General features: G+C 47.7%; 472 protein-coding genes, 4 pseudogenes, 5 riboswitches and 1 other annotated feature (2 of these 482 running past the window's edge). Of the genes and pseudogenes, 344 read left to right on the top strand and 132 right to left on the bottom strand.

Annotated features, from left to right (window positions below):
• The 22 genes from ADS79_RS29400 to ADS79_RS29300 form a co-directional block, all read left to right on the top strand.
• On the top strand, positions 1–480 hold the 3' portion of the coding sequence (locus ADS79_RS29400; RefSeq protein ID WP_049741996.1) for a hypothetical protein. Its footprint begins 564 nt before the window's first position; the window shows 480 of its 1,044 coding nt (coding positions 565–1,044); its start codon lies off the left edge, out of view; it ends in the stop codon at positions 478–480.
• A 232-nt stretch (positions 481–712) separates the two neighbouring features.
• Entirely contained in the window at positions 713–3,379 is a 2,667-nt protein-coding gene (locus ADS79_RS29395) for a S8 family peptidase (RefSeq protein ID WP_141260927.1), read from the top strand.
• A 352-nt stretch (positions 3,380–3,731) separates the two neighbouring features.
• The gene (locus ADS79_RS29390) at positions 3,732–4,181 is read left to right on the top strand and encodes a hypothetical protein (RefSeq protein ID WP_049742180.1); all 450 of its coding nucleotides are present in this window, start codon (positions 3,732–3,734) and stop codon (positions 4,179–4,181) included.
• Entirely contained in the window at positions 4,181–4,372 is a 192-nt protein-coding gene (locus tag ADS79_RS29385) for a hypothetical protein (protein ID WP_049741994.1), read from the top strand. The genes ADS79_RS29390 and ADS79_RS29385 overlap by 1 nt, the downstream gene beginning before the upstream one ends.
• Positions 4,373–4,374: 2 nt before the next feature.
• The gene (locus ADS79_RS29380) at positions 4,375–5,712 is read left to right on the top strand and encodes a phage tail sheath subtilisin-like domain-containing protein (RefSeq protein WP_049741993.1); all 1,338 of its coding nucleotides are present in this window, start codon (positions 4,375–4,377) and stop codon (positions 5,710–5,712) included.
• A complete protein-coding gene (locus ADS79_RS29375) occupies positions 5,713–6,165 on the top strand; it encodes a hypothetical protein (RefSeq protein ID WP_049741992.1) in 453 nt (150 codons plus the stop codon).
• A gap of 11 nt (positions 6,166–6,176) precedes the next feature.
• A complete protein-coding gene (locus ADS79_RS29370) occupies positions 6,177–6,557 on the top strand; it encodes a phage tail assembly chaperone (RefSeq protein WP_236700135.1) in 381 nt (126 codons plus the stop codon).
• A 234-nt stretch (positions 6,558–6,791) separates the two neighbouring features.
• Positions 6,792–9,320: a phage tail tape measure protein gene (locus ADS79_RS29365; RefSeq protein WP_049741990.1), complete on the top strand. Its 2,529-nt coding sequence runs from the start codon at positions 6,792–6,794 to the stop codon at positions 9,318–9,320.
• The gene (locus ADS79_RS29360) at positions 9,317–9,907 is read left to right on the top strand and encodes a hypothetical protein (RefSeq protein ID WP_049741989.1); all 591 of its coding nucleotides are present in this window, start codon (positions 9,317–9,319) and stop codon (positions 9,905–9,907) included. Before ADS79_RS29365 ends, ADS79_RS29360 begins: the two co-directional genes overlap by 4 nt.
• A 19-nt stretch (positions 9,908–9,926) precedes the next feature.
• Entirely contained in the window at positions 9,927–10,880 is a 954-nt protein-coding gene (locus ADS79_RS29355; protein ID WP_049741988.1) for an XkdQ/YqbQ family protein, read from the top strand.
• 1 nt (position 10,881) lies between these two features.
• Positions 10,882–11,130 carry a hypothetical protein gene (locus ADS79_RS29350; RefSeq protein ID WP_049741987.1) on the top strand — a complete coding sequence of 83 codons (249 nt, stop codon included), beginning with the start codon at positions 10,882–10,884 and terminating at the stop codon, positions 11,128–11,130.
• A complete protein-coding gene (locus tag ADS79_RS29345; RefSeq protein ID WP_049741986.1) occupies positions 11,130–11,564 on the top strand; it encodes a DUF2634 domain-containing protein in 435 nt (144 codons plus the stop codon). Before ADS79_RS29350 ends, ADS79_RS29345 begins: the two co-directional genes overlap by 1 nt.
• A complete protein-coding gene (locus ADS79_RS29340) occupies positions 11,552–12,367 on the top strand; it encodes a baseplate J/gp47 family protein (RefSeq protein ID WP_049741985.1) in 816 nt (271 codons plus the stop codon). The genes ADS79_RS29345 and ADS79_RS29340 overlap by 13 nt, the downstream gene beginning before the upstream one ends.
• Positions 12,364–12,936, top strand: a complete 573-nt coding sequence (locus tag ADS79_RS29335; protein ID WP_049741984.1) for a putative phage tail protein — start codon at positions 12,364–12,366, stop codon at positions 12,934–12,936. Before ADS79_RS29340 ends, ADS79_RS29335 begins: the two co-directional genes overlap by 4 nt.
• Positions 12,936–13,250 (top strand): hypothetical protein, encoded by a 315-nt coding sequence (locus tag ADS79_RS29330; protein ID WP_049741983.1) that lies wholly within the window; start codon positions 12,936–12,938, stop codon positions 13,248–13,250. Before ADS79_RS29335 ends, ADS79_RS29330 begins: the two co-directional genes overlap by 1 nt.
• Positions 13,250–13,522: a hypothetical protein gene (locus tag ADS79_RS29325; RefSeq protein ID WP_049741982.1), complete on the top strand. Its 273-nt coding sequence runs from the start codon at positions 13,250–13,252 to the stop codon at positions 13,520–13,522. Before ADS79_RS29330 ends, ADS79_RS29325 begins: the two co-directional genes overlap by 1 nt.
• A gap of 685 nt (positions 13,523–14,207) precedes the next feature.
• On the top strand, positions 14,208–15,263 hold the full coding sequence (locus ADS79_RS35395; RefSeq protein ID WP_049741981.1) for an Ig-like domain-containing protein: 1,056 nt from the start codon (positions 14,208–14,210) through the stop codon (positions 15,261–15,263).
• Positions 15,260–15,463 (top strand): hypothetical protein, encoded by a 204-nt coding sequence (locus ADS79_RS29315; protein ID WP_049741980.1) that lies wholly within the window; start codon positions 15,260–15,262, stop codon positions 15,461–15,463. Before ADS79_RS35395 ends, ADS79_RS29315 begins: the two co-directional genes overlap by 4 nt.
• A 55-nt stretch (positions 15,464–15,518) precedes the next feature.
• Positions 15,519–15,632, top strand: a complete 114-nt coding sequence (locus ADS79_RS36355) for a CD1375 family protein (protein ID WP_236700134.1) — start codon at positions 15,519–15,521, stop codon at positions 15,630–15,632.
• A 207-nt stretch (positions 15,633–15,839) separates the two neighbouring features.
• Entirely contained in the window at positions 15,840–16,127 is a 288-nt protein-coding gene (locus ADS79_RS29310) for a hypothetical protein (protein ID WP_049741979.1), read from the top strand.
• Positions 16,128–16,264: 137 nt separating this feature from the next.
• Positions 16,265–16,726, top strand: coding sequence for a phage holin family protein (locus ADS79_RS29305; RefSeq protein ID WP_049741978.1), 462 nt, complete (start codon positions 16,265–16,267; stop codon positions 16,724–16,726).
• Positions 16,727–17,566: an N-acetylmuramoyl-L-alanine amidase gene (locus tag ADS79_RS29300; protein WP_049741977.1), complete on the top strand. Its 840-nt coding sequence runs from the start codon at positions 16,727–16,729 to the stop codon at positions 17,564–17,566. It abuts the gene before it with no gap.
• Positions 17,567–17,641: 75 nt separating this feature from the next.
• Here ADS79_RS29300 and ADS79_RS29295 read toward each other — a convergent pair whose 3' ends face one another.
• The 4 genes from ADS79_RS29295 to ADS79_RS29285 all read right to left on the bottom strand — a co-directional run bounded on the left by ADS79_RS29295 (position 17,642) and on the right by ADS79_RS29285 (position 21,194).
• On the bottom strand, positions 17,642–18,145 hold the full coding sequence (locus ADS79_RS29295; RefSeq protein WP_049741976.1) for a S4 domain-containing protein: 504 nt from the start codon (positions 18,143–18,145) through the stop codon (positions 17,642–17,644).
• A gap of 364 nt (positions 18,146–18,509) precedes the next feature.
• Positions 18,510–18,935 carry a hypothetical protein gene (locus ADS79_RS36570; protein ID WP_307725607.1) on the bottom strand — a complete coding sequence of 142 codons (426 nt, stop codon included), beginning with the start codon at positions 18,933–18,935 and terminating at the stop codon, positions 18,510–18,512.
• Positions 18,936–18,937: 2 nt separating this feature from the next.
• Positions 18,938–20,077 (bottom strand): glycosyltransferase family protein, encoded by a 1,140-nt coding sequence (locus ADS79_RS29290; protein ID WP_307725608.1) that lies wholly within the window; start codon positions 20,075–20,077, stop codon positions 18,938–18,940.
• Between the two features lie 4 nt (positions 20,078–20,081).
• Positions 20,082–21,194 carry a glycosyltransferase gene (locus tag ADS79_RS29285; RefSeq protein WP_049741975.1) on the bottom strand — a complete coding sequence of 371 codons (1,113 nt, stop codon included), beginning with the start codon at positions 21,192–21,194 and terminating at the stop codon, positions 20,082–20,084.
• Between the two features lie 147 nt (positions 21,195–21,341).
• Here ADS79_RS29285 and ADS79_RS29280 point away from each other — a divergent pair, with 147 nt between their 5' ends.
• The 4 genes from ADS79_RS29280 to ADS79_RS29265 all read left to right on the top strand — a co-directional run bounded on the left by ADS79_RS29280 (position 21,342) and on the right by ADS79_RS29265 (position 30,208).
• Positions 21,342–22,430, top strand: coding sequence for a glycosyltransferase family 2 protein (locus ADS79_RS29280; protein ID WP_049741974.1), 1,089 nt, complete (start codon positions 21,342–21,344; stop codon positions 22,428–22,430).
• A gap of 59 nt (positions 22,431–22,489) precedes the next feature.
• Entirely contained in the window at positions 22,490–22,693 is a 204-nt protein-coding gene (locus ADS79_RS29275; protein WP_049741973.1) for a hypothetical protein, read from the top strand.
• 612 nt (positions 22,694–23,305) lie between these two features.
• Positions 23,306–28,936: an alpha-helical endospore appendage domain-containing protein gene (locus tag ADS79_RS36465; RefSeq protein WP_084766110.1), complete on the top strand. Its 5,631-nt coding sequence runs from the start codon at positions 23,306–23,308 to the stop codon at positions 28,934–28,936.
• A 174-nt stretch (positions 28,937–29,110) separates the two neighbouring features.
• Complete coding sequence (locus ADS79_RS29265) at positions 29,111–30,208, top strand: histidine kinase N-terminal domain-containing protein (protein ID WP_049741972.1); 1,098 nt, start codon at positions 29,111–29,113, stop codon at positions 30,206–30,208.
• A 155-nt stretch (positions 30,209–30,363) separates the two neighbouring features.
• Here ADS79_RS29265 and ADS79_RS29260 read toward each other — a convergent pair whose 3' ends face one another.
• From ADS79_RS29260 to ADS79_RS29235, 6 genes are all read right to left on the bottom strand, one after another.
• Positions 30,364–30,672 (bottom strand): hypothetical protein, encoded by a 309-nt coding sequence (locus ADS79_RS29260; RefSeq protein WP_049741971.1) that lies wholly within the window; start codon positions 30,670–30,672, stop codon positions 30,364–30,366.
• Positions 30,673–30,755: 83 nt separating this feature from the next.
• A complete protein-coding gene (locus ADS79_RS29255) occupies positions 30,756–30,965 on the bottom strand; it encodes a cold-shock protein (RefSeq protein WP_049741970.1) in 210 nt (69 codons plus the stop codon).
• Positions 30,966–31,145: 180 nt separating this feature from the next.
• Positions 31,146–34,034 (bottom strand): ATP-binding protein, encoded by a 2,889-nt coding sequence (locus ADS79_RS29250; RefSeq protein ID WP_049741969.1) that lies wholly within the window; start codon positions 34,032–34,034, stop codon positions 31,146–31,148.
• Positions 34,031–34,393 carry a response regulator transcription factor gene (locus ADS79_RS29245; protein ID WP_049741968.1) on the bottom strand — a complete coding sequence of 121 codons (363 nt, stop codon included), beginning with the start codon at positions 34,391–34,393 and terminating at the stop codon, positions 34,031–34,033. The genes ADS79_RS29250 and ADS79_RS29245 overlap by 4 nt, the downstream gene beginning before the upstream one ends.
• 37 nt (positions 34,394–34,430) lie before the next feature.
• On the bottom strand, positions 34,431–36,053 hold the full coding sequence (locus ADS79_RS29240) for a response regulator (RefSeq protein ID WP_049741967.1): 1,623 nt from the start codon (positions 36,051–36,053) through the stop codon (positions 34,431–34,433).
• Between the two features lie 207 nt (positions 36,054–36,260).
• Positions 36,261–36,737, bottom strand: a complete 477-nt coding sequence (locus ADS79_RS29235) for a hypothetical protein (RefSeq protein ID WP_049742179.1) — start codon at positions 36,735–36,737, stop codon at positions 36,261–36,263.
• 99 nt (positions 36,738–36,836) lie between these two features.
• Between ADS79_RS29235 and ADS79_RS29230 the strand changes: the two genes are divergently transcribed.
• Positions 36,837–37,040 carry a YwbE family protein gene (locus ADS79_RS29230; protein ID WP_049741966.1) on the top strand — a complete coding sequence of 68 codons (204 nt, stop codon included), beginning with the start codon at positions 36,837–36,839 and terminating at the stop codon, positions 37,038–37,040.
• Between the two features lie 64 nt (positions 37,041–37,104).
• Here ADS79_RS29230 and ADS79_RS29225 read toward each other — a convergent pair whose 3' ends face one another.
• Together ADS79_RS29225 and ADS79_RS29220 are read right to left on the bottom strand one after the other, a co-directional pair.
• Positions 37,105–37,665 (bottom strand): cysteine hydrolase family protein, encoded by a 561-nt coding sequence (locus ADS79_RS29225; protein ID WP_049741965.1) that lies wholly within the window; start codon positions 37,663–37,665, stop codon positions 37,105–37,107.
• Between the two features lie 277 nt (positions 37,666–37,942).
• Entirely contained in the window at positions 37,943–38,491 is a 549-nt protein-coding gene (locus ADS79_RS29220; protein WP_049741964.1) for a GbsR/MarR family transcriptional regulator, read from the bottom strand.
• A 261-nt stretch (positions 38,492–38,752) separates the two neighbouring features.
• On the opposite strand from ADS79_RS29220, the gene ADS79_RS29215 reads away from it, so the two are divergent.
• From ADS79_RS29215 to catA, 4 genes are all read left to right on the top strand, one after another.
• The gene (locus ADS79_RS29215) at positions 38,753–39,979 is read left to right on the top strand and encodes a quaternary amine ABC transporter ATP-binding protein (protein ID WP_049741963.1); all 1,227 of its coding nucleotides are present in this window, start codon (positions 38,753–38,755) and stop codon (positions 39,977–39,979) included.
• Complete coding sequence (locus ADS79_RS29210; protein WP_049741962.1) at positions 39,976–40,815, top strand: ABC transporter permease; 840 nt, start codon at positions 39,976–39,978, stop codon at positions 40,813–40,815. The genes ADS79_RS29215 and ADS79_RS29210 overlap by 4 nt, the downstream gene beginning before the upstream one ends.
• An 11-nt stretch (positions 40,816–40,826) precedes the next feature.
• Positions 40,827–41,753 carry a glycine betaine ABC transporter substrate-binding protein gene (locus ADS79_RS29205; RefSeq protein WP_049741961.1) on the top strand — a complete coding sequence of 309 codons (927 nt, stop codon included), beginning with the start codon at positions 40,827–40,829 and terminating at the stop codon, positions 41,751–41,753.
• A gap of 215 nt (positions 41,754–41,968) precedes the next feature.
• A complete protein-coding gene (catA, locus tag ADS79_RS29200) occupies positions 41,969–42,628 on the top strand; it encodes a type A chloramphenicol O-acetyltransferase (protein WP_049741960.1) in 660 nt (219 codons plus the stop codon).
• A 91-nt stretch (positions 42,629–42,719) separates the two neighbouring features.
• Here the strand turns inward: catA and ADS79_RS29195 are convergent, their stop codons facing one another.
• The 4 genes from ADS79_RS29195 to ADS79_RS29180 form a co-directional block, all read right to left on the bottom strand.
• Positions 42,720–44,162, bottom strand: coding sequence for a DUF1254 domain-containing protein (locus ADS79_RS29195; protein ID WP_049741959.1), 1,443 nt, complete (start codon positions 44,160–44,162; stop codon positions 42,720–42,722).
• A 111-nt stretch (positions 44,163–44,273) separates the two neighbouring features.
• A complete protein-coding gene (locus ADS79_RS29190) occupies positions 44,274–45,203 on the bottom strand; it encodes an AEC family transporter (RefSeq protein ID WP_049741958.1) in 930 nt (309 codons plus the stop codon).
• Between the two features lie 25 nt (positions 45,204–45,228).
• On the bottom strand, positions 45,229–46,701 hold the full coding sequence (locus ADS79_RS29185; protein ID WP_049741957.1) for an amidase: 1,473 nt from the start codon (positions 46,699–46,701) through the stop codon (positions 45,229–45,231).
• Between the two features lie 74 nt (positions 46,702–46,775).
• Positions 46,776–47,639: an AraC family transcriptional regulator gene (locus tag ADS79_RS29180; protein ID WP_049742178.1), complete on the bottom strand. Its 864-nt coding sequence runs from the start codon at positions 47,637–47,639 to the stop codon at positions 46,776–46,778.
• Positions 47,640–47,877: 238 nt separating this feature from the next.
• Here ADS79_RS29180 and ADS79_RS29175 point away from each other — a divergent pair, with 238 nt between their 5' ends.
• The 20 genes from ADS79_RS29175 (at position 47,878) to ADS79_RS29080 (ending at position 64,403) form a co-directional block, all read left to right on the top strand.
• Positions 47,878–48,765: a DUF2167 domain-containing protein gene (locus tag ADS79_RS29175; RefSeq protein WP_049741956.1), complete on the top strand. Its 888-nt coding sequence runs from the start codon at positions 47,878–47,880 to the stop codon at positions 48,763–48,765.
• 196 nt (positions 48,766–48,961) lie between these two features.
• Entirely contained in the window at positions 48,962–49,561 is a 600-nt protein-coding gene (locus ADS79_RS29170) for a DedA family protein (protein WP_236700133.1), read from the top strand.
• A gap of 18 nt (positions 49,562–49,579) precedes the next feature.
• On the top strand, positions 49,580–50,239 hold the full coding sequence (locus ADS79_RS29165) for a phosphatase PAP2 family protein (RefSeq protein WP_049741955.1): 660 nt from the start codon (positions 49,580–49,582) through the stop codon (positions 50,237–50,239).
• A gap of 100 nt (positions 50,240–50,339) precedes the next feature.
• A complete protein-coding gene (locus tag ADS79_RS29160) occupies positions 50,340–50,900 on the top strand; it encodes a hypothetical protein (RefSeq protein WP_049741954.1) in 561 nt (186 codons plus the stop codon).
• A 93-nt stretch (positions 50,901–50,993) separates the two neighbouring features.
• On the top strand, positions 50,994–51,650 hold the full coding sequence (locus ADS79_RS29155) for an efflux RND transporter periplasmic adaptor subunit (RefSeq protein WP_049742176.1): 657 nt from the start codon (positions 50,994–50,996) through the stop codon (positions 51,648–51,650).
• A 12-nt stretch (positions 51,651–51,662) separates the two neighbouring features.
• Positions 51,663–53,222, top strand: coding sequence for a DHA2 family efflux MFS transporter permease subunit (locus ADS79_RS29150; RefSeq protein ID WP_049741953.1), 1,560 nt, complete (start codon positions 51,663–51,665; stop codon positions 53,220–53,222).
• A gap of 21 nt (positions 53,223–53,243) precedes the next feature.
• Positions 53,244–54,389 carry an HlyD family secretion protein gene (locus ADS79_RS29145; RefSeq protein ID WP_236700132.1) on the top strand — a complete coding sequence of 382 codons (1,146 nt, stop codon included), beginning with the start codon at positions 53,244–53,246 and terminating at the stop codon, positions 54,387–54,389.
• Positions 54,390–54,543: 154 nt separating this feature from the next.
• The gene (locus ADS79_RS29140) at positions 54,544–55,704 is read left to right on the top strand and encodes an iron-containing alcohol dehydrogenase (RefSeq protein WP_049741952.1); all 1,161 of its coding nucleotides are present in this window, start codon (positions 54,544–54,546) and stop codon (positions 55,702–55,704) included.
• A gap of 132 nt (positions 55,705–55,836) precedes the next feature.
• A complete protein-coding gene (locus ADS79_RS29135) occupies positions 55,837–56,067 on the top strand; it encodes a hypothetical protein (RefSeq protein WP_049741951.1) in 231 nt (76 codons plus the stop codon).
• Positions 56,068–56,083: 16 nt separating this feature from the next.
• A complete protein-coding gene (locus ADS79_RS29130; protein ID WP_049741950.1) occupies positions 56,084–56,413 on the top strand; it encodes a hypothetical protein in 330 nt (109 codons plus the stop codon).
• A 309-nt stretch (positions 56,414–56,722) separates the two neighbouring features.
• Positions 56,723–57,520 carry a prolipoprotein diacylglyceryl transferase gene (gene lgt / locus ADS79_RS29125; RefSeq protein WP_049741949.1) on the top strand — a complete coding sequence of 266 codons (798 nt, stop codon included), beginning with the start codon at positions 56,723–56,725 and terminating at the stop codon, positions 57,518–57,520.
• A gap of 214 nt (positions 57,521–57,734) precedes the next feature.
• Complete coding sequence (locus ADS79_RS29120) at positions 57,735–58,052, top strand: rhodanese-like domain-containing protein (protein WP_049741948.1); 318 nt, start codon at positions 57,735–57,737, stop codon at positions 58,050–58,052.
• Positions 58,053–58,068: 16 nt separating this feature from the next.
• Positions 58,069–58,638 (top strand): sulfurtransferase TusA family protein, encoded by a 570-nt coding sequence (locus ADS79_RS29115; protein WP_049741947.1) that lies wholly within the window; start codon positions 58,069–58,071, stop codon positions 58,636–58,638.
• A gap of 67 nt (positions 58,639–58,705) precedes the next feature.
• Positions 58,706–59,827 (top strand): MBL fold metallo-hydrolase, encoded by a 1,122-nt coding sequence (locus ADS79_RS29110; protein ID WP_236700157.1) that lies wholly within the window; start codon positions 58,706–58,708, stop codon positions 59,825–59,827.
• Between the two features lie 285 nt (positions 59,828–60,112).
• Entirely contained in the window at positions 60,113–60,799 is a 687-nt protein-coding gene (locus tag ADS79_RS29105) for a response regulator transcription factor (RefSeq protein WP_049741945.1), read from the top strand.
• On the top strand, positions 60,756–61,871 hold the full coding sequence (locus tag ADS79_RS29100) for a sensor histidine kinase (RefSeq protein ID WP_161807326.1): 1,116 nt from the start codon (positions 60,756–60,758) through the stop codon (positions 61,869–61,871). Before ADS79_RS29105 ends, ADS79_RS29100 begins: the two co-directional genes overlap by 44 nt.
• Positions 61,872–61,955: 84 nt before the next feature.
• A complete protein-coding gene (locus ADS79_RS29095; RefSeq protein WP_049741943.1) occupies positions 61,956–62,456 on the top strand; it encodes a hypothetical protein in 501 nt (166 codons plus the stop codon).
• Positions 62,449–63,171, top strand: a complete 723-nt coding sequence (locus tag ADS79_RS29090) for a cytochrome c biogenesis CcdA family protein (protein ID WP_049741942.1) — start codon at positions 62,449–62,451, stop codon at positions 63,169–63,171. Before ADS79_RS29095 ends, ADS79_RS29090 begins: the two co-directional genes overlap by 8 nt.
• 20 nt (positions 63,172–63,191) lie before the next feature.
• The gene (locus tag ADS79_RS29085) at positions 63,192–63,749 is read left to right on the top strand and encodes a peroxiredoxin family protein (RefSeq protein ID WP_049741941.1); all 558 of its coding nucleotides are present in this window, start codon (positions 63,192–63,194) and stop codon (positions 63,747–63,749) included.
• A 15-nt stretch (positions 63,750–63,764) separates the two neighbouring features.
• Positions 63,765–64,403 (top strand): TlpA family protein disulfide reductase, encoded by a 639-nt coding sequence (locus ADS79_RS29080; protein WP_049741940.1) that lies wholly within the window; start codon positions 63,765–63,767, stop codon positions 64,401–64,403.
• Positions 64,404–64,522: 119 nt separating this feature from the next.
• On the opposite strand, the gene ADS79_RS29075 is transcribed toward ADS79_RS29080, so the two are convergent.
• Positions 64,523–65,071 (bottom strand): GbsR/MarR family transcriptional regulator, encoded by a 549-nt coding sequence (locus ADS79_RS29075; protein WP_049741939.1) that lies wholly within the window; start codon positions 65,069–65,071, stop codon positions 64,523–64,525.
• A 239-nt stretch (positions 65,072–65,310) separates the two neighbouring features.
• Between ADS79_RS29075 and ADS79_RS29070 the strand changes: the two genes are divergently transcribed.
• The 8 genes from ADS79_RS29070 (at position 65,311) to ADS79_RS29035 (ending at position 73,381) form a co-directional block, all read left to right on the top strand.
• On the top strand, positions 65,311–66,399 hold the full coding sequence (locus tag ADS79_RS29070) for an ABC transporter ATP-binding protein (protein WP_049741938.1): 1,089 nt from the start codon (positions 65,311–65,313) through the stop codon (positions 66,397–66,399).
• On the top strand, positions 66,396–67,550 hold the full coding sequence (locus tag ADS79_RS29065; protein ID WP_049741937.1) for an alkaline phosphatase family protein: 1,155 nt from the start codon (positions 66,396–66,398) through the stop codon (positions 67,548–67,550). The genes ADS79_RS29070 and ADS79_RS29065 overlap by 4 nt, the downstream gene beginning before the upstream one ends.
• The gene (locus ADS79_RS29060; RefSeq protein WP_049741936.1) at positions 67,551–68,438 is read left to right on the top strand and encodes a carbohydrate ABC transporter permease; all 888 of its coding nucleotides are present in this window, start codon (positions 67,551–67,553) and stop codon (positions 68,436–68,438) included. It begins immediately after the preceding gene.
• 16 nt (positions 68,439–68,454) lie between these two features.
• Positions 68,455–69,276, top strand: a complete 822-nt coding sequence (locus ADS79_RS29055; protein ID WP_236700131.1) for a carbohydrate ABC transporter permease — start codon at positions 68,455–68,457, stop codon at positions 69,274–69,276.
• An 84-nt stretch (positions 69,277–69,360) separates the two neighbouring features.
• Complete coding sequence (locus ADS79_RS29050; RefSeq protein WP_049742174.1) at positions 69,361–70,698, top strand: ABC transporter substrate-binding protein; 1,338 nt, start codon at positions 69,361–69,363, stop codon at positions 70,696–70,698.
• 41 nt (positions 70,699–70,739) lie between these two features.
• Complete coding sequence (locus ADS79_RS29045) at positions 70,740–71,474, top strand: HAD hydrolase-like protein (protein ID WP_049741934.1); 735 nt, start codon at positions 70,740–70,742, stop codon at positions 71,472–71,474.
• Entirely contained in the window at positions 71,471–72,403 is a 933-nt protein-coding gene (locus ADS79_RS29040; protein ID WP_049741933.1) for a sugar phosphate isomerase/epimerase family protein, read from the top strand. Before ADS79_RS29045 ends, ADS79_RS29040 begins: the two co-directional genes overlap by 4 nt.
• A 27-nt stretch (positions 72,404–72,430) precedes the next feature.
• Entirely contained in the window at positions 72,431–73,381 is a 951-nt protein-coding gene (locus ADS79_RS29035) for an NAD(P)-dependent oxidoreductase (protein WP_049741932.1), read from the top strand.
• A 77-nt stretch (positions 73,382–73,458) separates the two neighbouring features.
• Here ADS79_RS29035 and ADS79_RS29030 read toward each other — a convergent pair whose 3' ends face one another.
• Positions 73,459–73,839 (bottom strand): DoxX family protein, encoded by a 381-nt coding sequence (locus tag ADS79_RS29030; RefSeq protein WP_049741931.1) that lies wholly within the window; start codon positions 73,837–73,839, stop codon positions 73,459–73,461.
• A gap of 162 nt (positions 73,840–74,001) precedes the next feature.
• Here ADS79_RS29030 and ADS79_RS29025 point away from each other — a divergent pair, with 162 nt between their 5' ends.
• The gene (locus ADS79_RS29025) at positions 74,002–75,819 is read left to right on the top strand and encodes an APC family permease (RefSeq protein ID WP_049741930.1); all 1,818 of its coding nucleotides are present in this window, start codon (positions 74,002–74,004) and stop codon (positions 75,817–75,819) included.
• Between the two features lie 161 nt (positions 75,820–75,980).
• Here ADS79_RS29025 and ADS79_RS29020 read toward each other — a convergent pair whose 3' ends face one another.
• Positions 75,981–77,168, bottom strand: coding sequence for an oxalate decarboxylase family bicupin (locus ADS79_RS29020; protein ID WP_049741929.1), 1,188 nt, complete (start codon positions 77,166–77,168; stop codon positions 75,981–75,983).
• A 97-nt stretch (positions 77,169–77,265) separates the two neighbouring features.
• A complete protein-coding gene (locus tag ADS79_RS29015; RefSeq protein WP_049741928.1) occupies positions 77,266–77,814 on the bottom strand; it encodes a hypothetical protein in 549 nt (182 codons plus the stop codon).
• 99 nt (positions 77,815–77,913) lie between these two features.
• Here ADS79_RS29015 and ADS79_RS29010 point away from each other — a divergent pair, with 99 nt between their 5' ends.
• The 7 genes from ADS79_RS29010 to ADS79_RS28980 all read left to right on the top strand — a co-directional run bounded on the left by ADS79_RS29010 (position 77,914) and on the right by ADS79_RS28980 (position 82,872).
• The gene (locus ADS79_RS29010) at positions 77,914–79,032 is read left to right on the top strand and encodes an RNA-guided endonuclease InsQ/TnpB family protein (RefSeq protein ID WP_049741927.1); all 1,119 of its coding nucleotides are present in this window, start codon (positions 77,914–77,916) and stop codon (positions 79,030–79,032) included.
• Between the two features lie 289 nt (positions 79,033–79,321).
• Positions 79,322–79,918: a TetR/AcrR family transcriptional regulator gene (locus tag ADS79_RS29005; RefSeq protein ID WP_049741926.1), complete on the top strand. Its 597-nt coding sequence runs from the start codon at positions 79,322–79,324 to the stop codon at positions 79,916–79,918.
• A gap of 182 nt (positions 79,919–80,100) precedes the next feature.
• Positions 80,101–80,778, top strand: coding sequence for an AraC family transcriptional regulator (locus tag ADS79_RS29000; RefSeq protein ID WP_049741925.1), 678 nt, complete (start codon positions 80,101–80,103; stop codon positions 80,776–80,778).
• 3 nt (positions 80,779–80,781) lie between these two features.
• Entirely contained in the window at positions 80,782–81,018 is a 237-nt protein-coding gene (locus ADS79_RS28995; protein WP_049741924.1) for a helix-turn-helix domain-containing protein, read from the top strand.
• Between the two features lie 37 nt (positions 81,019–81,055).
• The gene (locus tag ADS79_RS28990; protein WP_049741923.1) at positions 81,056–81,286 is read left to right on the top strand and encodes a hypothetical protein; all 231 of its coding nucleotides are present in this window, start codon (positions 81,056–81,058) and stop codon (positions 81,284–81,286) included.
• Positions 81,287–81,364: 78 nt separating this feature from the next.
• Complete coding sequence (locus ADS79_RS28985) at positions 81,365–81,790, top strand: hypothetical protein (protein ID WP_049741922.1); 426 nt, start codon at positions 81,365–81,367, stop codon at positions 81,788–81,790.
• 182 nt (positions 81,791–81,972) lie between these two features.
• Positions 81,973–82,872, top strand: coding sequence for a hypothetical protein (locus tag ADS79_RS28980; RefSeq protein ID WP_141260929.1), 900 nt, complete (start codon positions 81,973–81,975; stop codon positions 82,870–82,872).
• 438 nt (positions 82,873–83,310) lie between these two features.
• Here ADS79_RS28980 and ADS79_RS35390 read toward each other — a convergent pair whose 3' ends face one another.
• Complete coding sequence (locus tag ADS79_RS35390; RefSeq protein WP_049741920.1) at positions 83,311–84,021, bottom strand: tetratricopeptide repeat protein; 711 nt, start codon at positions 84,019–84,021, stop codon at positions 83,311–83,313.
• Positions 84,022–84,070: 49 nt separating this feature from the next.
• Between ADS79_RS35390 and ADS79_RS28970 the strand changes: the two genes are divergently transcribed.
• Positions 84,071–86,353 carry a DEAD/DEAH box helicase gene (locus tag ADS79_RS28970; RefSeq protein WP_049741919.1) on the top strand — a complete coding sequence of 761 codons (2,283 nt, stop codon included), beginning with the start codon at positions 84,071–84,073 and terminating at the stop codon, positions 86,351–86,353.
• Positions 86,343–87,788 (top strand): ribonuclease H-like domain-containing protein, encoded by a 1,446-nt coding sequence (locus ADS79_RS28965; protein ID WP_049741918.1) that lies wholly within the window; start codon positions 86,343–86,345, stop codon positions 87,786–87,788. The genes ADS79_RS28970 and ADS79_RS28965 overlap by 11 nt, the downstream gene beginning before the upstream one ends.
• A 91-nt stretch (positions 87,789–87,879) precedes the next feature.
• Here ADS79_RS28965 and ADS79_RS28960 read toward each other — a convergent pair whose 3' ends face one another.
• Positions 87,880–88,452 (bottom strand): GNAT family N-acetyltransferase, encoded by a 573-nt coding sequence (locus ADS79_RS28960; RefSeq protein ID WP_049741917.1) that lies wholly within the window; start codon positions 88,450–88,452, stop codon positions 87,880–87,882.
• A 110-nt stretch (positions 88,453–88,562) separates the two neighbouring features.
• On the opposite strand from ADS79_RS28960, the gene pdxR (ADS79_RS28955) reads away from it, so the two are divergent.
• From pdxR (ADS79_RS28955) to ADS79_RS28940, 4 genes are all read left to right on the top strand, one after another.
• The gene (gene pdxR, locus ADS79_RS28955; RefSeq protein WP_049741916.1) at positions 88,563–89,987 is read left to right on the top strand and encodes a MocR-like pyridoxine biosynthesis transcription factor PdxR; all 1,425 of its coding nucleotides are present in this window, start codon (positions 88,563–88,565) and stop codon (positions 89,985–89,987) included.
• Positions 89,988–90,062: 75 nt separating this feature from the next.
• Entirely contained in the window at positions 90,063–90,641 is a 579-nt protein-coding gene (locus ADS79_RS28950) for a TetR/AcrR family transcriptional regulator (protein WP_049741915.1), read from the top strand.
• A complete protein-coding gene (locus ADS79_RS28945; protein ID WP_049741914.1) occupies positions 90,638–91,012 on the top strand; it encodes a DMT family transporter in 375 nt (124 codons plus the stop codon). The genes ADS79_RS28950 and ADS79_RS28945 overlap by 4 nt, the downstream gene beginning before the upstream one ends.
• A gap of 8 nt (positions 91,013–91,020) precedes the next feature.
• A complete protein-coding gene (locus tag ADS79_RS28940) occupies positions 91,021–91,413 on the top strand; it encodes a YvaD family protein (protein WP_174769608.1) in 393 nt (130 codons plus the stop codon).
• Between the two features lie 498 nt (positions 91,414–91,911).
• Here the strand turns inward: ADS79_RS28940 and pdxR (ADS79_RS28935) are convergent, their stop codons facing one another.
• Positions 91,912–93,321: a MocR-like pyridoxine biosynthesis transcription factor PdxR gene (pdxR, locus tag ADS79_RS28935; protein ID WP_049741912.1), complete on the bottom strand. Its 1,410-nt coding sequence runs from the start codon at positions 93,319–93,321 to the stop codon at positions 91,912–91,914.
• 127 nt (positions 93,322–93,448) lie between these two features.
• Here pdxR (ADS79_RS28935) and ADS79_RS28930 point away from each other — a divergent pair, with 127 nt between their 5' ends.
• Entirely contained in the window at positions 93,449–94,423 is a 975-nt protein-coding gene (locus ADS79_RS28930; protein WP_049741911.1) for a proline dehydrogenase family protein, read from the top strand.
• A 52-nt stretch (positions 94,424–94,475) separates the two neighbouring features.
• On the opposite strand, the gene ADS79_RS28925 is transcribed toward ADS79_RS28930, so the two are convergent.
• Entirely contained in the window at positions 94,476–95,468 is a 993-nt protein-coding gene (locus ADS79_RS28925) for a hypothetical protein (protein WP_049741910.1), read from the bottom strand.
• Positions 95,469–95,658: 190 nt separating this feature from the next.
• On the opposite strand from ADS79_RS28925, the gene ADS79_RS28920 reads away from it, so the two are divergent.
• From ADS79_RS28920 to ADS79_RS28885, 8 genes are all read left to right on the top strand, one after another.
• Positions 95,659–98,028, top strand: coding sequence for a DUF7408 domain-containing protein (locus ADS79_RS28920; protein WP_049741909.1), 2,370 nt, complete (start codon positions 95,659–95,661; stop codon positions 98,026–98,028).
• Positions 98,025–98,951: an ABC transporter ATP-binding protein gene (locus ADS79_RS28915; RefSeq protein WP_049741908.1), complete on the top strand. Its 927-nt coding sequence runs from the start codon at positions 98,025–98,027 to the stop codon at positions 98,949–98,951. Before ADS79_RS28920 ends, ADS79_RS28915 begins: the two co-directional genes overlap by 4 nt.
• Positions 98,948–99,841: an ABC transporter permease gene (locus ADS79_RS28910; RefSeq protein WP_049741907.1), complete on the top strand. Its 894-nt coding sequence runs from the start codon at positions 98,948–98,950 to the stop codon at positions 99,839–99,841. Before ADS79_RS28915 ends, ADS79_RS28910 begins: the two co-directional genes overlap by 4 nt.
• A 3-nt stretch (positions 99,842–99,844) precedes the next feature.
• Positions 99,845–101,551 carry a hypothetical protein gene (locus tag ADS79_RS28905; protein ID WP_049741906.1) on the top strand — a complete coding sequence of 569 codons (1,707 nt, stop codon included), beginning with the start codon at positions 99,845–99,847 and terminating at the stop codon, positions 101,549–101,551.
• A 219-nt stretch (positions 101,552–101,770) separates the two neighbouring features.
• On the top strand, positions 101,771–102,754 hold the full coding sequence (locus tag ADS79_RS28900; protein WP_049741905.1) for an AAA family ATPase: 984 nt from the start codon (positions 101,771–101,773) through the stop codon (positions 102,752–102,754).
• Complete coding sequence (locus ADS79_RS28895) at positions 102,751–103,632, top strand: DUF58 domain-containing protein (RefSeq protein ID WP_049741904.1); 882 nt, start codon at positions 102,751–102,753, stop codon at positions 103,630–103,632. Before ADS79_RS28900 ends, ADS79_RS28895 begins: the two co-directional genes overlap by 4 nt.
• A gap of 17 nt (positions 103,633–103,649) precedes the next feature.
• Positions 103,650–105,512 (top strand): vWA domain-containing protein, encoded by a 1,863-nt coding sequence (locus tag ADS79_RS28890; RefSeq protein WP_049741903.1) that lies wholly within the window; start codon positions 103,650–103,652, stop codon positions 105,510–105,512.
• Positions 105,502–108,357, top strand: coding sequence for a VWA domain-containing protein (locus ADS79_RS28885; protein WP_049741902.1), 2,856 nt, complete (start codon positions 105,502–105,504; stop codon positions 108,355–108,357). The genes ADS79_RS28890 and ADS79_RS28885 overlap by 11 nt, the downstream gene beginning before the upstream one ends.
• Before the next feature lie 378 nt (positions 108,358–108,735).
• On the opposite strand, the gene ADS79_RS28875 is transcribed toward ADS79_RS28885, so the two are convergent.
• Positions 108,736–110,997, bottom strand: coding sequence for a multicopper oxidase family protein (locus ADS79_RS28875; protein WP_049741900.1), 2,262 nt, complete (start codon positions 110,995–110,997; stop codon positions 108,736–108,738).
• 181 nt (positions 110,998–111,178) lie between these two features.
• On the opposite strand from ADS79_RS28875, the gene ADS79_RS28870 reads away from it, so the two are divergent.
• The 4 genes from ADS79_RS28870 (at position 111,179) to ADS79_RS28855 (ending at position 117,537) form a co-directional block, all read left to right on the top strand.
• A complete protein-coding gene (locus ADS79_RS28870; protein ID WP_049741899.1) occupies positions 111,179–112,957 on the top strand; it encodes an ABC transporter ATP-binding protein in 1,779 nt (592 codons plus the stop codon).
• Entirely contained in the window at positions 112,954–114,759 is a 1,806-nt protein-coding gene (locus tag ADS79_RS28865) for an ABC transporter ATP-binding protein (protein WP_049742173.1), read from the top strand. Before ADS79_RS28870 ends, ADS79_RS28865 begins: the two co-directional genes overlap by 4 nt.
• Positions 114,760–114,892: 133 nt before the next feature.
• Positions 114,893–115,672 (top strand): class I SAM-dependent methyltransferase, encoded by a 780-nt coding sequence (locus ADS79_RS28860; RefSeq protein WP_049741898.1) that lies wholly within the window; start codon positions 114,893–114,895, stop codon positions 115,670–115,672.
• A gap of 140 nt (positions 115,673–115,812) precedes the next feature.
• Positions 115,813–117,537, top strand: a complete 1,725-nt coding sequence (locus ADS79_RS28855) for a methyl-accepting chemotaxis protein (RefSeq protein ID WP_049741897.1) — start codon at positions 115,813–115,815, stop codon at positions 117,535–117,537.
• Positions 117,538–117,605: 68 nt separating this feature from the next.
• Here ADS79_RS28855 and ADS79_RS28850 read toward each other — a convergent pair whose 3' ends face one another.
• Positions 117,606–118,748 carry an ABC transporter permease gene (locus ADS79_RS28850; RefSeq protein ID WP_049741896.1) on the bottom strand — a complete coding sequence of 381 codons (1,143 nt, stop codon included), beginning with the start codon at positions 118,746–118,748 and terminating at the stop codon, positions 117,606–117,608.
• Complete coding sequence (locus tag ADS79_RS28845) at positions 118,745–119,488, bottom strand: ABC transporter ATP-binding protein (RefSeq protein ID WP_049741895.1); 744 nt, start codon at positions 119,486–119,488, stop codon at positions 118,745–118,747. Before ADS79_RS28845 ends, ADS79_RS28850 begins: the two co-directional genes overlap by 4 nt.
• 268 nt (positions 119,489–119,756) lie before the next feature.
• Here ADS79_RS28845 and ADS79_RS28840 point away from each other — a divergent pair, with 268 nt between their 5' ends.
• The 3 genes from ADS79_RS28840 (at position 119,757) to ADS79_RS28830 (ending at position 121,464) form a co-directional block, all read left to right on the top strand.
• Positions 119,757–120,176, top strand: coding sequence for a coiled-coil domain-containing protein (locus tag ADS79_RS28840; RefSeq protein ID WP_049741894.1), 420 nt, complete (start codon positions 119,757–119,759; stop codon positions 120,174–120,176).
• A 107-nt stretch (positions 120,177–120,283) separates the two neighbouring features.
• Complete coding sequence (locus ADS79_RS28835; protein ID WP_049741893.1) at positions 120,284–120,928, top strand: SurA N-terminal domain-containing protein; 645 nt, start codon at positions 120,284–120,286, stop codon at positions 120,926–120,928.
• A gap of 185 nt (positions 120,929–121,113) precedes the next feature.
• A complete protein-coding gene (locus ADS79_RS28830) occupies positions 121,114–121,464 on the top strand; it encodes a hypothetical protein (RefSeq protein WP_049741892.1) in 351 nt (116 codons plus the stop codon).
• Between the two features lie 65 nt (positions 121,465–121,529).
• Here the strand turns inward: ADS79_RS28830 and ADS79_RS28825 are convergent, their stop codons facing one another.
• Complete coding sequence (locus ADS79_RS28825) at positions 121,530–122,375, bottom strand: SDR family oxidoreductase (RefSeq protein ID WP_049741891.1); 846 nt, start codon at positions 122,373–122,375, stop codon at positions 121,530–121,532.
• A 331-nt stretch (positions 122,376–122,706) separates the two neighbouring features.
• On the opposite strand from ADS79_RS28825, the gene coxB reads away from it, so the two are divergent.
• Genes coxB through ADS79_RS28805 form a run of 4 tightly spaced genes read left to right on the top strand, consistent with a single transcriptional unit; the run spans position 122,707 to position 126,584 of the window.
• A complete protein-coding gene (coxB, locus tag ADS79_RS28820) occupies positions 122,707–123,726 on the top strand; it encodes a cytochrome c oxidase subunit II (protein WP_049741890.1) in 1,020 nt (339 codons plus the stop codon).
• Positions 123,727–123,785: 59 nt separating this feature from the next.
• Positions 123,786–125,636: a cytochrome c oxidase subunit I gene (gene ctaD / locus ADS79_RS28815; protein WP_049741889.1), complete on the top strand. Its 1,851-nt coding sequence runs from the start codon at positions 123,786–123,788 to the stop codon at positions 125,634–125,636.
• Positions 125,636–126,262 (top strand): cytochrome (ubi)quinol oxidase subunit III, encoded by a 627-nt coding sequence (locus ADS79_RS28810; RefSeq protein WP_049741888.1) that lies wholly within the window; start codon positions 125,636–125,638, stop codon positions 126,260–126,262. Before ctaD ends, ADS79_RS28810 begins: the two co-directional genes overlap by 1 nt.
• Before the next feature lie 4 nt (positions 126,263–126,266).
• Complete coding sequence (locus ADS79_RS28805) at positions 126,267–126,584, top strand: cytochrome C oxidase subunit IV family protein (RefSeq protein ID WP_049741887.1); 318 nt, start codon at positions 126,267–126,269, stop codon at positions 126,582–126,584.
• A gap of 169 nt (positions 126,585–126,753) precedes the next feature.
• Here ADS79_RS28805 and ADS79_RS28800 read toward each other — a convergent pair whose 3' ends face one another.
• The gene (locus tag ADS79_RS28800) at positions 126,754–127,539 is read right to left on the bottom strand and encodes an SDR family NAD(P)-dependent oxidoreductase (protein ID WP_049741886.1); all 786 of its coding nucleotides are present in this window, start codon (positions 127,537–127,539) and stop codon (positions 126,754–126,756) included.
• 107 nt (positions 127,540–127,646) lie between these two features.
• On the bottom strand, positions 127,647–128,285 hold the full coding sequence (locus ADS79_RS28795; protein WP_049742172.1) for a TetR/AcrR family transcriptional regulator: 639 nt from the start codon (positions 128,283–128,285) through the stop codon (positions 127,647–127,649).
• A 292-nt stretch (positions 128,286–128,577) separates the two neighbouring features.
• Here ADS79_RS28795 and ADS79_RS28790 point away from each other — a divergent pair, with 292 nt between their 5' ends.
• The 26 genes from ADS79_RS28790 (at position 128,578) to ADS79_RS28660 (ending at position 151,555) form a co-directional block, all read left to right on the top strand.
• Positions 128,578–128,877: an EthD family reductase gene (locus tag ADS79_RS28790; protein WP_049742171.1), complete on the top strand. Its 300-nt coding sequence runs from the start codon at positions 128,578–128,580 to the stop codon at positions 128,875–128,877.
• A gap of 2 nt (positions 128,878–128,879) precedes the next feature.
• Positions 128,880–129,338, top strand: a complete 459-nt coding sequence (locus ADS79_RS28785; RefSeq protein WP_049741885.1) for a PaaI family thioesterase — start codon at positions 128,880–128,882, stop codon at positions 129,336–129,338.
• A gap of 97 nt (positions 129,339–129,435) precedes the next feature.
• Positions 129,436–129,822: a PaaI family thioesterase gene (locus ADS79_RS28780; protein ID WP_049741884.1), complete on the top strand. Its 387-nt coding sequence runs from the start codon at positions 129,436–129,438 to the stop codon at positions 129,820–129,822.
• Positions 129,823–129,855: 33 nt separating this feature from the next.
• Positions 129,856–130,641: an enoyl-CoA hydratase-related protein gene (locus ADS79_RS28775; RefSeq protein WP_049741883.1), complete on the top strand. Its 786-nt coding sequence runs from the start codon at positions 129,856–129,858 to the stop codon at positions 130,639–130,641.
• Positions 130,642–130,692: 51 nt separating this feature from the next.
• Positions 130,693–132,021 (top strand): phenylacetate--CoA ligase family protein, encoded by a 1,329-nt coding sequence (locus tag ADS79_RS28770; RefSeq protein ID WP_049741882.1) that lies wholly within the window; start codon positions 130,693–130,695, stop codon positions 132,019–132,021.
• Positions 132,022–132,078: 57 nt separating this feature from the next.
• A complete protein-coding gene (locus ADS79_RS28765; protein WP_049741881.1) occupies positions 132,079–132,852 on the top strand; it encodes an enoyl-CoA hydratase-related protein in 774 nt (257 codons plus the stop codon).
• Between the two features lie 9 nt (positions 132,853–132,861).
• Positions 132,862–133,638 carry an enoyl-CoA hydratase-related protein gene (locus tag ADS79_RS28760; protein WP_049741880.1) on the top strand — a complete coding sequence of 259 codons (777 nt, stop codon included), beginning with the start codon at positions 132,862–132,864 and terminating at the stop codon, positions 133,636–133,638.
• A gap of 55 nt (positions 133,639–133,693) precedes the next feature.
• Positions 133,694–134,551: a 3-hydroxyacyl-CoA dehydrogenase family protein gene (locus ADS79_RS28755; protein WP_049741879.1), complete on the top strand. Its 858-nt coding sequence runs from the start codon at positions 133,694–133,696 to the stop codon at positions 134,549–134,551.
• Positions 134,535–135,290: a 3-hydroxyacyl-CoA dehydrogenase family protein gene (locus ADS79_RS28750; RefSeq protein WP_049741878.1), complete on the top strand. Its 756-nt coding sequence runs from the start codon at positions 134,535–134,537 to the stop codon at positions 135,288–135,290. The genes ADS79_RS28755 and ADS79_RS28750 overlap by 17 nt, the downstream gene beginning before the upstream one ends.
• Positions 135,290–136,486 carry a thiolase family protein gene (locus ADS79_RS28745; protein ID WP_049741877.1) on the top strand — a complete coding sequence of 399 codons (1,197 nt, stop codon included), beginning with the start codon at positions 135,290–135,292 and terminating at the stop codon, positions 136,484–136,486. The genes ADS79_RS28750 and ADS79_RS28745 overlap by 1 nt, the downstream gene beginning before the upstream one ends.
• 39 nt (positions 136,487–136,525) lie before the next feature.
• Positions 136,526–137,725 carry a thiolase family protein gene (locus ADS79_RS28740; protein WP_049741876.1) on the top strand — a complete coding sequence of 400 codons (1,200 nt, stop codon included), beginning with the start codon at positions 136,526–136,528 and terminating at the stop codon, positions 137,723–137,725.
• A 367-nt stretch (positions 137,726–138,092) separates the two neighbouring features.
• A complete protein-coding gene (gene paaX, locus ADS79_RS28735; RefSeq protein ID WP_049741875.1) occupies positions 138,093–138,917 on the top strand; it encodes a phenylacetic acid degradation operon negative regulatory protein PaaX in 825 nt (274 codons plus the stop codon).
• Between the two features lie 130 nt (positions 138,918–139,047).
• Entirely contained in the window at positions 139,048–139,926 is an 879-nt protein-coding gene (locus ADS79_RS28730) for a branched-chain amino acid ABC transporter permease (protein ID WP_049741874.1), read from the top strand.
• Entirely contained in the window at positions 139,926–140,945 is a 1,020-nt protein-coding gene (locus ADS79_RS28725) for a branched-chain amino acid ABC transporter permease (RefSeq protein WP_049741873.1), read from the top strand. Before ADS79_RS28730 ends, ADS79_RS28725 begins: the two co-directional genes overlap by 1 nt.
• A complete protein-coding gene (locus tag ADS79_RS28720; protein ID WP_049741872.1) occupies positions 140,942–141,709 on the top strand; it encodes an ABC transporter ATP-binding protein in 768 nt (255 codons plus the stop codon). The genes ADS79_RS28725 and ADS79_RS28720 overlap by 4 nt, the downstream gene beginning before the upstream one ends.
• Before the next feature lie 18 nt (positions 141,710–141,727).
• Entirely contained in the window at positions 141,728–142,471 is a 744-nt protein-coding gene (locus ADS79_RS28715) for an ABC transporter ATP-binding protein (protein WP_049742170.1), read from the top strand.
• A gap of 38 nt (positions 142,472–142,509) precedes the next feature.
• Positions 142,510–143,724, top strand: coding sequence for an ABC transporter substrate-binding protein (locus ADS79_RS28710; protein ID WP_049741871.1), 1,215 nt, complete (start codon positions 142,510–142,512; stop codon positions 143,722–143,724).
• 93 nt (positions 143,725–143,817) lie between these two features.
• Positions 143,818–144,645 (top strand): methyl-accepting chemotaxis protein, encoded by an 828-nt coding sequence (locus tag ADS79_RS28705; protein ID WP_049741870.1) that lies wholly within the window; start codon positions 143,818–143,820, stop codon positions 144,643–144,645.
• A 114-nt stretch (positions 144,646–144,759) separates the two neighbouring features.
• Positions 144,760–145,728, top strand: a complete 969-nt coding sequence (paaA, locus tag ADS79_RS28700; RefSeq protein ID WP_049741869.1) for a 1,2-phenylacetyl-CoA epoxidase subunit PaaA — start codon at positions 144,760–144,762, stop codon at positions 145,726–145,728.
• Between the two features lie 11 nt (positions 145,729–145,739).
• A complete protein-coding gene (paaB, locus tag ADS79_RS28695; RefSeq protein WP_409362413.1) occupies positions 145,740–146,081 on the top strand; it encodes a 1,2-phenylacetyl-CoA epoxidase subunit PaaB in 342 nt (113 codons plus the stop codon).
• A 17-nt stretch (positions 146,082–146,098) separates the two neighbouring features.
• Positions 146,099–146,932, top strand: a complete 834-nt coding sequence (gene paaC / locus ADS79_RS28690; RefSeq protein ID WP_049741867.1) for a 1,2-phenylacetyl-CoA epoxidase subunit PaaC — start codon at positions 146,099–146,101, stop codon at positions 146,930–146,932.
• 14 nt (positions 146,933–146,946) lie between these two features.
• Positions 146,947–147,450, top strand: coding sequence for a 1,2-phenylacetyl-CoA epoxidase subunit PaaD (paaD, locus tag ADS79_RS28685; RefSeq protein ID WP_049741866.1), 504 nt, complete (start codon positions 146,947–146,949; stop codon positions 147,448–147,450).
• 23 nt (positions 147,451–147,473) lie between these two features.
• Positions 147,474–148,916 (top strand): NAD-dependent succinate-semialdehyde dehydrogenase, encoded by a 1,443-nt coding sequence (locus ADS79_RS28680; protein WP_049741865.1) that lies wholly within the window; start codon positions 147,474–147,476, stop codon positions 148,914–148,916.
• An 814-nt stretch (positions 148,917–149,730) separates the two neighbouring features.
• Positions 149,731–150,573, top strand: a complete 843-nt coding sequence (locus ADS79_RS28670; protein WP_049741863.1) for a M23 family metallopeptidase — start codon at positions 149,731–149,733, stop codon at positions 150,571–150,573.
• Between the two features lie 70 nt (positions 150,574–150,643).
• Complete coding sequence (locus tag ADS79_RS28665; RefSeq protein WP_049741862.1) at positions 150,644–151,129, top strand: hypothetical protein; 486 nt, start codon at positions 150,644–150,646, stop codon at positions 151,127–151,129.
• 228 nt (positions 151,130–151,357) lie between these two features.
• Complete coding sequence (locus ADS79_RS28660) at positions 151,358–151,555, top strand: hypothetical protein (RefSeq protein WP_049741861.1); 198 nt, start codon at positions 151,358–151,360, stop codon at positions 151,553–151,555.
• 168 nt (positions 151,556–151,723) lie between these two features.
• On the opposite strand, the gene ADS79_RS36815 is transcribed toward ADS79_RS28660, so the two are convergent.
• The 3 genes and pseudogenes from ADS79_RS36815 to ADS79_RS34710 all read right to left on the bottom strand — a co-directional run.
• Positions 151,724–151,933 (bottom strand): DDE-type integrase/transposase/recombinase, encoded by a 210-nt coding sequence (locus ADS79_RS36815; RefSeq protein ID WP_409362414.1) that lies wholly within the window; start codon positions 151,931–151,933, stop codon positions 151,724–151,726.
• Entirely contained in the window at positions 151,923–152,192 is a 270-nt protein-coding gene (locus ADS79_RS36810; protein ID WP_084766108.1) for an IS3 family transposase, read from the bottom strand. The genes ADS79_RS36815 and ADS79_RS36810 overlap by 11 nt, the downstream gene beginning before the upstream one ends.
• 3 nt (positions 152,193–152,195) lie before the next feature.
• A pseudogene (locus tag ADS79_RS34710) lies at positions 152,196–152,501 on the bottom strand (helix-turn-helix domain-containing protein); the annotation flags it as partial.
• A gap of 738 nt (positions 152,502–153,239) precedes the next feature.
• On the opposite strand from ADS79_RS34710, the gene ADS79_RS28650 reads away from it, so the two are divergent.
• From ADS79_RS28650 to purU, 17 genes are all read left to right on the top strand, one after another.
• The gene (locus tag ADS79_RS28650; protein WP_049741860.1) at positions 153,240–154,139 is read left to right on the top strand and encodes a cytochrome c oxidase assembly protein; all 900 of its coding nucleotides are present in this window, start codon (positions 153,240–153,242) and stop codon (positions 154,137–154,139) included.
• Positions 154,140–154,175: 36 nt separating this feature from the next.
• Positions 154,176–154,634, top strand: coding sequence for a DUF420 domain-containing protein (locus ADS79_RS28645; protein ID WP_049741859.1), 459 nt, complete (start codon positions 154,176–154,178; stop codon positions 154,632–154,634).
• Positions 154,635–154,691: 57 nt separating this feature from the next.
• Positions 154,692–155,627 carry a heme o synthase gene (gene cyoE / locus ADS79_RS28640; protein ID WP_049741858.1) on the top strand — a complete coding sequence of 312 codons (936 nt, stop codon included), beginning with the start codon at positions 154,692–154,694 and terminating at the stop codon, positions 155,625–155,627.
• Positions 155,628–155,766: 139 nt separating this feature from the next.
• The gene (locus ADS79_RS28635) at positions 155,767–156,681 is read left to right on the top strand and encodes a COX15/CtaA family protein (RefSeq protein WP_049741857.1); all 915 of its coding nucleotides are present in this window, start codon (positions 155,767–155,769) and stop codon (positions 156,679–156,681) included.
• Between the two features lie 129 nt (positions 156,682–156,810).
• Positions 156,811–157,437 carry a LysE family translocator gene (locus ADS79_RS28630; RefSeq protein ID WP_049741856.1) on the top strand — a complete coding sequence of 209 codons (627 nt, stop codon included), beginning with the start codon at positions 156,811–156,813 and terminating at the stop codon, positions 157,435–157,437.
• Positions 157,438–157,678: 241 nt separating this feature from the next.
• On the top strand, positions 157,679–158,926 hold the full coding sequence (locus ADS79_RS28625) for an exonuclease SbcCD subunit D (RefSeq protein ID WP_049741855.1): 1,248 nt from the start codon (positions 157,679–157,681) through the stop codon (positions 158,924–158,926).
• Positions 158,923–162,570, top strand: coding sequence for an AAA family ATPase (locus tag ADS79_RS28620; RefSeq protein WP_049741854.1), 3,648 nt, complete (start codon positions 158,923–158,925; stop codon positions 162,568–162,570). Before ADS79_RS28625 ends, ADS79_RS28620 begins: the two co-directional genes overlap by 4 nt.
• A gap of 15 nt (positions 162,571–162,585) precedes the next feature.
• Positions 162,586–166,077, top strand: a complete 3,492-nt coding sequence (addB, locus tag ADS79_RS28615; protein WP_049741853.1) for a helicase-exonuclease AddAB subunit AddB — start codon at positions 162,586–162,588, stop codon at positions 166,075–166,077.
• Complete coding sequence (gene addA / locus ADS79_RS28610; protein WP_049741852.1) at positions 166,049–169,891, top strand: helicase-exonuclease AddAB subunit AddA; 3,843 nt, start codon at positions 166,049–166,051, stop codon at positions 169,889–169,891. The genes addB and addA overlap by 29 nt, the downstream gene beginning before the upstream one ends.
• A 170-nt stretch (positions 169,892–170,061) precedes the next feature.
• Entirely contained in the window at positions 170,062–170,559 is a 498-nt protein-coding gene (locus ADS79_RS28605; RefSeq protein ID WP_049741851.1) for a DinB family protein, read from the top strand.
• A 65-nt stretch (positions 170,560–170,624) separates the two neighbouring features.
• On the top strand, positions 170,625–171,143 hold the full coding sequence (locus tag ADS79_RS28600) for a ribonuclease FAU-1 family protein (protein ID WP_049741850.1): 519 nt from the start codon (positions 170,625–170,627) through the stop codon (positions 171,141–171,143).
• 184 nt (positions 171,144–171,327) lie between these two features.
• Positions 171,328–172,068 (top strand): UMP kinase, encoded by a 741-nt coding sequence (pyrH, locus tag ADS79_RS28595; RefSeq protein ID WP_049741849.1) that lies wholly within the window; start codon positions 171,328–171,330, stop codon positions 172,066–172,068.
• 210 nt (positions 172,069–172,278) lie between these two features.
• Entirely contained in the window at positions 172,279–173,469 is a 1,191-nt protein-coding gene (locus ADS79_RS28590) for an HlyD family secretion protein (protein ID WP_049741848.1), read from the top strand.
• Complete coding sequence (locus ADS79_RS28585; protein ID WP_049741847.1) at positions 173,466–174,218, top strand: ABC transporter ATP-binding protein; 753 nt, start codon at positions 173,466–173,468, stop codon at positions 174,216–174,218. The genes ADS79_RS28590 and ADS79_RS28585 overlap by 4 nt, the downstream gene beginning before the upstream one ends.
• On the top strand, positions 174,218–175,357 hold the full coding sequence (locus ADS79_RS28580) for an ABC transporter permease (protein ID WP_049741846.1): 1,140 nt from the start codon (positions 174,218–174,220) through the stop codon (positions 175,355–175,357). Before ADS79_RS28585 ends, ADS79_RS28580 begins: the two co-directional genes overlap by 1 nt.
• 18 nt (positions 175,358–175,375) lie before the next feature.
• Entirely contained in the window at positions 175,376–176,050 is a 675-nt protein-coding gene (locus ADS79_RS28575) for a TetR/AcrR family transcriptional regulator (RefSeq protein ID WP_049741845.1), read from the top strand.
• Positions 176,051–176,179: 129 nt separating this feature from the next.
• Entirely contained in the window at positions 176,180–177,076 is an 897-nt protein-coding gene (gene purU, locus ADS79_RS28570; protein WP_049741844.1) for a formyltetrahydrofolate deformylase, read from the top strand.
• A gap of 97 nt (positions 177,077–177,173) precedes the next feature.
• On the opposite strand, the gene ADS79_RS28565 is transcribed toward purU, so the two are convergent.
• Entirely contained in the window at positions 177,174–178,070 is an 897-nt protein-coding gene (locus tag ADS79_RS28565) for a LysR family transcriptional regulator (RefSeq protein ID WP_049741843.1), read from the bottom strand.
• A gap of 117 nt (positions 178,071–178,187) precedes the next feature.
• Here ADS79_RS28565 and ADS79_RS28560 point away from each other — a divergent pair, with 117 nt between their 5' ends.
• Positions 178,188–179,399 (top strand): MFS transporter, encoded by a 1,212-nt coding sequence (locus ADS79_RS28560; RefSeq protein WP_049741842.1) that lies wholly within the window; start codon positions 178,188–178,190, stop codon positions 179,397–179,399.
• On the opposite strand, the gene ADS79_RS28555 is transcribed toward ADS79_RS28560, so the two are convergent.
• A complete protein-coding gene (locus ADS79_RS28555; protein ID WP_049741841.1) occupies positions 179,377–180,057 on the bottom strand; it encodes an alpha/beta hydrolase in 681 nt (226 codons plus the stop codon). The two genes, ADS79_RS28560 and ADS79_RS28555, sit on opposite strands and share 23 nt — an antisense overlap.
• Positions 180,058–180,235: 178 nt before the next feature.
• Positions 180,236–180,829 carry a nucleotidyltransferase family protein gene (locus ADS79_RS28550; protein ID WP_049741840.1) on the bottom strand — a complete coding sequence of 198 codons (594 nt, stop codon included), beginning with the start codon at positions 180,827–180,829 and terminating at the stop codon, positions 180,236–180,238.
• A gap of 308 nt (positions 180,830–181,137) precedes the next feature.
• On the opposite strand from ADS79_RS28550, the gene ADS79_RS28545 reads away from it, so the two are divergent.
• The gene (locus ADS79_RS28545; RefSeq protein WP_049741839.1) at positions 181,138–182,367 is read left to right on the top strand and encodes a beta propeller repeat protein; all 1,230 of its coding nucleotides are present in this window, start codon (positions 181,138–181,140) and stop codon (positions 182,365–182,367) included.
• An 87-nt stretch (positions 182,368–182,454) separates the two neighbouring features.
• On the opposite strand, the gene ADS79_RS28540 is transcribed toward ADS79_RS28545, so the two are convergent.
• The 3 genes from ADS79_RS28540 to ADS79_RS28530 form a co-directional block, all read right to left on the bottom strand.
• Complete coding sequence (locus ADS79_RS28540; RefSeq protein ID WP_049741838.1) at positions 182,455–183,207, bottom strand: SDR family NAD(P)-dependent oxidoreductase; 753 nt, start codon at positions 183,205–183,207, stop codon at positions 182,455–182,457.
• A 178-nt stretch (positions 183,208–183,385) separates the two neighbouring features.
• Positions 183,386–184,042 (bottom strand): CoA transferase subunit B, encoded by a 657-nt coding sequence (locus ADS79_RS28535; protein WP_049741837.1) that lies wholly within the window; start codon positions 184,040–184,042, stop codon positions 183,386–183,388.
• A 148-nt stretch (positions 184,043–184,190) separates the two neighbouring features.
• Positions 184,191–184,883, bottom strand: coding sequence for a CoA transferase subunit A (locus ADS79_RS28530; protein WP_049741836.1), 693 nt, complete (start codon positions 184,881–184,883; stop codon positions 184,191–184,193).
• Positions 184,884–185,184: 301 nt separating this feature from the next.
• On the opposite strand from ADS79_RS28530, the gene ADS79_RS28525 reads away from it, so the two are divergent.
• From ADS79_RS28525 to ADS79_RS28505, 5 genes are all read left to right on the top strand, one after another.
• Positions 185,185–186,423 carry an efflux RND transporter periplasmic adaptor subunit gene (locus tag ADS79_RS28525; protein ID WP_049741835.1) on the top strand — a complete coding sequence of 413 codons (1,239 nt, stop codon included), beginning with the start codon at positions 185,185–185,187 and terminating at the stop codon, positions 186,421–186,423.
• Entirely contained in the window at positions 186,416–189,661 is a 3,246-nt protein-coding gene (locus tag ADS79_RS28520; RefSeq protein ID WP_049741834.1) for an efflux RND transporter permease subunit, read from the top strand. Before ADS79_RS28525 ends, ADS79_RS28520 begins: the two co-directional genes overlap by 8 nt.
• Positions 189,662–189,773: 112 nt before the next feature.
• Positions 189,774–190,262, top strand: coding sequence for a VanZ family protein (locus ADS79_RS28515; protein ID WP_049741833.1), 489 nt, complete (start codon positions 189,774–189,776; stop codon positions 190,260–190,262).
• Between the two features lie 82 nt (positions 190,263–190,344).
• Positions 190,345–191,481, top strand: coding sequence for an acetate/propionate family kinase (locus ADS79_RS28510; protein WP_049741832.1), 1,137 nt, complete (start codon positions 190,345–190,347; stop codon positions 191,479–191,481).
• Positions 191,482–191,587: 106 nt separating this feature from the next.
• Positions 191,588–192,001, top strand: a complete 414-nt coding sequence (locus ADS79_RS28505) for a S1 RNA-binding domain-containing protein (protein WP_049741831.1) — start codon at positions 191,588–191,590, stop codon at positions 191,999–192,001.
• A 54-nt stretch (positions 192,002–192,055) separates the two neighbouring features.
• Here ADS79_RS28505 and ADS79_RS28500 read toward each other — a convergent pair whose 3' ends face one another.
• Positions 192,056–192,454: a rhodanese-like domain-containing protein gene (locus ADS79_RS28500; RefSeq protein ID WP_049741830.1), complete on the bottom strand. Its 399-nt coding sequence runs from the start codon at positions 192,452–192,454 to the stop codon at positions 192,056–192,058.
• Between the two features lie 114 nt (positions 192,455–192,568).
• Between ADS79_RS28500 and ADS79_RS28495 the strand changes: the two genes are divergently transcribed.
• Complete coding sequence (locus tag ADS79_RS28495; RefSeq protein WP_049741829.1) at positions 192,569–193,462, top strand: LysR family transcriptional regulator; 894 nt, start codon at positions 192,569–192,571, stop codon at positions 193,460–193,462.
• A gap of 4 nt (positions 193,463–193,466) precedes the next feature.
• A complete protein-coding gene (locus ADS79_RS28490; protein WP_049741828.1) occupies positions 193,467–194,285 on the top strand; it encodes an alpha/beta hydrolase family protein in 819 nt (272 codons plus the stop codon).
• Here the strand turns inward: ADS79_RS28490 and ADS79_RS28485 are convergent.
• Both ADS79_RS28485 and ADS79_RS28480 read right to left on the bottom strand, forming a co-directional pair.
• Positions 194,282–196,102, bottom strand: a complete 1,821-nt coding sequence (locus ADS79_RS28485) for a sensor histidine kinase (protein WP_049741827.1) — start codon at positions 196,100–196,102, stop codon at positions 194,282–194,284. The two genes, ADS79_RS28490 and ADS79_RS28485, sit on opposite strands and share 4 nt — an antisense overlap.
• 5 nt (positions 196,103–196,107) lie before the next feature.
• Positions 196,108–197,115 carry a BMP family ABC transporter substrate-binding protein gene (locus ADS79_RS28480; RefSeq protein WP_049741826.1) on the bottom strand — a complete coding sequence of 336 codons (1,008 nt, stop codon included), beginning with the start codon at positions 197,113–197,115 and terminating at the stop codon, positions 196,108–196,110.
• Positions 197,116–197,320: 205 nt separating this feature from the next.
• On the opposite strand from ADS79_RS28480, the gene ADS79_RS28475 reads away from it, so the two are divergent.
• On the top strand, positions 197,321–197,509 hold the full coding sequence (locus ADS79_RS28475) for a hypothetical protein (RefSeq protein WP_049741825.1): 189 nt from the start codon (positions 197,321–197,323) through the stop codon (positions 197,507–197,509).
• Positions 197,510–197,613: 104 nt separating this feature from the next.
• On the top strand, positions 197,614–197,967 hold the full coding sequence (locus tag ADS79_RS28470; protein ID WP_049741824.1) for a response regulator: 354 nt from the start codon (positions 197,614–197,616) through the stop codon (positions 197,965–197,967).
• A gap of 52 nt (positions 197,968–198,019) precedes the next feature.
• On the opposite strand, the gene ADS79_RS28465 is transcribed toward ADS79_RS28470, so the two are convergent.
• Positions 198,020–199,009 (bottom strand): ornithine cyclodeaminase family protein, encoded by a 990-nt coding sequence (locus ADS79_RS28465; protein WP_049741823.1) that lies wholly within the window; start codon positions 199,007–199,009, stop codon positions 198,020–198,022.
• Between the two features lie 343 nt (positions 199,010–199,352).
• Between ADS79_RS28465 and ADS79_RS28460 the strand changes: the two genes are divergently transcribed.
• The 3 genes from ADS79_RS28460 to ald all read left to right on the top strand — a co-directional run bounded on the left by ADS79_RS28460 (position 199,353) and on the right by ald (position 202,452).
• Positions 199,353–199,895: a helix-turn-helix domain-containing protein gene (locus ADS79_RS28460; RefSeq protein WP_049741822.1), complete on the top strand. Its 543-nt coding sequence runs from the start codon at positions 199,353–199,355 to the stop codon at positions 199,893–199,895.
• A 67-nt stretch (positions 199,896–199,962) separates the two neighbouring features.
• Positions 199,963–201,198: a PucR family transcriptional regulator gene (locus ADS79_RS28455; RefSeq protein WP_049741821.1), complete on the top strand. Its 1,236-nt coding sequence runs from the start codon at positions 199,963–199,965 to the stop codon at positions 201,196–201,198.
• A 129-nt stretch (positions 201,199–201,327) separates the two neighbouring features.
• Entirely contained in the window at positions 201,328–202,452 is a 1,125-nt protein-coding gene (gene ald, locus ADS79_RS28450; RefSeq protein ID WP_049741820.1) for an alanine dehydrogenase, read from the top strand.
• A 72-nt stretch (positions 202,453–202,524) separates the two neighbouring features.
• Here ald and ADS79_RS28445 read toward each other — a convergent pair whose 3' ends face one another.
• The 3 genes from ADS79_RS28445 to ADS79_RS28435 are packed head-to-tail and all read right to left on the bottom strand — an operon-like array spanning position 202,525 to position 206,175.
• On the bottom strand, positions 202,525–203,697 hold the full coding sequence (locus ADS79_RS28445; protein WP_049741819.1) for a Ger(x)C family spore germination protein: 1,173 nt from the start codon (positions 203,695–203,697) through the stop codon (positions 202,525–202,527).
• The gene (locus ADS79_RS28440; RefSeq protein ID WP_049741818.1) at positions 203,694–205,085 is read right to left on the bottom strand and encodes a spore germination protein; all 1,392 of its coding nucleotides are present in this window, start codon (positions 205,083–205,085) and stop codon (positions 203,694–203,696) included. Before ADS79_RS28440 ends, ADS79_RS28445 begins: the two co-directional genes overlap by 4 nt.
• Positions 205,075–206,175 carry an endospore germination permease gene (locus ADS79_RS28435; protein ID WP_049741817.1) on the bottom strand — a complete coding sequence of 367 codons (1,101 nt, stop codon included), beginning with the start codon at positions 206,173–206,175 and terminating at the stop codon, positions 205,075–205,077. Before ADS79_RS28435 ends, ADS79_RS28440 begins: the two co-directional genes overlap by 11 nt.
• Before the next feature lie 146 nt (positions 206,176–206,321).
• Here ADS79_RS28435 and ADS79_RS28430 point away from each other — a divergent pair, with 146 nt between their 5' ends.
• The 5 genes from ADS79_RS28430 (at position 206,322) to ADS79_RS28410 (ending at position 210,587) form a co-directional block, all read left to right on the top strand.
• Positions 206,322–207,413: a quinone-dependent dihydroorotate dehydrogenase gene (locus ADS79_RS28430; RefSeq protein WP_049741816.1), complete on the top strand. Its 1,092-nt coding sequence runs from the start codon at positions 206,322–206,324 to the stop codon at positions 207,411–207,413.
• A gap of 133 nt (positions 207,414–207,546) precedes the next feature.
• A riboswitch (cobalamin riboswitch) is annotated at positions 207,547–207,745 on the top strand.
• A 145-nt stretch (positions 207,746–207,890) separates the two neighbouring features.
• A complete protein-coding gene (locus tag ADS79_RS28425) occupies positions 207,891–208,655 on the top strand; it encodes an energy-coupling factor ABC transporter permease (RefSeq protein ID WP_049741815.1) in 765 nt (254 codons plus the stop codon).
• Positions 208,652–208,936, top strand: a complete 285-nt coding sequence (locus tag ADS79_RS28420) for an energy-coupling factor ABC transporter substrate-binding protein (protein ID WP_049741814.1) — start codon at positions 208,652–208,654, stop codon at positions 208,934–208,936. The genes ADS79_RS28425 and ADS79_RS28420 overlap by 4 nt, the downstream gene beginning before the upstream one ends.
• Positions 208,933–209,736, top strand: coding sequence for a cobalt ECF transporter T component CbiQ (gene cbiQ, locus ADS79_RS28415; protein WP_049741813.1), 804 nt, complete (start codon positions 208,933–208,935; stop codon positions 209,734–209,736). The genes ADS79_RS28420 and cbiQ overlap by 4 nt, the downstream gene beginning before the upstream one ends.
• Entirely contained in the window at positions 209,733–210,587 is an 855-nt protein-coding gene (locus ADS79_RS28410; protein WP_049741812.1) for an energy-coupling factor ABC transporter ATP-binding protein, read from the top strand. The genes cbiQ and ADS79_RS28410 overlap by 4 nt, the downstream gene beginning before the upstream one ends.
• A 248-nt stretch (positions 210,588–210,835) precedes the next feature.
• On the opposite strand, the gene ADS79_RS36805 is transcribed toward ADS79_RS28410, so the two are convergent.
• Complete coding sequence (locus tag ADS79_RS36805) at positions 210,836–210,919, bottom strand: putative holin-like toxin (RefSeq protein ID WP_141260937.1); 84 nt, start codon at positions 210,917–210,919, stop codon at positions 210,836–210,838.
• A gap of 155 nt (positions 210,920–211,074) precedes the next feature.
• Here ADS79_RS36805 and ADS79_RS35765 point away from each other — a divergent pair, with 155 nt between their 5' ends.
• The gene (locus ADS79_RS35765; protein WP_162839555.1) at positions 211,075–211,242 is read left to right on the top strand and encodes a hypothetical protein; all 168 of its coding nucleotides are present in this window, start codon (positions 211,075–211,077) and stop codon (positions 211,240–211,242) included.
• A 294-nt stretch (positions 211,243–211,536) separates the two neighbouring features.
• On the top strand, positions 211,537–213,273 hold the full coding sequence (locus ADS79_RS28405; protein WP_049741811.1) for a methyl-accepting chemotaxis protein: 1,737 nt from the start codon (positions 211,537–211,539) through the stop codon (positions 213,271–213,273).
• 54 nt (positions 213,274–213,327) lie between these two features.
• Here the strand turns inward: ADS79_RS28405 and ADS79_RS28400 are convergent, their stop codons facing one another.
• Both ADS79_RS28400 and ADS79_RS28395 read right to left on the bottom strand, forming a co-directional pair.
• Positions 213,328–214,017: a hypothetical protein gene (locus ADS79_RS28400; protein ID WP_049741810.1), complete on the bottom strand. Its 690-nt coding sequence runs from the start codon at positions 214,015–214,017 to the stop codon at positions 213,328–213,330.
• 77 nt (positions 214,018–214,094) lie between these two features.
• The gene (locus ADS79_RS28395; protein ID WP_049741809.1) at positions 214,095–214,430 is read right to left on the bottom strand and encodes a MazG nucleotide pyrophosphohydrolase domain-containing protein; all 336 of its coding nucleotides are present in this window, start codon (positions 214,428–214,430) and stop codon (positions 214,095–214,097) included.
• A gap of 205 nt (positions 214,431–214,635) precedes the next feature.
• Here ADS79_RS28395 and ADS79_RS28390 point away from each other — a divergent pair, with 205 nt between their 5' ends.
• Positions 214,636–215,406 (top strand): ANT(4')-I family aminoglycoside nucleotidyltransferase, encoded by a 771-nt coding sequence (locus ADS79_RS28390; RefSeq protein ID WP_049741808.1) that lies wholly within the window; start codon positions 214,636–214,638, stop codon positions 215,404–215,406.
• 83 nt (positions 215,407–215,489) lie between these two features.
• On the opposite strand, the gene ADS79_RS28385 is transcribed toward ADS79_RS28390, so the two are convergent.
• Complete coding sequence (locus tag ADS79_RS28385; RefSeq protein WP_049741807.1) at positions 215,490–216,446, bottom strand: carbon-nitrogen hydrolase family protein; 957 nt, start codon at positions 216,444–216,446, stop codon at positions 215,490–215,492.
• Between the two features lie 139 nt (positions 216,447–216,585).
• Here ADS79_RS28385 and ADS79_RS28380 point away from each other — a divergent pair, with 139 nt between their 5' ends.
• Positions 216,586–217,329 (top strand): helix-turn-helix transcriptional regulator, encoded by a 744-nt coding sequence (locus ADS79_RS28380; RefSeq protein WP_049741806.1) that lies wholly within the window; start codon positions 216,586–216,588, stop codon positions 217,327–217,329.
• Positions 217,330–217,390: 61 nt separating this feature from the next.
• On the opposite strand, the gene glnA is transcribed toward ADS79_RS28380, so the two are convergent.
• Positions 217,391–218,809 (bottom strand): type I glutamate--ammonia ligase, encoded by a 1,419-nt coding sequence (gene glnA, locus ADS79_RS28375; RefSeq protein ID WP_049741805.1) that lies wholly within the window; start codon positions 218,807–218,809, stop codon positions 217,391–217,393.
• A 230-nt stretch (positions 218,810–219,039) separates the two neighbouring features.
• Between glnA and ADS79_RS28370 the strand changes: the two genes are divergently transcribed.
• Genes ADS79_RS28370 through ADS79_RS28360 form a run of 3 tightly spaced genes read left to right on the top strand, consistent with a single transcriptional unit; the run spans position 219,040 to position 222,180 of the window.
• A complete protein-coding gene (locus tag ADS79_RS28370) occupies positions 219,040–219,969 on the top strand; it encodes a ketopantoate reductase family protein (protein WP_049741804.1) in 930 nt (309 codons plus the stop codon).
• A gap of 45 nt (positions 219,970–220,014) precedes the next feature.
• Positions 220,015–220,950, top strand: coding sequence for a 4-hydroxy-3-methylbut-2-enyl diphosphate reductase (locus tag ADS79_RS28365; RefSeq protein WP_049741803.1), 936 nt, complete (start codon positions 220,015–220,017; stop codon positions 220,948–220,950).
• 9 nt (positions 220,951–220,959) lie between these two features.
• Positions 220,960–222,180 carry an MFS transporter gene (locus tag ADS79_RS28360; RefSeq protein WP_049741802.1) on the top strand — a complete coding sequence of 407 codons (1,221 nt, stop codon included), beginning with the start codon at positions 220,960–220,962 and terminating at the stop codon, positions 222,178–222,180.
• Here the strand turns inward: ADS79_RS28360 and ADS79_RS28355 are convergent.
• A complete protein-coding gene (locus tag ADS79_RS28355) occupies positions 222,170–222,559 on the bottom strand; it encodes a cupredoxin domain-containing protein (RefSeq protein WP_049741801.1) in 390 nt (129 codons plus the stop codon). The two genes, ADS79_RS28360 and ADS79_RS28355, sit on opposite strands and share 11 nt — an antisense overlap.
• Positions 222,560–222,760: 201 nt before the next feature.
• On the opposite strand from ADS79_RS28355, the gene ADS79_RS28350 reads away from it, so the two are divergent.
• Genes ADS79_RS28350 through ADS79_RS28340 form a run of 3 tightly spaced genes read left to right on the top strand, consistent with a single transcriptional unit; the run spans position 222,761 to position 224,353 of the window.
• Positions 222,761–223,108 carry a PadR family transcriptional regulator gene (locus tag ADS79_RS28350; protein WP_049741800.1) on the top strand — a complete coding sequence of 116 codons (348 nt, stop codon included), beginning with the start codon at positions 222,761–222,763 and terminating at the stop codon, positions 223,106–223,108.
• Positions 223,108–223,797, top strand: coding sequence for a permease prefix domain 1-containing protein (locus ADS79_RS28345; protein WP_049741799.1), 690 nt, complete (start codon positions 223,108–223,110; stop codon positions 223,795–223,797). Before ADS79_RS28350 ends, ADS79_RS28345 begins: the two co-directional genes overlap by 1 nt.
• A complete protein-coding gene (locus ADS79_RS28340; protein ID WP_049741798.1) occupies positions 223,781–224,353 on the top strand; it encodes a DUF4825 domain-containing protein in 573 nt (190 codons plus the stop codon). Before ADS79_RS28345 ends, ADS79_RS28340 begins: the two co-directional genes overlap by 17 nt.
• Before the next feature lie 56 nt (positions 224,354–224,409).
• Here ADS79_RS28340 and ADS79_RS28335 read toward each other — a convergent pair whose 3' ends face one another.
• The 4 genes from ADS79_RS28335 to ADS79_RS28320 all read right to left on the bottom strand — a co-directional run bounded on the left by ADS79_RS28335 (position 224,410) and on the right by ADS79_RS28320 (position 228,070).
• A complete protein-coding gene (locus ADS79_RS28335) occupies positions 224,410–225,399 on the bottom strand; it encodes a hypothetical protein (protein ID WP_049741797.1) in 990 nt (329 codons plus the stop codon).
• 187 nt (positions 225,400–225,586) lie between these two features.
• Entirely contained in the window at positions 225,587–226,594 is a 1,008-nt protein-coding gene (locus ADS79_RS28330; protein WP_049741796.1) for an inorganic phosphate transporter, read from the bottom strand.
• 127 nt (positions 226,595–226,721) lie between these two features.
• Positions 226,722–227,339, bottom strand: coding sequence for a DUF47 domain-containing protein (locus ADS79_RS28325; RefSeq protein ID WP_049741795.1), 618 nt, complete (start codon positions 227,337–227,339; stop codon positions 226,722–226,724).
• Between the two features lie 116 nt (positions 227,340–227,455).
• Positions 227,456–228,070, bottom strand: coding sequence for a LysE/ArgO family amino acid transporter (locus ADS79_RS28320; protein WP_049741794.1), 615 nt, complete (start codon positions 228,068–228,070; stop codon positions 227,456–227,458).
• A gap of 137 nt (positions 228,071–228,207) precedes the next feature.
• Between ADS79_RS28320 and ADS79_RS28315 the strand changes: the two genes are divergently transcribed.
• Together ADS79_RS28315 and ADS79_RS28310 are read left to right on the top strand one after the other, a co-directional pair.
• Positions 228,208–229,653 (top strand): aminotransferase-like domain-containing protein, encoded by a 1,446-nt coding sequence (locus ADS79_RS28315; RefSeq protein ID WP_049741793.1) that lies wholly within the window; start codon positions 228,208–228,210, stop codon positions 229,651–229,653.
• Positions 229,654–229,908: 255 nt separating this feature from the next.
• Positions 229,909–230,844, top strand: coding sequence for a cation diffusion facilitator family transporter (locus tag ADS79_RS28310; protein WP_049741792.1), 936 nt, complete (start codon positions 229,909–229,911; stop codon positions 230,842–230,844).
• Between the two features lie 28 nt (positions 230,845–230,872).
• Here the strand turns inward: ADS79_RS28310 and ADS79_RS28305 are convergent, their stop codons facing one another.
• A complete protein-coding gene (locus tag ADS79_RS28305; RefSeq protein ID WP_049741791.1) occupies positions 230,873–231,952 on the bottom strand; it encodes an alpha/beta fold hydrolase in 1,080 nt (359 codons plus the stop codon).
• A 96-nt stretch (positions 231,953–232,048) separates the two neighbouring features.
• On the opposite strand from ADS79_RS28305, the gene ADS79_RS28300 reads away from it, so the two are divergent.
• Positions 232,049–233,095 (top strand): phosphotransferase enzyme family protein, encoded by a 1,047-nt coding sequence (locus ADS79_RS28300; protein ID WP_049741790.1) that lies wholly within the window; start codon positions 232,049–232,051, stop codon positions 233,093–233,095.
• 205 nt (positions 233,096–233,300) lie between these two features.
• On the opposite strand, the gene ADS79_RS28295 is transcribed toward ADS79_RS28300, so the two are convergent.
• The 10 genes from ADS79_RS28295 to ADS79_RS28255 all read right to left on the bottom strand — a co-directional run bounded on the left by ADS79_RS28295 (position 233,301) and on the right by ADS79_RS28255 (position 241,053).
• On the bottom strand, positions 233,301–235,172 hold the full coding sequence (locus tag ADS79_RS28295; protein ID WP_049741789.1) for a glycosyltransferase: 1,872 nt from the start codon (positions 235,170–235,172) through the stop codon (positions 233,301–233,303).
• 30 nt (positions 235,173–235,202) lie between these two features.
• Complete coding sequence (locus ADS79_RS28290; RefSeq protein ID WP_049741788.1) at positions 235,203–236,123, bottom strand: MBL fold metallo-hydrolase; 921 nt, start codon at positions 236,121–236,123, stop codon at positions 235,203–235,205.
• Between the two features lie 29 nt (positions 236,124–236,152).
• Positions 236,153–236,974 carry a hypothetical protein gene (locus tag ADS79_RS28285; RefSeq protein WP_049741787.1) on the bottom strand — a complete coding sequence of 274 codons (822 nt, stop codon included), beginning with the start codon at positions 236,972–236,974 and terminating at the stop codon, positions 236,153–236,155.
• A gap of 35 nt (positions 236,975–237,009) precedes the next feature.
• Positions 237,010–237,375, bottom strand: coding sequence for an alpha-helical endospore appendage domain-containing protein (locus ADS79_RS28280; protein WP_049741786.1), 366 nt, complete (start codon positions 237,373–237,375; stop codon positions 237,010–237,012).
• Positions 237,376–237,436: 61 nt separating this feature from the next.
• Positions 237,437–237,778 carry an alpha-helical endospore appendage domain-containing protein gene (locus tag ADS79_RS28275; protein WP_049741785.1) on the bottom strand — a complete coding sequence of 114 codons (342 nt, stop codon included), beginning with the start codon at positions 237,776–237,778 and terminating at the stop codon, positions 237,437–237,439.
• Between the two features lie 229 nt (positions 237,779–238,007).
• Positions 238,008–238,331: an alpha-helical endospore appendage domain-containing protein gene (locus ADS79_RS28270; RefSeq protein WP_049741784.1), complete on the bottom strand. Its 324-nt coding sequence runs from the start codon at positions 238,329–238,331 to the stop codon at positions 238,008–238,010.
• Positions 238,332–238,563: 232 nt separating this feature from the next.
• Positions 238,564–238,653 carry a hypothetical protein gene (locus ADS79_RS36860; RefSeq protein WP_476727178.1) on the bottom strand — a complete coding sequence of 30 codons (90 nt, stop codon included), beginning with the start codon at positions 238,651–238,653 and terminating at the stop codon, positions 238,564–238,566.
• 102 nt (positions 238,654–238,755) lie between these two features.
• Complete coding sequence (locus tag ADS79_RS28265) at positions 238,756–239,466, bottom strand: hypothetical protein (RefSeq protein ID WP_049741783.1); 711 nt, start codon at positions 239,464–239,466, stop codon at positions 238,756–238,758.
• Positions 239,467–239,468: 2 nt separating this feature from the next.
• Positions 239,469–240,176: a glycosyltransferase family 2 protein gene (locus ADS79_RS28260; RefSeq protein WP_236700130.1), complete on the bottom strand. Its 708-nt coding sequence runs from the start codon at positions 240,174–240,176 to the stop codon at positions 239,469–239,471.
• Positions 240,127–241,053 (bottom strand): class I SAM-dependent methyltransferase, encoded by a 927-nt coding sequence (locus tag ADS79_RS28255; RefSeq protein WP_049742168.1) that lies wholly within the window; start codon positions 241,051–241,053, stop codon positions 240,127–240,129. Before ADS79_RS28255 ends, ADS79_RS28260 begins: the two co-directional genes overlap by 50 nt.
• A 149-nt stretch (positions 241,054–241,202) precedes the next feature.
• Here ADS79_RS28255 and ADS79_RS28250 point away from each other — a divergent pair, with 149 nt between their 5' ends.
• Positions 241,203–242,339: a glycosyltransferase gene (locus ADS79_RS28250; RefSeq protein ID WP_049742167.1), complete on the top strand. Its 1,137-nt coding sequence runs from the start codon at positions 241,203–241,205 to the stop codon at positions 242,337–242,339.
• A gap of 161 nt (positions 242,340–242,500) precedes the next feature.
• Complete coding sequence (ybaK, locus tag ADS79_RS28245) at positions 242,501–242,983, top strand: Cys-tRNA(Pro) deacylase (RefSeq protein WP_049741782.1); 483 nt, start codon at positions 242,501–242,503, stop codon at positions 242,981–242,983.
• A 64-nt stretch (positions 242,984–243,047) separates the two neighbouring features.
• On the opposite strand, the gene ADS79_RS28240 is transcribed toward ybaK, so the two are convergent.
• From ADS79_RS28240 to ADS79_RS28210, 7 genes are all read right to left on the bottom strand, one after another.
• Positions 243,048–243,380: a spore coat protein gene (locus ADS79_RS28240; RefSeq protein ID WP_049741781.1), complete on the bottom strand. Its 333-nt coding sequence runs from the start codon at positions 243,378–243,380 to the stop codon at positions 243,048–243,050.
• Positions 243,381–243,394: 14 nt separating this feature from the next.
• Positions 243,395–243,706 (bottom strand): ferritin-like domain-containing protein, encoded by a 312-nt coding sequence (locus ADS79_RS28235; RefSeq protein ID WP_049741780.1) that lies wholly within the window; start codon positions 243,704–243,706, stop codon positions 243,395–243,397.
• Between the two features lie 117 nt (positions 243,707–243,823).
• Complete coding sequence (locus ADS79_RS28230) at positions 243,824–244,672, bottom strand: hypothetical protein (RefSeq protein ID WP_049741779.1); 849 nt, start codon at positions 244,670–244,672, stop codon at positions 243,824–243,826.
• A gap of 56 nt (positions 244,673–244,728) precedes the next feature.
• Positions 244,729–245,571 carry a pyrroline-5-carboxylate reductase gene (gene proC / locus ADS79_RS28225; protein ID WP_049741778.1) on the bottom strand — a complete coding sequence of 281 codons (843 nt, stop codon included), beginning with the start codon at positions 245,569–245,571 and terminating at the stop codon, positions 244,729–244,731.
• A gap of 20 nt (positions 245,572–245,591) precedes the next feature.
• Positions 245,592–246,860: a glutamate-5-semialdehyde dehydrogenase gene (locus ADS79_RS28220; protein ID WP_049741777.1), complete on the bottom strand. Its 1,269-nt coding sequence runs from the start codon at positions 246,858–246,860 to the stop codon at positions 245,592–245,594.
• A 55-nt stretch (positions 246,861–246,915) separates the two neighbouring features.
• Positions 246,916–248,016 carry a glutamate 5-kinase gene (gene proB / locus ADS79_RS28215; RefSeq protein ID WP_049741776.1) on the bottom strand — a complete coding sequence of 367 codons (1,101 nt, stop codon included), beginning with the start codon at positions 248,014–248,016 and terminating at the stop codon, positions 246,916–246,918.
• 72 nt (positions 248,017–248,088) lie between these two features.
• Positions 248,089–248,347, bottom strand: a binding site (T-box leader).
• Between the two features lie 56 nt (positions 248,348–248,403).
• A complete protein-coding gene (locus tag ADS79_RS28210; RefSeq protein ID WP_049741775.1) occupies positions 248,404–249,024 on the bottom strand; it encodes a hypothetical protein in 621 nt (206 codons plus the stop codon).
• 200 nt (positions 249,025–249,224) lie between these two features.
• Here ADS79_RS28210 and ADS79_RS28205 point away from each other — a divergent pair, with 200 nt between their 5' ends.
• The 7 genes from ADS79_RS28205 (at position 249,225) to ADS79_RS28175 (ending at position 259,554) form a co-directional block, all read left to right on the top strand.
• Positions 249,225–249,641, top strand: coding sequence for a hypothetical protein (locus ADS79_RS28205; protein ID WP_049741774.1), 417 nt, complete (start codon positions 249,225–249,227; stop codon positions 249,639–249,641).
• Positions 249,642–249,843: 202 nt separating this feature from the next.
• Positions 249,844–250,569, top strand: coding sequence for an ABC transporter ATP-binding protein (locus tag ADS79_RS28200; RefSeq protein WP_049741773.1), 726 nt, complete (start codon positions 249,844–249,846; stop codon positions 250,567–250,569).
• Positions 250,562–252,229: a putative ABC transporter permease subunit gene (locus tag ADS79_RS28195; protein ID WP_049741772.1), complete on the top strand. Its 1,668-nt coding sequence runs from the start codon at positions 250,562–250,564 to the stop codon at positions 252,227–252,229. Before ADS79_RS28200 ends, ADS79_RS28195 begins: the two co-directional genes overlap by 8 nt.
• A gap of 258 nt (positions 252,230–252,487) precedes the next feature.
• A complete protein-coding gene (locus ADS79_RS28190) occupies positions 252,488–253,603 on the top strand; it encodes an S-layer homology domain-containing protein (protein WP_049741771.1) in 1,116 nt (371 codons plus the stop codon).
• 465 nt (positions 253,604–254,068) lie between these two features.
• Entirely contained in the window at positions 254,069–256,477 is a 2,409-nt protein-coding gene (locus ADS79_RS28185) for a 3-hydroxyacyl-CoA dehydrogenase/enoyl-CoA hydratase family protein (protein WP_049741770.1), read from the top strand.
• An 81-nt stretch (positions 256,478–256,558) separates the two neighbouring features.
• Entirely contained in the window at positions 256,559–257,737 is a 1,179-nt protein-coding gene (locus ADS79_RS28180; protein WP_049741769.1) for an acetyl-CoA C-acetyltransferase, read from the top strand.
• 38 nt (positions 257,738–257,775) lie between these two features.
• Positions 257,776–259,554 (top strand): acyl-CoA dehydrogenase family protein, encoded by a 1,779-nt coding sequence (locus ADS79_RS28175; protein WP_049741768.1) that lies wholly within the window; start codon positions 257,776–257,778, stop codon positions 259,552–259,554.
• Positions 259,555–259,594: 40 nt separating this feature from the next.
• Here ADS79_RS28175 and ADS79_RS28170 read toward each other — a convergent pair whose 3' ends face one another.
• From ADS79_RS28170 to ADS79_RS28160, 3 genes are read right to left on the bottom strand one after another with little or no spacing between them, the layout of a single operon-like run.
• Positions 259,595–260,746 (bottom strand): Ger(x)C family spore germination protein, encoded by a 1,152-nt coding sequence (locus ADS79_RS28170; protein ID WP_049741767.1) that lies wholly within the window; start codon positions 260,744–260,746, stop codon positions 259,595–259,597.
• Position 260,747: 1 nt separating this feature from the next.
• On the bottom strand, positions 260,748–262,277 hold the full coding sequence (locus tag ADS79_RS28165; protein ID WP_049741766.1) for a spore germination protein: 1,530 nt from the start codon (positions 262,275–262,277) through the stop codon (positions 260,748–260,750).
• Complete coding sequence (locus ADS79_RS28160) at positions 262,264–263,352, bottom strand: endospore germination permease (RefSeq protein WP_084766104.1); 1,089 nt, start codon at positions 263,350–263,352, stop codon at positions 262,264–262,266. Before ADS79_RS28160 ends, ADS79_RS28165 begins: the two co-directional genes overlap by 14 nt.
• 151 nt (positions 263,353–263,503) lie before the next feature.
• On the opposite strand from ADS79_RS28160, the gene ADS79_RS28155 reads away from it, so the two are divergent.
• Genes ADS79_RS28155 through ADS79_RS28145 form a run of 3 tightly spaced genes read left to right on the top strand, consistent with a single transcriptional unit; the run spans position 263,504 to position 267,269 of the window.
• Entirely contained in the window at positions 263,504–265,060 is a 1,557-nt protein-coding gene (locus tag ADS79_RS28155) for a spore germination protein (RefSeq protein WP_049741764.1), read from the top strand.
• Positions 265,057–266,157: a GerAB/ArcD/ProY family transporter gene (locus ADS79_RS28150; RefSeq protein ID WP_049741763.1), complete on the top strand. Its 1,101-nt coding sequence runs from the start codon at positions 265,057–265,059 to the stop codon at positions 266,155–266,157. The genes ADS79_RS28155 and ADS79_RS28150 overlap by 4 nt, the downstream gene beginning before the upstream one ends.
• Positions 266,154–267,269 carry a Ger(x)C family spore germination protein gene (locus ADS79_RS28145; protein ID WP_049741762.1) on the top strand — a complete coding sequence of 372 codons (1,116 nt, stop codon included), beginning with the start codon at positions 266,154–266,156 and terminating at the stop codon, positions 267,267–267,269. Before ADS79_RS28150 ends, ADS79_RS28145 begins: the two co-directional genes overlap by 4 nt.
• Positions 267,270–267,341: 72 nt before the next feature.
• Here ADS79_RS28145 and ADS79_RS28140 read toward each other — a convergent pair whose 3' ends face one another.
• The 4 genes from ADS79_RS28140 to ADS79_RS28125 all read right to left on the bottom strand — a co-directional run bounded on the left by ADS79_RS28140 (position 267,342) and on the right by ADS79_RS28125 (position 270,493).
• Positions 267,342–267,854 (bottom strand): cupin domain-containing protein, encoded by a 513-nt coding sequence (locus tag ADS79_RS28140; protein WP_049741761.1) that lies wholly within the window; start codon positions 267,852–267,854, stop codon positions 267,342–267,344.
• 15 nt (positions 267,855–267,869) lie between these two features.
• Positions 267,870–268,526, bottom strand: a complete 657-nt coding sequence (locus ADS79_RS28135; RefSeq protein WP_049741760.1) for a methylthioribulose 1-phosphate dehydratase — start codon at positions 268,524–268,526, stop codon at positions 267,870–267,872.
• A gap of 87 nt (positions 268,527–268,613) precedes the next feature.
• Positions 268,614–269,282 (bottom strand): 2-hydroxy-3-keto-5-methylthiopentenyl-1-phosphate phosphatase, encoded by a 669-nt coding sequence (locus tag ADS79_RS28130; RefSeq protein ID WP_049741759.1) that lies wholly within the window; start codon positions 269,280–269,282, stop codon positions 268,614–268,616.
• On the bottom strand, positions 269,279–270,493 hold the full coding sequence (locus tag ADS79_RS28125; RefSeq protein ID WP_049741758.1) for a 2,3-diketo-5-methylthiopentyl-1-phosphate enolase: 1,215 nt from the start codon (positions 270,491–270,493) through the stop codon (positions 269,279–269,281). Before ADS79_RS28125 ends, ADS79_RS28130 begins: the two co-directional genes overlap by 4 nt.
• Before the next feature lie 162 nt (positions 270,494–270,655).
• A riboswitch (SAM riboswitch) is annotated at positions 270,656–270,765 on the bottom strand.
• Positions 270,766–270,920: 155 nt separating this feature from the next.
• On the opposite strand from ADS79_RS28125, the gene ADS79_RS28120 reads away from it, so the two are divergent.
• The 9 genes from ADS79_RS28120 (at position 270,921) to ADS79_RS35760 (ending at position 281,668) form a co-directional block, all read left to right on the top strand.
• On the top strand, positions 270,921–271,451 hold the full coding sequence (locus tag ADS79_RS28120; RefSeq protein ID WP_236700129.1) for a sigma-70 family RNA polymerase sigma factor: 531 nt from the start codon (positions 270,921–270,923) through the stop codon (positions 271,449–271,451).
• Complete coding sequence (locus tag ADS79_RS28115) at positions 271,435–272,628, top strand: anti-sigma factor (protein ID WP_049741756.1); 1,194 nt, start codon at positions 271,435–271,437, stop codon at positions 272,626–272,628. The genes ADS79_RS28120 and ADS79_RS28115 overlap by 17 nt, the downstream gene beginning before the upstream one ends.
• A gap of 91 nt (positions 272,629–272,719) precedes the next feature.
• Positions 272,720–272,867: riboswitch (SAM riboswitch) on the top strand.
• Between the two features lie 258 nt (positions 272,868–273,125).
• Positions 273,126–274,355, top strand: coding sequence for an S-methyl-5-thioribose kinase (mtnK, locus tag ADS79_RS28110; protein WP_049741755.1), 1,230 nt, complete (start codon positions 273,126–273,128; stop codon positions 274,353–274,355).
• Positions 274,352–275,392 (top strand): S-methyl-5-thioribose-1-phosphate isomerase, encoded by a 1,041-nt coding sequence (gene mtnA / locus ADS79_RS28105; protein ID WP_049741754.1) that lies wholly within the window; start codon positions 274,352–274,354, stop codon positions 275,390–275,392. Before mtnK ends, mtnA begins: the two co-directional genes overlap by 4 nt.
• Positions 275,393–275,542: 150 nt before the next feature.
• Entirely contained in the window at positions 275,543–276,112 is a 570-nt protein-coding gene (locus ADS79_RS28100; RefSeq protein ID WP_049741753.1) for a GNAT family N-acetyltransferase, read from the top strand.
• Between the two features lie 226 nt (positions 276,113–276,338).
• Positions 276,339–278,081: an ABC transporter ATP-binding protein gene (locus tag ADS79_RS28095; RefSeq protein WP_049741752.1), complete on the top strand. Its 1,743-nt coding sequence runs from the start codon at positions 276,339–276,341 to the stop codon at positions 278,079–278,081.
• 19 nt (positions 278,082–278,100) lie between these two features.
• Complete coding sequence (locus ADS79_RS28090) at positions 278,101–280,191, top strand: ABC transporter ATP-binding protein (RefSeq protein WP_049741751.1); 2,091 nt, start codon at positions 278,101–278,103, stop codon at positions 280,189–280,191.
• Between the two features lie 37 nt (positions 280,192–280,228).
• Positions 280,229–281,407, top strand: coding sequence for an MFS transporter (locus tag ADS79_RS28085; protein ID WP_049741750.1), 1,179 nt, complete (start codon positions 280,229–280,231; stop codon positions 281,405–281,407).
• Positions 281,408–281,530: 123 nt separating this feature from the next.
• Positions 281,531–281,668 (top strand): hypothetical protein, encoded by a 138-nt coding sequence (locus ADS79_RS35760; protein ID WP_162839554.1) that lies wholly within the window; start codon positions 281,531–281,533, stop codon positions 281,666–281,668.
• Between the two features lie 75 nt (positions 281,669–281,743).
• Here the strand turns inward: ADS79_RS35760 and ADS79_RS28080 are convergent, their stop codons facing one another.
• The 3 genes from ADS79_RS28080 to sppA all read right to left on the bottom strand — a co-directional run bounded on the left by ADS79_RS28080 (position 281,744) and on the right by sppA (position 284,491).
• Positions 281,744–282,757 carry a CAP domain-containing protein gene (locus ADS79_RS28080; RefSeq protein ID WP_049741749.1) on the bottom strand — a complete coding sequence of 338 codons (1,014 nt, stop codon included), beginning with the start codon at positions 282,755–282,757 and terminating at the stop codon, positions 281,744–281,746.
• Between the two features lie 252 nt (positions 282,758–283,009).
• Complete coding sequence (locus ADS79_RS28075) at positions 283,010–283,510, bottom strand: RDD family protein (protein WP_049741748.1); 501 nt, start codon at positions 283,508–283,510, stop codon at positions 283,010–283,012.
• Between the two features lie 15 nt (positions 283,511–283,525).
• Positions 283,526–284,491, bottom strand: a complete 966-nt coding sequence (sppA, locus tag ADS79_RS28070; RefSeq protein ID WP_049741747.1) for a signal peptide peptidase SppA — start codon at positions 284,489–284,491, stop codon at positions 283,526–283,528.
• Positions 284,492–285,336: 845 nt separating this feature from the next.
• Between sppA and ADS79_RS28060 the strand changes: the two genes are divergently transcribed.
• Both ADS79_RS28060 and ADS79_RS28055 read left to right on the top strand, forming a co-directional pair.
• Positions 285,337–286,065, top strand: a complete 729-nt coding sequence (locus ADS79_RS28060; RefSeq protein WP_049741745.1) for an amino acid ABC transporter ATP-binding protein — start codon at positions 285,337–285,339, stop codon at positions 286,063–286,065.
• The gene (locus ADS79_RS28055) at positions 286,066–286,527 is read left to right on the top strand and encodes a cupin domain-containing protein (RefSeq protein WP_049741744.1); all 462 of its coding nucleotides are present in this window, start codon (positions 286,066–286,068) and stop codon (positions 286,525–286,527) included. It begins immediately after the preceding gene.
• 82 nt (positions 286,528–286,609) lie between these two features.
• Here the strand turns inward: ADS79_RS28055 and ADS79_RS28050 are convergent, their stop codons facing one another.
• Entirely contained in the window at positions 286,610–287,311 is a 702-nt protein-coding gene (locus tag ADS79_RS28050) for a polysaccharide deacetylase family protein (RefSeq protein ID WP_049741743.1), read from the bottom strand.
• A 143-nt stretch (positions 287,312–287,454) separates the two neighbouring features.
• Here ADS79_RS28050 and ADS79_RS28045 point away from each other — a divergent pair, with 143 nt between their 5' ends.
• From ADS79_RS28045 to gcvH, 10 genes are all read left to right on the top strand, one after another.
• Positions 287,455–288,267 carry a DUF2797 domain-containing protein gene (locus tag ADS79_RS28045; RefSeq protein ID WP_049741742.1) on the top strand — a complete coding sequence of 271 codons (813 nt, stop codon included), beginning with the start codon at positions 287,455–287,457 and terminating at the stop codon, positions 288,265–288,267.
• 56 nt (positions 288,268–288,323) lie between these two features.
• Complete coding sequence (locus tag ADS79_RS35755) at positions 288,324–288,491, top strand: hypothetical protein (RefSeq protein ID WP_162839553.1); 168 nt, start codon at positions 288,324–288,326, stop codon at positions 288,489–288,491.
• Positions 288,492–288,646: 155 nt separating this feature from the next.
• Positions 288,647–289,138 (top strand): DinB family protein, encoded by a 492-nt coding sequence (locus tag ADS79_RS28040; RefSeq protein WP_049741741.1) that lies wholly within the window; start codon positions 288,647–288,649, stop codon positions 289,136–289,138.
• Between the two features lie 23 nt (positions 289,139–289,161).
• Entirely contained in the window at positions 289,162–289,557 is a 396-nt protein-coding gene (locus tag ADS79_RS28035) for a VOC family protein (RefSeq protein ID WP_049741740.1), read from the top strand.
• A 74-nt stretch (positions 289,558–289,631) separates the two neighbouring features.
• Positions 289,632–290,525, top strand: a complete 894-nt coding sequence (locus tag ADS79_RS28030) for a hypothetical protein (RefSeq protein ID WP_049741739.1) — start codon at positions 289,632–289,634, stop codon at positions 290,523–290,525.
• Between the two features lie 63 nt (positions 290,526–290,588).
• Positions 290,589–290,951 carry an arsenate reductase family protein gene (locus ADS79_RS28025; RefSeq protein WP_049741738.1) on the top strand — a complete coding sequence of 121 codons (363 nt, stop codon included), beginning with the start codon at positions 290,589–290,591 and terminating at the stop codon, positions 290,949–290,951.
• 2 nt (positions 290,952–290,953) lie between these two features.
• Complete coding sequence (locus ADS79_RS28020) at positions 290,954–292,141, top strand: aminotransferase class I/II-fold pyridoxal phosphate-dependent enzyme (RefSeq protein ID WP_049742166.1); 1,188 nt, start codon at positions 290,954–290,956, stop codon at positions 292,139–292,141.
• A gap of 183 nt (positions 292,142–292,324) precedes the next feature.
• Positions 292,325–292,873, top strand: coding sequence for a peroxiredoxin (locus ADS79_RS28015; RefSeq protein WP_049741737.1), 549 nt, complete (start codon positions 292,325–292,327; stop codon positions 292,871–292,873).
• 112 nt (positions 292,874–292,985) lie between these two features.
• The gene (locus ADS79_RS28010; protein WP_049741736.1) at positions 292,986–293,438 is read left to right on the top strand and encodes a redoxin domain-containing protein; all 453 of its coding nucleotides are present in this window, start codon (positions 292,986–292,988) and stop codon (positions 293,436–293,438) included.
• Between the two features lie 59 nt (positions 293,439–293,497).
• Complete coding sequence (gcvH, locus tag ADS79_RS28005) at positions 293,498–293,878, top strand: glycine cleavage system protein GcvH (RefSeq protein ID WP_049741735.1); 381 nt, start codon at positions 293,498–293,500, stop codon at positions 293,876–293,878.
• A gap of 60 nt (positions 293,879–293,938) precedes the next feature.
• Here gcvH and ADS79_RS36345 read toward each other — a convergent pair.
• A pseudogene (locus ADS79_RS36345) lies at positions 293,939–294,049 on the bottom strand (ABC transporter permease); the annotation flags it as partial.
• Positions 294,050–294,053: 4 nt separating this feature from the next.
• On the opposite strand from ADS79_RS36345, the pseudogene ADS79_RS35115 reads away from it, so the two are divergent.
• Positions 294,054–294,212, top strand: a pseudogene (locus tag ADS79_RS35115) (amidohydrolase); the annotation flags it as partial.
• Between the two features lie 73 nt (positions 294,213–294,285).
• On the opposite strand, the gene ADS79_RS27995 reads toward ADS79_RS35115, so the two are convergent.
• On the bottom strand, positions 294,286–296,343 hold the full coding sequence (locus ADS79_RS27995; protein ID WP_049741734.1) for a methyl-accepting chemotaxis protein: 2,058 nt from the start codon (positions 296,341–296,343) through the stop codon (positions 294,286–294,288).
• Positions 296,344–296,641: 298 nt separating this feature from the next.
• Here ADS79_RS27995 and ADS79_RS27990 point away from each other — a divergent pair, with 298 nt between their 5' ends.
• The 14 genes from ADS79_RS27990 to sufB all read left to right on the top strand — a co-directional run bounded on the left by ADS79_RS27990 (position 296,642) and on the right by sufB (position 311,343).
• Entirely contained in the window at positions 296,642–297,076 is a 435-nt protein-coding gene (locus tag ADS79_RS27990; protein ID WP_049741733.1) for a hypothetical protein, read from the top strand.
• 27 nt (positions 297,077–297,103) lie between these two features.
• Positions 297,104–297,496 (top strand): VOC family protein, encoded by a 393-nt coding sequence (locus ADS79_RS27985; RefSeq protein WP_049741732.1) that lies wholly within the window; start codon positions 297,104–297,106, stop codon positions 297,494–297,496.
• 900 nt (positions 297,497–298,396) lie between these two features.
• Positions 298,397–298,729 carry an SCP2 sterol-binding domain-containing protein gene (locus tag ADS79_RS27975; RefSeq protein ID WP_236700155.1) on the top strand — a complete coding sequence of 111 codons (333 nt, stop codon included), beginning with the start codon at positions 298,397–298,399 and terminating at the stop codon, positions 298,727–298,729.
• A 62-nt stretch (positions 298,730–298,791) separates the two neighbouring features.
• Complete coding sequence (locus ADS79_RS27970; protein WP_049741729.1) at positions 298,792–299,946, top strand: M20 peptidase aminoacylase family protein; 1,155 nt, start codon at positions 298,792–298,794, stop codon at positions 299,944–299,946.
• Complete coding sequence (locus ADS79_RS27965) at positions 299,927–300,445, top strand: GNAT family N-acetyltransferase (RefSeq protein ID WP_049741728.1); 519 nt, start codon at positions 299,927–299,929, stop codon at positions 300,443–300,445. Before ADS79_RS27970 ends, ADS79_RS27965 begins: the two co-directional genes overlap by 20 nt.
• A gap of 142 nt (positions 300,446–300,587) precedes the next feature.
• Positions 300,588–301,310, top strand: a complete 723-nt coding sequence (locus tag ADS79_RS27960) for a response regulator transcription factor (RefSeq protein ID WP_049741727.1) — start codon at positions 300,588–300,590, stop codon at positions 301,308–301,310.
• The gene (locus tag ADS79_RS27955; protein ID WP_049741726.1) at positions 301,307–302,800 is read left to right on the top strand and encodes a HAMP domain-containing sensor histidine kinase; all 1,494 of its coding nucleotides are present in this window, start codon (positions 301,307–301,309) and stop codon (positions 302,798–302,800) included. The genes ADS79_RS27960 and ADS79_RS27955 overlap by 4 nt, the downstream gene beginning before the upstream one ends.
• Positions 302,787–303,869 carry a LolA family protein gene (locus ADS79_RS27950; RefSeq protein ID WP_049741725.1) on the top strand — a complete coding sequence of 361 codons (1,083 nt, stop codon included), beginning with the start codon at positions 302,787–302,789 and terminating at the stop codon, positions 303,867–303,869. Before ADS79_RS27955 ends, ADS79_RS27950 begins: the two co-directional genes overlap by 14 nt.
• A gap of 353 nt (positions 303,870–304,222) precedes the next feature.
• Entirely contained in the window at positions 304,223–305,806 is a 1,584-nt protein-coding gene (gene pckA / locus ADS79_RS27945) for a phosphoenolpyruvate carboxykinase (ATP) (RefSeq protein WP_049741724.1), read from the top strand.
• A gap of 340 nt (positions 305,807–306,146) precedes the next feature.
• A complete protein-coding gene (gene sufC, locus ADS79_RS27940) occupies positions 306,147–306,935 on the top strand; it encodes a Fe-S cluster assembly ATPase SufC (RefSeq protein ID WP_049741723.1) in 789 nt (262 codons plus the stop codon).
• A 21-nt stretch (positions 306,936–306,956) separates the two neighbouring features.
• The gene (sufD, locus tag ADS79_RS27935) at positions 306,957–308,255 is read left to right on the top strand and encodes a Fe-S cluster assembly protein SufD (RefSeq protein ID WP_049741722.1); all 1,299 of its coding nucleotides are present in this window, start codon (positions 306,957–306,959) and stop codon (positions 308,253–308,255) included.
• Positions 308,255–309,481 carry a cysteine desulfurase gene (locus tag ADS79_RS27930; RefSeq protein ID WP_049741721.1) on the top strand — a complete coding sequence of 409 codons (1,227 nt, stop codon included), beginning with the start codon at positions 308,255–308,257 and terminating at the stop codon, positions 309,479–309,481. Before sufD ends, ADS79_RS27930 begins: the two co-directional genes overlap by 1 nt.
• Complete coding sequence (gene sufU / locus ADS79_RS27925) at positions 309,468–309,905, top strand: Fe-S cluster assembly sulfur transfer protein SufU (RefSeq protein ID WP_049741720.1); 438 nt, start codon at positions 309,468–309,470, stop codon at positions 309,903–309,905. Before ADS79_RS27930 ends, sufU begins: the two co-directional genes overlap by 14 nt.
• 40 nt (positions 309,906–309,945) lie before the next feature.
• The gene (gene sufB / locus ADS79_RS27920) at positions 309,946–311,343 is read left to right on the top strand and encodes a Fe-S cluster assembly protein SufB (RefSeq protein ID WP_049741719.1); all 1,398 of its coding nucleotides are present in this window, start codon (positions 309,946–309,948) and stop codon (positions 311,341–311,343) included.
• Positions 311,344–311,398: 55 nt separating this feature from the next.
• Here the strand turns inward: sufB and ADS79_RS27915 are convergent, their stop codons facing one another.
• The 3 genes from ADS79_RS27915 to ADS79_RS27905 all read right to left on the bottom strand — a co-directional run bounded on the left by ADS79_RS27915 (position 311,399) and on the right by ADS79_RS27905 (position 313,417).
• Positions 311,399–312,541 (bottom strand): site-specific integrase, encoded by a 1,143-nt coding sequence (locus ADS79_RS27915; RefSeq protein WP_049741718.1) that lies wholly within the window; start codon positions 312,539–312,541, stop codon positions 311,399–311,401.
• A gap of 83 nt (positions 312,542–312,624) precedes the next feature.
• Positions 312,625–313,086 carry an ImmA/IrrE family metallo-endopeptidase gene (locus tag ADS79_RS27910; protein WP_049741717.1) on the bottom strand — a complete coding sequence of 154 codons (462 nt, stop codon included), beginning with the start codon at positions 313,084–313,086 and terminating at the stop codon, positions 312,625–312,627.
• Between the two features lie 4 nt (positions 313,087–313,090).
• Positions 313,091–313,417 (bottom strand): helix-turn-helix domain-containing protein, encoded by a 327-nt coding sequence (locus ADS79_RS27905; RefSeq protein WP_084766103.1) that lies wholly within the window; start codon positions 313,415–313,417, stop codon positions 313,091–313,093.
• A 174-nt stretch (positions 313,418–313,591) separates the two neighbouring features.
• On the opposite strand from ADS79_RS27905, the gene ADS79_RS27900 reads away from it, so the two are divergent.
• From ADS79_RS27900 to ADS79_RS27890, 3 genes are read left to right on the top strand one after another with little or no spacing between them, the layout of a single operon-like run.
• Positions 313,592–313,804 carry a hypothetical protein gene (locus tag ADS79_RS27900; protein WP_049741716.1) on the top strand — a complete coding sequence of 71 codons (213 nt, stop codon included), beginning with the start codon at positions 313,592–313,594 and terminating at the stop codon, positions 313,802–313,804.
• A 33-nt stretch (positions 313,805–313,837) separates the two neighbouring features.
• Entirely contained in the window at positions 313,838–314,107 is a 270-nt protein-coding gene (locus ADS79_RS27895; RefSeq protein WP_049741715.1) for a group-specific protein, read from the top strand.
• A gap of 43 nt (positions 314,108–314,150) precedes the next feature.
• Positions 314,151–314,390: a hypothetical protein gene (locus tag ADS79_RS27890; protein WP_049741714.1), complete on the top strand. Its 240-nt coding sequence runs from the start codon at positions 314,151–314,153 to the stop codon at positions 314,388–314,390.
• On the opposite strand, the gene ADS79_RS27885 is transcribed toward ADS79_RS27890, so the two are convergent.
• Complete coding sequence (locus tag ADS79_RS27885; protein WP_049741713.1) at positions 314,323–315,117, bottom strand: hypothetical protein; 795 nt, start codon at positions 315,115–315,117, stop codon at positions 314,323–314,325. The genes ADS79_RS27890 and ADS79_RS27885 overlap by 68 nt on opposite strands.
• A gap of 95 nt (positions 315,118–315,212) precedes the next feature.
• Between ADS79_RS27885 and ADS79_RS35385 the strand changes: the two genes are divergently transcribed.
• The 6 genes from ADS79_RS35385 (at position 315,213) to dnaI (ending at position 318,193) form a co-directional block, all read left to right on the top strand.
• Positions 315,213–315,368, top strand: coding sequence for a hypothetical protein (locus ADS79_RS35385; protein ID WP_161807325.1), 156 nt, complete (start codon positions 315,213–315,215; stop codon positions 315,366–315,368).
• 144 nt (positions 315,369–315,512) lie between these two features.
• Positions 315,513–315,665 carry a hypothetical protein gene (locus ADS79_RS35380; RefSeq protein WP_161807324.1) on the top strand — a complete coding sequence of 51 codons (153 nt, stop codon included), beginning with the start codon at positions 315,513–315,515 and terminating at the stop codon, positions 315,663–315,665.
• Positions 315,666–315,796: 131 nt separating this feature from the next.
• Entirely contained in the window at positions 315,797–316,063 is a 267-nt protein-coding gene (locus tag ADS79_RS27880; protein ID WP_141260931.1) for a hypothetical protein, read from the top strand.
• Positions 316,060–316,299, top strand: a complete 240-nt coding sequence (locus tag ADS79_RS27875) for a hypothetical protein (protein ID WP_049741711.1) — start codon at positions 316,060–316,062, stop codon at positions 316,297–316,299. The genes ADS79_RS27880 and ADS79_RS27875 overlap by 4 nt, the downstream gene beginning before the upstream one ends.
• A complete protein-coding gene (locus ADS79_RS27870) occupies positions 316,299–317,246 on the top strand; it encodes a DnaD domain-containing protein (protein WP_049741710.1) in 948 nt (315 codons plus the stop codon). Before ADS79_RS27875 ends, ADS79_RS27870 begins: the two co-directional genes overlap by 1 nt.
• An 11-nt stretch (positions 317,247–317,257) precedes the next feature.
• Positions 317,258–318,193 (top strand): primosomal protein DnaI, encoded by a 936-nt coding sequence (dnaI, locus tag ADS79_RS27865; RefSeq protein ID WP_049741709.1) that lies wholly within the window; start codon positions 317,258–317,260, stop codon positions 318,191–318,193.
• Between the two features lie 126 nt (positions 318,194–318,319).
• On the opposite strand, the gene ADS79_RS27860 is transcribed toward dnaI, so the two are convergent.
• Positions 318,320–318,499 carry a hypothetical protein gene (locus ADS79_RS27860; RefSeq protein WP_049741708.1) on the bottom strand — a complete coding sequence of 60 codons (180 nt, stop codon included), beginning with the start codon at positions 318,497–318,499 and terminating at the stop codon, positions 318,320–318,322.
• Positions 318,500–319,700: 1,201 nt separating this feature from the next.
• On the opposite strand from ADS79_RS27860, the gene ADS79_RS27855 reads away from it, so the two are divergent.
• From ADS79_RS27855 to ADS79_RS27845, 3 genes are read left to right on the top strand one after another with little or no spacing between them, the layout of a single operon-like run.
• Positions 319,701–320,606, top strand: a complete 906-nt coding sequence (locus tag ADS79_RS27855) for a hypothetical protein (protein ID WP_049741707.1) — start codon at positions 319,701–319,703, stop codon at positions 320,604–320,606.
• Positions 320,607–320,626: 20 nt separating this feature from the next.
• The gene (locus tag ADS79_RS27850) at positions 320,627–321,343 is read left to right on the top strand and encodes a Rha family transcriptional regulator (RefSeq protein ID WP_049741706.1); all 717 of its coding nucleotides are present in this window, start codon (positions 320,627–320,629) and stop codon (positions 321,341–321,343) included.
• Positions 321,344–321,362: 19 nt separating this feature from the next.
• A complete protein-coding gene (locus tag ADS79_RS27845) occupies positions 321,363–321,515 on the top strand; it encodes a hypothetical protein (RefSeq protein ID WP_236700128.1) in 153 nt (50 codons plus the stop codon).
• A gap of 45 nt (positions 321,516–321,560) precedes the next feature.
• On the opposite strand, the gene ADS79_RS27840 is transcribed toward ADS79_RS27845, so the two are convergent.
• From ADS79_RS27840 to ADS79_RS27825, 4 genes are all read right to left on the bottom strand, one after another.
• Positions 321,561–321,887, bottom strand: coding sequence for a hypothetical protein (locus ADS79_RS27840; protein WP_236700127.1), 327 nt, complete (start codon positions 321,885–321,887; stop codon positions 321,561–321,563).
• Positions 321,888–322,066: 179 nt separating this feature from the next.
• On the bottom strand, positions 322,067–322,366 hold the full coding sequence (locus ADS79_RS27835; protein WP_049741703.1) for a hypothetical protein: 300 nt from the start codon (positions 322,364–322,366) through the stop codon (positions 322,067–322,069).
• Positions 322,367–322,701: 335 nt separating this feature from the next.
• Positions 322,702–322,965, bottom strand: a complete 264-nt coding sequence (locus ADS79_RS27830; protein ID WP_049741702.1) for a hypothetical protein — start codon at positions 322,963–322,965, stop codon at positions 322,702–322,704.
• Between the two features lie 81 nt (positions 322,966–323,046).
• On the bottom strand, positions 323,047–323,418 hold the full coding sequence (locus tag ADS79_RS27825; RefSeq protein ID WP_049741701.1) for a hypothetical protein: 372 nt from the start codon (positions 323,416–323,418) through the stop codon (positions 323,047–323,049).
• A 522-nt stretch (positions 323,419–323,940) separates the two neighbouring features.
• Between ADS79_RS27825 and ADS79_RS27815 the strand changes: the two genes are divergently transcribed.
• The 9 genes from ADS79_RS27815 (at position 323,941) to ADS79_RS27770 (ending at position 330,168) form a co-directional block, all read left to right on the top strand.
• Positions 323,941–324,585, top strand: a complete 645-nt coding sequence (locus tag ADS79_RS27815; protein WP_049741699.1) for a hypothetical protein — start codon at positions 323,941–323,943, stop codon at positions 324,583–324,585.
• A 179-nt stretch (positions 324,586–324,764) separates the two neighbouring features.
• The gene (locus ADS79_RS27810) at positions 324,765–325,436 is read left to right on the top strand and encodes a hypothetical protein (RefSeq protein ID WP_049741698.1); all 672 of its coding nucleotides are present in this window, start codon (positions 324,765–324,767) and stop codon (positions 325,434–325,436) included.
• A 1,363-nt stretch (positions 325,437–326,799) separates the two neighbouring features.
• Positions 326,800–327,129, top strand: a complete 330-nt coding sequence (locus ADS79_RS27800; RefSeq protein WP_049741696.1) for a hypothetical protein — start codon at positions 326,800–326,802, stop codon at positions 327,127–327,129.
• 85 nt (positions 327,130–327,214) lie between these two features.
• Positions 327,215–327,349, top strand: coding sequence for a CD1375 family protein (locus tag ADS79_RS36455; protein WP_255323533.1), 135 nt, complete (start codon positions 327,215–327,217; stop codon positions 327,347–327,349).
• A gap of 316 nt (positions 327,350–327,665) precedes the next feature.
• Positions 327,666–327,965 carry a hypothetical protein gene (locus ADS79_RS27790; RefSeq protein WP_049741695.1) on the top strand — a complete coding sequence of 100 codons (300 nt, stop codon included), beginning with the start codon at positions 327,666–327,668 and terminating at the stop codon, positions 327,963–327,965.
• A 120-nt stretch (positions 327,966–328,085) separates the two neighbouring features.
• On the top strand, positions 328,086–328,403 hold the full coding sequence (locus ADS79_RS27785; protein ID WP_049741694.1) for a hypothetical protein: 318 nt from the start codon (positions 328,086–328,088) through the stop codon (positions 328,401–328,403).
• Positions 328,400–328,690: a phage holin family protein gene (locus ADS79_RS27780; RefSeq protein ID WP_049741693.1), complete on the top strand. Its 291-nt coding sequence runs from the start codon at positions 328,400–328,402 to the stop codon at positions 328,688–328,690. The genes ADS79_RS27785 and ADS79_RS27780 overlap by 4 nt, the downstream gene beginning before the upstream one ends.
• Entirely contained in the window at positions 328,687–329,373 is a 687-nt protein-coding gene (locus tag ADS79_RS27775; protein WP_049741692.1) for a glycoside hydrolase family 73 protein, read from the top strand. The genes ADS79_RS27780 and ADS79_RS27775 overlap by 4 nt, the downstream gene beginning before the upstream one ends.
• 72 nt (positions 329,374–329,445) lie before the next feature.
• The gene (locus tag ADS79_RS27770; RefSeq protein ID WP_049741691.1) at positions 329,446–330,168 is read left to right on the top strand and encodes a hypothetical protein; all 723 of its coding nucleotides are present in this window, start codon (positions 329,446–329,448) and stop codon (positions 330,166–330,168) included.
• Positions 330,169–330,540: 372 nt separating this feature from the next.
• Here ADS79_RS27770 and ADS79_RS27760 read toward each other — a convergent pair whose 3' ends face one another.
• Both ADS79_RS27760 and ADS79_RS36340 read right to left on the bottom strand, forming a co-directional pair.
• The gene (locus tag ADS79_RS27760; protein WP_049741689.1) at positions 330,541–330,792 is read right to left on the bottom strand and encodes an AbrB/MazE/SpoVT family DNA-binding domain-containing protein; all 252 of its coding nucleotides are present in this window, start codon (positions 330,790–330,792) and stop codon (positions 330,541–330,543) included.
• Positions 330,793–330,834: 42 nt separating this feature from the next.
• Positions 330,835–331,038 (bottom strand): hypothetical protein, encoded by a 204-nt coding sequence (locus ADS79_RS36340; RefSeq protein WP_084766101.1) that lies wholly within the window; start codon positions 331,036–331,038, stop codon positions 330,835–330,837.
• A gap of 328 nt (positions 331,039–331,366) precedes the next feature.
• Between ADS79_RS36340 and ADS79_RS27750 the strand changes: the two genes are divergently transcribed.
• The 4 genes from ADS79_RS27750 to ADS79_RS27740 all read left to right on the top strand — a co-directional run bounded on the left by ADS79_RS27750 (position 331,367) and on the right by ADS79_RS27740 (position 332,190).
• The gene (locus tag ADS79_RS27750) at positions 331,367–331,609 is read left to right on the top strand and encodes a LexA family transcriptional regulator (protein ID WP_049741687.1); all 243 of its coding nucleotides are present in this window, start codon (positions 331,367–331,369) and stop codon (positions 331,607–331,609) included.
• Positions 331,594–331,737, top strand: coding sequence for a hypothetical protein (locus ADS79_RS36335; protein WP_236700126.1), 144 nt, complete (start codon positions 331,594–331,596; stop codon positions 331,735–331,737). Before ADS79_RS27750 ends, ADS79_RS36335 begins: the two co-directional genes overlap by 16 nt.
• A gap of 83 nt (positions 331,738–331,820) precedes the next feature.
• Positions 331,821–331,931 (top strand): YolD-like family protein, encoded by a 111-nt coding sequence (locus ADS79_RS36855; protein ID WP_459553845.1) that lies wholly within the window; start codon positions 331,821–331,823, stop codon positions 331,929–331,931.
• Between the two features lie 13 nt (positions 331,932–331,944).
• Positions 331,945–332,190, top strand: a complete 246-nt coding sequence (locus tag ADS79_RS27740; protein WP_049741686.1) for a YolD-like family protein — start codon at positions 331,945–331,947, stop codon at positions 332,188–332,190.
• A gap of 498 nt (positions 332,191–332,688) precedes the next feature.
• Here ADS79_RS27740 and ADS79_RS27735 read toward each other — a convergent pair whose 3' ends face one another.
• Positions 332,689–333,054 carry an HsmA family protein gene (locus ADS79_RS27735; protein ID WP_049741685.1) on the bottom strand — a complete coding sequence of 122 codons (366 nt, stop codon included), beginning with the start codon at positions 333,052–333,054 and terminating at the stop codon, positions 332,689–332,691.
• 550 nt (positions 333,055–333,604) lie between these two features.
• Here ADS79_RS27735 and ADS79_RS27730 point away from each other — a divergent pair.
• The 4 genes and pseudogenes from ADS79_RS27730 to ADS79_RS27715 all read left to right on the top strand — a co-directional run bounded on the left by ADS79_RS27730 (position 333,605) and on the right by ADS79_RS27715 (position 336,314).
• Positions 333,605–334,054, top strand: a complete 450-nt coding sequence (locus ADS79_RS27730; RefSeq protein WP_049741684.1) for a hypothetical protein — start codon at positions 333,605–333,607, stop codon at positions 334,052–334,054.
• 93 nt (positions 334,055–334,147) lie between these two features.
• Positions 334,148–334,318, top strand: a pseudogene (locus tag ADS79_RS36800) (Imm53 family immunity protein); the annotation flags it as partial.
• 634 nt (positions 334,319–334,952) lie between these two features.
• Complete coding sequence (locus ADS79_RS27720) at positions 334,953–335,606, top strand: TetR/AcrR family transcriptional regulator (protein ID WP_049741682.1); 654 nt, start codon at positions 334,953–334,955, stop codon at positions 335,604–335,606.
• A 6-nt stretch (positions 335,607–335,612) separates the two neighbouring features.
• Entirely contained in the window at positions 335,613–336,314 is a 702-nt protein-coding gene (locus ADS79_RS27715; protein WP_049741681.1) for a YqeB family protein, read from the top strand.
• 2 nt (positions 336,315–336,316) lie between these two features.
• Here ADS79_RS27715 and ADS79_RS27710 read toward each other — a convergent pair whose 3' ends face one another.
• Complete coding sequence (locus ADS79_RS27710) at positions 336,317–336,697, bottom strand: MerR family transcriptional regulator (protein WP_049741680.1); 381 nt, start codon at positions 336,695–336,697, stop codon at positions 336,317–336,319.
• Between the two features lie 114 nt (positions 336,698–336,811).
• Between ADS79_RS27710 and ADS79_RS27705 the strand changes: the two genes are divergently transcribed.
• The 14 genes from ADS79_RS27705 to ADS79_RS36450 all read left to right on the top strand — a co-directional run bounded on the left by ADS79_RS27705 (position 336,812) and on the right by ADS79_RS36450 (position 349,100).
• A complete protein-coding gene (locus tag ADS79_RS27705) occupies positions 336,812–337,573 on the top strand; it encodes an SDR family NAD(P)-dependent oxidoreductase (RefSeq protein WP_049741679.1) in 762 nt (253 codons plus the stop codon).
• 152 nt (positions 337,574–337,725) lie between these two features.
• Positions 337,726–338,241, top strand: a complete 516-nt coding sequence (locus tag ADS79_RS27700; RefSeq protein WP_141261078.1) for a COG1361 family protein — start codon at positions 337,726–337,728, stop codon at positions 338,239–338,241.
• 60 nt (positions 338,242–338,301) lie between these two features.
• Positions 338,302–338,739: a COG1361 family protein gene (locus ADS79_RS27695; RefSeq protein ID WP_049741677.1), complete on the top strand. Its 438-nt coding sequence runs from the start codon at positions 338,302–338,304 to the stop codon at positions 338,737–338,739.
• Positions 338,740–339,049: 310 nt separating this feature from the next.
• Positions 339,050–339,406: a hypothetical protein gene (locus tag ADS79_RS35105; protein WP_141261076.1), complete on the top strand. Its 357-nt coding sequence runs from the start codon at positions 339,050–339,052 to the stop codon at positions 339,404–339,406.
• Positions 339,407–339,818: 412 nt separating this feature from the next.
• Positions 339,819–340,412 (top strand): major tail protein, encoded by a 594-nt coding sequence (locus ADS79_RS27690; RefSeq protein ID WP_049741676.1) that lies wholly within the window; start codon positions 339,819–339,821, stop codon positions 340,410–340,412.
• The gene (locus ADS79_RS27685) at positions 340,412–340,762 is read left to right on the top strand and encodes a hypothetical protein (protein WP_049741675.1); all 351 of its coding nucleotides are present in this window, start codon (positions 340,412–340,414) and stop codon (positions 340,760–340,762) included. The genes ADS79_RS27690 and ADS79_RS27685 overlap by 1 nt, the downstream gene beginning before the upstream one ends.
• Positions 340,763–340,781: 19 nt before the next feature.
• Positions 340,782–340,946 (top strand): hypothetical protein, encoded by a 165-nt coding sequence (locus ADS79_RS35750; protein WP_162839552.1) that lies wholly within the window; start codon positions 340,782–340,784, stop codon positions 340,944–340,946.
• Between the two features lie 14 nt (positions 340,947–340,960).
• Entirely contained in the window at positions 340,961–344,224 is a 3,264-nt protein-coding gene (locus ADS79_RS27680) for a phage tail tape measure protein (RefSeq protein WP_049741674.1), read from the top strand.
• 1 nt (position 344,225) lies between these two features.
• Positions 344,226–345,080 (top strand): phage tail family protein, encoded by an 855-nt coding sequence (locus ADS79_RS27675; RefSeq protein ID WP_049741673.1) that lies wholly within the window; start codon positions 344,226–344,228, stop codon positions 345,078–345,080.
• 2 nt (positions 345,081–345,082) lie between these two features.
• Positions 345,083–346,201, top strand: coding sequence for a siphovirus ReqiPepy6 Gp37-like family protein (locus ADS79_RS27670; protein ID WP_049741672.1), 1,119 nt, complete (start codon positions 345,083–345,085; stop codon positions 346,199–346,201).
• A gap of 4 nt (positions 346,202–346,205) precedes the next feature.
• On the top strand, positions 346,206–347,444 hold the full coding sequence (locus ADS79_RS35100) for a hypothetical protein (protein WP_141261074.1): 1,239 nt from the start codon (positions 346,206–346,208) through the stop codon (positions 347,442–347,444).
• The gene (locus tag ADS79_RS27660) at positions 347,441–348,505 is read left to right on the top strand and encodes a hypothetical protein (protein WP_049741671.1); all 1,065 of its coding nucleotides are present in this window, start codon (positions 347,441–347,443) and stop codon (positions 348,503–348,505) included. The genes ADS79_RS35100 and ADS79_RS27660 overlap by 4 nt, the downstream gene beginning before the upstream one ends.
• Before the next feature lie 15 nt (positions 348,506–348,520).
• A complete protein-coding gene (locus tag ADS79_RS27655) occupies positions 348,521–348,880 on the top strand; it encodes a hypothetical protein (protein ID WP_049741670.1) in 360 nt (119 codons plus the stop codon).
• Between the two features lie 85 nt (positions 348,881–348,965).
• Positions 348,966–349,100, top strand: a complete 135-nt coding sequence (locus ADS79_RS36450; RefSeq protein ID WP_255323580.1) for a CD1375 family protein — start codon at positions 348,966–348,968, stop codon at positions 349,098–349,100.
• A 468-nt stretch (positions 349,101–349,568) separates the two neighbouring features.
• Here ADS79_RS36450 and ADS79_RS27645 read toward each other — a convergent pair whose 3' ends face one another.
• The gene (locus ADS79_RS27645) at positions 349,569–349,754 is read right to left on the bottom strand and encodes a hypothetical protein (protein WP_049741668.1); all 186 of its coding nucleotides are present in this window, start codon (positions 349,752–349,754) and stop codon (positions 349,569–349,571) included.
• Between the two features lie 275 nt (positions 349,755–350,029).
• On the opposite strand from ADS79_RS27645, the gene ADS79_RS27640 reads away from it, so the two are divergent.
• From ADS79_RS27640 to ADS79_RS27625, 4 genes are all read left to right on the top strand, one after another.
• Positions 350,030–350,614 (top strand): sigma-70 family RNA polymerase sigma factor, encoded by a 585-nt coding sequence (locus tag ADS79_RS27640; protein WP_049741667.1) that lies wholly within the window; start codon positions 350,030–350,032, stop codon positions 350,612–350,614.
• Complete coding sequence (locus tag ADS79_RS27635; protein WP_049741666.1) at positions 350,604–351,455, top strand: hypothetical protein; 852 nt, start codon at positions 350,604–350,606, stop codon at positions 351,453–351,455. The genes ADS79_RS27640 and ADS79_RS27635 overlap by 11 nt, the downstream gene beginning before the upstream one ends.
• A 334-nt stretch (positions 351,456–351,789) precedes the next feature.
• A complete protein-coding gene (locus ADS79_RS27630; RefSeq protein WP_049741665.1) occupies positions 351,790–352,326 on the top strand; it encodes a suppressor of fused domain protein in 537 nt (178 codons plus the stop codon).
• 16 nt (positions 352,327–352,342) lie between these two features.
• Positions 352,343–352,810, top strand: a complete 468-nt coding sequence (locus ADS79_RS27625) for an NUDIX domain-containing protein (RefSeq protein ID WP_084766100.1) — start codon at positions 352,343–352,345, stop codon at positions 352,808–352,810.
• Between the two features lie 125 nt (positions 352,811–352,935).
• Here ADS79_RS27625 and ADS79_RS27620 read toward each other — a convergent pair whose 3' ends face one another.
• Positions 352,936–353,874 carry a DMT family transporter gene (locus ADS79_RS27620; protein ID WP_049741663.1) on the bottom strand — a complete coding sequence of 313 codons (939 nt, stop codon included), beginning with the start codon at positions 353,872–353,874 and terminating at the stop codon, positions 352,936–352,938.
• A gap of 154 nt (positions 353,875–354,028) precedes the next feature.
• Between ADS79_RS27620 and ADS79_RS27615 the strand changes: the two genes are divergently transcribed.
• The 4 genes from ADS79_RS27615 to ADS79_RS27600 all read left to right on the top strand — a co-directional run bounded on the left by ADS79_RS27615 (position 354,029) and on the right by ADS79_RS27600 (position 359,297).
• Entirely contained in the window at positions 354,029–355,459 is a 1,431-nt protein-coding gene (locus ADS79_RS27615) for an aminotransferase-like domain-containing protein (protein ID WP_049741662.1), read from the top strand.
• A 228-nt stretch (positions 355,460–355,687) separates the two neighbouring features.
• The gene (locus ADS79_RS27610) at positions 355,688–357,040 is read left to right on the top strand and encodes an Nramp family divalent metal transporter (protein WP_084766099.1); all 1,353 of its coding nucleotides are present in this window, start codon (positions 355,688–355,690) and stop codon (positions 357,038–357,040) included.
• A 111-nt stretch (positions 357,041–357,151) separates the two neighbouring features.
• Positions 357,152–357,697 (top strand): NfeD family membrane protein, encoded by a 546-nt coding sequence (locus ADS79_RS27605; RefSeq protein WP_049741661.1) that lies wholly within the window; start codon positions 357,152–357,154, stop codon positions 357,695–357,697.
• On the top strand, positions 357,690–359,297 hold the full coding sequence (locus ADS79_RS27600; protein WP_084766098.1) for a flotillin family protein: 1,608 nt from the start codon (positions 357,690–357,692) through the stop codon (positions 359,295–359,297). The genes ADS79_RS27605 and ADS79_RS27600 overlap by 8 nt, the downstream gene beginning before the upstream one ends.
• Positions 359,298–359,365: 68 nt before the next feature.
• Here ADS79_RS27600 and ADS79_RS27595 read toward each other — a convergent pair whose 3' ends face one another.
• Complete coding sequence (locus ADS79_RS27595) at positions 359,366–360,121, bottom strand: polysaccharide deacetylase family protein (protein ID WP_049741660.1); 756 nt, start codon at positions 360,119–360,121, stop codon at positions 359,366–359,368.
• A gap of 207 nt (positions 360,122–360,328) precedes the next feature.
• On the opposite strand from ADS79_RS27595, the gene ADS79_RS27590 reads away from it, so the two are divergent.
• Complete coding sequence (locus ADS79_RS27590) at positions 360,329–361,732, top strand: aspartate kinase (RefSeq protein ID WP_049741659.1); 1,404 nt, start codon at positions 360,329–360,331, stop codon at positions 361,730–361,732.
• On the opposite strand, the gene ADS79_RS27585 is transcribed toward ADS79_RS27590, so the two are convergent.
• The gene (locus ADS79_RS27585) at positions 361,705–362,154 is read right to left on the bottom strand and encodes a M67 family metallopeptidase (RefSeq protein ID WP_049741658.1); all 450 of its coding nucleotides are present in this window, start codon (positions 362,152–362,154) and stop codon (positions 361,705–361,707) included. The two genes, ADS79_RS27590 and ADS79_RS27585, sit on opposite strands and share 28 nt — an antisense overlap.
• Positions 362,155–362,213: 59 nt before the next feature.
• On the opposite strand from ADS79_RS27585, the gene ADS79_RS27580 reads away from it, so the two are divergent.
• The 6 genes from ADS79_RS27580 (at position 362,214) to ADS79_RS27555 (ending at position 367,316) form a co-directional block, all read left to right on the top strand.
• Entirely contained in the window at positions 362,214–363,065 is an 852-nt protein-coding gene (locus ADS79_RS27580) for a DUF72 domain-containing protein (protein ID WP_049741657.1), read from the top strand.
• A gap of 20 nt (positions 363,066–363,085) precedes the next feature.
• Positions 363,086–363,910, top strand: a complete 825-nt coding sequence (locus tag ADS79_RS27575; protein ID WP_049741656.1) for a sulfite exporter TauE/SafE family protein — start codon at positions 363,086–363,088, stop codon at positions 363,908–363,910.
• A gap of 24 nt (positions 363,911–363,934) precedes the next feature.
• Positions 363,935–365,374, top strand: a complete 1,440-nt coding sequence (locus ADS79_RS27570) for a bifunctional metallophosphatase/5'-nucleotidase (RefSeq protein ID WP_049741655.1) — start codon at positions 363,935–363,937, stop codon at positions 365,372–365,374.
• A gap of 82 nt (positions 365,375–365,456) precedes the next feature.
• A complete protein-coding gene (locus tag ADS79_RS27565) occupies positions 365,457–365,696 on the top strand; it encodes a DUF6154 family protein (protein WP_049741654.1) in 240 nt (79 codons plus the stop codon).
• Between the two features lie 81 nt (positions 365,697–365,777).
• Positions 365,778–366,080, top strand: coding sequence for a YunC family protein (locus ADS79_RS27560; protein ID WP_049741653.1), 303 nt, complete (start codon positions 365,778–365,780; stop codon positions 366,078–366,080).
• A gap of 141 nt (positions 366,081–366,221) precedes the next feature.
• Positions 366,222–367,316, top strand: a complete 1,095-nt coding sequence (locus ADS79_RS27555; RefSeq protein ID WP_049741652.1) for an HD-GYP domain-containing protein — start codon at positions 366,222–366,224, stop codon at positions 367,314–367,316.
• Between the two features lie 14 nt (positions 367,317–367,330).
• Here ADS79_RS27555 and corA read toward each other — a convergent pair whose 3' ends face one another.
• Both corA and ADS79_RS35095 read right to left on the bottom strand, forming a co-directional pair.
• Entirely contained in the window at positions 367,331–368,266 is a 936-nt protein-coding gene (gene corA, locus ADS79_RS27550) for a magnesium/cobalt transporter CorA (RefSeq protein ID WP_049741651.1), read from the bottom strand.
• The gene (locus tag ADS79_RS35095; protein ID WP_141261072.1) at positions 368,223–368,405 is read right to left on the bottom strand and encodes a hypothetical protein; all 183 of its coding nucleotides are present in this window, start codon (positions 368,403–368,405) and stop codon (positions 368,223–368,225) included. Before ADS79_RS35095 ends, corA begins: the two co-directional genes overlap by 44 nt.
• Positions 368,406–368,639: 234 nt before the next feature.
• Between ADS79_RS35095 and ADS79_RS27545 the strand changes: the two genes are divergently transcribed.
• Both ADS79_RS27545 and ADS79_RS27540 read left to right on the top strand, forming a co-directional pair.
• Positions 368,640–369,431, top strand: a complete 792-nt coding sequence (locus ADS79_RS27545) for a hypothetical protein (protein WP_049741650.1) — start codon at positions 368,640–368,642, stop codon at positions 369,429–369,431.
• Positions 369,432–369,643: 212 nt separating this feature from the next.
• Positions 369,644–370,960: a globin-coupled sensor protein gene (locus ADS79_RS27540; protein ID WP_049741649.1), complete on the top strand. Its 1,317-nt coding sequence runs from the start codon at positions 369,644–369,646 to the stop codon at positions 370,958–370,960.
• A 202-nt stretch (positions 370,961–371,162) separates the two neighbouring features.
• Here ADS79_RS27540 and ADS79_RS27535 read toward each other — a convergent pair whose 3' ends face one another.
• Complete coding sequence (locus ADS79_RS27535; RefSeq protein WP_049741648.1) at positions 371,163–371,639, bottom strand: cysteine dioxygenase; 477 nt, start codon at positions 371,637–371,639, stop codon at positions 371,163–371,165.
• Positions 371,640–371,977: 338 nt separating this feature from the next.
• Here ADS79_RS27535 and ADS79_RS27530 point away from each other — a divergent pair, with 338 nt between their 5' ends.
• Together ADS79_RS27530 and yunB are read left to right on the top strand one after the other, a co-directional pair.
• Positions 371,978–373,126, top strand: coding sequence for an MFS transporter (locus ADS79_RS27530; protein ID WP_049741647.1), 1,149 nt, complete (start codon positions 371,978–371,980; stop codon positions 373,124–373,126).
• Positions 373,127–373,168: 42 nt separating this feature from the next.
• Complete coding sequence (gene yunB / locus ADS79_RS27525) at positions 373,169–373,894, top strand: sporulation protein YunB (RefSeq protein ID WP_162839551.1); 726 nt, start codon at positions 373,169–373,171, stop codon at positions 373,892–373,894.
• Between the two features lie 49 nt (positions 373,895–373,943).
• Here the strand turns inward: yunB and ADS79_RS27520 are convergent, their stop codons facing one another.
• Genes ADS79_RS27520 through ADS79_RS27510 form a run of 3 tightly spaced genes read right to left on the bottom strand, consistent with a single transcriptional unit; the run spans position 373,944 to position 376,176 of the window.
• On the bottom strand, positions 373,944–374,684 hold the full coding sequence (locus ADS79_RS27520) for a hypothetical protein (RefSeq protein ID WP_049741645.1): 741 nt from the start codon (positions 374,682–374,684) through the stop codon (positions 373,944–373,946).
• A gap of 56 nt (positions 374,685–374,740) precedes the next feature.
• On the bottom strand, positions 374,741–375,469 hold the full coding sequence (locus ADS79_RS27515; protein ID WP_049741644.1) for a hypothetical protein: 729 nt from the start codon (positions 375,467–375,469) through the stop codon (positions 374,741–374,743).
• A gap of 23 nt (positions 375,470–375,492) precedes the next feature.
• A complete protein-coding gene (locus ADS79_RS27510; RefSeq protein ID WP_049741643.1) occupies positions 375,493–376,176 on the bottom strand; it encodes a hypothetical protein in 684 nt (227 codons plus the stop codon).
• Positions 376,177–376,328: 152 nt separating this feature from the next.
• Here ADS79_RS27510 and ADS79_RS27505 point away from each other — a divergent pair, with 152 nt between their 5' ends.
• From ADS79_RS27505 to ADS79_RS27495, 3 genes are all read left to right on the top strand, one after another.
• On the top strand, positions 376,329–376,988 hold the full coding sequence (locus ADS79_RS27505; protein WP_049741642.1) for an HAD family hydrolase: 660 nt from the start codon (positions 376,329–376,331) through the stop codon (positions 376,986–376,988).
• Between the two features lie 140 nt (positions 376,989–377,128).
• Positions 377,129–377,734: an RNA polymerase sigma factor gene (locus ADS79_RS27500; RefSeq protein ID WP_049741641.1), complete on the top strand. Its 606-nt coding sequence runs from the start codon at positions 377,129–377,131 to the stop codon at positions 377,732–377,734.
• A complete protein-coding gene (locus tag ADS79_RS27495) occupies positions 377,700–378,281 on the top strand; it encodes a hypothetical protein (protein ID WP_049741640.1) in 582 nt (193 codons plus the stop codon). The genes ADS79_RS27500 and ADS79_RS27495 overlap by 35 nt, the downstream gene beginning before the upstream one ends.
• A gap of 60 nt (positions 378,282–378,341) precedes the next feature.
• Here ADS79_RS27495 and ADS79_RS27490 read toward each other — a convergent pair whose 3' ends face one another.
• Together ADS79_RS27490 and ADS79_RS27485 are read right to left on the bottom strand one after the other, a co-directional pair.
• Positions 378,342–379,082, bottom strand: coding sequence for a hypothetical protein (locus ADS79_RS27490; RefSeq protein WP_049741639.1), 741 nt, complete (start codon positions 379,080–379,082; stop codon positions 378,342–378,344).
• 212 nt (positions 379,083–379,294) lie between these two features.
• Complete coding sequence (locus tag ADS79_RS27485) at positions 379,295–379,858, bottom strand: TroA family protein (RefSeq protein WP_141261070.1); 564 nt, start codon at positions 379,856–379,858, stop codon at positions 379,295–379,297.
• A gap of 86 nt (positions 379,859–379,944) precedes the next feature.
• A riboswitch (FMN riboswitch) is annotated at positions 379,945–380,092 on the top strand.
• A gap of 107 nt (positions 380,093–380,199) precedes the next feature.
• Positions 380,200–380,355: riboswitch (FMN riboswitch) on the top strand.
• A gap of 125 nt (positions 380,356–380,480) precedes the next feature.
• On the opposite strand from ADS79_RS27485, the gene ribD reads away from it, so the two are divergent.
• The 6 genes from ribD to ADS79_RS27455 all read left to right on the top strand — a co-directional run bounded on the left by ribD (position 380,481) and on the right by ADS79_RS27455 (position 385,519).
• Entirely contained in the window at positions 380,481–381,581 is a 1,101-nt protein-coding gene (ribD, locus tag ADS79_RS27480; protein ID WP_049741637.1) for a bifunctional diaminohydroxyphosphoribosylaminopyrimidine deaminase/5-amino-6-(5-phosphoribosylamino)uracil reductase RibD, read from the top strand.
• A 23-nt stretch (positions 381,582–381,604) separates the two neighbouring features.
• Positions 381,605–382,270 (top strand): riboflavin synthase, encoded by a 666-nt coding sequence (ribE, locus tag ADS79_RS27475; protein WP_049741636.1) that lies wholly within the window; start codon positions 381,605–381,607, stop codon positions 382,268–382,270.
• A gap of 17 nt (positions 382,271–382,287) precedes the next feature.
• A complete protein-coding gene (locus ADS79_RS27470) occupies positions 382,288–383,487 on the top strand; it encodes a bifunctional 3,4-dihydroxy-2-butanone-4-phosphate synthase/GTP cyclohydrolase II (protein ID WP_049741635.1) in 1,200 nt (399 codons plus the stop codon).
• A 14-nt stretch (positions 383,488–383,501) separates the two neighbouring features.
• Positions 383,502–383,966: a 6,7-dimethyl-8-ribityllumazine synthase gene (gene ribH, locus ADS79_RS27465; RefSeq protein ID WP_049741634.1), complete on the top strand. Its 465-nt coding sequence runs from the start codon at positions 383,502–383,504 to the stop codon at positions 383,964–383,966.
• A 132-nt stretch (positions 383,967–384,098) separates the two neighbouring features.
• Entirely contained in the window at positions 384,099–384,398 is a 300-nt protein-coding gene (locus ADS79_RS27460; RefSeq protein WP_049741633.1) for a hypothetical protein, read from the top strand.
• A 20-nt stretch (positions 384,399–384,418) separates the two neighbouring features.
• Complete coding sequence (locus ADS79_RS27455; RefSeq protein ID WP_236700124.1) at positions 384,419–385,519, top strand: Ger(x)C family spore germination protein; 1,101 nt, start codon at positions 384,419–384,421, stop codon at positions 385,517–385,519.
• A gap of 4 nt (positions 385,520–385,523) precedes the next feature.
• Here ADS79_RS27455 and ADS79_RS27450 read toward each other — a convergent pair whose 3' ends face one another.
• From ADS79_RS27450 to ADS79_RS27440, 3 genes are all read right to left on the bottom strand, one after another.
• Positions 385,524–387,053 carry an aldehyde dehydrogenase family protein gene (locus tag ADS79_RS27450; RefSeq protein WP_049741631.1) on the bottom strand — a complete coding sequence of 510 codons (1,530 nt, stop codon included), beginning with the start codon at positions 387,051–387,053 and terminating at the stop codon, positions 385,524–385,526.
• Between the two features lie 11 nt (positions 387,054–387,064).
• On the bottom strand, positions 387,065–387,706 hold the full coding sequence (locus ADS79_RS27445; RefSeq protein WP_049742162.1) for a TetR/AcrR family transcriptional regulator: 642 nt from the start codon (positions 387,704–387,706) through the stop codon (positions 387,065–387,067).
• 144 nt (positions 387,707–387,850) lie between these two features.
• A complete protein-coding gene (locus tag ADS79_RS27440; protein ID WP_049741630.1) occupies positions 387,851–388,861 on the bottom strand; it encodes a M23 family metallopeptidase in 1,011 nt (336 codons plus the stop codon).
• A 155-nt stretch (positions 388,862–389,016) separates the two neighbouring features.
• On the opposite strand from ADS79_RS27440, the gene larC2 reads away from it, so the two are divergent.
• Together larC2 and ADS79_RS27430 are read left to right on the top strand one after the other, a co-directional pair.
• Positions 389,017–390,009 carry a nickel pincer cofactor biosynthesis protein LarC2 gene (gene larC2 / locus ADS79_RS27435; RefSeq protein WP_236700123.1) on the top strand — a complete coding sequence of 331 codons (993 nt, stop codon included), beginning with the start codon at positions 389,017–389,019 and terminating at the stop codon, positions 390,007–390,009.
• 86 nt (positions 390,010–390,095) lie between these two features.
• The gene (locus ADS79_RS27430) at positions 390,096–390,647 is read left to right on the top strand and encodes a DJ-1/PfpI family protein (protein WP_049741629.1); all 552 of its coding nucleotides are present in this window, start codon (positions 390,096–390,098) and stop codon (positions 390,645–390,647) included.
• Between the two features lie 70 nt (positions 390,648–390,717).
• On the opposite strand, the gene larC is transcribed toward ADS79_RS27430, so the two are convergent.
• Positions 390,718–391,482: a nickel pincer cofactor biosynthesis protein LarC gene (larC, locus tag ADS79_RS27425; protein ID WP_049742160.1), complete on the bottom strand. Its 765-nt coding sequence runs from the start codon at positions 391,480–391,482 to the stop codon at positions 390,718–390,720.
• A 128-nt stretch (positions 391,483–391,610) separates the two neighbouring features.
• Between larC and ADS79_RS27420 the strand changes: the two genes are divergently transcribed.
• From ADS79_RS27420 to lipA, 3 genes are all read left to right on the top strand, one after another.
• The gene (locus tag ADS79_RS27420) at positions 391,611–392,735 is read left to right on the top strand and encodes a metallophosphoesterase family protein (RefSeq protein WP_049742159.1); all 1,125 of its coding nucleotides are present in this window, start codon (positions 391,611–391,613) and stop codon (positions 392,733–392,735) included.
• Positions 392,732–394,957: an ATP-binding protein gene (locus tag ADS79_RS27415; RefSeq protein ID WP_049741628.1), complete on the top strand. Its 2,226-nt coding sequence runs from the start codon at positions 392,732–392,734 to the stop codon at positions 394,955–394,957. Before ADS79_RS27420 ends, ADS79_RS27415 begins: the two co-directional genes overlap by 4 nt.
• 112 nt (positions 394,958–395,069) lie before the next feature.
• The gene (gene lipA, locus ADS79_RS27410; RefSeq protein WP_049741627.1) at positions 395,070–395,972 is read left to right on the top strand and encodes a lipoyl synthase; all 903 of its coding nucleotides are present in this window, start codon (positions 395,070–395,072) and stop codon (positions 395,970–395,972) included.
• Between the two features lie 78 nt (positions 395,973–396,050).
• On the opposite strand, the gene ADS79_RS27405 is transcribed toward lipA, so the two are convergent.
• Complete coding sequence (locus ADS79_RS27405; RefSeq protein WP_049741626.1) at positions 396,051–397,103, bottom strand: YhcN/YlaJ family sporulation lipoprotein; 1,053 nt, start codon at positions 397,101–397,103, stop codon at positions 396,051–396,053.
• A gap of 124 nt (positions 397,104–397,227) precedes the next feature.
• On the opposite strand from ADS79_RS27405, the gene ADS79_RS27400 reads away from it, so the two are divergent.
• Positions 397,228–397,863 carry a YutD family protein gene (locus ADS79_RS27400; RefSeq protein WP_049741625.1) on the top strand — a complete coding sequence of 212 codons (636 nt, stop codon included), beginning with the start codon at positions 397,228–397,230 and terminating at the stop codon, positions 397,861–397,863.
• 177 nt (positions 397,864–398,040) lie between these two features.
• Here ADS79_RS27400 and ADS79_RS27395 read toward each other — a convergent pair whose 3' ends face one another.
• The gene (locus ADS79_RS27395) at positions 398,041–398,367 is read right to left on the bottom strand and encodes a hypothetical protein (protein ID WP_049741624.1); all 327 of its coding nucleotides are present in this window, start codon (positions 398,365–398,367) and stop codon (positions 398,041–398,043) included.
• 238 nt (positions 398,368–398,605) lie between these two features.
• Between ADS79_RS27395 and ADS79_RS27390 the strand changes: the two genes are divergently transcribed.
• The 7 genes from ADS79_RS27390 (at position 398,606) to ADS79_RS35085 (ending at position 405,761) form a co-directional block, all read left to right on the top strand.
• Positions 398,606–399,376: an IclR family transcriptional regulator gene (locus ADS79_RS27390; protein WP_236700154.1), complete on the top strand. Its 771-nt coding sequence runs from the start codon at positions 398,606–398,608 to the stop codon at positions 399,374–399,376.
• Between the two features lie 34 nt (positions 399,377–399,410).
• Complete coding sequence (locus tag ADS79_RS27385) at positions 399,411–401,045, top strand: ABC transporter substrate-binding protein (RefSeq protein WP_049741622.1); 1,635 nt, start codon at positions 399,411–399,413, stop codon at positions 401,043–401,045.
• 67 nt (positions 401,046–401,112) lie between these two features.
• Positions 401,113–402,063 carry a nickel ABC transporter permease gene (nikB, locus tag ADS79_RS27380; protein ID WP_049741621.1) on the top strand — a complete coding sequence of 317 codons (951 nt, stop codon included), beginning with the start codon at positions 401,113–401,115 and terminating at the stop codon, positions 402,061–402,063.
• Between the two features lie 5 nt (positions 402,064–402,068).
• On the top strand, positions 402,069–402,932 hold the full coding sequence (locus ADS79_RS27375; RefSeq protein WP_084766095.1) for an ABC transporter permease: 864 nt from the start codon (positions 402,069–402,071) through the stop codon (positions 402,930–402,932).
• 33 nt (positions 402,933–402,965) lie between these two features.
• Complete coding sequence (locus ADS79_RS27370) at positions 402,966–403,790, top strand: creatininase family protein (protein WP_049741619.1); 825 nt, start codon at positions 402,966–402,968, stop codon at positions 403,788–403,790.
• Between the two features lie 15 nt (positions 403,791–403,805).
• Positions 403,806–404,798 carry an ABC transporter ATP-binding protein gene (locus ADS79_RS35090; RefSeq protein WP_049741618.1) on the top strand — a complete coding sequence of 331 codons (993 nt, stop codon included), beginning with the start codon at positions 403,806–403,808 and terminating at the stop codon, positions 404,796–404,798.
• Positions 404,799–404,801: 3 nt separating this feature from the next.
• A complete protein-coding gene (locus ADS79_RS35085; RefSeq protein WP_049741617.1) occupies positions 404,802–405,761 on the top strand; it encodes an ABC transporter ATP-binding protein in 960 nt (319 codons plus the stop codon).
• Between the two features lie 94 nt (positions 405,762–405,855).
• On the opposite strand, the gene ADS79_RS27355 is transcribed toward ADS79_RS35085, so the two are convergent.
• Both ADS79_RS27355 and glpX read right to left on the bottom strand, forming a co-directional pair.
• On the bottom strand, positions 405,856–406,125 hold the full coding sequence (locus tag ADS79_RS27355) for a DUF3055 domain-containing protein (RefSeq protein ID WP_049741616.1): 270 nt from the start codon (positions 406,123–406,125) through the stop codon (positions 405,856–405,858).
• Between the two features lie 10 nt (positions 406,126–406,135).
• A complete protein-coding gene (gene glpX / locus ADS79_RS27350; RefSeq protein ID WP_049741615.1) occupies positions 406,136–407,110 on the bottom strand; it encodes a class II fructose-bisphosphatase in 975 nt (324 codons plus the stop codon).
• 302 nt (positions 407,111–407,412) lie between these two features.
• On the opposite strand from glpX, the gene ADS79_RS27340 reads away from it, so the two are divergent.
• From ADS79_RS27340 to ADS79_RS27330, 3 genes are all read left to right on the top strand, one after another.
• Positions 407,413–407,847 (top strand): DUF86 domain-containing protein, encoded by a 435-nt coding sequence (locus tag ADS79_RS27340; protein WP_049741613.1) that lies wholly within the window; start codon positions 407,413–407,415, stop codon positions 407,845–407,847.
• A gap of 96 nt (positions 407,848–407,943) precedes the next feature.
• Complete coding sequence (locus tag ADS79_RS27335; protein ID WP_049741612.1) at positions 407,944–408,573, top strand: helix-turn-helix transcriptional regulator; 630 nt, start codon at positions 407,944–407,946, stop codon at positions 408,571–408,573.
• Between the two features lie 152 nt (positions 408,574–408,725).
• Positions 408,726–409,505 carry a TIGR01457 family HAD-type hydrolase gene (locus tag ADS79_RS27330; protein ID WP_049741611.1) on the top strand — a complete coding sequence of 260 codons (780 nt, stop codon included), beginning with the start codon at positions 408,726–408,728 and terminating at the stop codon, positions 409,503–409,505.
• Here ADS79_RS27330 and ADS79_RS27325 read toward each other — a convergent pair.
• Complete coding sequence (locus ADS79_RS27325; protein ID WP_049741610.1) at positions 409,488–410,009, bottom strand: phosphatidylglycerophosphatase A family protein; 522 nt, start codon at positions 410,007–410,009, stop codon at positions 409,488–409,490. The two genes, ADS79_RS27330 and ADS79_RS27325, sit on opposite strands and share 18 nt — an antisense overlap.
• Positions 410,010–410,163: 154 nt before the next feature.
• Here ADS79_RS27325 and ADS79_RS27320 point away from each other — a divergent pair, with 154 nt between their 5' ends.
• Genes ADS79_RS27320 through ADS79_RS27310 form a run of 3 tightly spaced genes read left to right on the top strand, consistent with a single transcriptional unit; the run spans position 410,164 to position 413,082 of the window.
• The gene (locus tag ADS79_RS27320; RefSeq protein WP_049741609.1) at positions 410,164–411,246 is read left to right on the top strand and encodes a protein kinase family protein; all 1,083 of its coding nucleotides are present in this window, start codon (positions 410,164–410,166) and stop codon (positions 411,244–411,246) included.
• Positions 411,206–412,165 carry a 2-hydroxyacid dehydrogenase gene (locus ADS79_RS27315; protein ID WP_049741608.1) on the top strand — a complete coding sequence of 320 codons (960 nt, stop codon included), beginning with the start codon at positions 411,206–411,208 and terminating at the stop codon, positions 412,163–412,165. The genes ADS79_RS27320 and ADS79_RS27315 overlap by 41 nt, the downstream gene beginning before the upstream one ends.
• On the top strand, positions 412,162–413,082 hold the full coding sequence (locus ADS79_RS27310) for an alpha/beta hydrolase (RefSeq protein WP_049741607.1): 921 nt from the start codon (positions 412,162–412,164) through the stop codon (positions 413,080–413,082). The genes ADS79_RS27315 and ADS79_RS27310 overlap by 4 nt, the downstream gene beginning before the upstream one ends.
• A 64-nt stretch (positions 413,083–413,146) precedes the next feature.
• Here the strand turns inward: ADS79_RS27310 and ADS79_RS27305 are convergent, their stop codons facing one another.
• Positions 413,147–413,374 (bottom strand): NifU family protein, encoded by a 228-nt coding sequence (locus ADS79_RS27305; RefSeq protein WP_049741606.1) that lies wholly within the window; start codon positions 413,372–413,374, stop codon positions 413,147–413,149.
• Positions 413,375–413,562: 188 nt separating this feature from the next.
• Here ADS79_RS27305 and ADS79_RS27300 point away from each other — a divergent pair, with 188 nt between their 5' ends.
• From ADS79_RS27300 to ADS79_RS27290, 3 genes are read left to right on the top strand one after another with little or no spacing between them, the layout of a single operon-like run.
• Entirely contained in the window at positions 413,563–414,486 is a 924-nt protein-coding gene (locus tag ADS79_RS27300; RefSeq protein WP_049741605.1) for a PLP-dependent cysteine synthase family protein, read from the top strand.
• Position 414,487: 1 nt separating this feature from the next.
• The gene (locus ADS79_RS27295; RefSeq protein ID WP_049741604.1) at positions 414,488–415,621 is read left to right on the top strand and encodes a bifunctional cystathionine gamma-lyase/homocysteine desulfhydrase; all 1,134 of its coding nucleotides are present in this window, start codon (positions 414,488–414,490) and stop codon (positions 415,619–415,621) included.
• Between the two features lie 48 nt (positions 415,622–415,669).
• Positions 415,670–416,005, top strand: coding sequence for a YuzD family protein (locus ADS79_RS27290; RefSeq protein WP_049741603.1), 336 nt, complete (start codon positions 415,670–415,672; stop codon positions 416,003–416,005).
• A gap of 130 nt (positions 416,006–416,135) precedes the next feature.
• Here ADS79_RS27290 and ADS79_RS27285 read toward each other — a convergent pair whose 3' ends face one another.
• Positions 416,136–417,878, bottom strand: a complete 1,743-nt coding sequence (locus ADS79_RS27285) for a helix-turn-helix transcriptional regulator (RefSeq protein ID WP_236700121.1) — start codon at positions 417,876–417,878, stop codon at positions 416,136–416,138.
• Between the two features lie 263 nt (positions 417,879–418,141).
• Here ADS79_RS27285 and ADS79_RS27280 point away from each other — a divergent pair, with 263 nt between their 5' ends.
• From ADS79_RS27280 to ADS79_RS27210, 15 genes are all read left to right on the top strand, one after another.
• The gene (locus ADS79_RS27280) at positions 418,142–420,037 is read left to right on the top strand and encodes a serine hydrolase domain-containing protein (protein ID WP_236700120.1); all 1,896 of its coding nucleotides are present in this window, start codon (positions 418,142–418,144) and stop codon (positions 420,035–420,037) included.
• 133 nt (positions 420,038–420,170) lie between these two features.
• Positions 420,171–421,391, top strand: coding sequence for a hypothetical protein (locus ADS79_RS27275; protein WP_049741601.1), 1,221 nt, complete (start codon positions 420,171–420,173; stop codon positions 421,389–421,391).
• A gap of 133 nt (positions 421,392–421,524) precedes the next feature.
• On the top strand, positions 421,525–422,418 hold the full coding sequence (locus ADS79_RS27270) for a hypothetical protein (RefSeq protein WP_049741600.1): 894 nt from the start codon (positions 421,525–421,527) through the stop codon (positions 422,416–422,418).
• A 145-nt stretch (positions 422,419–422,563) separates the two neighbouring features.
• On the top strand, positions 422,564–422,905 hold the full coding sequence (locus ADS79_RS27265; protein ID WP_049741599.1) for a hypothetical protein: 342 nt from the start codon (positions 422,564–422,566) through the stop codon (positions 422,903–422,905).
• Between the two features lie 233 nt (positions 422,906–423,138).
• Positions 423,139–424,200: a suppressor of fused domain protein gene (locus ADS79_RS27260; protein WP_049741598.1), complete on the top strand. Its 1,062-nt coding sequence runs from the start codon at positions 423,139–423,141 to the stop codon at positions 424,198–424,200.
• A gap of 63 nt (positions 424,201–424,263) precedes the next feature.
• The gene (locus ADS79_RS27255) at positions 424,264–424,491 is read left to right on the top strand and encodes a hypothetical protein (protein WP_049741597.1); all 228 of its coding nucleotides are present in this window, start codon (positions 424,264–424,266) and stop codon (positions 424,489–424,491) included.
• Between the two features lie 147 nt (positions 424,492–424,638).
• Positions 424,639–424,923, top strand: a complete 285-nt coding sequence (locus tag ADS79_RS36320) for a hypothetical protein (RefSeq protein WP_049741596.1) — start codon at positions 424,639–424,641, stop codon at positions 424,921–424,923.
• A gap of 291 nt (positions 424,924–425,214) precedes the next feature.
• A complete protein-coding gene (locus ADS79_RS27245) occupies positions 425,215–426,480 on the top strand; it encodes a hypothetical protein (RefSeq protein WP_049741595.1) in 1,266 nt (421 codons plus the stop codon).
• Positions 426,481–426,499: 19 nt separating this feature from the next.
• Positions 426,500–427,426, top strand: a complete 927-nt coding sequence (locus ADS79_RS27240) for an ABC transporter permease (RefSeq protein ID WP_049741594.1) — start codon at positions 426,500–426,502, stop codon at positions 427,424–427,426.
• A gap of 61 nt (positions 427,427–427,487) precedes the next feature.
• Complete coding sequence (locus ADS79_RS27235) at positions 427,488–428,417, top strand: ABC transporter permease (RefSeq protein ID WP_049742157.1); 930 nt, start codon at positions 427,488–427,490, stop codon at positions 428,415–428,417.
• A gap of 14 nt (positions 428,418–428,431) precedes the next feature.
• Complete coding sequence (locus ADS79_RS27230; RefSeq protein ID WP_049741593.1) at positions 428,432–429,430, top strand: ABC transporter ATP-binding protein; 999 nt, start codon at positions 428,432–428,434, stop codon at positions 429,428–429,430.
• Complete coding sequence (locus ADS79_RS27225; RefSeq protein WP_049741592.1) at positions 429,430–430,413, top strand: ABC transporter ATP-binding protein; 984 nt, start codon at positions 429,430–429,432, stop codon at positions 430,411–430,413. The genes ADS79_RS27230 and ADS79_RS27225 overlap by 1 nt, the downstream gene beginning before the upstream one ends.
• Before the next feature lie 86 nt (positions 430,414–430,499).
• Positions 430,500–432,158 (top strand): peptide ABC transporter substrate-binding protein, encoded by a 1,659-nt coding sequence (locus ADS79_RS27220; protein ID WP_049741591.1) that lies wholly within the window; start codon positions 430,500–430,502, stop codon positions 432,156–432,158.
• A 67-nt stretch (positions 432,159–432,225) separates the two neighbouring features.
• Positions 432,226–432,957: a gamma-glutamyl-gamma-aminobutyrate hydrolase family protein gene (locus ADS79_RS27215; RefSeq protein WP_049741590.1), complete on the top strand. Its 732-nt coding sequence runs from the start codon at positions 432,226–432,228 to the stop codon at positions 432,955–432,957.
• Positions 432,954–433,751, top strand: coding sequence for a M55 family metallopeptidase (locus ADS79_RS27210; RefSeq protein WP_049741589.1), 798 nt, complete (start codon positions 432,954–432,956; stop codon positions 433,749–433,751). Before ADS79_RS27215 ends, ADS79_RS27210 begins: the two co-directional genes overlap by 4 nt.
• 123 nt (positions 433,752–433,874) lie before the next feature.
• Here ADS79_RS27210 and ADS79_RS27205 read toward each other — a convergent pair whose 3' ends face one another.
• Together ADS79_RS27205 and ADS79_RS27200 are read right to left on the bottom strand one after the other, a co-directional pair.
• Positions 433,875–434,345: an NUDIX hydrolase gene (locus ADS79_RS27205; RefSeq protein ID WP_084766135.1), complete on the bottom strand. Its 471-nt coding sequence runs from the start codon at positions 434,343–434,345 to the stop codon at positions 433,875–433,877.
• An 87-nt stretch (positions 434,346–434,432) separates the two neighbouring features.
• The gene (locus tag ADS79_RS27200) at positions 434,433–435,500 is read right to left on the bottom strand and encodes an NAD(P)/FAD-dependent oxidoreductase (RefSeq protein ID WP_049741588.1); all 1,068 of its coding nucleotides are present in this window, start codon (positions 435,498–435,500) and stop codon (positions 434,433–434,435) included.
• Positions 435,501–435,756: 256 nt separating this feature from the next.
• On the opposite strand from ADS79_RS27200, the gene ADS79_RS27195 reads away from it, so the two are divergent.
• The gene (locus tag ADS79_RS27195) at positions 435,757–436,017 is read left to right on the top strand and encodes a DUF1450 domain-containing protein (protein ID WP_049741587.1); all 261 of its coding nucleotides are present in this window, start codon (positions 435,757–435,759) and stop codon (positions 436,015–436,017) included.
• Between the two features lie 221 nt (positions 436,018–436,238).
• On the opposite strand, the gene mqnE is transcribed toward ADS79_RS27195, so the two are convergent.
• A complete protein-coding gene (gene mqnE, locus ADS79_RS27190; protein WP_049741586.1) occupies positions 436,239–437,342 on the bottom strand; it encodes an aminofutalosine synthase MqnE in 1,104 nt (367 codons plus the stop codon).
• A 323-nt stretch (positions 437,343–437,665) separates the two neighbouring features.
• On the opposite strand from mqnE, the gene ADS79_RS27185 reads away from it, so the two are divergent.
• The 5 genes from ADS79_RS27185 (at position 437,666) to ADS79_RS27165 (ending at position 441,600) form a co-directional block, all read left to right on the top strand.
• Positions 437,666–437,890: an aspartyl-phosphate phosphatase Spo0E family protein gene (locus ADS79_RS27185; protein ID WP_049741585.1), complete on the top strand. Its 225-nt coding sequence runs from the start codon at positions 437,666–437,668 to the stop codon at positions 437,888–437,890.
• A 151-nt stretch (positions 437,891–438,041) separates the two neighbouring features.
• Positions 438,042–438,401, top strand: a complete 360-nt coding sequence (gene erpA / locus ADS79_RS27180; RefSeq protein ID WP_049741584.1) for an iron-sulfur cluster insertion protein ErpA — start codon at positions 438,042–438,044, stop codon at positions 438,399–438,401.
• A 155-nt stretch (positions 438,402–438,556) separates the two neighbouring features.
• Entirely contained in the window at positions 438,557–439,138 is a 582-nt protein-coding gene (locus ADS79_RS27175) for an RNA polymerase sigma factor (protein ID WP_049741583.1), read from the top strand.
• Entirely contained in the window at positions 439,113–440,012 is a 900-nt protein-coding gene (locus tag ADS79_RS27170; RefSeq protein WP_049741582.1) for a DUF4367 domain-containing protein, read from the top strand. The genes ADS79_RS27175 and ADS79_RS27170 overlap by 26 nt, the downstream gene beginning before the upstream one ends.
• Positions 440,013–440,112: 100 nt before the next feature.
• A complete protein-coding gene (locus ADS79_RS27165) occupies positions 440,113–441,600 on the top strand; it encodes a DUF4153 domain-containing protein (protein WP_049741581.1) in 1,488 nt (495 codons plus the stop codon).
• 17 nt (positions 441,601–441,617) lie between these two features.
• On the opposite strand, the gene ADS79_RS27160 is transcribed toward ADS79_RS27165, so the two are convergent.
• On the bottom strand, positions 441,618–442,199 hold the full coding sequence (locus ADS79_RS27160; protein WP_049741580.1) for a hypothetical protein: 582 nt from the start codon (positions 442,197–442,199) through the stop codon (positions 441,618–441,620).
• Positions 442,200–442,251: 52 nt separating this feature from the next.
• On the opposite strand from ADS79_RS27160, the gene ADS79_RS27155 reads away from it, so the two are divergent.
• A complete protein-coding gene (locus ADS79_RS27155; protein WP_049741579.1) occupies positions 442,252–443,070 on the top strand; it encodes a metallophosphoesterase in 819 nt (272 codons plus the stop codon).
• 79 nt (positions 443,071–443,149) lie between these two features.
• Here the strand turns inward: ADS79_RS27155 and ADS79_RS27150 are convergent, their stop codons facing one another.
• Both ADS79_RS27150 and ADS79_RS27145 read right to left on the bottom strand, forming a co-directional pair.
• The gene (locus ADS79_RS27150; protein WP_049741578.1) at positions 443,150–444,592 is read right to left on the bottom strand and encodes a M20 family metallopeptidase; all 1,443 of its coding nucleotides are present in this window, start codon (positions 444,590–444,592) and stop codon (positions 443,150–443,152) included.
• A gap of 42 nt (positions 444,593–444,634) precedes the next feature.
• Positions 444,635–445,876 carry an MFS transporter gene (locus tag ADS79_RS27145; protein ID WP_049741577.1) on the bottom strand — a complete coding sequence of 414 codons (1,242 nt, stop codon included), beginning with the start codon at positions 445,874–445,876 and terminating at the stop codon, positions 444,635–444,637.
• A gap of 246 nt (positions 445,877–446,122) precedes the next feature.
• Here ADS79_RS27145 and ADS79_RS27140 point away from each other — a divergent pair, with 246 nt between their 5' ends.
• From ADS79_RS27140 to ADS79_RS27130, 3 genes are all read left to right on the top strand, one after another.
• Positions 446,123–447,436 carry an HTH domain-containing protein gene (locus ADS79_RS27140; RefSeq protein WP_049741576.1) on the top strand — a complete coding sequence of 438 codons (1,314 nt, stop codon included), beginning with the start codon at positions 446,123–446,125 and terminating at the stop codon, positions 447,434–447,436.
• Between the two features lie 131 nt (positions 447,437–447,567).
• On the top strand, positions 447,568–447,954 hold the full coding sequence (locus tag ADS79_RS27135; RefSeq protein ID WP_049741575.1) for a cupredoxin domain-containing protein: 387 nt from the start codon (positions 447,568–447,570) through the stop codon (positions 447,952–447,954).
• 369 nt (positions 447,955–448,323) lie between these two features.
• The gene (locus ADS79_RS27130; RefSeq protein WP_049741574.1) at positions 448,324–448,851 is read left to right on the top strand and encodes a hypothetical protein; all 528 of its coding nucleotides are present in this window, start codon (positions 448,324–448,326) and stop codon (positions 448,849–448,851) included.
• Positions 448,852–448,893: 42 nt separating this feature from the next.
• Here the strand turns inward: ADS79_RS27130 and ADS79_RS27125 are convergent, their stop codons facing one another.
• Both ADS79_RS27125 and ADS79_RS27120 read right to left on the bottom strand, forming a co-directional pair.
• Positions 448,894–449,169: a hypothetical protein gene (locus tag ADS79_RS27125; protein ID WP_049741573.1), complete on the bottom strand. Its 276-nt coding sequence runs from the start codon at positions 449,167–449,169 to the stop codon at positions 448,894–448,896.
• Positions 449,170–449,308: 139 nt separating this feature from the next.
• Positions 449,309–450,310 carry an NAD(P)/FAD-dependent oxidoreductase gene (locus ADS79_RS27120; RefSeq protein ID WP_174769632.1) on the bottom strand — a complete coding sequence of 334 codons (1,002 nt, stop codon included), beginning with the start codon at positions 450,308–450,310 and terminating at the stop codon, positions 449,309–449,311.
• Positions 450,311–450,669: 359 nt separating this feature from the next.
• Here ADS79_RS27120 and ADS79_RS27115 point away from each other — a divergent pair, with 359 nt between their 5' ends.
• From ADS79_RS27115 to ADS79_RS35375, 4 genes are all read left to right on the top strand, one after another.
• Positions 450,670–451,860 (top strand): NAD(P)/FAD-dependent oxidoreductase, encoded by a 1,191-nt coding sequence (locus ADS79_RS27115; RefSeq protein WP_049741571.1) that lies wholly within the window; start codon positions 450,670–450,672, stop codon positions 451,858–451,860.
• A 4-nt stretch (positions 451,861–451,864) separates the two neighbouring features.
• Positions 451,865–452,116, top strand: coding sequence for a hypothetical protein (locus ADS79_RS27110; protein WP_049741570.1), 252 nt, complete (start codon positions 451,865–451,867; stop codon positions 452,114–452,116).
• A gap of 66 nt (positions 452,117–452,182) precedes the next feature.
• Positions 452,183–452,659, top strand: a complete 477-nt coding sequence (locus ADS79_RS27105) for an NUDIX domain-containing protein (protein WP_049741569.1) — start codon at positions 452,183–452,185, stop codon at positions 452,657–452,659.
• A gap of 202 nt (positions 452,660–452,861) precedes the next feature.
• Positions 452,862–453,002, top strand: a complete 141-nt coding sequence (locus ADS79_RS35375) for a YuiA family protein (RefSeq protein WP_161807323.1) — start codon at positions 452,862–452,864, stop codon at positions 453,000–453,002.
• Positions 453,003–453,077: 75 nt separating this feature from the next.
• Here the strand turns inward: ADS79_RS35375 and ADS79_RS27100 are convergent, their stop codons facing one another.
• On the bottom strand, positions 453,078–454,793 hold the full coding sequence (locus ADS79_RS27100; RefSeq protein ID WP_049741568.1) for a peptide ABC transporter substrate-binding protein: 1,716 nt from the start codon (positions 454,791–454,793) through the stop codon (positions 453,078–453,080).
• Between the two features lie 137 nt (positions 454,794–454,930).
• On the opposite strand from ADS79_RS27100, the gene ADS79_RS27095 reads away from it, so the two are divergent.
• From ADS79_RS27095 to ADS79_RS27070, 6 genes are all read left to right on the top strand, one after another.
• Positions 454,931–456,010: a M24 family metallopeptidase gene (locus tag ADS79_RS27095; RefSeq protein ID WP_049741567.1), complete on the top strand. Its 1,080-nt coding sequence runs from the start codon at positions 454,931–454,933 to the stop codon at positions 456,008–456,010.
• 244 nt (positions 456,011–456,254) lie between these two features.
• Positions 456,255–457,181: an oligopeptide ABC transporter permease gene (gene opp3b, locus ADS79_RS27090; RefSeq protein ID WP_049741566.1), complete on the top strand. Its 927-nt coding sequence runs from the start codon at positions 456,255–456,257 to the stop codon at positions 457,179–457,181.
• Positions 457,181–458,206: an oligopeptide ABC transporter permease gene (gene opp3C / locus ADS79_RS27085; RefSeq protein WP_049741565.1), complete on the top strand. Its 1,026-nt coding sequence runs from the start codon at positions 457,181–457,183 to the stop codon at positions 458,204–458,206. The genes opp3b and opp3C overlap by 1 nt, the downstream gene beginning before the upstream one ends.
• 15 nt (positions 458,207–458,221) lie before the next feature.
• The gene (locus tag ADS79_RS36510; protein WP_084766092.1) at positions 458,222–460,225 is read left to right on the top strand and encodes an ABC transporter ATP-binding protein; all 2,004 of its coding nucleotides are present in this window, start codon (positions 458,222–458,224) and stop codon (positions 460,223–460,225) included.
• A gap of 181 nt (positions 460,226–460,406) precedes the next feature.
• Complete coding sequence (locus tag ADS79_RS27075) at positions 460,407–460,667, top strand: YuiB family protein (RefSeq protein WP_049741564.1); 261 nt, start codon at positions 460,407–460,409, stop codon at positions 460,665–460,667.
• Between the two features lie 191 nt (positions 460,668–460,858).
• A protein-coding gene (locus ADS79_RS27070; RefSeq protein ID WP_049741563.1) for a 3D domain-containing protein crosses the window boundary here: on the top strand, positions 460,859–461,373 show its 5' portion. 103 nt of this gene lie beyond the right edge of the window; 515 of the gene's 618 nt are visible here — the first part of the coding sequence; its start codon is at positions 460,859–460,861; the stop codon falls past the right edge of the window.

Genomic DNA, 461,373 nt, shown 5'->3' with positions numbered 1-461,373 from the left:
TCATATGGGTCGGCTACAAGTCTAAGCAGAGCGGGTACGACCACAGCCAAAACGGGTCCAGATCCGGTAACGATCTTCGAAGGGTTTGAAGGAAGCACCTATGCATTTACCTTTACCGGAGATTGGGCTGATTCCAAAGCGGAAGCATCTACTGGGACATGGAGTCGCAAGAGTAAAGCCATCACGCACAAGGAAACATCGACCATGCAGTTTAAACCGTACATCCCGAGCAAGTATGCACAAACACCAACGTTGAAGTTCGATTACTTCGTCAGCTCCGAAGCTACTTACGATTATTTGGAGGTGCTGCTTGATGGAGTAAGCAAGCTGAAAGCGTCAGGGGAAACGGGCTGGGTGAAGGACTTTACGATCACGCTTGGTACAGGGGAACAGACCGTGACGTTTAATTACGTGAAGGATAACTCCACATCAAAAGGACAGGATTGTGCGTATGTGGATAATATTCGGGTGAGTTATTGAGATGGGTGAATGGTGGGGTTTTTGAGGGGGATACGGTGACATTGCTTTACACAAGCTGACACTTGTTTATAAAATCCCATTAGTTTCCATTTATTGTTTATAATTGAGTCAAGCGAAGCGAACAGACAAAGCCATCCGGTATATAGCCGGGTGGTTTTTTTGTGCCGGTCTATTTGAAAGATAGGGTTTCGCTTGTTATTCAATCATAGGAGGTGACGGAGTTTTAGGACATGTGACTGGTGAAATTTGGAGCAAGCACGACAAATACGATACCAATGATTATTTATCAAGATCTATCGAAAAAGGAGAGATAAGAGTGGCTAAATTTAGCATCGTGTTTCATGGTTTCGACCATAGTGCAAATAAAAAAATTGTTGAGGAGTTAAACGCGAAGATCATAGACGAAATGCCGAACACCCCAAATCTGATCATCGTGGAAGATCTATCAGAACAACAGCTAGAGCAACTTGAGTTACATCCTGATGTAGTAAAAGTTCAAAAGTCTCAAGGATTTAGTCCTGCTATGGCGCAATCAGTAGAATGGTCATTGCCGCTTTCTGGTATACCAGAATTTCATAATCGAGGATATACAGGATTAGGCGTTCGGGTAGGGGTAATTGATTCAGGATTTCGTGACCACGAGGATATGACCTACGCATATCGTTATAGTGTTACCGGTGGAGATGTGACAAATGACTGGGCTAATCACGGTACGTCTTGTGCTGGAATTATTGGGATGAGGAATAACACGCTTGGGTACCTTGGTGTTGCACCCGATGCAGAACTGTACTGCATTGCAATGGATCAGGAAATTGGTTTTGGCAATGGATACAGTGGGGCAGATATTGCAAGAGCGATCGATCATTTGATAGGCAAGCAAGTAAAAGTTATTAGTATTAGCCTTGCAAAGGAGATTAATGACTCAGGTGTAGAAGCGGCGATTAATATTGCTGTTAATAAAGGTATACTTGTCATTGCTTCTGCAGGTAACTCTGGTGAAGAAGCAAGGGATATTAATAATCAGGTTATGTATCCTGCTAAATTATCTAATGTTATTGCCGTAGGAGCAGTAAAAAGAAATCGGGATCTAGCAAAATACTCTGCTAGAGGTGGAGAAATCAATGTAGTTGCCCCTGGAGATGGGGTTCGCGCACCATCAGGGACTTCTTTTACAGGCTACCAATCTTTCAATGGAACATCTTGTGCAGCACCGTTTGTAGCTGGTTTAGCAGCGTTGTTCTGGCAACAGTATCCAAATTATACAGCGTCACAAATTAGAAATCTCATCGAGACCAACGTATATGACATTGGAAAAGATGGTTTTGATAAATCATTTGGTAAGGGGATGGTTATTTCTCCTTGGACAACAATAACGAACTATCCAGGAAGACTTACTTCTAATGCCGTAATCCTTACTAACACTGGCTATAATGGATCAATTGCAAGTGATAAATATATTGTACATCATAAATACACACCTCAGGTAACTGGAAAACATCTTTTCTTTGTGGACTCAGCAACGGTTGATACCGTAATGAATGTTTATGATGACAACTACAACATGATCAACTACGATGATGACAATGGAAGTGGAACAAATCCAGCGATGGTTGTCAATTTGACTGCAGGTCAGATGTACTATGTGAAAGTTGCAAGCTATGGAACATCGACCGGAGTATATTCTTTGAAGGTGCTCACGCCAGATCAATTGACGATACTTGAGGATACCTTTGAACCGGGTGCTCCTCACTTCGATTATGAGGGGGATTGGAGACAAGAAAAAGAAGCTCAATCTGGTACGTATTGCTGGGGAAGCAAAAGTGATACACGAACGAAGTCTTCAACTAAGTTCACAGTAAAAATACCATCAGATGCAAATACACCATTGCTAATCTTCCATCATAAGATGAATGCAGATTCTCGCAACACGATGGAGGTCATTATAAACGGAGAACGTAAATTCTTGCGCACAGGTACATTTGGCTCTAGTACAACAATTTGGTCCGACCAACCAAAACAAATTGAGTTAGTCACTGGAGATAACACCATTGAGTTCGTTTACAATATGCTAGGTAGCGCCATAACAGGTTCAAATCAAGCTTACATCGACAATTTAGCAGTTGTTTTCTATTCCCCATTCAGTAAAAGTGGAGAGTCTATTGATTATCCGATTGCTGTGAACGGAACGAGCGCCAATGGTACACTGAAAGACACCAAAGACCTGTTTTTCATGTATACCGCACCGCATAAGGGTAGCTATACATTTACCACCTCTTCAGGTTTTGATGCATATATGGAAATCATCTCCTCTAATAAGTCCACTGTACTAGGTAAGGATGATGATGGAGCTGGTGACGGCCAACCAAAAGTGGTTGTTCCTCTAAGCGCTGGCGATATTGTTTATGCAAAAGTATACGGATATAGCCATTCAGCAGGGAAATATGGCCCAGTAACGCTTAACATCACACTGCCCAAAGCAAGTTCTGCGAACATTTCCGAAGGATTCGAAGGCAGCAAATATGCATTCAATTTCACTGGAGATTGGGCTGATTCCAAAGTGGAAGCATCCACCGGTACATGGAGCCGCAGGAGCAAGACAATTAACCATAAAGAAACATCTACCATGCAATTTACAGAAAGCATTCCGACCAACTATACTCAAACCCCAACGCTGAAGTTTGACTACTTCGTCAGCTCTGAAGCTAACTACGACTACTTGGAAGTGTTGGTTAACGGAGTAAGTAAACTAAAAGCCTCAGGAGAAACGGGCTGGGTAAAAGACTATTCGGTGACACTTGGAACTGGAAACCAAACCGTAACGTTTAATTACGTAAAGGACGGTTCCACATCAAAAGGGCAAGACTGCGCTTATGTAGACAACATCCGTGTCAGCTATTAATACGAAAACCAAGTGACCAAGATTCCCTAGGGGTCTTTTTTTATTGCCTGACAAAGGTTTACACACCCTGACACTGACGTTCAATTTCCTCTTCTTTACCTGATTTCGTTTATACTTGAGTCAAGCGAAACAAATAAGAGCTGCACAAAAGCCGTCCGGTATATAGCCGGATGGTTTTTTGTGCTCGGTGCGCAAGGAACCAGGCAAAAATGCCATACTTTTATGCGAGTTAAAGGTTTATGTCCACTCGCTCCTTGCTCGGCGGGCTTCGCTCGCTACGCTAGATGAAGGAGGAGAGCATATGTGACACAACGAAAATATGCGTGCCGACAGAGCGGAAGGTGGGGTTATCATGGATCATGAGCTTTCTGTACTGAGCGATCTCATTAATGAGGCCTATCCACAGCTACCGATCGTGGTAAATGTGGATGACTGGATGGCACAGCGTTTTCAAGCCCCAAGCGCGTTCCTTTTGACACATGGCGTGATGGAGACGGGGAATAGTCTAACGTCCTATCAGGTAGTTTCAGAAGGCGCCATTGTGCTTCACTATCCAAAAGTAGAAGGTGTGTATCAGCCGATTTCCACTGAACCTCTGCGTCAGCTTTTGCGAAGGCTACAATTCAGCTACCGCGGAAAAAACGATGATCTGACCATCGAGCTCGATAGCACTTCCTTGCGAATCTGGAGAGATAAACGGGATCGAGCGGAAATCACGTTTCGGTTCACGTACAAGGCTACTGTACCAAAGAACGCAGTGGACAAAATCAATATCTTTGATATCAAGGAGGTCAAAATATAGTGGCAAAGAAAGAACAGCAAGCACAATCCCCAGAGCTTGTGCAAACCAAACGAGAGTGGATTGAGAGCGCCGCATACTTTGGAGCCGAACGGTTCGAAGTAGCCGGGGCTCTTTTTTCTGAGACAGAGCAGCAGCCATTGGCAGAAAGCCAAGTAAAAAGTCGATTGAACAAATACAAAGGCGGGGTGTAACCATGACAATTCAACGTGAGCGACCAGGTGTAACGGTCGAATTGATCGCAAAAGCAAAAGAACGTGTGGTACCAAAAAGTGGTGTTGTGCTGGTGCCATATCAGGCTGAGTGGGGCGCGCCAGATGAACTGGTAAAGCTGGGTAGCTTTGACGAGCGTATGGCAGAAACATTCGGTCAGGTAGATACGATTGAGCTGGCAGCAGAAGGTGGCGCCACAATCCTGGCTTATCGTATGACAAATGGTAACGCAAAAGCGGCAGCGTATGAGCAAGCAGATGCGATCAAGGTAGAGGCACTTTATCCTGGATTACTTGGTAACGATCTGAAGCTTGCGATTGTCGCGTCCACTTCGGAGCCAGGAAAAAGAGAGCTGCAAGTAGCGGGTCCACTCAAGACAGAAAAATTCTCATTTGCAGATGCAGGAGAATTGGTTGCCAAAACGAGCCAATCTATTTACATCCGTGTCAAGCAGCTCGGTGAAACTGTGATTACTACTGTTGCCGAGACACTTTTGAACGGAGGAACGAGTGGGACAGTGGAGCTGGCTGCGGCTGATTCTACCAAGCTGTTCATGGCTGTTTCTGGCGCCGATTTCGATACGATGTATCTTCCTTTTGACGATGCAGCAGTACAAGCAGCAGCCAAGCAGTTTATGGGTGATCGTCGTAAACAGAATAAAAAGCTGAGTACGCTCGTCATTGGTGGCAAAGCCATGGACGACGACAGTATGACCAAGCACATCGAGCGCTCTGTTGCGCAAAATGCCCGTTATGTTGTGAATACAGCGATTGCAGGTCAACACAACAACGGCAAGGTCTATGGAAGCCTGGAGTGGGCTGCATGGGTAGCGGGAATGATTGCAGCGACTCCAGCACATGAATCACTTACGGCAATTGTCGTTCCACTGAAAAAAGCACTGAAGGATTGGGGCCATACCGAGATTTTGAATGCGCTGGGTACAGGTACATTGATCGCCACTCGTGACGGAGATGTTTATATCATCGAAAGCGCGGTAAATACATTAGCCGTCATCGGTACCAATGAGCGCGAGGACTACGGAAAAATTCGTGTGAGCATGACTCTCGATCAGATTGTCAACGACATCAGCCAGGTAGGCAAAAAATACAAAGGCAAACTGAGCAACAGCGATTTGGGCGGCGCTGTATTTGTATCTGCGGTCAATACCTATATGACCGTGCGTGAACAGCAAGGAGCAATCGATGCAGGCTGGACATTTGTCGATCAAAAGAATGGCGACGGGGACCGCCGAGGCTTCCTTTTGTCTGCAAAACCACTAGATGCAATCGAATACTTTGACATTGACTGGGAGGTGCTGTAATTGGCTATTGCACGCGATATTAAACTGAAGAACTGCCAAATTTACGATGAAAATGGGGACCCGATCTACGGAACTCTCGAAGGGAAGATGGTTCTCAAGGTAGAGTATGGCGATACGAATCGTCTGCAAAAAGGGAAAATCCAGACGGTCAATGACTGGCACGTAGAAGTAACGCTGAAAATTACTGCAACGAACGCAGCTCTGAAATACTACTGCGTAGAGCAATTGACCAAAGGGAAAACTCCTGTGCTGCCATTCCTGATCGGTGAAACGCTGGACAAGGAAGCTGGAAATTCCGAGCGTGTCCGTATTTCCAATATCGTATTAAATCCAGATGAGATTACATTGTGGGAAGCAAAGGCAGATGGCAACGACCACGCGACCTATGATCTCAAAGGTATGTCCATCGAAAAGCCTGATTATCTCGACGAATTGCCAGCGTACATCGAATAGGGGGAATGAACATGAGCAAGCTGCAAAAATATTTGGCAAAAGCCAATGAACAAACGCCGCGAAAAGAAATCGTGGTGAACATTGATGGTGATGAGTGGAAAGTCCGCCAATTAAATCTCTCTGAGCTGCGCGATTGCGAGCGAATGGCTGACAAAGGGGAGAAAACAAACTGGTTCCTCTACAACGATGCCCGTCTGGTGAAGGCAACGGAACACGATTTCCCTTGGAATCAGGAAGAGTTGAAAAAAGCGTACAAAGTAGGCACGAAGTATGAGCTGGTGGAAAAGGTTTTCTGCGATAATCCAGAAGGCTATACGAAGCTGCTCAATGCTGTTCGCGAAGTAAACGCAGGCCAATCTGAGGAAGAAGCCATCGAAGAAGCAAAAAACTGATCCGATCTGACGGAGAAGCCTGGCATGTTTGCCGCGCCTTTCTAAGAGGCAGAGGCAGACCGTCGGATCTACTAGAATACGAGGTTGATCTGTACAAGCAAAAACTATTTTTGTTTGCTTGTCAGATCATTGAGTCAGAGGAGGAAAAGGCCGGGGGATGATCCTCGGGCTTTTCTTGCTTTTAACTTCAAGCAAATTTTTAGTGACCTCAGTGAAAGACAGGAGGTGAATCATGTGTCTACGGATGTAGGAAATTTAAAAGCGGCTAGTAGTGAAATTAAAGCCATAGGTAAAGAAATTAGTAATACAACTAAAGCCCTTGCTCATATGGAAAAAAAGCTGAGTAGTATGACTGGTGAGTTTTCATCAAAGACGGAGCGGCTTAAGCGTAGTATGAAAGGCTTACGATCCGAAATCAATGGCCTGAACAACCTGAGCGCAACGCCGCGTATCGAATTAATTGAAAAGGGCTTTAGCAAGCTTGGTGCTCTCAAGCAGCAGCTTTTAAGTTTAAGTACTACTGCTGCTGGGATTGCAATCGGCTCTTCTATTGGAGGAATGATAGATGAGGCGAAGGCAGCAGCTAGAGAGCGAGGTTTGTACGCTGCCAGCGGGAAGACAGAAAAGCAAATGCAGGACTTTGATCAGCTTACAAATAAAATCATGGATATCAATCCATATCTGAACAAGCCGCAAGCGATGGCAATGATCTCAAGAAGTGAACAGCTCAATCCCGACCATGCTGATAAATATGCAGAACGAGCAGCGATGCTCAGCGTTACTACGGTATATTCACCGGAAGAACATTTACGGATGATGGCTTCTATGCGTGAGGGGACTGGCATTGATGATCCTACGCGTTTAGCCAACTCTATTCAAGAAATGAGCAACACGGTTGGCGATATGAACGGTAAGTTTGTTAGTTCGATTGTTGAGTTCAGCGAAGTGAATGGAAAACTTCTTAATACGCCGGAAAAAATGGCGGCTATGGTGTCTGAGATTAAGAACTTGGGGATTCTGAACGATGACAAGGCATTTGGTGCTCTGCGAGAGAGTGTCACTAGGCTTACAAATCAGGAAGAATTGACTACGATCCTCAAAGCTCAATTTGAAGGACAGGGTTCTCGAAAACCGGAGGAAGCACAGCTCAAGGCCGAAGAGGAGGCTAAGCGACTTAATACTGCTCTAACTTCAGGAGATAAGGATGAACAACGAGTTGCGCTAGGTAAAGTAATGATGGCCATCGCTTCGATTGAAGATCAGGGTACGCAACAGAAGATTCTCTACAATTTGGGGGGAATACCAGGCAAGGAGATTTCTGAGGAATTTGCAAAGCTACTGGATGCAGCAGGTAAAATAGCTACTGGGGAAATCCGCCCGCAGGTTGGAAATGAGACGCAGAAGGCTTACGAGGCAGCCACCAAAGAGAACGAATACTTTGCGTTAATGAAGGAGCAGGTTTTGGCAAAACAGGTAGCATTGGAAACTCTTTCAAAGGTTACTAATGATCTATCCGGGGTCTTAACTGGATTATCAAGATTTGCTGCTTCCCTGGCTGGTGGTTTTAATGGTTGGCCAGATTGGGGAAGATATGCACTTTTGATCACCATAGGTGTAATGGGAGCAACTAGCCTAATTAGCAGTACAATTTTTACAGCAAGAGCATTTGTATCGTCACTCAAACTAATCTACCAAGCAATACGAGAAATTCCTTCTAGTGTAAAGACGAAAGTTTCTAATTGGAGAACAAAAGGGACTGATGTTAATACAGGAGGTCCTACTTCACCTTCTGGAAAACAACAGCCCCGGAATTCAACAGATAGAAAGCCTGCCCCCATATTCCAAAACATATACAAGGCGATACTAGAATTACCCTCGAAATTAAAAACGAAGTGGACAAACGGGGGAAAAGAGACACCAAGTATTGATACGGGTGGAGCAGGATCAACATCACAATCATCTTCTCGTAAAATCAAGTCGAAGAGTAAGAACAAAACGAACAAAAATCAGAAAAAAAATAGTAGTGGGAGAAATAGCAACCAACCTGGATTACAAGGAGGAAGTTCCTCTTCTCCGAAAAATGGCTTCGCACACGGTGGAGGTACATCCTCTTTGATAAGCGGATTTTCCCACACAGATAGTGGCATCGCTGGTTTCAAGGGTGGAGCAAAAGGACTACTACGAAGAGTTCCTCTTCTGGGACACGCGCTCAGTCTCGTCGATTTTGCCCAATCGGACAACAAGCTAGAAACGGCAGCCCAATTAGGGACAGAGGCACTTGGAGGCTGGGGAGGAGCAGCAGCTGGAGCGGCAGCAGGTGCAGCGATTGGATCTGTTGTTCCTGTGCTTGGTACCGCGCTTGGAGGCGTAATTGGTGGGCTGATCGGTGGATTTGGTGGTTCGATGGCTGGGAGTGCAGCTTTTGATGGAATCAAATCGCTGTGGCAAGATGAACCACCACCAACAGTTGCAATGCCGAGGCGTCCTCTTTCCAAGGAAGTGAGACAAAACCTTCTCCAAAGCATGCCAGCTGGCCCGCCTGTACCCGATCAGTCACCTGTCAGTGGTCATCAAGCAAAGTCACAACCCATTTCACTCACGATTCCGCAAATCACCATCCCGCTTCATGCAGAAGGTGTTTTGCAGGATATCCCTACGATGCTGAGAATGCTGAGTGACCCTTCAGTAGGACAAAGAATTAAAGATATCATCGAAAAATCATTGCTAGATGCATTAGAAACCAGAGGAGGTGTGACTGTTTGATTCGCTTGCAAGGCAAATATAGGTTGACATTTCCTGTCACACCTGCTGAAATCCAGTTTCGAGGCTATGGTAATGACACGGAGAGCATCACATCTATTACGCTATCGACAGAAAATCACATTTCTGCAAGACGTCCCAAGTCGATCTCTTTTGACTTCTTTCTCCCGGGAGATAACAGTGCTCCCTTTATTGAGGTAGAGGGTTATCAAGGACCAGGATCATGGCTTGCGGGACTGGAGCGTTTAACAGGTACAGAGGTACTTTTGACAATAGATGAGCTGGATTTGGCATGGGTTGTACTCATCGGTCCATGCGACGGCAAGTTTCAGGGAAAAAATGTTGATTTCCACGGTTCTATCGAGTTTCCACTGTTTGAAAAGAATGAGTTCATCACATGGAGCAATCAGACACAGCTGCTCAGTCCAAGTACGATTATTACAAAGCAGCAGCCTGCAAGGCCGAATACAAGCGGCAAAGTAGCCAAGAAAACTCAAAAGCAAAATTCGAATTCTAAAACTCCTCCTACTCAAGTGGAATCTACAGGACAAAAGAGAATTATCGAGATTAAACTGGAACACGCATACTAAATGTAACGGAGTTGATGGAATGAAAGTCATTTACGGAAAAGAACAAACCCGCTATGACCTGACTCCAGCCGTTACGGAGCTGTCCTGGTCCTCAGCGCGGGGACAAATCGCGCAGAATTGTGATGTGAAAATAAAGGATGGCCCGCCACTGAAGTCGGCGGGCTTTTTGATGCTCTTTACTGGCTCAGAGCTAAAGGTAGCACAGCAGTTCTTTCATGGACCTCTCGTACGTTTTGATCGCGATGATCAAACGAGAGACCTTTCTGCGACAGCCTATGAGCTCGGCTGGTATTTGCAAAAGAACGAAATCTCCAGAACCAAGCTGGATGGTGATGCCGGTTCCGAGCTTGCGCGTATTATCAAGGCAGCTGGAATTAGTTTTACTTGTCCCGCCTTTGGATTTTTGACAAAGGAACGGGTTTCACCACAATCGTATACTTCTCTTTTTACTTCCCTGACAGACCAGGCATATGAGAAAACGGGGATTCGTTATTTCGTCCAGTACGAGCGTGACAAGCTGACGGTACTCCCAGAAGGTGGAAATCGTATGATCCCGATGTTCAAGGCCAGCATGCTTACCAGCAGCTCAACCGGAGAGAGCATCGAGGAAGTATACACAGTAGTCACAGCAGAGCGGTATAAAGAGGAGCAAATCGCGAGCAGCGCAACCAAATCGAATGATACGTTGGTCAAGGAAATTGGGCGAATGCAAAAGGTGATTGACGCGGGGGAGGACAAAAATGTGTCTGCATTGGCTGCTAAGCAGTTGGCTGAGCTGTCCAAAATCCCGAAGACACGCTCCATTACGACCAGACACGAGGATGAAAATGCTGCCAGGCTTCGAGCTGGTTGGCTGATCAAGATCATGGAAAAGGACAACCAAACAATAACCGATTGGATTGTGACCAATTGTCAAGCCCGCTACAAGGGTGGTTTGTACACGATGGATCTCCAATTGGAAAGGAAGGCGTAAGATGCATTCAGTCATTGCAAAACTCAGAGGATATGCGCAGGACGGCTTGCAAAACACTCGTGGAGAATTCGGGCAGCTTCTGTCTTTGACCCCGTTATCCGTGAAATTGGATGAAGACCCTACTCCCTTGGAGCCATATGAGCTGGCAACCCTGCGTTCCGCTTCTTTGAGGCAGGAGGATGTAGGCAAAAAAGTAGCTCTGCTTCGGTGCACGAATGACCAATATCTTCTGCTCGGGGTGGTGGAATAATGTTTCCCGAGCTACAAGGTTCAGAGGAAATTATGGCTACCCAAACAGACGCGTCGATTCCATGGACGTATCAGTTTGATTGGGATACCAAACAATTGAGACAGGGTCCAGATGGCAGATATTTGCGTACTCAAAATTATGCGCAATATTTGGAGGAAACAGCTAAAAAAATCCTTAATACACGGCGATTCCGTTACTCGATTTATTCCGAACGCTATGGCGTTGATTTTTTGACAGACAGAGGACGAATGCGGTCAGGGATTTCCTTGGCAGTGGTCAAAGCTCAAGCGGAGGAAGCGTTGGAAGCGCACAGTGAAATTGAAAGAGCAGAGGTCAGCGATATTCGGTTTGAGGGAAACCGGGTCATTTTTCACGTGGGGATTACAGGAGCACGAGGCATAACGAGAATGGAGGTGGACGTATGGCAACGCTAGAGAAACCGAAAATGCCGATTTTGCGAGAGACGCCGGATCAGATCTATCAGCGAATGGCGAATCGGATGAGGCTTTTAGCCGAGCAAAAAGGAGATACCCCGCCAGCTACAGAGGAAGGAGAGATTTTTTACGATTTGCTCTATCCTTTGGCTGAAGAAATTAGTGAGCAACAGCAGCTTTTGGAATACGCCTTTTTACAGGGCTTCTTACCTTGGGCAGATATGGAGTTTCTCGATGCTCACGGTGTCTTTCTGGGTCTTCCTCGAAAGAGAGAAGAAGCAGACGAGGATTATCGAAAACGGCTGATCGAGCGGGCGCGGACAGAAGAAGGGGATGGGCGTCGAGGTGACTATGAGCGGTGGGCGAGAGATATTGACGGTGTTGGAGATGCCACTGCAATCGAAAAGGCCCGTCATGACTTGTCTATCGACGTATATATTACGGACTCACAGCGGCAACCAGCGAGTGTCGAGCTGGCGCAACAAGTAGAGTTGAAGCTGAAGGAAAAACGGCGGGCCTTGCATGATTTAAAGGTATTGCCTGCCAAGATTTTTGAGATTGCCATTGAAGTGAAGCTTGTCCTGCGGGAAGGTGTGGTCATTGATCGGGTGAAGGATGCGATTAGGGGTCAAATCAACGCCTATTTGCAAGGGCGATCCAGGATCGTCTATCAGCAGATGGGATCACTTTTTTTCGTAGACGGTGTACTAGACTTTACGAGCTACACATTAAATAGTGGGACAGCCAACATAACGATAGATGGGGATGCAGTAGCCATGCTCAACCTGGTGGTGACGACATGATCCCGGAGAAATACAGAAAGATGCTTCCGCCCTACTGGTATGAAAATCGAGTGGCCGAGTACCATTTTGAAGGTGCTGCTACACCTGTTGAGTACTATGCGGAGAAGAGAAATGATCTCAGGCAACAGCTGTTTCCACTATCTGCTACTTGGGGGCTTGATTACTGGGACTGGACATATTTTGGAAAAAAGCAGTCATCCAGCTTGGAGCAACGACGAAAAAACATTCAGCAGCAGCATTGGGCCTATCTCGGTTTTGCACCTGAGGTATTGCGGGCAATTGGGATCGCCTCTTCAGAAGGAAAAAGAGTAGAGATGATCGAGGATTATCCTACTAAGCTTATTCGCTACGTTTACCCCATCCATGATCGGTTTGATATACGCCATGCCGTTACAGCTGTGGAAAAAATTCGCCCTGTGCATTGCAATGGCGTAGGGGTGGAGCCAACAACCGATACTATCATAGAATTGATTGATCAGGTGTTAATAGGACTGAAAAGATACCACATGGTTAAAGAATTTCGAGTAGGTATGACACCGATCAAGCAAATGGAGGAGGTAGTTATCTGATGCACCAGGAGTATTTGACTTTAGTCAGAAATGATCTGCTCAATCGGGTGAAGGAAGGCAGTGTGCTAATCAATGATCGTGTAAGTGTACCAGTTCGAGCTGTTGTTATTACCTCACATCCTGTTATTGAATTGCAGCAGTCGGTCGCACTTCAGATTCAGACTATGCAGATAGATGCCGTTCCTGTTATTACAAACCTGAAGCTGAAGACGGCCGAAGGGATAATCGTAGCTGAAAAGGATACTTACACCGTGAGAAACGATGCGCAATTTTTAACGGTATCGTTTGTCGTCCAAGTGAAGGAGGGACATTAATGGTCTATCAGGCAAAGATTGATTGGCAGCCAGATTCGCCGGTAACTGAGCAAGATATTAACCGCTGGGAGCAAGGGATTTTGGATGCTCACCTGCTGATTGCACTGCTGCAAGCCGATGTTTCTAATTTGAAGAACCGCTTGAATACACTCGAAGCCACGTTGCCAGATAACTTCATTCATAACAATTTCAATGATGATTTGTCCACGATTGATTCTATTCGGGTCATTCGCGGGTATTACAATCAGGCACAGAGCCGGTTGGAGGTTTAATGAATGATGTTGTTGGCGAGCAATTTGAATATAGCCATTACAGGAGGTGACAGAGGTGCCGAATAATACTTTTCCAGAGAGTACCTCACGAAGTCAAACCCATACCTGGACGATACCAAACTTGAAATCTGTGCTAAGTGTGAAAGTCAGCTCGGGTAACGTATCATACTCAGTCAGCGGGAATACAATCAGTTTCACTCTAACGAATGGGACAATAACGAGAAGAGTGCAGACTGGAGGAAGTTATACTGATGCTGATACAAAATTCGTGACTGGTCAAACCTCTGCGAGCTATAACTCTGGCGGATATGTTGGGACATTGACGCAGTATGTTGCATCTGGTAGTTATACGCCTGCTGATACGAAAACAGTTTCTCAGTATAAGGGTTTTCGTATGAATTATTATAAAAAGTGGAATGGGACTACATGGGCAAATGATGGAAATTCCTTAGAACAAAGCGGTACTAGTGTTTATGATCCTATTATTTATAATAGTGGCGGGTATACAGGAAAACTCAGTTGGAGTGGTTTAAGCTCAACTTCTACAATTGCAACTTACCCCGCACCAACAAACCCCACATTAAATCAAAGATATATTTATGAGGTAACGGAACCTACGTATCTATATACAGGATCAGTGACTCGCCCTGAATCTGATACCCGAGTTTATAGATATGAAGGTTATGTGACAAAACCAGCTGTAGATACTCGGACATACGATAATTATTATCAATACACAGTTACTGTCGATTACACTACTAATGCAAATCCAACTGTTGCAATTTCAAAGCCTACTGATAACCAAACACTGACAGAAGGAAACTCATTTCAGCTACAGGGCTCCGCATCCGATAGCGACAACGGTAATGTCATCACAGTCAAATACAAAATCAATTCTGGCCCAATCAAGGCGTTGCAATCCGGAGTATCAAACGGAAGCGCGCCTATTTCTTTTGACCGAACGCTAACCTACCGGACCAAGCGTATTTACGATGGAACTGCAGATGTAACCGGTGCAGACCTTGCAGAGAATACAGACCATACCCTTACCGTCTGGGCAGAAGACGACCAGGGAGGCAAAAGCGCGGAGCTCACGCGTAAATTCAGAGTCATTTGGAACCGCCCACCTGTCATTGACGGAACAAATACGAATCTGGGTTCGATCAAGATACCGCCAGCACTTGAGTATTCTGCGACAGATCCAGAAAATCAGACGTTTACCATTACCGAATATCTTAACGGAAAACAGCTTCGTTCTTTTCCAGGCACTGCTGGACAGAAGTACCCATTTACCATTGATCACGATACATGGATTCGACTAGACTTAGACGTCGCTCATCAATTGAAAGTGAGAGCAACAGACAGCACTGGACTTTTCTCTGAACGTATCTATACATTCACCCGTATTGAAACGCACATCGAATTTATGCTTGATTTAGCCAATCCAAGTGTACGCGCGCAATTCAGCCTTGATGGTAAGCCTGAGCGTGTACTGCTTACGTTGGATAAGTATTTACCAACAGGGGCGATGATCGAAAGTGTAAAGGTATGCAATAATGCCCTGGATGCGTCCCCAACATGGGAAGATGCAACGGGTGCTGTAAAAGGAGGGCGCGGCTACCTTTTCACAAATAAGACAAAGACAGCAGAGAATTGGGCCATAAACTTCTGGGTAACAATCGCTAAGGGAACAGCTGCCGAGCGCGTCAAGCTGAACGGATATGGGGGTGCTTTCGATTGATTACAATAACCAACACAGCTCCAATTTCGCAAATCCGATCACAACAAAAAGGAACAGACGCTGCAAAATTCGCGGAATTAGAAAACGCTCTAGCAGAAGCGAAAGCAGAAAATTTGCTTATCATGGAGGCTACAGCACAGGTTTACGAGGAGCTGCAGGCTCTTAAGGTGCAGATGAATAACGCTCCATCAGGACCATAATTCCTACAATATAAAATAGAGAAAGAAAGGTTAGGAACTCGTGGTTGAAATCTACGTGAAACTAATCATGAACGGTCGCCGTACGTTCGAGCAGGTTCCAGAAAACCTGCAAACGGCAGTCAAAAATCAACTGGATTTGCTAGGGCTGGAAACAACTGTGGGAGGATAACAAAAAATCTCCAAACCCTAACTTTTGATAGCTTACGAATCCAAAGCCTAGGGCGTATACTACTTATGCCCATTGTAAAATTCCGATCATTCCCGTTGATGGAACGCCGTGTGCGATGAAAATCGCCCGCACGGTGTAGGCTCGAACGAAGCCCTCCAATAGAGAGAAGGGGACAAAGTCGAGAATAGCATACCAACAGCTCAAAACTTGTTCTACAATGACCTGGACAACGATGATAGCAAAGTGAATGGAGTCCTGACTTGGGACGGGGCTGCTGATGAAGCAGAGGTCAAAGCGTACAACGTGTACTTTGTGAGCCAATCGAATGTGAGAACGCTCATGAAATCGATTCCTAAAGGCTCCACGTACGAGTATACGTTCAACGAATTAGCCGTACCCGGACACTCCGAGAAGCTGGCCGTGTATGCGGTAGACAGCTCTGACGCAGAGTATCCTGCTCATGCATGGGTCTATTACTTTAATCTCACGTTGTAATCCATCACGGCTGTACACCCATTTTAAATTCCCTGGAGCTCATTCTAGGGAATTTTTTGTACCATCAAACAGAGGGGGGGTCTAAAAGGCTCTCCCTCTTATTTTTTCCCCCAAGGGGGTGAGGAGGAGATACGTGCATGAAGTTTTTACACAGCTTGGATAGCATCGCGACTCCGGCAAACGGATGGGCGGCCACAACGGGTGCACTATTGTCATCCGTCTTTCACTATTTTTACGGCACGAACCGGCAGGACATTCTGGTCGTGCTCTTTTTTATGATTGCACTTGACTGGATTACAGGAGTCTCGGCCGCAAAAAAGGATTTATCTTATTCGTCCGAGTACGGTCTCGCACGGATTCCACGAACATTATTTATCGTTGCATTGCCGGCAGTCGGGAACTTGCTGGACCGGGTGATGGGTACGCCGGGCTTTCTCTTTTATGGCGTCACCTTCGCGCTGATTTACCACACGTGGACGAGTCTGACAGCTAATGCGCACCGGGCGGGCTGGCCGATGCCAAAATCGGTTGAGCGCCTGGTGAGTGCAGAGATCAAGGCGAAAGCAGAACGTGCCGAGAGAAAGGAGCCGCGCTCATAAATGCAAATCAGCGACATGTTGTTAACAAATCCTAAAGCACGTCCACGTACCAAAATCGTGCCAAAGGGAGTCGTCATTCATTGGACTGCCAATGAGCGCAGTGGGGCGAATGCAGTGGCAAACCGCAACTTTTTTAACAATCCGACTACGGAAGCGAGTGCCCATTATATTGTGGATGACGCGCAGATCATACGCTGTCTCCCAGAGGATGAGATGGGCTACCATGTTGGAGCAAAAGCCTACAAGCCTATGGCACTGGCAAAGCTCAGCTCCTATCCCAATAACTGTACGATTGGAATCGAGATGTGCGTCAATGCCGACGGACATTTTCCAGTGATGTATCAGCGAACGGTGGAGCTGACTGCCTCCATTTTAAAAAAATATGGTTGGGGCGTGGAACAGCTGTGGCGCCACTACGACATTACGGGAAAGATTTGTCCTGCATTTTTTGTTGAGGATGACTACGCCCGAAAATATACAGGATCCAAAGCAACAGAAGCGTGGGAGAAGTTTCAACAGGATGTCCACAGGTTGCTCACAGCTTATCCACAAAAACCACAGGGTGATGTGGATAAATGTGAGGTTCAGATCGCGCTTGCTACCCATGGATTTGTCATCAATGGCGTATCGTATGTGCCTGTGAGAGCCATTGCAGAGGCAGTAGGTGGAGTAGTAGGATGGGAGCCTGAAACGCAGACAGTAACAGTAAATGGAAAGGTGATTGCTTGCACAAATGAAAAAGGAATCTCATACGCGGCGACGAGAGAGCTGGCATCTCTGTTGGGACTTGGCGTCGAGTGGGATGGTCAGCGGAAGTTGGTCATCTTGCGGAAAGAATAAACGAATAGAAACGAACCCAAAAAAAGCCGCAGATCATCTCTGCGACTTTTCGGGTGGCCAGCATCTGATATGGATTTACAGAACGCGGATCTTGATGGTATCTCGAGCACTCAGGGTGAACCCAGGCTTCACTATCTGGTGATTCACCAGAATTTGCCCAGCTTTTATTCTGTGGATAACTTGATTGCGACTCCAGCCTTCGATCTGTTCGGCGAGGAGTTTGTCGATACGGAAACGTCCCTCTACATGCTCGATGAGGATCGTTACTTCCTGTACCCCATTTTCTAGATATTGTGAAAGGTGGAGGCGGGGGAGCTCGAATGGTTGCTCAAACGTCTCCGCATCCAGCACCTCCCGATGATCTGTGTAAGCTTTATAGGTGGCTAGCTTTTCATTCCACGTATGGTTTTTCACACATTTATAAATGGCAAAACGATAAACATTTTTACCGTTGGAGTTATGGCGGCGAATCATAGTGTCCAAAAACGGAACTGTTCTTCCGCAATTGCTGCAATAGCGCAGCACTTCTTGTTCCTGTTTATTTTCGATTAATACCCACGTATGCTCGTTCGTCAGCAAGGTCCTTCACCTCTTTGGAAAGTGAAAGGAACGCACCTGCTATTTGGATGTCCTGCAGAAGTAGAGCGGTTTTTTGGCAACAAAAAAGGAGAGTCCCCAAAGAGGAATCTCCGTACGAATCTACAACTACAGATTTCGTTACGTTCCTTTGTAATGGGAAAAAAGGGCAGACTGCACCTGTATGAAAAACGATGTGGTTTTTCCAGGGCAAGGCTATCCAGTTTTTTAGGCCATTACAAAGTTATAGTTGGCATACGTTTGGTACCGTACCTTTCCATCCAAATAGACGTACACCAACTTTACCATATATCTCATTTATTTCCAATATACTGGATCAAAAAAGCTTGCAGCTCTTTCTCAGGGGCTATTCTCTCCATGCAACCAAGTGGGGTTCGGGATCGAGAATCGATTCATATTGTTCTTTCCAGCCATAAGCTGCTGACGGGTCCAGTCGTTTGTACCCCGCGTACTTTTCCTGACGAATGGAATCGGTGGCCCAACCTAGATGCTTGACACGGAAGTAGCTTAAAAAAGAGGGAAGCTCAAAAATATTAGATGGAAAACGCCCACAATGAAGAGGGTGCTCTTTCCAGGTGTAGCGATGATTGGGTCTGTAGCGAAGGATAAATGGACGGTAAATGCCGTGAGCATGCCAATATGGATCTTCTCGGTAATGAGAGTCTGACCACATATCGTAAAGACGGAAGCAGCAGACATCTCTTGTTTCACTGGCAAGGAGTGCCCGAGCATTTGGTGGGAAGCCATCTTCAAATACTTCATCTGCGTCCATGTTCAAGATCCATTTGGATCAGATTTGATTGTCTCTTGCCATTGCTGTTTGCGCAGGTCGACTTCATTATGTGCGAACTGAGAGGTTGTATTTTTGACGAGATGGAGCGGAATTCCCTTGAGAACTTCATGGCAAATTTCCAAGCTGTTGTCGGTACTGCCGTCGTCTATAATGACAGCTTCATCTATGTATTCGCGACGCTTGGAGAGGACGTAGGCAAGGTGCTTATCCGCTTCATTATGGATGACCATGGATAGCGTAATTTTGGGACGAGGGGTACTTTTGGCAGCGGACACGGCAGGTGTGCCATTTCGAATAGGGGTAGCACGATGAATTTGTCTCATCCATGTGGTTGCTTCGGAAAAATCTGCTTCCCGATAGAGGTGAAAGGCAGGGTGATGGGTATCGACGAACAAGGAAAATCCCAATGCTTGTGCGCGTATGCAAAAATGCCGATCCTCGCCCCAAAAGCTGAGGTTTTTAATCCGCTCAAAGCTGACTCCAGCCTTCAGTGCTTTTTTGCGAATAAGCGTGCATGCACCCAGACCACCTACTTCATGGACACCAGGAACTCGCAGCTTTCCAAAAAACGAATATTTGCGCAGGTATTGCTCCTCGGGAGTCAAAAGTTCGGTTCGTGAGCTTTCGTACTGAGTGTACTCGTCTATGAGCCAAACTTGCGGGGCAGGCAAGCTGTTTGGCGTCCAACTCGTCCAAAAGATTTCAGATATAATATCCTTTTCGGATGCCAAAAGGACTTCTAGCGTTTGTGGTTGAAGGAGCAGATCAGAATCTACGAGAAAAAGTCCGTCGTAGCCAGATTGACGAGCATGATTCATGATTTGGTCCTTGAAACCAGCCACCTTCCAAACCAAGTCATCTGTCCAAAAATGTGTCGTTTCGTCGCATACGTATTCCAGATTAGATTTTTGCGCGGAAACAATTTCGACGTGCCCCGCATGGCGTCGTGCAAAGCTCTGAAGCATTCGACTTGAAGCAGGATCAGTGTTGTCGTCGATAAAGTAGTAATCAATGGCTGTCGTTTTGGAGACCAATCTCTCGAGTGAGAAGAAAAACATGCGAAGCACATCTGGCTTTTGGCAGATCGGGCTCCCAATCAAAATCCGTAGTTTTTCACTCATGGAATCACTCCTCGTTTGCTATGGATAGAGCAGGCTTTGGCCAGTTTTCTTGGACAAGACCAGCAGAAAACTGGTGGTAAACCTCTGCTTCCGGTTTTTTCCCCAGCCGCTCCATACAACTCCCCAAATAAGAAAACGCGTAAAAGCTGCCCATTCCGCGCAGGCTTAAATGCTCCCAGTGCTCCTCTCCCAATGTCAGACAATGCTCGAATACATTTATCGCTTCCTCATACATCTCATGCTCCATTAGAAATACACCTTTGTAAAAATGCAGGTCGACATAATTGGGATAGAGCTGAATGGCACGCTCGATTCCGGGCCACGCTCCCCGCATACTGCCATGTCGAAAAAGGATCTCGTATTTCAATTGATACAGGAGAGAAGGAGGAAGTTGTTTTTTTGTCAGAAAGCCTTCGATGGCGATATTGACCAGTGCAAAGGCTTGCTCCCACTTGCCAGCGCGATACAGCTCATTGGCTAGGTGATACTCACACCAAGGCTCGTGATCCGGTTTTTCCTGTTCACGGAGCAACAGCTCGATATTTCGCTGGACTTTTTGTTTGTAGGAAATTGAATCATCCATAAAACCGAAATGATGAATTTCTACAGGAAGCAGTGGGACCAGTTGTGTAAGGTCAGCTCCGTCTGGCCAGATAATTGTCTCGTGAATATCTTTTTCGAAGCGGAAGCCTTTTTTGTTACGGAATAAACGAATTTGCGCCAAGCGAAACGAGTGTTGAGGGGAAGCTTCTTCTTTTTTTGCCCCAAGGTAATGAATGACCTTCAGAAAAAGAGCATTGCTTTTACTGGAAATCACGGCCTGTCGAAGTACGTCCTGGTCATCACCAGATAATTCTTCATCCGCATCCATCCACAAAATCCATTCTCCGACCGCATGCTGCAAGCCGATATTGCGCGCTTTGGCAAAGCTATTCTCCCAAGGAACCTCGATCACTTTGGCGCCGTATTGGCGACAAATCTCTTGAGTCCCATCCGTTGATCCCGTATCTACTACAATGATCTCATCGATGACAGAAAGTACGCTTTGCAGACATTTTTCGATCTGATGCGCTTCGTCTTTTACAATGAGGCACAAAGAAATCAAGGGGGGCGTCATGTCCTTTACCACCTGCCTTGCTTTGGTTTCATGCATACTATACACCCTATTCTGAGAAACCCATGCTTATGAGAATCCAAGATACATAAAGCAAGACGAGGCGAAATAGGATGGTAAAAAATCAATCAGGGGAAGGGAGAAGCCCGTATGATCACGGTCAGCTTGTGCATGATCGTTCGAGATGAAGAGGAGACAATCGGTCGATGCTTGTCGACTGTGCGCGATTTAGTGGATGAGATCATTATCGTGGACACGGGCTCTGTCGACCGTACCAAAGAAATATGTGCGTCCTTTGATGCACGCATCTTTGATTTTCAATGGATCAATCATTTTGCCGCCGCGCGTAATTATGCGTTTGAGAAAGCTAGAATGGACTATATCTTCTGGCTAGATGCAGATGATGTACTCGAAGAAGTGGATCGCCTCCGTTTTCAAAAGTTGAAGGAGAGGCAGGATTTTGCCTTCGCTTACGTCTCGATGCCGTATCACTTGACTTTGGATGAGAAAGGGCAGCCCATTCATTATCAACGGCGAAACCGACTAGTGAGGCGTCAATGTCAATTTGTGTGGCACGGAGCTGTTCATGAATATCTGGAGGTTAGTGGGAATGGTCTACATAGTGACATTTCGATCACTCATCGGAAAATGAAGCCGTACTCGGACCGAAATCTGCAAATATACCTCAACCGTAAGGAGCGTGGTGAGGTATTTGAGCCACGGGATCAGTATTATTTTGCAAATGAATTGTACGACCATGAACGAAATGAAAAGGCAGCGGAACAATATCAAGTATTCTTGGATAGCGGGATGGGATGGGTAGAGGATCGGATTGCAGCGTGCTATAAGCAGGCTACCTGCTATGGGCGACTGAATCAACCGGACAAACAAATTCAATCACTTGTGCGCTCTCTAGCATATGATACTCCTCGCGCAGAGCTCTGCTGCAGGCTAGGCGCATTTTTTGCGGATAAACTGAATTTTCAACAGGCGATTTACTGGTACAGACAGGCAACAATGTTGGAGCGCCCACAAGAGGCAATGGGTATGACGGATGAATCAGCCTGGACGTGGCTTCCCCATCTCCAGCTTTGCTACTGTTATGATCGGATTGGCGACATCATAAAAGCTAAAATTCATCATGAAATGGCAAAAATGTATAATCCCAACCATCCGAGTGTTCTTTACAATGAAGCGTACTTTGCAGGAAGGAACGAACAACATTCTTCGGCTCAATAAGCCGGGAGAAGTCGTACAATGTTAATTCAATAATACTTTGGAGCTAGAAGGTAAGTCTGGTGATTCAAGCGATGATTGTCGTGAGGAGTAGCCTCTCGAGTGGGCATTATGAGAATACGGTGACATGGGCGCATAGTATGGGAGTTGAGCTGCAGGCGGGGGGCTTGGAACATCTCATGGATGCGTCTTTCGCTACGGAAAAATCGCTTGCCGTATTGACAAGAAGTAAGACCCTTCAAAATCAGGTATTACTTACGTTTTAAAATGATTCATCTAAGGAGGGGGAGCATTACTTAAAGATGAATTGAAGACAACCAGTGTATGGCTTGACGCGATGCCCTGACCCGAATCAGCAGGATTGTTTATCTTTATAGAATTTCGGTAAAATCTGTATTCGAGAAACGAAATTCCCCTTCGAGTAGGGTAGTCAAGAAAATTAGTTTGTCATTCCTTTTTTTGAGTTCTTGAAGCTGCCGCAGAGCTTGTGGATCAAGTCAGTATAAATGCGAGGCGGGATCAACCATGCTTGTAAATGATCAGCCTACTTCGGCGGAAACACCTTGCAGCAAATGCGGCCAACGTTCTACACCTCCTTGTGCTTCACTTCTCCTTCAGTAAACCTGTCCACTACGTTCAACAACCATTAAAAAATTGGACTTCTGCCATTGAAGAAATAGAACCAGGTTGAAATTATAGCCACAATGATTATTTATATCGAAGATTCTGTTACATACACCTTATCTCAATAGCGAGGGTCTTTCTGGTTTCGAAAAAAGTCTAAAAATTCAAGCTGAATCCCCAAAAAATGGAGTAAATAATTTCATGTAATTGATGAAGAGGGGAGGACACCTTTTTCGAGGGGAAGGAGGGGAGTTATGTCGTCACCTAACATACCAAATGTAACACCGACGATTTCGATTACACGCGAGGAAGCTATTAACCTGTTGTTGTCTTCCTTTGCCATGGAGGAATTAGGGCTAAGTCATATTTTGAATGCGGAAGGAGAGAAAATCCAATACCTTTTAGGCACTTTGCCGGGCGTAACCGGTCCGGGTGCAACGATCGACAATCTATTGGCCATTGATCAAAGCGTGAGAGAAATGGTTAATGCAACGATAAAGCAAGACATGCTCCTGGAATCGAAACTGCAAACGGTATTATCCGCCGCGATACACGGGCCCACTGGCCTAACCGCTTCGACTGGTCCAACTGGAGCGCCCGGACCTACTGGACCTACTGGGTGGACAGGGGCAAAAGGAGCAACGGGAGCTACCGGAGATCCTGGAATAACTGGAGCTACGGGACCAACCGGAGAGACAGGAGTAACTGGGGTAACAGGTTTAACCGGTTCGACAGGATCGATTGGTCCAACTGGGGCTACAGGAATCACTGGAAGCACCGGAGTTACGGGAAATACAGGAGCCACCGGACCAACTGGAATGACTGGAGCAACAGGAGAAACGGGAGTGACCGGGCCAACGGGAGAAATCGGAATGACCGGAGCCACCGGGGACACTGGAGCAACTGGAGTGACTGTGACTGGGGTCACCGGACCAACCGGAACGACTGGAGCCACTGGGGTCACAGGAGTCAAAGGAGAGACAGGAGAAACAGGAGCAATCGGGGTCACTGGAGCTACTGGTGATTCTGGAATAGCAGGTGCAACGGGGGCAACAGGAGCTACTGGAGTGACGGGATCAACAGGAGCAATGGGAGCCACTGGAGCAACAGGATTAACGGGTGCAACGGGCGTCACAGGACGAACAGGAGCAACGGGGGTTACAGGAACGACTGGAGAGACTGGGGCAACCGGACCAACAGGATTGACTGGATCAACGGGTCCAGCGGGGTTAACCGGAGCCACGGGATTGACTGGAACCACCGGAACCACCGGAACCACCGGAACCACCGGTTCAACAGGAGAAACAGGAGCAGTCGGGGCCACGGGATCAACAGGATTAACGGGTGCAACGGGCATCGCTGGAACGGCTGGACCAACAGGAGCAACCGGAACAACCGGAGCCACGGGACCATCGGGAGCTACTGGAGATCCTGGAGATCCTGGAATAACTGGACAGACTGGCGCTACGGGCACAACCGGAGCAACTGGGGTAACAGGTTTAACCGGTTCGATCGGTCCAACTGGGGCTACAGGAACCACTGGAAGCATCGGACCAACGGGAGTAACTGGAACCACCGGTTCAATAGGATCGACGGGGCCAACAGGATCAACTGGTGAAACGGGTGTCACTGGAGCGACAGGAGCAGTTGGAGAAACAGGAGCCACAGGAACAACGGGATCAACTGGCTTAACAGGAGCTTCGGGAGTAACCGGACCAACAGGAGAGACTGGGGCAACAGGAGTCACGGGGCTAACCGGAGCAACTGGAGCCACTGGGCCAACCGGAACTACCGGTTCAACAGGAGTGACGGGATCAACAGGTGAAACGGGTGTTACTGGAGCGATTGGGGGCACCGGACCATCGGGAGCTACCGGACCATCGGGAGTAACAGGTGTAACGGGAGAGACTGGACCAACGGGAACGACAGGATTAACCGGAGCCACGGGATTGACTGGAACAACCGGAGAGACAGGAGCGACGGGAGTAACTGGGGTAACAGGTTTAACCGGGGCGACAGGAGTTTCGGGAATAACTGGATCGACTGGTCTAACTGGGGCTACAGGAGCCACGGGATTGACTGGAACAACAGGAGCCACCGGAAATACAGGAGTAACTGGATCAACAGGATTAGCGGGTGCAACGGGTGGGACAGGAGCGACTGGGGTAACGGGTCTCACTGGAGCCGCGGGACCAACTGGAACAACCGGAGCTACCGGAGCGACCGGACCAACAGGGCCCACGGGAGCCACCGGGGTCACTGGAGCTACTGGAGATCCTGGAATAGCAGGAGCAACGGGGGCAACAGGAGAGACAGGAGCAACTGGAACAACAGGAACAACAGGAACAACAGGAACAACAGGAACAACAGGAACAACAGGAACAACAGGAACAACAGGAACCACGGGAACAACCGGAGTAACCGGAGAGACTGGTGTCGCAGGACCAATAGGAGCAACTGGCTTAACAGGAGCTTCGGGAGTAACCGGCGCTACAGGAGAGACAGGAGCCACCGGACCAACCGGAGCCACGGGATTGACTGGAACAACCGGAGAGACAGGAGCGACGGGAGTAACTGGGGTAACAGGTTTAACCGGATCGACCGGTCCAACTGGGGCTACAGGAACCACGGGAAGCACCGGACCAACGGGAGTTACCGGGGAGTCTGGAGCAACTGGAGAAACCGGACCAACAGGGTTAACAGGAGTCACCGGCCCCGCAGGAGCGACCGGATCAACAGGGTTAACGGGGACAACAGGATCAACAGGATCGACTGGATCAACAGGGGTAACGGGATCAACTGGAGCGATAGGAGCCACAGGAACAACTGGAGCAACGGGCGTCACAGGACCAACAGGAGAGACTGGGGCAACAGGAGTCACAGGGCTAACCGGAGCAACTGGAGCCACTGGGGTAACGGGTCTCACTGGAGCCACGGGAACAACTGGAACGACCGGAACAACCGGAGCTACTGGAGTAATTGGAGTAACTGGTGTGACAGGGTCAACTGGAGTAACTGGAACCACCGGTTCAACAGGAACGACGGGACCAACAGGATTAACGGGTGCAACGGGAGCAACTGGAGTAACCGGAGTAACCGGGCCGACAGGAGAGTCTGGAGCCACAGGGGTCACTGGAACAACCGGAGCCACTGGAGTAACTGGAGTAACTGGAGTGACAGGAGTAACTGGATCGACCGGTCTAACTGGGGCTACCGGATCGACGGGAGCAACAGGCTTAACAGGAGCTTCGGGAGTAACAGGACCAACAGGACCAACAGGATCGACTGGGGCAACAGGAGTCACGGGGCTAACCGGAGTAACAGGAGTAACGGGAAATACAGGAGCCACTGGATCAACGGGAGGAACAGGTGTAACAGGGTTAACCGGAGCCACGGGATTGACTGGAACAACTGGTTCAACAGGATCGACCGGAGTAACCGGGGCGACAGGAGTAACGGGAATTACTGGATCAACGGGTGCAACAGGTTTAACCGGACCAACGGGAGTTACTGGGGAATCTGGAGCCACCGGACCAACGGGATCAACTGGATTGACCGGAACCACCGGAACCACCGGAACCACCGGAACCACCGGAACCACCGGAACCACCGGTTCAACAGGTGTAACGGGAACGACTGGGTTAACCGGAGCCACGGGAGTCACAGGAGGAACAGGAGCAGTTGGGGGCACTGGATCAACTGGAGCGACAGGAGCCACAGGACCCACGGGAGTAATCGGACCAACAGGAGTCACGGGGCTAACTGGATCAACCGGCACAACCGGAGTAACAGGAGTAACGGGAAATACAGGAGCCACTGGAAATACAGGAGCCACTGGAAATATCGGACCAACCGGAGTCACCGGAGCGACTGGATCAATTGGAGAAACAGGACCAACAGGAGTAACGGGAATCACTGGATCAACAGGAGCGACTGGAATAACCGGAGTGATCGGGTCAACGGGAGCCACCGGAACCACAGGATTAACTGGAGTTACCGGACCAACGGGAGTAACAGGTGTAACGGGAGAGACTGGACCAACGGGAACGATAGGATTAACCGGAGCGACTGGGGAAACCGGAGCCACGGGAGTCACGGGAGTCACAGGATCAACCGGGTTAACCGGGGCCACGGGATTGACTGGAACAACCGGAGAGACAGGATCGACGGGAGTAACTGGTGTGACAGGGTCAACTGGAGAAACAGGAGTAGCTGGGGTAACGGGAGTCACTGGATCAACTGGAGTAACTGGAACCACCGGTTCAACAGGAACGACTGGATCAACAGGGTTAATGGGAGCAACAGGTTTAACAGGAGCTTCGGGATTAACCGGACCAACGGGGGCAACAGGAGAGACAGGAGAGACAGGAGAGACAGGAGCAACTGGAGCAACAGGATTAACGGGACCAACGGGACCAACGGGCGTCACAGGACCAACAGGAACCACGGGAACAACCGGAGTAACCGGAGAGACTGGTGTCACAGGACCAATAGGAGCAACTGGCTTAACAGGAGCTTCGGGAGTAACCGGCGCTACAGGAGAGACTGGAGCCACAGGACCAACCGGAGTAACGGGGGCAACAGGGTTAACAGGAGCCACGGGATTGACTGGAACAACCGGAACTACCGGAACTACTGGAGTAACTGGGGTAACAGGTTTAACCGGTTCGACAGGATCGACCGGTCCAACTGGAGCAACTGGAGCCACCGGAACCACTGGAGTAACTGGAGTGACAGGGGCGACAGGAGCTTCGGGAATAACCGGACCAACAGGAGAGACTGGGGCAACAGGAGTCACGGGGCTAACCGGAGTAACGGGAAATACAGGAGCCACTGGATCAACGGGTGCAACAGGTGTAACAGGGTTAACCGGAGCCACGGGATTGTCTGGAACAACTGGAACAACCGGTTCAACAGGAGTGACTGGATTAACTGGAGTTACGGGAGCCACAGGATCAACCGGAGAAACAGGACCAACAGGACCAACAGGATCAACAGGATTAACCGGGGCGACAGGAGTAACGGGAATTACTGGATCAACGGGTGCAACAGGGTTAACGGGAGCCACGGGAGAGACAGGATTAACGGGGCAAACAGGAGCGACTGGGGGCACCGGACCATCGGGAGCAAGTGGACCTACGGGCACAACCGGATTAACAGGAGCAACGGGTGGCACTGGAACCACTGGAACCACTGGAACAACCGGAGCAACTGGATCAACGGGCGTCACAGGAACGACAGGACCAACGGGAGTAACCGGACCAACAGGGTTAACGGGAGCCACCGGAGCCACAGGATTAACCGGAGCCACAGGAGTAACAGGTGTAACGGGAGCGACTGGACCTACGGGCACAACCGGATTAACAGGAGCAACGGGTGGCACTGGAACCACTGGAGCTACGGGCACAACCGGAGCAACTGGATCAACAGGAGTAACGGGGGCAACCGGAGTAACGGGAGCCACTGGTCCAACCGGTACTGTCTTCACAAACATCAATGCCTTCGGAGCCAATACAAGTGGAGCTGTTATCGCTGTAATATTAGGTGGAACCAATATCGCCTTACCCAACAATCAGGTGTTGAACGGGATAACAGTCAGTGGAGGAAACACAACCTTTACTGTTCCTTCCACAGGCAACTATTTAATTTCTTACTCGCTCAATACAACAGCTGCTTTACTGGTCAGCTCTCGTCTCCTCATTAACTCCAACCCATATACGCCATCAATCATAGCCCCTGCCATTTCCTTGTCTTCATTCAATAACACAATAATAGCGCCACTCACTGCGGGTTCAACGATCACTCTGCAATTGTTTGGATTGCTAGGATCAGCAACTCTTTTGACTGGAGCCGGGGCAACACTAACGATTGTGGGGGTTAACTAAATAACTGACAAAGAGGCTCGCCATTGGCAGGCCTCTTTGCTTATTCAGTGGTGAGGACAACATGAAGCACGAAATTCACCTGTAAGTAATAGTAAAAATATTTGCTCAATAATGAATGGATAATAGTATAATATGTAGGATAAGCCTATGCCTAATTACTCGAAATGGGGATAGATGCCATTGGATGAGTTGACGTTTTTTTTGGAAAAGCACGAGGCAGAAGTCGTTGAAGAGTTCAGGAAACAGGTCGTCGTATCCAATCATGACCAGTTCCGGGGAATGATTCATCTAAATGGACAAGCCATGTATCGATTGGTAGTTGGATATTTGGATGAACGGATTTCCCGAGAGGATATTAAACATTTGGCTTATAAGGTGGCGCATGAGCGAAACCAGGCAGAGATCAACATCGGCGATTTTGTTTACAACGTTTGCTTGGGAAGGCAACTGTTATGTGATTTGCTCCAAAAAGGTCCGTTTTCACCTTCCACGCTGGTACCTGCCATGATTAAGATTAACGAGTGCTTTGATCATTTTTTGGTCCATGCTGTCTCCAGGTACACCTCACTGAGGGAAAGCGATTTAGAAGAAAAAAAGCTGTTCATTGAGCGGTCTCATAAGGACAGACTCACCATTTTGGGACAAATGGCAGCCAGCTTTGTCCATGAATTTCGTAATCCCCTGACCTCCATCATTGGATTTTCCAGATTACTTAAAGAGGATTATCCGTCATTACCGTATGTGGATATTATTGAAAATGAGCTGTATCAATTAAACTACCGAGTATCTCAATTCTTGCTGGTCTCCAAAAAGGGAGAGGTATACAAAACAAAAGAGCGCTTCCAGATGCAAGGGCTTTTTGAGGAGATTCTTGCCTTCCTCTATCCCAATATCGTTGACGTAAATGCGAACATGACATGCAATATCGATCCAGCGTTTATACTTGACGGGTATAAGGACGAGATCAAGCAAGTCTTTATTAATATCATTTCAAATGCACTGGACGCTCTACAGAAAAAAGTAGGGGACAAGGAAGTAGTCATTGAAGCCTTCCAAAAAGCAGATGTAGCGGTCATTAGAATCGCGAATAATGGCGCTCCGATTCCCGTAGATTTACTGCCGGTTATCTTCGAGCCTTTTTTCACAACCAAGGAGCTGGGGACGGGAATTGGCTTGTACGTCTGCAAGGAGATCATTGAGAAGCATGGTGGGACGATTACTTGCGAGTCTACGGAGGAGCGAACGGTGTTTTCGATGGAATTTCTACTATGATCATGACTAGTAAATGATGAAACGGTCATGACGGTTTTCCCCTCACGTCGGGGGACAAAAGTGTTTGACCGAAAGCGGCCACATCCATTTTATGAAAAACGTCGAGCCGTTTTTTACAGAAGAAAAGCCACACAACTCGGTGTGACTTTTCTGGACTACTCTTTATTTTGTTTTCGTTGCTCGATGACTTCATGTACGACAAAAGCCAGATCATCGTTACCAAAAAGGGACAATACGCCAAGCAAGGTGGCGTCTGGAATCTCTTCAGCTTCTTGTTTGGGAACGGTGTTTTCAAGCATTTGAGCGAGCAAGGGGTTGTCGTGTTGAGCGGGATAGGCCTGTCGATACAAGGCTTGTGCATCCAGATCGTGATTGACGCACCACTGAGCGAACACGAGGATCATCATGCCCTCATCCCGCTGATAAGCCTGAATCACTTGTTCTTCCATTTCTTTTCGATTCATAACTACGCTCCTCTACCTATCATCTGCCATGAGCTAATTGTAGGCAAGAGGGCGAATACCCGCAAGAAAAAAGAAGATAGCGATCACGGCGTTTTTTTCTGGTTGTTGTGATTCGTAAGAACGGGGAGCATGCGCGTGTCCTTAATCATTTGGGACTGGCAAAAGGGGCAGTTCGGACTTGCGTCAAAGGAAAAGTTATCTCTCATCCAGCATGTACAGCCGTCATTGCTGCACATCCACACATCTGTTTCCTCTTCTTCGATTGGAACGATTGCTTTTTTAGAGAAATACATAGAAACTCCTCCTTTGCGGGGCATCGTGCACGTAGTAACCTCTATTAATGTATGAGGAAAGTGGCATATTTATACCAAGTATTTTCTTGCCTACCAAAAATCGCATAATAATAGCAAGAGACGTTAAAAAGAAAAGGCAACGGAAGCCTATCACCGTTGCCTTTTGTCGTATTTGAATGCTTACAACTGATCAGGGATGAGGATTTGTCCGGTAGATTCAATACTGCTGATCGCCAGCAAAATGGCCTTTGACAGCGTATCCGGATGGTAGGGCTTGATCAAATACCCTTTGGCACCGAGATCGAATGCCTTTTTCTTCTCCTCGAATGCGCTTGAAATGACGATCGGAATCGTTCGCAGCTCGGAATTCTCCTGCATCGCTTGGATGACCTTCCAGCCATCATCTCCATCCTGCAAAACGAGGTCGAGAACAACAGCGTCAGGGCGCAGCTTTTCGATGGCCTCCATGGCATCATTTGTTTTGGAAAAAGAGTAGACATGAAAGCCTGAGCCAGTCAGCTCATCACGTAAAAGCTCTGACAAATTTACGTCATCCTCAATAATGACGACTTGACCATTGGATTGTCCTGGAGAGGGTTGCTGTTTTTCCGAATGGTCTGCATGGTTTACAACGAGAGGCTCTTCGGGCAAGGGCAAGGAAACTGTGAATGTACTGCCTTGTCCGGCTTCAGAAGTGACAGCAATTTCTCCATGGTGAATCTGAACAATCTCTTGTACAATGGCAAGGCCAAGACCAGTTCCACCGATTTCGCGGCGATCTGAATTATCGACTCGATAAAATTTAGTAAACAAATGCGGGATAGCTTCTGCTGGAATACCCAAGCCTTCATCCTGAATGTCGACGAGTAAGTGTTTGCCATCCTCATGACAGATAACGCGGATACAGCCGCCATTTGGAGAATATTTCACGGCATTGCTGATCAAATTCACAAGCACTTGGCGTAATTTGTCCCGGTCTCCCATAACCATGGTGCGTTCCGTCTGCAGGTCAAGCTGGAACGAGTGAGTAGGCGACTGAATGCGGTATGAACCAAATACCTCGCGAATCAGCTGGTCAATGGCTACCTTTTCATGTTCATAGGTTTGTCGTCCAGACTCCATGCGTTGCAAGTCGAGAAAGTCGTTGATCAGAGAGGTGAGTCGCTTGGCTTCTTGATAAATGGCTGTCATATAGCGGTGCTGGCGTTCCGGCTTCAGCTCCTTATTAAGCAAAAGCTCGGCAAAACCGAGAACGCTGGCAAGCGGAGTGCGCAGCTCATGGCTGACCGTGCTGACAAACTCTGATTTCATCTGGTCAATCTCGTATTCCTTCGTGATATCCCGATAGACAAGCAGCGTGCTCCATTTTTCCTGATGACGGTATAAAGGCTCTGCATACAGCTGAATGTAACGGGTTTGCGGTTGAGTCAATTCAAATACAAGGCTGCCAGACGGTACTTCACCTTCATTCATGACAACAGCATGGACATACTGAACCAAGCGCTCAGAATCCTTCGTCCGTTCTTTTAAATGAGAGAAGAACTGCTCGAGCTCATATCCTTGCAGTTCAAACAGACCATCGTAGCCCAGCAACTCACAGAATGTCCGATTTACTTGCAGCGTTGCCCCGTTCAAATGGACGAGCTGGACACCTTCCTGTACGGTATCGAGCATGTCTTGGGTCATCTGGCGCTGCTTTTCTGTTTCCTCGTACATGGCGAGCTTGTCTAATGCCAACGAAATTTGTTTGGCAAGACCGATAGCGAGATGTTGATCTTGTTCTACCAATTTACGTCCGACACGCGAGAGAATCATGCACGCAACCACTTCCTGCCCTGCATTCAATACAGGCAGGTAGAGCACCGAGGTATGAGTTGCTTCTTCCAGATAGCCTTTTTCACCCTCGGTGCTTTCACGTGTAAGGACGTAAGGAAGCTTGGTCTCCTGAATCCGAACGAGGGGGCCATCCTCAAGCCCGCGTAAAAGCTGTGTTACACCCGAAGGAGAAACGCCAAAGCTGGCGACATCCTGTTCCATATTCAACAAAACAATTACGCCCTTGTCTGCATCCATAACCTCTGTCGTGTTGTGAATGATGCTCGATAAAAGCTCTCGCTTGTCCAATGTATTGGAGAGGGACTGGACGAGGAGGTTTCGTTTTTCGAGAAAGCGTTCATTCACTTCCATTTTTGCGAGAGCTTCCTGCAGGTCCTCCTGCTGTACCATGAGCTCATCCTGCTGGGCAAGTAGCTCCTCATTTTGTGCCATGAGGATCTCTTCCTTGGACTGAATTTGCTTCATTAAAAAGTCGAGCGAGCGGGTGAGCTTGCCGATTTCATCCAGCCTCTCCAAGTCAGGCAGCTGTGCAGTTTGACCCTGGGCGAAGCGATCCGCTTCTGTTGCGAGGCGTACCAATGGACTGCCGATATCTCTGGTCATGCGGATGCTTACCCAAAGCGAGATACCAAGGACCATGACGATGTACAGGATGAACCACGAGCTTTGTCTGGTCAAATCTTCAAACAAGAGGCGATTTTCTTGCATCAGCATCTCTTCGCTCTCTTTGGAATACTTCGTAGCGTAAGAAATTAGATTGTTTACCTCTTGGTTGAGGCCACTGGCAGAGAACTTGCGAAGTGCCTCGTAATCTCCCGTTTTTGCATAGTTGGAAGCAGTAGGGAACACATTGGTAAAAAAGTTGTGAAAAAAGCCTTCAATCGAAGTAACCAGATTTTGCTCTTCTCTGCTCAAGGGCAGCTTTTTGAATAAATCCAACGATTGCTCTAGCTTTTGCTTTTCATTAAAAAGTTCATTGTATTCAAATGGACTTAAAAATGCATAATAGCCTCTTGCCCGAAAAATGATCTGGTTCGTATGCTCTTTAATTTGAACGACCAAATCTTGCTTTTGCTTGGATGCTTTTAGGGTCGCCTGATATTCGGCAAACGCTTTGTAATTCAAGGTTAGCACGATAGCCGCTCCAGCGATGATCAAGGAAAGGAATAGGAGCATCATTGCCGTAAAACGCCGCGTAATGCTTTTTCTCAAGATCTGGCGAAGATCATTCATGCAAGCATTTCCTCCACTTTGCGCACCAGATCGCTCGGACTAAATGGCTTCGGCATGAAATCATCAGCTCCGGCAGCCCGCATCTTTTCCTGCTCGGTATGCTGGCTCTTGGCGGAGAGGATTAATATTTTCGCAGCCTGCTTCTCTGGCATTTGCTTCACCTGAGTCAAGACGTCGTATCCAGTCAGCTTGGGCATCATGTAGTCCAGAATGATCAGGTCGTAATCGTTTTGACCAATTTTTTGCAAAGCTTCCTCACCGTCACACGCGATATCCAGCTCATAGCCTTCATCCTCGAGCGTATCGCCAATCAGCATGCGCAGCACAGCTTCATCTTCTGCTAACAGTATGGTTGCCATTCTTACTTTTCCTCCAAATTTCGTTTACACCGCTCCGTTATACGACTCGTTTTACCAAGCGCTTGATTCTCGCTTCCAGCTCTCGCATACTAAAAGGCTTGGTCATATAATCATCAGCGCCAAGCTGCAGGGCACGGACAATGTCCTGTTCCTCTGTACGTCCAGTCAGCATGATGACCGTATAACGCTTCGCATTTGGCAAATTCCTGATTCTTTGCAACACTTCCAGACCGTCCATCTTTGGCATAATGCCGTCGAGAATGACGAGATACGATTCCGGCCCCAAATGCCAATCGATGCTGAAAAAAGCTTCGCCATCCTGAAACTGCTGAATATCGGCGTACATCCATTCATCAAAGCTGGTTTTGACCGAATCGGCCAGCATCGTGCGAATCATGGAATCGTCATCGATGATGGCGACCTTCAGCTTTACATTCGGTGCTTTTGCTGCATCAGTTGAAGCCGCTACTTCCACTCTGCGGCGGCCGAGGTTTTTAGCTGAATACAGAGCTGTATCTGCTGCCTCTACCCAGAAAGGAAGCGGCTTTTCCGCGTCTTGTATTTGCACGACGCCTGCTGAAAAGCTCAAGGAAAAAGCACCTTCGGGAGAATCAAAAACCTCCCCGCAAAAGGCGTCCAAAAGCTGATCCAGCCGCTGCTTCGCTTCTTGTACAGTCGTTTGTGGCATCAGTAGCAGAAACTCTTCTCCACCGTAACGGAATAAAATATCATGCTTTTCTGCACGCGCTTGAATAAAGACGGCGAACTGACTCAGAACCTTATCCCCGATTAAATGACCGTGCGTATCATTTACGCCTTTAAAATGATCAATGTCCAGAAAGCCTAAGGACAGTGGGGTGGAAGTACGCACTGCATCAGAAAGAAGCCGTTTGTATGTATCGGCCAAGGAATTGCGATTATAGGCACCCGTCAATTCATCGATAAACAAAATGCGGTCCATCCAACGCTTGCGCCCCAGCTGACGTTCCAACCGAACAACCAGCTCTTCAATGTCGAGTGGCTTGCACATGACATCGTCGGCACCCAAGCGATAGGCACGGAATCGCGTTTGTCGGTCACAATCGATGCTGATGACTGTAGTTGGTATATATTGTTTTTTGATTTTTTCGCTAAGCGTTTGCATGACTTGAAAACCACCTGTTTCCGGGATGTTCAAGTCCAGGATCAAGCAGTCTGGTTTCATGTCATGAAAATAGTCGAGAGCCTTGTGTGGATGCACAGTCGCAATCACAGACCAATTAAGCTTCTCTAAATTTTCTTTCAAATACATTAAAAGCGTTACATCATCGTCTAAAATGAGGATAAGCGGTTGGGTTTCGTAGTTCTTTTCCCGTTTGAGGGTAGGATCTTCTAACAGCACTTCTTGTTCAGGATGATGCTCATAGCAAAGAGTAATCAATTCAAGTAAAAACGAGCGCCACTCAGGCGATGTCCACTCTTTTGCGGGTATTTGATCCATATGATTCAACAAGGCTTCTGAGAGATCGGATAAATCAGACAGACCAATTGTGCCTGATGTTCCTTTTAAGGAGTGGAGAAAGCGATACAGATCATCGTGGGAGATAGGCTCCTCCTGACTGAACCACGTCTCCAATTGTTTGTGAATATGAAAGAGAAGCGTCTCTCTATACTTCCTCATGTTTGTGCGTTCCCCCTGTTTTCAAAAGTGGCGGCAAGCAGTCCATCGACTGCTTGGCCACATTGTTCAAAGGTCAATCATATATCATGTACGTGCAACTAGGAGGAAGTGTACCATATCAGGAGGGTTTCTCCAATGGATGATCTGATCGCGGTAAGGGCGGTTGGCAGGAAAGTAGGCAGCACTTCATCAAATCGTTGAAACTTGTTACTGACGGGTAAATTCTTCTTCCAGAAGATACTGCTCGGCCTCGACGTACGATTCAAAGGAAGCCTCCAGATTCATGCCATGGTAGACATTAAACAGCGCATCTTCTTGTTGGAGGACGAGTGTGTTTCCTTTTTTATCAACCCAGGTTTCTTCTACCTGATCAGGCTGTGCAGTGTTTTGTGGAGCGACCTCACGCTTTACAGAAAGCGATTGAATCGAGTCCTCGATAATTTTGTGTAGTTGATCCGCTGAGAAATCGCGGATGTTTACATAGCCCTTGTCATCCTTTGGGTAGCCCTTCAAAAAGGCACCAAAGATAAAGCCGTTCCCGTTTGGATGTAGATGATAAACGACTGTTTTTTTATCATGAAGACTCTCTTCATAATGGAAGTTGACGCGTTTGAGAGAGACGTTGTTGCGAGTCAGCTGTGGGAATGATTCAATAATCGCCAGTTTTTCTTCAAAAGTAAGCATGGATTCCTCCGTCATTTGATGGATTTCTCCGTCGATTATATCATAGGAGGACAGAAAGAATGAAAAGGGATCAATATTATAGAAGAAAAGAGGAGTAGCATGAATGGCAAAAACCGAAAAGACATTGTAGCTGGGCTTGAAGTGGATATCGTTTTGAAGCAGGATCAACGGACGGACAAAAGAACGCGGGGGATCGTGAAGGATATATTGACCAAATCGAGCACACACCCGCACGGGATCAAGGTACTTCTGACAGATGGTCAGGTAGGAAGAGTCCAGGAGATCGTGAAAAGAGGAGAATGAAAAAACGGGCAGCTGCGATGACAGCTTGCCCGTTTTTGCTTATGTGGTGTGATAACGATACGAATTACCGATACGAATCATGGCTAGGCACGAGTACGTCTTCATCAGATCCCCGCACGATAACAAACGGCTCCAAATTCCCCAGTCCATGCAAGACCGTATTGTGATGAGCGATGATTTGCTCTGCCTGCAATACTTCATTATCAGTGGTGGAGTGGGCATCCTTTACGAGCGTAACATCGTAACCCAGCGTAGTCGCTTTTCGGCAGGCACTGTCAACGCAGTATTCTGTTTTGCAGCCCATGATAACCAGATGATTGATGCCGTGAGACTGTAGCTGCTCATGTAGGTCTGTTCCATAAAACGAATCGGTTGCTTTCTTTTGAATAACCGGTTCTCCAGGAAGCGGAGCAATCGCAGGATGAATCGCATAAGCTTCCGCTCCGTGCTCGGCAACATCTACATCCTGCACGTAGAATACAGGGACGGATTGGCTGCGTGCCTTTTCAATCAAGCTCTTCATCGTCTGAACAAATTGCGCATGCTCGTAGACCGGACCGATCCCTGGCCCTTCAACAATTCCGACCTGTGCATCAATCACCAGTAGGGCAGTTGTTCGAATCATAAGCTCCTCCTTGGAAGCGGGGCACTATAGGCTAGATGCCCCCTTATTGTTGTGTCGTGTACGATTGCATGTATGAGTAATCCGATTTGTATGTTTGTTCATAATCGCCAGCCCCTTTCATCTCAGCGAACCAGGAAATACTGCGAAAAACCCCGGTTTCTCTATGTGAATTGTACCATGGCCGATTGGTAAATTTATACGATTTTCCTGCAAAAAAAAGACTCACTCTCTACTGATCCGCCAGTAAAGAGGTGAGTCTTTTTTCTTTCCCCATGTCTTATGATTCGTTTTCCTTTTTCGGTACAAACTGAAAGATATCATGTGATTCAAAGGAGTCGATCAACCGAGACAACCACAGATAATATTCCAAGCCATTTTCGATGCGCTGGATGCTCAGGTTCACACGATCTTTGTTTTCGTCCGTGAGGTCTTCCATTTCCTTGAGGGCGCGAAGCTCCTGGAGCGACTTTTTCAAGCCTTGTACATTTTGCTCACAAGCGTGTCTCCATTTCACAGAAAACAGATCAATGAAGTTCTGGTACCAATCCAGATTCACTTCATAGTGATCCTTTCGTGTCCCTTTTTTCCATATTTTTTCTACCATATTTAAGTCCATTAACGTGCGAACACCGGTACTCATGCTGGTCTTGCTCATCCCCAGCGCTTCTCCCATTTCATCGAGCGTCATTGACTTGTCCTGAAACAAAAGCGTACCGTACAAAAGCCCTGTAGACATCGTGATGCCGTACAAATCCATGTTGCGGGCAAGGGTCTCGATCACGCGTGCTTGAGCTTTTTCTAGGATTTTTTCCTGGTTCGTATCCATTTGAAAAGAGCAGCTCCTCTAGTCATATTACCGTAAGTAGAATTGTACGTTCCCTAAAGCAAAAAGTAAATGGAGATATTGTACAGTATGTACGAGTAAAACTGCGAATACAGAAAGAAAAGTACGTAAAGTTTTTTCTGAACGCTGAAAATGCCCGATAATCACGGCTCACCCAGTTTGAGGGAAAAAAAGGGCTTCGCTACAATTGTAAGGGTGGAGCAGATAAGACCGGATACGGGCGTAAAAGTTGGAGGTGACCATATGCCCAAAATCAAAGTAGAGAATTTGACAAAAATCTTTGGACGACAGCCAGGGCGCGTACTGCCCCTAGTAAAAGAGGGAAAGACCAAGCAAGAGATCCTAAAGGAAACGGGTCTTACGTTAGGGGTTAACCAAGCGACTTTTGAGGTGCATGCAGGCGAAATTTTCGTCATTATGGGGCTTTCAGGCAGTGGGAAATCGACGCTGGTTCGTTTGTTGAATCGGTTAATCGAGCCTACAGAGGGCAAAATCCTGATTGACGGTACGGATATCGTCAGCATGAATTCCGAGCAGCTGCAAGAAGCTCGACGGAAAAAGCTGAGCATGGTGTTTCAAAAGTTCGCCTTGTTTCCGCATAGGACGGTATTGGAGAATGCCGAGTATGGACTAGAGGTGCAAAATATTCCTAAGGCACAGCGTGAGGCAAAAGCGCGAGAATCGCTTGCGCTGGTAGGTCTCGGCGGCTGGGAAAACAGCTATCCGGATCAGCTGAGCGGAGGAATGCAGCAGCGTGTCGGATTGGCCCGCGCACTAGCGAATGATCCTGACGTGTTGCTCATGGACGAAGCGTTCAGTGCGCTCGATCCATTGATTCGCAAGGATATGCAGGATGAGCTGTTGGAGCTGCAAAGCACCATGCAAAAAACGATCATTTTTATTACGCATGACCTGGACGAAGCCCTGAAGATCGGGGACCGGATTGCTTTAATGAAGGATGGCGCGATTGTGCAAATCGGGTCTCCAGAAGAAATCATGACCAATCCGGCAAACGAGTACGTGGAACGATTCGTAGAAGACGTAGACCGATCCAAGGTATTGTCTGCCGAAAATGTGATGAAGCGTGCAGAAACTATTACGTTAGACAAAGGACCTCGTGTCGCCTTGCAATTGATGAGAGATCGCGGCGTGTCCAGTCTGTATGTCGTGGATCGGAAAAAGACTTTGCTCGGTGTCCTGACCGCAGATGCTGTGAATGGAGCCAAGCAAGAAGGCAAAACATTGGAGGAAGCACTGCGAACAGAAGTGCCAACCGTTGGCCCGCAGACGTTGCTCAATGAATTGTTCGATCTGGTCGCGTTTTCCGATATTCCTGTCGCAGTCGTTGGTGAACAGAACCGCTTGCTTGGTGTCATCGTAAAAGGTGCCGTCCTCGGTGGTCTGGCAGGAAAAGTAAATCATGAAAATCCAGCACCAGTGGATGGGGAAGGGCAGGTGAATAAGGAATGAGTGGGCTATTTCCGAAGCTGCCGCTAGATGAGTGGATAGAAACCATCGTAGATGGACTCGATGCGAATTTGGGATTTTTGTTTGACGCGATTTCAACAGCGATTGGCGGAACGGTCGATCTGTTTAACTGGGTTTTGACGGGTCTTCCATTCTGGCTGATTATCATTTTGTTTACCTTTTTAGCCTATCGGGCTGGGAAGTGGACGATTGCTCTTTTTACATTCATTGGACTTCTTTTGATTCAGAATCTGGGTTATTGGGAGCATTCAATGGAAACACTTGCGCTGGTGCTGACCGCAGGACTGATCTCGGTAATCATCGGCATTCCGGTTGGGATCTGGTGCGCCAAGAATGACTCGGTGCAAAAGGTTGTGACGCCGCTGCTTGACTTCATGCAGACAATGCCGGCGTTCGTTTATCTGATTCCAGCAATCTTCTTCTTCGGGCTGGGTAAAGTTCCGGGCGTGATTGCCTCCGTGATCTTCGCGATGCCGCCGACCATCCGATTGACGAATCTGGGGATTCGTCAGGTGCCAGGAGACTTGATCGAGGCATCCGATGCTTTCGGTTCGACCTACTGGCAAAAGCTGATGAAAGTACAGCTGCCGATTGCCAAGACGACAATGATGGCAGGGATCAACCAAAGCATTATGCTGGCGTTGTCCATGGTCGTCATCGCGTCCATGATCGGAGCGAAAGGATTGGGAGCGGACGTCTATCGTGCCGTGACGCAGATTAAAATCGGGGAAGGCTTCGAGGCTGGTCTTGCCATCGTGATCATGGCAATTTTGCTTGATCGCATCACGCAAAGTGTCGGAAAGAGAAAAAAAGCGTAGGAGGGGTTTTCATGAAAAAAGGTACCTTGAAAGGGATGGCAGTTGCACTTGGGCTTTCCATGCTAATGGCGGGTTGCGCAAGCGGAGGAGCACCGCAGGAAAACAAGCCGGCAGGCGACAACACGGGTACTGCTGCACCCAATAGTGTAGGGGCTCTGGTCGACCACAAAATTATCGGGATTGATCCCGGTGCCGGTTTGATGAAAGCAACAGAAAAAGCGATGAAAGAATACGATCTCAAGGATTGGGAACTGGTAGAAGGCTCCAGCGCAGCGATGACCGCAGCACTGACACAAGCTTACAAGGATAAAAAGCCGATCATCGTTACTGGCTGGACTCCGCACTGGATGTTCTCCAAGTTTGAGATGAAATATTTGGAGGACCCAAAAGGTGTGTTTGGGAAAGATGAACAAATTCATACCATCGTTCGCAAAGGCTTGAAGGAAGATCAGCCGAGCGCGTATGCATTCCTCGACAACTTCTCCTGGACACCAGAGGATATGGAAAAAGTGATGCTCGCCATTCAAGAAGGTAAAAAACCGGAGGATGCGGCTGCCGAGTGGGTAAAAAACAATGAGGCTACTGTAAATAAATGGGTAGAGGGCATCCAGCCGGCAGAGGGCAAAAAACTGACCCTCGCGTATGTGGCATGGGATTCCGAGATTGCCAGCACGAACGTTGTAAAGACGGTTCTGGAGCAAAAGCTAAAGTATAAAGTAGAGATGAGCCAGGTCGAAGCCGGCCCGATGTGGGTAGGTGTAGCGGGTGGCGACGTGGACGGTATGGTAGCGGCATGGCTGCCAACCACGCACGAGGACTACTTTAAAAAGCTGGGCAAGGATGTAGAGGATTTGGGACCAAACCTGACTGGAACCAAGCTCGGATTGGCAGTTCCAAGCTATATGGATATCAACTCGATCGAGGACTTGAAGAAGTAAAACAAACAGTAAAGAAAGGCATTGCCCATTACGATGAGGGCGGTGCCTTTTCTATCATTGGTATAATCGCGGCAGAGTCGAGGGTACAGATATGGTAAAATGGAAAATGAAATACGGCAGTTCACAATCTGAAAAGGAATGAGTGCCATGAAAATTGCACGCAAAGTAACCTCCTAAAATCAAAAGATGTGATCATTTTAGGAGGTTGAAACAAAGTGAAATTTCATCGAATCGATCTGGACAGCTGGAACAGAAAGCCTTACTTCGATCATTATTTGAACCAGGTGAGATGTACCTTCAGTATGACGGCAAACATCGATCTGACGGAACTGCTTCCGCTTCTCCGAGAAAAGAAAGTCAAGCTGTATCCAGCCTTTCTTTATATGGTGACACAAGCGGTCAATGCACACCGTGAATTCAGGACGACGTACGATGCAGAAGGGCATTTGGGATATTGGGAGAAAATGATCCCGAGCTATACTTTCTTTCACCAGGATGATCAAACATTTTCTTCCATATGGACAGATTTCATAGATGATTTCTACCTGTTTTATGAAAACTATACCGCCGATATGAAAATGTACGGCGATAATAAAGGTATCGTGGCAAAAGCAATGGAGCCGCCGTATACTTTTCCTGTCTCATGCATCCCGTGGGTCAGCTTCACTGGATTTAATCTGAACATTTTTGGTGATGGGCAATATTTGCTGCCGATCATTACAAGCGGAAAATACTTCGAGCAAGAGGGCAAGACACTGTTGCCCGTTTCTTTGCAGGTTCATCATGCTGTTTGTGATGGATATCATGCGAGTCTTTTTATGAACGATTTGCAAAAATGGGCGAGCGGCGGCAAGAGCTGGCTACTCATGCCGTGATTGCGCTAAAATCAAAGCTCTACGATAAGAATAAAAGCGAGGCTGTCGATCTTGTGATCGGCAGCCTTTTTTGATGGGGTACTTTGTAAACTCACGGTGTATTCTTGAACTCACGTACAGGAGGCCACTTCTGAGGATTTTTCCACGTATCTGGAGCTGGGGCAAAAACCCGGAGTACCAGATTAAAATCACCCGCAGGAGTAGGGAGCCAGTTCGCCTCTTTGCCTGGCGGCGGTTCTTTTTGAATGTACAAATCCAACGAGCCATCGGGGTTGTATGCAAGCGTACCCGTATTGCTTCGTACCGATGAACGATTTGCTGCTATGGTAGCCAGATAAAGCTGGTTATTATAGACGTTGATCGACCAAAAAGCCGTAGTCTGCGGCAATTGCTCCTTTGAAAAATGCAGCGTATAGCGTTTTGTGCCTGTCAGAGGTGCTCCTTTTTCATCTGTATAGGCGCGGAAGTACATCTCCTCTTCAGGTACATTTGCCGCGAGTCCAGAATAAGCGACGAAGGCTCGGGCAAGAAACTGATTACCATACGTACCAACAGGTGAGAATGACCCCCAGCCATTTGTAACCTTTGTGTAGGGGAGGAAGCCATTTTGGATGATCCCAGGCGCATCTGCAAGGGCACGTTTTAATCCGGCGATTGCCCTTGGGCGCAGCTTGGCTTGCGTCTCATCAGGTGAAATGCCAATGCCGGCAAGGGCAAATTGGTCGAGCAGGACACGGTCACACGCCGGGGGAGGATTACTCTGAATCATCTCGGTCATGACTTGATAAAAGGAGAGAGACGTCAACACATCGTCTGGAACAGCCGGTGAGACTTGTGCAGCTGCAGGGGGTACCTGCTTGGAAGAGAGCATAGGAGCCAATGTGATTTGCTTTTCAAAGGAAACCGCTTTTGATAAATCGCCTTCTCCTTTTACCTCCACGCGTCCGATGAGCCATACAGTGTTGGTTGGCGCTTTGATAAGATGTGTATTGGCTGGGACAATTCCGCTCCACTTAGGCCCCACGATGGCATAGCGTCCAGCGTGCCCTTGCGTGGAACGATTGGATACATTGCGAAACGTGTTTGTGTAGGCGTCCAGCATTTGCACCGTGTAGTAGCGGTTTAGCGGGTTTTCCGGCACTGAGAGAATCATAGGCGTCTCAGACAAATTCAGCCATGCGCTCATATACAAGGTGTCAGAGTTAGGCGTCACGATATCGTGAAAAGAGGGCGAGGCTAGTGTATCCGAATAATAAAATTGGTTCAATGGTGCGCGGGTTCTCGTCATTTCTGCCATCGTTTTAGCTGTCATAACAAGCGGGTAGCCATAAATATAGGCTTGAATCCCCAATGAGTAGGCCAGGTCTTCCTGAGATTTGGCAAGCTGCTTCAGGCGCTGCGTGAAGGGAAAAGGATTTGGGCTAGGAGATCCTTCTGACGCGGCGTGTACAGTATGAAAGCTTGAAAAGAAAAAAGATAGCCAGACCACAGTGACAAAGAGAGAAATGATGATCTTTTTCGAAAAGCGAAGCATGATGACCCTCCCGTATCAAAACTCATAGAAGCTGCAATGGTAGTCTTCACGGGAGCATGGCTATTTTATGCAAAAGAAAAAGCCATCCGAAATACAGATGGCGGACAAAAATTATGACGGAAACAGCTGTGAGGAGAGAGTGATACACAGCGTGAGTGTCACGGTGCTGAGTAAGGTAGAGACGAGCACAGCCTGAGCTGCAAATTCAGGCTCATTGCCATATTCCAAAGCCAGCGATGCACTATTGCGTGAGGTTGGAATCGCGCTTGCGATAAACAGAGCCTGCGCCGTTATTCCCTCAAGTCCGAGAATTGAAATCACTCCAAAAGCGATCAACGGAGATACTGCAAGTCGCAGCATGCCGCTGACCAATACGAGCCACGTCTGTTTTTTCAATGAAACAGAGGCGATTTGAGCGCCGATACTGACGAGAGCGATGGCAAGCATTCCGTCTGCTGCATGCTTTGCAGGTGTCCAGATCATAGCCGGGATATCCAGTTGGGCGAGATTGAGAAGCAAGCCGAGCAGAATCGCGTACAGGACAGGAAGTCGGAAAAAATGGCGGATCGAAGCGCTCAGGCCTTTTGTCGCAGCGCTCGCTTTTAATAATCCAAATGTAAAAGTAACCAATATTTCGAAAACGACCACGACAATTTGGATAGACATGGCGAGCGGATCATGACGAAAAGCGAGATCATTTACTGGTATCCCGATATTGCCATTGTTCGTGAGTACGACACTGTTGGTGAAGCTGGCCCGAAAGCCGCGAGAAAAAGAAAACAGCTTGCCGATGGTTTCCGTGAGCAACAACAGGAGCACAAACTGAAGCAGCAAAAAGCCGACAACCTGAACAAGCAGCATGGGCGAGAGTGATGCTTCGTAAATTTTGACGAAGGCGATGGATGGCACAAAAAAATAAAGGATCAGCTTGGACAAGGTGTTCATGTCAAAACGAAACGCCCTGTGGAGGATGGCACCAATCGCGATCAAGACGATGATCGGTGCGATGATTTCTTGGGCGGTGATCCAAAAGAATGACATACAAATCTCCTTCTCGAATCTTGTGTTATAACGTAGGAGGCTTCCATTCCTGACTTGTCTGGGACATTCTCGCAGCCGTACTAAGCAGATCGTGATCGCGCCAGCGTTTTCCCACACACTGGATGCCTATGGGGAGCCCAGCTTTGTCAAAGCCGATCGGCATCGTTACGACGGGACTGCCGGTCACGTTAAACAGATTCGCGTAATAAGTGGTGGCGATCCAGTAATTTTGCGGTTTGCCGTCAATGTACAACGGCTCCTCGTAGATCGGCAGATAGCCAACCATTTTTGTTTTTTGGTGATGAGGAAAGGCGGTCGTGCTGCTAACTGGACAGAGAAGTACATCATAATCTGACATGAAAAGCTCAAAGCGGCGAATCAATTGCTCGCGTACGGTTAAAACGCGCATGTAATTTTTAAACGTCAGTGGAACAAGCATGCTCGCAGTGGGGACCTTTTGGCTTACTTTCCTTGTTGTAAGATAGGCCAAGCCTCTTTGAAGCATGGGTGTGGTGGAATTTAGCTCTGCGTCAATCATTTTTCCCCATGTCTCCCACGCTGTACGGACGTCGATTGGAGGAGCAGTGATTTGGTCGACGTGAATACCCTGACCTGCCAGCTGTGTGACAAAACGATGCAAAGCTTCTTGAATCTCATGGCTGACAGGATACCCAGGCAGCTCGTCTAGCCAAGCTACACGCAGGGGAGTGGCGGACTCTGTGGGGGGAGGCACCTGTGGTCCATTTGGTAGGCCTCCTGCAAAACCGCTTCCACCTGCAATGATCGAAAAAGCTGTCTGCAAATCCTCAATCGAACGTGCCAAAGGACCGTAGCAAGCCAAGTGGCGGGAGGAAGCATAGTCGGCCGTCCCTTCAAAACCAGGCATGTGACCCGTAGGAGGTACGGCTCCTTCCGTTGGCTTTAGACTGAAGACACCGCAGTAATGGGCGGGAAGTCGAAGTGATCCGCCAATGTCACTGCCAATATCCAGATAGGAGAGTCCAGCGGCAACAGAAGCTGCTGATCCGCCGCTACTGCCTCCCGCTGTTCGTTCCTGGTTCCACGGATTGTTCGTTCGACCGTAAATGTCGTTGTCCGTTTGAATGTCTATTAATAGAGGAGATACGTTTGTCTTTCCGAGCAGGACTACACCGGCCTGCTTTAATCTGCTGACTACGGCAGCATCTCTGTCAGGCACGAAGCCCTGTAGTGCAGGAAACCCCGAGGTGGTTGCAAGCCCGATCGTAGAAAAGGAATCCTTGATAGTGATCGGTACCCCATGGAGTGGACCTCGAAGCTGTCCAGCGTGTATCTCCTTGTCCGCCTCCTTTGCTGCGTGGAGTGCAGCCTCTTCATTTTTGGCAACGACTGCGTTTAATTGTGGGTTAAACTTACTGATTCTTTGGATCGCGAGTCTGGTGATTTCCTCTGCGCTCACTTTTCTCTCTCGTATGAGTGTCCCTACCTTCACTGCTGATAAATAGGCGAGTTCATGCATATGGATCGCTCCCTTCGCCATTTAGCATACGAAATTTATCTACCCGAAAACTTGATCGAAAATGCGATAACTGCCTATGCTTCGGATAGGACGGGGACATAGATGTAGAGAAGCGAATCTGGGTGATCTACGCCTAAAAAATGGTCGTCATAATACTCGAAATCATACGGTGCAAACAGCAGATGGGCTGACTGGGAGAACCAGCTGCCGTAAATATATTGATAAGTAAGCGGAAGGTTTTTCGTCGGCCCTTTATGTGGAAAGACGAGATAGTTGGCTGCCGGCAGCCTCCAGCGCTCCGATCCCTCTGTTGATATGGCAAAAGACGCTGATGACTCTACGCCAGCCAAATACGTAAAAGATAAATCAAGCCCAAAGGCATCAGGGTAGCGCAGTACGCCGTATCGGGGCATTTTTGCTGATTCAGCTTCGGAAACAGTCCTACTTAGGCGCTGCCAGTTGGACAGAATATCTTTCTGGCTGATGGTGTCACACGCGTATCCTACAATCTCCCGAGCATGGTGAATCGTTGCTGGAACCGGTTCAATCAGATGAGTTTGGATATGGCGCAGGTAAGGCACTTGCAGACGTTCCTTCATCGCGAAGCGCGGCATCCTTCCTGTTTTCCGCAAGGCGGAGGGGGGAATCCCAAAGCGTTTGGCAAAAGCTCTTGTAAAGGCTTCATGCGATTCAAAGCCATATGTAAAGGCCGCTTCTGTTACACTTTTTTGCTGCAGTGATAAATATTTGGCTGCTTCCGTAAGTCGCCTTTTTGTGATGTACTGTCCAACGGTTTCTCCCGTAACGTGATGAAACAGGCGTTGAAAATGGTATTTGGAATAACCGACCGACGTCGCGATCCTCTCTACCGTCAACGCTTCCGTGAGATGGTTTTCGATAAAAGACAGGGCATCCGCCATACTCTCCAAATAATTCATGGGTTCCTCTGCGTTAGAAATAGTTTTCCAGTAGGATACCATAACTTCCTGATTCATAGGGTAAGAAAATGTACCTAGATTAACAAGGAGAAAAGTAACGAAAAAATAAATAAGCATTTGATTATATTAAGTAATATTGAATGATTTATCCTTAATTTTCTATTTTTATTTTGAATTAGGAAAATATTCCTTGTAAGATGAGGTGGTTCTTGAAAAAAAAGGGATTGAGGGGTAACAAATGCGGAAACAAGCTTGGCTATCATTTTTTATGGTCTTTCTTTTAAGTTTTGGAATGCTACTGCCGGTAAGCGCAGAACAAAAATTAAACTATGTAGAGCCTGGTACAAAAGTAGAGATGGAACGCAAATTTTCGTTCACCGTTCCAGAAAACATGGTTTACCTCAACAAAGAGGATACGATCAAAATGGAACAACAGACGGGTGATATTCCGACGAACGATGAAATCGGTAGCGTTTTGCCTATCGAAGAAAACCAGGATTGGGTTTTGTTCATGGAATATGTGGATTCCGGTCACATCAGTGATGACGAGCAAAACGAAATTGATGCAGACGCTCTGCTGCAAAGCTATAAAGATGGTACAGAAGAGGCAAACAAACAAAGAAAGCCGGAGGAGCAGTTTCACGTGGTCGGCTGGAATGTGAAGCCTGCCTACAATGCTGCTACCCATGAGCTGGAATATTCGATGCTGCTGGAAACAGAAAGCAAAGAAAAATTTCTGAACTATAAGCTACAGATTTTGACGCGTACAGGTCATGTTTCTTTCATCCTTGTAACCGATCAGGCGAATTTGGAGAAGGACAAGCAGACGCTTCGAGCTTCTATTCTCAAAAACTTTATCGTGAAAGAAGGAAATCGCTATTCCGACTTTGATGCAAAGACTGATAAAGTAGCGGAATACGGCCTGACTGGATTGATTTTGGGCGGGCTTGGACTGGCTGCTGCGAAGAAATTAGGCTTCCTGGCGCTGATTCTTGCTTTTGCGAAAAAAGGCTGGATTTTGATTGTGGTAGCAATAGGGGCCATTGGCGGCTTAGTGAAAAAGCTGCTGGGCAAAAAGGACAAAGCAGGTCCAAGTGATTCAAATGAGGATAGACCGTCCGCTTAAACGAAGCATAGGCAAGGCGTAAGACAAGCTCTTCTCCGTACAAAATCGGGGGAGGGCTTTTTTTACAACCAGTTAACTCCTCCTCTGCTGCAGGTTAAAGAGACGACATGATTTAAATTACCGGAAAAAAGCCAGAATGTCAGAGAAGAGGGGGAGAATAGAATGAAGTAGGACAACGTATTTACGGAGGTAAACCTTGGAACAGCATTTGGATTTATTTTTGATGAAATACGGATATGTGGGGATCTTTTTTTCGCTGGCATTAGGTGTTATCGGATTGCCGATACCCGATGAGGTATTGATGACCTATGCAGGGTATGCGGTTTCGCGTGGAATTTTAAATCTGCCCTTTACTCTGCTTAGCGCGTTTTTAGGAGCATCCGTGGGAATATCGGTCAGCTATGCGATCGCCGCTAAGTGGGGACTGCCGCTGCTTTTAAAAGTAGGACCTTACCTGCATGTCACACCGAAAAAAATTGAATCGACACAGAAGATGTTTGCCAAATATGGTCCCTATCTTTTATTTTTTGGCTATTTTTTGCCCGGTGTTCGTCACATAACAGCTTATTTGGCAGGTGTGGCCTCCATGGACTTTCGGCGATTTGCAGGCTTTGCCTATGCAGGTGCGATGCTGTGGAGCTTGACGTTTCTCATGCTGGGACGAGCGCTTGGTAAGGAATGGTACAAGGTCATTATTTTTATTCGCCATTACGGGCTGGTGACTGTGCTGATTCTGGCGTCCATTATTATCGTCATCTATCTCTACAGAAGGTACAAACTAAGCACCAGGACATGACGAAGGGAAGGCATCCAGTTGATAAAACAGTTGAGGCTCTCTCCGAAAACGAAGCAGTATGCGCTCATCTGCCTCCTGATTATTGCTGTCAGCCTGTTTGTATTTGGCAAGCTGGGGCAGGAAATGCTGGAGCAAGAGCTGTACGCATTTGATTCCTTTGTAATCACAAAGGTTCAGTCACTCATTACGCCAAAGCTCACATCTGTGATGCTATTTTTCACTTTTCTTGCCTCAACAAAATCGTTACTTACGTTAACATTGATCGCGATTGGTCTTATGCTTTGGCAGCACAAAAGATGGGAGGCACTCTTTTTGCTGCTCGCACTAGGTGGCGGAATGGTGTTCAATCTACTGCTAAAATGGCTATATCGACGTGAAAGACCCACTATACAGCGGCTGATAGAAGAAAGTGGATACAGCTTTCCAAGTGGACATTCGATGGCTGCTTTTCTTTTTTTCGGGATGATGGCTATGCTGCTTACGCTATTTGTTGTTTCCCGAGCAGCGAAAGCCGTCATTATACTTGTAGCGGTTGTCCTGATTTTGCTCGTTGGGATCAGTAGAATTTATCTCGGCGTGCATTATCCAAGTGACGTCCTGGCTGGGTTTGTAGCTGGGGGAGTATGGCTCGTTATGTGTCTTTTAGGATTGAAAATCGTGGTGGAGACAAGAAGTTGAAAAAAACACTTTACAAACCGACGGTCGGTACGTAAAATAAAAAATCATAACGTTATTTCCTACTTCATCCATTTTGAAAAATGTAAAGGAGAGCTGCCTTATGTTAGCCACTTTGTTTTGGATCTTTGTTGACCTCATTCCTTTTATTGTCGCTTTTCAGGTAGAACCACAGGCGCTTGGCTTTGGGATCGGTTTTGTGCTTGCCGTGCTGATTTATTTGTTTCAGAAAAAGAAGTTTGGGGAAGTAACCACGATCATTGCCATCAAGGTTTTTTACTTCTTTTGCGGCTTTTGGGTCGCGTTGCTTTTCCCGTCCTTTCATCTGTTCGATTTCACACAGCTGTTCATGTATGGGATTCTTACGTTTGCGGCAGTCTGGTCGCTGGCGATCAAGAAGCCATTTACACTGCAATATGCGCGTAAAGTAGTGGCGCCTGAGTTCACAGAGCATTCTCTCTTTTTAGCCTCCAACTTTTGGCTGACACTGATTTGGGCCGTTGCGTTTGGTTTATCCTTGATTTGCTCGACATTGTATGCAATGGCACTCGTTTCCGGGGAAGTGGGAGTTACACTGGTTCACGTATGGAATTTGGTTGGGCTTGCAGCAACCATTTTGGTTCGTCCGATTGCACGACGTTATTTCCTGAACAAACAAGGGTAAGGGGAGGGGCTCGAAATCAAGAGCACCTTGTTTTTTGGACGAAAACAAACCGACAGTCGGTTTGTGAAAAAGACAAAAAGGAATGATTCCACGATGGAGAACAAAAAGCCACATAAAAAGTTGATTTTACCCGCGATTCTCCTGCTCGTCTGTGCTGTAGTCGGTTATTACGCCTATCAGGGGTACTTTTATGTAAAGACAGAGGATGCGATCGTGACGGGAGACATTTACAAGATTGCCCCCAAGCTGTCCGGGAAGCTGACGCATGTGACGATAGAGGAGGGGAGCCAGGTAGAGCAGGACCAGATTGTGGCGGAGCAGGAGCAGATGAATGCCACTAGTCCGGCGCAAGTGGAAAATTTGATGATACGCACGCCCATTAGTGGTGTGATCCTGCAGCGAGCGGCAAAAGAGGGAGAAGTTGTTGGGGCCGGCAATACAATTGCACTTGTGATCGACAAAAGAAAGCTATACGTGCAGGCAAACATTGAGGAAACCGAAGCGGGCTATATTCAGGTCGGGCAAGTCGTAGATATTCAGCTGGATAAATATCCAGGGCATGTTTTTCATGGGACGGTAAGCCGAATCGGAGAGGCTACGCAGTCTACGTTTTCTTTGCTGCCACCCGTGAATGCAGGCGGCAATTTCACCAAGGTGACACAGCGAATTCCCGTCAAAATTTCGTTTACGGAAGGTCCGTATGATTTTCAGCCAGGTTTGAATGCCAAGGTTACCATACACGTGAGATAAGGGTGAGGATGAATGAATCCGCAAAAAAACTTTTGGCCCGGGGTATTTGCGATCGTACTGGGGACCTTTATGGCTGTGCTTGATACAAGTATCGTCAATGTCGCAATTCCGGAAATGATGAACGTCTTTGGGGCTTCCACGGAAGAAATCCAATGGGTCGTCACCAGCTACACGTTAACGATGGCAGCAGTCATTCCATTAGCTGGCTATTTGGGAATTCGGTTTGGCGTGAAAAAAAGCTATCTCGCCAGTCTGTTTCTCTTTACCGCAGGCTCCCTGCTATGCGGGCTGGCCTGGAGCAATGGCAGTATGATTGTTGCCCGGATTATTCAAGCGGCAGGTGGCGGCTTGATGATGACAATTGGTCAATCGATGATTCAGTATGTCGTGCCACGTGAAAAAATGGGGCCAGCTATGGGTGTTTTCGGGATATCGGTTTTTGTCGCGCCGGCTGTCGGCCCAACCTTGAGCGGTTATTTTGTGCAGCATCTGGATTGGCGCTTTATTTTTACGGTGAATATTCCGTTCGGGCTCTTGGCTATGCTGCTCGTTTGGCGCTTTTTACAGGAGGGAGAAACGAAAAAAGAGCATCCGTTTGACCTTGCCGGGTTTATTTGGTCAACGACAGCGCTAGTGTCACTGCTGCTTGCGGTCACCAAAGGAGAAGAAAAGGGCTGGGACTCGTTTCCAATCGTATCGCTTTTGCTTCTCTCTTTGATTAGCGGTTATTTGTTTATCACTCGCGAGCTGGACACTGAGCATCCACTGGTCGATGTCCGCCTGTTCGCAAATAGGGATTTTACATTGGGGCTTTTGGTGAACAGCCTGATTATGGTGGGCAACTTCGGGGTGATTTACTTGCTGCCGATCTACTCGGAAAACATGCTGGGACACACGGCTATGGATACGGGCTTGATGATGCTTCCACAAGCGATTACTTCGGGGATCGTGACACCCATCTGCGGAATGTTTGCTTCGAGAATCGGATTGAAGCCTCTAATTGTTGCAGGTCTGTTGTGCTGCATTGTACCCGGCTTTTTTCTCTCCCACATTGATCTGAATACAGACTTGAGCACGCTTCATTGGCTGCTGGCGCTTCGCGGCTTTGGCCTGGGTCTGTGTCTCATGACCTCGATGCAAATCCCGCTTCTGGCAACCAATGATCCAGCGCGTGTACCTGCGGCTTCGGTCATTACCAACATATCTCGTCAAGTCGCTACCTCGATGGGGATTGCCGGGTTAATCAGCTTATTCTCCAGGCGTGGTGTAGAGCATGCAGCACAAATGAGAGAACAGATGACGGCGACGCAGCCAACCGTAATCGATACGCTCGGACAATGGCAGCAGATGTATATGGCGAAAGGACTTTCCCTACAGGAAGCATACGAGTCAGCTCTGCAACTAGGGAGTCAGCTCGTAAAAAAATATGCTGCGGTTTCGGCTTTGCAGGATAGCTTGCTTGTCGCAGAGCTGGTGCTGGTTGCAGCCCTCATCGTGATGCTTGTGGTGAAAGAAAACAAAGCACTGCAACAAACTACCGAAGAAGCCTCTCAGCCAGTGATGCTGGATTGATGGAAAAAGGAAGGGGATAGCATGATGAAAACACATCGCATGAAAATCATCGTGGGCGTGGGCATTGCCGCGTTGCTCTTGTCAGGCTGCGGGAGTGCTCAGCCAGTAGAATTGCCAATGGCATCGGCCCAAGGAAGCTCGTCGGCAACGAGTGAGAAGACTACCCACGTGTTCGCAGGGAAAATGGTCGGGATTGAAGAGGTCACGATTTATGCCAAAGCGGCAGGAAGGGTCGCTTCGGTACACTACGATATCGGTGATCGGGTAGAAGGAAACGCAGTGTTGTTTGACCTGGAGAAAACAGAGCTGGAATCCAGTCTGCAAATGGCAAAGGCTGATTTGGCGCAAGCAAAGGCCAAGTGGGAGGAAGCTAAAAAAGGAACTCGCCCAGAAGAGATTAAATACGCAGAGGCTGGCTGGCAGCAGGCGATAAACAAGTATAAGGATGTAAAAAACGGCAAGCGACCAGAAGAGCTTGTACAGCTGCAGGCTGCCTTGCAATCGGCAAAAACAGCGTATGAGCTGTCTACAGCAAAAAAGGAACGGACCCAAACACTCTTTTCCCAGGGAGCAGTCTCCGAGCAAGCATTGGAGGATGCACAAGCAGTCGTAGCGCAGGCAGAAGCGCAGTATAAACGAAGCGCCGAAGAGCTGACTTTGGCAAAAGCAGGTGTAACCGATCCGGCTCTGCAGGCACTAGAGGCCAATGTTGAACAGATGAAGTCGTTGTATGACAAAGCCAAAAACGGTTTTACACCAGAACAGCTCGCACAGTTCGAAGCTAATGTACAAAAGGCAGAGGCAGCCGTAAGCAATGCGGAGTACCAATTGAAAAACGCAGCGGTCATCTGTCCGCTTAAAGGCTACGTAAGCGCCAATAATATTCATGCAGGTGAAATGGTAAACGCGAGCCTGCCTGCGATGACTGTGGTGAATACAGATCAAATGTATGTAGTAATCGGTGTATTGGAGGCAGATATCGCCCGGTTTACCGTGGATAAGCAAGTCGATGTATCCGTAGAAGCGACCCATGACAAGCTGCAGGGGAAAGTAGCGCGAATAAGCCCCAAAGCAGATGCAGGCACGAATACATTTACGGTGAAAATTTTACTCGACAATGCAAAAGGTCATTTTCGCTCAGGAATGACCGGAGAAGTGCAGCTCTAATTGACGCCCCCGAAGCGTTCAGTGCGAAAATCCTCATCGCGCACATAATTGCTTCAGATAAGGGCTGTCCCATTGTGCGAATTTTATCGCAATCATGCTGGCATGCCTTCCTCTGCACTTGTATGATGAAAAGAGAACAGGGGGAGGCGTATTTATGAAAGCATATAGCTATTTTTGTTCGACACGAATCGAAATGGGCGTGGGGAAATCAAAGGAATTGCCTGCGCTGCTCCAATCGCTAGGAGGAGGCTCCTCCATTTTGCTGGTAAGTGATCCGGGTGTGATTCGGGCGGGACTGGTCGCTCCGATACAGGCTGCGCTTGAGGGTGCGGGCTACCGAGTATCCTTGTTTGACCAGCTGAGTCAAAACCCGAGAGATACGGAATGCCTGGAAGGGGCAACCCGATTCCGTGATGCTTCCGCTGATATGGTCGTAGCAATCGGTGGAGGTAGTGCGATGGATACGGGCAAAGCCATTGCCCTTTGCGGACCGAATGGCGGTACTCCCGCTGATTACGCAGATGGACGGCTTGCCTACGAAAACATCGCGCCTATCATTTGTGTACCGACTACTGCTGGGACTGGATCTGAGGTGACCCGTTCATCGGTCATTACGGAATCAACAACCCATCGCAAAATGACGCTCAAGCATGCTGCTCTGCGACCGACTCTGGCTGTTCTCGATCCTGCTCTGACCTACAGTGTGCCTGCTTCGGTCACAGCTGCTACAGGAGTGGACGCGCTCGTACACGCCATCGAGGGTTACACCTGCAAGGTGACGAATCCGATCTCACAGGCACTTGGTGCAAAGGCGATGAAGACGATTGTTTCTGCACTTCCGCTCGCTTATGCAGATGGTCAAAATGAAGCGGCGCGCCACGCAATGCTGGAAGGGAGCTTGCTTGCGGGGCTTTGCTTTGGCTCTGCGGATGTAGCGGCTGTTCATTGCTTGGCGGAAGCATTGGGGGGCATGTACGATACCCCACATGGTATTGCGAACTCCGTCTTTTTGCCACACGTACTCCGCTTCAATGCCAAGGAAAATGTAACGATGCACGCCGATCTCGCCCGGTACATGGGTTTTGCTGTGGACGCCGATACAAACGAGCAAGCGGTGGACAAGCTGATTGCAGGTATCGCTGAATGGACAGCAGGACTGCAAATTCCCAAGCTCAGTGACTTGCCAGGTGTGAAAGAAGAGGATTTTCCGCGTATCGTGGAGCTGTCCATGAAAAACGGCTCTACGCCAAGCAATGTGCGGACGATTTCCGCAGAAGATTATTTGCGCATTTTGGAAGAGGCCTATCGGGCATAGACAAAAGGTACGCTTTGCAAGCAAATAGAGGATGTCTCTGGAGCACCGTTATTCACGGTGCTTTTTCTGTGAATAAAAACAATCGCTTGCCGCAAACTATAACCAACTATCACGCGAAAGTGAGGGAAGAGCATGGTTCCGTTTCCTGGCATTTATTATGCGATCTTTGCTCTTATTTTTATTGCGGGTCTGTTATTAAGCATTCATTTTATGAAAAGACAAGAATCAAAGGAATTAGACCACAATGTGAGCCAAACAACTGTGAAAAATAAAGTGCTCGGCAATGTCGGGATGCTTTTTTACGTAGGAGCCTTTGCTGTCTTGCTGGCAGTCTTACTCATTGGCGTCGTTGTTTATAGGTAAAAAGGAGGCGTAGACCATGGAGAAAAGACGATACTATGTCTCAGTTCAGGCTGGAACAATCATGGAAAACCAAGGTGATTCTGCATACGAGTTTGAAATTGAGGCCACAGAAGAGGAAGTAGCCTACATCCGAAGCTTGTTTGAGGATCGGACCGCGTATGAATTTAATACATATTTGCGAGGGCATGTCGTAGCACTCCCGTATCACTTTGACGCAGAAAACGATGAGTACGACCAATGCTTGCAGCAGATTTATGCGGCTCTGCATCAATGTGGGACGGATGAGACGAAAAATCATATTCAATCCATGGGGATTCTGGACGGGACGTTCTTCAAAGAAACCTGAGGAAAAGAAACAATGGGGAGACAACTTTTACACGGTTGTCTCCTCTTTTGTACAGACAACAACCTTTTTTTCTGATAGTATAACCGTTATCCCAATAATAGAGGTTGTTTAAAAAGTCGTCTTTTGATCACGCAGGAGTCCTGAAAGCTAATCCGACATCGAAAATGGCGTTCACCTTCGAAGTCCGGTGCTCATGTAGATTGCCTACATTCCGTTCCTCCTTCGTACGGTTCTCACCATTTTCTCGGTGCTGAAAAGCCGACTTTTTAAACACGGAATAATAATGACCTAGATAAGGATGTGATTTTCTTGCACCAATACCTGGGGTACATAGGTTCCTTTCCGATTCGTTCCTATAGTTTGATATTCGTTCTTGCTATTGTTTTAGGAATTGGGGTGACGGTTACTTTAGCCAAGCTTCAGAAAAAAGAGCATCTGGCAGAGCATCTCTTGAATTTATCTGTCCCGATGATCATTGGGGCCATCATTGGGTCCCGATTCTGGACAGTCTTTTTCTTTGACTGGGATTATTACTCCAAGAATCCTGGGGAAATCATTGCGGTGTGGCATGGCGGACTGTCGATTCAAGGTGGTGTCGTTGGCGCCATTCTGGTCGGAATCTGGTATGTGCGGAAGCATAAGATTTCGTTTTGGGAGCTGGCAGATCTGTGTGCGCCGGGCCTGATTCTCGGACAAAGCATCGGGCGTGATGCCAATCTGATGAATGGAGATGCTTTTGGCGATCCGACAGGCGGCAATTGGGGCATTCTCTATCCAGAAGGAACGAATGCCAGAGCAACATTTGGCGATCAGCCGCTCTATCCTGCCGAAGTGTGGGAGGGACAAATCGATATCATCATTTTTGCGATTCTTCTCCTTCTCATGCAAAAACGTTTAACGAGAGGCTATTTGTTCCTGGCCTACAATATACTTTACAACCTCGCGCGATTCTTTTTGGAAATGCTGCGCGGAGATTCGCATCGCTTCTTGTTCAATTGGACTACTGCGCAGTGGACATCCATGGTGATTATTGTACTTTCCGTGGGCATTGGCTTCTATTTGCACAGGAGACAAAAGGCACAAGAGCAAGGCGGCATGGCATCATAGCTATTCAAGGAAAGAGCAAGCAAATCAACTCCTCGTCATCATGACGGGGATTTTTTGTTGTCCGACGAGACGAGACATAAACAAGGGTGCAGCCTCATTTTGCTAGATCAAGGGTATTGACAACGGAAACGCAAACTCATATTATAATACCCATAGGGGTATATGTATAACGAATATCAAAACATTCATCTTTCCATATAGGGAGGCATTTCACATGAGCAAAGCATGGCAAGACATCACACCGCAAGAGGTTGAAAAAATGGTGCAGGAAAAGCGGGAGGCTCAATTCATCGATGTCAGAAATCCGGATGAGTTCAGCGCTGGACGTATGGAGGAAGCAGTCCTGATTCCCCTTCCTGTATTGCCAGTCAGACTTCATGAGCTTGACCCTGAAAAAGAAGTGATCTTCATTTGCAGAAGTGGTGCCAGAAGTGCACAGGCTTGTGAGTTAGCAGTCAGCCAAGGATTTAAGAAAGTAGCGAATATGGCGGGCGGCATGCTGAACTGGCAAGGAATCCAAATAAAAGAATAGAGCCGGAGGGATACACATGAGTGCAGCGATTACTACCGATAAAACAGTGGATTGCAAAGGACTTGCTTGTCCGATGCCAATCGTGAGAACGAAGAAAGCGATGGATGAGCTGCAGCCCGGACAAGTCATCGAGGTTCAGGCAACAGACAAAGGCTCCTTGGCAGATATGCAGGGCTGGGCAAAAAATACAGGGCATCAATATTTGGGCACCATTCACGAAGGAGACGTTCTGAAACATTATTTGCGCAAAGCCAATCCCGCTGAAGCGAAGGAAGAGACCAAGCACCCATACACGATTACAGCAGCAGAGCTTGCCCAAAAGCTGAACGAATCGATCACGGTTGTGGATGTGCGCGAACCAGCCGAGTACGCGTTTCAGCGAATTCCTGGGTCCAAATCAATACCTATGGGGGTATTGGAAGGGCATCTGCACGAGTTGAATCAAGCCGAAGAAATTTACGTCATTTGTCGCTCTGGTAATCGCAGTGATCTGGCTTGCCAGCTGCTGGCCGGAAAAGGCTTTGCTCACGTGAAAAACGTGAGTGACGGAATGAATGGGTGGACAGGACCAACCGACTCGAACTAGGACGCCATATACACAAATAGAAAAGGTGGGGGAAAGCATGACACAACAACAAACAGCCTTGCAGCCAATGACACCGCATGACCTGACACAAATCATCTTTCAGCACGAGAAGCTGTTTATCCTCGACGTGCGCAATCAAAGCGATTATCACGATTGGAAAATCGAAGGGAAAGGGATCGAAAGCATCAACATTCCTTATTTTGACTTGATTGACGGGGTGGAGCCTGCACTCACACACATCCCGGAAGGAAAAAAGGTGCTCGTTGTTTGCGCAAAGGAAGGCTCGTCCATTTTCGTAGCGGAACAACTCGTAGAGGCAGGCAGGAGCGATGTGTATTATCTCGCTGGTGGAATGAAAGCATGGAGTGAGCATCTCGAACCGGTGAAGGTAGGAGACTTGCGAGATGGTGGGGCGCTCTATCAATTTGTACGGATCGGCAAAGGCTGCCTGTCCTATATGGTGGTATCCAATGGGGAAGCGGCTATAATCGACACGCTGCGAATGACGGACGTGTACACGGACTTTGCCAGCAGCCATCAGGTTCAAATTACGCATACAATCGATACGCACCTGCACGCTGACCATATTTCTGGCGGGAAAAAGCTGGCGGACCAAGTCGGAGCAACCTACTGGCTCCCTGCCAAAGACGCAGAAGAGGTGACCTTCGCCTATAAAAAGCTGGAGGAGGGCAAGGAAATTACGGTAGGGAATACGAAGATTGCGATCCAACCAATCTACTCACCGGGCCATACCATTGGCAGCACTTCCTTGATTATCGATGACCAATACTTCCTGACTGGGGATATTTTGTTCGTGGAGTCCATCGGTCGTCCCGATTTGGCTGGAAAAGCAGAGGATTGGGTCAGTGATTTGCGCCACACGCTGTACAGTCGCTACAGAGAGCTTTCCAATGAGCTGATTGTTCTGCCTGCCCACTTTGGCAAAATAACAGAACTGGGCGAAGGCGGTGTCGTTTCTGCCCGTTTACAAGATCTATTTGAGAATAACCCAGGATTGAACATCACTGATGAGGGAGATTTCCGCAGAGCGGTAACAGAAAACTTGCCGCCACAGCCGAATGCCTACCAAGAAATTCGCCAAACCAACATGGGTAAAATAAAGCCGAGTCCAGAAGAGCAGCAGGAGATGGAGATAGGTCCTAATCGCTGTGCGGTTCATGATAAATAAACGGCATTTTGGGAAATGACGAGGGGAGGGGAAATAAGTCCCCTCTTCCATAACTATCATCCTGCGGAAAGTTAGCAACTGTGCTTCAAATAATTCGCTGCTACTGTATTTAGATAATAACTGTAGCAAACCTGCCATTGCTCAAGCATATTTGAAGCGAGCACGTACTGATCGTGTTCGCTTTTCTTTGCTTTTTCAGGCGATGCAAATGCTGCCAATGGCATGAACTTTATCGTTTCTTTACAATGGGGAGGTTATATAGAAGAGATGTAGGGAGGCGAAGCCATGCAGGGGAAAAACATTTTGGTGATCGAAGACGATGCAAAAATAAGACGGCTGTTAAAGCTGTATTTGGAAAAAGAAGGATATGACGTAGTCGAGGCGCAAAACGGGGAGGAAGGCATGGAGGCTTTCCAAAAGCATGATCCCTGCTTCGTGATTACAGATTTAATGATGCCAAAGCTCAGTGGCGAGGACTTATGCAAATGGATTCGCAGTGAGCAGAAAAGTGATATACCGTTGATCATGCTGACAGCAAAGGTAGCGGAGGCCGAGCGAATCGAGGGCTTGCAAATGGGGGCAGACGATTACATAACAAAGCCGTTCAGTCCACAGGAGGTCGTAACCCGGGTCAATACGGTGCTTCGCCGAACCGCCAATCGCTGTAGCAAAATCAGCTTCAAGGGCTTGACCATCAAGCCTGTGCGAGGAGAGGTCAAGTACAACGGGACGCTCATTTCGCTTACGCAGCATGAATTCAAGCTGCTCTACTTTTTTATGCGGCACCCTAATCAAATCTTGTCGCGTGAGCAAATTTTGGGGGAGCTTTATCCGAATGAAGAGAAAAGCGTGATCGACCGTACAGTGGATGTTCATGTCGGCAAGCTCAGAGAAAAAATCGAGACGCCAAATGAAGGGGCATGCTTTTTTGAAACGATTCGGGGAATGGGGTATCGATTTGTTGCTTATTAACCAGCTTCGTGAGTGGAAGCAGCACATGACCTGGAAGCTGATCGGGGTAAATATCATCGTTATGCTGACGGTGATTTTGCTTGCCGGGGTATCGGTAAAGGACTTCGCGTGTGTGCTTGTCGAGAAGTACCGTCTGGTCGGAGATGAGAAAAACTTCATGTTCAACCAAACCATGCAGTTTTATCTGATGCGTGCGAGCTTACTCGCAATCGTGGTTGCCGCACTCATTCATTACGTATTCATCAAGAAAATGCTGGTCCCCTTGCGACGCCTGACAGAATCGACGCGCCAGCTCACGGAAGGAACGTACCCGGAGATGATTGCGGTCACCTCCCGTGATGAAATCGGGCAGCTCACGGAGCATTTTAATGACATGACGCGGACACTGAAGCGCGCGGAAGAAAACCGCAAACGCATGCTGAGCAATATTTCCCATGATTTGCGAACGCCGCTCAGCAATTTAAACGGGTATTTGGAGGCACTCAGCAGTGGGGTTCTTACGGGAGACCGTGAGCTGTATCAATCCCTGTTGGAAGAATCCCAGCATATTACCCGTCTGGTCGAGCAGCTGCATCTGCTTTCTGTATGGGAGGATCGCCGCGAGACGGGTATGACAAAAACGAGCATTCAGATGGATGAGCTGATTTCAAAGAGCACCAATGCTTTTCAATGGGAGTTAAAAATCCGAGAGCTGGAGCTGCATTTGTCTTTGCAGCCTGGAACCGTGAACGCTGATGAGGATGGATTACGTCAGGTGCTCAACAATTTATTGCAAAATGCGATTACCTATAATGCGGGACAAATCATATGGGTGTCCGGCGTAAATGAACCACGCGGCTATCGCGTAACCGTAAGTAATGTTGGCGTACCCATGCCTGAAGAGGTGCGCGAGATTGTTTTTGAGCGATTTTATCAGGTGGACCCGGCAAGGTATCGCGGCCAATCTGGCAAAGGAAGCGGGCTTGGATTGGCAATCGTAAAAGAGATCATCCAGAAGCATGGGGGAGAAGTCGGACTCATCTCCGAGGATAACAAGCATTCATTTTGGATCACCATCCCGCCAAGCCGATAAGTGCATCGCACCATAAATATGTGCGTCTTTATCAAATCTTTAAAATAGAACGGTATTCTCATGGACAAAAGGAGGCCGTGAGAATTGTACAACTTTCAAATAGGCTCAATGGTTGTAAACGGGCAGCTTATCCTGTTCGCAAGCTTTTATCTCGCAGGCTGGTTGATGCTGCACTACCGATTGCGGGGCCATCAGGACAAAAAGATGATTGTGTCCCTAGCGTCAAACGCCTTTTTGCTATGGCTCCTCATATGGAAGGCGAGTTATTTCCTGTTTCATCCTCAGGAAGTCATCGCGGCGCCGATGTCGCTTTTGTATTTTGATGGAGGCGAATGGGGGCAATGGATTGCTAGTCTGGTAGCCATCGCCTATAGCGGGTACGCATTTCGAAAGCAAAGCTTACCTGCGTTGTTGTGGCTGGACAGTGGCGTGTGGTTCTCGTTCGCGGGCTGGATGGTCTACCAGGCTTTGCTGCTGATGCTAGGGGAATCTCCGTCGATCTATGCACTGCTGCTAGCTGGATTGGGCTTGGCAGCCTGGACGTGGTATGGAGAGAAGCGGCAAAGGGGGGAGGCTCATGGATAGCCTTAGCATTTTATTGGCATTTGCTGCGGGGATGCTGTCGTTTTTGTCCCCCTGTGTTTTCCCGCTCATCCCTGCGTATGTGTCTCATCTGACAGGCTCGACCATACACGAAGGCAGGGTGGTCGTGCAAAAGAGAACGCTGCTCTACCAGTCACTCAGCTTTATTGTCGGCTTTAGCCTGATTTTCATTGCTATGGGTGCTTCTGCGAGTCTGATCGGGCGTTTTTTTGCTGAGGAACGTGATTGGGTCCAAAAAGGGAGCGGGCTGCTCATCGTTGTGTTTGGATTGCAGATGCTTGGGCTTTTAAATCTGCGTATCTTGATGGTCGGAAAGTCGTGGGAAACGAAGCAGGACATGAGTCGTGGCACCATTCGCTCGTTTCTGACAGGTCTTGCCTTCGGGGCTGACTGGAGTCCGTGTGTCGGACTTGCCTTGTCCTCGATTTTGCTTTTAGCCGGGTCTACAGAAACATTGTGGCACGGGGTCGGGATGCTGGCTGTCTATTCACTCGGGCTGGGGGTTCCGTTTTTGCTTATTTCGTTGCTGTTGACGTACTCTCTCGGCATTATGAAGAAACTGAACAGATGGATACCGCTACTATCCAAAATCAACGGCTGGCTGCTAATTGGCATGGGCCTACTATTGTTTACAGGACAGCTGCAAAAAATGAGCGCCTGGCTCGCCCAATATACGTTCTGGGACATCAATTTTTAACGAGTGGAGGTACATTGCGCTTGAAGAAAAGCATGATCGCGATCATTTTGCTGCTTGGACTTGTCGTCTATGGCGGATATGATCTGCTTCAAAAATCGTCGCAAGAAGCAGGGCGTCAGAGTAGAGCAGACGTAGCCAATTTGGAGACAGGAACACAAAAAGGCCAGCTGGCCCCTGATTTTTCGCTGACAGATTTGAACGGAAAGCAGGTTTCGCTTGCCGATTACGCCGGCAAAAAGGTACTGGTGAATTTTTGGGCGACGTGGTGCCCTCCATGTCGGGTAGAAATGCCTCACATGCAAAAGTTTTACGAGGATTACAAAACAAAAGACGTGGTTATTGTGGGTGTCAATTTAACACCCACCGAGAAAAATCGGAGTGTTGTCCAGGATTTTATTCAGGAGCAGCAGCTTACTTTCCCGATTGTGCTCGATCAAGAAGGAGAAGTCTCGCAAGCCTACAAGGTTGTCGCCTATCCTACAACCTATTTTCTCGATGCTGATGGAGTGATCCGGGAAAAGTTCCAAGGCGCGATTAACTACGACGTGATGGAAAAAGTGCTTCGGGGCATGAACTAAACAAGGGGTGTAGAGATGAGCCAGCAGGTTGCAAAGCTGATGCTATTCACGCTATCGGCATGTCCGATGGGGCGTTCTATACATACAGTGCTTGGTGAGGTTTTGACAGTCAAAAAGGGTATCGTCTATGAGATCGTTTCTATCGATGCCGATCATGAAACAACCAATCGATACAAAATCAAGGCGAACCCGACAACGCTTTTTTTAGCGGAAGACGGGCAAGAGTTGTATCGCTTCGAAGGCTTCAAGGAGACAGCAGAGGTTCTCAGTCTATTCGAACCGGTCGAGGAAGGGGCACTTCCTCCAGTCGCAGATAGGGAAGAAAACCGCCAGACGGAGGAAGTTTACACCGTTTATTTGTATGACGCCGAGCAGATTGTTCCGATTGAGATGACCTACCATAATTTAACATCTATAAAAGCACCTCGCATCACAGCGATACAGCAATTGCTGCGGGCGCAGCGAGAGGGACTGGAAAATCCCTTCTCCGCACAGAGTTCCTTGGAAACCGTCTCATTTCAAAACCAATCAGGTGTGGTTACGCTTCGCTCTGATGGGAAAGTAAGCGCCAGCCAATCCGAGCGGATGAGGATACTGCTTGCTCATACGCTTGCTGTTTATGGTGTAAGCGAAGTTGCATTGAAATGGGTGTAACTGACGTCCTGTTGCTTCACAGCTGGACAGCTATCGAATGTATCCATATAAATGAAGCAAACAGCCCTCTACGGAGCGGGCTGTTTTTTATCGAATCATTTCGTTTTCCTCTACGATCCTCATTCCAGATCCAAAAATTCCCCATCGCGAAGCCGGTTCACAAACTTTTGCAGCCAGGAGTAATAGGTTACCCCGTGGCGCAGCTTGTGCAGGTCGCGAAGACATTCCGCTCTCTCTGCATCAGAAGTCTCTTCGGCGAGTGCCATTTCTGAGAGCTCGGGAATGACCTTATTGATTGCCCCGAGCATCACATCAATTTCCCGTTGTAGCTTCATTGTGAAAAAGACGCGAAATGTCTGGAAGAAATCAGTCTCCGCCACATACTGATCTTTTCGATCCTGTTTTTCCTCCAGCTTGGTGACCATCTTGGAATCTAGCAACGATCGTATTGCATAGCTCATGTTGCTTTTGCTCATGTTCATATATTCTTTCATGTCTTCGAGTGTCATCGGTTTATCTTCGAAAAACATAATACCGTACAGCTTGCCGAAAGAATGATTGGCCCCGTAGAGATCCATCGTTTGTGCAATTGCTTCGATAACTTGGGCGCGTAATTCGGTACGGCGCAGCGACGACCCTTCCTGATCGTGTGAGGTCATCTGCTTCATTGAGGCACTCTCCTTTGTTATTAACGAAATATGTACATCCATTTACAAAAAAGCAAAAGGAAATTGATCGAAAGTTAATATAAGTAGTTTACGATGAACGTACAATATTTTTTGTACAGATTATGTTTCTCTCTCTTTTATAGGATGATTCTATCAGAAATACAAGAAAAATTGAATGTAAAATGGAAAAATATACATTCAAAAATTAGGCTGTGAAAATGTGATAAGGGGTTTTTATCATGTCGAGTATTACGCTGAAGTCACTCACAAAACAATACACGGAAGATAGGCGCACGCTAGATCATATTAGTCTGGAGATCAAGGACAAGGAGTTTCTGGTGCTGCTCGGTCCATCTGGCTGTGGAAAATCTACATTGCTGCGAATGATTGCCGGCATTGAAGATATTACACAAGGGGAAGTGTACATTGGCGATGTTTGTGTCAATGAAGTAGAGCCTAAGGATCGCGGGGTGGCAATGGTTTTTCAAAACTATGCGCTGTATCCGCACATGACGGTTTTTGAAAATATGGCGTACGGATTGAAGATCAAAAAAGTGAAAAGGCCAGAGCGGGAAAAGCGAATTAAGGCGGCAGCAGAAATGCTGCAAATCGACTCCTTGTTGAAGCGTTACCCCAGTCAGTTGTCAGGCGGGCAAAAGCAGCGGGTTGCAATCGGCAGAGCAATCGTTAAGGAACCGAAAGTCTTTTTGATGGACGAGCCATTATCCAACCTGGATGCGAAGCTGCGAAATGAAATGAGAATTGAAATTAAAAAGCTGCATGAGCGATTAAATTCTACCTTTATATACGTCACGCATGATCAGGTAGAGGCCGTCACGTTAGGTGATCGAATCGCGATCATGGCAGAGGGCAAGTTTCGGCAAATTGGCACTCCTCTGGAAATCATTGAGTGCCCGGTAGATATGTTCGTCGCCAGCTTTATCAGTTCACCGCCCATCAATTATGTGGATGCTGTGCTGGTTAACCAGCAAGGGAAAGCCATTGTCGATATCGATGGTGTACGGGTAGAAACGAGCCTGCCAATTGACGTGGTTGAAAACCATCCGCGTGTCGTAGCAGGAATACGGCCTGAGCATTGCTTCATCACAGACGAGACCAGCAATACATTTGCCATGGAGGTCTTGTTTACGGAAATTATCGGAACGGATGTGCTGTTGCATCTCACTTACAAGGGATCGGATTTTATTGTGAAAAAAAGCTTTACACAGACGTATGAAAAAGGTCAAAAGCTGTACGTGGGACTGGATGCAAGTCACGTCAACGTGTTTGACAAAAATACGCAAAAAAATGTGAGGAGCCTCTCATGAATGTTCTGATTTCGTTAGATGGATTGAGCCACAAACTCTTTGCACAGCGAGCATCGCAATTTGTTCGGAACGGTTATTCGTACTGTAAAAAAATGATAACAACCTTTCCCTCTGTCACATTTTCTGCGCATGCAACGGTCATCACCGGGAACCATCCAGACAAGCATTCGGTCTTTGATAATGTGGTATCACATGCGCAGACGCTGGAGAGAATCGAGCTGTATGGTGACCACGACAGCCTTTGTAATGAGACTTTACATAAACAAACGATCTTTTATTCGCTAGCGAAGCATGGGCTGACAAGCTGCTGCATTCATTGGCCGTTAACGACAGGCAATTCGTATATTCAGCATCTGGTTACGGAATCGAGCAGCAAAAAAAAGCTCCAGGAATCGGTGTCTGTGGATGAGATTGATAAAGAAGCGCTGCGGGAAACAATACAGGCGATTGAATCGCAAACCTATGATTTTATCGCTACCCGATTGATTGGTTACGATGCGCTGTCGCATCAGCATGGAAAAGAATCTGTCGAGGCAACCGAATACTTGGACAGGTTGTTTGCCCATATCAATCAAGTCGAAATGTCGCTCAAAAAATCGAAGCAACCATACAATCTGCTGCTCTTCTCAGATCATGGTCAGAGTGATATCGAAGCGTTCTTTTATCCGAATGAAATTTTGGCGCAAAGTCGTTGGCGAGAACAAGCATCTGCCAAACAAATCCGATTTGTCGCAGATGGTAGTGGAGCCTTGTTGTTCTACAGTTCATTGGATTCGCAACAAAATAAGGAGGTTATGGAATATTTTCGTGAGCTGCCGGAAGTGAATCAGTTTTATGAGAGAACGGGAGAGACAGCTTCTGTCTATCAGCCAGTCGGTATCCTGGACCTAAACCATAGGGTGTGCGGCGAAGACATCGCTTTTCCGGAACAGCCCAAATATACGGAAATGAAAAGCTTGCACGGATACCATCCTTCGCAGGTCGATGAGATGAATGGATTTATGGTGTGCCTGGGTGACCAGCTTGAGAACGGAAAAATCATCGAAGAATCGCGACTGGAGCATATCGTGCCTACGATCGCGCAATTGTTTCAAATCTCTCACCCTTGTGATGGCACAAAAATCAATGATGTGATCAGGGAGTACAAGTAAATGCTTACGCGAATCAGTAAAAATCGAAAAGACAATCTTTGGTCGCTGGCTCTCCTGTTGCCGACGCTCATTCCGTTAGTTGTTTTTTGGATCTATCCGATGATCAAAACGTTTCATATTAGCTTTACGGATTGGAACTACATATCACCCGATTATAACTTTGTTGAACTCGAAAACTATAAAAATTTAATCACCGATTCCTTCTTCGCAAAAGTATTGAAGAATACGCTCGTGTTTACCTTTTTTACTGTGGTACCGCCCATCCTTTTGGGGCTGTATGTGGCTACTCTTTTAAACAAGATCAAAGCATTTCGCAATTTTTTTGTCGCTACTGCCTTTTCCTCATGGATAACACCAACCGTAGTCGTCTCTATGGTGTGGGTCAGTATATTCGATAATGATTCAGGAATCATCAACATGATCATGAAAGAGATCGGTTTGGAGCCAGTGAAATGGCTGGGAGGACAGACGACGGCAATGATTGTCGTCATTATCGTCACGATTTGGCAGTATGTCGGACTGGCAATCCTGCTGCTTACCTCAGCACTCGCCAAGCTTGACCCGGAAGTAGAGAAAGCCAATGAGCTGGACGGGGGCAGAGGCCTCAGAAAGCTGATGAAAATTACGCTGCCTGCGATTTCTCCGATCCTCGTATTCTTGTTTATTTTCTTTACGTTGAACTCGCTGAAAGCCTATGACCAGATCTACATTTTGACTCAAGGAGGGCCGTCTGGTGCAACCTCTACCATTTTGTACTATTTCTACGTGCTCGCATTTGAGTTCTATGAAACAGGTCCGGCTTCCGCATTGGCGATGATTTTCCTCGTCATTTGTCTTCTGATCAGCGCGTTGAACTTCGCTGTATCCAAAATCATGTTTAAGAAATGAGGTGGGAGCTTTGAGCTTGGCAAAGGTAAAAACGGGTATTCGCTATGCAATGCTGGCTCTCATCAGCGCATTGATGGTGTTTCCGTTTATTTGGATGTTCCTGATATCGATTAAGCCTAAAAATGAGATTTATAGCGGATCCATTTTGCCGTCAGCCTTTCACTTTGAGAATTATTTGCGTGTATTTACAGATACCAAGATGCTTCTGTATTTATGGAACAGCATTTACGTCAGCCTGATTATTATTGCTTTTCAAATCATTACCGCGATTTTTGCAGCCTATGTATTTACGACGATGCGAAAGAAATGGGTGCAATTTTGTTTCGTACTTATTCTCGCTACGTACATGCTTCCATCTGCAGTGACCTATATCCCTTCCTTTATTCTTCTGTCCAAGGTAAATTTGCTGGATTCGCATAAGGGCTATATTCTCAGCGAATTTATCAGCATTTTTGCGATCTTTTTCCTGCGGCAATCCTTCGTGCAGGTGCCTAAAGATGTGATTCATGCGGCAAAGCTGGATGGGGCTGGTCATCTGAGGCTGATCTTTACCGTGTATATTCCATACTGCAAAAATGCAATTGCGTCTCTGGTGCTGATCACCTTCATCTATAGCTACAACAACTATATGTGGCCATCCTTATTAATCAAGTCAGAAGAAAACATGTTCGTGACCATCGGGCTGCGGAGGCTGTTTATGAGCCAGGCAGGGTACGGAATGGACTTTCCGCTAGCGATGGCGGCATGTGCAATTTCCTTGCTGCCGATGCTCATTCTGCTTGCCATTGCCAGCAAAAGAATCATTCATTCCATGGCTAATCTCTATGTGAACAAATAATGAGGTGGTGATGTGCACTAGCTGGAAGGCATGAATTTTCAAGCAAGGGAGATCAAAATAGCTACTTATCGGGAGGGCATCATTGTGGAGAAGCGAAAAGGAAGCGCCAAACGCATCATTTCTTCGATTCTGTGTTCTGCACTTATCATGACCGGGGTAATCGGTTGCTCCAATCAAGCCTCATCGGAAAACAATACGAGTTCAAATACGAGTACAGCACCAGCTTCCAAAGAAAAAGTCAAACTGGAGTTCTACTATGGTCTGGGCGGCAAGCTTGGGGAGACGATGCAAAAAATCGTTCAAGATTTTAATAACCAAAACCAACAGTATGAGGTCGTCCCTGTCATTCAAGGCTCCTATAGCGAAACCTTGCAGGCATTGCAAGCACAGCTCGCGACAGGCAAGCCACCCGCATTGTCGATTAACGGCTACCCTGAGTTTATGAAGCTGGCCAAGAGTGATGCCCTGCTGCCATTGGATGAGTATATCAATCAGCCGGAGTATAAAAAAGAAGATGTGCTGCTATTGGAGCAAGGCAAATACAATGAGGCGACTCTGGGTGTACCAGCCTACGTTGCTACCCAAATGATGTACTACCGCAAAGATATTTTTGATAAATACAACATTGACTACAATTCTCTGACCAGCTTTGAGCAATTAGCGGACGCAGCCAAGCTGATCAAAGAAAAAGAAGGAATCAGTGGCTGGTCCATCATGTGGTACGCCGAGCACATGATTGATTACGCGCGTTCTGCTGGAGGCGATATCGTCAGTGCAGACGGGAAGACCGTTACGATCGACTCAGAAGAATGGGTTTACGCATGGGATAAGATACGCAAAGCGATTCATGAGGACAAGACCATGGATACCGTCTACGGCGGCAATGGCTGGGAATGGTGGTATAAAACCATCGATAACGTCATGAATGGAAAATCTGCAGGCTATACAGGTTCTTCTGGTGACGGAGGAGACCTGGATTTCTCCAAAGTGGCAACGGGAATGCAAAAAGGCTTCAATGGCAAAAAACCTAGACCTGTAGCGACTTCTGTGATGTTTAACCTGTTCAAGGCGTCGCCAAAAGAACAGCAGCAAGGTGCCTGGGAATTCGTGAAGTTCTTCTCGGAAGCCGAAAAAACAGCTTACTGGGCTGTCGAAACGGGTTATATACCGATTCGTGACAGCGCAGTGAAAACAGATATTTACCAAAATAAATTGAAGGAAAATCCGTATTTGTCAGTACCATTGGAACAAGCAAAAACGAATGGAATTGCGCCTTTTGTAGATCCGACAGGCGGTAAAATTTATGCGGAGATCGAGCTGGCCAAAGACAAGGTGCTGATTGAAAACATTCCAGCAGCAGAAGCGTTGAAGGAAGCAAAGAGAAAAGCGCAAATCGAGCTCGACAAGGCCCTGAAGCAATAGCTGCAGCGGTATTCTAGCATAGAAGAATAGGAGAGATAAAAATGAAAAACGACATCGCATTGGCTGTATTTGATCTGGCGGGAACGCTTGTTGAGGATAATAACGGAGTCAGGGATTGTCTTCACCAAGCTGCGGTGGAATACGGTTTGAACGTAACAAAAGATGAAATCAGCACACATATGGGAACTAACAAAATTCATCTCTACCAATTTTTAATCGCCAGAACAAAAGGAAACATGATTGATTTCAAAAATTTCGAGGTAGATATCGATGCTTCGACCCATGATGAGGCCGTTAAGCTGTATGAGCGTTACACGGAATACATGATTGCGTACTATCAAGAAAATTGCCGAGAAATCGAAGGTGCTACCGAAACTTTGCAATGGTGCAAAGCAAATGGAATCAAGGTAGCGACAGGAACAGGCTTTCACAGGGACATCAACAATGTCATCATGGAATCGCTTGGTTGGGTGAAGAATGGCTTGATTGATTATGCTGTCGACCTCGATATGGTTCCAGAAGGCAAAGGACGCCCGGCACCATTTATGATCTTCAAAGCGATGGAATATTTGAATGTGCAAAACGTAAGACAGGTGATTAAACTCGGCGACACGCCTGCGGACATGCTGGAAGGCTACAATGCCGGATGCAAGGCGGTCATCGGCGTGATGCAAGGCTCAACTCCTATCGAGGTATGGGGCAAATATTATCATACACATGTGATCGACACGGTGAAGGAACTGCCTGAGCTCATCGTGTCCGGCAAAATAGTATGATGGATCAGCTAGAAAAAACAGCGAGTATCGGCATTGTGCTTCCCAAGCTGTTTCCTTTTCCACAGAGCCGACCCGAGCAGATGATTTCCAGCCTGCTCACGATACTAGAGGACCCTTTCTTTACTGCCGTAGAGGTATCCTATATCGCTGATGAAGAGGCAAGAACGCTTGCGAGAAAGTATATGCAGTATAGCGGTGTGGAAATCCTTTTCAACGGTGGAGACGCTTTTAGAGAACTACAGATCAATCTAAGCTCCCTGGACCCGGCTATTCGCAACGAATCGATCCAAAAATGTTACATGCTGATTGACCATTGCTATGAGATGGGCGCTAAAATCATGCATATCGTCACTGGGAAGTTCGAAGGAGAAGAAAGCAAGCAGCAGAGCATACAGGCGTTTATTGATTCGACAATGGAGCTGTGCAAGTATGCGCGAGAGAGGGCGGAATCGTACGAGCTGTGTATTTCACTCGAAATTGGGGATCGGCATCTTGACCGCAAATACTTGCTCGGACCTACTCACGAAGCGGTTAACGTAGCCAGAATGATTCGCAGTGAATACAGCCATTTTGGTTTGCTGCTTGATCAAAGCCATCTCCCCCTGATGGGAGAGGACCCACGTAAATCACTGTGGCTCGCCAAGGATTACTTAACGCACATCCATATCGGCAACAGTTATAGGAAAGACAGACAAGTCAGCTATTTCGGTGATAAGCATATTCCGTTTGGGGTCAAGGATTCGGAGGTAGGCGTCGTCGAGCTTACACAGTTCATTACCACCTTACGAGAAATTGACTTTTTCAAAAGTCCAAAGCCAACGAGAAAGCCAGTGATTACATTTGAAGTAGGCTGTCTGGAAGATGAATCGCCCAAGCTGGTACTGGCAAATATCAAGCGTCATTTCTTTGAAGCGTGGGCAAATGCATAAACACTGTGCACAGAGGAGCTTGTCTATATGAACGTGTTGATTACAGGATACTTTAACGATTCCTCGAAAGAACGAGTGATTCAATCATTTCCACAGGATTGGCAGATTACGATTATTGAGCCGGAGCGGATCGAGGAATTCATCAGCGAGGCAGATGTGCTGATCCCCGAGCATATTGAAGTAAATGACGAGCTCCTGAGCAAAGCTGAGCAACTGCGATTCGTTCAAACCGGAGCAGGCTTTGACAATGTGGACATTGAGGCATGTACAAAAAAAGGGATTTGGGTAAGCAATGCAGCCGGAGTCAATGCCAATGCAGTAGCCGAGCATATCATGGCTCTCATCCTCGGCTATTACAAAAACATCGCATTTCTGGATCGATTTATGAAGCAGGGAGAGGACGAAACGAAGCTGGCATACACGGGCGGCGAGCTTCGCGGAAAAACAATTGGCACCATCGGCTTTGGTGCGATCGGATCGAGAGTGGCAGAGCTCGCAAAAGCCTTTCAGATGAAGGTGCTGGCTTATGACACCAATAAAAACTTGCAAAGCAATGACGTCGAGCTGGTTGATTTGGATACGTTAATCGCTCAATCTGATGTGATTACGCTCAATATTTTTCTCAATGAATCGACGCGAAATTTAGTGGATAAAGAGTTTTTACGTAAAATGAAAAACGATGCGTTGCTAGTAAATACTGCAAGAGGCCCGATTATCTGTGAAGCTGATCTGGTAGAGGCCCTTAAAAATGAGGAAATTGGCGGAGCATGTCTGGATGTGTTTACGGTTGAGCCTCTCTCGCTGGACAGTGAACTGCGCACTTTGAGAAACGTTGTCTTAACCCCGCATACGGCAGGAATGCCTGACGGAACCAAGTTTCACGAAACCAGGTACCGTTTCTTCGTGCAAAATATAGAGAGAATTCTGCGGATGGAAGCACCGCAAAATCATTTGAATCAAATCACACAAAGCAGTTAATCTGCTTATCATGAAAAAGAGGCTCGGGTCTTTGAGAGACCAAGCCTCTTTTTTGTGGAAGGGTAAGTATGCAAAACCTACAGCGAATACACGCCTGGTCCGATGAGAGCCAAACCAACGGCTACCGCAATGATGACGACCAAATATTCAATACCGCCTTTATCGATCCAATAACCATTCGGCAGGTGTACCTTCATGGCGCCGAGCATGGCGATCACGATCATGGCTGCACCAAGTGTGAAAAACAAGCCCGAAGCAAAGAGAAGACCGCCCACAAATTCGAGTATCCCCGCGATGGTCGCCATGAGGACACCTGGTTTAATCCCGACTGACTCCATCCAGCCACCGGTCCCCTTGATCCCATGTCCACCAAACCACCCGAACAATTTTTGACTCCCATGCCCGACAAAGCTTAAACCCAAGACAAGACGAATAAGTAGTAATCCGAGATCAACCATGATGTTCATCACCTTTCGTAAGTGACAGTAGCGTGCGATCACTTATGTTAGTTACTGTCCAAAAGGAGACGAGACTATTCATGTTCAAGCAAGCGAATCTGCTTGTTATTTGATGGGAGAAAAGGGGAAGCTAACGTAAAAATGTTCATAAGGAGAATGAGCATGATACCGGGTTTTAAACGAGTCATCATCGGCAGACCGATGAAATCGAATGAGCTAGGGGAAGAAAAGTTAAATAAGCTCAAGGCGCTAGCGGTTCTGTCATCTGATGCGCTGTCTTCTGTAGCCTACGGAACGGAACAAATTTTGCTCGTGCTGGTCACCATGGGAGCGGTGGCCCTATGGTATTCCCTCCCGATATCGCTGGCGGTTCTTGGCCTTTTAACGATCCTTATTTTGTCGTACCGTCAAACGATTTTTGCCTATCCGGCAGGTGGCGGGGCGTACATCGTGGCAAAAGACAATTTCGGGACCTCGATCGGACTGGTAGCGGGTGGTTCACTACTCGTGGATTATATTTTGACCGTTGCAGTGAGTACGTCAGCGGCAACAGATGCCATTACCTCCGCTTTTCCCGTGCTGCATGATCATCGTGTGCTGATTGCTCTGCTCATGATTGTCTCAGTCACCGTGTTAAATTTGCGAGGGATCACCGAATCAGCAACGATTCTAATGTATCCGGTCTATTTGTTTGTCGCCGCCATTTTTTTATTGATTATCGGTGGTGGATTTCAATGGATCGCCGGTAATGTACATGCGCAAACACCCGTTTATGGTGTAGCTGTTCCAGGGATCACGTTATTTTTGCTGTTGCGGGCATTTAGTTCGGGGTGCTCGGCGTTAACCGGAGTAGAGGCCGTATCGAATGCGATTCCCAATTTCAGAAATCCTGCGCCAAGAAATGCCGCTTTGACGCTCATCATGATGGGACTGATTCTCGGAGTGATGTTCACAGGCATCAGTTTGCTGGCTTATGCATACGGAATCGCACCAAACCCGAAGGAAACGGTGGTATCGCAAATCGCGTCCGCTGTGTTCGGCAGGGGAGTGATTTATTACTTCATCCAGGCCGTTACGGCTTTAATCTTGTTCCTCGCTGCCAATACGGCGTTTGCTGCCTTTCCACTGCTTGCCTTTATGCTGGCAAAGGACAGATTCATGCCTAATATGTTCATGGTTCGTGGAGATCGTCTTGGCTTTTCCAACGGGATCATTTTTTTAGGCGTGCTGTCCTCTGTTCTGGTAATTTCCTTTGGAGGAGAAACGGAAAATTTAATTCCGTTATATGCGCTCGGCGTGTTCATTCCGTTTACGTTGTCACAGGGAGGGATGATGAAGCGTTGGGTGACCAATAAGCCAGCAGGATGGCTGACTCCTTTTATCTTGAATACGATTGGCATGCTTACGACCTTGACCATTTGTCTCATCTTCCTGATTACAAAGTTTACTCATGTATGGACGATTTTCATCTTCCTTCCCATCGTGATTTTCATTTTCCGCAAGATCAATGGGCATTACAAAGACTTGGCGGAAGAGCTACGACTGGATGTCACAACAGAAAAACCACAGCCAAAAGGAAGTGTGATTGTCATTCCAGTGGCTGGCATCTCACAGGTTGTGAAAAATACGATTAGCTATGCCCAATCCTTGTCAGATGACATCGTTGCTGTCTACGTGGCCTTTAGTGAGGAGGAGAAGAAGAAAATGGGGGAGAAGTGGGAGCAGTGGAACCCAGGCGTGCGGTTGATAATTCTTCGCTCCCATTACCGCAGTATTATTAAGCCGCTATTTAAATTTATTGATACGGTCGAATGGAAAAAGGCAGAAACGGACCATGTGACAGTCATGATTCCACAGTTTATTACGAAGCGATGGTGGCATAATCTGCTGCATAACCAAACAAGCTTTTTCCTGCGCGCCTACCTGTTTGCCAGGCAGGACGTCAAGATTGCGACTGTGCCTTATCGTCTGAAAAAATGAGACTACGTAGCAAAAAACTGTCCGTCAGCTTGCGGACAGTTTTTCAACGTATAAGAATTTATAAGCGCGACGCTTATGAATTCTGGAGCGCATGGAAACTTTCCGCTAAAACGCGGTCGCTCCTCCTTGAGGAAGCCTCGATAGAGGTTTTCTTATGCTGTTCATTCACTGGGCGGATCGTAGCCATAGCCCGGATATTTGACCACGGGCCATTTTTGCTTGCGCAGAGCATCGATCAGCTCCGGTCCTACATTCAGATTTGACGCAACGAGCTCGTGTGGGGTGAGTGCCATCCATTGATTCAAAGACACATCGACAAAGCGGTTGCTTTTGAACATTTCCAGAAACCATACAGTCTGATTGCTTGTATTTTGGATGTAATGACCTGTTGCAAAAGGTACGTAACCGACATCGCCAGCCCGATAGTCAAAGGTACGAGCCGTTCCGTTGCCGTCAAAAACAGTCATGCGCGCCTGCCCCGAAATGTAATACTGCCATTCATCGTTGTTTGGATGCCAATGCAGCTCTCGCATCGCACCCGGATGTATCTCAACAAGGGCTGCTGCAATCGTTTGCGAGATCGGAAAATTGCGGGAATCTACAATACGGACGCTGCCCCCAGGTGTGATGAGCGGCTTTTGGGCGAGCAAGTGATGGGTAAAACTGAGCGGGACTGTTCCATAAGGCGACTCAACAGCATCGAACTCCAACGGACCCGGGACTTCGCTCTGATAGATATACACTTGTTTCGAAGGAATGCAGTCAAAGGTCGACTCAGGCACACCGAAGTTAGCAGAAAGCACATCCTTGGGCGTGTGCGCAAACCAATCCGAGATCGATAATGTATTCAAATCGGAAAAGCTGCCATCATCAAAGACCAGCAAAAATTCACAGCCTTCCTCCAGCCCCTGAATCGAGTGGGGGATGCCAGGGGGGAAATACCACAGATCCCCCGGACCGATATCGGCGATAAAATTGCGCCCGCGCTGATCGACAGAAGTTATCCGTGCCCGACCAAGCAGCATGTAGGACCACTCTGCCTGTTGATGCCAGTGCAGCTCCCGTACGCCACCTGGCGTCAAGCTCATGTTTACGCCTGCCATGGTGGTCGCAATCGGCAGTTCCCGTTCTGTGACTTCACGGGACCAGCCGCCATGATTGAGGGTCATTGCTGTATTCGAGAACGAAAACTTCAGATTCGGCAATAGTCCCGAATCAGTTACGGGAGGAACAAGCATATTCGGATTTTGCCGATCGAGCATGATATTTCGCGGCCCGAGGTCTACCCACCCGGTACCGTCACTTCTCATTGGCTGTGGTACTTGATTTCCCTTGTCTTGAGGGGCCATTCGATCAACCTCCCTTGTCCATAAACAGCCGTACAGCTCCATTACCCATGACTATGGCACAGTGCTTGGCATTTATGCAAAATAAGGGAGCTTTCTTCTAGGAGCTTGTGCTTTTACTTTTTCTTGGCCATAGAAAATAACTGATAGCAATGACAAGATCAATGCCGAGCACCACCGTCCAAAGCTGCATGATGCCTGACAAGGCTTCCGTCCGAGCGGAGTCATTGACGAAATAAATCATGGCGAGAAGCATGCCTACTCCAATGACAAAAGCGAAAAGGTGCTTGAACCAGCTTTTGGCGTAATGTCTGGCATACTCCATTCCGTAGCGTTTTGTTTTTGCAACAGATGCCTGGGAGAAGTAGTGCTGGAATTTTTCATCTGCCCACTGAATCATGCTCTTCCCAAAAGCGATCGATATCCCGATATAAACAGCTGCGAGCGCATGAGCAGTGGTAGCGATGGCTCCACGATATAAGTCCACACTGGTGATGACGAGCAGAATGACATCGACAACGGGAGTCAGTGCCAGCAAAAAAAGCCCTGCCTTCTGCTGTTTGAATAGATATCGCGTGACTAATCCTAAGCCAATGACTACCCAAAAGGCGATTTCGCACGCAACGATCATCCATGCAATAAAGTTCATCTTTATTAGCGCAGGAGACCCCTCCTGCTCCTCCTTTCTTACATAAATTCTCACAATATACTTTGGTAAAATTAATGAGTGAAAGCGAGGTGACCATACATGCAGATGACAATGACAGCGAAAATCAAGATCAATCCAACATCTGAACAAATTGCCTTATTGAGAAACACGCTTGATGCTTACCGTACTGGCTGTAATTACGTTTCTTCTCTTGTGTTCGAAACGAAGCAGGTAGCACAAGCGAAATTACACAAACAGTCCTATGGTATTTTGCGTTCTGTCTATCTGTTACGCTCTCAAATGGCTCAGTCTGTTATGAAAACGGTCATTGCTCGCTATCAATCCCTGAAAAGCAACGGTCACGACTGGACAAAAGTGCTGTTCAAGAAAACTGAATACGATCTTGTATGGAACCGCGACTACTCTCTTACGCAAGGACTCTTTTCGATTAATACGCTTAGTGGTCGAGTGAAAGTGCCATTTGAAACGAAAGGCATGGAACAATACTTTGATGGAACATGGTCTTTTGGTACGGCAAAACTTGTCAACAAGTATGGGAAATTCTTTCTCCATATTCCGATGACAAAAGAAATTCCAGAAGCATCAGAATATACGATGAATCAGGTAGCAGGTATTGATATGGGCATCAACTTTGTTGCGGTCAGTTACGATTCTCAAGGGAAGTCCTTGTTTTTCAATGGAAGATCAATCAAGGATAAGCGTTCCAACTACAAACACATGCGTAAGCAACTGCAAGAAGTGGGTACAGCTTCTGCCCGCAGAAAGTTGAAACGAATCGGACAACGAGAAAACCGTTGGATGACTGATGTAAACCATCAGGTATCAAAGGCACTCGTTACACGATATGGCGCAAATACCCTGTTTGTAGTGGAGGACTTAACAGGTGTTCGCCATGCTACTGAGCGTGTGAAAATCAAAGATCGCTATGAAACGGTCTCTTGGGCATTCTACCAATTACGTCAGATGTTAGAATATAAAGCGCTTATGGCTGGCTCCAAGATGATTGCTGTTGACCCACGCTATACTTCTCAAGTATGCCCGAAATGCGGGCATACAGAGAAAGACAACCGCAATAAGAAAAAACATACATTCTGCTGTAAAACATGCGGATATAGGTCAAGTGATGACCGCATTGGTGCTATGAATCTTCAGCGAAAAGGGATGGAGTACATCGCTGAAGTGACTGCACAAGCATGACTTGTGTAGTTGGGTAGCTGTCAACCTGCCTATAGTAACACCACTCCAAGGAAGGAGGTTCGTAGGAACCGATTGTACTTCTGGGTAGTTACAAGCCCCCACCTCTAAGCGTTAGCGTAGGTGGTGGGTAGTTGACCTGACATGTCTCCTCTTGAGATCGCTCTTCCTTTAACAGGATACGAAATTTTGTAGTACAACTGTATTGCAAAAACATTTTAACATCTGTTTTTAAATAATACAATTGTATTATTTCGTTGCCTGGGACTATTGATCTTGATAAAATACAGGTATGCCAAAACTGATCGATCACGAAAAAAGAAGAGAGCAAATTGCAGAAGCGACATGGCGCATCATTTTAGAGCGGGGAATGGAGGGAGCAACGGTACGAAACATTGCAAAAGAAGCAGGATTGTCACTCGGTGCTCTGCGACATTACTTCGCAACACAAGATGAGCTGCTGATTTATGCGATGACGCTCGTCAAAGAAAGAGCAACAGCACGAATTGCAAAAATCGCTTCACAGGAGCCATTTACGCCAAAGGAACAAATCATCAGGCTCTTGCTGGAGCTAGTCCCGACGAATCAGGAGAAGATGGCAGAAGCGGAAGTGTGGTTCGCATTTACCGCTTACTTCAGACACAAGCAGGGCGTATTTGACGCGATGCACGATGGGATTTATGCCGGATTACAAAAGGTGATGAACTACGCCGAACAGGTCGGTCTTCTTCCGAAAAAAATGGACAAGGAATTGGAGACAGAAAAGCTCTACGCAATCGTCGATGGCTTGGCGCTACACGCCCTGCTTGATCCAAAGCGTTTAGACGGGAAGCAGATGGAGCGCATACTGGTCCAGCATCTGACAGAGCTATTTGAAAGAGGATCATAGAATATGGAAAGAGTAGGGAAAAGGGCAGCGCTTGTAAAAGCGGTTGCCTTTTTTTGCATAGCGAGCGTCTGAGGCAGAGCAGAGCTCTCTTGCTTCTATTCATTCTATTGAGAATGATTATCGTATATAATGGAGCAGATATTTTCCACCAGTTTGGTAGATGAGCCCGTACGGAGGACGTCATGAATACGATTATCTACGAATTACAGGATGCACGGCTTTTGGCGGATCAGGGAACGCTTAGTCCAGCAGCACTACGTATTTCCTATCCGGCTATTATTGTGCCGACGGAAGCGATTATCCTGCGTACTGCGAGTGCTGTATATCAGGTAGAAAAGGGACAGTTTATCAGTTTTCGGCATGCCGAAGAGAACATGAGCATAGAAACAGCGGAAAATACCGAATTTGCTCCCGTTTACGTGGTTAGCTACCATAGCTACCAATTGACCGAGAAGACACCGGATAGTCTGCTCTATTACAAACGTGAAGAGCATCTGCCAAAGCAGGGAAGTGTTATGGAATTCCCACGCCCTGCCCGCGGATTGCTAGAGAGCTTGCTGGAACAGCTACAGCAGGCATCGTGGGTTCAGATTGCAGCACGGTTGAACCTTAAGCTGGATGAGCTATTGCGGAGCATTTTTGTCAGTAAGCATTACGGTGTCAGTTACATAACCCAAGAGCCGTCGATCCTACAAGCACTTACTTATATTAATCAACACTTTGATGCGGCTGTTACACGTTCATTTATGGCACGACTGACTGGGTTTAATCCAAGCTATTTTTCCTCGCTCTTTCGCAGAGAAACAGGCTGGAGCTTCGCCGAATATTTGAATCGCATACGAATCGACGAGGCGAAATGAAGATTGCTCAGTACAACAGACAGCCTGCAGGATATTACTTACCAGACGGGCTTTGCCGATGGTTCCTATTTGGGAAAGATGTTCAAAAAAATGGTCGGAATGACCCCTAGCGCCTTCCCGCAAAAACGTGATGCAGGGCGGATCGCGGACCTTGATCAGGTGTCAAAAACAGCGCGAGAGGAAATTGGCAAGGCTGTTAAGCCGGACGATACGAGAGGACGGCAAAATAGAGGTAATTGATGACCTGCCATTGTTAGATAAGTCGAAGACGTATCTCATGTTTTTAAGCAAAATCAACGATAACACGGAACGGAATGGGAAATTTCAGGTTACTGGAGGCCTGCAGGGATTATATGAGTTAGCCGGAAGTGATAGAAAACTGATGAAAGCTCCTGACGCTGAATTAAGCAACTTTTCCATTTCCTCGTTTGTAGATGGGGAAATCAATCAAAAAGTCATCGACGCGGGATTAGATACGATTGCTGATTTAGCCAAGGAAAGTAAATAGATATATTTACCAAGCAGGTGTGGGTGTTATCATAAAAACATCCACATTCTATTTTTTCACAGGCAAGGAGGATTCAGAATGAGAAGAGTACTGCTCACAGTCACATTGATTCTTACCGTTTTACTGTTTTCATCATGTGTCAACAACTCTCCATCGATAAATACACCAAAAACAACAAATGAAAACGCAAGCTGGCCGTACCCTTATGTGAAAGTCGAAAACCGTCTCTATGTAATTGAGACTGATGAAAACAAAGTCGAACTTGTAGAGAAAGAAAATATCGGAGAACAAATTGGAACAGTAGAAGAGAAATACGATTTTGAAGGGGACGAACAAACATCGCAAGCAACTATTGTCTCTAATTACCTGAAGAAAGGGACAAAGCTTTTCGTGATCAAGGACGTTGATCCAAGTGTTCATATTGCATTTGAAAAAAGTGAAGGTGTATTCGTCAAAGCTACGGAGGAAAGTGCAATTCCAAAAGAATCATCTGCAAAAGAATAGGTAAGGAAGAGAGGAGAAGTGAAATGAGAGTTTTTCTCGCTTATTTATTGCTGGTATCAGTTTTTCTTTGGGGATGTACACCGAGTCAACAAATTGATGACGTAGCCTCGTTTTCTCCTTAGAATAAAGGGGAGTACTTATTATTTCATTTCATGTCGCCTTTTGAGGATGAAGGGTACATCTTGGAAGTAGATGCAAAAGGGGAAGTCAAACATAAGCTAACGATTAAAGATGATCATTTTGCGCCATCGGACGTCTTTTACAATCTGAACAATTACTATTTTACAAGCGGTGCTTATTCCAATGACTTTAAGGTAATGGAGTACAATCCGGAAACACGAAAGATCTCCTTAATCGATACAAACCAAAATAAATATATTGAGAAATATTACAAGGACGAACAATCCGAATACATCATCACCACATTGGATAAAAACGATAATAATGAGATCTGTGACATTAAAAAGAATAAATGCATGAGCATTGGAGACGGTTATAGTGCACATACGTTAACGACCCTAGATAATTTTGTCATTGTTCTAGGGGCTAAAGACGGGAATAGCAGTATAGTAAAAAAATATAATCGAGACTTCGAATTCCTAGAAGAAATCAAGATGGAGAACACACCTGCTTACTTCACCTACACAAGTGAAGATCAAAAACTCTACTTATTTATGAAAAATGGCGATATCGTTGATATAGATAGTAATTTGAAGATTAATACGTACCCAATTAATCTAACGTCAATTTCGAATAACATCAAAGAAGTGAAATATCAAAAGAATGTAATGCTTGATCCGAAACGAATCCTTGTGGATCTAGAGATAAAAGCCGATTCAAAAACAAATATGATCGCAGAGATTTCTTTTGACAACACCGGACCTTCCTTTGAAATCATAAGCAAAGGGACTGACGAGGATATTCTTAATGTTGACTATACCTCTGGAGAAGTTTTTACTAGATCCAGCGATGGAAAGAATGCTGTTATTTATGTTAGAGACACGGAAAAGCTTGAACTTCTGCATCGATTAGTTCTAACTAATAAAGATGCGATCTATTTTGTTGATAATATTAAGCAATGAGATGCCTACCTCTATAGGGGCAACCTGGGAAAAAGAATAGATAAGAAAAAGATATCCGATAATAGTTGGGTATCTCTTTGATTTTATGGATAACAGGAGTGTAGTACTTTATCATCGACGTTCAGTTATTTCATAAAATGATTTTTGCCACGAAAAGTTGAGCATGATAGAATAAAAGTGTGTTCACTATTTTCCTTCTATTTTTATTGAAAATAAGCGATCCGAAAGCTTTCGGAAACATGGTTATGACCCAGATGGGTTGATGAGATGGTTTATTTCGTCTTGTCTTCTCTATCTGGGTTATTTTGCGTTCTCGGAATTTAGGAAAATGGTCAGCTGAAAAAAGAAGTTATGAGCTGGAGAACAAATTGTAAATGAAAAGAGGGGTGTGAAAGAATGCTAAGACGGTTTGGTGAAGCTGCCTTACGTTTTCTCAATTCAAATGAGTTTATGGTGATTTTCCTTTGAGCTGAGTCGCTCGATGTCATTGAAATATTGTAAGGCGATATGATGCTGATGGAGCCGGCCGTACATGATACCAAAAGCATACAAAACGGAGATGTCTATGTTACCGCTTATTTCGTACTGTGTGACGAGCTTCAATGACTCATTCAATAAAGGTCTCGCTCGTTTTGCTTTTCCCTGGTAACAATAATAGGAGCTAAGGGATACCAATGAGCGAATAAGCGGGAAAGGATCCGGATTATTACGGTGAAGCTTGATGCTTTGGAGATACATCAGCTCAATGTTATGTCTATGTTCTCCAAGAAAATCAAGACACTTTGCCTTGGCCCAAAGGTAGGTTCCACGATACTCATCACTCTCAATGGAGTCAAATGGTATTTTGTTTACCCAAGCACGTGCATTATGCCACTCTTCATTTTCAATTAACTCCGTTAAGAGATGCATCGCATTATTCAGGTAATTCTGCACGTTGCTTTTGGTGCGTATCATAAGCGTCCACCCCTGAGGAACATCCCGAACCAGCCACTTTGGACGCGGTTTCTCTTTTTGCATGTAGCCGTACAGGAATGACCCCCAAGTAAGGTACCCAAGAAGCTGGAGCGTTTTCTCCTTTTTCCTCCCCACCACAACAGCACGCCAACCTCCGCTTTTTTTAAAACCCTCAGTGATGCCGGATTTATACATTTACAACCCGAACGCCTATTCGTACAATAAGGGCAAGAAGGTGACGAAGATGAATCGAAAAAAAGACATGTCTGCCGTACTGGATTATTTAAAAACAGAAGAACGTTTTCGCGATAACATTGCACATTGGAAGGTCATCCCTCCGCGCGAAGCAAAGTCCGTTCCTTTTCCACTCGAAATGGATTCACGCATACAGGATGCACTCGTCAGACGAGGAATACCCTCGTTATACACGCACCAAGAAACCTCCTTTCTCCACGTGCGCGAAGGAAAACATATCGTAGCAGTAACGCCTACCGCTTCTGGAAAAAGCATGTGCTATCATTTGCCGATCCTGCAGACGTTATCAGAGGATACGCAGGCTCGCGCACTCTACCTGTTTCCAACCAAAGCACTGGCACAGGATCAAAAGTCCGAGCTGCATGAACTGATTTCCGAAATGGGTCTTTCGATTAAATCGGAAACATACGACGGGGACACCCCAGCAAATATACGCCAGATGGTCCGAAAAGCAGGAAATATCGTGATTACCAACCCCGATATGCTCCATTCTGCTATTTTGCCGCATCACACCAAGTGGGTTTCCTTTTTTGAGCATCTGAAATATGTCGTCATCGACGAGCTACATACGTATCGAGGCGTGTTTGGCAGCCATGTTGCCAATGTGATTCGCCGTTTGAAACGCATCTGTGCCTTTTACGGCAGCCATCCGCAATTTATTTGCACCTCGGCGACGATCGCCAATCCAAAAGAGCTGGCGGAGCTGTTGACCGAAGAGCAAGTGGTGCTGGTCGACAACAATGGGGCGCCAGCAGGAACCAAGCATTTTGTTTTCTACAATCCGCCAGTGGTCAATCGGCAGCTGAACATCCGGCGCAGCGCCACACTTGAGGCACGCGACATTACCGAGCAGTTTTTGACCAATGGCATTCAGACGATCTTGTTTGCCAGAAGCCGCGTGCGCGTGGAGATATTGCTGACCTATTTGCAGGAATTGATCAAACGCAAGCTCGGTCCCAAGACGATTCAGGGTTATCGTGGCGGGTATTTGCCCAGCCAACGGCGCGAAATCGAACGTGGCCTGCGAAGCGGTGATATCATGGGTGTCGTCAGCACGAATGCATTGGAGCTAGGTGTCGATATCGGTCAGCTGCAAGCGTGTGTCATTACCGGGTATCCGGGTTCTGTTGCAAGTACATGGCAGCAGGCAGGACGTGCGGGGAGACGACAGGGCGAGTCAGTGGTCGTAATGGTCGGCAGCTCGACGCCATTGGATCAATACGTCATCGCACATCCTGAATACTTTTTTGATCGCAGCCCGGAGACAGCGCGGATCAACCCGGACAATCTGATCATTTTGGTCGATCATCTCAAATGCGCCGCCTATGAGCTGCCTTTCCGCGAGGGGGACCGTTTTGGACGGGCGGAGATCGTGGAGATTCTGGAGTTTTTGACCGAGGAGCAGGTGCTTCATTTTTCAAAGGGCAAATGGTTCTGGATGAACGATTCCTTTCCGGCACATAACATCAGCCTGCGTTCAGCGTCCCAGGAAAATGTCGTCATTATTGATATCAGTGAGCGGGGCAATGAGCGAGTAATCGGGGAAATGGACCGGTTCAGCTCGATGACCCTGCTGCATGACGAGGCCATTTACTTGCATCAGGGCACGCAATTTCAGGTAGAAAAGCTCGACTACGAGGAAAAGAAAGCGTATGTCCGCGAAGTGCAGGTCGACTACTATACGGACGCCAATCTGGCTGTCCAGCTCAAGGTGCTGGAGCAGGATCAGTACCGCAGCCATGCCCAAAGCGCTTTTGCCTACGGAGAGGTTTCCGTTCATGCAATGGCGACGATCTTTAAAAAAATCAAATTCGAGACGCATGAAAACATTGGCTCTGGCCCGATTCATTTGCCAGAAGAAGAGCTGCACACAAATGCCGCCTGGATTGGTTTTTCCGAATCGCTGCTTACCGAAATCGGGACAGAGGACGTAGAGCGTGGCTTGGTGGGCTTGGCGCATGTTTTGCAGCACGTCGCTCCGTTGTTTGTCATGTGCGACCCGATGGATTTGCACGTCATTCCGCAGCGCAAGGCCGTTCATTCGCAGGAGCCGACGATCTTCTTGTATGACCGTTATCCTGGAGGTATTGGGCTAAGCGAACAGGTGTACAAAGAGATGGAGATGATTCTTACCCAGGCGGAGAGGATGATTGTCTCTTGCCCATGCGAGTCAGGCTGCCCGTCTTGTGTAGGGGCAACGGATGACGGCAGCAAGGAGCTGGCCATGACCTTGCTGCGTGTCGCGCAAGGAGGAAGCGCGTATGTCTCTTAAGTCCAAGCTGCAACGGATGAAGGGGCACTTGGTCAAGGAAACGGACAAAACGTCTTCACAATTGGCAGAAACGGCCGCGACAGGAGCAGTTGGTCACGCCCCAGCAGAGTCTGCCCACGAAGCAGTTGTGGTGCAACAGGCTACTCAGCCGCTATCAGCAACGACAGAAATGGATACCCCAGCACAGGAGAAAGAGGCGGATATTCCGTATGCAGATCGGTGGGAAAAGCTGCAAGCTGCTCCGTACTTCTGGGAGGATGAGCATGTCATGATCCGGGAGGTCCGGTATCCGATCAGGCAGCGGCACGGGATGTATGCCTTTTCCGCGCTGCATGATGTGATTGCATCGTGGGAAGCGTCAGGAAAGGCCCATCCGCTATCTGCGGCAGGAAGACAGCCAGAGGACCTGCTGTTTTTTGACACGGAAACGACAGGGCTATCCGGGGGGGCAGGCAACACGGTGTTTCTTTTGGGCTACAGTCGCATTGAAGGAGAAGAGGTCGTCGTTCGGCAGCATTTCCTTCCTGCTCCGCACGCAGAAGTAACGTTATACCAGTCATTTTTGGAGCAAGCGGGGAAATCCTCGCATCTTGTGACGTTTAACGGGAAATCGTTTGACTGGCCACAGGTGCGGACCAGGCATACGCTCGTTCGCGATCAGGTCCCTGCTTTGCCTGCGTTTGGACACTTGGACCTTTTGCATGGAGCGAGAAGGTTGTGGAAGGCCGAGCTGGAGTCATGCCGCCTGGGAATCATCGAGCAGGAAAAGCTGGATGTTTTCCGCGAGGATGATTTGCCTGGCTTTCTGGCTCCTGTGCGGTATTTTGATTTTTTGCATTCACAAGACCCTGATGTGATCGAAGGTGTGCTGCGCCATAACGAGACGGATGTCCTGTCTCTCATTACGCTCTATATTCACATGACCCGGCTGTTGCTCCACCATGAGCGGGAAGCAGTGTCTCATGAGGAGCGCTTTGAGATTGCGAGATGGTATGAAGCACTGGGTGATCAAGCGGCAGCCATGGACGGTTACCGACTTGTTGCAGGCAGCAATCATTCGTGGAGCAATCGGGCCAAACTCGCCATCGGGCATCTCTACAAAAAGCAAAAAGACTATCAGCAGGCACTGCACGTTTGGGAGTCTTGTATGGAATCGAGCAGTTATGTCCCGGAAGAGGTATACATCGAGGCAGCCAAGGTATGCGAGCATCAGTTCAGAGATTGGGAAAAAGCGCTCCATTATACGCGGCAAGCCTACGAGCAGTGGAAGAAGCGGGGAAGCCTGTTGCGCAACAGGTCCAAGGAAGACGCGCTTGCCTATCAAAAGCGAATGGAGCGGCTGGAGGCAAAGACACAGGCACAGGGCATTGGTGCAGAGGAGGATGCTCTTTTGTCCGGGTTGTTTGATTGGTCGGGAGACGAGCAAAGTGAATAGCTGGATAAACTGTAGAAAAAGCCCTTAGGAATCTGCCTAAGGGCTAATTTTGTATGGGCTGGCTGGTGGAGCAACGCGTGCCATGCCTTCTCTATTTTCCATATTTCGCCCGATACTCTTCAGCCAGTATGGACATGAGGATGGAGTCATGGTACGCGTGGTCGTAATACAGCGCCTGTCTCTGGACGCCTTCCCGTACAAAGCCGAGCTTTTCATAGGTGTGAATTGCACGTTCATTGTAGGAGAAAACATTCAGCTCGATCCGGTGCAGGTTGAGAATGCCAAAGCCGTAGTCCAGCATCAGCACCATGGCTTCGCTCCCGTACCCTTTTCCTTGATAGGCAGACTGATCGATAGCGATTCGGATAAATGCACTGCGGTTGAATGTATCAATGTCGCCGATCTGGATATCGCCAATGACCTGATCGTTCTCGCAAAGTGCAATCAAAAGCAAAACACTCGCAGAGTCCTGTCCTTTGCTCTCGATGTACTGCTGGATCTGCTCGTGTGTGTAGTGCTTTTGCGTTCCAGTCAGCTTGCGTGTTTCCTTGCTGTATAAGGAACGGTAGTAAAACTCGCTATCTTCCTGACCAACCGGTCGCAGATAGACCCTGTTTCCTTCCAAAAAACGGACCGGGGAATTTGTATGCGCATGTGTAGACATGGGGATGTCCTCCTGTTTTTGTGATGATTTTTATTAGAATAACGAACCTGTGTATACTTGAAAATAGGCAGTTTTGCAAGAAATGAAAGGACAGATGAGGTGGAAGATATATGCTCCTGACCCCGAAATGGAATGAGGACGGAAATGAACCTCAGTACGTACAGCTCTACACCGCGATTAAAAATGAAATTGTCGCAGGCAAACTGACGGAGCATACTCGGCTGCCCTCGGTCCGCAAGCTGGCTGATCTGCTAGGGCTGAGTACAACTCCGGTAGAAATGGCTTATCAGCAGCTTTTAGCCGAAGGATTTATCCAGAGCAAGCCACGCAGCGGATACTTTGTCGAGGCGCTGCCTGATCCAGAGGTAAGATCGGGGGTCGACGTAAACGGGGTTGTTCAGGGCAGACGCCCTCTCCTGCGTGATGACAAGAAGTATCAGTACGACTTTCACATGTCCGAAAATGATTTCACGCTTTTTCCATACACGGATTGGCGTCGACTCTACCATCAAACACTGCGCATGGAGCAGCAGGAGGACCTTTTTTATGGCGATCCTCAGGGGGAGCCTGGTCTGCGCGAGCAAATAGCAGACTATCTCCAGAGGTATCGCGGTGTAGCTTGCACGCCGGATCAAATTGTGATTGGGGCAGACCAATTTGGATTGCTCTCGCTGATTAGTCTGCTGCTCGGGCATGAACTGCAGCAGGTTGCGGTGGAGAACCCGGGATATTTGCTGTATGCCAATACATTTCGTCAGCATGGGTACGAGGTAGTTCCGATATCGCTTGAAGAAGACGGAATAAGCATCAGCGAGCTGTATGAAGCCGATGCTCGGCTGGCTGTCGTGTCACCTTCCCATCAATACCCACGCGGGATGATCATGCCCGTGTCCAAACGTTTGCAGCTGCTGGAGTGGGCACAAACAGTGTCGGGATATATCATCGAGGACGATTATGACGGAGAGTTTCGCTATCATGGAAGGCCAATCCCTTCGCTGCAAGGACTGATGCCAAATGCCAACGTCATTTACATGGGCGGGTTTGCTCAAGTGCTGGCTCCGGCTATTGGTGTCTGGTATATGGTTTTGCCCGAGAAGCTACAGGAGAGCTACTACAATCTGCTTCGAGCGACACTTTTGGAGCAATCCGCGTCTCGGCTGCATCAGCGAACCTTACAAGCATTTATGGAAAAGGGATTATTAGAAAAGCATGTCCGGAAAATGCGCAGTCATTATCGCAAAAAGCATGATGCTCTACTCGATGCGATCCAAAAGCATTTTGGTGATCGTGCCAGCGTAATTGGTAAAGATGCGGGGTTTCACGTACTGCTGCGGGTGAATTCAGAGAAAAGTGAAGCTGAGCTAAAGCAGCTCGCGATACAAGCTGGCGTGAGGACATCCTCTGCCTCGTTTACGTGGTTGTTGCCTCCAGCGGTGATGCCCAAGGAGTTTTTTCTCGGATTTGCGGGTATTCCCTTGGAACAGATCGAACAGGGGGTCGAAGTGCTTTATCAGGCGTGGTTTGGGGGGAGTTGACAAACGAAAGCGGTTGGTGGAAAATATAGAAAACAAAATATTTTCCTTGTTTTCGAAAGGGAGTGTCATACGCACATGCAAGAGCGGATTATTCAGTGTGCGATTCAGGAGATAGAGGCGCGGGGCGTGCGGTTCACGATGTCAGATTTGGCACGTCGTGCTGCGATGAGTACGAAGACCTTGTATACCTATTTCCCGTCCAAGGAAGCGCTGATCACAAACGTCATCGAAGATAGTCTTCAGGATATACGAGAGCGCGAGGATCAGATTTTGCACGATCGCCAAATGGATCTTGCCGAGAAAATGAGGCAGCTGTTGGCCTTGGTGCCAAACAGCTTTGCCCGCACGGATTTGCGCGTATGGTTTGAGCTGAAGCGGTACTATCCTGAGCAGTGGAAGCTGATTGAAGAATTCAACCGCCAAGAGTGGGAGCATGTTCGGATCATTCTGGAGCAAGGTGTAGAACAAGGAATTTTCCGCAAAATTCAACTGCCTGTCCTGATTCAGATGTACACAGGGGGCATCGAGCAGTTGATTGATCAGCAAACCGCAAGCAACCCTCAAATGACGATCAGTGAAGCCTTAGATGCCATGATCGATATTTTACTGGGCGGAGTCTTGGCGACAAAAACAGGAGAGGAGGGCAAGAAATGACGAGCTGGATTTATTTGTTGCTGGCTATCTTGCTGGAAGTAGCAGGCACGACCTCGATGAAGCTGTCTGAGGGGCTTAGCAAGCCAGTCCCGAGCATCATGATGTTTATTTTCTATGTGTTATGCTTTTCGTCACTGAGCATGGCGCTCAAAGAGATGGAGGTTGGGATTGCTTACGCGATCTGGTCGGGACTCGGCACAGCCATCGTGGCGATTATTGGGGTAATTGTATTCAAGGATGCGTTCACGGTTAAAAAGGTCATTGCAGTCGGACTGATCATCGCAGGCTGTGTGTTATTGAATCTCGGGGACGGAGCGCATGGACAGCAGGCAGCAAAGCTGCCACAGGATACGGGAATGGCAGCCAAATGAACGGAACGATGAGACGACTGAGTCCATTTTTTTGGCTAACGGATGTCGGGTTTATTATTTACTGGCTGGTCACTTTTTTGGAAGTACTCCCAAAGGAATACATGTATCAGGATTACACCAATGCGAATTTGGTTGCCTGGAACCTGTCGTTTTTTCCGCTGGACATTATTATATCGATTACCGGATTTGCCAGCCTGCATGCCTATCACAAAGGAAAGAAAAATTGGCAGCAGCTGGCATTACTCTCGCTGGTGCTTACGTTTTGCTCAGGCTTGCAGGCCATCGCATTTTGGGCGTTCAAAGCTGACTTTGATTGGGGCTGGTGGATTCCCAATTTGTACTTGTTGATCTATCCGTTGTTTTTCCTGCCGCGTTTTATAGGCGAAAGACACGCAGGATAACCTGATTTTGGTCTATTGCGGGCAAATGTAAGTAGGCAGGAATTGATAGAAAACGTAGGTAGATACCTATTTTCCGTTGAATGATGTCAAGAGTCTATGCAGGTAAATGCCACCTTTGCATATACACATATAGTCATCAAAAATACGAGGAAAGAGGGCGACAGCATGTATTATCCGAGTGCGCAGTGGCCGTCATCGCAATCTTCGTTCTATGGCCGGTCTTCCTATGGTCAATCTTCTTACGGGCGTTCTTCTTATTATCCATCTCAGCAAGGACCAGGGTATCCACACCCTCCAGGTTGGGGCCATGGCCAAGGAAGCGGTCATGGTTGGGATCATAGATACAGATGTCCAGACTACTGTCGGAATTGCCCACCAGAATGTTGTCGGGGTCGTCGAAACTACTAATCTATCCCTTATAAAGAAGGAAATGAACAAAGAACCAAGTCCGCTAGTTTCAGGGATTTGGTTCTTTTTATTTGCAGAATTTCAAGAAAGCTACACAGCCAATATCGATTTCATTTTGCGCACGCCTTCCACAATATTTTCTTCAGAAACATTCCCGTATCCGATGATGACTTTATCGTCATGCTTGCCTCTGATAATAGCATGCTCCTCCACTGGATAGAGACGTACGCCACCCTGTTCCAAAGCGGCAAAACGCTCGGGTGTAAACGCAATCCCTGCAAAAGCTGCGACAATATGCAATCCAGCGGACTCCCCCCATATGCACACCTTTTCCCCAAACGCGTCGCGAAGCGCATCTGTCAGGCATTTTCGGCGCTTTTTGTACAGCTTTTTCACGCGGCTAATGTATTTTTCCAGATGACCTTCTTCAATAAAATGACAGAGTGCGAGCTGATCGAGTGTAGAGGTATGCAAGTCGGTGAACCATTTTGCCTCCTGATACTGTTTGACCAGGGAGGACGGGAGAACGAGATAACCGAGGCGCAGACCAGGAGACAAGATTTTGCTGAACGAGCCGATGTAGATCACGCGCTCCGGGGCTAATCCTTGAATCGCGCTGATCGGTGCACTTTCATAACGGAACTCACTGTCATAGTCATCCTCTACAATGTAGCAGTCCATCTCGCGAGCATGTGAAATAAGCTGGATTCGGCGCTGGATCGGCAATGTTCCGCCCAAAGGAAATTGATGCGACGGTGTGACAAAGACGAAGCTGGGAGCTGTGTGTACAGGGGAAGGCAAATCCTCCATCACCATGCCGTATGCATCTGCAGCTATAGGCTGGATGGTAGCACCCGCCGAGCGGAAGATGGTTTGAATATCCTGTGTTATCGGATCTTCCATCTGTACGATACTGCCGGGACCAAGCAGAACTTTGGCAATTAATGAGAGTGCTTGCGTAGCACCTGATGTTATAACAATCTGCTCAGGCTCACACTTGACACCGCGCATGCGATATAAATAACGGCTTAATACCTCACGCAGCTCCTGCTTGCCCTCTGGTCGGCCGTACCCAAAGGCGATAGCAGGTGCCTCCTGACAGACTCGCTGCACCATTTTTCCCCATGTCGTTCGTGGAAAAAGCTCCAGTGCGGGGACTCCGGAACGAAAATCAATGAATCCATGCCCCGACTCTTCTTCTGATTTTTTTGGCTGTGGGTATGCTTGGCTTAAGCTTCGCGCATGCTGCTCCAAATAGACGCCTGAGGCAACGAAATAACCAGAGCCCTGCATGCTTTCGATATAGCCTTCTGCTAAAAGCTGTTCATAGGCTTCCACCACGACGTTCCGGGAAACCTGCAGTTCATTTGCCAAGCTGCGCGTGGAGGGGAGCTTGTATCCGGCAGTAATCTCGCCAAATAATATTTTGGTGCGAATTTCTGTATAGAGCTGTCTGATCAACGACATCGGTTTCTCACGATCAATATTCATCCAAAGCAAAACGTGGCAGCCTCCTAGCCAAACTGGTCCTATTCAAATGAGCCCGAACTGGATCTAATTGTCTCCAGCTTATCATGGTACGGTGAAGAAAGAGAAGACAATGCCATGAGAAAAGGAGCGAGTCGAAATGACCGTTGATGAGCAGCAAACCGCTCACATTTTGCGAACGATCGCGCGTGACGAGCGCATCAAGGAGGCCGTATTGCATTCGCCGCAGCTCTATCCGTTGCTGCTGGCAGCAGCGAAGCGCTATGTGACAGGCGAAACCCGCGAGGAAGCGATGGCGGTAGCCTATAGAATGACGAACAAGGGGTATCGACTGTCTGTCGAGCAGATTGGTGAAAATACGATGGAGGCAGATGACACAAAACAGGTGAAGCAGGAATTTCTCGCTTTGATAAAAGATTGCGAAAAACTGGGGGTATCAGCGGGTATCTCATTTGACCTGTCTCATTTGGGACTGCTTGTTGATCCAGAGCTGGCTTACGCACACGTAGACGAAATGGCTGAAGAGGCCAGGAAGTCAGGTCAATATTTGATGATCAGCATGGAGGAATCGGTAAAGACGGAAGCGATTGTGAGTATGTATGAGCGGTTGGCACAGCGTCACGAAAATGTAGGGATTACGATTCAAGCGCATTTGCACCGCTCGCTGGAGGATATAACAAGGGTAGTAAAATTGCCGGGAAAGGTTCGCCTGGTCAAAGGCGCGTTCATGGAGCCACAAGAGATAGCGCAGCCGCGCTCACAAGAGCTGAATGAACGCTATTTGCAGCTCGCAGATATTTGTGTGCAGGCAGGAGTGCCATGCTCCTTCGCCACTCATGACCAATGGTTGGTCGAAGCACTGGCGCAGCGAGAATATGTATCGAGAGCACATGTGGAAATGGAGCTGTTGTACGGGGTTCGTCCAGAGCTAGCCGCTGCGCTGCGAGAGCAGGGTATTCCGGTACGTATCTATCTTACCTATGGAACGAAGTGGTTCCTGTATTTATGTCATCGATTGGCAGAATATCCACCGCATGTTCACCAAGCGATTGCAGATATGTTTGATCAGACGCGAATCCATGATGCTGCCTATGAACTCGTTTTCCATAAATAGCCTGAAAAAGACAGAAGCCACCTCGATGATGAGAGGTGGCTTTTTTGCTGGATCAGAAAGACTCAGACCGAACACACAGACCCCAGCCGAAAAATTCCCGATTGGTAAGCTCTGCCCGGATGGTGTTCACTCCAGCCTGCCAGCGAACGGGAAAGCTGGCATGATTACTCCGAATACGACCATCACTTGCGGGTGGGCTCCATCTCCATTCTCCTTGATAGATTTCCTCCTCGTTGATCCAGATGCGTAGATGGTCGCTAAAGCCGATCGAGAGAGTAGCTTCTGTGTCTGCATCAAAGGTAAGTGAGCTTTTTGCCTGTACGGCAGTCCCTTGTCCTGCTTTATAGAGTCGATTGATGTTCAACGTTCCGTTTTCCTCCACACGGACATGCTGCCAATTATTAATGCGTGCGGGCTGATCACTCGGCGTATAAGGCTCTGACATCATCCAGTCCGTTATGAAATCACCAGGCGTGCTTGCTTTCGCATCGACCTGGGGAAAGGAGTGCGATGGAATTTCTTCTAAGGAAAGGTTACGGATATACACGGGTAAATAGCCCCAAAATCCTATTTTTCCCGGTAAGCCGCCATGCTGGAGGCTTGTGATGACAAGCTGTGGGCACGCATCTTCACCGGCATATACAACAGCTCCCTCTGGGTGAACCTCCACCGTCAGCTTTAGCCACTCGCCAGTTTGGTACGAATATGGCTTTTGATAGCGTGGGCCGTTGTAAATTTGCCAGGTCATACAGCCGTTCATAATCGGGTCGTATTGAATTTCTTCTGGCGCCAGGTAAACCAGCTCGTAGTTTTGCGAATCACGGGCACCAAAGACAAGACCGACAAAACCGACTTGCTCAGGAATAGCGACTTCGGCTTGCAGCCGGTAATGAGTAAAGGGCACTGGCTTGCGAAGGAAGACAGGGGTATTGATTTTTGATAGAAAAAGCGCTTTTTGATCACGCCATGCTCCAGGGCGAGCTCCCGAGTCACCCAGATCAAAAGGCTCGGTATTCTCCCACAAGCTCCAAACAAACGGGTCCATTATTTTTCTCCTTATCTACGCAACGAAAGATTTATCATGTGGATATCTTTTCCATTTATCAAGAGAGTTCCTGCTTGCAAAATACCCATTTCAAAATAAACTGTAGCTTTTTTTCCTTGTTTTCCGTCATTAACTATATGAAAATGACAGATCTGTATTGATAGAAACTGTCCATGGAGGTATAGAGCGAATGAAAACGGCGAAGTGCCAAAGATGGCTGATTGCCATGTTTGCGTTCCTTCTCCTCGTGACGGGAGGGCCTGGAAGTCTGGCCACCATCGTCCATGCGGAGGAGTCGATCCAACTATCCGTAATAGCAGGGATTGGTGGAGAGTACAAGGAAACCGGGATTGTTCCTGTTCAGGTCACTGTGACGAACGGAGGGGCAGATATAGAGGGTGAGCTGTTGGTGGCTACGGGGGATCGGGGGAACAATGAATTTTCTGTAGGATATTATCAGCCTGTTTCTATAGCAAAAGGTGCCGCCAAGCAAGTAACGATTACAGTGCCCGGCTCGGAGCTGAATAGCAATACATATGTGGCATTGATGAAAAACGACAAGATTGTCGCGCAAACACCTGTAGGGGGAAAGCGCTACAGCTACGATACGTTGATGGTTGGAGTTCTCGCCCAAAGCCAGGATACAGCCAACTTCTTGGGAGTGCTGCCCAAGAATGTCGTTTCCTATGATGTGAGAGTGCTTCCGATGAAGCCGGAGCAGATTCCGGCCTCTGGAGCACAGCTCAAAATGATCAACATGCTCATTTTGAACAATTTTGCGCTCGACACGTTGAACGAGCAGCAGATCCAAGCGATTCGTGATTGGACAAAAGCAGGCGGTCTGCTCGTGATGGCAGGGGGAGCGCAGTACAAGAAAACAGCAGGAAAACTGGCGGATTTATCCCCAGTAGAAGTAACTGGGGTGACGAGTGTAAACGCGTTGTCCAGCATGCTGGCCGATAAGAGCAAGCCGATCGAGCTGAATGCGCCCTTCACCATCAGCCAAGGTACGATTACAAAAGGAAAGGTCCTTTACGCTGAGAATGGAGTACCTTTGTTTGCGGTCCATAACACTGGCGAGGGCAAAGTGTTGTACGCTGCCTACGATTTGGCGGAAGAGCCTGTAGCAAGCTGGGGTGGAAATGGACGCTTCTGGGCGGATATGCTCATCAAAGCTTTTGGATCGTCACTGGATACCTCTCGATTGACCAGCCTTGATCGTTTGTGGCCACTCCAGGAGGCAGCAGATCGAATCCCGGCACTGAAAATTCCGGAGGTAAGCTGGTTTGCGGTGTTTTTCGGAGTTTACGCCTTGATTGCAGGACCTGTTTTGTATTTTATTTTGCGTGCCAAACGCAAGCAGAGCTACATGTGGGTCATCGTCCCCGGGCTTGCGATTATAACTGGAATCGGAATTTTCTCCTTTGGTGCCATGCAGCGCGGCACTGGTGTCATGGTTCATCAGACAGGCTTCGTGCAGCTGACAAATGACGGACAAGCGAGAGCGAACGCAGTTACGGCATTTTTCGTACCAAGCAGTGGCGATTACAAGATGACGATTAAAGGATCGGGATTATCTCAGCCGATTTTGGAGAGCCGACGAACAGATCAAATTCCAAAGATTTGGGCGTCGATTCAGGCCGACCAGTCTGAGATTCAGTTCCGTGATGTAGAGTTTTGGTCCATGCGCAAGGTCGCATCTGAGAGAACCATACCGGATGCGGGAACCATTGATTCCAATTTGTCTTACGCAAACGGTGCTTTGAGCGGGACAATCACAAACAAAACCAAATATGCGCTGAAAGAAGTAAAGGTTGCTACAAGTGTACAGACACAGGAGTTTCCGGAATTGGCGCCAGGTGCAAGTGTGGAAGTGAACTTGCCTTTCCAGCCATCCGCACAAATGAGAAACAATATGAGACAGCGTCTTGCTACGCAGCTGCTGCCGCAGCGCTTGCAGCAGACTCCTCGTGAGCAATCACGGGAAGAACTCATGCTCGACATGGTGGAGTTTTGGCAAAAACGAGGGTCGAATTCGGAAGTCATGCTAGCAGGCTGGACAGATCAGCCAGTCGTAGAGTCGACGGTGCAAAATGAACGTGTAAAATCCGAAAGCATCTCATTGATCACTGCAGCCTTGCAGGTAAAACCGTCCAAGGACGGGCATGTGTATTATCCGGCAGGTACGTTTGATGTAACGATGTCGGGCAGCTCTGTGCCAGTAGAGGATGAGGGAGACGGCTACAGATTGCCTGCTGGAGATATCACATTTGATATCAATCTGTACCAGGATGAAAAGAAGCTGAGCATCATTAATCTGTATTTGTACACGTGGTCGGATGACAATACGCCATTCGCCAAGGAAGTATACAACTGGCGGACCAAGGCATATGAGCCGTTTGAGAAAGTGTTTACCAACAACGTCATGACGGGAGACAAGGCCGCGAGCTTTGTATCTGCCGATGGAATCATTCGCCTCAAGTTTGCCCACCAGTTTGGTGAACATCGCCACATTGGTATTCCGAATGTCAGTGTGGAAGGGAAGGTGAGCAATCCGTGATTCAGATTCAAAATTTACGAAAGCGCTACGGCAAAATGGAGGCATTGAAGGGGCTTTCGCTGGAGATTGAAAAAGGAACGGTATTTGGCTTCGTCGGTCCGAACGGGGCGGGTAAATCAACGACGATGTCGATTTTGGCTACGCTTCTGGAGCCGACGAGTGGGAAGGCGTACGTAGGCGGCTACGAGGTAACGAAGCATCCAAAGGAAGTCCGCAAGCTAATTGGATACATGCCCGACTTTTTCGGCGTTTATGATAATTTGACAGCAGAGGAATATCTGGATTTTTACGGGGCCAACTACGATATCCCGGCTGCCGAAAGAAAACAGATTATCCCCCAATTGCTGGAGCTGGTCAATCTCAGTCATAAACGGGATGCGTATGTAGATTCGTTATCCCGCGGGATGAAGCAGCGCTTGGGATTGGCAAGATCGCTTGTACACAATCCCGAGGTGCTCATCTTGGACGAACCTGCTTCTGGGTTGGACCCGCGAGCTCGGATTGAATTGCGGGAGATTTTAAAAGAGCTGCGTGATATGGGCAAGACAATTATTATCTCCTCGCATATTTTGCCGGAGCTGGCGGAGATGTGTGACGTAATCGGGATCGTAGAGGAAGGCAATCTGGTTGCCTTTGGACGTGTAGATGAAATCTACTCGAGAATGCAGGAGCAGCGTATTTTGCGTATCCGCCTGCTTGATCAGGTGGAGGAGGCGATGACTCATCTGCACACATTGCCTGTGGTCACGAATGTGACGCGGGAAGGAAACTGGGTGGTTGCCGGATTCTCCGGGAATGACGAGCAGCAGGTAGAACTGCTGCGTGAGCTGGCTGTAGCAGGCTTTCCGGTAGCCGCGTTCAATGAGACGGTCGGTGATCTGGAAGAAATCTTCCTGGAAATTACGAAGGGGGTGGGCTCATGAACGTTTTGAAGCGATTGCACAACCCTGTATTGTTCAATGAATGGAAAATGCGGATGCGTACGAACCGCTCCCCGTGGATCATTTTCCTGTACTTGCTAACACTTGGCGGGATGACACTGCTCTACATTTTTTTGCAGACAAATGGTGGGACTTACTATAATCCCAACCAGACACGTGAGCTGTTTATGATTTTGTCGATTTTACAGCTTGGGATGATCGGGTTTGTTGTTCCGGGACTGACGGCAGGTGTCATCTCGGGTGAGCGTGAGCGGCAGACGTTGAGCATTTTGCTCACCACCAACGTGAGTGCGACCAGACTGATCCTTGGAAAATGGCTTGCTTCACTCAGCTTTATGACCTTTCTTGTCTTTTCGACGATTCCGTTGTACGCCATTGTCTTTTTGTACGGAGGAATTTCGCCGGGGCAATTATTCAAGGTGTTCGGATTTTATGTGATCACGATGTTTGGCATTGGCAGTGTCGGTGTACTGTTATCTACGATCATCAAGCGGACAGGAATTGCAACCGTCATCACCTATGCACTTGTTTTCGGATATGCGATAGGCTCCAGTATACTGGCGGAGATCATTCGCGAGCTGATCCGTTATCAACGGAGAGTGAATTACGCTACGCAATCTCCGTTCCCGCTTTGGCCCGATCTTTTGCATAGCATCAATCCACTGTTTGCGATGCTGAATATTTTTGGAGAGGGTCCTGTACGGGATTTAACGAGAATGAACAATACACAGTTTTCCTTGTTGAATATCGATCCGTTTTGGTATTACTGCCTGTTTTTGGTGCTGGTTACGGTCGTCTGCCTGCTTCTGGCTATCTACCTCATTCAGCCAGTGCGCCCACGATTCCGCAGGTCCGCTCAAGTGGAGCAGTAAGCCATGTTTCCTACAAAATCAAACGACGAGCTACAGTCGCTATTGGAGCCGATTCGCAAAAGATTGGCGCTTCGCGTTTTCATTAGACAAATGACGGTTTTCGGCTTGTGGGGGCTGGGAGGGAGCGTATTGCTTCTCCTCCTGGCTCGCCTATGGCCGATTCCTTATTATTCGTGGATCGCATCCAGCTTGTTTATGTTGTCGCTCGTTATTGGTGGAGCAAGCGTATTTTGGAGGCAGCCAACGACAGTGCAAAGCGCTCGTGTCGCAGATGAAAATGGCTTGGCGCAGCGCGTAGCCACGGCTTGGGAAAACCGCGAAAACAAGTCTGTTGTAGCAGCGATGCAGAGAGAGGATGCACAGCGACTTTTGCGAAAGCAGCTCCCGCAAATTGTAGAGAGTATCCACGTCTGGGCTGTTGTGCAAAAAAACAAATATGCCATTAGCGGATTGGGAGTGGCATTTCTTGCGCTCCTTTTATGGCCCAACCTGCAAGATATAAGACTGGCCCAGCTCGCTGAGGAGCAAAAGCTGGTGGCTCAGGTTGAAAAGGAAGTAGAGGCCATCAAACAGGAAACCAAAACGAATCCGGCCATGAGCGAGGCGCAGAAAAAACAGCTGGAGGAAATGCTGGAGGAAGCGAAGAAAACGCTGGCAAAGGCGAATGATCCGGCAGAACGGCTCAATGCTTTGCGTGCTGCTGAAAAGCAGTTGGAAAAGTTGCGAGAAGCGGAACAGCGAAAACAGACAGCTTTGGCACAGCTTCAGCGTAATTTGGGCAGTCAGCAGGGGACACGCGCTTTGGCTGATGCGATGAGCAGCGGGGACCGGGAAAAGATGGCGGAGGCCCTCAAGCAGATGGAGAAAGCGCTCGAAGCTATGGAGCCAAAAGAACGTGAGCAGCTGGCGAGTGAGCTGGATAAGGCTGCGGAGCAATTAAAAAAAGCTGCCGAATCTGCACAATCGGAAGAGTTAAAAGAAATCGCAAATCAATTAGCGCAGGCTGCCGAGCAAACAGCACAGGGACAGGCGCCACAGGCGATGGCGGGGATGCAGGATAGTCTCATGCAAGCGATGGCAGGTGCGCAGCAGGCTCAGCAAGGAATGCTCGCAGCAGCCAATGCAGCAGCTTCTCTCCAGCAGTCCCTGATGACGCTGGCGAGTGCAGGTGCCGCAGGCAGTAGCGGGACGGCAGGAACAGGAGCGGCTTCGGGTACTCCGGGCACGGGTTCGGCTGTACCTGCATCGGGAGAGCCTTCGTCAAGTACAGCAGCCAATGCCAATCCGGGATCGGGTCCTGCAAACCAGCCTGCTGGAGGGAATAATGGCAGCGGTCAAGGAAATGGTTCCGGTCAAGGAAATGGAGCTGGCCAAGGAAATGGTTCTGGAAACGGCTCTGGTAATGGTTCAGGTGCTGGTAGAGGCTCAGGAGCCGGATTGGGCGCAGGGAACCATGAGCTGGTGACGATTCCTTCCAACCGCATCGGCGGTGAGAATGGACCGTCTGAAACCGTTGGCGGACCTTTGGGTGCGGGACCGTCGCAATCCCAGCAAAGCGGCAATACGCAGGTATCATCGGGAAGTGCATTGCCGTACGAGGAAGTGTACGGACAGTATGAGGAGTTTGCCCGTGAGAGTATGGAGAAAAGCAGCATTCCTGGTGATTATCAAGAGATTGTGAAGGAGTACTTTAGCAACATTGAGCCTTAAAGAGGTTGTTCAAAAAGTCGTCTTTTGATCACGATGGAGTCCTGAATGCTTATTCGACATCGGAAATGACGCTCACCTTCGAAGTCCGGTGCTCATGTAGTTTACCTACATTCCGCTCCTCCTTCGTACAGTTCTCGTCATTTTCTCGGTGCTGAAAAGCCAACTTTTTGAACACGCACTTAAATGGGATCAGATAGATAAAAAGGAGGGGACGCGGCTATGGCGCAGCAAACCTTGGAGGATTGTCTGCAACGAGTGGAGCTCGTCAGACAAGAGATTGGGAAAGTGATGGTAGGACAAAAAGACGTCGTGGAACAGCTCCTCTGGGCGGTATTTGCTGGTGGCCACGCGCTGCTAGAAGGTGTGCCCGGTTTGGGGAAAACGCTTCTAGTGCGTACGCTTTCGCAGGCGTTTGAGCTGTCGTTTCAACGGATCCAGTTTACACCCGACTTGATGCCGACAGATATTACGGGAACGAATATTTTGCTCGTTGACGAGTCCGGGCAGCAATCGTTCCAGTTTCAAAAAGGGCCGATTTTTGCTCATGTCGTGCTCGCTGACGAAATAAATCGGGCGACGCCGAAGACACAGAGTGCGCTTTTGGAAGCGATGCAGGAGCGGACCGTTTCTGCCGGAGGCGTCACACGGTCCCTGCCTGCTCCATTTTTTGTTTTGGCAACACAAAACCCGTTGGAGCAAGAAGGTACTTATCCACTGCCAGAGGCGCAGATGGACCGCTTTTTACTAAAGATTGACGTGCCGTATCCGACCGAAGAAGAGTTAAAAGCAATTGTGCAAAGGACGACGACCGGGCAAGCCACACATGTGGAAAAGGTTGCGTCTGCTGAGCAGATTGCGGAAATTCAGCAGGCGGCGCGCGATGTACTGGTAGCAGATGCGGTGCTTGGTTATGCTGTCGGGCTGCTCTTGGCGACCCATCCGGGAGAACAGGCAGTGCCATCCGTCAATCAATATGTGCGTAACGGAGCAGGTCCACGTGGCGTACAAGCGATGGTAGCGCTGGCAAAGGTGCGCGCCTTGCTTTCGGGTCGCTACAATTTGGCGTACGAGGATGTGGAGGCAGTAGCCTTGCCAGCCCTGCGACATCGAATTTTCCTCAATTTTGAAGGAGAGGCAAATGGCATCCGTCCTGATCTTATTGTCCGCGATATTTTGCAGGGACTGGAGAGCAGAAAGATATGAGTCAGCACCTGCTTGACCCGTCGTGGCTGGCAAAACTGGAACGGATGCAAATGGCTACGAGAAGACTCGTCAGCGGCAGTCATGCTGGAGGACGGCGGGCAAGACAGCTGGGCAGCTCGATGGAATTTGCCGATTACCGGGCGTATGTTCCCGGAGACGATCTGCGCCAGCTCGATTGGAATGCCTACGCACGTTCAGGAAAGCTCTTTTTGAAAAAGTATTTGGATGAGACAGAGCTTCACGTCACGCTGTATATTGACTGCAGTCGTTCGATGGGCTATGGACAGCCGGGAAAAATGGAGCGGGCCATTCAAATTGCTGCGGCACTTGGGTATTTGTCCTTATGCAATCTGGATCATGTCTCTGTGTTTGCCTTTGACAGTCAAATCACTGCAGCACTACAAGGCTTGCAAGGAAAAAAACAGGCACACCGACTCCTCAGCTTTTTATCTTCACTAAAAGAGGGCGGGACAGGTGATTTGAATACAGCGATGCGTCTGCCAGGTGCCGTGCATGGCAAACCAGGCATTTCAATTGTGCTGTCGGACTTTTTGTTCGAGTCGGGCTACTCACCAGGAATTGCTTATTTGCAGGCTTCCCGTCAAGAGGTGGTGCTGGTTCAAGTGCTTTCACAGGAAGAGCTGCAGCCAGCCTATCAGGGGGAGCTGCGATTGATAGATTCCGAGACTCGCCAGGCAAAAGAGGTGTCCGTAACGGGTCTCATCATGGAAGAGTATCGGAAAAGTCTTGCGGAATACCAGCAGGAGCTGACCACTTTTGCTTACGGTAGAGGGATTACTTGTGTGGCTGTCGAGGCCGAGCAAACACTTGAGTCCATTGTGTTCCAGGTATTTCGTCAGGCAGGCATGATTCGCTAGAGAGGAGAGAGACAACTATGCAGTGGATGGCACTCGGCAACTTGTGGTTCGCACTGATCATCCCGGCCATTATCGTCCTCTATCTGCTCAAGCGAAAAGTAGAGGATCGTGTCGTGCCGAGTACGCTGTTATGGCAGCGAACCTTGCAAAATTGGGAAGCAGTGAGGCCATGGGAAAAGCTCCGTCGCAATCTGCTCTTGATCCTGCAATTGCTGATAGCATGTCTGTTGCTCCTGGCCTTGCTTAGACCAGCCGTGCCAACAGACGGGATCTCCAGCGACCATACGGTACTTGTAGTCGATACATCTGGAAGCATGCTGGCCAAAGAAGGGGAAGTAACCAGGATGGAGAGGGCAGTCTCCACAGCACAAAGCTTGGTGGAGCAGCTGGGTAGCGGAAAGACCATGACGTTGATCGAGGCAGGGCGGGAGCCAAACGTCATGCTCTCCAAAAGCGACGACAAACAGGCGTTGACTCAAGCCTTGCAGGGACTCTCTGCTTTTCCAGGAGCTGCCGATACCAATGCGGCGTATTCATTGGCAGGGGCAATCGCAGCCAATGAGCCAGGAAGCGGTGTTGTGTGGATTGGGGACGGAAGCGGGGAACGCAAGCTGGAAACAGGAGCAGCTTCTTCTTTTTCCGGTCCATTTCGTTTTATGCAGATGGGACGGACACGCGAGAATACGGCAATTGGTGTTTTTGTGACCCAGCCGGCAGAAAAAGGCGTAGAAGGGCTACTGCGGATCGATCACTACGGCAGTCAGCCTTCGCGTGGAGCCATCACGATTTTTGATGGAGAAAACAAGCTGCTGGATACAGATTCCTTTGCGATGGACGCTGGCGGGTCCTATACAGCTTCCTTTCCGGCTTTACCTGTGTCCCCTGTCTATCGGGCTGTTATTGAGCCGGAGCAGGATGGGCTGGCAGAAGACAATGAGATGTGGAGTGTTCCTTTTGCAGCGGGAAGGGGCAAGGCAGTCCTCCTTTCACCAGATGGGAATCGCTTTTTGCATCAAGCCCTGCAAACGGTAGGCAATATGGAAGTGGAGACCATCCAGCAAGAATCACAGCACCAAGCAGAGGCTCGTGATTTGTGGGTTTTCGACGGAGTCGTGCCGGACAAGCTGCCAGATGGCAATCTCTTGTTGTTTGCTCCTGATCGAAAGACTGACTGGTTGCCGTTCCATGGAAAAAGGGAGCTGGAGCAGCAGCCAAAGGCTGTAGTGCCGGATGACGAGCTGCTCAAATACGTAGATTGGCGTGATGTACACGTAGCCGCAAGCTCCGAGCTCGGCGAGATGCCAGGGATGAAAGCATTGGTGCGGGCAGGTGAAACGGATCTGGTGCGGGCTGGCATCATGAATGGCCGACGAGTCGTGGTTATCGGATTTGATCTGCATGATTCCGATTTGCCGCTGCGCCCTGCATTTCCCATTCTGATGCAAAATATAGTGACCTGGCTTTCCCCTACACAATCAGCGCCCATCGGTCCGGCCCATCCTGGTGAGGTACTCACTGTTGCACTCACACCGGGAGCTTCGCAGCGGATGCTTACGTACCCGGATGGACAGAAAAGTCCGATTGCAAGCGAAGGAACGACCTGGACGATGCAGGTTCCTGACCAGCTTGGGTTGTATCGCCTCGATGAAATGATGGGGAACGGACAGCAAACGAGATACTTTGCTGTACAAATCAGTGAGACGGAATCGGATATTATGCCAAAGGTGCAGCGTATGGGAGGGGAAGCCTCGGCTGGACAACCAGAGGGAGGAGAAAAAGCAGCAAGCTCCGTAGGGTCCATGGAGCTGACGTATTGGCTGGCAGCACTTGCCCTCTTGGTGCTTTGTGTGGAATGGAGGGTGTATCAACGTGGGTATTAATTTTGTACAGCCGCTATTCCTCTTGCTCTTGCTTCCCATTTTTTATTTACTAATCAGCTGGTGGCGTCTGCAAAAACAAATGCCGACGGGGAGAAAGGCAATAATCGCTGTCATACGGTCGCTCCTTTTTCTGTTACTCATTTTGGCCCTAGCCGGGACACAGCTGCTAACACCGATTCAGGCAAAAACGATCGTCTTTGTAGTAGACCGCTCGGCATCGATGAAGGATGATCCGCGGATCATGGCTTTTCTGCGTGAGGCCGTGGAACAAAAGGAGGCAGAGGACAAGTATGCGATTGTCTCTGTCGGGGCAGAGGCAGCAGTAGATCAGCCTTTGACGACACGATCAGAGCTATCGCCGTTGGGGGTGGAGGTTAATCGCCATGCCACCAATTTGTCAGAAGGAATCCGGCTTGCATCCGCGATGATTCCAAGCAATGCGAGAGGAAAGGTCGTCCTGCTGACGGACGGAATTGCGACGAGCGGTGATGCCGCCCGGCAAACGAAGCTGGCTCGTGATCGCGGGATAGCAGTAGAGGCAGTATCCTTGCAGCAGCCACAGGGGGATGAGGTCGTGCTCTCCTCCGTGCAGGTGCCACAGCATTTGTACGCGGGAGAGGAATACGGGATCAGCGTAGATGTGGAGAGCACACTTGCTACCCAAGCCACGTTGCGCCTATACGAAGGAAATCGTGAAGCTGGACAGCAGGTTGTCCAGATCGATAAAGGAAAAAATCGCTTTGTGTTCTCACAAAAGGCGATGCAGCAAGGCTTTCATCGTTTTCGCGTAGAAATTGAGCCCGAGCATGATACCGTGCAAGCAAACAATCAAGCGACAGCCTATACACAGGTTGCCGGTTCTCCTGTTATCCTCGTTGCCGAAGGTCATCCGGGTGCTGCAAGCAATCTCGTCCAGGCGCTGGAAGCGAGCAGCCTTAAGGTAGAAGTGCGTGATTTGGCGCTTTTGCCAAAAGAACTAGATGGGTACAAGCAGTATGCCACCGTAATCTTAGCGGATGTACCTGCCACACAGATGAGCGATGCCGATATGGAGCGCATGCGCACAGCGGTCCGTGATTTAGGAATGGGGCTGATTATGACTGGGGGCAGTGACAGCTTTGGAATGGGGGGCTGGTTTCAGACTCCTATCGAGGAAGCACTCCCGGTTCATATGGACTTAAAAGGAAAAGAACAGCTTCCATCTCTCGGATTGCAGCTGGTGATCGACAAGTCAGGCAGTATGTCTGGCGATGCCAGAGGCGTGGATAAAATGGAGCTGGCAAAGGAAGCCGCGATTCGCGCGACGACGATGATGAATCAGCAGGATTTCATCGGTGTCATTGCATTTGACGGCGACCCGTGGGAGGTTGTACCGCCACAGACTGTCACCAAGCTAAATGAGATTCAGCAGCAGATTGGCAGCATTGTCGCTGACGGCGGTACCGACATTTTCCCGGCTCTGCAAATGGCGTATGAGAGTGTCAAAAAGATGCAGGCACAGCGCAAGCATGTCATCCTCCTGACAGACGGGCAGTCAGGGATGCAGGATGATTACCAGGGACTGCTGCAGCAAATGGCAGGCGAAAACATTACGGTGTCAACAGTAGCGGTTGGTGATGATGCAGATACGCAGCTTTTGCAGTTGATTGCCGAGTGGGGCAAAGGCAGATATTACTTTGCCAATGATGCCGAATCAATCCCGAAAATTTTTAGCAAAGAAACGGCATTGGCTAGCCGAACCTTTATCGTGGAGAAGCCGCAAGTTCCTTCGCTCATAGGAGCGGGGGGATGGGCCTCTTTGCAGAAAGGATTGCCACCGCTGCGGGCGTATGTTGCTACCACTCCGAAGCAGACAGCGGAAACATCTTTGATGAGCACGGACGAGGACCCGATTCTGACTCGTTGGCAATACGGTCTCGGACGCTCGGTCGCATGGACGAGCGACCTCGAAGGCAAGTGGGCCCCGGACTGGGTCAACTGGGGAGGAAACAGTCGCCTGTGGAATGAGATCGTGGCATGGACATTGCCTCAAATCACAGAGGGCAAATGGAAAACCCAAACCGTTCTTGATGGTACCCGCGGCAAAGTAACGGTTACTTTGCCAGCTGGGGGAGCGATGCCGCAGGAACTCGAGGCGGTCGTACTCAACCAGGATATGGAACGCGAGCTGATTCGACTCAAGCCGATTGCACCCGGAGTGATGGAGGGCAATTTTGATACCAACGATCCAGGTACGTATCTGATCCAGATTGTAGAGAAGGCACAAGGTAAAGTAACGGCTAGTCAAACGACAGGATTGACCGTTTCCTACTCTCCTGAATATGGAATGCCGGTGGATGGCGAAAAAGAACTGCGCAGCTGGTTGACAGTCGGTGGAGGCAAGCAAATCGCACAACCAAACGAAGTATTTGGCGGGGTGTTTCCCGACAAGTGGGACACCCAATCTGTCAGCTCGTGGCTTTTGATGCTGGCTGCACTGCTCCTGCCGCTTGACGTCGCAGTGCGTCGTCTGCAGCTTCCTGATCATTGGTGGGCGAGACTCTCTGGCATCTGGGCTCGTCGCAAGACAGCATCGACAGACACTACGCAGCAAGCTGTGCTAACACGTCTTGGAGAAAAACGGGCGAGCAAGCGAAGCGCTATCCAGACCAAAACGAGCGATGAGAATAGTGCGAAAGAGATGAGCGCATTCCCAACAATGACACGGCCAGCAGCAACAACCCGCGTTACTCCAAATCAACCAGTACCTAGCAACACAAAAAAAGAGACGACAGTCGAAGAACAAGCCCAACCAGACGAAACACTAAATCGCCTGTTGGCAGCGAAAAAGCGTCGAACCAAATAACCAAACAAAAACAGCCATTGCGATAGCAATAGGCTGTTTTTGTTTGTGCTTCCATTCCTAAAACTTCTTTGAACAAGCTTCCCACATGTTTCCTGCTCACTCAAAAGAAATCCCGAAGAAAACCAAATGCTGGCAAGAGGGAAAAGGGGAAAAAAGCGAAAGTCTTTGGGACACCGACCCAGGCGTAATGGAAAAAGAGAAACACGCCCTTAAGCGTCCACCTCTGACATTCTACCGTGAACCCGCTACTTTGGACGCGGTTTCTCTTTTTCCATGAAGCCGACCAGTGAATCCCCAGCGCTAGTGGCCCAAGAACTTGAGCGTTTTCCGCTTTTCCCTCCCCACCACTACAGCCCAGAGCAAGTGTCTTTTGTTTTTTCACTCAGGATGATTGCGTGTCCCCGCTCCCATCTCAAATGGAGAGGTAACCCCTTCATAGATGAGTTGCATCGTCATGCCAGAAGCAGTGTGGTCCTGATTGTGGCAATGATCCATCCAGAGACCAGGATTATCCGCGCGAAATGCGACTTCATATGTTTCACCCGGAGCTACGTTGAGGGTGTCCGTCCACCATGGACTGCCTGTTACTGCTTTCTCATTGCGACTAAGAACGAGCATTGTATGTCCATGCAGGTGCATTGGATGATCCATGAAGCTGCGATTGACGAAGGTCATTTTCACCAGATCGCCTTCCTTGACAACTTGTGTCGGCGTATCAGGGGACACCTTGCCGTTGATGGTCCACAGTCCGTCCAGGCGCCCTTCATAAAATCCAACCTGAAGATCGAAGAGCATTTGATATTCATGATCATAGTGCGTCGACAAATCAAAAGGTAGTGCTTGCGGGCTGCCGTAGCGTGCCGGATCAAAGAGTGGGAGCTCAGCATTCATGCTTGGCAATTCCCCGGTGCCATCTGGACTCAGCAATAATCCTTTTCCATTGGCTTGTTTGCTTTGTGCAAAGAAAACAGGACGATTCGGCATCGTAAAAGATACATCGTACCTGCCACCTGCAGCTAATTGCAGCGCCTGGTTGGCAATCAGATTTGGTTCATTGACATCATTTCCATCAATCGCAATGACCTGAAAAGGTGTGCCGAGCAATTGATAGGTCACGGGGAGGTTATCTGCATTAATGAGACGAAGCCTCACTGAGGTACCAGGAGAAACGGTATCAAGCATGAGAGTATCACGTCCGGACAATGTGACGCCCCTTTCGCCCAGCGTATGATGAACGAGTGTCAGATCGCGTTTATAGCCGGCAATCGGCTCAGTTTCCGCCGGCTCTACGACGAGCGCACCAAGAAGTCCTTTTTTCACTTGAACTGATGGCTGTTGATGAGAGTGGTACCAAAACGTTCCCGTTTGCTTGGCGACAAAACGATAGACATGCTTTTCACCCGGCATCACGGCATCCTGTGTAGCACCAGCAACGCCATCCTCAGCGTTTGGCACACCCAGCCCATGCCAGTGAATCGTGACGCCATCCTCAATATCCTTATTTTCAAGCACAATCTCGACGAGCTCGCCTTGCTTCATTCGCAGTTCTGGTCCCGGATATTTCCCGTTGAAGGTCCAGGCCTCCGCAGTTTTTCCTGAAGGCAGCTGGATCGTCGTCTTTTGAGCGGTTAACGTAAACTGGCGATCGGGCTCACCTGTGCGGGGTCCTGTTAATTCGGTAACACTGACTGCATGTCCTGTAGTCGGTGCTGCAGCCAAAGTGGCGTGCTGCCCCTGACTGGCAGCTGACGCAGAATGATCGGCTATTTTTAGCTGATCTGGCAAAACGCTTGCCAATATTTCCTGGTGCCCCCATAAGTAGGCACCGGCTCCAAACAAAACGAGAACTGAAGCGATGCGTATAAATCGGAGCATTGCATGTGGCCGGCGCAGCTCTCCTGGACGAGAGGCGCGGTGCTGCTTCCAGGACTGCCAGATCCAGAGTAGGGAGGTCCCCGTAACAAAAGCACCCCATGCTATTGCCAGAATGTTTATCTCCAGCGTAACAGCCGGAAACAGGAATTGAAGAATAAGTGCGATCAAGGCTCCAAGTACAGTTGCCTGGAGAGGTACGATCATCTCAGGGGCAGACGCATCATGTCTCCATGCTGCATCGACTGTATCGGTCTGGAGTGAAGTGCTTTTGACGAGTGGTATTTCCAAAGCGGATGCAGTCTCGTGCAAGGCGGTTTCCTCAGTTGTCAGGTGATCGACTACAGCTGTGTCTAATAGAGGTTCATCCCATGGTTTGGGAACTGTCTCCACTGTGGATGGAGCAGGCGACGCTTGTTTCTGATCAGAGCGAATACGCCCCATGGCTAAACGTGACAGGCGTGGTACAGATACAAACAGGCCAACTGCCAGCGGTAGAAGAATGAGTGGCAGAAACCCAATCAGCTTGTCTTTTATGTACAGCCAGCCAAAGGAATGGAACAGGGACCACGTCATAAATACTTGCAAAGAAAATAAGAGAAGTGCCAATACAAAGAAAAACAGTGTCCAGCCGGCACTTTTTTTCAAAGAGCGGGTGGTTTGGACATAAACAAGCCCCTTGGCTTTATAGGCTGGAAGGAGCGTAGCTAGCAGCAAGAGCACAAAGAGTCCTTGATGGACCCCGGCGAGTGTTTCAAAATCTGTCATGATGAGTTCCTCCCGAAAAATGAGTTCGTTTTTATCATATAGAGGAATGGCTGATGCCCAAACGTACCCGCGCAGGATTTTGACTCCGTCTCAGGTCTGAACCTGTGTGTACTTGTGCTGAATGTCGACGGTAGTACGTATACATCAAAAGATCAATCCTACAGCAGGGAGGAGCGTACTTTTGGAAACGTTTAAACGGTTAAAGGATTACTATTGGCCCTATAAACGATTATTTCTGATTTCCATCCTGTCCTTGTTTGTTGTGACGAGTGTGACGGTCATTTATCCCCTTGTTTTGAAGTACACGATTGATGATGTTTTCGGGCAGGGGCAATACGGGCAGGTTCCTTATTTGGCCATTGGATTTATTTTGCTGATGGGGGTAAAGGGAGTCGCTGTGTACTATCATCAGTACTTCGGGGATTTGTTCGGAGTCTCTACTGTCTACGAGCTGCGCAATGAGCTGTACACCAAGCTGCAGTACCTGCCTTTCCGGTATTACGACAGTGCCAAGACGGGGGATTTGATGTCTCGCCTGGCTGGTGATGTCGAGGTGTTTCGGTTTTTTCTGTCGTTCGGCTTGGCGCAGTGCCTGAATTTTTTGCTGCTGATCGGATTTGGCTTTGCCATCATGCTTTATTTACACCCTTCGTTAGCCTTGGTAACCTTCATTGCGATGCCGTTTGTGGCAATCACTGCCTATCGTTTTGATAAACAAGTCCACGTGGCCTTCAAGGAAATTCGGGAGGCTTTTTCAGCGTTAACGACCAAAGTGCAGGAAAACATTAGCGGTATGAGTACGGTCAAGGCCTTGTCTCAGGAGGATTTTGAAATCACGACCTTTACGGGTAAAAACAAAAACTATAAAGATAATCACATTTCCACGGCAAAAATCTGGAGTTCCTTTTTTCCGATTATGGAGCTGATCGGCAATATATGTGTCGTCGCTTTATTGGTGTATGGCGGATGGCTCGTCATTCATGAGCAAATGAAGCTGGGGGAGCTGGTGGCTTTTTTTAGCCTGGTCTGGTTTATCATCGGTCCACTGATGCAGCTCGGCTTTATTCTCAATTCGTATTCCCAGTCAAAAGCAGCAGGGGAGAGATTGCTCCAGGTCCTGGATGAACGGGATCTTGCCCCGGCAGGCGAAGAACAGGATGCACCCAAAGCCAAAGCCTTGAACGGGCATGTGACGTTTAGCGATGTTAGCCTTGTCTACAATGAGGCGAACGAAAAGGCATTACATACAATCAGCTTTGATGCTCCACCTGGAAAGGTCATCGGGTTAATCGGTGCGACAGGAGCGGGGAAAACGTCCGTTACACAACTGATTTCACGCTTTTACGCCCCGTCGACAGGTACGATTCTCATCGATGGCAAAAACATCGCAAATTACGGGCACCAAGAGCTGCGAAAAAATATCGGAGTCGTCTTTCAAGAGTCTTTTCTTTTTTCTTGCTCCATTTACGACAATATCGCGTACGGAAACCCACATGCGTCACTGGGAGAGGTAGTCAGCGCCGCCAAGTACGCACAGGCACATGAATTTATTGCTGAGCTGCCGGATGGATACGATACCTTGTTAGGAGAGCGAGGGCTAGGATTGTCCGGTGGGCAAAAGCAGCGGATTGCAATCGCTCGCGCCTTTTTAACCAAGCCTAGTATTTTGATTTTGGATGATGCGACAAGTGCGGTTGATATGGAGACGGAATTTATGATTCAGCAGGCATTGCGTGAGGTAATGGTGGGGCGCACGACTTTTATTATTGCGCATCGGATCTCTTCCTTGAAGCATGCAGATGAAATCCTTGTACTGGACCGTGGCCAAGTGATCGAACGTGGGACACACGAGCAGCTGCTGGCTTTGACAGAGGGCAGCTATCGGCGCATCTATCACATTCAGTATCAGGACCAGCTGACAGCGATGCAGGAGCGGACGGGAGAGTGGAGCAGGACATGACGAGCAAGCAAGGACAGGAACGATTTCATTATTCAATCGACAATGTCATTGACAAGCCGTATAACTGGTCACAGATGGCGAGACTCGCCGGCTACATGAAGCCGTATTTGAACAAATGGCTACCGCTTGCTGCCTTTTCCTTGATTGCCGTCACGATTGTCCGGCTGGGTGTTCCTTTTTTGATGAGCATTGCTATCGATGAAGCGATTCAGAAAAAGGACTGGAGCTATTTGCTGAGCTTGACTGCAATCATTTTGGGACTCTATTTGCTCGGATGGTTTGAAAGTGCGCTACGAATTCGCTGGACGAATCAGCTTGGACACTCTATCATTTTTGATTTGCGCCAACAGCTGTTTACGCATATTCAAAGATTGTCTCATCGCTTTTTTGATGGACGCTCGGCTGGTTCGATTATCGTACGAATTACAAACGACATTAATTCCTTGCAGGATTTGTTTACAAACGGCGTTGTGAACATTTTTATCGATCTGACGATTCTGATTGGGATCGTCGTGATGCTGTTTGTTCTCAGTCCCACGCTCACACTGGGGATCATGATTGTGCTTCCCTTGATGTTTTTGATTTCAATTAAGCTGCGAAAAAAAATTCGTCTTTCCTGGCAAAAGGTCAGGCTAAAGCAGTCTAGCATTAACTCACATCTGAATGAGAGCATCCAGGGGATTCGAGTGACGCAGTCCTTTACTCAGGAACAGGAAAATATCTCTTTTTTCAAACGGATGAATCGGGATAATTACGAGGCGTGGAGAGCAGCTACCCAGCAAAGTGCAACCTTTCGCCCGGTGGTAGACATGGCAGGGGCGATTGGCACAGCCATTTTGATTGGACTGGGAGCAGCTTTGATTCAAGCAGATCATATTTCAGTCGGTGTTTTTGTCGCGTTCGCTTATTATCTAGGTAACTTTTGGGAGCCAATCTCTCGCCTCGGTCAAGTGTACAATCAGCTGTTGATGGCGATGGCATCCTCGGAAAGAATATTTGAATTTCTCGATGAGAAGCCCTCCGTGCCGGAAAAGCAAGAGGCAGTGGAATTAGGTGTCATCCGGGGGGAGATCGAGCTGGACGATGTATCCTTTTCCTATGATGGCAGACGAGATGTGCTGCATGAAATCAACCTGACGATTCGTGCGGGCGAAACGGTTGCTTTTGTCGGACACACAGGCTCAGGCAAGACCTCGATTGTGAATCTGATCTGCCGTTTTTACGACCCGACCAGTGGCTGTATCCGCATAGACGGGGTCGATCTGCGCGAGGTTCAGCTCGATTCGCTTCGATCGCAGGTCAGCATTGTTCTTCAGGATACATTTATTTTTTCAGGAACGATTATGGAAAACATTCGCTTCGGCCGTCCGGGTGCAACCGATGCAGAAGTCATGCAGGCCGCAAAAGAAATTGGAGCAGACCCCTTTATTCGCAGGCTGCCTGGCGGTTATGATACAGAAGTGGAAGAACGTGGGAATGTCTTGTCGCAGGGGGAGCGCCAGCTGCTATCCTTTGCACGGGCGCTTCTGGCTGATCCGCGAATCCTCGTTTTAGATGAAGCCACCGCAAGCATTGATACAGAGACGGAAGTGAAGGTACAGCGTGCACTGAACCGGTTGCTGCAGGGAAGAACGGCTATCGTGATCGCCCACCGTCTGTCCACGATACGCGAAGTACACAAAATCATCGTGCTCGATCACGGCAGATTGATCGAGCAAGGGAATCACGAGCAGCTCATGAGAAAAAGAGGCACCTACTATAATCTGGTCAGTACGTCATTTCGCGTCACGGAAAAGGAGTGAAATAGCGTGTATTACCTATTTGTTGAAACATAACAACACCGTCCACGTTCTCGTGCTCCACCGCTTTTCCCTTTTTCGAAGCGAAGTGGGGAAGCAACGAAAAAGATGGGGAAAACGGAAGGAGAAAGAAAAGATGCAAAAAAAGGACTGGATGAAAGTATTTCAAGAGGAAATTGACGCCCCGTTTGCGGGCTGGAATTTTTCGCGTTTGACGGAAACCGGAAGAATGCAGGAAGCGCCGCTTAGCTGGAATTATCCAAGCGTCGTACGCCAAAAAATGAAAGGAGTTCATTCACTCCTGGACATGGGGACCGGAGGAGGAGAGATGCTCGGCAGATTGCAGCCACTGCCCAGCCAAACCTTTGCTACGGAAGGCTATTTGCCCAATGTAGATGTAGCCAGGGCGAAGCTTGCCCCTTTGGGAGTACACGTAATTCCGGCAGATGGGGAAGACGAGCTGCCACTGCCAGATCAATCGCTAGACTTGATCATCAATCGGCATGAGTCCTATTCGTCATCAGAAGTGTATCGTCTGCTCAAGCCGAAGGGCATTTTTATCACCCAACAAGTAGGCGGCAAGGACAATCAGAAGCTGAACCACCTCTTGGGTGCCCCTATTCCGACGGACTATCTGCATTGGAATGTCGCGTTCGCTGTGAATCAGCTGGAAGAAGCCGGATTCGTCATTCTGGAGCAAAAAGAGGAAGAAGCCTTCACGCGTTTTTATGATGTGGGTGCAATTGTTTACTACTTGAAAGCAATCGAATGGCAAATCCCCGATTTCACCATTGGACGATATGCTACCGAGCTTGCTTCGCTTCATCATGAGTTGGAGGCTGTCGGTTACGTCGATATTCCGACCCATCGTTTTTTAATCGTGGCACAAACGAAACGGAATCCTGTAAAAAAGTAACCTGCAATTGTCGATAAGACAGTGTGGGAGCGGATTAGACAAAAGCACCCAGTAAAGGGTGCTTTTTCCGTATGGTGGAATACACTGCCTCCTGTCCAATGATAAAACTACCCGTATACAGTGAAGGAGACGTGAAGCAGATGAGTAAGAGTTTAGCAACGCGGGTTGTTGCCCTAGTGGCACTGATTGTGGCACTCATGATGGCGATCAATATTTTCATGATCAATTATAACAGTACGACAACCGTAGAGCAGACGCTTTCCCGTTCGAGCATTGGCACAGCGCTAACGATTGCTGAAGGGGTGGATACTGAGGCGTATGCGCGTTTTCTGGCTAATCCGCAGGAAGGAGAAGCGTACTGGGCGATTCGCAATAATTTACTCGATTATACGGTAAAAACAGGTGCTCTCTATGTCTATATCCTGCAAAACGACAATGGACAAGTAAAAATCATGGTAGACGGCATGGAAAAAGGAGCAGAGGGAGCAGCTTCTATCGGTCAAGCTACTACAACGACCACTTCTGCAGATATTGCCCCCGCTTTGCAGGGAGAGACAAACAGCACGTCTATTGTGAAAGACCCTGAATTCGGAGACTATCTCAGCTCTTTTGCACCCCTCAAGGACAAATCAGGACAAGTGATCGGTGTCCTTGGTGTAGATACGTCAGCAGACAAGGTAGGCTTGATTAGTGAACGGGTGCTTGGCAGTACGATGCCGCGTATTATCATCGCGATGATTGTAGTGACGTTGCTTGCGTTGCTTGCCGTATATTTCACAGTCAAAAAAATGCTGAAACCATTAAGCATCGTAGAGGCCGCGTCAACACGAATTGCCGCAGGTGACCTGACGTCTACACAAATTGCTGTTTCGAATAAAAACGATGAAATCGGGAGAATTGTCGTTGCTTTTGGAGAGATGACGACTCAATTGCGTCATATCATCGGTGGAGTAAAAGAGACGACGGAGCGCATCGACAAAATGTCCAGCTCGATCCGTGAAGGTGCTACATCCGTGCGTGAGCAAAATAAAAATGTAGTGGTAGCCAGCCAGGAAATTGCACTGGGGAATGAACAAACCGCTACTGCGATGGAAACGACAGTTGTGACCGTACAGGAATTTCTCGGTGAGCTGGCACAATTGAACCGTGCCATTGATGAAATGGATGGCATCTCGAATCAGGTTTCCGATATCGGACAAGGCAGCTACAAGGTTCTGCAAGCGTTTTTGGCAGACGGGACAGAGACGAACAAGCAGTTCCATGATGTTCAGCAAACGATGAGAATGTTGGAGGAAAAATCGAGTCGTATCAATGATGTGATCGAAACGATTCAACAAATTGCAGGGCAAACCAATTTGCTGGCTCTAAACGCCGCAATCGAGAGTGCGCGTGCAGGGGAAGCAGGCAGAGGCTTTGCTGTCGTTGCCGATGAGGTACGCAAATTGGCAGAACAAACAGGGGCTGCGACTCTGGTCATTCAAGAGAGTATTCAAGATATTCAGCATCAGGTCAAGCTGGCTACAGACAAGACAACGGCTACCCTCGATCGTTACAACGCGGGTACCGAGCGACTTGATTCGGTCACGCAGGGAATCACCGCTCTCTCTGACATGACGGATAAATTGAAAGCATCACTGGCAAATGTCATTTCCAATGTCGAAGCGATGCAAAACGGCCAGCAAAAAGTAAACGAGTCTGTGCTGACCGTTACGGCGATCTCAGAGCAAACAGCGGCTGCTACTGAGGAAGTTTCGGCAACCATTCACGAGGTGAGCGGCAACGTCGATCACTTTGTCGCTGAAACGGAGCAAGTGACCGACAGCATTCAAGAATTGCGCAAGAAAGTGGATACCTTCCGCTTGTAGTCCATCAACAAAAATAAGCCCTTCTCGCCTGCTACAAAGAAAGCTGCGGGAAGGGCTCTTTTGCTTGTCTAGAAGATCAGGATGAAAAGCAGGCTGACGGTACCCTGTGTCGCTAAAAGAACGCGGCGTATCCAGCGAAAAGCATGCTTGTGCTGCTGCTCGTTAATAGGAAGCAGCGCATACATGTTTCGTTTGTGGTGATGGCTCGACAGCCCTTTTAACTGAATGGCAGACATGATGAGGAAGAGCAGGGCGATGACCAGCTTGGCATACAAATTGGGCAGTATCAATATCAAAAAGCTGCTGATCAGGATCAGGCGAATGTACAGCCCAACATAACCACTTGAGCGGATAAATGTCCGCAAGAAAAGCAGCTTTGCCGCATTTGCCTGACGATAGGTGACGAGCTTGGTAACAGGTATGAGCCATGCACGCGGCTTCACCTCATTTTGCAGCCAGGGAACGTCCTTGAATTGATTGACGATCCGGTAAAATCTGCTGCGCAAACCCTTTTCAACCTCCAGTAGCCGGTACCACTGAAGGGAATGCTTCTTTTTGATTGCTTGCAGACGCAAATGAAACCAGACGACAAGTACAATGCACAAAAGCCCTGCAAAAGGGATGCCTTGGTAAGTGAGGAGTCTGCCTTCGCCAAATACCCAGGTCAGTACAAAAAAGGAAAAGGCGAAGCGGGCTAGCGTATATTGTCTCACTCTGCTTTTATCAGGTAAGCGGAGGCAAATCCAGCTGCTGTATAGATTCCAACCCTTTATGACAAAAGGGACGCACCAGTAAAACCATAGCTGACCGTTTGTTGTGCGCAGCCCAAGCTCATAAAGCGGAGAGAACAGAAGCAGGACGAGAAATAACCCGATACTCTGAATAAAAAAGTTGTAACGTTGTGTCTTTTGAAAATAGCTATGCATTTTTGTTTCCAGCGGAGTCAAAAAGAGCAGATCAGCCTCAAGCAAAAATGTGCGGTGCGAGCTTTTGGTAACGACAATGGCAACGATAAACGCCAGGAAATATTGCATGGGAAACCATGCTGGAATCATATCGACCAGGCCGCGATAATAGAGCCCAAGCAACCCCATCAAAAACAGCACAACAAACAGCAAGCCGCCATTGGCGACGTATTGTGAATAACGGACTACTTCTTCGAAAAAACGCTTTTGTCGCTCTCGAAATAGCGCATCAACATCGACGTTCACTCGCTATCATCCTCTACAATATGTAAATAAATGTCATCCAAAGAGTGGTGGGATAATCCCGTAATGCGGCGTAGCTCCTCCAGAGTGCCCTGCGCCCGAATTTCCCCTTTGTGCATGATGATAAAACGGTCACAATACTTTTCGGCGGTAGCGAGTATATGGGTGGACATCAGGATGCCAGCGCCTTGCTCCTTGCAACGATTCAGCCACGATAAGAGCGAGCGGATGCCGATTGGGTCCAAGCCTAAAATCGGCTCATCGACGATGTAAAGTCGCGGTTGTATAAGCAATGCCATCATGATCATTAGCTTCTGGCGCATCCCTTTTGAGAATTGCTGTGGGAATCGATCCTTCATTTTTTCCATTCGGAACTCTTTTAGCAGAGGCATTGCCCGCTCTACAAAAACTTCATGCTCCAGGCCGTGACTCATTGCCGCCAGCTCAATATGCTCCCACAAAGTCAGCTCTTCATAATAAATTGGGGACTCGGGAATGTATCCATACGAAAAGCGGTATGTATCCGGATCGGTTTGAAATGTTTTTCCATCTATGCTGATAACGCCCTTGGTCGGCTCTAATAATCCTAGAATGTGCTTGATGGTTGTACTTTTTCCTGCCCCATTCAAACCGATGAGCGCCACAATCTCTTGGGGCTGGATGTGAAAAGAAACATCCTTGATCACAGAGTGACTGGCTGAGTACCCACCGGTTACTCCTTGTACCTCTAATAGGTTTGGCATGACTTCCTCCTTTCTGATCTACGAGAAATGCAGTCAAGCAATACTTCCTATTGTACCCATTATTGAAACAGAAATAAAATAGACACCCTTTTGGGAAGAGTGAACCTGAATTTAGGAAGCTGCTTGATAAAATTCAATATTTATAGAAAGAACGCACTGAAATCTGCCCTTTTTTCACAGGGGAATGGACAAAGAGGGATAACAGTACAAGCAATCGTTTCCTCCGTTACATAAACAAGAATTAAGAAGAACGGAGGAGGTGAATCCCATGGCGCCTGAGCAAAATGACAAAATAAAAGACATAGACAAACAATTGCTACGTATCTACCAACGATTGGACAAATTCGAGGAACGTATAGATCAGCTTGAGGGACAAGTGACCGTAGCTACGAAGTGGCTTGAACGGATTGAGCATCGATTAGAACGTATGGAAGAAGTTCGTTTAGATTTATTGCAAGCGATAGCGAAAATGCAAACGGAAATCGGGTTCAAATTAGAGAAGACAGATAGTGAAAAAGATATGATTAGGCAGCTATTGAACAATGACAAGGCGTACCAAGAAAATTTCGCACAGCTACTTGAAGGAGAAAAAAGCAGAAAGCAAGAGCGGTTTTTACAAATATGGGCGGTTTTGGGACCCGTTCTTGCCTCCGTTCTTACTTCCTTTTTTGCGAAATTCTTTGTCTAGAGAATAATCTCGTCACATTTGTGGAAAAGATGTGTAAAGTGATTCCATTTTTCTACCGTATCTCCTGTCTATACTTGGGGCAGATCATTGAAAGAGAGGCTAACCTAGTGAAGAAGTTTGACGTTTCCATACTCTCGGTCGCCATCCTGTTGACAGGTCTTGTGGTATTGGGAGTTTACCAGGCGGGGGAGAAAGACAATGACCCGGCTTTAGTAAAAGCAGGCGATACCTCGATCACTCAATATCAGTTATATGACGAAATGAAGAGTATGTACGGGAAACAGATGATCCAGGAGCTTGTTGCTCAAGCTTTAGTGAAACAGGAAGCCAAACGGCAAAATATAACGGTAGCACCCGAGGAATTGGATAAAGAGATAGATTCGATCAAGCAACAGATTGGCTCAGAGCAAGCCTTTCAGGACTACTTGAAAAACATGGGGATGAACGAACAGAAGCTGCGTGAGAAGCTGAGTGTTCTTTTAACCCGTGATAAATTGTTGGACAAGGCTTTTCCTGTAACAGAAGAGCAAATCAAACAATACTACGAGGAAAATAAAGCGAGTATGGGTTCTCCAGCGCCTGAGTTTGACAAAGTGAAGGAGCAGATTAAAGCAGCTCTCGTTGATCGAAACAGGGGAGAAAACTACAATAACTGGATCAATTCAATTCAGGCCAATCACAAAGTCGAATGGCTGGACCCTTCATTTGAAGACAAAGCGGCGAACGTGCCAGCTGCCCCAGCACAAGGCTAAAGGCATACACACAAAACCACCTGCGGGTGGTTTTTTATCGTGCAAGAGAGTTTAAGCGCCCCGCCGTATGAGGGCATCCGCGTATAAGCTTTCTACTTTGGAAAAAGCTGAATCTGATCTGGCGGATTGCATGGTAAAACGAGGGCATACTTAAGACCAGCCCCCAAAAAAGGAGACAATGGAACGTGGACGGTCTTTTGCTAAAGCTGATTGTTAGTCCCGTGTTGGTCGTTGTGGCAGATGCACTGTTTCAAGAAGTGAACTATGCCGACTTGTATCAGTCAGTCGGTGTTGGCTTTGTTCTGGCCTTGGCAGGTACTTTTCTGGAGTGGGCAATTCTTGCGCCAGGGAGCTTGTGGTTGACGACAGCTATGGATTTTATTATTGGCTTTTTGATTGTATATGGAAGCATTGTTGTTTTGCCGACCTCTCAAATTACTGCGATGGGGGCAGGCTTTGTGGCCATATTTTTTGGGGTTAGCGAGTATTTGCAGCATGTCTGGTTGCTGCGAACAGGAAGAACGGTAAAAGAATAATGGATCACCGCGAAAAAGAGGGTGCCCCCCGAAAAGCAAGTGTGGCTTTCGGTGGGCACCCTTTTTCAGCGTGTTCTTTTTGCACGACGTACAAAAGATTCAATCCATTTCCACGGCAGCAAGCTTTTTGCTAGGATAGTAAAGCCTACTCCGCGCCCTACCGGATAGCGCAAGCGCGGATTTGGTGTTTTGGCGACACGGACGATCAGAGATACGACCTCTGCTGGATCAGCTGCTTGCTGCATGATGCTCTGGACGAGAGAGATCATTTGCTTCGTTTGTGCGGCGTAGGGAGAAAGCGAGTTGAGCGTTGTCTCCTGCATTCCTTTTTCCCAGATAGATGTTCGATAAGAGCCGGGCTCAATCAGTACAACACGCACATCATACGGAAGCATTTCCAGACGAAGAGCTTCACTGAAGCCCTCGATCGCATGCTTGGAAGCAGCATAGGGAGCAAGCCCGGGAAAGCCAAAGCGACCGCTGATACTGCTCAGGTTGATAATGGTGCCGCTTTTTCGCTCCCGCATATGGGGAAGAACCGCACGAGTAACATCGATGACGCCAAAGACATTGACATCAAACTGTCTGCGCCACTGCTCAGCGGAGATCTCTTCGACAAAGCCGCCAGAGGCATAGCCTGCATTGTTGACCAATAAATCAATTTGATGATGGGTAGCGATTATGGTGGAGATCGCCTCGCTGATTTGCTCGGCAGAAGTGACATCAAGCGGCAGCACTTCAATATGCTCGGTAACAGAACCCGCTTCTGCAAGTTTGTCAAGAGGGACACGTCTCGCTGGATCGCGCATGGTAGAAATTACCGTGTAACCAGCTCTGGCTAAAGCCACCGAAGTGAGCATTCCAAAGCCGCTAGAGGCACCTGTGACTACTGCTACAGGTCTATTTTGCATGTTTTTCTCCTTATTGATCCCTATTTTGGTCGCATTTCTCAGTAAAGTTCACAAATTTGTTCATAAATTTGTTAACAAAATGATAACAAATAGACTTTAGATTAAGGAAAATTTATGTATACTTAATATGGTTACCACGCAAGGGCAGAAGTGTATACCTATTCCTATTCTATTTGTTTTTGGAATGACTGCTAATACTTTTCCTGATTGGGTATTATAGTGGGGGAAAGTAAAAGAAAGCCATTCTTAGTCATCATGAAAGGGTATACAATTTTCTAGTTGCTAGCGTGGCTAGAACGTTACCAACACGAAGAAAGAGGGGTTCATTGGTATGAAGGGTTGGCAACAGCTTTGGCGTCAGCTTTCTCTTTTTGGTTTGCTGGCACTTGTCTTAACCGGTTGTGGCAAAGATGAGCTCTCCGCGCTCAAGCCTTCGGGTCCGGTTGCAGCAATGCAGTATGACTTGATGATGCTGTCCTCAGCAATCATGATCGGTGTCTTTGTTGTCGTAATGCTGATCTTTACGTACGTCCTTATCCGTTACCGTAAGCGTCCAGGACAACAAGGTATTCCAAAACAGGTAGAAGGCAATCATGCACTTGAAATTCTTTGGACTGTAATTCCTTTCTTGCTCCTGATTATCATGGCAATTCCAACCGTTACGACTGGTTTTGCACTTGGTAAGGTGTACTCAAAAGAAGAAGCCGTACAAGTTACGGTTACTGCTCACCAATTCTGGTGGGAATTTGAGTATCCAGAGCTTGGCGTTTCCACTGCACAAGACCTCGTACTCCCAGTTGGCAAAAAGGTTCAATTTAACGTGACCTCTGCTGACGTAATGCACGCATTCTGGATTCCTGCACTGGGCGGTAAAATCGATACGAACCCAGGACAAGAAAACAAAATTTGGCTGCAAGCAGATAAACCAGGCATTTACTATGGAAAATGCGCGGAGCTCTGTGGAGCGTCCCATGCCTTGATGGACTTCAAGGTAGAAGTAATGGAGCAAGCTGATTTTGACAAGTGGACAGCTGGCATGAAGGGCGTTCAGTCCGCAGATCCAGTAACCGCTACTGCTGCAGGTGCAGCACAAGGTCAAGAAATCTTCAATAAGAGCTGTCTGGGCTGTCATGCGATTGCTGGTAAAGGCGGCAAAATGGGTCCTAACCTGACTAACTTTGCAGATCGTGAGCGTGTAGCAGGTATTCTTGCTCATACTCCTGAGAATATTGCTGAGTGGTTGAAGGATCCTCAAAAGGTGAAGCCGGGCAATAACATGCCTAACCTGAACCTCGATGATGCTCAAGTGAAAGCGCTGGTTGACTACATGTCTACCCTCAGCGTGAAGTAACTACTACGTTAGTGATTTAGAATCGTCATAGGCAGTGACGCTTAAAAGGAGGTAAACCTGTGTCTGCACATGCTTCTCACGCACCCGCACCAAATCGCTCAGGGCTGTGGGATTGGCTCACGACAGTGGACCATAAGAAGATCGCGATCCTGTACTTGATTGCCGGCGGTATTTTCTTTCTAGCTGGTGGCCTCGAAGCCATGCTGATTCGTTTGCAATTGATGTACCCAGAGTCTTCTGTAATTGGTGCCAAAACGTTTAACGAAATGATCACCATGCACGGTACAACAATGATTTTCTTGGCAGCGATGCCTGTCATCTTTGCTCTGATGAACGCTGTTGTTCCTCTCCAAATCGGTGCACGCGACGTAGCATTCCCGTTTGTTAACTCACTCGGATTCTGGCTCTTCTTCTTCGGTGGAGTGCTGCTGAATACTAGCTGGTTCTTGGGCGGTGCGCCTGATGCTGGCTGGACGTCGTACACGACTTTGGCTTTGAATCAATATAGCGGCCACGGCGTAGATTTCTACGTATTGGGTCTGCAAATTGCAGGTATCGGTACGCTGATTGGTGGTATTAACTTCCTGGTTACCATCATCAACATGCGTGCTCCAGGTATGACATTTATGCGTATGCCAATGTTTACTTGGTCCGCGTTTATCACTTCTGGTTTGATCCTGTTCGCATTCCCGGCGATCACAGTCGGTCTGGTTCTGTTGATGTTTGACCGTCTGTTTGGCGGTAACTTCTTCAACCCAGATGCAGGTGGTAACGTTGTCATTTGGGAGCACTTGTTCTGGATCTTCGGTCACCCCGAAGTATATATCCTGATTCTCCCAGCTTTCGGTGTTATCTCTGAAATCGTTTCTACATTTGCAAGAAAGCGTCTGTTCGGTTACAGCTCCATGGTATTCGCTACTGCGCTGATCGGCTTCCTCGGCTTCATGGTGTGGGCTCACCATATGTTCACAACTGGTCTGGGTGCTATTGCCAACACGCTTTTCGGTCTGGCGACCATGTTGATTGCGGTACCTACAGGTATCAAAATCTTTAACTGGCTCTTGACCATGTGGGGCGGACAAATCCGTTTCACAACAGCAAATCTGTTTGCCGTAGGCTTCATTCCTACATTTACTATCGGTGGTATGACAGGGGTTATGCTCGCGATTCCAGCAGCTGACTACCAATACCATGACAGCTACTTCGTAGTTGCTCACTTCCACTACGTAATCGTTGGTGGTCTTGTATTCGGTCTTTTCGCAGGTCTGTACTACTGGTGGCCGAAAATGTTCGGTAAAATGCTGAACGAAACACTTGGGAAATGGAATTTCTGGACGTTCTTTATCGGCTTCCATTTGACCTTCTTCCCGCAGCACTTCCTAGGTCTGATGGGGATGCCACGCCGCGTCTTCACTTATCTCAAGGATCAAGACCTGGATGTTGGTAACTTTATTAGTACGATCGGTGCATTCGGAATGACGATCGGTACCATCCTGTTCCTCGTGAACTGTGTGGTAGCAGCTAAGAGCTCCAAGCGTGCTCCTGCTGACCCGTGGGATGGACGTACACTGGAATGGTCGATTCCTTCTCCTCCTCCAGAGTACAACTTTGCACAAACTCCGCTCGTTCGTGGTTTGGATGCATTGTGGATCGAAAAAATGGCTGGCAACAAAGGCATGACACCTGCTGAACCACTTGGTGACATTCACATGCCATCGCCATCGTTCTTGCCATTCCTGATGTCTCTCGGCCTGTTCATCGCTGGTTACGGTTTCATGTACCACGTTTACGTAGTCGTCGCAATCGGAATGCTCATTACATTCGCTTGTATGTTTGCTCGTTCGATTAAAGACGATCCAGGATATCATATTCATGAGGACGAAATCGAGGAGAAGGGGGTTAAGGCTTAATGGCTACACATCATGCAAATGCAGTATTGCCTGACGAACCGGAAAAAGCCACCCTTGAAGGCAAGAATAAAGTTCTTGGCTTCTGGCTCTTCCTTGGTGGGGAGACTGTTCTTTTCGGTTCCTTGTTCGCAACATTTATTGCACTTCGTGATCAAGCAAATGGCGGACCTACGTCCCAACAATTGTTTGACATGCCGTTGGTTGCTGCTGCAACACTCATCCTGCTTACCAGCTCGATGACAAGCGTTATGGCTACACTTGCGCTGCACAAGAAAGACCTGAAAAAGATTCAACTCTGGTTGACGATCACTGTATTGCTGGGGCTGGGCTTCCTTGCACTGGAGATTTATGAGTTCGTTCACTATGTGCACGAAGGACATAAGATATCATCAAGTGCATTCGGTTCTGCCTTCTATACATTGGTTGGTTTCCACGGGGGTCACGTGGCCTTCGGGATTATCTGGATCATTTTGTTGCAGGTTTCTGCAGTAAAAAAAGGCCTGACGGTAGTAACTGCTCCAAAGTTCTATCTGGCCAGCCTGTACTGGCACTTTATTGACGTAGTATGGGTATTCATCTTTACCGTTGTATATCTCATGGGTATGATCGGTGGAAAGGTGGGATAAATCTATGGGAGCACATGCTCATAATGAAGAGGTACGCAAGCCTAAAGTAAGACACGAAGGACCAAAGAGACACTTAGTTGCCTTTATTGGATCTCTCGTTTTGACGGCTCTGGCGTTTATCGCAGTAGCATTTGAAGTGATTCCGGCCGGATTTACCGTACCATTCATCGTTTTCTTGGCTTTTGTTCAAGCATTCTTTCAGCTGTTTGTTTGGATGCACATGGATCAAAAAGGCCATGAGTTTGCACGGATCAGCATTTTTGCGGGACTGTTCGTAATCCTGCTGGCGGTTATCGTATTCGTTTACTGGGTGTGGATCTAAACGCTCAGTGTATAAAGAAGAGGACAGACATTGCGTCTGTCCTTTTTTTTGTGAACGTATAAGAATTTATAAGCGCGGCGATTATGAATTCTGGAGCGCGTGGAAACTTTCCGCTAAAACGCGGTCGCACCACCTCGAAGAAGCCTCGATAGAGGTTTTCTTATCCGATTTATGAACGTGGACGCAGAGTACGTTCAACAATTCCTAACGTAAATTGACGAGGGAAAAATCGAGAAACTTGGGATACCAAATAATTTTGGCAACCGGAAATGATATGACTATGTCCTTTCTCAAGAGCTCTTAGCGCGTTTTTTACAACTGTGCTGGGGGTTTGTCTAGAACCAACGGATGCTTCGTTCGAGCCGACAATATCAAAGAATGAGGTTTCTGTTGCACCCGGACAAAGTGCAAGAACTCTAAGTCCTCGCTTTCGATTTTCGGCCCAAAGCGCTTCACTAAAGGACAGAACGAATGCTTTGGTTGCTCCATAAACCGCCATATAAGGATCGGGTTGAAAGGCAGCAGTGGATGAGACATTAATGATCCCGCCACCCTGATTACGTAACAGATCAGGCATAAATGCATGCGTAATATCTACTAAAGCAGTGACATTGAGCATCACTTCTTCATGTTGCCGTTCCCCTGAAACCTGATCAAAGTATCCGTAAGTGGCAAAGCCGGCATTATTGATTAAGAGATCGACTTTTAAATCATGGTTTTGAACCTCATGGAGTAAGGTTTGCGAAGCACCAGGAGTAGAAAGATCAAGAGCGATTACTATTGTCTTGATTTTGTATGTAGCAGCGAGCTTTGTAGCGAGTGCCTTTAACTTTGCTTCATTGCGAGCGACCAGAATGAGATTGCATTGTTTCTCTGCCAGCGAATAGGCGAACGCTTCACCAATACCGGATGAAGCACCTGTAATGAGAGCCGTTTTGTTTGAATAAGTGAACATACAATTAACCTCCATTAGTAACGATATTTTATTTCGGTAACATCGTTTCCGTTAGTGAATAATGAAGGGAAGCCATCATGGAAAATGGCTTCATCATACAGGGAGTTTTATTCCTGGACTGGAACTGTTGTAAAGGCAGCGAGCATCTTAGTAAGGGTAAACCGATAGACATCTTGAGCGACACTTGGCTGGGAGAAATGGCCTGCAAACTGAAGATGTATGACCCCGTGTAAAGTAGCCCAGAGCGTTTGGACGACCAATAGCGGATCATTCTTTTCGAGCTCGTCTTGCTCCATAGCACGTACAACGGTTTGCTGGATTCGTATGAGTGCAGTTGTAGTGCCCTCAAGACTTTTTTCATCTGGTTTAAAGTCTGATAAAGCCCCGCCGAACATCATTTTGTAATAGCTGGAATGTAGCTGTGAGAATTGCCAATAAGCAGAGCAAAGAGATTCCAGGTCATGAAGTGCTTTTGCTGTGACGGGAACTTGTTGAAAGGTTTCAGCTAATAGCCGACATCCATCCAAGTACATTTCATTGGCGAGACCATCTTTGTTGCCAAACATACTGTAAATGATTTTGGTTGAGCAGTTTAATTTCTGTGCAACACGGCGCACTGTCACTGACTCAGGACCTTCTTCTAAAAGGAGGAGACACGCGGCATCAATGACATTTTTACGAAGCACTTGCTGTTGTTGAAGCTTCACTTCCGAATAGGTTTTATAGGTATGGGGGTGATTAGACATCATGCAATACACTTCCTTACGTATTCGATGACGGAAACATTGTTACCTAATGAAATCATTGTATTTATTCAAAGAATCCTTGTCAATGATTAAAAATGGCAAAGCTGGTTCTGCTAGCTGTTTTCTGGCATAAGTAGGACTATAAGTGGACAGAGTTTTCATGCTTTTTTAAAAATACTTGCACCTGCTCAAAAGGCTTTATATAATAAAAATATAAACGTGCGTTAAAATAACGTTATATTAATTGCTCGTTACATGTTTACCTATATTGCAAAAGAAAGCAGGGATCATGATGGTGAAATTGGTGGCAATTTATCGTAAGCCTGAGGATATCGAAGCTTTTGACAAGCATTATTTCGAAGTGCATGGCCCGTTGGCAGAAAAAATGCCTGGCTTGATCAAGATGGAAGTGAGCAAAGTATACGGAACACCTATGGGTGAATCGGACCTCCATCTGATTGCAGAAATGTATTTTGAATCAAAAGAAGCTCTGGTGGAAGCGTTGTCATCTCCTGATGGTCGCGCAGCAGGAAAAGATCTGCGTGGATTTGCAGGTCCACTAGTATCCATGCATTTCGCTGAAGTGGTATAAGCATGAGCACGAAACAATACGTTGACGAACGAGAGCTTCACCGCAAGCACTACGATGAAATTTGCTCAAAGCTGAAGCAAGATCAATTCGCACAGTTTCTTGGGATCAAGCTGCTTGAGCTGGGAGAGGGAACGGCAACGGCAGAAGTGATTGTTGAGGATCACATGCTCAATGCACACGGTACCGCTCATGGTGCCATTATTTTCTCGCTGGCCGACTTTGTATTTGCAGCAGCCTGTAACTCATATGGAAAGACATCTGTTGCTTTATCCATGAACATTGGCTTTTTAGCAGCTGCTATGAAAGGTAACCGATTGGTAGCAACAGCGACAGAAGAGAAGAAAAATAACCGGACAGCGTGGTACCGAATTCGTGTGGAGTCTGAGCATGGCTTGGTAGCGACATTGGATGCGCTGGCTTATCGAAAGAGTGAATATTTCGTCCAGATCGACGAAGAATAGACGATAGAGATAGAGAACAGAGAGAGGAAGCCGAATGCCAGGTGCTAAGGCTCCTTTCACTGTTTTCAGCTGAAACAGGATAAAGGGGACACTAGACATGGCAGAGGAAAACCGTAATCGTTTCAACCACTACCTGGGCATAGAAATCGTGCACAGAGATGAACAGGGCTGCAAGGTAGCACTTAAGATTCGTCCGGACCTTTTTAATAGCATCGAAGGTGTTGTGCATGGAGGCGTAACGGCTACTTTGGCAGATGTGGCAATGGGACATGGTGCAGCGCCTCACATCAACGGCGTACAGCAGTGTGTCACTGTAGAGAGCAAAATTCAATATCTGTATCCAGCGCGCGGTGAGCTACTGGAGGCGGAGTCCAAGGTACTGAAACAGGGGAAAAGTCTGATCATAATGGAAGCACGCGTTACCTGTGATGGCAAGCTGGTTGCATTTGCTACTGGCACCTATGCACGGGTAGCGACAAAATAAAAGGTAAGCAGCAAGTCTTCGAGGAGGACCATGATGAGCCAGGATACTGTGCGCTTTGAACGCAATGGACATATAGGAATCATCACGCTGAACCGTCCGGATGAGCTGAATGCTCTCAATTACGAAACGTTGTCGCGCTTGGGTGAGTTTATCGAGCAGGTGCGTCTGGATTCAAAAGAGGTGCGAGTAGTCGTTGTTAAAGCAGAAGGCCGTGCATTTTGTGCAGGTGCTGATCTGAAGGAACGTCGGACGCTTAACGAGCAGCAGGTTCGTCGCAATGTTCGTAAGATTCGTGATGTATTTACCGCTCTGGAAAGATTGCCGCAGCCCACCATAGCCATGATAAACGGCTTTGCCTTTGGTGGAGGATTCGAGCTGGCACTTGCCTGTGATTTTCGCTACGCGGTAGCAGAAGCCAAGATGGGATTGACAGAAGTGAGCCTCGGAATTATTCCGGGTGCAGGCGGTACGCAGCGCCTGTCTCGACTGATTGGACCATCCAAAGCAAAGGAACTTATTTTGACAGCTCGAAAAATTACGGCTGCAGACGCTTTGGCGCTTGGCTTTGTAAATGGTGTAGCGGAGGACCTCGGCCAATTGGAAGCAATGGCAATAGGGCTTGCCAATGAGATTTTGGCAAACGCTCCGCTTGCGGTCTATCAGGCAAAATCGGCAATTGATCGTGGCTCCAGCGTCGATTTGCAAACGGGACTTGATGTGGAAACGATGTGCTATGAGGTCATTATTCCAACAAAAGACCGTCTGGAAGCACTGGAGGCATTCCGCGAAAAACGCAAGCCAGTCTTTTTGGGTGAATAGATAGGTAACGATTATTGAGCAAAAACGAAGATACAGAACGGGGGATGCGAAATGATTTTTAACATGGAGATGGAAGCGCTGTCAAGAGAGAAGATGACAGAACTCCAGCTGGGACGACTCAAGGAGACAGTCAAGCGGGTATACGAACGAGTTCCTTTTCACAAGGAAGCGATGGATGCAGCGGGAGTAAAGCCAGAGGATATTCAATCCATCGACGATATTCAAAAGCTTCCTTTTATGAAGAAAACGCATTTGCGCGAGAACTATCCCTTCAATCTGTTTGCTGTTGACATGAAGGAAGTCGCACGTATTCACGGATCATCTGGCACCAAAGGAAAACCAACCGTTGTCGGCTACACCAAAAAAGACCTGGAAAACTGGGCGGAAATCGTTGCGCGGGCTCTGTGCTGTGCGGGCGGAGAGCCAGGCGATATTTTTCATAACGCTTATGGCTACGGTTTGTTTACAGGTGGACTTGGCTTGCACAACGGGATTGAGCACATGGGAGCTGTAGCTGTACCGGTGTCAGGTGGGAACACCTCTCGTCAAATCACACTGATCGAAGATTTCAAACCTCGCGGATTGGCAGCTACGCCTTCTTACGTGCTAAACATCGTTGAGGAAATGAAAAAAATGGGTATCAACCCACGTGAGACGAGCGTCAAGTATGGCATTTTCGGAGCAGAGCCATGGTCTGAGGAAATGCGCGTACAGCTGGAGGAAGCTCTCGATATTAAAGCGGTTGATATTTACGGTCTCTCGGAGGTAATGGGACCAGGCGTGTCTATCGAATGTCATGAGGTGCAGGACGGTCTGCATATTGCAGAAGACCATTTCTTGGCGGAAATCATTGATCCAAATACGGGAGAAGTGCTGCCATATGGTCAAGAAGGCGAGCTTGTCTTCACTTCCTTGACGAAGGAAGCTTTCCCAGTCGTTCGTTATCGCACGGGTGATATCGCATCGCTTAACCCAGAGCCGTGCAAATGCGGTCGTACAACCATGCGCATGTCCCGTATCAAAGGCCGTGTGGATGACATGCTGATCATTCGTGGCGTGAATGTTTTCCCGACTGAGATTGAATCCGTCTTGCTTACATTCGAACAGCTATCACCACAATACCAGGTAGTGATTGAGCGTGATGGGGCACTTGATCGATTCGAGGTTCACTGTGAACTGAATCAGGAGTATGCAAATGAAATTGCAGGAAATGAAAATGCTGCTCTTGCGCCATTAGTCAAAGAGATCGGGCATATGATTAAAAATACGTTAGGTGTATCTGTTGTGCTGCGTATTTTGCCGCCAAACTCTCTAATCCGCAGCGAAAGCAAAGCGATTCGCGTAGTCGATAATCGCAACAAATCGCAAGCAGCTATTTAACGAGATAGCGAGAGGGCAATCCAAATCGTCGTGTCTGGGGAAAGGTGTGAACTGCTCTTGTCATATGAATACATCACGGTAGCAAGCGATGAAGCTGTAGGAGTGATTACGCTCAATCGTCCGAAAATTCTCAACGCACTAAATTTGCAGTTGATTAATGAGCTGGTAGAAGCGATGGAGCAGTTTGACCACGACCCATCCATCGGCGCGATCCTGCTCACAGGCAATGAACGAGCTTTTGCTGCTGGGGCAGATATCAATGAAATGGCAGATGCGTCAGCTGTTGAGATTATGAAAAGAGACCAGTTTGCCGTATGGGATCGCATGTCACGCATATCCAAGCCGATTATTGGTGCGGTAAGTGGCTTCGTTCTTGGCGGGGGCTGTGAATTGATGATGAACTGCGACATTGTGATTGCGTCTGAGACAGCCGTAATCGGACAACCGGAAATCAATCTCGGAGTCATGCCAGGAGCAGGTGGGACACAGCGTCTGACCCGCGCGGTCGGCCTGCGTAAAGCAATGGAAATGCTGCTCACAGGTGATTCCATCTCCGCAAAAGAAGCGTGGCAGTATGGCTTAGTGAACCGTGTCGTACCTGTGGAAGCCTGCTTTAGTGAGGCGCTCAAGCTGGCGAAACGAATCTCCAGGCAAGCACCGCTCGCTGTCCAGGTCATCAAAAAAACCGTGCACAAGGCAGAAGACTTGCCGCTCCAAGAAGGCATGGATTACGAGCGAAACAGTTTTTATTTGCTGCTGGCAAGCGAAGATCGGAAGGAAGGGATGCAAGCCTTCCTGGAAAAACGCAAACCCCGGTTTACGGGTAATTAGGAGGCAGCCATGTACGAAACGATCCTCTACGAAGTATCCGAAGGTGTCGCAGTCATTACGATGAACCGCCCAGAAAAATTCAATGCATTTACGGAACAGATGAACAAAGAAATCACGGCTGCTCTGAAGCAGGCACAAAAGTCTCCGGAAGTACGCTGCATTTTGTTCACAGGTGCGGGAAGGGCGTTTAATGCCGGACAGGACCTGGGAGATGTGTCGGGTGGGAATGTAGACTTTGGCGGATTTTTGCGGAAACGCTACAATCCGATGATTCTGCAATTCCAGAAAACCGAGAAACCAATCGTAGCTGCCATTAATGGCGTAGCAGCAGGGGCAGGGTTGAGCGTAGCACTGGCTTGCGATATCCGTCTCGCATCGGAAAAGGCGTCGCTCGTCAATGCATTCGTCAACATCGGTTTGGTGCCTGACTCCGGGGGATGCTATTTCCTGCCGCGCATCGTTGGAATCGGGAAAGCGCTGGAGCTGGCGATGACTGGCGAGAAAATCTCCGCAGAGGAAGCGCTGCGTATTGGCCTGATCAATCAAGTATATCCGGCTGAATCTTTCCAGGATGATGCGATGGCGTATGCACGAAAATTGGCGTCACTGCCTACACGAGGAATCGGCCTGATCAAGCGGACTATGTACAAGGGTCTCGAAATGGGACTGGAAGAAACCTTGGAATATGAAGCATTTGCTCAGGATGCAGCGGGCAGTACAGAAGATCACAAAGAAGGGGTTACAGCTTTTATGGAGAAACGTGCCCCTCGCTTTACAGGTCAATAAAACGCGCCGCGCTTATTAATGCGCCTACACCAGGCAAAAAGAGAGGGATCAGCGAGTGGAAACGAGAACTGTCGGTGTCATCGGTGCTGGAACGATGGGAGCGGGTATCGCTCTCGTCTGCGGCCGCAAAGGACATCATGTAAAGCTATTGGATGCAAATCAAGCCGTTCTGGACAAAGCACAGAGCTATCTGCAATCCATCCTGACCAAGGATGTGGAAAAAGGAAAAATCAGTGAACAGCAAAAAAAAGACACGCTGGAGAAAATGAATCTCGTCTCGGACATGGGACAGCTGGCTGATTGTGACATCGTGATCGAAGCAGTGCCGGAGCGGCTGGATCTGAAAAAGACCATCTTTGGGGAACTCTCACGAATTTGTAAAAGCAATGCACTGCTTTTGACCAATACCTCCTCGATCTCCATAACGGAAATTGCGGGAGGCTTGCCACACCCCGAGCGTATTCTCGGGTTTCATTTCTTCAATCCAGCACCCGTCATGCCTTTGGTTGAGGTCATTCGCGGGAAGAAATCCAGCGAAGAAAATGTGGAGCAGGCATACCGCTTTGCCGAGCAGCTGGGGAAGGTGCCGGTTCTCGTAACAGATACACCGGGCTTCATCGTCAACCGGATCGCTCGCCCCTATTATAATGAAGCGTTGCGTATTCTCGGCGACCATGTAGCGAATATCGAACAGATTGATCGAATCATGAAGCTGGCTGGTGGATTCAAAATGGGTCCTTTTCAGCTGCAGGACATGATCGGAATCGATATCAATTTCGCTACGACCCAATCGGTATATTCCGATTTCTTCCACGAAGGACGATTCAAGCCTAGCCGGATTCAACAGCGAATGGTACAGGCCGGCAGCCTGGGCAGAAAGACGGGGGAAGGCTTCTATGACTACAGCAAATAAGGCGGTTTTGCTTACGGGTGACAGCCCGCTCTATGCAGAATTGCATAAATTATTAATAGATAAAGGGTATTCGGTGTTGTCCTTTGAGGACGCGACGAGTGCACCCCAAGCAGTATCAATGGCAGTAGAAGTAAACAGTGTCGATCTGGAAGCAAAGAAACAACAGCTTTGTGATCTGGATCAGCTGCTTGCTGCCCATGTACCAATCATCACTACATCGCTGGCGATCACTGCGACTGAGGCTGCTTCCTGGACGGAGCATCCTGAGAGAGTGTGCGGGTTTGGTACACTCGTGCCTTTGGCGGAGCGTGAGCTGATCGAAATTGCTCCTGCACTCCAAACAGAAGAGGCAGCCATTGCAGCGGCAGTGTCCCTCTTTCAAACGCTGGATAAAGAGACGGAAATCGTAGAGGACGAGGTTGGTCTCGTATTTCCGCGTATCCTGTCACTGATTATCAACGAAGCAGCCTTTGCTTTGATGGAAAAAGCAGCAACCCCGCAAGATATCGACACCGCCATGAAAAAAGGAACGAACTATCCATACGGTCCACTGGAATGGGCAGATCGGATCGGACTGGATGAAATTTACGCGATTTCCCGTGGCTTGCAGCGCGATCTTGCAGAAGAGCGCTATCGTACGGCACCGCTTCTGCGAAAGCTAGTGCTCGCCAAGCGGGTAGGAGTAAGAAGCGGGCAAGGCTTTTATCAGTATGGCAGTGCAGAGGAGTGTGAAAAGTGATGCAGGCACGTAAGGATGTTTATGTGGCGGCAGCTGTTCGCACGCCAATCGGCAAGCTGGGTGGGAGTCTGAAAAACACCCCGATAGATGATTTGACTGCAATTGTTTTGGACAGTGCGCTGAAGCGGGCAGGACAGGCAGGAGAAGCGGTTGATGGAGTCATCATGGGAAACGTGATTTCTGCGGGACCTTTTATTAACATTGCTCGTGTTGGACTTTTGAAAGCCGGACTGCCAGAAACCGTACCTGGTCTGACTGTAAACCGTGTATGTGCGTCGGGGCTGGAGGCGATCAATCTGGCGGCACAGTCTATTCAGGCTGGGCATAGCAGCGTCATGCTCGCTGGTGGCGTGGAGAACCTGACACGCTCGCCCTATATTATGGAAAAATTCGAGCAGCCTTTTCAGCGTGGTGGACAAACCTTGATGGAATCATTCGGTGGTCCGCGTTCGGCACCTGTTTCGATTTATGGAGAACTGACGATGGGCGATACGGCAGAAAATGTAGCAGAGCGATATGGCATCAGCCGCGAGGATCAGGATCAATTTGCGGCGGAAAGTCAGAGACGCGCGATTGCTGCCATCGATGAAGGCCGTTTTCGTGAGGAGATCATTCCTGTCACGCTGCGTGGTAAAAAAGGAGAAGAGACGATCTTTGACACGGATGAGTTCCCGCGTCGTGATTCCAGTGTAGAGTCGCTTGCGAAGCTGCGTCCTGCATTTCGCAAAAACGGCAGCGTCACAGCAGGCAATTCTTCCGGAATCAATGATGGGGCAGCCGCTCTTCTTTTAATGAGTGAGGAAAAGCTGAATGAATCTGGTCTCGCCCCATTGGGACGGATTGTTCATTTCGTAAGCGCTGGCGTAGACCCCCGCATTATGGGAATCGGGCCTGTAGCAGCGATTCAAAAGCTGCTTGCTGATGTAAATATGACGATCGATGAGATTGATCTTTTTGAACTAAACGAAGCCTTTGCTTCTCAAGCTCTCGCGTGCATGCGCGAGCTGGGGCTGTCGCCTGATAAGACCAATGTAAATGGTGGAGCGATTGCACTGGGACATCCACTTGGGTGCAGCGGTGCGCGACTGGCAGGAACGATCCTGTACGAATTACGTCGCCGCAAAAAACGCTATGGCATTGTTTCGTTGTGCATTGGCGGAGGACAAGGATTGGCTACGCTGGTGGAAGCCCTGTAACGGTAAGAAAAATAAATGGCCCCGATGGAGGCGTTGGAGATGAACATACCTGTAATTGTAGATGCTGTGCGGACACCCATTGGACGCATTGGCGGAGCATTGAAGGACGTGCGCCCGGATGATCTGGGGGCGCTTGTGATTCGCAAGCTGCTGGAGCGCAATCCGATCGATCCCGTGAGCATCGATGATGTTATTTTTGGCTGTGCGAATCAGGCGGGCGAGGATAATCGCAACGTAGCTCGCATGTCTTTGCTGCTCGCTGGAGTGCCTGTTGATGTTCCAGGTGTTACGGTGAACCGTTTGTGCGGATCAGGTCTGGAAGCGGTCAATCAAAGCGCCAATGCGATTAAAGCGGGTGCGGGACACGTCTATATTGCTGGCGGGACAGAAAGCATGACACGCTCGCCACTGGTCATGATGAAGCCGGGTACGGCTTTTCAGCGTGGCAATCAGCAATTGGTAGACACTACGCTGGGCTGGAGACTAGTGAACGAAAAGATGGTGGAAATGTATCCGCCAATCAGCCTGGGTGAAACTGCGGAGAACGTAGCAGAACAGCATCTCATCAGCCGGGAGGATCAGGATGCATTTGCTTTGCGCAGTCAGCAAAACTATGCACGTGCACTCGCAGAAGGCAAATGGGAGGCAGAAATTGTTCCTGTGGAGCTGCGTGGACGCAAAGGCGAGGTCTCTTATTTTGACCGCGATGAGCATGCCCGTCCGGAAACGACGATCGAGCAGCTGCAAAAGCTGAAGCCGGCATTTAAGCAGGACGGCTCGGTAACAGCGGGTAATTCCAGCGGTCTCAATGACGGGGCAAGCGCGCTGTTGATCATGGAACAAGAGACAGCGCTGCAAGCAGGTTTGAAGCCGCGGGCGCGTATCGTTGCTTCTGCTGTGGCAGGTGTTGATCCTTCCATCATGGGCATTGGGCCCGTACCAGCGACGCGTAAGGTGCTGAAGCAGGCAGGTCTTGCGATCGATCAGATTGATTTGTTTGAGTTCAATGAAGCATTTGCAGCACAGGCCGTGGCAAGCGTACGAGAGCTGGGAGTCGATCCGGACCGCGTCAATGTAAACGGTGGAGCCATCGCTTTGGGCCACCCGCTCGGATGCAGCGGAGCGCGTATTATGACAACCCTGCTGTACGAAATGGAACGACGTGAAGCTCGTTATGGTCTTGCTGCGATGTGCATTGGGGTAGGCCAAGGCATTGCGACAATTATTGAGCGAGTATAATCCGATCATGAGCAGATAAAAGGGGGGAGCAGATGCTCCCTGCCTTTTTGAACGTATGCGAATGTATAAGTATGAAGCTAATAAATTCTGGAGCGCATGACAAGGTACCTCAGCGTCAGCTCCCCGTATTTCTTCGGTACACCTTCCTCAGTGAGTAGGCCTTGTTCGATTTCTAATTGACCTTAAAATTTTGAAAAAAATAAATTGTAGCAAAAAAATTGACTATTGTGAAACGTTCTACTATAATGACGTTACAAATACGTAATACGTTTTTGTGTTATGTATTCTAGGTCGATTACACGCTAGCAAAAGTTATGGTACAATTTCACAGCATAGAGGTAAGAATCGATCTGGGGGTTGAAGAAACGTGAAGCCACAATCCATGCTGTTCACCATTTACGGTGACTACGTTCGCCACTATGGCAATGAAATCTGGATTGGTAGTTTGACCCGCCTGATGGGGGAGTTTGGTCTGTCTGAGCCTGCGGTTCGTGCCGCAATCTCACGGATGCTCCGCCAAGGCTGGCTGGAATCAAGAAAAATAGGGAATCGCAGCTATTACTCCGTTTCCGAGCGCGGTAAAAAACGTTTGGAGGAGGCAGCGGCTCGTATCTACAAGGTAGAGTCAGATCTGTGGGATGGAAAATGGTGCATTGCGAGCTACAACATTCCTGAAGAGCGCCGTGCGCTGAGAGATCAATTGCGCAAGGAGCTGGGATGGATGGGCTTCGGTATGTTGACGACCAGCACCTGGATCAGCCCGAACAATTTGGCTGATCGGATCAAGGAGCTGACAGAGGCGCATGAAATCACCGAGTATGTCGAAATCTTTTCTGCGGATCACCTTGGGTGGAGCGATCCGAAGCAGCTGGTGCAAAAGTGCTGGAACATCGAGGAGATCAATGCGAAGTACCGAGAGTTCATCGACGCTTATCGTGCCGAGTACGAGGCGCTGGGTGAGAAGCTCAGCCTACGCGAAGAAGTTGCTGACAGCCACTGCTTTGTAGAGAAGACCAAGCTGGTTCACCAATATCGCAAATTCTTATTTATTGATCCAGATTTGCCACTGGAGTTATTGCCAGAGCTTTGGTTAGGGAAAGAAGCGGACGAGCTGTTCCAAAACTACTATCAGATGCTGAATCCAGGGGCTGTTCGATTCTTCGAAACGGTGTACGAGGGAGCACCACATTAGGTGGCGACCAAGACAAGAGGCGCCCTAGAAAGCCTAGGGCCTTTTTTGTGAGAGTATTTTCCAAAAATTTAAATGTAAGCGTTTTACTTGGAAAAGAAAGAGACGCGTTACCAAGGGGGTTCAAAACAACATGACGGAGTTGCTTCAATATGTTGCAAACGGTCTGGTTAGTGGCGGGATTTACGCCATCGTCGCGGTTGGCTTCATCACTATTTACAACGTCAGCAAAGTAATTAATTTGGCACAGGGCGAATTTTTAATGCTGGGCGGTATGGTTACAGTCGCCATGATCGGGCTAGAGGTGCCATATGCATTAGCTGCACTACTGGCCATCCTGCTCGTTACACTAATCGGCGTGCTGATGCAAAAGTATGTAATCGCTTATGTGAAAAAGGCCAGTCCTATTAGTCTGATAATTCTAACAATAGGGATTTCAACTTTAATTCGTGGGTTAGCAAGCTTGATTTGGGGAAAGGATGCATTTGCTCTTGCCCCGATTACAAGCAACGAACCAATCACTGTTGCAGGAGTGACGATTGCAGTGCAGAGTGTATGGATCCTGGCAGCCGTCCTCATTATTTTGCTTTTGCTCTGGTACTTGATGGACAAAACCATTTTGGGTAAGAAAATTAACGCTTGTTCGATCAATCCGATGGCTGCTCGCTTGATGGGGATTAGTCCGGCAAAGATGAGCATGCTGGCATTCGGGATTAGCGGAGCTACTGGAGCGATAGCAGGGATTGTCATCGCACCGCTGAGTGTAACCTCCTACGACATTGGTGTGCTGCTTGGAATCAAAGGTTTTTCCGCTGCCATTCTTGGTGGGCTGGGCAACCCGCTCGGAGCAGCAGTCGCAGCATTTTTACTCGGCATTGTTGAATCACTTGGGGCTGGCTACATCAGCTCCGGCATGAAAGACGCGATTGCGTTTCTAGTGTTGATTGGCGTGCTCTTGATTAAGCCATCGGGCATCTTTGGAGAACGAAGCGTAGGGAAAGGAGGGCTATGATGAAACACGTTATCGACAAATGGGGCAAAAGCATCTTCGTTTATCTCATCCTGATGATTGTCTTTCCTTTCGTGATGCCAGATGAGTATTATCGCTCGGTTGGAATCATCATCGGTCTTCAAGCGATTGTAGCGATCGGGCTGTGCCTTGTGATGGGGCTAGCGGGACAAATCTCCTTGGGACAAGCTGCTTTTTGGGGAATCGGTGCCTATACGTCAGCGGTATTGACTACCAAATACGGTCTTCCGGTAGGAGTAGGCTTGATTGCATCAGCAATCGTACCCGCACTCTTTGCCTTTATCCTCGGTAGAGCGATTGCTGGCTTGCAGGGCTACTACCTGGCGATGGCGACCCTTGCTTTTGGATATATCGTACAGATTGGAATCTCGGAGTGGGATTCGGTAACAGGCGGAGCAAGCGGAATGATCAGTATCCCGAAAATTACGTTCTTCGGAGATAGCGAGCTTTCGATGTACTACCTCATTTGGGGTGTAGTCACCTGTGTACTGCTCTTTTCCCTGAATCTATTAAATTCCCGCGTCGGCCGCGCTTTCCGTGCGATCCATAAAAGTGAAATCGCGGCAACCTCGATGGGGATTAATGTTCGTAAATTCAAGCTGAACGCATTTGTCGTGAGCGGGATGTTTGCGGGTATCTCTGGCGGCTTGTATGCGCATTACATCGGGATTCTTGACCCACAGCCATTCGGTTTGCACGAGTCAATCAAATTTTTGACGATGGTCGTGATTGGCGGGATGACGAGCATCTGGGGGGCACTGGTCGGCACGCTGTTGATCGGCTCGATCAGTGAGGGACTCGTGCTCATGAGCGAAGTCATTCCTGGCCTGCAAGGCGACATCGACACGATTGTCTTTGGCGGAATTCTGGTCTTGATCGTTATGTTCATGCCAGAGGGATTGGTACCGCGCATTCGGACTGCTTACGAAAAGGCGCAGGCGAAGAAGCGCAAGGCGAGCACAGTCGAGACACAAACCGTGGAAAGGAAGGCGACAACATGACGACTCTGTTGGAGGTACAAGCCCTTTCACGTGACTTTGGCGGTGTGCGAGCTGTCGACAAGGTTGATTTTTCGGTGAACGAAGGCGAGATTTTGGCGCTGATTGGTCCGAATGGTGCCGGGAAAAGCACGGTGCTCAACATGGTATCGGGTGTTATCCCACCCTCGGAGGGCGAGATTCGATTCAGCAAGCAGCCTTTGACCAAGGTTGCTGGCTATGACTATGCGGGGCTCGGTATTACGCGAACCTTTCAAAATCTCCAGACCTTTGACGATATGACTGTCCTAGAAAACGTCATGGTCGGCATGCATACGAAGTCGAGTGCAAGCCTTTTCTCTTGCGGGATGAATCTGGGAAGTGCGCGCAAGGAAGAGCGGCTGATGGAGGAGCGGGCAAAGGAATGGCTGGCGCAGGTTGGTCTATCGCAGCTGAGAACCTCGCTTGCAGGCAGTCTGCCATACGGAAAGCTGCGTTTGATGGAAATCGCGCGGGCGATGGTAGCTGAGCCCAGGCTGCTGCTTTTGGACGAGCCGGCAGCAGGCTTGAATCATACGGAAACGGCTGATATGAGCAGCATGTTCCAGAAAATCAGGGAAAACGGGACAGCGATTCTGTTGGTTGAGCATGACATGGACATGATTATGTCTATCGCTGATCGCATCGTTGTTTTGGACCAAGGGGAAAAGATCGCGGAAGGAACACCGCGCGAAATCCAGGAGAATCCGAGAGTGATTGCGGCGTATCTCGGAACTGAGGAAGCGTAGAAGAGTGGGGTGACAAAAGTGGCGAATGTGATTTTACAGGCAGAAAACATCGTTGCACGCTACGGTCCCGTAGAGGTGCTTCATGGAATCAATCTGAACGTAAAGGAAGGGGAAATCGTCTCTTTGCTCGGGTCCAATGGTGCAGGCAAGACGACGCTGCTCAACTGTATTTGTGGTCTGCACAGCTCCAAAGAGGGCAAGGTCCGGTTCCGAGGAGAGGAAATTACGAAAGTGCCTGCGGAGCTGGTTGTCAGCCGAGGCATGGCTCACGTACCCGAGCGGAGGCAAATCTTTTCTACGATGACCGTAGAGGACAATCTGTGGCTAGGTGCTTCCCATCGCATGCCGAAGACGAGCAAAAAGGAAATCGCCAAAGAAATGGAGACTGTCTATCAGCGCTTTCCGATTCTAGCGGAGCGCAAGTGGCAGATGGGTGGAACACTCTCCGGTGGACAGCAGCAAATGCTGGCGATTGGCAGAGCGTTGCTATCACGTCCGCAGTTGTTGCTTCTGGATGAACCCTCTCTAGGGCTGGCGCCATTGATCGCCAAGGAAATCTTGACAATTGTACAGGAAATTCGTGCTGAATGGGGCACTACGGTCCTTTTAGTCGAGCAAAATGCTCGGGCAGCACTCGCCATATCTGATCGTGCCTACGTCCTGAGCACGGGTACAGTGATGCTGGAAGGCACTTCCGAAGAAATAATGAACGATCCTCGTGTGCAATCTGCTTATTTGGGTCATGCCCATGAAGCAGTTTGACAAATAAAAAAGCAACGAGATATCAAGGGGGCCCTACGATGAAAAAGAACCACAAAACAAAATGGTTATTCCCGTTTGCACTCGCTTCTTTCGTTCTGTTGAGTGCATGTGGCGGGGGCGTGAAGCCTGCTTCTGAGGCGGCGCCAGCAGCTGGAGGACAAGCAGCACAGACCGAGAGCGCAAGCAAAGATCCAATCCGCGTGGGAGCGATCTTTTCCATGACGGGTCCGAATAGCCCACTCGGCGTTCCGGAAAAACAAGCGGTAGAATTGTTGGTCAAAGAGCTCAACGGCGCTGGCGGTGTAGATGGTCATCCGATCGAGGTGATTTTTGAGGATGACAAATCGGACAACACAGAAGCCGTAAAAGCAATCAAAAAGCTCGTATCCAAAGAAAAGGTAGTAGCGGTACTAGGTTCATCCGGTAGTGGTCCATCCCTCGGTATGGCGGAATTTGCCTCAGCAGAAAAGCTACCTCTCATTTCCATGGCCGCTGCTGACCAAATCACCAATCCGGTTCGTGCTGGTATTTACAAGACACCACATACAGATGCACATGGAACCAAGCGCATCTTTTCCTATTTAAAAGAAAAAGGAATCACCAAAATCGCAACGCTCAATGACAGCAATCCATATGGCAGTGGCTGGACACAGCAATTGCAAAAGTATGCGCCTGAATACGGCATCACGATCGTAGCCGAGGAAAAGTACGGCACAAAAGATCCATCGATGAGCTCCCAATTAACCAAAATCAAGGGAACCGATGCACAAGCGCTGATCGTAGCTGGAACTAATCCGGGACCTGCAACGATTGTAAAAGAAGCAAAGCAATTAAACCTGTCCATTCCGATTATCTCAAGCCACGGTTCTGCTAACAGCAAGTTCCTGGAGCTGGTAGGCGACGCAGGTAACGGCGTTTTGATGGTAGCAGGTAAGCTGCTCGTTCCTGATCAAGTAGACGCAAACGACCCACAGTCTGCCATTATCAAAAAGTTCGTAGATGGCTACCAGGCTGCCTATAAATCTGAGCCGGACGGTTTTGCTGGCTATGGCTACGACGGCTTGAACATATTGGTAGAAGGTTTGAAGCAGGCTGGAGGAGATGCTTCCAAGCTTGGCGAGGTATTGGAAAAAGTAAATTATGTAGGGGTAACAGGGGAGTTCAAGTTCTCGGCGGAAGACCACAACGGCTTGACAGAAGACAGCATGATCATGGTTGAAGTGAAGGACGGCAAATTCCAGATCCTGAAATAACGAAAAAACGCATGCTACGACGAAATGGCTGTTCTTTCCGCAATGGGGCGGGGGGAATAGCCGTTTTCGTCAGAACGTTAGGAGGGAACGTACATGTCTCAAATGCTAAATAGCTTACTGATGGTTGCTCCCATTTTGCAAAAAGCATTTCTACTTGATTGTATGGTTGGCGTCACGGATAGGGAAAAGTTTCTGGCTTATTATCCGACGAAGGGCTTGAACCTGGGGATCAAAGTAGGAGACAGGCTGCGTGAGGGCAGTATCAACGCCATGGCGATTGCCGAGAAGCGGCGGGTGGTCAAAAAGATCGCCAAAGAGGTGTTTGGTATTCCTTACATAGCTGTGGGCTTCCCCATCATCGAGCATGGGCAGGTAGTAGGCTGTTTGGCAACCGGTGTCACTACCGATCAGGAGGAGCGCTTGCGCCTGCTTGCCGGTGAACTGAACGAGGCCTTTGAGAATATTGCGATGCACACGGAGAGCCTGGCAAAAGAGGCGGACGATTTGGCTGGAGCGAGCTACACGCTCTCAGAAGCGGCGACGCAGATGAAATTGAAAATTGCCGAGACCTCGCAAATCAGTCAGCTTATTCGCGATATTTCCACAAGGTCCAACGTGCTTGGATTAAATGCGGTTCTGGAGGCGGCGCGCGCAGGCTCAGCAGGTCGAGGCTTTTCTGTTGTGGCAGAAGAGATCCGGCAGCTGTCGCAGACCACCTCGACGTCAGCTAAAAGTATCTTTCGCATTTTGGATGAAATGAACGACTTGGTAGGACTCGTATCGAGTGAAATGGAGAAAACGACCGCACACAGCCTCCAGCAATCAACCCGCATACAAGAATTGGACGCAGTAATGCAGCAGCTACGTCATATGTCTGAGCAGCTGAGAAAAGCGGCAGTATTAACTGATCGGTCAGAATGAATGTTTTGAAAATGATGCCTATTGCGATAATGTATGACGATATGTTATTATTGCGTTATAAAAACGTAGTATAAATTACGCGTAATGAATTCGGTTACAAGGAGGGCTTGCTCCATGCAAACACAGATCGAGCGTTTCGATATGACAGAAAATGAAAAAATGGAAGCGTTTTTAGCTCGAATCGACCGCGGTGAAAAAATAGAAGCGGACGACTGGATGCCAGACGATTACCGCAATCAGTTAATCAAACTCATTTCGATGCACGGGATGAGCGAAATCATGGGTGCACTGCCAGAAAAGGAATGGGTGCCAAAAGCGCCGACTCTACGCCGCAAGCTGGCGATCATGGCAAAGGTTCAGGATGAAATGGGGCACGGTCAGCTTTTGCTGCGCGTAGCAGAGGACCTCATTGCTCCTTTGGGTAAGACGCGGGAAGATTTGATGCAGGATTTGTTCACGGGTCGGCTTAAATTCCACAACGTATTTCATATGGAGGCACCGACCTGGGCGGACGCAGGAGTCATCGGATGGTTGGTGGATGGAGCGGCTATCATCACGCAATCCATGTCGCTTGATACATCGTACGCGCCATATGCTCGGGCTTTGCATCGGATTTGTGCGGAAGAGAAATTCCACGCCCAGCACGGGGAGAGCATCGTATTGGAGCTGGCAGAAGGAACAGCCGAGCAGCGTCAAATGCTCCAAGAAGCAATCACTCGCTGGTGGCCATCCCTGCTCATGTTTTTCGGTCCGCCTGAGAACGGCAACATCACGAGTAACCAAGCCTCGAACATGCGTTACAAGATTCGAAGCCAGACGAATGAAGAGCTGCGTCAGGTGTTCTTGAATAAGTACCTGCCACGCATCTTCCACCTCGGTTTCACGGTTCCAGACGATACGATCCATTTTGATGAAGCTGAGGATAAATGGGTGTACCAGCAACCGGATTGGGAAGCTTTCAAGCAGATTGTAAAAGGCAACGGACCTCGTTCTGCGCATCGACTCAATCTGAGAGAAATGTCTTATGAAGAAACCAAATGGGTGCGGGACGCCATCATGTCGTTCGGCCGTCAAGTAGGGTAGGTGAAATGAATATGGAAGCAAAAGCAAATGAGACCTTTTTCATCTATGAAGTGTTCAGTCAGAAAAGCGTAAGCGCTTCATTTGTCCACCAATTCAGCCTGCTGGCACCGAATGATGAGGTAGCCCTGACCATGGCACGAGAGAATTTCCTTCGCCGGGAGCCTTGTTTTAACCTGTGGGTGGTGAAGCGGGATAACATCCACGGTTTGCCGCCAGAAGAGCGTCCTTTCCTGGAGCGACTGGATAACAAAAGCTATCGGGAGACAAAAGGCTACGGCGATCTGCAAGCCAGATGGCGCCATCATAAGGAAAAATACGAAGAACAACAAAAGCATGCAGGAAACGGCAGCTAAGGAGGCGGGATAAGATCATGGGCGAAAACGAACGTGTAGAAAGCGTAGAACAAGCAAAACAAAACCAGGAATACGCGCAGGCCTTGGCTGATCTGTTGTTCCAGATTGCTGACGATGATTTTATTCTCGCGTATCGAGGATCGGAATGGCTCGGCCTCGCTCCGCATATTGAAGAAGATGTGGCTTTTTCATCCATGTCACAGGACATGATGGGGCACGCTGTGATGCACTATCAGATGCTGGAGGATCTGGGGCTGGGCAAAGCGGATGATCTCGCACAGCTACGCGTAGCGGGGGCATTCCGCAACGCGATTCTGGTAGAGCGTAAAAACGGGGCAGGCGAGTACAATGACAATCCGCACTATGATTGGGCATATGCCATTGTCCGTAGCTACGTATACGGCTTGTATAAGCAAGTAAGACTGGAATCACTGCTCCAATCCTCCTACGCGCCGCTTGCTCTGATTAGTCGCAAAATGCTGACAGAGCACCGTTATCACCTGATGCACTGGCAGGTATGGTTAAAACAGCTGGCGAATAGTACGAAAGACGCCCGCCAAAAACTGGAAAATGCCATTTCCAAGGTATGGGAAGATGCGGGAGAGCTCAGCAGCCTCGGTCAAAATGCAGAAAGTATCGTTCGCTTTGGTCTGATAACAGGCGAAGAATTGCTGAAACAAAGATGGCTGGCAAACACCAAGGACATTTTCCAAAAAGCGGGACTTAGCTGGCCGGGAGAGCCTGGCGTGCCGGCAGAGCGTGGACGTTTGGGTGAGCATACTGCTGATCTCGAGCAGGCATTGGCAACCTTGTCCGAAGTATACCGTTTGGACCCAGTAGCGAAATGGTAAAGGGGTGATTCTCTATGACGAACGATAAAACCACGCAGCAGGAATCGCAGGAAGCGATTTGCTGGGAAATGCTGCAGGATGTAAAAGATCCGGAGATTCCGGTGATCAGCATGGTAGAAATGGGCATGATCCACAAGGTGCGAGTGGAGTCGGGCGTCGTGGAGGTTGAGGTACTCCCCACTTTTGTCGGCTGTCCGGCACTCGACATCATGAAAAAGAACATCTCGGAAAAGCTGATCGAAGTGGAAGGCATTTCAGATGTACAGGTTCGCTTCGTATACGATCCGGCTTGGACCTCGGACCGCATTGCCCTGGATGCGCGGGACAAATTGAAAAGCTTTGGGATCGCGCCGCCACCTCTCGATTTTAAGCCGGGTGACTCCTGGGATGTGTCCTGTCCTTACTGCGATTCCCCTTACACACAGCTTGAAAACTTGTTTGGTCCTGCAGCCTGTCGCAGCATTTTGTATTGCCGACACTGCAAAAATCCGTTTGAGGCTCTAAAACCAATCTATTAAAGAGAATGAGAGGAGCGAGTGTCATGGGAGAGTACAAACAAATGTATATCAATGGAGAGTGGGTTGCTGCAGAAAGCGGTGAAACGACTCGAATCGTAAACCCGGCAACGGGCGAAACGGTCGGGGAGGTCTCCTTCGGTGATGGCCGTGATGCGAAAAAAGCAATTGATGCTGCACATGAGGCGTTTGGCAGCTGGTCGCGCCTGACTGCTCGTGAGCGCTCCAAATACTTATATAATCTGTCCGAGCTCGTGAAAAAAAATCGTGATGAGCTGGCAGGACTCATTTCTGCTGAAATGGGAAAACCGCTTGGTGAAGCTAAGGGTGAAGTGCTTGGGGCAGCAGACAACTTTGTCTGGTACGCGGAGGAAGCAAAGCGCGTATATGGCGAAACCATTCCATCCTCAGTGCCAAACAAGCGAATCATGGTCCTGCGTCAGCCAGTGGGTGTAGTCGGAGCGATTACGCCATGGAACTTCCCTGTGAACATGGTTGCGCGCAAAATTGCCCCGGCTTTGGCAGCAGGCTGCACCGTCGTTCTAAAGCCAGCAGAGAGCACACCACTGACTGCAGTTCGTCTGTTTGAGCTGATCGAGCAGGCTGGTTTCCCGAAAGGAGTAGTCAACCTCGTTGTCGGCAAGCCAGAGTCGATCGGCAAGGAGTTTATTGATAATCCAAAGCTCAGCAAAATTGGCTTTACAGGGTCCACTCGCGTAGGCAAGCTTCTGATGGAGGGGGCGGCAAAGCAAGTAAAACGCGTCAGCATGGAGCTCGGCGGTCATGCGCCATTTATCGTGTTCGCAGACGCTGATCTGGACGCTGCTGTAAAAGGTCTGTTTGAAAGCAAATTCCGCAACTCCGGTCAAATGTGCATTTGTACCAACCGCCTCTACGTTCACGAGGAAGTGGCAGATGCCTTCACAGAGAAATTGGTAGAGCGCCTGAAGCGGGCAAAGGTAGGCGACGGTCGCCAAAAGGAAACCGAAATCGGTCCATTGGTAAACGAGCGTGCCTTAAGCAAGGTGCTGGAGCATATTGAGGATGCAAAAGGTAAAGGCGGTCAGGTTGTCTTTGGCGGAAATCGCTTGACAGAAGGCGAATACGCAAACGGATTCTTTTGCGAGCCAACTCTTATCACAGGTGTAACGGAAGAAATGAAGATTTCGGTTGAAGAAACCTTTGGGCCAGTCGTGCCAATGGTACGCTTTACTGATGAAGCAGAGGTAGTGAAGCAAGCCAACAACACACGTTACGGCCTGGCTGCTTATGTATACACAAGAGACAACCAACGCTGCTTCCGCATGGCTGAAGAACTGGAATACGGCATCGTCGGCATCAACGACGGCTCCCCAACCCAGACCCAAGCACCATTCGGAGGCTTCAAAGAAAGCGGAATCGGCCGTGAAGGTGGCCACTTCGGTATGGATGAGTACTTGGAAACCAAGTTCGTTTCTTTCGGGGTGTAAAAAACGGAGCATGAAAAGGAAAAAGTCCTCATGAACATCTGGGCAGGCTGTCGACTTTAACGACAGCCTGGAAGTGACCAAATTATTGGTCACTTTTTTTTGTCCGAAAAACGTTTCAAAAATTGCATTGGTCTCAGGTTGTAGTTTCTGTTTCAGGGTGTTTAGTGCCTTCTCTGTCACAAAAAGATGATCCAATAGTTTATCTAAATCATATTAATGAAAAGGAACATTTCCAGCATGCTCTACCATAGAGCGTGCCTGTAAGAAATCTTGGAAAGTCTCAATAATAGGAACAGGATATGCAGTATTCGATGTTTGTAGCTAAATTAGAGGGAACGGGAGTGGAGATGCAAAATCACTTGAATTTTGCCAAATAATTGAGCCCTGAATATTATACTTTTGCAACTGAGAGATAAAAGATAAGACCGGGTACTCACTTCAAGAAGTTCTCTTACTTTCTGAGGAATCGTGATCTGACCTTTAGAAGTGAGAGGAGCCGTTTTAATGATGATATCATCCATTTATCTTCATCTCCTTACTTATATCCTTACAAATTGAATGGTAAGGAGAAAAGTAAGGAAAGTAAGGAAAGTCAATGGTTTACAAGAAAGTTCAAGTACTAGATTTGAGGATAAAAGTGAACTCTCTGACAAAACGCTCAGAAAACATATAAAATGAAAAAATGGGTTGAAATGGAAATAAACAAACAGTAATATTGTGTAAGTAAATGTTAATTTTATCCTTTTGTAGAAAAAACAGATAATTCGCTATTTGTTAGCTAATTATAAAACTTCAGTACTGGGGGAAACTTGTTTTGAAGAAATTGAATCTTTTGATGGGTACAGTATTTTTAGTCGGTTCTATCTTCGCTCCTGGTGTATTGGCTTCTAGCATCAGCAATGGATCAGATGGAGAGATAAAGATAATGGGCTCAGATGATCCATATCAAAAAATGAGATGGGTGTGGCCGACCACAAGTACGTGGATTACAGAAGATTATGGGAAAGTTAAAACGCGTTGGCATAAGGGAATAGACATTGGAGTTAAGAAGAAAGATGTGTACGCAGTGGCAGCAGGTAAAGTTGTTCAAAGTGGGCATTTCAGTGATGGAGTTACATACGCTATTACCATTGAACATAACGATAGAGACCCAGATACCGATAATAAACTAATTACGAGATACCTTCACTTGGAACCCAAGGAGCTTTACTATACAACAAACGAAAAAGTAAAACAAGGAACAACCATTGCTATGTCCGGAACCAGTGGAGCGACTGGATATCATTTACACTTTGATGTAAATGCAGAAGGTAAGGAAAAACCGGGAGATCGAGAAACTTTTTCCCCTTGGGTATTCTGGCCAGAAAATAGACCAAACTCGTTAAGTGCTTTGGACTTACAAGGACAAGTGGAAGATGAACAGGAAGATGAGCATACACATCCCAATGAAGACGATTTCTTTGATTTTCTCGTAATTTCTCATGTCGGATCAGATTCATTCTATGATTGGTTTTATTCAGTCGAAGAATCGGAAAGAACGATGGACAATTTCAAAGAACAATTTAATTTAAGTGACAATGACATTGAAGAAATTATGAACACGAAGTTGACACAGGAAGAGAAATCTGAGGTTATGAACGCTTCTTCCAATCAGTAATAAAAATACACTCCCATGATTTGAACATGGGAGTGTCGTTGTTTACACTATCAAGTAAGGGAGGAATAATATGAGAAATAAAAATGGTTACCTAATCATTTTCGGATTGCTGGTAGTAGTATTAGTGATATTATTTGCAACAGACATTATTGGAAGTCCCTTTCGTTTACAAGAAACTCAATCAACAAATATAAATGAAGTGACGAATACAGTTGAAAAAATAAAAAATGAAGTGAAGATTGGACTAACAATGAATGAAATGAAAGAGCTTTATGGCAGTAACTATATAGTAGTTAACGATAATGGCGATCTAGAGAATGGGAATGACGAACATTGGAAATATCGATTACTTGGGGATGCCAACTATAAGCCCTCAAGTGCTGATCATGAGATAGATGAAGAAGGTATTTTAAGTGGTAAAGCAGGAGTTGAACTATTTATCGGTTGGAAGGATGAGAAGATAACATTGTTCACGATCTCTTATCTTGGGACCGACAAGCATATTCATTTTTATAGTAACGTACATGGTAACGTAGAAGAGAGTATTATCAAATAAACTGAGAGTAGTAATGAAGGTTTAATCTTTATCCTACTTTCGAATCACAATTTTTGAATGAGAGATTTCCTTGCGAGCTAAGTTGGTAATGTACTATAATAGAGTGGAAATTGAACGAGCTAAAAAAACCTCGGCGGAAATACCGACGAATTTCTTTTCTCTGCAATGGAGAAAAGGGATTCGTCTTTTTTGTTTTAGATTAAAAATCCATTAAAGGAGTGTTCCACCATGAAAAGAAGACGAGCGGGTAAAGGATCAGAATCAGTAGATTTGAGAATTAGTCAATTACCTTCACTGCAATCGGCAAGTTTCGGTACGATTTTGCGTGTCGGTATTCAAGAACCTCAGATTATGGAAGACAGAAGAGGGCATGATTATTGGGGATTGGATAACGAGGGCTTTCTAATCCGAGAAAAGAGTCTATGAATATCGATACGAGTGAATTCAAAGTGAATGAATCGAAACAGAAATGGAGCGTCATTCTTGGTCTCCTTGGACTTATGCAAACGATATCTGTTTTTATTCAAAAGAGCAATTACGAGCTCTTGTATGTTGCTTTTGCATTCTCAGGGTTCTATTACTACTGGATCTCTGTCAATAGATTATACACATTAAACCGAGAGAATTACGCCGTGGATCGGAATGGTGTAAGATACTTCTCCTGGGTCGCTGAAGGCGATAAGCTTGATCCAACGCCTTCAAAACAAGTGATTTTGTCATTCGCTCGTCCATGTGAAAAGCCACGATCTTGCGAGTGCACAGGTCTTCCAGACTGGACAGATAGAGCCATCCTTCATCTGTCAATATACGTGATATCCGCCATCCAGACTTGATTTGGCTTCTTAGCAGTAAATTGTTGATTTAGCACATTATCGGCTACGGGCAGGTTGTGTTTCGAGTTTGTCGTTGCTTTGAACTTTTTGACTGTCCGAGATTTCAAACCAAGCTCCTTCATCATGCGAGCAACGGTTTTTTGAGATGCTTCAACGCCTTGTTGCTTTAACACATGCCATACTTTGGGGCTGCCATAGAGCCGTCTGGAATCGAGAAAGACACGGCGAATTTGCTATTCTAATTGCTTTCGCTGCTTACTGCAGTTGCTTTCCATTCGCCTTGTCCATTCATAGTAACCGCTTCTGGATACATGAAAAACACTGCACATCTTCGCGACACGGAGCTTGAAGCGGTGATCGTGAATGAATGGATAAATTAGCGCCGGTCTTTTGCGAAGTCTGCCGGGAAAAGCATGATGGCCATCTTGTTTGTACTCGGTCATCCATCGGTAAATCGTATTCTGATGCAACCCCATTTCCCGGGATACCTGGGCTATCGATTTTCCTTCTGCTTCAATGAGTCGGATGGTTTGAAGCTTGAAATTCCTTGTCGTATTTTTTCGTCATGTTGGACACCTCGAGTATGAATGCTTTTATTGTCGCACTCTCGGTTTTCCATGTCCAATGTTTAGACTAGCATCAATCTTATGATTCGAGTTTGACGATAGTGATGTCACTAGGTATAATTTGGTTAACTGAAAAATTAGATAGAATCGAACGGTAATATCGGTCGAAGATGCCATTATTATGGCTCTTCGACCTTTTCTTTTTTCCGAAACAAAGGAGTGTGGAGCTGCTGAAATTAGAGAGTGAGAAAGAGAATTAAAAGAGAAAGGGCTGAGGAAATGTAGAAGCAGCATCCGGAGGTACATCTAAAACATTCGGCGAGATAACGGAATTACAAATACTCTTTATACAGTTGACGCAACAGGGGCAAATCAAAGCTTACAAAAGAGATCCCGCTCTCTGGATTTTCTAGAGGAGATCATATTCTCAAGATCTGAGTAGAGGATAATAACGGTGGGCAGTCACAGCAGTTCTCGCGTAATTTTACTGTACTCAGTTCGAATGCAAATCTTATTAGCTTCGAAACTGATTATGCAGGGAGAGCGTTTTCTCCAGTTTCCTCTCCTCCCCAATAGCCCGTCAACCTCCGATTTCCCACCCTCCGTATTTGTCAACACTTTGTTCATTTTTATCCTCTAAGAATACTGGAAACAACGGTATAATGGAGAATGTAAAGAGGGCACCCTTTTTAGTAGGAAGGGAGGATATTCATGGGAAGTCAACATCAACACGATTTGTCATCCGGAATAGGGACGGCATCATTTTCGGATTTGTGGAGTCCTGATGTGATGCTTTTTACGCTGATTATAGCCAGTCTGTATTTTCTGGTGACAGGCCCGTGGCATAAGCGATTTGCCAATGCAACCGGGGCCACGAATAAGCAAAAATTACTGTTTGTTTTTGCATTAGTCTTGTTTTACTTCGCACAGGGAAGCCCCATTAGCTATTATGGACATCATTACCTGTTTAGTTTGCACATGCTTCAACAGTCGATCTTATATTTTGCATTGCCTCCCCTTGTGCTTCTGGCGTTGCCAGAGTGGCTCTTGTTAACCATTTTCCGACCGAAACCGTTAAAGGTCATTTTGAATGTGGTAACACATCCGTTAGTTGCTGCACTTTTGTTCAATACCTTGTTTTCCTTCTACCATATTCCATTCATTTTTGATGCAGCAGCGCTCAATCATCAATGGATGACTGTCTATCACGTGATTCTTTTACTTGCTGCGTTTGCTATGTGGTGGCCGATTGTCAGTCCGCTATCCGAGCAGAAAGTGCAGCTGGCAGGCTTGAAAAAGCTGGCTTACATTTTTGCAAACGGGGTACTGATTACACCAGCCTGTGCGCTGATTATTTTTGCGGAAGATCCTTTGTATGCCACGTATATGTCTGTGCCGCAAATATTCCCGAGCCTCGACACATTCAGTGACCAGCGTTTAGGCGGGATTATTATGAAGCTGATACAGGAACTCGTATACGGCTGTGTGCTGGCTTATGTCTTCTATAAGTGGTACAAACAGGAGAAGCAGGACGACTTGCCAATGGATATGCAACCGTCTGCTGCAGCTCTATTAATGAAGACACCGGCTACGGATGAGGGCAGAGCATAAGAAACATAGAGAGATTACATGAATGAGGTGTAGGAAATGGCCATTTTGTTGCCTACGATAAGCACTTCGTTTATCGTCATCAGTGGCATTCTTGTTGCTTTTGGCTGGTATGCGATTGCGAAGAGACAAATTGAAAGACATATGAAGATTATGAAGTGGGCTGCAATCTGTGCGACGATCTTCTTCATCACGTATGTTTCTAGAACGGCCTTTGTAGGGAACACCCATTTTGGCGGTCCTGATAGTCTGAAGCCGATCTATCAAACATTCTTGATCTTTCACATCACTCTGGCAACAGTTGGTGGTGTGATGGGGTTGATCACAATCAGACACGCTTACAAAAAGAATTATGCCAAGCATAGAAAAATAGGCCCTTGGACGTCGATCATCTGGTTTATTACGGCGATTACAGGCGCAACGGTATATACCTTGTTGTACCTGATTTATCCGGGTGGCGAAACTGCTGGTGTCATTGATGTTATTTTTGGCAGATAAAATTGCTTTACTGAATTACGTGCATGCTCAGATCGATCATGACAGGAGGTACACAACGTGGACCAGCAAGTGACTATGCAGGAATCGCTCAATGGCGATACTTCCTTGCAGGCACAATCTGTAGAACCGGCAACTTGGCGTGACTATGTACAACTGACGAAGCCTGGTATTACACTGTCCAACCTGATGACAACATTTGCTGCCTTGTGGTTGGCGTCCTTTGGATTTCCAGATTGGAAACTGGCGTTTTTCACGATGCTCGGTACGGCACTGGTGATTATGTCAGGTGCGGCCCTAAATAATTTCTATGATCGCGATCTCGATAAAAAAATGGAACGAACCAAAAACCGTGCACTCCCTGCCGGGCGAATTTCAGCACGTAACGCATTGCTGATCGGAATAGGTTTGCTTCTGGCTGGCTTGGCTGTCCTCGCAGTATTTGCCAATCCGCTGGCTGCTGTATGGGGATTGATTGGACACATTTTTTATGTGCTGATCTATACTCCTTTGAAGCGTGTAACCACGCTGAATACAGTCATTGGTGGTATTTCTGGTGCGGCACCTCCCGTCATCGGCTGGGTAGCGGTTACCAATAATATGGACCCTGCTGCGTGGCTGCTTTTCCTGGTTTTGTTCTTGTGGCAGCCTCCGCATTTCCTGGCGCTGGCAATGCTGAAAACCGAGGAATACCGTGCGGGCAATCTGCCAATGCTACCGGTAGTAAAGGGCTTTGCCGAGACCAAGCGTCAAATGATGCTGTGGGGATCCGTGCTATTCCCGGCGTCGATCCTGCTCTTTATTCATGGCAGCGTAGGGTATGTATACCTGATTGTCATGGGAGTGATGGGGCTTGTGTACATGGTACTGTTGTTCCAGGGCTTTAATGCCAAGGACGATCTCGCATGGGCACGCAAGCTGTTTGGCTATTCGATTTTGTATTTGACCGTTTTCTGTGCTGCGATAGTAATTAGCACCATGGTGCATTATTATTGACACATAACACTCACTAAATGTTCACGGAACATCCCTTGTCTATCAGGGGATGTTTCATTAATGTAAGAGAGGACAGTAAGCAAGAGGCCGCACTGCAATCAATGGTCTCAATCCTCTTAAGAAACAGGGTGTATTCACTATGGAAAAATGGCTGAAACCTCTAGCCGTTCTTGCTACTCTTGTCATGTTTATCGTCATGATCGCCGGGTCGCTGGTAACCAAAACGGATTCCGGTCTTGGATGTGGGAATGACTGGCCGCTTTGTAACGGCAAATGGGTCCCGGAGTATACCTTGGCTTCAATTATTGAATATATGCACCGCTTGATTACCGGGGTTGCCGGCATTATCGTTGTGATCTTTTCGGTGCTTTGTTGGCGCTTCTATCGGGGCAATCAGGAAGTACGCAATCTCGCCCTGTTCGGTTTGTTTTTCATTGTCTTGGAATCCATTCTGGGCGCTTCTGCAGTAATTTGGCCGCAATCCTCCAGCGTACTGGCACTTCACTTTGGCTTCTCGCTGCTTGCTTATACAGGAGTATTTTTGCTCAGCCTGTTCGTTTTGCAGCGTGACAAAATGGAGCTGATGGTACAAGGTCCTGTCTCCTCAGGTTTCCGGAAATGGGTGTGGGGAGTAACTATTTATGCGTACGGTGTTGTGTATTTGGGAGCTTATGTACGCCACACAGGCTCAAGCATGGCTTGTAGCGACTGGCCATTGTGTGATGGCAAGCTGATACCTGAGCTTTCCGGTCACGTAGGCATTCAAGTTGTTCACAGACTGGGAGCTTTGATTCTGGCGATTCTGCTTCTGGGAACCATGATTTACGCCATCCGTCATTTTAAACAAACACGTCGTGATCTGTATGGCGCAAGCATTGCCTCGTTTGTATTGGTGATGGCGCAGGTATTTAGTGGTGGATTTGTCGTTTTGTTCAAGCTTCATCTGTACGCGACACTTTTGCACTCGATGATTATTACGATTTTGTTCGGGATCATGTGCTATATGTGTCTGCAAACGCTCAAGAAACCTGAGGACAATAAGCTCAGGAAATAGTCGATGCAAACACATGAAGGTAGAAAAGCCGTTGCCCTTTTCAGGAGGGTAGCGGCTTATTATTTTTGCTTTAGCTCACTCCTGCCCTGTGTTATAGTGAAGCAAATTCGTTTTACAGGGGTGGAGGAGATGGAGCATTTTTTACTGTTTGTCGTGATGTCGATCTTGCTGATCATTTTGCCTGGGCCTGATACTGGCTTGGTCACGAAAAATACAGTGACACACGGCAGCAAAGGCGGTTTGCAAACTATGGCAGGCATTTCTGCTGGATTACTCATTCATACGACGGCAGCAGTATGCGGCCTATCTGCACTTATTGTAAAATCGGTGATGCTTTTTTCCGTATTTAAATACGTCGGAGCGATTTATTTAGTCTATTTGGGCGTCACCACGCTGTATGCTGTCTTCAAGAAAAAAGAAAGCGCCATCCAAGTGGAAAAGGAAAGCAAATACCGTCATAAGTCGGCTTTTCTCCAAGGATTTTTGACCAACCTCCTAAACCCGAAGGTAGCTGTCTTTTTTCTTACCTTTCTCCCGCAGTTTTTGCCTGCGGGAAGCGATCCTTTCCTGCCGTTTTTTACGATGGGCATGACCTACACATTTCTAACCGTGATCTGGTTTTTACTTTACGTCTACATCATTGATCTCATGAGCGCTTGGATGAAAAAGCCGTCTACCCAGCGCGCTGTCCAAGGTATCTCGGGACTTGTTCTCCTGTTGTTTGGCATGAAGCTGGCATTCGAAAAAAATCCTTAACAGATATCGATATCAGAGAAAAACCAGTCCTGGCACTTAAAATGCGCCTTGACTGGTTTCTTTTGTAGGTCACAACGTAAAAGAGGCAACGAAGTCTATCTATAGAATTCTTGATAAAGAAGGCTTTTTCTTCACCACTGCAGTTCGACCAACAAAGTGGAGTAAATTTCAACTACGAACAGCTCTTTCTTTTGTTACAATAAAAAGCAAACACATGATCGTGGCGAAAGGATGAAAGTCATTGCGTATATTACATACAGCCGACTGGCATTTCGGGCGCCAGCTGGAAGGCAAGGATCGGCGGGCAGAGCAGGCTGCCTTCGTGGACGAGCTAGCTCGTATCGCCGATGAGCGAGAAGTCGATTTGGTGCTGATCGCCGGGGATGTTTATGATTCAGTCAATCCGCCAGCATGGGCGGAGGAGCTATTTTATGAGGCACTGGAACGTCTGTCCGCTGAGGGCCGACGCGCCGTCGTCGTTATTGCAGGAAACCATGACCAGCCAGAGCGTGTCAGAGCGGCAGCACCACTGGCGACCAAGCACGGCATTGTTCTTTTGGGCTTGCCAAAGGAAGCGCCGTTGCTGTCCGCGGGTGAAGTGACTCCTGACCGGGTTAGAATTGTCCAAGGAGGACCATCGTGGCTAGAGCTGGCAGTACCGGGCTGTAAGCATAATGCCGTAGTTTTAGCTCTCCCTTATCCTTCTGAATCACGCTTGAAGGAGCTGCTTAGCGAGAGCTTTACACAAGAACAGATGCAGCTGGCTTTCTCCGAACGAATCACGCAGCTGTTTGACGAGCTATCCGGTCATTTTCGTGAGGATACCGTCAATCTGGTCACCAGCCATCTGTTCGTCATGGGCGGGATGGAGACAGATTCGGAGCGTCCGATCCAAATTGGGGGAGCCTTGACCGTTTCTCCGCAGGCTTTTCCAAAAAACGCTGATTACGTAGCGCTGGGGCATTTGCATCGCCTGCAAAAGCTGAGTGACAAGCCGTTGGTTCGCTATAGTGGATCGCCGCTTTCCTACAGCTTTTCCGAAGCCGGACAGAGCAAGGCTGTCGTATTGGTCGAAGTAGAGCCGGGAGCGGAAGTGCAGGAAGAAATCATTTATTTGACGAGTGGCAGACCCCTAGCACGCTGGAGAGCGACAGAGGGTATTGCGCAGGTGGAAAAGTGGCTTGCAGAAGGCAGGGACGCAGGCTCATGGATTGATTTGGAGCTGCATGTATCGGATGTGATTGACCCGGCAGAATTTCAGCGTGTTCGCAAGCTGAGTGACGACTTTCTCAAGATTCAGCGTGTGGTAGTCCGTGAAAACAATCAGGAAGAGGACGGGGAACAGCGGGTCGAGCTGACAGAGCTGACCTCGGATCAATTGTTTCGCCGCTTTTACGAACGAAAACGCGGTGCCGAGCCGGATGAGCGGCTGGTAGCGATGTTTCAGCGTCTGCTGGCTGAGACCGGGGGAGAGGAGGAAGTAGAGTGAGACCGATACGTTTGAAGCTGGCGGGTATGCACAGCTATCGGGAAATGCAAGAGGTTGATTTCGAAATTCTGTGCCAGGCAGGACTGTTTGGCATATTCGGTCCTACAGGCAGCGGGAAGTCCACGATCCTGGATGCCATTACACTTTCTCTCTATGGACAGGTCGTTCGCTTGGGTGGAGGAAACCATCCAAAGGAAGTGCTGAATCAGCTGGAGCAGCGCGTGTTCGTTTCGTTTACCTTTGAACTGGGAAAAGAGGCAGATCGCAAGCGATATACGGTGGAGCGGGAATTTGGACTGGATAAAAAAGGAAATAAGAGACAGCCGGAAGTGAGGCTGATCCAGTCTGGTGAATTATCAGGAGAGCCGGATGTCGTTCTGGAGTCAAAGGCAACGGCTGCAACAGCGGCGGTTGAGGCATTGATCGGTCTCACCCTGCAGGATTTTACCCGTGCGGTCGTCTTGCCGCAGGGTCAGTTCTCACGCTTCCTGACCTTGAAGGGTAGCGAGCGCAATGAGATGCTGCAGCGGATGTTTCGGCTACATATTTACGGTGAAAAGCTGAGTGAGCGTGTTCGCTATGCGCTAGACCAGACCAAAGAGCAGATGCATCGCTTGCAGCTGGAGATGGCGGCATTAGGTGAAGCAGGACCTGAGGCACTGGAGGAAGCGCGGCAAGCATGGGAAGAGGCTGCGCACCAAGAGCAGGAATTTACACAGCAAAAGCAAGAGCTGACCGGGAAGCAAAAGGAGCTGGAGCAGCTTCATCAGTGGCAGCAGGAGCTAGTTGCTGTTCAAAAGCAGCTTCAGGAGCATACTGCCACAGAAGCGGAGATAAATCAGTGGAAAACGAGCATCCAAAGCTGGGAAACCAGTATCCGCCTCTGGCCGCTGGTACAGCAGTATGAGCGTTTGGACAACGAGTGGCTTACAACCGAGCAGGCATTGGGACAAAGCAGTCAGCTGCAAGAACAGGCCAATTTGGCTTTGGAGACGAGAGAGGTCGAGTACCAACGCGCCCATTCTGAGCTGATGCAGCAAGAGCCAGACTTGATTTTGCACAAAGGAAAGCTGGTGCAAGCGCAGGAATGGGAAGAGGAGCTTAAGGCAATTCGCACAGAGTGGACAGGCTTGGAGCAGGAATGGAACGAAGTGTCGATTACGCTTGCTCGGATCGAGGAGCAGCTGGTACGCGATGACGCAGCACTGCGAGACTGGGAGCAGGAATGGAAGAGTCTCGAGAATCAGCTTCAGCAGGCTGCTGTCACCCCACAGTGGCGTGCCCAAATCAATGCAGCCAGAGATGCCAAGCAGCAGTGGGAGCGTGAGCGGGCTAAGGCAGTAGAGCTGGAGACTGCGCTGTCCATGGCGATACAGCAGCTGGAGCAGGCAGAAAATGCAGCAAAAGAGCGTCGAATAAGCTGGGAAGACAGAGCGAATCGACTCCATCAGTTAAAAGAACAGGTGACAGCTTTCACAGAACAGCCGCTAATGAGCGATGCGGACTATGAGCAAGCGAGAAATGTGCTGGCTGAGATGAAGCAAATGGGGCGGCAGTGGCGAGAGGTTTTGAAGCAGGTAGCAGACTGGCAAGAAAAATCGCAACGGATTACCGGGGAACGGGAGCAGGCAGATTCTCGTTATCGCGAGTTGTCCGATGCTTTTCATAAGGTGGAAGCATCCGTCGCAGCCGCGATCGCAAGCAGAGATCAGCTGCGGCAGAATTGGGAACAGTGGCAGCAAGAAAACATGGCCCGTTTCCTGCGCGAGCGACTGGAGGATGGCAAGGAGTGCCCGGTGTGTGGTTCGACCCACCATGAGCATCGAGCAGATAGCCACGAAGGTACGTTGGCAGCTTCTCGTGGGGATGAGCTGCGCTCTCAAATCAAAACAGCAGAAGAGACGGTGCGCACTGCTGAACAGCAAATGAGCCTTGCAAAAGAAGCGTTGCTCGGGGCCAAAGGAGAGCTTACTGCCTTTGATGAGCGTCTCACTGCTCTAAAAGAAGAGCGCAGCGTGCTGGAAGGACGCATGGAAGCGATCAAATCCGAGTGTCACGGATATGGAAAGCCGTGGGATGTGGCTACATTTGAAGAGCTTTTGGGAGTCTATCAGCGTGAGGAAAAAGAGCTGACGGTGAAGCAAGAAGAACGCGAACGGGCAAAAGAAGAGCGGGAACGTTTGCAAAAGCAGGTCGAAGTATTGCGCGAAGAAGAAGCAGAGCATAAGCGATTGCTGGAGCGAAGCGTGACCATGCAGGAGCAATCTTTCAAAACGGTAGAGGAAGGAAAAGCTCGTCTGGGAGCGGCCTTGGAACAGGAAAAGCGCGCAGCGAGCGAGCTCGATGCTAAACGAAAAGACGTCCCCGCGGAGGAAATTGAAGAGAAATACGCGGAAATTGGACGACTGGACCTGCGTCTGGCAGAGCTGCAGCGTCTTCGCATGGAAAAGGAAGCATTGCGCAGCACGCTAACCACTCAGGTGGAAACGGCGAAGACTCATCGCTTTGAAGGCAAGTCACGAGAAGCTGCTCTCAAGGAGAAGCTGGAGGATAGAAAACGCATGTGGGAGCAAAAGCACATGCAGTGGCTGGAACGGACTGGAGGTCAGCCTGCACAGGAGCGAATGGATCAGCTCGAGCAAAAATTGACTGGGCTACGCCAAGCTGCTGCACAAGCAGATGCGAAGCGCAAGGAAGCAGCAGAAGCTCGGGAAACGGTTCAAAGCAATCTGGTGAAGTATTCCGAGACACTGGCAGTGCTGACCCGGCAAAGGCAGGAGGCGCACGAGACTTTATTCACCAGCTTGCAGGAGAGCGGGATTGCAACCATTGAGCTGGTGAAGCAGCTGTATGCAGAGCGAGAGCAGTTACAAGCAGCACAGGAACAAGTTGAAGCCTATGAGAGAATCCAAAGACAGTTGCGCTATGAGGAGGACAGATTGGTTCAGGCAGTGGCAGGACGTACGCTAAGTGATGAGGAGTACGTGGCTGCCAAAGAAGCGTGGCACCAATGGGAGCAAGTTTTCCAGGATGCTCAAAAGCAAGTGGCTATTGCCAAAGAGCATGTTGATCGGATGGAGAAGAACCATGTGAAATGGCAGGAAGTCAACAAGCAGATAGAGGAACAGCAGGATGAGCAAAGTCGATTGGAAGAGCTGAAAAAGCTGTTTGAGGCGAAAGCGTTTGTGCAATTTATTGCGGAAGAAAAGCTAGTTTCAATTGCTAGAGACGCTTCGTACCATCTCAAGCGGATGACTGCCAATCGCTATGGACTGGAAATTGGAGACGAAGGGGAATTCGTCTTGCGGGATGAAGGAGCTGGTGGGATGCGTCGGCCGGTCAGCACGCTATCCGGGGGAGAAACCTTCCTGACCTCTCTATCACTTGCCCTCGCCCTGTCAATGGAAATTCAGATGCGTGGTGGTCGTCTGGAGTTCTTTTTCCTCGACGAAGGCTTTGGGACGCTCGATCCTGAGCTGCTGGAAGTGGTCATGGACGCATTGGAGCGACTGCGCATGGACGACTTTACGATTGGCGTGATCAGCCATGTCCCGGAAATTCGCGTTCGCATGCCGCGTCGCTTGGTCGTGACGCCTGCAGAGCCGATGGGAAAAGGAAGCATGCTCCAGCTGGAAATGGAGTAAGGGAGGAAGAGAAATATGGCAGTCCAATTTATACTCGGACGAGCGGGAGCTGGAAAAACGGACGCCATTCATCGTCAGATTCAGGAGCGGCTGCGGCAAAGCCCTCTCGGTACACCCATGATCCTGCTAGTACCGGAGCAGGCCAGCTTTCAGGAAGAGTATGCACTGGCTACTCTCCCAGGGCTGGGCGGTGTCATGGGCACGCAGGTACTCAGTTTTGGGCGGCTGGCGCATCGTCTGATGCAGGAGCTGGGAGATTTGACGACGGTGCCCGTTGATGATTTGGGCAAGCATATGGTACTACGGATGCTGCTGGAACGGTATAAAGAGGAGCTCCAGGTATTTGGGAGAACGGCGATGCAACCGGGCTTTGCCTCACAGCTTGGGCGGCTGATCAGTGAGTGCAAGTCCTATGGCGTGTCGTTTCCTCACTCGGAAACTCTGGAGTGGGGCACGGCGAATCTGAATCAAAAAGTACATGATCTGCGACTGATCATGAATGCGTATGAAGGGTATTTGGCAGAAGGGTATTGTGATGCTGACGATATTTTGAATCGTGTCGCTGTCATGGTGCCTGACTCAGCTTATATTAGGCAAGCAGAGATCTTTATCGATGGCTTTACGGGATTCACCAATCAAGAGCTGCGTCTCATCGATCAATTGATGGTTCACGCCAAGCAGGTAACGATTGCTCTTACACTTGATCCAAACGAGCGGGATGCTTCCGTCGATGAGCTGGGCTTATTTCACCCTACCCTGCGCACGTATCAGGCCATTACATTGATGGCACGTGAAGCAGGGGTATCAGTGGCCAAGCCTTTGTTATTGACAGAGACGCATCGCTTTGTGGGCAGTCCATGGCTTGGGCACATGGAGCAAGCGTATTTTCAATGGGGGGACACGGGCACGGCTCCAGGTGCTGGGAGAGCGGATGAGGTAGAGCTGGTATCAGCGGTAAACAGACGGGCAGAGGTAGAAGCTGTCGCGCTGAAGATACTGGCTCTCTCAAGAGAGGAAGGGTACCGCTGGCGGGATATGGCGATCTTGCTTCGCGAGATCGGGACGTATGCAGATGAAATTTCTGCGATATTCACGGACTATGGAATCCCCCACTTCCTCGATCAGAAGCGGACAGTGATGCATCACCCGCTGGTGGAGCTGGTTCGCTCGGCGCTGGAGGTCATTGTGACCAGATGGCGCTATGATGCCGTTTTCCGCTGTTTGAAGACAGATCTACTCACAGTAGAAATGGCAGACGAAGAGACGACACGCAAGGAAATCGATCGACTGGAAAATTATGTGCTGGCACATGGTGTGTTTGGCTATCAGTGGGGAGAGGAATCCGCGTGGCGTTTTCGCGGGCAGTATGGAGCTGAGGACGATGCGCTTGTTGATGAACTGCGGCGCAAATACGCGGCTCCGCTGCTTGCATTTGAAAAAGAGATGAAACAGGCGACGAGCAAAAACGTGAGGGAGATGACTACAGCATTATACAATCTCCTGATCGTGCTCGATGTGCCGAACAAATTGGAAAAATGGCAGCAAGCTGCTGAGAAAGACGGCGATCTGGACACTGCTCAAGTACACGGACAGGTCTGGACGGGACTGATCGAGCTGATGGACCAAGTTGTAGAGGTCATGGGCGAGGAAAGCATGGAGCTGGCTACTTTTGCCCGCGTGCTGGACAGCGGCTTGGAGACGATCGAGCTGGGGCTTGTTCCTCCTGCACTTGATCAGGTATTGATCGGATCAATGGAGCGTTCCCGGCAGCCTGATGTAAAAGCTTTGTTTGTTTTAGGTGTGAATGAAGGGATCATCCCGCTGCGGCCAAAAGAAGAAGGAATTTTGGATGAGGCAGAGCGGGAGCGTTTGGCGGAAATGGGACTGTCTCTCGCTCCGGGAGCGAAGCAGCGCCTGATGGCGGAGCCGTACCTGTTGTACCAGGCGATGACAAGACCGTCAGAGCGCTTGCTTTTGAGCTGTGCTCTCGCCGACCAGGAAGGCAAGGCGCTTTTGCCTTCATCTGTTTTTTCGCGGGTCAAGGAAGTCCTGCCTGATGTGGCGCAGCATGTATTCTATAACGAACCGACTGGCGAGCCTGAGGCTGACACCTTTTTGCTTGGCAATCAGCGACGCGTTTTCAGTCATTTGCTGACGTTGATGAGAGAGATGAAGAAAACAGGGGAGCTTTCGCCATTTTGGTGGGAGGTCTACGACTGGTTTATTCGCTTTTCACCAGAAACCGCCCGGGAAAAATGGCTCTTGTCCGGTTTGCGATACAGAAATCTGCCGGGCGAGCTGAGCAGAGAGACGAGTACGGACTTGTATGGGAAGCAGCTCAAGATGAGCGTGTCACGGCTGGAGAGATTCCAGTCCTGCCCATTCTCTCATTTTTCCTCGCATGGGCTCAGGCTTTCGGAGCGTACACAGTACAAGCTCGAACGCTTTGATGTGGGAGAGCTGTTCCACGCTTCTCTCAAGCTGGCCGTTGAAAAAATGAATACAGAGAATTTGGAATGGGGCAGGCTGACCGAGGCCAACAGTATGGATTTGGCGAACGTCGTCGTCGAAGAGCTTGTTCCTGCAACCAGAAGCAGCATCCTGACTCGTACCGCACGCTATCGGTATTTGTCCGGGAAGCTGAAGCGAGCAGTCGGCCGAGCCATTTACGTATTAGGCGAGCATGCCAAGAGAAGCCGCTTTGCTCCGGTTGGGCTGGAGGTGTCCTTTGGTCCGAACTCTGATTTGCCTGGTTTGGCACTGTCTTTGGAAAACGGTGTAGATTTGCAGCTGATCGGGCGAATCGACCGTGTGGACCAGTCACTTGATAACGAGGTTCCGTATTTACGTGTGATCGACTACAAGTCGAGCCCCAAGCAGCTCCAGCTTTCGGATGTTTGGAACGGATTGAATCTGCAGCTATTGGTGTACCTCGATGTCGTCGTAGCCAATGCCGAGCAATGGCTGGGAAAAAGGGCCGAAATGGGTGGAGTCTTTTACTATCAGGTGGCTGATCCGTTCGTGACTGCCAAGCGTCTGCTAACCTCGGATGAAGCCGCGAAGGAGCGGGCGAAGCGTTTGCGAATGAAAGGTCTGATGCTGGCAGATCCGGAGCTGGCACGAATGATGGATGCACAGGTTGAGCAGGGAGCGTCAGAGCTGGTGCCTTTTGAGCTCAAAAAGGACGGTACGCTTTCCTCACGCTCTTCCGTAGCAACAGCAGAGCAGTTTCAGGCTTTAACTAGCTATGTACGTGATACTGTGAAAGAAATCAGTACGCGCATGACAAATGGTGAGATTCAGATTGATCCATTTACAAACGGAACGATGACGGCCTGTGATTATTGCTCGTACAAGCCTGTATGCCAATTTGACGGGGAAACGGGTGGCAATTCGCATCGTCAGCTGTCCAAATGGAACAACAAGCAAATATGGGGAATGTTAGCCGAGCAGCAGATGACAGGAGGGGAGGGTATCCATGACACAAGAGCAACAGGCCAAGCCTGAGCAATGGACAGATGAGCAGTGGCAAGCTATTACGCAGCGAGGGAATAATTTGCTCGTAGCTGCCGCTGCGGGTTCAGGTAAAACCTCCGTACTGGTCGAGCGCATCATCAGGCGGATCATGGATGAGAGCGACCCTGTTGGCGTCGATCAGCTGTTGGTTGTGACCTTTACCAATGCAGCTGCGGCGGAGATGCGGCATCGGATTGGGGATGCGCTGCGAAAAGCATTAAAGGACGATCCACACTCTGCGCATTTGCGCCGTCAGCTCGCCCTGCTCCAACGTGCGACAATCACCACCTTGCACTCCTTTTGCCTCGGAATCCTGCGTCAGTATTATTATCTGATTGATCTCGATCCCGATTTTCGCATCGCGGATCAGCTGGAAGGAGAGCTGCTGCGACAGGATGTTCTTGAAGAACAGCTGGAGGAGTGGTATGAAAAGGACGCCGACTTTCACGCACTGGCGGATGTCATGCTTGATGGACAGGACGATCAGGCACTAACCATCTTGCTGCTGCGGCTCTACGAGTTTTCGCGAAGCCATCCGGAGCCGGCACACTGGCTTGAGGAAGCAGCAGAGATGTTTGAAGTAGGCCATAAAAGCGGACTGGACGGATTGATGTGGACAAAAAGTATTCTCAGGTCTGTAGAGCTCGCCTTGGGAAGCATGGCAAGCAAGATGCGAAGGGCTGTACATCTCGCTTCCTCTCCTGAGGGACCGGCTGCCTATCTGCCCTTGCTGGAGGCAGAAGCAGCAGCTTTGGGACACGCCAGCCATACTTGCCGATCAGGCTGGGAGGCAGCTGTGCAAGCAGTACGTGGAATTACCTTCGCCAAGCTGCCACCAGTGAAGGGCACTGATCCTGATCTGAAGGAACAGGTGCAAGAGCTGCGCAACAGTGTGAAAAAGGAAATAGGCGAACAGATCGAGCAGTATTTCTCCATGTCAACCGAGCAATACCTGGCTGATTTGGAGCGGATGACGCCGCATATGCATACACTGGCAAGTCTCGTTACTATATTTGCTGACGCTTTTCAAAAGGAAAAGCGCGCTCGCAGTCTCGTGGATTTTGGTGATTTAGAGCATTTGGCCCTGCGAATATTGACTGAGCGCACAGAAGTGGGAAGCGTCGTTCCTTCCTCCGTATCTGAGCAATTGCGTGTGCAGTTTGCCGAGGTTCTTGTTGATGAGTATCAAGATATTAACCTTGTACAAGAAACAATCTTGCAAATGGTCTCCCAGGACGGGACGACTGGTCCAGCGGCAAACCGCTTTATGGTAGGGGACGTCAAGCAAAGTATTTATCGGTTTCGTTTGGCCGAGCCCAAGCTGTTCCTCGATAAGTATTTGACCTATAAAAAAACCTCTATCGAGGACTCACAAGATGAGCGACTGCGCTTTGAGGATACAGCGTCTCCCGGTTTGAGGATCGATTTGGCTGCGAACTTTCGCAGTAGACGAGAGGTGGTCGATTCCGTCAACTACTTGTTCCGACAGATTATGTCTCCTGGCGTAGGGGAGATTGATTACGATCAGTCTGCCGAGCTGATTAATCGCGCCTCTTATCCAGACGTAGATGCTGATCGGCTGCGCGTGGAAATGCACCTGATTGACCGCAAGAACAATCAGGGGGAGGCTGGACAACCGGAAGCATCTGACGCAGCGGATGAGACAGAGGCATCCATTCCGGAGGGAACAGGTGAAGCGAGTGAGGAAGCGAGCGTAGCTCAGTTGGAGGCACGGTTGATCGCCAGTCGTATTCGTCGCTGGATGGAGCCGGGCGAAGGGGAAGCAACGCTGCTCGTTTTTGATAAAAAAGCGGGGGGATTACGTCCGCTTGCCTACCGGGACATCGTCATTTTGCTTCGAGCTACCGCTGGCTGGGGACAGACCCTGCAAGAAGAGCTAAAGGCTGCAGGGATTCCTGTGTACGCGGAGCAAACAGCCGGCTATTTCGCTGCAACGGAAGTGGAAACGATGCTATCCTTGCTGAGAGTGATTGACAATCCGTTGCAGGATATTCCGTTGGCTGCGGTTTTGCGTTCTCCGATAGTGGGCCTTTCCGAGAAGGATTTGGCGAAAATTCGGATTGAGTACGCATCGGGGCCATTTCATTTGGCGGTCGTACAATATGCCGAGGAACGTGAAGCGAAGGAGTCCTGGGAAAAAAGACTGCGCTATTTTTGGAGGCGCCTGACAGACTGGCGGACACAAGCGCGCCGAGGCGCATTGTCGGAGCTGCTTTCCGTTTTGTATCGAGAGACCGGCTACCTTGATTATGTCGCGGCATTGGAAAATGGTCAGCAGAGACAGGCGAATCTGCGTGCTTTATACGATCGGGCCCGACAATATGAGGCTGGCTCTTATCGCGGCTTATTCCGCTTCCTGCGCTTTGTCGATCGATTGCAGGAAGCAGGCAATGACTTGGGAGAGGCACGGACGATCGGGGAAAACGAGGATGTCGTGCGGATCATGACAATTCATAAAAGTAAAGGGCTGGAATTCCCCGTTGTCTTTGTAGCGGGTATGGGCAAGCAGTTCAATACAATGGATCTAAAAAGCCAGTTCTTGCTGCACAAAGACCTCGGATTTGGACCAATGGCAGTGGAGCCTTCCTTGCTGGTTCGCTACCCAAGCATTGCTGCATTAGGTATCCGCCAGCAGCTTAGAAGAGATATGCTTGCCGAAGAGATGCGTGTCCTGTATGTGGCATTGACTCGCGCTCGCGAAAAGCTGATTCTCGTAGGCTCTGCCAAGGATCTGACGAAAAGCATTGCCGATTGGGGAAGACAGGACGCAGAAGAACGGCTGAGTGATGAGGACCTGATCCAGGCAAAAGGCTACCTTGACTGGGTCGGCAGAGCGATGCTGCGTCATCCCGAGGCAAGTCAGCTCCGTGCCTATCCGCAAAACGCAGGAACAGGTGATGTGGTGAGCGTTCGGACCATACCAGACGAGTCTATCTGGTCATTCCATTTTCATCAGGCAGATGAGCTGCGCGCACAAACGGACCCGCAGAGTGAGGAAATGTCAGTGTGGGAACGTATGAGCAAGCGGGAAGCGATTGATGAGCGCCCGGCAGATGAGCATTTGCAGCGTATCGTCGAGGAGCGTTTGAACTGGAAGGACCCGCATGTCATTGCGCCTCGTGTCCAAGCGAAATGGAGTGTCAGCGAGCTGAAGCGGCATGCGAAGACGAGCAAGGCCGGACAGCCTGTCTTGCTTCCTTCGATCACAGAGAAGCCGAAGTTTTTGTCGGAACAAAAAGCGAGTCGTATCACGGGAGCGGAAAAAGGAACCATCACTCACTTGGTCATGCAACACCTCGACTTGCAGCGTTCACTTGATGAAGCAGACATTCGGGAGCAGGTAGCAACACTTGCCGCACGTCGCTTTTTAACAGAAGAGCAGGTGCAAGCGGTAGAAGTTGGACAAATCGCTCGTTTCTTCGCTGATCCATTGGGTCAGCGCATGAAGCAGGCTCGTGTCGTGCATCGCGAGCTGCCGTTTACTTTGGTCATTCCCGCGCATGAAGTAGAGTCAGAGCTGGGAGAAGAGAGCGGCGAGCAGGTCGTTGTCCAAGGGGTGATCGACTGCCTTTTAGAGGAGCAAGATGGGAGTCTCGTTTTGATCGATTTTAAGACAGACTGGCTAGCAAAAGAACCATCCGCCAAAGCGACAGAAGAGCTGACCAAAAGATATGAGGGACAGATCAGGCTCTACGTTCGCGCGATCAAGCAAATCATCAAGCCGGATGTGGAAGTATCGAGCTATCTGTATCTTCTTTCGGGAGGCTTTGCGATCTCCTTTTAACAAAAACAAAACGCCGTTTAGAAATGAGCGGCGTTTTAGTCGTAGCGCAGCCTAGCTCACCGTGTCTCCTGGTAGAGCTAGGTTTTCTATTAGAAAAAAGACGAACGTACGTGCTATAATAGAAATGGAAATATTTACATGGTCATAGATTTCTCTGGAGGCGGAAAAAAATGAAGATGCTGTTTTCATATAACTGGCAAGTGCGGGACGAATGGTTTGAATGGTGCAAGCAGCTGTCTACGGAACAATTGCTGCAACAGCGTGTGGGAGGTGCAGGAACGATTCTCTACACCTTGTTTCATATTGCAGATGTGGAATACAGCTGGCTGCGTGGAGTCCAAGGCAAGCCGGATCTTGTCGTAGCTTACGAAGACCATCAATCGCTTCAGCAAGTAAAGGAGCTGTCAGATGCATGGCGTGTGGAGTTGTCCGCTTTTCTGGAAGAGTGGTCAGGTGAGCAGGATGATGTAGCTGTACGTGTGCCATGGAGTGAAGAGGAGCATACCAAAGGAGAAATTATCAGGCATGTCTTGGCTCATGAAATCCATCACATGGGGCAATTGTCCATTTGGGCGCGGGAGATGGGATGCAAGCCGATTTCAGCTAATGTAATCGGCAGAGGCCTGGCAAAAAAGCATCGAGAGAAATCCAAAAATCTGGAAATGTAATATCTGACAAACGTGTCCTATTCATGGTAGAGTAATAGGTACCAAATCGACGAGGAGAACAGGCCATGAAGCGAAAAAGAGCAGACCGCCCTGGTTGGAGACGCGTCAAACGATTGGGTTATCAAGAAAAGTGGGTAGATGCCTTATCTTTTACCGGCTATGCCGTTCGCTTGACACTAGATGAGGTAAGCGATCCCGCCTATATGCCTGTCGGTGAAAAACTACTGTGTGTAGGAGATAGAGGGTACGTATATTTGCAATACTTCCCACGCGATCAGGCGTATGCTGTTACGAAAATGCTGGATGAGCTGGGCAACACCGTGCAGTGGTATATCGATATTTGCAAAGGCCACGGCAAGGATGAGAATGGGCACATCTGGTATGATGATCTCTACTTGGACATCGTGGTACTGCCGCATGGAGAGATCTACCTTTTGGATGAGGATGAGCTGGACGAGGCTCTCCAAAAAGGACTGATCACGAGCGAGGAGCACCGCTTTGCCTGTGAAACGGCAGATATACTGCTAAAAGAAATCATGGCAGGCAAGAGAGATGCCTTTGACTTTCCGAATTTCTTTGCATAAAATGATGAAGAGTTTTTGACTGGATCAATAAAAGGGGGGACAGGGGATGAAAAAAACGTTCACGAACGATCTGTTTCATTCCCTATTCCCATAAAGAACGAAGGCAGCAATTGCTTTCGTTCTTTTTTTTCCCATGGAGAGGCGAAGCGAATGTAAGAAAGAAGAGAACGCTCGAAAAAGGGGGATGCCTGTGCGGTACAAACGCGTTTTGGTGAAGCTAAGTGGCGGAGCGGTTGCAAATGAAAATGGATTCGGCTTTAATCCGGATCAGCTGGAGAATATCGCTAACGAAATTTTGGCACTCGTAAACATGGGCGTCGAGGTAGCGATTGTCATCGGGGGAGGCAATATTTTTCGCGGCAACATGGCCGATATGTGGGGAATTGAGCGGGTCGAAGCGGACAATATCGGGACATTGGCAACCGTGATTAACAGCTTGATGCTGCGGGGGGTTCTGAAGGCGAGGGTGAATCGGGAGGTACGAGTCATGACTGCTGTTCCGATCAATGCCGTCGCGGAACCGTATATTCGCTTGCGTGCCGTGCATAATCTGGAAAAGGGCTATGTCGTTATTTTCGCTGGTGGAAATGGTCAGCCATACGTTACGACCGATTATCCGGCTGTCCAACGCGCACTGGAAGTGGAGGCAGATGCATTGCTCGTAGCCAAGCATGGGGTAGACGGCGTATTTACGGCTGACCCACGAACAGACGCAACGGCTAAACAATACGTAGAGGTATCCTTTGACGAGATTGTCAGGCGGGATCTGCGTGTGATGGATCAGGCAGCGATGATTTTGGCGAGAGATCATGGCTTGCCTTTGCACGTGTTTAATTTTGACCAGCCTGGGGCTATGGCGCGAATATGTAATGGTGAACAGGTCGGGACCTTCATTAATCGCCATGGAGAAGCCGTATATAAATAAGCAAAGAAGCAGCGCAAAGCCTCTCCCATGTGGAGAGGTTTTTTGAATGGTGAAAACAGATCTTTACATCAGGGGAGGAACGCTCATATAATCACAGTAGAGTGAGTGATCACTCGCTTTTTAGAGATAGGTCGAAAGGATGAACAGTTAAGGACTTTTTTTATCCGTTTTAGTTAGTGATTACTCACATCAAAATGCGGGGTGGCTCGTATGAAAAGATTATTTAGCACCATACTTACAGGCGGACTTGTGCTTGTATTGGCAGGATGCACGTGGCTCGGACAGACAGAACAGTCCTTGTCCGGGACGGTAGAAGCAGAGGAGCTGCCGATTGTAGCAGAGGTAGGTGGCTTGGTTACAAGCGTCAAGGTAGAGGAAGGAAGCGCGGTGACCAAAGGGCAGGTGCTCGCAGAAATAGACAAGCGCAGCTACCAGATAGCTGTTGATGAGGCAAAGGCGGCGCTGGAGCAAGCGACAATACGTGTAGAGGAAGCGAGAGCGGGCTCACGTGATTCTGCTATCCAAAAAGGAATTGCTGGCGTACAGCAGGCAGACGCGAATGTTCATTTGGCTGAGGCGAGAAAGAAGCAGGCAGATGCGGGTATCGTACGGGCGCAGGAACAGCTGGCACAGTCCGAATCACAGCTTCAAGGTGCACAGGAGACTCTACTCTACCAACAAAGACGCGTCCAGGAAGTGACTGCCCTATTTGCAAAAGGGGCAATCTCCAAAAAAGACTTGGAGGCGCAGCAGGAGGCAGCCAGTCAGGCTCAAACACAGCTAAATCAGCTGAAGGCACTCGTCGCACAGGCCGAGGCACAGGTCCGCTCCGCACAGCAGGACGCCGCCGCTGCTATGGCGCAAACGGGAACAGCGCAAGCACAGGTAGCAGGAGCCAAGGCCGATTTGGACTTGCTAAAAGAAGGCAGCACAGACTACACGATCCGGGCATTGCTTGCAACGCAGCAGCAGGCACAAGCAAAGCTGGATTTGGCGAAGCTCCAATTGGAAAAGGCACAAATCACCGCAGCAGCGGATGGAGCCCTGCTCCGGTCCTCTATCGAGCAGGGTGAGGTGGCAAAGGTCGGTGCTACGCTGTTCACAATGATGAAAGCGGATCGACTGAAGCTCGTTGTGTACATCCCTGAAGCGCAGCTGAATCGCGTACAAAAAGGACAAGAGGTAAGCATACACGTAGATGCGTATCCAGATGAGACCTTCAAGGGGCGAATCAGCACGATCTCGGAAAAGGCAGAATTTACGCCAAAAAATGTACAGACACCAAATGAGAGAACCAAGCTCGTTTTTGCCGTGACGATTTCAATTACGGAGGGCCTTGATAAGATCAAGCCAGGAATGCCAGCTGATGTGCTGCTGGCGGATCAGGGGGGAGCACGATGAATGCTGCGATTTCGTGCGAACAGCTGACCAAGCGCTTTGGGGATCGCGTCGCGGTCAATCATCTCACCTTGACGGTACCAAAAGGCTCCATCTACGGTTTTCTCGGTCCAAATGGCTCTGGTAAATCGACCACGATCCGTATGCTGTGCGGACTTCTTACTCCCACTACAGGAAGTGGAACGGTACTGGGGTTTGACGTGATGACACAGAGTGAGGAGATCAAGCAACGAATCGGATACATGTCGCAAAAATTTAGCCTGTATGAAGATTTGACCGTCGAGGAAAATCTCGATTTTTACGCAGGGGTGTATCAGCTCGGGGCAGCAGAGCGCAAGCATCGCAAAAAAGAGCTGATCGAGATGGCGGGACTAAACGGAAGGGAAAAACAGATTGCTGGCTCCTTGTCTGGCGGCTGGAAGCAGCGTCTTGCTCTGTCCTGCGCTCTTTTGCACAGACCGGAGCTGCTGATTTTAGATGAACCAACAGCAGGTGTCGATCCGGTATCCAGACGTATTTTTTGGGAAGTCATTCACCGACTGGCGGACGAGGGAATTACCGTTTTGGTGACCACACACTACATGGATGAGGCACAGACATGCGACTGGATCGGCTTTATCTTTTTCGGGAATCTGCTGGCAGAGGGAACGCCACAGGAACTGATTGATCAGCGAGGTGGTGGAAATCTGGAGGACGTCTTTATCGATCTCGTCAGACGTGAAGAGGCCAGACAGAGAGAGGAGGGGGTATGATGCGTAGGTTTGTCTGGGGACGCTACTGGTCCGTCGTGAAAAAGGAAATCATACAGATCAAAAGAGATCGCCCCAGCTTGGGGATTGCGCTCGTCATGCCCCTGATGCTCCTGTTCCTGTTTGGATATGCAGTCAACACGGACGTGAATGATATTAAGATGGTGGTCTGGAATCAAAGTCCTTCTACCGTGAGCCGTGAACTGATCGATCAGTTCGTCAATACACGGGTATTCCAGGTGCAGGCGCAAGTGAGCGGTTATGAGGCGATCGAGGCCATGCTTGATGAAGGGAGCGCTGATGTAGCTCTTGTCATCGGGCCGGACTATACGCGAAAAAGAGATCGGGGTGAGCGTGCTCACGTCCAGATGCTCGTTGACGGCTCCGATCCGAATATTGCCCGTACGGCTACATCTCATGCCCAGCTCATCGTCCAAAACCAGGCAATTACGCTACAGGAAACCAGGCTGCAAAAGCAGGGAATGGGGGAGCTGGAGTCCCCTCTTGCTCTGGATACGCGAGTCCTATTTAATCCCAATATGGAGAGCATCGTGTTCAATATCCCCGGCTTGATTGGGCTGATCATGCAAAATGTCACCATGATCCTGACCGCCTTTTCGCTCGTTCGTGAAAAAGAGCGGGGAACGATGGAGCAGCTGATCGTCACTCCGATTCGTCCGCTGGAATTGATGCTTGGCAAAATTACCCCCTATGTGGGAGTCGGACTGTTTTCCTTTTGCCTCGTACTTCTGGTAGGAACGAATTGGTTTGGTGTTCCGGTAAAAGGGAGCATCCCACTGTTAGTGACGCTGTCGATCCTCTTTCTGGTGACAACCTTGCTGCTCGGTATTTTCATTTCAACAATCGCGCGAACACAGCTGCAAGCGATGCAGATGGCGTTTGCCTTGATCCTGCCTAGCGTGCTTTTATCAGGCTTTATGTTCCCGCGCGATTCGATGCCGGTCGTGATACAATGGTTTGGTGGGCTTGTCCCGTTGACCTATTTTTTGGAAATTCTGCGCGGAATCTTTCTAAAAGGAGCGGGGCTTGATGCTCTGTGGCGAGACGTTGTCGGAATGGGAGTGTTTTGTCTCTTCATTTTGACGGTAGCCATCCTGCGATTCCGCAAAAAGATCGAATAGAGGAGCGTAAAGAAGAGGATGAACAAGCCATCATTTGAAGAGGGCCTGTTGCAATATGTCGAGGAGCTCAAGGACGAGAGCGAGATGACGGAAAAACAACGCAATATTTTGCGGGCCTCGATCAAGCTTTTTGCTGAAAAAGGGTTCCATGCCAGCTCTACATCGGAAATTGCCAAGGAAGCTGGAGTAGCAGAAGGAACGATCTTTCGTCACTACAAGTCCAAAAAGGATATTTTGCTGGCTGTCGTGGCACCTGTCCTGCTGAAGGTGGCAGCGCCGTTTATTTTGAAGGACGTCAGGGAAATTTTTAAGGAAGAGTCCAAGAAGCCTTTCACCGAGGTCATGACGCAGCTGTATCGCAACCGTCTGGAACTCGTCATGGCAAACGAAAAGCACGTTCGCATTATGCTGCAGGAGGCATTTTTTCATGACGAGATCAGAGAGGCATTGATCGCCAGCGTGTTTGCTGATGTCAAGGAAATGGCCAGAAAGCTGATTGAAGCAAAGGTAGATGTCGGTGAGCTGCGACCATTGCCTACCCAGGCTGTTTTTCGGGCTGTGCTGTCCTCGATGATCGGGCTGATCTTGTTCCGGCAAGTATTGGAACCGGATGAGTTTGGGACCTACAGCGACGAGGAGCAAATCGCCTTGAGTGTGGACATTTTGATGAATGGGATTGCAAATCGTGAATAGCTGTATGCTCTATCTAAAATAATTTATTGATCAACCCTTCTTAATTCGGCTTTTGGGTATAGAAATTGGTACAGGGAATGGTATAATTGCAAACAACTTTTTGCTGTTTACCATGGAGGAGAGAACATCATGCATTTGTTATCAGAGAGAGAATGGATGGCGTACCGCGAGAAAAATAAAGATCGTGCGCGTATGCTGATTTCCTGCCCAGACCGTGCGGGTATCGTGGCGGCTGTTTCTAATTTCCTGTTTCAACAGGGAGCCAATATTGTTCAATCGGACCAGTATACAACTGATCCGGAAACGGGTCGTTTTTTCATGCGGATCGAATTTGACCTGGTGAACCTGGGAGAGCGTTGTGAAGCCATTAAAATGGAGTTTTCACCGCTGGCCGAGAGCTTTGGCATGGAATGGTCCTTGGTTGAAGCGAAGAAACGCAAGAAGGTAGCGCTGTTCGTCTCCAAAGAAGACCACTGTTTGCTGGAGTTATTGTGGCGCTGGAAATCTGGGGAGCTGTTTGCGGACATCGCGGTTGTCATCAGCAATCACCCAGATATGCAGGAAACAGTGGAGTCTTTTGGAATCCCGTACCACTGCATTCCGGTGACCAAAGAAAACAAGCCACAGGCCGAAGAAGCACAGATCGCGGCTGCCGCAGGGGTAGACTTGATCGTGCTTGCGCGTTACATGCAGATTTTGTCCCCGCGCTTTATGGAGGACTATGCGATGCGCATCATCAACATTCACCATTCCTTCTTGCCAGCGTTTGTCGGAGCAAAACCGTATGAGCAAGCATACCGCCGTGGTGTGAAGCTGATCGGCGCGACTGCCCATTACGTGACAGAAGAACTGGACGCAGGTCCGATCATCGAACAGGACGTTCAGCGTGTGACGCACCAGGAAGACGTCGAGACGCTCAAACAGCTGGGACGTCAGGTAGAGCGCACCGTCCTCGCTCGCGCAGTTCGCTGGCATTTGGAAGACCGCGTGCTGGTGTATGGCAATAAGACGATTGTTTTCCCTTAATAGATGGAATTGCAAAGGGGCCTGTCCACTTGGATTGGGCCCTTTTGGTGTTTTTATTATCCTTACGTTTTCTCCCCTCCACACCAGCCCGACAACCTCATTCATTCAGCTCTCTTCCTAAAATCATATCCAAAAACCGCGCCACGACAGGCCGATGATTCTGATCATCCTCTCGCATGCACAAATAAACCGGACGATTAATATCGACTCCGGGCACCGTTACACGACCGACCTCCCCACGTGCCACCATTTCCCGGACAGCCAGCTCAGGGGCGAGCATAACACCATAACCAGCACGAACAGACTGGATCGATTCCACGAGCCCATGGTATTGCAGTCCGACCCGCGGGGGATTCACACCATTTTCCTTGCAAAGGGAAAAGAGGCGCTCCCGTGTCGAGCTTCCCTGCTCCCGCAATAGGAACGGTTCTTCTACGAGCTCGGCCAGTGAGATTTTTTGTCCGGCAAACGGATGATGAGCAGGGACGATGAACCAGTAGAGAACGTCAGTCAGATGGAAACGCCGGATGGGCAGGTTGTCCCACGACTCATTCGTAATGACCGCCAGATCGGCTTGACAGCGCAGCAGACGTTCGATAGATTGCTGCGAGTTGCCAGTGCGAATTTCAATTTCTACTTGTTCATGAACCTGTTTATAGGCAGCCAGCCATTTCGGAACAAGGTAATGAGAGGGGAGATAGGTGGAGGCAAGACGCAGCTTTCCTTTTGTTCCATCCTTGATCTCTTGCAGATGGGTTTCGATTTCTTTTTCCCAGTCATAGATGCGTCGTGCCTGCTCATACAGGAATTGACCTTCGTAGGTGAGTGTAATCCCGCGTCCTACTGGTGTCAGCAGAGTCATGCCCAGCTCATGCTCCAGCTTGCGAATTTGTGCGCTGACTGCTGGTTGGCTGATCGCAAGGGCATCAGCAGCTGCCGTGACACTGCCGCGTGCAGCTACTTCGACGAAAATCCGCAATGCGTGCAGGTTCATCTGGTACCTCCAATTCATAACGATTGGTTATGAGTTTTGTAGAAAGATGTATTGGATCGTATGAATGCTTCTATGTACTGTATAGCATAGAAGCGGGAGAGAGAAAAGGAGCAAATCATGAGAGAAATCAGCGGAAAGACACAGGTTATCGCCGTGGCGCTGGTCACAGCACTTTGTATGTTAGGGGATTCGATGCTGTATGTAGTGCTTCCGATTTATTGGAAGGAGGCGGGGCTTTCTTCCTTATGGGAAGTAGGGGTGTTATTGTCAGTTAATCGTTTGGTTCGAGTGCCGCTAGGGCCGCTGGTCGGCAAATGGTATGAGCGAACTGGAGGGCGTGCAGGCTTGTTTCTGGCAGTAGGGCTGGCATTTGTAACGACGCTTGCTTACGGCTTCCAAGGCTTTTGGCTATGGCTCATCGCACGTTGTCTGTGGGGCGTGGCCTGGACTTTTTTACGGCTGGGGGCATACTCCTTGATTGTGACGGTTACAGAAGAGCATAATCGTGGGCAGTTTATGGGCCTGTACAACGGATTGTACAGATTGGGCAGCTTGGGCGGGATGCTTGGAGGGGCATTGCTTGCATCTATGTACGGTATGTTTTTAGCATCAGCAGTGCTCGCCACGCTTTCGCTTTTTGCTCTCATTCTTTTAATTTTATACGTTCGGCCGACTTTTACGAGGCAGTTCCATCAAGCCATTCAGAGGACAGAAGAGCGGAGCTTGTGGAAACAAAAAAGCGTGCTGGCTACGCTCATGACAGCACTGTTTGTAACAATGGTTTATCAGGGCATGTTTACATCCGCTTTGAGCAGGTTGATTGAGCTTCGTCATCCATTCGTTGCAGTAGGCGGAGTCGTGCTTGGTGCGGCCGTTCTGGCTAGTCTGGTCCAAGGGCTTCGCTGGAGCTGGGAGCCTTGGGCAGCACCGTTGTTCGGCAAGCTGTCCGATCGCTATGGCAGAAAGAAACTGTTTATTTGGACGCTCATTATTGGCTCCATTTTGTTTGGGCTGCTGCAGGCTTCGGTGATGGTTGGCATGTGGTTTGCCATTCTGCTGGGGATACAGGTGACCGCAACGATTATTACCACCGTGATGGACACGCTCGCTGCGGATGAAGCGGCAAAGCAGACGAACAGTACAGCATTAATGACTGCCTACTCAGTCGTAACCGATATCGGGGCAGCGCTTGGACCGCTTGCTGCCTTTTGGATGGATGGCAGCCTGGGACTGGATGTAATGTGCACGATTATCGCAATCGTCTTGCTAGCCATCGCATTCGCTTGGGCACGTGAAAAAAGGTGGGTCAAAATGAACAGCGCTCCTTGATGGTCGCCATGACATGGGCGATTGCCTGTTCCTTTTCAGGGCCGTGCAGAAGATAATGGTTGGAATGCTCATACCAGCTGATTTGCGGATCAGCTGCCTTGTCAACGTGATTCGCTATGATCTCGGCACTCACAGCATGTACCGTATCGTCGTGCTTGGCCTGCAAAAGCACATAAGGAGTCGTGATTTTCGGCAGAAGAGGCTTGGTTTCGGACAGAAGCCGGCGAAATTGCAGCATGCTGCTAAAGGGAATTCTACCGATGCTGTATATGTAACGACGGGAATGAGTGGAGAAGTCCTCACGCAGATAGTGGAGGGCTTCTTTTACATCCCAGTATCTATAAGGGGTATTGATCGTAATGAGCAGCTTCACCGGGAACGATGTAGCCAGATGAAAGGCGAGTAGTCCACCCATGGAAAAACCGATCACGACAATCGAGTCTACACGCATGGAAAGGCGTTTGTAGGCTTCCATAGCGGAATTCAGCCATTCGTGACGGGTGCTTTTCGCCATGAGTCGCCGCGTTGCTCCATGGCCCTCGAGTGTTGGACACTCTACATGATAACCTTCTTCGCGCAGCTCTTTGGCGAGCGGGAGAATGTCATTGATGTCTCCGGCAAAGCCATGGATTAGGAGACAGCCGACTGTACGAGACATGCTTGATCTTCCTCTCAAATAATGGGGAATTTGTTTGCAAAACAAAAAAGGGTCCCAATAATTATTCCAGTTTTTCTTCGGAAGTATAATTGATTTTTTCGATCAACGCCGAACCAGATTTGGGATGGTGCTACTTGCATTATACAAATTAGGCTACCTGTTGTTAACAAAATAAACCCTATAAAGCTGACATTTCTTCTACATTTCCCGCTTCCTCAATCAGTTGGTGGATACGCGTGCGCAGGAAGCCCGGCAGTTGACGTTCCAGCACCTTGCGCAGTCGATCTGGATCAGAGCCGGTGGATTGTTTCCAATACGTTTCGATCCCTTCGGCTCTCTCCATCTTCCCGGGAATGAGACTATACAGCGTATACCAATCCTCAAGCGAAGCAAGGGGGACGTCAATGTCACCTGACAAACGAACGATTCGGTCATTCTTTTCAGGGCGCCAATCCAGCCAGTAGGTTCCCTCCTCATGGTGAATACCGAATAAACCCAGCATGTCGACAGTTGTACTTGCAAACCTGTAGTGCGTGAAGTAGACCGTACAATAGGGTTCCTTGGAGGCCTTTTCGCTGTGGGTTCCCAGCAGCTTCATTATTTCATGAGCTCGCTCAGCATCCTGGGCAGTTACAAGTATATCCAGATCGTTTGCTTGTGGGCACAAGTCATATGCGGTCAACATAGCAGAACCGCCAAGTGCCCATTCGATCTTTTCCCGGTTCAAGTTAGTGGCGATGAGACGAAGAGCTTCTGTGTGCTTGGCGAACATGGAGAGAATAGCTCCTTTCTTGAGAGGCTTCCTATATGGATACATACAGAATGGGTGAATAAAGGCAGACTATCATATATTAATGGTAACAAATAGATGATTTACAAATATTTATATCAAATTTAATTCCACGACACAGACCCCTCGCAGCGGCAATGAATCTGGCCTACCAGTCATAGGTGCCAGACCACTCCCAAAAAACAAAATCCAAAACATAAACTGTAATAATTCGAAGCACCTGCCGTCTATTAGGTATGAATCTTCCTGCAATGCTAGGAAATTCGCAACACAGAAGGGATGAGAGCAGTATGAAGAAAAAAATGATCAGCGGAATCTCTGTTGTTCTTGGATTGAGCATAAGCATTTTGACAGGATGTCAGCAAGCAGGAGATAGCGTGAAAGCTCCGATCGAGCATGAAAATCAAAGCGCCAGTCACGAAGAAAGTACAAACGGGCAGCAGACTACCACGCCGCCACCACCGAGCTCCTCCGCCAGCGCTCCAGTGAATCCAGCTCCGGAAAAGACCTCTCTCGGCAAAGTAACCGCTGTGCGTATCGCGGACTTTCAGTCGGGATGGATCGGGGGTGACGGATGGATTGCGAAAACAGAGGATGGGGGTAGCCGTTGGAACCTTCAATACGAGCCAAAAGGAACCGTCAAGCAATTATTTGCATTAAGCAACCGCCAGGCATGGGCCGTGGTTGCCAAGAATGCCGAAACGCAAAATGAGCTTTCCTTGATACGTACAGAAGATGAAGGAAAGCATTGGACTGTCGTTGGCGAGATGCCTACTCACGATTTTCTCCACTTCGTCTCTGATCAGGAGGCTTTCAACGGACGATGGAGAACGACAAATGGCGGAAAGACATGGACGAAGCTGCCAGTTCCACCCAACATGATCGGAGAGCCGTATTTTCATGATCGAGCAGTAGGGTGGGCCGTGACAAAAGGACAGGACGCTTTTCAGGTGCAGCGCACAATAGACGGAGGGAAATCCTGGAGTGTAGTCATGAAGAAAAAGACAGCCGCTCCAGTTAATGGTGTTCTGATTCGCTCGGCTGGACCCCAGGATGCGTGGATCGAATGCATAGGAGACACTGGAATGACCCAAACGTCTTATTCACTGTTTCATACACCTGATGGTGGGAAGACGTGGCAGACTGTCATCGCAAAATCGACTGCCGGTGCAGGACCAGCTCCCGGATTTCCTATGGACTATCAAAATGGACCGGATATAGGTGGATCGAGCCCAGGACCGCTGTATGTCATTAATTCCAAGGAGGCATTTATGGGGGCCCAGTGCATGGCCTGCGACAAGCCGAATACAATCGGATGGACACTGGATGGCGGGAAGACACTCGGCAAAGGGACAGTGTCTCTGGAGGGCTATGGGGAAGAGCTGCTTGCCTTTGCGGATGCAAAGCATGGCTGGTGGTTCGTAACTGATCATGAAAAGCCGTCCATGATGTACGCGACATCTGATGGGGGTAAGCACTGGAATCTCGTGCATACGTTCGAACCTCCGAAGAAGCAGTAATCATTATTTTTGCGGTGGCAAGCAAAAAAGCCACCAAAACGGCGGCCTACACTCAGGATAGTTAGACAAAATGATAAGAATAGGAGGTTATCTTCCGCCACTAACATTGATGATTTCGCCCAATATATAATTAGATGCATCGGACGAAAGAAAAGCTATGCTTTCAGCTATTTCAACGGGTTTGGCTATTCGCTTAATAGGTATGGTAGAAGACATACGAGTGAGACGATCGTCATGGGGAGCAAATTTTTCATGGAAGGGTGTTTCAACCACCCCAGGTGCTACGCCGTTCACAATGATTCCGTACTCGATTAATTCTCTGGACATTCCAATAGTCATTGTATTTAAGGCTCCCTTAGAAGAAGCGTAATGAATGCTTTCACCAGCACCTCCGATGCGAGCAGCTGTTGAAGATATATTTATTATCTTGCCTTTTTTTCTGGGGATCATATGCTTTAATACAGCCTGTGAGCACAAAAGAACACTAATAATGTTTAGTCTGTATATTTCTTCCCACAATTCTTCACTTGCATCCATAAATGTACTCTGACGGATACCTCCAGCAGCATTATTAATCAAAACATCAATTGTACGAAAAGATGCTAGAGCACGATCAACCATTGCATGAACTTGATCTTTATTGGTGACATCAGCTTGAATAGCTATCGCCTCACCGCCATTTTCTTGAATACATTGTACGGCTTCTAAAGCTCCTTTTTCGTTGGTATGATAGTTAACGATGACCTGTGCGCCTTTAGACGCGAGTAATTCGGCTGTAGCCCGTCCAATTCCTGAGCTTGCTCCTGTTATTAAAATTGCTTTACCTAGTAGATCTTGCATGATTTCCCTCCTGGCTATAGAGTACTTAGGGTGTACATTACCGATTTTTATTGTCTTATCTTTTTATTATAAGAGAATGCTGGGTTAATTTGGTTGAGCTGTGATATATACCTAACCATCAATGCTGTCACAAAAAAAAGCGATCTCTCCGCACAAGGGATGAGATCGCTTATTTGTTTTACAGTCCAATTGTTTTCAAATCGGGAGATACAATCAGCTTTGGCTGTGTGCACGCTTGAATTTCTTCTGCCGTATAGCCTTCTGCGACCTCTACAAGCACCAGACCTTCAGGCGTCACATCCAGAACAGCGCGGTCTGTGATAATGCGATTCACGACCTTTTTCCCTGTCAGCGGAAGGGCACATTCGTTCAGGATTTTGGTTTCGCCGTGCTTGTTGACGTGGTCCATGATGACGACGATCTTTTTGGCACCGTGTACCAGATCCATGGCACCGCCCATGCCTTTTACCATTTTACCGGGGATCATCCAGTTTGCCAGATCACCCGCGGCAGATACTTCCATCGCGCCTAATATCGCAAGGTCGATATGACCACCGCGGATCATGGCAAACGACTCAGCACTGGAGAAGTAAGCTGCGCCAGGAATCGCAGTGACCGTTTCTTTACCAGCATTGATCAGATCAGGGTCCAGAGCATCCTCGGTCGGATACGGACCAATTCCCAAAAGACCGTTCTCTGATTGCAGCACGACCGTTTTTCCTTCCGGGATGTAGTTGGCTACAAGAGTGGGCATCCCGATCCCGAGGTTCACATAAAAGCCATCCTCGACTTCCTGAGCAGCACGAGTAGCGATTTGTTCACGTGTCAGCGACATATCTGTTTCCTCCCTTGAAATGCAAGATTAACGTGTAGGAATTTATAAGCGTTACGCTTATGAATTCCAGAGGGCATAAAAACCTTCCGCTAAAACGCGGTCGCTCATCTTTGAAAAGTTCTCGATAAGGTTTTTTTTAGATGTCTATTTAGGAGCGGACCGTACGCCGCTCGATCCGTTTTTCGAACGATGGAGCCTGGATGACACGCTGGACATATACGCTCGGTGTATGGATATGCTCTGGATCCAGCTCGCCGATTTCTACGATTTCTTCCACTTCCACGATCGTGATTTTTCCGGCTGCTGCCATCATCGGATTGAAGTTTTGCGCTGTTTTCCGGAACACGAGGTTGCCCATTTTATCTGCCTTCCATGCCTTGATGAGTGCAAAATCACCTGTAATGGCGTGCTCCAGCAAATATTCCTTGCCGTTGAAATCGCGTACCTCACGACCTTCCGCAATTGGAGTGCCGACGCCAGCAGGAGTATAAAAAGCAGGAATGCCAGCACCGCCAGCACGCACACGCTCAGCCAGTGTACCTTGCGGAGTCAGCTCAACTTCCAGCTCGCCAGAGAGGAACTGCCGCTCGAACTCCTTGTTTTCCCCCACATAGGAAGAAACCATTTTTTTGATTTGTTTTTCCCGCAGCAACAGACCAAGACCCCAATTATCGACACCGCAATTGTTGGAGACGACTGTAAGATTTTTAACGCCTTTGTCACGCAGGGCGATGATCAAATTTTCTGGAATCCCTACCAGGCCAAATCCGCCCACCAGCAAAGTAGCATTATCGTGGATATCAGCCACGATATCAGCATAGGATGTGTAAATTTTTGCCATGACGATCACTCCCACCATGAAAAAATAACGAACCGAAATGCTTGAAAGCGCTAACAAGCCAGCCCGAAGCTGCTTGAACGTTTTCACAATTCAATCATACATCATGTGAGTTACAAAAAAGAGACGAATCAACTGGATGCCCCTTTTTTTTAGACGATGTTCAATAATAAAAAAATATAAAAAATGACAGAAAAGTGATACAACTAGTTCCTTTTTTCTGTAAAATATATTTTGCCAGTTATTATTCTTCCTAGTAGAAAGAGTTTTTGGCGCAAAATGTGGGGTTGCTGAGGTGGAACGTATGAAAAAGTGGATCAGTCTCGCCGTCGTGGCTGTGCTGCTCGCAGGTTGCGAAAAGCTGGAAGAGAGTGTAGCCCAATTGAAAAAGATAGAGGAAGAGAGCGTTATCAAGCTGAAAACAGTCAACGCCTATACCGTAGAGGAAAATGCGGAAGCGAAGACGATGGAAGTCGCAGGTGTTGTCTCGCCGCGTCAGGAGCTTGCTCTGTCTTTTGGCGCTTCTGGCAAGATTGCAAGCATCCTCGTGCAAAAGGGAGGAACCGTCAAGGCAGGACAGACCTTGGCTACATTGGATGAAACAGCTTTGCAACAAGGCATAAATGCGGCACAGGGACAGGTCGCAAGTGCGAATATCCGCCGGAGCAAAGCGATTCAGGGCCCAGAAAGCCATGTGCTTCAAACACAGCAGCTACAAATAGAAAAGGCGCAGGAAACCTTACAAAAGGCAGAACGAGAGCATGCACAGGCTAGGATACTGTTCGAAGGTGGAGCGATTGCCAAGGATGAATTGGACCGACTTGCTCTGGCCCAGCGGCAGGCAAAGCTTACGCTGGAGGAGGAACGGGTTGCTTTGGGCAAGCTGAAGCAGGGAGCTGATCGTCTGGATGTTGAGCAAGCCAATGCAGATGTGCAGCAAGCCAACGTTCAGCTAAGCCGGGCGAAGCAGGACGCCTCAGATGCCATTTTGAAGGCGCCATTTTCCGGAGTGATTGCAGCGATCACCAAATCAGAGTCTGAACAAACAGCTGCAGGCAGCGAAGTCATTCGTCTGGTCGATACCTCCTCCTGGTTGGTTAAGCTGCAGGTAGAAAGTGAGCAGATCGGCAACTGGCAGCAAGGGGCAACCGTTAAGGTGAAAGCCACTGATGGCAGCGAGGCAGAGGGAAAGGTCACATTTGTCTCCCCGGTAATGGATCAGGGCCGGGGATCGTATCCAGTTGAAGTGACGGTAACCGGAAGCGATGTAAGTTGGAAGGGCGGCATGACGGTTACGTGCCAGTATCAGCTTGACGCTACTAACACGATGGTCGTTCCCGTTAGTAGCGTCGGTGTCGCGGAAGAAGAATACTACGTGATGAAGATTAAAGAAGATATAGTAACGAAGACGCCTGTGAAGGTAGGGGCAATGTACGGAACCTTCTATGAAGTACGGGAAGGACTTACTCTTGGTGATCAGATTGTCGGCTCAGGACTTTCCTACGTAGTGGATGGCGAGGCGGTGCAGGTCTCGAATGAATAACAAAACCATCGTATCCATTTTGCCTTCGCTTGCCAGAGTTTTCGCGGTTATTTGCTGCCTGCTGGCTATAGGGGCGGCACTGCGTTTGGACATCAAGCCATTTCCTGACCGACCTGTTCCGGTTTATACGATCAGCCTGACGGCACCGGGACTTTCTTCGGATAAGGTAGACGAGACGGTGACGCGAAAAGTGGAGGAGGCTGTACGTGCATTAGGCAGCGCAGCCACGATTGAAACCTCCTCTCGCACAGGTGCTGGAACCATTACTGTCGAAACGACAGAGGGCATCGGTTCAGATTACAAGGAGCGCTTGGAAAAGAAGCTTGATGAAATCACGAAGCAGCTTCCTGTAAAGGAATACAGCATCAGTCAGGATAATCTGGCGGACAGTCGGATCGGCTATTTCCTTGTACATGGGGCTGATCTGGTTACACTCTCGGATATCGCGCGCTATACAATCTATGAAAAACTGATCAGCACGCCGGGTATTGCACGTGTTGATGTAGATAACAGCGGTGTCCTGCAGCAGGTAGATCTTGTTTTCCGACCGTCTATACTACTCGCATATGGGCTGACCCCTGCAGATGTCGTGGGACAGCTGCCAGGAGACGTGATTGGTGAACAGCTCGGAAGTGTAGGGAAAAATCAGGATCGGGCTACTTTTCAATGGACCAGTCAGTCGGAAGGGCCACAAGGACTAGGAAAGCAGCTCATCACCACTGATAAAGGCTATGTTCCACTAAAGACGTTGGTCGATATTCGCGATTTACGTGGCAGCAAAGGGGATGTCGTTAACGTATATCACGGTTCTCCTGCAATCGGGATTTCTGTATATGCGGCTGATGTAGGGCAAATGCCTGCCATTCGCGCCGAGGTCTCCAGAGCGCTTGTGGAATTGAATAAAAATGCTGCCGGCAAGTATACCATTACAGACGCCTGGGACGATGCCCAGCCGATATCAGGAGCAATTGGGCAGTTAGCATTGCTTGGGGCACTTGCAGCTTGCTTAAGCGGTCTCTTTCTCTATTTGTCCCATCGACGAGCGAGTGTTGCCGTGCTGTCCCTTTTAGCGAACGTGCTTGGTGTGGGGACCGTACTTGGTGGAATGTGGGTCAGCAACGTACCATTGACCTTCTCAACTCTGGGGCCGTTGATTCTTTTTTCTCTGTTGTATACAGGTGCCGGCTCTTCATTATTTCATCGATTGCAAAGGCTAACCGCCTATACGCTTGCCGACAATTTGCGAGAGGCGTGGAGGCTGATGAAGCCGCTGCTCTTGACGATCGTCGTCTTGGGAGCAGGCTGGGCATGCCTGATGATGACAGATTTCCTCGAAGCACAAGACAGAGTCGCGCTCTATGATGCTTGGCCAGTGATTTTGTTAGGCACAGCCGCACTCCTTCTTGTCTATGGATTTATCATTCCGACGCTGGCAGGGACTTGGCTGGCAGGGGAAGTAGTAAGAAAAACAACAGAACGATCAGCGACAAAAGCAAAATTCTTTTTCATTTCCCGCTGGGAGCGTCTCGTAGGGCAGGGCTACCTGCCTTTCGGAATTACGCTGGTGCTGTCTTTGGTCGTTGTCGGGCTGTTTAAATCCTTTGTCCCGGTAGACTCCTTCGGACAGACCGCAGCGAATAAAAAGACGGTAACCTTGCAGATGGTTCAGGAGAGCAGTATAGATGATGCGATTCGTGCTGCGGGGGTTGCAGATGAACGGCTGCGCGGAATGGCAGAAGTGCATGATTTGTACACGGAAGCATCACGTGAGCAGTTGACCTTTCATTTGCAACTGGCTGATAAGTACGACTGGACGAGAAGCACAACCGATTTTGAAAAAGAGCTGGATAAGCAATTGCGCGGTATTCCAAGCACGGACCCATTTGCGCTGGTCGTGAGTGAGAATACGAAGTCACGACTCGAATTTACTGTAAAGGGACCTTCTTTGGAGACAACGAGAGACATTGCCAATTCGATTCTCGGCTATCTCCAAAAATTGAGATTCACGGACAAGGCAGGGCTTCCTATTATTACGGATCAGAGAATAGGCAGCGCTCAGACCGGAACCCACTTTGACATCCGGCCGAAGCAGGATATGCTGGCTCGCTATCGCGTAACGGAAAATGAAATAAAGCGTCAGCTGGAGAGCTATTTGGACGATCAAACCGCAGGCACCGTCCAGTGGAATGATCGGAATGTAGCGGTTCATGTACGTTTTCCGAACAAATGGATGGAACATCCCGATCAGGTGAAGAACATCTTGATTCGTACTCCTGAAGGAACGGTTCGCTTGAGTGATCTGGTAGATTGGTCGATTGCCAAAGCTGCGAATGTCTATGAGCGAAAAGACGGTTTGTACGTGTTCAAAGTAAGCAGCGCAGTTTCAAACCCGGGCTGGATCGATACGATGGCGTACACGATTCCGCTGAACATGCAAAAAACAATTCAGATTCCGGATGGGTATCGTGTTCTTAATGCAGATGAGCTGAAAAAACTGGATGAGGAACTAACAGACAAGAAGGATTGGGGCGGCAGAATGATCGTGCTGGCTGGACTTGCTGCTGCTGTGCTGATGGCGAGTCTGCTCCTGCACCGCAGAATTCGTGACGGCTTGTATGCCCTCATCCTGATGCCAGTCTTGTCTGGCAGTGTCCTGTTGGGACTGCTCATCACCGACCGCCCGATGAATGTCATGGCTTTTTACGGAATGACTGCCGCACTGTCTGTCCTGTTATCGCAAGCGCTGGTTCATCTCGATGAGCTGTATCAGGCCAAGGCAGAGCAGGAAAGCATCTGGACGGGTGTGCAGACTGGGGCGAGTCGTGCTTTTGCTAGCCAGCTCAGCGTGCTGGGGTCGGTGGCGATCGCCAGCCTGCCTCTTGTGCTTGGTTGGTCAAGCGGCATAGACGCTTTCGCCTCGTTTGCAAGTCCGCTTCTGGTTGGGACTTTGTTTGCGGGATTTGCTGCGATCGTACTAATCCCAGGCATGCAGTACGCTGCCGAAGTGAAACAGGCGACACAGAGTGAGTTTTCCTTTGCTGTACTCCTCCTTCGTATCCGTGTTTGGTGGGAGAACAACCAGGTTCGCCGCCAGGATGCAGCCATGCGGAAACGTCAGCTAAAACAGCTCAGAAGCGAGCAGCGCTCAAATGAGGAGAGGCACGGAACCAAACAACAAAGTGAGCTGGCAAAGGAAGATTTCTTGCCTTTGTCCGCTACGAAAGACGCCAATCTCTAATGATTGGCGTCTTTTCCTGCAAGTACAGCTATTGCTTCCAAAAGCCTCGGTAGAAGTTTTCGTATCCTCATGTAAAATAGGAAAAGAGACACAACAATGGAGGAGATCAAGCGTGCGCCGATATGTGAGGGTATTCGACTATTTACTGCTGGCGGCGATCCTGATCGGATTGTTTATTTCTTCTTCCCAGCCGTATTCTCAACAGGATTTGCGGGGGACGATTTCAAAAATGGTGGATGAGGAAAAATGGGGAGATCGGATCGGTGATGTGGCAATTCCGTACGGTGGCAAAGAAATTAGCGTCGGGGAGAAGGGAACTGCCGGTTTTATCGAATTCTTTTTGCGAAAAGGAACCCATTTTTCAGTGTTTGCGCTTCTGGCTTTCAGCTGGTTTCGCGTCATTTCCCATCATGCGAGCTTTGCGGTTGCCCTGCCCTGGAGCGCATTTGCGAGTGTGATGACAGCCGTGTTTGACGAGTGGCACCAGACGTTTTCTCCGGATCGGGCTGGTTTGGTGGCAGATGTATTATTAGATACCTTTGGTTCTGTCACGATGTTGTTGATAATTACTCTCATTTACATATTTCCACGAAAGAGATAGTGTAATAAACTGGGAGTGTCTCAACCATTAACCATTTGGGTGAGAAGAATCGTTGCTTTTAGAGTAGGGGAGTGGATACAGCGTGATAGCCAAACAAAACGTACTTGTCCTAAACTGCGGCAGTTCCTCGGTCAAATACAAGCTGTACGAGATGCCTGAAAAACAAATTTTGGCCCAAGGATATTTACAGCAGATCGAACGTGATCAATACGAGAATGCGATTCGGAGCATTTTCGACTCATTAAAAGACTTCCCTATCGATCTCGTGGCGCATCGTGTCGTTCATGGAGGAGAGACCTTCACCAAATCTGTGAGAATAGATGAGGATGTGAAAGCGAAGATTCGCGAGCTGTCCCGTTATGCTCCGCTTCACAATCCTATTAATTTGACAGGGATCGAGATTGCACAGAGCATCTTCCCGGATAAAATGAATGTGGCTGTATTCGATACGGCGTTTCATCAAAGCATGCCGCCGTCCTCTTTCTTGTATGCCCTGCCCTATGAGTACTATGAAAAGTACGGCATTCGCAAATATGGCTTCCATGGAACCTCGCACCGCTATGTGATGGGGCGGGCAGGAGAGCTTTTGGACCGGCCAAAAGAACAGCTGCGCTTGATCAGCTGCCATATCGGGAACGGAGTCAGCATCACAGCAATCAAATACGGGGAATCATTCGATACCTCGATGGGTATGACACCGCTCGCCGGGCTTGTTATGGGTACGCGCAGCGGCAATATCGATCCGGGCATTATTCCTTACATCGAAGAAATCGAGCAGACGAATACAACCGGTGCGATTGAAATACTGAACAACAAGAGCGGACTGATGGGCATCTCCGGTGTTTCCAATGATTTGCGCGAAGTGATGGCCAAAGCAGAGGAAGGACACTATCAAAGTCAGCTAGCATTGGAATTGTACACAACGATCATTCATAAGCACATCGGCCTGTATCTTGCGAGATTAAATGGCGTAGACGGGATTATTTTTACAGCAGGTGTAGGAGAAAATAATGCTGTTGTGCGCGAAATGGTCTGCACAGGTCTGGAATTTGCTGGGATCATTCTCGATAGAGAGACAAATCGCAATTGTAAGGGAGAGGCGTTTATCAGCACACCATACTCTATGGTAAAGGTGATGGTAATACCAACCGACGAAGAAATTATCATGGCTGCTGATGCGTATGAGCTATCTTGCGTACACTTCGATAGCTCGACCTAGAAAGAATAGGCTTTTCAGTATTTGATTTTCTCTGTTATACTAGGAGAATGAGGGTAAGGTTGGTCTCTCACCATTTTTCGTAAATGATAAAAGGAGTGCAAACTGGATGGCAGTACAAGTGGGAAGCATCATCGAAGGAAAGGTGACAGCGATTAAACCGTTTGGGATGTTCGTAGCAGTCAGCGAAACCGAGCAGGGGCTGGTCCACATTTCCCAAGTAGCAAACGGTTTTGTTAAGGATATCAATGATCACTTTACCGTGGGGGCACAAGTAAAGGTTAAGGTACTCTCCATTGATGATGCAGGAAAAATCTCGCTTTCGGTTCGCGCCGCACTCCCTGCGCCTGAGCGTCCGGAACGTGAAGAGCGCCGTGGCGGTGGATATCGTGGAGGCGACCGCGGAGGAAATGCAAGACGCGAGAGCGGAGCTTCTTTCGAGGACAAGATGAAAAAATGGATGAAGCATAGCGAAGAAAACCTTGCGACTATCAATAAAAAGAACGCAAAACGTGGCTACTAAGCCTTGGGATACTAAGAAGGACGGGATTCTCCCCGTCCTTTTTGTGTTTTTTTGCTATTCACTGCATCGTTCTATCGGATTTCCTTCTCGTATCCAGTATTCGATGCCGCCCAGCATCTCTTTTACCTGAAAGCCGAGAGAAGTCAGCTTAGCAGCGCCTTTGGCAGCTCCATAACAGGCAGGACTCCAGCAGTAGACGACGACTAGCTTGGATCGATCCAGAGTAGCGGTCGACTCTGGGGAGATATGTGGATGATAAAGATGAATCGCCCCTGGTACATGACCGTCGTTATACGCATTTTCACCGCGGACATCGACGATTTGAAAATCAGTGATGCCATTTTGCAGGTCGTTCCATACATCGGATACATCCGTTTCTACAGAGAGCTTGGAAAGAAAATGATAACGAGCATTTTCAGCTGGAGCGGCAGGGGTACTAAGTACCAATGACATGAAGCATCCTCCTCATTTGTTTGATGGGGTTAGCATAGCATGGTATTTATCATCACAGTTATCTATACTATTTGATAAGTAGCATCATTCATTTCTATAGGAGGAACCGGCTGAATGGAGCTTCTTTATTTACATACCTTTTGTGAAGTAGCCAGATGGGGCAGCTTTACCCGTGCAGCAGAGCAGCTCGGTTATGCACAGCCAACGGTTACCGCGCAAATGCAAAAGCTGGAGCAGTCGTATGGGGCGCCGCTTTTTGAACGATATGGACGAGGGCTGCGATTGACTCAGGCTGGCGGGACATTGCTTCCGTATGCACGAGAGCTGACACGTCTTTATGGGGAATCTAAAGAGGTGGTCAGCAGTCATACACATGGTCCGATTCGAATTGGAACGATCGACACGCTGGCGGCGTTCTTTTTGCCACCGTATTTACAAGACTTTCGAAAAAAGTTCCCGGATATCGAGTTGCTTTTGCATACAGCGAGTGAAGGTGAATTGGTCAGGCAGATCAAGGATGGATATTTAGACATTGGCTTGATTTTTGATCGACAAAATACAGATGCGGAGCTTGTGACGCATGCCGTGCGTCAGGAGGAGCTCGTTGTCATCATGCCGCATGAGCATCGTCTTGCTGCATCTGCTAGGATTACGATCGCGGATCTGGCAGGGGAAGCATTAGTGCTGACAGAGGAGGGCTGTACGTACCGTGGAATGCTGCTGGAAGCGCTAGGCGAAGCAGGGATTCCCCAGCGGATTGCTTGCCAATTCAGCAATCCCGAAGCAGTCAAGCAGTGCGTGTGGTGTGGCATGGGGGTGGCTCTGTTGCCGGCGATGGCAGTGGAGAGGGAGCGAAAAGATGGCTCGCTGACAATCGTGCCTTTTCATTCAGACAAGCCGCCGTTTTTCGTTCAATTGATCTATCACAAAAAGAAATGGCTGTCTTCTTCGATGGAATCACTTGTGCAAAGCATTGCCAGAAGCAGTCATGAAAGAGGGGAGTTCTAATACCATGCAGCTGGATCTTTCTCCATTCGTCGCGGTTACCCCAGAGGAATCGATTATACCAGGGGTTCGCTTATATACCGTCAGCTACTATAGTCAGGGCTTGCTTGTTTACGCTGCACTGGCAGTTCCGGAAGTCTTCATGCAGGAGGGAGCCTCGTTGCCTGCGCTGTTGTATTGCCGGGGAGGAATCAAGAGCGTAGGCCAGGTGAGACCGGAGCGGATCAGTCAGATGGCCACTTTTGGCTATGTCATTCTTGCGCCTCATTATCGTGGCAATGAAGGGGGAGAAGGACGCGACGAATTTGGCGGTGAGGATCGTCACGATGTATTTGCCGCCTATGCAGCACTGCGAGAGGTCAAAGGAGTCGACAGACAGCGAATCAGTGTGTACGGCTTTTCCCGTGGGGGAGTGATGGCTTTGTTTGCAGCTATGGAGTGTGAAGGATTGCTGTCAGCTGTTGTCTGGGCAGGGGTCAGCGACATGTTTTTAACGTACGAGGAACGGGTCGATTTGAGACGGATGCTGCGCAGGCTCATCGGTCATCCCCGCAAGCAGGAGGAAGGGTACCGCTATCGTACCCCGTTGCTGCGTGTTGATGAGATTACTTGTCCCGTCTTAATCATTCACGGAACAGCCGATGAGAATGTAGGGATCGAGCACGCCTACAGACTGGAGCGTGCCCTGAAGCAAGCTGGAAAGCCGCATGAAATATGGCTGGCAGAAGGCGCCAGCCACTTGTTCAAGGGAGAAGATATCGAAATCTATACACGAAATATGTTCGCATGGCTGGATAGTCAGACAGCACCTATGGCCAGCCATTAATCATCGTTCGGTTTGATCGGCAGTGAAATAATGATTTCTGTTCCTTTTCCTACCTTGCTGTTTACCTTCATCTCTCCGCCATGGTTTTCCACCATGCGGCGGGAGATCGGCAACCCAAGCCCTGTGCCGTCCTCTTTCAAGGAGAAAAAGGGGTCAAAAATCCGGACGAGATACTCAGGTGAAATTCCTTCGCCTGTATCCCGAACATGAATATGCACAGCTTTTTCGTCCAGGTGGCTTTCGATGACAAGAATGCCGCCTTCTTTCATGGACTCAATACTGTTTTTCATCAAATTGAGCAGGATTTGCTTTAATTGCTCTACATCGACATGAATCCGAATGTCTGGATCGCAGCCATCCACGATTTCAATTCCATGGAGCATTGCTTCGGCATTCATCAATGGCAGGATGGAATGAACAACGCTGGTGAGTGTCACTTCCCGATAGTCTGGCTGCGAAGGCTTGGACAGCATCAACAGCTCTGTGACGATACGATTGACCCTCTCGATCTCCTGCAAAATCAGTGGCAAGTAGTGAAGGTCGCGCTCCTCCGTAGACAAGCGCTGCTCAAGCAGCTGGATAAAGCCGTAGATGACCGTCAGTGGATTGCGAATCTCGTGAGCAGCACCAGCGGCGAGTTGTCCGACCAGCGCCAGTTTTTCGGATTGATTCAAATATTCCTGGAGCTGCTCTTGCTCTGTAATATCCAAAAAGACGACCATCCATCCGGTTTCCTGTCCGTGCTGATGATTGTGCAGTGGAATGTACGAAACCAAGGCGATGAACGGGGTATCATCCTGTTTAAACAGCGTCATTTTGCGATTTACAAACCATGGTGCATTTTCAGTCCCGGATGCAGCCTCGAACGAATCCTTCGTTACCGGATAACCATCGTTGTCGAGCTTGACGAGATGCTTGGCAAACTGATTGACGTTAAAGTCACCAGAAGCATAGGGACGCGTAATGATACCGATGGGAAGCGAGTTTAAAATTTGCTCACGTACGTTTCTCTCTTCTGTCAAAATGTGACGCTGCTCCTCGTCCTGTGCAAACAGACTGGCGATACTGGTGGACATTTTGTTGAACTCCTGTGCCAGCTCCGAAAACTCATCCTGATTGTTGTAGACGATTTGCTGTCCAAATGTACCTTTGGAGACCACACGCGCTTGCTGCATGAGCGATTCAATAGGGCGCAGCAGCTCCTTGCGAAAATAAAACGTGCAGAACAAGCCAAACAGTATCGAAGCCACGGATACCGAGTAGGTCAAAATGAGAGAGACCTCGATGCTGTCATTGGTGCGTTGAAATTCCTTGTTCGTTTTGTATTCGAGCTGATTGAGTGAAAAGGAGAGGTCGCGCTCCAGCTGATCCATCAACGGCTGTACCTCATGGGTTAACACATAGCTGACGGCCGGGACATTATTTGCTTGTAAAAGCGGATTGATTTTGTTTAAGAATATAAAGTCCAGCTTGGAGATGGACTCAATAATGGAGAACAATTCACTGTTTTCTTTCGTTTGTTCAACGGAAGCAAAGCGAGAGCTATCAATGAGATTCGTATAATACTGGTCGAGATAGGACTGGTCGCGAGTCAGCGTATACGTCTTCAAGGCGTATGTCTTGGTGTAGATCTGATTCTTTACCTCCAAAAGAGCGCTTGTCTGCGGCAACACCTTTTGGGTGAGATGCATTTCATCAGAAGTGACTTTTGTCATCTGATAGCTGAACAAGGTAGTAATACAGCCGATTAAAAGCATCATGACGAGGTAGCTAAGCATCATTTTCTTCTGGAATCCCAGATTGCTAAACACGGACATGCCAATTATCCTCCAAATGAAGTGTGAGGCTGTGTAAGCCGTTTTACCTCACGTGTAATTTCTTCCTGAACATTTTCAGGTACCATGGGACCGAATGGACTCAGACGGTTGACTCCCTCCGCAAGCCCGTAAATGACTTCTCCGCTCGGGAGCTTGTTTTCCATATACTGTTCCATTATGATGCGATAGCATTGGCGGACATCCTGGATCAAGGATGTGAGCACGTAATCCGGTGCGATATACCGCTGATCGGCTATATATCCGATCGTGTACACTTTGGCACGCTGCGCTTCGGTAATCACATCCAGATTAAAGCTGTCACCCGTGGTGTAAATGACATCGACTCCCTGGGCAATCATTTGCTGTGTAGCCTGAATCGCGTTCGCATTGTCGTTAAAATCAGGGACGCTCTTTACAACGACGTTTGTTTTTGGAGATGCTTTTTTGACACCTTCACGAAAGCCTTTTTCCTGAGCCATCTCCGGGGGTTTATCCACGAGTATGTAGCCCACCTTGTTCGCTTTGGACATTTTGGCTGCCAGCATGCCGACGAGATATCCGGCTGGTTTCATATCGTAGCGAATCGTTGTCTGGTTTTTATGAGGAGCTGTGCCATTAAAGGAAACGAAGTGCGAATGTGGATATTTGAGAGCGACCGAAGAAAACGGCTCTGAAAAAATGACACCGTGACCGAGAATCAGATCGTAATCGTTGGCTGCGAACTTTTCAGCGACTGCCGTAATCTGATCGGGTTTGATGTGACTGGAGATTTCCAGAGAGAAGCCGAATCGTTTTTGCATTTCAGTGATACTTTCCATCGCACTGCTATTCCAGCCCTGATCGTAGCTGGGACCCTCGAGAAGCAGGGCAACACGCAATTTTTCCGGCGTAGTCCCTCGTTCGTTTAGATCCCGAATATGCTTCATGCTGGTAATAAACTGACTGGTAATAAGCAAAAGCAGCCCGACGACTAAACCGGCAAACAAGACAGGGAATAGTTGTAGCTTAGGCATGGGTGAATCCTCCAACGGAAAATAGGTGCATATAAGAAATACGTGTAATATCGACAAAAAGAAACATTTCTATTATATCGGAAATTCCCCTGCTGGGAAAAAGAGTGAATGACAGAACATTGGCGGGTGTGCATGGAATGGGACAGACAGGACAGGATAAAGAGGAAAATACGTCCTGACAGGGAAAAGAAGGGAGCCAACCAACGTGGAAAAAGACTGGATCGAAATACAGCAGCCTCAAATTCCGGATGAAGTGAGACAAGTGGAATTGCCAGAGATCGGAGAAACAACCCCTCATCCGAAACCGGAGAGTCCACAGGCTTCACAGGGTAGTACGACAGTTTCGGAGGGTGAAGGCTCTTCGTCAACCGAGAAAATTGGGTTTATTTCGTAAATCGTTCGACAAAAGAAGTCATTTTCTCTCGTGGACAAGCTCATGAATTTCTGCAAAAGTAGGTAGTAGAAGCGAGCGAGACTGATGCGAGGGGATAGGACACCGTGGCCCGATTGCTAATTGTAGATGACGCTGCCTTTACGAGACGAATGTTGACCGACATGCTGTCTGGGCAACATGAAATCTGTGGAGAGGCAAGCAATGGATTAGAAGCGATAGAACAGTACAAACGACTCAAGCCTGACATTGTAACAATGGATATCACCATGCCCGTCATGCATGGGATTGAGGCGATGCGAGAAATATTAAATTACGATGAGGAAGCCAAGGTGCTGATTCTCTCTGCGATCGGGCACAGGCAAAAAGTACTGGAAGCGATGCAAACGGGAGCGAGTGACTTCGTCATCAAGCCATTTCAGAAGGAACAAATATTAGATGCGGTTTCGCGTCTGGTGTAGTCATACGAAAAGCCGCCAGCTCCCTAGTGGAATGGCGGCTTCCTAGTTCATTTTACAAACGAATCTCGGTTCCCAGACCTGCGGCTTTGGAACGTTCATAGACGGTCTTGGCTACCGCGGTATCCAGATAGGCGATACCAACCGATTTATAGAGAGTAATTTCTTCTGCATGCTCGCGTCCTGTTTTGCTACCGACGAGTATTTCTCCCAGCTCGGCGTGCAGCTGATTCAAGCTCCACTCACCGCGACTGATCGGGATCAACAAATCACCAGCCTCGTGTTCTGCGCCCTCCAGTGTGTCCACAACAACTTTTGCACTGCGCTGCAGGGTAGTCAGATCAACCTCCTGCATATGAGGGAGGAATGCGCCAATCGCATTAATATGAGCACCTGGCTTCAAGCGATTTCCGTCAAAAAGTGGCGTCGTTGCTTTGGTACTGCAAATCACGATATCGGCGTTTTCGACCGCTTGATTCGCATCCTCAACAACGTGAATTTCACCTTTCCAGTCCGGATAGAGGGTGTGCAATTGTTCCTTCATCTCGTCGGCTTTGGCTCGTGTGCGATTGTACAAATAAATCTCCGTTAAAGCACGGACCTCCATGACAGCCTGAATCTGACCGATCGCTTGGGCACCGCAGCCGAGAACAGCACAGATACGTGCATCTTCTTTTGCCATGTATTTGGTTGCAACACCGCTGCTTGCCCCCGTGCGCATAACAGTCAGCAAGCTGGCGTCCATCATGGCTACATGTTGCCCGGTCTTGGCTTCAGTCAACAGAATCACACTCTGAAGCGCCTTGATTCCGTGCTCATGATTGTGCGGGAAAATGCTGATGACCTTCACTGCCACATAGTCATCTGATTCGAGATAGGCAGGCATGAACAAACTGGTAGCCTCGTATTTTGGATGCTCGATGGCTGTTCGAACAGGGGTAACGACGCGTCCCTGCACATGTTCACGAAAAACGTGTTCTACATCCTCCAGGCATTGCTTCATTGAATAAATTTGTTCAATGTTCTCTCTGCTGAGTACAAGCATGTTCGATTCATCCTTTCTAGGAAGAGCTTCGCTATGTTACGTAGTATTTGAAGTGGCACTTCAATTGTTGAGGAAAAAAATAACTCTTGCTGTAGGTGATAATAGTAAAGATTATAAGATGTATAGGAATTTGTATCAATAGGAAAAGGTTTCTTCCTGGAAATTCCTTTGTAGAAAAAAGAAATCAGAGCCTCCGAAGCTTTGCACCTTTGTCAAACAAAGGGTATGATAATTTTAATCCAGATAAGAATTATACTAATTAGTATCTGGATAAGTGAACCCGCAATTCCGCTAGAAAGCACGGTGCAGCCGGGTTAATCCTTTTCAGATGAGGTATAATTACATGGAAACTACAATAGGTAAAATGATAAAAGCTCTCCGTATGGGGAGGAAAAAAACGCTCAAGCAGATATCTGAAAAGACGGAACTATCCATCAGCTTCCTGTCACAGGTAGAACGGGGCAAATCGTCCATTACGCTGGAATCATTGAAAAAAATATCAGAGGCGCTAGAGGTTAGTCCGAGCTACTTTTTTTCGGAAGATTCTGCTCATGTCAAAAACAGTGTGAGAAGAAAAGATGAGCGTTTGCTGAGAAAGAGTGACTTTCCCTTTCTTTTTGAAGATCTGTCGGGGAGCCTCGCCATGCCAGGAATGGAGCCCATCCTTGTGACGCTTTTGCCGCACGAAGACAAAGGCGTTCCGTTTGTGCACAAGGGACAAGAATTCGTTTATGTATTGGAGGGCGTGCTCACGCTGCTTCTGGGAGAAGAGGAGCATGATTTGCATCCTGGCGATAGTATCCATATGGAGTCCTCAACCCCTCACAATTGGTTGAACCGGACTTGTGAGCGTGTTCGATTTCTCTGTGTGAACGCTTATAAGTAAAGAATGAAACGCAAAGTTTTTGTATAATAGAACCATATGTATTCTAGTGCGGTAAAGAGGTGGGATTTTGTCAGTGTCGCCCAACTATTTTCAGCAATACCAAGATGCCGATATGGATGAGTTAGCAGATGTGATCGGAGACCTGCTGCAGAATCCGATAACCGTGGAGGATGCCGACCACAAATTGATTGCCTACAGCTCGCATGGTGACAGTACAGACCAGGCGCGCTGGTCGACGATTATGGGACGCAGAGTGCCGGAAAAGGTCTTGACCCGTTTGTGGAAGGACGGTGTGTTTCAGGAACTGCTGACGCAGGATGACCCTGTGCATATTCCCGCCAAGGACGAGATTGGTCTGGGCAAAAGGGTCGCGATTGCCATTCGGCGTGGAAACGATGTGCTGGGCTACATTTGGGCACAGGAAGTAAATCGGCCCATTACCCGTGACGATGATGAAATTTTGCGCCAAGCGGCAAAAGCGGCTGTCTCACGGCTCATTCAAAGGCAAGGGAAGCGCAAGGCTGAGGAGCAGCGACGCAAGGAGTTTTTGTGGGAGCTGCTGCTGGGCAATCATCAAAGTGAGGCAATCATTCGGCAAAAAGCAGAAAGCCTGCAAATGCATCTGCCGCCCTCATATTTGATCTGTATCATCGAAGCCGCCGGACTACGGCTGGATCAATATTTGTACCCACTTTTGATGCGTGACAAGCTGTTTTGGGTAGTGGATGGCTCGCAGATTATTTTGCTGATCGGTCTTACAGAAGCCAAAAAAGAGAAAAGCAACGTGCTGATTCGCAAGGTCGAGCAATTTCTTTCCGATTCGCTGGGCAAGCTGGAGACGCATGTCAGTGAAGGGCAAGTCATCGCCGGATATGGACGAGGCTACAAAACGTATATGGAGATTGTGAAAAGCTACCAGGAAGCGCTGCAGGTCGTAAAGATCAAAAAGCTGTTCCCGCGAGAAATTGCCGGTATCCACGGGTATCAGGAGCTGGGAATCTATCGGTATTTGCTCAAGTGCAAGCAGTGGGACGAGGAGCAGGGCTATGAGAATGAGCGGATCGAGCTGTTGAAGCAATACGACCGCGACAATCAGACAGCCATGCAGGAAACGTTGGAAACCTTTTTGGACGCAGCGGGAAAGGTCAATGTGACTGCTCAGCGTCTTCATATCCACATCAATACGTTGAGCTATCGCCTGCGCCGTATCGAGGAAATTATGCAGGTCGATTTGGAGAATATGAACCAGCGAGCCTCCCTTTACTTAGAGCTGAAAATGGCAAAATTAAATGAGGAACAGTAGTTCGTTTGTGGGTTTTCACAAATAGTAGGTTGCTAAAATTAAAGGAATCCCCAAGGAAAAGCACGTAAAAATAGCTGTACAATGATACTACTCTCATAAAAAACGGCTTTCCAAGGAGGACTACCTATCATGATCGTTGGAATTCCTAAAGAAATTAAAAATAACGAGAATCGCGTTGCGATTACTCCTGCAGGTGTAGCAGCATTCGTTCAGGGCGGCCACACTGTTCGTGTAGAAAACAATGCTGGTATGGGCAGCGGTTTTACGAATGAAGATTATACAACAGTAGGTGCGGAAATCGTGGCTACAGCAGCTGATGCTTGGGCAGCTGACATGGTGTTGAAAGTTAAGGAACCGCTTCCATCCGAGTATGGCTTCTTCCGTGAAGACCTTATTTTGTTCACTTATCTTCACCTCGCTCCAGAGCCTGAGCTGACTCGTGCGCTCCTGGAGAAAAAAGTAATTGCAATCGCATACGAAACGATTCAGCTCGACAGTGGTGCATTGCCACTTCTGATGCCGATGTCCGAAGTAGCGGGTCGCATGTCCGTACAAATCGGTGCACAATTCCTGGAAAAACAATACGGCGGTAAAGGCGTATTGCTCGGTGGCGTACCTGGTGTGCCAAAAGGTGAGGTAGTTGTCATCGGTGGCGGTATCGTAGGTACAAACGCAGCGAAAATGGCACTGGGCTTGGGTGCGAACGTTACCATTATCGATGTAAACGCAGATCGTTTGCGTCAATTGGATGACCTGTTCCAAGGTCGCGTACAAACACTGATCTCCAATTCCTTCAACATTGCGAATGCAGTGAAAAAGGCAGACCTGTTGGTGGGTGCAGTACTGATCCCTGGCGCACGTGCACCACGTCTGGTCACAGAGGAAATGGTGCAACAAATGTCACCAGGCTCCGTAATCGTAGACGTTGCGATCGACCAAGGTGGTTCTATCGAAACCATCGACCGCATTACAACTCACGATAACCCAACCTATGAAAAGCATGGCGTTATCCACTATGCAGTAGCGAACATGCCAGGTGCAGTTGCACGTACATCCACTCTGGCATTGACCAACGTAACGATTCCTTACGCGCTGCAACTGGCTAACAAAGGCTATGCGCAAGCGATTCGCGACAACAAGCCATTGGCAAAAGGTGTAAACGTGATTGCTGGTAAAGTAACGTATAAAGCAGTTGCTGATACACACAATCTCCCATATGCACCTGTTGAAGAAGTTCTCTTGGTGAAAAACTAAGGATTGACGATAGAAAAAAGCTGCCTGTTTCTTGCTGAAGAGACGGGCAGCTTTATTTTTTGTTCGTAGTGGTTAAGGGAGAAGATGATCCGGATAATGGTACCAGTTTAATTTCATTTTGCCGGAATCGCTTAAACGAACATGAATTTTGATTTCAGCTAGTGCATCCTTGCGAATTTTGTTATCGTGATTTTTTGCAAACTGCTTCCAGGCGTTAACATCCTGTTTGTACAAAGCTTCTTCAAAGCCGTATAGATCCGTCCCGGCAGCAATTCCCTTTAAAAATGTGCCCCTGATTTGCTCCTCGATCTGTGCTTCCGCATCCTTTTCAATGTAATCTGCCGATACCTTGGCCATGATTTCCCGAACAAAGCCGTTCATGTGAATATCGACACGAAAGCGAGGATTCTCCCCAGTCTTTATGGGCTTCACCATAACCTTTACGTTTTGGATGCGCAGAGTGGCCTTTGGTTTATTGTTTTCCTTCACGATTAAGCCAGCGAACTCCGTATGCGGATTCATCCACCGCAGACCAAGCAAGTCATTATTGGGGAAAAAACCGTTCCATTTGCCTCGGTACACGGCATGAATGCCATCGACGGTAAGGCGAGAGATAAAATCGTTGTTTTCCTTCCAGGAATGCTTATAGATAGAGATGTTCGGGATAATCACGGTATTGCTGGGCTCCCAAAATCGGGAAATAAACGTGAAATAGCGGATCGGCTCAATAAACGAACGCTGCTTGTAAACATCCTGTGGCTGGTGCAAGAGGGAGGTCAACGGAGAAAAGCCCGTGACGGAGTGATTGCTAAGAACCTCTGGAATCGACTCTCTTGTTCCAAATACCCATTTGGTGTAACGAAGCAGCCCGTATCGATTCAGGATGTCAAAGGTTGCGATGACATCCTTTTGAAGCATGCGCTCGTGGTAAATCAGGGTGGAAACAAAGCCGTAAAACAGAGGAATTTGTGCATTCTTTTGCATATTATCCATGGCGCTTTGCAACGTTTCCCCCCTGCCGATCGAAATGATGACGGGTGGCTCTGAGGAGCCTGGGGGTGTTTCTTGCTTGGCGACACTGGACAAATCCGTTGATTGCGCATACAAAACGTACTGATTGTTTTGATAGTCAATTCCGAATGCAGAGAGATAGTTCAAATCCTGGATCGATTTTTGGTCCCAACAACCACTTGTGAAGCTCACAGACAACATCAGGACCAAGCATGCTATCAGTTGACGCTTCATTTTATGCCCCTTTCTTGCTTCCCTGTCTTACTTCCTTGTTTAAAAATGTCGATCAGAGGACGAAATAACACTTTGACGAGTGTATTCAAGAAATTGGAGGAATGATTCAAGACGTAAGGTCTCCCGAACGAAGTCAGTGTAGACAAGTAATAAGCGATGATCAGAAGACTTAGCACAAACCCGTAAATCCCCAAAATGGATGACATCAGAAAGACGCCAAAACGAGCAACGGTAACGGCGCCGCTTAAAGACTGATTGATCAGGGTAAAGGAGGCAACGACAGTCAGAGAGCCGATGAACAGCATGGAGGGGGAGGTTAATCCTGCTCGTATGGATGCATCCCCGATGATCAGCGCTCCGACTAACGCGAGGGTTTGTCCGACTGTTTTTGGCAGTCGAGCACCAGCTTCTCGCAGGAATTCAAAAATAAAGAGAATCCCGAACAACTCCATCGGAGCGGAGAAAGGCAGCCCTTTTCTGCCTTGGGTAATGGTAGCAAGCAATTGAAAAGGAAATTCTTCGACGTTGTAAGCAGAGAGGGCAATCCAAAAGCCTGGAAGAAAAACACCGATAAAAATGCCTCCGAGACGCAGGATACGCTCCAACCATACATAGGCAATCGGATATTGATCATCCTCGGGAGACTTGATGAGCTCCAGCAGTGTAACAGGTGCAATCAAGGCGAGCGGGGAACCATCCACCAGCACGATTACCTTCCCTTCAAACAGCATGTAAATCGCAAAATCAGGACGTCCTGTGTAATCCAAAAGCGGAAACAGAGAGTAGGTATGGTCACTCAGCCTTTGCTCGAGTATGGCGCTATTGATGTTTTTTTTACTTTGGCACTCGGCCAGCCTGTCGCGCATGGTATTCACGAGATCAGGAGGAGCTGCATCTTTCATGTATAGCATCGAGACCCTGGTTCTGGAGCGTGTTCCGAGTGTGTATGTCTCGCAAGCCATCGAGAGCGTCCGCATCCGCTTGCGGATGAGTGCAATATTGGCACTCAAATCCTCGACAAAACCGTCCCGTGGACCTTTAATGGATACTTCGGTATTTGCTTCTTCTGTTGACCGCTGTGGCCTATTGGAGATGTCCCATGTAAAAGGTGGCAAGTCTTGTAGAAATAACAACAAGTCGCCTGCGAATAATCGCTCCACCCAATAAACTTGCTCTTCAAGCAAGGGAACAAGTGGAAGCGAGCGGAGGTCACCCTTCGCTAGAAATTGATCCAGCTGGGGTAGCACAACCTCCTGCATATGTCTGATATCAGCAAGCCCCTCACAATAGACAAGCAGACATTGTTGATCTTCACTCGAGACCAATGGCAAAAAAACGACATCTGAGCAATCAGCAAACAGTTCACTTAGCTCGGTTTCACGACTCATGACCAGTGTCCTCCTGTCTGGTTGATTGCCGTAGGGCTATGCCACCAAGGATGAGTGTGAGGGCTAGTATGACAGCCAAAAATAGCGGGTAATACAGTTTTGATAGAAAAGAAACAAATTGCATATCACTGTAAGGTAGGCTGGTTATCGCAAGCAGGCTTCCGCCAAGCAAAAACAGCAGGATCCATCTTTTTGAATAGGAACGCAGCTGTAAAAGCTCACAGATTAAAATTAAGCACAGCGAGATGCGTACAAAAGACCCGGAAAGCCATTGATAGATGGCGAAGAACTCCATGTTCTCGATATCCTTTCCAACCGTAAGCAAGCGCCACTGTTCAAAGGCGGGGAATCGCTGACGAGAGGATTCGATCGGGCCGAATTCGGCGATTGCACCAGTCAAAGGGCTGAGGGTGAGGACGATGATGATAAATACGAGAATCAGGAAGTGAGACAGCCGCAGTGGTGCTCTTACATGATGCTGAAGCAGTAGCAGGACAAACAATTCAACAAATCCGCCGGCAACATAAAGCATTCCGTGCAGCATAGGCGTATAGCCATGTTGAAACAGCGGGAGGAGCAAACTGTAGTCTTTTTTAGGAACATTGCCAAAAGCAACGAAAAAGCCAAGAATGGCAACAGCAGGGAGCAGCATACCGGCCGTGATTCCAAGCGGGACAATCCCCCGATGGGCCGCGATCATACAAAACACGATCAGGGCGAGGGCCGTCATCCATTCTGGTGTACGGGGCAAATAATTGACCGTCGTCCAGGTCTGCGTATCGATCAGACTGACTAATGCCATCAAATACAGGAGAAGAATGATCGGTGTCAGGATCAAGTAGCTGACGAACTTGTTGGAGTTACGTGAAATCCATACAGCCAATGGCTGCTGCTTGAGACGGCGACTGATAAAAGCTAGAAGGATGGCCCAAAGGATAAACGGAATGGCGGTCAAAAGAACACTTACCCATGAATCACGTCCTGCTTTACTGAGCAATAGAGGGATAACGGTTACATGATTCGTGATGCCTGCTGTCAGCATGATCATCATGATTGCTTGGCCAATCCCGATTTTTCCGTCGACTTTCATAGCGGTCCCTCGTCATCTCCAAGAATGGTAGTGCTGTTATGATTTACCTGCCCGCTTGGAAATATGTATCTCGTATAGAGGTACCTCGCACAAGTAAAGTGTGGTATTCTACTATGAGGTAAAAATGGAGCGAGGAGTGCAACCAGATGTATCAGCTTATACGAAAGTATCTGTTTCAGCAGGACGCGGAAGAAATTCATGAGAAGACGATTCATGCCCTGAAGCTGGTGGAGGATTCGGCTCCGGGTAAAAACTTGTTAAAAATGGTTTTCCAGCTGCGCGATGAGCGTTTAGAGACCAAGCTGTGGGGACTAACCTTTCCCAATCCGGTAGGTCTGGCCGCTGGATATGATAAAAATGCAGAGGTTTATCATGCGCTGGGTGCCCTCGGGTTTGGTTTTGTCGAGGTAGGTACGCTTACCCCACAGGGACAGCCAGGCAACCCAAAGCCGCGTGTGTTCCGACTTCCTGAGCATCAGGCGGTTATCAACCGGATGGGCTTTAACAATCAGGGTGCCTACCTGGCGTCACAGCGCTTGATTGACTATGCCTATTCCGATGTTCCGATTGGGATCAACATCGGGAAAAACAAGGTGACACCAAACGAAGAGGCTGCCAGCGACTACAGCAAATGCATGGACATGCTGTACTCTTACGGCCATTATTTCGTGATCAATATCAGTTCACCGAATACGCCAAATCTTCGAGATTTGCAGGAGACAGAGAGCATGCGCTTGCTCGTCCGTGCGGTACGTGAAAAGGCTGCAGAGATGGAAGCGCGCGGTGTAAAGAAAAAGCCGATCTTGTTAAAGGTTGCTCCGGACATGACCGACGAGCAAATGCATGATGTCGTTCACGCTGCCGTAGAGGAAGGGATTTCTGGAATTATAGCTACCAATACCACACTCTCGCGTGAAGCTGTCAAAAATCATCGCCACGCAGAGGAAGCAGGCGGGTTGAGTGGAAGACCGCTTACCGAGCGTTCTACCGCTTGGGTAAAAGAAATTTATCAGGAAATTGGCGACAAGGTACCTGTCGTAGGTGTAGGTGGTATTTATACCGGTGAGGACGCGTATGAAAAAATCCGTGCGGGTGCGAGTCTCGTTCAAGTATATACGGGTATGATCTACCAAGGGCCTGGAATTCCAAAGCAAATCAATAAAAAGCTGTTGCAGTTGATGAAGCGTGACGGGTTCAGTCACATCAGCGAAGCGATTGGAGTCGACGCAAGATCATAAAGAGTGGCTGAATAGCGAGCAGATATTGCGACAATGTCGTAGTATTTTGCTCGCATCATTCATTTTTGTGCTCTTTTTCTTTCGTACTCTTTTCGTTATAATGAGAGAGGACAATTCGATATTGTCCGAAAATTTCATATTGTTGGCATTAGGTGCCTTTATGATTGCGAAACATAAAGGGTAACAGGGAATCGGGTGAAAGTCCCGAGCGGTCCCGCCACTGTAACCAGGGAGTTCTCTTTGCTAGAAATCCACTCATATCTATATATGGGGAAGGACAAAGAGCGCACGGATCTGGAAGCCAGGAGACCTACCTATCGGCCACACCCAGATACCTTCGCGGAAAGGAGCGGTGAATACGAGGCAATATGGCTGAATGGTTGGTCTATTGTTTTGTGTGCACAAATCTCGTCTTCGTGTAGATGGGATTTTTTTGTTTCGTGGAAAAGAAAGAAAAGGAGAAAAGGAGGAAGTCGAATGAATCGATCGCGGATTGTATCAACATGCTTATTGATTGCCGGATTTGTATTTTACTTTTTAGTGAATGAGCCACAGACAGGACATGCGATGCACATCATGGAAGGATATTTGCCAATGTCCTGGGCACTGTTCTGGTGGGTAGTCTTTTTGCCATTTTTTATTCTCGGATTGCGCTCCATCAACCAGATCGTCAAAGAACATCCTGAAATGAAATTGCTTTTGGGTGTCTCAGGGGCTTTTGCATTTGTGCTGTCAGCGCTTAAAATCCCGTCGGTAACGGGCAGCAGCTCACATCCGACAGGTACCGGTCTTGGAGCGATCATGTTTGGTCCTCTGGCGATGTCCGTTTTGGGAAGCTTGGTTCTGCTGTTTCAAGCGCTTTTATTGGCGCACGGAGGTTTAACGACCCTAGGAGCCAACGCCGTATCGATGGCAGTAGTAGGTCCGATGGTAGCATACGGTATTTATCGTTTGATCATGCGTGCAAATGGTAGTCAGCGTCTCGCTGTATTCTCAGCAGCTGCCTTAGCTGATTTGGCTACATACGTCGTCACCTCGATCCAATTGGCATTGGCGTTTCCAGCTGAAACAGGTGGAGTGCTTGCTTCCTTCGTGAAATTTGCGAGCATTTTTGCTTTTACCCAAATTCCTTTGGCGATTAGTGAAGGCTTGCTGACCGTTCTTGTCTGGAACTGGCTGCAATCTTATAACGCAAAAGAATTGGCCCAATTACGCTTGCTGAAACGGGAGGAATCGCTGTGAAAAAGGGCTTAAACTGGCTGTTACTCTTAGGAGTAGTCGTACTGGCTGTCCTGCCGCTGTTATTGGTTCAGGATTCGGAATTCGGTGGAGCCGATGGAGTAGCAGAAGAAGCGATCAAGGAAATCTCGCCTTCCTATGAGCCATGGTTCCAGCCGCTTCTGGAGCCGCCAGGAGGAGAAACGGAAAGTCTGCTGTTTGCTGTTCAGGCCGCTCTCGGTGCAGGCGTCGTCGGTTACGCGATGGGATTGTACAAGGGACGGCTGGATAAGTCGAAAAAATGAATTGGCAGCAGCTTGATTCCCTTTCCTATCAAAATCGACTGAGGCAGCTTCCACCTGAGCACAAGCTCTTGTTTGGGGTTGCGCTGCTGCTTCTTGTTCTCATGGGTCATACGCTCGTACAAATGCTTGTATTTGTGTGGATAGGGGTGTGGGTGATTGGTTATGCCCGCATCCCTGTCGGTAGTTATCTGCTGTTTTTACTGCTGTCTCTCTCTTTCTTTGTTGCGGGCTTGCCAGCACTCCTGCTCGAATGGGTAAAAGCAGGGGCTGGTCTGCAAAAAGTGGAGATGCTGATAGCTTGGAACCTCGGTTCCTATGTGGTATATATCTCGCCTGTGGCAGTTAGCAAGGTAACCATTTTATTTTGGCGGACGATGGCGAGCTTGAGCTGTTTTTCGTTCATTCTGTTCACGGTACCCTTTGCAGAAATATTGCAGGTGCTGCGCAGGATCGGGGTACCCTCGATTTTGACTGATTTGCTAATGATCATGTATCGCTTTATTTTTGTCCTGCTGCATACGTCCTATCAGCTGTGGATTGCACAGCGTTCCCGGGGTGGACATCGCGGCTTCAAAGCGCTGCTGCGAGACGCTGGGCTCTTGGCTGCACAGCTGTTTGTTCGAGCCATGCGTAAATACGAGGCACTATATAAAGGGATGTCAGCCAGAGGCTTTGCGGATAGCTTTCATGTGCTGGGCCTGCAGACACATGTCCGATCGGCTCGCTATGAAAGAGAGTCCATAGTCGGCTGTATCATGCTGGTTCTGCTGGAGAGCTGGACAGGAGGTTGGTGGTTTTGACAGTGATGCTATTGGAGTTTGATGATCTGCACTATTCGTATCCAGGTGGGCGAGGACCAGTTCTTCAAGGTGTTTCCTTCGGCATACCAGAGGGAAAAAAATGTGTTCTCCTGGGGCGTAACGGCTGTGGCAAGTCCACCTTGTTTCTCCACGGAAACGGCATTATTCAGCCACAAAAGGGCCAAGTCTCTTGGCGAGGGGTGCCGTTCGTCTACAAGCGCCAGGCTCTGCAAGAGATGACACAAAGGGTCGGGCTTGTTTTCCAGGACCCCGAGCATCAGTTGATTGCAAGTACGGTGTCGGAGGATATTTCGTACGGCTTGTGCAATCGCAAGCTGCCACCTGAAGTCATTCGGGCAAAAGTAGAGAGCATTTTAAACGTATTCGGATTGCGAGAGCTGGCTGACGCGCCTATCCATCATCTGAGCCTCGGACAAAAGCGACGCCTGGCTTTGGCAGGGGTGATGGTGCTGGAGCCAGAGCTGCTCCTCCTGGATGAACCGACAGCGTATCTCGATCGCTACCAGACGAAAAATTTGCTTCGCGAGCTCGATCATATTCATCAGAGCGGGACAACGGTACTGATGGCGACTCACGATATGGACATTGCTTTTGAGTGGGCAGAGTGGATTTGCGTGATGGATGGGGGGCAGCTGGTATTCGCTGGTGAGCCACAGGAAGCTCTGGAAAAACGAGAAATGCTGGAGAGTCTGCATCTAGGGCTGCCACTCATTGCAGAAGTCTGGGACGCTTTGCCCGATACCGTCAAGCAGGGAATGGAGGGAAGTATCCCTACATCCGTTGATGAGCTAAAGCAAAGACTCGCTGGCAGGTTGGTCAGCAGTCGCTGAAGCGCAAAGGCATATGAAGCAAGTAACCTGTTTTTATTTTTGACGAGTTATGGTAATATGGGAGACAAATATGTAAATAATGTTTTACAAAAAGCAGAATACATGGTAGTAGCGCTAACGTAAACTAAAAAAGACCGCAGGTGTTGGCGCACCTACGGTCACTACAATAGACGTTCCCCACAGGGGGCGGCTCAGCAAGTAACAGGTTTTTAAACGCAGATCACCCGGCTGGCAGGCTCAAGGGTGATCTATTTCTTTTTGGTGAAAGACAGTATGGCCACAATAAGCATGCCAAAAGCAATCATCAGGCTTATCGCTTCATACACTGTCATAATTCTCACCCCCTTTGTTCAGGAGATGAGCCGACCACCCTTGAGGAACCTATGCTATTGTATTAGGAAAATAATAGCATGTTTTCTGTCCAAACGAATAGTACCGCCCCTCCAATGACATCCTAAGTCGCAAATGACATAGGGGAGGCAAGCGAATGAAAGACGATATGATTATGGGTACACCGATCTCCAATCCACCTGAGCGAAACGTATCCCGCAAGGTAAAGGACGAGCTGATGTTTAACGTCTTGGAGCATGACATGACCGCGGATGAAAAAAATAAAAAGCAAAAGGAAGATTACCTGATCAAAGGTAAAGAGTAAGGATGAATGACTTTAGTCCTTGCTCGTTTTGATCAACTAGACGAATAGTTGGCGAAACTGTAAAATGGCAAAAGCCGGGCAACACAGATGCAGATGGCCTGTGCGGCAATTAGCTTATTGTTTCGTTTATAGATCAATCAAAACGCTGTACTCGATAAAATTTTATTTTAAGATCAATGACACTGACGAGGTGTTCTTGGTCTATTTTTATTTGATTACTAAACTACATGTTTGAATAATAACGAGCCGGGTATAGGTTATTATCACATGTCCTAGCATGAAGGAGAAGACAGAATGAGAGTAACGATACGAAAAAAATTAGTCATTGTTTGTTTGCTTTTGCTAGCCATTCCTACTCTGTTGACAGGGATCATCGGATACACTGTGGCAAAGGATGGACTCAACGAGCTTTCGCAGACGGGTCTGAAAAATTCCGTGCGCTTGGTCATTTCGATGATTGATGTCATCAATGAGGATGTAAAAAGCGGGAAAATATCTCTAGAGGAAGCGCAAGAGCTGGTGAAAACGCATATCCTTGGACCGAAAACGGCCGATGGGAAAAGAACAATTACCAAGGAATTTGATTTTGGGAAAAATGGCTACATGTTTGCATATGATAAACAAGGAAATCTGATTCTCCATCCGAATTCGGAAGGACAAAATTTCTTGGATAAGCAAGACCCGGATGGCGTTTACTTTGCGCGTAACATTTTCGAACAAGGTCTGAATGGTGGGGGCTTCACTTACTACAAATGGCCTTTGCCTGACGATCCGAATGCACTTGAACCGAAAATTGCCTATTCGCAAGTCGATCCGAATTGGGGCTGGATCATTATTGTTGGTTCGTATATGAGTGATTACAATAGCAATGCGAATCAGATTATTTATGTACTGCTTATTATTACGGGTTGTGCCTTGCTTGTGGGAACAGCGATTGTTGTGTTGTTTGCCAACCATATCGCAAAACCGCTCGTGAAGCTGACAGCTCTTGTGAAGCGTATGGATAACGGTGATTTGACGGTAGAGCCTTTGCAGGTCAAAAACAAGGATGAGATCGGTCAGCTATGTGACAGCTTCAACGGCATGTCGCTGAAATGGAGAGAAATCATCGGTGATGTCGCCGAGACCTCGCAACAGCTGGCAGCGTCATCCGAGCAATTAGCAGCCAGCAGCGAGCAGACGGAGAGAGCGACAGAGCAGATCGCCCAGGCGATCCAAGAAGTATCGATCGGGGCGGAAAAGCAAACGGTCAATATGAAGGACGCGGATGATCGCGTGACAGAGGTTTCTACACGCTTGCAGCAATTGAGTTCTTCGATGACTGCTGTAGCAGCATTGGCTACGAAGACCAATCAAAAAGCGTTCAGCGGAAATGAGGTTGTCGCCCAAACGATTAATCAGATCAGCCTCATTCAGCAAACATCGTCAACGACAGCGAATGACATAATCCACTTGAACGAGAAATCGAAGCATATTACGCACATTGTGGAAGTCATTACCCAAATTGCCAACCAGACAAATCTATTGGCATTGAATGCAGCAATCGAAGCGGCACGCGCAGGAGAGCATGGTCGTGGATTTGCAGTTGTTGCGGATGAAGTTCGCAAACTGGCGGAGGAATCGGCGAAAGCAGCAGGGGATATCCGGGCGATCATTGAGCAGGTTCAATTAGATACCGAGCAAGCTGTAAGCCGCATGCAGGACGGAACAGGCGTCGTGCAGGATGGCATCACGATGATCGAACAAACGGGAGAGCTGTTTACGGACATTGTCAAAATGATCGAGAATATTTCACAGGAATCACAAGAGGTAGTAGGGATTGTAGAGACGATTCACGCGGAGTCGCAAATCATGGTCGAGTCGATCCAAGAGGTGTCCCAGATTTCCGAACAATCGTCTGGCAATATTCAAAATATCGCTGCTGCTTCTGAAGAACAGAATGCTACGATGGAAGAGGTATCTGCTACAGCAGGAGCATTAAGCAAAATGGCTCTCGACTTGCAGGATTCACTCAGCCGTTTCAAAATGTAAGGGAAAGAAGCCTTCCTATATCAGGAGGGCTTTTTGCTTGGGAATAGGAAAGTTTTACAGGGAGTCTGTCTCAGCTTCGCGAATGAGGGAAAACGTAGTATTCTTCCACTGATATACGCGTTCAAGGTATTTTCCAAGCGAGTTGTCGTAATAAACGGTTTTGAAGGAGTCAGGGCTAACCTGTGCAAACAAAACAGAATAACTGCGCTCTGAGCTTACAATCTCGTTATCGGATTCAATCGGCAGCCGTTCCATTTTTCCATCGCGGATCGTAAATAGCTTGTAGGTGTACAGATTACTAGACGCATACTGTCCGATTGCAAAATCGATATTGCCATCATGATTGTAATCAGCAAAGGCGAAGGAAAATGATTTTTGGAACAGCAGCTCATCAAACGCGTCATTCAAACGGAGTGTGGACAGGGGGCTTCTTTTTTCATCAAGCAGTTGGAGCTCAAAGGTGCCAGTCCAGTTAGGGCCAGTAAAAGGACCTGGTTCTTCTTCGATTCGATATTGTCCATCTGTCATGACTAGCACGAGATACTTTGCTTTCGTGTTGCCGGACATGTTGCTGTCGAGCGGGGCTTCGGCTAGAATCGTGGGCGTTTGGCTGGTCAAATGACTGCTATTTGCCTGCGCGGGAACCTGGGTGCCTGATTGAGCCATGCTGCTTGAAGTACCAGTACTGACAGAAAACGATAATAAACTGGCGAATAGGATGACTGCTGCGAGCACTTGATTCATGCTACCATTCCTCCAAGGGAAAATATGTTAATAGGACGTTTGGGGATTGGTGAAGGTTTCACTTACAGAAAATAAATTCATGTGGATGAGTCTTCAAGCTTCTTACGCTCATCTTCTACTTTTCGCTTCGCCATTTTTTGTTGTTTGATTTCTTCTTTTAGCCGCATCGCTTCTTCCATATCGATTCCATACTGGTTTGCCAATACCAATACGTAATAGAGCACATCGTAGAGCTCTTCCTCAATGGTTCCTTTGATGGACTTTGTTTCAGTCATACGGGAATCTTTTCGAATGGCTTCTGAGAGTTCTCCTACTTCTTCTACCAGCTTTAAAAAGGAAGCTTGCTTGTCCTTGGGGCGGTATTCCGTTTGTTTGATGTGAACTTGTATCTCTTTTAGCGAGTAAGACTCCACTTGAAGATTCCCTCCTATTTCCAATAAACTGATTGTAGACGAATAGAGGGGGAGACGTAAATATATCGGAAAAAGCTGGCTTGCTATATGCTGCGAAGGAGGATAAACATCATGCATCCCAAAAAAGTCCCCCGTTAATCCCGAGGTCCTCCATTTATGTGCTTGTATCCACCCAGCCAAACTAGCTTAAGGGAGATGTAAGCAAATGAACATGAATGGACCTGTAGAAATTTCAAAAAGGGAAAGATTTCAAACCTGCCAGGAAATCGCTTCGAGATTGCATGAGGTTTTCAAAGAGAAAGTTTTGGCTATTGGGGTCTACGGATCTGTTTCCAGAGGTACAGACGGGCCGTTTTCGGATATCGAGATGTTTTGTGTACTCGATGATTCTGGTGACGAGACAGATTTTAGCTATGAATGGTCAGCGGGACCGTGGAAAGCCGAAGTGAACGTTATGAGTGCAAAAGTCATTTTAGCGACAGCAGCTACCGTTGAGGGAGAGTGGCCACTGACACACAGTCCTTTCTTTTCCCCGCTTAGCCTGTACGACCCAGAAGGGTTCTTGGCGGAGCTCAAGAAAGCGGCTGAATCACCTGCAAAGGAAGACTTCAAGCACGCAGTCAACGAAGTGCTCGTAGGAGAAATGTACGAGTTTATTGGAAAGCTGCGAAATATAAGCGTGAACGGCCCGAGCACCTACTTGCCGTATTTAACCATGCAATTTGCAAAGTACGGTGCGATGCTGATCGGATTGCACAATCAAAAAAGATACTCGACCGGAGCAATGGTGTTGCCGGAGGCTTTGGAGCTGCCAGATCGGCCAGCTGGCTTCGATAAAGTAGCTCGACTGGTGATGTCAGGAAACCTGTCAGAGCCGTCCGAATTACTAGCCGCCTGCGAAGATTTTTGGAGTGGGCTTGCAGCGTGGGCAGCTGAACACGATTACACGATCCATTCAAAGCGAATTCCTTTTTGAGCCCAAAAAAGAGACCCTTTTGCGAGGGTCTCTTTTTTTGTGCAAAAAACCACCGGCAGTCATCGGCCGGTGGTTGTGGCAATCTACACGTTTGCTTGCTCTTTTCGCGAAGAGCCATATTTCTGGATATCGGCTGGTGTTTTCGGAAAAGGAATTTGCAGTGATTGATAGAGGGGTGCCTTTGTGATGTCAGCGGCATAGCATTCATCAACCTGAATCCCTGATTCCTTGAACCCTTTGAGCATTTTCAGGAATCCAAACATCCCCATGGAGCCGTTTTCCCTGACGCGCCGTACTTCCTCCAGATTCAAATAAACAATGGTAAAGGACTCGGAGTCACCCAGCTGTTCAATAACTCTGCCTTCTGGATCGACAGCTACGGAATTCCCCATTCCGATTGGATTCGGATGGTTGATGCTAACGACAAAGCATTGATTCTCAATCGCGCGGGTAATGGCGATCGGAAGGTGATTTCTCGTTCCACCAATCCAGTCACCCTGGAGTGTCGGCTTGATAATCACTTCCGCCCCTTTTAGAGCAAGATTGCGTGCTGCTTCCGGATAGTGGCCATCCGCACAGATCAGGAAGCCTACTTTACCAATGTTCGGGATCTCGTATACCGGAAAATCATGTCCAGGCTTTGACTGCTCAAGCGGATAAGGGATAAATACTTTCCGGTATTTCATGACGATTTCTCCCTCGGGAGAGATCAGGATTGCCGTATTGTAGGCTTCGTTTTCATTCTCCGCTTGTTCAAACAAGGAACCAGGTGTCAGCCATTTTCGATGCTGTCTCGCTTTTTCGCAAAGCAACTCAGTCAAGGGACCAGGGATTGGCTCTGCCATCTGTAACCAATTCACTGGATCAAGTCCGTTTAGATACAATTCAGGAAAGGCAATGAGATCGACCGCTGGATTCATGGTGGCGATCGTGTCTACATAGTAGGCCAGTTTTTCGTAATTTTCCCGTTTGCGTGCTTGCAAATCAGGATGTGCACTGGGTGATGCGATTTGGACCAAGGCCAGATTCAAATAGCTCATAGGCTCACTCCTTGTCGACAACGTTATAGCTTCATATTGAAGGGTGGACCCTGTTTGTACAATTACCCGTTCGGACCATGTTTTGACGGAAAAATCTGATATAATAAAAGAGATGACTGGTCATGGGGAGTGACTGATTATGAAATCGCTTTCAAATAGAGATTACCAAAAGGTGCTTGCGTTTATGGATGATATGGCTGGTCCTGCGCAAAATTTCCGACATCAGGCGCTAGCTGCGTTTGAAAAGCGATTTGGTTTTCATCAGGCCAACTTTTGGATATGCAACGAACGAAACGATCTGATTCGTCCTGAGATGCGAAACATTAGCCATCACGCCATGGATCGCTACCTGGATACGTGCTATCAGTATGATATTTTAATGCCGAACAAAATCGGTCATCGCTTGCGGAATCAACATGTTTTACGAATTCAGGACGTTCTTTCGCCACAAGAATATGAGCAAAGCGATTATTACGATGAATTCATGTCACGTCATGGATACTATCATCAGATGGTTGCCTATCTCATGGACAACGGGCGACTGCTCGGCTGCATTGCATTTATGCGCTCTGAAAAAGAGAATCCGTTTCAGCCAAATGACATGGCCTGTCTTGAGCTGCTCACTCGCTTTCTATCTCGAAGCATGGGGAATGAAGAGTTTCCAGAAGCCTTCGTTTCTATGTCTCAGGAAGAAAGGGAACTAACCAGCAAAGAGCGAGAAGTCCTTGCCCTTGTGCAAAAAGGCTATGGAAATGAAGTGATCGCCAGGCAGCTGTTTGTCAGTATCAATACAGTAAAGAAGCATCTCCAAAGCATCTATCGCAAGTTTGATGTCACAAATCGGACGAGCTTGTGCTATAAAATTCATGCAGGTCAAAAGTGAATGACTAGCTACAGATACAAAAAGCCCTCTCAATTGACAATTGAGAAGGCTCTTTTTACGTTTATAGATCGTAATACAGCTCATACTCTTTCGGATTCACAGTGCGCTCGACTTGCTCGATCTCACCGCGTTTGATGGAAATCCAGCTATCGATCACGTCTTTGGTAAAGACGCCTCCTTCGAGCAGGAAGTCGTGATCTTGCTCCAAAGCAAGCAGTGCCTCCTCCAAAGAAGCAGGAGCGCTCTTGATCTCGTGCTTTTCTGCAGCGGAGAGATCGTAAATGTTCTTATCCAATGGACCATAGCCTAATTCACGCGGGTCGAGCTTGCGCTTGATTCCATCGAGACCAGCCATCAGCATAGCGGCAAACGCCAAGTATGGGTTGGCAGTCGAGTCTGGTGTGCGGAATTCGATGCGGGACGCTTTTGGGGTGACAGCCGCGATCGGGATACGAACGGCAGCAGAACGATTGCCTTTGGAGAACACAAGATTCACAGGTGCTTCGTAGCCAGGAACGAGACGCTTGAACGAGTTGGTGCTCGGGTTGGTCAAGGCGATCAGGGCAGGAGCGTGATGCAGAATACCACCGATGTAGTGGAGGGCAGCTTCACTCAAATTGGCATAGCCGCCTTGCTCATAAAACAGGGGAGTATCCCCGTCAAACAAGCTTTGGTGCACGTGCATCCCGGAGCCGTTGTCGCCAACGATCGGCTTTGGCATGAAGGTAGCGGTTTTGCCATGCTTGGCAGCTACATTGCGAACGATGTATTTGAACAAGAGCAGGTTGTCAGCAGTGCGAGTGAGCGTATCAAAGCGGAAGTTGATCTCGCCTTGGCCAGCAGTGGCTACTTCATGGTGATGACGCTCAACGGCAAGGCCTGCCCCGGTCATCAGTGTGCACATCTCATTGCGGATGTCCATTTGCGAATCAGTCGGTTGAACAGGGAAGTAGCCGCCTTTGTTGCGTACCTTGTAGCCGAGGTTTTGTCCCTCTTTACCAGTGTTCCAGAATGCCTCTTCAGAATCGATATGGAAGAAGGAGCCGGATGGACCAGAAGCATAGCGGACACTATCGAACAGGAAAAACTCCGATTCCGGGCCAAAATACGCTGCGGTCGCTACACCAAGCTGTTGTAGGTAGGCTTCTGCTTTCAGGGCAATGCCGCGTGGATCGCGTGTATAGGTGGAGTTGTCTGGATTGACGATGTTACAAACGATATTCAAGGTTTTGGATTCTACGAAAGGATCGATAAATGCGCTGGCAGGATCAGGCATCGCGACCATGTCACTTTCTTCGATGGATTTGTATCCGGTCAAACTAGAGCCGTCAAAGGCAACACCGTTGCGAAACGTCCCTTCATCTACAGCGTAGGCAGGAACCGTCACATGATGCTGGCGGCCGAGCAGGTCAACGATGCGAAAATCAACGTATTCGATTTTTTCAGAGTCGATGGTGGACAAGACTGTTTTCATATCCATGGAAAAGAACACTCCAATCACGAATTATTTTATTGAACAAACTAATAAAGTTCGCCTTTTCGTACGTTATTCTATTTCGTATTATAGGGAAGATTGATATCGTTCGTCAAGAGGTTTTCTTACTTTTAATGTAAGGATTTCTAACATTATATTATGGGGTTTAGAAAATGTTTCTGGTTTTGTAGAATGAAGACAAACTATTTTGGATAAAAACGAAAGGCGGAATTGCGATGAAGGTACTCGTGCTTGGTGCTGGCGGAATCGGTGGCTATTTCGGTGGGAGATTGGCGGAAAAAGGAGTCGATGTAACATTTTTGGTTCGTGAACGCAGGTACAAGCAATTGCAGGAGCGTGGATTGCGCGTACAGAGTATCCACGGCGACATTCACTTGCCGTCTCCTCAAATCATCATGTCTGGGGAAGAAGCTGGACCTTTTGATGTGGTGCTTTTATCGAACAAAGCTTACACGCTAGCTGACAGCATCGAATCGATTGCGCCGTATGTAGGAGAGCAAACCGTGGTCATTCCGCTTTTGAACGGAATTGCCCATATGGAGCTTTTATGGGAGCGCTTTGGGAAAGAGCGAGTACTTGGAGGACTTTGCTTTATTGAAACCACGCTGAATACCGAGGGTGACGTGGTTCAGACTAGTGGGATTCATGATACGGTCTTCGGAGAGTGGGAAGGAGGAAGAAGCGAGCGTGTAGATCGCATTGAGCAAGTATTCTCTGGGGCTCTGAACACGATCAGGGCGAGCGACCATATCCAGCAGGAAGCATGGCACAAATATTTGTTTATCACGACGTTCTCAGGGATTACGACACTGATGAATTCTGCAGCAGGACCGATTCGCGAAACACCGTATGGCCTGGAGCTGACCAGACAGCTAGCAGAAGAAGTGGCATCAGTTATGCGAGCATTAGAGGCGCCGATCCTTCCAGATATCGTGGAAAAGCAAATGGCGGGCTTCCAAAAGCAGGGGGCTGCCATGAAATCCTCTATGCTGCGCGACATGGAAAAAGGATTGCCGGTAGAGGGAGATCATCTGCAAGGGTACTTGCTTGAGCGCGCAGAAAAACTGGGCTTGTCCACGCCAATGCTAAAAGTTGTTTACAATAATCTGAAGGTTTATGAACAGAAGCGGGAAGCTAGCAAATAAGGTATAATAGTGGGCGAACGTCATTAGAAAATAGGAGGGGTACAGATGGAAGTCATCAAGATTTCCCCCCGCGGATATTGCTACGGTGTTGTGGATGCCATGGTACTGGCACTCCGCACAGCGCAAAACTTTGACCTTCCCCGCCCGATTCACATTTTGGGCATGATTGTACACAATGCACACGTCGTTGAGGCGTTTGAAAAACAAGGAATCAAAACATTGGATGGAGAGGACCGCCTCGCGCTTCTGGATCAGGTGACCGAAGGAACGGTCATTTTCACAGCACATGGCGTATCTCCAGAGGTGCGCAAAAAAGCGCGTGATAAAGGCTTGACCGTCGTGGATGCGACTTGCCCGGATGTAACGAAAACCCATGACCTGATTCGGGAAAAGGTAGCGGATGGCTATCACGTCATCTACATCGGGAAAAAAGGTCATCCAGAGCCAGAGGGGGCTATCGGTATTGCGCCGGATCACGTCCATCTGGTCCAAAAGGTAGAAGAGCTCGATGCTCTAACGGTTCATGCGGATAAGCTGATTGTGACGAATCAGACCACGATGAGCCAATGGGATGTCAAAGAATTGATGGATGCGATCATCAAGCGTTTTCCCCGCGTAGAAGTGCACAATGAAATCTGCCTAGCTACACAGGTGCGTCAGGAAGCCGTTGCAGATCAGGTAGGCGAGGCGGATGTATGTATTGTTGTCGGGGATCCGCGCAGCAATAACTCTAACCGCCTGGCACAGGTCTCTGAAGAAATTGCCAATGTGCCGTCTTATCGAATCGCTGATTTGTCCGAGCTGGATATCGAGTGGCTGCGAGGCAAGAAAAATGTAGCAGTAACATCTGGTGCATCTACTCCAACACCACTGACCAAGGAAGTCATCAGCTTTCTGGAGCAGTTTGATGAATTCAATCCCGTGACCTGGGAAAAGAAACGCACCGTTAACATGGCAAAAATATTGCCAATGGTGAAATAGGAGAGTTATATGTCGGAAATACCATCCGGTAATCAAAGGGGTAGCGATACTGGCAAATATGTTAGTTTTGCTGCCCTTTTTCTTTTTATTTACTACGGGTTTGGCGCTTTTTCGCCGTTAATTACCCAATATTACAAATCCATTCAATTATCAGGCACGCAAATTGGCATGATCAGTGCGGTTGCGCCCGTCGTATCGATTGTGGCGCAGCCGATGTGGGGAATGATTTGTGACCGTTTTCAAATTCGCAAGACGATACTTCTCCTGACCTTGATTGTTTCGGGCTTGGTGGGACTTCTTTTTACGACTGTCTCCACTTTTGCTTTTGTGTTGCTTCTCTATGTTGTTCTATCCCTTTTCCAAAGCGCAGTCATTCCGATCTCGGACAGCTTGGCTTTGGGCTTCGCCAAAAAAAGGCAGCTCCAATTTGGCGATATCCGCATGTGGGGAGCGGTTGGCTTCGCTTTGGCAGCATTTGTCACGGGACTTTTGGTAGAGCGATGGGGCCCATCTGTTTTGTTTTATTCGTATTGCGTGGCTCTGCTCATTGCCATCCTGTTTCTGTGGCGCGTGCCAGAAGAAGTGGCTGAATCTTCACGTTTTACAGTCAGTATGTTCAAGGGGATGAAGGATTTGCTGCGAATTCCCCGGTTTTTGCTGTTTTTGTTGGCTTCGTTTTGTATTATCGGAACCGTGAATGCCAATAACATCTGGTTTTCGCTGTACTATCAGGAAATCGGGGGAACGGTTGCCGGAGTTGGACTGGCATTTTTGCTGTTTGCAGGCAGTGAAGCGCCCTTTATGAAGCTGGCTGGCATTTTGGTCCGCAAATACGGCCTAGAGCTGACGCTTCTTTTTGCAGCGGTGTTCTCAGCATTTCGCTGGTTCTGGTACAGCTCGGCACCGAGTACGACCGCGGTCCTGGCGATTTTCTTTATCCAGGGGATTTCTGTCGGCTTTTATTTGGCGACAGCGGCGCAGTTTGTAAGAGAAAATACACCCGCTTCCTTGCAAGTGACGGCGATTGCCATTTTTTCCTCGGTCGGAAGCGGGCTCGGGACGATGCTATGCAATTTGGTGGCAGGCTGGATTAAGGATTCGTATTCGATGCTTGCCATTTATTTGTTCTTTGGAGTTATGACGGCGATCGGGATTATCCCGCTTTTGATAATTAAGTATGGTCCATGGAAGCAGCAGGTACAACAAGAAGAGGTAACGACTACTCAATGACCAGCGTTCCCTGAAAGCCCGTTTCTGGATAACCGGGGGAATCGGACACGAAAGAAAATTGGCCTTTTCGATCAGCCGAGAATTGCAGCATGGTTGATTGGGTAGGCTTCAACTCACTGGACGCCAGGTTTAGCTCGCGGATAGCCAGATTATGTGGACGTGTATCTGTGTTCACAATCATCAAAGAGACGAGATCGCCTTCGCGTATGGCTAACCGATTCGGCAAAAATCCGGCACTGGAAATCGTGACGGTCTGGGTCCGAGAGGCGGCTGCAAAAGAGGTATGCAGACGAGTCTGATGATGTGTCCACAAAAGGGCGATCGTTACAAACAGAGCGATGAGTGGATAACGAAATTGCCGGAACCGTTGAAAAGACAAGGCATATCAGCTCCTTTGAACGCAAAAATCCATGATGTTGTTACTATTATCCTGTCCTGTGACGGTTTGAACTAACCAAGAAAATATATTTTGCAAAGCCGTGTTCTGTAGAGGGTTCCCTTTAAATGGGGACCCTTTTTTGATGAAGTACATTGTCACACATAGTAATATGTGTTATGTTGTATTCGCGAGGTGAAATTGATGGGAGAAAGCAATATTAGCAGCGATATCATTCGCGGGCATCTCGACGCAATTATTCTGCGCGTGCTTTGCGAAGGAGATAATTACGGCTATGAAATCATGAAGGCGATCGCTAAAAATAGCGGCGGCCAATACGAATTGAAGGAGCCATCCCTGTATACAAGCTTGAAAAGGCTGGAGAAGCAAAAGCAGATCGTCTCTTATTGGGGAGACGAAACACAGGGCGGCAGACGAAAATATTACAAGGTTACACGGTTGGGGAAGGAAGCGTACGAGGCTGCTCTGGAATCCTGGAAGATAGCCAAAGTTATCATTGATCAATTAATCGAAAGGCAGGATCAAAGCTGATGGAGCGTTTACACAAGCATGTGGACCAACTGTTTGCAAAGTACAAGAGCAGCAAACAAGTCAGAGAACTGAAGCGTGAGATACTGAGTAACCTCGAAGCAAAGGTCGCCGATTTGACAGCAGGCGGATTGGCGTATAACGAAGCGATTGATATTGCAAAGAGAAGCATTACCTCGATTGATGATCTGATCGATGATCAAACGAGAGTTTACGTAAATCAAATGACAGCAGAGCTGGTGCAAAAAGGTTTGTTGTATTTCCTGATCGCCTGGATTGTTACGATGCCTTTTCGAATCGTCGGGAGTGGGGTTTTACTGAACGAACTATTTTTGCTGGGGAGTATTGTTTTAGGGATTGTTTACTTGGTGCTGCGTTTGAAAAAGCAAGATATGTACTTGCGCCGGACGGCGACTTTTGATGTGCAGGCCGCTTTTCGTCGCAGAAAGCTGGTTTGGGTCATCTGGGTGGTGTTTATCACTGTATCGATTCTTTACAACACTGCCATGCTCTTTGGGAGCAACATCTGGTTTCAGACGCAGGTTAAAATCGCAGGACCGTACCATTTTGCAATGCTTGGTATCCAGTATGCATTGCCATTTGTTTCGCTCCTCATACCGATGCTGTTTCATATCATTCCAGGGCTGATGATGAAATACGAGGCAGGTGAATACGATGGTTACGAGGCATAGAATCATTATTGTTTTGGCAATCACAGGAATTGCTCTCTTCATATTGATTCAAGGCTACATCATTCCCGGCAATCAGGCTAAAGAAGAGCAGTATCAGCGAGAGCAGCAAAGCCCGATTACGCACGATCTCGGTTCTATTTTGAAATATAAAAACAAGTACATGGGAAATGCGTCCAATCTCATGAATCTGTTTCAGCATCTACCTCTGCAAAGCATATCGAAAACATTTGAGTTGGACTCTGACAAGCTCACGCTGAAAGTAATGTACAGTGAGCCTGCAAGCAGTGTGCAAGAAATCGAGCTGAAGCGGGCATTGCTCTACAATTCCCTTGCGGCGTTTGCCTTGGTGGATAACTTGGAGGCGATTGAGTTCCACTTTGCAGATGGAACCTATACCAGCACACGTGCGGCAACGAAAGAAGCGTTTGGTGAACGGTTGTCTGATCTGTTGACAGAGGAAAAGTGGAAAGCCATTCAGGAGCAGCTAAAAAACGACAGCTATGTAACCAGGCAGGCTCAGATTGTTATTCCCGCCCTTCTCCAAACTTCTCAATGAAGGTCCAGTCTGATGGGGCACAAATGAATGGAATTGATAGATATCTTTGACCTAAGTCATGCTTTCTTCAATGAAAACAGAATATAGATCGTATCAATTTCATGGAATTCTTCCAAAACCCACGAGGTTTGGGTTAAAATTCGCTGCAACCCCTCTAGGCCGAGATAGCGGATGTGCACGCCAATAAACTCTGTAAATCCCAAGTATCCCGGATTTACATGCGCCCGGTCGAAAATGAATGAGCCTGTGATCCGGGCATCAGCCGGAGAGTTGGTAAAGAAATGGTTTACGTTTTCAATGATATCTGAATCCGAACCGTATTCAAAGAGACCGCCCTCCGATGAACAGAGCTGAATCCAGCCGGAACGTTCCAAACTCATCTTTCGTAATGCTTCCGATTCGGTCCAGTCATAATGAATAGTATTGAGGGTAACGTCCAGGCCATGGAAGCGTTCCCCTGGCTGCTTCAAAACATCGATGCACCGTTTTGCAAAATGGGGGCAGTAGGGATCGATATCTAAAATGTTGATTTCAATCTTCCGTCCCTTGAGTAAATCCGGGTCCGATTCCTGAATGAGAATCAGAGTATTGATACTATCGGTAGCGGCTCCTCCAGCTATATTGAAGAAACAAAGGTTCCGTTCCGGGAATTGCTTGAGCTGAGGCAGTAAAATTTTCGACTGGCGTCGGCAAAGATCCCTCAGCCTGATTCGAAGTCCCATGAAAGAGGTTTGCTTCACCGCCCACTTGTCCCGAAAACCTAATTTTATCCCCCGGCTTAAGTAGGGGCCAAGTTTGTACAGCAAAGTACGCATGCCGCTAAGATAGGAATTGTCAACATTCGACATTTTCACAAAGATGTTCCGGATAAAGCCAGGCATTTTCTTTAATGATTCAATGCTCCGGGCTGACTTGAGACAGTTCAAATGATACGCCTGTTCATCGATACTTGCGTTGAAAAGAGGATGAGTAATATCCAGTATCGGTAATTGAATTTGATTCTTGAATTCCGCATAGAGAATTCGCTGATTTTGATTTACATTCATGATTTTCAACTCCACTTCACTTGAACGATGATTATCATGCAAGTACGTGTTGCTATTCATACTCCTTGTTATACCAAAAAAAGGATATTTACTAAACCATAAAAAAAGCGAAGCCCCAGACCGGATGCTGCTGCAAACAGCTGCTTTGGAAGGGGCTTCGCTTTTGTTTTGGTACCGCTTGATGTCTTCAAACAAATAAATGCAGCAAGAAGTAGATCAGCGCTGAAATGAGTACAGAGATCGGCAAGGTGATAAACCAGGTGATAACAATTCGTTTGGCAACCCCCCAGTTGACGCTCTTCAATCGCTTAGCGGCTCCGACACCCATGATTGCCGAGGAAATCACATGCGTCGAGCTGACAGGCAAGCCTAGCTGTGTAAAGGTAAAGATGATGGACGAGGAAGTCAGATCTGCAGTCGCCCCATTGATCGGTTCGATTTTGGTGATTTTTCCTCCGACAGTTTTGATGATTTTCCACCCGCCGACAGACGTGCCAAGCCCCATGGAGATGGCGCAAATCAATTGTACCCAAAACGGAATATGCCCAGGATCGGACTGCAAATCAGCCGCCACCAAAGCGAAGACGATGATTCCCATCGCTTTTTGGGCATCGTTTGTACCGTGTGTAAACGACTGCAGAGCAGCGGTCAGAATTTGGAAGTAGCGAAACCGTCTGTTGATTTTGGAGGGAGGGGTCGCGACGCGCCTAAAAATCGCGTAGATCAGAATCATCAAAAGATAGCCGGCGATAAGAGCGATAATCGGAGAAATAATCAATGCCTTGAAGATTTCGCTGAAGCCTCCCCAATTGATCGGAGAAGTACCTGCCGCAGCCATCACGGCTCCGACGATAGACCCGATCAGGGCATGGGAAGAACTACTTGGTATCCCGTACCACCACGTAATGAGGTTCCAAAAAATCGAGGCGAGTAAAGCTGCCATGACAATGAGGACCCCGTATTCCAGCTTTGCGGGGTCGGCGATTTTCCCTCCGATGGTCTTGGCAACACCTGTAAAAGTGAGGGCTCCGATAAAATTCATGATAGCAGCAAGACCAACGGCAATTTTTGGGGGGAGTGCTTTTGTGGATACGGTTGTGGCAATCGCATTGGCTGTATCGTGAAATCCATTGATAAAATCAAAGAAAACGGCAAGAATGACGACAATGACAATGAGGGTCAGGCTCGTATGCATGGAAGTAGTCTCCTTGTTTTAACGTATAAGAATTTATAAGCGCAATGCTTATGAATTCTGGAGCGCATAAAAACCAACCGCTAAAACGCGGTCGCTCCTCCATGAAAAGTCCTCGATAGAGGTTTTTTTATGTATTGCCCATGATGACGGTCTCCATCGCATTCGCGACGTCCTCGCAATGATCCATGACGTCCTCTAGAACCTCGTAAATTTCTTTGAACTGGATGATGTGAATCGGATCGGTGGTTAATTTAAAAAGCTGTCGAATACTGATGCGGAGAAGCTCGTCGCCTTCGCTTTCCAAATCATTGATCCGAATAATAAACTCTTTCATCGCTGTCAGCTTTTGGTGTTGCAAGAGCTCGATTGCAAGCAAGATCTGGTGGGTGGCATGCTCGATGATTTGACCGAATTTCACCATGGTTTCATCAGGTTCCGTAATGTCGTACATATAAAGACGGGATGCACAGCTCTCCAGTCCATCGAGTACGTCATCCAATTTTACTGCCAGCTCCATGACATCCTCCCGCTCGATCGCGGTAATAAACGTCTTGTTGATTTTGACGATGATTTCGTGAATCAGCTTGTCACCCTTTGACTCATACTCCTTCATCGTATCCGCAAAGCCTTTCACCGTTTCTAAAGAAGAGATTTTATATTCATTAAAATATACAGCTGATTCATGAACGTTTTTTGCGATCTCATAAAGATCATCCAGTAGGGCGTCTGATTTGGTAAAAAACATGACGAACCTCCCCGTGTAGTGCGTGTTCAAAAAGACGACATCTTGAACAACCTCGTGTATATCTGACTAGGAGTATTTTTAGTGGGGGAGGCTGTGTTTATGCACCCTTTCAGGAATTAAAGAAAGAATAGCTGGCTGGCCATATACAGGGCAAGTCCCCACATGATGATAGCGGAAATGATGTTTAAACCACGCAGCAATCGCCCGGAGCGGTCGAGCTTTCCAGCCATTCGTCCAGCAACAGCGAGACCAATAAACCACAGGCAAGAGACAATGATGCAAGCAAGCGTAAATCCCCATTTTTCAGTACCAGTGTAGCTGAGAGAGCTAGTTCCGATCACACCGACGGTATCCAAAATCGCGTGTGGGTTGAGAAGAGAGACAGACGCAGCAAACATGATTTGGCGCTTGGCGGAAAATTGCTGGGCCTCGCTGTCATCCACCGCAGGACGACTCCGCCAGGTGAGATACCCCATGTACAGCAGGAAGCACACACCGACGACATAGAGCACCGTTTTGAGCCACGCAATCGTCAGTACGACGAGCGAAACCCCGAGTACTGCTAACAAAATCAGCAGCATATCACACAAAAATGCTGTGACTACTACAGGGAGAGCCCGCCAAAAAGTGGGTTGGGCAGCACCTTGATTAAATACAAAGACATTCTGGGCACCTAACGGCAAAATGAGTCCGAATGCAAGTACGAGCCCATGTAAAATTGCTTCGATCACAAATGTTCCTCCTTATGTCCTTCCAGTTGATTGCGAATACTGTCATTATTCCTGTTTCTCCTCCTACTGTCTCCAGCCAATTGGTTTACTTCTGGCTCAACCAATCTGTAAAATGAAACATGGAAGGGGGAATTACTTTGCTCACCATGGACTGGAAGCCCGACAAGTCATCAGATATAGCCGTTTATTTGCAAATCGTTTCGTACATACGACAAAAAATCGCCTCGGGTGATTGGCCTGTGAAAAGCCAGTTGCCTACGCAGCGTGCATTAGCACAAGCCTTTGAGGTAAATCGCAGTACGGTGGTGACTGCTTTGGAGGAGTTAAAGGCCGAGGGCTTGATTGAGTCGACTATGGGAAGCGGAACGATCGTTAGCAACAATACGTGGTCGCTTTTGACGACAAACCCGCCGCCAGACTGGATGGGATATGTACAGGCAGGGATGCAGCTTCCCAATATTCCAACCATCCAGTTAATCAATCGGTATGAGCCCGATCCGAGCTACATCCGTCTAGGAACAGGGGAGCTATCGCCTATGCTCATTCCTACAGGAGGAATGGAAGAGGTGATGAGTGGCCTGCGCGGAAAAATGACGACACTAGGATACTCAGAGCCAAAGGGACTGCTGGCGCTGCGTCAAGCGATCAGCGCTTATCTGCGAACCCGGGGTATAGAGGTCTCCCCTGGCTCGATTCTCGTCGTATCGGGTGCGCTTCAGGCCATGCAATTGATTTCGCTCGGAATCCTGCATCGTGGCTCAACCATTTTATTGGAGCAGCAATCGTACTTGTATTCGTTGCCGCTATTTCAGTCGTCCGGAATGCGATTAGTTGGAGTCGGCATGGATCAGGACGGCATACAGTCAGAAGCGCTAGCCCGGCAAAAGAAACTGCATAATGGCGCACTGCTTTACACAATTCCCGCCTATCACAATCCAACGGGAATTCTGATGAGCCAACAGAGAAGAGAGCAGGTCATGGCTGTGTGCGAAAGGGACCGCTTGCCGATCTTGGAGGATGATGTCTACGGGGAGCTATGGCTGGATGAACCAGGGCCGTTGCCGCTTAAGACACGGGATCAAAATGGATTGGTTCTTTACTTGGGGAGCTTGTCCAAAACGTTAAGTCCTGGTCTGCGGATCGGTTGGCTCGTGGGGCCGGAGCCAGTCATTGAGAGACTTGCTGATGTGAAAATGCAAATTGATTACGGCTCGAGTGTTCTCTCCCAATGGGTGGCAGCTGAATGGTTGTCTGGTGGACGGTATGCGCAGCATTTGACTAATACACGAATGGCACTTCGAGAGAGAAGAGGGCGGATGTGCAAGGCATTGGATCAGTGGTTCCATGACATTGCCGACTGGAGTGTTCCTCAAGGGGGCTTTTATGTATGGCTGCGTCTGCGACAGGCAGTCTCCATGCGTACGTTATTTTCCAAAGCAATCGCAGAAGGGATCCTGCTCAATCCCGGTTATATTTATGACCAGACGGACAGCCACCATTTGAGACTGTCTTATGCCTACGCGGATGAGGAAGATATGGAGCGAGCACTGCATACCTTATCCAGGTTAATCCATGAAATGTGACAAACAGTCCACGGAGCTTTTTCGTTCGTGGACTGTTCGTATTTTGTGAGCATGATTCTCAGTGAAAATACACTTTGAAATCGCTCTGGAATATCCGGTGAAATGCTGGTTTTTCTAGCACTAAGAAGCTTAATTGGTAATGACTATCACTTGTATTATCCATAAAATGTTCATTTGAGAAAAGGGAACAAAAAGTGTATGATTAAAATAATTATTAAATAGTATTCATTTTACTTAATTGAAAGGAGTTCTCATATGAAACATGCTGACTATCATCATTTAAATCATGTGAAAGAACAAAGTAAATCTAAGAAAACATTGTGGATCACGTTAATCCTGACCTTGTTTTTTACGATAGTTGAAGTAGTAGGTGGACTGCTTTCCAACTCATTGGCACTTTTATCTGACTCTGCCCATATGATCTCTGACGTTGTTGCACTTGGCTTGAGCATGACAGCGATCTACATGGCGACGAGAAAGCCGAATCAAAAGTACACCTTCGGATTTTTGCGATTTGAAATTATCGCTTCTTTTCTGAATGGTTTAGCACTTGCGATTATTTCCATCGGTATCGTCATCGAAGGCATCAAGCGGATGATAAATCCGCAGGATGTTGATTTGCAGCTGATGTTAATCATTGCTTCTATTGGACTAGTCGTAAATATCGTTCTGACAATTGTTTTGAGCAGAAGTACAAAAGAAGAAAACAACCTCAATGTAAAAAGCGCTCTTTGGCACTTCATCGGCGATCTGCTCAGCTCTGTTGGTGTTATCACATCTGCTGTACTGATTCATTTCACAGGCTACTACATTTTTGACCCGTTGATCAGTATGGTGATCGGGGGAATCATCTTTATCGGAGGGGCGAAAATCATTCGCGAATCGTACTCTGTTTTGATGGAATCTGTACCGGAGCAATTCGACCTCGAAGCCATCCGTGAAGCAATCAGCAAGGTCGAGGGTGTAGAGGATGTGCATGAGCTTCATTTATGGGCTGTAACGACAGAGCATTATTCGTTGACGGCACACGTCTTTATACGGGATAACATTCAACCGTATTGTGTCATTATGGCGATAAATCATCTGCTGAAAACCGAATATGGCATTGATCATTCGACGATCCAGATTGAAGACCCAACCATTCTGGACCATGGCGATTACGGAAAACAGTTTTTGCTGCAACAAGCGTGATTCAACTAAAACCGGGCTATCTGGAGACTTATCTGGATAGCCCGGTTTTTTCTTTGACGTCGATCATCAGCTGATAGAATTTCTCTATCTCTTCAAAATGGGGAAAATGGGCAGACTCTTCAAACCAGATAAACTGCTTTTCAGGAGCCTTCAGCTTTTCAAAATAGCTATATGCAACCTGAGAAGGGGTCATATAATCGTATCTTCCCATGCAGAAATAGACGGGAACGCGCAGTTCGGGAACGGTTTCGAGCAGATTCGTATGCTGCGTCTGGGGCAGGATTGCGCTTCTGGAAAAGGAATCGCCGAGTGCCAGACGAATTCCGTCCACCCACGTATACTCAGGAGAAAATAGGATGCCGCTCATCAGTGCCTGATAAGAATCGCTTTTTCGTTCCGAGCCTCCAAAAGCAGTGACCCACTTTCTTTCTAACGTGGCATCCTTACGCGGATTTTGATAAGGCGGAGGGCCGATGAGTGTGAGCTCATTGATGGCTTGTTCATTGTTTTGCCGACGTGCTTCTTCCAGCACAAATTGGTAGGACATTTGCTCGCCAAGCATCGAGTACGCGACTTGTCCTACACCGATGTACGCGTAGTAATCTTCGGGGTATTTTTGAACCGTCCTGGTAGCAAGCAGGCTTCCCCATGAATGTCCGACTATAAAGATTTTTGGCTGATTGAATTTTTGCTTCAAATAGTTGGTCAAATCTTTGGTGTCCGATATGAGCTTATCGACCTGCAAATCTTCGCTGGACATGCCCCAATGATAAGATTTTCCCGAACCACGTTGGTCCCAATTGACGACGATAAAATCGTTCTCTAGCTTTTCTTGATACTGTCTGGCATAAGCAATCTGGGGATAACCCGGTCCACCATGCAGAAAAAGCAGGATCGGATTGTTCTTGTCCTTGCCTCGAATTAATATCGACTGCTGCAGACCGCCAAGCTCAACTTGTTCAAGAACAGCGATACTGTTGGGGATGACGGTACCGTTCGCCCCTTTTATAGAGGGGGTCCAGGACGGAAACAGAAAAGCGACCAGGATCAGGCAAAATAGGATGAAGCCAATGCGGTACCGCTTTCGTTTCAGCTTTTGAAAAAACATGACCTACGTTCACTCTTTCTGTGTTAGATTCCTCAGGTACTGGTGACTATGGTAAAATTATACTCATTATTCGGGGCGTTTTGGAGTAGAACTAGGTTGGAAGATCATCAAGTTTACTTCAAAATTGCACGAGTCGGAGGGGCTAGCGTGCTGCCACATATTCAACGCCTGTACACAGATCATATTTTGAAAGAAGGATTAAGACGTTATGGAGTTACACAAGAAGACGTCAGGTTCCTCGGTGGGTTTGACAGCTATGTATACGAATATACAAAAAACAATGCCTCGTTTATCTTAAAAATCTCGCATAGTACAAGAAGATCAGAGAGCGAGATTCACGGAGAAATGGACTGGCTCCATTATTTAGGAAAGAACGGTGTCTCTGTAGCCAAATCGATTCCTTCTGATCAGGGGCATCTGGTAGAGGTAATCGGAGAACGTGCATCCTATTTTACTGCCGTTGCTTATGAAAAGGCACCAGGTCAGCTCCCTACGAAAGTGATGTGGAACGAATCGTTTTTTGAAGAATGGGGACGAATCACCGGCAAGCTGCATGCCTTGAGCAAATCGTATCAAGCTTCGAATCCTGCATGGAAGCGCAAAGAATGGTACGAAGAAGAGCATGTAAACCTTCAGCGTTTCATTCCATCGGATCAAAAAGCAGTAATTGCGAAATCGAATGACCTATTGGATCGGTTGAAGAACCTGCCGAAAGACAAAGACATGTACGGGATGATTCATGGTGATTTGCATTTACACAATTTTCATGCACATGCTGGTGCCATTACCCTTTTTGATTTTGATGACAGTGCTTATCACTATTTTGTCTACGATATAGCCGTCGTTTTGTTTTATGCTTTTTTTCGCCCGTTGCAGCAGGCCGAAGACAAGCAGTTGTTCATTAGAGAATTCTTTGCCAGCTTTTTAAAAGGATATCGTCAGGAAAACGATTTTCCGACTGAATGGCTCGCTTATTTGCCAGACTTTTTAAAGCTGCGTCACTTGATCCTCTACGTAGTCTTTTTACAAACGCTTGAAGGTCAAGAGATGGAAGCAGAGGACCGGGTAACCATGGACCGATTGAGAAGGGTCATTGAAGAAGAGTGGCCAATCATCGATGTTGATTTTAGGAAGATGAAGTAGGAATAAAAAGGAAAACTGTATGAGTACAAGCTGTTTGAGGCATCCGCCTCGCCGCTTACTGTGAACCAATAAAAGACGAAAAAAGAAGCTGGGAAAAAGAAACTGTTCATCCCAGCTTCTGTATTTTTTTGAGAGACCACTTAGACATTCCCTTTTTACTGTTTGCTATTACCGAACGGTTTTTACATGATCACGAGTGGGAAGTTCATCCCAGAGACTCAAAATACCTTTTATTGAAGAGGACGCTGGGGTGGGTAGGGTTGTAGGAGTAGGCAATGTCATTGTGGTGACGTGATTTTTCGTTATCTCCTAATTGTGAGTAGCATAAGCAGAGCTGAAGATGCGGCAGCCACGTCCAGGACACATGGTCAATATGTGCGAGCTTTTCAGCCGGACGTTCCACTTTTGTAGCGAGATCATACCAAAAAATAGCCAAGGGCCAATTTTTTTCATCTACATGAAATGCGCCGATCTGACAACATGCCTCTGCACGCGGACGATCATAATTGAAAGTGCGGTATAAGGATGACAACACATTTTGGCGCTCGTATAAATGCGAATAGCAAGAAGCCATTTTTAAGCAAGCGTTAATGTTATCTTCCGCCCAGCCTTGTTGGGTGTTCAAAAACTTTGTGTAGAAAGTGATTGCTTCTTCATAATACTGATTGTCCCGAAGTTCATTGGCATAGTAGTACAAATCGCGTGGAGAAAAATCTTCCCCTTTAGCGTCCCGTCGTCGATAGATTTGCAGATTACGGTCTGTGTGTTCTTTTTGCTTGTGATGGGTAATGGAGATATCACTATTGATGATATTCCCGTTCACTTCCAAATACTCGTGTACAGGCCCGATCCAACGAAAGCCGCGGTCGCGTTTTACCAGGCGATTGCGGCGAATACTGAAAGCTACGTTCCCGTTGCTGTCCACGGAGAGGTTGTAGTTCATCGTGACACTGTCGATCCCGAGATGCAACGTATGCTTCAGCTCGCGGAAAAGCTGGCGGTCTTGCTCCAGAATTACGTCGTCAGCATCCAACCATAAAATATACGGACAAGTAGCTTTGCTGAACGCAAAGTTGCGGGCTGCAGAGAAATCATCGATCCATTCAAAATCATAAATAGTTGAGCCGTACTTGGAGGCGATTTCTTTTGTGCGATCGGTTGATCCGGTATCTACGATAATAATCTCATCAACGAGGTCGGCAGCCGTGGAGAGACAACGCTCCAAAGCATCCTCTTCATTTTTGACAATCATACATAAGCTGATGCCCGGATGATTGGACTTTCGTATGGCTATGCCATTCTTTTTACGATAGTTATTCACCCCGGCGAGATCCGCTTGTCGATAGATGTGGTACCCGGGAAGATGCGTATCGACATGTAGAGAGAAGCCCATGGCAACGGCGCGAACACAAAAATGTCGATCTTCTCCCCAGAACGACAAGTTCGATATTCGTTTAAAACTGACCCCTGCTTCAAGCACTTCTCGTCGGATTAAGGTGCATGCACCAAGCCCGCCTACTTCATAAACCCCCGGTTTTCTTAGCATTTCTAAAAAGCTTTGATTTTCTGCTGATTCGGTGGCCCCTTCACGCGTCAACGAGTATTGATCCATCAGCCACACTTGGGGTAGCTCAATCGAATCGGGCTGCCAGCGCGTCCAGTAAATGTTGGATATGATATCTTTATCAGCCTGAATAAGCTGCTGTAGAGTATTCGGGTGTAAAACGATATCGGAATCAATCAGGAACAGGTAATCGAATCCTTTTTTGAGCGCGTACGAAATAATCGAGTCTTTCATTTGCGCGACTTTCCAAATGTTTCGCTCAGTCCAATAATGAGTCAGTTCGTCTCGGATATACACATCATCATCGATGTGCTTCACGATGACCGTATGATGATTTTCTTTTTCAAAATTGGACAGGAGTGTGCTGGACAGGGGGTCCTTGTTATCTTCAATGAACATGTAATGTACCTGCTCATTTTTGACAGTGAGCTCAGTGAGCGATTGAAGAAATTCTTCCAATATGTTAGGAAATTGCTGGATAGGGCTGCCAATTAATATACGCTTTTTCTCCATCGTACACCCCCATACATCGTCATCTATTCATCAGGCTTCGGTTGATTTGCTGAATACAAGCATACCCTGTTCGACGTGGGCAACGATTTTTTTGGCTTGCTGCAGCTCTTTTAAATAGGCAAGGATAATGGAAGTAGTCAAACCGTGACGTTGCAAATTGTCTTCCAATTCATACTTGTTCATGACCTTTTGAACCAGTTGTTCAAGCGTGCTTGGATTCTCCTTAATGAATGCTTCCAGGAGATCAGACGTATCTCGCATAATCGTGAGATGTTTAAGAATTAATCCGGAGACGTTTTTGTACGGTCCGCCATGGTAAAGAACATACGCGTTCATTTTCATCATTAATAGCTTCTTGAAGCTTCTTCTGGCTGCCATCAGATCGTGATAAAAAAGGATATCTTGCTTGTTCAAGGTTTTAGGACCAAATAAAGCATCCCCACAATAAAGGACATGATCAGGGGTAATGATACCGACCAATCCAGGGGAATGCCCAGGTAAAGAGACGATTTTGAATGGAATGGTATGGATGTGAAAAGTACTATCCTTGGAAGGGAGATAATCAGTGACCAATGCCCGTTTGCTTCCCTTGTTCTCCTCGGCTTTTTCGTCAGAGCCAGTTCCTGCGTCAAACACGAACAGTTCAAAGCTAGGATTCTCGATTAGATAAGAAGCCAGGTGTGTGGCACAGATGCGGATATTGGGGAAAGTTTTCTTCAAATACGAATTACCGCCATGATTAACCGCGTGGCCGTGAGTATGTAGAACAGCCACGATTTGATACTCCATCTCGCTGATTTTAGCGCATACTTCTTCAATGATGGAGGCATTCGGCCCACTGTCGATGAGTACGGCAGTCTTGCTCGGTTTGTCAAAATAAACACCGATTCCATATTTGCCGGAAGCCACATAGCTGTTGCCGGCTACTTCGACCAATTCCAAACGCACCATAGTTACTGGCTCCTCTAATAGATTCAGGCTTACATGATATGGGTGACATTCCCAATGCGTACAACGACCGAACTTGTTTGATAAGGAGGACGTGCGTATGAAGGAACCCGTTTTGCCTTCATTTTCTTCTGAGAGCGTATTTTGACCACTTTGGATGAAGGCTGTGGACTCATCTTTTTCTTTTTCTTGGGAGTTGGGATATTCGCAGCTTTAGTCAGTAAGGGAGGATTTGGAGATACGGCTTTGCGATGTTTGTCTGTATGAATACGCGTAGCGTTCCCCAACAGTGGAGGAGGTAAGTGAGCTTGAAAGGTTTGTGGCTGTATGACTTCTTCGATGAGTACAGGCATAGGCGCATCGTCTGCAGAGCTCTCTTCCAGATCAGGCTGTATCGGCACTTCATATAATGGAATTTTTTCCCGTTCAGGTACCACCGCTTTATGCGTTGGATTCATCTGATTTGTACCCTCATCTACCAAGTAAAAAGCTTGCAATTGACGCAGATGATCCTCAATGATAGCTTTTATGTGCGCATGTGGAAAATTCCAATTATTTATAAATCTTGATAACTGGGCAAGCGAAGCAAGGACATGCGCATATGTCTCGCTCGCATTATCAAGAGGATGGGGTTGTTCGGAAAGAAAACTGTGAGCAATCTGCTTTTTATGTATGTGCAAATGCAGTCTGACTAGCAGATTCATTAATGTCGATATTTGGTAGCCAAACAACAGAAGTTCGTATTCCTTGGCCTGATTCAGTCGGGATTCTAACCCATTAACCAACTGGGTGATCGAATAGGTTAACTTGGAGATTGTTTGGTCATAGTTACCGGTTCCTTTGTTGTTCTTCATGGCTAATGACCTCGAATTCCTGAAATAATAAATGGTTAGTAATCAAGGGTGATTTCATCAATCTCGTCTTCAGCATCGGAATCTTCCCTATCAAAATTTGATTTTGACTTTGTGGGATACATGTGAATGGCTGTATCCAGCTTTTTTAATAACAGCCACTCGGCCATCAATATCGAATCCAGGATCGAAATGACCGTTCGGTTAAATGTGATGATCTCGTCATTGGTGAGGTTGTTGGGGAAGTCCAGATTTTTTTCAACAAAAGCAAGTGCTTTATCTGCTTCTGCATGTAAAAGTCTGGACATAGCCTCTTCTTCCAGAGCAATCGACTGCAGCAAACGATTCAAGGCTTCGTCACGAGTAGGCACATCACGCGCATGAATTTTATCTTGTAAGGTCATCATCATCCCTCTTCAATAAAATAATGATTCGCCGGAAACCAGTTCCGAATAGCGGGGCGGTTTACTCCTCGTAGCAGGGGAGGTCAGGTAAATCAGGCAAGTCTTCATCATGATGGTCTTGCATATGCTCCAGCTTGATGACGTCCTCCAGCTTGAACTGTAACAGCATTTCTGTCTTGATCACATTGCGAAGCATTCGTTCTACGCTATTGTTCAAGGCTAGTGCATCGGAGAGTGAAAGGCAGTGATCCTTCACCATTTTTTGAATCTTTTCCCCTTCGGCATTGATGATGTGAGAAAGTCCGATTTCCTCCAGAGCAATCGAGGTCAAGAGTAAATTCAATACCTCTCTGCGCTTCAGAATGATTTCAGGTGTTATATTAGGGACCGTGGGCATTGACATAGGTATCTACATCCTTTGCTTGTGTGATTTGTCGTACGTACAAGAAAGACTTGCCCAAAGGCGATCTGTTTCCCATATTTGCATAGGACGCCTTTGGACAAGTACATAACCAGGTCCTTTAAAACGATTTGATTGTCATAGAATCGCGTAACTGTGATGAAATATATAAACTGTAAAAGTCCTCGCAGTACATGTTATGTAACCGCGATCGGAATATGACACCTACATACTAATCTTCGTCAAAAGTAGAGACAGTAGGTATAATGCTCAGTACATTTTCCAGCTTGAACTGTAAGAGCATTTCTTTTTTGATGACATCTTGCATCGTTCTACGAACACTGCTGTTAATGGTCAGAATATCAGGAATGGTTGGCACGACTCCTGGCCTTACTTCTAATGTCCCTACCACAAACTGAATTTTTTCAGCCTCAGCATTCAAAATATGCGCCAAAGCGAGTTCCTCCAGTGCGATAGAAGCCAACAGCAAGGAAATGGATTGTTCGATGGTAACCGAAATCGTAGGTGTAATGTTAGGAATTGTCGGTTGAGACATAAGATCACCTCTTTGAAGTATTTGGTTCTTTGGGCATTCTTCGCATCAAACGGTGACTTCGAAAGGCTGTCAGCGTGAACAATTCCCTCCCCTCTTTATTCACTACGGTAAGTGTATGCGTAGGTTTATGTCCTACTGAACCGCTATTTGTACGATGCCCGCGAGCATTGTCGAAACTCGAAAAAGTCCGGGATGTATACACGCCCGGACCTTTGTCTTGCTACTTATTCGATTAGGAAGAACGGATTTGAGGGAGAAGATTATTTACGATATTATCCAGCTTAAATTGCAAGAGCATTTCTTTTTTGATGGCGTCCTGCATGGTCAGGCGGACACTGTCATTGATGAGGAGGAGGTCGGAGATTGGATCAGGATATGAAGATTGGGCGATTGTGGTGCTTGTTTAGAAGGGGATGGGGTTCATCTAGTTGGCGTGAGTGTCGGTTTTTGTCCCGGCGAGCTTCACTAATACCCACCGTCGATCTCCTGAGATCTCTCTGAAAACCTCTTCGTACCGATAGATTTGGCCCAGATCGACAAGAAATGGATAATGATCAAAATCATCCACAAGGATCAGTGCGTCCGGCTTGAGTACATCAGAGAACAAAGGATAGGCGAGTGAGCGTCCGTTGCCGTGAGGGCCGTCAACGATCATGACGTCAATGGAGTGAGCGGGTATGGATAGTTGGTCGAGATCGGAATAAAACGCATGCCGGATGGAAAACAGGTCAGCCTGGCTCTCGGGAACAAGCTGTCCGATGGATGACCACCGTTCCTTGCTCTGTTTGGGATGATCGAAGACCTTTTTCCATTCCTCGTCAGTAATTTGCTTCAAGGAGCTGCTGACCAGAGTTAGATGTGGAGTATCAACCAGACTTTCCTTGAGTTCCTTTGCCCGGATGGGGTGGTGTTCCAAAATTGTGGCATGAACCGGCAGAAGCTCAAGCTCGCCAAGTGATTTCCAGAACAGGGCGGAGTCACCCCCACCCAATTGAAGAACCTTACACATCTCATTCTCTACATAGATGTTTCGGCATACATGAACGAGGGCTTGTTTACTCAACGTCAGGGAGTTGAATCTCCAGTGATTGCAATTGGACTGCTGCAGTGCTTTTTCAATATCACGCATGATCATGCTCATTCCACCCATTCAATAAGATTGGGATGTTCATCCAATATAGATTCATATTGTTCCCTCCACCCATACTTGGCATCGGGATCGAGGAACTGATAACGATTGTATTTGTTTTGTCTATCTTCTTTCCGTGCCCAACCAAAGTGTTTGACACGTGCTGGGTGGCACATGTATGAAAAATGGTTGATCGAGAGCGGAAATCTGCCACAGTGCTGGGGTGTTTCCTTCCATATATATGGAAAGTTTGGACGATACCTGACCATAAAGGGACGATAAATTTGATGGGCACTCCAATATTGATCTTCCCGATAATGGGTGGGGCTCCACATATCATACAGACGGAAATAAATCGCCTCGTATGTATGCTGTTCCACGATCTCCTGAGCCTTTGAGGCAAAGGAGGCATCCATAAATTCGTCAGCATCCAGATTCAAAATCCATCCAGGGTCAGTTAGAATCGTTTCTTCCCACTGCTGCTTGCGCAAGGTCACCTCGTTGGAAAATTGGGAGGTCGTGTTTTTTACCAGATGGAGAGGAATGCCGTGGAGAACTTCTTTACAAATGTCTACGGTGTTGTCGATACTGCCATCATCGATGATGACAGCGGCATCAATGAAGTCTTTGTGTGCTTCCAGCGCACTTTTGAGGTAGCGATCGCCTTCATTTTTCACAACCATGGAAAGAGTCAGCTTGGGTTTCTTCATCTGCATTGTTCACCTCCTGCTCATTCATGGTCGTATTCTGGGATTGTTGTGTGGCTATACAAAAAATCTCGTGGCCTTGGAAGGCTGACTGGAGCATTACGGACAGCCTCATAATATCCGTAAGAGGTAAATCGGTTAGACCGGTTATTTTTTGCAAATGGCTCTCAAGACGATTCGTTTCTTCTCGCGAAAAGATGGTGAGAACTTGCCAGGCGCCTTGTTGGAGAAGAGATTGTAGATTGTTTCGCGAGTAATGGAAGAGATGATCGCTTTCTGTATACAACGGAGAGTAAACCCCGAGTAGTTCATTCGTGAAAGATTTTTTGTTCGGAACACTGAAGAGGATTTTTCCTCCGGGCTTTAAAAACTCCTTCAATTCTTCAAGGTATTGTTTCGGATTAGAAATATGCTCGAGAACATGCCAAAAGACGATGGCATCGAAGCTCCCTTTCAGTTCTTCATCGAGAACGGAGGCGTCCCATAAGGAATGAATCAGTTGTAATCCATACCGATCATGGGCGTATGCACAAGACGCAGGAGAGGGCTCTACACCGATCACCTGCCAGCCTGCCTCACGAGCCAGGTACAACATTTCCCCTGTCCCTGGTCCAATCTCCAATAGCTTTCCTTTTGCCGGACACCACATCTCGAGCAGTAAAATGTTGAAAATCGCATGTTCCGTAAAAGTTTTCTTAGCGTATTGATTCCGCATGGCAACCCAATCCGCATCGTATATGTCAGTAACGATCTCAATAGCATTGAGTTGATCGAGATGTGGCCTAAAAACGAGGTCACAATCTTTACACGAGATGAGCGAAAAGCTCGGATACTCGTGAAAAAGCTCAATCTGAACACTGTGGCATAATGGACAAGATTCATGCATGTTGAACATCCCTGCCTTCTTTATGAATATCCGCCACTAACTACCTATGCCATGTGGAAATGAAAGGTTCTGTAAACAGGAGCCATTCATATAGTAAAGGGGGATTTGGTATACCAATCTCATTGCTGGTGGAAAAGGGGATGAAAATGATGTCCGAGTCACCCAAAATTTCCTTGTGCATGATCGTCAAAAACGAAGAAGAGTGCATTCGCAAATGCCTGGATAGCTTGAAGAATCTAGTGGACGAAATGATTATTGTAGATACCGGTTCTACTGACCAAACTATAGAAATATGTGAGTCGTTCGGTGCTACTGTATATGCGTATGAATGGCGGGATAATTTCGCTGAAGCGCGGAACTTCGGATTGGAAAAAGCAACAGGGGAATGGATTCTGTGGATGGATGCAGATGAAGAAATGGATGGAGAAGACATTGTACGATTAAAAGAGCTGCTTCGCAATAAAGAGGAGTCACTTTTTTATATTCAATTAATCAATTATGTTGGAGATGAAAAAAATGAAGACGATGCTTTTCATATCGCTCACTCGCGTTTGTTTCGCAATGGGATCGGTTTTCGTTTCCAGTTTCCCATTCATGAAACGCTCAACGTAGAAGAAGTTCTCCCTACTCTGACAGAGGATCGCCACATTCAAATTTTGCCGATACGGATTTATCATTACGGCTATATGAATGAATTTACCGGCAGGAAGAAGAAGTTCGAACGCAATATTCAATTGCTGATGAAAGAGCTGGATAAAGAGGGCCACTCCCCCTGGATCGAGTATCATCTCGCAAGTGAATTTTCACGTATTCAGGAGCATGAGAAAACGTTCAAGTTCGTGAACCTGTCGATCATCGGCTTCATCGAAAACAGCATGCTGCCCCCCTCACTCCTATACAAGCTGAAATACTCCACGTTAATCTCGATGGGAAGCATAGAGGGAGCGTGGCCAGGGATCGAAAAAGCAATTGCACTCTATCCTGACTATGTTGACTTGCATCTGTATAAAGGGATCATTCACTATTTAAAAAAGGAATACAAACAAGCATTGAAAACATTCGATCACTGTCTGGAGATGGGGGATGACAACATTCGCCATCTGACCTTGAAGGGATCGGGTAGCTTCCACGCCTGGTATTACAAGGGGTTGTGTTACGAAGGGATGGGCCAGATCGATGAGGCGAAAACAGCCTACCAGACGTCGCTGTCCATGGCAGGAAAGTACGAACCTCCCAAGGTTGCCCTAGAAAATCTGAGTGAGGCTTCACAGGAGACGAATACGTAATCGCAAACAGATGGTGAGGAATCGGCCGTTTACGTCTAGGGCTCAGGCGTAACGGCTTTTTACTATTGGGCTGATGAAGGCTCTGGCATCAAGCCACTTTTTCCATTACGATAAAAGGAAGAAACTGATTGGTACGCACCTCTACCACCAAGGAGTAGAATATGAAACAGACAAAAACCAATGCAATGCGCATCTTGGAAAAAGAAAAAATCGCATACACGATGCTGACCTATAGCACCGATGACGGAAAAATCGATGGCGTCTCAGTCGCACATAAGATCGGGAGAGAAGAGAGCATCGTCTATAAAACCTTGGTTGCCCAAGGTACAAGCAAGGGCTACTATGTGTTTGTCATTCCAGTGGAGGCTGAGCTTGACCTGAAGAAAGCGGCAAAAGCGGTGAGTGAAAAGAAGATCGAAATGATTCCGGTAAAAGACATAACCGCAGTCACGGGATACATCCGGGGCGGCTGCTCGCCGATTGGCATGAAGAAATTGTTTCCGACCCGTGTAGATGAAACCGCGAGATCACTGGACACCATAATTGTGAGCGGGGGAAGCATCGGGGTACAGATTGAAACGACACCAGCGAATCTGATTCAGGCGACAAAAGCGCAGTTTGCGGATATTGCCAAATTTGAATAGGTGTGCAAAAGAAAGGGCAACCCAAACGGGACGCCCTCTTTTTTGTAAGGTACAGCCGTTTTGATCAATGGTAAGGAAACTGAGTCGAGTAGCCACTGAATTGCTGATAGGCTTGCTGCAGCTGTTGCTGCTCCGCCGCCTCAAGCTTGTACCAGCCCTTTTGGAACATGAGGTTATAGGCATCGCGTGCGCCTTGATGCGTTTCATTTAAAATCTGCATCATATCGGCATGGAGCTTTTGGTGACTCGCTTCACGCACTGCGACGTTGTAGTTGTCTGTCAGTAATTTGCAGGTCGCCAGGCAATCGTTGAGGTAGTCCCTGTCGTTCATCTGCGGGCCTTTTACCTGTGGCAGCTGTCCTGATTGCGGGTTTGCGATTTGATTTTGATTTGGCATCCGATTTTCCTCCCCTACTGCATCTGTGGTTGCTGCTGTTGCTGGGATTGCGTCTGCGGAAGAGTGGACATAACGGCTGTGTTGTTGTTTTGCAGGTGAGTGAGCAGCTTTTGGTAGTGCTGCTGGTGCATTTGCCCGGCTTTTTCTAAAGCCTGCTTAACCTCAGGATCAGTCGCCTGCTGGGCAAAAGCATGTAGCTTTTTAAACGCGATCAGCTCCCAAGACAATGCGTCTTTGAGATAGCTCAAATCCTTAGAGGTAATGACCTGTGGCGGCTCTGGAATCGGTGCTTTTGAGAAAGGTGCGGAAGACATAAGGGTTGGCATCGTATTGCTCCTTTCAGTTGGGATACAACTTATAGGATGGGCAACCGACCATGAAATATCCTTGGTGGAAAACAGGCAAAAAAAGAACCGACTGATCCATCAGCCGGTAATGTGCATTTATGTGTTATTGGTAGTGGCAGTCACATCAGCTGTAGCAGCCGTAGTGAACTCCAGTGCAGCGATTTGAATATCGATGCTGGCTGGAGCGATGTTCAGACAATAGCTGGTTTCTTTATACAAAGCCAGCTGGATCTCCTGCACTAACATGTGAATATCACTTCTATAAGGAAGCTTGAGCGCTAATGTGATGTGGAGTCGAGGCAAGTCATCGAATGTAAAGACAGTTTTGATCACTTGCCCTACCTCGACGAAGTTGCTGCAGGTGGCCTGAACGATCTTTCGCAGCACCTGTGGATGGATTTGAATTCGTCCGCCAGAAAAAGGCGGGTGAACCACCGTCGACTCACCAATGACTTCTTTTTTTGAGCTGAAAATTTGCTGGGCAGAAGCAATTAGACGCTGTAAAAAGTCTTTTTCCACCTCTACGCGCGGAATCGGGATGACGTGTCTTCCCATCGTTTGGCGAACATACTGAGCAGCTTCAATTTCCTGCTGAGGCTTGATTGACTCAATCGGAATATATTCGACTGTATTCGGCAGCTTCAGTGCCTCCACGATTCGCTCAATCATCCGCATCGACGTACCCAAAATGAGGAGCCGGCCGGGTTGAACCTGCTCGATGCTCCGTTTTACTTCCGCAGCGTGCTCCTTATAATGAAAAATGGCACGTTTGACCGCCTGGATTTTCGTTTTTTCATACTTGGCAGAGGTACCGGCTATTTTACGCCCTTCGTATATAAGAATGCCGTCGTCAATGATAGCATCGATATTCATGCGATGAGCCAGCTCAAGTGCACTTGAGCTTTTCCCTGTTCCACTGGTTCCGTACAAGGCGTAGATTTCCATGGTAACCTCCCTTGTGTTTTCCCTCCATTATACACGAGAGGGAGAGGGGGAAAAAGCTAGTGGTATTGTGCCCCCATTTCTCGGGAGCGCTCTGATGCACGCAATATGGCTGCAGTCACTCCTTGCTGGAATTGATAGGCTTCCAAAACCTCCAGCCCGGCTTGTGTCGTTCCGCCTGGACTGGTTACTTGCTTGCGCAAAATGGCTGGATCTGCACGCGTTTCGAGCAGCATCTGAGCGGCACCAATAACGGTTTGGAGGGTAAGCTGACGCGCCATTTCCCGATCCAGTCCAGCTGTCGCACCTGCAGCCATCATGGCTTCTACGAGGTAGTAAATATAGGCAGGACCGCTGCCAGATAATCCAGTAATGATATCGAGCTCCTCTTCGGCAACGGTGTAGACGGTGCCGATGGCTTCAAAGAGACAAGTAGCCTGCTGGAGCTGTTCTTCTGTAACAAAAGGATTCGCGGCAAGACCAGTAGCAGAAAGTCCCACGGCCGATGAAGTATTGGGCATCGTCCGCACGATCGGGCAATTTACACCGAGCCATTCACCGATCAGAGTGGTGGAGACGCCAGCGACGACGGAAATGACCAACTGACCAGTGTGAACAACTCCACGCAGCTCCCGGAGCGCTTCCTGTGCATCCTTTGGCTTAATCGCCAAAATCAAAATGTCTGAAGAACGGGCCACCTCCAGCTTATCCTGTGTATATTGCACACCGTAGGAATCAGCTAGCTCCTTCAGACGCTCCCGATTATTACGATTGGAGACAAGCAGCCGATCTGTAGAGAGTAGCCCTTTTTTGAGGATACCTGACAGCATGGCTTCTACGATGGAGCCAGCGCCGAGAAATCCGATCCGTCCTGCCATACAAAGTTTGTCTTGATTGCTCATTGATGTTCCCTCCTTTTGGACTATCGGATTTGCCCGGTTCCACGGACGACATATTTATAGGAAGTAAGAGCAGGCAAGCCCATTGGACCACGGGCATGAAGCTTTTGTGTACTGATGCCGATCTCTGCACCGAAACCGAATTCTCCACCGTCAGTGAAGCGAGTGGATGCATTGTGATAAACAGTAGTCGAGTCGACTGTTGCCAGAAAACGCGAGGCAGACTCTGCGTCTTCTGTAAGAATAGCTTCGGAATGACCCGTGCTATGCTCAGCAATATGGTTGATGGCATCTGCCAAACTATCTACAATGCGGACGGCCAAGATCAGATCGGAGAATTCAGCGTCCCAATCAGCCTTGGAAGCTGCTTGCAGCTGGGCAGCGAGATCAGAATGCAGTGCTCTCGTTTGCTCGCAAGCTCTGATTTCTACACCTGATTCGATTAATTGCTTGAGTAGATCGTTTTGATGTGCAAGCGGCCAGTCGCGGTGTAAAAGCAATGTCTCAGCAGCGTTGCATACAGCCGGTCTGCTCGTTTTGGCATTGATGACGATTGCCTTCGTCATCTCATATTGAGCTGTTTGATCCACGAAAATGTGGCAGTTTCCGACGCCCGTTTCCAGGACGGGAACACTCGACAGCTGCAGAACTCGATTAATCAAGCCTGCGCCACCTCGAGGAATAATGACATCGATGAGTCCATTTGCCGTACATAAAATATCAACGGAAGCATGCTCAGCAAAAGGGAGATACTGCACTGCCTCCGGAGTAATACCAGCGTTAGCGAGGCCGGCCCGAATGCTTTTGACCAGGGCCAGATTACTCGAAACGGCACTGTGGCTGCCGCGAAGTACGGTGGCATTGCCCGTTTTCAGCGCAATGGCAGCAGCGTCAATCGTCACATTGGGGCGGGCTTCGTAAACCATTCCGATGACACCGAGCGGGACACGTACTTGCTCGATTGCCAAGCCATTGGGCCGGGTCCATTGCTCGAGTTTTTGTCCGACCGGATCTTCGAGCGAAATAAGCTGCTGCAAACCATCAACCAAATCGCGTATCCGGGCAGGTGTTAGTCGCAGTCGATCGAGATAGGAGGCAGGCTGACCATCCGCTTCGGCCCGAGCCAAATCCTGTTCATTTGCAGTTAAAATGTCATCGGCATCAACCTGCAGCTGTTCTGCGATAGCTGCCAATGCCGAATCCTTTGCGCGACGATCCTGCAAAGCCATTTGACGTGACGCCTTTTTTGCCAAAGTAATTTGTCCCAGCACTTTTTCCTTTAAGCTTTCCATGATCTCCCCAGCTCCTTTATTTTTTGTCTATTTTTTATTTGGTGAAGCTTGTTTCTTACGTAATCTGTGTCCAGTGATCGCGATGGATTACAGTGCCGCTGTGTCGCGTTGATCCTGCAGGTAAGAGAAGCTCTGCCAAATCGGCTGCATCATATCTGCTCACACCGCGTCCAATCAAGGCGCCGTCACAATATACCTCGACGACATCTCCCGGGGAAAACGTACCGTCTACGCCTCTCACGCCAGCAAGCAGAAGGCTGCGACGTTTTTCAAGAATAGCTTCAGCCGCACCGCTATCGATGGAGATGGAGCCACGAATCGGGGAGTGGAGAGCGATCCATTGCTTACGGGTCGGTAGCCCTGTTGTGGCAGGTGCTTCAGGTTGATAGCTGACATAGGTTCCATTGCCGTTGCCTTGTACTATCTCGAGTAGATCAGAAGGTTGCTCCAATTTTCCGATAAAGCTTGGTATCCCGAGACCCTGTGCTGTCTTCGCTGCGATCAGTTTGGAGCGCATACCGCCAGTTCCCAGCTGGGATGCTCCCCCCGCGAGCGCTTCGATTTCCTCGGTTACCTGAGGGAGCCATGCAATGCGTGTGGCATCAGGGTGATTGCGCGGGTCCTTGTCGTATAGTCCGTTCGTATCCGTGAGAATCAGGTACAGGTCTGCATGGACCAAACCTGCAACCAATGCACCTAGCATGTCATTATCGCCAAAGGTAAGCTCTGCGACCGAAACCGTATCGTTTTCATTGATGATTGGCAAAATGTTTTTATCCAGCAGGAGGGACAAGGTTTGAAAGGCGTGCTGGTAACGCTCCCGGTTGGAAAAGTCACCGCGCGTCAAAAGAATTTGGGCGACACCGAAGCGGTGAGCGGCAAACAGCTGTGTGTAGGTTTGCATTAGCAAGCTTTGACCGATTGCAGCAGAAGCTTGCTTGGCAGCCAGCGTACGCGGTCGCTGTTTGTACCCCAGGCTTTGATAGCCGCTGGCGACTGCTCCTGATGAAACCAGCACAACCTGATGACCTGCTTCCCGCAGTTGACTCACAGCGTTGACGAGCAGAGACATCTTGGCTGGGTCAACACCACCACTTGGAGCTGCCAGAGAACTGCTCCCAACTTTTACGACCAACCGCATTTTACCCTTCTTCATGACCGAACCTCCTGTATCCAGACCATTATCGTGCATATTCAAAAACACGCAAAAAAGCCCTTTCGTCTCTTTGATAAGGACGAAAGGGCATCATGACCTCCGCGGTACCACCTTATTTGACGTCAGTGACCTGAAGCAAGCAAATTGCATGATCAGGGACAAAAGACATCCGGCTCTCTTTCTTTGATAACAGGTGAAAGAAACCTGTCCAGGTCTTCCCTGGATGCTCTGGGGTGGGTTCAAACTGATTCAAGGGCGAAACCTTTCAGCCGGTGGATTTCGCTCTCTGAGCCTGAAGGGCAGTTTTACTGTTCCCCGTCATTGCCGATCACTATGTGCTTATTAATTCAATATTATTTGCTGGTCCTTCACAAAATGTCAAGAGAATTATTGAAAATTTTCGCTGCCGTATGTCCCATTCCGCGATTTAATCTCATAGCGCTTCGTTTTTTTATCGCGGACGAGATGGTAGCGGATCGTGCGGTCTGAAACAACGGTAGCATCGGCAGCATTTTCAACAGTCACGTTTAAATCGCCATTCAGCTTTTGCACATTTGTGTTTCGGACCGAAATCATAGCGGGATAATCCGTATGTGGGAGTGAAACATATACTTTATCTTTTACCAGCTTGGTAGACATGTTGTCGTATAAGGCTTCGGCGAGCGGTTTGCTCCAGAAGCGGGAGAAGTAGCCAACGATTTTATCCTTGCTGTCAAAGCGTTTGGGTAATTCGCGATAGCTCAGACTATCCTCGTGAACGGTTTTGCCTTTGGCATTTTCCAGTGCCGAATAATATACTTCCTCCAGTGCATGCTCAGCTCGATTTAAAAACAGCACAACCTCCATTTTGTTATCGCCAAGCTTCTGTAGGGCAGTTTGCTTCGGGGGCTTGCTCTGCGCTTTGGCCTTTTCTTTTTCTTTCGCTTTCTCCTCGTTCGAGGGCGAATTACAGCCCGTCACGAGCAGGGATAGGGTTAGGAGAAATATCCAGTTTTTCCATTTGAACATAATTGCACCGCCTCTTTTGGACACAGCCGTTTTCAAGTAGCGTGTGTGGGGGAGGGGGCAAATAGCCATGTAAATATTTCCCTGACGCAATCTGGTCACGGATTCTCGCAAAAAGGAAACAGGATGGGGGTTGTGTCCGTTCTCAATTATGTCTATCATGGAGAGAGTTATGCAGATCGAATAATTGAGGTGGAAAATATATGTTTGGTTTTGGAAAAAAGGCAAATAAATTGGATGGCATTGATGTATTGATCATTAAGACGGTAGAAGCAAAAAACCGCAATTTTTATCAGGTCGTGTTTCCAAGTGTCCTGGCGAATGATATTCTCTCCATGCTGCAGAAATTGGAAAAATCCAAAATGAACCAGCAGGAGTTTTTGGGAGAAATCGGTGGCTTCCGCATCGTGACTCATTTAGAAGCGATGACGAATATTGATATTCTGGATGATGCGGATTTAGAAGCACGTCCTGTACACATTGAGGATTTCGCCAATATTTTGTTGCGCCGCCTTGAGCACTTGGAGGAATCAGGGAAAATGGAAGAGTCAGAAGATATGGCGTTTATCATGGGCGAGCTGACTATGCTGCGTGACGGTAGCTACGTCCCACAAAATTAATCAATCAGAATGGTGGCTGAAAGAAATAGCCGCCGAATTGCCAAAAAGCCGTGGGATTCCCTGCGGCTTTTTCTGTGAACAACGTCTCTGAATGACCGGCGTTACTTATTTCCATTTTGCACTGGACGCAACCTTTTGTAGGAGCAGCACGTATTAGAAGTGTGTGGAATTGGCTGGAAAATGGGCAACAGGAGGGGCAGAGATGATTGAATTAACGGGTGTAACGAAAAGCTATAACAACACGATAAAAGCGGTCGATAATGTCAGTCTGACCATACCGAAAGGCGAGATTTTTGGATTTCTCGGTCCGAATGGAGCTGGCAAGACGACTACGATCAAAATGATTACAGGCATTATTCGTCCAAATGCAGGACAGATCAAAATCAACGGCAAAGACATTGCGACTGACACACTCGAAGCCAAGCGGCAGTTCGGCTACGTCCCTGATAGTCCCGATATGTTCCTGCGGTTAAAGGGCTTGGAGTATGTCAGCTTCATGGCAGATATTTACGAGGTGCCGCGGGAGGTTCGCTCAGCACGAATCCTGCAGCTGGCACAGCGTTTTGATATGACGAATGCGCTAGGAGATACCATTCAGAGCTATTCACATGGGATGCGCCAAAAAATTATGATCATGGGCGTATTGGTACATCATCCGGAGGTTTGGATTTTGGATGAGCCGCTCACCGGATTAGACCCGAGATCCTCGTATACGTTGAAAGAGATGATGCGCGAACATGCGGATAGCGGCAGAACCGTGTTTTTTTCTACGCATGTACTGGAAGTGGCCGAAAAGCTGTGTGATCGGGTGGCCATTATCAATAGGGGACAAATCTTGTTCTGCGGCACCTTTGCCGAGATGCAGCAGCATTTTCAATCGAACGTTTCACTGGAAAGCCTGTTCCTGGAGTTGACGAAGCATGAATAAAATTTTGCTTCTCTCTAAAATCATGATTAAAAATGCCGGTTCAACGTGGGGAAACAAAAAAGGGGCTGGCTGGAAAAGCTTTCTTATTCTGTTTGCCATCGGAATCGGACTATTGCCGCTCATGTCAGTAGGCGTCATGTTTATCGCAGGACTATACGACGGGCTGGCCATGATTGGACAGCAAGGAGCACTGCTTGGTCTGGGAGTAGCGATTGCTTCTCTCGCCATCCTTGTACTCGGGATTGTATACGTGCTCTCGGTCTTTTACTACTCACAGGATGTCGAGCATATGCTTCCCCTGCCGCTTGCACCATGGCATATTCTCGGGGCCAAATTTCTCGTCGCACTGTTCTATGAGTATTTGACGGCGCTCGTGTTTTTCGGACCGTTACTTATCACCTATGGTGTCAAAAGCGGAGGCGGAGTCCTCTACTATCTCTTTGCTCTGATCATTTTTTTGATCGTGCCTATTTTTCCACTCGTGCTGTCTGCCCTCGTGGTCATGCTGTTTATGCGTTATACCAATGTTGGGAAAAGTAAGGACCGTTTCCGGTTAATCGGGGGATTCGCAGCGATTGCGGTAGCGATCGGTTTTCAAGCCGTCATTCAGCGACAGACGAGCGGCAAAATGGACAATATCGAGCAAATGCAGCAAATGATCGTGAGCGGAGAGAATGTTCTGCTGGGTCTGGTCACACAGCTGTTCCCAGCAAGCAAGCTGGCAGCTTTGGCGTTAATGGGCAGTGACAGCGTAAGTGGCTTCGGTTATTTGGTAGCCTTTGCGTTCTTAGCTGCCGCTAGTGTTGCCGTCTTTTTCTACGCAGGAAATCGCCTCTATTTTCCTGGAGTCATGGGAATCGGAGAAGCAATGGCCAAGCGGAAAAAGGTGGATGAATCGGCTTTTCAGAAGCTCGTCCAGCCCCGTTCGGCACTCATCGCGTACGGACTCAAGGAATGGAAGATCCTTTGGCGTACCCCTGCTTTTTTGATGAACTGCACGCTGTCCAGTATTCTATTGCCGGTGATCGCATTGATCCCGCTGCTTAGCCGTCAGGATAGCGGAGAAATGCTGTCTTCGCTCAGTGCACAGATGCAGGGGGGCGAGATAGGTGGAATTCCGATCGCGATTGCATGTGCCGCATTCATGATGATGGCGGGCGCGAATAGTACCTCGGTGACCGCTATTACCCGAGATGGCCAAGGCTTTTTCTTAAACAAAAGCTTCCCGATTGCTTATCCGAAGATCCTGATTGCCAAATTAATGCCCGGAATCTTATTGAGTATGGTCAGTATGCTGCTGTTGCTGGCAGAAGCAGGATGGCTCTTGCAGCTTTCACCGCTCTTTGTCCTCTACTGCATACTGGTTGGGATTCCTGGAATCATCTTCATCAATCTGTTCGGGATCATGGTTGACCTGAACATGCCAAAGCTCGGCTGGAGCTCAGAGCAGGAAGCTGTAAAGCAAAATCTCAATCCGTTGTTCACGCTGATTTTAAGTGCCCTGGCAGGTGGGCTTACCATCGTAGGCGTGTATGTGGTAAGTGGTTCTATGATGATTGTAGGTCTAGGTCTCTTTGCGCTATTTGTAATTCTGGATTTCATTTTTTACCGCATACTCGTGACCAAGGGACCAGTCTGGATTGAAAAAATCGAAGCCTGATTATAGCCTGAAAAAACAAGCCGCTCTTGCTCTGGGAGTGGCTTTTTTCCATTTGAGGAAAAAGTGTAAAAAAATACGACCAGATTCCCGATACAAGAGGTAGCTAGGTCTCAAGCAGGAAGACCTGCGTAGAGCCAACCATTTCACAGTCTATCTTCTATGGAATTCGTGTCATATACTCATATTCGGAGAAAGAAACCGAATCGATTGGAGATGGTAGTGGCGAAATAGATAGAAAGAAGGGAGTACGAACAAGTCATGATGAAGCGTGTTGTCGTTTGTTTTCTCATGGCTCTGCTGCTTGTACAGAGCGCTTTTACAGGCAATGCGAGTGCAGCTGTTATGTTCACAGACACTAGGGGACACTGGGCAGAACAGCAAATTAACGAATTGGCTGAGCTAGGCATTCTGAAGGGGAGAGGCTACATACCCTTTCATCCAAACAAACCGGTAACACGTGGGGAAGCTTTGGCTCTCATGAATCGTGTCTTTGAAACAGTCTATGGACGAGTAGAGAAGACCGAGAGAAAACTGAATCTGGATTCCCGCTACTTGCTGCGCCAAGAGGCTGAGCAGCTCCTGACCAACATGCGCACCATGCTGCAAAACGAGACGGGGCTTGTGAGCAAGTTTGATCCGGGGGATCGGATGCTGTACTATCTCTACCTCGCAGACAACTATCAATTGATGAAGAAGCAAGAAAAAGAAAACTATGATTGGTGGATGTCCAGTGAGGCGCTGCAGCACTCGCTGTCCAGAGAGGAAGCCAGCTTGTTGTTGTTCCATTTGATGATGCCGCAAAAATTCAGAACGGCGAATATTAAGCCACAGGATGCTCCGGCATATTTCACCAGTTTTTACGAATGGAAGCAGGACAGCTTTTACCGCGATACATATTCACCATACGCGCTAGCCATTCGCGAATTCAATTTCTTTCTCGCAGAAAAGAACTTCGAACCGCAAAGAGTAATGACGAGGGCAGAATTTGCCGTTGTCATGAAGAGGCTGTATGACTATTTCGTAAGAGATGCATCCGGTCAATTCAAGGCAACAGTAAACAATAAACAGAGAATTGCAAAGGTGTATTTGCGAGCGGCAAGTCTGGCGTATGAAGCCAACGACCAAGCCAAGCTGTCAACTTTGTTTACACCAGAAGCACTCAAGGTCTTGAATGGCTTGCCACATCGACCTGCGTTTACGAATCATGGAAACCTAACAGTAAAAATAGATGAGAACAACAAATTAAAGCTATGGGTAACCGGACAATATCAGGATACAAAGAACGGCAAATACCAGCTAGAGTATTTGTTCGAGCCGGATAATTCCAATGCCTATGGTCAAAAAATTACGAACATCATCTACACTGAAAAATAAGCTGGGTGTTCCAGGAAAAAAGCATCTGACAAACAGATGCTTTTTTCCATGTGCGTCACAAGCTGAATCATTTTATTTGGGAAGGTAATTCAGAAGAAAGGAATAAGTGGTGATTGCAAGTGACAGAATATTCGATTACAATAAAAACTGAACGGTGATTCAGTTTGAACAAACATCTCATCGACGTAATGAACGGCCTTTACGCGGGATGTCCTTTTTTAATCCCGATAATGAATGAGTATTCATTCAATACAAGACATGAGCTGTGTTTTACAGGAATATCTATGGAAGAGTAGAAGTTATAAAAATACTCTGCTAGTCTGAAAATTGGGTATTGTTTAAAAGGCTTGGCAATCCCAGGCTTTCTCATACAGATAGGGATGTAGAAATTCCTATCCAGTATAAGTGCAGCTGTGGCTTCACCAAAAGCTCGGTAAAGCCAGGCATTCTGAGGAGGATAAGTAGATGGAGCGCAAAATTCGCAAAGCAGCCGTTCTAGGTTCTGGCGTGATGGGGGCGGGGATCGCCGCACACCTGGCAAACGTGGGCATTCCTACTTTATTGCTGGATATCGTGCCACGTGAATTGACAGAAGACGAGAGCAAAAAAGGTCTGACTCTGGCAGATTCGGTAGTCAAAAACCGCATTGCGCAAACGGGAAAAGATCGGTTGTTAAAGGAAAAGCCAGCCCCGCTCTACGATAAAAAGAACATTGACCTGATTACCGTTGGCAATTTTGATGACCATCTCCCGCTTCTATCAGACGTGGATTGGATTATTGAAGTCGTTGTCGAAAATCTCGAAGTCAAGAAGCTGGTATTTGCCCAGATTGAAGCCCATCGCAAGCCCGGAACAATCGTCACTTCCAACACATCAGGTGTTTCGATTAATGAAATGGCCGAAGGAAGATCCGAGGATTTCCGCAAGCACTTCCTGGGTACGCATTTCTTTAATCCTCCTCGCTACCTAAAGCTGCTTGAGATTATTCCAAGCCGTGATACTGATCCGGCAGTTGTTTCATTTATGAGTGATTTTGGCGAGCATGTTCTCGGAAAAGGGACTGTGCTGTGCAAGGATACGCCTAACTTTATTGCCAATCGCATCGGTACATATGGACTTCAAGTATCGATCCATGTCATGCAGCGCATCGGTTTGGGTGTTGATGAAGTCGATGCATTGACTGGTCCTGTGATTGGTCGTCCAAAAAGCGCTACCTTCCGTACCCTGGATGTAGTCGGTCTGGACACGTATGTACACGTAGCTGGAAACGTCAGAAACAAGAGCGCGGATGAACAGGAAAAGGCCATCTTTGAAGTACCAGCGTTTGTACTGCAAATGGTCGAAAAACGGATGATCGGGCAAAAGGCAGGCCAAGGCTTTTTCAAGCAAGTCAAATCTGCCCAAGGCAAAGAAATTTTAGCGTTGGATACCCAAACACTGGAATACCGTCCGAGTGTCAAAGCCAAGTTTGCCTCCCTCGATGCAGCCAAAACAGCCAAGACGCTGCCTGAGAAGCTGAAGGCACTCGCGTACGGCAAGGACAAAGGCAGCGAGTTTGTCTGGAGTGTCCTGAAAAAAGTGCTGTTGTACTCAGCAGATAAAGTCCATGAGATTGCAGATGACCTCGTCGCAGTCGATCAGGCGATGAAATGGGGCTTTGGCTGGGAGCTGGGGCCATTTGAGACATGGGATGCGATCGGTGTAGAAAAATCCGTTGCACGTATGCGCGAAGAGGGCGAGACGATTCCTGCTCTCGTGGAAGAGCTGCTCGCAAGCGGCAAAACCTCCTTTTATGAGAAAAAGGAAGGATGTACCGCGGTCTTTTCCGTCGGCGGTGTCTATAAAAACGTAGAAGAAAAAAAGGAACGGATCAACCTGGCTGCACTGAAGGAGCAAGGAAAGCTGATTCGCAAAAACGCGGGAGCTGCCTTGATTGATCTGGGCGATGGAGTAGCGTGTCTGGAATTTACTTCACCACATAATGCGCTGGGCATGGATTTGCTGCAAATGGCCCATGTAGCGGCAGAAGAAGTGCAGAAAAACTTTGTGGGTCTGGTTATCGGCAATCAGGGCAAAAACTTTTGCGTCGGTATGAATTTGGCAATGGCGCTCATGGAAGCACAGGACGAAAACTGGCTGGAGCTGGACCTTCTCGTAACCAATTTCCACAAGGCAGCAAAAGCGCTGCGCTACTTGCATCGTCCTGTCGTGGCAGCACCGTTTGGCATGACGCTTGGGGGAGGGGTAGAAGTCCTCTATCTGGCTGACCGCGTGCAGGCATCTGTCGAAACCTATCTCGGACTTGTCGAGGTGGGCGTAGGACTTTTGCCAGGCGGGGGAGGAACCAAGGAAATGCTGTTCCGCGCCATGGAGAATCTGCCTGATACCGGCAGTGTGCCTGTCGATTCGTTCCCATTGGTTGCCAAGGCATTTGAGACGATTGCCATGGCAAAGGTATCAACGAGTGGTCAGGAAGCCATCGATCTCGGCTATTTGCGACAGACAGACCGGATCAGTATCAACCCGGATCATCTGTTGTACGACGCGAAGCAGCTCGTGCTGTCCATGGACAAAGAAGGCTATACGCCTCCAGCTCCGCGCAAAATCAAGGTCATCGGGGAAACCGGCTTCGCGAATCTGTCTCAAAATGTGTACGCGATGAAAAAGAGCGGCTACATCTCTGATCATGACGAGCTGATTGCAAACAAGATCGCTTATGTCATGTCTGGTGGAGACCTGCCAGCGGGTACAGAAGTGACAGAGGAATACATTTTAGGGCTGGAAAAGCAGGCATTTCTTGAGCTGCTCAAAACGCCAAAAACACAGCAACGTATGCAGCATATGCTGACCAAAAACAAGCCTTTGCGCAACTAACTCAAATAGAAGCTGGGTTATCCTGCTTTCTAAATAGAGGGAAGTAGACGGAGTTTCGCCAGTGAGAAGGAGGCAAAAAACATGAGAGAAGCCGTAATCGTCGCAGGAGCACGGACCGCGGTCGGCAGAGCAAAGCGAGGCAGTCTGAAGGACGTTCATCCGGTAGATATGGGAGCCGCTGTTGTACGTGATCTGCTAAGACGAGTTCCACAGCTGGACCCGGCACAGATCGAGGATGTCATCATGGGAACGGCTGTACCAGAAGCCGAGCAAGGGATGAATATGGCACGTCTGGTAGGACTTCGTGCCGGACTGCCCTCTAGTGTTGCGGGTATCACGATTAACCGTTTTTGTTCATCAGGCTTGCAAACCATTGCGTACGCCGCACAGCAAATCATGGTCGGAAGCTCGGATGTGCTTGTGGCCGGCGGAGTGGAAAGCATGAGCCTGCTTCCAATGGTAGGACACAAGGTCGCGCTCAACCCGACGCTCGTAAAAACGATGCCAGAAGCGTACATGGGTATGGGGCATACCGCAGAAGAAGTGGCGAAGCGCTATGATGTGACGAGAGAGGCGCAGGACGCGTTTGCCTTGACGAGCCACCAGCGAGCGGTTGCCGCGATTGCAGCAGGCAAGTTCCAGGAGGAAATCGTTCCTGTGACCGTAAAGCAGCATTCCTTTGACACAGAAGGCAAGCTGCAGGTGAAGGAGCGCATATTTGATACAGACGAGGGCGCACGCGCTGATACGACTATGGAGGCTCTAGCGAAGCTCCGTCCTGTGTTTCATGTGCAAGGCAGTGTGACCGCAGGAAACTCCTCGCAAACAAGTGATGGGGCAGCGGCTGTCCTCGTGATGTCCGCGGAAAAGGCGGCAGAGCTCGGCGTCACGCCAATCGCTATATTCCGTTCTTTCAGTGTAGGCGGGGTAGACCCTGATGTCATGGGAATTGGCCCGATTGTGGCTGTACCGAAAGCACTGAAGCTGGCAGGGATCGGGATTGAGGATGTAGATTTGTTCGAGCTGAACGAAGCATTCGCTTCCCAGGCAATCGCTGTTATTCGAGAGCTGGGGCTGGACCCGGAAAAAGTGAACGTCAATGGTGGTGCGATTGCGATGGGCCACCCGATGGGATGCACAGGTGCTAAACTGACGATCTCGATCTTGAACGAGCTGAAGAGACGGGGTGGCAAGTACGGGGTCGTTACGATGTGTGTAGGTGGAGGCATGGGGGCCGCCGGTGTTTTTGAATTGATCTAAGCAAGTACGTCCATTTTTGTATAAGGAGAGGGTTTGCGATGGCAGATACGAAAGAATTGATCCGTGGTGGTAGCTTTTTGATTGATGCTGGTTCGGCTGAGGATATGTTTGTGCCAGAGGACTTCAGTGATGAGCATAAAATGATTGCCAAGACAACCGAGGAGTTTATCGTAAACGAAGTGCGCCCTCACCTGGAAGAGATCGAAAACCATCAGTTTGATATTTCCGTTCGTTTGCTGAAAGAAGCAGGTGAGCTGGGCTTGCTCGCAGGCGATGTGCCAGAAAAATACGACGGACTCGGCCTCGATAAAATAAGTACGGCTCTCGTCACAGAGAAATTTTCGCTCTCTCGCGGTTTTGCCCTCAGTTACGGAGCACATGTGGGCATCGGTTCACTGCCGATTGTGTATTTCGGTACAGACGATCAAAAACAGCGCTATTTGCCTGATCTCGCATCAGGAAAACGACTGGCAGCCTATTGTCTGACTGAGCCGGGCTCAGGCTCTGATGCCTTGGGTGCCAAGACAACCGCGACCTTATCCGAAGATGGAACGCACTATCTCCTGAACGGGGAGAAGCAATGGATCACCAATGCTGGCTTTGCGGATGTATTTATCGTTTACGCCAAGATCGATGGCGACAAGTTCAGCGCCTTTATCGTAGAGCGCACCTTCCCGGGCATTTCGTTTGGTCCGGAAGAGAAAAAGATGGGGATCAAGGGCTCGTCTACGCGCACGGTCATTCTGGAGGATGTACAGGTGCCTGTAGAAAACTTGTTGGGCGAGCCGGGACGCGGGCATGTCATCGCCTTCAACATTTTAAACGTCGGTCGCTACAAGCTGGCAGTAGGGGCAGTTGGCTCTGCGAAACGGGCTTTGGAAATTGCGACGAATTACGCCAAGGAGCGGAAGCAGTTCAAAACACCACTCGCCAATTTCACGCTGATCAAAAGCAAGCTGGCAAACATGGCGATCAAAACCTACGCGGCGGAAAGCTCGGTATATCGCACCGTAGGTCTGTTCGATACGGCACTGAATCGACTGGGAGAAAAGGCCGATGATGGAGCAGAAGTAGCCAAAGCAATCGCAGACTACGCAATCGAGTGCTCAATTAACAAAGTATTTGCGACGGAAGTATTGGATTATTGCGTGGATGAAGGCGTGCAAATCCACGGTGGCTACGGCTTCATGTCGGAATATGAGATCGAAAACATGTATCGGGATTCCCGCATTAATCGGATTTTCGAAGGAACCAATGAGATCAACCGTCTGCTGATTCCTGATACGCTCGTGAAAAAAGCGATGAAAGGCGAGCTGCCGCTGATGCAGGCAGCCGCAAGTCTCCAGGAAGAGCTGATGAGCTACTATCCGCAGGAAATCGAGGATGCGCCGCTAGCAGCCGAGAAGCATTTGATTGACATGACCCGCAAAATCATCCTGATGGTTGCAGGCTCTGCGCTGATGAAATACCAGCAGGCGATTTCCAAGGAACAGGAGCTCCTGGCATTTTCGGCAGACATGCTGATCGAGCTGTATGCAATGGATAGCGTCGTGAAGCGCACAGAGCGGGCGATTGCGGCTACTGGACTAGAGAGTGCACAGCAAAAGCTGGAAATGACGACAGTTTATGTTCAGGAAGCATTCGATCGTGTTGAAGGCTGGGCGAAGGAAGCGTTGGCTGCGATGGAAGAGGGCGACGATCTGCGACTGCGATTGTCCATTTTGAAAAAGCTGACGCGCCATACGCCAATCAATACGGTTCAGCTCAAGCGTTCTATCGCAGACCGTGTCATCGCTGCTGGAGAGTACGCTGTATAAGTAGAGAGCATGGAAAAGAGCAGAGAATCCTCTCTGCTCTTTACTGTTTTTGCCTGACTTTTGCCATGCCGCCATTCTTTAACTTTACTTGGATGTTGACGGTATCGAGCGAGTCTGATGTGAGTGGCAATGTACGATTTTTTGCGAGGCGCTTCCATTCCTGCGGATATTTTCGATAGAGACTATGCCCCAGAGCAAGCGTATCAATTTGCTGCTTGAATCCGCGCTCATACACTCCTCTGATCTCTGCTTCGATTTTTTTGGCTGCAGCCTTTTCCAATGCCTCCACGGGTCCCTTTTGAATAATTTGCGTAATATAGCCAGTCACCTGCACATCAATTCGAAAAAGGGGGTGCCCCTTCTTGAAAAATGGAGTCAGTCTTACCCTTGGCTTTTCCAGAATCAGTAATGCTTGACCTTTGTCGTCACTTTTCACGCTGATTAATGTACGGTTGGTATCTTTATTTAACCAGCGAAGCCCAATCAAATCAGAACGTGGCCAACAAGACTTCATTTCCTTGTTTTGGAAGATGCAGGCACCACTTCCTTTGAGCTTGGGCAACATCTTTTTGTCCTCGCTCCAGACTGTTTGATTGGTCGTCAGCATGGGAAGATACACCACGCCATTTGACTCTGAGCGTCTCGCGAGGAATTGGAAAAGCTGAATCGGCTCCATCACGGAATTTTGCGGGTAGAGATCCTGCGGGTCCTCCAATTGCGAATAGATGAGCGGGCGACTAAAGAGCTGCTTTGCATTGAAAATGTCCATGATGGGCTCTTGTGTCGCGAAAGACCACAGTGTATAGCGAAACTCGTAAAACCGATTGATTTCATCAATAACCTGATTGAAAACCTTGCTATTCAGAGCGCGTACGTGAAACAAAATGGCACGTACATGGCTCCATGTCAACTGCTGCTGAGAGGTGGGATACAGCTTGAATAACGCATTGACGACAGTGTCTCCCGTTGCCTTGGCGACGATGGATGTCGTGTTTTCCCTTTGTCCTCCAGCTTCCTGCTTGGCAATGGTGGAGAAGCTGAGTACTTGTGCATAGACAACGATTTGATCATCGACATAATCGAAGCCGAGAGCATTGATGTAAATCAGGTTTTCAATTTGCCTCGCGTTCCAGCATCCACTGACCAGTACGCTGATCGCGAGTAACACGGCAATCAGGCGCAAGCGTTTCATGTTAGGTCCCCTTTTTCTTTTCAGAAGGATTCGCGAGCATCTGCGGTTTATTCTCCGCTTTTCGCCATGGCGTGCGGAATAAGATCTTGAGCAGATCAGACCACATGGTTGGGGCGACAGGCGCCAAATAGTACAACCCAAAGGAACGCATGTTGGAGAAATATAAGAGTGTCGCAATCAGCGAAATCATAAAGCCGAACATGCCGAGCAACGAGCAAACGAGAAAAATACCGATTCGCAGGAGGGTGACTGTCCCCACCATATGCTGATTCGTCAAGGTAAAGGTAGCCATGACGGAAAGAGCCACGATGACCAGACTCCCGGAAGAGGTTAAGCCTGCGGCAATCGCAGCTTGACCGACAATCAGACCACCGACGACTGAGAGGGTTTGCCCGATCGCCAGAGGTAATCGTAATCCTGCCTCTTTAAACAGCTCGAATAAAAGAACCATGAGCAGGACCTCAAGTGCCGCTGGCAATGGAACCCCCTGTCTGGATTTGACGATGGTAGCAATCAACGTATAAGGAAGCTGCTCTTGATGATAAATGACCAAGGCAATCCAAAAACCGGGCAAAAACAACGCAATGAAGACGCAGGTGAGGCGAAGCATACGTACAAAAGCAATGGAAAACAGAGAGGTGTTAGTATCCTCTGCTGCGTTTAAGAGCATAAAAAAGTTGGCAGGTCCGATCAAGGCTGTCGGGGAGCCATCAATGAGCAGTGCAAAACGTCCCTTCAGAAGAGCACTGACCACGTAATCAGGTCTGCCTGTGTACTGATATTCCGGTAAAAGCGTTAACGGAGTGCGGGCGAGCTTTTCTTCAATCTGCAGACCGCTGACAATTCCTTTGCTGTCCAGTGAGGAAATTCGCCCACTGATTTGCTGAACGAGCTGCGGGTCAATTTGATCCTTGAGATACAACAGTCCGATGTTTGTATGCGTATGGGTTCCGACGATGTAAGGAGTATATTTGAGCTGATATGTTTTTAAACGTTTACGGATGAGAGCGAGATTCGTAGTCAATTCTTCCGTAAATCCATCCCGGGGGCCGCGAATCGATACGTCGGTATTTGATTCTTCCGGGTCTCTTTGCGGTGGATTGGAGGTTTGGATGAAATAGACGGTTTGAAAGCTTTCAAACAGGAGCAGAAGATGACCGGCAAACACTTCTCGACATATCAGATTCACATTTTTCGGCTCAACGAGTTCGTTCATAAAAAACAGTCGCTTTTCACTCAGATCATACGCAGTATGAATTTCTTCGTTCTGAAACAAATGGACAAGCTGGGGCATCAAATATTCGCTGATGCGATCCAGATCACAGATTCCACCCGCATAAATCAAATGAACGCGCAAAGGTTGCGGGGGAACACGCAGCGTATGCGCCTCGATCGTAACGTCATGACAGCCGTCAAACAAAGCTTCGAAGGCTTCTACACGGAGTGTGTCCAGTTCTTCTGTATCATCTGTAGGAGAGGTAAGAGGGGAAGCTATCAGACCTTTTACCCGCGAAAATCTACGATTCTTCATAGCGACCTCTCCTTTCTGCGAAGGCTGTCAGCAGCATGAGCACAATAGACAGAAATAGAGCAACGGAAAGCAAGGCTGGCAAGATGTACTGGGAGAGCAAGCTGTAAAAGGAAATGTCACTGTTTGGCCAAATGGAAATGGCCGTCGCACAAAGAAATAATCCGCATAAAACCCAAAATCGCTTCCGTCCGTTATCGATCATAAACAACTCGGTAATCAGAAACAGAGAGAGCGAAATACGTGTGAACGCACCGCTAAACCATTGATAAATACTCAAAAAATCCAAGTGCTCAATATAAATTCCGATATTGGCGAGGCGCCATTCCTCATAGGCGGGGTAGCGCAAATTGGCAGCTACTACGGGTCCGAATTCTATGACGGCACCAATCGTTGGACCAATTGTCAGCCCGACGATAGCGATTGCGAGCAGCAGAAGCCGGATATACGGAACAGTTGATGAAAGATGGTGCTTCAGGAGCAAGAAAATAATGAGCTCAGCAAACCCGGTCCCAGCATACGCCATTCCTTTGGCAACCGGTCCAAAGCCATTTTCCATGATAGGCAATAGCAAACTGTAATCCTTGTGCTGAAAGTTGGTGGCCATAACGAAAAATCCCAAAATCACGACAAACGGCAACAGGACACTGGACGTCATGGCAATCGAGCGGATACCAAGAACGGCATTCATAAAGCAAAGGACGGCAAACAAAATCGTATGTACGAACAGGGGTGTCATAGGTGCAAAAGACAAATTGATCCAGGTGACTGTATCCGTCAAGGTAACAGTAGCATTAGTAAAGCAATAGGCAGCAGTCAAAAGCGCGATCAATAAGTAAATTCCCGAGCCATACGTTTTTTTGACCCAGAGCAGGAGATTCTCCTGCCTTGTTTTTTTGTAGACGAAGTAGATGAGAACCGTCCAGAGCAGGTATAGAGCACCCGCAAAAATGACGGATAACCAGGAATCTCTCTTGGCTACATCGAGAATTAAAGGAATGACGATGACATGATTGATCAGTCCATTACTCAGCATCAAGATAAAAACGATTTGAGTAAACGATATTCCAGTTTTCATGTTCTCTCCAACCTGTTCCAGTTCTCCTGTCAGTATTTGCATTTTGTCTTGAACTATGCGCGAGTCAAACGGTTCGTCTATTCATGCATAAAGTTGGAAGCGATCACCAACGCTAACGAGACAAACCAAAAGCTGCAAGGAACGTGGTCAGATGAAGTCGAGAGGATGGCTAAAACGAAAAAGAGCAGCAGCTGCAAATCGGAATAGCCACTCTGCGGGCTTATCCCGATCCAGAAAAGCACGCGAAATTAGCACAAGCTTGGAAGATAATATCGCTGAGCTGCATCGCATTTTTACTTTTACTCCTGATCTAGTGATTCGAGATTTCGAGAGCCATTTTATAGAAGGGCGAATAGCTCTAGTCTATTTAACCGGGCTGGTAGATAAAAACTCGATTAACAACAATGTGCTTCGTCCTTTGTTAGCGCCGACTGAACGCGGCCATACAAGTATTTTGGATCTGTTGTCTGTAGGAAAAGTAACGACGCTACATGACTTCGAAGATGTAGAAGAAGCGATTTTGCAAGGAAGCAGTCTCTTGTTCATCGAGGGGCGTGAGGAAGCTCTATCAGTAGAGACACACGGGTGGCCACAACGAGCGATTGAAGATCCGCAGCTGGAAGCATCACTAAAGGGCGCTCATCAAGGCTTTGTAGAGACAGGTATCCAAAATATCGCGTTGATTCGTCGGTATATCCCTAATCGTGAACTGAAAATAAAAGAGGTCAAAGTTGGAAAGCGAGGGGCTTGCAAGCTATCGATTTTGTTTATATCCGATGTCATGAATCCAGAGATTCTGCAAGAGCTGGAGGACCGGATCAGGCTTCTTGATATCGATAATATCCTCAATACTGGTGAGCTGGCGGAATTGATCGAGGACAACCCGTACTCTCCGTTTCCGCAGCTACTTACCACAGAACGACCGGATTCAGCGGCATCACACTTGTTACAGGGCAAAACCGTGATCGTCGTGGATCGATCTCCCAGCGTACTCGTTGGTCCAGTATCTTTCGCTTCCTTTTTTCAAAATGTTGATGATTATAGTACCCGTTGGCTGGTAGCTACTTTTATTCGTTTGCTTCGTTTCCTGGCGTTTCTGGTCGCGACGTTTTTGCCAGCGATCTACATTGCCGTCATCTCCTACAATTACGAAGTCATTCCACTCGACCTGATTTTGTCCGTAGGGGAGTCACGCGCGAGAGTGCCCTTTCCGCCCCTTCTCGAAGCCATGATGATGGAATTGACCTTGGAGATGCTGCGCGAGGCAGGGGTTCGGCTACCGGCTCCAATCGGGCAAACAGTAGGGATTGTCGGCGGTATTGTCATTGGTCAGGCAGTTGTACAGGCTGGCATCGTGAGTAATATCATGGTCATCGTGGTCGCATTTACAGCGATATCCTCGTTTATCATCCCGAATTACGATATGGCAGCTGCTGTACGGCTGATTCGTTTTCTGATGATGATTATGGCGTCCATGTTTGGCTTCATCGGGATTATTATTGGCCTCATGACCTTGATCGGGCATCTGATTTCGCTAGAGTCGTTGGGTATCCCGTATGGAAGTCCACTCGCTCCTGTGCGTTTCAAGGATTGGAAGGACCTATTTTTGCGAGTCCCGCTCTGGAAAATGATGAACAGGCCAGTCAGCGCTAGAGCAATTCAGGCAAAAAGGCAAGGGGACAATCGTCCAAAGGAGGAAGGAGAGTGAAAAAATATGCACACAACGAGATAACTCTCCTTCAGTACATTTTCCTGATTCATGGAGCACAAGTTGGAATTGGAGTCTTGTCAATGCCACGAGAATTAGCGGAGGTAGCGAATACAGATGGGTGGATGTCTCTGTTTTTGGGATGGATATTGGCAGTGGTAGCCAGCCTGCTCATCATTAGCATCATGAAGCGTTATCCAGATTGCAGCATTACGGACTTGTTTCCGCTTCTTTTAGGCAAATGGCTCGGGAAAGCATGTGTGCTGCTTGTGGCAATTTATTGCGGTTTAGCTTCCCTTGCCGTTACAGGGAATACGGTTGCGATTGTGAACATATGGATTCTGACGCAAACGCCAGGGTATATCGTAGTATTGCTGCTTGCCATTCCAACTTTTTATATCGTGAGGGGAGGCTTGCGCATCATTGGGCGATATTCCGAGCTCGTATTTTACCTCACGCTCTGGATGCCAATCATCCTGATGAGCTCTTTTAAAGATACGCATTGGCTTCATTTGCTCCCTTTGTTCAAAGAGGGGTGGAAACCGATCATCATGGCTACGAAGACAACCATTTTATCGTTTCTAGGATTTGAGTTGGCGTTTTTTCTCTATCCCTTTTTACAAAAAAAACAATATGCTTCTCTGGGGATTGTGATCGCTAATACGCTGTCTTTAGGTGTGTTTTTATCTGTTACCATTTTTAGCTACGCATTTTTTAGCCCGGACGAAATATCGGAGTACACCTGGCCGACTCTTAATCTGTGGAAAGTAATTGAATACCGATTCTTGGAACGGATTGATATTATTTTCCTGGCTTTTTATTTAATGATCTTGTCAACGACTGCCATCCCTTACGTGTATTTCACTGTATTTTCCACAAGCCAGCTGTTTGGAAAGGCAGATCATCGCGGTCATTTGAAAGTCCTGATGCCACTCATGGTCATTTTATTTTGGGTGTATACACCATCCTTTGCTGATTTGAAAAAGTGGACAGAAATGTGGAGCGTAGCTGGCTTTTCGGTAGGCTATTTGTTTCCGCTTCTCGCCTGTGTTCCGATTTGGCTGCTTAACCGGCAAGCAAGGGGGAGAAAAGCATGAAGACATGGGCGAGGATAATGCTGCTAGTGATGATTCCCGTGCTGCTTTCTGGCTGTATGGACCGTATTGATTTGGAGGATGCCACTCTGGCGCTCATGACTGGCGTGGATTTGAATGAGAAGAACGAGCTGCTTTTTTATATCTCCAGTCCGGTTTTTAGTCATGAGGCCAAAAAAAAATCAGAGCAATTCGGGATTAGGGCAGATACGATGCGCGGTGCGCGAATTGAATACGACAGATTAGTAACGGCCCTTACGGTGGCGGGCAAAATACAGGTACTTGTGTTCAGTAAAAAGCTGCTGCAGCACCCAGACTGGTTCCGGCTGATGGACGTCGTCTTTCGGGATGCGCGCTTTAGCGTCAATGCACGCATTGTCGTTTTTGATGGGCGAGTAGTTGACCTTTTCAACTTCCAGCCCAAGGACAAGCCCCGATTAGCTTTGCATCTGACGAAGCTCATTGATACAGCGAACTATCGAAATTTAACTGTAAAAACAAGAGCACAGGAGCTTCATCGGCAAATGTATGAAAAAGGAATGACGCCGTCCATAACTGAGATCAAAAAGGATAAAGCGGTCATGATTATGGGAACGGCGCTTCTATCAAAAGCAGGGCTCTATCGCGAACTGATTGATGCCAGAGAGACCATTCTGATGCAAATTCTGCTCCACGAGAAGCAGGGGGAAATCTCTCTTACGCTTCCTCTGCCTGAGCATGAACCACACGATCCGATCATTAAGGATGACGTCAGCTTTTACGTGAAAGGTGTAAAGAAAAAAGTGAAAACAGAATACAAGGACGGAGCATTCCATTTTGATGTACAACTAAAAATGAAGATCGGGGTTTCTGAGAGAATGTTTCCTTTCAATATGAACAAGGATTATAAGAAACTGGAGAAAATGATCGAGGAAGAACTGCGCAAGGATTATGAACAGCTCATTGCAAAATGTCAGAAGAAAGAGCTGGACCCGTTCGGGTTTGGATTGTATGCGCGTGCTTATGCCTATCAGGATTGGAAAAAGGTAGAAGGAGATTGGACAAAGGCGTTTGCCAAAGCTACCGTCAAGATTTCGCCGGATGTATCTATCAAAGGAAATGGTGTCATTAAATAAAGGGCTGTGCTGCTTGAAAAAAAGGGAAGCCCTGGCCGGAAAGCGACCAGGGTCTTAGGCTTCTCGAATCGATTAGTAGATCGCTTCCCAGCCTGCTGGGGTTACAAACAGACGGATCGCTTTGATTTTACGATCATCCATCAGCGTGAAGTAATGACGATAGTTAGGTGGTACAGAGATGAGATCGCCAGGTGAGAGCTCAACGTCGAAGTAACGACCGTCCTTTCCTTTGATCGCAAAAATGCCATGACCGTCTACGCAGAAACGGCACTCGTCGTCTGTATGATGGTGCTCGCCTTTAAATTTGGTCAGCAATTCATCGAGGTTCGGAATTTTGTCAGAGAGAACGATGATGTCCGCAGTCAAATAACCACGGCGTTTGCTGATCTCATCAATTTCTGCTTTGAAGGTGTCCAGGATTTCCTGTTTCTCTTCGTCTGTAGGGCTGTAGTTGTCACGGTGTTTTGGGTCCAAACGATCTACTCCCCAATTTTCGTAAATGATCTCTTGGGAATTCAGAAATGTGACAACTTCCTCTGCGGAGCTAATGTACTCGTTTGTGTCGTGAAAACGTACTTGTGCCATCTTTGAAATCCTCCTCTAATTTGTAGTTGTAGTGGACACGGCAGCTTGGCGCAATTGGAGCCAGCGGGCGTGGTACTCAAATAGGAATTCAAAAGCTTCCAGGTGACGTTTGGCTTCGAAATCGTTGCCGCCCCAGGCGTAAATGCCATGGTTGCGAATGAGCACCCCAGGAACTTCCTGAGTGATCACTTTTTCGATTTCAGCAGCAAGCGTTGGAATATCAGCAAAGTTCTCAACAATCGGGATCGTGATGTGAGCATTCTCTTCCCAGATTCCGAGCCCCTTGATCAGTTCCTGTCCTTGGATGGAGAAAGCGCGTTGACCAAAGTACAGCTCAGAGATGAGATTGTTCCACACCGTATGAACGTGGAAGCAGGCACCTGCCTTCGGGAATGTTTTGTAGACCACGGCGTGGATCAGTGTTTCCGCCGAAGGCTTGAGTGTTGTCGCATCAACTGGACGGGAGTCTTGGTCCACAATCAAATAATCTTCCGGGGAAAGCTTTGTTTTATCCTTGCCGCTTGCGGTTACGGCAAACTGTAGGGGCTCACTCTCGAGTTTGATCGAAAGATTGCCGCTGGTGCCGGGAAACCAGTCTCGGCGGGCAAATGTCAGCTTGGCATCGTCCAGTCGACGAAAGGCATCGAGGCGCTGCTCTAATGTTGCTGTCATGAATGAGATGACCTCCTGTTTATCATATAAGTAGATCTGACTGCTTGTGGTCAAATACGGTTGTCCCCAGGCGAGAGGGGAAAACGGTCATGACTGTTTTTGCTTGATTTCTTGCAAAATAGCAATTACATCGTGGAATGTGGCAAAGGTGTGATGAGGCAGCTGCAGCTCTTCCGCTTTTTCCGCGAGGAAGGAGCGGGCAATCACGAAATCCGCAATCTTGGCACCAGCCAAATCGGTGATTGAATCGCCGATGACGATACGGTAATGACTGGCTGGATCGTAGCGGCGGATAATCGTCGTTTTGCACATTCCACAGCCGTTCGTGCAGTGCTCGTCGCAAGAATGCGGCCATGTAATGGTGATGCGTTCACCTGAAAAGTCACTGCCATTGCAGTAGATCGGGACACCGGATAGATCGAACGGTGCGAGGATCGGCTGTACAAAAAAGTCGATTCCGCCACTCGTGATTAACAGCTCGATTCCTTCGCTGCGGCAAAAGCTTACGAACTCACCAAAGCCGGGACGAATGGAAGCTTCGTTTACGATATAGTCCACGATCTCCTGGCGCAGGGAAGAAGGGAGAAGCTGAAACAGCTTGCCTACCCCTTCCTGTACGCTAATCTTTTGGGAAAGGATTTGCTCGGTCAGCGCCTCCCATTCAGGAGGAGCAAACTTGCGAACAATCGCTACAATATTGTCTTTTTCTGTAATGGTTCCGTCAAAGTCGCAGAAGAGGACGAGTTTTTTGCTCATCGTCCGCCACCCCATTTCTCCAGCGCGATGGCCAGTTCCGAGGAGGAAGCAGCAGCCTCCTGCAAGGTACGTCCGGCAGTAACTGCTTCAATCGCCGCGACGAATGCTTTGGCTCCTGCGGTTGCGCCACCAGGATGGCCATGGATTCCTCCGCCGGCATTGACGATCTGGTCCAAACCGAAGTCCTCAAATAGCTGTGGCACGAGCCCGGGGTGAATTCCTGCTGAAGGAACCGGGAACGAGGGGCGAATGCCCACAAGTGGCGTCGTGAGATTTTTGGCAAGCTGGAGTGCTTCCATTTTGTCCAGGGCTACATTGCCGTATGGAGAAGGGAATAACACCAGGTCAGCGCCTGCAACCCGCATTAACGTACCAAGCAAGAGCGGGGTTGCAATTCCGTAATCAGGCGATGGATAATAAGCGCCAGCCAATGCCGGGTGAGCCATGATCGGCACATGGACATCAGGGTCTTGTGCCAGTCTGTGCAAAGCATCAAAGCCAAACGCCAGTACATTAAACAGCAGGCAATCGGCACCAGCCTCTACTGCACGCTTAGCCTTTTCACCTAGCTCATGTACCGGTCCGGTCAGGTTTGCTGCATACAGGACAGGCTTGCCCGTTTCCGCTTCGGTTTCCAATGCGATTTGTTTGAACGCTTTGATACGATCCAAAAATGGTGCGCGATCATCTGCAAAGAAGATTTCGTCATCTTTGACCAGATCCACACCGCCCAATGCTTGGGCCCGGAACTGCGTTTTCAGGTCGTCAAAAGGAAGACCCAGGCACGATTTGAAAATGCTCATGAGCAGCGGACGATTTTGTGCGCCAAGACGGCTGCGTAGTCCTTCTATCCCGTATTTCGGACCGGGGAAAGCAGCCAGAAACGAGTCTGGAAACACGATGTCAACGAGCTTGATCTTGCCATCCATCGAGAGTTTCCCAAAGATACCTGTCAGCAGGGAAGGAATATCTTGTGTAAAATTTCGAGTAGGGTAGCTGACTGTAATCAGTCCGCGAGTTTCCCCGTTTGCGAGTGTTTCGAGCGGGGTAGCACTTACGGCCTCACCCAGATATGGTTGCAGCTCAGCTTGCTTGGCAGCGGGTAAATCGGTCCAGGAACCGACTGTCATCCCGACTGCGACAGCAGCTGCTTTTTTACTAAGATCCTTGGCTTGTGTCAAATAGGTAACGAGGATGCGTTGCTCACTCATGCCAGGGCTAATCCTCCTTTTTCTTCATAGCAGAACATGTAAAGACACGAAAAAAAGCCTCCCCGTGAGTGGGGAGGCGGTTGTCGACTATAAAAGAGTCTTCGTCTCCTCTCATCTCTCGGTTAGTAGCCGAGACGCGCAGAAATAGTGCTCCTGTCTCGACTCTTATCCGTTGGAATTAGCACCGTTTCGCTTTTCTATCGATTGAAAATAGAAGAGCGCCGGTTGCCGGGCATCATAGGGCCAGTCCCTCAGCCAGCTCGCGATAAGAGTTATTCGGTTCACACGCTGCTTCTTTCGTGTGCGATATCATCATGATATGACGTTATGAACCGGGAGTCAATTTGTTTTTCCGGCAAGTGTGCGCTTTGAACAGAGGAAATGGATGACAAGGTGAAACTTTTTTCTGCGCATTGCGTGGTAGGGAGTGAAGGGGTGTGGAGGCGTTGGGAAAGTAAGCCTGGATGACGTGTACAAACTGCACGTAAACGATATATACCGCTATCTTTTCCGGCTGACACGGGATGCGAGGCAGGCAGAGGATCTGACGCAGGAGACGTTTTTCCGCGCCTTTTTGTCCTTGGATGATTACCACGGGGAAAAAGTCAGGCCGTGGCTGTTCAAGGTAGCCTACCACGCTTTTGTCGATTGGCACCGCAAACAGGTAAAACGGCCGGTGCAGCTGGTTGAACAGCTTCCGGATCGAGCAGATCCTCTGGTGGAGGATCCTGCGGAGACAGTCGTGAACAAGGAAATGTGGGGACTGGCTCAGGAATTGCTCCGGCAGCTTTCAGAAAAGCAAAAGCAGGTTATTTTGCTCGCAGCTATTCCCTTTTCTTATGCAGAAATCGCGGAAATATTGGGAATCGATGTGGCTGATGTGAAGCGGTCCTTGTTTCGAGGACGACAAAAGATGCGAAAGCTGTGGAGGGATGGAGCAGATGGAGAAGAGAGATAGGGAAAATCGGGAGCAAAAGCTACTCGCTTATCTGCGCAAAGAGATGACAGAGAGCGAGGAGAAGCGACTGGGGGAAGAAGTGCTCCGTGATGAGGAATATGCCCAGCGGCTGGAGCGGCTACTTCTGGGGGAGGAGCAAGGAACGGATTCTGGCAAAGAGGGAGCTGACACTCTCTCGGAGGAAAAGCAGCGAGCCATTCTGCGGCGGGGAAAATGGCGGATGCGTCTGTCGAATTCCGCATTCACGATGGGGCTTACTTTTTTTGCGGGTGTCGCGCTTTTTGTAGGGAATGGCTGGTTCGGTTCGCTGATGCACGACGATTTGTACCGGGTCGCCAAGGATATGGTCAATTTCACTCAGCCGGGTGTCAGTGTTGGCAGCAGCGGCTCGCAAGTCGGCCTGCTCTACGGAAACATCAGGATGGAATTGCGTGAGCGAGTAGGTAGTGAGGACAAAAATGCCGGAAGCTTTGAAAGCACCAACATCCTGTGGAAGAACAGTGCACAGCCGAAATGGACAAACGGGATCAGGGAGCAAAAGCTTTTTTTCCGTTACCCGTCACAGAGTAAGCCGACACAGGAGGAGCTGACGAATTTGCAGCTGCCTGCCTGGACGACAATGGAAAAGCTGCCTGAAGGTACAGTCTCACAGCTGGCGATCTCCTTTGAGCATTTTTTGAGCTATGAGGAGTATTACAAACTGATTTCCCGCTACGTAAACAGCGACACACATGAAACTGTCTGGTTTGCAGTAGATACCGGGCAGGAGCTGACAGGTCGCGGGGCTGAGGAAGGTGTTCGACTTCTTGGTGCTGGGGATGTTTGGGGCTTTGCGGAGCGCGAGCTGAGTTACGGGAATGCTCCGATTCAGGTCAATGGCGAAGGACAGAGACGGGCGGCCACTTATCTGAGCGAAATGAAATATCTTTCGGAACAGGAGCGTCTGTCGAATGAGATTGGCTTTAGTCTGGTTTCCCGAGGCAAGCCGCATATTACCGAGCGCTACCAATACATGCAAGAAAAAGGTGTACGTATTTACGGTGCAGTATTGACGGGACCGACGAAGGAGCTGCTCAAGCTGAAACAGGAAAAGTCCATTACAGCAGCCTTTTTAGGTAAGATCGACTGGTGGAATTGGGACCGACCAGCTGCTTCCGGAACGCACTACAGCTGGTAAAAATAGGGGATGCTGGATGCTGAAAAAGGGTGTTGACAGCGTGTGAGTGTGGCTGTATGATTCAAACTAAATCAAATTGCATACGATGGATACCTTATCCAGAGAAGGTGGAGGGACTGGCCCGATGATACCCGGCAACCGACATGACGCTCTTTGGTCGCTTTTATAGCGATGAAAGTTTCAGGCGACGTGCACGGTGCTAATTCCTGCAGAAACAAAAGTAGTCTGGAAGATAAGGGGGACAAGGACACGTTTGCTTTTTACGTGACGACAGCGACCTCTTTTCTTCGGGAAAAGAGGTCTTTTTGCATGTCTGAAATGGCGTGGCTGCGGCCTTGGTGTGAGCGAATATGGATTACCCAGTGAGGAAATTCGCAGCAGACTGCCACTTTTTGAGTGGGGAAGAAAAAAATCGCTACCGTTTGATTGCTAGACTGGGGCAAGCATCCAGTCCACTAGAGATAAATACAAAATGACATTGAGGGGAGTAATGAATCATGGCTTATCGTGCGTTGACCGAGCAGGAGGCAGTGGAGTACGTAAAGGGTTTGCCAGGTCTGTTTACCGAGGGAGCTGAGCTAACGAGCCACGAAATCGGGGACGGAAACCTCAATCTGGTGTTTGATATTCGCGACCAGGCGACAGGAAAAAGTGTGATTGTAAAGCAGGCATTGCCATTTGCCCGTGTGGTTGGAGAGTCGTGGCCATTGACGATAGATCGCGCACGTATCGAAAGTGAAGCGCTGCGCATTCAGCACAAATATGTACCTGACCTCGTACCAGAAGTGTATCACTTTGATCAGGAGCTGGCGCTGACCGTGATGGAGAACGTCGGTGACCATGTGATCATGCGCAAAGGTCTCATCGAGGGAAAACGTTATCCGCTCTTTGCCAAGCAAATCGGCCGCTTTATGGCGCAAACCCTTTTCTACACATCGGATCTGGGGTCACATCCGTTCGAAAAGAAAACGTTAGTCGGAACATTCCTAAATCCCGAATTATGCAAAATTACTGAAGATCTGGTCTTTACTGATCCGTACGAAAACGCACCAACCAATCATTTCAACCCATTGATTCGTCCAGAGGTAGAAGCGATTTGGAACAACAAGCCGCTCAAGTTGGAAATCGCCAAGCTGAAATACGACTTCTTGACGCGCGCAGAAGCGCTTTTGCACGGTGATTTGCATACAGGAAGCATCTTTATTACCGAAACGAGCTTGAAAGCAATCGATCCTGAGTTTGCTTACTACGGTCCAATCGGTTTTGATATCGGCGCGGTCATTGCGAACCTTTTGCTCAACTACGCTGGTCAGCACGGATTGCAAAAAGACCAAGGAGAACGGGACGCATACCGCGAATACTTACTGGAAACGGTCGAGGATGTTTGGAATGAATTCGTCTCCCATTTTGTTCAGCTCTGGCATAAGCAGGCAAAAGAGCGCAGTGCCCACGTAGAGGGTCTCTGGCAGAGCTATGTAGAGCGATTGATTCAGGACACAGCTGGATATGCAGGATGCAAAATCCTGCGCCGGGTGATCGGGCTGGCAGGAGTGGCAGATCTCAATGCCATTGAGGACGATCAAACACGTGCAGAGGCAGAACGCTTGGCGCTGGCTATCGGCGAAGCACTGATTGTTGGCCGCGGCAGTGTAGGCGAATCAACTGACATCACGGACATTGTTCGTACAGTGACCGCACGTTACTATCAGGAGGCTACTACAGTATGACAACGAGTACACAATTTGCGCCGGTCAAGTGGGAGAACGATTATTTAGTTCTGCTTGACCAAACGCGCTTGCCAGTAGAAACGATTTATTTGAACCTGACTACATCCGAAGAAGTATGGGCATCGATCCGTCATTTGCAAGTACGGGGAGCTCCTGCGATCGGGATGGCAGCAGCATATGGACTCTACCTCGGTGTTCGCGGCAGCGAAGCTGAGACTCACGCGCAATTCTGGAATGAATTGATCAAGCAAGCGGATTATCTGGGGACTTCTCGGCCAACTGCGGTCAATCTGTTCTGGGCTTTGGATCGGATCAAGGCTCGTGTGGAAAAAGAGACATCGTTATCTGTTGCTGAGCTAAAGGCAGCGGTGCTTGACGAGGCTCTGGCGATTCAAAAAGAGGATGCTGAGGTATGCCGGACAATCGGTGAGCATTTGCTGACGCTTTTGCATGATGGCATGGGCATTCTTACGCACTGCAACCCGGGCGCACTGGCGACAGCTGCCTATGGAACAGCGACAGCTCCGTTTTATTTGGCAAAAGAGCGCGGCTGGAATCTCAAAGTATATGCAGACGAAACCCGCCCTGTTTTGCAAGGCGCACGGCTAACTGCTTATGAGCTTCAGCAGGCAGGTATCGATGTGACGCTGATCTGCGACAACATGGCTGCCATGGTGATGTCCCAAGGCAAAGTTGAGGCAGTCATCGTAGGGACAGACCGCGTAGCAGCCAATGGCGATGTGGCGAACAAAATCGGAACATACGGCGTGGCAGTACTCGCCAAAGCGCACGGCATTCCGTTTTATGTCGCAGCTCCACTTTCCTCTGTCGATTTGGAGACGCCAACCGGGGCAGATATCCCGATTGAAGAGCGTCCAGCCGAAGAGATTACACATGGTCTCGGCAAGCAAGTGGCTCCAGACGATATCAAAGTATACAACCCTGCCTTTGATGTCACACCTGCCAAGTACATTACGGCAATTGTGACCGAGACAGGTATTTTCAAGCCAGAGGAAATCGGCAATAGCAAAAAGTAAGTCAGGCGAGTATACGTCCACCTTGCATGCGAGGTGGGCGTTTTTTTGAGTAGAGCTTTTGGACATCTTGCCAAACAGTACGTCCTGCACCATAATCGAGCATAAACACCTGCGCACTTCGAGGGAATGGACCAATAGGGAGGGTTAGGTATGAGGCACATCGCGATGACAGAGGAGTCGTTTTTGAAACAATTGGAGCCAGCGGACGCGGCAGAGATGTTTTGGCTGACAGATACCAACCGCGCCCATCTGAAGCAATGGCTGCCATGGCTGGATTTTACCAATCGGGTGGAGGATACGGCCAACTTTATTCAGATGACGATCAATCAACACAACAACAATCAAGGAACACATTATGGCATCTGGTTCAGAGGTCGGCTGGCGGGGACGCTGGGCGTGCATAATCTGGATTGGATCAATAAAAAGACCTCCCTCGGCTATTGGCTGGGCGCAGGGTTTCAGGGCAACGGATTAATGACGGAAGCGGTAGCTGCCTACATCGACAAGCTGATTTTCGGTTCGTGGGGGATGGAAAAGGTAACGATTCAGGCAGCTACGGAAAACGTGAAGAGCCGTTCGATACCAGAGCGCCTGGGCTTTCAGCTCGAGGGCATACTCAGACGGAATGAATTATTGTACGATCATTACGTCGATCATGCTGTATACAGCTTGTTGCGCGAAGAGTGGCATGATTTCAAGAATGGTAAAAAGTTAGATTGACAAGGAAAATTCAGTAAATTACGATGGAGTAAGTACAAAAAAGGGGTGCGTGATTCGCGCGCCCTTTTTTAACGTATAAGAATTTATAAGCAAGAGGGTTATGAATTCTGGAACGCATGGAAACTTTCCGCAAAAACGGGGTCGCTCCTCCTTGAGGAGGCCTCGATAGAGGTTTTCTTAATGGGAGAAGAGAAAAAACGTATGTATTTGAAATGAGGTGACGGACATGCAGACACTAAAACAACTGTCCTGGTTTTTTCGTGCTCATTGGAAGCGATACGTAATTGGTATCTCTTTTTTGTTTTTGATTGATGTTCTCATGCTTTGGCCGCCTCGTTTGATCGGAGAGACGGTGGATTCGATCCGCAACAGCTCGTTAACATCCGCTGCCTTGACACAGACCATGGTCATTTTACTGGTGCTTGGCGTGCTTTTGTATGTGATGCGCTTCGTCTGGAGGTATTTGCTGAATGGAGGAGCGCTTATTTTGGAGCGAGCTTTACGTGAGAAGCTATTTTCCCATCTGACCAGGATGACGCCTTCTTTTTATCATCGCAAACGCAGTGGAGACTTGATGGCTGTGGCTACAAACGATATTCCGGCGATTGAGCAAACGGCCAGTACCGGAGTGCTGACGCTCGTTGATTCCTTGTTCATGACATTGCTGACACTAGGTGTGATGGTGACAGTCATTGACTGGAAGCTGACCTTGGCTGCCTTGATCCCGATGCCATTTTTGGCGTGGTCAACCGCCTACTATGGAAAGCTTTTGCATGACCGCTTTTACTTGGCCCAGGAAGCATTCGGGGAGATGAATGACCATGTCCAGCAATCGGTATCAGGCGTGCGCGTATTGCGAGCGTTTGTCCAGGAGAGGGCGGATGTGGAGGCATATCGGCGTGTCAGTGAGAAAACACTGGAACGAAATGTGAGTGTATCGCGGATTGACGCTTTGTTCGAACCAACGATTGCAATTATTATCGGCTTTAGCTTTTTAATTGGTCTCGGGTACGGAACCTATCTGGTGTTCACCAGCGCGATTTCTTTAGGGGATCTGGTTGCGTTCAATCTGTATCTCGGCTTGTTGATCTGGCCGATGTTTGCTTTTGGCTGGCTGGTAAACGTCCTGCAACGTGGTGGTGCTTCACACAAGCGCTATTCGGAGCTTTTGATGGAGCAGCCGGATGTACAAGAATCTGCCAATCCTGTAACCGACGTAGCAGCAAATACGGTGGAGGCACGCCAGTTTACGTTTTCCTATCCCGGAACGGATAAGCCTGCACTCTCCGATATTTCCTTTGTGTTGGAGGAAGGAGATACGTTGGGGATTGTAGGGCGCACGGGAAGTGGTAAATCGACGCTTTGCCGCTCCCTTTTGCATCAGTATCAAATGAGTAAGGGGATGCTGTTTGTTGGCGGAGTCCCGATTGAAAAGCTTTCCTTCCACGCACTGCGGGAAAAGATCGGGTACGTTCCCCAGGAGCATTTGCTGTTCTCCCGCACGATTGAGGCAAACGCTGCTTTCGGTCGCCCGGATGCTTCCCATGAGAAAATCGTTCGTGCGCTAGCGCTGGCTGAAATGAAGGGAGATCTGGCACAGTTCAAGGATGGCTTGCAAACGATGGTGGGAGAAAAGGGAGTTACACTCTCAGGGGGACAAAAGCAGCGGATTTCCATTGCTCGTGCTCTGCTCACCGATGCTGATATTTTGATTTTGGATGACTCCTTATCTGCAGTGGACGCACGTACAGAGGAAAGCATTGTACGTCATCTGCGACAGGAGCGTGCGAATAAAACAACGATAATTACGGCACATCGTCTGTCTGCGGTTCAGCATGCCCAGCTCATTCTGGTATTGGACGAAGGCAGAATCGTGGAGCGTGGAACGCATAACGAGCTGATGCAAGCAAATGGCTGGTATGCAGAGCAGTATCGTCGCCAGCAGATGGAGCAGGATGTCACCGGTTAGAGAGGAGGGAGAGCGTTTTATGAGCGGGCAAAACGTGTGGCGTCGGCTAACGGATTTCGCGGGGCCATTTCAAAAGCAAATCCTCGGTGCGCTTCTTTTGCTAGTGCTCGGGACCAGTGCGGAATTGGCAGGGCCCTTTTTAGCGAAAGTGATGATTGATAACCATATCCTCGGTATTCAAAAGCCTTGGTATGAGCTGCAGGAAAAACCGCAAGCAGCTGTAGAAGCAGCAGTATCGTTAAACAACAAGTACTATGTGCGGGAAGATTTCATCGAAGGAACGGGTCTTTCTCCGGATGAATTAAAAAGTAGTCAAATGACGGTGCTGGCAGAAGGCACGACCTATTATTTGATAGCTGGTCATGTGGAGCAGAATGGGAAAAAACAGATTACCCCGTTGGCGACAGAAAACGGTCGTGAGCGTGTAGAGGTAGTCACCATAAATGACCAGGCGGGTACGAGTGCGACCTATACAGGGATCAAGCTGACTTCAGATGAAGTAAAGGCGATGTATAGCAGTGATATGCTGCCGATTGTGTGGCTGTCTGTCGGATACGCAGTGCTGATTTTATTATCTGCGGGCTTCAATTATATTCAGATTCTGTGGCTGCAGACGATTGCCCAGCGTATTATTCAGCAGATGCGGATGAAGCTGTTTATTCACCTGCAAAAGCTACCGGTTTCTTTCTTCGACAAGACTCCGGTAGGCTCACTCGTTTCCAGAGTCAGCAATGATACAGAGGCAGTGCGTGAGCTGTATGTAAGCGTGCTGGCTACTTTTGTACAGAATGGGCTGTATTTGATCGGAATTTTGATTGCCTTGTATATTTTGCAGCCAGAGCTGGCGCTGTTTTGCTGTTTAACTGTGCCCGTGCTCGTCTTGCTCGTGTTCTTTTATCAAAAGTACAGCTCTCGCTATTATGCGATTATCCGTGCACGTTTGGGTGATATGAATGCAACGATCAACGAGATGATTCAGAACATGTCGATCGTGCAGGCGTTCCGTCGGGAGGCCGGCGTGCAAAAAGAATTTGCCGATGTGAATGAAGCGTATTTCAAGGTGAGATTGAAAGAAATCAATCTGGAATCGTTTTTGCTCAGACCGGCAGTGGATTTGATCTGGAAGGTTTCGTTGACCTTGATTATTTGGTATTTCGGGTCCACTTCTTTTCACAGTGCGATTTCCTTCGGGGCGCTGTTTGCCTTTGTGGACTACATGGGGCGTTTCTTTGAGCCGATCAATATGATTATGGGGCGTCTGTCCCAGCTGGCACAAGCAACGATCTCGGCAAAACGAGTCTTGGAGATCCTGGATACGGAGCCAGAGTCCGAGACAGCTGTTGAAGGCAAACAAATCAGTCGGCCACAAGGGGAAGTTGTTTTTGAGCAGGTTTCCTTTGCGTATAGTGGCGATGAATACGTATTAAAAAATGTCTCTTTCACGGCTAAGCCAGGTCAGACGATTGCGCTGGTTGGACATACAGGCTCCGGGAAAAGCTCGTTGATGAACCTGCTGCTCGGATTTTATCCTGTTACCAAAGGTCGTATCCTCATTGATGGGGAAGACATGAAGACCATCGACACGCACGCATTGCGCCAGCATGTAGGGCTTGTTTTGCAGGACCCGTTTTTGTTTACCGGAAGCATTGGCTTCAATATTCGGATGTACAATGAAAGCATCACGGACGAAAAGGTTAGGGCTTCCGCTGAAGCCGTGCGCGCAGATGAATTCATCAAGCAGCTGCCAGGTGGCTACGATGAGCCTGTAGTGGAGCGGGGCATGACGCTTTCCGCGGGACAGCGTCAATTGGTCTCGTTTGCCCGTGCGCTGGCTGCGGACCCGGCGATCCTGATTTTGGACGAAGCGACCGCCAGCATTGACAGTGAAACAGAGCTGGCGATTCAGGAAGCACTGCACGTTCTGTCCAAGGGCAGGACGACATTCATCATCGCTCACCGCTTGTCAACGATTCAGCATGCCGATCAGATTTTGGTGCTCTCTCGTGGGGAAGTGACCGAACGGGGAACACACGAAGAGCTGATGGAACAAGATGGGCTGTACCGGAAAATGTACCAGTTGCAGCAAGGTAGTGTAGTGGAAGTAAGATAGAGAAATAGAGAGAGCTATCGGAGAGGAGTTCAACACCATGTCTTCAACGCGTTACACCTTTTGGGTGTTGATTTTGGTCGTATCAATTGCGGGACTCAGCCAAGGCTTGAGTATTCCGCTTTTGGCGGTATTGCTGGAGCAGCAGGGCGTATCAACTGTGATGAACGGACTGAATGCGGCAGCGCTATACATCGGGATGGTGCTGATTTCTCCCTGGCTGGAAATACCTCTTAGAAGGATCGGCTATCGATCTACGATCCTAGTAGGAATGGTCTTATTGACGATCGCAACCGCACTGATTCCACTTTTTAGCCATTTGATTGTCTGGTTCTTTTTGCGGATGCTGATGGGAATCGGGGATTCGAGCTTGCATTACTCGAGCCAGATGTGGGTGACAAAAATCGCATCTCCCAAAACGCGTGGACGCGATCTTTCCATGTACGGCCTGGCGTACGGAGTTGGCTTCAGTGTAGGGCCACTCGGGTTAAATCTGTTGCCGCTTGGCATCTGGGTACCATTTGGGACGCTCCTGGTGCTGTACGTGGTTGCCTTTATACTTTTGGCTCGGATCAAAAATGAATTTCCAGATAAAATCGTGCAGACAGAGAAAAAACAAAATAAATATGCGACGGTGCTGCGTGTTGGTTGGCTTGCACTGATTCCTTCGTTCCTGTATGGCTTCATGGAAACGTCCTTAAACGGAAGCTTTCCGGTATATGCTCTGCGCACAGGCTTGTCGATTGAATGGGTGTCGCTGATTTTGCCGTCCTTCGTAGTGGGAAGTATCATTTTGCAAATGCCTCTGGGCTCTCTGAGCGATCGGATCGGTCGAAAGCAAGTGATGCTGGTCTGTGCAATCGTCGGTGGAATTGCCTTTTTCCTGTTCCCGCTGTCTGGAGAAAATGTGTATGTCATGATGGTGCTCCTCGCGATTGCAGGCGCGGCAGTCGGTTCCTTTTATTCACTGGGGCTTGCGTATTCCGCTGATTTATTGCCAGCCTCGATGGTACCGACCGCAGGAATTATAGCCGGAATCAACTTCGGTGTCGCGAGCATTCTGGCTCCAAATGTGAATGGTGTGCTGATGCAGGTGTGGGAGCCTTGGACGATTTTCTGGCTGATGGGTGCGCTGCTGATTGTATTTGCGGCAGCGTGTTTATTTAACCGCCAAGCCAACTCAGACAAGGATCAGCTCCAGGTACAGCTGCAAAAATAGAAAGTGTGAAAAAGCATCTTCTGTAAAAAGAAGGTGCTTTTTTTTCGAGAAAAGCATAAACGGGCGCAAGGGGGGGAAGCGTATGTATATAAAGTAGAACTGTTAGTGGAAGGGGTTGTCCCGATGCTTACTCCATGCATTTTTAAACGGGGAATCATCTGGATCGTGTTTTTTGTGATCAGTCTGGTCATCATGCCGTTTTTTGCAGAAGATAATCCGACTCCGCAAGCACCCGTCACATCTGAAGTGAAGGTGCAGTGAGTCTTCTAGCTGTTTGCCAAGAAAAAAGACACGTCCTTTCAATTACGGACGTGTCTTTTGTGCATTCATTCTTGTTTATCGGGTTACAAAGTTTTGCGTATAGTACGGGCGACCGTCTTTAAATACCACTCCGATGCCGAGCTGCTTGAATTTGTTATCGAGCAGATTTTGGCGGTGTCCAGCTGAGTTCATCCAGCCTATGTGGACTTCGATTCCATCGAGTTGACCGTAGGCGATATTTTCTCCGGCATAGCCATACAAGATTCCAGCGCGCTTCAAGCGGTCAAAAGGAGAGCCAGTTGTTGGAGAAGTATGGTTAAAGTAATTATTTTTGGCCATGTCACCGCTATGGGCTCTGGCAACGGCAGCCACACCCTCGTCCCAGGAGAGAAGCGGCAGGTTGGCACGCGTTCTGGCTACGTTCAACAGGTCAAAATTTTCTTTTTCATAGGCGAGTGCAGCTTGCTTGATTTGCTCCTCCGTCAATTTTGGCTGAACAGGGAGCTGCGTGTAGGAGATCGGATACATCAGACCCATCGCGATTGTTGCAAAATATTCCGGCGTCGAAATTCTGACGCCTGCAACTTTATTCCCACCCAGCTGATCGATGGAAAAAGTGACAGCTTGATTGTTCAATAGATAAGTAGGATGACTCATCGAATTGTCACGTATATGGAGTGTGGGTGTAATAGCGAGTGTGCTTTTTGGTGTCCCCCATGCATTTTGTATGGCTGACGTTGGTGCTCCGATTGTAACGCCTTTTACATTCAGTTTGGTGCCATTGGAGAACAAGGTTACTACCTTTGCATTTTGAATTCCGACTTGTATGTAATTGTCCAGATCTCCATTATAAATCCACCATTCTACACCCGTATGGCTAGGGTCTTTGCGAGCGGGCTTACCCAGCAATTGTTCGAGCAAGGCCGTGCTCATCCCGAGCTGTACTCCATATACGGAAATGGCGTTGCTAGCGGCTTGCGTACTGGATGCTGCTGGTGTGACGTTTGCTGCCAAGGCTGGTGAAAGCTGACCGATTAAAGCCAGAGTAAGGCTTACGGCGAGGATGCTGGTTACTTTCCTTTTTCGCATAAATCTACCTCCTCGGTATGTTTGCGCCATTCACAAAATTGTATCGACAGGAATGGGATTCAACAATAGGGACAAGGCAGGAAAAATTTGTCGAAAAAAGGAAAGTCTTCGTTTCCGCACATACAGGAAAAACATAAATGATGGGGACAAGCTTTGTTCTGAAGAGGAAAAACAAACTGCAGCCACTCACATAGGAGCTGACCGCAGTTCGGGAAAATAGGTCTTTAGAACTAGTTTTTAATCCTTTTGTGATCAAGCTTGTTTTCGCTCCCAAATGACGTACGTTTTGGCAATCAGGTCGTGCCAGCCTTGCTTTTGCGGGTTCCACCCGACCCACATGTAGCCCAGACCAAAGGGAAGAAGTGACAGTGTTTTTCCAATGACTTCACGTAAAAGGACCTGTCCGCCCGTCAAATGGGAACGAGCTTGAACCGCACTAATGACCCGGATGCCTGTAATCATTTTGCCGAGTGTCTGACCAGTCCACCAGGTGAGCAGAACCATGTACAGGACGTTAAACAAAACCTCCAACAGATCGATCATGGAGAAGTAGTCGACTACACCGAGTGCACGACGCAGTGGATTGAAAATAAGCAGGCTGATACCAACCAGAAACAGGGAATCGAGCAAAGTAGCACAAACCCGTATCCAAAATCCGGCGAAGTGATGCTGGGAAAAAGACTCCGCAAAAGACGATGGTTCAGAAGACAGCTGCTCGCTCAAATCATATCGTTCAATGGATCGCTCATTCATAAAGCGTGCACTCCTTTAAGGCATGAATTGATAAAGCAAACGTGGCGAGCTATCTCGTTCCAAAACACGGGCGATTCCCAGTGGATCGGGATTGGACCAATGCTGCTTCATACTGAAGAGCAGCTTGCTTAGCGAAAGCTGGTCGGCATAACGAACAACCATGGCATTCTCGACACCGGACAAAGAGAGCGCATGGTGAGTGGCATCCTCCAAATCGCCAAATTGGTCAATCAATGCAAGTCTTTTGGCCTGTTCACCCGAATAGACCCTGCCGTCTGCGATTTCAAGTACGCGTTGGCGCGAAAGATTGCGCCCATTTACGATGACATCAACGAATTTGTTATAGCTTTCATTCACCAGCGTTTGAAAGATTTGACGCTCCGGGTCTGTCAACGGGCGAGAAGGACTGCCGATATCCTTGAAGCGCCCGCTTTTTATCGCGTATTGGTGAATGCCGAGCTTGTTTGCTGCTTCATTGTAATTCACCAGGTTAAAAATCACCCCGAGGCTGCCTGTCAGCGTATTGGGATTCGCAAAAATGGCATCTCCCGAGGTCGCCAAATAATAGCCGCCAGAAGCAGCTGTGGAGCCCATGCTGATCACAATCGGAATATGCCGAACTTGTTTCAGGCGCAAGAGGCGGGAATGAATTTCATCGGTAGCCACGACCTCGCCGCCAGGACTATCAATGCGCAGAACAAGTGCTTTGACACTTGCGTCCTCTTCTACACGTCTGAGCTGTTCGCTAATTACTTCTGTCATGGAGGGGGCACCAGTAGCGTTTTGTGTGCCTGAGATGACGCCGCTTACGAATAGCTGGACGATTTTGTTGTTGCCGGAGCCCGACACTACATTTTCTTCCCAAGAGATCGCCGGGTGGTCACGCAGTGCAGCATAGGTGCCTGCGACCCCTTCAACCGTGATGCCTGCAAGAAATACGAGTAGCACGATGACGAGTGCGATCCATTTTTTTCGATGCATGAAAATCACCTCACCCCTTAGCATGAGCCGTCTCTGCCATCGTTACGCATGGGACAGGCACTGGAAAAATAGGGATTGACGGAAAGTGGATACCAAATTAGAATAATTATAAATTTATTTCCCTAGAGCAAAAGAATTCGCCTAGGTGAAGATATAGATAATCATTATCAATTAGGATGCTGTTGCCTTCAGGCAGCAGCTTCCACTGTCGTCCTCAACTCCGCGCGCCTCATCCACTACCTGGCACAAAAGCAAAAAGAAAAACGTACGACACCACCAGCCGGATTATGCGATTCCTGTACGTACACCTGTACGAGCAAAGGCTCCTGTCAGCTGAGCGCATCGAAAGGGTAGGGAAAGCGAAAGTAAATGATGAAAAGGCCAGAGAGGTGAATCGTTCTCTGGTCTTTTTTTGCGGGTGATTTTTTAAGTCTTGCCCACATAATCTTCCGCGAGAAGGCTAAAGCGGTACTTAGCATTTTAGTTTTGGAGGCACCGAACAAAACCACTCGCTAGTGAGAGGAAATCGGAGAAAACAGCGAAGCTCTTTGGGGCACCTACCAAGCCGTAATGGAGAAAGCGAAACGCGCATTTAAGCGTTCACCTTTGAAAAGCCACTTCGAACCAGCTACTTTGGACGCGGTTTCGCTTTTGCAAGGAAGGCGGACAGTCATGACCCGTGAAAGTGACCCAAGAAGCTGGAGCGTTTTCTCCGGTTTCCTCTCCTCCACTACAGCTGGACGAACTCCGTAGATCTTTTCCGATAATTCATGCAATTCCCGCGATATTACGATACACTATAAGAACAATCGAAACTGAAAACTTCGGGCAAAGGGGGAACGTCCTTGATCATCCAAGTGACGGACTTGAAGAAAAATTACGGAGACCTGCAGGTGCTAAAAGGCATTACCACCCAAATCGCAGAGCGAGAAGTCGTTTGCGTCATCGGACCATCCGGCTCAGGAAAAAGCACCTTTCTGCGCTGTATCAACCAGCTGGAGGAGATGACCAGCGGACGAATTGTGATCAATGGACACGATCTATCCGATCCAAAGATCGACATTAACAAAGTACGCGAAGACGTAGGCATGGTATTTCAGCGATTCAATCTCTTTCCCCATAAAACGGTGCTCGAAAACGTCATGCTCGCGCCAATCAAGGTACGCAAAATGCCGCAGGATCAAGCCCGTCAGCAAGGCCTGGCTCTGCTTAAAAAGGTTGGTCTCGAAGACAAGGCAGACGTATACCCCGAGAAGCTGTCAGGCGGGCAAATGCAGCGCGTAGCGATTGCACGTGCGCTGGCGATGAACCCAAAGGTCATGCTATTTGACGAGCCGACCTCTGCCCTCGACCCTGAGCTGGTTGGGGAAGTGTTGACTGTCATGAAAAATTTGGCGCGAGAAGGCATGACGATGATCGTCGTTACTCACGAAATGGGCTTTGCCAAAGAGGTAGGAGACCGGGTGATCTTCATGGATCAGGGCGTCATTATGGAGGAAGGAAAACCAGCGGACATTTTTGCTGATACAAAAAATGAAAGATTGCGATCTTTTTTGGGGAGAGTGCTGGCATAAATGACAAATCCAAAACCATTTCATTTAAATCAGATTCCAGCTGATTTCGTCGAAGAGGACAAGAGTATGGCAACTCTTTATTTAGGGGACGCAGCTGGCAGCGAAAAGCTCTATGCTAATATCGATAGGGTGCAGCCTGGAGCCAAAAGCACCAAGTATCACACGCACTCGCTGCAGGAAGAATTTTTTCTGATTTTGGCGGGTTCAGGTATACTGCGTTTGAATGGTGAGGAGTACCCTGTCACAAAAGGCAGCTTTGTTGCCAAGCCAGCGGGGAAAAACATCGCTCACCAATTCATCAATACAGGCAATGAGGTATTGGAAATTCTCGATGTGGGAACCAAGGTCGAGGGAGACGTCGCTTACTATCCGGATGAGGATGTCTACTTTTTGCGAAAAGAAAAAAAGATGTTCAAGGGTTCAGAAGCTATGATGAAGTGGGATTCGGAGCCGAACAAATAAAAGTGTGAATCTTTGGTGGGGACAAGGGCACGAAAGGCATCGTTCGTTTACGGACAAGCCCTCGTGCCCTATTCCTGTTTTCCTACTTGGCAGAATCCAGCAGCTGACTTACCGTAACAAAGCGATAGCCCTGGGAACGTAAATCCGTAATCAGCTCCTGTAGGGCGACTACTGTTTGCCGCTGATTGAGCCCACCGTCATGGAATAAGATGATGTCGCCTGGTGAAACTGTGCTTTTCACGCTTTTGGCGATGACAGATGCTGTACGGGCCAGTGACCAGTCCCGTGGATCAATCGACCAGTGAATTACATCATACCCGCTGGATTGAACAGCATTCATTACATCATGGGTCATCACACCGCCAGGGGGACGATAGTACTGTGCTAGAATGCCAGTCGTTTTGAGAATCGAGCGTTCCCCGAGCTTGATGTCCTCGTATACCTCGTGCTCCGTGAGCTTGTTCAGGTCATGATGATAGTAGCCGTGATTTCCGATTTCATGACCCGCTTTGTAAATCCACTGCATCACCTTGGGATGCTTGTCCACTTGTGATCCGAGTACAAAAAAAGTAGCTTGTACCTTATTTCGATGAAGCACCTCTAAAATTTTGGGGGTGTAAAAGGCATCTGGTCCGTCATCAAACGTGAGTGCGACTACTTTCTTTTTCGAATCAATGCGGTGGATCGGCTCATAGGTCGGAAGAAGAGAACTGGCTCCAGCAGGTAAAATAGCACAGCCAAGAAGGCAGGCGATGAGTAAGGCGCAGAGGACGCCGCGACGCATAACGATCGCCTCCTTCCATCTAGGTATAGCTATAGGGTCACCCCCGGGTAGGGAAAACATGCTGCCAAAAGAAAACAGGGGCCAGTGATGGAGATTGATATGATAAAATGAAGGGACCGTACATAGGAGAGGAGAGAATTTAAGTGGAACTCCGCGGTATTTTACATGGACTCACTCACGAGTATCACGGGAAGGACAAGCCGGTCGACTATTACTTGCAGATCGGTGAGGAGCGCATGCCGCTAAATGAGTGGCTGGGCAGTGAACTAAGCATTTCCTATTTGGGCGGAAAGAACTGCATCGCCTGTGGCCGCAAAACGAATAAAACATTTAACAGCGGGTACTGTTACCCCTGTTTTACGAAGCTGCCGGAAAATGATTTGTGCATCGTCAAGCCGCACGAATGTCATTTTGACTTGGGGACTTGCCGGGACGAGAGCTTTGGCGAGACGTATTGCATGATCCCCCACTATGTTTATCTGGCAGTTTCCAGTGATATGAAGGTTGGATTGACCCGCAAGCATAATCAATTGAAACGATGGGTGGACCAGGGAGCGATTCGCGCAATCCCGATTGCGGAGGTTCCGACCCGTCGCATGGCAGGAGAGCTGGAATTCCATCTGAGCCAGTTCTTGCCGGATAAAACCAACTGGCGCAAAATGCTCAAGGGAGACGTAAAAGAAATCGACCTGATTGCAATGCGCGACGAAGTGTACACTCACTTCCCGGAAGAGTTTAAAGCTTTCCAATACCGTGAAGACGAATGGGTAGATATTACGTATCCGATTCTGGAGTCATTGGATAAAATTAATTCAAAATCGCTCGACAAGGAAGAACAGCTGGGTGGGCGATTGATCGGAGTCAAAGCGCAGTACTTAATCTTTGAAAATGGCGTTTTCCAGACGAGAAAGCACGCAGGCTATCAAGTCGAGGTCAAAGCGACTCATTCTGTATAAAGTAGCACGAAATCCTTCACACTTAGCATCACATACAAGTGAAGGAGGAAGCTGACATGGATGAGAAGCTCGAATACACGGAGCCATTAAAAGGAACATTGGCGGAAGCCGTACACGCCAAAGAGGGAGACGAACTAGGTGTCCCCTTCTCACCGCTCAGTCAAATATGGCAGGTCAATCCTGGTGCAGAGGCTGTACCAAACAACTCCATAAAACAAAAGTAAAGCATAAGTAAACGACAGCCAGAGAGTAGGATACGGCTGTCGTTTTTTATTGGGAAATAAGGAAGGGTATGAAAATCGACCAACAGAAAAAATCATTTTCATAGCTGGCATGATCGAATGAATGCCACCCATTTCAAATGAAGCGGTGATGCGGATTGAGCCATGTCCAAATAATCGAATTCTATAAAAAAGAGCTTTCGGGCTATTCTTTGGAACAATTACGATTTATATCAAAGCCGGGAGTGTGGTCTCTTGGGCAAATGTACGATCACTTAATTGAAGAAACGCATTATTATCTAGACCAGGTGGAAAAATGCGCATCTGCAAACAAAGCGATAAGGCAGGGAAAGACGGAAGTGGGAGAAGAATGGTTTGAATCTCGTTCATTCCCTCCCATTAAAATGAAAGGACCCGGGATGCCCAATAACCCGGAGAATATAGCTGATCTTATGTGTGGATTGAATCAGGTGCTTGAAAGAATGTCTGAATGGGACAAAAAAATCGGCTCCATAAATCCGCTATACAAAGAGATACATGACGGTTTTGGTTGGCTAAATGCGCAAGAGTGGTTCGATTTGGCCGGAATGCATTTTCGCCATCACATTCACCAGAAGGCCGAACTGGAACAAATGTTGAAAAATGAATAACCTTTTCAAAGAGAGGTGTACACATGAAGAGTTTAGGATCTATGAATGTGGATGTCATTACATTGTTTGTTGAGGATTTTCAGAAGGTGAAGATGTTTTATCAGGAAGTATTCGGATTTCAAGCCGTATATGAAGACGAGGTATCGGCTGTGTTTCCTTTCGGGAATATGAGTGTGAACCTCTTGGATATTTCCGAGTCACACGAATTAATGAAACCAGGAACAGTCGCAGCGAGTGAATCCGGATCTCGTTTCCTGCTTACGATTCGGGTCGATAACGTAGATGCGGTCTGTGATGAATTGAAAAGCCGCGGGGTTGCCCTACTTAATGGTCCAATTGATAGGCCGTGGGGAGTGCGAACGGCTTCATTCACCGATCCGGCAGGACATGCCTGGGAGATTGCGGAACAATTGGCATAGGAAGCAGCTTTACGTATGGAACTATCTAGTGCATTGGCTCCATGTCCTATATGAAATGAAAGGGAGAGGGATACGTGCGAATTTGGGGACTCTCTGTTATCGTAGCCATGTTATTTGTGTCCTTGGCGGGCGCGGGTTTTTATATAGGAACGCTTCAAAAAGAGGGGGAAGTAGCCAAGCTGCAACAGAAGGTTTTGCAGCTTCACAAGATGCTCGCAGTAGTCGAAGAATCTGCGAAACAGAGGGAGACACCCGTAATTGTAGCTACCCCAGTCAATGAGCAGATCAACAAGCCCAAGCTGGATGCAGACAGGGATGGGATTGCGAGGGCATTCGAATGGACAGATGACAAGGGAACAGGCTATACATACAGCGAAGAACAATTGACAGTATTACAGCAGGATTCACAGAACCGGGACTATAAGCAGGTGCTTAGGCGATTTGCCGAGCAGGAGCTACAAAAAGACATAGACAGCTTTCAGACAATAGGTTCCACTCTCAATCCTCGCCGCTTGCTTGTTGTCACAACCGATAACAGCCTGTACGAGATCAGTATGAAAAAAAGGTCCACCCATGATCAAATCTGGACCGTAGAGGGCTCCAACACGCTGTCCGGCATCGAAAAACCAAATGAGACTGAGCTTTATCACCTTTTGAAACTGGATGACGCTGACGAAGAAGTACAAGCATGGGCAAAAGACTTGTTGGAAACGCCAGAATGGAAAAATGAATGGATGAGAAAAGACGGGAAAACGTATGTCTTGATCAAATCATCGAGTAGCGAAAGCGACTCGATAGAACTGGAAAGCGTACGTGTCTGGGGAGAAGAATTGTACGTTGATTATCAGGCGCTTTCGTACGGAGACGGAGCAGACCCTGCCGTAATCAATGATTATGTCCTCATAGAAGTGCCAGTGAAAGGTGCTGGCGACGCAACCTTCCGCAAAACCGTTTTCGTTGTCGAGTAGTTTGTCTTCTCTTACAATGGAGAGTAAGTACCATGACGTGAATGAAAAGCGAGGAATGAAACCATGACCATGAAAGCCTATGTATACAACAAATGCGATACTTGCCGCAAAGCAAAAAAATGGCTGACGGAGCAAAATGTCAGCTTTGAAGAAATTCCGATTGTCGATGCCCCGCCGACCAAAGAAGAGCTGCGCACGATCTGGAAAACGAGCGGATTGGATTTGCGCAAGTTTTTTAATGTGAGCGGTGTGCAGTACAAAGAGCTCGGGTTAAAGGACAAGCTACAGGCCATGACCGAGGATGAAATGCTGGAGCTGCTGTCGTCTAATGGCAAGTTGATCAAGCGTCCGCTACTGGCAAGTGATCAAACCGTTACCCTCGGCTTCAAGCCAGAGGAGCTGGAAAAAGCCTGGGGAGGCAAATAATGATGAGCCGCCAGCCTTCCAAGCGACTGGAAAAGTTGTCAGCCGCCATTTTTTCGGAGATGGCAGCCCATAAACGTGAAGTGGCAAAGAAGCGTACCGTCTATGATTTAAGTATCGGAAGTCCCGATCAGCCACCCGAGCAAAGCCTTTTGGATACGCTGGCGGAGGCTGTCGCTCGTCCGGGAGCGTTCGGCTATGCGCTCAGTGAGGGAACGGCTGATTTCCGCGCAGAGGTAGCGGAGTGGTATCAGTATCGCTTTGGGGTGGAGCTGGAGCCAAATAGCGAGGTGCATTCCTTGATGGGCTCACAGGATGGTCTGGCTCACTTCGCTCTGGCCTGGACAGACCCGGGCGATGTGGTGCTCGTTCCTGATCCGGGCTATCCGATTTACGAGGGAAGCGTCCATCTGGCAGGAGCGGTTCCGTACCGGATGCCGCTGCGGGCGGAAAATGATTTTTTGCCTGATCTGGAACAGATTCCAGAAAACGTAGCCAAACAGGCAAAATTTATGATTCTCAACTACCCAAATAATCCGGTTTCGGCAGTTGCGACTGTATCCTTTTTTGAAAAGGTCGTGGCATTTGCCAAGCGGCATGACATTATTGTTGTCCACGATTTGGCATACTCCGAAATGGCTTTTGACGGCTACAAGCCACCGAGCTTTTTGCAAGCACCTGGTGCCAAGGATGTTGGAATTGAGTTTAATTCCTTCTCTAAAAGCTTCAACATGGCTGGCTGTCGGATTGCATATGTAGTGGGAAATGCCGAGATTATTAAGCCGCTGGCAGTAGTAAAATCAAACGTGGACTATGGAGTTTTCTTGCCAGTCCAGCAAATGGCGATTGCCGCCTTGAAGCAAGACCGTGAAGCAGCTGGACAAAATGCAGTAGGCCCGATCTATCAGGAACGGCGCGATGTGCTCTTGTCAGCATTGGCTGATGCCGGATGGGTGATTCCACCGCCAAAGGCAACGATGTTTGTCTGGGCACAGGTGCCGCAGGGCTGGACCTCGCGCGAGTTTGCCTTTGCACTTTTGGAGCAAGCGGGTGTCGTCGTAATTCCTGGCAGTGCCTTCGGAGAAGAAGGAGAGGGATATGTGCGGATCGCTCTGGTTCAAACTCCGGAAATACTGAAACAAGCAGCGGCAGCGATTGCCGATTCGGGCATTCTTTTGCAAAGAGTAGAATAGCTTGCCTGCAAATCGGTTAATCTATTTTTTGGGTGAAAAGGGCCATCTAAAAAGCTAATTTCCTCGCTAATTGAAAAACAATTACAGGTTGAAATGATTCCTACATTGTATTGACTATAAAGTGAATACTTTGATATCATGGGACATGTAGGCAAGAACACATTCCTAAGGAGGTTTTACATAATGGCACAACGTCTAATCGGACTTCCAGCTCCAGATTTCACAATGGAAACAGCACTGGGTAACGGTAAAGAATTCGGAAAGGTATCCCTGTCCGACTACCGTGGCAAATGGTTGGTACTGTTCTTCTATCCACTGGACTTTACTTTCGTTTGCCCAACTGAAATCATCGCTTTGAGCGATGCAATCGAAGACTTCGCTGATCTGGATGCAGAAGTACTGGGTGTATCTACTGACTCCGTTCACTCCCACCGCGCTTGGATCAACACTCCTCGCGACCAAAACGGTTTGGGTGGCTTGAACTACCCACTCGCTGCTGACTTCCTGAAAACAACTGCTCGTGACTACGGCGTACTGGATGAAGAAGGCGGACAAGCTTACCGCGGTCTGTTCATCATCGATCCAGAAGGCGTTCTGAAATATCAAGTAGTTACTGACCTGAACGTAGGTCGTTCTACAGACGAGACTCTGCGCGTATTGCAAGCTCTGCAATCCGGCGGACTGTGCCCAGCTAACTGGCGCCCAGGACAAGCTCAACTGTCTGCTAAGTAATTACTTGCACTTTCGCAAGGAAATAGAAGGGTCTAACATTTTGCTGTTAGACCCTTTTTTTAACATGTAAGAATATAAAAACGCTGATAATAAAAAAGGGGTTGACCTATCCATGCGTTTGCGCGAAGAATTGCCTGATTTCCCTGGGATTACTGAATGGGTGAATGGACAGGTGACTAAAGCAGATTTGGCTGGTAGCCCGGTTTTGGTTCACTTCTGGTCAGTAAGCTGCTACATGTGCAAAGAGTCCATGCCAAGCATCAATGAATGGCGCGACAAATATGCAGCAAATGGATTAAAAGTAATCGGTATTCACATGCCTCGTTCTGAAAAAGATACGGACATCGAGACCATCAAGCAAACGATTGTCGAACACAACCTGACACACCCGATTGCTATTGATAATGATATGAAGACAGTGGATGCTTTTCAGAACGAATACGTCCCTGCCTTCTACCTCTTTGATGAGAACCTTCAGCTGCGCCATTTCCAGGCAGGTGAAAAGGGTCTTAACCTCGTGAAAAAACGTCTGTTTAGAATTTTGGGGATCGAAGAGGAATCCTAGAATGTTCGTCTAATTATGTATGTGTAATGGATTGTACCTGATAGGAGGAAATGTAAACGATGGAATTCCCAAAGAACCTACGTTATAGTGAAGAGCATGAGTGGGTACGTGTAGAAGGAAACAAGGCTTACATCGGAATCACTGCTTTTGCTCAATCAGAGCTGGGTGACATCGTGTTTGTTGAGTTGCCAGAAGTAGGGGCAACCATTCAGGCGGATGAGCCATTTGGTAGCGTTGAATCGGTTAAAACCGTTTCTGAGCTGTATGCTCCAGTAAGTGGCACAGTAGTGGAAGTGAACGGCAACCTGGAGGATGCTCCAGAGCTGGTAAACTCCTCGCCTTACGAGCAAGCATGGATGATCGTCGTGGAATTGTCCGACGCAGCTGAGCTGGACAAGCTGATGGATGCAGACAAATACGAAGCGATGGTAAAAGAATAGGAAACAAAGCAAAAAGCCGGGCGATGCAGCCACGGCTTTTTTTATATACAGAATGGGAATTTATCCCTTGAAGCTGTCCTGCCATTTTAACAAACGGCCCTCGAGCAGGCGGACGACTGAATCCGTCACCTTTCCGACAATCGCAAAAATAAAAATACCGACGAAGACCGCGCCAGCGCTGGGGAAATATTTCAATATTGGGGCAGGGAATCAGGCATTGGGCATTGTGTACCCGCACCATCATCCGAAATTTACGATTGACGAAGCCTCTCTTGAAGTTGGAGTGAAAATGTTTGTGGTCACAGCCGCAAAAATGGTTGGATTAAAAGGATAAGAAAACAAAGAAAGGGTTGCCCGTTTCGTGGACGGACAACCCTTTTTAACTTGTGAGCTTGCGTGTAGAAATTCTAGCTTAGCTTAAAGGTACGGATGGCATCGTTCATCTCTTCTGCCATCTTGGCCAGCATGGTCGCAGCTGCGGAAATTTCCTGCATGGACGCATTTTGTTCTTCTGCTGCGGCGGCAACTGTTTGCGAATTGCCTGCAGATTGCTCGGCTACCTGCGAAATGTTGCGGATGGCAGAGACGATATTCTGCATTTGCTGACTGATTTGGCGCATTTCATCGGACACTTCTTCGGTGCGAGTGAACAATTGGGCAGCGGAGCCTGTAATTTGTTCAAACGCCGTGCCGGTAGACTGCACGAGTGTCATTCCTTCGCCAAGAATCGTCGAGCCATGCGTCATCGCGTTTATCGCCGACTCGGTATCACGCTGAATATCGGCAACAATCGTGCTAACTTGTTCAGCAGCAGAGCTGGACTGCTCCGCGAGCTTGCGAACCTCATCAGCTACGACAGCAAACCCGCGTCCTTGTTCTCCGGCTCGGGCTGCCTCGATAGCGGCATTCAAAGCCAAAAGATTGGTTTGGGCAGCGATGGTCGTAATCAGTGAGATCATTTGCCCAATTTCCTCAGAACGGCGTCCTAATGCATTTACGATGCCTGCTGTTTGGTTCATTTGTGAGTGGATGACATTCATGTGCTCAACGGTTTTTACAGCCATCAGATTTCCTTCGGTGGCTTGGCGGTTCGTTTCAGCGGTTGAGCTGCTGACTTCCTCGATGCCCTTTTCCATGACGGAAATGTGCTGTGCGATTTCTGTGATGACATCACTGCCTTGATTCGTTGCTTCCACCTGTTGTTCGGTTCCAAAGGCAATTTCCTGGACGGATTGCGCGATTTGTTCAGTAGCTCTGCTGGTCTGTTCTGCACTGGCCATCAGCTGCTCAGAAGTTGCTGCTACCTGCTGTGCGCTGTAGCTGACTTGGCCCAGCGTTTCACGGAGCGTAGTCGTCATGGCGTTGAAGCGATTTGCCATCACCCCCATCTCATCTACCGTTTTAATATCCATGGAGGCAGTGAAATCTCCATTGGAGAGGGCATGAGATAGCTGATTCGCGCGATCAATTTGCTTGGTCAAATATTTACTGAAGAAGTAGATAACAGCGACCAAAATCAACAGTCCAAACAGGCTCACAGCACAGAGCTGGTAAAATAGGGCGCTGAGCGGTGCATTGAACTCATCCTCTGGCATGACGAGGGCGATTGTCCAACTGGTTTGCGGTATTTTTTGAAAATAGATGCGGTTTACACCGTTGTCTGCTGTGAAGGTCTTCATTCCTTCGTCTTCCGCAGCAAGCATGGCGACACCAGCATCAGCAAATGATGTGTTTTCCTCCGTTTGAATCGTTTTGTGCATGAGCTTTTCCGTCTCAGGATGTGACAAGTACTGACCGGACTTATCGAGCAAAAACGCCCAGCCGGTTTCGCCAACCTTTGTTGCCGAAACCGTTTTTTGAATATCTTCGAGGGTAATATCGTCCGTAGCGACACCTAGCAGCTTTTTATCCGCCGTGTAAAACGGAGCGACTACTGTCATCATCGAAGTCTTTGACACATCGTCATAATACGGCTCCGAATAATCCGTCTTGTTTTTGGTTTCGATCCCGACCTTGTACCAATCCTGACTCGGGTAGTTGTAGGCTTCGGTACTGTAATCATAAGTGATGTGTACCTTGCCGTCTTCTTTTGCTCCATAGGTGGCGACGTATTGCTTGTTCGGGTCGAATGCGTATGGCTTCATGAAAATACCCATACCCACGGATGTCTCGTTAATCAGCACCGTTTTGGTAAGCAGGGAATCGAGCTGATCCAGCGAATAAGTAATAGGTGCCATTTCGATAAAACGTGCCATGCTCTCCGTTACTTTGCTATGTTCCTCAAGCTGGCTTTCTACGTTGTCGCTGAGCAAGTCTAGCTGGAAGTTCATTTTGTCACTTATTTCCTTGTTCAACAGGGCCACCGAAAATAAAAAGGCAATACTCATGACAAGAAGCAGCGTAATAATAATGACGGGCAATGTGATAGTAAGTGTACGTGCGCGTAAGCTTTTAAACCGAAACATACAATAGCTCCTTTTGATTGTAAGTAGATGAGTAACTATTCCCTATATCGGCATCTATAAAACTTTATTGTATCCCATTAGGCAAATGTGGGAAAAATTTCAAACTAATCAGAAAACATTGCCGGGCACATGGTATTTCGAGTACAATAGGAAGACAAATTGACAAATTTTTGTTACCAATAACCTACTGGTATCTTTTGCGGGTAGAGAGTCAGAAGGATAATGGGCTACAATGCGAATACAGACAGAGTGTCGCCGAGACAAAAACGTTTGTTTGGCGAAGGAGGAGGGAGACTGTATGAGTTTTTGTTGTGGTGCTGGAATGGTTGGGTCAGTAGGGTCAGTCCGTCATTATAAAACACTTGTTCACAATGTCCCCATCATGTTTTGTCCTGTATGTGACAGAATTGAAGTCCATCCCGGTATTGAGGGAGAATACGAAATTTTAGTAGAATATGCACAAGGAGATCAGGCTCCTGAAGTTGATTTTGCCGACTTCGTGAGTGTTGACAATACATCGGAGTTGTTCGAAAATTGTACAATGACGGACGAAGCAGCAAGCTTCGCCGATGTACTTAAGCAACAGATTGACGTTTCGCTTGATTTGCTGCGTGTGGCCAAGGAGCTGGGGGACGATGAGTGGCGGGAAGCGCTCATGATTCGGCTGAGACGGTTAAGCGAGAGGCTGAAGCAGTACAATAAACGAAAGCAAATGTCGCAGAAAAGCGCATGACCAGAGTTGACGTGGGAGGCAGTGTGAATGTTTCATTTGAAAGGCGTTCACCATATCGCATTGAATTGTAGCGATGTCGTGAAGGTAGCTCGTTTTTTTAAAGACATTTTGGAAGTTCCCATCCCGGAAGAGAACATGGTGGAAGGAGCGCCTGTCTACTTTCAAATTGGCACATACACACGGATTGGTCTTCATCCACATGGCGGAGAGGAAGGCAAGGGTGGTGTTGGTCAGGTAGACCACCTCGCTTTTTCCGTAACGAGTCGTGCGGAGCTGGACTATCTGGTGGATAAGCTGGAAGCAGAGAATATCTGTTATCGCGGACCTATCACGCAACCAACCAGCTACAATCTATACTTTGAGACTCCGGATGGACATCATTTGGAGGTTCGGTTAGATAAAGACGAATTCGACGAATAACATAGCAGTCAAAAGGAAGGCATCTGCCCGTAGAGGTGGATGCTCTTTCTGTTTTTGAACGTATAGAAATTTATAAACCAACGGCGAAGGAATTAAGGAATATTTGATTGTTGCTTTTGGTGGAGGAGAGGAAAGAAGAGAAAACGCTCTAGCTTCTCGGGATACTAGCTGGGAGTGTCCGAGCCCAGCTCCAAGGAAAAAACAAAACCGCGCCCAAAGTGATTGCTTCAAGGGGTCTCTCAGCTTAAAGACGTGTTTCGTTTTTTCCTCTCCGCCTTGGTCGGCATCCCAAAGAGCTATCACTTTTTTCTCCTCTTTCCTCATCAGCAGCTTTGTTTTTTGGGCTAGCTTTTGTAAAAGATTCCTTTAAAGAACCTTTGATTGCTGCTCCAATGAACACTTCTTTTTTTAGCGAACTGCTCGATTCCTATAGCCCTGAAAAATGCTCCTCTGTCCCTCTAATCTGAATCCTCCATCCATCATTGAACAAGCTATGTTCTTTAACGCTTCGAATATCTGTACAGCTCGCTGAGGAAACGGGAGAAAGCCAGCGAAGGTCTTTGGGACTCCTGCTGAGCTGGAGGGAAAAAAGGGAAACACGCCTTTAAGCGTCCACCTCTGAATAATCATCTTTGTGAGCACTACTTTGGACGCGGTTTCCCTTTTTTCCCGTTAGCGGACAGTACCCCCTCCCTGCTAGAGGCCCAAGTACCTGGAGCGCTTTCTCCCGTTTCCTCCCCACCACTGAAGCCACGAACAACAGCGCCCATAGGAAAACGTGTCGAGAAAAAGAGTTCTCCCCTGACAGGAGACGACAGGGGTTCCTACTACTCGCCAAAGGATTCGACCCGAGCAAAAACGAACCCTTTTGGAAGAGAGGGGTGGACGAACTTGATCGGAATGGGAAGGCTGCTGACAGAAGTCGCAAACAGACTCCAGAAAAAAACACACTTGCATTTGATGATGACAGGATGGGAAAGACGGATCGGCATTGTCACGGAGGATACAAAGACGCGCTGGCACCTGACATTCTCCAAGGGAGTCGCCACCTGTGGTGCCTGGACAGAGGAACAGACGGCCGACTTGATTGTCCAGGGCGACGAGCGCCAGATGCAAATGCTGTTTGGCGGGGATGAGCTCGTGTATGCCTTTGCCAGAGAACAGGTAAGAATCGTGGGACCATTGCGTGACCAATTAAAATTAGATGCAATATTGCGACTTACCTGCAAGTAAACCGTAGCATGTAACAGTACTATGTTATAATAGGAAAAAAAGAGTGATTTGGGGGTAGCGTCATGTCCACTGCGTTCTCTTTGAAACAAACGATACATACTCGTGAGCAACAGATTGCTGAAACATTCAGTCATTTGCATGCAAATCCCGAAATTAGCTGGAAGGAAATCGAGACTACCCGCTATTTGGTAGAGAGGATGCGCAGCTTGGGACTGCGTGTAACCACATTTGATGATTGTACCGGGTTGATTGCGGAGTGGGGAGAGGGAGGTCCTGTCGTAGGGCTGCGTACAGATATTGACGCACTGTGGCAGGAGGTAGACGGAGAATGGCGCGCCAATCACTCCTGTGGTCATGATGCACATATGACGATGATCGTCGAAGCTGTAGAGGCTTTGGTCGAATCTGGCTATCAGCCGCCAGGAACATTAAAAATCCTGTTCCAGCCAGCAGAGGAAAAAGGCACAGGGGCTCTCAAGCTGGTAGAAAAAGGGGCTGTCGATAACGTCGATTATTTGTATGGTGTCCACGTTCGTCCGATTCAGGAAATGCTGCAAGGAACGGCAGGACCTGCAATCTACAACGGGGCAGCCATGTTTCTATACGGAGAAGTCACCGGCGTTTCCGCGCACGGAGCCAGACCGCATTTAGGAGTCAACGCGATTGAGGTAGCCGGGGCTATCATCTCGGGAATTGGACAAGTGCATATCGATCCGATGGTGCCTGCCACTGCTAAAATGACGATGCTGCAAGCAGGCGGCGAGAGCTACAATATCATTCCGGACAAAGCGCGTTTTGCGATTGATATGCGCGCACAGACAAATCAGGCCATGGATGAGCTGGAGAAAAAGGTGCGACAAATCATTGAAGGAGTTGCCCTTTCTTATTCAGCTGAAATTGAGCTGCAGCGAGGCTCACGGATGGTTGCTGCCGAGGTGCACGACGAAGCCAAAAAGCTGATGGAGCTGGCGATTGTGGATGTCCTTGGGCAGGAAAATCTCAGGGAAGCACCAGTCAGTCCGGGTGCCGAGGATTTTCATTTTTACACAGTGGAGCGCCCGCATATTAAAGCTACGATGCTTGCTCTCGGATGCGATTTGAAACCGGGCCTGCATCATCCGCATATGCAGTTCGAGCATTCCGCACTCGCAAAAGGTGTAGAAATACTGGCGCGTGTGATCGTGAGAACGTTTGAGCATGAAGAAAATCGTGCTTGAAACAGAGCGGCTGCTGCTTCGCGCATATGAAGCGGATGAGATAGGCGCGCTCCATGCCATTCTTTCTGATCCCGTTACCATGCAGTATTGGCCGGCTCCCTTTACCCTGGAAGGCTCACAGCAATGGCTGAATACCAACCTGAAGCGCTATGAGACGAACGGGTTTGGACGCTGGGCGATGGTAAGCAAAAGCAGCGGACAGATCATCGGTGATTGTGGTATTGTATTAGCAGAGCTGGATGGACAGCCGGAATATGATCTGGGCTTTATTGTGGCCAAGGAGTTTTGGGGGAAGGGCATGGCTACCGAAGCGGCGGAAGCATGTAAGCAGTATGCTTTTTCCCAGTTGGGAATCAAGCGCTTATGTGCGAACATGGCATTTGACCATCATGCCTCACGTCGTGTGATCGAAAAAATCGGGATGACAAAGGAAAAAGAGTATGTCAATGCCCGAAATCGCAACATCCTGACCTTTTTGTACGCGATCGAAAACGATTAAAAGAAGAGTATACCCGTCTTTTGTAGAGACGGGTTTTTCTGTGTTTATAAGCGAATTTGCCCGTTTCTAAAGAATTTATGAATTTCCAGGAGAAGTGTGTAAGGGACCCTATAATAAAACCTGTACAGGAGGGGGAAGCAAGATGGCCGACGGGGTAAAGGTGTTGCTGGTAGAGGATGATCCTGAGATTGGACGCATCGTACGCGATCATTTGCGAAGACAAAATTACGACGTGACGTGGGCTTCAAGCGGGGCAGAAGGTTGGGAGGATTTCCAGGCACAGCCCTATGACCTCGTTTTGGTCGACTTGATGCTTCCAGAGATGGATGGCTTTACGGTGTGCAAGCATATTCGTCTGACGAGCCATGTACCGATTCTGATCATGAGCGCGCGCCATGAGGACGAAGCAAAGGTACGAGGACTCGACCTAGGAGCAGACGATTATGTGACAAAGCCATTTAGCTTGACTGAGCTGTCGGCTCGCATCACGTCCCATCTGCGACGCTATCGTCGATACAAAAATGACGATGCTCCTGCCAGAATCGAAGAGAACCGACTTGAGTTTGCAGGTGGACTTACGATTGACAGCGAGAAAAAAGAAGTGTGTCTGAACAACATACCAGTGGCACTTACGCCCAAAGAGCTTGGCCTGTTGCTGTTGCTTGCCGAACACCCTCATCGCTTGTTTACCAAACAGGAGCTGTATGAGCATATTTGGGGCCAATCCGACCTGGAAGGAAATGGAACGGTAACCGTACATGTAAAAAGCTTGCGCAAGAAGCTGCAGGACGACAAGCGCGACTCTCGTTTTATCCAGACGGTTTGGGGGAGCGGCTACCGTTTCGTTGGTGAAGCGATCTCATGAAAATCAAGCATTGGCTCATGTCCACCTATTTACTCGTCATGCTGTTGCCTGTTGCCGCCATTTCCGGGCTGTATTATGTGGTAAGCGAATATGATCAGCGTCAGGACATACGTGAATACTTCCTAATATCCGATCGAATTGCAGCGATCGAAAAGATGTTACAAGACACATCTCTTTATCAAATACAGCCCAGAAGCCATTACGACGTTTTGCAATCAACGCTGCAGCCGTCGGTAAAAATTGAACTGTATCGCTATGACGGAATTACCTTGTATACGTCAAATGAAAGTGGGATGCAGTTCGGGCTTATCCGAATTCCTCCTGATAAAATCTATCAAGATTTGTATGAGCTGCGCAAAAGCAGTCAAACGTACTCCATTAAAAAGCCGGTGTTTGTTGATGGCAGGATGATCGGAATTTACCAGATCACGCTGGCTCGGGAAGAATGGCTGACAGAAGTGAAAGATCGGACTGTTTGGCTTGCTTCTGCTTCTATCGCTTTTTTTCTGTTGTTGTACGTGGCTGTAGTATGGATGCTGAACCGCAAGCTGAATTTGCCACTGAAACGCCTGATGGACAGGATGACCGCTTTTGCCGAGCACAAGCCAATCACTGCATGGGAGCATCGCTCTACGGATGAAATCGGGGAACTGATCAAGCATTTTGAAAACATGCGGCGAAAGATGGAGTTGGCTAACGAGGAAGTGCTGGCAGGACAAAAGGAGAAGGAGTACCTTGTCGCAGCATTGGCGCACGATGTAAAAACACCACTAACGTCTATCCGGGCGTATGCGGAGGCCCTTTTTGAACAAGAAGGGTTATCGGTCAAGGAGCAAAAGGAGTACCGCAGCATTCTGTTCGAAAAGATTGATTATATGAAAGAGATTTTGAATGATTTGACGATCTATACTGCCCTGCGCTCTTCAGTCAGGGAGACGACGTTGACCGAAGTGGATGGGGAAGAGCTTTTTGAAATGCTGTTTGCCGAATATGAGGAGCTATGCTCTGGCAAGGGTGTACAGCTTCACACAGATGTGATCGTTTCGCATGAGCTTCGGGTGAATGCACGATATATGATGAGACTCGTTGATAATTTGTTTCACAATGCACTTGGTCACACGAAAGAAGGGCAGTCGATTTGGCTTGCTGCTGTGTCTCCGCGAGAATTTATGCCTGATTGGGTGTTCGATTCATTTCGCAGCGAAATCGAGAAGCTCGGTCAACATGACCTGCTCCTGATTGTGCAAAACCAGGGCGTGGCCATACCAGATGAGCTGCAAGAGCGCATTTTTGAACCGTTTTTTCAAGTGGATGCAGCTCGTACCAAAAAAGGAGCCACAAGTATCGGATTGGGATTGAGTATCGCCAAAATGATTATGGATGAGCACGATGGCAGTATTCACGTCTGGTCTGCCAATCCGTATGGAACGATATTTGTGTGTACGCTGAAAGTAGAAGAGAAAGGGATGTTGAGGGATGAAAGGATATAAATGGATCGGGGCGTTCAGTTTGGCAGCCAGTTTGTTTACGGGCGGTTGCCAGGATGCACAAACCTTTTCTTCGGAAGATGTCGTGACCAAGATGCTGGAAGGAAACAAGGCGGTAGGATCTTATTATGCAGAGGGCATCATGAACGAATACGAAGGAGACAAAAAAATCAGGGAATCCACGATTATGGAGTGGCATGATGCCAAGACAGGAAAGCGCCGGGTGGAGATCAGGTCAGGCAATAATGTGACACGCTCGGTGAACGACGGCAAGCAAATCATTACGTATGATGAAGCGCTGAAAACGGCTTTTCGTCTAGATGCAGCAGATGTCGGTGAAATGGGGGCAGGAACGCCGAAAGAACAGCTCATCGGTATCCTGGATAAAGTCAAAAATACGCACAAGATTGAAGTAGTGGGAGAAGACACGGTAATAAATCTGCCCGTTCATCATGTCAAAGCGACGATGCAAGAAAAAGGATCACTTTTTGGAGATATGGACCTGTGGGCTGATCAGAAGACATGGCTCGTATTGAAGTCCTCCTCTACCATAGGGGAAAACAAAGTTAACTTTGAATATACCAAGCTGGATCAATCGCCGACATTCGATGAGAAAACATTTGTCCTGGATTTACCGCAGGATGTGAAAATAACATCGCTATCCGACATAAATCCAGCGAAGAAAGTAAGTCTTGAGGAAGCCGAAGCTGCTATGAAAGCTCCCTTTTACTATTGGGAAAGCAGCTCTGAGGTGGTTCTTGCAGGAATTGAGTTGAATGAGTGGAAGGGTGAAATAAACCGAAATGAGCTGACTCTCAACTATACAAAAGGGGATGTGCCTTATTTCAGTCTGAGTGTTTTTCCTGCACCAAAAGAGGAGATCGGTGAAGGGCTACTCGGAGAAAAGCCACTACAGATTCGCGGAATAAAAGGAAGCTATATGGAAGCGATACGCTCCGTTATGTGGGATGAAAAAGGACTGCGTTACACGGTTATGCTCGAACATCCTGACTTGACTGTGGAGCAAATGGTAAAGCTGGCGGAAGAGATGAAATCGAGCGAAAAGAAATAAGCCCAGATGTTGACATGACAATCGCTTGAAGTTGGCGAAAAGCAATGAACGCGCTTGGACATCCTAATTGTAAGAGGATATCCAAGCGCCTTTTTCTTTTGTCGGAAGGTTATTCACACATTCTCCACATGCGATTATAAAATTATGTAGCTTAATTGGCTAAATGTGATATACTAATTACAAATCAAACGACGATAAGAAAACCTTTATCAAGGTTTGCCACGGATGAGCGACCGCGTGATATTGGAAGGTTATTCTTGCAGTATCAGGATGATTTGCTCAAAAGACTATCCTATCTGGTACTGTTAAAAAGTCATAATAGGGATATACACTGGGAAGGAGATCGTTCACACATGGAAACCAACACGGTTCACAAGCTTGCTGACATTTTAGCAGGTACAAAGGTTAATTACAACCTGCCTGTAGCTCGTTTAGTAGAAATGGCAGTTAAGCGTGGCGAAGGGATTTTGACCGACAAGGGGGCGCTCAATGCGCTAACAGGCAAGTTTACAGGCCGTTCGCCGAAGGACAAATTTGTGGTGGACGAAGCTTCCGTACACGATAAAATCAACTGGGGTCCGGTGAACCAACCGATCTCTCCTGAGAAATTCCAGCTGCTTCAACAGGATATGCTTGAATATCTGCAAACACAAGAAGAGCTGTTCGTATTCGATGGCTTCGCTGGAGCAGATACGACCTATCGTCTGCCTATCCGCATTGTAAACGAATACGCTTGGCACAATTTGTTTGCGCGTCAACTTTTCATCCGTCCGTCCGATGAAGAGTTGGCCTCGCATGAAGCTGAATTTACTGTCATTTATGCACCAAGCTTCAAAGCAGACCCAGCCGTTCATGGAACAAACTCCGATACCTTCATCGTGCTGAGCTTTGACCAAAAAACAGTATTGATCGGCGGAACCGAGTACGCTGGAGAAATGAAAAAATCGATCTTTAGCGTGATGAACATGATCTTGCCAGAGCGCAATGTTCTCTCCATGCACTGCTCCGCAAACGTTGGCAAAGACGGCGATGTTGCTTTGTTCTTCGGATTGTCCGGAACTGGAAAAACGACATTGTCTGCTGACCCGAACCGCTTTTTGATCGGTGATGACGAGCATGGCTGGTCTGACAACAGCGTATTCAATATCGAGGGCGGCTGCTATGCAAAATGCGTGAAGCTGACCGAAGAAGGCGAGCCACAAATCTGGAAAGCGATCCAGTTTGGTACCGTTCTTGAAAACGTGGATGTGGATGAAGTAACCCGCACCGCTGATTACGATAGCACAAAATACACGGAGAATACCCGTGCAGCCTATCCAGTAGAAGCGATTCCAGGAGCAGTCATTCCAGGCGTAAGCGGTCAACCAAATGTAATTATTTTCCTGACTGCTGATTCGTTCGGAGTACTTCCTCCAATCTCCAAGCTGACAAAAGAACAGGCGATGTACCACTTCCTGTCTGGCTACACGAGCAAAATGGCAGGTACAGAACGTGGCGTAACTGCACCACAAACGGAATTCTCCACTTGCTTCGGTTCTCCGTTCTTGCCACTGCATCCGGTTGTTTATGCTGAAATGCTGGGCAAAAAGATCGATGAGCGCGATGTTCAAGTGTACCTCGTAAACACCGGTTGGACTGGTGGTCCGGTTGGCGTAGGAAAACGCATGAAGCTGTCCTATACGCGTGCAATGGTAACGGCAGCGCTGAACGGCGAGCTGGCAAATGTTGAGTACGTAGCAGACGCAACCTTTGGCGTACAAGTACCAACTACTTGCCCGAACGTACCAGCAGAAGTTCTGCAACCACGCAATACATGGGCAAACACAGAGGACTACGACAAGCAGGCTGCTAATCTGGCAAACCGCTTCATCGAGAACTTCGAGAAGAAGTTCCCGAATGCGGCTGAAATCGCACAAGCTGGTCCAAATGTACAATAAAATTAATTGAACGATCAATAAACAAGCGGTTAGATACTCAGTATCTAGCCGTTTTCCTGTTAGGAATTCGAAAAGCGTCTTTTTTATGGAGAGAATCGTGTGAAAAAGAAGCTTTTAGGAGAAGTTGTATTCCAAAAAGTGACATGGGGAAAAATGTTTGAGGGCAGGTAGTTCACAAGGAAAGATAAACGTAGCAAAAACGGACTTTCTATATATAATGATATAAAAAATACAGATATGTTTCATTCCTTGATTTATAATTATTCTTATTATAAGATAGTTATTGAGAATGGATTGAGAATTTACCAACTCACTTTTGACGTGTATGGAGGGAATTCAGATGACAGCAGTACCGCATTTGCAAATAAAAAACCTTCGCGCCAAGATCGAGGACAAAGAGATCCTCAAAGGCATGAACCTGGAAATCAAGGGCGGCGAAGTGCACGCGATCATGGGACCAAATGGTACCGGTAAATCCACATTGGCATCCACGCTGATGGGTCACCCAAAATATGAGGTAACCGAAGGCGAAGTGCTGATCAACGGCGACGACCTGTTGGAAATGGCAGTAGACGAGCGCGCACGCGCAGGCCTGTTCCTCGCTATGCAGTATCCATCCGAAATCAGCGGCGTAACCAACTCTGACTTCATGCGTTCCGCGATCAATGCGCGTCGTGGTGAAGGAAACGAAATCTCCCTGATGAAATTCATCCGCGAGATGGATAAGAAAATGAGCACGCTGGAAATGGACGATTCCTTCTCCCACCGTTACCTGAACGAGGGCTTCTCTGGCGGGGAGAAAAAACGTAATGAAATTCTGCAAATGATGTTGCTTGAACCAAGCATCTGTATCTTAGACGAGATTGACTCTGGTCTCGACATTGACGCTCTGAAAATCGTAGCAAATGGTGTTAACGAAATGCGTTCTGCTGATCGCGGTTTCTTGATCATCACGCACTACCAGCGTTTGCTGAACTATGTAAAGCCTGACTTCGTACACGTAATGATGCAGGGTCGTATCGTGAAGTCCGGTGGTCCTGAGCTGGCTGAACGCCTGGAGGCAGAAGGCTATGACTGGATCAAGGAAGAGCTCGGCATCGAGGACGAAACCGTAAACGCCAACGTGTAGGAAGAAGGAGGCAGCAGTGAAATGAGTGTGGATGTACAGCTACGCTTCGACGCCGAAGCGATTACCCAGTACTCCAAAGCTAATCAGGAGCCTGCCTGGTTCCTGGAAAAGCGCCTCGCTGGCCTGAAGGCGGCTGGGGAGCTTGGGCTCCCTGCTTTGGAGAAAACCAAAATCGATAAATGGAACACACAAGAATTCGAACCGTTCCAAACCACTGCCAAGGTAGCATCGGCAAGCGAGCTAAGCGAACTGGTAAAGGAACAAATTGATGCTGACAGCGTGAAAAACCTGTTGGTTCAAAAGAACGCCTCTACCCTCTTTTTCGCAGCAACAGAAGAGTTGAAAGCACAAGGTGTCATCTTCACGACATTTGCTGATGCTCTCGTTTCGCATGGCGATCTGGTTCAAAAATATTTGCTGAATGTCGTAGCATACGACGAGCACAAGCTGACTGCGCTGCATACAGCGGTAGTCAACGGTGGCGTATTCCTCTATGTACCGAAAAACGTAGAAGTAGACGTACCTCTGCAAGCTGTGTACGAAATCGCTGGCGACAACGCGCTTCTGTGCCCGCACGTGCTGATCGTGGCAGAAGCGAACAGCAAAGTGACCTACGTGGATACATATGTATCTGGCGAAGGTAAAAACATGGTGGCTAACAGTATTGTTGAAGTATATGTGGGACCTGGCGCATCCGTGCAGGTGGCGTCTGTTCGTTCCCTTTCTTCTGACGTTCACGATTACAGCTTCCGCCGCGCTACAGTTGATCGCGATGGAAAAATGGAATGGATTTTGGGTGAGATGAACGACGGAAATACCGTTGCCAACAACACCACCATCCTCAAAGGTACTGCTTCGCTTGCAGAGACCAAATCCATTTCTGTAGGGACAGGTTCCCAGCGTCAAAACCTGACTTCCCAGGTTCAGCATATCGGTACACACTCCGAGTCTGACATGGTGAGCAAGGCAGTTATGACCGGTGAAGCAGTCAGCATTTTGAACGGTATCACCAAAATTGAAAAAGGCGCTGAAAAAGCAAACGGCGTACAGGCGGAAAACATCCTGATGCTGAGCGATAAATCTCGCGGCGATGCCAACCCGATCCTGTTGATCGATGAGGACGATGTCAAAGCGGGCCATGCTGCCTCGGTAGGACGCTTCAGTGAAGAGTCGATCTACTACCTCATGTCGCGTGGAATTACCCGTCAGGGCGCAGAACGTCTCATTATTCTTGGCTTCCTGGATCCAGTTGTAGCTGAGATTCCAGTTGAAGAAGTGAAGAATAAACTCCGTCAGGCGCTTGAAAGGAAGTTAGGCTAATGAACGCCAAGGAGCTTCGGAAATATTTTCCCATCCTTCAAAAAGAGGTAAACGGGCATTCGCTCGTATATCTGGACAATGGAGCAACCTCTCAAAAGCCGATTCAGGTGATTGAGGCGATGGATAAATACTACAGGGAGTACAACTCCAATGTGCACCGTGGTGTGCACACCTTGGGCAACATGGCGACAGATGGCTATGAGGGCGCGCGCGAGAAAGTCCGCGCCTTCATCAACGCGCGTGAAGCAGCAGAGATCGTCTTCACGCGCGGTACGACATCTGCTATTAATACCATCGCGTATGGTTATGCTCGCACGACCCTGAAGCCAGGAGACGAGATTGTGACCACTGTGGTGGAGCACCACGCCAATTTCATTCCGTGGCAGCAGGCAGCCAAGGCGACCGGAGCGACCTTCAAGTTCATTCCGCTTGCAGAGGACGGTACAGTGACTCTGGAAGCGGTCAAGGAAACGGTTACGGATAATACCAAAATCGTTGCCATTCACCATATTTCCAACGTACTCGGGGATACTACTCCGATCAAGGAAATCGCACAGATTGCTCATCAGCACGGAGCACTCTTGTTTGTAGACGGGGCACAAGGTGCACCACACAAAAAAATCGACGTCCAGGATTTGGATTGCGATTTTTACGCGTTTTCTGCTCACAAGATGGCTGGTCCAACAGGCGTAGGTGTCCTGTACGGCAAGCGTGAAGTGCTGGAGCGTGTCGAGCCGATGGAGTTTGGCGGGGAAATGATCGACTATGTAGACTTGTACGATTCTACATGGAAGGAGCTGCCTTGGAAGTTTGAGGGCGGAACCCCGATTATCGCTGGCGCAATTGGCCTCGGAGCTGCGATTGACTTTTTGGAGGAAATCGGTCTGGACAATATCGAGCGTCATGAAAAGCATCTGGTGGCATACGCCATGGAGCAAATGCGCGAGATCGAAGGACTGAAGATTTACGGCCCGCAGCAGGACCGCAGCAGTTTAATTACATTCAACCTAGATACGGTACATCCGCATGACCTGGCGACAGTTCTCGATAGCTATGGAATCGCCGTTCGTGCCGGCCATCACTGCGCACAACCGCTGATGCGTTGGCTGAATGTGACAGCTACCGCTCGGGCAAGCTTCTACGTGTACAATACGGAAGAAGAAGTAGATGTGCTGGTAGCAGGGTTGAAGAAAACGAAGGAGTATTTCGGCAATGTCTTCTCTTGATGATCTATACCGCCGCGTCATTATGGACCACTACCAAAAGCCGCGTAATCGTGGAAAGCTGGAAGAATCCGACGGACTCATCGTTAATCTAAATAACCCAACCTGTGGTGACAGCATCTCGCTCTCCTTGAAAGTAGAGGAGGGCAAGGTGGTGGACGCCAAGTTTCTCGGTGAAGGCTGCTCGATCAGCATGTCCTCCGCTTCGATGATGACGGACGCAGTCAAAGGCATGCCAGTACAGGAAGCTCTTGAGCTGGCACACAAGTTTTCTGATTTGATGCAAGGCAAGGAAATTGACGATTCCGTTGACCTTGGTGATATCGAGGCTCTGTCCGGGGTGGCCAAGTTCCCAGCGCGAATCAAGTGTGCGACACTTGCATGGAAAGCACTGGAGCAAGGCATCAAGCAGGCCGAGCAGGAATAACAATTTCTACACGGATATGAAAATGAAGGAGTGAGCAATGATGGCTAAAAAAGCCCCTGAGATACAGGATTACCAATACGGCTTCCACGATAAGGACGTCTCCGTATTCCGTACCAAAAAGGGTCTGACCCGCGAGATCGTTGAGGAAATCTCGAAGATCAAGGAAGAGCCTGAGTGGATGCTGGAGTTTCGTTTGAAATCTCTGGACATCTTCAATAGCATCCCTATGCCAAAATGGGGCGGCGACTTGGACGACCTCGATTTCGACAACATCACTTACTACGTAAAGCCTTCTGAAAAGCAAGGACGTAGCTGGGATGAGGTTCCAGAAGAAATCAAGGCGACTTTTGACAAGCTGGGTATTCCAGAAGCTGAGCAAAAGTTCCTCGCTGGTGTATCCGCACAGTATGAATCCGAGGTTGTTTACCACAACATGCAGGAAGACCTGGAAAAATTGGGCGTACTCTTCTGCGATATGGATTCCGCTGTGAAGCTGCACCCAGAAATCGTGAAAGAATATTTCGCGACAGTAATTCCAGCAGCAGACAACAAGTTTTCTGCACTCAACTCGGCTGTATGGTCCGGTGGTTCCTTCATTTACGTTCCAAAAGGCGTAAAGGTAGATACTCCGCTGCAAGCATACTTCCGCATTAACTCGGAGAACATGGGTCAATTTGAGCGCACGCTGATCATCGTGGATGAAGATGCGTTCGTACACTATGTCGAAGGCTGTACAGCTCCAATCTACAGCACAGACTCCCTGCACTCCGCAGTTGTAGAAATCATCGTAAAAGAACGCGGCCGTTGCCGTTATACCACCATCCAAAACTGGTCCAACAACGTATACAACCTCGTTACCAAACGTGCGGTTGCATATGCTGATGCGAACATGGAATGGATTGATGGTAACATTGGTTCCAAGCTGACGATGAAATATCCAGCTGTAATCATGAAAGGTCCTCGTGCAAAAGGTACCGTTCTATCCATCGCAGTAGCAGGAAAAGGACAACACCAAGACGCAGGTGCCAAAATGATTCACTTGGCTCCGGATTGCACATCTACTATCATTTCCAAATCCATCTCCCGTGATGGCGGTAAAGTAACTTATCGCGGTCTCGCACAATTTGGTCGCAAGTCGGAAGGCTCCAAGTCCAACATCAAGTGCGATACGCTGATTTTGGATAAACTGTCCACGTCCGACACGATCCCGTACAACGAGATCATGAACGACAACATTACGCTCGAGCACGAAGCGACTGTTTCCAAAGTATCCGAGGATCAATTGTTCTATCTGATGAGCCGCGGACTTTCAGAAGCAGAAGCGACTGAAATGATCGTAATGGGCTTCATCGAGCCATTCACAAAAGAATTGCCGATGGAGTATGCAGTAGAAATGAACCGTCTGATCAAGTTCGAAATGGAAGGTTCGATTGGTTAAACCTTGATATACCAAGGGATTATTGGATTGCAAAATGTGTTTGCCCACAATTTTCTCAAATATATTTGGAGTAGAGGGCTAAAGCATCGTCCTCAATCTTTTTTGTAACATGTAAATACGTGTCTGCTGTGACTTTGACGCTTGCGTGTCCGAGTCGCTCAGACACGTATTTTATATTTGCTCCCGCTTCTAATAAGTGAACCGCGTGGGAATGTCTGAGTGCATGAGGGGAGAGAACGGGGATACCTACTCGCTTGCAAACCTCTTTGAAGTAATCACGTACCACATTGGTACGGAGCCAGCGGCCGTCGTGTTGGTGGAACATGAGGTTTCTGTCGGATGCTAGATAGTTCTCGTAACGCAAAATAACCTCATTCTGGTTAATCTTGTGTCGACGCATGACTTTGATAGTATGAACATCCAGTTTAATTGTACGACCACTCGCTTTGGATTTAGGGGTTGAAATATATGGTTCTGAATTAAGTGGATACACAAGCGTTTTGTTGATTCTTAGCCGGTCGCTTTCTATGTCATCCCAGGTTAGTGCAAGAGCTTCTCCGATCCGGAGGCCAGTTCGAGCGATCAAAGTAAACAAGGCGTAATACTGCTGTGAGTGTTTGTATTTAGCTTTCTTCTGAGGTGTTTGAAGAGATTCAAGGAAGAGGTTAAGCTGCTCTTTTGTGAAATGACTTACCTGGTGTTCTTTGCTTACTTCTTTTGGTATTTTTATTCGTTGAATAGGGTTCTCGCGGATTATACGAAATTCATGCACAGCGTCATTGATTGCATTACTAAATATACTGTGTATGCGTCTAACGGTTCCTTCACTGTAGTGTTCACGGAGTTTATTGATCCACTTCTGATACTCTGTCCTGGTTATGTCTTTCAAACGGTATTTTCCCCAGCGAGGGAGAATATTGAGCCTGACGTTTCTCTCTTGCACCGAGTACGTAATTGGTTTTACGTTAGGTTTCTTGTAAACTTCAAGCCAATCATCAAAATACCTCGAAACAATCTCGTCTCCATTTTCCGCAAAACCGTACTGGTTAATTTTTGATTCCTCTTCGTTAGCTGCAAGTTGGGCTTCTTTTTTTGTCCGGAAACCACCTTTGGATTTTTCTTTAAACTTACCAGTCTGCCGATCCGTGTACCGGATGCGGTATTCCCATGTGTCACCGCGCTTTCGGAATGATGCCATTTGAGGGGTACTCCTCCCTGTTTGCGAATGTTTGTTCGTGTTTGATTGTATAGTAAACAGCCTTGCGGCTGGAAAGCGCAAAGTTATTCAAATAGTTCAAGTACACCTAATGGCTCAAAAATAATAGTTGAGAGACCAAAAGTCACATGTGTACCGTACTTTTCGATGTACCTATTTATGGCGGAGTCAAGAAAAACCTCGGTTACCCCAAGATAATCCGCAAGTTCATATCGATTTTTAATGCCTTGTTTATGAGCTTGTACAAACGCATCTAATGGAACAAGTTTTTCGTAAGCCCAGCTTCTAGCTCGATTTTCTTGCTGCCGATTTTCAATTTTAGATTGGTCCAAGATATTACCTGATGTTTTGAAATGATGTCCAATTTCTTCTGCAAGAATACAGGTCTTTTCGATAGTGGTTGCAATGCTTTTATTTATCCCGATAATGTCATTGCTATATAGTCCTTTAATTCTTGGTTTCAAAGGCATTTCATAGATGTCTAGTCCGTGTTGTACAGCCTCCTCTATTAGTTCCTCGTAAGTCATTCGGTCACTCCTGCTGTTTTCTCTTTAATTTAACAAATTCTTTGAAACGCTCGATTTCCTCAAGTTCGTCATCAGTCCAATCTTCTCCATCATGATGGGCAGCTATGGTATGTGTATCTTGCTGATTTGATTCTCCGTGGCCAGCAAGATCGTCAAGGGTCACACCAAAATAATCAGCTAGTTTTCGTAGAGTTGATAATTTAATGTTGTCGGCACCTTTATCAAACAATGCAACGATTGTTGTGTATGGCACGCCAGAGCCCTTTGCCAATTCGGAACGGTTTATTCCCCTTTCAGTCATCAAGTCAGTCAGCTTCACTGTCAACGACATTTAATTACCCTCCATCGTAGTTTTGATTACATTCTATAGTATAAATCGTACTATGTAAAGCGATTTGGTTCGATGCATTGTAGAAATAATGTAATTTTACGTTGGTAAACTACGATGCATTGTATAAAGTGTTAGTTGTAAGTTATGATGCATCGTAGAGAGGGGGGTGTTACGATGTTTCCAAACATCCGAGCGGAGATGGCAAGGAATCGGCTAACAGCATCAGCAATGGCTGAAAAGCTTGAACTTAACGAAAGGACGCTGGGTAACAAACTATCTGGAAAGACAGAATTTACATGGAGTGAGGTTAACCGGATTCGCTCGATTTTCTTTCCATCTTGCTCTCTTGATTACCTTTTCGAACAGGAAAAACAGAGTACCGCCTGACGAGTGTCGGGCGAATGAAAGGGGGAGTTGTTAATGATTGACGTAAAAATCAATGAGGCAGGGGTCAAACAGCTTTGCCGAGAAAAGATTTCTGAGCTTATCAAAGAAGTCGATGCGGAGTACGTGTATTGGGATGCAAAAGAGTTGCGTCGAAGGACGTGTATGAGTTGGAACTTTATACAGGAACAGTTTTTCTTTGATAAGCGCTTTCCCAAACGAAAAGTAGGGAGTAAATGGTACTTTCCAGCCAAGCAGACACGAGCATTTTTGGAAAAATGGTTAGATGAACAGGCCAGTGTATGATCAGCGTTAATTTGGAGGACGACCTGAGAGGAGGTGAGTGGGGATGGTAAAGAAGATTTTCACTCCGAAATATATTGCGATTGTCTTGTCCATTGGAACGGCAGCCTTGATTATCACGAGTTTTTTTAACGAAGCAGAAAAAAGAAGGCTCAACCAGCGCTATGAGCAGCAGATTGAGCAGCACAAAAAAGTACTTAATGAATTACAGAATGCTGTTAAGGATTCCCAGGAAATCCTTGATAGTTTAAATGGTCGCTTGGGCCTTCAGGAAAATTCGAAGTGAAGAAGTTGTAAGTATCGTCCAATATTTGCCCGAGTTCAATTACTGATGTTTTACTTGCTCCGTAGATCTCTTCAGTCAAAGAGGTTCCTCGTGAGTTTCCAGCATCTAGGGTTGCCACGAGAGCAATAAGCAAACCAACGACAGTTAGAAAGTCTCGCCATGTAAATGTAATTACCGGTTGGTCTGGCTGCGAGGGCAATGCTTCGTTGATATCGAGAATTGAAAGAGTGGTAGGGATATTTTCAGTGAGAAATACCTCTTCGTCTAGATGAATCGACTCTGAAGCACTTTCAATTATGGGTTCCCACCGGTTGATCATCCCTGAGACTCGTTCACTAGGAACAACCTCATCCCATCGAATTTTTTGTTCCATAGCAATTTTCAATAAAGGAGATATTTTCTCAAAATCAATCTTAAACGCACTGCTAAGATTTTGGGAAATTTGAACAGTGCTGTTCTGAGAAAGCTCTCTCAGTTGATTAAATGCCGGACTCAATGACTCCATCATGGTTTGCTGAATCCCCAGTGTACCAAGACTGATCGTATCAATTTGACTAGTAAGTGAAAGGTTCTTAATTGCAATCAACTGTTCTTGTATTTGTAGAAATGGCGACCTCATTTCATTTATCCGAGCTGCTTGTCGTTGGATTTCTTGGAATAAAGGTGAATTCATCTTATGCCACATATCTTGCGTTCTTCTCAGTTGTTCAAAAGGATCGTTTTTCATGTCTTCACCTCCTTCCAGTAACGATTTGGTAGTCTCGACAACTTCCAATATTCGACATTAGGAAGGGAAAACCTACCTGAAAGGAGATGCATAAAATGGACAACCTGGCTACCCCAGTAGAGATGGTGGATGACATTATGAAATACCCTGAGCAGATGCCTAGTATTTGTGCGGAAGCTTTTAACGGGTTATTGATGATGGCAAACATGCTTGAAAACGAAAAAACCACCTGCTACCAACAGGTGGGGTAATACAATCATTTCCCGAAAGTCTTGCCGGACCAAGGAAATGACAACCGATTCAATTGGAGGACAAGCCTCGCTCTTAATCATTATAGCGAATGTTACAAAAATGTATACATAAAGTTTGTCCTCCAAACAAACGGAGGGGATCGTGTGAAAACTGCCAAGCAAAGGGAACTTATTGAATCGATGGTGGAATGGTCAAATGAGGTTGGCTTTGATTATAAACAACTGATTCAACCGGATGGCGGCATATCCTTCTATTTATGGTTTGAAAAAAATCATACATTGTATGACGTTGGATGAAGTTCAAATCTATACAAGCATTCCTGATTTGCCCGAAACGAGAGAAAACCCTGCTGTTCGCAAAATGTCAGAAATCGCAATTGCTCATCGTGATCGTCTTCTTCTGGAAGCTGAGAGAGGGGATGGGGACCATGCAGCAAGCAAATACGCCGGATGAATTTGAGGTGTTTAGAAACAGGACCTATTCTCTTTGCACCAAGCTTGGCCTGAAGTGGGAGAACTACTCAACACCAGAAGAACTCTTTCAAGCTGTCGCAAATAAGTTCCCTGAGAACGCTCTTTTATCAGTTGATGAAGTGATGGGTGATGATCACCTACGGGACGATTTACTTGGTGTCATGCATCGTGCAGTAAGGGAACGGTCTCAGGCTCAGTACAAAGGAGGGCTATCTGCATGAGTCAAGAAACGAACCGTAGTCTATCTGACAAATTCTCTGCCATTTGCAGAAGGGCTGCAGAAGGTGATCCAGTAGCACGCGCCGTCAAGACGATTACTGAGGCATTACTCGAAGGCAGAATTTCAGAAGAGCAACTACGCCAGATCAGTGAAGTAAGCAAGCAAGAGGGTGTCGGCGCAGCTTATAGCCTATTTATAGATTTTTATAAACAATCTCAACCAGAGGAGGCATCTTAATGGCAACTTACCGACAACTACAGACAGCCTTCTGGCAGGATACCTTTGTTTTGGATCTGACACCAGAAGAAAAGTATTTCTTTGTTTACCTTATGACCAATTCCAAAACAACTCAATGCGGTATCTATGAGCTGCCGAAGAGGATCGCCGAAACCGAAACGGGGTATAACCGAGAGACAGTTGAAAAGCTGATCAAACGTTTTGAGGAATATGGAAAAATTGTATACTCCGACAGCACGAAAGAAATCATGATCTTGAATTGGATCAAGCACAATCGGATCAACAGTCCAAAGGTTAAGGCTTGCATCAGAAAAGAATTGAAACAGGTGAAAAATAGCGAGTTCGTGACTCTGTTCCTTGCACAATGTGAACGGTATGGATACGGTATCGATACGGTATGCATAGACTTGGGGGAAGAAAAAGAAAAAGAACAAGAAGAAGAACAAGAAAAAGAAAAAGCGGGACCAGCACCAGCTCCAGAAATTAGTCCCACTGATAAATCTCCAGACCCAATAACCTTTTACCAAGAGAACATCGGTGTGATTCCCCCGCTTGTTGTTGAAGACATGATACAGTGGATGGACGGTAAACATTTCGATGAACCAAACGAAATCATTGTGGAAGCCATACGAGAAACAGTAACGAATGGTGCCAGAAGCTGGAAGTACATCACAAAGATCCTGGTTGGGTGGTCTGATAGAGGACTACGAACATTACAACAGGTGCAGGCTGCTATGTTGGAGCATGAGCAATCCAAAGGAAAAGGCTACCGACAAGGGAATAAGGACACTCCCTATCAAAGTGGCTTTGATAAAAGAGCGGCAGCTGACAAAGCATTTCTGGAGTCAATGCAAAGTGGACAAGCTTTTGTTGAAAAAGATACAGGATATGATCCTTCACAAGATCAGGAGCTGCAAAAGCTGATGGATCAACTCCACAACAAGTAGGAGGGTATGCCATGAAGTCATTAAGCGACGTAATCCATGCAAATCCCGCTTGGGAAAGGCTCATGGAGAAGGCGAAGCAAAGTGAGGAAGCATTATATCGCCATGAATTGATCAGCGAATTGCTAGATAAATTCCCCGACGAAAAGTTTGATATCTCACAACTTTATGAGTACCGCGATACAAACATAAGCTGCAAAACCTGCAGAGGTTTAGAGTCTTGCTCCAATTTCTTTCCTGGTCATCGAATGACAGTGGTTGAAGAGAAAGGATTTCGCCCACATCTAACCTACTCACCTTGCGATTATCAAAAGAGTCACGCGTACCAAAGAAAAACGAAATCGCTGATCAAAAGCCAATTCGTTCCTGAACACATCCTGAATTCCACTTTTGAGACGATGGAAAAGGACGCTTATCGGATCGAAGCGATTAAAGCAGCTATCACTTTTTGCCTCAACTTTGAGCGAGGAGAAACAACGAGAGGGCTTTACCTCTTTGGTCAATTCGGAGTAGGGAAGAGTGCCATTGCAGGAGCGATGACTCAGGAGCTGGCGAAACGAGGTGTAGACGTCCTGATGGTCTATGTACCTGATTTCCTGATGGAGATTAAAGCTTCAATCGAAACAGGTGGTATGGAGCAAAAATTGGAGGCTCTGAAAACCGTGTCAGTGTTGATTCTGGACGATATGGGAGCGGAGGCAATCACTGCTTGGACCAGGGATGAAGTGCTTGGGCCCATTCTTCAAAGCCGGATGGAAAAGCTGCCAACGATCTACACGTCAAATCTTACTCTAAGCGAACTGACAGACCATCTCGCAAACGCCAAAAACGAACGGCAACCAAACTACCGGAATGCAGCTCGTGTTATGGAACGGATTGAGCCATTTGTTGATTTCTGCGAGGTAAAAGGACGGAATCGGCGGCGGAATCAGAAGCAAGTGTCGAATTAACAAAATGCTCAATGTGGAAAGGAGTGGGTTCATGACTACAAGTCCTCCTAAGATGTTCGTTTCAAATACTGCATCATATCCCACCCTTGGGGTGTCTGGCAAAAAGCCGTTAAATCATTGTAGGCTCTAAAATTGAATAAATCCTGCAAATGTACATGCTCCAACAACCAATGCTGCTATGAAAAAAATACCGAAGTACCACTTAGTAAATGTAAAGCTCATACCTGAACCATCCCACCATATCTTAGCAAAGATAACAACACCAAAAAGTAAAGTAATGATAAAAGCAATGAAAGCATTAAACATATTCCATCCCCAAGCCTCTCTTATTTTTTCGCGAAGTTGCTATGTTTTGTAATTAGGATGAACAACTCCTTTCCATTTTTCTATATCCATAAAGGGATATCTTTCTATTGAGTAAGAGACATATGGCAATCCTAACGATTATTGAGGCTGCTTTTGTAATGTTGATCTTTTCGAGCAAATACTAGAAACACCGAATTACAAAACTGCTTTTGCAATCCAACATAAACTACTGAAATACTTCTTCACTGATGGCATCGAAAATAGCTATATAGGAAGCAAGAAACTGCCCATAGATCAAGATGAACGACGACAATCAATTTCAAATTCTCGACTTATTCCCTTCTCTTGAGGGTTTTCGTTCGAGCCTACACCATGCGGGCGACTTTCATCGCACACGGCGTTCCATCAACGGATAAGAAAGAGATTTACAACGGGCAATATTAGATTAAAATGCATTGAGATTTCTAGTCAACTAACCAAAGTTAGTAATTTGCGAGTTGTGAACAGAGTCTGTAGTAATTAACACATCGGTAATTATAAAAAGACCCCCTAGGTTTCCCCAAGGGTTGTTGATGGAAAGGTTATTCTACGGAAATGGATACTGTAATATCCTTTCCTCCTTTTAAAAAACCGCCTTTTATAGTTAAAGTCCCTTGTCCAGTCTCTTTAACTACTGTTCCATAAACAGATAGAATGATTTTTTGGGCTTCCTGAAAACTATAAGCAGTTGCTGTTAAGCTAGCTAAATCGCCATCAAATATGAATGTATCTTGAGTAGCATTACCGTTAATAAATTCATCTTTTTCTACAGTGAGTGTGAGTGATTGAGATAAAGATCCTTGCGTTAATTTACTTGGATTACTCGTTAAGACTACATCACTATTCTCGACTTATTCCCTTCTATTCATGAGGGTTTTCGTTCGAGCCTACACCGTGCAGGCGACTTTCATCGCACACGGCGTTCCATCAACGAATTAGAAAGAAAATTTACAATGGGCAATTTCAGTATAAATGCGGTGATAGATAAGTCTACTAACTAAAGTTAGAAATTTATCAAGTTGGGACCTAGATTACTTGAATTAAGACATCACACGTTGTGATAACTGGTTGTAAAAATCTCGATCTTTAGGCGAAACGGTTGTAATAACCATTGTCATTATCGAGGCATATTATTCCAAAAATTATTTCTGAGGTGATGAGGATGAACAAGATAGAAATAAATGCTGCTCTTGTACAGCTTAACGAAACAGCAATGGGGTACGCTAAAACACTGCAATCAGAATGGAAAGATGACGCGCTCTTATATATAGAATACGCTCGTAAAATTCAACACACCTTCCACAAGATGGCTACCTTTCAGACTTTGCAAAAACATGGTGAGACTGCCATTTGGGAAGCGGCAGAAGAGCGGGGAGTCGATGCGGATATCACTAGTATAGTAACAGGGTGGATAGAAGCGGTTAGGCACCGGGCGTCGTATAATCCACTGAACTTCTTCATCGCCCTTCGGTTGTACGAGAGAAAGCGTAGTGAAATCAGACGGAAATACAATCAAATCCACTACAAACTGAGTCAACTTCAAAAACAGTATGGCAAATTGGCGGATGAGGCAGGGAAAAGGAAAGGTGCCTTCGCAGAGAGGATCCTTGAGGATATTAGCTTTAGGAATCAAGCAATGATCACTCTCAAAGAGACAACTGAACTAGAAGAGATGTCTTTTCGAGAGCAAATTGAGTTGTGGTTTACGACAAACCGTATGAGAAAATCTGACTTCCTTTCTTTGATCACACTTGAGAAACGACTGCACTATTGGGATGGGGTTCCCAATCGAACAAGCCAAGATATAGCCGAACTTCCCGATGAATTGGATTTCGAAGCATTTCAGGACGGTGTGTTTATTAACAAGATTGAACATCAACAAGATTCCTATCTTTTTGATCAATTCATGCGTGAGGTCATGAAATTCATTGATGAGAACCCGAGGGCTATGTTCGGAACGTTCCAGAAGTGGTTTGGAGCTATGCCCACATTTACGGCCCATACCGATAAGTTTGGTCGCATAGCGAAGCTGGAGCCAAGCAAACCGAACCTAACGATTGTTCACTAATGACAGAAGGGAGCGAAGGTATGGATAAGCTCACAATCATCAATCAGAACGGTCAATTGCTAGTAGACAGTAGAGAAGTTGGGGAAATGGTGGAAAAGAGGCATGACCATTTATTGAGAGATATCGACGGGTATGTTGCTATCCTTTCAAAATCCACTGCCCCCAATTTTGGGGTGAGTGATTTCTTCATCGAAACCACCTATCAGGATACCACCGGCCGCAAATTGAAATGCTACCTCCTTACCCGTAAAGGTTGCGAAATGGTTGCAAATAAGTTGACAGGAGAAAAAGGCGTTCTCTTCACGGCAGCCTACGTGACAAAGTTTGAGGAAATGGAGCAAACCATTCAAAATCCATTTTCTAATCTTAGCCCAGAAGTAAAGGCGATTTTCTTTCTGGACCAGAAACAACAGGAGATCGAAAGCCGGGTCGAACGATTGGAAGTCAGCAAGACAGTCGACTATGGCCAGCAGTTGGAGTTGACGAATTTGGGAAGAAAGCAGGTCATTTCAATACTGGAAGGCAAAGACGGGCCAGCCTATCGGGACAGGAGCCTGCGCGGGAAAGTATTCTCGTCATTGTGGTCTGACTTCAAGGGCTACTTTAATGTCGAATCGTACAAGAACACTCGTGTCCTCGATATGGACAAAGCAAAAGAATACATCAGCAGCTGGAGACCACAAGGTAAGCTCTTACGAGAAATTGAAGATGCCAACCGGCAAATGTCGTTTTCATGAAAGGGGAGGTTATCGTGAATTGCACATTGAGAAAATCGTGGCGGACAAGCCTGAATGGATCCTGGTAAGTAAGAATCCATCCGTTGAACACTTCTGCTGTCTGGGCTGCTTAGCAGGGCATGTGGATGAGCTGGCAATGGAGGAAGAAGAGAAAACTGGTTTAGTCAGTTGAAATCGGTTGGGACAAAAAAAGAGACTTAACACAAGCTCAATTGAATTAAGAATTTCTTATTTTCAAATGAGTTCCAATCAGGTTAAAAGTTAATGGCGAACCTTTTCTTTTTGGATCCCAACCTAAAGAAACCGCTTGTGAAATAATCTCTGAAACGTCAGCAGGCTTAATGATCCTTACATTTAGTTGCTCAACATGTGGAAAATCAGCCCAATACTCGTTTACATCTGATTCGATATAGACCCTGATAATTTGCCCTTTGTAATTTGTGTGCTCGGCAGTAAACACTAAGAGACCTTTAGTAGCAGGAGAAATCAGCCATCTGTAACTTTCCTGTCCTACGACGATTTTTCTTGAACCTTTTTTGTTCATCGTCATCTAATCACCTCGGTGTAATTATACCAATACAATGACACCGAGTCATAAGGGGCGAATTAATAACTTTACAATACACACGATTTGTTAAATAGTGAGGCAGTTGGCGGCAGGGGAGAGCTTTCGGTTTGGACGAAAAATACCCCCGGGTTGTCCCGAGGGCTGTTGATGGATAATTAATTTTTAGTAATATCCAATACCATCTCTTGTGTGTGTTTTGAATCAACAGTAACGAAAAATTTATACGTTCCTGCAGAAGGCATTGTGTAAGATCCTAAGTCAAAAATGATTAACTGTCCTTTACCAAGAGTAATATTAGGAATCGTAATTACCGAGCCATTAATTTTATCAGCACCTATTTCATTACGAGCAGAAGCAATGTAATACAAATCGGTTGCATCTGGAAAGAAGACATCATTCAAATCAAAAGTTAGAGTCGCGTTTTTTAATGGCTGGGTGGTGAGAAATTTTGGCATGAGGTATTGGGAGGAGCCTTCAACGAAATGGTAGGGATATTGTCCATTTAGATTGTCTTGCAAAGTGAATATTGGGTCAGTATAGCTATTCTCGACTTATTCCCTTCTCTTTTTGAGGGTTTTCGTTCGAGTCTACACCGTGCGGGCGACTTTCATCGCACACGGCGTTCCATCAACGGATAAAAAAGAAAACTAACAATGGGCAATCAAATTATACAGCTCATATGTCTTGAATTACAGTAGTTGTTTTCAAAAGAATCATCGGTTAAGGAGTTAACAAAGCAATCGATTTGTTAAGATCGCTCCAATGAAAAGACATCAGAAATCTTGGAACCTCACCTTTCCGTAACGGTTTCATCGAAAATTTTTCTGTAATGGTGCAAATCAAATTGAGAGGCTAAAGCGCCGACTGTAGACCAAAATTCATCTTCATTGAAGCCAACAAAATCTACGACGATAAACTCTGCGAGATTATGGAATGCATGTGCTATACGGAAATTTCTATAAAAGGTAGCCTCATCATAAGCACCACTGTTTTTTAGGTCAAGGAAAGCTTGATGAATTAATTTCTTATAAGCGATCTTTTTTATTTCAGTCATCAGATCATCTCCTTTACCTGATTAAATAGGACATGGAGATGGAAATTCCTGCGTGAAGAAAGCAGTTAATTTATCAAAACATCACTTGTGATAATTAAACCTAAATTCTTGATTAACCCAAATATCGTTTTGTTTGTTCACTTTAGCGGTGGCTACGCATTTAACTCCATCGTAGTCATATGTGGCGACAACAAAATAACCGTCGCCAACGTGTGTCACAGTATCAATCTTGAAATTCCTAAGCCGTTTATGTCCACGAGGAATTTTCCATGATTCATGTGCTTCACATTCATGCCTTATATGCTTTTCAAGTGTCCAATCTTTTCGGATCCAGTGATCTATCGAATTGATAATATCCCTGATCGGTGGCTTTGGATGTGAATCTGCTGCATGAATGTTTGTGGTAATAAACGAAAACAAAAAGATGCCCAATAAGATGATCAAATTCCGCATCGAAAAGTCACTCCTTTATCAGTAACTTTTCCGACTGCAAAGAAAAATATCAACCATGTTCATTTAACATAAGAGAAATTGAGTAGTTTAACTGTATCGAGTCTTCTTCTTAATAAGGATACCCAAGCATGCAACGAACGCATAGAAGCATCCCCATAAAACCCAAGCGTCAATGTTAACGATAAATGTATCCCAGCTGGTTGTTGTGAAGAGTAAAGGCAAAAAGAATGAAATAACAGCACCAAGGTACTTTTTCTTGAAAAGGTACGAACAAACCAATCCAATAAGAAATGCGAGTATTGGAATGTAGAGCAACACAAGTGCGAAAGGATTGAGATTGTCATTGAATAAGTACAGCAAAGTCATCACCTCGACTATTTATACGGTCATTTTAGGTGCTGAAATGAATTCACGAAAGTACCAACATTTAATGGTACCTCATTTATGCTAGCTTCAATTTAACAAAATATTTCATGTGTCTAGTAGCAAATCCAAGAATAAGTAAAGAAAGGGGGCAGGAAGATGAAAGACAAACTAATCGAAAAGGTATGCGAAACCTGCCCAGCAACACAATGGGGCAAAAAGTCGTTCTGCAGCGTTCATAACCTCCACGTTGGTAAAATCGAGATCTGCTCGGAATGGGACAAGTATTTGATTGAAAATCAAGGATTGTTGGAGCAGGGGGGGCAACTCGCTTTTATCAACCTGGAGCCAGCGCTGGAGGTTGTTCAAAAGGTAGAAGAAGAAATAAAGGACTACCATTGGATGGTCAAGGAAATTGATCGTTTGGCAAAAGAGATATACAATGCGATCGCATCTAATCCCGCTATTCAGCAAAAATTGGTCGCAACCTATGGTGATGCTGCAGGTATGCCAAACGGGAAAGGTTTGCGCCTTTCTACGATGACAATTCCGGAAGAACGGTATGAAAAGCAAATCGAGCGTATGAAAACCCTTGAAAACAAAGTGCGACAGATTAATGATTTCGCTATCGGCCTGGGCGATAGCAAGCACCGAACCGTCTTAGAATGCATGATGGACGGAATGCGGATGAACAGTATTGCTCGGCACGTTGGTGTATCACGTCAAAGGTTAAATGAAATTAAGCGGGATCTTGTAAACCGCTTGGCAAGGGAACTGTATAGTGAGGAGTTACTAGGCTCTTAAACGAATATGTTTCTTGCATATTGATAACACATATAAAAAAGCCGCTCGGGGAAGAACTTGGCGGCTTTTTAGACGCAAAAGTCATATTTCTGAAAAATATGGGTATTGGTCGCTAGTTCAAGTATAATTATAAACGTAGACCAATATCTGGATAAATTTTATATGAAGCGGGGCTTTTTATGGAATGGTTTCTAAATTTTATCAATAGTAGCTGGGTTACAAGTATAATAACTGGGTTTTTGGTTTTCTATGTAACTGATTTGTATAAACGTATTAAAGGGAAAAAGAGTTACTTCCAGCAAGTGAGTTTAGCTAACAAAGAAATATTTAATAGTATAAAATATAGTATTCCTGAAGATAATCTACCTTCAATTCAAATATTAAAAGCTATTCATATAGCTACCGCCAAACGTTATAATGTTAAATTCGAAGATGTAGATTCGTTACATGCAATTATAGATTATTTAATTAAGGAAATAATGGATTCTAATTTTCTGTCCCATGAAAACAAACTTGATTACTGTCAGCGATTACTAGATATGCAGATGGAGTTAAACTTATTGGAACATGAAGAGACAGTAGTTGAAAAGGTGTATGCAACTTATAAAGATTCAGATAGTAGTACTTTGGCTACATCATTCGCGCCGGTGATTGGATTTATTTCTTTTATTTTGGTCTTCATTTTGTCATCGTACTCTATTACAGAAATCATAGGTACTTTTTTTTCAACTAATATTGTTTATATAATTTTAGTAATGACAGCATTGATGACATCAATATTTTTTAAGCTAAGTATAGATTCAAGAATAGCAAAAAAAGCTCTTAAAAATAAAAACTCCTCTGTTGAGTAACGTCTGAAAGGTTGACACTTCGGACACGTCTGACGTTTTGGACGTTTTTTGCAGAAATAATAATCGTACTAGTATAATCAAGGTAACGCACGATGAGATGGCCGCTCAGGGAGAACCTAGGCGGTTGTTTTTTGTTGTGCAGAAAACTGCTCATCTTTCGCAACCCTTTCATACCGCCTGGGCAACTGGGTGGACCTTTCTTTTTTACACAGAGCACAGAACCAGCGTATGACAGAAAAACTCAGAGGGAGGACGATACAATGCTTTTGGAATCATTAAAGAAAACGTTAAAATGGTGGGCTGATAGGTTGCAGAATGTAAATCCTAAGGCAGATACTATATCATTCGCTCCTAACCCTGCTCCAAGGGTTGTCATATTGCAGTCTAAAAAATGCGTGATTTCCCAATCTAAAGAACGCGTAAATAGCTTGAGCTATTGTAAGAAAAAGAGTCAGCAGCATAATTGGCGGAAGTGGAGAGAAAAGTACTAGTTACGAGTTCATATTTGATATTATGAAAACAATACACCTGTCTGTAGGTAAGCAGACAGGTGACGGTACGGATTACAAGAAGTCGGTAATAAAGTTAATTACATCGTTATATTTTTCATCGGTTGGCTGCCTGTCCAAAGTTTCATCAGGATGACTACTCCTCTGATGCAATCGGAGATTGGCGGTTTCTAATGAGTAGCCTAAAGTGAAGATAGCAAAACCATTGGAGAAACTCTTTCCAATTTTTAAAGACTCCACTGAATTTTGGTCTAACAATATTGGGAGATTCAACCAATACAGTTCATTAGATGAGATACATTTATAACCTTTGTCGGTGATGTATATTTCTGCATACTTTTGGCTGTTGACGAATACAACGACATCAAACCGAGCATCGGCGGGCTATTTATCACCTACTCACTTTTATATACGTGTGTCTACTTATATATACAAGTTCACCCTAGACGGCACCCTTGTCTGGTCGAACTTTTCGGGTGATTTAATCAAACCAGTTGCAGACCCTTCTAACCCAAATAAAGTTTACACAATGGGTTATATCGACAACATTCACCAATTTATATACTATGACTTTTCCGGATCAGGTGCCCGTTTAAATCAAGCACCAATTACCATGGGCACAACGAATACATGGGAGGAAGCCGCAGTAAGAATCATTGGTGATTATGGTTACGCTACCAGAACACGTTACTGGTACAAGATACGATTGTCTGATTTCAAAGTCGTTGGCATGTACGAAAGTGCTTATCCTCTCAGGGGAATTGCTTCTGACTCCACGTTTATCACTTTGAGTTCAACAGCAATTCGTCGTATGAAATTCCGTTACAAAATTAAGTAGAAAGGGGCCTTGCACAATGTACATCGGTTATGAAAAAGTAAATGACTCAAAGGCGCGGGTGACACTTATTCACTCTTTCCCTTCCGAGTTGGATCAGGAAACGCTTGAACGGGGAGTAATTGTGGAAGGATTACCAGAGCCGCAAACGCCTGGAGGTAAAGGCGCGGTTTTGTATATCAATCCACAAACGAAAGAGCTGTGGTATGAATACATTACTCTACCTATTCCAGAAGAAGACAGAATCGCTCAGCTAGAAACTGCAACCGAGGAAAACAAAAAGGCAAATTTGGATACCCAGGAAGCCGTTTTGCAACTATACGAAATGGTCACCGGACCACTGACATAAGCCCACATAGAAGGAGGCACGCGACATGCTTCAACGACTATGGATATGGCTTATTTTTTTATGCTTGAAAGGAGGTGAAAAAACAATGGTATTGGTATGCGTAAGCTTGATTATCAATGGTCGCCGTACATTTGACCAGATTCCTGCAAACCTGAAGGACGCTGTACAAACTGATCTGGAATCTATGGGTCTGGGTACAGACGGTAAGCCTTTGGCGTAACACTCTTTCAAGTTGAAAGGGTGTTTTTTATAGGGAGCTACAAATGTGGCTCCGTGTATTTTTGTCGAAAACAACCTATGTCAACACAGATATAGATGTTGTACGATAAAAATGCCCATTGTAAATTTTCACCGTTTATCCGTTGATGGAACGCCGTGTGCGATGAAAGTCGCCCGCACGGTGTAGGCTCGAACGAAAACCCTCACACAGAAGGGAATAAGTCGAGAATAGCTATACTGACCCAATATTCACTTTGCAAGACAATCTAAATGGTCAATATCCCTACCATTTCGTTGAAGGCTCCACCCAATACCTTATGCCAAAATTTCTCACCACCCAGCCATTAAAAAACGCGACTCTAACTTTTGATTTGAATGATGTCTTCACTCCAGATGCAACCGATTTGTATTACATTGCTTCTGATCGTAATGAAATTGGTGCTGATAAAATTAATGGCTCTGTAATTACTATTCCTAATATTACTCTTGGTAAAGGACAGTTAATCATTTTTGACTTAGGATCTTACACAATGCCTACAGCAGGAACGTATAAATTTTTCGTTACTGTTGATTCAAAACACACACAAGAAATGGTATTGGATATTACTAAAAATTAATTATCCATCAACGGCCCTCGGGATCTCCCGAGGGTATTTTTTCACCATGAAAGTGAGCAAGCCTCGAACTGATCGGGGCTATTTTTATTGCCCCAAGGGGGTGAGGAGGGCGGAAGGACCGTGGACGAAATCAAAGACTTACAAAAGGGGATTACCGAGATTCTAGTAGCAATCGGTAAGATCGAGACTGAGATCAAGCAGTTGTCCAGCATGTCCGGCAAGCTAGAACAGACCGATAAGCTGGCTAACGAAGCCCTGCAAAGTACGAAGGCTGCGCATAAACGAATCGATGAGCTGAGCAAGCGGCTGGATGAATTGGAGAAGAAGATCGAGGAAGACAAGAAGCAAAACAAAGACGACAAGAAATGGATGATCGGTACAGCGATCGGTGCCGTTGCTCTCATTTTGAATCTCATTAAAGGTGGTGTAGGACATTGAATCAAACTGACCTCATAGCGTTGGCTCAGCAATATATGGCAGACAAAGCACTAATTGTCGTTGTCGTTCTCTTGGTAATCGGCTACTTCTTAAAACGAACGCCACGGATACAGGATTGGATGATTCCGTGGTTCTTAACTGTAGCTGGTGTAGCGCTGGCTTGCGGTATCCTGCAAGCGGTATCGGTTGAAAGTGTAGTGCAGGGCATCCTCGCTGCTGGTATTGCCAGTCTGACACATCAGCTATGGAAGCAAACAGCGGAGAAAAGAAAGGTTGATGCAGAGTGACCCAACAAGAGTTTATTGCCAAGATCGCGCCTGCAGCTGCAGAGGACATGCGGCGCACAAGGGTACCTGCTTCTCTAACGATTGCACAAGCTATTTTGGAGAGCAATTGGGGAAAGAGTGGTCTTGCTGTCAACGCTAACAACCTGTTTGGGATTAAAGGAACAGGGACGGCTGGCAGCGTGTTGATGCCTACAACTGAATACGTTAATAAGCAACCGATAAAGACAAACGCTAATTTCCGCAAATACAACAACTGGTCCGAATCAATTGCTAACCACTCGGCGCTGATCCTAAACGGCACGAGGGACAAGCCTACCAGGTATCACGGAGTTTTAGGCGTCGACTACAAGACGGCATGTTACGCGATCAAGGATGGAGGGTATGCCACTGATCCCGAGTACCCGAAAAAGCTCATCTCGTTGATCGAACAGCACGGACTCGCAAAGTACGATGTTGATAAGTCTGACAAATCTGTGGATAAAGAAATACCATTGAAGTTGGAAGATTGGGAACGCGAATCAGGCTTAAAAGCGATAGACAGCCTGGCTGCAAAAGGATTGCTAAACGATCCTGAGACATGGAAGCAGCGACTAATAGACGATCCGAAAGGCGTTCTGGAGGAACTGCCTTGGCTGGTGTTTACGCTGCTTGACCGTGCAACAGAACAACTACAGAAATATTGATGCCCTCCTTCTTCTCCAAGAAAAATTGTTTTTGCAGATCAGTTCCCCCCATTCAGCAAGGAGGGAAATGTTTTGAAGAAGTTTATTCTATCGCTTTTATGTGTCGCAATTTTTGCAATGCCAGGCGTCTCATTAGCAAAGGAACCAAGTACAGTCATTAATGAATCGCAGGGTAATGAAAAAGTTCTAAACAAGGAAACAGTTATTGACAAAACGTGGGTGAACAGCTCTGATCTACTCCCTGATAGTGATAATGATAGTGATGGCAAGATAACCCCGTTTAGAGAAGATTGCGGATGCGATGATGTTATTAAGAAAAAAACCAACATGATCTATATTGGTGATGTAATGCCACTAGAATATACGATACATAAAGGGCGACTTGTCGTAATGAAAAGACCCGATCTGTATTACTATACGCAAAACTTTGAACAGACATGGTGGAATCAATACTCTGGAAAGTTTGCTCAAAAGGCAGCTGAAGGGTACGGCACGTATGTCAGTTTCCAACTCGGTGGTAAATTACCTTATATGGCAAGATTATTAAAGCTCAAAGATAGAGGAAGTAAACCATTTCAGTATGCAGATTATGCTTTTGGTGTGCTAGGATATATGGAGCAAGAGCAAATACCGCTATGGGGTGATATTATCTCTGCAGGGGTTCCAAAGAGCGGAACAGAAATTTCTCTAGTTTACGTAAGCAAAACAGGTAAAGACAATAGTTGGAAATATCGGGTTCGTTTTGAAGTTGAGGATGATGGGACGGTCAAAATTGATCACTGGACTGTAAAGTAATAAAAGGGGAGGTGAAATAAGCCTCCCCTTTTATTTGAGGATCAAAACGTAAGGGGGGGGGAGCATGTACACAGGTGTTTTTAGCTTTAATGATTTAATAGGAATTGCAGCAGGAATATTTTTTTTCATTATTATCAAATACATATTCACTAAAAAGAAGACAACATGGAGATACAAGATTGGGGAGTATATTATTCTTGTAATGATTATTTGGGGATTAAAATCACTGGTTAATTTTTTCGTGAATTGAAAATGATCCCATCACGTATTAAGGGTGATGTTTTCAATATTTTCAGTTTAGGTAGGAAGAGAGAAATCAAAAGGAAAGAGAAGCCCTTCCTTTTTTATTTATGCCCGGGGAGGGCTTTTTTATTATGACTCTAATTCAGATTTTGCTTCACGAATACATGATGAACAGACCAGTTTCCCTTTAAAATGGAAAGTATCTAAAGCATTCCCACAGAATACACATGCTGGTTCATATTTCTTCAAAATGATACGTTCATCATCAACGTAAATCTCCAATGGATCCTTGATGTTTATATCAAAGATGTCTCGTAACTCTTTGGGAAGAACGATCCGTCCTAGTTCATCAACTTTTCTAACCACTCCAGTAGCTTTCATTGCTGACTCTCCCTTCTGAATCTTTGAAACAAAGAATAATGGTTATTTGAACAGCTTTTTTATCAGCGAAAAGATATCAAACGTTGTTCGCTGGTACACCTTATTGTATGCGTACTTCTTTGGGTTCCTCAACCACCCCCAGCCACGAGGCATTTTTAATCCCGTGCGATGGACGACCTGACGTTTCAAGCTGGTCTTGGCTGTTATCCTTCTTTTTAGACTGGGTTTGCGCTGACCTAGTTTCATATTGTCCACCGCCTTTTCCACATTGTACCATTTGTCTGACATTTACAGAATTAGTATTTGCATGTTCGGATGTTGTTCGCATATAACGCAGAACAAACGTTCCTGTTTGAAGGCAGACAAATTGGTAAAGGAACTGCAGCGCGCCATAGAGCTTCAGCAGCACATTCAAGTCATCTATTTAGGTAAAGACGGCAAGACTACAATGCGCAGTTTGCGGCCGCTAACGATTGTAGGTGACAGTTTGAAAGCATACTGCCTTACAAGGCGAGCGCCGCGCGCGTCTTCCTAATCGACAACATCTTAGCGGTGCAGTCGGTGGTGATCCTGCATGCTGTCTGACATCGAGAGAAAGGTGCTCAGAGTGATCGGGAACTACTCAGCCGGTCGACGGCGTACACCAACAGTAGACGAATTGTGTATCAAGACAGGACGGAATCGAGGCGGGATTATGACTGTCTTGGAGGTCTTGGCACGCGAGGAATACATTGAGTGGCAGCGATCCAATCCGGACACAATGACGGTACTGGAAGCATGGGAAAGAAAGGAGCCAGGTAGATGGCGAGCAAGATAGATAATCCACTTTCGATTCGCTTTGTGATACCAGAGCAGCGAGCCTTCTACTTACAGATGAAGAAAGACGATAAGCTTGTGGCAATGCCCAACATTGAACAAGACGAGTTGGATTCCTTCTATATATAATTCGTGATTCTGCACGCGAAGATTACGCAATAACCGTGATTTGGTGGAATCCCGTAAAAGGCGAGCTGGGGAGTACCTGTGAAATGTGGGGCGTAGTACAATGGATTGATCAGAACAGTAGACGTATTAAGCTGGTAAATGATGAGGATGTCCAATGGATTTCGATTGACAACATAACCGAAGTTAAAGGCTAGGAGGGGAAATGGTATGTCAAAAGCGAAAGCACCGAAACGTCCAACCCGGGACGAATTTGAATTAGAGGACTTAGGGAATCAGCTTGTAGAAGCAAAAGAAGATGGGGACTTGAGAACTTTATCTGTTTGGGGAATGGATGATAAAGTACATGGACGGATTATTGAGCTTGATTCACGAACCAGATTAGTCCATGTAGATGAGAACGGGGTAACAAAGAAAATCCCTTTTTTGGACATAATGAAGGTTAGTTATGAGTAGCACTGGAAGCCCCGGCGCGTTGCCGAGGCTTTTCTGTTTGCCCACATTTTGCCCACAATACTAAGAAAAGCTATTCCGAGTTGTGATAAGTTAATTTACTCAAATCCCTTTTTTTCAATGTTTGTGAACCGCTTTGAAGCTCTGTACATGCTACCAGCAATCAAGTTCGAAATGGAAGGTTCGATTGGATAATTTTTGATCCTCAGTCTTCTATGTAACGTGTAAATACGTGTCTGCTGCGACTTTGACGCTTACGTGTCCGAGTCGCTCGGGCACGTATTTTTTATTTGCCACCGCTTTTAAATGGCGAGGGGAAGGACGTAACAGGCGGAGTGGTCAGAAACATGCATCCAATTAACAAAACGGTTCAGCAAGGAGGAAACAAAGAATACCCTCGGGGAATTTCCCGAGGGCTGTTGATGGATTGTCTGCTAACTAAAGTTATTCGTTTCTGAGATTGTGCTATTCAAAAAAGAATGTAACCAACGTGGGCATTACCTATTTGATAAAGCTCAAAGCCACACCAATGGAATAAGGTACCAGCCATAAACACCAAACAATCAGGCTGAATTTATGGAACTGCTTGATCTGATTTTCTTTCTTTTTCCATAAAACGACACATGCCCATACGGTATGGAAGAACATTAAGATCAAAGCTATCAAACCAGTGATTCCATGCAAATTTAGACCAGGGCTGTCTGCGAGCAATTTCATAAACGTCGTTCCGATTGTATCGAATATTAAACCGAAACCAAAAAAGACAAGGTGTTTCATCTTTAGCTCTCCAGAACGTTTTTCACTCCATACGCCAATCGTATATGCAATGAGAGCCAGATTAATAAAAATCACTGCTGCTGCGAGCATGAAAGATCATCTCCTGTACCATTTCTTGACTACGCTTGTAAGTGTACGTCTTGAACATGAACAAGAGATGAACAACTGTATAGTAATATTTAACACGTTATTTTATGGGGAAAAGTTTAACGCTTGAGCTTCGAGATAATATAGACAGCAAGTAGTATACAAGCAACAGCTACAATCGTGAACCTAGAAGCAGCGGACGGGACTCATCTGAAGTTTCCTTGTTTATTATCTGTTGATTGTATTCTGATAGAATGACTGTGCCCATTGTAAATTTCTAGCGAAAGGAGAATCCTCTATCTGTTGATAGCACGCCGTGTGCGATGAAAGTCGCCTGCACGGTGTAGGCTCGTTATAAAACCGAAAGGGATAAGACGAGAATAGCAATCTAGGAGTAACAGGAACGCAAGGAAATACGATTGAAGGCTCTCCAGGCTCGAAAGCATCGTCTCAACTAGGGTACGGAGCGCCATCGAATGGGGATGGAGTCAATGTAGGAGGAACAAGCTATATCAAAGCAACAAGTGGTAATGGTAGCAACACATTCAGTACAATGGATGAGCTAATCACTTTAATCGACAACCACCCAAAGGTGGATGCATCGGGATCTGGATCGACAATCACGATTACGTACTATGAGGAAGGAACAGATGGGAACACCTTCATGGTTACTAGTTCCAATCCATTTCAGATCGCTATGTTAACGGGACCATTTCTTTCAGGCGGAAACGATAGACAAACAGAATCAACAACCTTCACAGTGCAAACAGGAGCAACTGGAACTGGAAACATCACTGTAAAAGTTGATGGAGTACCGTACACTGTAGAAGTTACAGCTGGTCTGCTTCCTGATCAGGTGGCGGCAAGAATCGCTATGAAGCTGAATGCTGATGTTGTACCTGGGTACGTGGTTACTAGTACTCTTTCTTCGCCAACAATCACATTTATTTCCACCACTCCAAGCTCTGACGTATCACCGAATCTTACCGTGTCCATTGAATAAACAAACGATTTTCGCTTTTCTAGAGGAGCTGCAAACGCAGCCCCTCTTTCTTTTTACACCACGACCAATTGGAGGAGCAGAAGACCCTTTGATAATTATCTTGTAGAAAGAAGCGAGAATGATTGGGGACATTGCAGATTGGAAGACAGAAATTTTGTGGCAGCTGGTGGCCAAAAGAATCTGAATGAAATACTCGAGTTTTTAAGCAATGGGCAGAGAGCTAACAAACTCCTGACTGAGTCGTATTTAACAAAAAAGAAATGAAGGGAAGAAAGCCCCCAAGATTCGGAGGCTTACTCAGAAAATAAAATTACCAAGTCACGATGTAGTACCTTGGAGTAGGGCGATAGGCAGGCGGAGGTGGAGGATTACCACCAGGAAGGTCTTTGCCATTCCCCCTACCATCACTACCATAAGCAAGAGCAGCATTTTGAGATACTACGCCGACATACTCAAAGTAGATCCCCGAGTCAAGATTCATGCTGTGACAGAAAAAAGAGGCTTCAAAGCCCCCGTGAGATACCCGTTTATCAGCTTGTAGGTTCCTGCATGAACCAGAGGATATATGAGCATTTGTTGCAAATGAGAATTGTCGCTTCTTTGTTTGTCCAGTCTAGTCCAAAGAAGGTAGCTCCCCTAGTATTTAGCTGACGATAGTCTTTGTCAAAGTGGGTATGTTTACAGCATGGGCAAGTAATGATAGTCCCTCCAGCTTGATATTGCATGAAAAAAGCCCCCTTTTGATCTTTATAACTAATACGTATGGAAATACGGATGGTTCCAAAATGTGTAAATGAATAAAAGTGAAAAGCATTGACCATATGTATTTTTATGGTATTATTTGATTAACTGATCAAATAAAAAAATGAATGATCAATTAAATGAGGGTGTGAGTGTAATGAAGGACGCTAATAAAGAAAAAGGAAGACAGTCGTTTATCGCTGAAGCAAGACGTGAACAGATTATAGAAGCTGCAATCAAAACACTTGACGATATTGGTTATGTAAAGGCAAGTCTCGCTCAGATTGCAAAAAATGCGGATATAAGCACAGGGCTGATTTCTTACCACTTTTCAGATAAAAGTGATTTGATGAATCATTTACTAACGAACCTCTTAGAAAGGTCGACTACTTACATATTGGAGAGAGTAGGTAAAGAGGATACTCCTCAGAAAAAACTGCATGCATTTATAGTAGCAAGTCTGGCTTATCAAGGTACCCATCGTGAACGTAATATAGCCCTGTTAGAAATTATTTTTAATGCGAGAACACCGGACAATATCCCGTACTATAAGTTAAGTGATGATCAAGAAGATCTAATTATGAAGGAGCTTCGACAAATCCTGTATGATGGCCAAGAACAAGGCGTCTTTGGAAATTTTAATGTTGATGTTATGTGCAATTTGATTCAAGGCGGAATTGGTGAATATACGCTTAACAATTCGATAACAAAGAAGGTTGATCTAGAAACCTATAGTATCGAACTCACAAACATTATTGAAAAAGCCGTCTTCAGCTCGAAGGAAACGAATCTCTTAAACGACGGAAGGTGAACGAAAATGACGGGATCTATTTCATTACACAATAAAAAAACGGTTGTAGGCTTTTCTACGACAACAGGAATTATTCTGTATGGTGGGTTTGGCGCAGCAGGAGTTGTCGTGGGCTACTTCCTGCCGCAAATCGCAGCCTGGGCTTTAAAGCTCCCGTGGGTGCCATTTGAGGGACCATTGAAACTGGTCAACTACTTTAGCGGCATTTGGGTGAATCTGCTTCTAGCGCTTCTGGGTTTAATCGTAGGACTAGTAGTTGCCGCTGTCGCGGTGAAGGAGTTGCTTGTTGTAACCATTACGGATGAAGAAGTTCAACTTGATAAAGATGGGCACAAGCAAACAATCGTGCGAAAAGAGATCGACACGGTTTTCTTAGATGGGAAACAGCTGGTGATCCTTGGCAAATCAGGACATGAGCTCGCACGGGACAAAATTGATGAATCCCCCAGTACGGTGATGGATGCCTTCAAAAGTTATGATTATTCCTGGTCAACAGAGGGGGACCCATTTAAACATGAGTATAAACGCTGGGTGCTGGATACGCCTGATCTATCAACAACTGCAAATGCCTTAATGAAGGCAAGAGAAATTGCGCTGAAAAAAAAAGACGCTAAAGATGGTAAGGAGCTTCGAAATGAGCTTATCAAGCTTGGGTATATCGTACGTGAAGAAGAAACGCGGCAATACTGGAGAAAAGTACGGTATTGAAATCAGCTTTTGAAATCATTTTGCTTATGCTTACTGATGTAATTTTTGTAAGCAACGATTTTACGTTCTAGCATAGCATCAACATCATTTAATGTTCTTATTTGTTGCTTGATAGAGCGTTTATGTTCTTCTAACAGATGTAATCGAGCTTGGGTGGTTTGATCTCCTTCCAAAAACAGCGAAGCGTATCTTTGGATTGTCAAAATAGGCATTTGTGTCTCCCTTAACTTGATCACTAATTGCAGCCATTGAATATGTGAATCGTTATATCGTCTGTCTCCGTTCTCATCGCGATCAGGGATGATAATTGTTTCCTTTTCGTAATACCGTAATGTATGTGAGCTTATTCCTAATATTTTTGCTGCTTCACCAATGGTGTACATACAGAACCTCCCCAGTGATTTTATACTCTTGACTTAGAGTTGACTCTAATCAGTATAATCAGCTACATATTCATTCTCAAGAGGAGTTAATGAAGGAATTTAGGAGGGATTTGTGTGAAATATACGGTAATTACTGGAGCAAGCTCAGGGATTGGATATGAAACAGCCCTTGCCTTTGCAACTCGCGGAAAAAACTTAATAGTAGCAGCGCGTCGGACAGAGGAATTAGAAAAATTAAAATCAAAAGTGGCTGACATTAACCCAGGATTGGATGTAATCATAAAATCGGTTGACTTATCTGCGAATACAAATATACATGAGTTTTACTACAGTCTACAGTCTTATGAGATTGAGACATGGATTAACAATGCCGGATTCGGAAACTTTGCTTCTGTTGGGGAACAAAACTTAAATAAAATAGAGTCCATGCTTCACTTGAATATCGAAGCATTAACAATTCTGTCTTCTCTTTATGTACGTGACTATGCAGATGTTGAGGGAACCCAAATCATCAACATTTCTTCAGGCGGAGGGTACAAAATTATTGCCAATGCCGTGACGTATTGCGCAACAAAGTTCTATGTAAGTGCCTTTACCGAAGGTCTTGCGCAAGAGTTGAGTGAGAAAGGGGCACCCATGCAAGTAAAAGTTTTGGCCCCTGCAGCCACTGAGACAGAATTTGCAAAGCGTTCCTTTGATATTGATCATTTTGAATATGCAGGTGCCATTCCTAAGTTCCATACGGCTGAACAAATGGCTGGCTTCTTGCTCGATTTATATGACAGTGAGAAGGTCGTTGGAATAGTCAATGGAGAAACCTATGAATTTGAGCTAAGGGACCCAATCTTTACGTATGTAGCGCGGTCAAGAAACTAAAACCTAGATAAATTCAGCGGTCTTTTGCGAATCACGTTTGAGTGGGTGAGTAAAAGGTCCCATTCTTGTATAAATGTGCTATAATAGTTAAAAGATAGAAACAACTAGTCAGACTATCCTTATGCATATAAACAGAAAGGATTGGTTTGGTTTTGAAGAAAAAGTCGCTCTTGGCAGGTATGGGAATGGCAATGCTGCTTTCCCTCGCAGTCGTACCTGCTTCATACGCAGAAACAACTACATTCCGTCTTGAAATTTTACAACCTGCTACTGGCCTCACGGTGGAGGAAGTAACGACATCCCAAAGTGTCGAGTACTCGCAGAATGGTAACATGAAGCTTCAGGGTGTAGTGAAAATTACCAATACGGGTGCTGCAGATGCTGATCTCGTCACAAAATTTAGTGTCCCAGGGAACTTGACCACCTTACAGACTCAGCCAAAAAATGCAGGCGAGCTGCTGGTACGTGCCAATCTTAGCAAAGGTGGCACGAGCAGCAATTCTGTGAATACGATGGTTGCAAACCAAAGCAGCTACATTTTGGAAGAAGCACCTTTCCGTCCTGGTGAACAAAAGCAGGTAAATCTGCAATTTGAGTTTGGAAAAGGAACCCAGCCAGGGGTTTATGAGCTTCCATTCACTTGGTCGATGGGACCAGTTGCACGATAAACAAGCGTAAGGGCATCAGTTGTGATGCCCTTTTTGATTCATAAGGAGGTCAGGACTTACATGCTGAAAAAGATAGTAACCACAATGGTTCTGGTAATGGCCTTGTCCACTGGAGTAGCATCTGCGGGAAAAGTGGGAGTTTCGATTATTCCCGGCGTAGTAAAAGTGTCTGATATCGTGCAACCTGGGACTAATAAATTGTTAATCAATCTCCAAGTAAAAAATGATGGTGATGATACACAAACCTTCACTTTAACTAGTAGTGGTGGTCTAATCGTAAATGAAAAGCCGTTTGAGCTACCAGCAGGTCAAACAAAAGAAGTGGCCGTTTGGCTAAATGTTAAAGAAGACACGACAAATGGAGACTATCTAGGAATTGTAACGGCAGTAGGCAAGGGAAAAGATTCGCCCATGAGCGTTGAAACAAAGTTTACTTGTCGGTATAAAGTAGAAAAACCTAAACCGTGGTGGGAAAAGCTTTGGGGGCTGGTCAATTGACCGGCTCTTTTTTATTTCGGCATACATGAATGAAGCGGTGCTCCTTATCCTCTGTTTATTCTGTGTTGATTGCCTGATGATACAATCAGCGGTGTATTGAAACAGCCCTCTGGAAAAGTCCTGAGGATATTTTTGTGCCGCCCTAACCTAAGTTAGGGGACGAGGACAGTAAGCCTTGCTAGAATAAAATTGCCCATTGTAGCAGCCTTCATTTTCCGTTGATGGAACGCCGTGTGCGATGAAAATCGCCCGCACGGTGTAGGCTCGAACGAAACCGCTCGTTAGAAGTGGATAAGTCGAGAATAGCCCATTGGTAACATTCCCGGATCCACCGAACCACATCTTTGTCATTAGCCCGGAGGAGAGAGATTCTTTCAGTGCAAGCAATGTTATTCTTGATACGAGCAATCCACAGGTATCAGGTATAACGCGTTATGGAGTGAGTTATTCTGCCGCCTATGACCAAGGTACAGGAATTGTAACGATTAACCAAAGCGGGACGCCTGACACACTTACACCTCCTTTTAACAGGGTGGACAGTTGGTCGATACAAGTAGTTTATGGGGGGCAAACAATCGTACTGTTTATTAACCAGGACATCGTTGCATTAGACGAGGCACCGAAATATACAGTGACGAAGACTCTTGACCCTAGTCATCAAAGTTAATTTACAGCCATCAACATCCCCTCAGGAGAAATCCTGGGGGCATTTTTTTAATCTAATTCACTTGATCCTCTGGAAATTGCAGCGGCTTTTTGTGGTTAGTTAGGATGAGCTTATACGTAAAAACAGAGCAAGCAAAAGGTGAAAGATTAGTATTACAAAACTTTACACATATTTACACTACAAGCGATTTTAAATGTGACAATAGAAGTTTTGATAAAATAAGGGCAAGCCAATAAAAAAGCCATTCGGGCAGCCGAGTGGCTTTTTTGTGTGCTCAAATGCTCAGCCATGGAGGTGGAAAAATGAAGAGTTTATAGAAAAATACAGGAAATCATTAACCAGGCGTCGTCAGCCGCCGGAACTGCTGAAATGACTACATCATTAAACAACTATAATTATTAGGAGGATTATCATGGCTACTAACAAAGTTACTTTCGGACTGGAAAAGGTTCATATTGCATTTGTGGATGAAACGGTAAAGGACAAACTGGCATGGAAAACACCGATTGCTATTCCCGGAGCGGTGCGTTGGACACCAGAAGCACAAGGGGAAGCATCTACCTTTTATGCTGATAACACAGCGTATTTCGTAATTACAAGCAACAATGGATATAACGGTGAATTGGAGATGGCACTCGTACCAGATGCAGTACTGGCTGAAATGCTCGGTTGGGAAATTGATTCGAATGGAATGCTGGTGGAAATCTCAAATGCTGTCCCGAAAAAGTTTGCTTTGCTCGGACAAGTACAGGGTGATGCAAAAAATCGTCGCTTTGCTTACTACGATTGCCAAGCAGCGCGTCCTGCGAAGGAACGGAAAACAAAAGCAGAAGCCGTAGAAGTCGCAACGGATTTGTTGAGCATTGCTGTTTCTCCTGTTGAAATCGGAGGCAAGATGCTGGTCAAAGGTGATCTTGAGTTAAACGAAACGAATGCAGAAGCGTACAATACCTTCTTCACTACTGTTTACACACCTACCTTTACACCTGCTGGAGGTGGAGCATAATGCGTGAGTTAACGATTGGTGACCAACAAGTAAGAGTCAGGGCAACGCCCCTGGCTCTTCTCTTTTACCGTCAGGAATTCAAGGCCGATCTGTTTGGTGATCTGGTGAAAATGCAGCATCTAGCAAATGATCCTAGTCAAATCGATTCGGTAGCCATTCTGCAGCTCATTTGGGCAATGGCGAAGGCGGACGCATATGGAAAGCAGTTCCCATCTTTTATGGAATGGGTCGGCTCTCTTGATTCCATTGACTTCTCCGATCAATCATTTCTCATGACTGTACTGGAGGAAGCGGCGGACGGATTTTTTCGTTCCAAGTCCAAGCAAGCATTCCAGCAAAGAAGCAAGTAAGGCGAGTGAAAGGCCGGAAATGGACATCCTTTCTGTAGGCAAAAGGATTGGTCTTACCTTTATGGAGATGAATGACCTCCGTATCCGCGACTTGTTTGATCTGGTTAAAAGCTATGCAGGGGGAAGGGAGGACGAGCCGAGAAATGCAAACCAATCGGATATTGAAGCGTTTTACGGCAGATAAGGAGGTGAGGAAGAATGGCCGAGACGATTAACGGTATTACTGTCGTGATAGGGGCGTCGACAACTCGTTTGTTGCAAGCCCTATCCGATGTAAATAAAAAACTGAAGGATACACAATCTGAGCTAAAGCAAGTCGATGATTTGCTGAAGATGGACCCGAAAAATACAGAGCTGCTTGCTCAAAAAAGCCAGTTGCTTGCGGACGCCATCGGGATTACAAGTGAGAGACTCCAACGCCTTCAATCAGTTCAGCAACAGGTAAACGAGCAATTTGCTAATGGAACGATCAACGAAGGGCAGTACCGTGCATTCCAGCGCGAATTACTGGCGACTGAACAACAACTGAATTCGTTGCAAGCGAGTGCAGCGAAAATGAAAACAGATTTTGAAGCGGTTGGGAAGTCGATTCAAGGCACCGGAAAGCAACTATCCGATGTGGGAGGCGGGTTCAAGAAAGTGACCCAGCCGATTGTTGATTTTGGAACATCAGCACTAAAGGCAGGCATGGAATTTGAAGCAAGCATGAGTGAGGTCAAAGCGATTACTGGAGCGACCGGGAGCGATTTTAAGGCACTCGAAGAAAAAGCAAAGGAACTGGGAAAGAACACAAAATTCTCAGCGACAGAAGCGGCTGAAGGATTAAAGGGCTTGGCGGATGCTGGCTGGAGCTCGCAAGAAATGCTGAGTGGCATCGACGGTGTTATGACGTTGGCTACAGCATCAGGAGAGAGCCTCGCAAAGGCTTCAGATGTCGTCACAACTTCTATGAAAGAATTCGGGCTGTCTGCCAGTCAATCAGGACAATTTGTGGATGTTTTGGCTGCAGCATCGTCTCAGACACACACGAGTGTCGCTATGCTTGGCGAGTCATTCAAAACAGTTGCACCTGTTGCGGGGGCTTTAGGATACAGTGCGGAAGATACAGCGATCGCTTTAGGTTTGATGTCCAATGCCGGAATCAAGGCAGGAGAAGCAGGGAACTCATTACAAACTGCGCTGAACAACATGACGAGTCCGACTAAAGAGATGTCTGCTGTCATGAACAAGCTAGGGATTAGCATGACCGATAACCAGGGGAATATGAAGAGCCTCGATACCGTCATGCAAGATTTGCGTAGTGCTTTTGGTGGTCTAGACGCAGATCAACAGGCAGCATACGCCTCGACACTGTTCGGAAAAGATGCTATGTCGGGTATGTTGGGGATTATTCAAGCGTCAGAGGCAGATTACAACAATCTCTCTCATGCAATCAACAACTCTACTGGTGAAGCTAAGCAGATGGCAGATATTATGCAGGACAATGCCAAGGGCGGGTTAATCGAGCTTAATAGTGCGATCGAGAGTGTATCCTTGCAGGTGGCTAATATTCTTCTCCCTGTTTTCCGAGATATTGTGGAACTCGTGACGAACGTAGTAGAGTGGTTCGCCAGCTTCGATGAAAAAACACAGAAAATCATTGTTGGGGTTGGGGTTTTTGCCGCCGCAATTGGACCCGTATTAATTGGACTTGGTTCTCTGATTACTACAGTTGGCTCGATTGTCCAAGCCTTCGATACAATCTCGGGTATGTTTTCCAAAGTAGGAACGGTGATGTCGCTCTTCAGTGGGCCTGTAGGCATAGCCATCGCAGCGATAGCAGCTCTTGCCGTGGCAGCCTACCTCATCTATGAAAATTGGGAGCCAATCAGCGCATTTTTCATCGATCTCTGGAATGGAATTACGAGTGTCACCATGGCTGCTTGGGAAGGAATCAAGCAGTTCTTTTTGGATACATGGACATGGATGCAAGCCTTTTTCGCTGAATGGGGAACGGTTATATTAGCGGTCATTGCTCCGTTTATCGGGGTACCTCTATTGATTCAAGAGCATTGGGATGAGATTAAAACGTATCTTACTGCTCTGTGGGAGAGTATTAGTCAAGTTGCCACCGAGTCTTGGAATCTGATCGTATCTGCGATTATGGAGATTGTAGCGCCATTTGTTGAATCGTTTATAGGCACATTCACCATCATGAGTGAAGGCTTGATCCAGATTTGGGACGGGGTCAAATTGTATTTTGAGGGGCTTTGGGAGATGATCAAGACGATCTTCCTCGGTGCCATTACATTCATTTATGATCTGGTAACGGGTATTCTGACACAGCTTTCAGCAGATGCACAGCTCATTTGGACTGCTTTGAAAGATGCATTCTTCATGATTTGGGATGGGATCATTCTAGTATTTACAGGTGCACTGGATGCTCTCAGCAGTTACCTGAATTTCACTTGGCACACAGTCAAAACAGCTATTGAGAATGCATGGAATGGGATCGTATCGTATTTTACTACGACTTGGAATACGATCCAAACGATTGCGAACACGGTATGGAACGGGATTGTAGCGTTTTTAACCACGACCTGGAGTACGATTCAAACGATAGCAAACACCATATGGAATGGGATCGTTGCGTTTTTTACTACAACCTGGAATACAATTCAAACAACTACGAACACCGTATGGAATGGGATTGTAGCGTTCTTTACTACGACCTGGAACACGCTTCAAACACTGGTCACTACAGCCGTTTCTACAATTGTTCTAGCCATTCAGACGAAATGGAATGAAATCGTGACATTTTTCACAAATACCTGGACAAAAATTCAAGGGTTGTTCACAGCCGGCTTCGACCAAGCAAAGAAGACGGTCGTGGAAGGCATGATCAAAATCAAGGACGACTTTCTTGCGTATATGGGCGATGTTGTTGATGGCATAAAGGACTTTGCAGAAGACTTTGTTGATGCTGGGGAAAATTTTGTTACAGGAATCTGGGATGGAATTAAGAACAGAGCAGGCTGGTTGTACAATCAGGTCAAGGGTTTTGTCAGTAATATTGTCAGTTCAATCAAGGATGCTATCCCTGGCGGTGGTGGTTATTCAGGGAATAGAACCGGGGATTCGACCATGACTGGAGCGGGAGGAGGAGTGGCGAAATCTGCGGCTATTCCAGGCTTAGCCGATGGAGGCACTGTCATGAAATCCGGATGGACATGGGTCGGAGAAAATGGACCTGAACTGCTCAGACTGCCACAGGGATCACAGGTTATTCCAAATTATGATATCCCGAAAATTGGCGCACAAACTATCGATTATGATGCGCTTGCCAAAGCAATGGCTGCCCATCTGAAACCAAGCATTACGCAAAATAATACGTTCCAAAGTCTGCAGCCATTAACACCAAGCGAAACGGCAAGAAAAAATTTGCAGGTTTCTCGTCAACTCGCTTTAGAATGGGGGCTGTAACATGAGAAAACTGACATTTATCAATGCAAGGGGCGAAAGCGTTGTATTCAACGACTCCGCTCCTTTTCTTATGACAAAGCTGGAAGGAACGGGTGGCCCTGCCGTAGACATTCAAACTCAGCGAGCTCCGTTTCAGGATGGGGCCACATATCTGGATACTTTTTTACAATCGCGCAGTTTAAGCGTAGAGGGTGCGGTGATGGCAAAATCCAAAAAAGATATTTTCGCGATGCGTCAGATGCTTTCACGGGTTCTCAATCCAAAGCTCGGTCCTGGTACTTTGCGCTATGAATACGATGGCGGGGTGAAAGAGATTCAGGCAGTTCCAGAGGGGGCACCAAATTTTCCAAACCGTTATGGCGAGACGTTCCAAGTCTTTCTGATTTCTCTGCTGTGCCCATCACCATTCTGGACAGATACGTTGACAACCAGTCGCGAAATGTCATACATCATGGGCGGTTTTGGGTTCTCATTGCGGCTTCCTGCGACCTTTTCCAGACGATCATTTCGTCGTACTTTCATTAATGAAGGCGATGTGGAGACACCTGTGAAAATCGAGTTCAGAGGGCCTGCACAGAATCCAACGATCATGAACAATACAACTGGCGAATTTGTCAAAGTAAAGTGCAATCTGGGAGAAAACGATGTCCTACACATTCATACAGCATTTGGCAACAAGCGAGTAGTAGTCGTACGCGCTGATGGCACAAAAGAGAATGCTTTTCATTACCTCGATTTGGCCAGCACATTTTTTCAATTACAGGCAGGTGAAAATGAGTTGGAATACAACAGCAATAATGACAGCACGAAAACAAAGGTAACGATCAAATATAAAAACAGGTATGTGGGGGTGTAGATGTGCAGCCCATTCGTATGATCGATGCTGACTTTACCCTTTTAGGTGAAATCGACACCTACACATCCCTGCGATGGGTTCGCCGCTGGCACAAGCCGGGAGAATTCGAGCTTCGAGTCCATCCTTCGATGCAAAATGCGGATTGCTTGCAGGAAGATAGCATCATTTTCAAGGCAAATGCCTCCAGTGAAGCAGCGATTATCAAGCATCGGGAAATAGGCTTCAACGACGCTGGAATCGAAGAGCTGGTTGTAAAAGGGCCACTGCTTGCAGGTCTGATCGGCAGCCGCATCACTTACCCGCCGCCGGGAAAAGATCATGACTACTTGGATGCCCCTATCGAAACGATTATGAAGCATTTTGTCCATACGAATATGATTGCTCCTTCTGATTCATCTCGTCGTCTCCCAGGACTCATCAATGCTTTGGATCAAGCCAGAGGAGATAAGGTACAGTTTCAGACCAGTTACAAGCAGCTCGACGAAGAACTCGAAAAATTAAGTATGATGTCCGGTTTGGGATGGCACATCAGGCTAGATATAGAGAAGCTGCTCTATGTCTTTGATGTCATCCATGGGCGAGACCTGACAGCAGTTCAAAATAGTGAGCCACCCGCTATTTTTTCTACAGACTATGACAACGTTGAGAGTCAGTCGTACGTGTCGTCAGCGATTGGTTCCAAAAACGTCGCCGTTGTTGTCAGTCAGGGAGCAAACGAAATGCCGAAGCTCGTGACGGTTGGACAGCAGTCGGGCCTTAAACGACAGGAAACATTCGTTGATGCAAAGGATGTTGGCTCGAAGGGGGAAGAGGCCGAGCCTTTGACGGAAGTCGAGCTGGAGCGGATGCTTCGGTCACGGGGGATAGAAAGACTGGCAGAACTCGGGCGAGTCGAGTCATTTGAATCAAAACTCCTTGCCAATTCCAATCTGGTTTATCGAGTAGATTACGACTTGGGAGACGTGGTAACCGTTGTCAACAAAAGCTGGGGGATCACGATGGATGCGAGAATTACAGAAATGGTGGAAGTCTTTGAACCCGGCGGTTTTCGTTTGGACGCGAACTTTGGTAATTCGCTCCCGAGTCTTATAGACAAAATCAAACAAACAATAAGAAGGTGATATCGTGGCAGAGCATTATCGTTTTTTTGACTCAACCGCAGATGATGAAAGGGTGTATACCGCAGATGAGTTTGCGGAATATTTTCGACGTGTACTGACGGACGGGATTTTTAATGGTGGGACAAATTTGAAGGTGGAGACGAGCGGGACTGACATTCGCACGTACATCCAGCCGGGTTATGCTTGGGTGCAGGGGTATATGTACAAGATCGATACAGAGCCGCTTTATTTGCAGCATGAATATCCTGATCCAAATCTTGATCGGATTGATCGTGTTGTTATCCGCTTGGACAAGCGCTTGGAGCATCGGTATGTACGTGCATTCATCTTGAAAGGAACTCCAGCAACTTCGCCAGTCCCGCCTTTGTTGACGCGGGATGAGAATGTTTTTGAACTGTCTTTGGCCCAGGTTCGAATCATTAAAGGAAAATCGTACATCGAAGGCTCGCAGATTACAGACGAACGACTGAACAATAGCGTTTGCGGATTAGTAAACTCTTTGATTCAGGCAGATACGACTACTATTTTCAATCAGTTTCAACATTGGTATAACAGCCGAACAACTGCTTATCAGAAAGAATGGGGAGATTGGTTTGCGACAGCAGTAACAAGGTTTGAGCAAGAGTGGCAGGAATGGTTAAGTAATTTGGGTGCGAAAACGCCAGTGATATCAGTTAATGGCAAAAGTGGCAGTGTAACTTTAAGTGCTGCGGATGTTGGCGCAACTCCGGCGTCACATGCTGGCTCTGGAGGTAACGCCCATCCGTTGGCCACAACTACGACAGCGGGGTTTATGAGTGGGCCAGATAAGAAAAGGTTAGATGAACATATTGGGGCAGGTGGTACTGCACATGCTGTGGCGACGACAACGATAGCAGGATTTATGAGTGGCCCTGATAAAAAAAGGTTAGATGAACATATTGGGGCAGGTGGTACGGCTCATAACCTTGCCACAACTACGACAGCTGGATTTATGGACCCTGTTGACAAGGATGAACTTCAAGCCTTGCGTAAATACAGAAGCGGTATGGACTCAGCAACAGATGTCTATACAACCGTGGAGTACAAGCGAAAAGACGGTACCCTTCTTATGAGGTCAGTTCTATCCAGCAAGGTGGGCAACAACTACACTGTTGATACTCGTACATTCTACGGACTGAATGGGACTACGGTTCGTCGTACAGAGATTTATGATATCACCTATGATACGAACGGAAACCCTGTAAACGAGGTGCTACGATGATAAATTTCGGAAATGTGTTAAGGGATCACGGAGTTGGATTAGGTAAATATAAGACAAACTCAAAGATATACTATAAAGATTTAGGAATAGACACCCCTTCAGTAAATCTAGTAAACACTACAATATTTTATGCAACAGTTGCTTCAAAAGATGCTTCAGGAAATATCTATTTAAAAGCAGGAAATAGAATAAGAAAATATGATGGATCAGACTTAAGTTTAATTTGGGATAGAACTTACACGATTTCTGATCTTACTTCTTATTCTTCATCCGATGATAAGTATCACAGTATGTACATTATTGGTAATAGACTGTACACCTGCATATACAATGGAGCTTCCAGAGGCTCTAAGATCCCTAGTGTGGTATTTTGCATTAATATTGCAAACGGTGCATTGGACTGGTATTTGATAGAACCAACAAGCGCATATGAGAGATGGATGATTGCGTGCATTCCTGTACCAAATGAAATTGACAATTTTTATTTGTCGTGGAAAAAGTTAGGCACTTATTATCATTATGTGGAAAAAGTAAAATTGGAAACAAATTCAGGTAACATACTAGATAAACAAATTAAAAATATAATATGGTCAAAAGAATTGTACAACTACAATAATATCCCACCTGCTTTGACGTTAACATATGATAACCAACTTATATATAATGATAACTCTACTATGAGAAGAGTAAATTCATCTGGCACTCAAATGGACTATCTTGATGATGCCTATGGTTTGTACTATAGGGCAGCAGATAAGTTTGTAATGACACAATCAGGTACGAAAGTCGACACCACTACTTATTTGAGAAAAATAACAAAATTCGGTGCTGATGAAGTGCTAGATGTCACTGACAGCAATATTTACTACGGAATTCATCCAAATGGTACATTGTATCCTGTAAAAGCATCCCATATAACTGGTACTCGTGAATGGCTGTTGCCTTATGATCTAAAACTTGTGCAAGAATTAAACCCTGAACTTATTATTGGATATCAGAGAGTTGATAACTCCAATGATGCTGTTGGTAAAATTCTCGAATACATGACCATAAAAAAATAAAGGAGTTTTAATTTGATGATTTATTTGGAATATGATAAGACCTCTATTTTACCAGACAGAAGAATCGAGTTTATTCACTATATACCATTTGATCCCGAACATGGTTTTGGGAAATCGAAAGAAGAACTAGAACGATCTGGTATACTCGTTGACAGTATCCCAACCTCAAGTGAAAAACCCAATATGATCGCTACTCTAATGGTGAAAATAGAAACAAAGGAATTGTGGTACGAATATACCGAGACACCTTTGCCTGATGATGATCGAATCGCACGTTTGGAGAAGGAAAATACTGACCTCAGAAAATCAAATTTAGATACCCAAGAGGCAATTTTAGAACTGTATGAAATGTTAATGGGAACCCCCACTACATAAGCCCACATAGAAGGAGGCACGCGACATGCTTCAACGACTATGGATATGGCTTATTTTTTTATACTCGAAAGGAGGTGAAGAAAAGATGGTAACAGTATGCGTAAGCTTGATTATCAATGGTCGTCGTACGTTTAACCAGATTCCAGTAAATTTGCAGGATGACGTAAAAGCTGATCTGAAGGCTATGGGTCTGGGAACAGACGGTAAGCCTTTGGTGTAACAACCTAGTGAGCTGCTATTGTGGCTCCCTGATGAAATGCATTAACTTTAGATAGGTTTCCAACGTTTAACATGAATGTGCCCGCTGTAAAAAACTCTTATCCGTTGATGGAACGCCGTGTGCGATGAAAGTCGCCTGCACGGTGTAGTTTCGTTTGAGTATATTAACCAGGATATCGTTGCATTAGACGAGGCACCGAAATATACAGTGACGAAGACTCTTGACCCTAGTCATCAAAGTTAATTTACAGCTATCAACATCCCCTCAGGAGAAGTCTTGGGGGCATTTTTTATCCCCCAAATACTTGTCCACCCAAAAAAGTACGTGCCGCCCATGACATTGACATTCCCCGTCTCTGCCAAGCGGACACGTACTTATTTATTACATACGGTTTCATCAAGGAAGATTGTGGAGAAAATTGGATAAAAAACTTGCAATCGATCGAGCTTATCATTGAATCAATGCTGATTAGCGACTCAAGGAATGAATCATGCTTCTGTGATGATGTGCTCTCATGCGGTGGAAATGCTCTCTTTCAGCAAACGTGTGATGACGCATGCGATCATGACGATGAGCCATGCTCAGTGCCCGATAATGCGCGGCTCTCCTCATATGATGCTGCATTCTTTCTCGATGGTGCTCAATCGGATCCATTGTTTTCCCCCCTTTTCCCAGCTTCTTTTATGGTATGGGGACAGCTTTGGCATTGCTTATGCGTTAGTGGATAGCGAGCAAAAATGAGTCAAATGACACCTCACCATAGAATGTTTTTTTGCTGGAGGGAAGATTGAAAATAAAAATCTGCGGGTTTGTTAATACAATTTGTCTTTTCCCGTATTAACTATCGTGAGACTCATCGAACGACAACAAATTGCGCAATTTGTTAACTCTTCATGTATCAAGAGATGATAGGAAAGGAGGGGAAGTAGTTGGAGATTGCCCAAGCGAATGCAGGCATCTGCCACAATCAAATCAACGATAGCCAAGATGAGATCATGTCGACGCAAAAATTTGCCGAGATCTATGATGCGTACTATAGGCGCGTCTACAAATATATTTGCTATCGGATCAATAATCACTATGCAGCGGAAGAGATTTGTAGCCATGTATTTGAAGTAGTGATTTCCAAATACCATAGCTTCTCGCCACAGAAGTCCAACTTTGAGGTTTGGTTGTTCGCGATTGCGAGAAACGCTGTGACTGATTACTTCCGCTCACAGAATAAAAGACTTACTTTTTCCCTGGATTCGATCTTGGATCTGTTCCTGCCAAAGTCATCTCCGGAAGAAATCGTTATCCGAGGGGATAATCATGAGGAGCTATTCAAGGCATTGGCGAAGCTGAGCGACAAAGAACGCCATATCATTGCCATGAAATATGCGGCAGGCTTGAAAAATGCAGAAATCGCGGAGCTGTTAGGTGTAAGTGGTTCCAATATCGGAGTGGTGCTTTACAGATGCTTAAAGAAGCTGCAAAAGGAATTGGAAAAGGGGGGCTTTCAATATGAGGGATGAGCAGGAGCATAACGAATTTTGTGACCTGACAAACTTGCTTACAAATGTTGAACTGGACGACAAAGCCTCTAAGAACAGAACCTATAATCGGCTGAAATTCAAAATAGAAGCGGGAGCTATTAAGCCCGACTTTACGAAAAAGGATGGGATCACGTTGAAAAACAAGAAATGGAAATCCGTAACCGTTAGTGCCATTGCTGTTATTTGCTTAACAGGTGCCTTCTCAACTACCTCTTTTGCACAAGGTATGCTGGAATCTATCCTGGCCCGTTTTCAAGTGGGGAATTTGCAAATTGTCCAATATGACAAGGAGCCATCCTCTTCTGCAAATAATTCCGCGTCAGAGCAAGCGACTGGAGATACTTCCCGTGTTGAATTACAACCACGCCCTGAATTGACTGTGCAAGAAGCGCGTTCCGTATTGGGCTTGAACTTCCCGGCTCCAACGTGGCTCGCGGATTATCAATATGTGAATACCGTCATTCATGGTACAAACATGGCAGAGGTACAGTTTGCGCAAGGTGAAAAAATGGTAAACTTCCTGATTTCCAAGGGAGGAGAGAATGGAATCGGTACGACAGATGAAGTCAAAAAAGAAGTCATTCATGGAACGACCGTTTACTTTGCAAATGGGATCGTCATCTGGGAGAACCAGGGATTTACCGTTGAGCTGTACGCACAGGAAGACTTTGATACCACAGCATTGGGTAAAATTATCGAGGGCTTCAAAGTAGGTACGCCGCCTACACAAACGGAAATCAATCAAGCAAAAGAGAAGCTGAAAAATGCGACCCCTACAGAAGCAGCTGGTCCTGCTCCAGCCCCAGCATCCAGCAAATAATGAGTGTATGGAGAAATACGTGTCCAAGCCGACTGCTTTCCTTGAGCAGTTTCGCTGGGTACGTATTTTTTTATTACCACATTGAAAGAATGGCGGTGCCGCCATATTCTACCCATTTATCCAATATTCGTTCCAGGATTGACTGCAAATAGAGATGTCTTTATCCCTTCATTTGATAGCTCACCCAAGTGTGCTAAAATCGATGTGGAGGAAATGCCAAGTAAACCGGGAGCTTCATCTAGGTGATCGTACAGTAAAGAACAGGCATTTTTTCCTGAATACCGATTGTATATGTGTCTCAATAAAGGTTTTCTTTCGGAGCGGAAGCGTACATATGATAGTGGTAAAACAGGTAATGGATCACTACAGTCTCTTTTTTGGAAACAGAGGAGAACTGTATCAATGTGAAGCAGCAGATGTGTTGATCGCTGTCTATCCGGCGACACGCAAGCGAGGCTGGTGGACATATGCCACACTGGAGCTGCACAAGACAGGGGCAACTGAATGTGTCCTCTATTCCTACCAGTTTGATAGGGCGATGATTACGCATTTAGCATGCATTGCTCGGAAGGTTGCGGTGCAGTGGGAGGAGCAGCGCTCCCAATTGCAAACGGGAAGCGTTTACTTGCTAGAAGGGGCCATTCAAGAAGCTTCCATGCTCGATTGTGCATTGGTTACACCAGTCTATTACGAAGAAGTAGGATTCGAATATTATACAAATGGCAAAGATGTAATCCGATTCATGATGCTGCATGCTATTGCCAAATCGGAGGCAGAATTCGCGGAGCACTATGGGCTGGACGCGTTAGAGGAATTGTTTGCAAGAACTTGTGTCGATTCCCTGAATGTCATGCGTACTCCTGCCATATGAGAAGGGAGCGAACAGGATGAAAACGATAAGTATCAGGGTAACTGTCGTGGTCGAGCATCAAGGCAGGATTCTCCTTATCCGGGAAAAGACGAGAGGCGAGCCTTGCTACAGCTTGCCAGGCGGAAATGTAGAATACGTAGAGACGATCCCGGAAGCAACGAGAAGAGAAGTTTGGGAGGAAACAGGGCTTCTTGTCAGCATGGAGCGTTTGCTCTGGGTGGACGATCGCATCAATCATTCGGGGGAAGGAAAGCATACGATCGCTGTTGCTGTTCTGGCCAAACTGATGGGGGATGAGACGGAGCCGATGCCCGGTGGATTGGATGACGAAGAAATCGAATGGGCGGGCTGGGTCTCATTGGACGACTGGAGGACGTTGCCGTTGTACCATGATGCTTGGCGAGAGCTGGTAATTACTGCACTCACGAGTCCCGACTACAAGGCCGAGTATTTAGGCAATATGCTGGATGGAAAACAAAAGTAGAAGGATCAGTTATAGCAACTGGTATGAAAAAGAAGTGTATGCCGTTTACTCTGGCTACACTTCTTTTTTGTGTAAAAACCGTCTCGACGGTTTTCATAAAAAGCGGATCAGCTCCACAGGCTTGGCTATGCACTCAGCTTGACAGGCGCTGATTTTCCTTTTGCCACGGCAAGCACAACAACAATGGCTGCAGCGATGGCTCCTATGGGAACGGCTTCAGAGAGCATCAGCCATGCAGCAAGCATCGAGAGAAAGGGCTGCAAATATTGTGTCTGGCTTACGCGGGCTACTCCACCTAGCGCCAGCCCGTGATACCAGGCAAAGAAGCCGAGAAATTGGCTGACGACACTCACATAGCCAAAGCCAAGCCAGGTGGTCCATGTCGCATGCTGTAACTCTTCGATCAGCGTACCGGCGACAGGGACGACAAGAAAGGGAAAGGCAAATACAAGCGACCAGCTGATTACTTGCCAGCCTCCCATCGTTTTGGAGAGTTGTCCGCCAACAGCATAACCGATCGCAGCGGAAATGACTGCACCAAGCAGGGAGAGATCAGCCCATTGCAGGGCACCAAGCCCGGAGCTGATGGCATATCCGATAATGGCAAGACAGGCGACGATGCTGGAGAGCCAGTATGTGCGGGTGGGACGTTCCCCGGCAAAAAAAGCACCTGCACCTGCGGTTGCTAAAGGAAGAAGAGCGATAATCACGGCACCATGGCTCGCGGGAACATGCTCCATTGCCAACGAAGAGAAAAAGGGAAAGCCTACTACAACACCACCTGCCACAAGAAAGAGGTTTTTGGTCTGCTGCCAGCTGGGAAAAGGTACCCTTTTGATCAAAAGCACCAGTACCGCCAATATGGCAGCGATCAAAGCGCGCCCCACTCCAGCGCTCGAAGGGGAGAGGACCGTAATAATGGCTTTCGTAGCTGGTAATGTCAAGCTGAAGCTGCAGACTCCGATAAAGCCATACAATAACCCCATTTTTTCGTTGCTGCTGTTGCTTTGCGCAAGTGGGCTATCCTGCAGCGCCTTTTTTTTCACAGCGATGTCTGTTCTCATCCAGATCCCATCCTTTTTGCATGCTTTCTTGTTCTCCCATCTTAAAAGCGCTGGTAATCGAAGGGTAGATCCAATTGGCAGCAGGATGAGTAGGCCAATTTGTCGAAGATCATGCATGAGTCTTTAGCGCGATGATTCTGAAGGAGGCGAGATGATGGAATGGAAGCCGGACAAGCATAAGGAGCAGCCTGTATACCAGCAGATCGCCAAAAGACTGGAGCAGCAAATCATTGAAGGAGAGCTCCCACCAGGAAGCTCCTTGCCTGCAGAAAGAGTCCTGGCCAGGCGCTATGGCGTAAACAGGGGCACAGTATCTGCTGCGTACGAAGAGCTGCGTTCTCTGGGTCTGCTGCAATCGTGGCAAGGAAGCGGAACATGGGTGAGTCAGCATTTGTGGGGCGTCAAACAAATGCCCAATTGGTACAAGTATACGAATGGGGGAGCCTTTTTGCCTGCCTATCCGCTAGCAAAGCGGATTCAAGAAGCCTGCTTCGATCCTGCCATTATCAATTTGGCCAAAGCGGAATTAACCAGCTCCATGATTCCGTCACTTACGCTGGAAAAGATAGAAGCTGCAAGTGAGATGAGATTTGAACTCGGATATGCTCATCCAAAAGGCGATCCTAAGCTTCGTGAGGTGCTCGCGAAGCATCTGCAGGAGGAATATGGGATTACAGCATCACCTGAAGAAATTCTCGTCACATCAGGAGCACAGCAAGCACTCCATCTGATATCTCTCTGCTTGCTCAGTCCTGGCGACGCGATTGCGATGGAGGGACCGTCGTACTCTTATTCGTTGCCGCTGTTTAGTTCGGCAGGTCTGCGATTGTATCGTTTGCCGATGGATCAAGAAGGAATTTTACCGGAGGCAATCAAGACGCTGCATCAAGAGCATCGAATTCGCATGGTGTTTGCTAATCCCACCTACCACAATCCAACGAGCAGCGTGATGAGCCAGGCGAGGCGACGTCATTTGCTTGAAATATGCCAGGAGCTGCGGATTCCTTTAGTAGAGGATGACGCTTACGGCGCACTTTCAATAAAAGGGGGGAAAAAACCGCCACTGCCCGTTAAGGCGATGGATACAAGTGGCACGGTTTTGTACGTAAACAGCACGTCCAAGACAGTTGCCCCTGGACTTCGCATTGGCTGGCTCGTCGGGCCTCGCTCTGTCATAGAGCGGCTGGCAGATGCCAAACAGCAAATGGATTTCGGGACAAGCAGTGTCTCCCAGCAGCTCGCTAGGCACTTTTTGGAGAGTACGCAGTGGCGAAAGCAGCTGGAACGCTTGGCTGATTATTTGTTTGTACAGCGAGGAGCCATGCTGGATGCGATAGAACGGGAACTGAAGGAGTATGCCGTCTGGGATATTCCTGAGGGCAGCTTTCACGTATGGTGTCGATTACTTCAGCCAATGGACGAGCAAGAGCTGTTGGATGCTGCGATCCGGGAAGGGGTTGTCTTTACGCCCGGCAGCGTATACGGCGCGGAAAAGGGATGGCTGCGGCTTACGTACTCATGGGAAAACATGATGCAGATCGCAGAAGGAGTTCGGCGCTTGGGCAAGGTACTGCGAACAAAATAAAGCGGTAAGGCAAGAATCGAGCATACAAATATATACAAGATAAAAATAGTTAGAAAGATAAGAAAAACCATGAATATGCCGTTGCAAATGAGCTGAATCGGAGTATAATATGAAATATATTTCGCTAGGTAAACATTTTTGCTTCTGGCTAATTTCTATATTTTTTTGAGAAAAAGTTGCCCTTACACAAAAAAAATGACCTGAGCCACAAAACGGGGTGATTACATCATGCTGACGAACTCAAAATCGAATGAAGCGGTTCAAGAAAAAGGCTGGAGAAAAGTAGCTGAACAGCCGTCCTTGCCGGAAGTGCACCGATCTATGAAGATCCCCCAAAAAGGCTCGTGGATTCGAAAATTTCTCGCCTTTGCTGGACCAGGATATCTCGTAGCTGTAGGATATATGGACCCGGGAAACTGGGCGACGGATATTGCAGGTGGATCTCTTTTTGGTTATTCTCTGTTATCCGTCATTATGCTGTCCAACCTGATGGCAATCGTTCTGCAGGCCCTAGCAGGAAAGCTCGGGATTGCTACCGGCCGAGATTTGGCCCAAGCGTGTCGGGATCACTACAGCAAGCCAGTAGCCATGGGGCTTTGGATATTGTGTGAGCTTGCCATTGCCGCATGTGACCTTGCCGAAGTGATCGGTGCGGCCATAGCGATTAATCTGCTTTTGGGAATCCCGCTTGTCTACGGGGTATTGATCACGGCACTGGACGTTATGGTCGTCCTTTTCCTGCAAAACAAAGGGTTCCGTTATGTCGAGTCACTCGTGATCGCATTAATCGTGACGATCGGGGCGTGCTTTGCATTCGAAATGTTCTGGTCACAGCCGGACGTGGCTGGAATTCTGGGTGGCTTTATCCCGACGACCGAAATTATCAAAAATCCAGAGATGCTCTACATCGCGATAGGGATTTTGGGCGCTACAGTCATGCCACATAATCTGTACCTTCATTCTTCGATTGTACAAACGCGTGACTATGAACAAACTACGCTGGGAAAACGGGAAGCCATCAAATTCGCGACGCTGGATTCGACCATTGCTCTCGTATTCGCGATGGGAATCAATGCGGCCATTCTGATCCTGTCCTCAGCTACCTTCCACCGTGCGGGAATGACCGATGTAGCGGATATTGCGGATGCGTATCACTTGCTCACTCCGTTACTTGGTACTACACTCGGAAGCATTTTGTTTGGGGTAGCCTTGCTCGCTGCAGGGATGAACTCCACACTCACTGGTACGCTGGCGGGACAAATCGTCATGGAGGGCTTTCTGAATCTACGCATCACGCCTTGGCTGCGACGATTGATTACACGCATGATCGCCATCGTTCCAGCAGTCATTGTCACCGCCATGTACGGGGAGAGCGGAGCGACCGATTTACTGATTCTAAGCCAGGTCATTCTTTCGCTGCAGCTGTCCTTTGCGGTAGTTCCATTGGTCAAATTCACAAGTGATAAAAAGAAAATGGGTGAGTTTGTAAACGCACCGTGGATGAAATGGCTTGCCTGGTTTGTTGCGACGATCATTATGGCATTGAACCTGTATTTGCTCTTCCAAACCTTTTTCGGATAAATAATAATCCTAATCCTCCCTTTTTAAGGGGGGATTTTCCTTGTTTACGCAACCTTTTTCATTCTGAATCGTATGAAAAGTAGAGGTATTTTGGGAAAGGAGTGAATTATCGTGGGCGTACTTGAAACCGTCTACATGGTTTGCCTCGTTGGTGGCCTCATTTATACCCTGGTCTCGCTCATTTTTGGGGATACGATTTCTGATTGGCTGGGTCAGCTTCATGTGCCTGTCGTAGAACCAATCCTGCTAGTAAGTGGCTTGACCGCATTTGGCGGAGCGGGTTATCTGTTTTCTCGCTTTACTTCATTATCCTGGCTGTTCGTTCTGGTGTTGTCTCTCGCTATTGGGGCTGGCTTAGCAGTAGCAGCGTATTTTGTCTGGGTGAAGCCCATGAGCAAAGCAGAAAACTCCACAGGCTACTCCATGAATCAGCTAGGAGGAAAGCTGGGCGAGGTGAATACGACCATTCCGGCAGAAGGCTTGGGTGAAGTATTGCTGCCGATGATTAGCGGTACGACGTATCACATGGCGGCGAGTCTGGAGCGCCAGACCATCCAGCAGGGAACCAGAGTAGTGGTAGTAGAGGTGCGTGACCATGTGCTTTATGTAACACCTTTCCACAATGAATCGGAAAAGGAGATGAATAAGCATGTTTGATTTTGAACCAGGTATTCTCACGACAGTAGGAGTCGTCGTAGTGGTCTTTCTCGTCTTGGGTATTGCCTTCTGGGCACGCTACAAGACCGTTGGTGCCGATGAAGCGATGATCGTAACAGGAAGCTATTTGGGAAGCAAAAACGTACTCAGCGATGAGTCTGGTCGCAAAATGAAGATTGTCCGCGGTGGCGGTGCATTTATCCTCCCGATTTTTCAACAGGCGAATTTTCTGAGTCTTCTGTCCCATAAGCTGGACGTGTCGACTCCAGAAGTATATACAGAACAAGGTGTTCCTGTTATGGCAGATGGTGTAGCCATTATCAAGATTGGCGGCTCCATCGAAGATATCGCTACGGCAGCAGAACAATTTATGGGCAAAAAAGACGAGGCGCTCAAAAGCGAAGCACAGGAAGTTTTGGAGGGCTACCTCAGAGCAATACTTGGCAGCATGACCGTAGAAGAAATTTACAAAAACCGGGAGCGCTTCGCCCAGGAAGTGCAAGCTGTTGCGACCAAGGACTTGAAAAAAATGGGCCTCTCCGTGGTCAGCTTCACTATCAAGGATGTGCGTGACAAAAACGGCTACCTGGCAGCACTCGGTATTCCACAGATCGCAGCAGTCAAGCGTGATGCGACCATCTCTCAGGCAGATGCAGACAAGGAAGCGCGAATCAAGCAAGCGCAAGCGGAGGAATCGGCCCGCAAAGCCGAGCTGTTAAAAGAAACAAACATTGCAGAAGCTGAAAAAGAAAAAGAACTGAAAGTAGCAGCGTTTAAGCAAGAGCAGGATAAAGCAAGAGCTAGTGCGGACCAAGCCTATAAGCTGCAGGAGGCAGTGGCGAAGCAGCAAGTAACGGAAGAGGAAATGAAGGTCGACCTCGTCCGCAAGCAAAAGGAAATCGAGCTGGAGGAAAAAGAAATTTCGCGTCGGGAGAAACAATACGATGCCGAGGTAAAGAAAAAGGCGGACGCGGACCGCTACTCTGTCGAGCAAGCGGCAGAAGCGGAAAAAGCCAAAAAGCTGCGTGAAGCTGACGCGCTAAAATACCGGATCGAGGCAGAAGCAAAAGCGATGGCAGAACAAAAGCGTCTGGACGGTTTAGCGATCGCAGAGGCAGAAAGAGCGAAGGGTACCGCAGAGGCAGAGGTTACACGCCTTAAGCTGGAAGCGGAAGCCGAAGGTAAAGAAAAGCTGGCGGAAGCATTCGAGAAGTTCGGTCACGCCGCAATTCTCGACATTATTGCGAAAATGCTCCCAGAGCTGGCAGAAAAAATTGCCGAGCCGATGAAAGCCATCGACAAGGTGACGATCGTAGATGCAGGCGGAGGCCAAGGGGATGGAGTCAATCGCTTAAGTGGTAATGTGACCAAGCTGATGGCACAGCTACCAGAAATGCTAAAAGACGTATCTGGCCTGGATATGAACAAAATGATCTCCGACTTTATGCAAAAAGGCAGCGTACAGCAATCGCAGCTGGCCGCATTGCCTAATCAGTCAGGAGCGCCTGCCGGCTCTATCTCTGCTGTTCTTTCCGGGAACGGAGAGAATGCTGGAGCAGCGAAGACAAAGGTTGTAGAAGAAGCAACCGACAAAAACTAAACAAACAAGAGAAACGCCCCCTTCTTTTTCCGAAGGGGGTTTTGTCTGCTGCTTGTCCCGCTATTGTGTTAATCCCCTTTGCCTACCTTTTTAATTTTCCCATAGCCCTTCATAAGTTCAGATACCGTTACAAACTGGTATCCGCGCCTTTGTAGCTCAGGCAAAATTTGTTTGAGGGCTTGTACAGTTTGTCTGCGGTTTCCTCCGTAGTCATGAAATAGAACGATATCGCCATTTCGAGCATTCCGTAGTACCTTATTGACGATTTTGTTGACACCAGGATCACTCCAATCCCGCGTATCCTGATGCCATGACCACATAATCACCAATGCCCCCGCTTGTTTGGCGACGTTCACTACAGATTCGCTGTAGTATCCGCCAGGCGGACGGAAGAGCTGTGGACGTACACCCGTAGTATCATAGATGGTTTGCTGTGTCTTGAGCACCTCGTCCATCAGCTTTTTGGACGAAATCCTGCGCATATCCGGATGGGTGTACGTATGATTCGCCAATTCATGCTCTTCCTTGGCTAGCAGACGCGCCACCTCTGGATTTGCCTTCACCCGGGAACCGACCACAAAAAAAGTTGCCTTGGCATGGTATTGCTTTAAGAGCTCTACGATTTGGGGCGTGTACACAGAGTCAGGACCGTCATCAAAAGTAAGGGCAATCACCTTGCTGTCAGTCGGAACCTCCCAGACAATATCCCCGCGTGTTTCGTAGTAATCCCGATCCTTTTCCTCACGGGCAGAAACAGGATCATGGGAAACTGTGGTGAGCAAAATACAGAAGATCAGTAGAAGAATCCCTGCACGTTTTTTCATTGTTTTCACCTCTTCTTTAGCCTTGCGCGTAGCAAACCCCAGTCAAAAATGTAGCTCCTTTGTTACTATGCGCCAACTGTCCATGAATATTCTGATGTGTCCTTCCTAAAAAGACACTTGTGCTTTTAAGGAGGATACTTTAATCTAATATCAGATTTGTTATAGAAAATGGAACGGATGAAGAGATAGGCAGATGGAGGAGTAGAGATGAAGGTTGCAAAATTTGGTGGAACATCACTCGCTAACGCAGAACAAATAAAAAAAGTGTGCGGGATCATTCAAGCGGATCGTAGCAGACGATTGATCGTCGTTTCCGCTCCTGGAAAAAGATACAAGGACGATACAAAGGTAACGGATCTTTTGATTGCCTATGCGGAGCGTTTTTTAGAAGCAGGTGAGGCAGAAGCGGAGAAACAGGCCATTTATGAGCGCTACCAGGAAATTGTGGAGGAGCTTGGGCTGTCCGAGGAAGTGTGGAAGCAGGTCCAATCAGAGCTGGAGGGGGTACTTGTGAACAAGCAGGGACTTTCGACAGAAAGGTTTATTGACGCAGTGAAGGCTGCTGGAGAGGATACATGTGCAAAAGTCGTTGCCCATTATTTGAGCAGTCTGGGAGAAGAAGCGGCGTATATTCAACCAAAAGAGGCAGGGATGCTTGTGACTGACGAAGCAAGCAATGCGCATGTTCTGCCAGTCGCGTATGAGAAGCTTGCCGCGTTGCGCGAGCGCAAAGGGATCTCGGTGTTCCCTGGCTTTTTTGGTTATTCGACTGCAGGAGATCTGGTTACTTTTTCACGTGGCGGCTCCGACATTACCGGCTCTATTCTGGCTGCAGCGGTCAAGGCGGATGTGTATGAAAACTTTACGGACGTGGATTCCGTCTACGTCGTCAATCCAAACCTGATTCCGGAGCCGAAGGAAGTCAAGGAGATTACGTACCGGGAGATGCGGGAGCTGTCGTATTCCGGGTTTGGCGTTTTCCATGAAGAGGCACTGATTCCAGCCTACCAGGCTGACATTCCGGTTTGCATCAAAAATACGAACAACCCGTCCGCACCAGGCACCTTGATCATGGCTGAGCGTCCATATGCGACAAACCGGGTGTCGGGTATTGCCAGCGATAGCGGCTTTTGCAGCATTTATGTCAGTAAGTATTTGATGAATAAAGAGATCGGTTTCGGACGGAAGCTGCTGCAGATTTTGGAGGAAGAGGGCCTTTCCTACGAGCATACTCCATCTGGGATAGACAATATCTCTGTCATTTTGCGTGAACGGGATATGACTGCGGAAATGGAGCAGCGGATTGTTGCACGGATTCAAACCGAGCTGGAGGCGGAGGATATAGCCATTCAGCACGGGCTTGCTCTCGTCATGATCGTTGGGGAAGGGATGCGGCGCTCGGTTGGGACGACAGCTCGTGCGACTACTGCCCTCGCAGTAGCGAAAATCAATCTGGAGATGATCAACCAAGGCTCTTCTGAGGTTAGCATGATGTTTGGCGTGAAAGCAGAAGAGGCGGATCGGGCCGTCATCGCTTTGTATCACGAATTTTTTGGTGAAGAGGAGAGCGAGACCCAAGCGATTCAAGCAGGATCGTCGATGATGGCATAATCACGTGCGACAAATGTGCCATTTTTCCATTGGTAAAGCTTCAGCACGGGCTCTTCGGATGCGAGGCCAATAATCCAGTAGCTAAGCATCGGGTAGTGCCAGCCTTTGTGATCGCTGGCAGATGGCAGCGGCGGTGAGTGTGGATGGGAATGAAGAACGCCCAGCCATTGAACCTTCGATTTTTGAATCGTGTTCAGTGCTTGAAAAAAAGTAGCCCCATCCCAAGCGAAAGCGTGCTTGTCGAAGCTGTGGGGCATAGATATATAGTCAGTAACTGCACTTTCGCATCCGGTAAGAAGCGCTGAATATTCATAGGGAAACGCCTCTTGTGCTTCATGCAGGAGGCGTTTCGCTACTTTTCTGCTCAGTAATAATTTGTTATCCTTAGACGCAAAGGGTTCGCCCATCCAGTCAGGTAGCATGGGATGCCTCCATCCTTTCCATGGTTCAATTATTTCAATATTGTGGAGGTTCATAAGCAATGAGTACGATTCAGGTGGGAGTCTGCGGCTGGGGAGATCATGATGATTTGTACATACAAGGTGTCCGAAGCCGCGACAAGCTTTCTGTCTACGCGAGCCATTTTCCAATCGTGGAGGTGGACAGCTCGTTTTATGCTATTTTACCACAGCGAAACTACGAATCATGGGTCCGGGATACTCCGGACTGTTTTAGCTTTATCGTCAAGCCGCATCAGGCGATGACCGGACATCAGCGTACAGACGCACCTGTGGATCGCAAGGAGCTGTTTGCTCAGTTTGAGGAAAGCATTCAACCGCTGGTGGAGGCAAAAAAGCTGAAGGCATTGCTTTTTCAATTCCCGCCCTGGTTTGACTGCACACGGGAGCATGTCCAGTACGTGCAGGCTTGCAGGCAGGCGATGGCCAGCTATCCATTTGCCGTCGAGTTTCGCCATCGTAGCTGGTTTGAATCGCGTTTTCGCGAGCGGACGCTTGATTTCTTGCGCAAAATCGAAGCCACCCATGTTTTGTGTGATGAGCCACAGGTAGGTGCGGGTTCTGTGCCAATTGTCACCGCGGTTGCGCATCCCGGATTGTCGCTGGTCAGATTTCACGGTCGCAATCATTCCGGCTGGCGTGATCCTGGCGAAGGGCAAAACTGGCGGGATGTTCGCTATTTGTATCGCTATAGTGAAGAAGAGCTGGCTGAATGGGTACCACGTATCAAGCAGGTGGCAGAAGAGGCGGATGAAGTCTGTATTTTGTTCAACAATAACTCTGGGGGAGATGCGTCAGCAAACGCAAAGCAGTTTTCGGATATGCTGGGTCTTCGCCCGAGTGGACTAAACCCCAGACAGATGGAGTTGTTCTAACGGGAGAAAGAAGGGGCTTTATGCTTGTAACGATTGCTATTGTGTTTTTATTTATCGGTGTGATCGCAGGGGTCATTGGCAGTATTGCAGGGCTTGGCGGAGGCATCTTTTTTGTTCCCGCGCTCTTATTCTTGGCCAACATGTACATGCCTGGCTCCATGTCTCCACAGGTCGCTACGGCAACGTCGTTGTTGGTGATTGCAGTAACGGCACTTTCGTCGTCGATTTCCTACATCAAGCAGAAAAAAGTGGATATTCAAAGTGCACTGCTCTTTTTTATCGGTAGTGCCCCTGGTGCTATCGTAGGTGTCTATGTTAATACACTATTACCAACGAAGAGCTTTTCGCTGTTGTTTGGCGTTTTTCAGCTCTGCATGTTTGCGCTCTTGATGTTCAAGGACAAAATTAAGCCGCGTAATATTGATTGGCAAATCAAACGCCAGTTTGTGGATAACGAAGGCAATGAGTTCGATTACGGATATAGCAGATGGAGTGCAATACTTATCGCATTTTTTGTGGGAATCACCTCGTCGTTGTTCGGTGTAGGCGGTGGCGTGCTGATGGTGCCTGCGATGATGATTCTGTTTCGCTTTCCTCCACATATCGCGACGGCGACCTCTATGCTGGTTATCTTTTTCTCTGCGGTCATCGGCTCCGCAACGAACATTCTCCATGATAATGTAAACTGGCTGTATGCAGCCATGCTTGCTCCAGGTGCATGGGCTGGCGGCAAGCTGGGAGCAGTTGCTGCCAGCAAAATGAAAGGACGCACGATCGTTCTCGTCTTGCGCGTCTTGATTTTAGGAATTGGTGTTCAGATGATTGTGGAGTCTATTGTAGGATAAGTAAGCGAAGAGGGAGGGAAAGTCGTGGCTGACACCTGTACCTTGCATTTGTTGCACACCAACGATTTGCACAGCCATTTTGCTACGATGCCGCGGATTGCGACCTGCCTTCGGACCTGTCGGGAAGAATGGGAGCGCAGCGGAGACTGTGTGCTTACCGTCGATATCGGCGATCATATGGACCGGATGGATATAAAGTCTGAGGCCACTTATGGGAAAACGAATGTCGGTGTGATGAACCGTAGCGGCTATCAGTACGCCACCATTGGGAACAACGAAGGAATCACCCTCACGAAGGAAAAGCTGGATCAATTGTATGAGGAAGCCATGTTCACAGTCATTACGACCAACCTGCATGATGCCGCTAGTTGTACGCAGCCGCAATGGGCTGTTCCCTACACTATCCATGAGTTTGCTGATTTGCGGGTTGCGCTGCTTGGCGTAACCATTCCTTTTGTCTCCTCTTATCGGAGTATGGGCTGGGAGATTGCAGAGCCATTGCCAGTGATTCAGGCGCAGGTAGCTGCTTTGCGATCACAGGCTGATGTGATCGTTCTCTTGTCTCATTTGGGCTACCAGACAGACTGCTGGGTGGCTCAAGAGGTGGATGGACTAGACGTGATATTGGGGGCGCATACCCATCATACTCTTCTGCATGGGGAGCATATCGCAGGGACGCTGGTCGCTCAAACTGGACGCTTTGGAGAATATGTAGGACATGTAAAGCTAGGCTGGGATCGTGATGCAAAGCGTTTGGCATCGGTTTCTGCAGAGTTGTTTGCCACTAAAGATTATCCGGAAGACGAACAATTGCGCTCGTTTATTGAGAAGGAACAAGAAGCTGCACAGAAAAAGCTGTTCCATCCCTTCACAAATCTGGAGCATGATCTGCAGGTGGGCTGGAGCGAGGAGACTGCGTTTGGCTCTTTTTTGGCTGCCAGCATCCGCAAATGGACAGGCGCAGAGATTGGGCTGGCTAACGGGGGACTGCTGCTCGCGGATTTGCATCGAGGAGGCTTGTCCTTTGGCGATCTGCTTCAGTCCATCCCTCATCCAATCAGTGCTTGTGCCGTCACGCTTACTGGTGAGCAGCTCATGAGTATGCTAGAGCAGTCGATTCAGCCAGAAATGGTGCATCGGGAGCTTCGGGGATATGGCTTTCGCGGCAAGGTAGAGGGCTGGATGGCTGTAGATGGCTTGTATATCCGTTACATAGCTGGCGAGCATCCACATATTTTGGAAATTGAGGTAAATGGCAAACCGCTCGTCGCAGACCAGGAATATCGAGTAGGAACGGTTGACATGTTTATGTATAACAGGCTGTTCCCTGATCTGCTCCAAGGAACTCATATTCAGTTCTTTTTGCCTGAAACGCTGCGGGAGGTCATCGCCAGGACTGTTACGGACCAGGCGCTGTTGCAAAATGCCTTTCTTCCGCGCTGGGAACCGGTTCCCTCGCCATAGCATGTGCGATGTCCACCTTTTGCTGAAAAGCAAGGTCCTTGTTTCCAAAGAGGGCATGCTATGGAAAAGGGGGCAGCAGGCGATGCGGTTTATTGATGAACTGTATGAGTTGTACAGAGGGCATTTAAATGGAGATGAAGAAGATATCACTGCGGTAGTTGTCGGTATTTTGGCAGACCAGTCTCGCGAAGACCTGATTGACTTGGTGGACGATATGGAGGAGGAAGAGCTGTTTCAGATGATGGCTACCTACATGATTGAGGTCATGAAACGTAAGGTAGCAATGGAGGATGAACAGTTCCCTGCCACGATGATGCACTAAGCGGTCTCGCCTCACACTTTTCTTTTAAATGTCATAGGATGGTAACGCCACGTGACAGATAAGAAAAAGGAGGTATACGTGATGGTCGAAGTATTGCCGATCCATTTTCCAGAAGGAACTGCGATCGCTGTTACTGTGCGTTTGCCGAAAACGACCTTGCTTGCAGTAACGACAGATCACGGCTATATCATGTGTGGAGCACTCGATGTGGGACTTTTGAATGAGCGTCTAGCGTCAAGAGAAATTTTGGCTGGTCGGGCTGTTGGGGTCAAAACGATTCAGGAGCTGCTGGACGCGCCGTTGGAATCCGTGACCACTACAGCGCAGCAACAAGGTATTCATGCCGGGATGATTGGTAGGGATGCTGTCGTTAAAATGTTGTAATGTACATGAAACATATACATGCTTGAAAACGCCTTCGTCCATTTTTGTGACAAAGGCGTTTTGTTTTAGAAAATTTTTCATGTAGAATCTCGTCGAGTCACGCTATAATAGGGTTACCCTGAGGAAAGGCGAAGGTTTCGCATGAGACTGAAATCTATTCAAAAGTGCCAGCCGGGCGATAAGCTGGCCCGGTCGATTTATACAGAAAATGGAACAGTACTAGTTGGCGCAGGTGTAGAGCTTACGCAGCGGATGCTTATGAGACTGAAGAGCAAAAATATAGCCAGTCTCTATATTCAGGATGATCGCACGAATGACATCATTGTGGAAACAGTTATTACCGAACAAACACGCCGGCAGGCTATGTCTATCATTCATGATACCTTTCGTGCTGTACATGAAGTCCCGCAAAAATGGCAGCAGCTTTTTTCGGACAAGTCATTTGGCCGCAATATTCGTCAGGTTATGACCGCTGTTGTCGACGAGCTCAATGGCAGCCGTGCAGCGATGAACCTTTTGGCAGACGCCTGTGCTTTCGATAATTACATATTTGCCCACAGCTTTAACGTCGCGCTCTATAGCACAGCACTTGCTATTAAAACCGGTTATTCGGAAAAAGAAGTACTAGAAATCAGTATCGGCGGTATGCTGCATGATGTAGGGAAAATGCAAATTCCGGACACGATCCTGAAAAAACCGGGTCGCCTCACAGCAGAAGAGTTTGAAATCATGAAAAAGCATACAGAATACGGCTTTGAAATGCTGCGAAGACAGGACGAGATCCCCCTGCTGGCTGCACATTGTGCCTTTCAGCATCATGAGCGCTGGGACGGTTCAGGATATCCGCGAAAGCTCAAAGCGGAAGAAATTCACCCGTATGGCCGTTTGATGGCGGTTACTGATGTTTTTGATGCTCTGACATCCCATCGTGTATATCGCAGGGGGATGCTCCCGCATGAAGCGATGGAGGTTCTCTATTCCGGCTCGGACAAGCTGTTTGATCAAAAGTATGTAGAGGCGCTGCGCGATACCATCGCGCTTTATCCCATTGGGCTCAGTGTTACATTAAGCTCTGGCGTATCGGGTGTTGTTGTTGATTCCAATAAAGGGATGCCGAGTCGCCCGATCATCCGCGTTCTGGTGGATGCGGAGGGACAGGAATTGACTCAGCCGTACGAATGCAATTTATCTGATAACCTTGCTTTGATGATCATCGCCTGCGGTGACCTCGTTTAAAGAAGCGGGGCAGATCACAGCCATTCTTTCTTCTTAAAAATGATAAACATCGTAACGCCAATTGCTGCCATACAGCCCAATACGACATAGTAGCCGTAGCGGGTATGCAGCTCTGGCATGACTTCGAAGTTCATTCCGTATATACCTGTGACAATCGTGAGTGGCATAAAAATCGTCGTCAAAGCAGTAAACACACGCATGATGTCGTTGGCTCGTCCAGCAAGTGCAGCCTGATAGGCTTCTCGCAAGTTTCCGATGAGATCGCGAAAGGTCTCAAAGCTTTCTACGATCTTGCTGGCATCTTCTACGATATCGCCAAAGTACTTCCGCAGATAAGGCTGGATGAGCGGAAGTTCTTTTTTGTGTAGGGCATCAATCAGGTCTCGTTGCGGCACGAGCATTTTGCGCGCATACAAAATTTCACTGCGCAGTCCAATGATTTGCTCTAACTGGTGTTTGCGTGTCTTCATCAAGATTTGCTCTTCCAGATCTTCAATCAAGTCTTCAATTTTTTCGGTGACATCGAAATAGCGATCGACAATTTGGTCGACCAGATAGTAGAGGAAGGCATCGGAACGGTTAACTTCTTTTTCTCGGATAATACCGAGCATGGATGCAAACTCTGGTGCCTCTTGCTTTGTGACGGTAATAATGGTGTTGCTGCCGAGAAAAATATTGATTTCACGCAAGAAGATGTCCTGATTGTGAAAGGCTATCCCGTTGATCACCATAAAGTAATGATCGTCGTAAAACTGAAGCTTTGGGCGCTGCTCTTCCTCATCAATGCAATCCTCTACAGCCAGGTGATGTAACCCAAAGAGTGGTTGTAAAATATCCAGATCGAATGGTGTGGCATCAATCCAATAAAAGCCTTTATCAGGCGGAGTAGCTGCTTCCTCAATATCATCAATCGTGGTTATGATTCCGTTTTGAATCAATCTGATCTTCATGATTCATTCTCCTGCAGGTGGATTGTGGGGATGAAGACAGTCGTGGCATGATTCGGGTGAGAATCAGCTCATAGGCATGACGTAGCGCCACTCGACTGGGTGGCGTTTTTGCTACACCTGGATTGCAGGGCTTTTCCATACAAATCATTCCTCCTCGAAAGTTTTTACAAATGTATGTCAGAGGGCATGTCTGTTTGCGAGAAAAGCGATGAACCCAACTCTCGCAATCCCAAATCATAGTGCACGTTTCCAGAAATAGTGTTCCTCATAAACTGGAAATCATCTCAATCATTTTATCGTATAGGGAAGTTTCCGTACATCTTTTCGGCATACTACCCGTATAACGAAAAAGAGGAAAGGTGGTTTCCAAGGTATGTGGGCAAGCAATTGGCTTGGGGTAGTTGGCAGCGTGATCTGGGGACTGGGACTGATGACCGCAGGACAAGCGGTTCCTCCACAAGAGCCTGGTCAGCTGGCTCCAGCCCCCGTGGTTTACGAAGAGATTCAAATCAAGCGGCAGGATGTAACAGGTGATGGTAGACCAGATATCGTCACTCTTTTGGGGAAGCGGTTTGCTGCTGACAGCCCGTACTACGAGCGATTGAAGGTCATGGTGCAAGACCCTGCTGCGAAGAAAACATCCTTTTTCACGACGACTTATGGTGGCTATCAACCACAAATGTCCTTTTGTGACTTCATCGGAAGCAAGGCCAAGCAAATACTCGTCCAGGCTCCAACTGGCGGTAGTGCTGGCACCTCCGATTACTATTTGTTCAGTGACAAGGATAATAATCCTGTAGTCCTGCCAATCCCGCAATCCTTGACTATTACGGGGGCCTATCAGGATAACTACAAGGTGCAACTGACGATCAAAGAGACAAACGAAACAACGACACTGGATGTTAGCGACCGCAAGAATATCTACGAGGAAGCGGGCGTCTACAAAAATGGGAAGCTCGTACAGCCCACAGAAGTCATGCCGAACACGTTCAGTGTATTGGAGCCGATCGATGAAAACGGCGACGGCATATGCGAGTTGAAGGGAATCCAGCGGGTAAGCGGTGTTGCAAATGCAGATACGATCGCGTATGTGGAGTCTGTCTGGAAATGGGAGAACAATAGCTGGAAGCTGCAAAGTACAAAGGTAAAAAAGGCCGAAATGTAGGCATGAAAAGGACTTCTGTCAGCCTCAGCGGATGGAAGTCCTCTTACTTTGGTACTGAATACTTTATTCACAAATAAGCCCTCTGCCTCTTGTTTACACTGCCTTATCTTCGGGTATATAATTGAAAGGATGTACCGGATTGGAAATCTATTCAAGTGTATACTTCACGGTATTGTGTATAGAATATTCACGCAAAAAAAGGAGTCCACCCTATGAGTACATGCCCGTTTTCCAGTTTGTTCGGAGGCAAAGGAAAACCAAGAAGGGAGTCGTTTTTTCAAGATAGCTTGGAAAAGGGAGAGGTAAAGATTCAATCCCACTCCGAGCTTGCCAAGCAAATTGCCCTCATTCATTTGACAGAGGAAGATTTGGCTGTCGCGAAAAAACTGCAGCCCATTATTGTTGAACATATTGATGGCATCGTCGATTACTTTTATGCAAACATAGAAAAAGAAGAAATCCTCATGACGATCATACATAATAACAGTACGATCCAGCGTTTGAAGCAAACCTTGAACCGCCATATTACCGAAATGTTCAGCGGTGTGATCGACAGTGCCTATATCGAGCAGCGCAGCCGTATTGCCGTAATGCACATGAGAATTGGCCTCGAGCCAAAGTGGTATATGTGTGCGTTTCAGAATTTGCTTATATCCATCATGGACATTATCAATGACCGAATCAGCGATAAAAAGGAATTCGTTCATGCGATTCAGGTTGTAACGAAAATCCTCAATATTGAGCAGCAAATCGTTCTGGAAGAATACGAGAAGGAACATGAGCGTGCGCGTCAAAAAGAGCAGGATAAAAAGGATGAGCTGCGAATCGCGCTGACCAATTCCGCGCATGAGCTGGCCGCTGTTTCTGAAGAAAACAGTGCTTCTGTCGAGCAATTAACGGAACAGTCCCGCGAAGTGCTTCGCTTTGCCGAAAACGGTTCCAACTTCTCACACACGGCGCAAGAGCTGTCCAAGGAAGGCAAGGAAAAGCTGGAGAAGCAGCAGGAGCAGATGGGCTTTATTCAGAATAGCGTGAAGCAGATTTCAGAAGAGATGAACACGCTGGAAGAAAATGCGGAAAAGATTCGCGGAATCGTGGACGTCGTTACAGCAATTGCCGAGCAAACCAATCTACTGGCGCTAAATGCAGCGATTGAAGCAGCGAGAGCAGGCGAACAAGGACGGGGCTTTGCCGTCGTTGCCGATGAGGTCCGCAAGCTCGCCGAGCAAACGAAGAAATCTGTTTTTGGCGTGCGAGAACTGATTGAAAAAACAAACGAGCAAACGGTTGTCCTGTCATCTGTCGTGACAGACATTCAGGACTTGGTTCAGTCCAGCTCGAAGATGACTAACGAAACAAATGCATTTTTTGAAGGCATCATGAGTGCTGTGGCAGACAGTAAATACCAGAGCTCGCGAATTCAAAAAGAGCTGGAAAACTTTTTCCGGGTGATGGAGGATATGAATCAGGCTGTAGCGCAGGTAGCAATCTCGGCAGATGAGCTCTCCGATATTACGGAAAATTTGTAGTAGGAATCCAGGTACACAAGGCACACCCCGGCTAATTTCGGAGGTGTGTTTTTTTATTTGAATCACCATCTTAATCGATCGGAATATATTGGTAATGAAAATAAGAACCCCCTTGTACACAAGCATCAAGCGGCCATCGTTCTAGATGAGCCAAAGCGCTTGTTTGTACCCGGGGATGTAACGGCTGGTGTCTTGCCCAAATTTACATAGCAGCAAACGGATACTGTTTAGAATTGCGCAGCGGGGGCGTATAAACATTTAAGGAAATGACTGGCGTCTCCCCATTATTGCGGATGGAGTGAATCTCTCCTGGTGCTATATAGCAGCATTCGCCCTCTGAGATGATGGTCGATTGCGATTGCTGGACCTGACCCTCCACTTGAGCTGACGAGGTATAGACAATATTTGTAAGCGTCCCAGAGATAATCCATTCCCAGCCAAACGACTCCCCATGATTGTGGGGAACGGACTCTTTGGCGGAGGGAAGATGGATCAGGACGACCTCTACATGAGGAGTGGCAACCAGGACCTTGCGCCCGTAAGGAAGGCCGTCTGGCTCAGGAATATGTTCAGCGATTGAGTCTTTGCAAAGGGATAGCGACTCAAGAGTCTGTCGAAGCTCAGCCGCTGTGGGACAATGCAGGGAGCCAAATGCTTTTTCCAAGCCTTCTTGATTCATTGAGTGACCTCCAAAACCCAACATATTTGCTGTATGTTATGAAAATGGCTTTGGAGTGGTGCGGAAAACCATGCAATCGATGATGTGAAAAGAAAATGGATGACAGTACATAACCATCGTTCTATCATAAAGACACGGCTGTTTTTGCCGTACAGGTCGATTTGGGGAAGCGCCCCCATTAGATGATATGATTTTATTTGCCGATCAATTGTTGTATTTACTCATTTTTGAACATGAGGAGGCATGAGCATGTCAACTGCCATAATCAGTGTACGCGCCAGCTAATTGGGGGCGTACGATCTAAACCGCCTGAAATCGTCAGGAGGGTTTGGATAATCATGAATGTAAAATTATATTTGTATGTCAATGCGCTGTCTTCTTTGGGGTCGCGAATGGACTTGATTGCCTGCAGTGCGTTGATTTTTACTTTTGAATATAGTGCCTATTGGCTAACCGCTTTTTTCGTCATGCGCCAGGTAGGGGGCATGCTGTTTAGTCCGATTGCAGGCATGCTGGCTGACAGAATGGACAGGAGAAAGGTGATGATTGCAAGCGACTTCGGGGCAGGACTAGCTGTGCTGATGATTCTTGCTTTTCCCAATCCTTATGTCGTCATGACTGTCGCCTTTGTAAAAGGGATGCTCTACACCTTATTTCAGATTAGCTTTCAGTCTTCCTTGCCACAAATGTTTGGTTCGAGTCAGCTAATCAAAATCAATGGACGTACTGTTCGCCTGGAATCGCTTGTCGGTATTGCAGGCTTTGCTTTGGGGGGATTTTTGACCGATCAGTACGGCTATTCCCTCGTTATCGCGTGCAATGCAGCCAGCTTTTTATTTTCGGCTCTGATGCTTACGCAGATTCGCTGGGAGAGCAAGGACAATGCGAAAGTCACTTCGGCTGTTGGGGAAGACGGAGAGTCTGCATCTTTGGGCTTGTTGTCTACATGGATGTATTTGCGCTCGCAGCCCATTTTGCTTGCCGTTAGTCTTTTGACGCTGTTTGAATCTGTTAGTACTGCCGCACATAATTATGGATTGCCGTTTTTGGCTGATCGGCTTCTGGCAGGGGACGCGACCTTAATGAGCGCAGGTGCTCTGGGCGGCTCGTATCTTGCATCTCGATTGCGCCTGACACTGGTCAACGGAATGCTTCTTGCTTCCTTTTTGACAGCTGTGATCGTGACTCTGGCCTTTGCCGGTGGTGCACAGTGGACTGTGGTATTGCTGCTTATGGGTGCCGGGGTATTTGCCGGGAGTGCCCAAGTGTACAAAAGTACGATTTTGCAACAAGCGGATAACCAGATTCGTGGCAGAGTGATGGGAATCTCTGGGCTCTTTAGCAGAACGGGATTTTTTATCGGGTTTGTGGCTGCACCGCCGCTTGCCATCTCACTTGGACTGTTCGAAATGATGGTACTCGCTCAAGGGGTATTTATCTTGGGCGTCATCTGCCTCGGCAGCTATTTGAAGCTTGGGAAGCAGTAGTCTTTTTTTGTCTCTCCCACCATAGGATGTACCAATTGGGAGGTGACGGGAGTGGCCATATTTCGACCCCGTCGGCGTTGGAGGAACCCGCTTTCCCCGATGAAGGCGATTTTGATCGCGCTGGTGATATTTTTAGTGATGTCTATCCAGTTTCTGTTCTTTTTGCAAAAACGGCTAGAACCAACACTTTTAATACTGGCTTCGCAAAAAGCGGAGCAGCTGGCGAAGGAAGCCATTACGGACGCTGTAACCAAGCGGATATCCCAGCAAGGTGTCGATTTCAATCAGATCGTCAAGATTGATAAGAACAAAGAGGGTCAGATTCAGGCGTACCAGTTTAACTTCAAAGAATACGCGAGAATTGTGGGAGAAACTACCTCGCGAATTCAAAATAAGCTCCAGGAATTCGAAGCAGATAAGGTAGACCGCACGATTCCGCTTGGCCTCGCAACAGGCAACAGCTTTTTAGCCAATATGGGACCGAATTTGCCTGTGACGTTTGCGCCCATCGGATCGGTGAAGACCAAGCTGGAAACGGAGTTAAAGGAAGCCGGTATCAATATGGTGCTCGCGACCGTCTACATTTTTGTGGAAGTCGATTTGCGAATTGTCATTCCATTCGCCACAGACGAGCAAAAAATCACGACCAAAATTCCGATTACTCACTCGCTAATCGTTGGCGATGTACCTCAATATTTATACAACAATCCCGAGGGAAAACCGGATGTGCCACGTGCACCAAACGATGGGTATTATCAGCAGCCATAGGGGAAAGGAGCGACGGCAATGGGCTGTCGCTCCTTTTTCTTTTCCTCTGTTATGGGGACCCGTTTAGCTTGTGCAGATCGCCTAAATAATGCTGCAATTCCTTCGTTGTATCCGCAGAAGCATGCTTATCAACAGCGAACTGAATTTTTACAAGCTGATCACGAATGATGAGATGGAAATCCAGATTTGTTTTTCGCTCCAAATTGACGATTTCAACCTGGGCGTTTTTAATTGCATTTTCTTTCAGAATGGCCAGGATTGCTCTCTGCAGGTCTTTGTTTTGTTCCTGTGTCTCCCCGTCAAGGCTTTGATAAATTTTCAAATGATCCTCACGATATTCGAGAATCGAATCATGGATGAGCGATGTCGTTTCATCCACTTTTTTTCGATTAGGCTGCGTCATTGCTTCAAGCCCTGTGAATCGGTGCAATAATTCGGAATCACTGAGCTCGACTCCTTTTTGATCCCAAGAAAAAGCGAAGTAGAAGTCATGGAGGGTACGTGATTTCGGAGCTTTTTTGCTAAGCGAATAAGTATCTGACCGATAGAGCTCAAAGGATAAGCGGGCGGGAGAAGACTCATTATTCACGAAGGCAATGGGCCCTAAGTTTGGATCGTAAGCGGGGAGGACATATGGCTTGTCTTGCAACAAGGCTTCAACCTGGTCCTTCCATTGCAAATATTCCGGTGGCGCGAGTTTGCTAGGCGCGGTAGCTTCTTTTGAGAAACTGATTGAGAGTACAGATAGAAAAACGACGAAGATGACGAGCTTAATCCAATGTCTGTTCATCGGGTAGTTCACCTTCTAACTTTCTAGGCAATCAAAACAATGAGATGATGGCAGCATCAGTCTGATTTGTTGTCCACCGATATCTGCACCTCTTTACTGGGACCATTCGTTTTATTCCAATTGGCAAGCGTCTCATAAGAGGAGTCTTCCAGCTCCGGGACTGTCAGGCTAACTGACTGATCATCGAGCCATTTCAGATCACGAATCGGCCAATGAAAAGAATCTGGCGAAACAAGCTGCTTGACTCGCTCACTTTGTTTTTGTTCGGGAATGTTTATTTCCTCCAGCTTCGATACATCGACGAAAACGACGTGATTACGAATGATGTCAGCTCCTTCATTTCTGCCGAGAAGAACCGCAAGCTTGCTTTCGTCCGGGGAAAAATAAGCGGCTTGGAAGATGCTTCCTTCACATAGAGGGAGCGTTTTGGTCTGGTCATCCTTCAGTTGAACGAGGACATGGCTGCAGAGCTTCGTCCCGCATGAATAACCGATATCAGCGAGCATTCCGGCTGACTCGGAGGGAATTGCTTGTGTATAGATACGACTTAGCTCTATTTGCCGCTTCTCTTGGTCAAATTCTTTGAGATACTCGCGCAGGGCTGGAATGTCGTCAACAGCAATCGATACTTGCTTGGAATCGAAAGGGACCATGATTTCATCCTTCATTTCCTCGGAAAGAGTTTCAGAAGGTGCTGGATTATCTTGGATGGATGGCTGCGCACAACCAGTTAAACTAGCAAAGAGGATGGATACAAATAGTAGGGGATGGAGCCATTTTTTCATGTGTAGTCACCTGGGATTTATGATTATTTTGTCACAGCTTCAAATATAGTGCCGTTGAACGTGTAGGCTGATGTTTTCTGATTAAAAACGGTAGCGGCTTTGGTATCAGAGTCAGGACGCTTGTATGAAGTCGTGGAATAGTACAGATTTTCACCGTCTACATAATAGGAACCATACTTTACATAGTATTCTTCCTGAAAAGTAGAAACTTCCTTCAGTTCTCCACTCCACGCCTCCACAAACCGTCCTTTATCCACATACCACAAGACCGCGGTATCTACAGAAACACCGGTTCCACCAGAATGATGGACTATTTGGTAGATTCGTTTATCCCCGATCTCCATGACAGGCTGCTCCAGATCGAGGCTATCTATTTTCCAAGACTGCTCCGATATGAGTTGATAGCTGCCGTTTGCCTGCTTATCAAAAAGGAAGAACGTGCCGAGATGAGCACCACCTGTAATCGTTGCAACGACCTCTGCCGCCTCGTCCTGATCAAGATTGATTTCTTGAAAAGCCAACTCTTCCAAATAATGATCCTTTTTTAGACTTTGCTGTTGAATCCACTTTTTGACCTGGTCTATTTCAAGTGGGGGTTGAGCCTGGCTTTGAGGAAATGGTGATGAGAAAGTGCTTGGAGCGTAGAAGGCAGTGATACCAATGGCAAAACCAAAAACGAGGACACCTAAAACCACTTTTTTCAGCAAATCTTTCACCTCTACTAGTTATGACCGTCCTGTATGATAAGACGTAGGATGACAGATTTTTGTTACAGATTATGTAAGTTTTCATTCGGTTTGCAAGAGCAATTTCATATAAAATAAAGAAATGGGTACGCAAAAAGCCGGGAGGTGGAAAAATGAACAGAAATTTTCATAGAGCGATCATTTTTGATATGGATAACACGCTGCTGCAATCCAGAATCAACTTTTTGGAAATGAAGCGGGCGATTTTTCAAACATGGGTGGATAATGGGATTTGTGCGCCTACGCTAGAGTGGCAAGACTATACGGCCTCACAGCTGATCGAGATCGGGAGACGCTCCGAGCGGATGACGTCCGATTTGGAGTCGGACATGTGGGCAGCAGTGACCGCGATTGAAAAAGAAGGGATGCACGGAGCGGTTTTAGAAGCGCATGCAGCTGAAGTGCTGGAGAAGCTGCACCAGAGCTATCGTCTGTTTATTTTGACAAACAATGCCTATGCAGCAGCACAAGAGGCTTTGAATGAAACGAAAATTGTCCATTATTTCGATGAGGTTGTTGCACGCGAGCAAATGACGACGTTGAAGCCTCATCCTTCTGGAATCAACTATATTCTCAAGCAGTATCCTGATCTGCCTGTTTCGGCTTGGACGATGATCGGGGATTCCTGGATTGATGGCAAAGCAGCGCAGGATGGACATGTTCGGTTTGTTGCCTATCATGGCAAGCGTGAGGAGATGGAGCGGCAAGGTGTTGTTCCAATCGCATATATGACAGATTTACGTGAACTACTGGAGCTTGAATTTGGAGAATAGCAGTGTGAAAGGCGACGGGGCAGACTGTCGCCTTTTTTGGTACAGGTCTTTTTTTCGGAAATTTTTTTACAAAGCATTGAACCAAAAGCATCTGACCTGCCTCTATAGTAGTAAACAATGACCAAGAAAGGACGTTGGTTGTGGAAGAAATAAACTTAATCAAAATTTGCCAATCTGGTCATATTGCTGCTTTCGAGCTGCTGCTGAAAAAGTATGAACATAAGGCGATGCAAACGGCCTATTTGATTACCAGGCAAAAAGAGCTGTCAGAAGATATTGTCCAGGAAGCATTTATTCAATGCTACAACCAATTGCACACACTACGGCAGCCGGAATATTTTCGTACCTGGTTCTATCGGATTCTCATTCGCTTGAGCTATAGAATGGTGAAAAAAGAAAAGTGGAAAGCAATCTTTTCGCAAAAGCCTGTGTCTGATATCGGCTACTCGCCACGCTTTGAGGAAAAGATTGCGGCAAAAGAAATGTATCAGTCACTTTATGAGAGTGTAAACAGTCTCAGTGAAAAATTGCGTACCGTCGTTGTCCTTTTTTATTTCAACGAAATGACAACGAAAGAAATTGCCGATGTCCTGTCTGTTTCAGAAGGAACAGTCAAATCACGCTTGCATCACGCAAGGAAGCGCATGCAACAAACGCTGCAAGACAAAGGCTACTTATCTTTTGAGCCAATAGGAAGGGGGGAGCAGACCTATGTGGGAAACACAGTTACGGAACATGCTGAATGATCAGGCTGAGACGATCCAGCAGGAGTCAACAGTAGCAAACGAAGTGATGACCAAGATTCAAAGCGGTACCCGAAAAAGAATGAAGGGGCGAAAAAGGCTACTGATCGGATTGATTTCGTGTTCGATCCTGATTTTTACCGGCGGTGTTTATGCGGATCAGCTATATCATTATTGGAAAACCCCCAGAAGTGCAGAAGAAGTGAAGAAAACAGAGGAATTAAACAAAGAACTGGAAGCCAAAAGAGAATCGGTAGATGAAGCCATTGCCAAAGCCTTTGGAATCAGTCTCACCAATTACAGCAGTATCGATGCCAACGGCTTGTTTAAGAGCGAGACGGTACATCCGCTGCTCCCCATCGTGAGTGATATCATGGATCAGCAGCAAATCAATGATCGTAAGCCAAGCGTATATATGAATGCTCAGACAGAGCAAGAGGGGTATATTTTCGAGGACAAAACGAAATCGTATGTCGTGCATATGATTAAAAAAGACGAAGCAGGCGAATGGCAGATTGTCTCTGTTCAAGAGATGCAAAAGAAAGAATAAGCTGAGGCAAAAAGAAAGTGTGGCTCGATGATCGGGGAGCCACACTGCTTGCATCTATCACTATTTGAGGCTTTTGCCTTCCTTTTCTACCTTTTCGTGTACTTCCCAGCTTCCATCCTCATCTACGCCGATGAAAGTAACCTGATTCGTTCCATCCGCTTTCTTTTCCAGAATATAGGCTTCCTCAGATGACTCGTCTACAAACACGAATGGCATGATGTCGCCTTCTCTTTGATTATCCATCGCGGTAACGACGATGTCTTTCAAGGAATCGGAGACGTGCGAACTGCTTACCTCTACAGCTCTAAAAAATGCAAAGTTGTCCAAATCAAAGGAAAAGCTGTCCTTCATTTCGGTGAGAACGTCATTTTCAATCGAATCCTTGCTGGAAAGGGATCTGGCAGCTGCTGGGTCCCATTGTACAGAATCATAGTCCGTGTCAATATCGGTACGTTTTCCTGAGCCGTCATACTCGCGGTGGGTGGAATTGATCTCCCATTTTCCGCGCACACTGTTGCTTGCAGATAGGCTATTGGAGATGGTTACAGATCCAGCACCGTACTTATCATCGGAGTCTTTCTTTACGCTATTAAAGTAGACATTAGCAGATACCTGGATTCGTGGCTGACCGCTATTTGCTGTTTTTGCATCCCAATCGACGTAATATTTACTCGAGCCAATCGAACCAATATCAATCGTAGCACGGGCAGTCGTAATTTTTGCAGAAGCAACTGGAGCTAGTAAACCGATCAAGAGAACACTAGAAAGAAGAGAAGCTGTCATTTTGTTTTTGGAAAACAATAGAATCATTCCTCTCATTGGACTATTTACAATTATATACAAGTAGAAAAAGTGTTCAACCATAAACTGTAAAAAATGTAATTTTATGTTGAAAACTATGAAGTTTTTTTGTCGGAATTTGATTATGGTATGAGATTTCGAGACTTTATTTTTGAAGAACGAAAAAAGCGACAGGAAAATATGTCGCTTTTCTTCATAGATGACAGTTTCAATTAAATGGCTGAACCATGGTGAAGGGAGAGGAGGGAATCTAGTATATGATCACGACCGGCTGGTGTCCAGCTCATCAAAAACCAGTTGGGAATCAATTGAGCGCGATTGTTTTTGACGACGTCCATGGCTTTCCAGGAAGGGGTCTCTTGCAGACGGGTAAAGATTTTGTCGCTGCCTGCCCTCAGATTATGCTGCTGGATAAACAGACGATCCGTCTCCAGGCACGGCATCAATTCCGGAGCCATTTCGATGCGCCACATGTGGTCGGGGACCGGGTTTCCGGGTGTGAATTTCAGCTTTGAATAGAGCATTTCATTCAAAGGATGATCACATGTGCCCTGTATGCCGATCGCCCGATGATTGACCTGCATGATCGTAATTCTTTCCTTGCCCAATGTGCTCTTCAATTCGCTGCGCACTTCATGAAGCCGCAAATCCAGACGAGTAATGACCTGCTCCGCTTCCCGTTCCCGATTGACCAGCTCCGCAAGCTTCATCTGATTGACACGCCAATCCCAGGCAGGGAAATTTGGAATGTCCATGCACAAATTTATTGATCTCATATCCTTTTTTGCACTTTGCAAGTATCGTTCTGTAAACAAATTGGTTTTCCCCGACTAAAATTGTGTTATACTTTGCCTAACTGAATACCAGCCTTCAGGGTAGGGTGCAATTCCCGACCGGCGGTAATGACGAACGCACGTCTGAGCCCGCGACTCGCTATCAGCTGGATCGATAGCGACTGACTTGGTGAAAATCCAAGGCCGACGGTAAAGTCCGGATGGGAGAAGGTATTTGGAATGGCCTTTTCAGCTGTTTTTTGCAAAAAAACGGTTGAAGCAAGGCTTGTTTCTCGATGCCCTGAGGAAACTTACTTCCTCAGGCATTTTTTATTTCATATCGTAGCAATCTTCAGGGCAAGGTGAAATTCCTGACCGGCGGTGATGACACAGGATGTGTCCAATGTGTCCATAGCCCGCGACTCGCTGACCAACTGGAAAGCGACTGATCTGGTGTAATTCAAGAGCCGACGGTAAAGTCCGGATGGGAGAAGATCGAGCATGCTTTCTTCATTCTTTTTTTGAAAAATGGATGAGGTAAGGCTTCTTTCCCTATGCCCTGAAACGAATGAGGTTTCGAGGGTTTTTTGTTTTGGCTGGATGCTATCAAGGAAAGGAGTAAGAAATGGAACGGGACAACCAATACATGGATATGGCAATTGGCTTGGCGAAATCTGCAACGGGCCAAACGAGCCCGAATCCATTGGTCGGAGCGGTTGTTGTAAAGGATGGAGCGGTAGTAGGCATGGGAGCGCATCTTAGGGCAGGAGAGCCTCATGCAGAGGTGCATGCGCTGCGAATGGCAGGAGACAATGCCAGCGGGGCAACTTTGTATGTCACGCTTGAGCCTTGCAGTCATCATGGCAAAACACCTCCATGCGCGGACGCCGTTATCTCTGCGGAAATTACCCGGGTCGTAATCGCAATTTTGGACCCAAATCCGCTAGTGGCAGGAAATGGCGTGCAAAAGCTGCGCGATGCTGGTGTGGAAGTAACTGTCGGGGTGAAGGAAGAGGAAGCCAGGCAGCTCAATGAAGTTTTTTTCCATTACATCACGACGAAGCATCCGTTTGTCACAGTCAAGACGGCGAGCACGCTCGATGGCAAAATTGCCTCGGTCACCGGTCACAGCCGTTGGATTACCGGGAGTGCGGCACGAGATCATGTTCATGAGCTGCGCAGACAGGTTGACGCAATTTTGGTCGGGGTAGGGACAGTGCTGGCAGATGACCCCGAGCTTACGGCCAGATGCGATGGACAACGGTATGGCCGGCAGCCGGTACGAGTTGTTTTGGATAATCAGCTACGCACGCCACTGTCTGCCCGTGTCCTTCAGGAAGTTGAGAAGGTGCCAACCTGGATTTTCACGACAGCGGAGGCTCCAGCAGAACAGCGAGATGCTCTACTGGCAAAAGGCGCTGTGGTTATTCCTGTTGCCGGAGGTGTGACGGTGGATGCTGTATTGACCATCTTGGGCGAGCGTGGGATTACCTCTCTTTTGGTAGAGGGCGGAGCAGAGGTCAACGGTTCCTTTCTGCAAGCACGGGCGATCCAAAAAATCATCAGCTATGTCTCGCTCAAGCTGCTTGGTGGAAATGGCGCTCCAACGCCGTTTGGCGGCCAAGGCTTCGTGACGATGGATGAGGCTGTCGTTCTTACACAGACACAGGTAGAACAAGTAGATGAGCAAGATATTCGCATTATCGGCTATCCGAAGTGGAGCTAGCAGAAATGAGAAAGGAGATTGCTATGTTCACAGGACTCGTAGAAGAAATAGGCGTTTTGGAGGCAATTACGGGAAGTGAGCAGGCTGGCCGACTCGTCATTCGCTGCGACAAAGTGCTTGCGGGAGTGCAGCTGGGTGACAGTATCGCAGTTAACGGGATTTGTCTAACGGTTACGTCTCACACTTCGCGGCATTTTAGTGTAGATGTCATGCCTGAGACGATGAAAAAAACAAGCCTGCGACAAGCAAGAGCTGGTCAACGTGTCAATCTGGAGCGAGCCATGAAGCTTGGCGATCGGTTTGGCGGACACATCGTTTCCGGTCACATCGACAGTATTGGAACGATTGTATCACGTGAGCCTCATGCCAATGCGGTTTTGTTTCAAATCAAGCCTGCACCTGAGCTTTTGAAATATATCATTTTGCAGGGGTCGATTTGTATTGATGGAATTAGCCTGACAGTTGTAGCAGTAGATGACAGCAGCTTTTCGGTATCGATTATTCCGCACACGCTGGCGGAAACGAGCCTGCAAGACAGACGTCCAGGAGATTCCGTAAATCTGGAGGCAGATGTCATCGGCAAGTATGTGGAACGCCTGCTTGGTTATCGGAGCTCATCCGCGAACGAACAGTCAAACAAAAAAGAAGGACTTAGCCTGTCCTTTTTGCAGGAGAACGGATTTGTGTAAAGGAGGAGGGAATCGTTATGTTTCATCGGATAGAAGAGGCTTTGGAAGATTTGCGCCAGGGCAAAGCGATTATTGTGGTAGATGATGAGGATCGGGAAAACGAGGGCGATTTTGTTTGCCTGGCAGAAGCGGCTACGCCCGAAATGATAAATTTTATGGTCACACACGGCAGGGGCTTGGTTTGCGTGCCAGTGACACAACATGATGCGGAACGACTGCAGCTCAAGCCGATGGTTGAAAACAATACGGATAAGCAAGGAACGGCTTTTACCGTTTCGATTGATGAACAAACGACTCACACTGGGATTTCAGCACAAGAGCGTTCCTTTACAGTAAAAGCGATGCTCGATGCAGCAAAAGGAGCGGATGACTTCCGCCGTCCCGGGCATATATTCCCGCTCATTGCCAAAAACGGAGGAGTGCTCCGCAGAGCAGGCCATACGGAAGCTGCTGTCGATCTGGCGATACTGGCGGGGGGCTTTCCGGCAGGAGTCATTTGCGAAATCATGAATGAAGACGGCACGATGGCGAGACTACCGCAGCTCGAGGAAATCGCCCAGCGATTTGATCTCAAGCTGATCACGATTGCAGACCTGATTCGTTTCCGGATGCGAACCGAATCGCTCGTCAAACGGGAGGTCGAGACGCAACTGCCGACGGAATACGGCGATTTTCGGATTGCTGCCTATACGAATGAGCTGGATGGAAAAGAGCATGTCGCACTGATCAAAGGAGAGATTTCACCCGATGAGCAAATTCTCGTCAGGGTTCATTCCGAGTGCCTGACTGGGGACATTTTTGGCTCACATCGTTGTGATTGTGGACCACAGCTCCACGCCGCGCTTGAGCAAATCGAGGCAGAAGGTCGAGGCGTGCTGCTGTATATGCGCCAGGAAGGACGGGGAATTGGCTTGATTAACAAGCTGCGCGCCTACCAGCTGCAGGAGGATGGCCTGGATACGGTCGAGGCGAATGCCGAGCTCGGCTTTGCCGCTGATCTGCGCGATTACGGGATCGGGGCACAAATTTTGCGAGACCTGGGTGTCCACCGCATGCGGCTCTTAACGAATAATCCACGCAAAATTCGCGGACTGGATGGCTATGGATTGAAGGTAGAGGAAAGAGTGCCGATCGAAACGAAGAGCCATCCACACAACAAACGATATCTTTCTACCAAACAAGAAAAATTGGGGCATCTGCTGCACATACAATCATAAGGAGTGACAGGAACATGAAAACATTCGAGGGACATTTAGTAGGAACGGGATTGCGCGTAGGGATCGTAGCCGGACGCTTTAATGAATTGATTGTCAGCAAGCTGGTAGGAGGTGCACTGGATGCCTTGAAACGCCACGGTGTTGAGGAAGATCATGTTGATGTGGCATGGGTGCCAGGAGCATTCGAGATTCCGCTGATCGCGAAAAAAATGGCAGAGTCTGGGCGCTATGACGCCGTCGTTACCTTGGGTGCAGTCATTCGCGGCTCGACTCCTCACTTTGACTACGTCTGCAACGAAACTGCTAAAGGAGTAGCTTCTCTGTCGCTCAGTACGGGTATCCCAGTCATTTTCGGTGTGCTGACCACAGACAGTATCGAGCAGGCCATTGAGCGCGCGGGTACAAAGGCTGGAAACAAGGGCTGGGAAGCTGCAGCTGCGGCGATTGAGATGGCGAATCTGACAAAGCAATTTGCATAAGAGAACACGGGCAATACAGTTTGTGAGAAAAGGCGAGGGCATAGGCTCTCGTCTTTTCTTTTTGGGTAAAATCCCCACGAGATGGTCAAAGTAAGAAGGATTTACCTGTAGGGCGATTGGGGGGATCTACCCGTGTCACCAAAAGAGTGGTGGAGAAAGCAAGTAGATAAGCTGGCCGCTGCAAAAGCCTTTGGTCGTACTCATCCAAATGACCAGCACTCGACCATTACTTCTGATCGTATCAAAGCGCAATTGGAAAACGTGGACGATCTGACCAACATGTCATTGGTCATAAATGACGAAGTGGTGCACGTTTTTTTCCTGGAAACGATGGTCGATAATACGCAAATCTACGAAACGGTATTCTTGCCCCTGCAGCGTTCTGACGGCAGAGATCCGCTACAAATCCTTCCTTTTGCCAAAGCGCCATAATGACACGTCTTGCCACCTACATGCTTGTGGTAATTGTAGCGAGCATGTTTCTTGCGGGCTGCTCACCGGAAATTGAGAGACCATCGCTGGAAGATATGGCGTTTATCGGCGTCATTGGATTTGACTATATCAATAAAAAAGATGTGAAGGTGAGCGTATCTTCACCAGTTCCATCGACACATAGCAAGGAAAAGACACAGGTTTATTCCACGGTTGCGACTGTAATGAGTGAAGCCATGCTCAAAATGTCGACGAAAGCGGAACGTACCATGTCGCTTTCGCAGCTCCGGGTGATTTTATTTAGCGAGGAATATGCGCGCAAGGTAGGGATACGCAAGGTGATTCTGGATTTGTATCGCAATCCGATCGTGGGTGAAAACGCGTTCGTGGCAATCGTGAAAGGGAGCGCTGAAGAGTTGATTCGTGCTTCCTATCAAAACAAGCCGGAATTGAACACGTATTTGAATGACCTCTTGCGTCCCCGCGCAGAAACGGCATTTTCCTCGTTTACAAGTATTCAAGATAGCGTGTTTATGATGACGAATGAAGTATCTGACCCGAATTTGCCTTACTTGGTCAAGGAAGACGACGATGTTCAAATAGCCAAAGTAGCCTTGTTTAAAGACGATAAAATGATTGGTTCCATTTCGCAACGAGAGGGGAAGCTGATTCAAGCACTGCTTGGCAGAAACAGACTGCCTCGAATGAGCTTTGAATATCAGGAGCAGACGAGCAAAGGGAAAAAGACTGAGCAGATTGTCTTTGATTTTGTATGGTCGAAATCCAAAGTTCGCAGTAATGGCAGTTTGGAGCGCCCGGTGATTTCGATGCAGCTGGGGATGCGAGGGGTGCTTATAGGTTATACGGGCAACAAGGATCTCAAGTCGAATCATGCGATGGGACTGCTAAAAAAGCAGCTGGAGAGCGAAATCAAAAAAGAGACGTTGAAATTACTGCAACGTCTGCAAAAAGCGGGTGTTGATCCGGCCAGCTTGGAAGAGAGTCTGCGGCAAAAGTATTACGGGGAATGGACGAGACCGATTGCCATGGAGCTTTATCAGAAGGCCGGATTCAACATTGTGATCAATTTGGAGATTGTTGGGTACGGTACTATCAAGTAATCAGCTAAAACAGCCGCTTTACTTCTCGCCAGATTGCTCCGATGGTTTGGCGATTCCACTTGCGTTTTTTGCCGAACAAGAAATTCGTCAGGCCGACAAACATGAGTTCCTGATCTTTTGTATACGGATACCAGTTGACCTCGCGTTTACGAGTGCCGGGATCACGAATGACGGAGATGCTGTGCGTAAAAGCGTGCAGACCGGACGGACCGCGATATCGGCCGATGCCGCTTTGCTTGACGCCGCCAAAGGGGAGATTCGGATTGGCGTAGCTGATGATGACATCATTGATACAAACATTGCCACTTTCCAGCTGCTCCGCTACTCGCTGCGCCTTTATTTTGTCCTTTGACCAGACCGAAGCGTTTAGTCCATAGGGGGAGGAGTTCGCAAGTCGAATCACTTCCTCTTCACTAGAAAAGGTCATAATCGGCAGGATCGGTCCAAAAGTCTCCTCCTGCATGATTTTCATATCGGATGTTACATCGGTCAAAATCGTTGGTGCGATATACATACTGTCTAATGAGACCTGACCGCCGATGACAGCCTTTGCCCCGTTGGCAAGGGCTTCTTCCAAATGGCTATGGATGATCCCCAGCTGTTGGTGAGAGGTCATCGAGCCGATTTCTGCCTCAAGCGGATCGCCTTGGCGCAGAGCCACTGCTTTTTCGGTAACGAGTCTCAGAAACTCAGGATATACCCGTTCATGGACGTAGAGCCGCTCCACAGACATACAGACCTGACCCGAATTGGTAAAGGCTCCCCAGACAGCACCATTGGCAGCTCTTTCGAGGTGAGCGTCTTCAAATACAATCATCGGGTCCTTGCCGCCAAGCTCCAGCTCCACAGGAATCAGATGCTCTGCTGCCGCTGCCATGATTTTCTTGCCTGTCGCAACCGAGCCAGTGAAAAAGATTTTATCTGGTCGTGCTGCGACAAGAGCCTGACCGACCTCACGTCCCCCGTGCAGTACCGATACGACACCATCTGGCAAGGGAACAGCACGAAACAGCTCCTCAATCATAAGGCCGGCTGAAGGGGTGATTTCTGACGGCTTGAGCACAACGGTATTACCGGCTATCAGTGCTGACAGAACAGGAATGACCGAGAGCTGGAAGGGATAATTCCATGGAGAAATAACCGCTACGACTCCCATCGGCTTGTAGTGGATGTACGACTTTTTAGGCCAAAGCACGAGTGAAGTCGGCACTACCTGGGGAGAGAGCATACGCTGGGCATTTTTTTCATAAAAGCGGATTGTATCGACTGTTACAAAGATTTCGGTCATAAAGGCTTCCAGGGAGACTTTTCCAGTAGCCTGACTGATTTTGTGAGCGAATTGTTCACCATGCTCAACCAAATAATGGCGTAGCTGTTCGAGGTAATGGAGCCGCTGAGCAAGAGAAGTAGTAGACCAAGACTTGAAGGCACTACGGGCATGATCCATCGTTTGTCGAACCTGTTCGGGCGTAGCTTCTGTTAGCGATCCTAACTGCTCGCCGGTAGCGGGGTTTTGAAAGGAGATAACAGTCAACGTAGATCACCTCACCTGATAGAAGAATGGGAATCGCCTTTTGGTAGGAAAAGCGATTGAATAACAAGCGGGAACGTTTGCTCAAAATGCGAGATCACGTCTTTAGAATCAGATGCTTCGGATAGCATCGATTGCAAGAAAAGACCGTCAATCAGCGAATAGAGAAGTGCAGTCGCTGCTTCCTTACCCACTGTAAGGGACGAATGTTTCGCATCAGATAACCGCTCCAGCATCTGCGCAATCAGGCTGTGCAGCCGAGCGCGAATCTCGCTGACTTGCTCGTAAAAGGCGGGGACGTACATAGCTTGCACCTGCAGGTCATACCAGAGGCGATGCTGGTCACGGTCCCGAGTCAAGCTGCGATGCAGAACCGAATAGAGAGAATCCATCCAGCGCTCGAGTGGTGCTTCAACAACCTCCCGTTCCAGCTCTGCAATAAAGCCTTCCTTGTATCTGGAAATGACTGCAAGCAGTAAATCTTCTTTGCTCGCAAAATAATAATGTAAAATGCCGAGCGAAACCCCTGATTCCTTGGCGATGTCACGCAAAGAAACATGTGCATAGCCCTTTTGCGACAAGCATAACGTCGCTTGCTCAATTAAAAAGGCCCGCTTCGTCTCTGCTTTGGTCTGGGAAAGGGAAGGGCGTGACAAAACGACACCTCTTTTTTGGACGATCGTCCAGTTTTTCATGCTTTTATTTTCTGTAATGATGTACATATTGTCAAGAAAATGATCCTTCCATTGTCTGGGACTGGAGATTCCTGACTGCTGATTGCAAAAAAAAGAAGCGGTGGTTTACCGCTTCCGTCCTTGTCGCTCCCACCGTCTCAAATACGGATAAGGATCGAATGCCCAATCCGGGCCGCCTGTCTCACGATACATGCCATAATGCAAATGGGGTGGGAACTTTCCAGCTGTACCAGGCTTGCCATACCCCGAGCTTCCAACATAGCCAATGACTTGTCCAGGCTCAACGATATCACCCGGCTTCAAACCTTTCTTAAAAGAACTCAAGTGAGCAAAGTAGTGGTAAACATTCCCCATGTCACGCATACCGATCCGCCAGCCGCCATAGCGATTCCAGCCGATGACTTCAATGACACCGTAAGCGGTGCTCAAGACGGGTGTCCCGTAACTGGCAAAAATGTCTGTCCCCTCATGAATTCTTCTGCCGCCCCAGCCACGAGCGTCACCCCATGTGCTGCGATAGCTGTATTCATAGCGGGCGGGGATAGGGAAATGACGATCATCCAAATGCAAATGCTGATATTTTCCATACACCTGGGCAAACTGCCTGATCGTTTTCACGGAGCGGTCTCGTTGATAATAGGACCAAAGCCCGATCTGCCAATCGTCATGCGAGAAGCCATACGCTGACAAATAGTGAATAATTGAAGTGAGTGCGTCCAGATCGTTGTGTCGATCTGCTTTTCCATCGCCATTGCCATCCACGCCCATGCCATTGAAAAACTGGATGGAGACAGGATTCATGTCTTCCTCGTCCGGGTTTAAAGTGCCACTCCAACGATCCCATGGAATGTCGATTGCAGTCAACCGAGAGGAGGGGTCGGTTTGTTTCGATTGCTTCTTTCTTATTTTCATCATCCGCTCGTATTGGTCGATGGCTGCTAGATACGTCCAAGGAATCCCGTACAACGATTCCATCCGCTGAAAAAGCTGCAAGCGCTTCTGTAAGATCGGATCTTGCTGCGGAGCAGATGGGGCTGCGTGTACAATAGGCTCCAATGGCAATAAAGCTGCAGCCACACACAAGCTGATCTGAATGATTAGGCGGAAAACTCGCATTCCGTCTCCCTCCAGGGTCAGATAGTCTCCTTTGTAGTTTCTGCCAGTGAGTGCCTTTTATCCTAGATAGTTTTTGGAAGGTGTTTTGTCAGTCAACGCACACCCTTTTTGGTGTATGATGCAAGGAAGTAGAAGAGACAACGGGAGGCAAAAAGATGATGAAGCTGGTCATTCGGGCAGAAGATTCGCTTACCCTGCAAGGCCTTGTAGAACCGCTTCAGCAAGTGCTGAAGCATTCAGCGTCGGATACGCTGTTTCGACAACAGGACTGGAATCGATTGAAACAGCTAGCTGAGCCTTATCGAGATTATTGCGAGCAGGAGCAGTGGGATCTAGAAGAAAGGGCGCTGGCTTCGCTTTTATCAGTATGCCCCATCCATCAAAAAGAATGGTCCCTGTTTGTTCTGCCGCTACCGATCCCTGCTGCGCTCCCGCTTTCAATCCTAGAGGTTGTGACGGGGCTGTATGTAAATGAAGTAGAGAGCTCAACCTTTGCCAAGCCCCTCGATTTTTCACCGCTTGCCATGGTGTGGCTACGCGAAGCAGGTGTGATGCCAATACGGGCATGGAGTGGAAAATTACACAAGGTCATACATGGTGAACGGCTTGCGATTTTAGAGCTGGAAGACGAGAAAGCAGATCGACTTATCCCACGTTACTATGAGCAAAAAAATCATGAGAGCGAGCATATCGACGAAGGTATGCTGCTCTTGCAGGTCAATCTGGACGATACAAGTCCCGAGTGGCTGGCGTACGTCATGGAGCAATGCTTGCGAGCGGGGGCAAACGATGTGCACTTTCTTCCGGTTACCATGAAGAAAAGCCGTCCCGGCACCCTGCTGCAGGTGATGTGCTACCAGAGCCAGGCAGAAGCATTAAAAACGATCCTCTTTACCGAAACAACAACGTTTGGCATCCGTTCGTTCCCAGTGGCCTGTCATCGCTTGGCACGCCGCTTTATTCATGTTCAAACGGAATGGGGAGAGGTCGCAGTCAAGCTCGGGTATCACCAGAAAAATCGTGTACAGATTGCGCCTGAATACGCGGTATGCGCGAAGCTGGCTGAGGAAAGCAATATTCCGCTGAAATGGGTATACCAGCAGGCAATCCGGCTCGCCGAACAGGAAAGTGATGTAAATTTGCTGTAAATCCGGCAGGAATGAGAAGCCTCTTCAAAGAATTGGGAAATTGGGAGGCTCGTCCTCCGTCAAACAAGTCATGAGGAGGCTGTCTGATGAGCAAAAAAGTGTTGATCGTAACAGGAGATGCAGTGGAGGCCCTGGAGGTATTTTATCCGTACTATCGTTGTCTGGAAGAAGGGTTTGAAACGGTCATTGCAGCGCCTGCTGTCAAAACGCTGCACACGGTTTGCCACGATTTTGAAGCGCACAGTGAAACCTATACGGAAAAGCCAGCTTATCAGCTCCCTGCCCATACTTCTTTTGCAGAAATTAATCCGGAAGCATTCGATGCCCTGATTATCCCGGGTGGTCGTGCACCTGAACACATCAGACTCAATGAGCATCTGAAGGGAATTGTGGCTCATTTCTTTGAGGCAAACAAGCCGGTAGCTGCTATCTGCCATGGCTCCCAAGTGCTAACGATTGTAAAAGAGCATCTGCAAGGCAGAGAAATGACTGCGTATCAGGCGTGCAGACCGGATGTGGAAGCGTGTGGTGCGATCTATCAAACAGAAACGCTTCATGTAGACGGAAATTTGGTATCTGGACACGCTTGGCCGGATCTGCCTGGCTTCATGCGTGAGTTTCTCCGATTGCTCCGCTAAAAAACAACACCTCCCAACCAAGCCGGATGATTGCGTCCGAGCCTATTGGGAGGTGTTTCTTTTCGAGGCTTTACAGTTGTTGTCCCACCAATAAGCGCAGAACGTTCGGCTGGTCAGGCAGATCACGCGTGCCCGCACCATAGCCGATTGATTCTACAGTCATCGCGGGAAGTGGACCAAAATCGCGAACCAGAGCGGCTGCAACACCAGCACCAGTAGGCGTGGTCAGCTCCTTTTGAATGGTGGTCTGACGCAGAGGAATGCCGATGAGCATCTCCATAGTGGCAGGAGCCGGTACAGGATAGAGGCCGTGATCACAGCGAACGTAGCCATTTCCGGTAGGTACATGTCCACAGTACAGCTCATCGATGTCGAGCTCCTCCAGACCGAGCGCAATTCCGACAACATCCACGATTGAGTCGAGAGCGCCTACCTCGTGAAAATGAACCGTTTCAACCGGCACATGGTGAATTTTTGCCTCTGCGATCGCAATTTTTTCAAAAACAGCAAGGGCTCTATTGCTCACGCGTGGCGCAAGCTCGGCAGCCTTGATCATTTCAACGATTTCCTTATATCCGCGGTGAACGTGGTCATTTCCGAGTACCTTTAGCTGCTTGAATGGTGTCGCTGCGGGAGCAGATTCATCGATTACATCCAGCTTCAAAGCACTGACACCAGTCTTTACAACCTTTTTCCACTCCAGGCGAAATGCATCGAGTGAGAGCTTGCGCAGTTGCGCTTCGATTCGATCCCGGTCTGCCCCCGCATCTACCAATGCTGCCAGCAGCATGTCCCCGCTAATTCCCGAAAAACAGTCCAAATAAGCGATACGCACGAGAAACACTCCTTCCAAGAGGTCTAATCTTCCTGTATCATAAAGGGAAAGTATGTTCGTCTGTTTGACAATTCTGTCCAAAGTGTACCATTTGATGATTGGTTTGTCATGTAAGGAGTTGAAGATTGTTGCTATCATTCATACATACAGCAGATGTCCATCTCGATGCGCCGCTTCAGTCTCTATCGGGTGTTTACGAGCTGCGTCAGGATGATTTTCGCAGTACGATGCGGCGAATTCGCGATCTGGTTTGGGACAAGCAGGCAGATTTTTGGTTGATCGCGGGAGATCTTTTGGAGTATCACGGGGGCAGACGCTCTACGGCGATTTTTCTGCGCGATTTGTTTGCCAGTCTTGCTCCTGTCCCTGTTTGTATCGCTCCTGGAAATCACGATCCGTGGCGTTCCGATTCGTTTTATCAGACGCTCGACTGGTCTAGCAATGTATATTGGTTTACGCCTGAATGGGGTGCTTTTGAGTTTCCGGAAAAGTCATGTGTCGTCTACGGCTGGGGATTTCCACACCCACATGTGTACGAATCACCGCTGGACACATTTCCTGGCAAGCTGAATGGTTATCAGCATCACTTGATGGTTCTTCATGCTAGCATTTTGACGAGCGCAAAGGATGATCATCATCCGTACGCCCCTGTCTCCCTGCAAGAGCTGGCAAAGACCGGGATGGATTATGTAGCTCTGGGGCATATTCACAAGCCGGCGCAGTTTCCCCATCCTGAAAAGAGACAGCCGTTTGCAGCATACCCCGGCTCGCCTGAGGGTCTCACTGCAAAAGAGGCAGGGCCGCGCTGTGTCCTGTTTGGCGAGCTAAGTGATTCAGGTACGCTAACATTGTCGCCAATCGCTGTGGAGCAGCGGCAAATTTGCAAGCGAGAGATTGTCCTTGGCGGAATCGAGACGATGGAACAATGTATCGAACGACTCGAGGGCGAGCTAGCTGAGGAAAAGGAATCGGACCTATTGTACATCACATTGACCGGGGAGCGTTCTGCACATTTTGTACCAGCAATCGAGGTTTTGAAGCAAAAATTTTCCCGGTTTTTTCTCATTCAATTTACCGATCAAACATGGCCTGATGTGGATGCCGACAAGCTGATCGCTGACGGCGGTGTATGGGGGCGCTGGCTCGCCAAGCTGGCCGAGTGGGAAGAGCAGGCGGCAGATGAAGAGATGCGGGAAAAAATCAGGGAAGCACGCAAGGAAGCGCTGGCTCGGATAGGAGGGAGCGTCCGGTGAGAATTGACGAGGTTCAGCTCAAAGGCTTTGGAAAGTGGCAGGACGCTGTTTTCCGCTTCGCTCCGGGAATCAATGTGTTTGTGGCTCCGAATGAAGCAGGAAAATCCACTTTGCTGCAAGGAATCATAGCAGCTCTTTATGGTATGAAGCGCGATTATGTCAAATCGGCGCGCTATTTAGCCGAATATGAAAAATACCGACCGTGGCATCAAGGTGATTATGAAACGATTATTACTTACCAGCTTGCGGGAAAAACGTATCGGTTACATCGGTATTTGAGCAAAGAACGTGAGCAGGCAAGAATCTTTTTGGACCCGGAATGGACAGAGCTGACCGATATTTATTTGGAGGACAGGCGCAAGGAACGCAATTTTATCGAAAAACATCTGGGGCTGACGCGAAGCTTGTTTACCGACCTCACCTGGATCAGACGTGAGCCTTTGTCGGCAGCAGAGCATTTGATGCCTTCGCTTGATGCGACAGATGATGCGAATCCTGCCGTAAACAAAATATTGGCTGAGCTGGATCGCGAACTTGCTGGCATCGGGAAAAAGGAAAAAGCCGAAAATACAATGCTAGGCAAAGCGTCTGCGCTCGCTGTCCAAAAAGAGCAGGAGCTGGCTGGAGCGGAGGCAGCATGGAGGGTCATTAATCAACTGACACAGCAAATTGCGCAATGGGAGGAAGTGCGGGCTGAGCAGGAGCAGATGCGGGAGCGCGTGCGAAAACGGCTCGAGCGCCTGCAGCAACAGCACGAGACGTGGCAAGAACGCTGGCAAAAAAGCTACATCGTTCCTGGGCCAAAAGAATGGGAATGGTGGATGCAATCAGCTGCCTCCCCAAAGGAGCAGCGCAATCATCAGGAAACTATGGATGCTTTGCAAGGCTTGAAGCGAAAGCAAAGGGAAAAAGGCGAACCTGCTCAACCACGGGAGGGCGGGGAAGTGAACCGCTTGCAGCTGCAACAGGATTACGAGCAGGGCATACAACTGCGCAAACGTTGGGAGCAGTGTCACATGGAGCTGGCAAGCATGGCTACTGTGGCTGTTGCCAGTCCGCGGAGACAAGGTCGCTCAAACAGCGGTGACAATCTCAAGAAGCAGCGCCGTGGGAAGATAATTCTATGGGGGACTGCTGGCGCTTTTTTGCTCTTGGCTATCCTGGCTCTTTATTCAGAGCATGGCATCATGGGAGCAGTTTCCCTTGGTCTGGCAGTGCTTTTTTCTGGAGCGGCGTATTTGCTTTATCGCGGAAAAGAGAGTGGAGATTCTGCTGCTACGGCAAGCGGGAGTGCATCAGCAGAGGATTGGCAACGACTATCAGAGGAAGTATCTAGCCTAGATGACTCCCTTTTCCAGTTGGTTGAGCGCTGGGGTGCAGCTACTTGGGAGGAATTTCTCGAAAAGCGGGGGGAGCTTCAAAATAGCATCGACACCCGTGAAGCCAAGCAAATGGCAGCCCAAATGAACGAACGGGAAGAGGAAGCAATGCTTGTGACTCGCTGGGGGGAAGCGCTGCGCAGCTGTTTGGAAAAAGAAAAAGCAACAAGAGATCACGAGCAAGAAATGCTGCAGGTGGAGCGAGCACAAATCGAGGATCGTTTGCAGGAATTACGCGAGCAGATCGCTGGGGCATATGGGAAAATGGGTGCTCATGAAACTGTATCGGTTGCGAAGGCCAAAGCTGATCAGGAGGACGCGGCGAATGGACTGAGACAGCTGCTAATAAAACGAGATGCCCTGCAAATCGCCCGTGATGCGCTGCAGGAGGCACTGGGTGAGTGGAATCGTGATGTATCGCCTGCAGTTAATGAACGTGCATCTGAAGTCATCACGCAAATTACTGGCGGCAAGTATCAGGATGTCAGACTGGACCCTAGGGAAGGCTTTGCGATCCGCTTGCTCGAACCAGCCAGACAGCTCGTTTTGGAGCAGGAGCAATGCTCTACGGGTACACAGGATCAGCTTTATTTCGCCCAGAGGCTGGCGTTATTGCAGCATGTTAGCAATGAAACAGAGCCATTGCCGATTTTTCTCGACGATCATTTTGGGCATTATGATGAGAAAAGGCTTCGGCGAACACTGGATTACGTGGCGAAGCTGGGGATGAAGCAGCAAATTTTCCTGTTCACCTGCCATGACAGGGAGCTGCGATTGCTGGAACCGTATTTGGATCAATCGGATGGACGACACTGCCTGCATCAGCTCGGCGAAATGCGCTAGATGTATGGAAAGAGGTTGCCCCACTTATATCCAACCTCTATAATGAAGATTGACCATGTTTAGACCCAAGACTAGACCAAGTCTTGACCAAGTCAGATGAGGAGTGGGCCCCATGACGCAAAGAAAGCCGGAGTGGCTCAAGATTAACCTAGTATCAGGATCGGAATTAGCCAGCTTTAAAGAGCTGAAACAGACCATGCGCAGTAAAACGCTGCATACGGTTTGTGAGGAAGCCAAATGCCCTAATATTCATGAATGCTGGGCCAGTGGTACGGCAACCTTTATGATATTGGGTGATATATGTACCCGCGCCTGTAGGTTCTGTGCGGTAAAAACCGGACTTCCTACGGAGCTTGACGTAGCAGAGCCGGAACGTGTGGCAGAAGCAGCAGAACAAATGCGCTTGAAGCACGTCGTTGTGACCTCTGTTGCACGTGATGACTTGGCAGATGGAGGCGCCCAGATTTTTGCAGAGACGATCAAAGCGATCCGCCGCAGGCTGCCGTTTGCTTCTGTTGAAGTGCTCATTCCTGATTTTATGGGGAATTGGGATGCACTTAAAGTGGTAATGGATGCGCGTCCGGATGTGCTCAATCATAATATTGAGGCTGTCCGTCGTCTGTCTGACCGCGTACGTGCACGTGCCAAATACGACCGTACGCTCGAACTATTGAAAAAGGCAAAGGAATTCCAGCCTCAAATCCCGACAAAGTCCAGCTTGATGATCGGTGTCGGAGAGACGATTGAGGAGATTATGGAGACGATGAACGATTTGCGCTCCGTTGACGTCAATATCATGACGATCGGGCAATACCTGCAACCGACGAAGAAGCATTTGAAGGTAGAAAATTTCTACCATCCGGATGAATTTGCCCGGTTGAAAGAGGAAGGTATGAAGCGTGGATTCAGCCACGTGGAAGCAGGTCCGCTTGTTCGCAGTTCGTATCATGCTCATGAACAAGCCAGCGCTGCCAAAGAAACCATCGCAAAAGAAAACATTGCACAAGCACAATAACAAAGGAAAATAATGGGAACCCCCACCTGCGGCTGATTGCACGCAGGCGGGGGTTGCTGTTTACCTTGGAAAAAGGTGCTAGCGGCTGGTTGTACCCATATGGGTTTTCGTGCTCTTAGAGGGGTGCGTGACATGACTCTTTGTACGTGCTTGCTCGCCATCCGTCATACCGCCCATGCGCTTGATCAAAGCGTCAATGCTTGCGGTATCTTCTGTACGTGCAGAATGCACATTGCTCGAACGACTGGCAACACGCGAGATCTCCTGAATGTCATTATGGTTGTCGGTCACGTATACTTTGTAGTAGCGTGGTGACACCGACATGGCATTCATTTTGGCTTGATGCTTGGCAGTACGGGCATCTCCACCCTGAGTGTTCAGACCAACGAAGATTTCTTCATCGGTTACGAGCACAGTGGATCGTTGAACTCCGGGGCAGCTTGCCGTCACATTTCCGACTGCTTGAGCCAATGCATCACGGTCTACATACACATGGTTCGCGCTAGCAGTATGCAGCTGCTGACGATTGGTTTGGACGTAGCCCATCTTAGGTGCACTAGTTTGCATGACACCTGCTCCACCACGGTTCCAGGCATGCTTCTGATAAACGGAATGCCTTGTCCCGGTTGTTCCTGGGACAGTGCTGAGGGTGCCGGTTGTGCCAGTGCCTGTGATACCAGTACCTCTCATACCAGTGCCCGTGATACCAGTACCTGTGGTGCCAGTACCTGCGGTGCCGGTGCCATCAGGAAAGGCATGATAGGGACGCATGCCATTCGTGTACGTGTTGTAATTGTTGACATGTGGATACATGCCATCTTTTACACCAGGTGCACTGCTGATTCCGATACCATTTCGTACGTGAAGCCCGTCATAGGCTCCCGTGCGGACTCCGTCTACGCTTGTCTGGTGCATGCCGTTGTAACTTCTGGTGTGAATACCATCGAAGTCTGTGCGGCGCGTTCCGTCATAGTTACGGACGTGCAAGCCATCAAAGTTGGTAACGTGAGGAGCTGCCTGGTTCGTCGTCGCCTTGTTTGGATGCGTGTAGTTGGGCGCAGCGTTGTTCGCACAAGCAGAAGCCAAGAGCGCAATACCAGCGATAGCAGGATACAACCATGTCTTTTTCAATGATAACACCCCCTACACGATAGAATGTCCAGGGAAGTGCAGCTGTTTTCGTGGGAAATTTATCGCATGTTTCATGAAATATGGTAAGATGGACGTAGTTTACATGTGTTAGGAGGAAGCGGTCTTGATTCGCACGCAAGCCGGTACTTATGAAGTCATGGAAGAAAATCGCGACGGCTGGAATCCGGAAGCATTCAAGGAGCGCTACAGCGATATCCTCGACAAATACGACTACATCGTAGGCGATTGGGGATACGGTCAGCTTCGTCTGCGTGGATTTTATACAGACGTCAATCGCAAAGTACCGTTCGAGCAGCGAATCGCCGCTTTGGATGAGTACTTGCACGAGTTCTGCAATTTTGGTTGTCCATACTTTGTTTTACGCAAAGTGAAATCCGCTACGGGTTCCGATGACAGCGAGATGATGCAGGATGACTCGGGGAATGATCTGATTATCGACATAAGGCAGGACATAACACGCGAGGATGGCTCCCATACAAATGGAGAGAGAAAAGAACGCAAGCGATTCCATCCCCGTCAGAACAAGCCTGATCGCTCGGATAAAAATAATAGTTCAAATGATCGTTCTGGCCAAGGACGAAACGAACGGTCAGACAAGCCCAAATTCAACAAAGAGAAATCTGATAAAAATGGCAGGGACGCTGGCAAGGATCGTCGTCCACAGTCCAATCAGATGCGTCCCAATCGTGAGCGTGACAAGGTTCCAACAGGACCCAACTCACAGAAGCGTGATTCTTGATTCGTAAAAACCATGTTTTGTATAGAAGCGAGCCCTCTTAGTCGGGGCTCGTTTTGCTTTCATTAAAATGGCTGCTTCCACCATAAAAAAAGCATTCAGACCGCTATGGGTTTGAATGCTTGGTTTTATGGTGATTTAGACTATCTATTGGTGTCTGAGCTTTTTCGGTCAGCGACTTTACCAACCACCAAAGCCGCCGCCTCCACCACCCCAGCCACCACCGCCGCCTCGTACCCAAGGGCTCCACGGGTTCCACTGATTCCACTGATTCCATTGATTCCACTGGTTCCACTGATTCGCCCCGCACGTGTTGCAATTGTTCCAGCCGCCGCCCCAGAATGGTGGCTGGAGGGGAATGACGATCGGGAAAAATACGTCAGGGCCCCGACGTCCACGGAACAGTACAGGGTGCGCTTGGTCCTCGGGAATGTATTGGTAGTCTTGTTCTGCCAGTGGCTGCTGGGTTGAGGCGTATTGCTGCTGATCATATGCATAAGGTTGCATCGTGCAATTGCACTCCTCTCGTTGTCTGTCTGTGCAGTAGCAGTATACGAGGCATTCGCCTGTATGGAGCATTGTCCGGCAGGAAATGGGCTGTAAGTCCAGAGATTTACTAAAATCATTCGCAAAAAAATATAATTGTAATCATTTGAATATTTTGCTTTAATGATTAACGTAGGTTTATTTAAAAAATGAAAATGCGTTTCCGTCTAGCGGAAACAAATAAGAGGGTGATTATGTGATGGATGTAACTTCTAAAGTTAGAGCTGTAGACAGGGCATTCGATATTATTGAGTCATTTACTTTCAAGGAGCCAGAATTAACCTTATTAGAAATATCCCAACGAACCGGATTGGCTCTGGCAACGACTCACCGTTCGATTCAAACCATGATAAAAAGGGGGTATATCGAGCAGGATCCGATTTCGGGTAAGTTGCGATTAGGGATGCAGTTTGTAAAGCTGGGTGGAATCGTAATTCAGAGAATCGATCTTACGCGAATCGCCGCACCGTTTCTCCAAGAGTTATCTAAAAAGACGGAGCAGAATGTCAATATGAGCATTTATGACAAAGGGGAAGCCCTATGTATTGTAAATATTGAATCATTTCATAACTTCCAATATGGGATTAAGGTGGGACAAAGGCTGCCTATTTACGCAGGAGCCTTATCTAAAGTAATTTTGGCTCATTTGCCTAACCAAGAGCTGATTACCCTGTTGTCAAACAAATTAGAATCATTTACGCCACTTACCATTTCTCAAGAAATGAGACTGAGAGAAGAAGTCGAGGAAATTCAAAAGCGTGGCTATGCGCGGTCAAGCGGAGAACTGGCTCTGGGGGTTGCAGCGCTTGCTGCCCCGATCTACAACTATGAGAACAAAATGGTTGCTGGCATTGCGATATCCGGGCCAGAGCATTATTTTGCAGATGAGAAAGTGAACAATTTTGTGGTTGAACTTTTGGAAACGGCAACGAAGATATCCAAAGAATTGGGCTTTAATCAAGTCATATAACTGCACTTTTAGACAAAAATGGAGGAGGATACGTATGGCGAAAGTAGTAGGAATTCCAAAGAAAATAGGGTTAATACTCGTAGTCTTCTTATTGATTCTGACAACCGGGTGTGGGCAAAATCAGCAGCAATCGAGTCAGAACCAATCAAGTCAAAACCAGCCGGGTCAAACACCAGAGTCGAATACCAAAAGCACTGAACCAAAGACAGGTGGGGTTCTCACTGTTGGCATGGGCGCGGATTTAACCAAGCTAGACTTACACACCTCAACCGTTTTGTCCGATCGGATTCCGTTGTTACATGTACAAGAAATGCTTGTAACTATTGACGAAAATATGGCGATCATCCCTATGTTGGCCAAGGAGTGGAAAGAGGACAAGGAAGCTAAAACGGTAACCTTTACGCTGAGACAAGGGGTGACCTTTCACAACAAGAAAGAACTGAAGGCGGAAGACGTAAAATACTCGCTAGATCGTTTTCGTACAGAAGCACCGCGAAAAGCTGAGTTCTCCATGGTGAAGTCCATCGACACACCCGATGACTACACCGTTGTCTTCCACTTGGATGGCGCTTCTGATGTGTTTTTGGGATCGTTGGTCAATCCGTTCAATCCGGCGGTTATTATGCCAAAAGGACTGGCTGAAGAACAAGCTGGAAAGGTGACTACACCAATCGGTACAGGTCCATTCATGTTTGAAAAGTGGGATCAAGGCAAAGAACTGGTGCTAAAGCGTTTTCCTGACTACAAGCCAGGTGAGGGAAGCATGTCCGGTTTTGGAGGACAAAAAAAGGCCTATCTGGATGAAGTGGTTTTCAAACCGATTAGTGACCCAACAGTTAGGATGACGGCATTGGAAACAAGGGAAATCGATATTGCTATCGACGTTCTCCCCAAGGATGCTCAGTATATCAAAGACAAGCCGGGCCTGGTGATGGCACAGACGCCTTCTTTGAACTGGGGAATGCTTCAGTTTGGGATGAAAAAGCCTCCTTTTGACAATCCGAAGATGCGCGAAGCAGTCGCCTACGCTATCAATAAGCAGGAAATCGTTGATATTGCCACATGGGGTATGGGTGAAGTCGCTCCTTCTCCTGTTTTCCCGAGCACCTGGTGGTATTCCGATGCTCATGCAAATGACATCAAGCAGGATGTCGAGAAAGCGAAGCAACTGGTTAAGGAAGCAGGTTACAACGGTGAACCGATTAAAATTGCGACAAGCAAAGCCTACGACCACCATGAAAAAACAGCAATCGTCCTGCAAAAGCAATTAAAAGACATCGGGTTGAATGTTGAAGTGGAAGTTTTTGAGTGGGCATCGTTCGTTTCCGGGCCGTGGACAACCGGTGATTATCATTTGTTAAATGGGCATATCACACCTCGCCCAGATCCAAATCAAATTTACTACGCGTACCTGCATAGCGGATCCAGCTACAATGGCTACAACAGCCCAGAGATGGACAAGCTCTTGGATTCAGGGATTTCCACAACTGAAAAAGAGAAACGCAAGGAGATTTACGGACAGGTGCAAGAGCTGTTGAGGAAAGATTTACCATTCGAGTCCCTTTACTACTATCCAGTGATTGAGGCACATCAATCTTATGTAAAAGGGTATAACGCCTGGAGTGCCGGTTATCCGAGATTGTGGAATGTGTGGTTGGACAAACAGTAATCCAAATTGGTAAGCATGATGGGTTGTTATGCTTACCTTCCGTAAAATGGATGGGAGGTGGGGAGTCATGGCTTCATATGTTGTCAGGCGATTACTGTCATTGATTCCGGTGCTATTGGTAGTTTCCATCGTCGTATTCCTTTTGATTCATCTCATACCTGGTGATCCGGCAGCGGTGATGCTTGGAGCTCAGGCAACCCCCGAGCAACTCGCACAATTACAAGAAAAAATGGGCTTGAATGAGCCATTGGCATCCCAATTTTATCATTGGATTGTGCATGTCTTGCAAGGGGATATGGGACAGTCACTTGTTTCGGACAAAGATGTAAACACCCTGATTAGTGAACGCATGCCAGCTACGATTGCACTCACGGTCTACGCGTTGGTCATTTCGCTCATTCTCGCTATTCCGCTCGGGATCATCTCGGCAGTGAAACAAAATACGGTATGGGACTACTCGTCGATGGTAGTTGCCCTTGTGGGGATTTCCGTTCCGAATTTTTGGGCGGCTCTGCTCTTAATCATTGTCTTTTCCCTGCATCTAGGCTGGTTTCCGTCTACTGGCTATGTTGCCCTGCTGGACAACATTTGGCTTCACTTGAAACATCTTACTCTGCCTGCTCTTTCACTCGGCTTTATTCAAGCAGGAGTCGTGACCAGAATGACTCGTTCCAGCATGCTCGATGTACTGCGCCAAGATTATATCCGGACGATTCGGGCAAAGGGTGGAACCTCTTGGCACGTTATTTTTAGACATGGACTGAAAAATGCGATGATTCCCATTATTACGATCATTGGCCTGAATTTTGGACTGCTGCTTGGGGGAACAGTCGTCGTAGAAACGATTTTTAGTATCCCGGGTATTGGAAGTCTCGTTGTCAATTCTGTCTTCAATCGGGACTATCCGGTGATTCAAGGAGTCATTCTCTATATCGCGCTGATTTATGTACTGATTAATTTGGTGGTTGACCTGCTGTACGCCTACTTCGACCCGAAAATCGATTACAGCAAAGGGTGAATGGAATGAAAACAGAAAGCATCGCCACAAAGGGGCAGATAGCAACTTTTCTACTCAAATTTTCACGCAGAAAAATGGGGATGGCTGGGCTGGTGATCGTGTTTTTCGTCCTCGTGATATCGCTGTCTGCTCCACTCATAGCTCCTTATCATCCGACTGACGACTCTGATTTCACCAATAGAATTGCAGCTCCCAGCGAGAAGCATATTTTTGGAACAGACGAATATGGTCGTGATGTCTTTAGCAGGATTCTGTACGGAGCGAGGATTTCTACGATCATTTCACTCGGAGCCATCCTAATCTCATCGGTTGCGGGGACGATCATCGGATTGATCTCGGGTTATTACGGGCGCTGGATTGACAGTCTGCTGATGAGGATTGTCGACGGGATCATGTCGTTTCCCCCTATTTTGTTTGCCATTGCCTTGATGGCGGCATTAGGCTCTAACGTCGTGAATATCATCATTGCCTTGTCTATCATCTATACGCCACTGTTCGCACGTTTGATTCGGGGCTGTGTGTTGTCGATCAAAGAAAAAGAGTACATTCAGGCGATCAAGGTAGTGGGTGGCTCTGACCTGCGTTTGATGCTGAAGCATATTTTGCCAAATTGTATGTCACCGTTATTGATTCAAGTCACCACATACTTTGCCTACGCGATCCTTGCAGAAGCTGCGCTGAGCTTTATTGGCCTCGGTGTCCCACAGCCTGAACCGAGCTGGGGAAATGTTTTATATGATGGCAGACAATTCATGAGGGAAGCTCCGTGGATTTCGATTTTCCCAGGTGTTGCGATTGCTGTGACTGTCCTCGGGCTGAATTTGCTTGGAGACGGACTGCGAGATTACCTAGACCCGCGGATGAAGTAGCGAAAATACGAAAGCGAGTAGGAGAGGAAAGAAATGAACGTAGATAAATATTTGTTTGGTGAAATGACTTGGCCGGAAATCAAGCAGGCCGTAATGGAAAAAAGAGTAGCAGTCATACCGGTGGCGATGATTGAGGAGCACGGGCATCATTTGCCTGTTGATACTGATTTGTTGCTGGCAAATGAAGTCTGTGTTCGCGCGGGGGCTAAAATTCCTGACGAGGTGGTCGTCATTCCTGCGATCAACCACGGCTACGCTCCTCATCAGATGGATTTTCCCGGCGTCATCTCGATTTCCAGTGATACTTTCATCAGCTACGTGGTTGATGTATGCAACAGCTTGGCGCATCAAGGCTTTGAACGAATTCTGTTAATGAACGGCCACGGAAGCAATGTCTCCTTGCTACAAGTAGCTGCTCGTCAGACTAATCTGGAGTATCCGAATGTACTATGTGCTTCTGTCTCACACTGGGATTTTCAACCGGTTATTGAATGTGCGGAGCAGGTGCGGGAATCGGAAAATCCAGGCGGGATGAATCATGCCTGTGAACTGGAGACATCCATGTACTTGGCTATACGTGAGGATCTCGTGCAAATGGATAAAGCGGTTAGAGATTTGGATAAATACAAGAACTCCAAGTATTTCTGGCTTGACCTGGTTGGCAAGGGGGAAGGGCGTCCGGTGATTACGATGCCGTATTGGAGCACGATCTCAGAAACGGGGACGCTCGGTGATCCGACCAAATCGACGAGAGCAAAGGGTGAACAGCTTCTGAACGCAGCGGTAGATGGACTGGTCGAATTTGTCCGCATTTTCAAAAATCGTGAGCACCTTCCGCGGATCAATCATCATCTATGAGAGGGAGAAAAGCGCATGAGTGACAAACTGTTGGAAGTAAAGCAGTTGCGGATTTCCTTTCAAACGGAAACGGGTACTGCAAACGTGGTAAATGGAATTGATTTGACTGTCTATCCCAAGGAAACCTTGGGGATTGTTGGTGAAAGCGGCTGTGGGAAAAGCGTCACTTCCTTGGCCATCATGGGGCTGATTCCCACACCTCCAGGTAAAGTGCAAGAGGGTGAAATATGGTTTAATGGATGCAATTTGTTAGCGCAGAAGAAAGGAGCCCTGCGTAAAATCAGGGGTAATGAGATTTCGATGATCTTTCAGGAGCCGATGAGCTCCCTAGATCCGGCTTTTACCATTGGTAGCCAAATTACCGAGGCAATTACGTTTCATGAAAAGGCGAGTGCGGCAGAGGTAAAAAGCCGTTCTATCGAGTTACTGAGGTTGGTAGGGATTCCAAACCCGGAGCAACGATATAAAGAGTACCCGCATCAAATTTCCGGAGGGATGAGGCAGCGGGTCATGATCGCGATTGCCCTCGCTTGCACCCCGAAATTACTGATTGCTGACGAACCTACAACAGCTTTGGATGTAACGGTCCAAGCGCAAATTCTAGAGCTGATGAACGATATCCGGGAGCGATTACATACAGCTATCCTTTTGATTACACACGATTTGGGTGTCGTGGCGGAGATGTGTGATCGGGTGGTCGTCATGTATGCGGGTGAAATCGTGGAAGAAGCAACGACTGAGCTGCTTTTTGATCGGACAGCCCATCCGTACACAGAAGGCTTACTCAACTCCATGCCTAAATTAGATGGCCCCAAAACCAGACTGACTTCGATCGAAGGAAACGTTCCGTCCCCGACGGAAATGCCGACTGGCTGCCGCTTCTGCCCGCGCTGTTCCTATGCTACAGAAATATGTTGGGAAGCGTCTCCACAGCTAGTAGAGATCGAAGTGGGTCACAAGGTAAGATGCTGGTATGCCAAGGACATCTTGCAACAAAAGGGGAGATAAAGGATGATTCAAAGCCCGGTGCTGGAATTGCATGAGGTCAAAAAACACTTCCCGATCAAAAAAGGCGTCTTCATGAAGCAAGTGGGAAGTGTGAAAGCGGTGGACGGAGTTAGTCTCTCTGTTTTCCCACAGGAGACACTAGGGCTAGTAGGCGAAAGCGGATGCGGAAAAAGCACTTTGGGACGAATGATCGTTCAATTGCTGGCCCCGACAGAAGGGCAAATCAAGTTTGGTGGTAAGGATATAAAGGACATGGCAGGAAGTACCGAATTCAAGAAAAATGTGCAAATGATTTTTCAAGACCCCTACTCGTCTTTGAATCCGCGTCAAAAGGTAGGCAATATATTGAGTGAGCCGTTTTCCATTCACGGGGAGCTAACCCAGCAGGAGCGCAGGGAACGCGTGCTGTATTTGCTTGATCGAGTAGGCCTGACACCAGCACATGCGGACCGATACCCCCATGAGTTCAGTGGCGGACAGCGACAACGGATTGGAATTGCCAGGGCATTAGCCTTGAATCCGAGACTGGTGGTCTGTGATGAGCCTGTTGCTGCTCTAGACGTATCCATCCAATCTCAAATTATTAATCTGCTGGAAGATTTGCAGGCAGAATTCAATATGTCCTATTTGTTCATTGCGCATGATCTGGGGGTCGTCCGACATATCAGCAAGCGGATTGGGGTGATGTATTTGGGTAACATCGTTGAAACGGCTGAAGCAGACGAGCTGTTTGCCAATCCGAAGCACCCGTATACACAAGCTTTGCTGTCGTCGATCCCGGCACAGCATCCGAAGCTCAAACGAAGAAAAATCGTGCTGAAAGGAGATCCTCCAAGTCCGACGAATCCGCCTACGGGCTGTAAATTCCATACTCGTTGCCCGTTTGCGGAGGCAAAATGCAAAGAGGTGGCTCCCCCGCTCCAAGGTCCTTCCAATCATCTTGTCGCCTGCCATATGGCATAAAAGATCGCAAAAATGCCCGTCCGGCCTAGGGCCTATTGAGACGGGCTTTTTTTAGGATAGATATTGGAGTGTTTGCTTGCTTCTGTCGAGCGCTCTAAATTACGGTTTCCAGAAAAGACTTTAATTCTTCGGCTTCCTGTTCATTCAAGTTAAAGGCGAACTCCAGATAGCCTTCTTCCTCCAAATCATCGTGACCGATAATCGCAGAGCGACCATTTTGAATGTTGATGACCAATTTTTTGCCATAGAAGCGGTTTGTTGTGGTAATCGCCAAATCAAAACGTGTCGATTCCGCCATAAAGCTTACGAATCGGGTTTTTGTGTCTTCCGGCTCGTCATACAAATAAAACAAATCGTGCGCCATATACTTCCCTCTACTTCCATAAAAGATTAGGTTTGTGTTCTACGTTGTGCAAGGCACGGACAAAGCGAATGGTCTTTGTTTGCGCACGCATGACAATGGAGTGAGTTTCGACCATGTCATCTCCCAAATAACGCACGCCTTGGAGCAGCTCGCCATCAGATACGCCAGTTGCGGCAAAAATTGCGTCGTCTCCTTTTACGAGGTCATCCAGAGTCAGCAGCTGCTCAGGATTTGTCAGGCCCATTTTGATGCAGCGCTCTCGTTCCTGGTCGTTTTGAGGCTTGAGCTGCGCCTGCATGTCACCACCGAGGCATTTAATCGCGGCCGCACTGATGACTCCTTCTGGCGCTCCACCGATTCCGAGGAACAGGTCAATCCCGGTATGAGGCAGACAGGCTGCAATCGCTGCCCCTACATCCCCGTCTCCAAACAGCTTGACACGTGCTCCTTTTTCACGAATCGTATCAATAATCTCATGATGACGATCCCGTTCCTGAATAATAACGGTTACGTCCTGAATACGCTTGTTGTTCGCCTCAGCGACTACTTCTATCATTTTATCCACGGGATCGAAAAGGTTGATTTTTCCTGCTGCACGTTTTCCTACGGCCATTTTCATCATGTACATATCCGGGGCATGCAAGAGAGTGCCACGATCACCGATGGCAATTACCGACATGGCATTGTTATGACCCTTTGCGACAATGGTAGTACCTTCAAGCGGGTCGACCGCGACATCTACCTCGGGGCCGTCAGCTTCGGGGCTGCCGAGCTTTTCACCTATATAGAGCATCGGGGCTTCATCCAACTCACCCTCCCCGATTACGACAGTACCTCTCATGTTGATCGTGTCAAACATGGCGCGCATGGCGCTTGTAGCTGCCCCGTCCGCTTCGTTTTTCTTTCCTCGTCCCATCCAATGAGAAGAAGCGAGTGCAGCCATCTCTGTAACTCGTACGATTTCTAGTGCAAGTTCGCGTTCCACAGCCTGAGTCCTCCCTTCATGCTGGCAAAAAATTCACTTATGTAAGGTGCAAATCCGCGAATGCGCGGTCGCTTATCCTAAAAGAAAGCCTCGACAGAGGTAACCATATTGTAACATAAAGTACAAGCTGTCGCGTTGGCACGTACAAATTTGGTATACTGTTGGATGAAAAGAGGTGAGTCCCGTGAACAATTCCTATTTGCAGGAAGGGGAATTGGTGCTTCTCGTCCTAGTGCTAACTTTTGTGTTTACCATTTATTACGCAAAGCGCAAAGCAAAAAAGCGAAAATAAGGAGAATTCCATGTACGACGTGAATACAAAGCGAATCGACCAAGTTTTGGCGCATATGAATCGTATGCTAGATCTATTGGAAAAGCTGGGGGAACGGGGAGCGGAAGCGGTTTTGACGGATGAAGTTGCTGCCCTCGCGATGGAGCGAGCCCTGCACTTGTCCATCGAAGGGATCATTGACGTGGGAAACGCGTTGATTGACGGCTTTATCATGCGTGACCCAGGCAGCTACAGCGATGTGGTAGAAATTATGCGAGATGAACAGGTAATTACAGATGAAGAGGCAGTCACGCTTACTCGCTTAACCGAGTTCCGCAAGCATCTGGTGAACGAATATACAAGTGTTCCGACTGCAGAAATGTTTGCCCTGGCGACAGATGCCACACCTGCACTCAGACAATTTGATCCGCGTGTTCGGGCATTTTTGGAAAAGGAACTTTTCTAGAAAAATGAGGCAGCGGATTTTTTATACAAAATGCTATCATTTGTTTACTAAAGCGTTCCGATCCGCTACAATAGGGAGAAAGGACGGTGATTACGTATGACAAACGAAGGAACGTCCACTCGTGACCAAATCCTACACATGCTCAAGGTGAAAGGCTCGCTCTCTGTCAGCGACATGGCCGTCGAGCTGGGGATTACGGAAATGGCTGTAAGACGCCACCTGAATACCCTGGAAAGGGATAATTTGATCAAGTCCACGCTTGTTCGCCAAGCCATGGGACGCCCAACCAATGTATACTCCTTGTCGCAGGAAGCAGATGAACTGTTTCCGCGCAATTATTCTCATTTGACGCTCGACTTTTTGCAGGATCTGAAAGAAATGGACGGTCTTGGAAAGGTAGAAATGCTGTTTCGCCGCCGTGAGAATCGCTTGGAGGAAGCCTACGGCGCTCAAATACAGGGCAGCCTGGAAGAACGTGTAGCCAAGCTGGCTGAGCTGCAAAATGAAAAAGGCTATATGGTGGAATGGGAAAAGGAAGCCGAGGGAGAAGGCTATCGGATACAGGAATTTAACTGTCCGATCTCTCAAGTTGCCCGCGAATTCAATCAGGCCTGCAGCTGTGAGCTGTCGTTGTTCCGCAGAGTATTGAAAGCGGACGTAGAGCAGACCTCTTGTATGGCAAAAGGCGGAGAAAAATGCGTCTTTGCAATCAAGGAAGCGAAATAACGATACAGTCAGCGTAAAATCACTCTGGGAACATATCTGGGGTGATTTTTTTATTTCAAGGCTGCGAGCATCGTTACTCAAAATCGTTTACACTATCAGCGTAAGACTAGAACAAGTAGAGAAACGTCTCAAGCAATGGAGGAGTGGATCACATGAAACAGTACAAAGGCTATTTGCTTGATTTGGATGGAACCATTTATCGGGGAAAGACTGCGATACCTGGGGCTGCTGAATTCGTTCGCCATTTGAAAGAGCGTGAAATCCCGTTTTTGTATCTGACTAACAATTCCGCTGCCGCACCAGAGGTTGTGGCACAGCGCCTAAGAGCGATGGGAATCGAGGCAGAGGCAAGCGATGTATATACCTCCAGCATGGCTACTGCCCACTACCTTTCGGAGCGGGCAGAACAAGGAACCGGAGTTTATATGATCGGAGAAGAGGGTCTGCACGAACAGCTGGTTCAAGCGGGCTTTCTAATCACAGATGAAGCACCACAGTACGTTGTCGTGGGTATCGATCGTTCGTTTACGTATGAAAAGCTGGTTGTTGCGGCAAGAGCAATACGAGCAGGAGCAGTCTTCATCGCTACGAATGCCGATGCCGCCTTGCCAACGGATGGGGGGCTGTATCCAGGCAATGGTTCGCTGGTAGCGGCGGTTTCTGTCGCATCAGCAACCAAGCCCATCGTCATTGGCAAACCAGAACCCATCATTGTTCGCTACGCCTTGGAAAGGCTGGGTACGGACCTTCAGGAGACATTGATTGTGGGAGATAATTTGTCTACGGATATCGAAGCGGGAGCCAATACCGGACTCGACAGCCTGCTGGTGCTGACTGGGTATTCCAAACGTGAGAACGCCGCAAATCATCGTGTACAGCCTATCTACATTGCTGAGGATTTGATGGACTGGCTGTCACGACTGTCCCTCTAGGCATTCTTCCTGCTGTTTTTGACGATGAGCAATCCGGCTGGAGGCGGCAGCAGCGATGGCTCCGACCAGATCGTCCAGAAACGTATGGACACCGGCGCTTTTGTCGTTCAAATCTTTTAGCTTGCCGTGCTTCAGCTTGTCCACGTAGCCAAAATTCGTAAAACCGATACTGCCGTACAAATTGACGATGGCGAGTGCCAGAACTTCATCCACTCCATAGAGTGGCTCATCCGTTTCAATTATCGTTTGAAGCGGCGGCAGCAGTTTCTTTTGTTCCGCGAAAATGTCGAGCTGAATGCCGGTGAGAAGGGCATTTTGTACCTCTCGCTTTTTCAGCACAGCTGTCACACTATCGAGACATAGCTCCATCGTTAAATCAGGAACGTAGGTTATTTGCAGAAACATGACGATTTCAGCGATATCATCCAAAGTGACGCCACGTTGATTCAAAAGCTCAATGACAACCTCCAGGCATGAATCGCTATTTAATGGGTGCTCGCTCACTTATTTTTCCTCCTATCCGACCGGGGCATACAGATGCTCCTAGACCTGTATCTATTAGGAATGAACCTTAGTATTTGCAACCGCATAGGCACCTATCCCGATCCTGCAACATACAATGGGCCATGAGAAGGTGTGCTTTAGGAGGTTGGTTGAAATGGAGGAAAAAGACCTTTTGCAGGAGCAATACGGATTCCTCGTTCAGGGGTACCGTGCAACGGGCGCAAGTAAGGTACTGGAAACGGATCAGGGCTTGTACTATATGTATGAAGTGCCTGCGGGGTACAAAAATAAGAACAAGTTTATTGAAAAAGTCCGGAATCATCTCAATCAACAGCAAGACATCCGAATGCTCAAGCTCGTAAAGACAGTCGGCGGTCAGCCGCATTTTATTTCTGATGAGCAGATGTACTATGTGTACCGGGGGGTACGTGAAGGGGATCAGGAAAACCCGCACTTTGCCCAAGGGCAGTCTTTGGCGCAGTTTCATCAGGCAACCAGCGCATTTACAAGCGACAAGCTGTTTATGCCTTACAGCTCGCTTGGCAACTGGCCAAGTATGTGGCGGAGGAAGCTGAGACACTACAACGAATATCGGGATGAGCTCGATGAGGCAAGTGCAGAGCTGACCCCAATGGATGAGTTCTTATTGACCTGCTATACGTATGTGTATCAGCTTGGAGAAGTCGCCGTCCAATACTTGCAAGCTGCGGAGTATGATAAAGTCGTGAAAGAGACGGCAGGACTTGGAAAAGTAGCCTACCAAAATTTTGACCAAGGGTATATGCTATGGAATGAGAAGGATACGCGGCTTATTGGGGGAGAATGGAACTGGGTTCTCGATATGCGAGCACGAGACGTCGGTCAGTGGATAAAGGCTGAGACCAAACGCGACGGGTGGAATGACGAGAATGTGGCCAGCTTTATTGATGGATACAACGGTGTCTCTCCATTGCTTACAGGTGAATATGCCGTTATTTACGGGCTTTTGCTGTATCCGGGTCGCTTCCTCAGGCTCGTGGAAGCCTACAAAGAGCTGCCTGTCGAAGAACGGCAAGAAGTAAACGTTGAGGCATGGCAAAAGCAATTGGAAGACGAGCTTGCGAGTATGGAAGTGGCTCTCAGGAAATATCCCCTTCTGATTTCCCAGCAATATGGCGTATCCATTCCACAAATTGACTGGTTGTGGAGGCAAAATGATGAAGAAGCCACAAGTATTCGTTACGAGGAAGCTGACTGATGAAGTAGTTGCGATGCTGGAAACAGTGGCAACTGTCGATATGTGGACACCTGATTATCCCATTCCGCGCGATTTGCTGCTAGAGCGGACCAGGCATGCACATGCTGTGTTGGCGATGCTGACCGAGCGTATTGACGAGGAATTGCTGACTCGAGCACAACAATTGCGAATCGTCGCCAATATGGCTGTCGGTTATGACAATATTGATTTGGCCGCGTGTAAAAAACACGGTGTCGTGGTGACGAATACACCAGATGTACTGACGGAAGCCACTGCCGATCTGGCGTTTGCTTTATTGATGGCAACAGGGAGACGATTGACAGAAGCGAATCGCTTCTTGTTGAACGGGGAGTGGACCTCGTGGAGCCCTATGCTTTTGGCGGGGCAAAATATATTTGGAACAACGCTTGGGATTATCGGAATGGGCAGGATCGGTGAGGCAGTTGCCAGCCGGGCAAAAGGCTTTGGAATGCGAATCCTGTATCACAATCGAAACCGCAAGCACAAAGCGGAAGAAGAGACAGGTGCACATTGGGCAGAGCTTGCGGCGCTATTGCAAGAGTCTGATTATGTGCTTTTGCTGACGCCTCTTACTGAGGAAACACGCCATTTGATGGGAGAAAGAGAATTCTCCTTGATGAAGGAAACGGCTGTTTTTATCAATGTTTCGCGTGGCGGGACGGTAGATGAAGCAGCACTCTATAATGCTTTGGTGGAAAAAAGGATTTGGGCAGCGGGATTAGATGTCTTTCAGGTGGAGCCAGTTTCGCTTGATAACCCGCTGCTGCGTTTGCCAAATGTTGTGGCACTACCGCATATTGGCAGTGCGACACTCCAGACTCGCTTGGATATGGCAAGACTGGCAGCTGCAAACATCGTCGCGGTGTTGAACGGCAAGGAGCCGCTTACTGCGCTATGAGTGTGGTTCTCGCAATCGCACTCGGGCTTTTGTTGTTGGGCATGATCGTGGGCGTTGCAGTGGCATTACGAGTGACGTGGAGACTGACACATCCGATACGGAAGCCGATTAACATGGAGCCGACTGAATTTGGAATCAGCTATGCCGAGACGATCCGATTTACGAGTCGTGAGCAGGATATCACGCTGGCTGGATGGTACATGTCTGCCGAAAAGAACGGATTTCCTTCAAATGGAAGTACGCTCCTGTTTGCTCATGGGTACAGTCAAAACAGACTGGAGCCGCATTTGCCGGCACTGGCCTTGGCGTCAAGGCTAATTCAGTCAGGTTTTGATGTGTTAATGTTTGATTTCCGCAATGCCGGTGAATCAAGTGACGCGCTGACGACGATAGGTCTGCGCGAGCAGCAGGACCTTTTGGGGGCCATTGATTATGCTGCTGCTGTGCAGCCTGACAAGAAGCTGGGACTGGTCGGATTTTCGATGGGGGCTGCTACGGCGCTCATGGTTGGGGGAGTCGATTCGCGGATTCAAGCGGTGGTAGCTGATTCTCCTTTTTATTCGCTGCAGGAGTACTTGGAAGAAAATTTGCCGCAATGGACGGGCCTGCCTCGTTTTCCGTTCAACTGGTTCATTTTGACCTTCAGTCCGCTTTTACTGGGGGCAAATCCTCGCCATGTAAAGCCGTATCAGGCGGTCAAAGAAGCAGATAAGCCAATCCTTTTCATCCATGGGACAAAGGATACGACGATTCCCACAGTCAACAGTGAACGCTTGCTTCGCTTAGCCAAGGACAAGGATTCCGGGCTGTGGCTCGTACCAGATGCAGGGCACGTCCGTAGCTATGCCTTGGTACCGGAAGAGTATGCGGAGAGGGTCATCTCTTTTCTGGAAAAAACGATGCGCCGAACCATCTAGCCATCTGTAGACGAAAAAAGCAGCTACGCCGTTAGCTCGTAGCTGCTTTCAAGTCCGTCCTGGTTTAGAATACTTGTTGTACTTCTTTGATGCCTGGGATTTCTTCAACCAGGGCACGCTCAATCCCAGCTTTCAGGGTAATTGTGGAGGAAGGGCAGCTACCGCAAGCACCCATCAGGCGCAGCTTCACGATACCTTCTTCTACGTCAACGAGTTGCACGTCTCCACCATCACGTTGCAGGTAAGGGCGCAGTTTATCGAGAACTTCTTGTACTTGATCCATAATATCCATCTTTCATTCACTCCTTTCCAACCTCTCCTTTATTATAATCATAGACGAATGATAAATCCATGGCTTACATGCCCTGTTGACACTTTCAAACCATGAATATGCCCCGGATGCACCCTGCATGGACTTTTTAGGATAGCTGCATGTTATAATGAGAGGGCAAGTACTTCAACATAAGGAGTCGTATTTACGTGAATGTATTTCGCAATGTGAAAGAACTGATCGGCAATACGCCAATCGTAGAAATTACACAGTTTGAGCTTCCAGCGGGTGTCCGTTTATTCGCGAAATTGGAATATTTTAACCCGGGCGGAAGCGTCAAGGACAGACTGGGCTTGGAACTGATCCGCGCAGCAGAGGAAAGCGGGCAGCTTTTGCCAGGTGGCACAATTATTGAACCAACAGCAGGAAATACAGGTATCGGTGTTGCACTAGCCGCTGTAGGAACTGGCTATAAAGTCATTTTTTGCGTACCAGCCAAGTTTTCCGAGGAAAAACAAGAGCTGATGCGAGCTCTCGGGGCAGAAGTCGTCAATACGCCGACTGAGCTCGGAATTAAAGGGGCAATTGCAAAAGCGCAAGAGCTGGCCGCGTCTATTCCTGGCTCTTTTGTACCACAGCAATTTGCCAATCCTGCGAATCCTGACGCACATTACAAAACGACCGGTCCTGAAATTTGGAAACAAATGGATGGCGTGGTGCAGGTCTTCGTAGCAGGAGCAGGCTCCGGAGGTACATTCATGGGGGTTGCCCGGTATTTGAAGGAGCAAAATTCTGCAATCAAAACAGTGATTGTAGAACCAGAAGGCTCGATCTTAAACGGAGGAGAGTCCGGTCCTCACAAAACCGAAGGCATCGGCATGGAGTTTTTACCTCCTTTTATGGATACCAGTTATTTCGATGCGATTCACACCATCCTGGATGTGGAATCATTCGATCTGGTGAAGCAGCTTGCAGCCAAAGAAGGGATGCTCGTCGGAAGCTCAGCAGGAGCAGCGATGGCAGCTGCCTTGCGGGAAGCTAAAGAAGCGGCACCAGGAACAAACATCGTTGTTCTGTTTGCAGATAGTAGTGAACGCTATTTGAGCAAAAAAATCTACCAAGGAGGTATGTAAAATGCGTATTAAAACTCGATTAATCCATGGTGGTATTGAGGGAGATCCACATACAGGGGCAGTTTCCGTTCCGATTTATCAAGTGAGCACATACAAACAGGAAGCGATTGGCGTCCACAAAGGCTTTGAATATTCCCGTACAGGCAACCCGACTCGTCACGCTCTGGAAACGTACATTGCGGAGATCGAGGGCGGTGCACGTGGCTTTGCCTTTGGTTCCGGTATGGCGGCTCTTTCCACCATTCTTTCCCTGTTTAACAAAGGGGACCATCTGGTTGTCGGCGATGACGTATACGGCGGAACCTTCCGCGTTGTTACTCGCGTCTTTTCCCGCTTGGGTCTGGAAGCGACTTATGTAGACACCAGCAATCTGGAAGCAGTGGAAGCAGCGATTCGCCCGGAAACAAAGGCAATCATTATGGAAACTCCGACAAACCCGCTATTGAAAGTAAGCGACATTGCCGCGTTAGCTGATGTTGCCAAAGCAAAAAATGTGCTGCTGGTTGTAGACAATACCTTCATGACTCCCTATTGGCAAAACCCGCTCGATCTCGGTGCAGACATCGTGTTCCACAGCGCTACCAAATATTTGGGTGGACACAGTGACGTCGTTGCAGGTCTGGTAGTGGCGAAGGATGCAAAGGTAGGCGAGGATTTGCATTTCGTGCAAAATGCAATCGGAGGCGTACTTGGACCACAAGATTCCTGGCTATTGCTTCGCGGAATGAAAACACTGGGAATTCGTATGGAAGAGCATGAGCAAAATGCGCGCACATTGGCAAAATGGTTGTCTGAGCGCAGTGATATCAAGCGTGTTCTCTACCCTGGCTTGGAAAGTCATTCTGGTCATGAGCTGATCAAGAAACAAGCGCGTGGCTTCGGCGGCATGATTTCCTTTGATGTAGGAAGTGCTGAGCGTGCCGATGAGGTTTTGTCGAAAGTGAAGTATTACACACTGGCAGAATCGTTGGGAGCTGTTGAGAGCCTGATTAGCGTACCGGCACGTATGACACATGCGTCGATTCCGGTTGAGCGCCGAGCTGAGCTGGGAATTACTGAGGGTCTGGTACGTATTTCCGTAGGGATTGAGGATGTTCAAGACCTGATTGAAGATCTGGAGCAAGCTCTGTCCTAAAATCATAGAAAAAGAGAACGATAATGGAATCGAGAGGGGGCGGATCGTATGAGCGTGGAAATCAAAGTCTTCGGGACTGAGCAGTTGTGCGCGAGCTGCGTCAATCTCCCGTCAGCAAAAGAAACGGCTGAGTGGCTGGAGGCCGCCATTTCGCGTAAGTATGGAAGCGACAGCATCCGCATCGTTTACAGCGACTTTCAACAGCCGCAGACAGACGATGACAAAAGCTGGGCAACCCGCATTATTGAGGAAGATTTGTGGTATCCGCTTGTCGTAATTTCCGGGGAAATTGTCGGTGAGGGAAATCCGAAGCTGAAGGATATTTATGGAAAGCTGGAGAGCATGGGCTTGCAGCCGATTGCTGAATCCGTAGAAAAGGAATAAATAGCTGTCGAAAAGCTGAGATAGCTTGTTTAGAGAAACGACCAGATGATACACGTCTGGTCGTTTTTGAGTGCATGGAAATGTCCTGAAACAGGTCAGTGGAGGTTATCGCCAGCGATGCCTTGTTCGTCTAAGAGACCAGGCCTTCCTCACGAGCCTTCCTCACCGCGTCCTCACGGTTATTTACACCCAACTTGGCGTAAATCATCGACGTGCAATTGCGAACCGTTCCCTCCGAAAGAAAGATTTTGTCGGCAATCGTTTTGATGCGAAGCCCTTCCATTAAGGATGCCAAAATTCCCCGCTCACGCTCCGTCAAGCCGTAAGGGCAAACGCGCCCTCGCATTTTACGCAATCCATCCAATTCTGCCTGCTGCTCTTGCATCTCTTGGAAAAGGGCATCTGCAATCGTCTGGGTAATCAACATCTCACCTTGGTAGACCATTCTGATCGCCTCTACTAACTCAACAGGGGAAACAGATTTCAATAAGTAACTGTTGGCACCGTTCTTGAGCGTATCGGCGGCCTGCGAAGCCTCTTCGATTGAGGTTACCATGATGACACGTATGGAAGGCCATTGTTCACGTATCGCTCGCAGCGTACTCTGTCCATCTAAACCAGGCATTCGGATGTCCAGCAGCACCACATCAGGTTTCTCGGCAGGAATCATATCGATCGCTTCCTGCCCGGTTCCAGCGAGCCCGACGACATGCATGTCCTGCTGTTGTTGTAAGATCAGTTGTAAGCTTTCTCTTATGATCGGCTGATCGTCAACGAGAAGTATTCGAATGGTTTTTTCTTGTGGCAAAACTGTCTGATGAGGAAGGCTACAAATCACAGCTATCCCTCCTTCATCCAGACAATGAAGGGATAGCTGTCCATGAAGGGCTTCAAGTCGCTCTTTCATTGATTGCAGCCCGAACCCAAATTCAATATCTTTATTTCCACTCCCGTTATCTTCAACCTGCATTCTGATTTGGTTTTTTTCAAAGTACAGTCCCACTTGAATGAGGGAAGCCCCGCCATGCCGCACAGCATTGGTCAGCGCTTCCTGCAAGCAGCGATATAGCGGCAGTTTACGAGATCTACTTAATTCATACTCTTTGCCGTAGATACGCAATGTCACAACCACCCCCGTCGACTGCTGAAATTCTTCGATCAATTCGCGAAAGGAAGACTCCAAGGTCATAAGCGAGTCCCGAGTGGTTTGCGCCCAATTGTGGACGATCCCTCTCGTTTCATTCAATCCGCGGCGCGCCATATGAAGTAGCGTATCCAGACGATTCACTTCGGTACTCGGCAAATGAGGACGAAGTGTCTCCATGCCCATAATGAGCGATGTCATCGTGTGCCCAATGGTATCGTGCAGTTCTCTGGACAGCTTGTCTCTTTCTTCAAGCAGCGTGATTTGCTCCACTCGCCCCGCGTACTGCTCCAAAATTCGGTTCTGTTCCTTAATAATCAAGCTCTGCTTATGAGTCCGGCTTAATAATTGAAAGGCGAAGCCGAAGCCGTACATTCCAAAATGGTACAAAAAGGCTTGAAAAGCGATATCATCGAAATCCAGACGAGCGGTATTCCAAGCGAGAAAAGGAATCAGAAGAATTGTAATAGGTCCAGTCCATCGGCATGTTCTTTCTGAGCTGTGGAAACCAACGACAAAGGCGATAACAATAAACTGCCACTGAGTCTCTTCGAAATAGTAGTTTAATGCGATGTAAAGGCTCCCGCTCAGTGCTATCTCAGCAATCAAATAAGCGATGGTGGAATAGCGGTAAAACCAGTAAGGAATAACGAATGCGAGTATCGAAACAATTATCGCCGCTTCAACGGGATACGGCAAAAGGGCGTGATATTTTATAATCCCAATCATAATGGTGATCCACCACAAAAAGCGGATGGTAAAGATCACCCAATTAAGCCACGTCCATCGGCGACTGACAGCTATAAGCAGGATGAACCCCCCTTTTCCAGATTCAATTTGCAAATGATTATAGCATGTGTCTCGACGAAGTGTTATCACGAATAGTCATGATAGGTTGTCACTTTCCCAAATGACAGTTTGATCCTCATACTTAGCCTCATCGCTATAGCCTAGCGACGAAAATCGCTCATAAAAGAAAGGTGATAATGGCTATGTCTGCTTCATACAAATGCTTGACCTCTATACTAGCTTTTTGCTTTCTATTCATGTTCTGCATTCCTCATACAAATGCGAATGCGAATGAGGCTTCGCCGTTTTCCGCGGAAGCTTTGCAAAAATTGATTGATCCTGTCATGCAGGAGGAAATGAACAGGCTTCATATTCCCGGTGCAGCGGTTGTTATTACTCATGGTGAGAATATCATGTATAGCAAAGGGTATGGATTCGCTGACCTAGAGCAACAAATACCCGTTAAACCGGAAAGTACGATATTTCGGCTAGGTTCCTTAACGAAATCCTTAACAGCTACATCTGCTATGCAGTTGGTCGAGCAAGGAAAGCTCTCCCTGCATGATGATATCAATGCTGCCCTGAAGGATTACAAGGTGCGTGGAAAACATGGCACGATTGCACTCCATCACCTGCTGACGCATACGGCAGGTTTGGATGTAAATCTGTATGAAAGAGATAATCGGCAAGGTTCGATCCCGCAATGGTCAACGGATTCGATCAGAACGTATTTGGAAAGACAGCCGACGGTATTTGTACCTGGAAGTAAATTCCTATACAGCAATGCCGGATTAGGACTAGTAGGCAGTGTGGTCGAACAAGTATCCGGACTGCCTTTGAATGATTACATGCAGGAACATTTGTTCAAACCACTCGGTATGAGCAGCGCGAGCTTGAATCTCCCGCAGGATCGGACTAAGCTGGCAAAGAGCTATGCCTATACAGACAACGATTATCAGGTGATTCCATATTCTGGAATTAATTTTCCTGGGGGAGGAGCCGTAAATATGGCACCGAATGACTTCGCCCCTTATATGATCGCGCATTTGTCCAACGGCTATTTCCGCGGCAAGTCCTTGCTTACACCGGAAACAGTTCAGATGATGCATGCGAAGCAATTCTCTTCTCATGAACGCATGTATGGTATTGGGTACGGCTTTTTTCGGTCGGAGACAGTGAATGGAGTTCCCTACTTGTGGGCGAATGGAGGTATTGACGGATTTATCTCAAAAATGGTGCTCTTTCCTTCGGAGTCGATTGGCATCTTTATTACCGTCAATGCGGGAAGAAGCGGAATGGAAATGCATGAGAAAGTTGTTGGCGCTATCTCCCAAATAATCGACTCGAAAACAGCCCGCAAGTCGCTTCCTCCCGTTAAAAGTTCGTTGAGTGCGATTAAGGAATTGGAAGGGAGATATGAGTTGTACTTGGCGGCAGAGCACGGCTGGGCCAAGGTACTTCGCCTGCTTGGCAGTTTGCCGTACACAGTTGAAGTCAAAGATGATCAAACATTAGTGGTGACCGGCTTATTTCAGAACGAAGGGGAACGGATTATTAGGAAAGAGTTTACCCAAGTAGCAGAGAGGTTCTTTCAGGAAATCGGTGGGGTGGAGCAGCTTTACTTTCATAAAGAACAAGGAAAATGGACTCTTACAGGTCCAATGTACTTCTCCATCGCGCGTACGGAATGGTATGAGTCAGGAGTGATCTTGATGGCGCTGTATATAGCACCAGGCATCTTGTTCACGCTCATTCCATTCGTCTGGCTGCTGAGGTATGCAGTACGGCATTGGCGCAAGCAATCGCATAGCATCACTGCGGTTATTCCCATCATTGCTCTCCTTCAAAGCATCTTCTTCCTAGTTCAGTTCATCTATGGAAATCAGGAGATTCTATACGGATATTCGCTGTTCTATCAGGTTGGTGTAACCTCCATGCCTCTTATTTCAGTGGCGGTGGCTGTTTATTTATTGATTCGTATCTGTACGTCCAAGGAGCAGGACCGGTGGAAGGCGGTAAACATCGGTATCGTCATACTGACGATCCTATATACATTTTATCTGTACTATTGGAACTTTCTCCCTGTACATTTTTCGTAGGAGTAGGAGGATTCAACCATGGACGGAAATGAATCAGCCGAATTTCACTCTGAACTTTCAGTTATCAAAACAAGTAACCAAAGGGATTTGCATATCGTCTACCTAACATCACGAATAAAAGGATGATTTTTCCATGTGTTGTAAAAAAATAGTCATTGGAATGATTTCCTCTGTGCTCTGCATGTCATCCATCGTTGTTAGTTCTCCGGTCCCCACGGTTGCAGCTGCTTCCAGCTATCAAATCACCTATAAACTCCCGCCCAATCCCGAGAAATACTTGTTTTTGAATGTGGAGATGGTCGATATTTTAAATCCGCAGAAACCAGCATTTATGAGAACTTATGTACAAGAGGACTATCTTGTTGATATGGATAGCGGAGGCTCGCACTTTAAGACTTTTTACGCTGACAATCTGCGATTCATGACTTCAAAAAAGGGCTTCCTCTGGAATATTTATCACTTTATTGGGATTTTACCTCCCCATTACCCAGTTAATATGGATTGGGATGAATTGGATAGGCGGATCGAGAGTACACAGAGCTTTTCAGACGAGGGTCGAGCGCTACGCGAAAAGAGAGCAGAGCTACAAATGAATGCCCACTTGCAGCCTCTTATCGACGCAGGATATGTCAAATGGGAAGAGCTCGACGATGGAATGGCGACGAAGGAATTCATAGCGATGGTTCTCTATCGGATGTTTAAAGAAGTACGCCCCTATCATGGAGGAATTGATTTGAAGGATTCGGAGGATACAGCAGTGCGGTGGGCTGTTGAAGTAGGACTTCCGGGATTTAATGTAGATCAGAAGGGATACGTATATCCTCAACTCCCATTGAATCTCAAAGCGGGACAGGAAATATATGCGCAGGAGCAGCCTTATCTTCGGATATTTCAATTCATTAACCTGATCCTGCCTGGGAAAAAAACTGCTTCAGGCTGGGAGTATTATCAGGTAAAGCTCAAGCCAGGGATGGCTCCTATGCTGGTCGATGATGTTGTACGTGTAAATGGCATGCCCATGTCCTCATTTGACGTATGGGGAGTGGAAAGAAGGGAAGCGGAAAAATCTCCTCTTTATCAGCAAGCGAAAAGTAAAATCGGACAATATAGTATCTCTCGCTTTCCACAGATGCTCGCTCAAGCGCGCATAGACGCTCTGAAGCCGCGGGCATGGGACTGGAGCCGCGACCTGATCCACCATCCGCGATTTGCCAAAGAGATTGCGGCATACCGAAAAAACAAGAGTAGCAAAAACTTGAATGCCGTCTATCAGGCTGTCAGAGGGTACTACAATCTGAACATCCGCCAAGACTCTGTTATCGTAATAAAAAGCGTTTTGGAAAACGTCAAGTAAGAGGTCGTTAAGCAAAACTCGCCAGCGTTTTTTACCAGTTTGTCTTTCGTTCGTTAACGGTTTGTAACAAAAAGGAAAGGGCTTCGTCCTATAGTTATGCATATACCGATGAACAACTAGGGAGGAAATAACAATGACGAAAAAATGGATGAAGCCCGCAACCTTTCTGCTGCTGGCAGGAGTAGTAGGCGTAACTGGATTGACTTTGGCAAATACAAAGGTAGCACATGCGGATTCAGAAAAAGGAAAGCTGTTTGCAGCAGTGGAACAGCTCAAATTAGATAAAAACACATACGTCATCGATCAGAAAACAGCGGATGTAAACGGGGATAAAGTTGAAGACATCGTGTATCTGGTTGGAGTAAAAGAGAAGGCAGACGATATTTATGCGTCCAACATGAACCTTGTCGTACAGGATGGCAAAACAAAAGCGTACAGCAAAACAGATATCAAAGATTTGGGTGGTTACGAGGGAGAGCTGACACTGCTTGATTTTACAGGTGACCATGTTGCCGATGCTTTCGTAAAAACAGCGACTGGCGGCTCCGGCGGCATTTACAATCATGTAGTGGCTACCTTTGCTGACAACAAGCCTGCCGTCATTTTCGGCGAAAATGAAAATGAGGGAATCAAATATGAGGGGTCCTTTGTAAACGGCTTTAAGGTCGAAGGAAAAAGTGCACAATTAGACAAGCCGCTCACGATTGATGTCAGCGCAAATCAAGATGTGTACGTAGCAGCCAAGCTGTACGATAAAGCAGGCAAGGTGCTGCTCACGGATGCAGATACCTCCGTTATGACGTACCCTTTCGGCTCTTTGACACCGATTGATATGGATGGCAATGGCACCTACGAGCTGGTTGGGGAACAGCGAATTGTCGGAATCAATAATACAGACACTGTCTCCCGCATCAACTCCGTATGGGGCTATCAAGCAGACGGCAAATGGAATCCTTGGGAAGTAGAGTATTCCACATTCGTGAAAAAGCATCCAGGTGAAGCGATCAATACCATGGTCGGCAAGTAATACACAGAAATAAATAATGATCGCCTCCTTTTCCCGCAGCTGGTTGAAACGGAGGCGTTTTTCTTTGTCCATGCAGGATGTTCTATCAACCGCCTCTGCCTCATATAGTTTTGGGGTAAAGCTGTAACCAGAGGAGGACGAGCAGATGGAACAACAGGTAGCCCGCTATTATGAGCTGAAAGAATTACAAAAACAGCTAGAGGATGAGCTAAACGAGCTGCGAAGCAAGCTGATCGACGCTTATGCAGGAGTCGGGAGCGCAGAGGAAGGCGACTATAAGCTGTCCATCAGCTACCAGGACAGGCGAGAGTTTAATGATGAAAAGCTGTACAACTCGTTGCCTGATCCGTCACTTTGGCGGCTCATGTCACGTGCCGATACAGGAAAGATCACCAGTCTGCTCAAGCTGAACGTCATACATGAGCAAATATTGGCAGGCACGTATGAGCAAAAGAAGGTCCCCGTTTTGCGTGTGCAAAAGCGCTAGAAGTGGCCGTCAGGTACAGTTCTGGCGGTTTTTTCATGAGAATTGTGATCCTGAACCTGATCTCAGAAGAAAAAAGACAAAAATAGGAAAAACACACTACGGAAAACTAGGTCTAAAGATATATTTGAACTGTAAAATTAGATAGAAATTGCCAGTTGTTGTCATCCGGTTTTATACTTTATGGAGGAATCAGGGATTTAGATAGAGGGAGAATGTACGGGAGGTTGTCATACATGACCGAAGAAGTTGCCTCGGTTGGCTGGGACGCCATTGATGAGGAAATGACGAAAATTTATGGACAGCAGGAGCCGAAGCATTATGGGACGTACCTGCCTTATGCACTGGGAGGTCCAGACCCGTTAGATGGGATTAGTGCCTACAAAGCAGAAAAGCCAGTTCCACACTGGCATTTTGTTACATATGGATTTTCAGAGCTGTATGACAAGGAATCCGAGAATCTGGAGGACAGCGGCTACGGGTTCGAGCTAACCTTTCGGCTGATTAGAGGGGAAGACGAGGATGAGCCGCCAGCATGGGCACTGAATCTGCTTCAAAATATGGGCAGATACGTTTTTAATAGCGGCAACGTGTTTCGTGCAGGCGACTATCTGGATGCGAATGGGCCAATCTGTTTGGATGCCGATACCGAACTGACTGCGCTTGCTTTTGTCCAGGATCCGGACTTGGCAGAGATTGATACGCCGAATGGTCGGGTCCAATTCCTGCAGATGGTGGGTATCACGGGCGATGAGCTCGAATCGATGCAAACGTGGAATACACTTGGGGTGCTTGCTGCCGGTTTCCCTTACATACCGAGCTACATGACAGATTTGGAGCGGACTTCTTTGTTGCAAATACCTGCTGTGTCCGAGGCGATCCGTCAGGGGGCAGAGGAGGAAGGCTCGAACACCGGCTTACTCTACGTCAGCCAGCTTGCCTGGGAGCCGGGCAAAAAAGGATGGTTTTCCAAGACGCCAGCCACACTTCAGCTAGGGGCAAAGCAAGCAGAGATCATTGGCAAGCTGCTGCTCGGACGAATCCGAAAAGGAAACAGGCTGAGACTGATTGGTGCAGACATCCAGGTTATTTTTGAACCGGGAGAGAAGCCAGGCTTTGTATCAGAAGAAGACGAGGTTCGGATTGTTCTCGATGACCCGACAACGGTGGAAATGAGCAAAAATTTGCTGCCAAAGGAAAGCAAATTCGAAATCGCTGGATTAGCTGGTATTTCCATTCAAATCTTAAAAACCAATATTACAGATAGCGACGGAAATGTTGTAAAGGTCATCGGTTAAAGGAAAAGGGAAGCAAGCGAGAACCAAAAGGCGAAAGCAGGTCGATTATGGGAGAAGGCTTTCGTGGACTATCGTACCCAATCGTATAATTTGACACATTATCTCGCAGCTGTAATTTTGGGCGGATTCTTGCCTGCCATCGTGCTTGGAATGAAAAACGTGAATGGACTTCGAGTCCGTCCGCTTTGGAATTACTTGCTCGGAGGTTTTGGCATCGTTCTTTTCATCGCTACTGCAACATGGGGCTACCGACATCTTCTGGCCGCTGGCATAGGAGCAGCCCCTCGATGAGATGGATGCGCTCGGCTACAACCGAAGCCGGTCGTCGTCAGATACGATGCGTACCGTCATTGATACCTTGCTGACAGAGATCGAGGGGATCGAAGCCAATACAGACAAGGAAAGACGATTTTTGCCATCAAGCTGGCAGATCGACCATTGGAGCAAATCGATTATGACCTATTGGCAAAAGAGACAGAGTTGTACTCGGGCGTTGATATTGAAAATGTAGTTGAGACGGCAACCGAAGAGGTCATTGCGGAAATGATGCACACGAGAGTAGAGAGACCGATTCATATGAATGATTTGAAAAATGCCATCCAGTCAACACAGCCTTCTACGATTGACTGGCTGCGCACAGTGAAAAACGATGTCAAATACGCCAATCAGGGCGGTCTTTACAACGAGGTAGAGACATTCTTGTCGCGTTATAAACGGATCTAGCCAAAAAGCTTATTTCTGCACGTAGATGTGTGGAAGTAAGCTTTTTTGGTGTTGAAGCCCATAATGTTTTTTTATAGGAGGGGACAAGCCGAACATAAAATTCTAATACAAGTGTAGATTGACAATTCAGACTTTTGAAAATAACATTAGCTTAAGTTGAATTACAGACATATTAGAGAATAGTTTTAGCGGATTTAAATCAATTTTTCATCTCATTTACTGGTATTATCTGCCAATGAACGTGTTTTTAAGTAATATCAGACAAATTAAAGACTAGTAGAAGGTGATTTGTTGAACTTCACATTCGCAGTAATTGGACCCAAGCTGTTAGTCGATGATATCTGTGAAGTATTGGAGGAGTTTCCACATATCGAGCCAACCAAGCTCATTTACGATTCAGAAAAAAGCGTTCGTGAACTGCTCCAGGAAAGCATGGAAGTCTTTGATGTTTACTTTTTCAGTGGCGATGTACCGTTCCTTCTATCACAAGACCTAATCCCACCACATTCGTGCTCGCTATTCATCCCCTTTGAAGGAACCGAGCTGTACAAAGCCATCATTCAAATTTACCGTCACTACCACTTCTTTCCGATCATCAGCTTTGACGGAATTCCAGCCAAGCATTTGCAAGAATTTTTCGACGAAATTGAGGCGCCCAATGCAAAGTGGTACTCCAAAAATATGGACGGCTTTCAAAACTCTGAGGAGTTGATCGAGCACCATATGAAGCTCTGGCAGGAGGGAGTCGTTCAGGTTGTTGCTACGAGTATTTACTCCGTTTATCAACAACTGAAGAACAGTCATGTACCTGTCTTTTTCATCAAAAGCACGAAACAGCTCATCCGCGATACGGTCAACAAGGCGTTTTGGATGGTGAATGAGCAGAAGAAGCAGCTGGCGCAAATCACTGTGCTGCAATTCAAAACTCAGCCGGATATGGAGGTACTGCACAAAAAAATAACCGATTTCAGCAAGCGCTTGTTTGCCTCCACTACGAGTGATGAAGCGGGCGAGTACACGCTGTATACGACGAGAGGACTTGTCGAAAAGGTCACCAAGGACTTTACGAGCTTTCCGATCTTGAAAAATAGCAGCGGTGAGCAGGGAACGATCAATCTCGGGATCGGGATGGGGGAAACGGTCGAGCGCGCCCTATACAACGCCAATCGGGCAGTAGAGTTTGCCGTACGCAATCCAGGCAACAGTGCCTACCTCATCGACGATCAGATGAAGGTGTTAGGTCCGCTGGGGACGAGAAATACGCTGAATTATTCCTTGATTGACGAGCAGCGTGGCGATTTCGCTTCTACAACCATGCGAAAGCTGTTTTCCTGGCTGCAGCTCATTCAAAAAAACGAGGTGACGACTCGGGAAATCAGTGTCGGGATGAATACCGGGGAACGCAATGCAGCGAGAATGGTCCAGAAATTAAAGGAAAAAGGAATTGCAGAAGTTATCGGCAGCGAATCCATGAGCCAGCGAGGCAGACCACGTCCCATTTATCGGATTGATTTGCACCGTTTATCGGAGGAAGTAAAGGTCAGGAACAACTTATAGACACAAAAGGAGGTTCGAGATGGCTGGTTATATCGTTAAACGGTTATTCGCGAGTATTTTGACGATGTTTGTTCTCGTGACGATTACCTTTTTCCTGATGCACGCTGTACCAGGTGGTCCCTTCAGTCCTGCTGAGGAGAGGAAAGTACCTAAAAGCGTCATGGAGAAAATGGAAGCAAAGTTTGGCTTGAATGAACCGGTGGGCGTGCAGTATGTGAATTACCTCAAAAGTATCGCCCAGGGTGATTTGGGCTTTTCCTTCAAGCAATCCGATGTCACGGTAAACGAGCTGATCTCACGAGGCTTTCCTGTATCAGCAAAGGTCGGGCTGGTCGCAATTGTGCTTGCGCTCATCATCGGCATGTTGCTCGGGATTACTTCGGCGATCAAGCGAGGGAAGTGGGCGGATTGGGCTTCGATGATTTTTGCCACAGTTGGTATTTCCATCCCGAACTTTGTCCTGACTGTCCTGATGCTGTTTTTGTTCGCAGTCGTTTTGAAGCTGCTGCCTACATACGGACTGTCTAGCTGGAAGCATTATATTTTGCCAGTCGTTGGATTAGCCTTTGGGCCGATTGCTTATATCGCCAGACTGATGAGGTCGAGCATGCTTGAGGTCATGCGCCAGGACTATATTTTAACAGCTAGAGCCAAAGGGGTTCCCGAATATCGCGTTATTTTCAAGCATGCACTCAAAAATGCCATCATTCCAATCGTGACGTATTTGGGACCGCTTGTGGCTGCGCTTTTAACGGGAAGCTTTATCGTGGAGAGGGTCTTCTCCATCCCGGGCATCGGCAGGGATTTCGTAACGGGTATCAGTGATCGAGATTATTCCGTCATCCTCGGGCTGACTGTCTTCCTTGGATTGTTCATCATCATTGCTAATTTTATCGTGGATATTCTTTATGCCGTGATCGACCGGCGGGTAAAAATTGAGGAGTAGGTGATGACTGGATATGAACTACGCTGCGCAAAGAAATGAAGGAGCCATTCCACCCTCCGGCATGGATCAGACGTGGGCGAATCTACCTGACGAGGATTTTGTCAGGCTGGACGAATCTACGAGACAGAATGAGACGATCTCGCGTCCGAGCAAATCGTATTGGCAGGATGCGTGGAGTCGCTTCCGCAAAGACCCGCTGGCAATGATCGGCCTATTCATCATCGCTGTCATTACCGTAGCAGCCATAGTAGGCCCGATGTTCTCGCAGTACACCTATGACGGGCAGGATATCGCGGGTCAAAATCAGGGGCCGTCGGCAGAGCATTGGTTTGGCACAGACAAATTCGGACGCGATATTTTCGTCCGTGCGCTCTACGGAGCGAGAATCAGCTTGACCATCGGGGTTGCAGCGGCTGCCATCAATCTGGTGATCGGCGTCATTTATGGAGGAATTTCCGGTTACTTTGGCGGCAAGGTTGACATGGTGATGATGCGTATCGTCGATATTTTGATCGGTGTGCCTGAGTTGCTCTACATTATTCTTCTTATGATGTTTTTGGGAAATACGATTGAAAGCATTTTGCTTGCGATGTCGCTAACGTATTGGATCGGGACTGCGCGAATGGTACGCTCACAGGTCATCACGCTCAAGCACCAGGAGTATGTGCTCGCAGCGAGATCTACGGGGTCATCCAACATGCGCATTTTGTTCAAGCATCTCATTCCAAATAGCATGGGTCCCATTATCGTAACGGTTACGTTTTTAGTTCCTTCCGCGATCTTTACAGAAGCCTTTCTCAGCTTTTTAGGAATCGGGATTCAGGTTCCGATGGCGAGCTGGGGCACTCTCGTGAATGATGCGATTCCTACTTTGTTTACGCAGCCTTATCAGATGCTGTTCCCGGCGCTTGCCATCAGTATCACGATGTTTGCGCTGAACTTTATCGGTGATGGACTGCGAGATGCCCTGGATCCGAGGTTAAAGAAATAAAGGCGGGTGGTAACGTGAAATTACTTCAGGTACAAAATCTTAAAACGACATTTCATATCGATGCGGGAGAGGTACAGGCGGTCAGAGGTATTTCCTTTCACGTGAATAAGGGAGAATCCATCGGAATTGTAGGCGAATCGGGATCGGGAAAAAGTGTTTCGATGTTGTCCCTTTTGAAGCTGCTGCCGGGAAATGCCAAGCTCGAGGCAGACAGTATCCAATTTGATGGCATCGAGCTGGTTCAAACAGACCAGAAAGCGATGCGCAAGATGCTGGGAAAAGATATCGGCATGATTTTTCAGGACCCAATGACATCATTGAATCCTCTCTTTACGATCGGAGAACAAATTATCGAGCCGCTTCGCATTCATCAGAAGCTGTCCAAGGCAGAGGCGCAAAAAAGAGCGATTGAAATCTTGCGGATGGTCGAGATTCCCAGTCCAGAGAGCCGCCTGAAGCAGTACCCTCATGAGTTTTCCGGTGGGATGAGACAACGGGTGATGATTGCCATCGCGCTGTCCTGCTCGCCAAAGCTGCTGATTGCCGACGAGCCGACTACCGCACTCGACGTAACGATACAGGCGCAAATTCTCGATTTGATGCGCGATCTGAAAAATAAATTGGACGTCTCGATCGTCATGATTACGCACGACCTCGGTGTGATTGCGAATATGTGCAACCGGATTGTCGTCATGTACGGAGGAACGATTGTTGAGCAGGGAACGACCAGAGAAATCTTTTACGAGCCCAAGCATCCGTACACATGGGGGCTGTTGCGATCCATCCCGCAGTTTACAGAAGGGGAGAAGAAAAAGCTCATTTCCATCCCGGGGAGTCCTCCTGATTTGCTCCGGCCGCCAGCAGGCTGTGCGTTTACGTCAAGATGTCCGTATGCGATGAAAATCTGTGAAAAGCTTCCTCCGCAGCAGATTTCCTTATCCGATACACATCAGGCGGCATGCTGGCTTATGCATCCGAAAGCCCAGCCCCATGCGAAAGAGGTGATCAGCTGATGGGGGAAGCAAAGCAGGCGCTCGTCGAGGTTCGGAATCTGAAAAAGTATTTTGAAGTGCAAAAGAGCTTTCTCGGGCGCAGCCAGACACTGTTGAAGGCAGTTGATGATGTCAGCTTTACGATTCAAAAGGGAGAGACGTTTGGACTGGTAGGTGAATCAGGATGCGGCAAGACAACGATAGGCAGGACGCTGTTAAAGCTGTATGAGCCGACAGACGGTGACATTTTGTACAAAGGACAATCCATCAGTCAGCTCGGCTACAAAGAAATGCTTCCGTATCGGAAAAAGATGCAGATGATTTTTCAAGACCCGTATGCGTCTCTGGACCCCCGCATGACGATTGCTGAAATTATCGGTGATCCGCTGGTAGTACATAACATTTATCAGGGCAAGGACCGAATGGATCGGGTCAAGGAGCTGGTCGAGCTCGTCGGACTCAAAGCAGACCATTTGAATCGCTACCCGCATGAGTTTTCCGGGGGACAGCGTCAGCGGATCGGTATCGCCCGCGCCTTGGCTGTTGAACCGGAATTCATCGTATGTGATGAGCCGATTTCTGCTCTGGACGTATCGATTCAGGCGCAGGTCGTCAACATGCTTGAGGAACTCCAGGAACGCTTTGGACTCACGTATCTGTTTGTGTCACACGACTTGTCAATGGTTCGGCACATCTCTCACAAGGTAGGCGTGATGTACCTGGGAAGTCTCGTAGAGTACGCCCCGGTAAACGAGCTGTACACGAACATGAAGCACCCTTATACGCAGGCCCTGCTGTCTGCTGTACCGATTGCCGACCCGGATACCGCTGAACGCAGCGAACGGATTCATCTGCAAGGTGACGTGCCAAGTCCGATGAATCCGCCAAGTGGCTGTGCATTTCGCACACGCTGTCCGTATGCGATGTCAAGATGCGCCGAGGAAAAGCCGAGGCTGCGGGATATCGGCAATGGACACGTCGTCGCCTGTCATTTAAACGATTGAGTATTCGCATCACTTCCAGACTGATATGGATGCTGCTTTTATCGTCGGCGGCTCATATAAACAATCATAAAAATGGGGGGACGAGTATGAAAAAGAGATTGGGTGTGGTGCTCGCAGCGTTATTGGCGATCACCTCCGTTACAGCTGGATGTAGTAGCGGCGGGACACAGTCACAAGGCCAGCCGAGCCAGCAGCAGACGGCTCCAAAAGCAGAAGGGGAAAAGCCTACCGCAGAGCAAAAAATCATTTATGCCTTAAGCAAGGAACCAGAGGAAATGGACCCGACCTTGAACGTGTATTCACGCTCATCTATCGTGCTGCAAAACCTGTTCAGAGGCCTTTATAAAATTGATGAATCCGGGAAAAAGCCAGTGCCGTCATTAGCAGAAAGCCATGAGCTGGATGCGACAGGCACCAAGTACACCTTTAAAATCAACAAAAATGCGAAGTGGTCGGATGGCAAGCCAGTAACCGCCCAGGACTTCGAATATTCCTGGAAGCGCGTGCTCAATCCTGACGTTGCTTCTGGTGCGGCTTTCTATCTGTACTACCTCAAAAACGGAAAAGCCTACAACGAGAAAAAGGCCAGTGCAGATGATGTTGGCGTAAAAGCTGTGGACGACAATACATTGGAAGTGACGCTGGAAAACCCGACTCCGTACTTCCTGGAGCTGCTTTGTGTAACGGCGTACTATCCCGTCCGAAAAGATGTCGTAGAAAAAGAGGGATGGACGAAATCGCCTGAAACCTATTTGACGACAGGTCCATTCATGCTGACAGAGCTGAAGCCAAAGGAAAAATACGTTTTGAAGAAAAATCCGAATTATCTCGAAGCTGACAAGGTGAAGCTGGATACGCTGGAGATCGTGTTTATCGAGTCTACCGAGGCTGAGCTTGCAGCATACACCAACAATGAGATTCAAGTCTCCGACAACATCAGCCCTGAGGGCATGAAGCAGTACCAAAACACACCAGAGTTTTTCTCAATTCCGCGAATCGGCATGCAGTATTTTGATTTCAATGCGTCCAAGAAGCCTTTTGACGATGCCAAGGTTCGCAAGGCATTCAGCATGTCGATCAACCGTGAGCAGATTATCACGAGCATCGTTCAGTCTGTAGAAAAGCCTGCTTTTGGCATGGTGCCGTACGGGATTCCACACGGCGTGCAAAAGGATAAGGATTACCGCGATGTAGTCGGAAATGTATTTAGCGAAAACGTCGACGAAGCGAAAAAATTGCTCGCCGAGGCAGGCTATCCGGATGGAAAAGGCATTCCAGAGATCACGATGATCGTCATGGCAAGCCAATCTGACAAAGATATTGCGCAGGCGCTGCAAAGCATGTGGAAGCAAAATCTCGGGGTAGACGTGAGCATCCAGACGTTTGAATCGAAAGTATATTGGGATGAAATCGACAATGGCAACTTTAACATTGCATCTGATGGCTGGACAGGCGACTATCCCGATCCAATGACCAACCTCGACATTTTCGAAGGGGTCAACACAGCGGATAATTTGCGCTGGAACAGTGCGGAGTACGACCGTCTCCTGGAAGAAAACCGCAAAATTTCCGATCAAGCCAAACGAATGGAGAACTTTGAAAAGGCAGAGAAAATACTGGCCGATGAAATGCCGATCATGCCAATCCGCTTCTTCGAGGATCAGTTCCTGGCGAAGCCAAATGTCAAAGGTGTTTTGAAAAACTACATCGGTCATACGATTTTTGAGTACGCGTATGTAGAGTAATCATCTGAACAGGGGAGGGTCGGGAAGCGATGGCTTTTCGGCCCTGCCTCTTGAGGGAGTAGCAAACATGAAACCGATTATTGGCGTAACGACATTTTTATCCGAGGCTTCCAAGTACAGTACGGTATCTCGTAACTACATTGATTCCATTTATGCGGCGGGGGGCTTGCCAGTCACTATTCCCATCGTTTCAAATGAGTCGAACTACGAGGATTACATAGGGATGGTAGACGGTATTCTTTTCTCAGGAGGAAACGATATTGCTCCTTACTATTATGGAGAGAACCCGGTTAGAGAGCTGCATTCGATGTCGACGATCCGAGACGAGTATGAGTTTTCGCTTTTCCAAAATGCCTATGAGAAGAAAATGCCGATCTTTGGCATCTGCCGCGGCATCCAATTGATCAACGTAGCGATGGAGGGAAGCCTCTATCAGGATATATACAGTCAATGCCCGGGCACACTGGGGCATTCACCTGAGCATACGGCCTCTGATGAATTTTATCATGCGGTGCAGATCAAAAAGGACACACGTCTCTACGACATTTTTGGCGAGGAGCGGATTTTCACGAACTCCTTTCACCATCAGTCTGTCAAACAGCTGGGACGAAATCTAATCGCGACAGCGTACTCTGAGGATGGTATTGTGGAGGCGGTAGAGAGCACAGAGGAACGGTTTTTATTGGGCGTTCAATGGCATCCAGAATGTATGACCAAGCGGCATCCGATGTTCCTGAAGCTGTTTCGTGCGTTTGTGGAAGCTTCCATTCAATACAAACAAAGGGAGGTATCTGTATGAAATTGTTCATTAGCGCAGATTTGGAAGGGGTAGCTGGAATCGTCAACTGGAGTGAAGCGGATATTGAGAGCTCGTTTAGCAAATATTTTACCGAGCAAATGACCAAAGAAGTGAATGCCGCTTGCGAAGCGGCAATCGCGTCAGGGGCAGAAGATATTTTGATCAAGGATGCTCATAGCACAGCGAGAAATTTGGACCCGTCAAAGCTGCCAGAGCAAGTGAAAATTTTGCGGGGCTGGACGCGCGATCCGTACTCGATGATGGCGGGACTGGATGACAGCTTTGACGGCGTATTCTTTATCGGCTATCACTCGGCGGCAGGGGCTAATGGAAACCCGCTTGCGCACACGATGAACATGCAAAATGAGTATGTGAAGATCAACGGTGAGATCGCCAGCGAGATGTTGATCAATGCCTATACCGCCGCATCCATGGGCGTTCCCGTCCTCCTGGCAACCGGAGACAAGATGATTTGCGAAGACGCCTTGAAAATCAACGCGCATATTAAAACGGTTCCCGTAAGCGAAGGGATCGGCAATGCTTCTATTTCCATCCATCCGAATGTCGCACTCAAAAAGATCAAGGAGCAGGTACAGGCCGTACTCTCCGATGATTTGAGCAAGTACAAGGTTGATCTGCCTGAATCGTTTCACGTAGAGATCGCCTTCCGTGAGCACTATTTGGCCTACCGTGGCTCGTTCTATCCGGGTGCCAAGCAGACAGGTGCCAAAACGGTTGAATACGAAACAAACGATTATAACGAAGTCCTGCGCTTTTTGTTTTTCGTTTTGTAATGCCCGATACGGTTTCGGTTTCGAGGTGCTTAAGAAAGCGATTCTCTCCGTGCCAAATCAAAGAAGGCTTATTCCGGTGCTTTTCAGCGGGAATAAGCCTTTGCTTTTGTTTTGTTATCTCAATTATCTGACGATGGGTGCCTTTAAACCTTCCGCCCAATCGAGAATAAATGCGGCTTGACCGGGATTGAGCGGTTGCGGGAGGCTGTCTCTTGGAAAGAAGCGATGCTCGGAGCTTTCCAAGCCTTCCTGTTTAAGCTCGCCATGATAAGAGGTTACGCGAAAAATGATCTGCACGCTGAAAATTTTGTCACCGTTTGGATACTCGCGAAGACCGATGTCCCCCGAATAAATCCCAAACAACTCAGGCCCCTCGATGATCAAATCGGTTTCCTCCAGGACCTCCCTGTGCAGTGTCTCCATGAAGGTCTCGCCAATCTCCATAAGGCCGCCTGGCAAACACCAATTATTCTGATCCTTGCGTCTTTGCAGCAGAATTCGTCCCTCTTCGTCCTCAATAATGGCACCGCAGCCGACCGTAATCAATCTTTCATGTCCAATCATACTGCGCATCGTTTGAATATAATCATTCACTTGGAAAAATCCACCTCCCTCTCCTGGATTGTACAAAAAGAAAACCTGTTTGACCATAGGGCCAACAGGCTTTAGCTTATACAGGCATTATCCCATATGCTTTTTGTACATCCACAGCTGTCCACTTTTGATGACGCGAGCCATCTGGCCAACCAGAGACATTTTTCCCATGCTCGCGAAGCCTTCTTTTTTACCAAGTGAGCCAAGGAAGCCTTTGTGCTTGAGAGCAGGCAGAGACGCAGGGTATTCTTCGCCTTTGATGTCTTTTCTCAGCATGAGGGCAATCTGCTCGCCTTGTATTTCAGCCGTTTGAGCGCTTGGTGCGATGATCGTACTCGCACAGTCGCCGACGACGTAGACGTTCGTATGGGTTGGAATTTGATGATATTGATTTAATTTAGCCCGTCCAATGTTGTCGGCTTCGATGGGGAGAGAGCGTACAATGCGATTGGCTTGGATACCAGCGGTCCAGACGATTACGTCGCTTTCTACTGGCTGATTATGGTTGAATACCACTCCAGGCTCAATACTTGTCACGCTTGCCATGGACACGAGCTGTACTTCATGCTCGATAAACCATTGGGACGCATATTCCTGCAGCTTTTTCGGGAATGGACTCAGAATGCTTTGTCCGCGGTCAATGATACGTACGTTCAGGTCAGGACGGCTTTCACGCAGCTCGGCAGCCATTTCTACGCCGCTCAGTCCTCCTCCGACTACTGTAACGGTTCCGTACGGATTCACGTTGTTAATTTCCGAGTAAGTATTGCGCGTAGCTCCCATAGTTTGGATGGAACAGGTATACTGATCCGCACCAGGGATATCATGATAACGGTCCTCACAGCCTAAGCCAATAACGAGCCAATCGTAGGAGAGGGTGTCCCCGTTTGCAAAATTGACGACCTGCTCGTCCAATTCCAATCCTGTAATTTCGCCGTACTTAATAGTCAGGCGAGGATCGTTTGGAAACGTGACACGCAAGTGAGATTCCGGCGTCGTCCCTGCAGCCAGAGCGTAGTACTCTGTTTTCAAGCCGTGAAATGGCATTCTGTCTACAAGGGTGATAAACACGTCGTCTGGTAAATCAGGGGACAGGACTCGCTCAATAATTCGAAGACCCCCGTATCCTCCACCAAGGATCACAAGTCGTTTCATAGAAGGTCTAGTCCTTTCTTCTGTCCGCTTTTGACAGACAGGAATTCAGTAATTATGCCCTATCTCTCGCAAGGGCAACGAAGGCTCCTCCAAAACGTGTTGGAACCCATCAGTTCTACAGCACCCACTCTATTTTTAGTCTCTTTCAGCAAAAATGCAAGCAGAATCTTTTTCCCACATTCGTCGCTGGATTTTTCCCGCAGACACGATACAATATAGAGCGTAACAATGTCGAAATAATCGGTAGGTGAGGAATATGAAACCGTTAGTAGAATTTTGCGCGAGCAACGTCTCTTCTTATACGCAATCGGTTGTCGATGCGCTCGAAAATGATCCGGAGCTGGATGTCGATGTACTGGAGTACGGTTGCCTTGGTTACTGTGGAGAGTGCTACATGCTGCCTTTTGCGCTCGTAAACGGTAATTTGATCCAGGCTCCGACAGCTGAAGAGCTGCTTGCCAAAATTAAGAACAAGCTGCGGGAACAAGACGAGCTGGATGCTCTTTTTCCATTATAGGAGATTTCATTAGGATGTTCATTTTGTTCCGAGCAGAACACATGGACATGAAAAATAAAAAAACCTCTATCGAGGCTTCCTATAAGAAGATCGACCGCGTTTTAGAGGAAAGTTTGTATGCGCTCCAGAATTCATAAGCGTTGTGCTTATCAATTCTTACACGTAAAAAAAGCTGATGCCGATCTTGCATGCGGGCATCAGCTTTTTTGCTTGAATGATGATTAGTGTTCTTTGATGACGTTATAGAAGGTATCACGTTCCAGAGCGCGTTTGCCAGCGCCTTTGATCAGCCATACCAGCTCATCCACAGTCAGAGCTTGCTGCGTAAGTGCACCGGCAGAGTGGCTGATGCGCTCCTCAATGAGGGTTCCGTGTGCATCAGAAATACCCATAGTCAGAGAAAGCTGTGTCAACTGTGTACCGATGTTGATGAAGTACGCTTTGATATGTTGGAAGTTGTCGAGCATCAAACGGCTGATCGCCATCGTTTTCAAGTCGTCGATAGCGGAGTTGCGACGTTTGATACCAGCAGTTGCTTTGATCGGTTGCACTGCAAGCGGAATAAATACCATGAAGCCGTTTGTGTCGTCTTGCAGCTCGCGAAGACGCATCATGTGGATCACACGCTCTTCCAGTGTTTCAATCGAGCCGTACAGCATGGTAGTGTGGGTTTTCAAGCCGAGCTCATGAGCTATACGGTGTACTTGCAGGTACATGTCTGTGCTTGCTTTCTCCGGGCTCATTTTCATGCGGTAACGCTCTGTCAAAATTTCTGCGCCGCCACCTGTCAAGCTTTGCAGACCAGCTTTCATCAGCTCTTGCAGCACTTCGCGGATGGAGAGGCCAGAGATGCGGGAAAAGAATTCAATTTCCGCACCGGTATAAGATTTGATCGTTACATCGGGATACGCTTTTTTCAAGGTGCGAAGTGTATCGAGATAGTATTCAAACGGTTGGTGCTGGTTATGTCCGCCTACAATGTGGAACTCGCGGATGCCAGGATGAAAACGCGTTTCTACATAATGAAGCAGTTCTTCCATGTTCATTGTGTAAGCGCCGTCTTCACCTTCATCACGTCGGAACCCACAGAATTTACAGTGAGCTTCGCAAACGTTTGTAGGGTTGATATACAGGTTTTGCAGGAAGTAGACATTGTCTTGATTTTTACGATAATTGACAATGTTTGCCAATTGCCCAATCGTGAGCAAATCGTTAGAGTTGAACAGGGTGACACCGTCTTCGAGCGTGAGACGTTCGCCGTGCATGACTTTTTCTGCGATTCCGGCGAGCGATTTATCTTGGATGGCTAAGGTTTCAACCGCCATTCCAAACACTTCCTTTCCCAATCAAATAGTCGTCGTAGCTAGTGACTTCGTCGCATTTTTACCCCAATTTTGAGCGTTCTGGGGATGGAGAAATCACTAATAAATAGAGAAAATCTCGGGCAACAAGGCACCTATATTATAAACCTCTTAGGATTTGCGAACAATATCATAAGTTCTCCAACTGCAAGCTGTAAAATTCTAACATTTCCCGTCAAATGCCGTTTGTTTTTTGGGGAAAGTGGGAAATTATGTTTGCGAAAACGTAGCAGATCTTGTAAAATATAGGTAAGAAAGCCTGAACTAGAATTAGGAGGAGCTTCATAATGCGGGACGTTTTACTCGAAAAAATCGAACTCCTTCGACAGCGTATGGTAAATATAGGGTTAGAGTTTGGGTTAGATCATCCAGAAGTCCTAGAATACAGTATACAAATTGATCAACTACACAACGAACTGAACCAGATAGATCATCATAATCTGTCTAAGGCCGGTAGCCGAAAAAATCCATACCGTTTTTACTTGCTGGAAAACAAAGCTTTTTTTGCGTAGGGAGGGGGAAACCCTCTTTTTTTGTTTTTTCCGCCAAGAATGGGCGCCACAAGTGCAGGGTAACCTTGTGGGAAAGGGAGCTTCTTTGTATACTGAAGATAAGTAAGAAACAAGGGAACCAGAAGTAAGCCTGCAAAGGAGTGATAGTAGCATGATTACATTGACAGAGCAAGCCAGCCACAAGGTCAAGGAAATGTTGGCGGCAGAAGGCAAGGAAGGCTCGTTTTTGCGTGTGGGTGTCAGACCGGGTGGTTGCAGCGGCTTTACCTATGGTATGGGCTGGGATCACGAGATGAAGGAAGGCGACGAGACCTTCGAGCAGCATGGTGTAAAAATTGTTGTCGACAAGGACAGCTATCTATACATTAAAGGAACTGAAATCGACTACAAGGAGTCCATGATGGGCGGCGGATTCTCCATTGAAAATCCGAATGCGATTGCTTCCTGTGGCTGTGGGTCATCGTTCAAGACAGCATTGGCAAAAGGCAAAGAAGAAAAATGTGACGATTAGTACCATAGAAGTGGTTCAAAAGACCTCTTGCGACTATGTAGCGAGCTACATGTGTCGGGGAGGTCTTTTTTTTGTTTGATCAGAAAAAATGGTTTTTAAAGTGTCACAAAATGGTTTTGTTGTTTGTTATACATGTCAATCGGAGGTGAGCAGGCTTGGACAAGAACGATTTGGAACGAGCGATAAAGGAGGTAAAGGCAGGAGATATAGATCAGTTCGGAGTCATCATCGATGCCATGCAAAAGCCGTTATTTGTCTATTGCTATCATATGCTCGGACATAGACAAGAGGCCGAGGACGCGGTGCAGGAGGTATTTTTCAAAGCCTATGAGCAAATCGACACGTATCGCAGTGTGGTTTCGTTTTCGGCATGGCTGTACAAAATTGCCTATCATCATTGTCTGAATCAGCTAAAAAGAGCGAAGCTGGGGCGCATTGTTACCTTTTTGAAAACGGGACTTCCTACGGTCAGCCATCATGAAGGTGAGAGGCGAATCGATCAGGAGTATTTGAGCAATCCATTGCATCAAGCCTTGTTAAAGCTATCCGCAAGCGAGCGCAATCTCGTCATTTTGCGTGTCGTCGAAGACAAGAACTATGACGAGCTATCCATACTGTTCAATAAAAAACCGGCAGCGCTGCGAAAGCAGTTTGAACGGGCCTTGAAAAAATGTAAGTCGCACATGCTCACAGTAGAAGGTGGTGATGATCATGACACGATCTCAGCAGTCCAGTGAATGGAAACGACAACTGATGGATGTGGTTGACGATGACTTCGATGTCAAAGATCAGGTCCTTCAAAAATTGCATGAACGAAAAAAACAAAGGGAGGCAATCTCAGTGAAAAAACGAATCGGGTTAATTGTTGCTGCTACGCTTGTGCTTGGGGGGACGACTGCATTTGCAGCCATGAAGGTGTATGAATTGAAGAATGACCAAGGAGAAGCAGTGGTGAGAATAAATGAGACTACTGAGTCGAAACGTGAATATTCTGGCAACAGAATTGAAATCGTGAACCAAATTCGCGAAAACTTACAGCCGGGAGCAAGGGTAGCGGTCTATATTGCTGGACCAGATAATCCGGATAAAAATGTAAGCTTTATGGAAATTCCGAGTTTTATATCAGTTCAATCTGAGTTACAAACGAAGGTAGGTACCTTTTTTGAAATACCTGAAGAGCTTGTTGGAGGATATAAATTTGCTGAGGGACATATTAATCATCAATTGAGCGGTAGCATGCAGGAGCTGTTTGACGAAATGATCAAGGAAGCCGAACGGGACAATAAGAATGTGGTTGTTCGAGAATTGCCTGCCAATCCCAACGTTCAATACTTGTATCTAACGTACAAGCACAACAAAGGAGAGGTCATGCTCACCCTGACCAATTTTGAAAATATGAAATGGGTAAGTGATGAGGCGGGCCCTGATGAAACGGTGGAAAAGGTAACCGTACAGAAAAAAGAAGCGTTGTATCACGTACGTAAGCTAAAGGACAAGGAAGCAAAGTACGTTCAATTTTACCAAGATGATAAAAAGAGACTGATAGAAGTCAGAACGATGGAGCCTGACATAACCAAGGAGGATTTATTGAAGATTGCCGAAAAGCTGTAAGCGTATCCTTTCCATCATCTTCCACGTACTTACAAGGGCAGTTCCTATGGGACTGCTCTTTTCGCTTTTACATGATCGTGTACATAAGGAGTGAAACACAGTGGCGGATGGGATACAGGGACTGGCAGGTTATCGGAGGCTGTTTTGGGGAGCGCTTTGCATCGGCTTTCTCGGCGATTTCTTGTTTTACGGAAAAGCGTTTGGCATTTCCTATCCACTATTTTTGCTTGCGATGTATGCTCTTTTTTTCTGGCGAGCACGTAAGCGTATTCCATTGACGATAACATCAGGACATGCTTTTGCATGGCTATTGACTGTGCCGATTCTCATGCTGACATTTACGTTTTTTCTGTATGCCAATGAATTTTTTCACTTGATCAATTTTGTGCTGGTAGCGTTTTTGTTCGTTGTTCAGACGATGCTGCTTACTGAAAGGCACCACTCGAAATGGTACACGCTTGGCTTTGTAGGAGAAGTCTTGGAAGCTGTGCTGCTTTATACACTGAAGTACGCGCGATTGCCGTTTGTGATGGCAAAGGAATGGATCAAGGCCAGAGTGGATCGCGAAAAATATGGTGTCATGACAAAGGTGCTTGCGGGGATGGGGATCTCATTGCCGATCCTATTAGTAGTGCTCGGATTGTTATCACACGCGGACTCGGTGTTTAGCTACTTTTTAACGGAAATTCCGAGCATGCTGTTTGACTGGGATACGGCTGAGCTGTTATTTCGCTTGTTTTTGATCGGTCTGTTTGCTCTCGTCTTCTTCGGGTATTTGTATACGTTATTTGGACCACGGGAGGCGACAGTAGCACTCCCAGTGAAGGAAGGAGAGAAGAACAAGATCGTCTGGGACGGCATTATTTTGGTAACCCTCTTGACGATCATCAATGTGGTGTATGCTGCGTTTGTCTTTATCCAAATCTCATATTTGTTTAGCGGTCAGGAGACGGTACTTCCAGCCGAGATGACGTATGCCGAATACGCCAAGAACGGATTTAATGAGCTGGTTACCGTGACGATAATCAATTTCATGATTTTGCTTAGCACGATGCATCTGGCATCACGGGCGAAGCCTCTTCTGTATCGGATGATCCAGATTTTGCTTAGCTTGCTGACCGTTTGTACGAGCTTCATGCTGTTCTCGGCATATTTTCGCCTGTCACTCTATGAGGAAGCGTATGGGTATACACATTCGCGGTTGCTCGCTCATGCGTTCATGATTTTCTTGTTCGTGCTGTTCGTGATTGCGCTGATTAAAATATGGCGCAACGGATTTTCATTGATCCGTTCTTATGCTGTCGTGGCGTTGATCGGCTATGTGGTGCTGAATTACATGAATATGGATGCGATGATCGCGAAGAACAACCTCAATCGCTACTACATGACGGGAAGTATCGATATCGAATATTTGACCAGGCTCTCGTATGACGCTGTCCCTGTCATCATGGAGCTGACCCGGGATCAATCGGTGGGAGATTCCATGCAAGATGTGCTGAAATACAAAAGAGAGGTCCTACAGGATGAAAGAAGCTGGCAGTCCTTCAATTTGGCGAAGTACCGAGCGGAGCAATATTTGCAGGAATAAACATAGCGGGGACGTCATCAAGTATTTCTCCGCTTTTTTTGGATTGCGAGAAATAAAATCGCAACACCGGCGAGAATCAAGATGCCGATCGCGCCGTACGGGATGAGTCTTTGCGTCCAGACAATTTCAACAGAATGACTGGGTGGATTACCTGACCCCAAAACCTGCAAGTCGTCAGTGGCGTTGATTAACTCTGCCGTTCGGCTGCAAATATGCGTTTCAAGCACATCTCTATCCCAATAGGAAGCGTAAACGAGGTATTCTCTCCCCACCTCAAAGGGGAAACCGCAGCTGAGACCCAAGTCCTCTGTGAAGATGAGGACTTGGGTTTGATCCATGCCCTTCCATGTAGTTTGGACGTCCAGCACAACATCGAAGCCTCCACGAACGGGCTGCTTAGAAAATGGTATCCATTCACGCCAATCATTTGTTTCTTTGACTTGGGTGACTTTTCCGGAAAAAATGGCTGGTGATTGCTGGATGGCTTCTTGGGCAGAGGGAGTGCTACAGCTGCATGCATGAGCAGGGATTCCCTGGAAAAAGAAGGAGGAGGAAACAAAGAACGCGAATAAAACGGCGAAAACGTTACGTCGTTGCAAGATTGATCACTCCCATCAACAATAAGACGAGAGGAAAAGGGGAAAGTTTCCAATGGTGATAGCTCTACTTGTACTCGCCTGTGCAGGAATAGGGACTGCATTCTGCCTTATTCACACGTTGTATGTGAAAACAACAACGATATCCACGTCAGTACCTGGCGTGCCCCGACTTACTCTCGTCCATCTTACGGATCTGCATGGACGCACACGCTTTTTAAACGGACCACTGCATCGGTTGGTCAACCGTCATCATCCTGATCTGGTGCTGGTGACAGGGGATTTGACGCAGAACAACAGTCAACTGGATGAGGTGCTGATGGAGCTGTCGCGAGTCGACAAGGGATACGGCATTTATTTCGTTCCGGGAAACTATGAACGGGAGGAAGTAAGGTGCTTTCACAAAAGGCTATATTCGGCTGAAGCTTACGCTGAGAACAAGAAGGCGTGGGCAAAGCACATGATCGTGTTGGAGTATGAAGGCCGATTGATACCGATTGGTGCGAGCCAGATTCTGATCTACGGCTTTGACAATTCTACCTACGGAAATGAACGGTATGTGTGGGACGATTCGGCGCAAGCCAGCCTGACTGTCTTTCTCGCTCATTCTCCGAATATCATTACATCGATTTATCATAATGGGCTAAAGGCCGACTTACTTTTGACGGGTCATACCCATGGTGGACAAATCCGGCTGTTTGGAAAACCGTTAGGGGGTGCGGTATACAGGCATTTTCACCTTGGACAAAAAAAGGATGAAGCGGTCGGTTTATTCAGCATCAGCCGTGGATTAGGAACAGCAAAGCTGCCTGTTCGCTTGTTCTGCTTCCCCGAAGTGACGGTCTACCAGATAAATCATCATCAGCCAGACTGAGAAGCCCTTGCTGTTGCCAAGTATGCAACGACAAGGGCTTCCTGCTTATGTTCTTTGATTGTATGTCGAGTAAAATAGCTTACCTGCGGGCTGCTGGCTTGATGTCGGCAGGAATAGGGCAGACATACGTCGTACCATCGAGCTTTTCAACAAGCTCTGCTTTTGCTTCGGCGATGAGCTCTGGGCTCAGCAACATCTCGATCGCAGTAGCCGCCATGATTTTTCCAGCGTGGAGCATGCCTTTATGTCCGATTGAGGTGCCTCCCTGGGCAACCGCTTGCCACGAGTGGAGCTGCGTACCCATAGCGAAGCAGGTTGTTGAGCATTGAACAGTCGGAATGATCCAGCTGACGTCCCCAACATCGGTAGAACCAGACATGAGTCTTGCTGCTGGCATGAGCGGCATCAAAATGCTGGACAGCTCTTGATTTTTCAATTGCTCAGACAAGTCTTTTCCTCTGGCGCCCAGCACCTTGGAAATCATTTGCAGCTCACTGTTTTTATCTGAATCAGGAATTGTCGTGCGAATTTGACGGGCGAAATCGATTTCGTTCTGGTCGAATTCAGGTACTCCCAGCTCAGTAAAGTTGCTGTACATGACGCGTTCCATCGTCTGATTCGGGATGAGATTGGAGCAGGCTTTGTCAAAAATGATATCGACAGCCGTCTCGGTCATCATGGCAGCACCGCGTGCAATTTGGCAAACGCGCTGATAAATTTCTTCTACCTGCTGTGTTTTTGGTGCGCGGATCAGGTAGAGTACATCTGCTTCCGCCTGGACGACATTCGGTGAGAAGCCACCGCTGTTGGTAATGGCGTAGTGAATACGAGCTTCAGGAATGATATGCTCGCGCAAGTAGTTGACGCCGATATTCATCAGCTCTACTGCATCCAGTGCGCTACGTCCGAGATGAGGTGCGGCTGCGGCATGAGCGGCTTTGCCCTTGAATTTGAAATAGACTTGGTAGTTGGCAAGACTGCTGACGGACATGAGTGTATTGAAGGTCTGTGGATGCCAGCAAATCGCAAAATCGGCATCATTGAACAAGCCTTCGCGGGCCATATACGCTTTTCCCGATCCGCCTTCCTCCGCTGGGCAGCCATAGTAACGCACGGTCCCTTTGATCCCGTTTTCCTCCATGTAGTGACGAATAGCGACTGCCGCTGCCAGAGAGCCTGATCCGAGCAGATTATGACCGCAGCCATGTCCGTTACCACCTGCGACAATGGGCTGATGAGTAGCATTGCCACGCTCCTGGCTCAGTCCTGAGAGGGCATCATATTCACCCAGGATGGCGATAACCGGACTGCCACTGCCATAGCTGCCGATAAAAGCGGTTTCAATTCCGGCTACGCCTTTCTCTACGGTAAAGCCTTCTGCTTCCAAGGTCTTGCAGAGCAGCTCCGCGGAACGAAACTCCTCAAATCGAGTCTCTGCATACTCCCAGATACGGTCGCTTACATTTGTGAAGAGTTCACTTTTTTGATCGATGATTTCGGCAATTCGTTGACGATTAAACATGGAGAACACCTCGCTGCTTCTCTAGATTTTTGCTATTCGCGTTTAATTGCTGGTGCTGACCTTGGCTGGTGGCTCATTTCCAACTTGTGCTGTGGTACGAAGCGTCATGCCCACTACAAATGGTATGAATACCGCAATGATCAACAACCAGAACGCTGCATCATAGGAGCCGTTGAACTGCTGAATCATAAAGCCCATGGCTGTTGGCGCGATGACCCCTGCCGTTTGTCCACCGAGATAGATCAAGCCGGACGCAGCACCGACAGAAGAAGGATCGATGTACTTCAGTGGCATTGTCAGTGTCGTGGTTACTGCTGCGGCAAGACCGACATTCGCAAGCGCTTGATAAGCGACAACCAATGTTACGGTAGGAGCTTTTGACATGAGATAAAGCGAAATGATGCCGATAAACGAACCGATTACAATTAACAGTCTTTCGCGTCCTACCATGCGTTTGTCCAGCAGCCATCCGGTGAGCAAGACCGTCACAAAGGAGAGAATCGCTGGAATCGAAGCGAGAGCACCCATGGATACCATATCAAGATGACGAACCTTTACCATGTAGGTAGGCATCCAGGACATCATGCCCCACGTCACCATCGAGATACCGAAGTAAATCGCCATCAGCTTCCAGAGCATAGAAATTTTCAACAGCTTGCGCAAAGGCAGCTTTGCAACCGTTCTCTTGGCAGCAGCAGCTTGTGATCCTGTTGGATGCAAGAATTTGGCGTACAACAGGGCGAGAATCAGACCAACTATCCCGAGAATGACGAACATCGATTGCCAGCCAAAGCTCTTGGACAAGCTGGCGGCTACCAGAGTCGCGAGTACACCACCAATGGTTGTAGCGGAGGTCAAGATGGATTTGGCGCGGGCACGCTCATGCTGTGGGAAGCTTTCGGCTACCGCAACAGAGCTGGCTGAGGGATAACTGCCTTCACCGATCCCGAACAAGAAGCGAATAATGATGAGGGAGAGGAACGACCAGGCCGTACCCGTCAGAATCGTAAACAAGGACCAGCCAACAACGGATATGATGATGACCTTGCGTGATCCGAATTTGTCAGCCAGAGTGCCCCCAATCGGCTGCATAATTGCATAACTAAGGAAGAAGCTGCTGAGAATAAGGCCAACCTGTGTTTCGGATAGACCAAACTCTTGGGAAATAGGAATGACGGCTACATTTATGGCAACTTTATCAAAATAGTTGATAATCCATCCAAGGCACAGAAGACCAAGGACCAGGTACTTGTTTTTGCTGTTTACAGTAGCAGCGGTATTCATCATAAGACCCCCTTGTTAGCGTTTTCACGGTTGTGTACAAAAAAAGCGATTCTCTATGCAGGCGAAAGGGAACACCACCACCTTATGTAAATGAGCGAAATCGTAATTTTATTTTTGGACATAATAAAGACGATTTCTAAAAATAACTTTAAAACAAACTTTTTGACATTTCAAGTCTTTTCAAAATATTTTCAAAGAGGTCTAAATCTCCTATAATGGTCAAGTGAGTGGAAGGAGGGATTTCTTATGATCCGATTGGGTGCCATTATTGCCCAGCACTCTTTAACCGAATTGGTATCGGTACCTGCGCGTGTTCAGGAAAATTGTGAGGTTGTCATGCTGCCCTATCAGCGCTTGCATGAAACGCCAGAGCTGTACAGACAAAATGAGCAAAGTGTCGACGGTTTCGTCCTAACCGAATTGGCTTATGCGTATCTCATGCAGGAGTGGGGCAGCTTCTCCATACCGACGTATACGTTTCAGATCAGTGAGCAGGAGTTTTATAAAAAGCTGTTTCAGCTGACCCTGCGGAATCGAGATATGGATTTTTCACGGGTGTATATCGACTTTATTAATCAGCAGAACAATTTTCTGGGGCTCACCGATATTTTCGAGGAAGCCGCCATGCCGTATACACTAAAAGGGTTTGTAGTAAACGATGAAATCTATGAGGCGGTACTGAATGAGCATATTCGCCTGAGGCAGGAAGGCAAAATTGACTTGTCCCTGACCCGCTTGAGCAATATCGTGCCCGAGCTGGACCGAAACGGCGTACCGCATCTGTATGTCTTCCCTTCCCCTGATTCCATCGTGTCGCAGTTTGAGCAAATCATTACGGAGCTGGCTGCTATTAAGCTGGCGGAGAGCCGCATTGCGATTGGCCATATTACGATCGGACAAGTAGGGGGAGAAAAAGAGAGCTTGAACGAGTGGGAGCTGCGGCAAATGCTGCTGCACAAATCGCTTTTGGAGTTCAGTACGGAGAAACGGGTTCCGTTTTTAATCCAAAAATCGAACAAGAGCTTTGAGATTATCAGTTCGTTTAAAGACATTAAACTGCTAACCGACAACCTCACCCAATGCTTGCTGCTTGCCTATTTGGAAAAAACGCTTCCGTTTCCCGTGCATATCGGGTGGGGCGTCGGCAACAGCATGTACAAGGCACGGACCAATGCACAAGCTGCCAATGGCATGTCTGCAGCAAATCAAACGCCAGGTACGTTCATTGTGACCGACAGTGATCAGATTATTGGACCGCTCGGCGAGGAAAATTGTCTCCACTACCGAAATCAAATGAACGACACCATCCAGCGGCTGAGCGAAGCGACAGATTTGTCTACGCTTCAGCTCCAAAAAATATTGGCGGTACTAGCCAAAACGGAGAGTAACGAGCTGACAGCCGATGAGCTTGCCTACCATCTCGGGGTCACGGTACGAAGCGCGAATCGGATGCTCAATCGACTCGAGGAAAAAGGCGTTGCCCATGTTTTGTATAAAAAACAGGAGAAGCTGCGCGGACGCCCTACGAAAATCTATCAAATTCAGCTGCCCGTCGAATAATCGAGCGAGCCTGGAAGAATGTTCATCAATCGTTAGCCAATTCGTCACCAATACGTCATGGATTCCAGATTTTGGACGACTTCTTTTCAGTACAATGGTAGTGTAGAACAAGTAGAAAGAAGGGGTCGTAAGTGAACAAAAAATGGGGTCTGTTGGTTTCAGCAGTTGCACTGTCCGCAATGTTGATGACAGCATGTGGTGGAGAAAGCAAGGATCAGGCGGCAAGCGGCAATTCCGCAACTCCTGCAGCGACATCGGGCACAGCGGTTAACATTGAAGCGAGCAACTGGAAATTCAATCAAGATACATTTGAAGTGAAGGCTGGCGAAGAGTTCACCATCAACTTCAAATCGGCTGAAGGCTTCCATGGAATCGGGATCCAAGGCCTGGATGTAGATATTCAAAAAGAAGGCAGCAAAACAATGAAGATTGATGAAGCTGGTGAATACACCATTTTTTGCAACGTTATTTGCGGACCAGACCATGGCAAAATGGTTGCGAAACTCGTTGTAAAATAAATAGCTTCCTTTCCATAAGAGCTACACTCAAACACCCAAACACTTTGGCCTGCATTGCGGGTCAGGGTGTTTTTCCATTTTCGCGGACATACTACCTGAGTAGCACATAAGCCAAGCACCCAAGGGGAGATCGCACATGTCGAAGCACAACAACAAGGATAAACGACCAACGGAGGCTTCAGCCGGATCTCGCAGTACACCTCCCAAAACGGGGGAAAATACAGGACATAACCTGCGAAAAGAAGATAAGTAATGAACAGAAAGGTTCACCTGGCGTACGCGGGTGGGCCTTTTTCACTTTTTCATACATGATTTTTCCGATTGTTGCGCATGGTAAGGAGGAAAAGGTTGTAAAAAGGAGTGAACGAAATGAAGCATTGGAAAAGAGGAATGGTAGCAGCGATCTTGGGGGTGAGCATGGCGCTTCCAGGTGTCGTTCAGGCAGCATCGCATTCAGCGCTTTCTTATTCAATGGATAGCGTGAAGCCATCGCACCGAGATCACGGCGATCACGCCAAAAAGTTTCACGGCATGCACAGTGGCGCACACCAAAAAATGTACATGACCTTGCTGGCTGAAAAGTATACACCAAATAGTGTGGGAGAATGGCAAGCCGCTTTCAAGGAAAGAGAGCGTCTGATGAATGAGCTCGAAGCAGCCCGCAGTGCCAATAGTGACGATCCGAAAGAAAAGAAAATGGATGAGCAAGGCAAAAATGATGACAATGATGCGAGACGTGCACGCATGGAGCAGTACAAGCAGACTCGCGAGGAATTCAATGCAGCGATTGAGTCTGGTGATGCAGCGAAAATCAAAGAAACACTGCCAAAAATGCTGGAGCAGCTGAAATCAAAAAATGAGCGCCTGGCACAGAAGCTAAAGGAAAAAAAGAAGTAGCCAACAAGGGAGAAAAGGACGTGACCAAGAGGCACGTCCTTTTTACGTGAATAGCTGCTCCAGCATAGCGGGTGTCCATTCCTGCACAATGATCATATGCTCCTCCTGACAGTGGGGGCACCAGCCTGTATGCAGGCATTGATGATTGTGACGATCCGGATAGCCATTGTCCATTTTTGCATCATCTATTTCACGGTACGGACTGTAATCCCCATAGTAGTCATACAGCCTACCCGCATCTGACAGTAGCTGTCCGCAGCGAGGGCATTCTTTAGCAAGAGCTGCAAGTCCGTTGCAAGCCGGGCACAAATAATTCATGGCGACTCTCCTCCTCGGAGGTTTGGGATCATCTCCTACTGTGCGCTTGAACCAGACACGCTATGCAAGTGCAGAATAAGAGGAACGAACAAAAAATCCCTGTATGTACTTGAATCAGCAGCAAACAGGGATTGCGTTGTTATGCTTTAAAATTGTCCATGCTCGACGAGTGACCAGGCTGTAGCTTTGCATCTGGATTGAAATACGAAACTGCGTTGTTTACGGCTGTAGGTGCTTCTCCGAAACCGACGGCAATCAGCTTTACCTTACCTGGATACGTAGCGATGTCTCCGGCAGCGAAAATGCCCGGAATGTTCGATTCCATACGCGTGTTCACGACAATCGAACCTTTTTCCAGCTCGAGTCCCCAATTTTTAATCGGACCGAGCGAGGAAATGAAGCCAAAGTTAACGATGACAGCATCGACTTCCAATTCGACTACTTCCTTGGTCGTGCTATTTTCTAATGTGAGTCGTTCAATCTTGTCTTCACCGTGCAAGGCTGTTAATTCGTAAGGAGTTGATACTTTTACTTTGGATGCCATGAGCATTTCTACGCTGTGTTCATGAGCACGGAATTTGTCTCTGCGATGGATGAGGTGTACTTCTTTGGCTATTGGTTCGAGCATCAGGGACCAGTCCAGTGCGGAGTCGCCACCGCCAAAAACGGCAACGCGCTGACCCTTGAAGGAGTTCAGATCGGTAACAAAGTAGTGCAGATTGGATTTTTCGTATTTGACGGCATCTGGATGTTCCAGTCTGCGGGGTTCAAAAGCACCTACACCTGCCGTGATGATTACAGATTTGGAGTAGTGCGTGCCTTTGTCCGTTGTGATTTCAAACACATCGTCCGCTTTTTTCTCGACGTTTTCCACTTTTTCTTCCAGGCAAACCGTTTGCTGAAAGCGTGAAATCTGATCTTTCAGATTATTGATTAAATCTTGTGCTAAAACCTTTGGAAATCCGGCTACATCGTATATGTATTTCTCCGGATAAAGAGCAGACAATTGCCCACCGAGTTGGGGCATGCTCTCAATGATTTTTACACTTGCCTGGCGCATGCCACCGTAAAAAGCAGTGAACAATCCGGCCGGGCCTCCACCAATGATCGTAATGTCGTAGATTTGCTCGTCCTTTTGCAGAAAATTCAATCCAAAGCACCTCCGAATATTCGTGAAACGAACTCAAACTCCATTATACCTTATTTTTCCGATTGAAAAAAAGCAGGTAAAATTCGGTTCGATAGGCAAAAAACCCTTGCAAATCAATTCGGCACCCGATAAGATGAGGGGGAATGTAATAATATTGTCACATTTTTTTCTGGGTTTGTGCTTTTTTTCACAGATCGCTTCATACAACGTAGCAGAGGCAATGATTCTTGTCGTTCCTTCATATTTTATTTTTGGGCATCTTAATATGTAACCAGCTACGTGAAATTTCGCACAAACTTCCTTATTTATGTATTTTTCCTTACTATTAATGATGAATGGAAGGGATACCGATGAGTACACCCAAAATCCTCATTCTGGGTGCAGGCTACGGTGGATTGATCACCACCCTGCAGCTGCAAAAAAGGCTGAACTACAATGAAGCGGAAATCACCTTGGTAAACAAACACAACTATCACTATATTACAACCTGGCTGCATGAGCCTGCGGCAGGAACAGCTTCGGCAGATCATGCGCGAGTGAGTCTGGATGGCATTTTGAACAAAGACAAGGTCCATTTTGTAAAAGGCACCGTGCAATCGATTCAATCGGAAGCACAGACAGTCACTTTGGAAAATGGAGATGTCCTAAGCTATGACTACCTCGTGATTGGCCTTGGAAGTGAGCCGGAAACATTCGGCATCGAGGGCTTGAAGGAGCACGCTTTCAGCATTCGCAGCATCAATGCGGTGCGCAACATTCGCGAGCATATCGAGTACATGTTTTCCAAGTATAAAAACGAGCCGGACCGCACGGATTATCTGACTTTTATCGTCGGGGGAGCGGGCTTTACGGGTATCGAATTTTGCGGGGAGCTTGGGGATCGCTTGCCAGAGCTTTGCGAGGAATTCGACGTAGATCCAGAGCTGGTAAAGGTCTATTGCATCGAGGCGGCGCCTACAGCACTGCCTGGCTTTGATCCTGAGCTGGTAGGCTACGCAATGGATGTGCTGGAGCGCAAAGGGATTGAGTTCAAGATCGCGACTCCGATCAAGCAATGTACAGAAGATGGCGTACTGCTTGCAAACGGCGAAGAGATCAAGTCCAAAACAGTCATCTGGGCAGCGGGTGTGCGTGGAAACAGCCTCGTCGAAAAAGCGGGCTTTGAAGTGATGCGCGGCCGTGTCAAGGTCGACGAATATTTGCGAGCGCCTGGACATGAAAACGTATTTGTCGTTGGTGATTGCGCCCTCATTTTCAATGAAGAAGGACGTCCTTACCCGCCAACCGCACAAATCGCTGTGCAGGAAGGCGAAACCTTGGGCGACAATTTAGCAGCAATGATTCGTGGAGAACTCACCCAAAAGTTTATCCCTCATTTGCAGGGAACACTCGCATCCTTGGGAAAAGGTGAAGGCATCGGCCAGGTTGGTTCGAAAAAGCTGTTTGGCAGCACAGCAGCCATGATGAAAAAAGCGAGCGATTTGCGTTACCTGTACAAAATCGGTGGCGTTGGCCTCGCACTGAAGAAAGTAAAGCTGTAGACTTATGCGTCACGCGAGTATACAGGTTCGAGGGCTGATGACCCGCGAAGAGATGGAACGCTACAATGCCATGATGGAAGTGGGCGCCTTTTTGGAAGAACAGGGCAGACACGACCTGGCTTGGAATGTGCAGCGCGAAGTGGATATTCTCATCCTGCCTGCTATCGACCGGCTCAAGGAAAAGGGCCGGGAGAGGGACAGAGAAAATCTGCGCTATATGATTGACAACGGTTTGCTGGATGACGAGGATGATTAAAACGATTGGGTGCCCCCGGTGAATGAGCCGGGGGTTTCGTGTAGGTGAGAAAGGGAGCGGGTAGGCATGAGAGAAGGAAAAGTATGGCTGGGTGCATGTGGAATCGTGATTCGGGATGAGGAGGCTCTTGTCGTCAAGAAAGCGTATAGTGGTCTGAAGGGACAGTGGTCGTTTCCAGCCGGATTCGTTCAACAGTCTGAGACGGTAGATGAGGCAGCTGTGCGTGAAGTGCTGGAGGAAACAGGTGTACAGGCCATCGTCCGGCATGTGGCGGGAATACGATCCGGTGTCATTAAAGAAAGCATTAGCGATAACATGGTCGTTTTTTGGATGGATTATGTGAGCGGGGAGCCGCGTCCGCAGGAGGGTGAGATTGATGAGGCGAGATTCATGCCGATCAATGAACTGCTGCACGATCCGCTATCTTCTACATACTTAAAAATTATATTGCCAGGATATAAAACTCGGGAGCAAGGCATGCCAGGGCATACTTACGAGATTGATCCTGTCTTTCAGTACACCTCCTATAAAATCTTCAAGTAACAGAGGGACTTACGAGCTAAAATAGTGAGAATGAAAAAGATAAACCGTGATGTTTCCGCTTACATCATGGTTTTTTTGCGTTTTTTCCGTTGGAAAGCTGTTGTCTAATTTATAAATATTCTGATATAGTTAGATACATCTAAATTATCTGAATATACATGCAATTACCTACGACGCATGTGTATCGAAAGGGGAGCTCATCATGAGACAAAAACAAGAACAATGCCCGTATTGTGATGGTCAAGGGTATTTCCAGTTGCTCCTGGGGGGCTCGGAAAATTGCCCAAACTGTGATGGAGCAGGTACACATGCTCAAGCGGAAGCCGTATCTTCTAACAAATAATGACTGTCTTGCATAGGAAAGAAAACCGTCAGGGTAAGCAATTGCCCCGACGGTTTTTTTGTCCTCACAAAAAACCTACTTTTTTCCTTCAATATAAGCCCATTTGTAGCTGAATGTAGAGTTAGGATGAGCGACAAAACCTTTTACGTAAGGCTTGATCAGTCGAGCGGAGGCAGCCTGATACAGAGGGGAGATCACAACCTCCTCGCCAACCAAAATCTTTTCAGCTTCTTGCAGGTTGTGAAAGCGGGCATTGATATCGGAGAAATCCGTCATGGCCAGACGAATCAGCTGATCGTACTTGGCGTTGGCAAAGCCTTGCCAGTTGTAGGCTCCATCCGATAAAAAGACGCCCAGGAAATCGACCGGGTCTTGCAGGCTGCTGCGCCAGCCGGAAAAGGACATGGCATAATTCAGCTTGCTTTCAAGCGCCAGCTTTTGCTTGTTTGGCTGCTGATTGATTTTGACAGTCAGTCCAGGCAAGCTTTTTTCCAGCTCGTTTTGGATGAATTCAGCGACCTTTTTACGCGATTCATCATCATAGCTCAAAAACTCGAGCTCGATTTGCTTCACTCCCAGCTCGGAAAGCCCCTTGTTCCAGTACTCCAATGCTTTTTCTTTGCCATCTGCGTTGAAATCACCATACTTATCGCGGAAATCCTGTCCGCCGTCCGGACTGAAGACAAACTGCTTCGGTACGAGGAAATAGGCAGGAATGGAACCGTTTTTCAACACCAGCTCCGCTGCCTGTTTTTTGTTCCAGGCCATATCGATAGCCCTGCGGATGTTCACGTTTTTCAAGTATGGATTCTTTTGGTTCAAACGAATGAAATACATTTCTGTTTTGAGTGCGGTTGTAAAGTCAGGATTGGTGTTGTACAGGTCGACTACCTCGGAGGATAGGTCTGCGACATCCAGCGCTCCGGTTTCGTACAGATTAATTCCGGTTGTCACATCCTTGACGACGTTGAAATTGATCGCTTCCATTTTGACTGATTCGGCATCCCAGTAGCCCGGATTTTTCTTAAGCACCCAGCCTTTTTCGTGCTGCCACGAATCGAGGATGAAAGGACCGTTGAACAGAAGATTTTGTGCTTCCAGGGCATACTGGTCTTTTTGCGCGTCGATGAATTCTTTATTTTGCGGAAAGTAGACGGAGCCAGTGACCAGATCGAGGAAATACGGGACGGCATGCTCCAGTGTCACGACCAGGGTGCTGGCATCAACAGCTTTTGCGCCCAGCTCCTCCACTTTTCCGTAGAGTGGATTCCCTTTTTCCTGAATGGCTTTCGCGTTTTGAATATCATCCATGAGATAGGCGTGAGGAGACAGTGTATCGGGATGCAGAGCGCGTCCCCAGGCATAGACAAAATCTTGGGCGGTTACGGGCTGGCCATTGCTCCATTTGGCATCTTGGCGCAAATGGAAGGTGTACGTTTTGCGATCCTCACTGACATCGTAACGCTCAGCAACACCGGGAGTGGGCTTGTTATCAGGAGCAAGACGGTAAAGTCCTTCATAAATGTTCATGATGATCGTTGCGGACAAGCCATCCATGATTCCGTTTGTTTTTAACGTAGGAATCTCGCCCGATGCGATTAAGTTCAGCATCTGCGGATCGCCAGCCGAGCTTTCGGTGGCAGCTGGAGTAGTCGTGGCTGGCTGTGCAGGTGTTGCCGTTTCCGTATTCGGCTTTGATTGGGTATTGCTTGTGCCTGAGCCGTAACAGCCAGTTAAGAATGAGGAAACAAGAAGAAGAAAGACCAGAATCATGCCGACGTGTCGGTTCATAAATGATCAACGCCCCTCTCGATGGAAATGGTTTCGTGATAATTTCCAAGCAATGTTCATGCCGAGCAGCATGGCATTGATATTGCAAAATGAAAAAGGGTGCATGGGCGTATCCATCTCGAAAAGGGGGAAGTTGCATGGAAAGGCTGGTACAGGTAAGGGCACGGCTTCAGGAATTGGGTGTAGACGCGATCATGATCACGAATCCGATGAGTCGTAGATATTTGTCCGGTTTTACAGGGAGCAACGGGGTCATTCTCATTTCAGAAAACGATGCCAGGCTGATTACCGACTATCGCTATTTTCAGCAGGCGAGGATGCAGGCAGAGGGCTTCGAGGTAGTGCTGCACGCGGGGCATACGGGTCATAAAGGGCTTATTTTTGACGAGGTAGCCAATCAGGTAAAGGAAATGGGGATTAGAAGGCTGGGGTTTGAGCAAGATCAACTGACATTTACGTTTTATAAAAAATGCGAGGCAGTGTTTGCAGCGGAATTAATTCCGGTTGCAGGCTTGGTGGAAAAGCTACGGACGATCAAGTCAGTTGAAGAAATTGAGCTGTTAAAAACGGCAGCACAGGTCGCGGATGCAGCATTTCTGCATGTGCTGGATGTCGTTCGGGCAGGAGTATCGGAGCTGGAGGTAGCACATGCGCTTGAAAACTATATGAAAAAACAAGGGACTGACACAACCGGCTTTTCTCCAATTGTCGCTTCCGGTTATCGTGGGGCACTCGCTCACGGTAGGGCGAGTGATAAGATCATAGAAAAAGGGGATCTTGTCACGATCGATTTTGGTTGTAACTACAAGGGCTACTGGTCGGATATTTCGCGGACGGTAGCGATCGGAGAGCCAAGCGAGCAGCTACGCGAAATCCATGCGGTCGTGCTGGAATCATTTAACCGTTGCGTACATGGATTAAAACCTGGCTTGAGCGATCAGGAAGTAGATACGTTGATGCGAGAGGTCATCAAAGAGCATGGCTTCAACGAATTGTCGGGTACAGGCACAGGCCATGGAATCGGGCTGGAGGTGCATGAAGACCCGTTTTTCTCCGTACGTCAGGTCATGTCACTTGAGCCAGGAATGGTGATTACCGTAGAGCCTGGAATCTATCTGCCGGGAGTCGGCGGTGCCAGAATAGAGGACGTAATTCTTATCACGGAGCAAGGCAGTGAAGTCTATACTCCTTCAACAAAAGAGATGCTCATTTTATAAATCAAATGGGATATGCGGTTGGCGATGGCAGGAGCAATCCTGCCATTTTTTGGCTTATGGGTGTCTAATAACGTATACAAATCGAAAAGGGATTAGACACGCTAGTGTAAAAATATTTGTACAATTCAGAAAAATGGACACAAGCTATGTATGGCACAGGGCTTGCTATTTCTTTTTAACAACGAGCTGCTGAAGAGTAGATGGTAGGATTCGATTCCAACACAAGCGAAAAGAGGTGCAAGCCATGAGGAGGTACATATTGGGCAGAATCGGGTACATCATCGTGACCTTTCTTGTTATTGCCACGTTGACGTTCCTGTTAATGCAGACATTGCCCGGATCACCATTTAACGATGAACGCTTGTCGGAGACCCAAAAACAACGTTTGGCGGAGAAATACAAGCTCGATCAGCCAGTACCTGTTCAGTATGGAAACTACATCCTGAATCTTTTGCAGGGAGATTTGGGTGATTCCTATCAGTATGATGGGCGGCCCGTAACCAAAATTATTGCGGAGCGGATTGGTCCATCCGTTGTGTTGGGTGCACAGGCTCTGCTCGTAGGAACCTTTCTTGGGCTGATTCTGGGGATATTGGCAGCACTACGGCACAATTCCATCATTGATTACGCCGCGATGGTCATTGCGGTATTGGGCTTGTCGATCCCTTCCTTTGTGTTTGCCGGTCTCTTGCAGTACTGGGTAGGAGTCAGGCTGCAATGGCTGCCCGTCGCTTTTTGGGAGGGGTTTGAGTATTCGATTTTGCCTACGCTCTCCTTGTCTGTTTTCGTGACTGCGACGATGGCCAGGTATATGAGAACGGAGATGCTGGAGGTTTTAAGTCAGGATTTTATCGTGATGGCCAGGGCAAAAGGCATGAGCAATTTTTTAATCATTATGAAGCATGGGCTGCGTAATGCAATGATCCCGATCATTACGGTGTTGGGACCGATGGCTGTCTCTCTCATGACAGGGACGCTGGTCATTGAAAAAATTTTCAGTGTTCCCGGTCTGGGCGAGCAGTTTATCAAGTCCATCCTGACAAACGACTACTCCGTAATTATGGGGGTCACCCTGTTTTATAGCATTTTGTTTATTTGCATCGTATTTGTTGTCGACATTTTATACGGCTGGATTGATCCGCGGATTCGGATGTCAGGGAGGGAGCGCTGATGCAGGCAAAGCGGTTGGAGCAGGACACGCTGCCAGATGAGCTGTTCGAGCTGGTCCATGTTGATGAGAGAAGGCTGGAAACCATTTCACGGCCACAGCTGACCTTTTGGCAGGATGCATGGCGGCGGCTGCGCAAAAACAGAGCTTCCTTTGCGGGCTTGATCATGATTGCAGTGATTTTGTTCTTTGCCTTGTTTGGTCCATATTTGAGTGGCTTCGGCTTCAACGATCAAAACATTACACGCGCGAATCTGCCGCCAAAAGTACCGGTTCTCGATCAGGTTTCGTGGCTAGGAGTGAGTGGAGTAGATATTCGTGGAATCGATCAGTACGAAAAAAAGGGTGTAACTGAATCATTCTGGTTTGGAACGGATGAGCTCGGACGTGACTTGTGGACACGCGTCTGGCAAGGAACCCGTATCTCGTTATACATTGCGATTCTTGCTGCTGGAATTGATTTGATCATCGGGGTGGCCTACGGAGGGATCTCCGCATTTTATGGGGGGCGAGTGGACAACATCATGCAGCGAATCATCGAAGTGCTCGTAGGGGTGCCGCATTTGATTGTCGTGATCCTGCTCATCATCGTGCTGGAGCCAGGAATCATTTCGATGACAATCGCTATGGTAATAACTGGATGGGTAGGTATGGCGAGGATCGTTCGTGGTCAGATTCTCAAATTAAAAAGCCAGGAATATGTGATGGCGGCACAAACGCTGGGTGCATCGGATTCGCGGCTGATCTGGAGACATTTGATCCCGAATACAATCGGACCGATCATCGTAACCACGATGTTTACGATTCCAAACGCGATTTTTGCCGAGGCGTTTCTCAGCTTTATCGGGCTTGGCTTGCAGCCACCGATTGCCTCACTGGGCACGCTTGTAAACGATGGCTTCAAGCTGCTGCGTATTTATCCTCACGCGATGATTATTTCTGCTGTGGTGATCAGTATGATCATGGTCAGCTTTAATTTGGCAGGGGATGGCTTGCGGGATGCGCTTGATCCGAAAATGCGGAAATAGAAAGGGGGAGAGACGATGGAAAACATACTGGAGGTAAACGATTTGCATGTCTCTTTTCAAACATTTTCGGGGGAGGTTCATGCGGTACGCGGCGTCAGCTTTGCCGTGAGAAAAGGAGAGACACTGGCGATTGTCGGTGAATCAGGTTCGGGGAAATCGGTGACCTCAAAAGCGATTATGAGGCTGCTGCCGACTCCTGCAGCTCAGATTAAGCAGGGTGAGATTCTGTATCAGGGTCTTGATCTGACCAAGCAAACGGAGAAAAAAATGCAGCAGATTCGCGGGGCGGATATCGCCATGATTTTTCAAGATCCGATGACCGCGCTCGACCCGACGATGAAGATTGGGAAGCAAATTACCGAGGTCATCTGTCGGCATCAAAAGCTGGGCTATCCAGAGGCTGTCCAGCGAGCCATTGAGCTGTTGACACTGACTGGCATCCCGCAGCCAAAGGAGAGACTGGAGCATTATCCTCATCAATTTTCGGGAGGAATGAGGCAGCGTGTGATGATCGCGATTGCGCTCGCCTGTAATCCGAAAATCCTTATCGCGGACGAACCGACGACTGCTTTGGATGTAACCATACAGGCACAGATTCTGGAGCTGCTAAAAGAGATACAGCAAAAGACGCAGACCTCGATCATTTTCATTACCCACGATTTGGGAGTAGTTGCACAAATGGCGGATCGGGTGGCTGTCATGTACGCGGGGAAGATCGTAGAGACAGGACAGGTGCATGAAATCTTTTATGATCCGAGACATCCGTATACATGGGGCTTGCTTGGAGCGATGCCGAGTTTGGAACGGAGGGATGGCGAGCTTATTACGATTCCAGGCTCTCCGCCCGATTTGCTTCATCCGCCCAGAGGAGACGCATTTGCTCCTCGCAATCAGTATGCGATGAAAATCGATTTTGAGCTGGAGCCGCCGATGTACAAGATTACGGACACCCATTATGCTGCGACGTGGCTTTTGCATAAAAAAGCGCCAGTAGTTGAGCGTCCCGTCGCGACCAGAAGAGGGGAACCGGCACTATCTGTACAAAAACAGCAGGGAAGTGCGCAAACGAGTAAATACCGAAAAGCCAAGCTCTTGCAGGTACAAGGACTGAAAAAGCATTTCTCGAATAAAAACCAGGTCGTGAAAGCGTTGGATGGTGTGACGTTCGATATTTATCAAGGAGAAACGTTTGGGCTTGTTGGAGAATCTGGCTGCGGCAAGTCGACCATCGGCAGGACGATTATGCGCTTGTATGAACCGACTGAAGGAGCGGTCCTCTACCAAGGGGAGGATCATGCAGCAAGTCTCAATCGCAATGAAAATAAAAGTCGTAAAAAGCGCATGCAGATGATTTTTCAAGACCCATATTCCTCTTTAAACCCGCGGATGACGGTAGCGGATATTATCGCAGAAGGGATCGACATCCATGGAATCACGGCAACGAAGCAAGATAGGCTGGAAAAGGTCTATGAACTGCTGGAGACGGTCGGTTTAAACAGAGAGCATGCCACACGCTATCCGCATGAATTCAGTGGTGGGCAACGGCAACGGATCGGGATTGCGCGGGCGCTCGCAGTCGAGCCGGAGTTTATCATCTGTGACGAGCCCATTTCCGCGCTGGATGTGTCGATCCAGGCGCAGGTTGTGAATTTGCTCAAGCGCTTGCAAAAGGAGAAAATGCTTACCTACCTGTTTATCGCCCACGATCTTTCGATGGTGAGACATATCAGTGACCGGATCGGAGTCATGCATCGCGGCAAGCTGGTGGAATTGGCGCCTAGTGATGTCTTGTATGAACAGCCGCTCCATCCGTACACGCAATCTCTTCTGTCAGCTATCCCAATGCCTGATCCTCTGTATGAAAAGGAGCGAAAGCGGATCGTATTTGATGTACAGGCATATCCCAGTGCAGGAGAGGAGCGCGTTTTTCGAGAGGTTGCGAAGGATCACTGGGTAGCTTGTACAGAAGCCGAGTTTGAACTGTATGTCAAACAGGCTGTACAAGTGCAGGTTCAATAGGTTTTATCTCTGTCTCGAGAACTTCGATCGGCCTACTGGCAGTGCGTGTTTGTAGCAGTCCGTGATATTGACCTTTCCCTGTTATTGGGCTACACTTAATAGCGAAAATAGCCCGTCCTCCCTGCATTTGCCAATGCTCTGCGCAAAAGCCGGAAGACGATGGCAGGAGGTCTAACGGTCGATGAGCTTGCTGCAATTCATGGTATCTATTGTTCTTTTTACCGTGCTCGGTTTTGGCATCGGATTTATTTTAAACATGATTTTGAAAACTACCTGGCTTCCAGTTATCATTGCGGTTGGGGTGGTCGTAGGCGCTCTCGTTTACCAAAAAATCGTGCCGGGAATTTGGGATTCGCTCATTCTCGGCTGTGGCATGATTGGTACAGTGGCGAGTGGCTGGACGATTCACACGCTTCGAAAAAAAGGATACCGGATGTTTTAATGAAACCAAGACAGACCTCGAAAAGGTCTGTTTTTTTTGGACCAAGACACCGCCAAAAGGCTTGATGCAGCAGGGTTTTTCTCCCCGTGACGTTCACCTAACATACTGAATATTTAACGAACTATCCAAAATTTGTGTATAGCTTTCTCCTCTTCGGGACATGACTAGAACCGAGAGGAGGTTTACCAGAAATGAATGGAAAGCTGTTAGTGAGTATCATCGCTCTGACAATCATGGTACTGACAAGCTTTGTAAGCGATGGATACGGCTACAATGCTGTGGGGGATCGCAGTATCCAATCCACATTTGGAGTCAGGGAAACCAAGGAGGGGCAGCATGTCAGCAAAAAACGCACCGTGTCGGCTGGCTCACTCACTCAAGTGATCGATAAAAACGAGGTACTTCTTGATCAATATCCAAAAGTTCGCGTTGTCGCCACAGGTTATTATGCCGGATACGAATCGACGGGAAAACATCCTTCCCATCCGTCTTATGGAGTTACGTATTCGGGCGTCAAGGTGCGGAGAGACGATTATTCCACGATTGCAGCCGACCTGCGGGTTTTCCCGATTGGCACGGTTTTATATATCCCTGGCTACGGTTATGGAGTTGTGGCGGATAAAGGAGGAGCGATTCGTGGAAACAAGATCGATCTTTATTTTGAAACCAAGCAAGACGTCTTTACCCAATGGGGGAAAAAGTCAGT

Origin of the sequence: Brevibacillus reuszeri (genome assembly GCF_001187725.1) — a bacterium.
GTDB lineage: Bacteria > Bacillota > Bacilli > Brevibacillales > Brevibacillaceae > Brevibacillus > Brevibacillus reuszeri.
The sequence above is the reverse complement of the archived record's forward strand: the minus strand, read 5'-3'. Positions and strand labels throughout refer to the sequence as shown.

Coding starts and splice junctions, on each gene's coding strand:
- ADS79_RS29390 (WP_049742180.1), top strand. CDS start 3,732: ATGGATCATGAGCTTTCTGTACTGAGCGATCTCATTAATGAGGCCTAT.
- ADS79_RS29380 (WP_049741993.1), top strand. CDS start 4,375: ATGACAATTCAACGTGAGCGACCAGGTGTAACGGTCGAATTGATCGCA.
- ADS79_RS29370 (WP_236700135.1), top strand. CDS start 6,177: ATGAGCAAGCTGCAAAAATATTTGGCAAAAGCCAATGAACAAACGCCG.
- ADS79_RS29355 (WP_049741988.1), top strand. CDS start 9,927: ATGAAAGTCATTTACGGAAAAGAACAAACCCGCTATGACCTGACTCCA.
- ADS79_RS29350 (WP_049741987.1), top strand. CDS start 10,882: ATGCATTCAGTCATTGCAAAACTCAGAGGATATGCGCAGGACGGCTTG.
- ADS79_RS29345 (WP_049741986.1), top strand. CDS start 11,130: ATGTTTCCCGAGCTACAAGGTTCAGAGGAAATTATGGCTACCCAAACA.
- ADS79_RS29340 (WP_049741985.1), top strand. CDS start 11,552: ATGGCAACGCTAGAGAAACCGAAAATGCCGATTTTGCGAGAGACGCCG.
- ADS79_RS29335 (WP_049741984.1), top strand. CDS start 12,364: ATGATCCCGGAGAAATACAGAAAGATGCTTCCGCCCTACTGGTATGAA.
- ADS79_RS29330 (WP_049741983.1), top strand. CDS start 12,936: ATGCACCAGGAGTATTTGACTTTAGTCAGAAATGATCTGCTCAATCGG.
- ADS79_RS29325 (WP_049741982.1), top strand. CDS start 13,250: ATGGTCTATCAGGCAAAGATTGATTGGCAGCCAGATTCGCCGGTAACT.
- ADS79_RS29305 (WP_049741978.1), top strand. CDS start 16,265: ATGAAGTTTTTACACAGCTTGGATAGCATCGCGACTCCGGCAAACGGA.
- ADS79_RS29300 (WP_049741977.1), top strand. CDS start 16,727: ATGCAAATCAGCGACATGTTGTTAACAAATCCTAAAGCACGTCCACGT.
- ADS79_RS36570 (WP_307725607.1), bottom strand. CDS start 18,935: ATGGACGCAGATGAAGTATTTGAAGATGGCTTCCCACCAAATGCTCGG.
- ADS79_RS29290 (WP_307725608.1), bottom strand. CDS start 20,077: ATGAGTGAAAAACTACGGATTTTGATTGGGAGCCCGATCTGCCAAAAG.
- ADS79_RS29285 (WP_049741975.1), bottom strand. CDS start 21,194: ATGACGCCCCCCTTGATTTCTTTGTGCCTCATTGTAAAAGACGAAGCG.
- ADS79_RS29280 (WP_049741974.1), top strand. CDS start 21,342: ATGATCACGGTCAGCTTGTGCATGATCGTTCGAGATGAAGAGGAGACA.
- ADS79_RS36465 (WP_084766110.1), top strand. CDS start 23,306: ATGTCGTCACCTAACATACCAAATGTAACACCGACGATTTCGATTACA.
- ADS79_RS29265 (WP_049741972.1), top strand. CDS start 29,111: ATGCCATTGGATGAGTTGACGTTTTTTTTGGAAAAGCACGAGGCAGAA.
- ADS79_RS29260 (WP_049741971.1), bottom strand. CDS start 30,672: ATGAATCGAAAAGAAATGGAAGAACAAGTGATTCAGGCTTATCAGCGG.
- ADS79_RS29255 (WP_049741970.1), bottom strand. CDS start 30,965: ATGTATTTCTCTAAAAAAGCAATCGTTCCAATCGAAGAAGAGGAAACA.
- ADS79_RS29250 (WP_049741969.1), bottom strand. CDS start 34,034: ATGAATGATCTTCGCCAGATCTTGAGAAAAAGCATTACGCGGCGTTTT.
- ADS79_RS29245 (WP_049741968.1), bottom strand. CDS start 34,393: ATGGCAACCATACTGTTAGCAGAAGATGAAGCTGTGCTGCGCATGCTG.
- ADS79_RS29240 (WP_049741967.1), bottom strand. CDS start 36,053: ATGAGGAAGTATAGAGAGACGCTTCTCTTTCATATTCACAAACAATTG.
- ADS79_RS29235 (WP_049742179.1), bottom strand. CDS start 36,737: ATGCTTACTTTTGAAGAAAAACTGGCGATTATTGAATCATTCCCACAG.
- ADS79_RS29230 (WP_049741966.1), top strand. CDS start 36,837: ATGAATGGCAAAAACCGAAAAGACATTGTAGCTGGGCTTGAAGTGGAT.
- ADS79_RS29225 (WP_049741965.1), bottom strand. CDS start 37,665: ATGATTCGAACAACTGCCCTACTGGTGATTGATGCACAGGTCGGAATT.
- ADS79_RS29220 (WP_049741964.1), bottom strand. CDS start 38,491: ATGGATACGAACCAGGAAAAAATCCTAGAAAAAGCTCAAGCACGCGTG.
- ADS79_RS29215 (WP_049741963.1), top strand. CDS start 38,753: ATGCCCAAAATCAAAGTAGAGAATTTGACAAAAATCTTTGGACGACAG.
- ADS79_RS29210 (WP_049741962.1), top strand. CDS start 39,976: ATGAGTGGGCTATTTCCGAAGCTGCCGCTAGATGAGTGGATAGAAACC.
- ADS79_RS29205 (WP_049741961.1), top strand. CDS start 40,827: ATGAAAAAAGGTACCTTGAAAGGGATGGCAGTTGCACTTGGGCTTTCC.
- ADS79_RS29195 (WP_049741959.1), bottom strand. CDS start 44,162: ATGCTTCGCTTTTCGAAAAAGATCATCATTTCTCTCTTTGTCACTGTG.
- ADS79_RS29190 (WP_049741958.1), bottom strand. CDS start 45,203: ATGTCATTCTTTTGGATCACCGCCCAAGAAATCATCGCACCGATCATC.
- ADS79_RS29185 (WP_049741957.1), bottom strand. CDS start 46,701: ATGCATGAACTCGCCTATTTATCAGCAGTGAAGGTAGGGACACTCATA.
- ADS79_RS29180 (WP_049742178.1), bottom strand. CDS start 47,639: ATGAATTATTTGGAGAGTATGGCGGATGCCCTGTCTTTTATCGAAAAC.
- ADS79_RS29175 (WP_049741956.1), top strand. CDS start 47,878: ATGCGGAAACAAGCTTGGCTATCATTTTTTATGGTCTTTCTTTTAAGT.
- ADS79_RS29160 (WP_049741954.1), top strand. CDS start 50,340: ATGTTAGCCACTTTGTTTTGGATCTTTGTTGACCTCATTCCTTTTATT.
- ADS79_RS29155 (WP_049742176.1), top strand. CDS start 50,994: ATGGAGAACAAAAAGCCACATAAAAAGTTGATTTTACCCGCGATTCTC.
- ADS79_RS29150 (WP_049741953.1), top strand. CDS start 51,663: ATGAATCCGCAAAAAAACTTTTGGCCCGGGGTATTTGCGATCGTACTG.
- ADS79_RS29145 (WP_236700132.1), top strand. CDS start 53,244: ATGATGAAAACACATCGCATGAAAATCATCGTGGGCGTGGGCATTGCC.
- ADS79_RS29140 (WP_049741952.1), top strand. CDS start 54,544: ATGAAAGCATATAGCTATTTTTGTTCGACACGAATCGAAATGGGCGTG.
- ADS79_RS29135 (WP_049741951.1), top strand. CDS start 55,837: ATGGTTCCGTTTCCTGGCATTTATTATGCGATCTTTGCTCTTATTTTT.
- ADS79_RS29130 (WP_049741950.1), top strand. CDS start 56,084: ATGGAGAAAAGACGATACTATGTCTCAGTTCAGGCTGGAACAATCATG.
- ADS79_RS29120 (WP_049741948.1), top strand. CDS start 57,735: ATGAGCAAAGCATGGCAAGACATCACACCGCAAGAGGTTGAAAAAATG.
- ADS79_RS29115 (WP_049741947.1), top strand. CDS start 58,069: ATGAGTGCAGCGATTACTACCGATAAAACAGTGGATTGCAAAGGACTT.
- ADS79_RS29110 (WP_236700157.1), top strand. CDS start 58,706: ATGACACCGCATGACCTGACACAAATCATCTTTCAGCACGAGAAGCTG.
- ADS79_RS29105 (WP_049741945.1), top strand. CDS start 60,113: ATGCAGGGGAAAAACATTTTGGTGATCGAAGACGATGCAAAAATAAGA.
- ADS79_RS29090 (WP_049741942.1), top strand. CDS start 62,449: ATGGATAGCCTTAGCATTTTATTGGCATTTGCTGCGGGGATGCTGTCG.
- ADS79_RS29080 (WP_049741940.1), top strand. CDS start 63,765: ATGAGCCAGCAGGTTGCAAAGCTGATGCTATTCACGCTATCGGCATGT.
- ADS79_RS29075 (WP_049741939.1), bottom strand. CDS start 65,071: ATGAAGCAGATGACCTCACACGATCAGGAAGGGTCGTCGCTGCGCCGT.
- ADS79_RS29070 (WP_049741938.1), top strand. CDS start 65,311: ATGTCGAGTATTACGCTGAAGTCACTCACAAAACAATACACGGAAGAT.
- ADS79_RS29065 (WP_049741937.1), top strand. CDS start 66,396: ATGAATGTTCTGATTTCGTTAGATGGATTGAGCCACAAACTCTTTGCA.
- ADS79_RS29060 (WP_049741936.1), top strand. CDS start 67,551: ATGCTTACGCGAATCAGTAAAAATCGAAAAGACAATCTTTGGTCGCTG.
- ADS79_RS29045 (WP_049741934.1), top strand. CDS start 70,740: ATGAAAAACGACATCGCATTGGCTGTATTTGATCTGGCGGGAACGCTT.
- ADS79_RS29040 (WP_049741933.1), top strand. CDS start 71,471: ATGATGGATCAGCTAGAAAAAACAGCGAGTATCGGCATTGTGCTTCCC.
- ADS79_RS29035 (WP_049741932.1), top strand. CDS start 72,431: ATGAACGTGTTGATTACAGGATACTTTAACGATTCCTCGAAAGAACGA.
- ADS79_RS29030 (WP_049741931.1), bottom strand. CDS start 73,839: ATGGTTGATCTCGGATTACTACTTATTCGTCTTGTCTTGGGTTTAAGC.
- ADS79_RS29025 (WP_049741930.1), top strand. CDS start 74,002: ATGATACCGGGTTTTAAACGAGTCATCATCGGCAGACCGATGAAATCG.
- ADS79_RS29020 (WP_049741929.1), bottom strand. CDS start 77,168: ATGGCCCCTCAAGACAAGGGAAATCAAGTACCACAGCCAATGAGAAGT.
- ADS79_RS29015 (WP_049741928.1), bottom strand. CDS start 77,814: ATGAACTTTATTGCATGGATGATCGTTGCGTGCGAAATCGCCTTTTGG.
- ADS79_RS29010 (WP_049741927.1), top strand. CDS start 77,914: ATGCAGATGACAATGACAGCGAAAATCAAGATCAATCCAACATCTGAA.
- ADS79_RS29005 (WP_049741926.1), top strand. CDS start 79,322: ATGCCAAAACTGATCGATCACGAAAAAAGAAGAGAGCAAATTGCAGAA.
- ADS79_RS29000 (WP_049741925.1), top strand. CDS start 80,101: ATGAATACGATTATCTACGAATTACAGGATGCACGGCTTTTGGCGGAT.
- ADS79_RS28990 (WP_049741923.1), top strand. CDS start 81,056: ATGTTTTTAAGCAAAATCAACGATAACACGGAACGGAATGGGAAATTT.
- ADS79_RS28985 (WP_049741922.1), top strand. CDS start 81,365: ATGAGAAGAGTACTGCTCACAGTCACATTGATTCTTACCGTTTTACTG.
- ADS79_RS35390 (WP_049741920.1), bottom strand. CDS start 84,021: ATGTATAAATCCGGCATCACTGAGGGTTTTAAAAAAAGCGGAGGTTGG.
- ADS79_RS28970 (WP_049741919.1), top strand. CDS start 84,071: ATGAATCGAAAAAAAGACATGTCTGCCGTACTGGATTATTTAAAAACA.
- ADS79_RS28965 (WP_049741918.1), top strand. CDS start 86,343: ATGTCTCTTAAGTCCAAGCTGCAACGGATGAAGGGGCACTTGGTCAAG.
- ADS79_RS28960 (WP_049741917.1), bottom strand. CDS start 88,452: ATGTCTACACATGCGCATACAAATTCCCCGGTCCGTTTTTTGGAAGGA.
- pdxR (WP_049741916.1), top strand. CDS start 88,563: ATGCTCCTGACCCCGAAATGGAATGAGGACGGAAATGAACCTCAGTAC.
- ADS79_RS28950 (WP_049741915.1), top strand. CDS start 90,063: ATGCAAGAGCGGATTATTCAGTGTGCGATTCAGGAGATAGAGGCGCGG.
- ADS79_RS28945 (WP_049741914.1), top strand. CDS start 90,638: ATGACGAGCTGGATTTATTTGTTGCTGGCTATCTTGCTGGAAGTAGCA.
- ADS79_RS28940 (WP_174769608.1), top strand. CDS start 91,021: ATGAGACGACTGAGTCCATTTTTTTGGCTAACGGATGTCGGGTTTATT.
- ADS79_RS28930 (WP_049741911.1), top strand. CDS start 93,449: ATGACCGTTGATGAGCAGCAAACCGCTCACATTTTGCGAACGATCGCG.
- ADS79_RS28925 (WP_049741910.1), bottom strand. CDS start 95,468: ATGGACCCGTTTGTTTGGAGCTTGTGGGAGAATACCGAGCCTTTTGAT.
- ADS79_RS28920 (WP_049741909.1), top strand. CDS start 95,659: ATGAAAACGGCGAAGTGCCAAAGATGGCTGATTGCCATGTTTGCGTTC.
- ADS79_RS28910 (WP_049741907.1), top strand. CDS start 98,948: ATGAACGTTTTGAAGCGATTGCACAACCCTGTATTGTTCAATGAATGG.
- ADS79_RS28905 (WP_049741906.1), top strand. CDS start 99,845: ATGTTTCCTACAAAATCAAACGACGAGCTACAGTCGCTATTGGAGCCG.
- ADS79_RS28900 (WP_049741905.1), top strand. CDS start 101,771: ATGGCGCAGCAAACCTTGGAGGATTGTCTGCAACGAGTGGAGCTCGTC.
- ADS79_RS28895 (WP_049741904.1), top strand. CDS start 102,751: ATGAGTCAGCACCTGCTTGACCCGTCGTGGCTGGCAAAACTGGAACGG.
- ADS79_RS28890 (WP_049741903.1), top strand. CDS start 103,650: ATGCAGTGGATGGCACTCGGCAACTTGTGGTTCGCACTGATCATCCCG.
- ADS79_RS28875 (WP_049741900.1), bottom strand. CDS start 110,997: ATGACAGATTTTGAAACACTCGCCGGGGTCCATCAAGGACTCTTTGTG.
- ADS79_RS28865 (WP_049742173.1), top strand. CDS start 112,954: ATGACGAGCAAGCAAGGACAGGAACGATTTCATTATTCAATCGACAAT.
- ADS79_RS28860 (WP_049741898.1), top strand. CDS start 114,893: ATGCAAAAAAAGGACTGGATGAAAGTATTTCAAGAGGAAATTGACGCC.
- ADS79_RS28855 (WP_049741897.1), top strand. CDS start 115,813: ATGAGTAAGAGTTTAGCAACGCGGGTTGTTGCCCTAGTGGCACTGATT.
- ADS79_RS28845 (WP_049741895.1), bottom strand. CDS start 119,488: ATGCCAAACCTATTAGAGGTACAAGGAGTAACCGGTGGGTACTCAGCC.
- ADS79_RS28840 (WP_049741894.1), top strand. CDS start 119,757: ATGGCGCCTGAGCAAAATGACAAAATAAAAGACATAGACAAACAATTG.
- ADS79_RS28825 (WP_049741891.1), bottom strand. CDS start 122,375: ATGCAAAATAGACCTGTAGCAGTAGTCACAGGTGCCTCTAGCGGCTTT.
- coxB (WP_049741890.1), top strand. CDS start 122,707: ATGAAGGGTTGGCAACAGCTTTGGCGTCAGCTTTCTCTTTTTGGTTTG.
- ADS79_RS28810 (WP_049741888.1), top strand. CDS start 125,636: ATGGCTACACATCATGCAAATGCAGTATTGCCTGACGAACCGGAAAAA.
- ADS79_RS28805 (WP_049741887.1), top strand. CDS start 126,267: ATGGGAGCACATGCTCATAATGAAGAGGTACGCAAGCCTAAAGTAAGA.
- ADS79_RS28800 (WP_049741886.1), bottom strand. CDS start 127,539: ATGTTCACTTATTCAAACAAAACGGCTCTCATTACAGGTGCTTCATCC.
- ADS79_RS28795 (WP_049742172.1), bottom strand. CDS start 128,285: ATGTCTAATCACCCCCATACCTATAAAACCTATTCGGAAGTGAAGCTT.
- ADS79_RS28790 (WP_049742171.1), top strand. CDS start 128,578: ATGGTGAAATTGGTGGCAATTTATCGTAAGCCTGAGGATATCGAAGCT.
- ADS79_RS28785 (WP_049741885.1), top strand. CDS start 128,880: ATGAGCACGAAACAATACGTTGACGAACGAGAGCTTCACCGCAAGCAC.
- ADS79_RS28780 (WP_049741884.1), top strand. CDS start 129,436: ATGGCAGAGGAAAACCGTAATCGTTTCAACCACTACCTGGGCATAGAA.
- ADS79_RS28775 (WP_049741883.1), top strand. CDS start 129,856: ATGAGCCAGGATACTGTGCGCTTTGAACGCAATGGACATATAGGAATC.
- ADS79_RS28770 (WP_049741882.1), top strand. CDS start 130,693: ATGATTTTTAACATGGAGATGGAAGCGCTGTCAAGAGAGAAGATGACA.
- ADS79_RS28760 (WP_049741880.1), top strand. CDS start 132,862: ATGTACGAAACGATCCTCTACGAAGTATCCGAAGGTGTCGCAGTCATT.
- ADS79_RS28750 (WP_049741878.1), top strand. CDS start 134,535: ATGACTACAGCAAATAAGGCGGTTTTGCTTACGGGTGACAGCCCGCTC.
- ADS79_RS28745 (WP_049741877.1), top strand. CDS start 135,290: ATGCAGGCACGTAAGGATGTTTATGTGGCGGCAGCTGTTCGCACGCCA.
- ADS79_RS28740 (WP_049741876.1), top strand. CDS start 136,526: ATGAACATACCTGTAATTGTAGATGCTGTGCGGACACCCATTGGACGC.
- ADS79_RS28730 (WP_049741874.1), top strand. CDS start 139,048: ATGACGGAGTTGCTTCAATATGTTGCAAACGGTCTGGTTAGTGGCGGG.
- ADS79_RS28725 (WP_049741873.1), top strand. CDS start 139,926: ATGAAACACGTTATCGACAAATGGGGCAAAAGCATCTTCGTTTATCTC.
- ADS79_RS28720 (WP_049741872.1), top strand. CDS start 140,942: ATGACGACTCTGTTGGAGGTACAAGCCCTTTCACGTGACTTTGGCGGT.
- ADS79_RS28710 (WP_049741871.1), top strand. CDS start 142,510: ATGAAAAAGAACCACAAAACAAAATGGTTATTCCCGTTTGCACTCGCT.
- ADS79_RS28705 (WP_049741870.1), top strand. CDS start 143,818: ATGTCTCAAATGCTAAATAGCTTACTGATGGTTGCTCCCATTTTGCAA.
- paaA (WP_049741869.1), top strand. CDS start 144,760: ATGCAAACACAGATCGAGCGTTTCGATATGACAGAAAATGAAAAAATG.
- paaB (WP_409362413.1), top strand. CDS start 145,740: ATGGAAGCAAAAGCAAATGAGACCTTTTTCATCTATGAAGTGTTCAGT.
- paaC (WP_049741867.1), top strand. CDS start 146,099: ATGGGCGAAAACGAACGTGTAGAAAGCGTAGAACAAGCAAAACAAAAC.
- paaD (WP_049741866.1), top strand. CDS start 146,947: ATGACGAACGATAAAACCACGCAGCAGGAATCGCAGGAAGCGATTTGC.
- ADS79_RS28680 (WP_049741865.1), top strand. CDS start 147,474: ATGGGAGAGTACAAACAAATGTATATCAATGGAGAGTGGGTTGCTGCA.
- ADS79_RS28665 (WP_049741862.1), top strand. CDS start 150,644: ATGAGAAATAAAAATGGTTACCTAATCATTTTCGGATTGCTGGTAGTA.
- ADS79_RS28660 (WP_049741861.1), top strand. CDS start 151,358: ATGAAAAGAAGACGAGCGGGTAAAGGATCAGAATCAGTAGATTTGAGA.
- ADS79_RS28650 (WP_049741860.1), top strand. CDS start 153,240: ATGGGAAGTCAACATCAACACGATTTGTCATCCGGAATAGGGACGGCA.
- ADS79_RS28645 (WP_049741859.1), top strand. CDS start 154,176: ATGGCCATTTTGTTGCCTACGATAAGCACTTCGTTTATCGTCATCAGT.
- ADS79_RS28635 (WP_049741857.1), top strand. CDS start 155,767: ATGGAAAAATGGCTGAAACCTCTAGCCGTTCTTGCTACTCTTGTCATG.
- ADS79_RS28630 (WP_049741856.1), top strand. CDS start 156,811: ATGGAGCATTTTTTACTGTTTGTCGTGATGTCGATCTTGCTGATCATT.
- addB (WP_049741853.1), top strand. CDS start 162,586: ATGGCAGTCCAATTTATACTCGGACGAGCGGGAGCTGGAAAAACGGAC.
- addA (WP_049741852.1), top strand. CDS start 166,049: ATGACACAAGAGCAACAGGCCAAGCCTGAGCAATGGACAGATGAGCAG.
- ADS79_RS28605 (WP_049741851.1), top strand. CDS start 170,062: ATGAAGATGCTGTTTTCATATAACTGGCAAGTGCGGGACGAATGGTTT.
- ADS79_RS28600 (WP_049741850.1), top strand. CDS start 170,625: ATGAAGCGAAAAAGAGCAGACCGCCCTGGTTGGAGACGCGTCAAACGA.
- pyrH (WP_049741849.1), top strand. CDS start 171,328: ATGCCTGTGCGGTACAAACGCGTTTTGGTGAAGCTAAGTGGCGGAGCG.
- ADS79_RS28590 (WP_049741848.1), top strand. CDS start 172,279: ATGAAAAGATTATTTAGCACCATACTTACAGGCGGACTTGTGCTTGTA.
- ADS79_RS28585 (WP_049741847.1), top strand. CDS start 173,466: ATGAATGCTGCGATTTCGTGCGAACAGCTGACCAAGCGCTTTGGGGAT.
- ADS79_RS28580 (WP_049741846.1), top strand. CDS start 174,218: ATGCGTAGGTTTGTCTGGGGACGCTACTGGTCCGTCGTGAAAAAGGAA.
- ADS79_RS28575 (WP_049741845.1), top strand. CDS start 175,376: ATGAACAAGCCATCATTTGAAGAGGGCCTGTTGCAATATGTCGAGGAG.
- purU (WP_049741844.1), top strand. CDS start 176,180: ATGCATTTGTTATCAGAGAGAGAATGGATGGCGTACCGCGAGAAAAAT.
- ADS79_RS28565 (WP_049741843.1), bottom strand. CDS start 178,070: ATGAACCTGCACGCATTGCGGATTTTCGTCGAAGTAGCTGCACGCGGC.
- ADS79_RS28560 (WP_049741842.1), top strand. CDS start 178,188: ATGAGAGAAATCAGCGGAAAGACACAGGTTATCGCCGTGGCGCTGGTC.
- ADS79_RS28555 (WP_049741841.1), bottom strand. CDS start 180,057: ATGTCTCGTACAGTCGGCTGTCTCCTAATCCATGGCTTTGCCGGAGAC.
- ADS79_RS28550 (WP_049741840.1), bottom strand. CDS start 180,829: ATGTTCGCCAAGCACACAGAAGCTCTTCGTCTCATCGCCACTAACTTG.
- ADS79_RS28545 (WP_049741839.1), top strand. CDS start 181,138: ATGAAGAAAAAAATGATCAGCGGAATCTCTGTTGTTCTTGGATTGAGC.
- ADS79_RS28540 (WP_049741838.1), bottom strand. CDS start 183,207: ATGCAAGATCTACTAGGTAAAGCAATTTTAATAACAGGAGCAAGCTCA.
- ADS79_RS28535 (WP_049741837.1), bottom strand. CDS start 184,042: ATGTCGCTGACACGTGAACAAATCGCTACTCGTGCTGCTCAGGAAGTC.
- ADS79_RS28530 (WP_049741836.1), bottom strand. CDS start 184,883: ATGGCAAAAATTTACACATCCTATGCTGATATCGTGGCTGATATCCAC.
- ADS79_RS28525 (WP_049741835.1), top strand. CDS start 185,185: ATGAAAAAGTGGATCAGTCTCGCCGTCGTGGCTGTGCTGCTCGCAGGT.
- ADS79_RS28520 (WP_049741834.1), top strand. CDS start 186,416: ATGAATAACAAAACCATCGTATCCATTTTGCCTTCGCTTGCCAGAGTT.
- ADS79_RS28505 (WP_049741831.1), top strand. CDS start 191,588: ATGGCAGTACAAGTGGGAAGCATCATCGAAGGAAAGGTGACAGCGATT.
- ADS79_RS28500 (WP_049741830.1), bottom strand. CDS start 192,454: ATGTCATTGGTACTTAGTACCCCTGCCGCTCCAGCTGAAAATGCTCGT.
- ADS79_RS28495 (WP_049741829.1), top strand. CDS start 192,569: ATGGAGCTTCTTTATTTACATACCTTTTGTGAAGTAGCCAGATGGGGC.
- ADS79_RS28490 (WP_049741828.1), top strand. CDS start 193,467: ATGCAGCTGGATCTTTCTCCATTCGTCGCGGTTACCCCAGAGGAATCG.
- ADS79_RS28485 (WP_049741827.1), bottom strand. CDS start 196,102: ATGTCCGTGTTTAGCAATCTGGGATTCCAGAAGAAAATGATGCTTAGC.
- ADS79_RS28480 (WP_049741826.1), bottom strand. CDS start 197,115: ATGCCTAAGCTACAACTATTCCCTGTCTTGTTTGCCGGTTTAGTCGTC.
- ADS79_RS28465 (WP_049741823.1), bottom strand. CDS start 199,009: ATGCTTGTACTCAGCAGAGAGAACATTGAACAAATTTATTCAATGAAG.
- ADS79_RS28460 (WP_049741822.1), top strand. CDS start 199,353: ATGGAAACTACAATAGGTAAAATGATAAAAGCTCTCCGTATGGGGAGG.
- ald (WP_049741820.1), top strand. CDS start 201,328: ATGATCGTTGGAATTCCTAAAGAAATTAAAAATAACGAGAATCGCGTT.
- ADS79_RS28445 (WP_049741819.1), bottom strand. CDS start 203,697: ATGAAGCGTCAACTGATAGCATGCTTGGTCCTGATGTTGTCTGTGAGC.
- ADS79_RS28440 (WP_049741818.1), bottom strand. CDS start 205,085: ATGAGTCGTGAAACCGAGCTAAGTGAACTGTTTGCTGATTGCTCAGAT.
- ADS79_RS28435 (WP_049741817.1), bottom strand. CDS start 206,175: ATGAAAGTCGACGGAAAAATCGGGATTGGCCAAGCAATCATGATGATC.
- ADS79_RS28430 (WP_049741816.1), top strand. CDS start 206,322: ATGTATCAGCTTATACGAAAGTATCTGTTTCAGCAGGACGCGGAAGAA.
- ADS79_RS28425 (WP_049741815.1), top strand. CDS start 207,891: ATGAATCGATCGCGGATTGTATCAACATGCTTATTGATTGCCGGATTT.
- cbiQ (WP_049741813.1), top strand. CDS start 208,933: ATGAATTGGCAGCAGCTTGATTCCCTTTCCTATCAAAATCGACTGAGG.
- ADS79_RS36805 (WP_141260937.1), bottom strand. CDS start 210,919: ATGACAGTGTATGAAGCGATAAGCCTGATGATTGCTTTTGGCATGCTT.
- ADS79_RS35765 (WP_162839555.1), top strand. CDS start 211,075: ATGAAAGACGATATGATTATGGGTACACCGATCTCCAATCCACCTGAG.
- ADS79_RS28405 (WP_049741811.1), top strand. CDS start 211,537: ATGAGAGTAACGATACGAAAAAAATTAGTCATTGTTTGTTTGCTTTTG.
- ADS79_RS28400 (WP_049741810.1), bottom strand. CDS start 214,017: ATGAATCAAGTGCTCGCAGCAGTCATCCTATTCGCCAGTTTATTATCG.
- ADS79_RS28390 (WP_049741808.1), top strand. CDS start 214,636: ATGAACATGAATGGACCTGTAGAAATTTCAAAAAGGGAAAGATTTCAA.
- ADS79_RS28385 (WP_049741807.1), bottom strand. CDS start 216,446: ATGAGCTATTTGAATCTGGCCTTGGTCCAAATCGCATCACCCAGTGCA.
- ADS79_RS28380 (WP_049741806.1), top strand. CDS start 216,586: ATGAAATCGCTTTCAAATAGAGATTACCAAAAGGTGCTTGCGTTTATG.
- glnA (WP_049741805.1), bottom strand. CDS start 218,809: ATGGATATGAAAACAGTCTTGTCCACCATCGACTCTGAAAAAATCGAA.
- ADS79_RS28370 (WP_049741804.1), top strand. CDS start 219,040: ATGAAGGTACTCGTGCTTGGTGCTGGCGGAATCGGTGGCTATTTCGGT.
- ADS79_RS28365 (WP_049741803.1), top strand. CDS start 220,015: ATGGAAGTCATCAAGATTTCCCCCCGCGGATATTGCTACGGTGTTGTG.
- ADS79_RS28360 (WP_049741802.1), top strand. CDS start 220,960: ATGTCGGAAATACCATCCGGTAATCAAAGGGGTAGCGATACTGGCAAA.
- ADS79_RS28350 (WP_049741800.1), top strand. CDS start 222,761: ATGGGAGAAAGCAATATTAGCAGCGATATCATTCGCGGGCATCTCGAC.
- ADS79_RS28345 (WP_049741799.1), top strand. CDS start 223,108: ATGGAGCGTTTACACAAGCATGTGGACCAACTGTTTGCAAAGTACAAG.
- ADS79_RS28340 (WP_049741798.1), top strand. CDS start 223,781: ATGGTTACGAGGCATAGAATCATTATTGTTTTGGCAATCACAGGAATT.
- ADS79_RS28335 (WP_049741797.1), bottom strand. CDS start 225,399: ATGAATGTAAATCAAAATCAGCGAATTCTCTATGCGGAATTCAAGAAT.
- ADS79_RS28330 (WP_049741796.1), bottom strand. CDS start 226,594: ATGCATACGAGCCTGACCCTCATTGTCATTGTCGTCATTCTTGCCGTT.
- ADS79_RS28325 (WP_049741795.1), bottom strand. CDS start 227,339: ATGTTTTTTACCAAATCAGACGCCCTACTGGATGATCTTTATGAGATC.
- ADS79_RS28310 (WP_049741792.1), top strand. CDS start 229,909: ATGAAACATGCTGACTATCATCATTTAAATCATGTGAAAGAACAAAGT.
- ADS79_RS28305 (WP_049741791.1), bottom strand. CDS start 231,952: ATGTTTTTTCAAAAGCTGAAACGAAAGCGGTACCGCATTGGCTTCATC.
- ADS79_RS28295 (WP_049741789.1), bottom strand. CDS start 235,172: ATGGAGAAAAAGCGTATATTAATTGGCAGCCCTATCCAGCAATTTCCT.
- ADS79_RS28290 (WP_049741788.1), bottom strand. CDS start 236,123: ATGGTGCGTTTGGAATTGGTCGAAGTAGCCGGCAACAGCTATGTGGCT.
- ADS79_RS28285 (WP_049741787.1), bottom strand. CDS start 236,974: ATGAAGAACAACAAAGGAACCGGTAACTATGACCAAACAATCTCCAAG.
- ADS79_RS28280 (WP_049741786.1), bottom strand. CDS start 237,375: ATGACCTTACAAGATAAAATTCATGCGCGTGATGTGCCTACTCGTGAC.
- ADS79_RS28275 (WP_049741785.1), bottom strand. CDS start 237,778: ATGTCAATGCCCACGGTCCCTAATATAACACCTGAAATCATTCTGAAG.
- ADS79_RS28270 (WP_049741784.1), bottom strand. CDS start 238,331: ATGTCTCAACCGACAATTCCTAACATTACACCTACGATTTCGGTTACC.
- ADS79_RS36860 (WP_476727178.1), bottom strand. CDS start 238,653: ATGCAGGACGCCATCAAAAAAGAAATGCTCTTGCAATTTAAGCTGGAT.
- ADS79_RS28265 (WP_049741783.1), bottom strand. CDS start 239,466: ATGATCATGCGTGATATTGAAAAAGCACTGCAGCAGTCCAATTGCAAT.
- ADS79_RS28260 (WP_236700130.1), bottom strand. CDS start 240,176: ATGCAGATGAAGAAACCCAAGCTGACTCTTTCCATGGTTGTGAAAAAT.
- ADS79_RS28255 (WP_049742168.1), bottom strand. CDS start 241,053: ATGCATGAATCTTGTCCATTATGCCACAGTGTTCAGATTGAGCTTTTT.
- ADS79_RS28250 (WP_049742167.1), top strand. CDS start 241,203: ATGTCCGAGTCACCCAAAATTTCCTTGTGCATGATCGTCAAAAACGAA.
- ybaK (WP_049741782.1), top strand. CDS start 242,501: ATGAAACAGACAAAAACCAATGCAATGCGCATCTTGGAAAAAGAAAAA.
- ADS79_RS28240 (WP_049741781.1), bottom strand. CDS start 243,380: ATGCCAAATCAAAATCAAATCGCAAACCCGCAATCAGGACAGCTGCCA.
- ADS79_RS28235 (WP_049741780.1), bottom strand. CDS start 243,706: ATGCCAACCCTTATGTCTTCCGCACCTTTCTCAAAAGCACCGATTCCA.
- ADS79_RS28230 (WP_049741779.1), bottom strand. CDS start 244,672: ATGGAAATCTACGCCTTGTACGGAACCAGTGGAACAGGGAAAAGCTCA.
- proC (WP_049741778.1), bottom strand. CDS start 245,571: ATGAGCAATCAAGACAAACTTTGTATGGCAGGACGGATCGGATTTCTC.
- ADS79_RS28220 (WP_049741777.1), bottom strand. CDS start 246,860: ATGGAAAGCTTAAAGGAAAAAGTGCTGGGACAAATTACTTTGGCAAAA.
- proB (WP_049741776.1), bottom strand. CDS start 248,016: ATGAAGAAGGGTAAAATGCGGTTGGTCGTAAAAGTTGGGAGCAGTTCT.
- ADS79_RS28210 (WP_049741775.1), bottom strand. CDS start 249,024: ATGTTCAAATGGAAAAACTGGATATTTCTCCTAACCCTATCCCTGCTC.
- ADS79_RS28205 (WP_049741774.1), top strand. CDS start 249,225: ATGTTTGGTTTTGGAAAAAAGGCAAATAAATTGGATGGCATTGATGTA.
- ADS79_RS28200 (WP_049741773.1), top strand. CDS start 249,844: ATGATTGAATTAACGGGTGTAACGAAAAGCTATAACAACACGATAAAA.
- ADS79_RS28195 (WP_049741772.1), top strand. CDS start 250,562: ATGAATAAAATTTTGCTTCTCTCTAAAATCATGATTAAAAATGCCGGT.
- ADS79_RS28190 (WP_049741771.1), top strand. CDS start 252,488: ATGATGAAGCGTGTTGTCGTTTGTTTTCTCATGGCTCTGCTGCTTGTA.
- ADS79_RS28185 (WP_049741770.1), top strand. CDS start 254,069: ATGGAGCGCAAAATTCGCAAAGCAGCCGTTCTAGGTTCTGGCGTGATG.
- ADS79_RS28180 (WP_049741769.1), top strand. CDS start 256,559: ATGAGAGAAGCCGTAATCGTCGCAGGAGCACGGACCGCGGTCGGCAGA.
- ADS79_RS28175 (WP_049741768.1), top strand. CDS start 257,776: ATGGCAGATACGAAAGAATTGATCCGTGGTGGTAGCTTTTTGATTGAT.
- ADS79_RS28170 (WP_049741767.1), bottom strand. CDS start 260,746: ATGAAACGCTTGCGCCTGATTGCCGTGTTACTCGCGATCAGCGTACTG.
- ADS79_RS28165 (WP_049741766.1), bottom strand. CDS start 262,277: ATGAAGAATCGTAGATTTTCGCGGGTAAAAGGTCTGATAGCTTCCCCT.
- ADS79_RS28160 (WP_084766104.1), bottom strand. CDS start 263,352: ATGAAAACTGGAATATCGTTTACTCAAATCGTTTTTATCTTGATGCTG.
- ADS79_RS28155 (WP_049741764.1), top strand. CDS start 263,504: ATGAAGTCGAGAGGATGGCTAAAACGAAAAAGAGCAGCAGCTGCAAAT.
- ADS79_RS28145 (WP_049741762.1), top strand. CDS start 266,154: ATGAAGACATGGGCGAGGATAATGCTGCTAGTGATGATTCCCGTGCTG.
- ADS79_RS28140 (WP_049741761.1), bottom strand. CDS start 267,854: ATGGCACAAGTACGTTTTCACGACACAAACGAGTACATTAGCTCCGCA.
- ADS79_RS28135 (WP_049741760.1), bottom strand. CDS start 268,526: ATGACAGCAACATTAGAGCAGCGCCTCGATGCCTTTCGTCGACTGGAC.
- ADS79_RS28130 (WP_049741759.1), bottom strand. CDS start 269,282: ATGAGCAAAAAACTCGTCCTCTTCTGCGACTTTGACGGAACCATTACA.
- ADS79_RS28125 (WP_049741758.1), bottom strand. CDS start 270,493: ATGAGTGAGCAACGCATCCTCGTTACCTATTTGACACAAGCCAAGGAT.
- ADS79_RS28115 (WP_049741756.1), top strand. CDS start 271,435: ATGGAGAAGAGAGATAGGGAAAATCGGGAGCAAAAGCTACTCGCTTAT.
- mtnK (WP_049741755.1), top strand. CDS start 273,126: ATGGCTTATCGTGCGTTGACCGAGCAGGAGGCAGTGGAGTACGTAAAG.
- mtnA (WP_049741754.1), top strand. CDS start 274,352: ATGACAACGAGTACACAATTTGCGCCGGTCAAGTGGGAGAACGATTAT.
- ADS79_RS28100 (WP_049741753.1), top strand. CDS start 275,543: ATGAGGCACATCGCGATGACAGAGGAGTCGTTTTTGAAACAATTGGAG.
- ADS79_RS28095 (WP_049741752.1), top strand. CDS start 276,339: ATGCAGACACTAAAACAACTGTCCTGGTTTTTTCGTGCTCATTGGAAG.
- ADS79_RS28090 (WP_049741751.1), top strand. CDS start 278,101: ATGAGCGGGCAAAACGTGTGGCGTCGGCTAACGGATTTCGCGGGGCCA.
- ADS79_RS28085 (WP_049741750.1), top strand. CDS start 280,229: ATGTCTTCAACGCGTTACACCTTTTGGGTGTTGATTTTGGTCGTATCA.
- ADS79_RS35760 (WP_162839554.1), top strand. CDS start 281,531: ATGCTTACTCCATGCATTTTTAAACGGGGAATCATCTGGATCGTGTTT.
- ADS79_RS28080 (WP_049741749.1), bottom strand. CDS start 282,757: ATGCGAAAAAGGAAAGTAACCAGCATCCTCGCCGTAAGCCTTACTCTG.
- ADS79_RS28075 (WP_049741748.1), bottom strand. CDS start 283,510: ATGAATGAGCGATCCATTGAACGATATGATTTGAGCGAGCAGCTGTCT.
- sppA (WP_049741747.1), bottom strand. CDS start 284,491: ATGCATCGAAAAAAATGGATCGCACTCGTCATCGTGCTACTCGTATTT.
- ADS79_RS28055 (WP_049741744.1), top strand. CDS start 286,066: ATGACAAATCCAAAACCATTTCATTTAAATCAGATTCCAGCTGATTTC.
- ADS79_RS28050 (WP_049741743.1), bottom strand. CDS start 287,311: ATGCGTCGCGGCGTCCTCTGCGCCTTACTCATCGCCTGCCTTCTTGGC.
- ADS79_RS35755 (WP_162839553.1), top strand. CDS start 288,324: ATGGATGAGAAGCTCGAATACACGGAGCCATTAAAAGGAACATTGGCG.
- ADS79_RS28035 (WP_049741740.1), top strand. CDS start 289,162: ATGAAGAGTTTAGGATCTATGAATGTGGATGTCATTACATTGTTTGTT.
- ADS79_RS28025 (WP_049741738.1), top strand. CDS start 290,589: ATGACCATGAAAGCCTATGTATACAACAAATGCGATACTTGCCGCAAA.
- ADS79_RS28020 (WP_049742166.1), top strand. CDS start 290,954: ATGAGCCGCCAGCCTTCCAAGCGACTGGAAAAGTTGTCAGCCGCCATT.
- ADS79_RS28015 (WP_049741737.1), top strand. CDS start 292,325: ATGGCACAACGTCTAATCGGACTTCCAGCTCCAGATTTCACAATGGAA.
- ADS79_RS28010 (WP_049741736.1), top strand. CDS start 292,986: ATGCGTTTGCGCGAAGAATTGCCTGATTTCCCTGGGATTACTGAATGG.
- gcvH (WP_049741735.1), top strand. CDS start 293,498: ATGGAATTCCCAAAGAACCTACGTTATAGTGAAGAGCATGAGTGGGTA.
- ADS79_RS27995 (WP_049741734.1), bottom strand. CDS start 296,343: ATGTTTCGGTTTAAAAGCTTACGCGCACGTACACTTACTATCACATTG.
- ADS79_RS27990 (WP_049741733.1), top strand. CDS start 296,642: ATGAGTTTTTGTTGTGGTGCTGGAATGGTTGGGTCAGTAGGGTCAGTC.
- ADS79_RS27985 (WP_049741732.1), top strand. CDS start 297,104: ATGTTTCATTTGAAAGGCGTTCACCATATCGCATTGAATTGTAGCGAT.
- ADS79_RS27975 (WP_236700155.1), top strand. CDS start 298,397: ATGGGAAGGCTGCTGACAGAAGTCGCAAACAGACTCCAGAAAAAAACA.
- ADS79_RS27970 (WP_049741729.1), top strand. CDS start 298,792: ATGTCCACTGCGTTCTCTTTGAAACAAACGATACATACTCGTGAGCAA.
- ADS79_RS27965 (WP_049741728.1), top strand. CDS start 299,927: ATGAAGAAAATCGTGCTTGAAACAGAGCGGCTGCTGCTTCGCGCATAT.
- ADS79_RS27960 (WP_049741727.1), top strand. CDS start 300,588: ATGGCCGACGGGGTAAAGGTGTTGCTGGTAGAGGATGATCCTGAGATT.
- ADS79_RS27955 (WP_049741726.1), top strand. CDS start 301,307: ATGAAAATCAAGCATTGGCTCATGTCCACCTATTTACTCGTCATGCTG.
- ADS79_RS27950 (WP_049741725.1), top strand. CDS start 302,787: ATGAAAGGATATAAATGGATCGGGGCGTTCAGTTTGGCAGCCAGTTTG.
- pckA (WP_049741724.1), top strand. CDS start 304,223: ATGGAAACCAACACGGTTCACAAGCTTGCTGACATTTTAGCAGGTACA.
- sufC (WP_049741723.1), top strand. CDS start 306,147: ATGACAGCAGTACCGCATTTGCAAATAAAAAACCTTCGCGCCAAGATC.
- sufD (WP_049741722.1), top strand. CDS start 306,957: ATGAGTGTGGATGTACAGCTACGCTTCGACGCCGAAGCGATTACCCAG.
- ADS79_RS27930 (WP_049741721.1), top strand. CDS start 308,255: ATGAACGCCAAGGAGCTTCGGAAATATTTTCCCATCCTTCAAAAAGAG.
- sufU (WP_049741720.1), top strand. CDS start 309,468: ATGTCTTCTCTTGATGATCTATACCGCCGCGTCATTATGGACCACTAC.
- sufB (WP_049741719.1), top strand. CDS start 309,946: ATGGCTAAAAAAGCCCCTGAGATACAGGATTACCAATACGGCTTCCAC.
- ADS79_RS27915 (WP_049741718.1), bottom strand. CDS start 312,541: ATGGCATCATTCCGAAAGCGCGGTGACACATGGGAATACCGCATCCGG.
- ADS79_RS27910 (WP_049741717.1), bottom strand. CDS start 313,086: ATGACTTACGAGGAACTAATAGAGGAGGCTGTACAACACGGACTAGAC.
- ADS79_RS27905 (WP_084766103.1), bottom strand. CDS start 313,417: ATGTCGTTGACAGTGAAGCTGACTGACTTGATGACTGAAAGGGGAATA.
- ADS79_RS27900 (WP_049741716.1), top strand. CDS start 313,592: ATGTTTCCAAACATCCGAGCGGAGATGGCAAGGAATCGGCTAACAGCA.
- ADS79_RS27895 (WP_049741715.1), top strand. CDS start 313,838: ATGATTGACGTAAAAATCAATGAGGCAGGGGTCAAACAGCTTTGCCGA.
- ADS79_RS27890 (WP_049741714.1), top strand. CDS start 314,151: ATGGTAAAGAAGATTTTCACTCCGAAATATATTGCGATTGTCTTGTCC.
- ADS79_RS27885 (WP_049741713.1), bottom strand. CDS start 315,117: ATGAAAAACGATCCTTTTGAACAACTGAGAAGAACGCAAGATATGTGG.
- ADS79_RS35385 (WP_161807325.1), top strand. CDS start 315,213: ATGGACAACCTGGCTACCCCAGTAGAGATGGTGGATGACATTATGAAA.
- ADS79_RS27880 (WP_141260931.1), top strand. CDS start 315,797: ATGCAGCAAGCAAATACGCCGGATGAATTTGAGGTGTTTAGAAACAGG.
- ADS79_RS27875 (WP_049741711.1), top strand. CDS start 316,060: ATGAGTCAAGAAACGAACCGTAGTCTATCTGACAAATTCTCTGCCATT.
- ADS79_RS27870 (WP_049741710.1), top strand. CDS start 316,299: ATGGCAACTTACCGACAACTACAGACAGCCTTCTGGCAGGATACCTTT.
- dnaI (WP_049741709.1), top strand. CDS start 317,258: ATGAAGTCATTAAGCGACGTAATCCATGCAAATCCCGCTTGGGAAAGG.
- ADS79_RS27860 (WP_049741708.1), bottom strand. CDS start 318,499: ATGTTTAATGCTTTCATTGCTTTTATCATTACTTTACTTTTTGGTGTT.
- ADS79_RS27855 (WP_049741707.1), top strand. CDS start 319,701: ATGAACAAGATAGAAATAAATGCTGCTCTTGTACAGCTTAACGAAACA.
- ADS79_RS27850 (WP_049741706.1), top strand. CDS start 320,627: ATGGATAAGCTCACAATCATCAATCAGAACGGTCAATTGCTAGTAGAC.
- ADS79_RS27840 (WP_236700127.1), bottom strand. CDS start 321,887: ATGAACAAAAAAGGTTCAAGAAAAATCGTCGTAGGACAGGAAAGTTAC.
- ADS79_RS27835 (WP_049741703.1), bottom strand. CDS start 322,366: ATGCCAAAATTTCTCACCACCCAGCCATTAAAAAACGCGACTCTAACT.
- ADS79_RS27830 (WP_049741702.1), bottom strand. CDS start 322,965: ATGACTGAAATAAAAAAGATCGCTTATAAGAAATTAATTCATCAAGCT.
- ADS79_RS27825 (WP_049741701.1), bottom strand. CDS start 323,418: ATGCGGAATTTGATCATCTTATTGGGCATCTTTTTGTTTTCGTTTATT.
- ADS79_RS27815 (WP_049741699.1), top strand. CDS start 323,941: ATGAAAGACAAACTAATCGAAAAGGTATGCGAAACCTGCCCAGCAACA.
- ADS79_RS27810 (WP_049741698.1), top strand. CDS start 324,765: ATGGAATGGTTTCTAAATTTTATCAATAGTAGCTGGGTTACAAGTATA.
- ADS79_RS27800 (WP_049741696.1), top strand. CDS start 326,800: ATGTACATCGGTTATGAAAAAGTAAATGACTCAAAGGCGCGGGTGACA.
- ADS79_RS36455 (WP_255323533.1), top strand. CDS start 327,215: ATGGTATTGGTATGCGTAAGCTTGATTATCAATGGTCGCCGTACATTT.
- ADS79_RS27790 (WP_049741695.1), top strand. CDS start 327,666: ATGCCAAAATTTCTCACCACCCAGCCATTAAAAAACGCGACTCTAACT.
- ADS79_RS27760 (WP_049741689.1), bottom strand. CDS start 330,792: ATGAAAGCTACTGGAGTGGTTAGAAAAGTTGATGAACTAGGACGGATC.
- ADS79_RS36340 (WP_084766101.1), bottom strand. CDS start 331,038: ATGAAACTAGGTCAGCGCAAACCCAGTCTAAAAAGAAGGATAACAGCC.
- ADS79_RS27750 (WP_049741687.1), top strand. CDS start 331,367: ATGCTGTCTGACATCGAGAGAAAGGTGCTCAGAGTGATCGGGAACTAC.
- ADS79_RS36335 (WP_236700126.1), top strand. CDS start 331,594: ATGGCGAGCAAGATAGATAATCCACTTTCGATTCGCTTTGTGATACCA.
- ADS79_RS36855 (WP_459553845.1), top strand. CDS start 331,821: ATGTGGGGCGTAGTACAATGGATTGATCAGAACAGTAGACGTATTAAG.
- ADS79_RS27740 (WP_049741686.1), top strand. CDS start 331,945: ATGTCAAAAGCGAAAGCACCGAAACGTCCAACCCGGGACGAATTTGAA.
- ADS79_RS27735 (WP_049741685.1), bottom strand. CDS start 333,054: ATGCTCGCAGCAGCAGTGATTTTTATTAATCTGGCTCTCATTGCATAT.
- ADS79_RS27730 (WP_049741684.1), top strand. CDS start 333,605: ATGGATGAGCTAATCACTTTAATCGACAACCACCCAAAGGTGGATGCA.
- ADS79_RS27720 (WP_049741682.1), top strand. CDS start 334,953: ATGAAGGACGCTAATAAAGAAAAAGGAAGACAGTCGTTTATCGCTGAA.
- ADS79_RS27715 (WP_049741681.1), top strand. CDS start 335,613: ATGACGGGATCTATTTCATTACACAATAAAAAAACGGTTGTAGGCTTT.
- ADS79_RS27710 (WP_049741680.1), bottom strand. CDS start 336,697: ATGTACACCATTGGTGAAGCAGCAAAAATATTAGGAATAAGCTCACAT.
- ADS79_RS27695 (WP_049741677.1), top strand. CDS start 338,302: ATGCTGAAAAAGATAGTAACCACAATGGTTCTGGTAATGGCCTTGTCC.
- ADS79_RS27690 (WP_049741676.1), top strand. CDS start 339,819: ATGGCTACTAACAAAGTTACTTTCGGACTGGAAAAGGTTCATATTGCA.
- ADS79_RS27685 (WP_049741675.1), top strand. CDS start 340,412: ATGCGTGAGTTAACGATTGGTGACCAACAAGTAAGAGTCAGGGCAACG.
- ADS79_RS35750 (WP_162839552.1), top strand. CDS start 340,782: ATGGACATCCTTTCTGTAGGCAAAAGGATTGGTCTTACCTTTATGGAG.
- ADS79_RS27680 (WP_049741674.1), top strand. CDS start 340,961: ATGGCCGAGACGATTAACGGTATTACTGTCGTGATAGGGGCGTCGACA.
- ADS79_RS27675 (WP_049741673.1), top strand. CDS start 344,226: ATGAGAAAACTGACATTTATCAATGCAAGGGGCGAAAGCGTTGTATTC.
- ADS79_RS27660 (WP_049741671.1), top strand. CDS start 347,441: ATGATAAATTTCGGAAATGTGTTAAGGGATCACGGAGTTGGATTAGGT.
- ADS79_RS27655 (WP_049741670.1), top strand. CDS start 348,521: ATGATTTATTTGGAATATGATAAGACCTCTATTTTACCAGACAGAAGA.
- ADS79_RS36450 (WP_255323580.1), top strand. CDS start 348,966: ATGGTAACAGTATGCGTAAGCTTGATTATCAATGGTCGTCGTACGTTT.
- ADS79_RS27645 (WP_049741668.1), bottom strand. CDS start 349,754: ATGGATCCGATTGAGCACCATCGAGAAAGAATGCAGCATCATATGAGG.
- ADS79_RS27635 (WP_049741666.1), top strand. CDS start 350,604: ATGAGGGATGAGCAGGAGCATAACGAATTTTGTGACCTGACAAACTTG.
- ADS79_RS27630 (WP_049741665.1), top strand. CDS start 351,790: ATGATAGTGGTAAAACAGGTAATGGATCACTACAGTCTCTTTTTTGGA.
- ADS79_RS27625 (WP_084766100.1), top strand. CDS start 352,343: ATGAAAACGATAAGTATCAGGGTAACTGTCGTGGTCGAGCATCAAGGC.
- ADS79_RS27620 (WP_049741663.1), bottom strand. CDS start 353,874: ATGAGAACAGACATCGCTGTGAAAAAAAAGGCGCTGCAGGATAGCCCA.
- ADS79_RS27615 (WP_049741662.1), top strand. CDS start 354,029: ATGGAATGGAAGCCGGACAAGCATAAGGAGCAGCCTGTATACCAGCAG.
- ADS79_RS27610 (WP_084766099.1), top strand. CDS start 355,688: ATGCTGACGAACTCAAAATCGAATGAAGCGGTTCAAGAAAAAGGCTGG.
- ADS79_RS27600 (WP_084766098.1), top strand. CDS start 357,690: ATGTTTGATTTTGAACCAGGTATTCTCACGACAGTAGGAGTCGTCGTA.
- ADS79_RS27595 (WP_049741660.1), bottom strand. CDS start 360,121: ATGAAAAAACGTGCAGGGATTCTTCTACTGATCTTCTGTATTTTGCTC.
- ADS79_RS27590 (WP_049741659.1), top strand. CDS start 360,329: ATGAAGGTTGCAAAATTTGGTGGAACATCACTCGCTAACGCAGAACAA.
- ADS79_RS27585 (WP_049741658.1), bottom strand. CDS start 362,154: ATGCTACCTGACTGGATGGGCGAACCCTTTGCGTCTAAGGATAACAAA.
- ADS79_RS27580 (WP_049741657.1), top strand. CDS start 362,214: ATGAGTACGATTCAGGTGGGAGTCTGCGGCTGGGGAGATCATGATGAT.
- ADS79_RS27575 (WP_049741656.1), top strand. CDS start 363,086: ATGCTTGTAACGATTGCTATTGTGTTTTTATTTATCGGTGTGATCGCA.
- ADS79_RS27565 (WP_049741654.1), top strand. CDS start 365,457: ATGCGGTTTATTGATGAACTGTATGAGTTGTACAGAGGGCATTTAAAT.
- ADS79_RS27560 (WP_049741653.1), top strand. CDS start 365,778: ATGGTCGAAGTATTGCCGATCCATTTTCCAGAAGGAACTGCGATCGCT.
- ADS79_RS27555 (WP_049741652.1), top strand. CDS start 366,222: ATGAGACTGAAATCTATTCAAAAGTGCCAGCCGGGCGATAAGCTGGCC.
- corA (WP_049741651.1), bottom strand. CDS start 368,266: ATGAAGATCAGATTGATTCAAAACGGAATCATAACCACGATTGATGAT.
- ADS79_RS35095 (WP_141261072.1), bottom strand. CDS start 368,405: ATGGAAAAGCCCTGCAATCCAGGTGTAGCAAAAACGCCACCCAGTCGA.
- ADS79_RS27545 (WP_049741650.1), top strand. CDS start 368,640: ATGTGGGCAAGCAATTGGCTTGGGGTAGTTGGCAGCGTGATCTGGGGA.
- ADS79_RS27540 (WP_049741649.1), top strand. CDS start 369,644: ATGAGTACATGCCCGTTTTCCAGTTTGTTCGGAGGCAAAGGAAAACCA.
- ADS79_RS27535 (WP_049741648.1), bottom strand. CDS start 371,639: ATGAATCAAGAAGGCTTGGAAAAAGCATTTGGCTCCCTGCATTGTCCC.
- ADS79_RS27530 (WP_049741647.1), top strand. CDS start 371,978: ATGAATGTAAAATTATATTTGTATGTCAATGCGCTGTCTTCTTTGGGG.
- ADS79_RS27520 (WP_049741645.1), bottom strand. CDS start 374,684: ATGAACAGACATTGGATTAAGCTCGTCATCTTCGTCGTTTTTCTATCT.
- ADS79_RS27515 (WP_049741644.1), bottom strand. CDS start 375,469: ATGAAAAAATGGCTCCATCCCCTACTATTTGTATCCATCCTCTTTGCT.
- ADS79_RS27505 (WP_049741642.1), top strand. CDS start 376,329: ATGAACAGAAATTTTCATAGAGCGATCATTTTTGATATGGATAACACG.
- ADS79_RS27495 (WP_049741640.1), top strand. CDS start 377,700: ATGTGGGAAACACAGTTACGGAACATGCTGAATGATCAGGCTGAGACG.
- ADS79_RS27485 (WP_141261070.1), bottom strand. CDS start 379,858: ATGAGATCAATAAATTTGTGCATGGACATTCCAAATTTCCCTGCCTGG.
- ribD (WP_049741637.1), top strand. CDS start 380,481: ATGGAACGGGACAACCAATACATGGATATGGCAATTGGCTTGGCGAAA.
- ribE (WP_049741636.1), top strand. CDS start 381,605: ATGTTCACAGGACTCGTAGAAGAAATAGGCGTTTTGGAGGCAATTACG.
- ADS79_RS27470 (WP_049741635.1), top strand. CDS start 382,288: ATGTTTCATCGGATAGAAGAGGCTTTGGAAGATTTGCGCCAGGGCAAA.
- ribH (WP_049741634.1), top strand. CDS start 383,502: ATGAAAACATTCGAGGGACATTTAGTAGGAACGGGATTGCGCGTAGGG.
- ADS79_RS27455 (WP_236700124.1), top strand. CDS start 384,419: ATGCTTGTGGTAATTGTAGCGAGCATGTTTCTTGCGGGCTGCTCACCG.
- ADS79_RS27440 (WP_049741630.1), bottom strand. CDS start 388,861: ATGCGAGTTTTCCGCCTAATCATTCAGATCAGCTTGTGTGTGGCTGCA.
- larC2 (WP_236700123.1), top strand. CDS start 389,017: ATGATGAAGCTGGTCATTCGGGCAGAAGATTCGCTTACCCTGCAAGGC.
- ADS79_RS27430 (WP_049741629.1), top strand. CDS start 390,096: ATGAGCAAAAAAGTGTTGATCGTAACAGGAGATGCAGTGGAGGCCCTG.
- lipA (WP_049741627.1), top strand. CDS start 395,070: ATGACGCAAAGAAAGCCGGAGTGGCTCAAGATTAACCTAGTATCAGGA.
- ADS79_RS27395 (WP_049741624.1), bottom strand. CDS start 398,367: ATGCAACCTTATGCATATGATCAGCAGCAATACGCCTCAACCCAGCAG.
- ADS79_RS27390 (WP_236700154.1), top strand. CDS start 398,606: ATGGATGTAACTTCTAAAGTTAGAGCTGTAGACAGGGCATTCGATATT.
- ADS79_RS27385 (WP_049741622.1), top strand. CDS start 399,411: ATGGCGAAAGTAGTAGGAATTCCAAAGAAAATAGGGTTAATACTCGTA.
- nikB (WP_049741621.1), top strand. CDS start 401,113: ATGGCTTCATATGTTGTCAGGCGATTACTGTCATTGATTCCGGTGCTA.
- ADS79_RS27375 (WP_084766095.1), top strand. CDS start 402,069: ATGAAAACAGAAAGCATCGCCACAAAGGGGCAGATAGCAACTTTTCTA.
- ADS79_RS27370 (WP_049741619.1), top strand. CDS start 402,966: ATGAACGTAGATAAATATTTGTTTGGTGAAATGACTTGGCCGGAAATC.
- ADS79_RS35090 (WP_049741618.1), top strand. CDS start 403,806: ATGAGTGACAAACTGTTGGAAGTAAAGCAGTTGCGGATTTCCTTTCAA.
- ADS79_RS35085 (WP_049741617.1), top strand. CDS start 404,802: ATGATTCAAAGCCCGGTGCTGGAATTGCATGAGGTCAAAAAACACTTC.
- ADS79_RS27355 (WP_049741616.1), bottom strand. CDS start 406,125: ATGGCGCACGATTTGTTTTATTTGTATGACGAGCCGGAAGACACAAAA.
- ADS79_RS27340 (WP_049741613.1), top strand. CDS start 407,413: ATGTACGACGTGAATACAAAGCGAATCGACCAAGTTTTGGCGCATATG.
- ADS79_RS27335 (WP_049741612.1), top strand. CDS start 407,944: ATGACAAACGAAGGAACGTCCACTCGTGACCAAATCCTACACATGCTC.
- ADS79_RS27330 (WP_049741611.1), top strand. CDS start 408,726: ATGAAACAGTACAAAGGCTATTTGCTTGATTTGGATGGAACCATTTAT.
- ADS79_RS27320 (WP_049741609.1), top strand. CDS start 410,164: ATGGAGGAAAAAGACCTTTTGCAGGAGCAATACGGATTCCTCGTTCAG.
- ADS79_RS27315 (WP_049741608.1), top strand. CDS start 411,206: ATGAAGAAGCCACAAGTATTCGTTACGAGGAAGCTGACTGATGAAGTA.
- ADS79_RS27310 (WP_049741607.1), top strand. CDS start 412,162: ATGAGTGTGGTTCTCGCAATCGCACTCGGGCTTTTGTTGTTGGGCATG.
- ADS79_RS27305 (WP_049741606.1), bottom strand. CDS start 413,374: ATGGATATTATGGATCAAGTACAAGAAGTTCTCGATAAACTGCGCCCT.
- ADS79_RS27295 (WP_049741604.1), top strand. CDS start 414,488: ATGCGTATTAAAACTCGATTAATCCATGGTGGTATTGAGGGAGATCCA.
- ADS79_RS27290 (WP_049741603.1), top strand. CDS start 415,670: ATGAGCGTGGAAATCAAAGTCTTCGGGACTGAGCAGTTGTGCGCGAGC.
- ADS79_RS27285 (WP_236700121.1), bottom strand. CDS start 417,878: ATGATTGGGATTATAAAATATCACGCCCTTTTGCCGTATCCCGTTGAA.
- ADS79_RS27280 (WP_236700120.1), top strand. CDS start 418,142: ATGTCTGCTTCATACAAATGCTTGACCTCTATACTAGCTTTTTGCTTT.
- ADS79_RS27275 (WP_049741601.1), top strand. CDS start 420,171: ATGTGTTGTAAAAAAATAGTCATTGGAATGATTTCCTCTGTGCTCTGC.
- ADS79_RS27270 (WP_049741600.1), top strand. CDS start 421,525: ATGACGAAAAAATGGATGAAGCCCGCAACCTTTCTGCTGCTGGCAGGA.
- ADS79_RS27265 (WP_049741599.1), top strand. CDS start 422,564: ATGGAACAACAGGTAGCCCGCTATTATGAGCTGAAAGAATTACAAAAA.
- ADS79_RS27260 (WP_049741598.1), top strand. CDS start 423,139: ATGACCGAAGAAGTTGCCTCGGTTGGCTGGGACGCCATTGATGAGGAA.
- ADS79_RS27240 (WP_049741594.1), top strand. CDS start 426,500: ATGGCTGGTTATATCGTTAAACGGTTATTCGCGAGTATTTTGACGATG.
- ADS79_RS27235 (WP_049742157.1), top strand. CDS start 427,488: ATGGATCAGACGTGGGCGAATCTACCTGACGAGGATTTTGTCAGGCTG.
- ADS79_RS27225 (WP_049741592.1), top strand. CDS start 429,430: ATGGGGGAAGCAAAGCAGGCGCTCGTCGAGGTTCGGAATCTGAAAAAG.
- ADS79_RS27220 (WP_049741591.1), top strand. CDS start 430,500: ATGAAAAAGAGATTGGGTGTGGTGCTCGCAGCGTTATTGGCGATCACC.
- ADS79_RS27215 (WP_049741590.1), top strand. CDS start 432,226: ATGAAACCGATTATTGGCGTAACGACATTTTTATCCGAGGCTTCCAAG.
- ADS79_RS27210 (WP_049741589.1), top strand. CDS start 432,954: ATGAAATTGTTCATTAGCGCAGATTTGGAAGGGGTAGCTGGAATCGTC.
- ADS79_RS27200 (WP_049741588.1), bottom strand. CDS start 435,500: ATGAAACGACTTGTGATCCTTGGTGGAGGATACGGGGGTCTTCGAATT.
- ADS79_RS27195 (WP_049741587.1), top strand. CDS start 435,757: ATGAAACCGTTAGTAGAATTTTGCGCGAGCAACGTCTCTTCTTATACG.
- mqnE (WP_049741586.1), bottom strand. CDS start 437,342: ATGGCGGTTGAAACCTTAGCCATCCAAGATAAATCGCTCGCCGGAATC.
- ADS79_RS27185 (WP_049741585.1), top strand. CDS start 437,666: ATGCGGGACGTTTTACTCGAAAAAATCGAACTCCTTCGACAGCGTATG.
- erpA (WP_049741584.1), top strand. CDS start 438,042: ATGATTACATTGACAGAGCAAGCCAGCCACAAGGTCAAGGAAATGTTG.
- ADS79_RS27170 (WP_049741582.1), top strand. CDS start 439,113: ATGACACGATCTCAGCAGTCCAGTGAATGGAAACGACAACTGATGGAT.
- ADS79_RS27155 (WP_049741579.1), top strand. CDS start 442,252: ATGGTGATAGCTCTACTTGTACTCGCCTGTGCAGGAATAGGGACTGCA.
- ADS79_RS27150 (WP_049741578.1), bottom strand. CDS start 444,592: ATGTTTAATCGTCAACGAATTGCCGAAATCATCGATCAAAAAAGTGAA.
- ADS79_RS27145 (WP_049741577.1), bottom strand. CDS start 445,876: ATGAATACCGCTGCTACTGTAAACAGCAAAAACAAGTACCTGGTCCTT.
- ADS79_RS27140 (WP_049741576.1), top strand. CDS start 446,123: ATGATCCGATTGGGTGCCATTATTGCCCAGCACTCTTTAACCGAATTG.
- ADS79_RS27130 (WP_049741574.1), top strand. CDS start 448,324: ATGAAGCATTGGAAAAGAGGAATGGTAGCAGCGATCTTGGGGGTGAGC.
- ADS79_RS27125 (WP_049741573.1), bottom strand. CDS start 449,169: ATGAATTATTTGTGCCCGGCTTGCAACGGACTTGCAGCTCTTGCTAAA.
- ADS79_RS27115 (WP_049741571.1), top strand. CDS start 450,670: ATGAGTACACCCAAAATCCTCATTCTGGGTGCAGGCTACGGTGGATTG.
- ADS79_RS27110 (WP_049741570.1), top strand. CDS start 451,865: ATGCGTCACGCGAGTATACAGGTTCGAGGGCTGATGACCCGCGAAGAG.
- ADS79_RS27105 (WP_049741569.1), top strand. CDS start 452,183: ATGAGAGAAGGAAAAGTATGGCTGGGTGCATGTGGAATCGTGATTCGG.
- ADS79_RS35375 (WP_161807323.1), top strand. CDS start 452,862: ATGAGACAAAAACAAGAACAATGCCCGTATTGTGATGGTCAAGGGTAT.
- ADS79_RS27100 (WP_049741568.1), bottom strand. CDS start 454,793: ATGAACCGACACGTCGGCATGATTCTGGTCTTTCTTCTTCTTGTTTCC.
- ADS79_RS27095 (WP_049741567.1), top strand. CDS start 454,931: ATGGAAAGGCTGGTACAGGTAAGGGCACGGCTTCAGGAATTGGGTGTA.
- opp3b (WP_049741566.1), top strand. CDS start 456,255: ATGAGGAGGTACATATTGGGCAGAATCGGGTACATCATCGTGACCTTT.
- opp3C (WP_049741565.1), top strand. CDS start 457,181: ATGCAGGCAAAGCGGTTGGAGCAGGACACGCTGCCAGATGAGCTGTTC.
- ADS79_RS36510 (WP_084766092.1), top strand. CDS start 458,222: ATGGAAAACATACTGGAGGTAAACGATTTGCATGTCTCTTTTCAAACA.
- ADS79_RS27075 (WP_049741564.1), top strand. CDS start 460,407: ATGAGCTTGCTGCAATTCATGGTATCTATTGTTCTTTTTACCGTGCTC.